Origin of the sequence: Pseudomonas moraviensis (genome assembly GCF_900105805.1) — a bacterium.
GTDB classification, from domain to species: Bacteria; Pseudomonadota; Gammaproteobacteria; order Pseudomonadales; family Pseudomonadaceae; genus Aquipseudomonas; species Aquipseudomonas moraviensis_A.
This window is the reverse complement of the sequence record NZ_LT629788.1, coordinates 5,059,985-5,521,357: the sequence shown is the minus strand read 5'-3', so window position 1 is coordinate 5,521,357 and position 461,373 is coordinate 5,059,985. Positions and strand designations below refer to the sequence as shown.

Annotated in this window: 382 protein-coding genes, 5 tRNA genes, 4 pseudogenes and 1 riboswitch (2 of these 392 only partly in view); of the genes and pseudogenes, 178 read left to right on the top strand and 213 right to left on the bottom strand. The window is 60.6% G+C overall.

The window, feature by feature from the left end; translation table 11 throughout:
- Positions 1 to 621, bottom strand: partial view of a YgiQ family radical SAM protein gene (locus BLU71_RS24695; protein ID WP_064363086.1) — the start only. The gene continues 1,683 nt to the left of window position 1, outside the view; the window shows 621 of its 2,304 coding nt (coding positions 1-621); it begins with the start codon at positions 619 to 621; its stop codon lies off the left edge, out of view.
- A 208-nt stretch (positions 622 to 829) separates the two neighbouring features.
- Between BLU71_RS24695 and BLU71_RS24690 the strand changes: the two genes are divergently transcribed.
- Entirely contained in the window at positions 830 to 3,442 is a 2,613-nt protein-coding gene (locus BLU71_RS24690) for a hypothetical protein (RefSeq protein WP_231982444.1), read from the top strand.
- 373 nt (positions 3,443 to 3,815) lie between these two features.
- Entirely contained in the window at positions 3,816 to 8,210 is a 4,395-nt protein-coding gene (locus tag BLU71_RS24685) for an NEL-type E3 ubiquitin ligase domain-containing protein (RefSeq protein ID WP_231982443.1), read from the top strand.
- A 42-nt stretch (positions 8,211 to 8,252) separates the two neighbouring features.
- Here the strand turns inward: BLU71_RS24685 and dnaB are convergent, their stop codons facing one another.
- From dnaB to rnr, 7 genes are all read right to left on the bottom strand, one after another.
- Positions 8,253 to 9,650 (bottom strand): replicative DNA helicase, encoded by a 1,398-nt coding sequence (gene dnaB, locus BLU71_RS24680; RefSeq protein ID WP_016771936.1) that lies wholly within the window; start codon positions 9,648 to 9,650, stop codon positions 8,253 to 8,255.
- 119 nt (positions 9,651 to 9,769) lie between these two features.
- The gene (gene rplI / locus BLU71_RS24675) at positions 9,770 to 10,216 is read right to left on the bottom strand and encodes a 50S ribosomal protein L9 (RefSeq protein ID WP_003221136.1); all 447 of its coding nucleotides are present in this window, start codon (positions 10,214 to 10,216) and stop codon (positions 9,770 to 9,772) included.
- An 18-nt stretch (positions 10,217 to 10,234) separates the two neighbouring features.
- Positions 10,235 to 11,128: a hypothetical protein gene (locus BLU71_RS24670; RefSeq protein WP_042608968.1), complete on the bottom strand. Its 894-nt coding sequence runs from the start codon at positions 11,126 to 11,128 to the stop codon at positions 10,235 to 10,237.
- Between the two features lie 36 nt (positions 11,129 to 11,164).
- The gene (rpsR, locus tag BLU71_RS24665; protein WP_002551829.1) at positions 11,165 to 11,395 is read right to left on the bottom strand and encodes a 30S ribosomal protein S18; all 231 of its coding nucleotides are present in this window, start codon (positions 11,393 to 11,395) and stop codon (positions 11,165 to 11,167) included.
- 29 nt (positions 11,396 to 11,424) lie between these two features.
- Positions 11,425 to 11,847, bottom strand: a complete 423-nt coding sequence (rpsF, locus tag BLU71_RS24660; protein ID WP_016771938.1) for a 30S ribosomal protein S6 — start codon at positions 11,845 to 11,847, stop codon at positions 11,425 to 11,427.
- A gap of 306 nt (positions 11,848 to 12,153) precedes the next feature.
- Positions 12,154 to 12,918, bottom strand: coding sequence for a 23S rRNA (guanosine(2251)-2'-O)-methyltransferase RlmB (rlmB, locus tag BLU71_RS24655; protein ID WP_024011372.1), 765 nt, complete (start codon positions 12,916 to 12,918; stop codon positions 12,154 to 12,156).
- A complete protein-coding gene (gene rnr, locus BLU71_RS24650; RefSeq protein WP_064363092.1) occupies positions 12,915 to 15,545 on the bottom strand; it encodes a ribonuclease R in 2,631 nt (876 codons plus the stop codon). The genes rlmB and rnr overlap by 4 nt, the downstream gene beginning before the upstream one ends.
- Positions 15,546 to 15,770: 225 nt before the next feature.
- On the opposite strand from rnr, the gene BLU71_RS24645 reads away from it, so the two are divergent.
- The 4 genes from BLU71_RS24645 to BLU71_RS24630 all read left to right on the top strand — a co-directional run bounded on the left by BLU71_RS24645 (position 15,771) and on the right by BLU71_RS24630 (position 18,884).
- Positions 15,771 to 15,857: transfer RNA gene (locus tag BLU71_RS24645), tRNA-Leu, on the top strand.
- A 179-nt stretch (positions 15,858 to 16,036) separates the two neighbouring features.
- Positions 16,037 to 16,123: transfer RNA gene (locus tag BLU71_RS24640), tRNA-Leu, on the top strand.
- A gap of 185 nt (positions 16,124 to 16,308) precedes the next feature.
- A complete protein-coding gene (locus tag BLU71_RS24635; protein WP_016771941.1) occupies positions 16,309 to 17,319 on the top strand; it encodes an extracellular solute-binding protein in 1,011 nt (336 codons plus the stop codon).
- Positions 17,319 to 18,884, top strand: a complete 1,566-nt coding sequence (locus BLU71_RS24630; RefSeq protein WP_083354084.1) for an ABC transporter permease — start codon at positions 17,319 to 17,321, stop codon at positions 18,882 to 18,884. The genes BLU71_RS24635 and BLU71_RS24630 overlap by 1 nt, the downstream gene beginning before the upstream one ends.
- Positions 18,885 to 18,975: 91 nt before the next feature.
- Here the strand turns inward: BLU71_RS24630 and BLU71_RS24625 are convergent, their stop codons facing one another.
- The 3 genes from BLU71_RS24625 to BLU71_RS24615 form a co-directional block, all read right to left on the bottom strand.
- Complete coding sequence (locus BLU71_RS24625) at positions 18,976 to 20,910, bottom strand: methyl-accepting chemotaxis protein (protein ID WP_083354083.1); 1,935 nt, start codon at positions 20,908 to 20,910, stop codon at positions 18,976 to 18,978.
- A 139-nt stretch (positions 20,911 to 21,049) separates the two neighbouring features.
- Positions 21,050 to 22,339 carry an adenylosuccinate synthase gene (locus tag BLU71_RS24620; RefSeq protein ID WP_042607807.1) on the bottom strand — a complete coding sequence of 430 codons (1,290 nt, stop codon included), beginning with the start codon at positions 22,337 to 22,339 and terminating at the stop codon, positions 21,050 to 21,052.
- A gap of 54 nt (positions 22,340 to 22,393) precedes the next feature.
- The gene (locus BLU71_RS24615; RefSeq protein ID WP_042607806.1) at positions 22,394 to 23,581 is read right to left on the bottom strand and encodes an ATP phosphoribosyltransferase regulatory subunit; all 1,188 of its coding nucleotides are present in this window, start codon (positions 23,579 to 23,581) and stop codon (positions 22,394 to 22,396) included.
- 49 nt (positions 23,582 to 23,630) lie between these two features.
- Between BLU71_RS24615 and BLU71_RS27390 the strand changes: the two genes are divergently transcribed.
- Positions 23,631 to 23,876, top strand: coding sequence for a hypothetical protein (locus BLU71_RS27390; protein ID WP_133247382.1), 246 nt, complete (start codon positions 23,631 to 23,633; stop codon positions 23,874 to 23,876).
- Between the two features lie 17 nt (positions 23,877 to 23,893).
- Here BLU71_RS27390 and hflC read toward each other — a convergent pair whose 3' ends face one another.
- From hflC to BLU71_RS24570, 9 genes are all read right to left on the bottom strand, one after another.
- A complete protein-coding gene (gene hflC, locus BLU71_RS24610; RefSeq protein WP_016771945.1) occupies positions 23,894 to 24,763 on the bottom strand; it encodes a protease modulator HflC in 870 nt (289 codons plus the stop codon).
- The gene (gene hflK, locus BLU71_RS24605; protein WP_024011368.1) at positions 24,763 to 25,929 is read right to left on the bottom strand and encodes an FtsH protease activity modulator HflK; all 1,167 of its coding nucleotides are present in this window, start codon (positions 25,927 to 25,929) and stop codon (positions 24,763 to 24,765) included. The genes hflC and hflK overlap by 1 nt, the downstream gene beginning before the upstream one ends.
- A 96-nt stretch (positions 25,930 to 26,025) precedes the next feature.
- Entirely contained in the window at positions 26,026 to 27,327 is a 1,302-nt protein-coding gene (gene hflX / locus BLU71_RS24600) for a ribosome rescue GTPase HflX (protein ID WP_042607805.1), read from the bottom strand.
- Positions 27,328 to 27,339: 12 nt separating this feature from the next.
- The gene (gene hfq / locus BLU71_RS24595; RefSeq protein WP_016771947.1) at positions 27,340 to 27,606 is read right to left on the bottom strand and encodes an RNA chaperone Hfq; all 267 of its coding nucleotides are present in this window, start codon (positions 27,604 to 27,606) and stop codon (positions 27,340 to 27,342) included.
- Positions 27,607 to 27,701: 95 nt separating this feature from the next.
- Positions 27,702 to 28,673: a tRNA (adenosine(37)-N6)-dimethylallyltransferase MiaA gene (miaA, locus tag BLU71_RS24590; protein WP_083354082.1), complete on the bottom strand. Its 972-nt coding sequence runs from the start codon at positions 28,671 to 28,673 to the stop codon at positions 27,702 to 27,704.
- Complete coding sequence (gene mutL, locus BLU71_RS24585; RefSeq protein ID WP_083354081.1) at positions 28,673 to 30,580, bottom strand: DNA mismatch repair endonuclease MutL; 1,908 nt, start codon at positions 30,578 to 30,580, stop codon at positions 28,673 to 28,675. Before mutL ends, miaA begins: the two co-directional genes overlap by 1 nt.
- Entirely contained in the window at positions 30,577 to 31,956 is a 1,380-nt protein-coding gene (locus BLU71_RS24580) for an N-acetylmuramoyl-L-alanine amidase (protein ID WP_376779067.1), read from the bottom strand. Before BLU71_RS24580 ends, mutL begins: the two co-directional genes overlap by 4 nt.
- Positions 31,957 to 32,007: 51 nt before the next feature.
- Positions 32,008 to 32,478 carry a tRNA (adenosine(37)-N6)-threonylcarbamoyltransferase complex ATPase subunit type 1 TsaE gene (gene tsaE, locus BLU71_RS24575; RefSeq protein WP_083354080.1) on the bottom strand — a complete coding sequence of 157 codons (471 nt, stop codon included), beginning with the start codon at positions 32,476 to 32,478 and terminating at the stop codon, positions 32,008 to 32,010.
- Positions 32,466 to 33,965, bottom strand: coding sequence for an NAD(P)H-hydrate dehydratase (locus BLU71_RS24570; protein ID WP_083354079.1), 1,500 nt, complete (start codon positions 33,963 to 33,965; stop codon positions 32,466 to 32,468). The genes tsaE and BLU71_RS24570 overlap by 13 nt, the downstream gene beginning before the upstream one ends.
- Positions 33,966 to 34,028: 63 nt before the next feature.
- On the opposite strand from BLU71_RS24570, the gene queG reads away from it, so the two are divergent.
- A complete protein-coding gene (queG, locus tag BLU71_RS24565) occupies positions 34,029 to 35,102 on the top strand; it encodes a tRNA epoxyqueuosine(34) reductase QueG (RefSeq protein WP_083354078.1) in 1,074 nt (357 codons plus the stop codon).
- Positions 35,103 to 35,127: 25 nt separating this feature from the next.
- Here queG and BLU71_RS24560 read toward each other — a convergent pair whose 3' ends face one another.
- The 5 genes from BLU71_RS24560 to BLU71_RS24540 all read right to left on the bottom strand — a co-directional run bounded on the left by BLU71_RS24560 (position 35,128) and on the right by BLU71_RS24540 (position 45,747).
- The gene (locus BLU71_RS24560) at positions 35,128 to 39,909 is read right to left on the bottom strand and encodes an RHS repeat domain-containing protein (protein WP_083354077.1); all 4,782 of its coding nucleotides are present in this window, start codon (positions 39,907 to 39,909) and stop codon (positions 35,128 to 35,130) included.
- Positions 39,910 to 39,992: 83 nt separating this feature from the next.
- Positions 39,993 to 40,979, bottom strand: coding sequence for a hypothetical protein (locus BLU71_RS24555; RefSeq protein ID WP_083354076.1), 987 nt, complete (start codon positions 40,977 to 40,979; stop codon positions 39,993 to 39,995).
- A 337-nt stretch (positions 40,980 to 41,316) separates the two neighbouring features.
- Entirely contained in the window at positions 41,317 to 43,746 is a 2,430-nt protein-coding gene (locus BLU71_RS24550; RefSeq protein ID WP_156889242.1) for a DUF6543 domain-containing protein, read from the bottom strand.
- A 184-nt stretch (positions 43,747 to 43,930) separates the two neighbouring features.
- Positions 43,931 to 44,962: a hypothetical protein gene (locus BLU71_RS24545; RefSeq protein ID WP_064363117.1), complete on the bottom strand. Its 1,032-nt coding sequence runs from the start codon at positions 44,960 to 44,962 to the stop codon at positions 43,931 to 43,933.
- A gap of 173 nt (positions 44,963 to 45,135) precedes the next feature.
- Positions 45,136 to 45,747 carry a trimeric intracellular cation channel family protein gene (locus BLU71_RS24540; protein WP_042607795.1) on the bottom strand — a complete coding sequence of 204 codons (612 nt, stop codon included), beginning with the start codon at positions 45,745 to 45,747 and terminating at the stop codon, positions 45,136 to 45,138.
- Between the two features lie 95 nt (positions 45,748 to 45,842).
- Here BLU71_RS24540 and BLU71_RS24535 point away from each other — a divergent pair, with 95 nt between their 5' ends.
- A complete protein-coding gene (locus BLU71_RS24535) occupies positions 45,843 to 46,316 on the top strand; it encodes a hypothetical protein (RefSeq protein ID WP_156889241.1) in 474 nt (157 codons plus the stop codon).
- Positions 46,317 to 46,428: 112 nt separating this feature from the next.
- Here the strand turns inward: BLU71_RS24535 and orn are convergent, their stop codons facing one another.
- On the bottom strand, positions 46,429 to 46,971 hold the full coding sequence (orn, locus tag BLU71_RS24530) for an oligoribonuclease (RefSeq protein WP_042607793.1): 543 nt from the start codon (positions 46,969 to 46,971) through the stop codon (positions 46,429 to 46,431).
- Between the two features lie 107 nt (positions 46,972 to 47,078).
- On the opposite strand from orn, the gene rsgA reads away from it, so the two are divergent.
- From rsgA to BLU71_RS24515, 3 genes are all read left to right on the top strand, one after another.
- On the top strand, positions 47,079 to 48,110 hold the full coding sequence (gene rsgA, locus BLU71_RS24525) for a small ribosomal subunit biogenesis GTPase RsgA (protein WP_083354073.1): 1,032 nt from the start codon (positions 47,079 to 47,081) through the stop codon (positions 48,108 to 48,110).
- Positions 48,111 to 48,423: 313 nt separating this feature from the next.
- Entirely contained in the window at positions 48,424 to 49,383 is a 960-nt protein-coding gene (locus BLU71_RS24520; RefSeq protein WP_083354072.1) for a caspase family protein, read from the top strand.
- Positions 49,383 to 49,868 carry a toll/interleukin-1 receptor domain-containing protein gene (locus tag BLU71_RS24515; protein WP_083354071.1) on the top strand — a complete coding sequence of 162 codons (486 nt, stop codon included), beginning with the start codon at positions 49,383 to 49,385 and terminating at the stop codon, positions 49,866 to 49,868. Before BLU71_RS24520 ends, BLU71_RS24515 begins: the two co-directional genes overlap by 1 nt.
- A gap of 260 nt (positions 49,869 to 50,128) precedes the next feature.
- Here BLU71_RS24515 and motB read toward each other — a convergent pair whose 3' ends face one another.
- Both motB and motA read right to left on the bottom strand, forming a co-directional pair.
- Complete coding sequence (gene motB / locus BLU71_RS24510) at positions 50,129 to 51,169, bottom strand: flagellar motor protein MotB (RefSeq protein ID WP_042607790.1); 1,041 nt, start codon at positions 51,167 to 51,169, stop codon at positions 50,129 to 50,131.
- Between the two features lie 3 nt (positions 51,170 to 51,172).
- Positions 51,173 to 52,024 carry a flagellar motor stator protein MotA gene (gene motA / locus BLU71_RS24505; RefSeq protein ID WP_024011357.1) on the bottom strand — a complete coding sequence of 284 codons (852 nt, stop codon included), beginning with the start codon at positions 52,022 to 52,024 and terminating at the stop codon, positions 51,173 to 51,175.
- Between the two features lie 166 nt (positions 52,025 to 52,190).
- Between motA and BLU71_RS24500 the strand changes: the two genes are divergently transcribed.
- From BLU71_RS24500 to BLU71_RS24485, 4 genes are all read left to right on the top strand, one after another.
- Entirely contained in the window at positions 52,191 to 53,729 is a 1,539-nt protein-coding gene (locus BLU71_RS24500; RefSeq protein WP_083354070.1) for an HDOD domain-containing protein, read from the top strand.
- 42 nt (positions 53,730 to 53,771) lie between these two features.
- Positions 53,772 to 54,605: a thiosulfate sulfurtransferase gene (gene rhdA / locus BLU71_RS24495; protein WP_083354069.1), complete on the top strand. Its 834-nt coding sequence runs from the start codon at positions 53,772 to 53,774 to the stop codon at positions 54,603 to 54,605.
- Positions 54,605 to 55,465: an archaetidylserine decarboxylase gene (gene asd, locus BLU71_RS24490; RefSeq protein WP_083354068.1), complete on the top strand. Its 861-nt coding sequence runs from the start codon at positions 54,605 to 54,607 to the stop codon at positions 55,463 to 55,465. Before rhdA ends, asd begins: the two co-directional genes overlap by 1 nt.
- Before the next feature lie 66 nt (positions 55,466 to 55,531).
- Positions 55,532 to 57,280, top strand: a complete 1,749-nt coding sequence (locus BLU71_RS24485; RefSeq protein ID WP_083354067.1) for a molecular chaperone — start codon at positions 55,532 to 55,534, stop codon at positions 57,278 to 57,280.
- 103 nt (positions 57,281 to 57,383) lie between these two features.
- Here BLU71_RS24485 and serB read toward each other — a convergent pair whose 3' ends face one another.
- Positions 57,384 to 58,598: a phosphoserine phosphatase SerB gene (gene serB / locus BLU71_RS24480; RefSeq protein WP_016771966.1), complete on the bottom strand. Its 1,215-nt coding sequence runs from the start codon at positions 58,596 to 58,598 to the stop codon at positions 57,384 to 57,386.
- A 134-nt stretch (positions 58,599 to 58,732) separates the two neighbouring features.
- Between serB and BLU71_RS24475 the strand changes: the two genes are divergently transcribed.
- A complete protein-coding gene (locus tag BLU71_RS24475; RefSeq protein WP_065615492.1) occupies positions 58,733 to 60,244 on the top strand; it encodes an AhpA/YtjB family protein in 1,512 nt (503 codons plus the stop codon).
- Between the two features lie 344 nt (positions 60,245 to 60,588).
- Here BLU71_RS24475 and BLU71_RS24470 read toward each other — a convergent pair whose 3' ends face one another.
- The 9 genes from BLU71_RS24470 to BLU71_RS24430 all read right to left on the bottom strand — a co-directional run bounded on the left by BLU71_RS24470 (position 60,589) and on the right by BLU71_RS24430 (position 70,088).
- Complete coding sequence (locus tag BLU71_RS24470; protein ID WP_039756820.1) at positions 60,589 to 61,299, bottom strand: PqiC family protein; 711 nt, start codon at positions 61,297 to 61,299, stop codon at positions 60,589 to 60,591.
- Between the two features lie 185 nt (positions 61,300 to 61,484).
- Positions 61,485 to 63,749 carry a DNA topoisomerase IV subunit A gene (gene parC / locus BLU71_RS24465; protein WP_024011349.1) on the bottom strand — a complete coding sequence of 755 codons (2,265 nt, stop codon included), beginning with the start codon at positions 63,747 to 63,749 and terminating at the stop codon, positions 61,485 to 61,487.
- A gap of 7 nt (positions 63,750 to 63,756) precedes the next feature.
- On the bottom strand, positions 63,757 to 64,281 hold the full coding sequence (locus BLU71_RS24460; RefSeq protein WP_083354066.1) for a retropepsin-like aspartic protease family protein: 525 nt from the start codon (positions 64,279 to 64,281) through the stop codon (positions 63,757 to 63,759).
- Positions 64,278 to 65,267 carry an esterase-like activity of phytase family protein gene (locus tag BLU71_RS24455; RefSeq protein ID WP_042607783.1) on the bottom strand — a complete coding sequence of 330 codons (990 nt, stop codon included), beginning with the start codon at positions 65,265 to 65,267 and terminating at the stop codon, positions 64,278 to 64,280. Before BLU71_RS24455 ends, BLU71_RS24460 begins: the two co-directional genes overlap by 4 nt.
- On the bottom strand, positions 65,267 to 67,174 hold the full coding sequence (gene parE / locus BLU71_RS24450; protein WP_024011346.1) for a DNA topoisomerase IV subunit B: 1,908 nt from the start codon (positions 67,172 to 67,174) through the stop codon (positions 65,267 to 65,269). Before parE ends, BLU71_RS24455 begins: the two co-directional genes overlap by 1 nt.
- Before the next feature lie 41 nt (positions 67,175 to 67,215).
- Positions 67,216 to 67,824, bottom strand: a complete 609-nt coding sequence (locus BLU71_RS24445) for a YqiA/YcfP family alpha/beta fold hydrolase (RefSeq protein ID WP_083354065.1) — start codon at positions 67,822 to 67,824, stop codon at positions 67,216 to 67,218.
- A 290-nt stretch (positions 67,825 to 68,114) separates the two neighbouring features.
- Positions 68,115 to 68,930, bottom strand: coding sequence for a 3',5'-cyclic-AMP phosphodiesterase (cpdA, locus tag BLU71_RS24440; RefSeq protein WP_083354064.1), 816 nt, complete (start codon positions 68,928 to 68,930; stop codon positions 68,115 to 68,117).
- Positions 68,931 to 69,027: 97 nt separating this feature from the next.
- Entirely contained in the window at positions 69,028 to 69,480 is a 453-nt protein-coding gene (locus tag BLU71_RS24435) for a DUF1249 domain-containing protein (RefSeq protein ID WP_016771972.1), read from the bottom strand.
- Positions 69,471 to 70,088: an NUDIX domain-containing protein gene (locus tag BLU71_RS24430; RefSeq protein WP_024011344.1), complete on the bottom strand. Its 618-nt coding sequence runs from the start codon at positions 70,086 to 70,088 to the stop codon at positions 69,471 to 69,473. The genes BLU71_RS24435 and BLU71_RS24430 overlap by 10 nt, the downstream gene beginning before the upstream one ends.
- Positions 70,089 to 70,315: 227 nt before the next feature.
- Between BLU71_RS24430 and BLU71_RS24425 the strand changes: the two genes are divergently transcribed.
- Positions 70,316 to 71,062, top strand: coding sequence for an RsiV family protein (locus BLU71_RS24425; protein ID WP_016771974.1), 747 nt, complete (start codon positions 70,316 to 70,318; stop codon positions 71,060 to 71,062).
- Here BLU71_RS24425 and cytX read toward each other — a convergent pair.
- Both cytX and thiC read right to left on the bottom strand, forming a co-directional pair.
- Positions 71,031 to 72,323, bottom strand: coding sequence for a putative hydroxymethylpyrimidine transporter CytX (gene cytX, locus BLU71_RS24420; RefSeq protein ID WP_083354063.1), 1,293 nt, complete (start codon positions 72,321 to 72,323; stop codon positions 71,031 to 71,033). The two genes, BLU71_RS24425 and cytX, sit on opposite strands and share 32 nt — an antisense overlap.
- A 195-nt stretch (positions 72,324 to 72,518) precedes the next feature.
- Positions 72,519 to 74,408 carry a phosphomethylpyrimidine synthase ThiC gene (gene thiC, locus BLU71_RS24415; RefSeq protein ID WP_083354062.1) on the bottom strand — a complete coding sequence of 630 codons (1,890 nt, stop codon included), beginning with the start codon at positions 74,406 to 74,408 and terminating at the stop codon, positions 72,519 to 72,521.
- A gap of 145 nt (positions 74,409 to 74,553) precedes the next feature.
- Positions 74,554 to 74,659: riboswitch (TPP riboswitch) on the bottom strand.
- A 206-nt stretch (positions 74,660 to 74,865) separates the two neighbouring features.
- Here thiC and BLU71_RS24410 point away from each other — a divergent pair.
- Entirely contained in the window at positions 74,866 to 76,299 is a 1,434-nt protein-coding gene (locus BLU71_RS24410) for a TolC family outer membrane protein (protein WP_042607778.1), read from the top strand.
- A gap of 91 nt (positions 76,300 to 76,390) precedes the next feature.
- Here the strand turns inward: BLU71_RS24410 and waaA are convergent, their stop codons facing one another.
- The gene (waaA, locus tag BLU71_RS24405) at positions 76,391 to 77,665 is read right to left on the bottom strand and encodes a lipid IV(A) 3-deoxy-D-manno-octulosonic acid transferase (protein WP_083354061.1); all 1,275 of its coding nucleotides are present in this window, start codon (positions 77,663 to 77,665) and stop codon (positions 76,391 to 76,393) included.
- 11 nt (positions 77,666 to 77,676) lie between these two features.
- A complete protein-coding gene (locus BLU71_RS24400) occupies positions 77,677 to 78,573 on the bottom strand; it encodes a LysR family transcriptional regulator (protein WP_042607776.1) in 897 nt (298 codons plus the stop codon).
- 108 nt (positions 78,574 to 78,681) lie between these two features.
- On the opposite strand from BLU71_RS24400, the gene BLU71_RS24395 reads away from it, so the two are divergent.
- The 4 genes from BLU71_RS24395 to BLU71_RS24380 all read left to right on the top strand — a co-directional run bounded on the left by BLU71_RS24395 (position 78,682) and on the right by BLU71_RS24380 (position 82,195).
- A complete protein-coding gene (locus BLU71_RS24395; protein WP_042607775.1) occupies positions 78,682 to 79,014 on the top strand; it encodes a DMT family transporter in 333 nt (110 codons plus the stop codon).
- 199 nt (positions 79,015 to 79,213) lie between these two features.
- The gene (locus BLU71_RS24390) at positions 79,214 to 80,389 is read left to right on the top strand and encodes an NAD(P)/FAD-dependent oxidoreductase (RefSeq protein ID WP_083354060.1); all 1,176 of its coding nucleotides are present in this window, start codon (positions 79,214 to 79,216) and stop codon (positions 80,387 to 80,389) included.
- Positions 80,386 to 81,198 (top strand): aldo/keto reductase, encoded by an 813-nt coding sequence (locus tag BLU71_RS24385; RefSeq protein ID WP_083354059.1) that lies wholly within the window; start codon positions 80,386 to 80,388, stop codon positions 81,196 to 81,198. The genes BLU71_RS24390 and BLU71_RS24385 overlap by 4 nt, the downstream gene beginning before the upstream one ends.
- Positions 81,199 to 81,229: 31 nt before the next feature.
- Complete coding sequence (locus BLU71_RS24380; RefSeq protein WP_042607772.1) at positions 81,230 to 82,195, top strand: hypothetical protein; 966 nt, start codon at positions 81,230 to 81,232, stop codon at positions 82,193 to 82,195.
- On the opposite strand, the gene BLU71_RS24375 is transcribed toward BLU71_RS24380, so the two are convergent.
- From BLU71_RS24375 to msbA, 7 genes are all read right to left on the bottom strand, one after another.
- Positions 82,192 to 82,992, bottom strand: coding sequence for a hypothetical protein (locus BLU71_RS24375; RefSeq protein ID WP_042607771.1), 801 nt, complete (start codon positions 82,990 to 82,992; stop codon positions 82,192 to 82,194). The two genes, BLU71_RS24380 and BLU71_RS24375, sit on opposite strands and share 4 nt — an antisense overlap.
- 57 nt (positions 82,993 to 83,049) lie before the next feature.
- Positions 83,050 to 83,736: a hypothetical protein gene (locus tag BLU71_RS24370; RefSeq protein WP_083354058.1), complete on the bottom strand. Its 687-nt coding sequence runs from the start codon at positions 83,734 to 83,736 to the stop codon at positions 83,050 to 83,052.
- Positions 83,737 to 84,711, bottom strand: coding sequence for a glycosyltransferase (locus BLU71_RS24365; RefSeq protein WP_064363163.1), 975 nt, complete (start codon positions 84,709 to 84,711; stop codon positions 83,737 to 83,739). It lies immediately after the preceding gene.
- 130 nt (positions 84,712 to 84,841) lie between these two features.
- Entirely contained in the window at positions 84,842 to 86,263 is a 1,422-nt protein-coding gene (hldE, locus tag BLU71_RS24360) for a bifunctional D-glycero-beta-D-manno-heptose-7-phosphate kinase/D-glycero-beta-D-manno-heptose 1-phosphate adenylyltransferase HldE (protein ID WP_042607768.1), read from the bottom strand.
- A 64-nt stretch (positions 86,264 to 86,327) separates the two neighbouring features.
- Positions 86,328 to 87,728, bottom strand: coding sequence for a PIG-L deacetylase family protein (locus tag BLU71_RS24355; protein ID WP_083354057.1), 1,401 nt, complete (start codon positions 87,726 to 87,728; stop codon positions 86,328 to 86,330).
- Positions 87,729 to 87,732: 4 nt separating this feature from the next.
- Positions 87,733 to 88,629 carry a GNAT family N-acetyltransferase gene (locus BLU71_RS24350; protein WP_083354056.1) on the bottom strand — a complete coding sequence of 299 codons (897 nt, stop codon included), beginning with the start codon at positions 88,627 to 88,629 and terminating at the stop codon, positions 87,733 to 87,735.
- The gene (msbA, locus tag BLU71_RS24345; protein ID WP_064363171.1) at positions 88,623 to 90,449 is read right to left on the bottom strand and encodes a lipid A export permease/ATP-binding protein MsbA; all 1,827 of its coding nucleotides are present in this window, start codon (positions 90,447 to 90,449) and stop codon (positions 88,623 to 88,625) included. Before msbA ends, BLU71_RS24350 begins: the two co-directional genes overlap by 7 nt.
- Before the next feature lie 125 nt (positions 90,450 to 90,574).
- Here msbA and BLU71_RS24340 point away from each other — a divergent pair, with 125 nt between their 5' ends.
- Positions 90,575 to 91,228, top strand: a complete 654-nt coding sequence (locus BLU71_RS24340; protein WP_064363173.1) for a lipopolysaccharide kinase InaA family protein — start codon at positions 90,575 to 90,577, stop codon at positions 91,226 to 91,228.
- A gap of 3 nt (positions 91,229 to 91,231) precedes the next feature.
- On the opposite strand, the gene BLU71_RS24335 is transcribed toward BLU71_RS24340, so the two are convergent.
- The 11 genes from BLU71_RS24335 to glnE all read right to left on the bottom strand — a co-directional run bounded on the left by BLU71_RS24335 (position 91,232) and on the right by glnE (position 105,810).
- Positions 91,232 to 92,668, bottom strand: a complete 1,437-nt coding sequence (locus tag BLU71_RS24335) for a hypothetical protein (protein ID WP_231982442.1) — start codon at positions 92,666 to 92,668, stop codon at positions 91,232 to 91,234.
- Between the two features lie 76 nt (positions 92,669 to 92,744).
- Complete coding sequence (locus tag BLU71_RS24330) at positions 92,745 to 93,653, bottom strand: glycosyltransferase family 2 protein (RefSeq protein ID WP_064363177.1); 909 nt, start codon at positions 93,651 to 93,653, stop codon at positions 92,745 to 92,747.
- On the bottom strand, positions 93,646 to 95,400 hold the full coding sequence (locus BLU71_RS24325; protein WP_042607761.1) for a carbamoyltransferase: 1,755 nt from the start codon (positions 95,398 to 95,400) through the stop codon (positions 93,646 to 93,648). The genes BLU71_RS24330 and BLU71_RS24325 overlap by 8 nt, the downstream gene beginning before the upstream one ends.
- A 336-nt stretch (positions 95,401 to 95,736) precedes the next feature.
- Positions 95,737 to 97,188 carry a lipopolysaccharide kinase InaA family protein gene (locus BLU71_RS24320; RefSeq protein ID WP_042607760.1) on the bottom strand — a complete coding sequence of 484 codons (1,452 nt, stop codon included), beginning with the start codon at positions 97,186 to 97,188 and terminating at the stop codon, positions 95,737 to 95,739.
- Positions 97,188 to 97,940, bottom strand: a complete 753-nt coding sequence (locus BLU71_RS24315) for a lipopolysaccharide kinase InaA family protein (RefSeq protein WP_083354055.1) — start codon at positions 97,938 to 97,940, stop codon at positions 97,188 to 97,190. The genes BLU71_RS24320 and BLU71_RS24315 overlap by 1 nt, the downstream gene beginning before the upstream one ends.
- Positions 97,937 to 98,671 carry a lipopolysaccharide kinase InaA family protein gene (locus BLU71_RS24310; protein ID WP_042607758.1) on the bottom strand — a complete coding sequence of 245 codons (735 nt, stop codon included), beginning with the start codon at positions 98,669 to 98,671 and terminating at the stop codon, positions 97,937 to 97,939. Before BLU71_RS24310 ends, BLU71_RS24315 begins: the two co-directional genes overlap by 4 nt.
- Positions 98,671 to 99,477 (bottom strand): lipopolysaccharide core heptose(I) kinase RfaP, encoded by an 807-nt coding sequence (gene rfaP, locus BLU71_RS24305; RefSeq protein WP_064363185.1) that lies wholly within the window; start codon positions 99,475 to 99,477, stop codon positions 98,671 to 98,673. The genes BLU71_RS24310 and rfaP overlap by 1 nt, the downstream gene beginning before the upstream one ends.
- Positions 99,477 to 100,598, bottom strand: a complete 1,122-nt coding sequence (locus BLU71_RS24300) for a glycosyltransferase family 4 protein (protein WP_042607756.1) — start codon at positions 100,596 to 100,598, stop codon at positions 99,477 to 99,479. Before BLU71_RS24300 ends, rfaP begins: the two co-directional genes overlap by 1 nt.
- Positions 100,598 to 101,659 carry a lipopolysaccharide heptosyltransferase I gene (gene waaC, locus BLU71_RS24295; RefSeq protein ID WP_042607755.1) on the bottom strand — a complete coding sequence of 354 codons (1,062 nt, stop codon included), beginning with the start codon at positions 101,657 to 101,659 and terminating at the stop codon, positions 100,598 to 100,600. Before waaC ends, BLU71_RS24300 begins: the two co-directional genes overlap by 1 nt.
- 1 nt (position 101,660) lies before the next feature.
- On the bottom strand, positions 101,661 to 102,695 hold the full coding sequence (waaF, locus tag BLU71_RS24290; protein WP_042607754.1) for a lipopolysaccharide heptosyltransferase II: 1,035 nt from the start codon (positions 102,693 to 102,695) through the stop codon (positions 101,661 to 101,663).
- A 175-nt stretch (positions 102,696 to 102,870) separates the two neighbouring features.
- Entirely contained in the window at positions 102,871 to 105,810 is a 2,940-nt protein-coding gene (gene glnE / locus BLU71_RS24285; protein WP_083354054.1) for a bifunctional [glutamate--ammonia ligase]-adenylyl-L-tyrosine phosphorylase/[glutamate--ammonia-ligase] adenylyltransferase, read from the bottom strand.
- A gap of 384 nt (positions 105,811 to 106,194) precedes the next feature.
- Here glnE and aceE point away from each other — a divergent pair, with 384 nt between their 5' ends.
- From aceE to msrA, 5 genes are all read left to right on the top strand, one after another.
- Complete coding sequence (gene aceE, locus BLU71_RS24280) at positions 106,195 to 108,840, top strand: pyruvate dehydrogenase (acetyl-transferring), homodimeric type (RefSeq protein ID WP_042607752.1); 2,646 nt, start codon at positions 106,195 to 106,197, stop codon at positions 108,838 to 108,840.
- Positions 108,841 to 108,851: 11 nt separating this feature from the next.
- On the top strand, positions 108,852 to 110,813 hold the full coding sequence (aceF, locus tag BLU71_RS24275) for a dihydrolipoyllysine-residue acetyltransferase (RefSeq protein WP_064363194.1): 1,962 nt from the start codon (positions 108,852 to 108,854) through the stop codon (positions 110,811 to 110,813).
- 277 nt (positions 110,814 to 111,090) lie between these two features.
- Positions 111,091 to 112,488 carry an alkaline phosphatase D family protein gene (locus BLU71_RS24270; protein ID WP_083354053.1) on the top strand — a complete coding sequence of 466 codons (1,398 nt, stop codon included), beginning with the start codon at positions 111,091 to 111,093 and terminating at the stop codon, positions 112,486 to 112,488.
- A gap of 243 nt (positions 112,489 to 112,731) precedes the next feature.
- Positions 112,732 to 115,428 (top strand): putative bifunctional diguanylate cyclase/phosphodiesterase, encoded by a 2,697-nt coding sequence (locus tag BLU71_RS24265; protein WP_042607750.1) that lies wholly within the window; start codon positions 112,732 to 112,734, stop codon positions 115,426 to 115,428.
- A gap of 202 nt (positions 115,429 to 115,630) precedes the next feature.
- Positions 115,631 to 116,296, top strand: coding sequence for a peptide-methionine (S)-S-oxide reductase MsrA (msrA, locus tag BLU71_RS24260; protein ID WP_083354052.1), 666 nt, complete (start codon positions 115,631 to 115,633; stop codon positions 116,294 to 116,296).
- Between the two features lie 102 nt (positions 116,297 to 116,398).
- Here msrA and BLU71_RS24255 read toward each other — a convergent pair whose 3' ends face one another.
- The 5 genes from BLU71_RS24255 to putP all read right to left on the bottom strand — a co-directional run bounded on the left by BLU71_RS24255 (position 116,399) and on the right by putP (position 122,600).
- The gene (locus BLU71_RS24255; RefSeq protein WP_016772007.1) at positions 116,399 to 117,238 is read right to left on the bottom strand and encodes a 23S rRNA (adenine(2030)-N(6))-methyltransferase RlmJ; all 840 of its coding nucleotides are present in this window, start codon (positions 117,236 to 117,238) and stop codon (positions 116,399 to 116,401) included.
- Between the two features lie 158 nt (positions 117,239 to 117,396).
- Positions 117,397 to 117,717, bottom strand: coding sequence for a hypothetical protein (locus BLU71_RS24250; protein ID WP_083354051.1), 321 nt, complete (start codon positions 117,715 to 117,717; stop codon positions 117,397 to 117,399).
- Between the two features lie 331 nt (positions 117,718 to 118,048).
- Positions 118,049 to 118,762: a DUF4123 domain-containing protein gene (locus BLU71_RS24245; protein ID WP_083354050.1), complete on the bottom strand. Its 714-nt coding sequence runs from the start codon at positions 118,760 to 118,762 to the stop codon at positions 118,049 to 118,051.
- The gene (gene tssI, locus BLU71_RS24240; RefSeq protein WP_083354049.1) at positions 118,752 to 120,764 is read right to left on the bottom strand and encodes a type VI secretion system tip protein TssI/VgrG; all 2,013 of its coding nucleotides are present in this window, start codon (positions 120,762 to 120,764) and stop codon (positions 118,752 to 118,754) included. Before tssI ends, BLU71_RS24245 begins: the two co-directional genes overlap by 11 nt.
- 351 nt (positions 120,765 to 121,115) lie before the next feature.
- Positions 121,116 to 122,600 carry a sodium/proline symporter PutP gene (putP, locus tag BLU71_RS24235; RefSeq protein WP_065615468.1) on the bottom strand — a complete coding sequence of 495 codons (1,485 nt, stop codon included), beginning with the start codon at positions 122,598 to 122,600 and terminating at the stop codon, positions 121,116 to 121,118.
- 458 nt (positions 122,601 to 123,058) lie between these two features.
- Between putP and putA the strand changes: the two genes are divergently transcribed.
- Complete coding sequence (gene putA, locus BLU71_RS24230; RefSeq protein WP_065615467.1) at positions 123,059 to 127,012, top strand: trifunctional transcriptional regulator/proline dehydrogenase/L-glutamate gamma-semialdehyde dehydrogenase; 3,954 nt, start codon at positions 123,059 to 123,061, stop codon at positions 127,010 to 127,012.
- Between the two features lie 311 nt (positions 127,013 to 127,323).
- Positions 127,324 to 129,126 (top strand): acyl-CoA dehydrogenase, encoded by a 1,803-nt coding sequence (locus tag BLU71_RS24225; RefSeq protein ID WP_064363213.1) that lies wholly within the window; start codon positions 127,324 to 127,326, stop codon positions 129,124 to 129,126.
- Between the two features lie 183 nt (positions 129,127 to 129,309).
- On the opposite strand, the gene BLU71_RS24220 is transcribed toward BLU71_RS24225, so the two are convergent.
- Together BLU71_RS24220 and BLU71_RS24215 are read right to left on the bottom strand one after the other, a co-directional pair.
- On the bottom strand, positions 129,310 to 129,612 hold the full coding sequence (locus BLU71_RS24220; protein ID WP_064363216.1) for a cell division protein ZapA: 303 nt from the start codon (positions 129,610 to 129,612) through the stop codon (positions 129,310 to 129,312).
- A complete protein-coding gene (locus BLU71_RS24215) occupies positions 129,609 to 129,839 on the bottom strand; it encodes a hypothetical protein (RefSeq protein WP_016772015.1) in 231 nt (76 codons plus the stop codon). Before BLU71_RS24215 ends, BLU71_RS24220 begins: the two co-directional genes overlap by 4 nt.
- 277 nt (positions 129,840 to 130,116) lie before the next feature.
- On the opposite strand from BLU71_RS24215, the pseudogene BLU71_RS28240 reads away from it, so the two are divergent.
- From BLU71_RS28240 to selO, 5 genes and pseudogenes are all read left to right on the top strand, one after another.
- Positions 130,117 to 130,839: pseudogene (locus tag BLU71_RS28240) on the top strand (MCP four helix bundle domain-containing protein); the annotation flags it as partial.
- A gap of 30 nt (positions 130,840 to 130,869) precedes the next feature.
- Positions 130,870 to 131,742, top strand: coding sequence for a methyl-accepting chemotaxis protein (locus BLU71_RS28235; RefSeq protein WP_371919857.1), 873 nt, complete (start codon positions 130,870 to 130,872; stop codon positions 131,740 to 131,742).
- Between the two features lie 322 nt (positions 131,743 to 132,064).
- On the top strand, positions 132,065 to 133,807 hold the full coding sequence (locus tag BLU71_RS24205; protein ID WP_042608725.1) for a potassium/proton antiporter: 1,743 nt from the start codon (positions 132,065 to 132,067) through the stop codon (positions 133,805 to 133,807).
- Between the two features lie 34 nt (positions 133,808 to 133,841).
- The gene (gene mscK, locus BLU71_RS24200; protein ID WP_083354048.1) at positions 133,842 to 137,195 is read left to right on the top strand and encodes a mechanosensitive channel MscK; all 3,354 of its coding nucleotides are present in this window, start codon (positions 133,842 to 133,844) and stop codon (positions 137,193 to 137,195) included.
- Between the two features lie 48 nt (positions 137,196 to 137,243).
- Complete coding sequence (selO, locus tag BLU71_RS24195) at positions 137,244 to 138,707, top strand: protein adenylyltransferase SelO (protein ID WP_083354047.1); 1,464 nt, start codon at positions 137,244 to 137,246, stop codon at positions 138,705 to 138,707.
- 6 nt (positions 138,708 to 138,713) lie between these two features.
- On the opposite strand, the gene BLU71_RS24190 is transcribed toward selO, so the two are convergent.
- Entirely contained in the window at positions 138,714 to 139,103 is a 390-nt protein-coding gene (locus tag BLU71_RS24190) for a helix-turn-helix domain-containing protein (RefSeq protein ID WP_042608722.1), read from the bottom strand.
- Between the two features lie 200 nt (positions 139,104 to 139,303).
- Between BLU71_RS24190 and trxC the strand changes: the two genes are divergently transcribed.
- On the top strand, positions 139,304 to 139,738 hold the full coding sequence (trxC, locus tag BLU71_RS24185) for a thioredoxin TrxC (RefSeq protein WP_083354046.1): 435 nt from the start codon (positions 139,304 to 139,306) through the stop codon (positions 139,736 to 139,738).
- Between the two features lie 133 nt (positions 139,739 to 139,871).
- Here trxC and BLU71_RS24180 read toward each other — a convergent pair whose 3' ends face one another.
- A complete protein-coding gene (locus tag BLU71_RS24180) occupies positions 139,872 to 140,642 on the bottom strand; it encodes a ParA family protein (protein WP_056787407.1) in 771 nt (256 codons plus the stop codon).
- A 356-nt stretch (positions 140,643 to 140,998) separates the two neighbouring features.
- On the opposite strand from BLU71_RS24180, the gene BLU71_RS24175 reads away from it, so the two are divergent.
- The 21 genes from BLU71_RS24175 (at position 140,999) to BLU71_RS24075 (ending at position 159,588) form a co-directional block, all read left to right on the top strand.
- The gene (locus tag BLU71_RS24175) at positions 140,999 to 141,724 is read left to right on the top strand and encodes a beta-ketoacyl synthase chain length factor (protein ID WP_064363227.1); all 726 of its coding nucleotides are present in this window, start codon (positions 140,999 to 141,001) and stop codon (positions 141,722 to 141,724) included.
- Positions 141,700 to 142,512, top strand: a complete 813-nt coding sequence (locus BLU71_RS24170) for a lysophospholipid acyltransferase family protein (RefSeq protein WP_042608718.1) — start codon at positions 141,700 to 141,702, stop codon at positions 142,510 to 142,512. The genes BLU71_RS24175 and BLU71_RS24170 overlap by 25 nt, the downstream gene beginning before the upstream one ends.
- The gene (locus BLU71_RS24165) at positions 142,490 to 142,765 is read left to right on the top strand and encodes a phosphopantetheine-binding protein (protein ID WP_039756723.1); all 276 of its coding nucleotides are present in this window, start codon (positions 142,490 to 142,492) and stop codon (positions 142,763 to 142,765) included. Before BLU71_RS24170 ends, BLU71_RS24165 begins: the two co-directional genes overlap by 23 nt.
- A gap of 9 nt (positions 142,766 to 142,774) precedes the next feature.
- Positions 142,775 to 143,029, top strand: coding sequence for an acyl carrier protein (locus BLU71_RS24160; RefSeq protein WP_016772026.1), 255 nt, complete (start codon positions 142,775 to 142,777; stop codon positions 143,027 to 143,029).
- Positions 143,026 to 143,571 (top strand): membrane protein, encoded by a 546-nt coding sequence (locus BLU71_RS24155; protein ID WP_042608716.1) that lies wholly within the window; start codon positions 143,026 to 143,028, stop codon positions 143,569 to 143,571. The genes BLU71_RS24160 and BLU71_RS24155 overlap by 4 nt, the downstream gene beginning before the upstream one ends.
- Complete coding sequence (locus BLU71_RS24150; RefSeq protein WP_083354045.1) at positions 143,568 to 145,247, top strand: acyl-CoA synthetase family protein; 1,680 nt, start codon at positions 143,568 to 143,570, stop codon at positions 145,245 to 145,247. The genes BLU71_RS24155 and BLU71_RS24150 overlap by 4 nt, the downstream gene beginning before the upstream one ends.
- Before the next feature lie 23 nt (positions 145,248 to 145,270).
- Entirely contained in the window at positions 145,271 to 146,005 is a 735-nt protein-coding gene (locus tag BLU71_RS24145; RefSeq protein WP_083354367.1) for a glycosyltransferase family 2 protein, read from the top strand.
- Complete coding sequence (locus BLU71_RS24140) at positions 146,002 to 146,949, top strand: glycosyl transferase (RefSeq protein ID WP_083354044.1); 948 nt, start codon at positions 146,002 to 146,004, stop codon at positions 146,947 to 146,949. The genes BLU71_RS24145 and BLU71_RS24140 overlap by 4 nt, the downstream gene beginning before the upstream one ends.
- Positions 146,930 to 148,474, top strand: coding sequence for an HAL/PAL/TAL family ammonia-lyase (locus BLU71_RS24135; RefSeq protein WP_083354043.1), 1,545 nt, complete (start codon positions 146,930 to 146,932; stop codon positions 148,472 to 148,474). Before BLU71_RS24140 ends, BLU71_RS24135 begins: the two co-directional genes overlap by 20 nt.
- Positions 148,467 to 148,892, top strand: coding sequence for an acyl-CoA thioesterase (locus tag BLU71_RS24130; protein ID WP_083354042.1), 426 nt, complete (start codon positions 148,467 to 148,469; stop codon positions 148,890 to 148,892). The genes BLU71_RS24135 and BLU71_RS24130 overlap by 8 nt, the downstream gene beginning before the upstream one ends.
- On the top strand, positions 148,889 to 149,491 hold the full coding sequence (locus BLU71_RS24125) for an outer membrane lipoprotein carrier protein LolA (RefSeq protein WP_065615455.1): 603 nt from the start codon (positions 148,889 to 148,891) through the stop codon (positions 149,489 to 149,491). The genes BLU71_RS24130 and BLU71_RS24125 overlap by 4 nt, the downstream gene beginning before the upstream one ends.
- Positions 149,475 to 151,805 (top strand): MMPL family transporter, encoded by a 2,331-nt coding sequence (locus tag BLU71_RS24120; RefSeq protein ID WP_083354041.1) that lies wholly within the window; start codon positions 149,475 to 149,477, stop codon positions 151,803 to 151,805. The genes BLU71_RS24125 and BLU71_RS24120 overlap by 17 nt, the downstream gene beginning before the upstream one ends.
- Positions 151,802 to 152,965, top strand: coding sequence for a sodium:proton antiporter (locus BLU71_RS24115; protein ID WP_083354040.1), 1,164 nt, complete (start codon positions 151,802 to 151,804; stop codon positions 152,963 to 152,965). The genes BLU71_RS24120 and BLU71_RS24115 overlap by 4 nt, the downstream gene beginning before the upstream one ends.
- Entirely contained in the window at positions 152,952 to 154,199 is a 1,248-nt protein-coding gene (locus tag BLU71_RS24110) for an NAD(P)/FAD-dependent oxidoreductase (RefSeq protein WP_083354039.1), read from the top strand. The genes BLU71_RS24115 and BLU71_RS24110 overlap by 14 nt, the downstream gene beginning before the upstream one ends.
- Positions 154,196 to 154,921, top strand: a complete 726-nt coding sequence (locus tag BLU71_RS24105) for a class I SAM-dependent methyltransferase (protein ID WP_064363246.1) — start codon at positions 154,196 to 154,198, stop codon at positions 154,919 to 154,921. Before BLU71_RS24110 ends, BLU71_RS24105 begins: the two co-directional genes overlap by 4 nt.
- A 122-nt stretch (positions 154,922 to 155,043) precedes the next feature.
- Positions 155,044 to 155,514, top strand: a complete 471-nt coding sequence (locus BLU71_RS24100) for a hypothetical protein (RefSeq protein ID WP_419198343.1) — start codon at positions 155,044 to 155,046, stop codon at positions 155,512 to 155,514.
- On the top strand, positions 155,511 to 156,707 hold the full coding sequence (locus BLU71_RS24095; protein ID WP_083354037.1) for a beta-ketoacyl-[acyl-carrier-protein] synthase family protein: 1,197 nt from the start codon (positions 155,511 to 155,513) through the stop codon (positions 156,705 to 156,707). The genes BLU71_RS24100 and BLU71_RS24095 overlap by 4 nt, the downstream gene beginning before the upstream one ends.
- Entirely contained in the window at positions 156,704 to 157,168 is a 465-nt protein-coding gene (locus BLU71_RS24090; RefSeq protein WP_065615448.1) for a hotdog family protein, read from the top strand. Before BLU71_RS24095 ends, BLU71_RS24090 begins: the two co-directional genes overlap by 4 nt.
- Positions 157,161 to 157,889, top strand: coding sequence for a 3-oxoacyl-ACP reductase FabG (fabG, locus tag BLU71_RS24085; RefSeq protein WP_042608704.1), 729 nt, complete (start codon positions 157,161 to 157,163; stop codon positions 157,887 to 157,889). Before BLU71_RS24090 ends, fabG begins: the two co-directional genes overlap by 8 nt.
- Positions 157,889 to 159,115: a beta-ketoacyl-ACP synthase gene (locus BLU71_RS24080; protein ID WP_083354036.1), complete on the top strand. Its 1,227-nt coding sequence runs from the start codon at positions 157,889 to 157,891 to the stop codon at positions 159,113 to 159,115. The genes fabG and BLU71_RS24080 overlap by 1 nt, the downstream gene beginning before the upstream one ends.
- A 29-nt stretch (positions 159,116 to 159,144) precedes the next feature.
- Positions 159,145 to 159,588: a hypothetical protein gene (locus BLU71_RS24075; protein ID WP_064363258.1), complete on the top strand. Its 444-nt coding sequence runs from the start codon at positions 159,145 to 159,147 to the stop codon at positions 159,586 to 159,588.
- Between the two features lie 262 nt (positions 159,589 to 159,850).
- On the opposite strand, the gene BLU71_RS24070 is transcribed toward BLU71_RS24075, so the two are convergent.
- A complete protein-coding gene (locus tag BLU71_RS24070; protein ID WP_042608701.1) occupies positions 159,851 to 160,753 on the bottom strand; it encodes a LysR family transcriptional regulator in 903 nt (300 codons plus the stop codon).
- A 118-nt stretch (positions 160,754 to 160,871) separates the two neighbouring features.
- Here BLU71_RS24070 and BLU71_RS24065 point away from each other — a divergent pair, with 118 nt between their 5' ends.
- Positions 160,872 to 162,146, top strand: a complete 1,275-nt coding sequence (locus tag BLU71_RS24065; protein ID WP_083354035.1) for an MFS transporter — start codon at positions 160,872 to 160,874, stop codon at positions 162,144 to 162,146.
- A 178-nt stretch (positions 162,147 to 162,324) separates the two neighbouring features.
- Here BLU71_RS24065 and hemE read toward each other — a convergent pair whose 3' ends face one another.
- The 11 genes from hemE to BLU71_RS24005 form a co-directional block, all read right to left on the bottom strand.
- The gene (gene hemE / locus BLU71_RS24060; protein ID WP_025110257.1) at positions 162,325 to 163,392 is read right to left on the bottom strand and encodes a uroporphyrinogen decarboxylase; all 1,068 of its coding nucleotides are present in this window, start codon (positions 163,390 to 163,392) and stop codon (positions 162,325 to 162,327) included.
- A gap of 240 nt (positions 163,393 to 163,632) precedes the next feature.
- On the bottom strand, positions 163,633 to 165,051 hold the full coding sequence (locus BLU71_RS24055; protein ID WP_007909438.1) for an FAD-dependent oxidoreductase: 1,419 nt from the start codon (positions 165,049 to 165,051) through the stop codon (positions 163,633 to 163,635).
- Positions 165,052 to 165,084: 33 nt separating this feature from the next.
- Complete coding sequence (gene gltB, locus BLU71_RS24050) at positions 165,085 to 169,530, bottom strand: glutamate synthase large subunit (RefSeq protein ID WP_083354034.1); 4,446 nt, start codon at positions 169,528 to 169,530, stop codon at positions 165,085 to 165,087.
- A gap of 351 nt (positions 169,531 to 169,881) precedes the next feature.
- Entirely contained in the window at positions 169,882 to 171,468 is a 1,587-nt protein-coding gene (locus tag BLU71_RS24040; RefSeq protein ID WP_039756683.1) for an AAA family ATPase, read from the bottom strand.
- Positions 171,469 to 171,478: 10 nt separating this feature from the next.
- Positions 171,479 to 172,579 (bottom strand): 3-dehydroquinate synthase, encoded by a 1,101-nt coding sequence (gene aroB / locus BLU71_RS24035; RefSeq protein ID WP_083354033.1) that lies wholly within the window; start codon positions 172,577 to 172,579, stop codon positions 171,479 to 171,481.
- A 152-nt stretch (positions 172,580 to 172,731) separates the two neighbouring features.
- Positions 172,732 to 173,250, bottom strand: coding sequence for a shikimate kinase AroK (aroK, locus tag BLU71_RS24030; RefSeq protein ID WP_024011270.1), 519 nt, complete (start codon positions 173,248 to 173,250; stop codon positions 172,732 to 172,734).
- Positions 173,251 to 173,254: 4 nt separating this feature from the next.
- Positions 173,255 to 175,333: a type IV pilus secretin PilQ gene (pilQ, locus tag BLU71_RS24025; RefSeq protein ID WP_083354032.1), complete on the bottom strand. Its 2,079-nt coding sequence runs from the start codon at positions 175,331 to 175,333 to the stop codon at positions 173,255 to 173,257.
- A 13-nt stretch (positions 175,334 to 175,346) separates the two neighbouring features.
- Positions 175,347 to 175,871 (bottom strand): pilus assembly protein PilP, encoded by a 525-nt coding sequence (locus tag BLU71_RS24020; protein ID WP_039756678.1) that lies wholly within the window; start codon positions 175,869 to 175,871, stop codon positions 175,347 to 175,349.
- Positions 175,868 to 176,491, bottom strand: coding sequence for a type 4a pilus biogenesis protein PilO (pilO, locus tag BLU71_RS24015; protein WP_083354031.1), 624 nt, complete (start codon positions 176,489 to 176,491; stop codon positions 175,868 to 175,870). The genes BLU71_RS24020 and pilO overlap by 4 nt, the downstream gene beginning before the upstream one ends.
- Positions 176,488 to 177,054, bottom strand: a complete 567-nt coding sequence (locus BLU71_RS24010) for a PilN domain-containing protein (RefSeq protein ID WP_042608694.1) — start codon at positions 177,052 to 177,054, stop codon at positions 176,488 to 176,490. Before BLU71_RS24010 ends, pilO begins: the two co-directional genes overlap by 4 nt.
- Complete coding sequence (locus BLU71_RS24005) at positions 177,054 to 178,118, bottom strand: pilus assembly protein PilM (RefSeq protein ID WP_042608693.1); 1,065 nt, start codon at positions 178,116 to 178,118, stop codon at positions 177,054 to 177,056. The genes BLU71_RS24010 and BLU71_RS24005 overlap by 1 nt, the downstream gene beginning before the upstream one ends.
- 219 nt (positions 178,119 to 178,337) lie before the next feature.
- Between BLU71_RS24005 and BLU71_RS24000 the strand changes: the two genes are divergently transcribed.
- Positions 178,338 to 180,782: a penicillin-binding protein 1A gene (locus BLU71_RS24000; protein WP_411269060.1), complete on the top strand. Its 2,445-nt coding sequence runs from the start codon at positions 178,338 to 178,340 to the stop codon at positions 180,780 to 180,782.
- A gap of 357 nt (positions 180,783 to 181,139) precedes the next feature.
- Here the strand turns inward: BLU71_RS24000 and BLU71_RS23995 are convergent, their stop codons facing one another.
- From BLU71_RS23995 to rpmE, 3 genes are all read right to left on the bottom strand, one after another.
- Positions 181,140 to 182,408, bottom strand: coding sequence for a malic enzyme-like NAD(P)-binding protein (locus tag BLU71_RS23995; RefSeq protein ID WP_042608691.1), 1,269 nt, complete (start codon positions 182,406 to 182,408; stop codon positions 181,140 to 181,142).
- A 185-nt stretch (positions 182,409 to 182,593) separates the two neighbouring features.
- A complete protein-coding gene (locus tag BLU71_RS23990) occupies positions 182,594 to 183,376 on the bottom strand; it encodes a thermonuclease family protein (RefSeq protein WP_083354030.1) in 783 nt (260 codons plus the stop codon).
- A 41-nt stretch (positions 183,377 to 183,417) separates the two neighbouring features.
- A complete protein-coding gene (gene rpmE / locus BLU71_RS23985) occupies positions 183,418 to 183,639 on the bottom strand; it encodes a 50S ribosomal protein L31 (protein ID WP_041477565.1) in 222 nt (73 codons plus the stop codon).
- A 285-nt stretch (positions 183,640 to 183,924) separates the two neighbouring features.
- Between rpmE and BLU71_RS23980 the strand changes: the two genes are divergently transcribed.
- Positions 183,925 to 186,144, top strand: coding sequence for a primosomal protein N' (locus BLU71_RS23980; protein ID WP_083354029.1), 2,220 nt, complete (start codon positions 183,925 to 183,927; stop codon positions 186,142 to 186,144).
- A gap of 102 nt (positions 186,145 to 186,246) precedes the next feature.
- On the opposite strand, the gene BLU71_RS27950 is transcribed toward BLU71_RS23980, so the two are convergent.
- Positions 186,247 to 186,369 carry a hypothetical protein gene (locus BLU71_RS27950; RefSeq protein WP_016772057.1) on the bottom strand — a complete coding sequence of 41 codons (123 nt, stop codon included), beginning with the start codon at positions 186,367 to 186,369 and terminating at the stop codon, positions 186,247 to 186,249.
- Between BLU71_RS27950 and argS the strand changes: the two genes are divergently transcribed.
- The 9 genes from argS to BLU71_RS23935 all read left to right on the top strand — a co-directional run bounded on the left by argS (position 186,368) and on the right by BLU71_RS23935 (position 196,947).
- The gene (argS, locus tag BLU71_RS23975; RefSeq protein ID WP_064363279.1) at positions 186,368 to 188,104 is read left to right on the top strand and encodes an arginine--tRNA ligase; all 1,737 of its coding nucleotides are present in this window, start codon (positions 186,368 to 186,370) and stop codon (positions 188,102 to 188,104) included. The two genes, BLU71_RS27950 and argS, sit on opposite strands and share 2 nt — an antisense overlap.
- Position 188,105: 1 nt before the next feature.
- Complete coding sequence (locus BLU71_RS23970; protein WP_016772059.1) at positions 188,106 to 188,816, top strand: SPOR domain-containing protein; 711 nt, start codon at positions 188,106 to 188,108, stop codon at positions 188,814 to 188,816.
- A gap of 289 nt (positions 188,817 to 189,105) precedes the next feature.
- The gene (gene hslV, locus BLU71_RS23965) at positions 189,106 to 189,636 is read left to right on the top strand and encodes an ATP-dependent protease subunit HslV (RefSeq protein ID WP_007968352.1); all 531 of its coding nucleotides are present in this window, start codon (positions 189,106 to 189,108) and stop codon (positions 189,634 to 189,636) included.
- A gap of 55 nt (positions 189,637 to 189,691) precedes the next feature.
- Positions 189,692 to 191,029 carry an ATP-dependent protease ATPase subunit HslU gene (gene hslU, locus BLU71_RS23960; RefSeq protein ID WP_016772060.1) on the top strand — a complete coding sequence of 446 codons (1,338 nt, stop codon included), beginning with the start codon at positions 189,692 to 189,694 and terminating at the stop codon, positions 191,027 to 191,029.
- 124 nt (positions 191,030 to 191,153) lie between these two features.
- Entirely contained in the window at positions 191,154 to 191,531 is a 378-nt protein-coding gene (locus tag BLU71_RS23955; protein ID WP_042608687.1) for a gamma-butyrobetaine hydroxylase-like domain-containing protein, read from the top strand.
- Positions 191,532 to 191,788: 257 nt separating this feature from the next.
- Entirely contained in the window at positions 191,789 to 193,468 is a 1,680-nt protein-coding gene (phaC, locus tag BLU71_RS23950; RefSeq protein ID WP_065615438.1) for a class II poly(R)-hydroxyalkanoic acid synthase, read from the top strand.
- 150 nt (positions 193,469 to 193,618) lie between these two features.
- Positions 193,619 to 194,473 (top strand): poly(3-hydroxyalkanoate) depolymerase, encoded by an 855-nt coding sequence (gene phaZ / locus BLU71_RS23945; RefSeq protein WP_016772063.1) that lies wholly within the window; start codon positions 193,619 to 193,621, stop codon positions 194,471 to 194,473.
- A gap of 140 nt (positions 194,474 to 194,613) precedes the next feature.
- Complete coding sequence (gene phaC / locus BLU71_RS23940; RefSeq protein WP_042608684.1) at positions 194,614 to 196,296, top strand: class II poly(R)-hydroxyalkanoic acid synthase; 1,683 nt, start codon at positions 194,614 to 194,616, stop codon at positions 196,294 to 196,296.
- A 30-nt stretch (positions 196,297 to 196,326) separates the two neighbouring features.
- The gene (locus tag BLU71_RS23935) at positions 196,327 to 196,947 is read left to right on the top strand and encodes a TetR/AcrR family transcriptional regulator (RefSeq protein WP_083354028.1); all 621 of its coding nucleotides are present in this window, start codon (positions 196,327 to 196,329) and stop codon (positions 196,945 to 196,947) included.
- 254 nt (positions 196,948 to 197,201) lie between these two features.
- Here BLU71_RS23935 and BLU71_RS23930 read toward each other — a convergent pair whose 3' ends face one another.
- The 3 genes from BLU71_RS23930 to BLU71_RS23920 form a co-directional block, all read right to left on the bottom strand.
- A complete protein-coding gene (locus BLU71_RS23930; protein WP_083354027.1) occupies positions 197,202 to 198,119 on the bottom strand; it encodes a phasin family protein in 918 nt (305 codons plus the stop codon).
- Positions 198,120 to 198,129: 10 nt separating this feature from the next.
- Positions 198,130 to 198,552 carry a phasin family protein gene (locus BLU71_RS23925; protein ID WP_016772067.1) on the bottom strand — a complete coding sequence of 141 codons (423 nt, stop codon included), beginning with the start codon at positions 198,550 to 198,552 and terminating at the stop codon, positions 198,130 to 198,132.
- A gap of 218 nt (positions 198,553 to 198,770) precedes the next feature.
- Positions 198,771 to 199,046: a polyhydroxyalkanoic acid system family protein gene (locus tag BLU71_RS23920; RefSeq protein ID WP_083354026.1), complete on the bottom strand. Its 276-nt coding sequence runs from the start codon at positions 199,044 to 199,046 to the stop codon at positions 198,771 to 198,773.
- A 154-nt stretch (positions 199,047 to 199,200) separates the two neighbouring features.
- Here BLU71_RS23920 and ubiE point away from each other — a divergent pair, with 154 nt between their 5' ends.
- The 11 genes and pseudogenes from ubiE (at position 199,201) to BLU71_RS28225 (ending at position 207,475) form a co-directional block, all read left to right on the top strand.
- On the top strand, positions 199,201 to 199,971 hold the full coding sequence (gene ubiE, locus BLU71_RS23915) for a bifunctional demethylmenaquinone methyltransferase/2-methoxy-6-polyprenyl-1,4-benzoquinol methylase UbiE (protein WP_039756654.1): 771 nt from the start codon (positions 199,201 to 199,203) through the stop codon (positions 199,969 to 199,971).
- Positions 199,971 to 200,594, top strand: a complete 624-nt coding sequence (locus tag BLU71_RS23910) for a ubiquinone biosynthesis accessory factor UbiJ (protein WP_016772070.1) — start codon at positions 199,971 to 199,973, stop codon at positions 200,592 to 200,594. Before ubiE ends, BLU71_RS23910 begins: the two co-directional genes overlap by 1 nt.
- The gene (ubiB, locus tag BLU71_RS23905) at positions 200,591 to 202,195 is read left to right on the top strand and encodes a ubiquinone biosynthesis regulatory protein kinase UbiB (RefSeq protein ID WP_083354025.1); all 1,605 of its coding nucleotides are present in this window, start codon (positions 200,591 to 200,593) and stop codon (positions 202,193 to 202,195) included. The genes BLU71_RS23910 and ubiB overlap by 4 nt, the downstream gene beginning before the upstream one ends.
- Before the next feature lie 120 nt (positions 202,196 to 202,315).
- Positions 202,316 to 202,717, top strand: coding sequence for a phosphoribosyl-AMP cyclohydrolase (gene hisI / locus BLU71_RS23900; protein WP_007899278.1), 402 nt, complete (start codon positions 202,316 to 202,318; stop codon positions 202,715 to 202,717).
- A complete protein-coding gene (locus BLU71_RS23895) occupies positions 202,710 to 203,042 on the top strand; it encodes a phosphoribosyl-ATP diphosphatase (protein ID WP_007909355.1) in 333 nt (110 codons plus the stop codon). Before hisI ends, BLU71_RS23895 begins: the two co-directional genes overlap by 8 nt.
- 25 nt (positions 203,043 to 203,067) lie before the next feature.
- A complete protein-coding gene (locus tag BLU71_RS23890) occupies positions 203,068 to 203,349 on the top strand; it encodes a twin-arginine translocase TatA/TatE family subunit (protein WP_039756649.1) in 282 nt (93 codons plus the stop codon).
- Positions 203,350 to 203,359: 10 nt separating this feature from the next.
- Positions 203,360 to 203,830, top strand: a complete 471-nt coding sequence (tatB, locus tag BLU71_RS23885) for a Sec-independent protein translocase protein TatB (protein ID WP_083354024.1) — start codon at positions 203,360 to 203,362, stop codon at positions 203,828 to 203,830.
- Positions 203,827 to 204,618, top strand: a complete 792-nt coding sequence (gene tatC / locus BLU71_RS23880; RefSeq protein ID WP_016772075.1) for a twin-arginine translocase subunit TatC — start codon at positions 203,827 to 203,829, stop codon at positions 204,616 to 204,618. Before tatB ends, tatC begins: the two co-directional genes overlap by 4 nt.
- The gene (locus tag BLU71_RS23875) at positions 204,615 to 205,322 is read left to right on the top strand and encodes a 16S rRNA (uracil(1498)-N(3))-methyltransferase (protein WP_065615431.1); all 708 of its coding nucleotides are present in this window, start codon (positions 204,615 to 204,617) and stop codon (positions 205,320 to 205,322) included. The genes tatC and BLU71_RS23875 overlap by 4 nt, the downstream gene beginning before the upstream one ends.
- A gap of 236 nt (positions 205,323 to 205,558) precedes the next feature.
- Positions 205,559 to 206,620: pseudogene (locus BLU71_RS28230) on the top strand (methyl-accepting chemotaxis protein); the annotation flags it as partial.
- Positions 206,603 to 207,475 (top strand): methyl-accepting chemotaxis protein, encoded by an 873-nt coding sequence (locus tag BLU71_RS28225; protein ID WP_371915146.1) that lies wholly within the window; start codon positions 206,603 to 206,605, stop codon positions 207,473 to 207,475. The pseudogene BLU71_RS28230 and the gene BLU71_RS28225, both read left to right, overlap by 18 nt.
- Before the next feature lie 94 nt (positions 207,476 to 207,569).
- Here the strand turns inward: BLU71_RS28225 and BLU71_RS23865 are convergent, their stop codons facing one another.
- The 18 genes from BLU71_RS23865 to hutC form a co-directional block, all read right to left on the bottom strand.
- Positions 207,570 to 208,304: an amino acid ABC transporter ATP-binding protein gene (locus BLU71_RS23865; RefSeq protein WP_042608674.1), complete on the bottom strand. Its 735-nt coding sequence runs from the start codon at positions 208,302 to 208,304 to the stop codon at positions 207,570 to 207,572.
- The gene (locus BLU71_RS23860; RefSeq protein WP_083354022.1) at positions 208,297 to 209,256 is read right to left on the bottom strand and encodes an amino acid ABC transporter permease; all 960 of its coding nucleotides are present in this window, start codon (positions 209,254 to 209,256) and stop codon (positions 208,297 to 208,299) included. The genes BLU71_RS23865 and BLU71_RS23860 overlap by 8 nt, the downstream gene beginning before the upstream one ends.
- 183 nt (positions 209,257 to 209,439) lie before the next feature.
- A complete protein-coding gene (locus BLU71_RS23850) occupies positions 209,440 to 210,237 on the bottom strand; it encodes a transporter substrate-binding domain-containing protein (RefSeq protein WP_039756640.1) in 798 nt (265 codons plus the stop codon).
- A 374-nt stretch (positions 210,238 to 210,611) separates the two neighbouring features.
- Entirely contained in the window at positions 210,612 to 213,182 is a 2,571-nt protein-coding gene (gene mdoH, locus BLU71_RS23840) for a glucans biosynthesis glucosyltransferase MdoH (RefSeq protein ID WP_042608670.1), read from the bottom strand.
- Positions 213,175 to 214,956, bottom strand: coding sequence for a glucan biosynthesis protein G (locus tag BLU71_RS23835; protein WP_161806073.1), 1,782 nt, complete (start codon positions 214,954 to 214,956; stop codon positions 213,175 to 213,177). The genes mdoH and BLU71_RS23835 overlap by 8 nt, the downstream gene beginning before the upstream one ends.
- A gap of 350 nt (positions 214,957 to 215,306) precedes the next feature.
- Complete coding sequence (dtd, locus tag BLU71_RS23830; protein ID WP_083354019.1) at positions 215,307 to 215,744, bottom strand: D-aminoacyl-tRNA deacylase; 438 nt, start codon at positions 215,742 to 215,744, stop codon at positions 215,307 to 215,309.
- Complete coding sequence (pip, locus tag BLU71_RS23825; protein ID WP_041477549.1) at positions 215,741 to 216,712, bottom strand: prolyl aminopeptidase; 972 nt, start codon at positions 216,710 to 216,712, stop codon at positions 215,741 to 215,743. Before pip ends, dtd begins: the two co-directional genes overlap by 4 nt.
- A 241-nt stretch (positions 216,713 to 216,953) precedes the next feature.
- Positions 216,954 to 217,757, bottom strand: coding sequence for an N-formylglutamate deformylase (hutG, locus tag BLU71_RS23820; RefSeq protein WP_083354018.1), 804 nt, complete (start codon positions 217,755 to 217,757; stop codon positions 216,954 to 216,956).
- Positions 217,758 to 217,767: 10 nt separating this feature from the next.
- Positions 217,768 to 218,973, bottom strand: coding sequence for an imidazolonepropionase (gene hutI / locus BLU71_RS23815; RefSeq protein WP_083354017.1), 1,206 nt, complete (start codon positions 218,971 to 218,973; stop codon positions 217,768 to 217,770).
- 200 nt (positions 218,974 to 219,173) lie between these two features.
- Positions 219,174 to 220,706: a histidine ammonia-lyase gene (hutH, locus tag BLU71_RS23810; RefSeq protein WP_083354016.1), complete on the bottom strand. Its 1,533-nt coding sequence runs from the start codon at positions 220,704 to 220,706 to the stop codon at positions 219,174 to 219,176.
- A 116-nt stretch (positions 220,707 to 220,822) separates the two neighbouring features.
- The gene (gene hutH, locus BLU71_RS23805; RefSeq protein ID WP_083354015.1) at positions 220,823 to 222,346 is read right to left on the bottom strand and encodes a histidine ammonia-lyase; all 1,524 of its coding nucleotides are present in this window, start codon (positions 222,344 to 222,346) and stop codon (positions 220,823 to 220,825) included.
- 156 nt (positions 222,347 to 222,502) lie between these two features.
- Positions 222,503 to 223,333, bottom strand: coding sequence for a quaternary amine ABC transporter ATP-binding protein (locus BLU71_RS23800; protein WP_083354014.1), 831 nt, complete (start codon positions 223,331 to 223,333; stop codon positions 222,503 to 222,505).
- Positions 223,330 to 224,181, bottom strand: coding sequence for an ABC transporter permease (locus BLU71_RS23795; RefSeq protein WP_016772087.1), 852 nt, complete (start codon positions 224,179 to 224,181; stop codon positions 223,330 to 223,332). The genes BLU71_RS23800 and BLU71_RS23795 overlap by 4 nt, the downstream gene beginning before the upstream one ends.
- A 70-nt stretch (positions 224,182 to 224,251) precedes the next feature.
- Positions 224,252 to 225,220, bottom strand: coding sequence for an ABC transporter substrate-binding protein (locus BLU71_RS23790; RefSeq protein ID WP_064363319.1), 969 nt, complete (start codon positions 225,218 to 225,220; stop codon positions 224,252 to 224,254).
- 71 nt (positions 225,221 to 225,291) lie between these two features.
- Positions 225,292 to 226,764: a purine-cytosine permease family protein gene (locus BLU71_RS23785; protein ID WP_083354013.1), complete on the bottom strand. Its 1,473-nt coding sequence runs from the start codon at positions 226,762 to 226,764 to the stop codon at positions 225,292 to 225,294.
- A 146-nt stretch (positions 226,765 to 226,910) separates the two neighbouring features.
- Entirely contained in the window at positions 226,911 to 228,599 is a 1,689-nt protein-coding gene (hutU, locus tag BLU71_RS23780) for a urocanate hydratase (protein ID WP_042608662.1), read from the bottom strand.
- Between the two features lie 482 nt (positions 228,600 to 229,081).
- Complete coding sequence (locus BLU71_RS23775; protein WP_083354012.1) at positions 229,082 to 229,651, bottom strand: HutD family protein; 570 nt, start codon at positions 229,649 to 229,651, stop codon at positions 229,082 to 229,084.
- Complete coding sequence (gene hutC / locus BLU71_RS23770; protein WP_162803449.1) at positions 229,648 to 230,358, bottom strand: histidine utilization repressor; 711 nt, start codon at positions 230,356 to 230,358, stop codon at positions 229,648 to 229,650. The genes BLU71_RS23775 and hutC overlap by 4 nt, the downstream gene beginning before the upstream one ends.
- A 146-nt stretch (positions 230,359 to 230,504) precedes the next feature.
- Between hutC and BLU71_RS23765 the strand changes: the two genes are divergently transcribed.
- Entirely contained in the window at positions 230,505 to 231,869 is a 1,365-nt protein-coding gene (locus BLU71_RS23765; RefSeq protein ID WP_083354011.1) for a formimidoylglutamate deiminase, read from the top strand.
- Between the two features lie 120 nt (positions 231,870 to 231,989).
- On the opposite strand, the gene BLU71_RS23760 is transcribed toward BLU71_RS23765, so the two are convergent.
- Together BLU71_RS23760 and BLU71_RS23755 are read right to left on the bottom strand one after the other, a co-directional pair.
- Positions 231,990 to 232,559 carry a lipocalin family protein gene (locus BLU71_RS23760; protein ID WP_042608659.1) on the bottom strand — a complete coding sequence of 190 codons (570 nt, stop codon included), beginning with the start codon at positions 232,557 to 232,559 and terminating at the stop codon, positions 231,990 to 231,992.
- 29 nt (positions 232,560 to 232,588) lie between these two features.
- Positions 232,589 to 232,843, bottom strand: coding sequence for a lipoprotein (locus BLU71_RS23755; RefSeq protein ID WP_042608658.1), 255 nt, complete (start codon positions 232,841 to 232,843; stop codon positions 232,589 to 232,591).
- A 281-nt stretch (positions 232,844 to 233,124) separates the two neighbouring features.
- Here BLU71_RS23755 and BLU71_RS23750 point away from each other — a divergent pair, with 281 nt between their 5' ends.
- A complete protein-coding gene (locus BLU71_RS23750) occupies positions 233,125 to 235,017 on the top strand; it encodes a methyl-accepting chemotaxis protein (RefSeq protein WP_197680933.1) in 1,893 nt (630 codons plus the stop codon).
- 89 nt (positions 235,018 to 235,106) lie between these two features.
- Here BLU71_RS23750 and BLU71_RS23745 read toward each other — a convergent pair whose 3' ends face one another.
- From BLU71_RS23745 to BLU71_RS23725, 5 genes are all read right to left on the bottom strand, one after another.
- Complete coding sequence (locus BLU71_RS23745) at positions 235,107 to 235,709, bottom strand: DUF924 family protein (protein ID WP_083354009.1); 603 nt, start codon at positions 235,707 to 235,709, stop codon at positions 235,107 to 235,109.
- Between the two features lie 3 nt (positions 235,710 to 235,712).
- Positions 235,713 to 236,723, bottom strand: a complete 1,011-nt coding sequence (locus BLU71_RS23740; protein ID WP_039756611.1) for a class 1 fructose-bisphosphatase — start codon at positions 236,721 to 236,723, stop codon at positions 235,713 to 235,715.
- 313 nt (positions 236,724 to 237,036) lie between these two features.
- On the bottom strand, positions 237,037 to 238,401 hold the full coding sequence (locus BLU71_RS23735) for a DUF3999 domain-containing protein (RefSeq protein WP_083354008.1): 1,365 nt from the start codon (positions 238,399 to 238,401) through the stop codon (positions 237,037 to 237,039).
- Positions 238,398 to 241,979, bottom strand: a complete 3,582-nt coding sequence (locus tag BLU71_RS23730; RefSeq protein ID WP_083354007.1) for a DUF2339 domain-containing protein — start codon at positions 241,977 to 241,979, stop codon at positions 238,398 to 238,400. Before BLU71_RS23730 ends, BLU71_RS23735 begins: the two co-directional genes overlap by 4 nt.
- Before the next feature lie 251 nt (positions 241,980 to 242,230).
- Complete coding sequence (locus tag BLU71_RS23725; protein WP_042608653.1) at positions 242,231 to 244,681, bottom strand: glycogen/starch/alpha-glucan phosphorylase; 2,451 nt, start codon at positions 244,679 to 244,681, stop codon at positions 242,231 to 242,233.
- A 259-nt stretch (positions 244,682 to 244,940) separates the two neighbouring features.
- On the opposite strand from BLU71_RS23725, the gene BLU71_RS23720 reads away from it, so the two are divergent.
- Positions 244,941 to 245,378 carry a YkgJ family cysteine cluster protein gene (locus BLU71_RS23720; RefSeq protein ID WP_025110918.1) on the top strand — a complete coding sequence of 146 codons (438 nt, stop codon included), beginning with the start codon at positions 244,941 to 244,943 and terminating at the stop codon, positions 245,376 to 245,378.
- 284 nt (positions 245,379 to 245,662) lie between these two features.
- Here the strand turns inward: BLU71_RS23720 and typA are convergent, their stop codons facing one another.
- Both typA and thiI read right to left on the bottom strand, forming a co-directional pair.
- Positions 245,663 to 247,483 (bottom strand): translational GTPase TypA, encoded by a 1,821-nt coding sequence (gene typA / locus BLU71_RS23715; protein ID WP_016772102.1) that lies wholly within the window; start codon positions 247,481 to 247,483, stop codon positions 245,663 to 245,665.
- Positions 247,484 to 247,622: 139 nt separating this feature from the next.
- Positions 247,623 to 249,077, bottom strand: a complete 1,455-nt coding sequence (gene thiI / locus BLU71_RS23710; protein ID WP_083354006.1) for a tRNA uracil 4-sulfurtransferase ThiI — start codon at positions 249,075 to 249,077, stop codon at positions 247,623 to 247,625.
- A 327-nt stretch (positions 249,078 to 249,404) separates the two neighbouring features.
- Here thiI and glnA point away from each other — a divergent pair, with 327 nt between their 5' ends.
- From glnA to ntrC, 5 genes are all read left to right on the top strand, one after another.
- A complete protein-coding gene (gene glnA, locus BLU71_RS23700) occupies positions 249,405 to 250,811 on the top strand; it encodes a type I glutamate--ammonia ligase (protein ID WP_016772104.1) in 1,407 nt (468 codons plus the stop codon).
- A gap of 309 nt (positions 250,812 to 251,120) precedes the next feature.
- Positions 251,121 to 251,633 (top strand): DUF4124 domain-containing protein, encoded by a 513-nt coding sequence (locus tag BLU71_RS23695; protein ID WP_083354004.1) that lies wholly within the window; start codon positions 251,121 to 251,123, stop codon positions 251,631 to 251,633.
- Positions 251,630 to 252,253: a DUF4124 domain-containing protein gene (locus BLU71_RS23690; RefSeq protein ID WP_042608649.1), complete on the top strand. Its 624-nt coding sequence runs from the start codon at positions 251,630 to 251,632 to the stop codon at positions 252,251 to 252,253. The genes BLU71_RS23695 and BLU71_RS23690 overlap by 4 nt, the downstream gene beginning before the upstream one ends.
- A 230-nt stretch (positions 252,254 to 252,483) precedes the next feature.
- Positions 252,484 to 253,569: a nitrogen regulation protein NR(II) gene (glnL, locus tag BLU71_RS23685; RefSeq protein WP_039756599.1), complete on the top strand. Its 1,086-nt coding sequence runs from the start codon at positions 252,484 to 252,486 to the stop codon at positions 253,567 to 253,569.
- A complete protein-coding gene (gene ntrC, locus BLU71_RS23680) occupies positions 253,566 to 255,002 on the top strand; it encodes a nitrogen regulation protein NR(I) (RefSeq protein WP_016772108.1) in 1,437 nt (478 codons plus the stop codon). Before glnL ends, ntrC begins: the two co-directional genes overlap by 4 nt.
- Before the next feature lie 581 nt (positions 255,003 to 255,583).
- Here the strand turns inward: ntrC and BLU71_RS23675 are convergent.
- Together BLU71_RS23675 and BLU71_RS23670 are read right to left on the bottom strand one after the other, a co-directional pair.
- Positions 255,584 to 257,614, bottom strand: coding sequence for a leucine-rich repeat domain-containing protein (locus BLU71_RS23675; RefSeq protein ID WP_231982438.1), 2,031 nt, complete (start codon positions 257,612 to 257,614; stop codon positions 255,584 to 255,586).
- Positions 257,615 to 257,804: 190 nt separating this feature from the next.
- Entirely contained in the window at positions 257,805 to 258,245 is a 441-nt protein-coding gene (locus BLU71_RS23670; protein ID WP_083354003.1) for a hypothetical protein, read from the bottom strand.
- Here BLU71_RS23670 and trmL point away from each other — a divergent pair.
- The gene (trmL, locus tag BLU71_RS23665) at positions 258,244 to 258,699 is read left to right on the top strand and encodes a tRNA (uridine(34)/cytosine(34)/5-carboxymethylaminomethyluridine(34)-2'-O)-methyltransferase TrmL (RefSeq protein WP_065615411.1); all 456 of its coding nucleotides are present in this window, start codon (positions 258,244 to 258,246) and stop codon (positions 258,697 to 258,699) included. The two genes, BLU71_RS23670 and trmL, sit on opposite strands and share 2 nt — an antisense overlap.
- A 123-nt stretch (positions 258,700 to 258,822) precedes the next feature.
- On the opposite strand, the gene secB is transcribed toward trmL, so the two are convergent.
- Genes secB through BLU71_RS23650 form a run of 3 tightly spaced genes read right to left on the bottom strand, consistent with a single transcriptional unit; the run spans position 258,823 to position 260,035 of the window.
- Positions 258,823 to 259,308 (bottom strand): protein-export chaperone SecB, encoded by a 486-nt coding sequence (gene secB / locus BLU71_RS23660; RefSeq protein WP_016772114.1) that lies wholly within the window; start codon positions 259,306 to 259,308, stop codon positions 258,823 to 258,825.
- 57 nt (positions 259,309 to 259,365) lie between these two features.
- Entirely contained in the window at positions 259,366 to 259,620 is a 255-nt protein-coding gene (grxC, locus tag BLU71_RS23655; RefSeq protein WP_042608645.1) for a glutaredoxin 3, read from the bottom strand.
- 1 nt (position 259,621) lies between these two features.
- Entirely contained in the window at positions 259,622 to 260,035 is a 414-nt protein-coding gene (locus tag BLU71_RS23650; RefSeq protein ID WP_016772116.1) for a rhodanese-like domain-containing protein, read from the bottom strand.
- 153 nt (positions 260,036 to 260,188) lie between these two features.
- Here BLU71_RS23650 and gpmI point away from each other — a divergent pair, with 153 nt between their 5' ends.
- The 5 genes from gpmI to BLU71_RS23625 all read left to right on the top strand — a co-directional run bounded on the left by gpmI (position 260,189) and on the right by BLU71_RS23625 (position 266,857).
- Positions 260,189 to 261,718 (top strand): 2,3-bisphosphoglycerate-independent phosphoglycerate mutase, encoded by a 1,530-nt coding sequence (gene gpmI / locus BLU71_RS23645; RefSeq protein WP_083354002.1) that lies wholly within the window; start codon positions 260,189 to 260,191, stop codon positions 261,716 to 261,718.
- 230 nt (positions 261,719 to 261,948) lie between these two features.
- On the top strand, positions 261,949 to 263,235 hold the full coding sequence (locus BLU71_RS23640; protein ID WP_083354001.1) for a murein hydrolase activator EnvC family protein: 1,287 nt from the start codon (positions 261,949 to 261,951) through the stop codon (positions 263,233 to 263,235).
- Positions 263,236 to 263,266: 31 nt separating this feature from the next.
- Entirely contained in the window at positions 263,267 to 264,586 is a 1,320-nt protein-coding gene (locus BLU71_RS23635; protein ID WP_042608642.1) for a S41 family peptidase, read from the top strand.
- 2 nt (positions 264,587 to 264,588) lie between these two features.
- Positions 264,589 to 265,365, top strand: a complete 777-nt coding sequence (locus BLU71_RS23630; protein ID WP_042608641.1) for a divergent polysaccharide deacetylase family protein — start codon at positions 264,589 to 264,591, stop codon at positions 265,363 to 265,365.
- 118 nt (positions 265,366 to 265,483) lie between these two features.
- Positions 265,484 to 266,857: a Vps62-related protein gene (locus BLU71_RS23625; RefSeq protein WP_083354000.1), complete on the top strand. Its 1,374-nt coding sequence runs from the start codon at positions 265,484 to 265,486 to the stop codon at positions 266,855 to 266,857.
- On the opposite strand, the gene BLU71_RS23620 is transcribed toward BLU71_RS23625, so the two are convergent.
- From BLU71_RS23620 to BLU71_RS23590, 7 genes are all read right to left on the bottom strand, one after another.
- Positions 266,838 to 267,593, bottom strand: a complete 756-nt coding sequence (locus tag BLU71_RS23620) for a substrate-binding periplasmic protein (RefSeq protein WP_042608639.1) — start codon at positions 267,591 to 267,593, stop codon at positions 266,838 to 266,840. The two genes, BLU71_RS23625 and BLU71_RS23620, sit on opposite strands and share 20 nt — an antisense overlap.
- 73 nt (positions 267,594 to 267,666) lie before the next feature.
- Positions 267,667 to 268,437 carry an imidazole glycerol phosphate synthase subunit HisF gene (gene hisF, locus BLU71_RS23615; RefSeq protein WP_007897430.1) on the bottom strand — a complete coding sequence of 257 codons (771 nt, stop codon included), beginning with the start codon at positions 268,435 to 268,437 and terminating at the stop codon, positions 267,667 to 267,669.
- A gap of 9 nt (positions 268,438 to 268,446) precedes the next feature.
- On the bottom strand, positions 268,447 to 269,184 hold the full coding sequence (gene hisA, locus BLU71_RS23610; protein ID WP_083353999.1) for a 1-(5-phosphoribosyl)-5-[(5-phosphoribosylamino)methylideneamino]imidazole-4-carboxamide isomerase: 738 nt from the start codon (positions 269,182 to 269,184) through the stop codon (positions 268,447 to 268,449).
- 103 nt (positions 269,185 to 269,287) lie between these two features.
- The gene (locus BLU71_RS23605; protein WP_042608637.1) at positions 269,288 to 269,548 is read right to left on the bottom strand and encodes a DUF2164 domain-containing protein; all 261 of its coding nucleotides are present in this window, start codon (positions 269,546 to 269,548) and stop codon (positions 269,288 to 269,290) included.
- Positions 269,549 to 270,187 carry an imidazole glycerol phosphate synthase subunit HisH gene (gene hisH / locus BLU71_RS23600; RefSeq protein WP_042608636.1) on the bottom strand — a complete coding sequence of 213 codons (639 nt, stop codon included), beginning with the start codon at positions 270,185 to 270,187 and terminating at the stop codon, positions 269,549 to 269,551.
- The gene (hisB, locus tag BLU71_RS23595; protein ID WP_016772125.1) at positions 270,187 to 270,780 is read right to left on the bottom strand and encodes an imidazoleglycerol-phosphate dehydratase HisB; all 594 of its coding nucleotides are present in this window, start codon (positions 270,778 to 270,780) and stop codon (positions 270,187 to 270,189) included. The genes hisH and hisB overlap by 1 nt, the downstream gene beginning before the upstream one ends.
- Before the next feature lie 264 nt (positions 270,781 to 271,044).
- On the bottom strand, positions 271,045 to 272,709 hold the full coding sequence (locus BLU71_RS23590; protein WP_083353998.1) for an OFA family MFS transporter: 1,665 nt from the start codon (positions 272,707 to 272,709) through the stop codon (positions 271,045 to 271,047).
- Positions 272,710 to 272,937: 228 nt separating this feature from the next.
- On the opposite strand from BLU71_RS23590, the pseudogene BLU71_RS23585 reads away from it, so the two are divergent.
- The 17 genes and pseudogenes from BLU71_RS23585 to BLU71_RS23500 form a co-directional block, all read left to right on the top strand.
- Positions 272,938 to 273,156 (top strand): annotated as a pseudogene (locus BLU71_RS23585) (acetyl-CoA sensor PanZ family protein); the annotation flags it as partial.
- Between the two features lie 78 nt (positions 273,157 to 273,234).
- Positions 273,235 to 275,451 (top strand): AsmA family protein, encoded by a 2,217-nt coding sequence (locus BLU71_RS23580; protein ID WP_083353997.1) that lies wholly within the window; start codon positions 273,235 to 273,237, stop codon positions 275,449 to 275,451.
- A complete protein-coding gene (mutY, locus tag BLU71_RS23575) occupies positions 275,448 to 276,515 on the top strand; it encodes an A/G-specific adenine glycosylase (protein WP_042608633.1) in 1,068 nt (355 codons plus the stop codon). The genes BLU71_RS23580 and mutY overlap by 4 nt, the downstream gene beginning before the upstream one ends.
- Positions 276,512 to 276,784, top strand: a complete 273-nt coding sequence (locus tag BLU71_RS23570) for an oxidative damage protection protein (RefSeq protein ID WP_016772129.1) — start codon at positions 276,512 to 276,514, stop codon at positions 276,782 to 276,784. The genes mutY and BLU71_RS23570 overlap by 4 nt, the downstream gene beginning before the upstream one ends.
- Positions 276,785 to 276,875: 91 nt before the next feature.
- Positions 276,876 to 276,951: transfer RNA gene (locus tag BLU71_RS23565), tRNA-Phe, on the top strand.
- 316 nt (positions 276,952 to 277,267) lie between these two features.
- The gene (locus BLU71_RS23560) at positions 277,268 to 277,825 is read left to right on the top strand and encodes a Panacea domain-containing protein (protein WP_231982436.1); all 558 of its coding nucleotides are present in this window, start codon (positions 277,268 to 277,270) and stop codon (positions 277,823 to 277,825) included.
- Positions 277,826 to 278,646: 821 nt separating this feature from the next.
- Positions 278,647 to 279,621: a 2,3-diaminopropionate biosynthesis protein SbnA gene (gene sbnA, locus BLU71_RS28025; protein ID WP_083353996.1), complete on the top strand. Its 975-nt coding sequence runs from the start codon at positions 278,647 to 278,649 to the stop codon at positions 279,619 to 279,621.
- Between the two features lie 5 nt (positions 279,622 to 279,626).
- Positions 279,627 to 280,658, top strand: a complete 1,032-nt coding sequence (gene sbnB / locus BLU71_RS28020) for a 2,3-diaminopropionate biosynthesis protein SbnB (protein WP_083353995.1) — start codon at positions 279,627 to 279,629, stop codon at positions 280,656 to 280,658.
- Entirely contained in the window at positions 280,652 to 282,433 is a 1,782-nt protein-coding gene (locus BLU71_RS23540) for an FAD/NAD(P)-binding protein (protein WP_083353994.1), read from the top strand. Before sbnB ends, BLU71_RS23540 begins: the two co-directional genes overlap by 7 nt.
- Positions 282,430 to 283,044, top strand: a complete 615-nt coding sequence (locus tag BLU71_RS23535; RefSeq protein ID WP_042608630.1) for a glutathione S-transferase family protein — start codon at positions 282,430 to 282,432, stop codon at positions 283,042 to 283,044. Before BLU71_RS23540 ends, BLU71_RS23535 begins: the two co-directional genes overlap by 4 nt.
- Before the next feature lie 15 nt (positions 283,045 to 283,059).
- Complete coding sequence (locus BLU71_RS23530) at positions 283,060 to 284,484, top strand: L-lactate permease (RefSeq protein ID WP_083353993.1); 1,425 nt, start codon at positions 283,060 to 283,062, stop codon at positions 284,482 to 284,484.
- Positions 284,485 to 284,511: 27 nt separating this feature from the next.
- Positions 284,512 to 285,990, top strand: a complete 1,479-nt coding sequence (locus BLU71_RS23525; RefSeq protein ID WP_065615401.1) for a PLP-dependent aminotransferase family protein — start codon at positions 284,512 to 284,514, stop codon at positions 285,988 to 285,990.
- A 23-nt stretch (positions 285,991 to 286,013) separates the two neighbouring features.
- Positions 286,014 to 286,358 (top strand): hypothetical protein, encoded by a 345-nt coding sequence (locus BLU71_RS23520; RefSeq protein ID WP_065615400.1) that lies wholly within the window; start codon positions 286,014 to 286,016, stop codon positions 286,356 to 286,358.
- Between the two features lie 278 nt (positions 286,359 to 286,636).
- Positions 286,637 to 287,695 (top strand): PDDEXK nuclease domain-containing protein, encoded by a 1,059-nt coding sequence (locus tag BLU71_RS23515; RefSeq protein ID WP_065615399.1) that lies wholly within the window; start codon positions 286,637 to 286,639, stop codon positions 287,693 to 287,695.
- Positions 287,696 to 287,816: 121 nt separating this feature from the next.
- Positions 287,817 to 288,737 carry an alpha/beta fold hydrolase gene (locus BLU71_RS23510; RefSeq protein WP_227973465.1) on the top strand — a complete coding sequence of 307 codons (921 nt, stop codon included), beginning with the start codon at positions 287,817 to 287,819 and terminating at the stop codon, positions 288,735 to 288,737.
- A 29-nt stretch (positions 288,738 to 288,766) separates the two neighbouring features.
- Positions 288,767 to 289,180: a hypothetical protein gene (locus BLU71_RS23505; RefSeq protein WP_042608625.1), complete on the top strand. Its 414-nt coding sequence runs from the start codon at positions 288,767 to 288,769 to the stop codon at positions 289,178 to 289,180.
- 6 nt (positions 289,181 to 289,186) lie between these two features.
- Positions 289,187 to 289,639, top strand: a complete 453-nt coding sequence (locus BLU71_RS23500) for a hypothetical protein (RefSeq protein ID WP_065615398.1) — start codon at positions 289,187 to 289,189, stop codon at positions 289,637 to 289,639.
- Between the two features lie 71 nt (positions 289,640 to 289,710).
- Here BLU71_RS23500 and gabP read toward each other — a convergent pair whose 3' ends face one another.
- On the bottom strand, positions 289,711 to 291,102 hold the full coding sequence (gene gabP / locus BLU71_RS23495) for a GABA permease (RefSeq protein WP_065615397.1): 1,392 nt from the start codon (positions 291,100 to 291,102) through the stop codon (positions 289,711 to 289,713).
- Positions 291,103 to 291,645: 543 nt separating this feature from the next.
- Between gabP and BLU71_RS23490 the strand changes: the two genes are divergently transcribed.
- The 8 genes from BLU71_RS23490 (at position 291,646) to BLU71_RS23455 (ending at position 298,586) form a co-directional block, all read left to right on the top strand.
- Positions 291,646 to 292,419, top strand: a complete 774-nt coding sequence (locus tag BLU71_RS23490) for an ABC transporter ATP-binding protein (protein ID WP_064363370.1) — start codon at positions 291,646 to 291,648, stop codon at positions 292,417 to 292,419.
- A gap of 13 nt (positions 292,420 to 292,432) precedes the next feature.
- Complete coding sequence (locus BLU71_RS23485) at positions 292,433 to 293,185, top strand: ABC transporter substrate-binding protein (protein WP_042608621.1); 753 nt, start codon at positions 292,433 to 292,435, stop codon at positions 293,183 to 293,185.
- A 77-nt stretch (positions 293,186 to 293,262) separates the two neighbouring features.
- The gene (locus BLU71_RS23480) at positions 293,263 to 293,958 is read left to right on the top strand and encodes an ABC transporter permease (RefSeq protein ID WP_064363371.1); all 696 of its coding nucleotides are present in this window, start codon (positions 293,263 to 293,265) and stop codon (positions 293,956 to 293,958) included.
- The gene (locus tag BLU71_RS23475; RefSeq protein ID WP_064363372.1) at positions 293,955 to 294,644 is read left to right on the top strand and encodes an ABC transporter permease; all 690 of its coding nucleotides are present in this window, start codon (positions 293,955 to 293,957) and stop codon (positions 294,642 to 294,644) included. The genes BLU71_RS23480 and BLU71_RS23475 overlap by 4 nt, the downstream gene beginning before the upstream one ends.
- Positions 294,625 to 295,860, top strand: coding sequence for a methyltransferase (locus tag BLU71_RS23470; protein ID WP_083353991.1), 1,236 nt, complete (start codon positions 294,625 to 294,627; stop codon positions 295,858 to 295,860). The genes BLU71_RS23475 and BLU71_RS23470 overlap by 20 nt, the downstream gene beginning before the upstream one ends.
- Positions 295,861 to 296,206: 346 nt before the next feature.
- Positions 296,207 to 297,043 carry an FkbM family methyltransferase gene (locus BLU71_RS23465; protein WP_083353990.1) on the top strand — a complete coding sequence of 279 codons (837 nt, stop codon included), beginning with the start codon at positions 296,207 to 296,209 and terminating at the stop codon, positions 297,041 to 297,043.
- Positions 297,044 to 297,118: 75 nt separating this feature from the next.
- A tRNA-Thr gene (locus tag BLU71_RS23460) sits at positions 297,119 to 297,194 on the top strand.
- Positions 297,195 to 297,428: 234 nt separating this feature from the next.
- On the top strand, positions 297,429 to 298,586 hold the full coding sequence (locus tag BLU71_RS23455; protein ID WP_083353989.1) for an AAA family ATPase: 1,158 nt from the start codon (positions 297,429 to 297,431) through the stop codon (positions 298,584 to 298,586).
- Between the two features lie 46 nt (positions 298,587 to 298,632).
- Here the strand turns inward: BLU71_RS23455 and BLU71_RS23450 are convergent, their stop codons facing one another.
- The 3 genes from BLU71_RS23450 to BLU71_RS23440 all read right to left on the bottom strand — a co-directional run bounded on the left by BLU71_RS23450 (position 298,633) and on the right by BLU71_RS23440 (position 300,279).
- On the bottom strand, positions 298,633 to 299,313 hold the full coding sequence (locus BLU71_RS23450) for an RES family NAD+ phosphorylase (protein ID WP_065615380.1): 681 nt from the start codon (positions 299,311 to 299,313) through the stop codon (positions 298,633 to 298,635).
- Entirely contained in the window at positions 299,310 to 299,717 is a 408-nt protein-coding gene (locus tag BLU71_RS23445; protein ID WP_083353988.1) for an MbcA/ParS/Xre antitoxin family protein, read from the bottom strand. The genes BLU71_RS23450 and BLU71_RS23445 overlap by 4 nt, the downstream gene beginning before the upstream one ends.
- Positions 299,718 to 299,988: 271 nt before the next feature.
- Positions 299,989 to 300,279, bottom strand: a complete 291-nt coding sequence (locus BLU71_RS23440) for a type II toxin-antitoxin system RelB/DinJ family antitoxin (protein ID WP_065615378.1) — start codon at positions 300,277 to 300,279, stop codon at positions 299,989 to 299,991.
- A 469-nt stretch (positions 300,280 to 300,748) separates the two neighbouring features.
- On the opposite strand from BLU71_RS23440, the gene BLU71_RS23435 reads away from it, so the two are divergent.
- Positions 300,749 to 301,675, top strand: a complete 927-nt coding sequence (locus BLU71_RS23435; RefSeq protein ID WP_042608612.1) for a LysR family transcriptional regulator — start codon at positions 300,749 to 300,751, stop codon at positions 301,673 to 301,675.
- Here the strand turns inward: BLU71_RS23435 and BLU71_RS23430 are convergent.
- The 9 genes from BLU71_RS23430 to BLU71_RS23390 all read right to left on the bottom strand — a co-directional run bounded on the left by BLU71_RS23430 (position 301,592) and on the right by BLU71_RS23390 (position 311,445).
- On the bottom strand, positions 301,592 to 301,909 hold the full coding sequence (locus BLU71_RS23430) for an AzlD domain-containing protein (protein ID WP_042608611.1): 318 nt from the start codon (positions 301,907 to 301,909) through the stop codon (positions 301,592 to 301,594). The two genes, BLU71_RS23435 and BLU71_RS23430, sit on opposite strands and share 84 nt — an antisense overlap.
- Positions 301,888 to 302,604 (bottom strand): AzlC family ABC transporter permease, encoded by a 717-nt coding sequence (locus BLU71_RS23425; RefSeq protein WP_042608610.1) that lies wholly within the window; start codon positions 302,602 to 302,604, stop codon positions 301,888 to 301,890. The genes BLU71_RS23430 and BLU71_RS23425 overlap by 22 nt, the downstream gene beginning before the upstream one ends.
- On the bottom strand, positions 302,601 to 302,978 hold the full coding sequence (locus tag BLU71_RS23420; RefSeq protein WP_042608609.1) for a GNAT family N-acetyltransferase: 378 nt from the start codon (positions 302,976 to 302,978) through the stop codon (positions 302,601 to 302,603). Before BLU71_RS23420 ends, BLU71_RS23425 begins: the two co-directional genes overlap by 4 nt.
- 79 nt (positions 302,979 to 303,057) lie before the next feature.
- The gene (locus BLU71_RS23415) at positions 303,058 to 303,804 is read right to left on the bottom strand and encodes a 2OG-Fe dioxygenase family protein (RefSeq protein ID WP_064363380.1); all 747 of its coding nucleotides are present in this window, start codon (positions 303,802 to 303,804) and stop codon (positions 303,058 to 303,060) included.
- A 231-nt stretch (positions 303,805 to 304,035) separates the two neighbouring features.
- A complete protein-coding gene (locus BLU71_RS23410) occupies positions 304,036 to 305,322 on the bottom strand; it encodes an OprD family porin (protein WP_065615377.1) in 1,287 nt (428 codons plus the stop codon).
- Between the two features lie 457 nt (positions 305,323 to 305,779).
- Positions 305,780 to 305,998 (bottom strand): hypothetical protein, encoded by a 219-nt coding sequence (locus BLU71_RS23405; protein WP_064363382.1) that lies wholly within the window; start codon positions 305,996 to 305,998, stop codon positions 305,780 to 305,782.
- 244 nt (positions 305,999 to 306,242) lie between these two features.
- Positions 306,243 to 307,349, bottom strand: a complete 1,107-nt coding sequence (aguA, locus tag BLU71_RS23400) for an agmatine deiminase (RefSeq protein ID WP_083353987.1) — start codon at positions 307,347 to 307,349, stop codon at positions 306,243 to 306,245.
- Positions 307,349 to 308,227 (bottom strand): N-carbamoylputrescine amidase, encoded by an 879-nt coding sequence (gene aguB / locus BLU71_RS23395; RefSeq protein WP_083353986.1) that lies wholly within the window; start codon positions 308,225 to 308,227, stop codon positions 307,349 to 307,351. Before aguB ends, aguA begins: the two co-directional genes overlap by 1 nt.
- A 305-nt stretch (positions 308,228 to 308,532) precedes the next feature.
- Positions 308,533 to 311,445 carry an aminotransferase gene (locus tag BLU71_RS23390; protein ID WP_083353985.1) on the bottom strand — a complete coding sequence of 971 codons (2,913 nt, stop codon included), beginning with the start codon at positions 311,443 to 311,445 and terminating at the stop codon, positions 308,533 to 308,535.
- A 341-nt stretch (positions 311,446 to 311,786) separates the two neighbouring features.
- On the opposite strand from BLU71_RS23390, the pseudogene BLU71_RS23385 reads away from it, so the two are divergent.
- From BLU71_RS23385 to BLU71_RS23365, 5 genes and pseudogenes are all read left to right on the top strand, one after another.
- Positions 311,787 to 312,182 (top strand): annotated as a pseudogene (locus BLU71_RS23385) (DUF3916 domain-containing protein); the annotation flags it as partial.
- 83 nt (positions 312,183 to 312,265) lie between these two features.
- Entirely contained in the window at positions 312,266 to 312,811 is a 546-nt protein-coding gene (gene rfbC, locus BLU71_RS23380) for a dTDP-4-dehydrorhamnose 3,5-epimerase (RefSeq protein WP_083353983.1), read from the top strand.
- 184 nt (positions 312,812 to 312,995) lie between these two features.
- The gene (locus BLU71_RS23375; RefSeq protein ID WP_042608601.1) at positions 312,996 to 314,804 is read left to right on the top strand and encodes a sensor histidine kinase; all 1,809 of its coding nucleotides are present in this window, start codon (positions 312,996 to 312,998) and stop codon (positions 314,802 to 314,804) included.
- Entirely contained in the window at positions 314,801 to 316,183 is a 1,383-nt protein-coding gene (locus tag BLU71_RS23370; protein ID WP_042608600.1) for a sigma-54-dependent transcriptional regulator, read from the top strand. Before BLU71_RS23375 ends, BLU71_RS23370 begins: the two co-directional genes overlap by 4 nt.
- Positions 316,180 to 316,635: a YiiD C-terminal domain-containing protein gene (locus BLU71_RS23365; RefSeq protein WP_083353982.1), complete on the top strand. Its 456-nt coding sequence runs from the start codon at positions 316,180 to 316,182 to the stop codon at positions 316,633 to 316,635. The genes BLU71_RS23370 and BLU71_RS23365 overlap by 4 nt, the downstream gene beginning before the upstream one ends.
- 80 nt (positions 316,636 to 316,715) lie before the next feature.
- Here the strand turns inward: BLU71_RS23365 and cysQ are convergent, their stop codons facing one another.
- Both cysQ and nudE read right to left on the bottom strand, forming a co-directional pair.
- Entirely contained in the window at positions 316,716 to 317,543 is an 828-nt protein-coding gene (cysQ, locus tag BLU71_RS23360; RefSeq protein ID WP_083353981.1) for a 3'(2'),5'-bisphosphate nucleotidase CysQ, read from the bottom strand.
- Positions 317,544 to 317,550: 7 nt separating this feature from the next.
- A complete protein-coding gene (gene nudE, locus BLU71_RS23355; RefSeq protein ID WP_065615370.1) occupies positions 317,551 to 318,120 on the bottom strand; it encodes an ADP compounds hydrolase NudE in 570 nt (189 codons plus the stop codon).
- 88 nt (positions 318,121 to 318,208) lie between these two features.
- Here nudE and yrfG point away from each other — a divergent pair, with 88 nt between their 5' ends.
- Positions 318,209 to 318,871, top strand: a complete 663-nt coding sequence (gene yrfG / locus BLU71_RS23350; RefSeq protein WP_065615369.1) for a GMP/IMP nucleotidase — start codon at positions 318,209 to 318,211, stop codon at positions 318,869 to 318,871.
- 96 nt (positions 318,872 to 318,967) lie between these two features.
- On the opposite strand, the gene lysM is transcribed toward yrfG, so the two are convergent.
- Entirely contained in the window at positions 318,968 to 319,408 is a 441-nt protein-coding gene (gene lysM / locus BLU71_RS23345) for a peptidoglycan-binding protein LysM (protein ID WP_042608595.1), read from the bottom strand.
- 137 nt (positions 319,409 to 319,545) lie between these two features.
- Between lysM and BLU71_RS23340 the strand changes: the two genes are divergently transcribed.
- The 4 genes from BLU71_RS23340 (at position 319,546) to BLU71_RS23325 (ending at position 324,544) form a co-directional block, all read left to right on the top strand.
- Positions 319,546 to 320,433 carry a LysR family transcriptional regulator gene (locus BLU71_RS23340; protein WP_064363390.1) on the top strand — a complete coding sequence of 296 codons (888 nt, stop codon included), beginning with the start codon at positions 319,546 to 319,548 and terminating at the stop codon, positions 320,431 to 320,433.
- A gap of 92 nt (positions 320,434 to 320,525) precedes the next feature.
- The gene (gene fdhD, locus BLU71_RS23335; RefSeq protein ID WP_042608593.1) at positions 320,526 to 321,365 is read left to right on the top strand and encodes a formate dehydrogenase accessory sulfurtransferase FdhD; all 840 of its coding nucleotides are present in this window, start codon (positions 320,526 to 320,528) and stop codon (positions 321,363 to 321,365) included.
- Positions 321,362 to 323,710 (top strand): FdhF/YdeP family oxidoreductase, encoded by a 2,349-nt coding sequence (locus tag BLU71_RS23330; RefSeq protein ID WP_083353980.1) that lies wholly within the window; start codon positions 321,362 to 321,364, stop codon positions 323,708 to 323,710. Before fdhD ends, BLU71_RS23330 begins: the two co-directional genes overlap by 4 nt.
- A gap of 348 nt (positions 323,711 to 324,058) precedes the next feature.
- Positions 324,059 to 324,544 carry a glycine zipper domain-containing protein gene (locus BLU71_RS23325; protein WP_039756448.1) on the top strand — a complete coding sequence of 162 codons (486 nt, stop codon included), beginning with the start codon at positions 324,059 to 324,061 and terminating at the stop codon, positions 324,542 to 324,544.
- A gap of 55 nt (positions 324,545 to 324,599) precedes the next feature.
- Here BLU71_RS23325 and BLU71_RS23320 read toward each other — a convergent pair whose 3' ends face one another.
- From BLU71_RS23320 to BLU71_RS23310, 3 genes are all read right to left on the bottom strand, one after another.
- Positions 324,600 to 325,031 (bottom strand): acyl-CoA thioesterase, encoded by a 432-nt coding sequence (locus BLU71_RS23320; RefSeq protein WP_042608591.1) that lies wholly within the window; start codon positions 325,029 to 325,031, stop codon positions 324,600 to 324,602.
- Positions 325,032 to 325,176: 145 nt separating this feature from the next.
- Positions 325,177 to 326,403 carry a 3-hydroxyacyl-CoA dehydrogenase gene (locus BLU71_RS23315; protein WP_083353979.1) on the bottom strand — a complete coding sequence of 409 codons (1,227 nt, stop codon included), beginning with the start codon at positions 326,401 to 326,403 and terminating at the stop codon, positions 325,177 to 325,179.
- Positions 326,404 to 326,527: 124 nt separating this feature from the next.
- Entirely contained in the window at positions 326,528 to 328,462 is a 1,935-nt protein-coding gene (locus BLU71_RS23310; RefSeq protein ID WP_083353978.1) for a RecQ family ATP-dependent DNA helicase, read from the bottom strand.
- Between the two features lie 298 nt (positions 328,463 to 328,760).
- Between BLU71_RS23310 and BLU71_RS23305 the strand changes: the two genes are divergently transcribed.
- The 4 genes from BLU71_RS23305 (at position 328,761) to nadS (ending at position 331,258) form a co-directional block, all read left to right on the top strand.
- A complete protein-coding gene (locus BLU71_RS23305; protein WP_083353977.1) occupies positions 328,761 to 329,903 on the top strand; it encodes a hypothetical protein in 1,143 nt (380 codons plus the stop codon).
- A 345-nt stretch (positions 329,904 to 330,248) separates the two neighbouring features.
- Complete coding sequence (locus tag BLU71_RS23300) at positions 330,249 to 330,548, top strand: hypothetical protein (RefSeq protein ID WP_064363396.1); 300 nt, start codon at positions 330,249 to 330,251, stop codon at positions 330,546 to 330,548.
- Between the two features lie 105 nt (positions 330,549 to 330,653).
- Positions 330,654 to 330,968, top strand: a complete 315-nt coding sequence (locus BLU71_RS23295; protein WP_083353976.1) for a type II toxin-antitoxin system RelE/ParE family toxin — start codon at positions 330,654 to 330,656, stop codon at positions 330,966 to 330,968.
- Positions 330,969 to 330,970: 2 nt separating this feature from the next.
- Positions 330,971 to 331,258: a NadS family protein gene (nadS, locus tag BLU71_RS23290; protein ID WP_064363398.1), complete on the top strand. Its 288-nt coding sequence runs from the start codon at positions 330,971 to 330,973 to the stop codon at positions 331,256 to 331,258.
- Between the two features lie 125 nt (positions 331,259 to 331,383).
- Here the strand turns inward: nadS and BLU71_RS23285 are convergent, their stop codons facing one another.
- Together BLU71_RS23285 and hslO are read right to left on the bottom strand one after the other, a co-directional pair.
- Positions 331,384 to 332,925, bottom strand: coding sequence for a phosphoenolpyruvate carboxykinase (locus BLU71_RS23285; protein ID WP_016772179.1), 1,542 nt, complete (start codon positions 332,923 to 332,925; stop codon positions 331,384 to 331,386).
- A 181-nt stretch (positions 332,926 to 333,106) separates the two neighbouring features.
- Positions 333,107 to 334,009: an Hsp33 family molecular chaperone HslO gene (hslO, locus tag BLU71_RS23280; RefSeq protein WP_083353975.1), complete on the bottom strand. Its 903-nt coding sequence runs from the start codon at positions 334,007 to 334,009 to the stop codon at positions 333,107 to 333,109.
- Positions 334,010 to 334,115: 106 nt separating this feature from the next.
- Between hslO and BLU71_RS23275 the strand changes: the two genes are divergently transcribed.
- Positions 334,116 to 334,919 (top strand): phosphatase PAP2 family protein, encoded by an 804-nt coding sequence (locus BLU71_RS23275; RefSeq protein ID WP_064363400.1) that lies wholly within the window; start codon positions 334,116 to 334,118, stop codon positions 334,917 to 334,919.
- 158 nt (positions 334,920 to 335,077) lie between these two features.
- Here the strand turns inward: BLU71_RS23275 and BLU71_RS23270 are convergent, their stop codons facing one another.
- Positions 335,078 to 335,482: an RNA-binding S4 domain-containing protein gene (locus tag BLU71_RS23270; RefSeq protein ID WP_064363401.1), complete on the bottom strand. Its 405-nt coding sequence runs from the start codon at positions 335,480 to 335,482 to the stop codon at positions 335,078 to 335,080.
- Between the two features lie 116 nt (positions 335,483 to 335,598).
- On the opposite strand from BLU71_RS23270, the gene BLU71_RS23265 reads away from it, so the two are divergent.
- From BLU71_RS23265 to rimK, 3 genes are read left to right on the top strand one after another with little or no spacing between them, the layout of a single operon-like run.
- Positions 335,599 to 336,378 carry an EAL domain-containing protein gene (locus BLU71_RS23265; RefSeq protein ID WP_042608582.1) on the top strand — a complete coding sequence of 260 codons (780 nt, stop codon included), beginning with the start codon at positions 335,599 to 335,601 and terminating at the stop codon, positions 336,376 to 336,378.
- Between the two features lie 34 nt (positions 336,379 to 336,412).
- Positions 336,413 to 336,874 (top strand): ATP-dependent zinc protease, encoded by a 462-nt coding sequence (locus tag BLU71_RS23260; RefSeq protein ID WP_172667902.1) that lies wholly within the window; start codon positions 336,413 to 336,415, stop codon positions 336,872 to 336,874.
- Positions 336,871 to 337,776 (top strand): 30S ribosomal protein S6--L-glutamate ligase, encoded by a 906-nt coding sequence (rimK, locus tag BLU71_RS23255; RefSeq protein WP_024011184.1) that lies wholly within the window; start codon positions 336,871 to 336,873, stop codon positions 337,774 to 337,776. The genes BLU71_RS23260 and rimK overlap by 4 nt, the downstream gene beginning before the upstream one ends.
- A 202-nt stretch (positions 337,777 to 337,978) precedes the next feature.
- On the opposite strand, the gene BLU71_RS23250 is transcribed toward rimK, so the two are convergent.
- Complete coding sequence (locus BLU71_RS23250; protein WP_016770645.1) at positions 337,979 to 339,292, bottom strand: ATP-binding protein; 1,314 nt, start codon at positions 339,290 to 339,292, stop codon at positions 337,979 to 337,981.
- Positions 339,293 to 339,405: 113 nt separating this feature from the next.
- Positions 339,406 to 340,146 carry a two-component system response regulator OmpR gene (gene ompR, locus BLU71_RS23245; protein WP_042608581.1) on the bottom strand — a complete coding sequence of 247 codons (741 nt, stop codon included), beginning with the start codon at positions 340,144 to 340,146 and terminating at the stop codon, positions 339,406 to 339,408.
- A gap of 358 nt (positions 340,147 to 340,504) precedes the next feature.
- Here ompR and BLU71_RS23240 point away from each other — a divergent pair, with 358 nt between their 5' ends.
- The 7 genes from BLU71_RS23240 to tauD all read left to right on the top strand — a co-directional run bounded on the left by BLU71_RS23240 (position 340,505) and on the right by tauD (position 348,943).
- Positions 340,505 to 342,829, top strand: a complete 2,325-nt coding sequence (locus BLU71_RS23240) for a Tex family protein (protein ID WP_064363403.1) — start codon at positions 340,505 to 340,507, stop codon at positions 342,827 to 342,829.
- Positions 342,829 to 343,212 (top strand): PaaI family thioesterase, encoded by a 384-nt coding sequence (locus BLU71_RS23235; RefSeq protein WP_052512482.1) that lies wholly within the window; start codon positions 342,829 to 342,831, stop codon positions 343,210 to 343,212. Before BLU71_RS23240 ends, BLU71_RS23235 begins: the two co-directional genes overlap by 1 nt.
- A 270-nt stretch (positions 343,213 to 343,482) precedes the next feature.
- The gene (gshA, locus tag BLU71_RS23230; protein WP_065615362.1) at positions 343,483 to 345,066 is read left to right on the top strand and encodes a glutamate--cysteine ligase; all 1,584 of its coding nucleotides are present in this window, start codon (positions 343,483 to 343,485) and stop codon (positions 345,064 to 345,066) included.
- Positions 345,067 to 345,340: 274 nt separating this feature from the next.
- A complete protein-coding gene (gene tauA, locus BLU71_RS23225; RefSeq protein ID WP_064361594.1) occupies positions 345,341 to 346,318 on the top strand; it encodes a taurine ABC transporter substrate-binding protein in 978 nt (325 codons plus the stop codon).
- Positions 346,319 to 346,334: 16 nt separating this feature from the next.
- Positions 346,335 to 347,129, top strand: coding sequence for a taurine ABC transporter ATP-binding subunit (tauB, locus tag BLU71_RS23220; protein ID WP_083353974.1), 795 nt, complete (start codon positions 346,335 to 346,337; stop codon positions 347,127 to 347,129).
- A complete protein-coding gene (gene tauC / locus BLU71_RS23215; RefSeq protein ID WP_042608576.1) occupies positions 347,126 to 347,959 on the top strand; it encodes a taurine ABC transporter permease TauC in 834 nt (277 codons plus the stop codon). Before tauB ends, tauC begins: the two co-directional genes overlap by 4 nt.
- Positions 347,960 to 348,100: 141 nt before the next feature.
- Positions 348,101 to 348,943 (top strand): taurine dioxygenase, encoded by an 843-nt coding sequence (gene tauD, locus BLU71_RS23210; RefSeq protein ID WP_083353973.1) that lies wholly within the window; start codon positions 348,101 to 348,103, stop codon positions 348,941 to 348,943.
- A 198-nt stretch (positions 348,944 to 349,141) separates the two neighbouring features.
- Here the strand turns inward: tauD and mgrA are convergent, their stop codons facing one another.
- The 3 genes from mgrA to BLU71_RS23195 form a co-directional block, all read right to left on the bottom strand.
- A complete protein-coding gene (gene mgrA, locus BLU71_RS23205) occupies positions 349,142 to 350,179 on the bottom strand; it encodes an L-glyceraldehyde 3-phosphate reductase (protein ID WP_083353972.1) in 1,038 nt (345 codons plus the stop codon).
- Positions 350,180 to 350,251: 72 nt separating this feature from the next.
- A complete protein-coding gene (locus tag BLU71_RS23200) occupies positions 350,252 to 351,571 on the bottom strand; it encodes an LLM class flavin-dependent oxidoreductase (RefSeq protein WP_083353971.1) in 1,320 nt (439 codons plus the stop codon).
- 1 nt (position 351,572) lies between these two features.
- Positions 351,573 to 353,798 (bottom strand): TonB-dependent receptor, encoded by a 2,226-nt coding sequence (locus BLU71_RS23195; protein ID WP_083353970.1) that lies wholly within the window; start codon positions 353,796 to 353,798, stop codon positions 351,573 to 351,575.
- 201 nt (positions 353,799 to 353,999) lie between these two features.
- On the opposite strand from BLU71_RS23195, the gene BLU71_RS23190 reads away from it, so the two are divergent.
- Together BLU71_RS23190 and BLU71_RS23185 are read left to right on the top strand one after the other, a co-directional pair.
- The gene (locus BLU71_RS23190) at positions 354,000 to 355,037 is read left to right on the top strand and encodes a LacI family DNA-binding transcriptional regulator (RefSeq protein ID WP_064361599.1); all 1,038 of its coding nucleotides are present in this window, start codon (positions 354,000 to 354,002) and stop codon (positions 355,035 to 355,037) included.
- A gap of 189 nt (positions 355,038 to 355,226) precedes the next feature.
- Entirely contained in the window at positions 355,227 to 355,487 is a 261-nt protein-coding gene (locus BLU71_RS23185) for a hypothetical protein (protein ID WP_064361662.1), read from the top strand.
- Between the two features lie 24 nt (positions 355,488 to 355,511).
- On the opposite strand, the gene betT is transcribed toward BLU71_RS23185, so the two are convergent.
- The gene (betT, locus tag BLU71_RS23180; protein ID WP_160768576.1) at positions 355,512 to 357,473 is read right to left on the bottom strand and encodes a choline transporter BetT; all 1,962 of its coding nucleotides are present in this window, start codon (positions 357,471 to 357,473) and stop codon (positions 355,512 to 355,514) included.
- A 604-nt stretch (positions 357,474 to 358,077) separates the two neighbouring features.
- Positions 358,078 to 359,004: a serine O-acetyltransferase EpsC gene (gene epsC / locus BLU71_RS23175; RefSeq protein WP_065615356.1), complete on the bottom strand. Its 927-nt coding sequence runs from the start codon at positions 359,002 to 359,004 to the stop codon at positions 358,078 to 358,080.
- A gap of 191 nt (positions 359,005 to 359,195) precedes the next feature.
- On the opposite strand from epsC, the gene BLU71_RS23170 reads away from it, so the two are divergent.
- The 13 genes from BLU71_RS23170 (at position 359,196) to BLU71_RS23110 (ending at position 372,188) form a co-directional block, all read left to right on the top strand.
- Positions 359,196 to 360,188, top strand: a complete 993-nt coding sequence (locus BLU71_RS23170) for a D-cysteine desulfhydrase (protein ID WP_064361600.1) — start codon at positions 359,196 to 359,198, stop codon at positions 360,186 to 360,188.
- 283 nt (positions 360,189 to 360,471) lie between these two features.
- Entirely contained in the window at positions 360,472 to 361,272 is an 801-nt protein-coding gene (gene tcyJ / locus BLU71_RS23165; RefSeq protein WP_064361601.1) for a cystine ABC transporter substrate-binding protein, read from the top strand.
- Positions 361,272 to 361,937, top strand: coding sequence for a cystine ABC transporter permease (gene tcyL, locus BLU71_RS23160; protein ID WP_042608566.1), 666 nt, complete (start codon positions 361,272 to 361,274; stop codon positions 361,935 to 361,937). The genes tcyJ and tcyL overlap by 1 nt, the downstream gene beginning before the upstream one ends.
- A 4-nt stretch (positions 361,938 to 361,941) precedes the next feature.
- Positions 361,942 to 362,691 carry an L-cystine ABC transporter ATP-binding protein TcyN gene (gene tcyN / locus BLU71_RS23155; RefSeq protein ID WP_042608565.1) on the top strand — a complete coding sequence of 250 codons (750 nt, stop codon included), beginning with the start codon at positions 361,942 to 361,944 and terminating at the stop codon, positions 362,689 to 362,691.
- A 460-nt stretch (positions 362,692 to 363,151) separates the two neighbouring features.
- Positions 363,152 to 363,916, top strand: a complete 765-nt coding sequence (locus tag BLU71_RS23150) for a hypothetical protein (RefSeq protein ID WP_065615355.1) — start codon at positions 363,152 to 363,154, stop codon at positions 363,914 to 363,916.
- A 263-nt stretch (positions 363,917 to 364,179) separates the two neighbouring features.
- Positions 364,180 to 365,421, top strand: coding sequence for an SfnB family sulfur acquisition oxidoreductase (locus tag BLU71_RS23145; RefSeq protein WP_042608563.1), 1,242 nt, complete (start codon positions 364,180 to 364,182; stop codon positions 365,419 to 365,421).
- Between the two features lie 26 nt (positions 365,422 to 365,447).
- Positions 365,448 to 366,641, top strand: a complete 1,194-nt coding sequence (locus BLU71_RS23140) for an SfnB family sulfur acquisition oxidoreductase (protein WP_083353969.1) — start codon at positions 365,448 to 365,450, stop codon at positions 366,639 to 366,641.
- Complete coding sequence (locus BLU71_RS23135) at positions 366,641 to 367,999, top strand: LLM class flavin-dependent oxidoreductase (RefSeq protein WP_083353968.1); 1,359 nt, start codon at positions 366,641 to 366,643, stop codon at positions 367,997 to 367,999. Before BLU71_RS23140 ends, BLU71_RS23135 begins: the two co-directional genes overlap by 1 nt.
- Before the next feature lie 120 nt (positions 368,000 to 368,119).
- Positions 368,120 to 368,929, top strand: coding sequence for a MetQ/NlpA family ABC transporter substrate-binding protein (locus BLU71_RS23130; RefSeq protein ID WP_083353967.1), 810 nt, complete (start codon positions 368,120 to 368,122; stop codon positions 368,927 to 368,929).
- Positions 368,930 to 368,931: 2 nt separating this feature from the next.
- Positions 368,932 to 370,053 carry a methionine ABC transporter ATP-binding protein gene (locus BLU71_RS23125; protein ID WP_064361606.1) on the top strand — a complete coding sequence of 374 codons (1,122 nt, stop codon included), beginning with the start codon at positions 368,932 to 368,934 and terminating at the stop codon, positions 370,051 to 370,053.
- Complete coding sequence (locus BLU71_RS23120) at positions 370,043 to 370,687, top strand: methionine ABC transporter permease (protein WP_083353966.1); 645 nt, start codon at positions 370,043 to 370,045, stop codon at positions 370,685 to 370,687. Before BLU71_RS23125 ends, BLU71_RS23120 begins: the two co-directional genes overlap by 11 nt.
- A gap of 412 nt (positions 370,688 to 371,099) precedes the next feature.
- The gene (locus tag BLU71_RS23115) at positions 371,100 to 371,456 is read left to right on the top strand and encodes a DUF6124 family protein (RefSeq protein ID WP_042608557.1); all 357 of its coding nucleotides are present in this window, start codon (positions 371,100 to 371,102) and stop codon (positions 371,454 to 371,456) included.
- Between the two features lie 102 nt (positions 371,457 to 371,558).
- A complete protein-coding gene (locus tag BLU71_RS23110) occupies positions 371,559 to 372,188 on the top strand; it encodes a class I SAM-dependent methyltransferase (protein ID WP_173867422.1) in 630 nt (209 codons plus the stop codon).
- Between the two features lie 97 nt (positions 372,189 to 372,285).
- On the opposite strand, the gene BLU71_RS23105 is transcribed toward BLU71_RS23110, so the two are convergent.
- From BLU71_RS23105 to BLU71_RS23095, 3 genes are read right to left on the bottom strand one after another with little or no spacing between them, the layout of a single operon-like run.
- Positions 372,286 to 375,339: an efflux RND transporter permease subunit gene (locus BLU71_RS23105; RefSeq protein WP_042608555.1), complete on the bottom strand. Its 3,054-nt coding sequence runs from the start codon at positions 375,337 to 375,339 to the stop codon at positions 372,286 to 372,288.
- Positions 375,336 to 376,400 carry an efflux RND transporter periplasmic adaptor subunit gene (locus BLU71_RS23100; protein WP_064361609.1) on the bottom strand — a complete coding sequence of 355 codons (1,065 nt, stop codon included), beginning with the start codon at positions 376,398 to 376,400 and terminating at the stop codon, positions 375,336 to 375,338. Before BLU71_RS23100 ends, BLU71_RS23105 begins: the two co-directional genes overlap by 4 nt.
- Entirely contained in the window at positions 376,397 to 377,500 is a 1,104-nt protein-coding gene (locus tag BLU71_RS23095) for an efflux RND transporter periplasmic adaptor subunit (RefSeq protein ID WP_064361610.1), read from the bottom strand. Before BLU71_RS23095 ends, BLU71_RS23100 begins: the two co-directional genes overlap by 4 nt.
- A 194-nt stretch (positions 377,501 to 377,694) precedes the next feature.
- On the opposite strand from BLU71_RS23095, the gene BLU71_RS23090 reads away from it, so the two are divergent.
- A complete protein-coding gene (locus tag BLU71_RS23090; protein WP_083353965.1) occupies positions 377,695 to 378,855 on the top strand; it encodes an AAA family ATPase in 1,161 nt (386 codons plus the stop codon).
- 221 nt (positions 378,856 to 379,076) lie between these two features.
- Here the strand turns inward: BLU71_RS23090 and BLU71_RS23085 are convergent, their stop codons facing one another.
- From BLU71_RS23085 to BLU71_RS23040, 10 genes are all read right to left on the bottom strand, one after another.
- On the bottom strand, positions 379,077 to 379,949 hold the full coding sequence (locus tag BLU71_RS23085) for a transporter substrate-binding domain-containing protein (RefSeq protein ID WP_083353964.1): 873 nt from the start codon (positions 379,947 to 379,949) through the stop codon (positions 379,077 to 379,079).
- Positions 379,946 to 380,728 (bottom strand): amino acid ABC transporter ATP-binding protein, encoded by a 783-nt coding sequence (locus BLU71_RS23080; RefSeq protein ID WP_042608550.1) that lies wholly within the window; start codon positions 380,726 to 380,728, stop codon positions 379,946 to 379,948. Before BLU71_RS23080 ends, BLU71_RS23085 begins: the two co-directional genes overlap by 4 nt.
- Positions 380,725 to 381,384 carry an amino acid ABC transporter permease gene (locus BLU71_RS23075; protein ID WP_039756385.1) on the bottom strand — a complete coding sequence of 220 codons (660 nt, stop codon included), beginning with the start codon at positions 381,382 to 381,384 and terminating at the stop codon, positions 380,725 to 380,727. The genes BLU71_RS23080 and BLU71_RS23075 overlap by 4 nt, the downstream gene beginning before the upstream one ends.
- On the bottom strand, positions 381,365 to 382,030 hold the full coding sequence (locus tag BLU71_RS23070) for an amino acid ABC transporter permease (RefSeq protein WP_083353963.1): 666 nt from the start codon (positions 382,028 to 382,030) through the stop codon (positions 381,365 to 381,367). The genes BLU71_RS23075 and BLU71_RS23070 overlap by 20 nt, the downstream gene beginning before the upstream one ends.
- Before the next feature lie 641 nt (positions 382,031 to 382,671).
- Positions 382,672 to 383,469, bottom strand: a complete 798-nt coding sequence (locus tag BLU71_RS23065) for a MetQ/NlpA family ABC transporter substrate-binding protein (protein WP_016772222.1) — start codon at positions 383,467 to 383,469, stop codon at positions 382,672 to 382,674.
- Between the two features lie 254 nt (positions 383,470 to 383,723).
- Positions 383,724 to 384,644 carry a sigma 54-interacting transcriptional regulator gene (locus BLU71_RS23060; RefSeq protein WP_083353962.1) on the bottom strand — a complete coding sequence of 307 codons (921 nt, stop codon included), beginning with the start codon at positions 384,642 to 384,644 and terminating at the stop codon, positions 383,724 to 383,726.
- A gap of 51 nt (positions 384,645 to 384,695) precedes the next feature.
- Positions 384,696 to 385,277 carry an alpha/beta hydrolase gene (locus BLU71_RS23055; RefSeq protein ID WP_064361616.1) on the bottom strand — a complete coding sequence of 194 codons (582 nt, stop codon included), beginning with the start codon at positions 385,275 to 385,277 and terminating at the stop codon, positions 384,696 to 384,698.
- A gap of 286 nt (positions 385,278 to 385,563) precedes the next feature.
- The gene (locus BLU71_RS23050) at positions 385,564 to 385,965 is read right to left on the bottom strand and encodes an ExbD/TolR family protein (protein WP_007972930.1); all 402 of its coding nucleotides are present in this window, start codon (positions 385,963 to 385,965) and stop codon (positions 385,564 to 385,566) included.
- Position 385,966: 1 nt separating this feature from the next.
- Positions 385,967 to 386,692: a MotA/TolQ/ExbB proton channel family protein gene (locus BLU71_RS23045; protein ID WP_042608544.1), complete on the bottom strand. Its 726-nt coding sequence runs from the start codon at positions 386,690 to 386,692 to the stop codon at positions 385,967 to 385,969.
- 45 nt (positions 386,693 to 386,737) lie between these two features.
- Positions 386,738 to 387,547 (bottom strand): energy transducer TonB, encoded by an 810-nt coding sequence (locus BLU71_RS23040; protein WP_064361617.1) that lies wholly within the window; start codon positions 387,545 to 387,547, stop codon positions 386,738 to 386,740.
- Between the two features lie 382 nt (positions 387,548 to 387,929).
- Here BLU71_RS23040 and BLU71_RS27385 point away from each other — a divergent pair, with 382 nt between their 5' ends.
- Positions 387,930 to 388,496: a hypothetical protein gene (locus BLU71_RS27385; RefSeq protein ID WP_133247404.1), complete on the top strand. Its 567-nt coding sequence runs from the start codon at positions 387,930 to 387,932 to the stop codon at positions 388,494 to 388,496.
- A gap of 160 nt (positions 388,497 to 388,656) precedes the next feature.
- Here the strand turns inward: BLU71_RS27385 and BLU71_RS23030 are convergent, their stop codons facing one another.
- Positions 388,657 to 391,017 carry a TonB-dependent receptor gene (locus BLU71_RS23030; protein ID WP_083353961.1) on the bottom strand — a complete coding sequence of 787 codons (2,361 nt, stop codon included), beginning with the start codon at positions 391,015 to 391,017 and terminating at the stop codon, positions 388,657 to 388,659.
- 165 nt (positions 391,018 to 391,182) lie between these two features.
- Between BLU71_RS23030 and BLU71_RS23025 the strand changes: the two genes are divergently transcribed.
- Together BLU71_RS23025 and BLU71_RS23020 are read left to right on the top strand one after the other, a co-directional pair.
- Positions 391,183 to 392,127, top strand: coding sequence for a LysR family transcriptional regulator (locus BLU71_RS23025; protein WP_042608540.1), 945 nt, complete (start codon positions 391,183 to 391,185; stop codon positions 392,125 to 392,127).
- Between the two features lie 178 nt (positions 392,128 to 392,305).
- The gene (locus tag BLU71_RS23020) at positions 392,306 to 393,922 is read left to right on the top strand and encodes an alkaline phosphatase family protein (protein WP_083353960.1); all 1,617 of its coding nucleotides are present in this window, start codon (positions 392,306 to 392,308) and stop codon (positions 393,920 to 393,922) included.
- 211 nt (positions 393,923 to 394,133) lie between these two features.
- Here the strand turns inward: BLU71_RS23020 and BLU71_RS23015 are convergent, their stop codons facing one another.
- Positions 394,134 to 395,042 (bottom strand): TauD/TfdA dioxygenase family protein, encoded by a 909-nt coding sequence (locus BLU71_RS23015; protein WP_083353959.1) that lies wholly within the window; start codon positions 395,040 to 395,042, stop codon positions 394,134 to 394,136.
- Between the two features lie 182 nt (positions 395,043 to 395,224).
- On the opposite strand from BLU71_RS23015, the gene BLU71_RS23010 reads away from it, so the two are divergent.
- A complete protein-coding gene (locus BLU71_RS23010) occupies positions 395,225 to 396,145 on the top strand; it encodes a LysR family transcriptional regulator (protein ID WP_064361622.1) in 921 nt (306 codons plus the stop codon).
- Between the two features lie 100 nt (positions 396,146 to 396,245).
- On the opposite strand, the gene BLU71_RS23005 is transcribed toward BLU71_RS23010, so the two are convergent.
- Positions 396,246 to 397,259 carry an ABC transporter substrate-binding protein gene (locus BLU71_RS23005; protein ID WP_083353958.1) on the bottom strand — a complete coding sequence of 338 codons (1,014 nt, stop codon included), beginning with the start codon at positions 397,257 to 397,259 and terminating at the stop codon, positions 396,246 to 396,248.
- Between the two features lie 381 nt (positions 397,260 to 397,640).
- On the opposite strand from BLU71_RS23005, the gene BLU71_RS23000 reads away from it, so the two are divergent.
- Genes BLU71_RS23000 through BLU71_RS22990 form a run of 3 tightly spaced genes read left to right on the top strand, consistent with a single transcriptional unit; the run spans position 397,641 to position 401,676 of the window.
- Positions 397,641 to 399,239, top strand: coding sequence for an ABC transporter permease (locus BLU71_RS23000; protein WP_083353957.1), 1,599 nt, complete (start codon positions 397,641 to 397,643; stop codon positions 399,237 to 399,239).
- Positions 399,236 to 400,051 carry an ABC transporter ATP-binding protein gene (locus tag BLU71_RS22995; RefSeq protein ID WP_083353956.1) on the top strand — a complete coding sequence of 272 codons (816 nt, stop codon included), beginning with the start codon at positions 399,236 to 399,238 and terminating at the stop codon, positions 400,049 to 400,051. The genes BLU71_RS23000 and BLU71_RS22995 overlap by 4 nt, the downstream gene beginning before the upstream one ends.
- A gap of 14 nt (positions 400,052 to 400,065) precedes the next feature.
- Positions 400,066 to 401,676 carry an arylsulfatase gene (locus BLU71_RS22990; protein WP_083353955.1) on the top strand — a complete coding sequence of 537 codons (1,611 nt, stop codon included), beginning with the start codon at positions 400,066 to 400,068 and terminating at the stop codon, positions 401,674 to 401,676.
- A 177-nt stretch (positions 401,677 to 401,853) separates the two neighbouring features.
- Here BLU71_RS22990 and BLU71_RS22985 read toward each other — a convergent pair whose 3' ends face one another.
- Positions 401,854 to 402,924: a fatty acid desaturase gene (locus BLU71_RS22985; RefSeq protein ID WP_064361627.1), complete on the bottom strand. Its 1,071-nt coding sequence runs from the start codon at positions 402,922 to 402,924 to the stop codon at positions 401,854 to 401,856.
- Positions 402,925 to 403,024: 100 nt separating this feature from the next.
- Here BLU71_RS22985 and BLU71_RS22980 point away from each other — a divergent pair, with 100 nt between their 5' ends.
- Positions 403,025 to 404,029 carry an AraC family transcriptional regulator gene (locus tag BLU71_RS22980; RefSeq protein ID WP_042610181.1) on the top strand — a complete coding sequence of 335 codons (1,005 nt, stop codon included), beginning with the start codon at positions 403,025 to 403,027 and terminating at the stop codon, positions 404,027 to 404,029.
- 3 nt (positions 404,030 to 404,032) lie between these two features.
- Here the strand turns inward: BLU71_RS22980 and BLU71_RS22975 are convergent, their stop codons facing one another.
- From BLU71_RS22975 to BLU71_RS22960, 4 genes are all read right to left on the bottom strand, one after another.
- Entirely contained in the window at positions 404,033 to 405,256 is a 1,224-nt protein-coding gene (locus BLU71_RS22975; protein ID WP_083353954.1) for a type II toxin-antitoxin system HipA family toxin, read from the bottom strand.
- The gene (locus BLU71_RS22970) at positions 405,249 to 405,497 is read right to left on the bottom strand and encodes a helix-turn-helix domain-containing protein (RefSeq protein WP_064361629.1); all 249 of its coding nucleotides are present in this window, start codon (positions 405,495 to 405,497) and stop codon (positions 405,249 to 405,251) included. Before BLU71_RS22970 ends, BLU71_RS22975 begins: the two co-directional genes overlap by 8 nt.
- A gap of 111 nt (positions 405,498 to 405,608) precedes the next feature.
- On the bottom strand, positions 405,609 to 406,997 hold the full coding sequence (locus tag BLU71_RS22965) for a heavy metal sensor histidine kinase (RefSeq protein WP_083353953.1): 1,389 nt from the start codon (positions 406,995 to 406,997) through the stop codon (positions 405,609 to 405,611).
- Positions 406,987 to 407,667 (bottom strand): heavy metal response regulator transcription factor, encoded by a 681-nt coding sequence (locus BLU71_RS22960; RefSeq protein ID WP_083353952.1) that lies wholly within the window; start codon positions 407,665 to 407,667, stop codon positions 406,987 to 406,989. Before BLU71_RS22960 ends, BLU71_RS22965 begins: the two co-directional genes overlap by 11 nt.
- A gap of 136 nt (positions 407,668 to 407,803) precedes the next feature.
- Here BLU71_RS22960 and BLU71_RS22955 point away from each other — a divergent pair, with 136 nt between their 5' ends.
- On the top strand, positions 407,804 to 408,289 hold the full coding sequence (locus tag BLU71_RS22955; protein WP_083353951.1) for a GlcG/HbpS family heme-binding protein: 486 nt from the start codon (positions 407,804 to 407,806) through the stop codon (positions 408,287 to 408,289).
- Between the two features lie 11 nt (positions 408,290 to 408,300).
- Complete coding sequence (gene uraH / locus BLU71_RS22950) at positions 408,301 to 408,711, top strand: hydroxyisourate hydrolase (protein WP_042610175.1); 411 nt, start codon at positions 408,301 to 408,303, stop codon at positions 408,709 to 408,711.
- A gap of 124 nt (positions 408,712 to 408,835) precedes the next feature.
- Here the strand turns inward: uraH and BLU71_RS22945 are convergent, their stop codons facing one another.
- Complete coding sequence (locus BLU71_RS22945; RefSeq protein WP_083353950.1) at positions 408,836 to 409,513, bottom strand: Crp/Fnr family transcriptional regulator; 678 nt, start codon at positions 409,511 to 409,513, stop codon at positions 408,836 to 408,838.
- A gap of 84 nt (positions 409,514 to 409,597) precedes the next feature.
- Between BLU71_RS22945 and BLU71_RS22940 the strand changes: the two genes are divergently transcribed.
- Positions 409,598 to 410,122 carry a DUF962 domain-containing protein gene (locus BLU71_RS22940; RefSeq protein WP_064361635.1) on the top strand — a complete coding sequence of 175 codons (525 nt, stop codon included), beginning with the start codon at positions 409,598 to 409,600 and terminating at the stop codon, positions 410,120 to 410,122.
- A gap of 82 nt (positions 410,123 to 410,204) precedes the next feature.
- On the opposite strand, the gene BLU71_RS22935 is transcribed toward BLU71_RS22940, so the two are convergent.
- The 6 genes from BLU71_RS22935 to dibA all read right to left on the bottom strand — a co-directional run bounded on the left by BLU71_RS22935 (position 410,205) and on the right by dibA (position 416,553).
- Positions 410,205 to 411,194: a sulfate/molybdate ABC transporter ATP-binding protein gene (locus BLU71_RS22935; RefSeq protein WP_064361636.1), complete on the bottom strand. Its 990-nt coding sequence runs from the start codon at positions 411,192 to 411,194 to the stop codon at positions 410,205 to 410,207.
- A 3-nt stretch (positions 411,195 to 411,197) separates the two neighbouring features.
- Positions 411,198 to 412,070 carry a sulfate ABC transporter permease subunit CysW gene (gene cysW, locus BLU71_RS22930; protein WP_083353949.1) on the bottom strand — a complete coding sequence of 291 codons (873 nt, stop codon included), beginning with the start codon at positions 412,068 to 412,070 and terminating at the stop codon, positions 411,198 to 411,200.
- Between the two features lie 12 nt (positions 412,071 to 412,082).
- Complete coding sequence (gene cysT, locus BLU71_RS22925) at positions 412,083 to 412,901, bottom strand: sulfate ABC transporter permease subunit CysT (RefSeq protein ID WP_007952818.1); 819 nt, start codon at positions 412,899 to 412,901, stop codon at positions 412,083 to 412,085.
- A gap of 154 nt (positions 412,902 to 413,055) precedes the next feature.
- Positions 413,056 to 414,069 (bottom strand): sulfate ABC transporter substrate-binding protein, encoded by a 1,014-nt coding sequence (locus BLU71_RS22920; protein WP_064361638.1) that lies wholly within the window; start codon positions 414,067 to 414,069, stop codon positions 413,056 to 413,058.
- Between the two features lie 144 nt (positions 414,070 to 414,213).
- Positions 414,214 to 414,396 carry a sulfur starvation response protein OscA gene (gene oscA, locus BLU71_RS22915; protein WP_007917682.1) on the bottom strand — a complete coding sequence of 61 codons (183 nt, stop codon included), beginning with the start codon at positions 414,394 to 414,396 and terminating at the stop codon, positions 414,214 to 414,216.
- Between the two features lie 237 nt (positions 414,397 to 414,633).
- Positions 414,634 to 416,553 (bottom strand): phosphodiesterase DibA, encoded by a 1,920-nt coding sequence (gene dibA, locus BLU71_RS22910; protein WP_083353948.1) that lies wholly within the window; start codon positions 416,551 to 416,553, stop codon positions 414,634 to 414,636.
- A gap of 147 nt (positions 416,554 to 416,700) precedes the next feature.
- Here dibA and desA point away from each other — a divergent pair, with 147 nt between their 5' ends.
- Both desA and BLU71_RS22900 read left to right on the top strand, forming a co-directional pair.
- The gene (desA, locus tag BLU71_RS22905) at positions 416,701 to 417,885 is read left to right on the top strand and encodes a delta-9 fatty acid desaturase DesA (RefSeq protein WP_042610168.1); all 1,185 of its coding nucleotides are present in this window, start codon (positions 416,701 to 416,703) and stop codon (positions 417,883 to 417,885) included.
- Between the two features lie 210 nt (positions 417,886 to 418,095).
- Positions 418,096 to 419,085 (top strand): GGDEF domain-containing protein, encoded by a 990-nt coding sequence (locus BLU71_RS22900; RefSeq protein WP_083353947.1) that lies wholly within the window; start codon positions 418,096 to 418,098, stop codon positions 419,083 to 419,085.
- 133 nt (positions 419,086 to 419,218) lie between these two features.
- Here BLU71_RS22900 and BLU71_RS22895 read toward each other — a convergent pair whose 3' ends face one another.
- The 3 genes from BLU71_RS22895 to gabD form a co-directional block, all read right to left on the bottom strand.
- Positions 419,219 to 420,430: a response regulator gene (locus BLU71_RS22895; protein ID WP_042610166.1), complete on the bottom strand. Its 1,212-nt coding sequence runs from the start codon at positions 420,428 to 420,430 to the stop codon at positions 419,219 to 419,221.
- 134 nt (positions 420,431 to 420,564) lie between these two features.
- On the bottom strand, positions 420,565 to 421,842 hold the full coding sequence (gabT, locus tag BLU71_RS22890) for a 4-aminobutyrate--2-oxoglutarate transaminase (RefSeq protein WP_016772251.1): 1,278 nt from the start codon (positions 421,840 to 421,842) through the stop codon (positions 420,565 to 420,567).
- 184 nt (positions 421,843 to 422,026) lie between these two features.
- Positions 422,027 to 423,469: an NADP-dependent succinate-semialdehyde dehydrogenase gene (gene gabD / locus BLU71_RS22885; protein WP_024011131.1), complete on the bottom strand. Its 1,443-nt coding sequence runs from the start codon at positions 423,467 to 423,469 to the stop codon at positions 422,027 to 422,029.
- Positions 423,470 to 423,901: 432 nt separating this feature from the next.
- Between gabD and BLU71_RS22880 the strand changes: the two genes are divergently transcribed.
- Positions 423,902 to 423,978 (top strand) — tRNA-Arg (locus BLU71_RS22880).
- 77 nt (positions 423,979 to 424,055) lie between these two features.
- On the opposite strand, the gene BLU71_RS22875 is transcribed toward BLU71_RS22880, so the two are convergent.
- Complete coding sequence (locus tag BLU71_RS22875; protein ID WP_173867368.1) at positions 424,056 to 424,325, bottom strand: hypothetical protein; 270 nt, start codon at positions 424,323 to 424,325, stop codon at positions 424,056 to 424,058.
- 46 nt (positions 424,326 to 424,371) lie between these two features.
- On the bottom strand, positions 424,372 to 424,932 hold the full coding sequence (locus BLU71_RS22870; RefSeq protein WP_016772253.1) for a YbhB/YbcL family Raf kinase inhibitor-like protein: 561 nt from the start codon (positions 424,930 to 424,932) through the stop codon (positions 424,372 to 424,374).
- A gap of 139 nt (positions 424,933 to 425,071) precedes the next feature.
- On the opposite strand from BLU71_RS22870, the gene BLU71_RS22865 reads away from it, so the two are divergent.
- Positions 425,072 to 426,595, top strand: coding sequence for an FAD-dependent oxidoreductase (locus BLU71_RS22865; protein WP_083353946.1), 1,524 nt, complete (start codon positions 425,072 to 425,074; stop codon positions 426,593 to 426,595).
- 110 nt (positions 426,596 to 426,705) lie between these two features.
- On the opposite strand, the gene pgaD is transcribed toward BLU71_RS22865, so the two are convergent.
- From pgaD to BLU71_RS22745, 24 genes are all read right to left on the bottom strand, one after another.
- Positions 426,706 to 427,227, bottom strand: a complete 522-nt coding sequence (gene pgaD / locus BLU71_RS22860) for a poly-beta-1,6-N-acetyl-D-glucosamine biosynthesis protein PgaD (protein ID WP_083353945.1) — start codon at positions 427,225 to 427,227, stop codon at positions 426,706 to 426,708.
- Positions 427,224 to 428,579, bottom strand: coding sequence for a poly-beta-1,6-N-acetyl-D-glucosamine synthase (gene pgaC, locus BLU71_RS22855; RefSeq protein WP_042610160.1), 1,356 nt, complete (start codon positions 428,577 to 428,579; stop codon positions 427,224 to 427,226). Before pgaC ends, pgaD begins: the two co-directional genes overlap by 4 nt.
- Position 428,580: 1 nt before the next feature.
- The gene (pgaB, locus tag BLU71_RS22850; RefSeq protein WP_083353944.1) at positions 428,581 to 430,578 is read right to left on the bottom strand and encodes a poly-beta-1,6-N-acetyl-D-glucosamine N-deacetylase PgaB; all 1,998 of its coding nucleotides are present in this window, start codon (positions 430,576 to 430,578) and stop codon (positions 428,581 to 428,583) included.
- 12 nt (positions 430,579 to 430,590) lie between these two features.
- Complete coding sequence (pgaA, locus tag BLU71_RS22845) at positions 430,591 to 433,071, bottom strand: poly-beta-1,6 N-acetyl-D-glucosamine export porin PgaA (protein ID WP_083353943.1); 2,481 nt, start codon at positions 433,069 to 433,071, stop codon at positions 430,591 to 430,593.
- A gap of 235 nt (positions 433,072 to 433,306) precedes the next feature.
- Positions 433,307 to 434,812 (bottom strand): YdgA family protein, encoded by a 1,506-nt coding sequence (locus BLU71_RS22840; protein ID WP_083353942.1) that lies wholly within the window; start codon positions 434,810 to 434,812, stop codon positions 433,307 to 433,309.
- Between the two features lie 292 nt (positions 434,813 to 435,104).
- Positions 435,105 to 435,740, bottom strand: a complete 636-nt coding sequence (locus BLU71_RS22835) for a hypothetical protein (RefSeq protein ID WP_042610156.1) — start codon at positions 435,738 to 435,740, stop codon at positions 435,105 to 435,107.
- Between the two features lie 93 nt (positions 435,741 to 435,833).
- On the bottom strand, positions 435,834 to 437,276 hold the full coding sequence (locus tag BLU71_RS22830; protein ID WP_064361650.1) for an efflux transporter outer membrane subunit: 1,443 nt from the start codon (positions 437,274 to 437,276) through the stop codon (positions 435,834 to 435,836).
- Complete coding sequence (locus BLU71_RS22825) at positions 437,273 to 438,160, bottom strand: HlyD family secretion protein (protein ID WP_064361651.1); 888 nt, start codon at positions 438,158 to 438,160, stop codon at positions 437,273 to 437,275. The genes BLU71_RS22830 and BLU71_RS22825 overlap by 4 nt, the downstream gene beginning before the upstream one ends.
- Positions 438,157 to 438,366 carry a DUF1656 domain-containing protein gene (locus BLU71_RS22820; RefSeq protein WP_016772264.1) on the bottom strand — a complete coding sequence of 70 codons (210 nt, stop codon included), beginning with the start codon at positions 438,364 to 438,366 and terminating at the stop codon, positions 438,157 to 438,159. Before BLU71_RS22820 ends, BLU71_RS22825 begins: the two co-directional genes overlap by 4 nt.
- Entirely contained in the window at positions 438,363 to 440,426 is a 2,064-nt protein-coding gene (locus BLU71_RS22815; protein ID WP_083353941.1) for an FUSC family protein, read from the bottom strand. Before BLU71_RS22815 ends, BLU71_RS22820 begins: the two co-directional genes overlap by 4 nt.
- Entirely contained in the window at positions 440,423 to 440,851 is a 429-nt protein-coding gene (locus tag BLU71_RS22810; RefSeq protein ID WP_016772266.1) for a MarR family winged helix-turn-helix transcriptional regulator, read from the bottom strand. The genes BLU71_RS22815 and BLU71_RS22810 overlap by 4 nt, the downstream gene beginning before the upstream one ends.
- 363 nt (positions 440,852 to 441,214) lie before the next feature.
- Positions 441,215 to 441,496: a type II toxin-antitoxin system RelE family toxin gene (locus tag BLU71_RS22805; protein WP_042610152.1), complete on the bottom strand. Its 282-nt coding sequence runs from the start codon at positions 441,494 to 441,496 to the stop codon at positions 441,215 to 441,217.
- The gene (locus BLU71_RS22800; protein WP_041477418.1) at positions 441,486 to 441,731 is read right to left on the bottom strand and encodes a type II toxin-antitoxin system Phd/YefM family antitoxin; all 246 of its coding nucleotides are present in this window, start codon (positions 441,729 to 441,731) and stop codon (positions 441,486 to 441,488) included. The genes BLU71_RS22805 and BLU71_RS22800 overlap by 11 nt, the downstream gene beginning before the upstream one ends.
- Before the next feature lie 37 nt (positions 441,732 to 441,768).
- Complete coding sequence (locus BLU71_RS22795; protein ID WP_064361654.1) at positions 441,769 to 442,008, bottom strand: DUF2789 domain-containing protein; 240 nt, start codon at positions 442,006 to 442,008, stop codon at positions 441,769 to 441,771.
- A gap of 78 nt (positions 442,009 to 442,086) precedes the next feature.
- Positions 442,087 to 443,655: an efflux transporter outer membrane subunit gene (locus tag BLU71_RS22790; RefSeq protein ID WP_173867366.1), complete on the bottom strand. Its 1,569-nt coding sequence runs from the start codon at positions 443,653 to 443,655 to the stop codon at positions 442,087 to 442,089.
- Positions 443,652 to 444,719: an HlyD family secretion protein gene (locus BLU71_RS22785; RefSeq protein WP_083353940.1), complete on the bottom strand. Its 1,068-nt coding sequence runs from the start codon at positions 444,717 to 444,719 to the stop codon at positions 443,652 to 443,654. The genes BLU71_RS22790 and BLU71_RS22785 overlap by 4 nt, the downstream gene beginning before the upstream one ends.
- A gap of 28 nt (positions 444,720 to 444,747) precedes the next feature.
- The gene (locus tag BLU71_RS22780; RefSeq protein WP_042610149.1) at positions 444,748 to 446,286 is read right to left on the bottom strand and encodes an MFS transporter; all 1,539 of its coding nucleotides are present in this window, start codon (positions 446,284 to 446,286) and stop codon (positions 444,748 to 444,750) included.
- A gap of 222 nt (positions 446,287 to 446,508) precedes the next feature.
- On the bottom strand, positions 446,509 to 447,426 hold the full coding sequence (locus BLU71_RS22775) for a LysR family transcriptional regulator (protein WP_016772273.1): 918 nt from the start codon (positions 447,424 to 447,426) through the stop codon (positions 446,509 to 446,511).
- A 171-nt stretch (positions 447,427 to 447,597) separates the two neighbouring features.
- The gene (locus BLU71_RS22770) at positions 447,598 to 448,464 is read right to left on the bottom strand and encodes an ABC transporter permease (RefSeq protein ID WP_065615317.1); all 867 of its coding nucleotides are present in this window, start codon (positions 448,462 to 448,464) and stop codon (positions 447,598 to 447,600) included.
- Positions 448,465 to 448,484: 20 nt separating this feature from the next.
- Complete coding sequence (locus tag BLU71_RS22765; RefSeq protein ID WP_042610147.1) at positions 448,485 to 449,345, bottom strand: ABC transporter ATP-binding protein; 861 nt, start codon at positions 449,343 to 449,345, stop codon at positions 448,485 to 448,487.
- A gap of 17 nt (positions 449,346 to 449,362) precedes the next feature.
- On the bottom strand, positions 449,363 to 450,259 hold the full coding sequence (locus tag BLU71_RS22760; RefSeq protein WP_083353939.1) for a TauD/TfdA dioxygenase family protein: 897 nt from the start codon (positions 450,257 to 450,259) through the stop codon (positions 449,363 to 449,365).
- Positions 450,260 to 450,610: 351 nt separating this feature from the next.
- Positions 450,611 to 451,978 carry an HlyD family type I secretion periplasmic adaptor subunit gene (locus BLU71_RS22755; RefSeq protein ID WP_042610145.1) on the bottom strand — a complete coding sequence of 456 codons (1,368 nt, stop codon included), beginning with the start codon at positions 451,976 to 451,978 and terminating at the stop codon, positions 450,611 to 450,613.
- Complete coding sequence (locus BLU71_RS22750) at positions 451,968 to 454,124, bottom strand: type I secretion system permease/ATPase (protein WP_042610144.1); 2,157 nt, start codon at positions 454,122 to 454,124, stop codon at positions 451,968 to 451,970. Before BLU71_RS22750 ends, BLU71_RS22755 begins: the two co-directional genes overlap by 11 nt.
- Positions 454,125 to 454,157: 33 nt before the next feature.
- A complete protein-coding gene (locus tag BLU71_RS22745; protein ID WP_039756280.1) occupies positions 454,158 to 455,510 on the bottom strand; it encodes a TolC family outer membrane protein in 1,353 nt (450 codons plus the stop codon).
- Between the two features lie 360 nt (positions 455,511 to 455,870).
- Between BLU71_RS22745 and BLU71_RS22740 the strand changes: the two genes are divergently transcribed.
- On the top strand, positions 455,871 to 461,373 hold the beginning of the coding sequence (locus tag BLU71_RS22740; RefSeq protein ID WP_083353938.1) for a LapA family giant adhesin. Its footprint extends 10,136 nt past the window's final position; the window shows 5,503 of its 15,639 coding nt (coding positions 1-5,503); its start codon is at positions 455,871 to 455,873; its stop codon lies off the right edge, out of view.

Here is a 461,373-nt window from a genome sequence, read left to right as displayed (position 1 = left end):
CTTGTGACCCCACGACAGACGCTGGGCGACTTCAACGATGGCCCGCTCGGCATTGCCGTACAGCAGAATGTCGGCGCTGGCGTCGATCAGGATCGAGTTGCGCACGCGATCCTGCCAATAGTCGTAGTGGGCGATGCGGCGCAGCGAGGCTTCGATGCCGCCGAGCACGATCGGTACATGCTTGTAGGCTTCCTTGCAGCGCTGGCTATAGACCAGGCTCGCGCGATCCGGACGCTTGCCGGCCATGCCGCCGGGCGTGTAGGCGTCATCGGAACGGATTTTCTTGTCCGCGGTGTAGCGGTTGATCATCGAGTCCATATTGCCCGCCGCGACGCCGAAGAACAGATTCGGCTCGCCGAGCTTCATGAAGTCGTCTTTGGACTGCCAGTTCGGCTGCGCAATGATCCCGACGCGAAAGCCTTGCGACTCCAGCAGCCGGCCGATGATTGCCATGCCGAACGACGGGTGATCGACGTAGGCATCTCCGGTAACAATGATGATGTCGCACGAATCCCAGCCAAGCTGATCCATCTCCTCCCTGCTCATCGGCAGGAATGGCGCTGGCCCGAAACATTCGGCCCAATATTTTGGATAGTCAAATAACGGCTTGGCTGCTTGCATGTCGACGACCGGTGTTGAAGTGAAAAATCGCGGGCGCGGAATATAGCACAAAAATTAACCAATTCCGACGGCAATGGTCGGTTTCTCTTACAACCACGTCGAGCCTGCCTGACAGCCCGTCACAGTGAAAAAAATCAGCGTTCCAATACAACATCCATTAGTCGAGCATCTGTGCCGACTGATGTGACAACCCTTCAAGGATGAAGCAATGTCACCCAAACAGCCCGCCAAGGGCAGCATCAAAGTCAATCTTCCGACCAGCCCGGATTCGCCGCAGCCAGGCCATAGCGGGCGAGCACCACGGACGCAGCCTGAACCGTCCCTGTCCACCCCTCCTCCGGTGCGGCCGCTCGGCACTCACGGCACAGCCGGCCCTGAGCTGACAAGACAATCTCCAGTCGTCATAGCGCATGCGACTACGGCCTCGGTAGAAAGGGGCGCCACAGGGCCACAATCGCTGGAGCGCTATCGAATCCCGGCTCCTGAACGCTTGTCCCTCGCCAATACCGAGGGTTTGAGGACGTACAAAGGACGCGAATACGTCGATGTCGCGGATGGCGGCATCGTGTTGGTCGGAGTCGATCCGCAGACCGGCCTCTACCGTGCCCAACTCGCCGCCGAGCGGGTTGCCTCGGGTCCGCTCATGCTGCGTGACACTGGCAGCGGACTGTGGCATTCGCTCAACGACGGTGACGCCGTTACGTTGGCCGACACTCACCTGCAGACGTTTCACACGCCTGTGCATATCACCGACGCCAAGGTCGACAGCGACGGGTTGGTGCGCCATGAGGGTCGGCTATACCTGACCCTGCACAATCACGTTTATCGGGTCATGCACGATGTGAGCGCCTCCACTGCGACACAAAAAGCCTGGCGTATCGTCAACCAGAAAGACCCCGTGGCAGCCGACAGCGCAAACATCTACCGGGTCAGCCGCAGCGGCGAGACGCGGCCGGTCAGGCGCGATGACGGCAGTCGCTGGGTCTATCACCTGCCAGACCTGAAAAAAGTCATTCAGGACGCAGAGATTGCGCGCTTGAGTAAAGATACGCTGATGCAGATGTATGAGCCTTTTCACAAGGCCCACACCGATTTGACCAACTCGTCGGCACGTCATAACACCCTCTGGGAAGAAACCCGGAAACTGCCAGAGGGCAGCGCAGAGCGAAACGCAAAATTGCTGAGCCTTGAAGTGCACCTGCTCAAGCATGTGCAAAAGCAGGCGGATTTCGTGGAATCGCTGGTACTCAACAGGAAATGGCTGGTCCTTGCCAAAGCCGGCGGGTTGTTCAAGGAGGAACTGCACACCTTTCGCATAGAACGCGGCGAATTCCTCAACCGCCTCATGGCGGTCATGGACCTGAGGGTCAAGCCTACGATTTCCAGGCTGGATGCCGACAGTTGCAAAAAGATCATTCCTCACCTGAACAAGAAACTGAGGTTTATCGAAGAACGTGAAGTGGTGTTGGCAGAAATCAGAAAAGCCGCGCCTGGAGCGGAGCCGATACTCGAAGAAATCAGGCAGCAAGTACCGTCGGCCGAGCGCATCAACTTCAACAAGCTGACCCTTTACGTACACCTTTATGCGGGCACGCCAGACCATTCGCCCAACACCACCATGCCATCGCTTTCCTGTGTCGACCTGGTCACCGGAGACCTGAAAAACATTCCGCAACACGAGCACCCGATGGCGCTGCTCTTGAGCCTTGACCAGATCAGGGCGGACAGGTCCCGATTTGCAATGCAACTGGTCGCCAACGCTGACACCGATGCTGTGAAGGCCGGCTATCTCAGGGAAATCCTCAATCTGATTGATCCACTCGAGACGCGGATCGAAAACAGGCTCAGCGGCATTCTGGAATCGATCGGCCGCGATCGGGAACTGCCCGACATCGACCACGACATCGATTTCGATTTCCTGCCAGCGCAGCCCGACCCTTCCGAAAGTCCCCGCCCCCTGACACCGAGGAAAGTATTCCGGGTCCGCCAACACGGCACCTACCGGGTTCTGGTCGGCGAAACGGAAACCGCTCAGGACGGCAATGTCATCGTCAGGGTTCCAGACCCGTTGCGCCCGGGCTCTCCCTCCGCCCGCTATGAGAAACGACAGGGTGAATGGTTGCCAGTGCGACCGCCTATCGCCAGCACCCCAAGACCCCAGCTGGTCGCCGAGGCGAAACGGTTACTGACCGATGTCGAACAACATGTTGCCAAGGCCAGGGTGGATGAAACGAGAAAAGCCAATCCGAGCGAGATTGTCGAAGACCTGAGCAAAGAAACCGAGCGTATGAACGAGCAGGCGAGACGCCTGGAAGGCCATGAGGACGCGCCCGGTGACCGCGAAATCCTCGACCTGGCTGCGCGTTTGCGAACCGCTGCCAGGTTACTGGAAGCGCATGGCCGAAGCGTTCTTGTGCGCATGTACAAGAACAGCGACGTGCTCGACATCATGCGTTTGAATTATCTGATGGATGCCGACGAAGTCAGCGTGAGCAAAACCGTTGATCGCAAGCAGTTGGGCAAAGGCAAGAGCAAGTCATTTCTCGACGTTTATTCGATCACTGATCGCGCCAATGACGCACCGCTGTGGGAGGCACATTTCCACTATGACCAGCCCGACGCCCCGCCCCTGAGTTTCACCACACGGGGCGGCCACCTTAAAACCCTAGAACAGAGCCGACGCGGCATCGACGCTCAGCGCCGTGACGAACAGGCCGGCTTGCCGCACGTGGCGATCTGGCGCCAGACCTTCGATGGCAAGACCGCGAGCAAAATATTTGCACTGGCCAACCCGGCTGCTGTGCCCGCCAGGGCTGAGTGAAGGACTCGGGACAACACGATCCATCAGGCAATGACGCCGACCCTGCCATCAGTTCCCGTTCAGTCGGGCTGATGCGCAAACCCTGCAAGGATAGAAAGACATGCCCGTTAAATCGCCTCCCAGAGGAAACAGTTCCGGCAACCCCCCGGTTCGGCAAAACGCTGTGCCAGACGTGGACACCCCGCGTCTCGACTTGCCACTGCGCACAGCTTCAGAGATCTCGATACCCGGTGGGCAGTCATCACGACCGGGCCGCTTGCCAACGCCAGCCGATATCGACGCGATCGAGCCGGCACCAGGCGTCACGGTTCATCAGCCCGGGTCGCCCATTGATAATGCGCATGGGGCAAGTCAGTCCCTGGAGCACTACTGGGTGCCCGCGGCCAGCGGCTTGTCGGATCGCAATGCTGACGGTTTGAGAACGCACAAGGGCCGTCAGTACGTCGACGTGCCCGGTGGCATCGTACTGGTCGGCAAGGATCCGGAAACGGGACTGTACAGAGCCAGACGGCCCAGCGAGTCCAGCCCCTCGGGCCCGGTGCTGCTGCGCGACTCCAGTTCAGGTGTCTGGCATGAGCTGGAACAATTCGAACCGATCGGTATCGCGTTGTCGGCCACCCGCCTGGAGGCATTCCGTACACCGCTGGACTTCAGCGGCTTGCAAAGCGGCAACGATGGTCTGCACCGGTTCAACGGCAAACTGTATGCGGTGATCGATAACCACAGCTATCAAGTGCTGCACGACGTTGATGCGTCAACCCCGTCGACGACGGTGATGCGTATCGTCCGTGCGCAGGATCCGGTTGCCCGCGACAGCGCCAATACGTATATCGCCACGCGTCCGGGGCGGTCGGAACCGATTATTTTCGATGCCCGCGAAGGCTGGCTGGGAACCGAGGTCGGCGGTGCCGGCGGCATGTTCCGTAGCGAGTCGGGCGCCCCCGCACACCCAGGCCTGTTGCAACGGCTTGCCACGGCGGTCAATCGTTTGCGTACCCCTGAGTCACGTGCACGAAAGCTCTTTCCGGCACTCGACAGCGAGGGAATCACTCGACTTCTGCGCTCGAAGGGGGAAAACGTCAGCAGCTTTCTGAGCCAGCGCGAGAATGAATACACGTTGCTCAAGGCAGAACTCGCTGCCTGGATCAAGAAGACTTCCCCAGAGTCCGCCACCGACCCTGCGCACCCCGCGGTGGAGCATGCGGTCGAGGAAATCAAACGCTGCTGGAAGCGCCAGACCGGGGAGACGCTGAAACTTGACCTGGGGGATGCAATCCTCGCCCCACTGACTGCCGATTTCAGCCATGTACGCACGCTGGAGTTGAAAGCGCTTGCCTGGACTGACAGCGCCGACACCTTCCTCGGCAGTTTTCCCAACCTCGAAAAACTCTCGGTCACCCACTCCTCACTGGATAAGCTGCCCGCCGGCATTGCGAAGATGTCCGGTCTCAAAACCCTGGAGCTGAACTCCAATCACATCGAGCTGAGTGAGCAAACGGCGATAGAACTCGGCGCGCTCCACCAGCTAGAACAACTGGATCTGTCGGGTAACCCGCTCGGAAAAACGCCGGACTTCAGCGGCATGTCGCAACTGCGGTCATTGAACCTGAGCAACGCCGGACTGCAGAGCTGGCCCAGCGGTCTGCGCGAGCAGGGGGCACTGCAGGTGGTCGACCTGCGCAACAACCAACTGCGCGAAATTCCGCAGGCGATCCTCAATCCGCCCAGCGATCAATTCTTGGCCAGCGCCCGTATCAACTCGGTCACCCTGATTGAAGGCAACCCCTTCCCTGCCGGCTATTGGCGATCCCTCGAAGTGTACTGGCGGCGTGTGGCGAACGATTTTCCATCGATGCGCACTGACTCTCGAGCAGATGCGTTCAGACTGGATGGGGAAATTCCTGAATTAGCGATGGTACGACGCATGTACCCGGACAAGGATGTGCAAGCCGCCAGGGAGTATCTGATCGGCCTAGGTGATGACGCCGAGACTCGGATAGCCCAACGGATCGCCGGTTTCGAACTGCTGGAAACGCAACTGCAAGCTTATATAGCCGACAGTCAACCCGGCCCGGCCAGCGTCATGGGGCCGGACAGGATCAACGCAACGCGCCTGGCAAGAATCATCAGAGGCTGCTGGCTGGGCGACTCGGATGGCGTGCTGAAACTGCCACCGATGTACGGCCCGCTGCCATTGCTGACCGTGGACTTCAGTCACGTCAGAACCCTCGAACTCGACTCGGTGATCTGGTCGGACACGGCCACTACTCTCCTGTCCAACTGCCCCAATCTGCAAAGCCTGACCATTGTCCACTCAGGCCTTGAAAAATTACCCGCCAGGATTGCCGAGCTGGACAAACTCAGCCATCTGAACCTGAGTTCAAACCGGATAAAGCTGGATGAGCAAAGCGCTTCGGCAGTGAGTGCATTGCATCAGTTGAAACACATCGATCTGTCCAACAACCAACTGCGTACAGTGCCCGACTTCAGCGCCATGTCCGGCTTGCAGGTCTTGAATCTGAAAAACACCGGCCTCAATCAGTGGCCGGTCGGGCTGCTGGATAAAACCGGCTTGACCAGCCTGGACCTGCGCGACAATCGCTTGAGCGAGGTTCCCCAGGCAAACCTCAACCCGACACCCGAGACGCTGTCCGTTGTCGCGCGAATCAACAATGTCACGCGGCTTGAAGGCAACGACTTTCCGGCTGCGTACTGGCGAAAATTCGACAGCTACTGGAAGCGCCTCAAAGAATCTCACCCCGAACTGATGGAGCCCGCCCACCCCGCCGTGTTCGATAGCGAAAACTCGAGGGCGCAACGCTATCGAACTCTGTATCCGGCCAAAACCATTAAAGAGTGCAGAGAATTCATCTGGAATCATGACCGAGGCACCGTTGCCCCGCGCTTGCTCGCGCTGGAACAAGAGTTCGAACAGCTGAAAGGCCAGCTCGACGATTGGGTGTTTTCCGGCGCTGGCAACAGGCAGCATTACGTGCGTGCCAATGAACTGCAAGTCAACGCCATGACCCGCAATGACCGCACCACCGCGCGTGATCGAATCATCAGTTGCTGGCGGCGTGAAACGGCGCAGGTGCACGCTTTTGATGGCTCGCCAATTGGCCTGGAACTTGACTTGAGCGGCCTGACCTTGCCGACGCTGCCGGATCTGAGCATGGACTTCAGTCACGTTGGCTCACTGCGGTTGAGCGGAATGAGCCTGACGGCGTCTCCGGAAGGTTTCCTCACCCGCTTTCGTCATGTGCGCTGGCTCGACATGTCGAGCAACGGGCTGGGGGACTTACCGCCGGCCGTGGGCGAAATGCATGGGATGACGCGGCTGTTCTTGCAGAACAACCAACTTGAACTCAACGCGGAAACGGCGCAAATACTGGCCGAACGCACTACCCTCAGAGCACTCTGGATAGACAATAATCCGCATCTTGGCGTGCTACCGGACTTCAGCCAGATCCCCGATATGCGTGAAGCCAGTCTGGCGAACACCGGAATCTCACAGTGGCCGACCGGCCTGTTCGATCAACCCCGGCTGACCAGAATCGATCTGAGCGACAATCAGATCACCACGATTCCTGAGTTTGTCACCCCAGTGGCCGTCGAGCGCCTGGCGCATTCGGTTCAGGTCAACAGTGGCACGCTGGTGAGCAATAACCCGTTGTCTGACGCCAGCCGCCTGCAGTTGCAAGCCTACGGCGAGCGACTGAGGCTGGCGAGAACGCCACTGAACCGAAGATCCAACCTGATCTCGACGTCTGTCACCGTTACCCGGCGCCCCATTGCAAGAAACAACATGGAACCGGACCCGCAATGGACCGCGGGATTAACCGTCGATGAAGTCTCCCGCAGAACAGCGCAATGGCGCACATTGCGCGAACATGAAGGCTCGGACGGCTTCTTCAACATCCTGGCAAGCCGCGTTCACCACGCCGATTTCCGGCGCCAGGCCTGGGACGTGATCGATGTCATCACCCAAGACAATCCGCAGTCGCGAACCTTGCGCAGGGAGCTGTTCGCTCGCGCATGCGAAGCCGGTTGCACTGACCTCGCCGCAGCGACGTTCACCGACCTGCAGGTGCTGGCCATGACGCACAAGGCTCGCGTGCAGGCCAGACAGGACCTGCAGGGCGGGCCATTGGTGGAATTGTCCAAAGGATTGTTTCGTTTGAAGCACGTTGACGAGATTGCGGCAGCAGAGATCGCGTCGAGCAAGGCAATCATCGACAATCCGGCAACATCCCCGGAGCTGCGAAACAGCCACAGCCTGCGCATCCGCGATCCCCATGAAATGACCATGGCTTATCGCTTTGGCCTCAAGGATCGGCTGCAATTACCGTTTCAACCGCAATCCCTCACTTTTATCGGCATGGCCGGGGTGACTCCGGCCATGCTGGAGGTGGCTTATAAAAAGGTCATTGCGCTGGACGGTTCGCCCGAAGAATTTCAGGCGCTGGTATCGATGGATTTCTGGCAGGACTTCATCGTTCACAAATACCAGGCGCAATTCGATGCGAGCCGCCAGCCGTTTCAGGATCGGCAAGAGATGCTGGACAGCCAGTCAGCGCAACGCCTGCTGACCGACGCTCAATACAAATCAAAAACCGATGATGTGACGGCGCAGCTGGCGATTGTCGAAGCGACTTTGATTCAAACGCTGACGCGCAAGGAACTGCAGCCCCGAGCGACCGTCGAGGCACCTGCTGTAGACGGCACGCCTGCGGACGAAAGTCCGGGACCAAGCGGCGCGACTGGGTAAGCGGTGCAGCGTGACAGCGGGCCGGTCGATTTCGTCCTGCTGTCACTCGTCGTCGTCGAAGTTGTAGCTGCCAGGCGCAAGGTTTTCAAAACGCGTGTACTTGCCGATGAACGCCAGCCGAATGAACCCGATCGGACCGTTACGCTGCTTGCCGATGATGATTTCGGCGATGCCCTTGTGCTCGGTTTCCGGGTGATACACCTCGTCACGGTAAACGAACATGATCACGTCGGCGTCCTGCTCGATCGCTCCGGATTCCCGCAAGTCGGAGTTCACCGGGCGCTTGTTGGGACGTTGTTCAAGGGAACGGTTGAGCTGCGACAGGGCGACTACCGGGCAGTTGAATTCCTTGGCCAGCGCTTTCAGCGATCGCGAAATCTCGGAGATCTCGTTGGTTCGGTTGTCACCGCTGGACCCGGGGATCTGCATCAGTTGCAGGTAGTCGATCATGATCAGACCGACGTCGCCATGCTCACGCACCAGGCGCCGGGTTCGCGCGCGCATTTCCGAAGGACTGATACCCGCGGTGTCATCGATGAACAGTTTGCGATCGTTGAGCAGGTTGACCGCCGAAGTCAGGCGCGGCCAGTCATCGTCTTCGAGCTGACCGGAACGCACCTTGGTCTGGTCGATCCGGCCGAGCGACGACAGCATACGCATGATCAGCGATTCGCCTGGCATCTCGAGGGAGTAGACCAGCACCGCTTTCTCGCTGCGCAACACGGCGTTTTCCACCAGGTTCATTGCGAAGGTGGTCTTACCCATCGACGGACGGCCGGCGACGATGATCAGGTCGGACGGCTGCAAGCCGCTGGTTTTCTCGTCGAGATCCGTGTAGCCGGTGGACAGGCCGGTGATCGCGTCTGCAGTGTTGAACAGGGTATCGATGCGGTCGATGGCCTTGGTCAGCAGCTCGTTGACGCCGACCGGGCCGCCGGTCTTCGGCCGCGCTTCGGCGATCTGGAAGATCTGCCGTTCGGCTTCGTCGAGGATTTCTTCGGCAGTACGGCCTTCCGGGTTGAAGGCGCTGTCGGCGATCTCGGTGCTGATCCCGATCAGTTGGCGCAACGTCGCACGCTGGCGGACGATCTGCGCATAGGCCTTGATGTTGGCGACGGACGGCGTGTTTTTCGCCAGTTCGCCAAGATAGCCGAGGCCGCCGACTTGCGACGTCTGACCTTCCTTGTCCAATTGCTCGGCAAGGGTCACGACGTCGATCGGCGAGTTCTGATCGGCCAGTTTGGCGATGGCACGGAAGATCAGGCGGTGGTCATGTCGATAGAAATCGCCGTCGGAGACTTGATCGAGCACGCGTTCCCAGGCGTTGTTGTCCAGCATCAGACCACCGAGTACGGCCTGTTCGGCCTCGATGGAATGCGGCGGCACCTTCAGGGCAGCGGTTTGCAGATCGTATTGCTCGGGAGCGGAGATATCGTTCATGGCCACTTGAGTATTAGTGAAAAGCGGGGAATTCAGAAAGACAAAGGGCACGACCTGTAAACAGGATCGTGCCCGATGTTAACCGTCTGACGGACAAGCCGCCAGCCGATCGATGTTGCTTAAGCTGCTACCACGACAACGCGTACGGTGGCTTCAACTTCGGCGTGCAGGTGCACGGCCACGTCGAATTCACCCACGTTGCGGATGGTGCCGTTCGGCAGACGAACTTCGCTCTTCTGCACTTCAACGCCGGAAGCGGTCAGTGCGTCAGCGATGTCATGAGTACCGATCGAACCGAACAGCTTGCCTTCGTCGCCAGCGGTGGCAGTGATGGTCACTTCCAGCTCGGCCAGTTGGGCAGCACGGCTTTCAGCCGATGCCTTACGGTCTGCGGCAGCTTTTTCCAGCTCGGCGCGACGCTCTTCGAACGCAGCCAGGTTGGCAGCGGTCGCAGCGGTAGCCTTGCCGAAAGGCAGCAGGTAGTTACGGCCGTAACCGGCCTTAACGTTTACTTTGTCGCCCAGGTTGCCCAGGTTGGCGATTTTTTCCAGAAGGATCAGTTGCATGTGAAAATCCTCTAACTTTTAACCTTCACCGTTCGCGCTGTCGGTGTCTTTCGACACGTGACGACCGCGAAAATCAATCAGGCTGTCGACAATGGCCAGAACCACGAGCAACGGATAGATCAGCTGCATGAACAACAGCAGCGTGACGTACAACCCCACCAGCCAGAAACCGGCCAGTCGCTTCTGCCCGACCAGCCCATGAATCAGGGCCAGCCCGGCGAACACCAGCGGTACACTGCACAACGGCGTCAACATGGCCATCTGTGCACCGAGATTCGGGCCCAGAAGCATCAACGCCAGCAGTAACATCGCCGGCCCCAGCGGGATGCGGATGGCGCGAAACTCGCGACCGAAACCACCCGGGTTGTACAACAACGCCTGCCAATGCCGCCCGACAATCAGGCTCAGCACGCTGACGATCTGCAACAAGGCCGCAATCAGTCCGGTCAGGACCGGTGCAATCAGGGACGCGAAACGCGCTTGCTCATCGACCGACAATTGCTTGTAGGTCTCACCGAGAAGCGCCGGCATGACCTTTATAAGGGCCTGTGCGAGCATCTCGATCTGGGCCGCAAACGCGACCCCGAGCACCACTGAAAACACCACTCCGATCACTACGCTGACCAGCAGCGTACGGACCCAGGATTCGCTTGCGCGCAAAACCAACGCAAGCACCGCAGACCCCAGCAGCACCAGAAGTGCCCGTGGGTCGTCGGCATACAGCCACCAGATCAAGGCTGGCAGCAGTCCCAGGGACAGAACGCCAAGGGCGTCCGCCAATCCGCGCCGCAGCAGCACAAGGCTCCCGGCGGCAGCACCCAACCAATACAACAACGGCAATGTTGCACATCCGGCCACCACGAGAGTGGCCTGCATTCGGCCTCGCATGATGAACTCAGCTAAGGCGCGCATGCATTCAATCCTTTGCTACTTGTCGACTGCCCGGTCTCAGCGGCCGTGGCTGTCGGTGTAGGCCAGCAGGGCCAGGAAGCGGGCGCGCTTGATAGCGGTGGCCAGCTGACGCTGATAACGAGCTTTGGTACCGGTGATGCGGCTTGGAACGATTTTGCCGGTCTCGGATACGTAGGCTTTCAGAGTGTTGAGATCTTTGTAATCGATCTCTTTCACGTCTTCAGCGGTGAAGCGGCAGAATTTACGACGACGGAAGAAACGTGCCATTTGATAGGCTCCTTAATAAGGTCCGTGGATTACTCGTCAGCGTTATCGCTGTTGTCGCTGTCATCACTGTCGGTGCCTTCGGCGCCTTCGTGCTCAGGACGGTCGCGACGCTCACGGCGCTCACTGCGGTTTTCTTCAGCCTTGAGCATCTCGGACTGGCCGGTAACGGCTTCGTCGCGACGGATGACCAGGTTACGGATCACTGCATCGTTGTAGCGGAAGTTGTCTTCCAGCTCGGCCAGGGCCTTGCCAGTGCACTCAACGTTCAGCATCACGTAGTGAGCCTTGTGAACATTGTTGATTGCGTAGGCCAGTTGACGACGGCCCCAGTCTTCCAGACGGTGGATTTTGCCGCCGTCTTCTTCGATCAGCTTGGTGTAACGCTCAACCATGCCGCCGACTTGCTCGCTCTGATCCGGGTGGACCAGAAAGATGATTTCGTAATGACGCATGAATGCTCCTTACGGGTTGTAGCCTGCCGCTCAAAAACGGTCAGACAAGGAGTGAATGACACTTATGGACTTGCTGGCGCGGGGCACATGCGTGCCTGCCGTCACAGCAAGGGGCGCAATTGTAGAGAAGGGACAGAAGAGGTGCAAGGCAATTGGTGATTATTTGAACAACCACCGATCTTCGCCTTGGCGCAAAGCAATGTAGGAGTGAGCCTGCTCGCGATGAGGGTGCAACATTCAACTTATGTGCTGAATGTAACTCCGCTATCGCGAGCAGGCTCACTCCTACAATTGATTGCGTGAAGCTTATTTTTTCGCGGCAGCCTTGGCCTTCGCCCCGCGCTGGCGCTGGGCCTCGAACAGGCACACGCCGGTGGCGACCGAGACGTTGAGGCTGCTGACGCTGCCGGCCATCGGCAGGTTTACCAGATAGTCGCAATGTTCACGGGTCAGGCGACGCATGCCTTTGCCTTCGGCGCCCATGATCAGGATGGTCGGGCCGGTCAGGTCCTGGTCATAAATGCTGACCTCGGCTTCACCGGCCGTGCCGACTACCCAGAGGCCGCGCTGCTGAAGCTTTTCCAGCGTGCGTGCCAGGTTGGTCACGGCCACCAGTGGAATCACTTCCGCTGCGCCGCAGGCGACTTTACGCACAACCGGGGTCAGCGTGGCCGACTTGTCTTTCGGCACGATCACCGCCAGCGCCCCGGCCGCATCGGCCGAACGCAGGCAGGCGCCGAGGTTGTGTGGATCGGTCACGCCGTCGAGTACCAGCAACAGCGGCGCGCCTTCAGTACGATCGAGCAACTCGTCGAGCATCGCCTCGCCCCAGACCTGGCTCGGACTGACTTCCGCGACCACACCCTGATGCACGCCCTCAACCCAGGCGTCCATTTCGCGACGCTCGGCCTGGCCGACCTGCACACGGTTTTCGTTGGCCAGTTCGACCAGCGTCTGCACGCGCGGATCGTTGCGGCTTTCCGCCAGCCAGATCTGCTTGACGCGTTTGGGGTGGTGACGCAGCAACGCTTCTACCGCGTGAACGCCGTAGATTTTTTCCAACTGACTCATGACTTCGCCTTCGGTTTACGCGCCCCGCCGCTTTTGGCTGGAGCGGAACCCGCTTTTGGCGGGCCCTTACGGTGTTTGCTCGGCTTGGCTGGCTTGCCGTCGGTCGCCCTGTCAGGCGCCGACCGCCCGGTCTTTCCCCCGGACGCCGCTTTACCACCGTTTTTCGCATCGGCCAACAAGGCCTTCTTCAATTCACGGCTTTTGCGCAGCTCGGCGTTTTTCGCCACGGCATCGCTCGGGCGATAGGCTTCGGCAACCTTTTCCTTGGCCGGACGACGGCTGGCGGTTTTCGCTGGAGCCTTTTCTTCCGAAGCCTTGGCAGCAGGCGCAGCGGTTTCGGTGCCACGTTTCTTGCGACCGATCGGCGCGCTGATGGTTTTTTCCGCCATCTCGAAGTCGATCTTGCGTTCGTCGAGATCAACGCGCATGACCCGCACTTCAACGGTGTCGCCAAGACGGAAACTGCGACCGGTACGCTCGCCCGCCAAGCGGTGATGCACTGGATCGAAGTGGTAGTAATCGCCCGGCAGCGCAGTGACGTGCACCAGGCCTTCGACGTAAATGTCGGTCAATTCGACGAACAGGCCAAAACCGGTCACAGCGGTGATCACGCCCGGGAACGACTCGCCGACGCGATCCTTCATGAACTCGCACTTGAGCCAGTTCACCACGTCGCGGGTCGCTTCGTCGGCGCGGCGTTCGCTCATCGAGCACTGCTCGCCGAGTTGCTCCAGCGCCGCTTCGTCGTACGGATAGATGCGCGCCTTGGGAATGGTCATCGCACCGGCACGACGAACGTGCGGGGTGTCCTGTTTGGAGTGGATCACGCTGCGGATCGCGCGGTGCGTGAGCAGGTCCGGGTAACGACGGATCGGCGAGGTGAAGTGGGTATAGGCTTCGTAATTCAGGCCGAAGTGACCGTCATTTTCAGCGCTGTACACCGCCTGGCTCAAGGAACGCAGCATCACGGTCTGGATCAAATGGAAATCCGGACGATCCTTGATGCTCGCCAGCAGGGCCTGGTAATCCTTCGGCGACGGACCGTCCTTGCCCTTGTGCAGGGACAGGCCGAGCTCACCCAGGAAAGCGCGCAGCTTTTCCAGACGCTCTGGCGGCGGGCCGGCGTGAACGCGATACAACGCAGGAATTTCGTGCTTCTTGAGGAATTCGGCGGTGGCGACGTTGGCCGCCAGCATGCATTCCTCGATCAGCTTGTGCGCATCGTTGCGCACGGTCGGACGGATTTCGGCAATCTTGCGCTCGGAACCGAAGATGATCCGGGTTTCCTGGGTTTCGAAATCAATCGCGCCCCGCACATGACGGGCCGCCAGCAATACTTTGTACAACGCGTAGAGCTGCTTGAGGTGCGGCACGACATCGGTGTATTCGCCACGCAATTTGCGCGCTTCGGTAGCTTTCGGCGTTTCCAGCATCGCGCTGACCTTGTTGTAGGTCAGACGGGCGTGGGAATGGATCACTGCCTCATAAAAGCAGTAGTCGGTCATTTCGCCGGACTTGGAGATGGTCATCTCGCAGACCATGGCCAGACGATCGACCTGCGGGTTCAGCGAGCACAGGCCGTTGGACAGCTGTTCCGGCAGCATCGGGATCACGCGCTCGGGGAAATACACCGAGTTGCCGCGAACCTGAGCCTCGTTATCCAGCGCCGAGCCGATCTTCACATAACTGGAAACGTCGGCAATCGCCACGTACAACTTCCAGCCACCGGAGAACAGACGCAGCTTGCCCGGTTTGGCTTCGCAGTAGACCGCGTCGTCGAAGTCGCGGGCATCTTCGCCGTCAATGGTGACGAACGGCAGATGGCGCAGGTCGATGCGCTTCTCTTTGTCCTTCTCTTCGACTTCCGGCTTGAGCTTGCCGGCTTCCTTCAGAACGGCTTCAGGCCAGACGTGCGGAATGTCGTAAGTGCGCAGGGCAACATCGATTTCCATGCCCGGCGCCATGTAGTTGCCGACCACTTCGACCACATCGCCCTGAGGCTGGAAGCGCGGCGTTGGCCAGTGGGTGATCTTCACCTCGACGAACTGACCGATCTGCGCGTTGGCATTGCGGCCCGGGGTGACGAGCACTTCCTGCTGGATCTTCGGATTGTCGGCAACGACGAAACCGATGCCGCCTTCTTCGAAGTAGCGGCCGACGATCGTTTCATGAGCGCGGGATACCACTTCGACGATCACGCCTTCGCGGCGACCACGCCGGTCGAGCCCGGAAACCCGCGCCAGTGCACGGTCACCGTCGAACACCAGGCGCATTTGCGCCGGGCTCATGAACAGGTCGTCGCTGCCGTCGTCCGGCACGAGGAAGCCGAAGCCGTCACGGTGACCGCTGATGCGGCCGAGGATCAGGTCGAGCTTGTCCACCGGCGCGTAAGTGCCGCGGCGGGTGTAGATCAATTGAGCGTCGCGCTCCATAGCGCGCAAGCGGCGGCGCAGGGCCTCGATCTGGTCTTCTGTGGTCAGACCAAACTCTTCGACCAGTTGCTCGCGGGCAGCAGGCGAACCCCGATCGGCGAGGTGCGCCAGGATCAGTTCGCGGCTGGGAATAGGGTTTTCGTATTTTTCCGCTTCACGAGCGGCCTCGGGATCGAGGGACTGCCAATCGGCCATTAGAGAGTTTTCACCTTGTCTATATGCGGGTTAGTTTGGCATAGGCGCCGGGAAACGGGAAATTTCCGACTCTATAAGGCCTTACAAGGCCCTGTATCGACGCGCAGATACGCTTTTGAACGCCGCTGGTAAAAAAATTCAGTTTTTTCTGCAGCAGGGGTTTACAGTTAAAAAGACGCTCCGTATAGTGCGCGCCATCGACGACGCACAAGCGCTTTCGATGATGCCCAGGTGGTGAAATTGGTAGACACGCCAGCTTCAGGTGCTGGTGACCTTACGGTCGTGGAAGTTCGAGTCTTCTCCTGGGCACCAATTTCGAGTTTGAGACTAGATCAGTTTCAAGACTCACACAAAACCCGCGAAAGCGGGTTTTTTGCATTTGCGGGAAAGCTTTTGTTCACTCTGATTTATTAAAACCAAATCAGGGGTTTACAGATCAAAAAGGCCTCCGTATAGTGCGCCACATCAACAGCGGCAACGCTTGCGATATTGCCCAGATGGTGAAATTGGTAGACACGCCAGCTTCAGGTGCTGGTGACCTTACGGTCGTGGAAGTTCGAGTCTTCTTCTGGGCACCAATTCAAATCCAGGGTTCAGGCCTTGGATTTCCCAAAAACCCGCGAAAGCGGGTTTTTGCGTTTCTGGCTCCCTGAATTTCCGCAGGTCTACCCGATCCCCTTGTCCCGCACAAGCCGCACTTGAGAAACAATATCGTTTATCATTGTTGCAAGTTTTTGCAATGCGACAGTGAGGAACCCTGCGAATGACGTTTCGAAATACCCTGCGCCGAGGCTTGACCTTCACCCTCCTCGGCCTGGCGCTCGCCACTCCCCTCACCCAGGCTGCCGATGCGGTTTCCCTGACCCTCTACAACGGCCAGCACAAGGAAGTCGGCGATGCGATTGCCAAGGCTTTCGAGGCCAAGACTGGCATTCACGTCAACGTGCGCAAAGGCAGCAGCAATCAGCTCGCCAGCCAGATCATCGAAGAAGGCGATCGCTCCCCCGCCGACGTAATCTACACCGAAGAGTCGCCGCCGCTGAACAACCTCGGCGAACAGGGCCTGCTGGCCAAGGCCGATGACGCCACACTGGCGGTTCTGCCGGAAAAATATGTCGCCGCCAATGGCACCTGGATCGGTGTCACCGCCCGGGTGCGCGTGGTAGCGTTCAACCCGAAACTGATCGATGAAAAAGACCTGCCGAAATCGGTCATGGAGTTCTCCGAGCCACAATGGCAGGGCAAAGTCGGTTTCGTTCCGACCAGCGGCGCCTTCCAGGAGCAGGCCGTTGCGATCATCAAACTGCACGGTCGCGACGCTGCCGAAGAATGGCTGACCGGTCTGCGCGCGTTCGGCAAGACCTACAGCAACAACATGGTCGCGCTCAAAGCCGTGGAGAACGGCGAAGTCGCCACGGTGCTGGTGAACAATTATTACTGGTTCGCCCTGCAGCGCGAGAAAGGCAAGCTCGACTCCAAACTGCATTATTTCACCGGCGGCGACGCTGGCGGCTTGATCACCGTGTCCAGCGCTGCCGTGCTCAAATCCAGCAAACATCCAAAAGAAGCCCAGCAATTCCTCGCGTTCATGGCCAGCGAAGAAGGCCAGCGCGTGATCACCCAAACCACCGCCGAATACCCGCTGCACAAAGGCATGGAATCGGATCGCGGCCTCAAGCCATTCAGCGAACTGGAAGCGCCGAACGTCACTCCGGCGGATCTGGGCAATGCTGAAGAAGCCCTGGAGCTGGAACGCGAAGTTGGCCTGAACTGATGGCAGCATCGTTATCGGCCCCCGCCACGCGCGGGGGTTATGTGCCAAGACGCAAACGGCCGTCGATCTGGCTGGTGCTGCCGGTTCTGCTACTGGTGGTATTGAGCCTGTTGCCCCTGGCCTACGTCGGAGTGAAAGCCTGGCAGGCCGGCTGGGCCGAGGCGTTGCACTTGTTGTGGCGCCCGTATGTGTTTGGCCTGTTGCGCAATACTTTGGCACTGATGATCGGCGTGACGATCACCTGCGGCGTGATCGGCCTGTCGCTGGCATGGCTGCTGGAACGCAGCAATCTGCCAGGTCGACGCCTGTGGGGCGTGATCCTGTGCCTGCCGTTTGCAGTGCCGGCATTCGTCAGCAGCTTCACCTGGGTGTCGCTGAGTGCGCAGTTCGAAGGCCTCGGCGGCGCGATTCTGGTGATGAGCCTGTCGAAGTACCCGCTGATCTTTCTGCCAGTCGCGGCGACCCTGCGCAATCTCGATCCCTCTCTCGAAGAGTCCGCTCGCACGCTGGGGCAGAATCGCTGGGGCGTGTTTTTCCGCGTCACCCTGCCGCTGCTGTGGCCATCGCTGCTGGCCGGCTCGTTGCTGATCGCCCTGCACATGCTGGTGGAGTTCGGCGCGCTGTCGATCATCGGCCTGCAGACGTTTACCACGGCGATCTACCAGCAATTCGAACTGGAATTCAGCAACGCCAATGCCGCGATGCTTTCTGCGGTGTTGCTGGCGCTGTGTCTGCTCTTGTTGTGGCTGGAGTTGCGCGTGCGCGGCAAGGGCCGGCATGTGCGCACCGGCCAGGGCGCAGCCCGACAGGCCGAACAAGTAAAGCTTGGGCCGTGGGCTGCGCTCGGTCAGTTGTATTGCCTGTTGCTGGCGATCATCGGCAGCGGCATTCCGTTGGGAATGTTGGCGTACTGGCTGGCGGTCGGTTCGTCAGCAGCGTTCCCGGTAGCAGCGATCAGCGAGGCGTTATTGTCGTCGCTGGCATTGTCACTGGGCGGCGCGGCGTTGTGCCTGCTGCTGGCGGTTCCGGTCGGACTGCTGGTGGTGCGCTATAAAGGCCAATTGGCAATCTGGGCCGAACGCTTGCCTTATCTGCTGCACGCGCTGCCGGGACTGGTGATTGCGTTGACGCTGGTGTATTTCGCCCTGCATTACGTGCCGGCGCTGTATCAGACGTCGGGCTTGTTGCTGATCGCCTATGCGCTGCTGTTCCTGCCACTGGCGCAAGCGCCGATCCGTACCGCGCTGAACAAGGCTGCACCGCAGCTGGAAGAAGCAGCGCGTACGCTGGGCGCGTCGTCGTTCACGGCGTTTTGCCGGGTGACCCTGCCGATCATTTTCCCGGCACTGGGCGCGGCGTTTGCGCTGGTGTTTCTCGATGCGATGAAGGAATTGACGGCGACGTTGCTGCTCAGTCCGACTGGACTGAATACGCTGGCGACAGAGGTCTGGGCGCACACGGCGAATGTCGAGTTTGCGGCAGCGGCGCCGTATGCGGCGTTGTTGATTCTGGTCTCCGGACTGCCGGTATATCTGCTGACGACGCGGATGTATTTGAGCCGCTGAAACAGCTATCGCGAGCAGGCTCACTCCTATAGGGGAACGTATTCCAAATGTAGGAGTGAGCCTGCTCGCGATACGGCCAGCACAGCCAACATCAAGCGCGGAACTGCCCCAGACTGGCTTTCAGCTGCGCCGCCAGACCATCCAGCACCTTGCCACTGGCCGTGGTTTCCACCACTGCCTGCGCCGCTTTTTCGGCCTGTGCATGGATCGTCTCGACACGCCCCCGCACTGCCTGCGCGCCCTGCGCCTGATGCGCTGCCGCTTGCGTCGCCAGACCGATCGCCGCATGCACCTGCTCAACCGAAGCCTGCACCGACTGCTGCAACCGCGCACTGTCGCGCAATACCAGCAAACCTTCGCTGGCCTGCCGTCCGGCCTGGCCAATCGCTTCGACCGCTTCACGCGCGCCCTGCTGCAGAGCGACGATGTGCGCCTGAATATCGCCGGTGGAGCTTTGCGTCTTGCTCGCCAGGGCACGCACTTCATCCGCCACCACGGCAAACCCACGCCCGGTTTCACCGGCCCGCGCCGCCTCGATCGCAGCGTTCAATGCCAGTAGGTTGGTCTGTTCGGCGATGCCGTGAATCACCGTCAGCACCACCTCAATCTGCTCGCTCTGCTGCGCCAGCCGCTCGATGACTTTCGCTCCGGTATCGACCTGCCCTGCCAATGCCTCAATCAGGCTGCCGACTTTGGCGGAAGTACGAGTGTTCTCATCAGTGGCCTGGCGAATGTCGACAACCTGCTTTAACGCCGCCTGCATCGCCTGACTTTCCGACTGCGCCTCGTCGGCCATTTGCGACAGAGCGCGCAGGCTTTCTGCGACCTCATCGCGCTGCATCCCGGCAGCCGCATCGGCGCCGGCATTGCGCAAGGTCATCGCACCGATTTCCACGCCGGTGCGCTGAGCGACGTCGCCCGCCTCGCGCACGATCGGCTGCAACTTGTCGACGAAGCGATTGACCGCCGATGCCATGTCGCCAATCTCATCCTTGCTGTTGATCTGCACACGCTTGGTGAGATCGCCCTCGCCTGCCGCCAGATCATCCATCGCCGCGTTGAGCATTTTCAGGCGATTGACCACCCGATGACCCAGCACCACCGCCAGCAACAGCAGCACGCCGCAACCGACCAGCGCCAGGCCGAGGCCGATACGCCAGCGTAATGTCGCAGCCGCCTCTTGAACGGTCTGTGCGGTGTTGGCTTTCATTTCGCCAGCGGTGGCCTGTGCCGATTGCAGGCGTGCCTGCATAGCCTTGGCGCTGTCCGCGGCAGCGCCTTTGAGGCTGTCGCCGACCAGTTGATCGCTGCTGGCAATCAGCGCAAGGAAACGCTTGTCGAGCTCGGCCAGATCGGTTTCCACCGACGCCGTGGAAACACCCATCAGCACCTTGCCGATTTCCACGCCGTTGGGATTGATCGAGGCTTCGAGGTAGTAGACCGAGGGGTCGTTCTTCGCCGCATCCAGCACTTTGTCCAGCGCACGCTCGCCCTGGCCTTTTTCCAGCAAGGCCTTGTTGATCGGGTTTTCGCGATTGAGATAACGAGTCAGATGTTGGCCGGTGGCGTCGTCGTACACCACGAACAGCACGTTGGGGTTGCGCTGGGCACGGCGGGCGAACTCCGACAGCGTCGGTACGTCGCTGTCCCACATGGCACGCGGCGCTACGGATGCAAGCAACTGCGCCATGTCGTTGGCCGAATCCTTGAGATCCTTTTCGAGGGTCGCCCGTAGTTGCGCCTGCTCTTCTTTGAGGCGGGCAGACAAACCGGCGGTCAGGCGCTGACGAGTGCTGGCCGATAACGCATCAAGACTCGAGGTCACTTCACGCCCGGCCTGCTCCAGTTCACCGGAGAGCTTTTGACTGTCGGCACCCAGGCGCACGGCCAGATCGGCTTCCAGCGCCGTGACCGTGCTCCGCGTCAGGGCGACTGCGACCAGCACCTGCACCAAAAGGGCGATACCAAGGGTAACGAACACCGGCCGCAGCAAACGGCTTTGTAACAGTGAGAGAACGGCTGACACTTTAAATCCCTCTACTTCTGACGCCATTAATTTGATGGCACTCTTGTAGACAGATTCACAGCAAAGGTCATGCCGTCCAACAGGCATAAACGACAAAGGCCCCGATTAAGGGGCCTTTGTTTTTCGCATCAACGACTTATCAGGCAAACGGATGACGCAGGACGATGGTTTCGTTGCGGTCCGGACCCGTCGAAATAATGTCGATCGGCGCGCCGATCAACTCTTCAACGCGTTTGATGTAAGCGCGAGCATTGGCCGGCAGCTCTTCCAGGGTCTTGGCACCCACGGTCGATTCGCTCCAGCCCGGCACTTCTTCGTACACAGGCTGCAGGCCTACGTAGCTGTCCGCATCGGTCGGGGCAACGGCATTGCCTTCGGCATCCTTGTAGCCGACGCAGATGTTGATGGTTTCCAGACCGTCGAGCACATCCAGCTTGGTCAGGCAGATACCCGAGATGCTGTTCACATCGATAGCGCGACGCAGGATGACGGCGTCGAACCAGCCGCAACGACGGGCGCGGCCAGTGGTGGCGCCGAACTCGTGGCCTTGCTTGGCCAGGTGCGCGCCGACGTCATCGAACAGCTCGGTCGGGAACGGGCCGGAGCCGACGCGGGTGGTGTAAGCCTTGGTGATGCCCAGTATGTAGTCGAGGAACATCGGACCAACGCCCGAACCGGTCGCTACGCCACCAGCGGTGGTGTTGGAACTGGTCACGTACGGGTAGGTGCCGTGGTCGATGTCGAGCAACGAACCTTGCGCGCCTTCGAACATGATGTCCTTGCCGGCACGACGCAGGTCGTGCAGCTCGGCGGTCACGTCGAGCATCAGCGGCTTGAGCAGCTCAGCGTATTCCTTGCACTCGGCCAGGGTCTTTTCGAACTCGATGGCTGGCTCTTTGTAGTAACCGACCAGCATGAAGTTGTGGTAGTCCACCAGTTCACGCAGCTTGTCTTCGAAACGTGGCATGTTCAGCAGGTCGCCGACACGCAGGCCACGACGGGCAACTTTATCTTCGTAAGCCGGGCCGATGCCGCGACCGGTGGTACCGATCTTCAGCTCGCCACGGGCCTTTTCACGGGCCTGGTCCAGCGCGACGTGGAAGGACAGGATCAGCGGGCAGGACGGGCTGATACGCAGGCGCTCGCGCACCGGTACGCCTTTCTCTTCCAGCTTGGTGATCTCGCGCAGCAGGGCGTCAGGTGCAACCACCACGCCGTTGCCGATCAGGCATTGCACGCCTTCGCGCAGCACGCCCGACGGAATCAGGTGCAAAACGGTTTTCTCGCCGTCGATCACCAGCGTGTGACCCGCGTTGTGGCCACCCTGGTAGCGCACTACGGCGGCAGCATGTTCGGTCAGCAGATCAACGATCTTGCCTTTGCCCTCATCACCCCACTGGGTGCCCAGGACTACGACATTCTTACCCATAACACTTGTCCTCATTCGCGCAAACTTGGTGCCGGCGATGGCCGGCAGGAAAACTCAAGAAGCCAGTGGCGATACTTGCCAAAGCCCGTTCTGCTGAATCAATTGCCGGTCGCAGTCCGCATCACGGGCGGCGGCCAAAGGTTGTCCAGGCAACGCCTGAACGACACGCTGACCCTCACTGCGCAACTGGCAAACCTGCTGCCAGAGTGCCGCATCCGTACTGTCAGGCATCCAGATACCGCCAGACGGTAGCTCGATCTCAGCACGCCCCAGGGTCACCAGGGTTTTCAAATCGGTAGAGAAGCCAGTCGCCGGACGCGCGCGACCGAAGTCGGCGCCGATGTCATCGTAACGACCGCCCTGAGCGATGGACTGACCAACGCCCGGCACGAACACCGCGAACACCACACCGGTGTGGTAGTGATAGCCGCGCAATTCGCCGAGGTCGAAATACAACGGCAACTGCGGGAAGCGCACGGAAAGCCGCTCGGCGATCGCCAGCAGATCTTCCAGCGCCGCCAGAACCGGCGCCGGCGCATTGGCCAGACGCTCGCGCGCAGCATTCAACACTTCACGGCCGCCACACAGATCAACCAAGGCGCGCAGCATGCCCGACAGATCGGCCGGCAGACCTTCGGTCAGGGTAATCACTTCATCAATGGCCTTGCGCTGCAGGGCATCGAACAACTGCTGCTCGACTTCACCGGATAGACCGGCGGCGCGCGCCAGACCACGGTAGATGCCGACATGCCCGAGGTCCATGTGCACATCCGGCACATCGGCCAGTTGCAGCATGGCCAGCATCAGGCTGATGACTTCGACGTCGCTGCTCGGGCTGGCATCGCCGTACAACTCGGCGCCCAGCTGGATCGGGCTGCGCGAGGACGACAATGCACGGGGCTGGGCGTGCAGGACGCTGCCGGCGTAGCACAGACGGCTCGGACCCTCGCGACGCAGGGTGTGCGCATCGATACGCGCGACCTGTGGCGTGATGTCGGCGCGGAAACCCATCTGCCGGCCCGATTGCGGGTCGATGACCTTGAAGGTACGCAGATCCAGGTCCTGGCCCGCGCCGGTCAGCAGGGATTCCAGGTACTCGATATGGGGAGTCACGACAAACTCGTAACCCCAGCTCTGGAACAGATCCAACACCTGACGACGCGCGACTTCAATGCGCGCCGCCTCCGGTGGCAGTACTTCTTCGATGCCATCTGGCAGCAGCCAGCGGTCTACCGTTGCCATTACGCCATTCCCCTTTGATCCGGGCGGCCAGCACGAGGGCGAGCCTTGAGTGAAGCAGAAAATGACCGGGGCGTTCAAAACGCACGCGCATGAACGACGCAGCGAAAGGCCTGTTACCGGCTTCGCCCATCACTTTCCTCGAAAAACGCTCGGGCCGTTCAACCCGACGCCTGCAACAAAAACAGCAATCAAACATGCAGACGCAAAAAAGCCGGGAATTTCCCGGCTGCCGCATCATACACACGTTTTCCGAAAGGATCACCCCGCCCGAGGTTTTAGCCGCCGGGCGGAATGATTCAGGTCAACGTCGTGTCAAGGCTTGGCTTTTTCCAGGTAACGGAAGAAGTCGCTGCTTGGGTCGAGGACCAGGACGTCGGATTTGTTCGCGAAGCTTTCACGGTAGGCACGCAGGCTGCGGTAGAAACCGTAGAACTCCTGATCCTGACCGTAGGCCTTGGAGTAGATCGCTGCAGCCTGGGCATCACCGTCACCGCGAACCTCTTCGGATTCACGATAGGCTTCGGCCAGCAACACGCGGCGTTGACGATCGGCGTCGGCACGGATGCCTTCGGCCAGCTCGTTACCCTTGGCGCGGTGCTCGCGAGCTTCACGCTCACGCTCGGTGCTCATGCGCTCGAACACGCTGCGGTTCACTTCTTTCGGCAGATCGATGGCCTTGACCCGCACATCGACCACTTCGATACCCAGCTCTTTTTCCGCCATCTTGTTCAGCGATGCAGTGATGTCAGCCATCAGCGCATCACGCTCACCCGACACCACTTCGTGCAGGGTGCGCTTGCCGAACTGGTCACGCAGACCGGATTCCAGACGACGGGACAGACGCTCGTCGGCGATCTGCTTCAGACCCGAAGTCGCGGTGTAGAAGCGCTCGGCATCTTTCACCCGCCACTTGGCGTAGGCATCGACCATCACGGCTTTCTTTTCCAGGGTCAGGAAGCGTTGCGTCGGTGCATCCAGCGTCAGCAGGCGCGCGTCGAATTTGCGCACCTGGTTGACGTAAGGCACCTTCACATGCAGACCCGGCTGGACATCGGCCTGAACCACACGACCGAATTGCAGCAGCACCGCGCGCTCGGTCTGAGCGACGATGTAGAAGCAATTCCAGCCCACCAGTACCACGACAACGCCAACGATCAGGGCGATCAGCGATTTATTGCTCATCAGCGGGTCTCCCTTGTACGCGTCTGCGGCACGTCAGTGACATGCGGCGTGACGTCCGTGTTGTTGCTGGCGGCCGAACCGGTCACCGGTGCATTACCCGAACTGTTCTGGATCATCTTGTCCAACGGCAGGTAGAGCAGATTGCTCTGGCCGTTCTTGTTGCCGGTCACGAGGACCTTGCTGGTATTGCTGAAGACTTCCTGCATGGTGTCCAGGTACAGACGCTCGCGGGTGACTTCAGGAGCCTTGCGATACTCGGCGACCAGCTTGGTGAAGCGATCGGCCTCACCCTTGGCGCGCGAGATGGTCTCGTCGCGGTAACCGTTGGCATCCTCGATGATGCGCTGGGCCTGACCACGGGCTTCCGGCACCACGCCGTTGGCGTAGGTTTCGGCCTGGTTACGCGAGCGCTGCTCGTCTTCACGGGCGCGGATCACGTCATCGAAGGCTTCCTGCACTTCACGCGGTGCCGCTGCGCTCTGTACGTTGACCTGGGTGACAGTGATACCGGTGCGATAGGTATCGAGGAAACGTTGCAGACGCTCCTTGATTTCGCTCGCCATCAATTCACGGCCTTCGGTCAGCACCTGGTCCATGGCGGTGGAACCGACCACGTGACGCAGTGCACTTTCGGTCGCGTGCTGCAGGCTGATTTCCGGCTGATCGACGTTCAGCACGAAGTCCTGCAGGTTGCTGATCTTGTACTGCACGGTCAGTGGCACTTCGACGATGTTCTCGTCTTCGGTCAGCATCTGGCCCTGCTTGGTGTACGCACGCTCACGCGTCACGTTCTCCATGTACTTCTTGTCGATCGGCGGGAAGTAGATGTTCAGGCCCGGGCCGACAGTCTCGTAGTACTTGCCGAAGCGCAGCACCACGGCCTGCTCCTGCTCGTCCACCACGTAAACCGCGCTGTACAGCCAGACGGCCGCCAGCACGACCAGGCCGATGCCGAGCAGACCGCCGAAGCCGCCACTGCTCCTGCCGGAACCGCCGCCGTCATCACCGCGTTTCTTACCACCACCGAACAACCCGTTCAGGCTTTCCTGCAGCTTTCGGAAGGCCTCGTCGAGATCCGGTGGTCCCTTGCGGTCGCCGTTATTGCGGCGCTTGCCACCCCAGGGATCCTGATTATTCGAGTTGCCACCCGGCTCATTCCAAGCCATAGCGCTCTCCATCTGATAAAGCAAAGACGCACCCACGGCGCGCCGACCAATGCTACAGAATGCCTGCCGTCGCGGCACAACCGCTTTTTCAGGCTTTTATTGCAAAGTGTGTTGCTCGATGAATTCCATCGGCTGCAATCCTTCGCGGCTTACCAATCGATTCAGCTCGATCCGGGGCAAACGAACGGCCAGCAGGCTGACACCTTCTTCATCGTATTCTTCTTTCTGCACCGCTCCGAGTTCGAAGAACTGCGCACGCAGTCGAGCGAATCGTTGCGGCAGGCGCAAGGTCCCCACGAACAGGTCACTGCCGAGCAACTCGGCGATCGCTTGTTCGAGCAACTCCAGACCACTGCCATCACGCGCCGACAGCCAGACCCGTTGCGGCTTGCCATCGGCATCGCGCTGGATCTGCGGCTCGACGCCTTCAAGCAAATCGAGTTTGTTATAGACCTCCAGGATCGGCAAGTCCTGAGCGCCAATCTCGCCCAGCACCACCATCACCTGCTCGATCTGCAACATGCGATCCGGTTCGGCCGCATCGATCACGTGCAACAACAGGTCGGAATTGCTCGACTCTTCGAGCGTAGACCGAAATGCCTCGACCAGCTTGTGCGGCAGGTGACGAATGAAGCCCACGGTGTCGGCCAGGACAATCGGACCGAGGTCGTCAAGTTCCAGGCGGCGCAGGGTCGGGTCAAGTGTGGCGAACAGTTGATCGGCCGCGTACACGTCGGATTTCGTCACGTTGTTGAAGAGTGTCGATTTGCCGGCGTTGGTGTAGCCCACCAGCGACACGGTAGGAATGTCCGCACGGGATCGGCCACGGCGCGACTGCTCGCGCTGACTGCGCACCTTCTCCAGCCGCCCCTTGATCTGGCGCAGACGGACCCGCAACAGACGGCGGTCGGTTTCCAGCTGGGTTTCACCGGGGCCGCGCATACCGATGCCGCCACCCTGACGTTCAAGGTGAGTCCAGCCGCGAACCAGTCGCGTGCTCATGTGGTCAAGCTGGGCCAGTTCGACCTGCAGCTTGCCCTCATGGGTACGTGCGCGTTGAGCGAAAATATCGAGAATCAGCCCGGTGCGGTCGATCACGCGACACTCGAAAACACGTTCGAGGTTGCGTTCCTGACTGGGCGTGAGGATGTGATTGAAAATCACCAGATCGGCTTCTTCAGCCTTGACCAGGTCGCGCAGTTCCTCGACCTTGCCGCTGCCGATCAGATATTTGGCGGTTGGCCGATGACGCGGCACGTTAAAAAACGCAACGGTCTCGGCGCCAGCCGAATTTGCCAACTCCTGAAACTCCTGCGGATCTTCGCGCGCCTCAGGGTCCTGTCCATCCAAGTGAACGAGGATGACTCGCTCACCACCACCGTGGCGCTCAAAGAACAAAGGAGACTCCTATCAGGCGTTACCCGGCGCTGCATCGGCATCGCCCTGTTCGTTTTCGGTTGCGCTAGGCAGACGAATTGGACGAACCGGCACGACGGTCGAGATAGCGTGTTTGTAGACCATCTGGCTGACGGTGTTTTTCAGCAGGATCACGAACTGGTCGAACGACTCGATCGTTCCTTGCAGCTTGATACCGTTGACCAGGTAGATGGAAACCCCGACTTTCTCTTTACGTAAAGTGTTCAGGTAAGGGTCTTGTAGCGAATGCCCTTTTGACATGTGCCGCACTCCTTTAAGGATTCAATAATAAAAACAGGTAAATTCAGATGGCTTCGGCCGTCACACCCCCAAGGATAGACGGCAATTGCAAGGACTCAGCTCAATATGGAGATGGTCCCGAGGTATTTCAAGGCGCGTGGCAGATTGTCGCAATCAAGACTGTCCAGCCAGTGTAAATCGTCCCAGCTGCGCAGCCAGGTAAACTGGCGCTTGGCCAATTGGCGCGTGGCGATGATGCCGCGCTCCTGCATCTGGGCCAATGTCAGCTTGCCGTCCAGATAATCCCAGACTTGGCGGTAGCCTACCGCACGTATAGACGGCAACCCGGCATGCAGGTCACTTCTTTTACGCAGGGCTACGACCTCGTCGATGAATCCCTGTTCCAACATATTTGTGAATCTTTGTTCAATTCGCTGGTGCAGAACCTGACGATTCGCCGGAGCAATGGCCAGGTTCGCGACAGTATAGGGCAATTGTTGGCGTCCCGAAGCGGCTGCTTCAGTACTTTGCGCAGATTGTTGCTCACGCAGGGTGGTCATGCTCTGCCCGCTGACTCGATAGACTTCAAGCGCCCGACTCAAGCGCTGCGGATCATTTGGATGAATCCGCGCCGCCGACACCGGATCGATTTGCGCCAACTGATCGTGCAGCGCTTGCCAGCCCAGACGTGCAGCTTCTTCCTCGATCTGCGCGCGCACCTCGGGATCGGCCGCCGGCATGTCGGCCAGACCTTCGACCAGAGCCTTGTAATAGAGCATGGTACCGCCGACCAGTAGCGGGATCTTTCCCCGCGCGGTGATCTCTGCCATGGCTTGCAGGGCGTCGCGGCGGAAATCGGCAGCGGAATACGCCTCAGCGGGGTCGAGGATATCGATCAGCCGGTGCGGGTATTGGGCCAGCAGCTCTTTCGAAGGCTTGGCGGTGCCGATGTCCATGCCGCGGTAGACCAGCGCCGAATCGACGCTGATCAATACGCACGGCAGCACCTTGGTCAGCTCGATGGCCAGATCGGTCTTGCCCGCAGCGGTCGGGCCCATCAGAAATATCGCTGGAGGGAGCTGGCTCATCAACGACCGCGCAGGAACAGTTTGTCCAGATCGTCCAGGCCCAGTTGGGTCCAGGTCGGTCGGCCATGGTTGCATTGGCCACTGCGCTCGGTGTTTTCCATGTCGCGCAGCAGGCCGTTCATTTCCGGCAGGGCCAGACGCCGGTTGGCGCGGATCGCGCCGTGGCAGGCCATGGTGCCGAGCAGTTCGTTGAGGTGCGCCTGAATGCGGTCGCTGGTGCCATATTCCATCAGGTCCGACAGAACATCGCCGACCAGCCGATTGGCTTCCGCCTGTTTGAGCAACGCAGGAATCTGCCGGATCGCCAGGGTTTCCGGGCCAAGCCGCTGCAACTCAAAACCAAGTCGCTGAAACCACGCCGCATGTTCTTCAGCGCAATCGGCCTCGCGCTGACTGACCGCCAGCGACTCCGGCACCAGCAACGGCTGACCACTCAGGCCTTCGCTGGCCATGGCGATTTTCAAGCGTTCGTACATGATCCGCTCGTGGGCGGCATGCATGTCCACCAGCACCAGGCCATGGGCGTTCTCAGACAGGATATAGATGCCCTTGAGCTGCGCCAGTGCATAGCCGAGCGGCGGAATATCTTCCTGACCAGCCGGAAGCGCGTTGGCATTGGCTTCTGGCAGCGGCGCGAAAAACTCTTTGTAAGCGGCTTGCGCCTCGGCGGCAGGCACTGTCGATTGCGGCCGCGGCGTGTATTGGTACTGATAGGCACCGCCAGCGCTGGCACAGGATGACGTGTTGAACGCCGGTTGCGCCTGCGGCTGCTCGAGCAGCGCATTGGCGGCCAGACGCATCTCGCCTTGCGGGCCGAATTCACCCGCCTCGATTCCGCTGGGTCGAACGATCGCCGTGGTGACCGAACCGGCCAGTTGATCTTCCGGTCGCACGTCGCCCAGCGCACGGTGCAGCGTGCCGTACAGGAAGTCATGAACCATGCGCCCGTCACGGAAGCGTACTTCGTGCTTGGTCGGGTGGACGTTGACGTCTACTGCTGCCGGATCGACCTCGAAAAACAACGCGAAGGTCGGATGCCGACCGTTGAACAGCACGTCGCGATAAGCCTGGCGCACCGCATGGGCCACCAGTTTGTCGCGCACCGCCCGACCGTTGACGAAGAAATACTGCAAGTCCGCCTGACTGCGGTTGAAAGTCGGCAAACCGACCCAGCCCCACAGGTGCAGACCATTGCGCTCGATCTCGATCGGCAGCGCCTGTTCGAGGAAACCGGAACCGCAGATCGCCGCCACGCGCCGCGCACGGGCCGCATCGTCATGGGCCTCGTGCAGGCTGAGGATGGTCTTGCCGTTGTGGCGCAGATGAAATGCCACGTCGAAACGCGCCAGCGCCAGACGCTTGATCACCTCCTGCAGGTGATCGAATTCGGTTTTTTCGGTCTTGAGGAATTTGCGCCGGGCCGGGGTGTTGAAAAACAGGTCGCGAACTTCCACTGAGGTGCCGACCGGGTGCGCCGCCGGCTGCACGCGCGGTGCCATGTCGCGGCCTTCGGTCTCGACCTGCCAGGCCTGATCGGCATCGCGGGTGCGCGAGGTCAGGGTCAAACGCGCCACAGAGCTGATCGACGCCAACGCCTCGCCACGAAACCCCAGGCTCATCACCTGTTCAAGGTCTTCGAGGTTGCGGATCTTGCTGGTGGCGTGACGGGCCAGAGCCAGCGGCAGGTCATCGGCAGAAATGCCGCTGCCGTCATCGCGCACCCGCAGCAACTTGACGCCGCCCTGCTCGACATCGACGTCGATACGCCTGGCGCCGGAGTCGAGGCTGTTTTCCAGCAGCTCCTTGATAACAGAGGCCGGACGTTCAACCACTTCACCGGCGGCGATCTGGTTCGCCAGCCGCGGGCTGAGCAGCTCGATGCGCGCAGTGTTCAATACCTGGTTCATTCTTTGGACGCCAGTTCGGTGCCGGGAATGGTCAGGTGCTGACCGACTTTCAGCTCATCACTTTTCAGGTTGTTGGCGGCGCGCAGAGTGGCCGGGGAGACTTGATAGCGCACGCCGATCATCGCCAGGGTTTCCCCAGGGCCGACGCGGTGGTCGCGCGGGCCCTGGGCAATCTTGCCGGAATCACGCAGCCAGGCGATGTAGGTGCCCGGTGGCGGATTTTGCTGGAAGAACTGGCGCACGCCGCTGCTGATCGACCGGGCCAGCGCCTGCTGGTGGCTGGATGCAGACAGTTTGTTCGCTTCGTTGGCGTTGGAGATAAAGCCGGTTTCGACCAGGATCGACGGGATATCCGGCGACTTCAACACCATGAAGCCGGCCTGTTCCACGCGCTGTTTGTGCAGCGGCGTGACCCGACCGATGTTGGTCAGAACCTTCTGGCCGACATTGAGACTGGAGGTCAGCGACGCAGTCATCGACAGGTCGAGCAGGACGCCGGCGAGCATGCGGTCCTTGTCGTCGAGGCTGACGTTGCCGGCGCCGCCGATCAGGTCGGATCGGTTTTCACTGTCGGCCAGCCAGCGAGCGGTCTCGGAGGTAGCACCACGATCGGACAGGGCGAACACCGACGCACCGAAAGCGGCTGCGGACGGCGCGGCGTCGGCGTGGATCGAGACGAACAGGTCGGCGCCCTTCTTGCGGGCGATCTCGGTACGCCCGCGCAATGGAATGAAGTAATCGCCAGTCCGGGTCAGTTCGGCGCGGAAGCCTTTCATGCCGTTGACCTGACGCTGCAGTTCGCGAGCGATCTGCAGCACCACGTCTTTCTCACGCTGGCCGCGCGAACCGGACGCCCCCGGGTCTTCGCCACCGTGGCCGGCGTCGATCACGACAATGATGTCGCGCTTGCCGGCGGGGGCTGGCGGCAGCTTGATCGCCGGCTCAGTCGGGGTCACCGGCACTGCCGGCAAGGTCGCCACCGATGGCGTTGGAGCTGGCGGCGGCGCGGCATCGGCCGGGTTGTCGAACAGATCGACCACCAGACGGTTGCCGTACTGCGCGTTCGGCGCCAGCGAGAAACTTTTCGGGGTGACGGCTTTTTTCAGGTCGATGACCACCCGCAGGTCGGTCGGCGTACGCTGGGCCGAGCGCATCGCGGTGATCGGCGTGTTCGCGGTCTGCACGTTCAACGGTGCGCCCAACGTGGCGCCATTGATGTCGATCACCAGCCGGTCCGGCGCGGTCAGGGTAAAGACGCTGTGCTGCACCGGGCCACTCAGGTCGAAGACCAGTCGCGTGTTGTCCGGCGCCCGCCACAGGCGCACGCTGTTGACCTTTGAATCGGCCACAGCGTTGACGGTTACTGCCATCAACATCAGTCCAGCGGCAGCCACCAACGCGCGAAAGCGCATACCAAACCCCATCATTTAATTGGATTCCAATGCCAAAGCGGCACACCAAGCCTCGCCACGCGAGCCCTCGGCTAAAATTTTCAGCGAACGCCCGCTGTCTTGCGGGCCAATGGTAATGGTCAGGTCAGGCTTTGGCAAAAAGCCTGCACCTTTATCGGGCCATTCGATCAGGCACATCGCGTCGTCTTCGAAGTAGTCGCGGATGCCGAGAAACTCCAGCTCCTCCGGATCGACCAAGCGATACAGGTCGAAGTGGAAGGCGCGGATGTCACCGATCTCGTAGGGTTCAACCAAAGTGAAGGTCGGACTTTTTACCGCGCCGGCATGACCCAGCCCGCGAATGATGCCTCGCGACAGGGTGGTTTTGCCCATGCCCAGGTTGCCTTCGAGAAAAATCAGGCCATGGCCCTGGGTCACGCGGGCGATCCGTGCGCCAAAGTCGCTCATGGCCTGTTCATCGGCCAGGTACAGGGTTACTTCAGACACGGTGCATGCTCCTCCAACAACTGACGAATGGCTGGAATCAGATCACTGGCCGCCAGCCCACGGCCGAATTTGCCTTGTTGCAGGCCGGCATTGGCGTGCAGCCAGACGGCCAGGCTTGCAGCGTCGAACGCGTCCATGCCTTGCGCCAGCAATGCGCCGGTCAGACCGGCCAGCACATCACCGAGCCCGCCCGTGGCCATTGCAGGATGGCCTTGATGACACAGGGCCAGACGCCCATCGGGATGCGCGATCAAACTACCGGCGCCTTTCAGAACCACTACCGCTGAATACCTTTTGCTCAACGCCAATGCAGCGGCCGGACGATCGGCCTGTACTTCGCCAGTACTGATGCCGAGCAGGCGCGCCGCCTCGCCCGGATGCGGGGTGATCACGCAATCCCTGGGCAACTGGACAAAACCGCCGGCCAACAGGTTCAACGCGTCGGCGTCCCAAACCTGCGGTACCGACGCATTGGCGGCTGCCGACAACAAGGCGCGACCCCAGCTTGCCTGCCCAAGGCCCGGTCCGACGACCAATACCGAAACCTTTTCCAGCAGGCCCATCAGTTGATTGGCAGACGAGGTGCCGAGGGCCATGGCTTCCGGCACGCGAGTGAGCGCTGCCGGCACATGCTCGGGACGGGTCGCCAGCGACACCATGCCCGCGCCGCTGCGCAACGCCGTTTCAGTGCTGAGCAGAATCGCCCCGCCGAAACCATGATCGCCGCCGATCAACAGCACATGGCCAAAGCGGCCCTTGTGCGAAGTCGGCGCGCGCGGCGCAAGTGCCAGAAGATTAGCGGCGCTGAGGCGTCGAGCGCAGACAGGAATGTCACTGAAAATGTCATCGGTGGCTTGCAGATCGTTGAAGACCAGTTCACCGATATGATCCGCTGCATCGCCGGTCAACAGCCCGACCTTCATGCCGATGAATGTCACCGTCAGATCGGCACGCACCGCGACGCCCAGTTCCCGACCGGTGTCGGCGCACAGCCCGGAGGGAATATCGACGGCCACCACCGGTAAACCGCTGGCATTGATGGCGGCGATGGCAGCGGCATACGGCTCACGCACTTGGCCAGTGAGACCCGTGCCGAGCAGGGCATCGAGGACGACACCGCGCAGCTCGTTCTCTGCCTGCCAGCTCTGCACCGCAACGCCAGCAGTTATGGATTCGGCACGGGCCAGTGCGGCATCACCCTGCAAACGCTGCGGATCGCCGACCGCCAGTACGCGCACGGTCCAACCTGCCCGCAGCGCCAGTGCGGCCACCAGATAACCGTCACCGGCATTGTTGCCGTGCCCGGCGAGCACCGTCAGTTCATTCACTGCCGGCCATTTGCGCAGCAGTGCGCGCCAGGTGGCGCGGGCGGCGCGCTGCATCAATTCGAAGCCCGGCGTCCCGGCGGCAATCAGCCGTGCGTCGAGTTCGCGCACCTGCGCGGCGCGGTACAGCGCGTCGGGTAAATCATCTTTCGTCTGCGGCATGCGTCTTCGGGCTCCGATGTCTGGCAGAATTATACGCACCTCAGCTCCGGTTTCTCTCGCCTCATGTCCGCCATCACCACAGACCTGCCCGCCCTCGCCCAATCGATCAAGGATTGGGGCCGCGAGCTGGGCTTTCAGCAAGTCGGCATCAGCGGTCTGGATCTGGCCGAGCATGAGCAGCACCTCGCGCACTGGCTCGAGGCCGGCTACCACGGCGAAATGGACTACATGGGCGCCCACGGCAGCAAACGCTCGCACCCCGAAGAGCTGGTACCGGGCACGCTGCGCGTGGTCTCGCTGCGCATGGACTACCTGCCCGGCGATACCGAAATGGCCAAACGCCTGGCTGAACCGGAAAAAGCCTACGTGTCGCGTTATGCCTTGGGCCGCGATTACCACAAATTGATCCGTAAACGTGTGCAGCAATTGGCCGACAGGATTCAGGCGCAGATCGGCCCGTTCGGTTTTCGCGCCTTTGTCGACAGCGCGCCGGTGCTGGAAAAAGCCATCGCCGAGCAAGCCGGGCTGGGCTGGATCGGCAAAAACACCCTTGTACTGAATCGCAAGGCAGGCAGTTATTTCTTCCTCAGCGAGCTGTTTGTCGACCTGCCGTTGCCGGTGGATGAACCGCATAGCAGCGAACATTGCGGCCGTTGCACTGCGTGTCTGGACATCTGCCCGACCAACGCCTTCGTCGGCCCGTACGTGCTGGATGCGCGGCGCTGCATTTCCTACCTGACTATCGAACTGAAAACCGCCATCCCTGCAGACCTGCGTCCGTTGATCGGCAATCGCGTATTTGGCTGTGATGACTGTCAGATCGTCTGCCCATGGAACCGCTTCGCCAAGCCCTCCGGGGAAGGCGATTTCAAGCCAAGGCACAACCTTGACAACGCCGAGCTGGCCGAGCTGTTTTTATGGGATGAAGAGACGTTCCTGAGCAGTACCGAAGGCTCGCCGTTGCGGCGGGCGGGGTATGAGCGCTGGTTGAGGAATCTGGCGGTAGGACTGGGCAATGCGCCTTCAACGATTCCGGTGCTGGAAGCGTTGAAGGCGCGACGGGATCATCCGTCAGAGTTGGTCAGGGAACATGTGGAGTGGGCACTGGAACGGCACTCCAGACCTTCAAACCTATAAATGGCAAACAAAGTACTCAGGTTGCTCACGTCCGAGCTGTATCCATATTTCCCGCCGCTCTTATTCTTGCGGAAGTTTGCCCGGGAGACCAATGGCCGCCCGACTGAAGGACTTTGCAAACTCTCGTTGCACTATCCTCCAGAAGATAAATACGATGCCCGCCTCCAGTGATCTTCGTCATATAAACATGCGTTAACTTTCTGGTTTGGCTGTATTTGGCTAGTTCCGAGTACGCAAGACCCGCCTCCCCAGCTGCTTGGCGGGCAGACTTATTGCTTTCAATGAGTTTATAGAAATCGTCTGCCTTCTTCCGATAATTATCGTAGACGGGGGCGCTGAACACGTCATCCGTCCCGGTGGCCCTGACCAATTGCCAAGGTTCATCCGCCACAGGCTCCACAGGAGCATTGACTTTTTTGGCCGCAGCCTTGGCGCCTTTCCCGGTCCTCTTTAAATATTTCCCCGCTTTTCCTGCGCCCCTGCCACTAAGCCCTTGGCTAAACGCTGAAGCCATCTTCCTGCCAGCATTCACCGCCGCTTTTGCACCCGCCGCCAAACCTGCACCGAGCGAAGCCAGCCCGAGACCGAAACTGATCCAGCCCAGTATCTCGCCTGCTTGAGAATCCGGTGCCAGCTCATTGACCACTTCACTGGCAATACCCGCCAGGCCTGAAGTCACGGCCAGCCCCAGCGCCGCCACTGCCCATGGCGTCGCGGCGCCCATCGTCAACACGCTGGCAACGATCCCGAGAATACTGAGGCCGATGCCCAATATCGATTGCCAGGAGATATGCCCGGTAGGGTCGACACGATTTACAGGGTCGCCCAGGCAATAACTGTAGGCATTCAATCCGCCCGCGCCGAACGGACTCATGCTGTCGGGGGCGAGGAATCGCATCAATGTCGGACTATAGGCCCTGTAACCGTTACCCAGCAGATACAGCCCGGTCACCGGATCCAGCTGCTCGCCGTTGAACCCCGCCAGGCTGAACAAACCACCCTCGGCAGGACGATGGCCGTAAGGGCTGTAGGCGCAATCGGTGAGCTGTTCCTTGCCCAGCGTTGCCAGCACGCTTTGCTGCTGATCGGTCCGAAATAGCTGCGCGCCAGCGTGCAAACCAAATTGCTGTTGGCCCACCAGCGCGCCACCGTGACGCACAACACTGGATGAATTTTCACCACTCACCTCATTGGCGACCCGGCCTGCGTGGTAGTAACGCTGCACCGTTGTCTTTTCGGGTTGCGACAGTTCAACCAGATCGTCGAAACCGTCGTAATGGTAGCCACGAATGACTGATCCCCCTGCGCCGGACAATTGCTCAAGACGTCCGAAGGCGTCATAGGCCAGAGTCCGCGCCTGGTCGTCCTTGATCATCCTGCCGTTGGCGTCGTATTCCAGCGTCACTGCCGGTGGATAGTCGACATGGGAATGTTTGACTGCGCTGAGCTGGGCAGGATCGGGATTGTCATAACTGAACGTGGTCAGATTCACGCCCAGCGGGAACTTCGTCTGCACGGTGAGGATGTTATCCAGCGCATCGAAGGTGAACGTTTGCTGGACAATTTCCTTGCCATACGGATCGCGGGGCTTTTGGGTGCCGGCACAGTCGTACTGGATCAGACGCCCGCGCACATCGTAGGTGAATTGCTCGTCACGCAATAGTTGCGTGCCGCGCCTGGAGACTTTCTGCGCCAGTTTGCCAGCCAGCGTGTAAGTCGATTCCAGGGTCTGGTCGGGCTGGCCCTGAATCTCGAATGTACGGCGGGTTTCGCGACCGACATCGTCATAGGCAAACCGGGTGATCATCTGACGCTTGATCGAGGTTTCTTCGGTTTTAGTCCAGTCCAGCATCCCCGTCTGTATGTTGTAGTGGAACTCGGTTTTCAGCGTGCCCTGCGAGGTGGATAGCAGGCGACCATGCTGATCGTATTCGGATGTGCTTTCGGCTCCGAGTACATCGACATGGGTGATCGGCCGCCCCTGCAGGGACCAGGTACGGGATGTTGCTTTCGTGACGGCACCAAGGGTCGTCGTTTCGGTTTTCACGCGCCCGGAAGGGTAATAGGTGAAACGGCGTTCCCTGCCGTTTTCGGTACAGGTCAAGGGATTGCCGCTGACGGGGTCATAAGTCATGGTCGTGACCAGCCCCCCCGCCTTGCGCTCAGTCAGCAAACCGCCCAGATCGCGCAAGTAAGTGAATTCGGTTTTCTGGCCGTCAGCACTCTTGAACCACTGTGGCTGAGTGAAGCCCGCTTCATAGCCAGCCTCGGACTTTCGTCCGCCCACGGTACTTTGTATCAAACGACCCAGACCATCGTAGGCCTGCTGCCCCAACGCTTTGTCACCGACCTTGATGCCGATCGGCAGCCCTTCATCGCTATGTCCGGCGTAGTCGGTTACTACCTCACTGGCGTCAGGCAGGACGGTGCGAATTATCCGGTCAAAAACGTCGTATTCATATCGAGTAGTATTGCCGACGGGATCTGTCTCGCTGGTTGTGCGCCCGAATCCGTCATAGGTGTAAACGGTCTTGCCGAGACTCTTGTTCTTCAGATTGAAGCTCTCGACACTGAGCGGTTTACCGAAGTCGCTAATGACGGTGAGTGTCCTGCCCATCCCCTGGAGCCGGTCGGTTTGCTGGCGAAGGACCGGATCCATCTCGCTGTGTTCGATACGCCCATCGGCATGCAGCGTCTTGCAGACCTGCCCCCAGGAATCGAATTCGTAGCGAGTGCTGACCGGATACGGCTTGCCATCACGCCAATCCGTCAGCGTCGCTTTCACCCTGTGACCGACCGAATCATGCAGGGCAGAATAAAGCGTGCGCGTCTGGATGAGACCGTCCTTGTCGGGATGGTCGCAGTCCTTTTCCTGAACGGTGACTACCCGCTCCAGGCCGTCATAGGTCACTCTTTGCTCGCCGCCAACGGGATCGGTGGTCACCACGGTAGCCGGCTGCTGTTTGCTGGCAGCCAGATAGGCCCACCGGGTCGAAGCAGCATAGGGGGTGCCGGAAGCAACCGTTTTGCACACTGCGCGGCCGATCGCATCGTATTCATGCTCGATGCGCTCGCCCTCGACAGCGATTTCAGAGACCTGTAATCCGGTCAGCGTCGACAGCACTTTCTCACTGGTCTGTAGCGCGCCGTCAAATCCGCGTGTGCTGGACTTGACCCGCAACCTGTCACCCTCAAGCTCATAGGAAAATTGGGTAGAGGTTTTTTTATCATTCAGAATGATGCTTTGCTCTTTCGTGGCCCCGTGCTTGAGCGGGTCCTTGGGCGCGTCCAGGTAACTGCGTTCGGTTTTCGAACGCAAGACCTCAACACCTTCCACAACTTCGTAAAAACGCTCCGTGATCGGTAATACGGATGGCAGTTCCGCACCTGCCAACGCCGGGTGCAGGGCATAGTCGTAGTACGTGACCGTCGCAGCACCGCCCGACGCGGCAGCGGTGACCGTCCTCTTCCTTGGAAATCTGGAAAACCCCAGCGGATCCTGCGGGCAATTGTCGCCTCCGCTTGCCGGATGAAACTCCGTCGAAGTCGTCACCCCGTTCGGCTCGACGTGCCTGATCAGGTTGCCTTCGCCATCGAACTCGGTGACGGTCGTTTCCTCGCGCTTCTGCTGAGTGCGCCGATCGAGGTAAGTCACCGTCTGAACCTTGGGCAGGCGGAATTGCGCCAACTGCTCATTGAAAGGTTTGGCGACAGAACCGTGATACTCCGTGGCGGTGGCGATCTGGGCGTCGCCGCAGGTTGTAACCTCAGCCACCAACAGATGGAACTTGTTGTAGGTGCGTTTAATGCGGGTATGGACTTTGCCGCTCACCAGCAACTGCTCGTCCGAGGTGTAGACATAGTGACCGGGCGCCAGATAGAGCGGATCCAGATCATTGTCCGTGGCCGGGAGAAGGCCTTGTCCGAGAAAATTATGGTCGGAGTATGTGTATGCCCTGCAAAGCCGGGGCTGGCCACGTCCTGGATAAGCATCGTGAGCTATGACAAACGGGAGTGTCTTTTCCCCGTCATTGACGAAATGGTGACCCTGGCGCTTGTAGCGAATGATTTCTACGCCACGCAACGGGTTGACGACGCGCCACAAGTAGCTGGCCCCATCGATGATTTCATATTCCAGCTCCCAGCCGTTACCGACCGGAAGCTCGATGGCCGTTACCCGACTGTTTTTCAAGAGCAACTTGTAGGTTGAACTGGACGAAATGTCAGGATGCCGGGTCAATTTCACTTGACCTTCAGTGCGGGTAATTTTCAGCAGGCATCGTTTGGCATCACGGATTTCCGCCAGTCTGGGAAACTGATTGAATAATTCGTGCTTGAGCGAAATGCTCACACCGTTCGCCGCGATTATTTTTTCCGCTACGGCGACCTGAGTGCCAGCCAGGACCTTGAGCAGTTCACGCCGACCATCCTTGTATCGAACTTCATAGCGCCCTGCTCCGGTCACCAATACCTTCGCCGTTTGCAGCTTCATTTCCCTGAACTTCAGACCGGTGGATGTTTCCACAGCCTTGTAGCGCTCACCGTTGGACAGCGTCATGACTTTGCTGAGCATGTCGTAATTGGTCATCGTCAAAGACCAGCCGATGCCGAAACCGGAGTCCGCCTGGTTGAGCGGATTGAAGCTCAGGGAAAGTGCAAATTCCGGACCGTTCAGATCCGACGAGTGCAACTTTCCCAAGGAAAAGGAGCTTGTGTACATGCCGGTGCGCGGGTCAACGCCTCCTGATACAAACTCACCAAAGTTGAAAGCGTTTGAATGAACAGCGGAAGATAAATTACTTGCCATTGAAAAACGTCCCTTTATTTCAAGATTGTGCTACTGGCAGTTCAAAACCGGCCAGCGAGAACCCGCTGACCATGCAGATGAAATCAGGCAAATTGTTTTGTTGAACGCTTCGATTCACCCAGAATGAAAGTTCGCTGCTCTATATCACCTTTGATACCAAGCCAGTGCTCCGTACCGAACTCATCAATAACGGCAACTTCGAAGGTTTCGCCGGTTGCCGGCTTCTCCTCTGTCTGCAGAGTCGTGCGCTGCACAAGAGTCAACACGCCCTGCACATCGTTAATCGGAAAGGTAATGTAACCGAGAGGAGTATTGACCGAGGCCGATCGTCCGTATATCGGCGCCAGATAACCATAGAAAGTTCTGCCGCCGCCACTGTAGTGGTTTATCGTGCCTGACGAGTACACCATCACTGCATCTTCAGCATCATACGGGTTAAGCTCTATATCGTTGCTATACCAGTCGAGCAGCTGAATCTGACGACCGTCAGCGTGAAGTCCGAGATGAAAATACTGAATGCGTTCCTCGTAGACTCTTTCGCTGAACGTGCCGTACTTGTGAAGAGAAAAACTATTCTGGTTATATTTTTTCGGCGGGATCGCCTCAAGCGTGACACTGCTGTCAAAACCAATTCCGTTACTTCGCAATACCACGTTATCCATAACGATTTCAGCGGCTACTTCCATGACACCAGGCCGGGTGGCCGAAACCCAATACTGAAAAATCTGCACCGGATCAGAGTCGTCGCTTATCCGGTTATGCGTGGCACGTGGGATTTCGGTGATCCGCGGTGCCCCACCTGACATTTCGTGGGCATAACGGTTTTCCTGCAACGAAACGCTCCAGGCCCCTTCCAGCGGCCGAGCACCGTTATAGTCAATAAGTCGCAGGGACTGTAAGGCGGGGTGCCCATGCAGTGATGCACCATCGCCGTTGTTATCGATCCCGTGCAGAAGCACCAACACGCGCACCTGCATACGTCCATTGGCATACAGCACTTTATGCTGGCCCGACCTTGTGGCGTCGAGTTTTACCTCGATACGAGAAATACCAATATGATCATTAAACATTTAACAATACCTGGCTGACTGAAGATTTCGCCCTTTAAGGACTCAGCAAAGTATTGAGGCTAGATTTAAATAATAACAGCTGCGACATTAGACAAATTATGAGGAAGTAATATTTCAACATCACCTCCAACAACTCACATAAATACTAATATCTTGAAGAATCGTGAGTTTTATACAACCGCCTGCAACAACTCCCCTGCCATCCTTTGGTTCTGGCACTCAATGATTGCTCCCCTCCCGACCTGACCGTCACAGAATCAGAAGCGGAGCCATCGAGTAGTCTATTTCTTGTCTGGCTATGTCAGAAAAACAAAGGAGTCGTTACTTTAACCAATATTCAGTCACTCTCTGAACCTGTCGAAAAACCGCTCTCCGAGGACTCACTATCGGAGTCGGACTGTAAAACTACCTCCTCCGTATGGATTTCCACCTTTCGATCCATACTGGAATTTTCAAGATACTGACCAATCCGCTGCCTTGACGCGGCACTCAGCGGATTATTCAATAAACCGATGAACAGATCCTGGGTATCCGGAATCTCTAACAGTTCATATCCCACGTCTGAAATATTATTATCATGCAAGGCCACGACACCCAGTTTCGTGAGCCGATCTATGCCTGAAGGAACGCTGGTAAGATTTGCGTTGCTCAGCATCAATCCGGTCAAGCCAGCCATGTAGCCTACATGCGGAGTAACTGTCAGAGGATTGTTTGCCAAATTCAAGCGGGTAAGCGTTTCAATTCTGGACAATCCTTCAACTGTGGCCTCGGACAGTGTCAGCGAGCACCCGTCCAGCGCAAGATCGCTTAACTGGCGCATTAGAAATATTCCTGACGGGAATTCCTCTGTTTTTATGCCAAACACTCCCAAATGTTGAAGATTTGGAAAACTGTCAAGAAATGCACCTATCCGTGCTATCGGTTCATTTGCGGTCAATATCAACTCTGTTACATATTCAAACCGGCTGGACAACCTTGGTAATTCACCCGAAAAATCAACGTAGTGAGAAAAATGATCGTCTCCCTCGTCCCACTTCGAAACCGACTTGCGTTGCCAGATAGCTTGCAACTTTGTGCTGAATTGCTCGCGAGCCTGGCGCTGTCCGGCGGGTGTCGGCGCGCCTTCTGGTTGCGCTGTCGGTGTATGGGGTAATGTCCCTTCGGCCGTCCATACCGCCAATTCCTCACGCAACGTCGCAAGCTCTGTTTCCAGGCGAAACAAAACGTCTGATGAATCACTCTTCAAGCGCTCAGTGATAAATGCCGTCACCTCCTCATCTGGAAGATGCGGATATAGATTACGTACGCGCTCTACAACGGACTTTGGCGATAGCGGGTTGTCGTCACCTCCCCCTCGCAGGTGCCCCGTTTGCCCATATCGCGCGATGGCTGGATCGGCGGTAACCGGAAGCGTCGGCAGCCCCAGCAATTCGTTCACGGCATGGTGCGACGGCAACGGCAGTGCACGGATCAGCTGCTGCAGCGCCGCACCCCCGCCTTCTGTCACACCCAGCAAACGGCGATGCCCGGGCAACAACACAAGCCAGATGGCTGAATACAGATCCTTCGAGCCCTCAGGTATTTGGGCGTCGCTGCTTTGGATGACATAGCCATCATCCTCACGAATCAGTATGTGACGAAACGGCGACCGGGCGTCGCCGCTAGTGCTGAGCACAGGCCCGTCCCCAGCCCCCTGGCGAATCTCGAAAGCAATCTGCCGCGGCCAGTTCGCGAGATTTCCGAGCATATGCAGCACTAGCCGATCACTGTCCAGATTGGATACCGCCTCCAGATAAATACCTTCCCTGGCCCTCGCCAGGCGAATATCCCGAAGCGCCACCAGTGCCTCTTTCGCCACTCGCTGTGGCATGCCAGGCTGGTTGTGCATATGTAAACGCTCGGCGGCGCTCATGTTGCGCCATATCGCCAGTGCAGCCGTTTTCGGTAGATTTGGAAATACCCGGCGCATCCGTAAAGTATGTTCATCGCAATTGGCTTCAAAGGCGTCTTCCAGTTCCTTGAACCTCGTAAACCGCTCAGGTGCGGCCCCGCGTCCCTGCGCCTGAATCTTCTGATCAAGTTCGAAGCGCCTGATGGTGTCCTCCAGTAAAAACGGCGCAGGACGATCATTAATGAGCACATCGCGCAGGACGACTTCATCGACGCCACTCACTGCCAGCAGGCGTGCAACCGTGGCGTCGGAAAACTGCGCCACAGAACGACCCATCCGGCGGAAAAGTTGTGCGGTTTGTACTGATATTGAATCGGTGACGGTGGCGAAATCGCTGTCAAGCGGGCCCCAGAACCGGCCCTCGCTGTCGAGTTTCATCAGCGGGCCGGAAGGGTCGAGTTCACTGGCCAGCGTGGCACGAAACAGGCCACTCTCGACATCCAGCACCACTTGCACCATATGGTCATCGTCTACGGCAACATACTGACGCTGCTTCACGATCCGCATGCCTTGCGCATCGAACTCGCCGAGTTTTTTGGGTGTGGGTATCCAGTAATCTGCCAGTGAAGACTTCGCGACGTGCATCGTGAGTTCATTGATCACGGAAGAGCTCGGGTTCACGCTCACCCAGATCTCTGGCGTCAATGCGGCCGGGGCAGGCGCCAGAGAAGGATGCGCGGGCTCCAGGCGGCGCGGGATGGGCAGAGCCGGCGTTGATGAAGAAACGGAGGATGACCAGTGAGCATCCTCTACGCTGAAATCGGGGGTTTTGGTTGGGGCGGGTACAGGTTTGACTCTGGGCGGTTTGCCAGTCATGACTACTCATCCTTGATATATGGGTGTGTTGGCCCTCGCATAGCTGGAAGGCCAACGCTAGATATAAATAACAGCACGTTCGGTGCGATTACCTGATAACTGAACACCGCAGCTTATCGGTAGTCGTCATGCCAAAAAGCATATATATATCTATTCCATCCACCGACATTGCATCAGTGGAGACTCAACCTCGCTCCAGGTATAAATTACGCTCGTAGAAGTTCACGCGAATCGCCAGCCTATGCTCCGTGCCGTGTTCATCAATGGCCAGAAAATAAAGTTTATTTCCGTATTTGAATGCTTTTCCGATTTTCGAGTATTCCGACAGCGCTTGTACGACGGTAAACTCGCCGTCGCTCTGAACCCTGACAGTATAATTCTCGTCCTCCCAGGTATGGGCGTCGGGGAAAAAAGCGAATACAAAAGGATCACCTTTAACCGGCAAGGACACTGTCACCTCACGGGTTTCAGGGCTGGCAAGAATGACCTTCATATAATTGGTTTTGCTTTCATTAAGCCTGTTACCCCCCGCAAAATCATGATCAGCCCCTTTCTCTATACCGTCTACAACCCAATCGACCAGCTTGATCTGCTGCCCCCGCGGATACAGTCCCAGACGATAGCTCCAGATCCGATTACCCGGCAATTCGTCGCCGCGCCGGGTTTGATACCAACGAAATTCTTCCATGGAGTACGCCGAAGGGGGTTGTGCTTCGATGGTTACACTGCTGTCCTGGACACTGGAAAGTGTGGTTCCGTTGCTGAGAATCCTCTCACCGTTCAGAGACAGACGCGCGCCAATCCGGGTGGTCCCGGCGCTGGACGTGGATACCCAGAACGTGCGTACCTGCGGATGGGCACTATCATTTTCCAGATCATCGTCGTGAACCTCTGAGGCAGTGAGTGAAGGCCTTGCCTCAAGGGTAAAGCGACCTTGCACAGTGCTCGCGGCCCAGCCGTCGCGCAACGTATTGCCGGTGCTGTAATGAATGAGCTCGATACTGTCCATTACATCAGCCGGTACGTGCATGGTATTGCCGTCGGCGTCTACCCCGGTAACCAGAACTTGAACCTTGACCTGCATCCGGCCATTACCGAACAGTGTTTTGCTGCGAGTACTGTCATTGGCGTCGAACTTGACGCTTAAACGGGCGAGGCCTGTAAGTACTGGCGCAATGGTTTGCTGACCGTGTGTAGCGTCCATGCTTTCACTCATGATGCATTTCCTTGAAAAGTTGTATTTGAATATTGACATCGAAAAGGTGCCAACAAAAAAACTACAGACCCTTCAAATAAACAGCAAAGCGAAAAATGTAAGAAACATACACTTGCAAGTCCATGACGATTTACCGGACTTTATTCGACAGGCCAATAATCCCTGCAAAGTTATTAATGCTCGTCGTTATAAACGAATTTTGGCATTTCCCAATGGAAACGGATGGCAAGCAGACGTAACAAAAACCCGCCGAATAGTGTGATCAAAATGGCTTGTTCGCTCGGCACATTCAAATAAAGACACAGCATGTAGCACCACGCGGCAGCGAAGGAGACACTCGCATACAGTTCGCGCCGAAAAATCAGCGGAATGTCGTTGCAGAAAATATCCCGCAGGATGCCGCCGAATACCCCGGTGATCACGCCGCTGACCGAAGCCACCAGCATGCCATGGCCCATTTCCAGAGCGGTCATGCAGCCGATCAGCGTAAACGCCACCAGACCGACAGCGTCGAGCACCAGGAACAGCGAGCGCAGATGGCGCATCCAGCGCGCGGTGAATACGGTGAACATTGCCGCAACCGAGGTCAGCACCAGGTATTCCGGGTGCTTGACCCAGGTCAGCGGATAATGCCCAAGCAACACATCACGCACTGAGCCACCGCCCAACGCCGTGATGCAGGCAATCAGCACCACACCGAACCAGTCCATGCCGCGACGACCGGCAGACAGCGCGCCAGTCATGGCTTCAGCGGTGATGGCAATCAGATAGAGCATCAGCAACATGGGGGCAATCCTGGCAGTGAGGCGCGCAGTTTAGCCACTAGGCGCCGGCACCGACAGAGATGACGCCAAGCTCGCTCCGATTCAAAGCCGCCGTCATGGGTGACGGCACGGAATGCCGGCGGTGGGATTTCAGAAAAGATGAAGTATCAGCCTCGTTCCAGCCTGAAGCTTCGCTCTTTAAAGTCAGTGCGGATAGCCAACTTATGCTCAGTGCCGAATTGATCCAGAGCGGTGAAGCGAAAAACGTCCCTGTCCGGGCGAAGCAGAATTCCTGCCTGAAACACTGCATTCCATGCTTCGACTTTATTACCGAAAGCAAATACCACATTCTTTACCGGACCTTCAGCAATCCAGTCCACCAACTTGACTTGCTGCGAATGGGGATACAGGCCGAGATAGTATTTGTAAATACGTTGATTCCTGAATCCGCCGTCGTACCAGACATCTTCCCAACGGAATTGCTAAATCGCGTAGGTGACCGGCAGGATGGCTTCAATGCTGATACTGCTGTCATGCCTGCTCGACAGCGTTGTCCCATTACTGCGGATGACGGTGTCAGCAAACTTTAATGGAAGCACCGATCTGAATGGTTTCAACATTTTCGCTGCAAACCCAGAACGTGCGTACCCGGCGCTGGTCCGAGGCACAGGAGCCACCTGTGGCAGCTCCTGCACAACACCATCAGAACTTGATGAAATGCTTACGGTAATGCTGCAACTCGGCGATGGATTCGCGAATGTCGTCCAGCGCCAGGTGCGTGCTGCCCTTCTTGAAGCTGTCACGCACGTCCGGCGCCCAGCGCGCGGCCAGTTCCTTGAGTGTGGAAACGTCGAGGTTGCGATAGTGGAAGTAGCTTTCCAGCGCCTTCATGTGGGTGTAAAGGAAACGACGGTCCTGGCAGATGCTGTTTCCGCAGATCGGCGACTTGCCCTTCGGCACCCATTGTTCCAGGAAGGCGATGGTTTCGGCTTCGGCCTCGGCCATGCTGATGCGGCTCTCGCGCACACGCTGGGTCAGGCCGGAGTTGCCGTGAGTGCGGGTGTTCCACTCATCCATGCGCGCAAGGACTTCGTCGCTGTGATGGATGGCGATTACCGGACCTTCAGCCAATGTGTTCAGCTCACTGTCGGTGACGATGGTAGCCATTTCGATGATCACGTCGTTGTCCGGGTCCAGACCGGTCATCTCCAGGTCGATCCAGATCAGGTTCTGCGGGTTTTGCATATTCGGGCTCCTAGGCAATGCTGCGCAGTTTAGCCTAGGCCGGTGGCCGGGCGTGCTAAACTCGCGGCCGTTTTACCTAATCGCTGCATTCTTCAGACGGAACACCCATGGCCAAACGCCAACTCAATCGTCGTCAAAACTGGCGCATCGAAAAGATTCAGGGCGAGCGCGCCGCACGCGCCGCCAAACGCGAGTCCTCGGTGGTCGAAGCCCTCGAGGGCGGTGACCTCGGCCCTGAGCAACACGGCCTGGTGATCGCTCACTTCGGTGTACAGGTCGAAGTCGAGGCCGTTGACGGCGAACTCGCCGGTCAAGTGTTCCGCTGTCACTTGCGCGCCAACCTGCCGGCGCTGGTGACTGGCGACAAAGTCGTCTGGCGCGCCGGTAACCAAGGCATCGGTGTGATCGTCGCGCAACTACCGCGCAGCACTGAACTGTGCCGCCCGGACAGCCGTGGTCAGCTCAAGCCGGTTGCCGCCAACGTCGACATGATCGTCATCGTTTTCGCGCCGCTGCCCGAGCCCCACGCCAACCTGATCGACCGCTATCTGGTTGCCGCCGAACATGCCGGCATCCGCCCGCTTCTGCTGCTGAACAAATTCGATCTGATCGACGAGCAGAACGCCCCGGCGCTCAACGCGTTGCTGGCGGTGTATCGCACGCTGGGTTACCCGGTGCTGGAAGTTTCGGCGCACCACGGCGACGGCATGGAACAGCTGCAAAAGCAGCTCGACGGGCGCATCAGCGTATTCGTCGGCCAGTCCGGCGTCGGCAAGTCGTCGCTGGTCAACAGCCTGCTGCCGGAAGTCGAAACCCGTGTCGGGCCGTTGTCCGAGCTGTCCGGACAGGGCACGCACACCACCACCACCGCGCGTCTGTTCCACTTCCCCGGCGGCGGCGAACTGATCGACTCCCCGGGCATCCGCGAATTCGGTCTCGGCCACGTCAGCCGCGCCGATGTCGAAGCCGGTTTCATCGAGTTCGACGACCTGCTCGGCACCTGCCGCTTCCGCGACTGCAAGCACGACCGCGAACCGGGTTGCGCGCTGCTCAAGGCGCTCGAAGACGGCCGCATCCAGCAGCAGCGCATGAACAGCTACCGCTCGATCATCGCCAGCCTGCCTGAAAACGGCTATTAAACAGCCGCGCCGGCAGCCCTGCGCCATGGGCCGCCGGCTGTCGGATCGCATCTGACACAATCACGCCCTTTTTAAACATCAGCCCTGTCTGTAGGCTTTTGCGCGCCTGCCTGCAGGACCTTTCTGTTTTGCCGCGCGGACCTTGTAGGTCTTTACCAGCGGTCTACATTCGTTTCCTCCTTCGCTTACTGCGATCCAAGAGGAATCCAATGCAAAGCTGTCATTCATTCATCAGCCAATCGTCTCGCATCGCCCACGTGTGCAATCCCCACAGAATCGTCAGCGCGAACAGCCTGCACACGGTGCTGTAACCATGCGCAAGGCACTGTTTATCGGCATCAATGACTATGCGCATATTTGCGGGTTGAGCGGCTGTTGCAACGACGCCATGGCCATGGCGTCGGTACTCAAAACCAACGCCAATGGCGACCCCAATTTCAAGAATGTCGTGTTGACGTCCGCTGAGGATTATCTGAGCCGGGAGAAAATCGAGGACCAGATCCGCGAGTTGTTTTCCGGCGACAGCAACGTCGCTCTGCTGTACTTCGCCGGCCATGGTGATTTCGACGCCGACAGCGATGAAGGCATGCTGATCCCCCAGGATTACCGTACCCCCAAGGACGGCATCCGCATCAGCGACATTCTCAACTGGGCGGACAAAGCCACGCGGATCAAAAACAAAGTGATCATCCTCGACTGCTGCCAGAGCGGCTCGGCCGGCGAAGTGCGCGCCTTGCGCAGCGAGAGCAGCATGGTCGGCGAAGGCATGAGCATTCTCACCGCTTGCAAAAAAACCGAGCCGGCCATGGAGGGCGCGCAGCATGGTGTATTCACCGGCCTGCTCCTGCAAGCGCTGCATGGCGGCGCGGCGAACATCCTCGGCAAGATCACCCCCGGCAGCCTGTATTCCTTCGTGGACAACGCCCTCGGCGCCTGGGAACAGCGTCCGGTGTTCAAGACCAATGTGTCGCAGTTCATTTCCCTGCGCGAAGTCTCGCCGCTGATCCCCAAGGACATCCTGCGCAAATTGCCGGACTGGTTCGCCGAGGCCGAATCGGTGTTCCCGCTCGATCCCAGCTATGAGCCGACTGAAAAGGCGTTCCTGCCCGAGCATGGCGAGGTCTTCGCCCGGTTGCAGAAGTGCAACCGCCACAGCCTGATCGAACCGGTCGACGCCGAGCACATGTATTACGCCGCGATTCACTCGACCGGCTGCCGCCTGACGGCACTCGGCGCTTATTACCGCGAACTCGCCCTCAAAGGACACTTCTGATGCCCGTCTTTATCAGCTACCGCCATATGGATCGCGCTCATGCGATTGCCATCAACACCCGCCTGACTCAGGCGAAGATCAGGACTTACCTGGACGTGCTCGATCCGGAATCGCAGACCACCGACGACATCACCGAGGTCATCACCCGCAACATCACCGAATGCACGCATTTGCTGGCGGTGGTGTCGGAGAGGACAGCGCTGTCGTGGTGGGTGCCGTTTGAGATTGGCGAGGCCACGATCAGCAACCGGCGGATCTGTACGTTCAAGACCGGGCCGGCGGAGCTGCCGATCTATCTGGACAAGTGGCCGAAGCTGAGCACGGCCAGCGATCTGGATTTCTTTATCGAGGCGTATCGGGATGAGGTGTCGAACCAGCGCTCGATGACGCTGGACTCGATCAGCGAGTCGGTGAAAGGGGCCTACAAGCGCGATGCAGAGATGTTTCATGAACAGTTGAAGAATCGGATTCGTCGTGGGTTCTAGAACGCCGTCACGTCTGAAAAGCCCCTCACCCTAACCCTCTCCCGGAGGGAGAGGGGACTGACCGAGGTGAATGTTCCAAGTACGCCGACCTGAAATACTGAGTCGAACTCGCATTCGAAAAGCACACAAATCGGCTCCCTTTCCCCCTCGCCCGTTTGGGGGAGAGGGCTGGGGTGAGGGGGTTGCTCTTGGCAACGCACCAAATACAAAGCCGAAAATCAGCCCAAAAAAACCGACATCACTGTCGGTTTCTTTTTCAATCATTGCTTCGGCGCTGGCGCAGCCCCACCCGGCTCAGCCGGCTTCGGCGCGGCGTCATCGAACAGATTCAAGCGTTCGCGCAACTCGTGAGCCGGCACTGGCTGCTTGTCCGCCGGCAATGCGTTCGGATCAACCGGGGCTGCCGGAGCAGCACCGTTCTGCCCCTGATCCGCCGGTTTCGCCGCCTCAGGACCCTGCGCACCTTCAATCGCCGCCTGGGCTTTTTTGGTCAGCACGACAATGTCGATCCGGCGGTTCACCGGGTTGAACGGGTTTTCCCGGTCGAACAATGCCGACGAGGCATAACCCACCACACGCGCCACTTGCGCATCCGGATAGCTGCCGGCGACCAAGGCACGACGAGCCGCGTTGGCACGGTTGGCCGAGAGTTCCCAGTTGCCGTAATCGCCAGTGCCGATGTATGGCTTGGCGTCGGTGTGGCCACTGATGCTGATCTTGTTCGGCACCGCTTTGATGGTGTCGGCCATGGCCAGCAGGATGTCTTCGAAGTACGGTTTCAGGCGCGCGGAACCGGAGTCGAACATCGGCCGGTTCTCAGCGTCCATGATCTGGATGCGCAAGCCGTTCGGCGTGATTTCGAAGAGGATCTGATCCTTGAATTTCTGCAGTTGCGGGTTCTCGTCGACCTTGTTCTGCAGTTCTTGCAGCAGCAGCTCGAGACGCTCCTTCTCGACCTGTTCGGCCATGCCTTCCACCTGTTCGGTGTCGACCGTGACCTTGTCAGGCTGCGGCTGCGACTTCACTTCCGGGTTGAGGGTATTTTCCGGCGCCAGGGTCGGCGTGCCACCGAGATCGATGATGTACGGCGTGCCGCTTTCGGAGAAGCCGACCGGGTCCTTGAAATAACCGGCGATGGCGATCTTCTGTTCCGGCGTGGCGGTGGACAGCAGCCACAGCACCAGAAAGAATGCCATCATCGCCGTGGCAAAGTCGGCAAAGGCGATTTTCCACGCCCCGCCGTGGTGCCCGGCGGCAATGCGCTTGACGCGCTTGACGATGATCGGCTGATTATTTTCCATAACTTAACGACCGCGAACCGCTTGTTCCAGCTCGGCAAAGCTTGGACGGTGCGCCGGGTACAGAACCTTGCGGCCGAACTCGACCGCCAGCGACGGCGGCATGCCGGATGCCGAAGCCACCAGCGAGGCCTTGATGGCTTCGTAGACGTTCAGCTCTTCCTTGGCATCGTGGGCCAGGGAATGCGCCAGCGGGCCGAAGAAACCGTACGCCGCGAGAATACCGAAGAAGGTACCGACCAGTGCCGCACCCACGTGCAGACCGATCGACGCCTGGTCGCCCTCGCCCAGCGAGGCCATGGTCACCACAATACCGAGTACCGCCGCGACGATACCGAAACCGGGCATGCCGTCGGCGATGCCGTTGACCGCGTGCGATGGGTGTTCGAGGTCTTCCTTGAGGCTGTACAGCTCCATGTCGAACAGGCCTTCCAGTTCATGCGGGGCCATGTTGCCGGAGGACATGATGCGCAGGTAATCGCAGACGAACGCGGTCATGCGTTCATCCTTGAGCACGGCAGGGTACTTGGCGAAGATCGGGCTCGCGGCGGCATCTTCGATGTCGCCCTCGATAGCCATCATGCCTTCGCGGCGGCTCTTGTTGAGGATCTCGTAGATCAGCCCGAGCACTTCCAGGTAGAAGGTGTGGGTGAAGCGCGAACCGAACATGCTCAGGGATTTCTTGAGCACGTGCATCGTCATGTAACCGGGGTTGGCCTGGAGGAAAGCGCCGAGGGCCGCACCGCCGATGATCATCACCTCGAAGGGCTGGATCAGGGCGGCAATCTTGCCGTGGGAGAGCACGTATCCGCCGAGCACGCTCGCGAATACGACGATGATGCCGATAATTTTAGCCATAGGTAGAAGGTACTTGTTTAAGTCGGGTTCAAGGTCATATTCGGAAGTTAAAAAATCTCTTCTTCTACTTATCGGCAAAACTGCGCCAGACTATAGCCAGTTCAGGCGAAAAGCCAATTTAGCCCATGCCGGGCGCGTCTACAGTCAGTGAAGATCTCGTCCAGACATGGCTAATGAAACGAACATTCCATCGGTAAAACCGACTACCCTCCAGGCGTGGGTCAAGCTGCTCGACAGCGTCCGCCTGCCCGTGCCGCAAGAGGCTCACGACAAAGTCTGCCGGGCAATCCGCGACAACCGCAGCTCGCTGCGCGATATCGCCGACCTGATGCAGGACAGCCCGGCGCTGGCCTTGAGCATCATCCGTGAGGCGAATCGTCACACCCACGGCACGATGGCTGCGCCGGCGGAAAATCTTGAGGTGGCAATCAATCGCCTGGGCCTGGCCCGTACCGAAGAACTGCTCGCGCGCCTGCCCGCCGAAGCGCACATGCAGATCCCCAAGGCCCTGCGCCAGTTGCAGTTGATCAGCCAGCATGCGACGCAACAGGCCAACGGTTTTTTCGCCAGTCGCCTGGCACGGCTGTGGCAGGACATTCATTGGGGCAGCCTGTTGTTCCTCTCGCCGCTGTGGCCGTTGGCGCTGACCTATCCCCAGTTGCTCGAAGAGTGGGAATTGCGGGTGATCCACAAGGGCGAATCGGCACGTGTGGTTGAAAAACAGTTGTTCGGCGTGCGCCTGTTGAAAATTGCCGAGGCACTGGTGCATGCCTGGCACCTGCCGATCTGGGTCGAGCAAGGCTACAAATTGCTGCTCAGCGAACAACGCGAACTGGTCAAAGTGCTGCGCATCGCCCGTGACAGCGAACACCCGCTGCGCCAGCAGAACCGCCTCGACGATGACCCGACGCTACGGCGCTGGCTCAACCAACCGGCGAATACCGTGCTGCTGGCCAACGGCCTGGCGCTGTCGGCGCAACAGGCCTGGGACAGTCCGCACAGCAAACGCTGGCAGTACCTGACCAGCCTGTACCTGCAAATCTCGATGGACGAAGTGCAGCAGCAGTTGCACCAGCAAGCGGCGAACAGCGCACGCCAGCATGCAATGCCCGATCTGTGGCACCCGGCAGTTTCGCTGATCTGGCCGTGGGGCAGCCGTCGCTTGCCTGCCGGCATGCTCCCGGCAGCAGCACCCAATTCGGAAGATCTGGGCCAATGGCGTCGGCAATGCGCCGAGCTGCTCGCCGAGCCCAGCCGCTTCACCAACGCGATGAGCCTGACCGTCGCTGCCCGCGAGGCACTGGTGGCCAGCGGCATGCGCCGGGTGATGATTCTGATGGCTGACCGCACCCACTCGACCCTTCGCGTGCAGCAAACCGCTGGCCTGCCGAAGGACGCGGCAGCGCTGAGTTTTGCCGTCAGCCAAAGCAAAGTCCTGCAGCGTCTGCTCGCCCAGCAGGCACAGGTGCGAATCACTCCGGAGAACAACGCTCAGTTCTCCGCCTTGTTACCCCCGGGGCTGCGCACGCTGTTTCGCGGCGAGCATCTGTTCCTGCGTTCATTGGTCAACAACGGCCGGGTGATCATGATCGTCGTCGCCGATCAGGGCGGCGGCCCGTTTGCCGACATCACCGTGCAAGCCTTCGGCAAAACCGCGCAGTGCATAGAAAAAGCCCTGCAAAGCTTTAGCAGCCGTGGCCAATGAGCCTGCGCTACAATCCTCCCCTTTGTGCTCTGGAGACCTCACATGTCTGACTTCTCTGGCTTGCCGCTCGTCATCGAGCCGAGCGACCTGCTGCCGCGCCTGGAGTCCCCGGAACTGATTCTGGTGGACCTGACCAGCCCTGCCCGGTATGCCGAAGGTCACTTGCCCGGCGCACGTTTTGTCGACCCGAAGCGCACTCAGCTCGGCCAGCCACCAGCGCCCGGGCTGATGCCGGCAAAAGCCGATCTGCAAGCGTTGTTCGGTGAGCTTGGCCATCGCAAAGACGCGGTCTACGTGGTGTATGACGATGAAGGCGGCGGTTGGGCCGGGCGCTTCATCTGGTTGCTCGACGTCATTGGCCACGACAAGTACCACTATATAGACGGTGGCCTGCCGGCCTGGCTGGCGGCCGGCATGCCGATGTCGATCCAGGTGCCCTCGGCCGTCGGCGGCCCGGTCTCGCTGACCCTGCACGACGAACCGACCGCCACCCGCGAATACCTGCAAAGCCGTCTCGGCGCCGCCGATCTGGCGATCTGGGATGCGCGCGGGCCGCTGGAATATTCCGGCGAGAAAGTCCTCGCCGCCAAGGGCGGCCACATCCCCGGCGCGGTCAATTTCGAATGGACTGCCGGCATGGATCAGGCACGCCAGCTGCGCATTCGCACCGACATGCCGCAGATCCTCGAAAACCTCGGGATCACCAAGGACAAGGAAATCATTACCCACTGCCAGACCCATCACCGGTCGGGCTTCACTTATCTGGTGGCCAAATCCCTCGGTTATCCGCGGGTCAAGGGCTACGCCGGTTCCTGGGGCGAATGGGGCAACCACCCCGACACGCCTGTCGAGATTCAAGCTTCCAAGGACAACTAATGAAAGAGCGTCTGTTTATCCTCAGCCAATACCTGCTGCCGCATCACCTGCTGTCGCGCCTGGCCGGTTGCATCGCCGAATGCCGCGTGCGCTGGTTCAAGAATGCCTTCACCCAGTGGTTTGCCAAGCGTTATCAAGTGGACATGTCGCAAGCGCTGGTCGAAGACCTGACCGCTTACGAGCACTTCAACGCGTTCTTCACCCGCGCCTTGAAAGACGGCGCGCGTCCCTTGGACGAAACCCCGGGCGCGATCCTCAGCCCGGCCGACGGCGCGGTCAGCCAGCTCGGCCCGATCGAGCACGGTCGCGTGTTCCAGGCCAAGGGCCACAGTTTCAGCGTGCTCGAATTGCTCGGCGGTGATGCGGCCAACGCCGCGCCATTCATGGGCGGTGACTTCGCCACCATTTACCTGTCGCCGAAGGACTACCACCGCGTGCACATGCCGCTGGCCGGCACCCTGCGCGAAATGGTCTACATCCCGGGCCGGATCTTCTCGGTGAATCAGACCACCGCCGAGAACGTTCCCGAGCTGTTCGCCCGCAACGAGCGCGTGGCATGCATCTTCGACACCGAACGCGGACCGATGGCGGTGGTGCTGGTCGGCGCGATGATTGTCGCTTCGATCGAAACCGTGTGGGCCGGTCTGGTCACGCCACCGAAGCGCGAGCTGAAAACCTTCCGCTACGACGAAGCCGCGCGCGCACCGATTCACTTGGAGAAAGGCGCTGAACTGGGGCGCTTCAAGCTGGGTTCGACGGCGATCGTGCTGTTTGGCCCGGATCAGGTGAAGTGGGCCGAAGAGCTGGTGGCCGGCTCGCCAGTGCAGATGGGCCAGGGCCTGGGACTGCCAAAAGCGTGATCCTGTTCGCGGAAGCAGCCGAGGCTGCTTCCGCAAACCGCGGCAATTGCTGCTATGGTTTTGCTCATGAGCCAAAACCTCTTCCCTCCCAAGTTACGCGCTCCGACTCCTACGCAAACGCGCCTGTCGTTCTGCGACGCCAGCCCGCGCGACCTCAAGCGCTGGATCGCTGGCCTGCCCAAAGCCAACATCGGCGAAACCGCGCGCCTGCTCTATCAGGGCCTGGGCGAACTCAACCTGCTGCTCACCCCCAGCGATAATCGCCTGCAACTGCTGGAGTTGCTGCGGCCCGAGGTGTATTTCGTCTGCCAGCATCTGGAACGGCATTTTTTGCATCAGGCGATCATGCTCGACGAGCGCTCGCGCAAGGTCAGCAACCTTTGCCAGGCGCTGCAGGGTCAGTTAGCCATCGGCTATAAACAGATCGTCCTGCGCATCCTGCCGAAATACAGCAAGGACCGCGCGACGCTGGTCAGCAGCGCAATGCAACGCGCCGCGCATGCGCTGAAGGCGCAACTGGTGCGCGCCACGCAGCTGTACAGCTCACCGCCGGAACACGTGTGGTTCGAACTCCATCAGCTGTATCGCAGCGCTGCGCAATTACAGCTGCACCAACGGCGGCTGCGCGATGATCTGGCGTTTTTGACCAGCGAACTGAGCGTCGAGCAGACCTACATCGCCGCACTGCTATTGGGCAGTGCCCGTTGCAATCAATTGCGCCAGAGCCAGATTGCCAGACTGGCGGAGGTGATCGAGCCATGGAGCGCCCTGCTCAAGCTGCATCCCGGCAGCGCAGACGACGGTTTGTTTGCGGTCAGCCCGGAACTGGATGTTGGCCCACGCTACCGCAAGATGTTTCGCAGCGAACAACAGAGCGGACTGCTGGGCTTCGATCCACAACCGCTGGTCAAGCAGCTCGAAACGCATTTACGGCAGCAGCCGACCTCGACACCCTTACCCGTCTCCGCCGGCCTCATCATCGATACCCTGCAACATCTGCACGCCACCTGGGGCCAGGCTGCCGAACGCAGCTTCCAGCGCAGCGCCGGGCAAGGCACATTGACCGTGTGCGTCGGCATGAGCGCCCTGCACTTCTACCTCGGCGGCGAGCGCACCTTCAGCGAATTGCTCAAACACCCCGGTGCCCGCGCGGCAAATTTCAGCAGCGTGGTGGCCAACGGCGAAAAGGACAGCTGGAGTCAGGCGTTCGACGCCGCACCGCAAAGTAACGATGAGCTGTTGCCGTACGAAGAAATCCAGTACGACCAATTAGCCGAGGATGAAGGCCCCGGCAACGCGCCGAACTATCCGACCTACGCCTTGCCCGTGATCAACCACAGCCCCGGCGGCTATTGCCTGGCCTGGCCGAGCGAGGTGCCCGCCGAATTGCAGGCCGGGGAAATGCTCGGCATTCAGGACAGCGAAAGCAGAGGCTGGAGCATTGCGGTGATTCGCTGGATCCGCCAGGTACGCGGCAGCGGCACGCAGATGGGCATCGAACTGGTCGCGCCACACGCCCAGCCGTGCGGCCTGCAACTGGTGCGTTCAAAGGACGATCACGGCCATTATTTGCGCGCATTGCTGCTGCCGGAGATCAGCGCGATCGACTTGCCGGCCACCGTACTGGCGCCGCGCCTGCCGTTTCAGGAAGGCAACAAAGTGCTGATCAACACTCAAGGCGAGGAACACCGCGCCGGGCTGGATCGGCGGGTGGCGAGTACCCACAGTTTCAACCAGTTCGCCTATCGCTCGCTGGATCCTGCGCAGAATGGCGGGGGTGAAGAGGATTTCGATTCGTTGTGGAATTCGCTCTAGACCGAGGCGCGGCCTTCGCGAGCAGGCTCGCTCCCACACTGGAATGAGGTTCCCTGTGGGAGCGAGCCTGCTCGCGAAGGGGCTGGTTCAGGCGCTCAAGAACTCAAAGCTGCCCGTCGCGATCGCGGAAGCCCAACAGATACAACACACCATCGAGACCCAGCGTTGAAATCGCCTGCTTCGCCGACTGCTTGACCAGCGGCTTGGCGCGGAACGCCACACCCAAACCGGCAATTGCCAGCATCGGCAGGTCGTTGGCGCCGTCGCCGACGGCAATGGTCTGCTCCAGACGCAGACCTTCCTTGTGCGCCAGTTCCTTGAGCAAGTCAGCCTTGCGCTGCGCATCGACAATCGGCTCGATCGCCACGCCGGTGCACTTGCCGTCGACCACTTCCAGCTCGTTGGCAAACACGTAATCGATGCCAAGCTTGGCTTGCAACTGCTTGGCGAAATAAGTGAAGCCGCCGGACAGAATCGCGGTTTTGTAGCCTAGGCGCTTGAGTTCGGCGAACAGGGTTTCAGCGCCTTCGGTCAGGCGCAGCGAGGCGCCGATCGAGTCGAGCACGCTGACGTCGAGGCCCTTGAGCAGCGCCAGACGCTCCTTGAAGCTGGCGCGGAAATCCAGTTCACCGGCCATGGCGCGCTCGGTGATTTCCGAAACCCGGTCACCCACGCCGGCCGCCTTGGCCAGCTCATCGATGACTTCCGCTTCGATCAGCGTCGAGTCCATGTCGAACACGGCCAGACGTCGGTTGCGACGAAACAGCGAGTCTTCCTGAAAGGCGATATCGACGTTCAGTTCCTGGGCAACGCTGAGGAATTCGGCACGCAGGGCCTGCGGATCGGCAGCTTCGCCGCGCACGGAAAACTCGATGCAGCCCTTGCCCTTGTCGGCCGGTGTGTCCAGCGGCATGCGCCCCGACAGACGGTCGATATGGTCGATGTTCAGGCCATATTTGGCGGTGATCGCGCTGACCGCCTGCAACTGTCCGGCGGTGACCTTGCGCGTCAGCAGGGTAACGATGTGGCGCTTCTTGCCCTGATTGCCCACCCACTGCTGGTAATCCTCTTCGGATACCGGGGTGAAGCGCACTTGCTGATCCAGTTCGTAGCCTTTGAACAGGATGTCCTTGAGCACCGACTTGCCCTGCTCGGAATCGGGAATTTCAACCAGGATGCCGAACGACAGGGTGTCGTGGATCACCGCCTGACCGATGTCGAGAATGTTCACACCACCTTGTGCCAGAACACCGGTGATGGCCGCCGTCAGACCCGGACGGTCGACTCCCGTGATGTTAATCAGGACGATTTCGCGCAACGCGCACCCCCGCAACTGGAAAAAAACCGCATTCTACCCACTTTCAGTGACCATCGGGCACCGCGAGCGCTTTGCCGGTCTGGGGCCTGTCGCTATACTGCGCGTCAACTTCACGGACAAAGAGCCGAGCTCAAGTGAACCGGCCCACGCCAGTCAAAACCGATAACTTCTTCCTGCTGATCTTCCGTGCACTGCGCCACCGCCGTGTACCGATTGCATTGCGCATTGCCAGCCACAACGTGATCCTGGTCGCTCTGGCCCTGGTGATCTATGCCGGGGTGATGGGGCTGCAATTCAAGCAGGCCATGCACGAGCAGGCCGATGCGCTGGGCGAAAGCCTGACCACGCAGACCGCCACCTCCGCCACCGAGCTGCTGGTGTCCAATGACATCCTCAGCCTCAACGTGCTGCTCAACAACCTGACCAAGAACAAACTGGTGGCCCATGCGGCGATCTACAGTGTGGATAACCGTATCCTCGCCGAGTCCGGTCAGCGGCCCAAGCACAGCCTGTTGGGCGAAGCCGAGGGCATGTACGAGAGCAAGATCACTTTTCAGGACGTGACCGCCGGGCAACTGCGCATCAGCCTGGACATGGATCAGTTCCAGCAGCCGATGACCATCAGCCTGCAGAGCATGGGCATTTTGAGCGCGATTCTGCTGGCACTGTCGCTGGCCCTGAGCCTGCGCATGGGTCGTTATCTGTCGACGCCGCTGTTGCAATTGCGCGTGTGGCTGCGCCGGATCGACGCGCACACCCCGGGCATCGATCGTCAGGATGAAATCGGCGATCTGGCGCGCCAGCTGCACGCCAGCTACGCCCCGGAACCCGAGCCTGAGCCTGAACCCGAGCCGGAATTCGCCGAGGATGAAGACGAGCCGGAATTCGAGGTGCGTAACCTGCGTGATCCGAGCTTCGACGAAAGCCGCCCGCTGGCCGCGAAAAAACCGGCGCCGCGTCACTTGGTCAGCACCGTCGAAGACGATGATGACGATGATGCCTTCGCCGACCTGCGCGACGAATCGATCACCGGCGCCGCACAACCGCTGACGCGCAAACCGACCCCTGACGTGCCACAGCACACTGCGGTACTGGCCGTGCAACTGGGTTCGCAGGAACAACTGCGCCGCTTGCCTCGCGCACGTCTGGAAGAATTGCAGGAACGCTATCGCGACTGCCTTGAGCAGGCGGCTTCGCTGTATCAGGGCGAAATCGAAACCCTCAACGATGGCAGCACGCTCCTGCTGTTCCACACCGAAGATTGCGGCGACGACTACCTGACCAATGCCATCTGCTGCGGCGAACTGCTGCGGGCGCTGGGTCATCAGTTGCAGATCGAGGTCGCGGACAGCGGCATTACTCTGCAACTGCAGCTTGGCCTGACCTTGGGCGATGAGTTGTTCGGTCTGAGCCAGATTGATCTGCTGCTGACCGATTCGGCCCAGGATGCACTGGCCTTGTCGCAGCACAGCCGCAACCTGCTGCTGGTCGAGCGCAAGATCAGCGATGACGCGCTGATCCGCCAACGTGCGCGGATCCGGCCGATCGCCAGTCCTGAAGGCGCTTGCTGTGTCGAGCGGTTGATGGAGCCTTATCCGTCGATGCTCGAGCGGCAACTGGCGCGGATGCATGAGCGCCGGGCGTAAGGCTTGGGCCTGATACGCAAAAGCCCGCAGACGAGTGATTGTCTGCGGGCTTTTTTGTGTGCGGCGTTATTGGAATGGTGTGTATCCCTGAAAAGCCCCTCACCCTAGCCCTCTCCCGGAGGGAGAGGGGACTGATTGGGGGAGATTCCAGAATTACACCGACTTGAACGCCCTGCCTTGAATCCATAATCGCCAAGATCTTTCAGGTCGATGTAAGACGCCAGACACCTCGGTCGGTCCCCTCTCCCTCCGGAAGAGGGCTAGGGTGAGGGGCTTTTGATCTTCCCACCTCCAGACACAACAAAGCCCGCACAAGGCGGGCTCTGTCCTGACTCGTTCCAGCCTCAGAAGCGAAACACTTCCATATCGGTACGAATCGGCGAGGCCATCGGAATCTTCGGTTGCTTCTCGGCATCCGCCGCCGGCGCTGCGGGTTTCGGCGCGGCTTTACGCGGGGCCTCGGCCACTGGCGGCTGGTTGGCGAGTGGCTTGAGCGCTACCGACAGTTGCTCGGCCAGACGCTGCAACAGGATCCCCTGCGCCTGCACCTGCGAAGCGGTGCTGCCAGCGTGCAATTCCTGCAGATGAATGATGCGGTTATCGCGCACCTTGCCGCGACGATCGATCAAACGCCATTGCGCATCGAGAATCGCCGGTTGTTTCGCACCCGAGTCCAGACGGGTGATGGTCAGCAGCACCTGCACATCCGGGGTGAATCCGGCGGTAGCAGGCGCCAGGACCACACGCTGGCTGTCCAGGTGACCGGCGACCTGACGCATCAGCAACTGATCGATATCCGACGAAAGGCTGCCAGCCCAACGACCGTCGGTCGCCGCTTGCAGGCTGCCGTCCGGTTGACGTTGCAGCAGGGTTTCGCGCTGAAGGTAATCGGCCACAACCACTGGCCCCAGCAAAACCGCCATGCCCGCGCTTTGCGCAGGCTGAACCGGACTTCCGCTGTCCAGTTGATACAGCGACACCGGCTGGTGAACGCTGCAACCCGCCAGGCCAAGAACGCCGGCGAGCAACAAAATAAGGGGGCGTAGAGCAGTCATCATCCCGTCCAGGTGGCCGCCACAAGGCTGACCACAGTGAAAATACTCAATAAATATGAAGAACGCTCGACCACGCCGGCGCTTGAAAGGCCATATCATCCGTGAATATGCGTTCCGACTCCAGCGCCAAAGCGTCGATCTACGCGTTTAATCGCAGATCGAACGCTCTAGGAAGGCGTTCCAGCCTAATTGAGGTTTTCGACGAGCAGCGCATCCACCCGCTGGAAGCCACGCGGAAGTTTGTTTCCGCGACGTCCACGCTCACCTTTGTAGTGCTCGAGGTCGTCGGCCTTCAGCGACAGGGTCCGTTTGCCAGCCTGCAACACCAGGGTGGCGCCTTCCGGCAGGACGGCGATGTCAGTGACATATTCTTCGCGGCTGGCCACGCGCTCACCGGAAATACCGATGATCTTGTTGCCTTTGCCCTTACCCAATTGTGGCAGATCGCTGATCTTGAAGATCAGCAGGCGACCTTCGGTCGTGACCGAGGCCAGCCAGTTCTGCTCACGATCGGCGACCGGGCGCGGTGCGATGACCTTGGCGTTGTTTGGCAGACTCAAAAGGGCCTTGCCAGCCTTGTTCTTGGCTTGCAGGTCTTCGCCTTTGACCACGAAACCGTAACCGGCATCGGACGCGATCACGTACAGCGCATCGTCTTCGGGCATCAGCACGCATTCAAACGACGCGCCCGGTGGCGGCGTCAGGCGGCCGGTCAACGGCTCGCCCTGGCCACGGGCCGACGGCAAGGTGTGAGCGGCGACCGAATAGCTGCGGCCGGTGGAGTCGATGAACACGGCAAACTGGTTGGAGCGCCCCGCCGCCGAGGTCTTGAAGCCGTCGCCCGCCTTGTAGGACAGACCGGTGGCGTCGATGTCATGGCCCTTGGCCGAACGTACCCAGCCTTTTTCCGACAACACGACGGTGACTTTCTCGTTCGGCAGCAGATCGTGTTCGCTCAGCGCCTTGGCTTCGGCGCGCTCGACGATCGGCGAGCGGCGGTCGTCGCCATAGGTTTCGGCGTCTTTGAGCAGCTCGGTGCGCACCAGTTTCTTCAGCTTGGCTTCGCTGCCCAGCAGGGCTTGCAGCTTGGCTTGTTCCTTGAGCAGCTCGTCCTGCTCGTCGCGCAGCTTCATCTCTTCCAGTCGCGCCAACTGACGCAGACGGGTGTCGAGGATGTAGTCGGCCTGAATTTCGCTGAGGGCGAAACGCTCGATCAGTTTGGCTTTCGGGTGCTCCTCGGTACGGATGATGTGGATCACTTCATCCAGATTGAGGTAGGCGATCAGCAAACCGTCCAACAGGTGCAGGCGACGCTCGACCTTGTCGAGGCGGAATTGCAGACGGCGACGCACGGTCAGCACGCGGAATTCCAGCCATTCGACCAGCAAGGCGCGGAGGTTTTTCAGCTGCGGCTTGCCGTCCAGACCGATGATGTTGACGTTGACCCGGTAGGTCGACTCCAGCTCGGTGCTGGCGAACAGATGCTGCATCAGCGCTTCGTGATCGACGCGGCTGTTGACCGGGATAATCACGATGCGGCACGGGTTTTCGTGGTCGGATTCGTCGCGCAGATCGGCAATCTGCGGCGCTTTCGACGGTTTGGCCTGCATCAGCGCGGCGATCTGCTCCAGCACCTTGGCCCCGGAGACCTGATGCGGCAGCGCGGTGACGATGATGTCGCCGTCCTCGACGTGGTACACGGCGCGCATGCGCACCGAGCCCTTGCCGGTTTCGTACATTTTCAGCAGGTCGGCGCGCGGCGTGATGATTTCCGCTTCGGTCGGATAATCCGGACCCTGAATGTGTTCGCAAAGCTGTTCGACCGTGGCTTTCGGCTCATCCAGCAAGCGCACGCAGGCGGTGGCGACTTCGCGCAGGTTGTGCGGCGGCACATCGGTGGCCATGCCTACGGCGATACCGGTGGTGCCGTTGAGCAGAATGTTCGGCAGGCGTGCCGGCAACACCAGCGGTTCCTGCAGGGTGCCGTCGAAGTTCGGGCCCCAGTCAGCGGTGCCCTGACCCAGTTCGCTGAGCAGCACCTCGGAATAGCGCGACAGCCGCGCTTCGGTGTAACGCATGGCGGCGAAGGACTTCGGATCGTCCGGCGCACCCCAGTTGCCCTGGCCGTCGACCAGCGTGTAGCGATAGCTGAACGGCTGCGCCATCAGCACCATCGCTTCGTAGCACGCCGAATCGCCGTGGGGGTGGAACTTGCCGAGCACGTCACCGACGGTACGCGCCGATTTCTTGTGCTTGGAATCGGCATCCAGCCCCAGCTCGCTCATGGCGTAGACGATACGCCGCTGTACCGGTTTCAGGCCGTCGCCGATATGCGGCAAGGCACGGTCCATGATCACGTACATGGAGTAGTTGAGGTAGGCATTTTCGGTGAAGTCAGCCAGCGAGCGGCGTTCTACACCGTCCAGGCTGAGATCAAGGGAGTCGCTCATGCGGGCCTCATTGGTTCGTTGTCTGGCGCAGCAGCATGGTGCCACCGCGCTGGGTAAATTCAAGTTTGTTCAGGGCGCTCATGCCGAGCAGCACCTGATCGCCATGCAGCCCCGGCGCCACCAGTGCGCGGACATCCCGCAGCACAATGTCGCCCAATTGCAGGCGGGCAATCTTCGTTCGATAACCCTGGCTCAGGCCATTGGCCGTGCTCAGGGTCACGCCGAAACCTTCTTGCAGTTTCAAACGCTTGGCCAGATCCGCGGGAATCGCGACATCGGTAGCGCCGGTGTCGAGCATGAACTCGACCGGCTCGCCGTTGATCTGGCCGCTGGCGACAAAATGCCCTTGGGCATTGCTCGCCAGTTTCACCTCGATAAAGCCTTCGCCCTGCTCCGACGTGACCACGATGTTCGGATTCTGCTGGCGCTGTTCCCACTGCCCGAAAAATTTCGTCGCGAGAAACAGCGCCGCGCACCAGGCGAGAACCATCAACACCCGACCGGCACGCTTGCCCGGCGGTTGCCGGCTCATGGCCTGGCGCTCCAGCCACCGTCCGGTGCGGCGAAGCGCCAGACCACCGGGCGGGCCTCGCCGTCGGCACGCGGGCCGAAATTATTATCGACGCCGATCCACGCGCCCTCGGCGTCAACGATCAGCGCTTCTTCCAGCCCGTAGTTCTGCGAGTAGCGACGTTTTTCCTGCAACAGTTCATCGGCATACGACCAGCATTTCTCGACCTTGGCCGTCTGTGCATCGCGACGACAGATCTCATAAGCGTTGCGTTCAAGAGTAAACAGCTTGCCGTTGAACAATGAAATGTCGGAAAAGTCGCGATGAACCGCTTTCGCCTTGGGAAACTGTGGCGGCTGCATCTCCTTGCCGCCCTCACTGAGCAGCACGCAGCGACCGTCGCAATCCCACACCGTCTGCTGGCGCTTGATCAGCAGCAGGCCGCGCTTTTGCCGTTCGGCGGCCAGCCACATCTGATCACCGGCCGGGTTGATCGCCAAGCCCTCGAAGATCGAATTGAACTTCAGCAGCAGGCCGCTCGCCCGCGCCTCGCGAACCAGCAGCGGCGAGATCTTCAGCCAGTTTGCCGGGCCGCTGACCGGCACCTGCAATACCGCTGCGTGAGCCTCACTGACGATGTAGCGATTGCCAGCGCTGTCGCAACTGATGCCTTCGAAATCCAGATCGCCACCGCGAATGAACGACGCCGCCCAGGTACGCGAGCTCAAGCCCCAAGGCAAGCCGCTTTCGGGCACCGGCGGCACGTCGATGTGCACGGTTTGCGCTTGCCAGACCGGATCGCGGGTATCGAGCCGGTAGATCTGCTCGTCATCGCGATCGGATACCGTCCACAGTTCATTCCCGCACATGGCCAGACCCGACAGGTTGCCGCCGCGCATGCCCTCGACCGGGTGCTCGGAGAGCACGCGCAGTTCCTGCAACGGCTCGGCCGACACGCTCAGCGCACTCAGCAGCAACGCACCCGCCAAGGCCCAGCCAAACTGCATCAGGCCAGCACCTCGGCGAGGTTGCCTTTGGATTCCAGCCAGGATTTGCGGTCACCGGCGCGCTTCTTCGCCAGCAGCATGTCCATCATTTCCGAGGTTTCGGCGAAGTCTTCGCCCAGCGTCAACTGCACCAGACGCCGAGTATTCGGGTCCATGGTGGTTTCACGCAGTTGCGGCGGGTTCATTTCACCCAGACCCTTGAATCGGGTGACCTGCGGCTTGCCGCGCTTCTTCTCGGCCACCAGGCGATCGAGAATACCGTCGCGCTCGGCTTCGTCGAGGGCGTAGTAGATCTCTTTGCCGAGGTCGATGCGGTACAGCGGCGGCATCGCCACATAGACGTGACCGGCATCCACCAACGGGCGGAAGTGCTGGACGAACAGAGCGCAAAGCAGCGTGGCGATGTGCAGACCGTCCGAGTCGGCGTCAGCGAGGATGCAGATCTTGCCGTAGCGCAGCTGGCTCATGTCCGCCGCGCCCGGATCGACGCCGATGGCCACGGCGATGTTGTGCACTTCCTGGCTGGCGAGTACTTCGCTGCCGTCGACTTCCCAAGTGTTGAGGATCTTGCCGCGCAACGGCAGGATCGCCTGGAATTCCTTGTCCCGCGCCTGCTTGGCCGAACCGCCGGCGGAATCACCCTCGACCAGAAACAGCTCGGAACGCATCGGGTCCTGCCCGGCGCAGTCAGCCAGTTTGCCGGGCAGCGCCGGGCCTTGAGTGACGCGTTTGCGCTCGACCTTCTTGCTCGCCTTGAGGCGACGGCCAGCATTGTTAATCGCCAGTTCGGCCAGGGCCAGACCGGTTTCCGGGTTGGCGTTGAGCCACAGGCTGAACGCATCCTTGACCACACCGGAGACGAACGCCGCCGCTTCCCGGGATGACAGACGTTCTTTGGTCTGGCCGGAGAATTGCGGTTCCTGCATTTTCATCGACAGGACGAACGCGATGCGTTCCCAGACGTCTTCCGGCGCCAGTTTCACGCCGCGCGGCAGCAGGCTGCGGAATTCGCAGAACTCGCGCATCGCATCGAGCAGGCCCTGACGCAAACCATTGACGTGGGTACCGCCCTGCGCGGTCGGGATCAGGTTGACGTAGCTTTCCTGCACCGCGTCGCCGCCTTCCGGCAGCCACAGCAGCGCCCAGTCGACCGCTTCTTTATTACCGGCGAAGGCGCCGCAGAACGGCTCGTTCGGCAGGCGCTCGAATTCGCTGACCGCATCCACCAGGTAGGAGCGCAGGCCGTCTTCGTAATGCCACTCGACTTTCTCGCCGGTACCCTTGTCTTCGAAGCTGACCAGCAGCCCAGGGCACAGCACAGCCTTGGCCTTGAGCACGTGCTTGAGGCGGCTGATGGAAAATTTCGGCGAATCAAAGTATTTCGGGTCCGGCGCGAAGTACACGCTGGTGCCGGTATTGCGCTTGCCAACGGTGCCGACGATTTCCAGCTCGGAGGCCTTGAAGCCGTCCTTGAAGGTCATCTGGTATTCGTTGCCGTCACGTTTGACCCGCACGCGCACTTCGGTGGACAGCGCGTTGACCACGGAAATACCCACGCCGTGCAGACCGCCGGAGAACTGGTAGTTCTTGTTGGAAAACTTGCCGCCCGCGTGCAGTTTGGTGAGGATCAGTTCAACGCCGGACACACCCTCTTCCGGGTGAATGTCGACGGGCATGCCACGGCCGTCGTCGCTGACTTCCAGCGAATGGTCGGCGTGCAGGATGACCTGCACCGATTTGGCGTGGCCGGCCAGGGCCTCGTCGACGCTGTTGTCGATGACTTCCTGGGCGAGGTGATTCGGCCGACTGGTGTCGGTGTACATGCCGGGGCGTTTGCGCACCGGGTCGAGGCCCGAGAGGACTTCGATGGCGTCGGCGTTATAAGAACTAGCGCTGGGAGTGGCCATAAGGTCTCGTCGTCAGTCATTCATGAAAGAGGGGCAAGACTTCACAGCGTGGTGAAATCGATTGCCTGATACATATCGGCAGCCATGCCGGCAAAACTCAGCAACGCCGGCAATTGCCCGGCAAAGCCCTGGAAACTGTGGTCGCCGCCAGCCTGGATGCGCAAGGCACAGGCGCGGTAATACTGTTGGGCGAGGCGATAATCCAGCGTTTCGTCGCCGGTTTGCAACCAGACCTGATAACGCTGCGGATCCTGCGGCGCCGGCACTTCCAGTTCGGCCAGCGCCGAGACGTGGTCGTGGGTCAGTTCCCAGGTTTCATCGGTATAGAGGTTTTTCTGCGTGCCCAGATAACCATCGAACATCCGGTGCGGGCTGACCGCCGGATTGACCAGCAAGGCTTTCAGGCCATGGCGCTCGGCCAGGTGAGTCGCATAGTAGCCGCCGAGCGAACTTCCCACCAGCAACGGCCGGCCCAGCTCGGCGATTGCCTGCTCGAGCTGACCGATGGCTTCGCGCGGATGGTGATGCAGCGCCGGCACGCGCAATTGCCCGCTCAATCCCAGCCGCTCCATGACCGCGACCAGCTGACAGGCCTTCTTCGAGGCCGGCGCGCTGTTGAAACCGTGGATATAGAGGATCGAACCGGACATTTGAGCTCCCTGGCTGTCGGTTTGGGTTTGCGGAGTTTACAGGGAGAGAAGATGGGATTGGGGGTGGTTTCGAGAAATTGGTCATTCAGCGGGAGCGGCCCTCACCCTAGCCCTCTCCCAAAGGGAGAGGGGACTGATTGGGGGATATTAAAGAGATACACCGACTTGAAAGTGATTTGGCGAATCCATAATCGCCACCGCCGTTGCAGGTCGGCGGATCGCGAAAGACACCTCGGTCGGCCCCCTCTCCCTCCGGGAGAGGGCTGGGGTGAGGGGCTCTTGATCGAAAATCAGTAACCTTCGGAACCGTAATCAACGGTAAAAGCAAAACCGGTAACGCGCTCAACCCCGGTTTCCAACCGCCCATCCGGCAACAACCGCAACCACCGATACCCCGGCGCCTGCTCGCCGACCTTGAAATCCGCACTCCCCGGCTCGAACTGGATGCACGTCGAAGGCGAGGCCATCAAGCGCACGCCATTGCGGTCACGATCAATTTCCTGATGCACATGCCCCCACAACACCGCGCGAGCCTGAGGAAAGCGATCCAGCACTTCAAAGAACGCTTCCGGGTTGCGCAGGCCGATCGGCTCCATCCACGCGCAGCCGATCGACACCGGATGATGATGCAAGCACACCAGATGATGGCGCTCCGGCGCTTCGCTCAGCGAGCGCGCCAGCAACTGCAATTGATCGTCCTGCAGATAGCCCGGTACCGAGCCCGGCACGGCTGAGTCGAGCATCGTCACCCGCCAATTGCCGATATCGACCACCGGCTCCAGCAACGTGCTCTGCACCGCTGCCTCGGCCATGACCATCGGCTCGTCGTGATTGCCGGGAATCCAGCGCGCTGGCGCATCGATCTGCGCGCTCAGTTGGCGAAAGGCCTGATACGACTCCAGCGTGCCGTCCTGGGAAATATCTCCGGTGGCCAGCACCAGGTCGATCCGCGGCTGTTGCCCCAACGCCAGGTCGATGACCCTTTGCAGGCTTTCGCGGGTCTTCATGCCCAGCAGCTTGCCGTCCGCTTCGGCGAACAAGTGGCTGTCGGACAACTGCACGAGCAGTGCCGGGTCGGCGCTGGTCAATGTCGATACGCTGGACAAAGCGTTCTCCCGGGCTAAGGCACGCAATGAATGGGTGCGGCAATTATGCTGGGGGATGACACAAAGGGGAAACCGCCGAAGCGGACGCAGTTCACAACTAGCGAACGACTTCGTACTCGTGCCCCAACGCCAGGCAATGACTCAGCCATTCGCCCAGGAACACATTGAGCTGGGCCTTCTCATCAGGCTGGTGCATGGCGGCGTTCGGGTAAGGATAGATGCCGCGAAAGCGTCGTGCATGTTCGGCGCTGACCACTTCGGCCATGCGCGCGTCGTGATAGACCTGTACCTCCAGTTGCGGCACCGGCAACCACGGCAGACTGTGCTCCTGGCGCACCTGCAAGGTCGTGGTGTACGGGCAGGTCTGCAGCACTTCGAGGGCGAGCACGCCGAGCATCTGCTCGCCCTGGGTTACGGCGATACGCCGCGCCTCGGGTTCGTTGCGCATGTCCGGCAGCAGTCGCATCAGGCGCGCGTAGTTGGCCTCGCAGGCGGCTTGCAGCCCCACGAGGTCAACCCGATAACGATCGCGCAGCTTGTTTACGACCATAGCCCCCTCACTTCGGCGCGGTTCAGCGCCAGCCACTGCAAGGCGATGATGCTCGCCGCGTTGGCAATACGTCCGTCACGAACGGCCTGCAAGGCATCTTCGAATGCCCAGACCGTAACGCGAATGTCTTCGGCCTCTTCTTCCAGCCCGTGCAGACCGCCGACGCCGTCGGTGCTGCAACGCCCCAGATACAAATGCACGAACTCGTTGCTGCCACCCGGCGACGGGAAATACTTGGTCATCGGCCACAACGCCTTGATGTCCAGCCCAGCTTCCTCCTGCGCCTCGCGGTGAGCAACTTCTTCCGGTTGCTCATCCTTGTCGATCAGACCGGCGACCAGTTCGACCAGCCACGGGTTGTCGGCCTTGCCCATGGCGCCGACGCGAAACTGCTCGATCAGCACCACCTCATCGCGCTGCGGATCGTAAGGCAACACGCACACGGCATCGTGGCGCACGAAGATTTCACGGTTGATCTCGCGGCTCATGCCACCGGCGAACAATTCATGGCGCAGGTGCACACGGTCGAGCTTGTAGAAGCCCTCGTAGCATTTTTCGCGCCGCACAATATCGACGGCGGTCGGAATGGCGTTGGCAAAGTCAGTCATAATCATCCTCTTTACTGCACATCCATTACGAGGTTTCCGAGTACAACCGGCAACCTCGACTTCGCGCCATCCTAACGCGCCCGCACCGTTTGATGCAGCCCCTTTACCGTCAGCGGGATGGACGGTGACGGTGAAACCCACTCTAATTAGCTTAGTGGCGAACTGACTGCCTCGTTGAGAGTCGAAGCGGTAACTTTTCGCCTTCCCCTGCTTTCGAAAGGACGCCCATGTCGCTTTTCAAAATCGCCTCTGTGGCCGCTATTGCCCTGACTCTGGGCGCGTGTGCCAGCCTGTTCCAGCCCAACTACCGCACGCCGCTGGAAACCACCCGCGACGCCTCGGAACAACTCAAACCCGGCTGTTCCAACCCCGATTGCCCGTTGGTGAACATCGACACCCTGCGCTTCCCGGATGAGCCGGCACTGGACGGCATCATCGAAAAGCGTCTGCTGCAAATGACCCGCACCGAGAAGAACGCACCCGTAGCGCCAACCCTGGCCGCCTACCGCGAGCAGTTCCTGGCCAGCGCCGGCCCGCGCAACAGCAGCTACCTGCAAGCAAAAGTACGCGAGCAGCATGACGGACTGGTGATCATCGAGCTGTCGAGCTACCTCGACACCGGCGGCGCCCATGGCACTCCGGGTCGCGGTTTCATCAACTATTCGCGCCAGCAGCACAAGGTGCTGAACCTGTCGGACATGTTGCTGCCGGGTCAGGAAGAGGCGTTCTGGAAAGCCGCACAAGTGGCGCACAACAGCTGGCTGATCAGCACCAAACTCGATCAGGAGGCTGAATTCGTCGCGAACTGGCCGTTCGTCAAAACCCCGCACGTGGCGCTGACCTACGGCGGCGTGATCCTCAAGTACGACGTGACCACCATTGCACCTTACGCGCTGGGCCACGTCGAACTGAAGATTCCTTATCCGCGCCTGAACGGCATTCTCAAGCCTGAGCTGTTTCCCGGCCGTAACTGAAAGCCCGGCCCAGGATGAGTTGCAGCAGCCCTGCCAGCACCAGCGCCGGCAGGGTGGCGCCGACCTCCGGGTACAGATTCGCCAGCAAGTGGTAAGTGCTGACCCCACCCAGCCACGCCAGCAACGCCGGCCAGCGCAATGCGGCTGAGGCGACCTGCGCGCTGCGCTTGCGCAGGATGAAGTGATCGACCAGCACCACGCCGAACAGCGGCGCGAACACCGAGCCGATCAGCAGCAGGAAATTCTGGTACTGCGCCAATGGCGCCAGCAGGGCAATCAGCGTGCAGATCACGCCGATGGCCAGGGCCAGATGCTCGACTTTCAGACGCCAAAGAATCCCGCTGGAAACCGCCGCCGAATGAATATCGGCGAAAGCGTTTTCCGACTCATCCAACAGAATCAGCAGCAGCGGAATGCCCAGACCGGCGCCCGCCAGAGCCAACAGCAACGCGTTGACTTCCCCACTCGGGGCAAACGCCAGGGTATAAGCGACGCCAAGGCTCATCAGCCAGAAATTGCCGATGAAGAAACCCACCGCCGTGCCACCAAACACGTTCTTCGCGCGCTTGCCGAAACGCGAGTAATCGGCAATCAGCGGCAGCCACGACAGCGGCATGGCGATGGCAATGTCGAAGCCCACGGCGAATGGCATCGAACCGTCACCGGCACGCGCCCACAGTGCCGGGAGGTCGGCTTTGGCGAACAGGTTCCAGGTCAGCCACAGGCACGCCGCGAGCAGCAGCCAGATGCCCCACTTGCGCAGAATCTGCCGCACGAACGTCAACGGCCCGCTCACGGCGAGCAAGGTCGCCAGCGCCCCGAAAAACAGCGTCCACAGCATCGGATTGGCCCACAGCGAGCCTTCGCTGAACGCTCGGGTGCCGAGCAGGCTGGCGGCATCGCGCATGACGATGATTTCGAACGAGCCCCAGCCGATCAGTTGCAGCAGATTGAGCAACGCCGGCAGGCTCGCGCCTTTGCGGCCGAGGCTGAGCTTCAGCGCCGCCATCGACGACAGGCCGGTGTCGCTGCCGATCACGCCGACCGCAGCCAGCAGCAGTACGCCCACCAGCGTGCCAAGGAAAATCGCCAGCAACGAGCCGGACAGACCCAGGCCCGGCGCGAGCAATGCGCCGGTCTGCAAAACCATCAGGCCGATGCCGAGGGAGAACCACAGGGAAAACAGGTCGCGACCACCGAAGACACGCTTTGCAGCGGGGACGGCGAGATCGGGGGAATAGGTGCCGGGTTGAATGTTCACAGGAATATCTCAGGGAGCTTATTGTTTTGGGTCGCTGATCACCCTTGTGGCGAGGGAGCTTGCTCCCGCTCGGCTGCGAAGCAGCCGCCCATCCGGTCACCACAATTCTGACTGCCAGAACGCGGTGACTGATTTTGGGCCTGCTTCGCAGGCCAGCGGGAGCAAGCTCCCTCGCCACAGGTGAGCGCCGCTCGGTCAGACTTTCTTGTACAGCTGACTGCCTTCCTTCTTGAACCGCTCGGCCTGCTCCGCGAGGCCTTTGGCGACGTCCACGTCGACCGCATCGATGCGCTGGTTGGCCGCGTATTCGCGGACTTCCTGGGTGATCTTCATCGAGCAGAATTTCGGCCCGCACATCGAGCAGAAATGCGCGACCTTGGCCGAGTCCTTCGGCAGGGTCTCGTCGTGATAGGAACGCGCGGTATCCGGATCCAGGCCGAGGTTGAACTGGTCCTCCCAACGGAATTCGAAACGCGCCTTGCTCAGCGCATTGTCGCGAATCTGCGCGCCGGGATGCCCCTTGGCCAAGTCCGCTGCGTGCGCGGCGATCTTGTAAGTGATGATCCCGGTTTTCACGTCATCCTTGTTCGGCAGGCCCAGGTGCTCCTTCGGCGTCACGTAGCAAAGCATCGCGCAACCGAACCAGCCGATCATTGCCGCACCGATGCCGGACGTGATGTGGTCGTAACCCGGGGCGATGTCGGTCGTCAGCGGGCCTAGGGTGTAGAACGGCGCCTCGTCGCAGCATTCGAGCTGCTTGTCCATGTTCTCTTTGATCAACTGCATCGGCACATGGCCCGGGCCTTCGATCATGGTTTGCACATCGTGCTTCCAGGCGATCTTGGTCAGCTCGCCGAGGGTTTCCAGTTCACCGAATTGCGCGGCGTCGTTGGCGTCGGCAATCGAGCCCGGACGCAGGCCGTCGCCGAGCGAGAAGCTGACGTCGTAGGCCTTCATGATTTCGCAGATTTCTTCGAAATGGGTGTAGGCGAAGTTTTCCTTGTGATGCGCCAGGCACCACTTGGCCATGATCGAACCGCCACGGGAGACGATGCCGGTCACGCGTTTGGCGGTCAATGGCACGTAACGCAGCAGCACGCCGGCATGGATGGTGAAGTAGTCGACGCCCTGTTCGGCCTGTTCGATCAGCGTGTCGCGGAACAACTCCCAGGTCAGGTCTTCGGCAACGCCGCCGACTTTTTCCAGTGCCTGATAAATCGGTACGGTGCCGATCGGCACGGGCGAGTTGCGGATGATCCACTCGCGGGTTTCGTGAATGTGCTTGCCGGTGGACAAGTCCATGATGTTGTCCGCGCCCCAGCGAATGCCCCAGGTCAGTTTCGCCACTTCTTCTTCGATCGAAGAACCCAGGGCGCTGTTGCCAATGTTGCCGTTGATCTTCACCAGGAAGTTACGCCCGATGATCATCGGTTCCAGTTCAGTGTGGTTGATGTTGGCCGGGATGATTGCGCGGCCACGGGCGATCTCGTCACGGACGAATTCGGGGGTGATGATTTTCGGCACGCTGGCGCCGAAGCTGTGGCCGGGGTGTTGCTGATCGAGCAGGCCGGCGGCGCGAGCCACTTCCAGCTTCATGTTTTCGCGGATGGCCACGAACTCCATCTCGGGCGTGATGATGCCCTGCCGTGCGTAATGCATCTGCGTGACGTTGTGCCCGGCCTTGGCGCGGCGCGGGTTGTTGACATGGGCGAAGCGCAGTTTGGTCAGTTCCGGATCGGCCAGGCGTTCGCGGCCGAAGTTGGAGCTCAGACCGGCGAGGCGCTCGGTGTCGCCGCGATCATCGATCCACGCCGAACGCACATCGGCCAGACCTTTGCGCACATCGATGATGACATTCGGATCGGTGTACGGGCCGGAGGTGTCGTAGACGGTGACCGGCGCGTTGATCTCGCCGCCGAAGTCGGTCGGGGTTACATCGAGGCTGATTTCGCGCATCGGCACGCGGATGTCGGGGCGCGAGCCCTGAACGTAGATTTTTTGCGAACGGGTGAACGGCTTGACCGATTGCTCGTCGACCTTGGCCGAGTCACTCAGATTGATCGCGTTATTTTCTTTTGTTGTCATCACGGGCTCTCCAGACAGCATCCAGCAGTGGATTGTCGGAGCAGAACCTGAAAGGCACGGACGCACCAGGACCGGTGCTGTGCATTCGCCATGAGCGTTCGATTGTCGAACAATATCCCGGACGAAGCACAAGAGGACTCGCCGGGTGACGAGAAATCTTGTTCCCTACGCAGGCGCTAACCTGATCAGGTTCAACGGGATCCGAAATTATTCGATCTCAGCCTCATAGCAAGGCACCCCGACAAGAACCCGGCCAGTCTAGACACAACCGCCGGGGAACGCCAACACCGCAGCGAACGCCTTGATGAATGGCGTAAATACACAGGCTTGCCCGATTGTTGCCGGAGCAATGCGCAACTACACTCGCTTGGCCCGGCTCAGCCTTGACGCTGCGCGGGCTGCGCCTTACCTTTGGCGCCCGGATTACTTCCATAATATTCATGCTAGGGATCGCCTCATGCTGCGCAAACTTTCACTGGCTGTTGCCGTGTCCTGTGCGTCCAACACAATGGCCTGGGCAGCGGAAGCACCCTTGTCGACCAAAACCGATCTGGTCAGCGTCTATCAGGAAGCGGTCGACAATAACGCCGATCTGGCGGCGGCCCGCGCCCAGTACGGTGCGCAGAAAGAAGTAGTGCCCCAGGCCCGCGCCGGTCTGCTGCCGAACCTGTCCGGTGGCGCCGAAGTCGCCGACGTGCGCACCTCGATCGACCAGCCCTCGGCCATCGCCAACCGCAGCGCGCATTCCTATCAGGCGACGCTGGCGCAGCCGCTGTTCCGCGCCGATCGCTGGTTCCAGTATCAAGCGGCCAAAGACGTCAACGAGCAGGCCGCACTGCAACTTTCGGCCACCGAGCAGAACCTGATCCTGCAATCGGCCGAAAGCTACTTCAACGTACTGCGCAGCCAGGACAATCTGGCCTCGACCAAGGCTGAAGAAGCGGCGTTCAAACGTCAGCTCGACCAGTCCAACGAGCGCTTCGATGTCGGCCTCTCGGACAAGACCGATGTGCTGCAATCGCAAGCCAGTTACGACACCGCACGGGCCAACCGCATCGTCGCCCAGCGTCAGGTCGATGACGCCTTCGAGGCGTTGATCACCCTGACCAACCGTCAGTACAACTCGATTCAGGGCATCGTTCATACGCTGCCGATCCTGCCGCCGGCGCCCAACGATGCGAAATCCTGGGTCGACACGGCGGCGCGGCAGAACCTTAATCTGCTCGCCAGCAACTACGCGGTCAGCTCCGCCGAGCAGACGCTCAAGCAGCGCAAGGCCGGCCACTTGCCGACCCTCGACGCGGTGGCGAGATACGAGAAAGGCGACAACGACGCACTGGGTTTCGGCAACCCGAATTCCTTCGGCGTCCCCTACGGCGGCAACGTCGAGCAGAGCACCCTGGGCCTGCAACTGAACATCCCGATCTACAGCGGCGGGCTGACCAGTTCGCAAGTGCGTCAGTCCTATGCGCAACTCGATCAGAGCGAACAGCAGCGCGAATCGCTGCGCCGGCAGGTGGTGGAAAACACCCGTAATCTGCACCGCGCGGTGAACACCGATGTCGAGCAGGTGCAGGCGCGCCGCCAGTCGATCATCTCCAACCAGAGCGCCGTGGAAGCCACGGAAATCGGTTATCAGGTCGGCACGCGCAACATCGTCGACGTCCTTGATGCGCAGCGCCAGCTCTACACCTCGGTGCGCAACTACAACAACACCCGCTACGACTACATCCTCGACAACCTGCGCCTGAAGCAAGCGGCGGGAACGTTGAATCCGGGTGACCTGGAAGATCTGCGGCGCTATCTGAAAGCCGACTACAACCCGGACAAGGACTTCCTGCCGCCGGATCTGGCCAAGGCTGCTGAAGCACAGCTCAAAGCCCGGCCTTAAGCGTTAAAAACAAAAGATCGCAGCCTTCGGCAGCACCTACAGTTGGAATGCATTTCCCTGTAGGAGCTGCCGAAGGCGGCGATCTTTTTGCTTACTTGATCAATCTGCCCAAGCTGTCCAGCAGGCGCTGCAACGCGCCCTGATTGCGGCGCATCACCGCCAGCCCGGCCTCAGCCATGCGCTGCGCATCGCGGGGCAATTCGAACAAGCGCTGCACTTCAATCGCCAAGCCTTCGGCGTCATCGACTTCGACCAACGCCCCGGCTTCGCGCATCTGCGCGGCGATATCGAGGAAGTTGAACAGGTGCGGGCCGCTGAGCACCGGTTTTGCCAGCGCGGCAGGTTCGAGCAGGTTGTGCCCGCCGTTCGGGACCAGACTGCCGCCGACGAAGGCGCTGTCGGCCAAGGCATAGAGAAACAGCAACTCGCCCATGGTGTCGCCGAGCAACACGCTCGTCTGCGCATCGACATTGGCCCCGGTCGAACGACGCACCGTGGCGAAGCCTTCGCGCTGGCACAGTTCGAACACCGAGTTGAAGCGCTCCGGATGGCGTGGCACCAGAATCAACAATGCATCGGGATGACTGCTCAGCAAGCGACGATGGGCATCAAGCAGCACCTCGTCTTCGCCTTCGTGGGTGCTGGCGGCGATCCACACCGGGCGGTCCTGTGCCTGCCACTGGCTGCGCAACTCGGCTGCGCGTTGCAGCAGTTGCGGGTCGATGGTCAGGTCGAACTTGATCGAGCCGGTGACTTCGACTGTTTGCGGACGCGCGCCGAGATCACGGAAGCGCTGGGCCTCGGCTTCGGTCTGTATGGCGAACAAACTCATTTCCGCCAGCATCGGCGCCGTGAGTTTGCTGAAGCGGCCATAACCACGCGCCGAACGCTCGGACAAGCGTCCGTTAGCGAGCGCCACCGGTATCCCGCGCTTCGCGCACTGATGAATGTGATTGGGCCACAGCTCGGTTTCCATGATCACTGCAAGCTTGGGCTGCACCCGATCAAGAAATCTTGCCGCTGCGCACGGCAAGTCATACGGCAGATAGCAGTGCTGGATGCGCGGCTCATTGGCGAACAGCGCCTGAATCCGCTCCGAGCCGGTCGGGGTCATGCAGGTCACGGTGATCGGCAGCGCCGGATGGCGTTCCAGCAGCGCGCGGATCATCGGCGCGGCGGCAATGCTTTCGCCCACCGACACCGCGTGCACCCAGATGCCACCGGGCTGCAGCGTCGGCATGCCAAGCGTGAAGCGCTCGCCAATGCGTTTGGCATACGCCGGCGCCTTGCGCGCGCGCAGCCACAGCCGAATCGCCACCAATGGCAGCCCCAGGTAAAACAGCACGGTGTAGAGAGTTCTATTCATGGCGGCGGAGTTTATCGGCTTTTGTCACCGATCGCCCGCAAGTGCACGGCAAAACGTTCCGCCAGCCAACGCGCGGCCGGGCCGAGCGGTTCGTCGCGGCGCCAGACCAGCTCCACCACCAGCGCCGGCGGCGTCCATTCGCTGTCGAGTTCAATCATCTGGCCTTGATACGCCGAATACTGCACAACGTGGCGCGGCAGCCAGGCCCAGCCGAGATCGCGAACCAGCCATTCGGACATCACGTAGAAGCTGTCGGCGCGCCACACCTGTGGGCTGGCCGGCTCGTTGCCGGGATAGACGCTGGTCTGCGTCGACATCAGCAGTTGTCGGTGCTGCGCCAGTTGCTGACAGGTCACGTAAGACTGCTGAGCCAGCGGGTGATTGATGCCGCACACCGTGACCATCTCGACACGACCCAGCACGCGGCGCTCAAGGGCTTCGGGGATTTCATCGTGATAGAACAGCAGGCCGAGATCGGCGCGACGCTCGACCAGTTTGCGCGCAACTTCGCCTTGGGCGGCGCTGGTCAACTGCACTTCCAGGCTGGGAAACTGCTCGGCCAGCTCGCCGAAACTTTCTACCAGCGCCTGATACGGCATCGCCTCGTCCTGGGCCACACGCAGCTGCGCCTCCTGGCCGCGCAGCATGGCCATGGCGCGGCCATTGAGGCGCTCGCACTGGCGCAACACTTCCCGCGCTTCTTCCAGCAACGCCTCGCCGGCCTCGGTGAGAATCGGCTGGCGGCCACTGCTGCGCTCGAACAGGCTCACGCCTAAATCCTCTTCGAGCATCGCAACGGCGCTGCTGATTGCTGATTGCGCCTTGCGCTGCCGCCGCGCCACGGCGGAAAACGAACGCTGCTCGGCGACGTCGACAAATACCCGCAACTGCTCGAGATTCCATTGCATGCCTGTTTCAACCCATCTTCAGAACAGATAGGTAATGACTTTACCCCATCTGGGCAATCCCTAGAATATCGCCTCAGCAAGCAACGATTTATCTGAGGGATTGAAATCATGAACGCCTACGTCTATCTGGCCATCGCCATCTGCGCCGAAGTGATCGCCACCGTTTCGATGAAAGCGGTCAAAGGCTTCAGCACGCCACTGCCGCTGATTCTGATCATCGTCGGCTACGGGATCGCATTCTGGATGCTGACGCTGGTGGTGCGCACCGTACCGGTGGGCGTTGCCTACGCCGTCTGGGCGGGAATGGGCATCGTCATGGTCAGCGTCGCGGCGCTGTTCATCTACGGGCAGAAGCTCGACGTACCGGCGATGCTGGGGATGGCGCTGATTGTGCTCGGCGTCGTCGTGATCCAGCTGTTTTCCAAGACCGCCGGGCATTAACGACAAACACATCTCCCCTGTAGGAGTGAGCCTGCTCGCGATAGCGGTCTGTCATTCAACATTCATGTCGTCTGCTACACCGCCATCGCGAGCAGGCTCACTCCTACAGGTTTCGCGCTCAGCCAGTTGATCATCGACAAATCCGTCCTTTTCCCGAGTCTGTATACTGCGCCCTCGTCTTGAACACTGAGGTCGCTGCATGCCATCCGTTATTTCCACCGACGTTCTGATTGTCGGCGCTGGCGTCGCCGGCCTCTGGCTGAATGCGCGCCTGCGCCGCCAGGGTTTTTCGACCGTGCTGGTGGAAAGCGCCAGCCTCGGTGGCGGGCAGAGCGTGAAGTCCCAGGGCATCATCCACGGCGGTGCCAAGTACGCGCTGCACGGTGCACTGACCGGCGCCTCGGAAGCGATCGCCGACATGCCGCGCCGCTGGCGTGAAGCGCTGGCCGGGACTGGCGAGCTGGATCTGTCCGGAGTGCGCCTGCTGTCCGAAGCGCATTACCTGTGGTCGCCAGGCACCCTCGCCGGCAACCTCACCAGTTTCTTCGCCAGCAAAGCCGTGCGTGGCCGGGTCGATCAGGTCAAGGGCGACGACCTGCCGCCGGCCCTGCAAGACAAGCGTTTCAAGGGCAAGGTCTACCGTCTCGCCGAATTGGTGGTCGATGTACCGAGCCTGATCCAGCGCCTGGCTGATCTCGCCGGTGACGGTCTGCTCGCCGGTCAGGTCATCGAGCCGCTGCTGGAGGCGGGCGTACTGGTCGGCCTGAAAGTCGATGGCCGCGAAATCCGCGCCCAGCGCATTGTCCTCAGCGCTGGCGCCGGCACCGCCCAATTGCTTGAAGCCCTGGGCCTGAGCCGGCCGGCCATGCAACGCCGGCCGCTGCACATGATCCTCGCCAAGGGCCCTGGCCTGAAACCGCTGTACGCCCACTGCCTGGGCGGCGGCAGCAAACCGCGCATCACCGTGACCACGCACCCGGCGGCTGACGGCCAATGGGTCTGGTACATGGGCGGCGATATCGCCGAAAGCGAAGGCGTGGCCCGCGAGCCGGCCGAGCAGATCGCCACCGCGCAAAAGGAAATCGCCCAATTGCTGCCGTGGATCGACCTCAGCACCACGCGGTGGGCGACCCTGCGGGTTGACCGTGCCGAGCCGCTGCAGACCGGTCTGACCCGCCCGGACAACGCGTTCCTCGCCGAGGAAGGTCGTCTGCTCGTCGGTTGGCCGACCAAACTGGCACTGGCGCCGGACTTCGCCGACCGGGTCATCGCTTTGCTGCAACACGACGGCATCCAGCCGCAAGCGACCGAGCCGTTGCCGCCGTTGCCGAAACCGCCGCTCGGCGTGCCCGCCTGGGAGCAACTGCTGCCATGACCATCGCCACTCTGCACCAACTCCATCGCCCGCTGGGCAGCACCGGCCTGACGGTTTCGCCGCTGGGCCTGGGCACGGTCAAACTCGGCCGCGACCAAGGGGTGAAATACCCCAACGGTTTCCAGATTCCCGGCGACGACGAGGCGCGCATGCTGCTGCGCCAGGCGCGCGACCTGGGCATCAACCTGATCGACACTGCGCCGGCCTATGGTCGCAGCGAAGAACGCCTCGGCCCGCTGCTGCGTGGTCAGCGTCAGAACTGGGTGATCGTCAGCAAGGTCGGCGAAGAGTTTGCCGATGGCATGTCACGCCATGACTTCAGCGCTGCGCACACGCGGATGTCGGTCGAGCGCAGCCTGCAACGTCTGGAAACGGATTTTATCGATCTGATTCTGGTGCACTCCGATGGCAACGACATGGCCATCCTCGAGCACGAAGAGGTATACGCCACCCTCGCGGCGCTGAAGGCCGAGGGCAAGATTCGCGGCTTCGGTTTTTCCGGAAAAACCGTCGAAGGCGGCTTGAAGGCGCTGGAGCAAGGCGACTGCGCGATGGTCACCTACAATCTGAACGAACAAAACGAAAAGGCGGTCATTGACTATGCTGCTGCCCACGGCAAAGCCATTCTGGTCAAAAAAGCCCTGGCCAGCGGTCATGTCTGTCTGAGTCCGGGAGTCGATCCGGTGCGCGCCAGCTTCGAGTTGCTGTTCGCTCAGCCGGGCGTCGCCAGTGCTATTGTCGGCACGATCAATCCGCTGCACCTCGCCCACAACGCCGCGACCGTTGCCCAGGTCCTGCGTGGTCACTGACGCCGCCCCGCGGCCTTAAGCAGGAGCCGATATGCCGCGCACGCTCATCCGCAAGAACCCGAGCAACTTCAAGACGCTGCCGCTGTTCGTCGAAGCCACGCCCGAGGGCCTGAGCTATCAGAGCGTCGGCATGCCGCTGAATTTCGCCCAGACCCTGCAACGGCGCAAACCGGTCAGCGTTGCCGACAGCGAGCGCTTTGCCCTGGAGCTGGCCAATCTCGGCGTATCCGTGCGCCTGACCCTGCATTGGCAGAACCGCGATTACTGGGTGCTAGTGCGCCAACGTCGGCAGGATCGCGGTGACGTGGTGCTGAAGCTGATTTCCGGCTACGTGCCGGCCCACGAATTGAACATCCCGCTGCACACGGCGATTCAGGAAATTGCCGAAGAATGCCTGCTGGAAACCCCGGAAGGCTGGCTCGGCGGGCGTTTCAACGACACCTGGCTGCCAGCGCCCTACTCCGCTGCGCTGCATTATCGCGAGGCATTGCCGTTTCGCCTGACGCCGCTGTCCGGTTCGGCGCGTCCGGTGCGCTGCGCCAACCTGCAATTGCTGGAGCGACCACGGGCCTACGTGCATCTACCGACGGCGTCGCTGCAATTGATCTACGACTTGCGCCTGGAAGTGCCCAAGGAAGCCAAGTCGCTGAGTCTGTTTCATGTCGATGAACGCCTCGAGGGCGATCAATTGGTCGCGCGGCTCGACCGCAAGCGGCCAGACCTGTATCTGATGCCCCTCAAGGACGGCGCGCCAACTGCGGAGCTGTTCACCCTCAAACGCGACAAGCTGATACCGGCCAGCACCCGCGGCATTCATCTGGCCGAGAGCTTCGCGACGCAACAGGGCTGGGTCGTGCACGACGAACGCATTCGCTGGAAGGACTGGCTTGTGCAACAGGGCCTGCAACCGGCCAAGGCACCCCGCACCGGCCTTAAGCAATTGAGCATCAAGGCGCTGCGCTTGGTCGGGCTGGGCAGGAAACGCGCAAGCCGCTAGCGGCGGCGATCCCACCAGGTGCGCAACGTCGCGAAGAAGTGAAAGTAACGGTTTTCGCGCTTGCCCATGCCACGCTTGGGTGAGAACGACTCTTCGGCAAATGCCCCGGTGATGCGCACCCGGGAGGCCTGAATCGGCAGTGTGCAGACCTTGGCGCCCGCCTCCAGTAGCGCGTATTTGAGCAAGCGCTCGGAGTGCAGCTTGCGGCCGGTCGCCTTGCAGAAATCGAAGATGCGTTCGATGCGCTTGCCGTAGGCGACATAGGTATCGCGCCCGCATACGGCGAAACGGTCATTCAGACCGCCCCACCATTGCCAGTCGGGGATATAGACGTTGTGCCGCCGCGCCTCGACGTGGTTGAACACGTAGCCTGGCAGCGCGGTGTGGAAGAAATTGTCCGGCCGCACGAACACGACAAAGTCCGGATCGAAGGACTCGATCTCGGTGGTGACGGTGTGCAACGAGTTGAGCTGATAAATCAGGTTGCGCAGCGATGCATAGTCATCGGCCCAGGTATCGCCCAGTGCCTTGACCTGCTCGAAATTCCAACGCTCCAGCACACCGTCGGTCGAGGTAAGCGCGCCGCGCATGGACTCGAAGGGCCGATAGTTGTCGGCCGCCAGCTCGCCCTTCTCGCCGGAGCGCGAATTCTGCACTTCATCGATTTTATACAAGTGATAAAAGCACTGGACGTCGCTGCCCGCAGGCAACTGTGCCAATACGTTCTGTTCGATGGAGGGGAAGCAAATCTGGGAATTCCTCGGAATCCCGAAAAATGCCACGGCAATTTTCAACACTCGATTGCACCTTTGAAGAAATAGTTCGGCCCGGCAGGCACGTGACGGCGGCGCCGCTTATTTGCGCTTGAACAGCTTCTGCCACCAGCGCCGGGGTTGCAGCGGCACGACAATCACATCGGACTTCTGCAACCAGTCCCGCTCGTAGTCCCAGGCATGGCCGCCCCACAGCTTCCCCGCCTCGTTGGAAAAGCCCAGGGTCATCAACTGATAGGTGTAACCGACATGCCCGCGCAGCCAGTCGAACAGCACCAGCGTGTTGAAGCCCGTGGACGGCCCGACGTAGCGTTTACCCCCCGGGCGGTCGATCGGGTAATTCCACAGCGGTAGCAACGGGATGCGATCCCAATACATCGCCACGCGCGGCAGTGGACACATCGGCGCCGCGCACCCCACCAGCATGGTGAAGCAACGCTGAGCCGCGCGGTCGAACAGTCGCTGTACGTCCGCATTGCCGGGCAAGCCGAAGAAATAGGCATCGGGCGCGTTGTAGCCGTGCACGAAGAGATTGACGCTCTGCTCGTTGAGCAGCGACGCCTTGATGCAGTGGTTGAAACTGACGACGATATCATCGGCGCCGATGTTCAGCGCCTCGAAGTCGGCTGCGGTGATGGCGGGATTATTGGCGATCAGTACCACTCGGGCGGCGCGACTCAGGCATTCACGCAGTGCATCGGGCAAGGCCTGCAAAACCGACTGGTCGCCACCGGGCAGCGCATCCAGCGCCATGTATTCGTCCGTCATTCAGGCTGGCACCTTCATGCCGTAGCGCAGTTTGACCCAGAACCGGGTGAACGCCGACGGCGGCTGCCATGGGCGCATCTCACGCTGGATGGCTTCGGCGAGTGCCTGGCCGACCCGCGCAAACGAATAGCGACTTTCGGCGAACGCCTGGCCGTTGCTGGCAATGCGTTGTGCCAGTTCGGGGTCGTCCTGCAGCATTTTGATTTTTGCTACCGCCTCGTCTTCGCTGCGGTAGAACACCGTGTTGTGCATGTCTTCGAAACCGAGCAAGCGGTCTTCTTCGCCCTGACTCCAGGCCAGCAGCACACAGCCGCACGCCATGGCCTCGAAGTTCTTGATCATGAATTCGTTCATGCCGATATCGGCGCTGACGAAGATCTTGATGCGATTGAGCGTTTCGAGGTATTCGGCGCCTGATTGGGTGCGGGTCACGAGCATGCCGGTGCGCCGCGAGAGGGATTCAAGCATGGCCTTGCGCTCGGCGTACTCGGTGCTTTTCAGGCTGCCGAGGAAGCCGATCGGGATATCTCGTTCGACCCCGGTGTTGTGCAGCATCTGCTCGTCGTAGCCCTTGGAGACGAACAGCGTATCGATGCCTTCGGCGAGCATCTTGCGCGCGACAACAGCGCCGGACACCAAGGCCCGGCAGCTTGGCAAGCGGCTGTACAAACGCGAGTAGACGCCACGGTACTTACTGGCGGGCATGTAGTTCTGATAGGCGTCGTGTTCAAGAAAGACCAGCCCGGGAATGCACTTGAGCACCCGCAGTTGCGGAGCCAGTCGCTTGACCCGGGAGAAAATCACCACGCGGTCAAAGGTCTGGTAGTCGACTGAAGCCAGAAACGCACCCAGGTTCATCTGCTGCTGTTTGCTCAGACGATAGATGAAACATTCATCACAGTTCTGCTGCACGATGTCGTAGAGCCGGTCGAGAATGACCCGCTGTTCGTCCATCACCAGGAGCATGACTTTCATAAATTAATCGACCACGTAATGTAGGCAGGCAAGCGCAGCGGATTCAAACCTGCCAACATCAACGGAAACGGTGAGATCCCCAAGGCAAAATCCGTTCACACGCAGTACACAACGGTAAAGATTCATCTGATCAGCGACTGCGGATTTTTTCGACAATCGCCGTCGTCGAACTGTTTTCCACCAGTCCCAACACTTTCACGGTGCCACCATACGCGGTGACGATATCCGCGCCGACCACCTGGTCGATGCCGTAATCGCCACCCTTGACCAGCACATCGGGTCTGACCTCGCGCAGCAGATTTTCCGGGGTGCCTTCGGGGAAGCTGATGACCCAGTCGACCGCCCCAAGGCCCGCCAGAACGGCCATGCGTCGGTCGACGCTGTTGATCGGGCGGCCCGGCCCTTTCAGGCGACTGACTGAAGCATCATCGTTGACCGCAACGATCAGACGGTCGCCCTGGGCCCGTGCCTGTTCCAGATAGGTCACATGCCCGGCGTGGAGAATGTCGAAGCAGCCATTGGTGAAAACGATTCTTTCGTTATGGGCACGGGCGTCGGCGACGGCCAGCACCAATTGCTCAAGACCGAGCACACCGCGTTCCGAACCCTCTTCACGCTGAATGGCGCGGCGCAGTTCCGGGGCGCTGATGGCGGCCGTACCGAGCTTGCCGACCACGATACCCGCCGCCAGGTTGGCCAGCGCCACGGCATGGGGCAGATCTTCGCCGGCAGCGATCGCGGCGGCGAGGGTCGAGATGACCGTGTCGCCCGCACCGGTCACGTCGAACACTTCCCGCGCACGTGCCGGCAAGTGCAATGCCGCCTGGTCCGGGCGCAACAAGGTCATGCCATGCTCGCCACGGGTGACCAGCAGCGCACCGAGTTCAAGCTCGTGCATCAGCGTCGCGCCCTTGCTGACGAGCTCGTGCTCGTCGACACAACCGCCAACGATGGCTTCGAATTCGCTGAGGTTCGGCGTGATCAGGCTCGCGCCACGATAGATGGAAAAGTCCTTGCCCTTCGGATCGGCCAGCACCGGAATGTTTTTCGCCCGCGCGGCCTGGATCAGCGCCTGATGGTTTTTCAGCGCGCCTTTGCCGTAGTCGGAGAGGACCAGCACCTTGATGCCTTCAAGCAGGTCATCGACCTGCGAACCGAGGGCCAGGGCGTCGGTGGCGAAGGGCTCTTCGAAGTCGATACGCAGCAATTGCTGGTGCCGGCTCATGACCCGCAGCTTGACGATGGTCGGCTGGTGCGCGATGCGCTGGAACAGGGCGCGGACGCCGGCGCCCTTGAGACTGTTGCTCAGGCTGTCGGCGGCCTCGTCATCGCCGGTCACACCGACCAGCGACGCCGGTGCACCCAGCGCGGCAATGTTCAAGGCAACGTTCGCGGCACCGCCCGGACGGTCTTCGATCTGCTCGACCTTGACCACCGGCACCGGCGCCTCAGGGGAAATCCGTGAGGTTCCGCCATGCCAGTAACGGTCGAGCATGACATCGCCGACTACCAAGACAGGGGCTTGATCGAAACGCGGCATGGACAACTTCATGGAGCAACCCACATACAAAATGAACAGGGGCGCGATATTACCACAGGGTAAAGCGCCGTCCGCCTCAATCTGAAAGGTCACGCACCCAGAACAGTTCGTGACGCCGCACGGCCTTGCGGAAAAACTCGTTACTGCCTGTGACCGGCCAGCGGCGTCCGGCAAGCATCTGTTGAATGACGCGACGCAATTGCCGCTTGAATCCGAGCGCGCCCTGCAGGTCATGCTCCATGGCCAGCGCCATGGCCTTGTCCAGTTGCATATCCGCCGACAGCACCGGGCTCCACAAGCGATCAGCCGGCAACGGCTCGATCGCCGGCGGCAGGGCGATACCGCCACCGGCCGGGCCCATTGGCCAACGATCATTGTCATGCAGATGGTTGGCGTACATCAGCAGGGTCGACGGCTTCCACGCACTGGTTGCGATGGCTTCCAGCAGGGCACGGGTGGAGGCGACGTGATCACTGTGCGGGTCCAGTTCGGGATGCGGAGTGACGACGACCTCGGGGCGAAAGTGCTCCAGCAATAGCTGTATATCGCCGACCAGATTGTTCCAGGTCGGCGCACCATCGACATCGCCCGGCAGTGTGAGCGGATTGTGCTGGCGGACAGTGCGCACATCGTTTTCGCCGGATTCGCGCGAGCCGAATGAAGTGTCCGGCTCTTCGGCCATGGCTGGCAATTGCAGGCAGTAATAGCCCAGCTGTACGCATCGACTGGCCGGCACCCCGCCCCACATCGGAATGCTCAGGCTGTCCCAACTGCGTAGCCTGCCCTTCAGCCGAGCTGCCTGAGCCTTGTCCAGACCCAGGCGCTGGAAGTCTTCGGCCTCGATTTCGCCCTGGGTCAGCGTGACGATGCTTGCTTCTTCGCAGCGACTGTAGAGGCCGAACGCAGCCAGTTCGGCATCATCGGCGTGAGGCGCGATGACCATGACCCGTTGCTGCGCGTAATCGGGATTGCTCATGACCCATAACGTACCGGCAGCGCTCAGGGTGCAATGGCGGCCGCGCAACGTCAGGGTATTTTCACCCAGCGCTACGCCCTGCCCGGACAGATTGAGAAAGCGCCGGCCGTTGACGCCCCGCTCGAAGTCCTGGCGATCGTCGCCCAGCTCGACATAAGGATCCAGCCAGCGCCCGAGCCAGGTCGCCTTGACCTCGAGTTCAAGCACCAGCGTTTCTCCCGGCGCCAGCGACTCGCTCAGACGCAGGACACCGGCATCCAGCTTCACGGCCTGCTGCGCAGCATCCTTGGGAAAGTGATATTGATAGTCGTCAGCGGCGCGATAGAACAGATGGTCGGCAAACCACGCCTCATGCGCCACCCAGGCCAACACCAGCAATAACGGCACCAGCCACCAGCCCAGCAGGAAGCCGGCCGCCAACAGCACGATCAAGAACGCAATCAGGAACAGGCGCTTGCTGCGGCGATGGGCCTTGAGGAGCTGTTGCTTGCGAGCAGTCATGGATTCAGACCTTGTAGACGGGCACCGTGTGACACCAGCGATCCTTGTATTCACGGTCGGCACGGCCGAATGAATAGCGCAGCGTCTTGCCCAGTGCCTGAGCATCCGCCCAGGCCTGCTGGGTGTTGACGAAACTCAATACGCTGCCGGGGCTGAACTCGCGACTTTGCGGATCGACGCCGCCATTGACGTACTCCAGCGACACCCACTGCGGCGCTTCGACCCGGTAGAGAATCTGGATCGCCACCGGTGCCGATTCAAGCATCACCACTGACCCGGTCATGAACTCGCGCAGCAGGGTGAACACTTCGACCAGCCCGGCCTTGCCGGGCACTTCAAAGCCCCAGCGACGTTGAAACAGATCGCCATAGGCGGCCGCCTGCTCCTGTGGCGTCAAGTCGGACATCGGCACCAGCGACCCGCCTGCCTCTTCCAGCAGGCGCTGCTCGCGTCGCTGGTTGTAGCGAAACTTCTTCGAGTAATCCTCGGGCAACCGCGCCAGTGCCAGCCCTTCCGGTTGCGCGCGCAGGGTGCTGATCTGCTCGGCGTTGAGTTGCGAAACATACGCCATGCGCTGGCGCACCGGGACGACGACGTCTGCGGCAATCGGCAGAATCAGTTCGGCATTGCCCATGTCGAGCAGCCCGCGCTTGCCCTCGCGCTTGAGGACTTCCTTGGACAGCGCGGCGTGCCGGCCCCAGCAAGCAACAGCCGCGACGACGTCACCATCGACGATCCAGCCGAGGTAGTGCAGCTTGATGCCGACAAACGTCGACAGCCGCTCCACCACCTCGGGATGAGTCGCAAAACTGCCGCCGAAGCGCTGCCAGGCTTGGGTGTAAGCGGCCTGATCGATCTCGCTCCAGCCGCGCTCACGCCAGGCGCGAAACGCCTTCAGCATAGGTCGGTCACATGGGTCGGTTGCAGCTCGTCGCCTTCTTCGAATTCCTTGGCGTGCAAGCGGGCGTAATAACCATTCTGTGCCAGGAGCTGGGTATGAGTGCCGCGCTCGACGATCTTGCCTTCGTCCATGACCAGAATCAGATCGGCCTTCTCGATGGTGCTCAAGCGGTGAGCGATCACCAGCGTCGTGCGGTTCTGCACCACATGATCCAGCGCCGCCTGGATATGCCGTTCGGACTCGGTATCGAGGGCCGACGTGGCCTCATCGAGAATCAGCAGCGGCGCATCCTTGAGCAATGCCCGTGCAATGGCGATGCGCTGACGCTGGCCGCCGGACAGCAGCACGCCATTCTCGCCGACCAGCGTCTCGTAGCCCTGCGGCATCTTGATGATGAACTCATCGGCGTAGGCTTCAGTGGCCGCGCGCTTGACCTCGTCGAACGGTGCTCCCGCCAGATCGCCGTAAGCGATGTTATTGGTCACCGTGTCGTTGAATAGCGTGACCTGCTGGGTCACGAGGGCAATCTGCCGACGCAGGCTGCGCAGGGTCAGGTCCTGCACCTGCACGTCATCCAGCAGAATCTGCCCGTGCTCTTTCTCGTGCTGGTAGAAGCGTGGAATCAGGCCGGCCAGGGTGGACTTGCCGCTGCCGGAGCGACCGACCAGCGCCACCATTTGCCCGGGCTCGACGACGAAACTGATGTCATCGAGGACTTTTTTCTCGCTGTTCGGATAACTGAAGCTGAGGTTGCGCACTTCGAGGCGACCTTGCAGACGGTCGCGCTCGACCGTGCCGTGATCGACTTCCGCCGGTTCGTCCAGCTGTTCGAAAATACTCTCGGCGCCAGCCACGCCCTTCTGGATCGTCGAGCTGACTTCGGAGAGCTGGCGAATCGGTTTCGGCAGCAGGCCGGCCATGGTGATGTAGGCCACCAGATCACCAGGCGACGCATCACCCCGGAGGTACAGCACCAGAAACATCACCACGGCCATGGCGCTGTACGTCACCAATTGCAGCATCGGCGTATACACCGCGCCGGTCTTGGTCATTGTCAGTTGTTTATCGGTATTGCTCTGGCTGGCGTCGCGAAAGCGGGTCTTCTCATAGGTTTCGCCGCCAAAACTGCGGACCACGCGGTACCCGTGAATGGTCTCGGACGCCACGTGCGTGACATTGCCCATCGACACCTGAATCTTCTTGCTCTGCTTGCGGAATTTCTTGCTGGTGCTGTTCACCATCAGGCCGATGACCGGCAGGATCGCGACCATGACCAAGGTGAGTTTCCAGTTCATCCACAACAGGGTGCAGAACAGGAAGATCACCGTCATGCCTTCGCGGATCACCACCTTGATCGCATCCGTGGCGGCGCCGGTGACCATGGTCACGTTGAACGTGATGCGGGAAATCAGATGACCGGAATTGTTCTTGTCGAAATAGCTGTTGGGCAGATCCAGCAGCTTGTTGAACAGCACAACCCGCAGGTCATGCACCAGGCCCAGGGAGACCCGCGCCAGAAAGTAGTTGCCCAGATACGAACCGACGCCTTGCCACACGGCAATCAGCACGATCAACAACGGCACGCTTTCGAGCAGCTGCAACTTGCCGAGATAGGGGTTGCCCGGGAACAGACTGGCCTCTGGATTGGCCAGGCCATCGACGAAATACTTGAGGATGTAGGCAAGCATCGGTTGGGTCGAGGCGAAGATCAGGAAGCCGACGATACTCAGGATGAACAGGCCGGCGTAGGGACGCACGTAAGCCAAAAGGCGGAAATAGATCGCCAGCGTTGACTGGGCTTTCGGTTCAGGACTGCTCATGGGAATCCGCGTAAATCAGTGAGGCGGCGATGATATCACAGGCCCTTTTGCGCCGATAAACATCACCGGGCGCCAGCCTTTGGCCAAGTCGGTTAAGATAGCCGGCTCACGATGGGGAGTCTGGCATGCAATCGATTGATCACAGCACTTACGAGGCACTGCGCAAAGGTGCTCAGGTACTCGAAGCCGACGGTTCCGGCGACAAGGTGCTCAGGTTGGCCGACGGTCGCATGCTCAAACTTTTTCGCCGCAAGCGCTTGCTGAGTTCGGCGCTGTTCTTTCCCTATGCCCAACGCTTTGCCAACAACACCAGAGCGTTGCAGCAGCGCGGCATCCTCTGCCCGGATGTGATCGCCGTTTACCGTATTCCGAGCATTCAACGCGACGGCGTCTATTACGCGCCGCTGGCGGGCGAGACCGTGCGGCAATTGCAGGGCACTCCCGAAGAAACCGACACGTTGCGCGCCCGACTCGGGGCGTTCATTGCGCAACTGCATGAGAGAGGCGTGTACTTTCGATCCTTGCACTTCGGCAACGTGGTGCAGACACCGGACAATCATCTCGGGCTGATCGACATTGCCGACCTGCGTTGCCAGCGACGCGCCCTGAGCGATAGCAAGCGACTGCGCAACTTCGCTCATCTGCTGCGCTACAAGCAAGACCGGCAATGGCTGCTCGGCCAGGACGCCGGCAAAACTTTCCTCGAAGGCTACCGCCAGGCGTTGCCAGGCAATAGTCAGGATGCGCTGATCGAGCGCTTGCGCCTGCTGCTGAGCTGACCTTTAACGGCCGATCACCAGAATTGTCGCGCCCTTGCGATTGGCGAAGCGCTCGATGATGCGCATTTTGTGCGCCATCAGCCACTCGCCAAGCCACGGCTCATCACCTTTTCCTTCAATGAGGAAATAGCGGTACTGACCGGCATGCTCCGGCGACATCGCCTGCTCGCGGGTCAGCGTCGGCAGAACATAACCCCGTCCCGCGTAGTAGCTGATGCGACCGTCTTCGAACCAGGCTGCAGCGTCAGGCTCGACATGCTCGGACAACCAGCGTCCCGCCGCCACGTAATGGGTTTTGCCGGCGCCGGTGGAGATCACGTTTGACAGCATCACCAGCAGCGCTACGACCACCAGCGCCTTGGTCCAGCGTGGAAACTGCCGGGCAAACGCTGCCAATGCCATAGCCAGCGCAGGTACAAATAACAGGTTCAGGAAGCTCAGGTAACGCGTGTTCATGAACTGCAGCTTGATGAAAAACAGAATCAGCACCACCAGATACAACAGCGCAACCCAGGCGAACAGGCGATAGTCGCGCCAGTAATCGCTCAGCACCGACCAGTTGCGGCGCAGTACGAAAGGCGCAGCGAAAGGTCCCGTCAGTTTGACGAAACTGATCGCCATTGCGGCCAGCATGCCAAAAAACACAATGCGCCCAGCTTCGTCCTGCGAATACTTGGTGATCAACGAATTGGCAAATTGTTCTGAAAGTGTCTGAAACGAGGCGTACACGCCTTGCGGCGCAATCATGTCCAGATAGAGCACGAAGCGCGCAGACATCAACACGCCCGAGGCCGCGGCGACCGCAAGCCCCAACACAGGCAGTAACCCCAGCTGCAACAATCGTATGCGCTGGCCGGAGCGCCACAAACCCGGCAACTGCCACAGCGCCAGCGCCGGCAATAACAGCAGAGCTTCCAGTCGAAACAAGGCTGCGGCCACGATCGCCAGATGAATCAGCCCGGCTCTGAGCCAGCCGCCCAGGGCTTGCCAGCGCAACGCCTGCCACAATGTCAGGGTGCAGAAAAACCAGAAGCCGCATTCGCGGATGATGTCATTTCGAAACGCATTGACTGCCGGCATCGCCAGCACGACCAGGCATGCCCAGCCGGCGATCTCGGGAGAGCGGCGGCGCACGCAATCCACCATCAGGGCACTGGTGCCGGCGAAAAACAGGCCGCACCACAGATAGGCACTCAATTCCAGGGGCAGATGCGTGACGCGATGGGTCAGCGCCAGAAGGAAGGAAAACCAGGGCCAGTCGAAATGCTGCCAGGCGGCATCAGTGCCATGCAAGACCACCTGCTGCGCGATATCGATGTACAAGGCGGCATCGCGCCCGACCGTGGCAGTACCTGACACGGCGACCAGCGAGAGCAGAATGCTTGCCCAGAACGCCACGCTGACCGGTCGTTCACTGATTACCTGAGCGGCCTTGGCCACCCATTTCCTATCCGTACCTTTCACCCAGCCCCCTCAACATCACGCGCCACAGGTACGCAGAAATCAATAATCCGGTTTATCGAAACAGCAGGCGCAGCGCTTTGCGCAAGTACGACCAACGCCCCAGGATGTGCCAGTCGGCCCGTAGCGCTTGCATATAGAAGGTCTTCGCCAGCGCGTACTCACGATGCGAGTAGCAATCCCGGAACAATGACAGGCAACGCTGCGCCAGATAGGCCTGACGCAAATCATGAAACTCTTGGGGCATTCGCCGACTGGAAAAGACCTCGCTGACAACCTGTTCGGTACCCGCCGCAAGACTCTGGTGCAGGTCATGACGCATGCTGTCTGCGTGCTTGTAAATGAGCGCCAGTGGTTGCTGCAGGACGCTGCAAGGGAACCGCGCCAACACCTGCGCGAAGACCGGCAAGTCCTCGACGTTGCGCAACTGTTCCGGATAGTTGCCCGGTGCGAACACCTCGCGATGCATCGCACAGGCGCCGTTGGAGATCGACACGGTTTTATCCAGCAGATAGCCCTTGACCCGCTGTCGCACCGTGGCAGGCAATGGCTTTACAGGCTGCAGGCTGCGTTTGCCCCCGGAGAAAACCGACCAGTGCGCGCCGATGATCATTCTGGTCTCGGGGTTGCTCGCGATATGTCGCGCAAGAGCGGCCAGCGCCCCCGCCGCCATTTCGTCATCAGCGTCGAGAAACACGAGAAAACGCCCGCTGGTTTCCTCGATCCCGCGGTTGCGCACGCAGGAAAGTCCGCCATTGCTTTGTCGTATTGCCCGAAATCGTCCGGCATGCTCGACCAGCAGTCTGTCCAACACTTCAGGCGTCGTGTCTGTAGACCCATCATCGATGACCAGCAGATCCGCTGCGGCCTCGTGCAACTGCGCCAATACCGACTCCACTGCCCGTGGCAGCGATCTGGCGTAGTTGTACGCGGGGATCACGACGCTGATCAGTGTTTCAGTCAAGACCGTTTCCTTGCACGCCTTCTTTGACGACAAGAATATCTTCCATGATCAGATATTGCAGGTCAGAGCCGAAAAACATGTTCAGGGCGTCAGTCGGCGAGCAGATCATCGGTTCGCCCCGACGGTTGAGCGACGTGTTCAGCGATACGCCGTTACCGGTCAGGTCTTCCAGCGCCTTCATCATGTCGTAGTAGCGCGGGTTGTACTCACGCTTGAGCACCTGAGCGCGTGAAGTACCGTCTTCGTGAACGACTTCCGGGACGCGCGTCTTCCACTCCTCGGCCACTTCGAACGTGAAGGTCATGAACGGCGCGGGGTGATCGATCTTGATCATCTGTGGCGCGACGGTGTCGAGCATCGACGGGCAGAAAGGCCTCCAGCGCTCACGGAACTTGATCTGGTGGTTGATGCGGTCAGCCACACCGGGAATGCTCGGGCAACCGATGATCGAACGACCGCCAAGTGCACGCGGGCCGAATTCCATGCGGCCCTGGAACCAGGCCACCGGATTGCCCTCGACCATGATCTTGGCAATCTCTTGCGGCATGTTGTCGAGTTTGCGCCAGGTCGGCTTGTTCTCATGACGGGCGCAGGCGGCAATCACATCTTCGTTGCTGTAAGACGGGCCAAGGTAGACGTGCTCCATCTTCTCCACCGGTACGCCACGAGCATGGGACACGTAAGCGGCGGCGCCTACGGCCGTACCAGCGTCACCGGATGCCGGCTGGACGAACAGCTCTTTGATGTCGTCGCGGGCAATGATTTTCTGGTTCAGTTTGACGTTCAACGCACAGCCGCCGGCGAAGGCCAGCTTGCCGGTTTCCTTGAGCACATCGCCCAGGTAGTGGTCGATCATCTGCAGCGCCAGCTTCTCGAACAGCGCTTGCATGCTGGCGGCGTAGTGAATGTAAGGCTCGTCGGCGATGTCGCCTTCTCGCTTCGGCCCCAGCCACTCGATCAGCTTCGGAGAAAAGTAGAAGCCTTTGCCCTTCTCTTTATAGCGGCGCAGGCCGATGACGTTGGCGTAGTCGGTGTTGATCACCAGCTCGCCATTCTCGAACGAGGCCAGACGCGAGAAATCATATTTGCTGGCATCGCCGTACGGCGCCATGCCCATGACCTTGAATTCGCCATCGAGCATCTCGAAGCCGAGAAATTCGGTGATCGCACCGTACAGACCACCGAGGGAGTCCGGATCGAAGAATTCCTTGATCTTGTGGATCTTGCCGTTTTCGCCGTAGCCGAAGAAGGTCGTGGCGTATTCGCCCTTGCCGTCGATGCCGAGGATCGCGGTTTTCTCTTTGAAACCCGAGCAGTGGTAGGCGCTGGAGGCGTGAGCCAAGTGATGCTCGACCGGCTCGATCTTGATTTTCTTCGGATCGAAGCCCAGTTGCTCCAGGCACCAGACGATCTTGTTGCGATAGCGCTTGTAGCGACGGTTGCCCATCAGGATCGCATCGAGCGCGCGATCCGGTGCGTACCAGTAGCGCTTGGCGTAGTGCCAGCGGGCTTTGCCGAACAGGCTGATCGGGGCGAAGGGAATCGCCACTACGTCAACGTCGGAAGGTTTGATGCCAGCTTGCTCGAGGCAGAACTTTGCCGATTCGTAGGGCATGCGGTTCTTTGCATGTTTATCGCGTACGAAGCGCTCTTCTTCTGCCGCCGCGACCAGCTTGCCGTCGATGTACAAGGCTGCGGAAGGATCATGGCTAAGGGCGCCGGACAGGCCAAGAATCGTCAATGCCACAGGGGTCTAGCCTCTTTAGTCTGCATGCAGGCGCGATGCGCCTTGAAAATTGATGTGTCCTCGCACAGGGCGAGTGACAGCTAAAGGGCGGGATTATAGCGTAAACGTCACTGAAATTACCCTGTACGAATTGACTCGTGGCGATCGGAGGAAAGAAACCGGGCGCGAGTATTCAAGTACAGCCCGCCCCCGAGCAACCATCCGGTGAAATTAACATCGGAGCCCAGCAGAGCACAGTTGATGGCTTCCACAGAAGTTGTAGGACAAATCGCGGTTTTCTGTCCGCCAACGCAAACGGGCATCTTTCAACGCATTCGCGCCCTTTCGCCAAAGCCTTCAACCAGCGCCGGGGGCTGCCTTCGGCAACCGCTGATCAATCGCCTTGTACAATGCACTGCTTTCAGGCCAGTTGCGCATGAATCGCGCGCGATCACGGGCATAGGCCGGTGCAAAACTGCCGTCGGATCCATGCTGACACATCGAATCCAGATCGATCAGCGCCCAGCGATCCTGCTGCCAGAACAGATTGTGCCCCTTGAAATCGCCATGACTGATGCGCTCGGCGATCAACCGGGCAAACAGTTGATCCAGCGCCTGCAACTCGGCTTCCGGTGCCTGGCCACTCTCCACGTAGGGCGCGAAGCGCTCGATGATGTCCGGCCCAGGCAGATACTCGGTGACCAGATAGGCACTGCGACGCAGCCACAAAAAGCGCTTCTCCAGTACCGCCAGCGGTTTCGGCGTGGCGATGCCAAGAAAGGCCAGACGATTGCCTTCGCGCCACGAGTGCCAGGCCCGGCTCGGGCGCCAGAAGCGTTTGAGCCAATGGGCAAAACCCTTGATGTTGTAGCGCTTGATCACCAGCGTGCGGCCGTCCGCCTCGACTCGGCCGACGCTGGCCGCGCCGCCGGTCTTGTACAGATGCCCCCGATCAAGCAAGGCGTCTGCCTGATCGAGCACTGGCAACATGGCAGCCTCTTCTTCGCGGCGAATCGCGCGCAAAGCGAATGCGCCGCGGTGAACCGAAAACAAGGTGCAATCGCGGCCGACCTTGATCAGATAATCCCTGAGTCGCCAGCTACGAACCTTGTCGATCTGCTTCTGCAATGCCTCCAGTGGCAAGGCATGTTCGCTGTTGCTCAACAGGTAATACACCAGCAATTCTTCAGTGAACGGTTCGAGTGACTTGGGCAACTGGGCGAAAAATACCCCGAGGTTTTCCAGCACCTTTTGCCGCGACAACGGCTGCCCCGGCGTTTCGGCACGCACGCCAGCACCATCGATCAGATACAGCTGAGCGCCGTGGCGCAGCAGATTGTCCAGGTGCAGATCTTCCTGCCAGAGTCCTTTGCCGTGTAGCCGGCCGATCGCATCCAGCGCTTCGGCCAACACCGCCGTTTGCTCATCAGCCAGGACGGGCAGCGACTCGACTTTCGCCCAGGCATCGCCGAGGCTTTCAGCCTCCTCAAGAAAGTCGAACAGCAGCCAGCCGCCCTCGCCGTCTTTCAGGCCATCAGCCAACAGCAGCGGCGTGGTCATGCTCTGGGCGGCCAGCAACCGCACGCCTTCGAGCTCACGCTGGAAATGCCGGGCGGCTTTGCTGCCCACCAGCAATTTCGCCAGTACCGGCCGGCCACGCCAGACCCCGGCACCGACATAGCGCTGCCCAGGCAACACCCGCAGCAGACTCAGCAATTGCAGATCCGCCGCACCGGCCGCATCCGCCAACGTCACAGTCAGCGGTAAAGAAGGTGTGCGCCCGGCCAGGGCCAGCTCGGACAAGCGCATCAGCGGGCCTCCTTGTGGCTGCGCCGCGCCGTCAGCCGCACCAGCCAACGGTCGAGCAGTGAACTGTCATCCGGCTGATCCAGATAAGCCGCGAGCAATTGCCGCAAGTCTGCCTCGCTCCACTGCGGCGCGCGGCGTTGCAACGGTTCCAGATCCTTGACCCGATCGCGCATGCCGAACAGCAGCGGCCGGGTTTTCTCCAGATCGATCAGCTGCGCCTCATAGCCGTCGCCGGTGGCACGGAGAAAAATATGCTTGGGATAAAAACAGCCATGCACCTGCCGCACGCCGTGCAGACGCCGCGCCAGCAATCCGCAAGCCTTGAGGATGGCCGAATGTTGCGCGGCGCTGAGTTGGGCCCAGCGTTCGAGCAACGAATCCAGATCGCTCCAGCCATCCAGTGCGCGGGTGAGCAAAATGGCGCGCACTTCTCCGTCGATCTTGCGCTCACCGAAAAACGCCGCCTGCAGCGCCGGAATGCCGAGCTTGCGATAGCGGCTGATATTGCGGAATTCGCGGGCGAAACTCGGCTCGCCAAAGGGCGCATGCAAGGTACGCGTCAGATAGTTGCTCTGACGCTTGAGGTAGTAACCCTGGCCTTCCAGATCCAGGCGAAACACGCTGCTCCAGCCGCCACCGGCAGTGTTGGGCTCATCCACAGCCTCAAGCTGTTTGGCCCACAGCGCATCGAAAGTGCCGAGACCGTGACGCTCCAGCAGCGCACGGTCTTGTTCGGCGAGAAAATCAGTCATTCCCGTCCCTCAAAAAATCTCACCACGTGCCGAATCCGTTTCTTGTCGGCGACATCGAGCCGATCGCACTGGCGGTATTGCTTATAGAAGCGCAGGCGCTGGGTATTGGACAGGTGATATTTGGCCAGCTTGTCGAGACAGGCCAGGTCCTTGGTGATTCGGTACTTGAGCCAGAAGCCGCGCCAGAATTCGCCATTGGGGCAGTCGATCAGAAAAATCCGCGCCTGATCATCGATCAACAGGTTGCGCCATTTCAAGTCGTTATGGGTAAAGCGGTGATCATGCATTGTCCGGGTATAGCCGGCCAGTTGACGACTGACGCCGTCGACCCAGGCGCGATCTTCAAGCTTGGGATCCTTGCGCTCGGCCAGTGCCGAGAGGTCTTCGGTGTTGGGCAACTCACGGGTGATCATCGCGCCACGATCGTAGGCCGCGCCCCGCCGCTCCAGCCCCCAGGCCACCACCTCGGCGGTGGGAATGCCCCACTTGGCGAAGCGCTTGAGGTTCTGCCACTCCATCTTCACCCGCGGCTTGCCGAGGTAGCGGCGCAGGCCCTTACCGGCGCCGACGTAGCGCTTGACGTAGTAATTGACACCGTCGCGCTGCACGCGGATCACCTCCGACAGCGGATCGCGGGTCAGGCGTTCACCCTGCAACGCAAACACAGCTTCGAGGCTGCCGAAATCTTCGGCAAGCTCGCTGTACTGCGGCTCAAGCGTCCAGCCCGCCATCAGAGCGCGTCCCCGTAACGCTGCTTACGCTCGTAGAGCTTGTCGGCCTTGCCTTGCAGCCAGTTCAGCAGCGGCGCTTCCTGCGCCAGAATCTGCCGCAGCGGCTGCTGGAAATAGCCCTTGAGGAAACGCAGTTTGTCGCGGCGGGTCAGGCCGATATCCAGCGCCGAAAAGTACAGCGCCGCCAGGTCCTTGTTGCGCCAGCGTTGAGTGATCTTCGCGCGGGTCTGGGCACGGTGCAGGTCGATCACCGAGAGCTTGAAATCTTCCGGCGTGACCGGCTTGTCGGTGTGCAGCAGGAAGTGGCAGATGTAGCAGTCACGGTGGTTGACCCCGGCGCGGTGCATCATGCCGGTCATCCGCGCGACTTCGGCAATCAGCGCGCGCTTGAGCTTCGGCTCCGGCGGCTGTTTGACCCAGTCGATGCTGTAATCTTCGAGACTGATGGTCGGCGCCAGTTCTTCGGTGACGATAAACGAATGCTGATCCGCCGGATTGCTGCCCTTCTCGCCATAAGCGACGGCGGTCATGGTCGGCACGCCGACCTCCTGCAACCGCTGAATGGCTTTCCACTCTTGCCCGGCGCCAAGCACCGGCAGTTTGGCGGTCAGCAGATTCTTGAAGATTTCACCCCAGCCGATGCCACGGTGGATCTTGACGAAAAAGCCATGGCCGTCGACTTCCGTGCGCAATGTCCGGCGCGCTTCCAGCTCGCGGTATACCTCGCCCTGCAAGCCTTCGACTGCGGCGAACGGGTCGCGTCCGGCCCAAAGGCTTTTGAACGGTTCAGCCAGCATCAACTTCATTAAGCGTGCTCCGCCAGAATCACATCGGCCGCGTGCTGCGGCATGCTGTAGAGGTCGGCCGTCTCGGCGAAGGCCAGACCGTTACGGCTCCAGGCCGCACGTGCAGCGTCGTTGCTCAACATCTCGGTCAGGTACTGCGTCAGTTGCGCCTGCTCGAACGGCTCGTCCAGCACTCGCCCGGCATCAGCCTCGGCAATGTAATGGGCGTAACCGCAGACCGCGCTGACCAGCACCGGCAACCCCGCCACCAGCGCCTCAAGCAGCACGGTGCCGGTGTTTTCGTTGTAGGCCGGGTGAATCAACAGATCGGCGCCAAGCAGAAAACGCGGGATATCGCTGCGCCCTTTGAGAAAGGTCACATTGTCGCCCAGGCCCAGCGTCGCACTCTGCATCTGGAACAATTTGGGGTCATCCTGGCCGATTACAAACAGCCGCGTGCGTTTGCGCAATTCGCCAGGCAATCCGGCCAGCGCTTTCAGGCTGCGATCGACACCTTTGGTCTTGAAGCCGGAGCCGATCTGCACCAGCAGCAGTTCGTCGTCCTTGAGATTGAATTCGGCGCGGAACCCGGCGCGGATTTCATCAGCATTCGCTGGACGCCGACGATCCTGGGCGATGCCCGGCGGCAGCAGGTGGAAGCGTTCGAGCGGGGTGTCGTAATACTTGATGAACAGTGGCTGCTGCACTTCGGAAATCATCAGTACTTCGGTCTTCGCGTCTTTGGCAAACACCGCGCGCTCGTACTCGGCGAAGTGGCGATAGCGGCCCCAGCGGCGGTACAGCGAGTTACGCAGGTTCTGCGCCTTGTCTTCGAAGCAGCCGTCGGCGGCGTAGTAGACGTCGAGGCCCGGCATCTTGTTGAAGCCGATCAAACGATCGACCGGGCGCCTGGCCAGATCCGCTGCCATCCACGCGCTGAGTTTTTCGTTGCGGCGGTGATTGAAGAACGCCTTGACCGGCGCCACCAGCACTTCAAAGCCCGGCGGTACGTCGCCTTCCCAGATCAGCGTGTAGACGCGAATCTGATGACCACGCTTCTGGCATTCGAGGGCGATGCGCATGAAATCGCGCTGCAAGCCACCGAACGGGAAATATTTGTACAGGACGAATGCCAATTGCATCAGCGCAGCTCCTCAGCCATCAACAACGTGCTCAGTCGACTGGCGACACGCTCGGGATTTACACGCGTGAAGCACAAGGGCTGCTCGCGTTTCAGGTCAAACTGACGGGCATCCTGCTCGGTCGGTTGATAAGTACATTTCTTCTGCAGGCAAGGCGCGCACGGGAAGTCGCTGGCCAGATGAATCTGCAATTTGCCGTAAGCGCCGGTCAGGCCCGGGTTGGTCGGGCCGAACAACGAAATGGTCGGCACGTCCAGCGCAGCGGCCAGATGGCCGAGTCCGGTGTCCACCGCCACGCAAGCCTGCGCGCCGGCGAGGACTTTGCCGACGCCGGCCAGATTCAGCTTCGGCAGCACTTCGGCGTGCTTGAAACCGGCAGCGATGCGCTCGGCGCGGGCCTTTTCCTGCGGGTTGCCCCACGGCAGTCTGACGCCGACGCCAAGATAGCCAACGCGCTCGGTCAGCTCGCGCCAGTAGAGTTCCGGCCAGTGCTTGGTGTCCCAGGTGGTGCCGTGCAGGAACACCACGTAGGCATTCCTGCGTGGCAACTCGACCAGTCGTTCGACGTTGAGGCCGTAATCGCCAAGGCCTTTGGGCAAGTCGTACCCGAGGGCAATGGCGAACAACTGCCGCACGCGCTCGACGGCGTGCTGACCACGGGCCACCGCCAGTTTGCGGTCATAAAAACGCGAAGCCATCGGCTCACGGGCCGAACCTTTATCGAGACCGGCCACCGGCGCTTTGACGTAGCGGGTCAGCCAGGCGCTTTTCAGCAGGCCTTGGGCATCGATCACCAGATCGTATTTGTTCGCGCGCACGCTTTGCTTGAAGCGTTTCCACTCACCGCTGGTAATGGTCTTCCAGATATTTTTGCGCCAGCGGCGGATCGCCACCGGAATCACTTTGCCAACGGCCGGGTGCCAGGTCGGGATCTCGGCGAAGCCTTCTTCCACCACCCAGTCGAATTTGATTCCGGGAATGGCCCGGGCGGCGTCAGTCAGCGCCGGCAACGCATGAATCACGTCGCCCAGCGATGAAGTCTTGATCAGCAATACCCGCAAGTTAATGAACCTCGACCACGGAGCCCTGCAGTTTCTGCAAGGCATCATTGACCGCATCCGGCATCAGCTGGCGCAGGCAATTGTAATGGCCGAAACGGCAGGTGCGATCAAAGCAAGGGCTGCATTCGATGCCCAGGCGCACGATCTCGACCTGCTCGGCCAATGGCGGGGTGAAGCCCGGCGAGGTCGAGCCGTAGACCGCGACCAGCGGACGATTCAATGCCGCAGCGACGTGCATCAGACCGGAGTCGTTGGACACCACCGAATCGGCGCAGGACAGCAGATCGATGGCCTCGGCCAGCGAGGTACCGCCGCTGAGATTGACCGACTCTTCGCGCAAACCCGGGATCAGCCGGGCGCGAATGTCTTCGCCCACTGCATGATCGTTTTTCGAGCCGAACAGCCATACCTGCCAGCCTTCGCGGATGCGCGCTTCGGCGACCTTGGCATAGTGCTCGGACGGCCAGCGCTTGGATTCGCCGAACTCGGCGCCGGGGCACAGGGCCAGGACCGGGCGATCGAGGGTCAGACCGAATTTGGCCAGGGCCGCTTCGCGGGTGACCGGGTCGATTTGCAGACTCGGCCGCGGGTACGGCTTCGGCAACTCGGCGTTCGGCTCGTAGGCCAAAGCCATGAACCGCTCGATCATCAGCGGATAGCGTTGTTTGTCGAGGGTGCGCACGTCGTTGAGCAGGCCATAGCGGAATTCGCCGCGCCAGCCGGTGCGCTTCGGGATGCCGGCAAAAAACGGCACCAGCGCCGACTTCAGCGAATTGGGCAGCAGGATCGCCTGATCGTACTGGCCGCGCAGGGATTTGCCGATACGCCGGCGCGTCGCCAGTTCCAGCGCACCGTGGCCGAGCGGGAAGCTCAAGGCCTTGCGCACTTCGGGCATGCGCTCAAGGATCGGCCGGCTCCATTCGGGCGCCAGCACGTCGATTGCGCATTGCGGGTGGCGCTGTTTGAGGCACTGAAACAGTGTCTGCGCCATCACCATGTCACCGACCCAACTGGGCCCAACGATCAGAATATTCATGTGGTTTCCAAAAACGAACCGGGGAGGCATTTACGCCTCCCCGCCTCGATAATCATTGTGGAAGCGGCGCTGCTGGCGATGGGTCACTTGCTTCAACATGACTGTCGACTGTCATTCCGCTATCGCGAGCAGGCTCACTCCTACAGGGTTTTGCATCCGGCCATACATTTGTGGCTCAGCTTAGCCCCAACTCTTTCCAAATCCGCAAAACCTGCCGGCGTTCGTCGGCAAACTGGTCGCCCGGTATCACCCCGGCGTCTTTCTGCAAGGCCTGCCGATGGGCGGCGGAGCGGTAGGCCTTGTAGGCCTCGCGCAACAGGCTGGCATCTTCGGCGGGCATCAGCCCTTCGTGTTCCAGCTCTTCCAGAATGCGGATGTTATCGGTCCAGCGCAGCAGCGGCGGATGGCTCTGCGACCACGCCAGGGCCGCGTATTGCACCATAAATTCAATATCGACGATACCACCGGCGTCCTGCTTGAGGTCGAACGGCACGCCTGCATCGAAAGCATTCGCCGCAGTACCGGCCGCGGTAATCCGGGTGCCGAGGTTGTCGCGCATCTTCGCGCGCATCTCGCTGACTTCCTGTTGCAGCCTGGCCAGATCTCGCGGTTTGCCCAATACCTGTGCGCGGACCTTCTCGAAAGCCTGGCCGACATCCTGACTGCCGACCAGCACCCGCGCGCGCACCAAAGCCTGATGCTCCCACGTCCAGGCTTCGTTTTCCTGATAGCGGGCAAACGCGCCGAGGGAACTCACCAATAGTCCGGAAGCACCGGACGGACGCAGGCGCATGTCCACTTCATACAGCTGGCCGGAGTTGGTCTGCGCCGTGAGCAAGTGAATGATCCGCTGCCCCAGGCGCGTGAAGAACTGCGCGCCATCGATGGATTTCGGCCCATCGGTTTCCGCCTGCGGATCGCCGTCGTGGATGAACACCAGATCCAGATCCGAACCATGCCCTAATTCAATGCCGCCGACTTTGCCATAACCGACAATGATGAAGCCGGGATCGCACAAGGTGCCATCGGTGCGCAGCGGCGTGCCGTACTTGGCCACGGTCTGGCGCCAGGCGAGGGCCAGCACTTGTTCGAGAATCGCCTCGGCCAGCCACGTCAGGTAATCGCTGACTTTCATCAACGGCAGACTGCCGGCGATTTCCGAGGCAGCCACGCGCAAGCGATGCGCCAGTTTGAAATGGCGCAGGGCTTCCATTTGTTGTTCGAGGTCGTCCTCGGGAATCCGCGTCAGGCGCTCGCGCAACTCGGCCGCCAGTTCCGGCGCCAGCGGCGGTTTGAACAGCCGGCCCTCGTTGAGCAATTCGTCGAGCAGCAGCGGGAAGCGAGTGATCTGCTCGGCAATCCACGGGCTCGCCGCACACAGGGTCAGCAAACGCCGCAGCGCACCGGGGTTTTCCGTGAGCAACACCAGATACGCCGAACGCCGAGCCACCGCTTCCACCAGTGGCAGCACGCGCTCAAGTACCAAGTCGGGATTGTCGTGCTCTACCGCTTGCGCGAGCAGTCGCGGAATAAAGGCATCGAGACGCTCGCGCCCCAGTCGCTGCATCGCGCGCAATTGCGGACTGCCGCGCAAACCGGCCAGCGCCTTCAGCGCTTTGCCGGCATCGACAAAACCGCCCTCCTGCAACTGTCGGCACGCGGCCTCTTCGTCTTGTTCTTCTTCCCACAATGGCAGCCATTCACCACCGACCACCACTTCGCTTTCGCTACCCTCTTCCTCGTCGGGATCGGCAATCACCTGGGCGAAATGCCAGGCCACGCGGCCGCGCCAGAACATCAATTGTTCATGGAAGGCCGACCAATCGGCGAAACCCAGCATGAAGGCGATACGCGCCTGATCCTGCGCATTGTCCGGCAGCATTTGCGTCTGCCGATCGGCAATCGCTTGAATCGCGTGTTCGGTGTAACGCAGAAACTCGTAACCTTCGCGCAACTCACTGACCACCGCCGGCGGCAGATAGCCCTGCCCCTCCAGCGTGCTCAGCACCTTTAATAGAGGACGCTGTTGCAGGCTCAGGTCGCGGCCACCGTGGATCAACTGGAAGGCCTGAGCAATGAACTCGACTTCACGAATGCCGCCGGAGCCGAGTTTGATGTTGTCGGCCATGCCCTTGCGCCGCACTTCCTGCTGGATCAACTGCTTCATGGTGCGCAGCGCTTCGATCGCCGAGAAGTCCAGATAGCGCCGATAGACGAATGGCCGAAGCATGTCGAGCAACTGCGCACCGGCGACCTGATCGCCAGCCACCACCCGCGCCTTGATCATCGCGTAGCGTTCCCAGTCGCGGCCCTGATCCTGGTAATACTGCTCCAGCGCATTGAAGCTCAGCACCAACGCACCGGACGATCCGTATGGGCGCAGACGCATGTCAACGCGGAAAACGAAGCCGTCGACCGTCATCGGATCGAGGGCCTTGATCAGACGCTGACCGAGACGAATGAAAAATTCCTGATTATCCAGCGAGCGCTTTACGCCCACCGTTTCGCCGCCTTCGGGGTAGGCGAAGATCAGGTCGATGTCCGAGGACAGATTCAGCTCGACCGCGCCGAGTTTGCCCATGCCGAGGATGACCATCTGCTGCGGCAGCCCGCTGCGCCGGCCGGTCGGTGTGCCGAATTGCTCGCAATGGCGGCTGTACAGCCACTGATAAGCCTGATCGATGGTGGCGTCGGCCATGTCCGAGAGGTCGCGGCAGGTCTGCACCAGATCGGCCTGGCGGGTCAGGTCGCGCCAGATGATCCGCACCTGATGGCGCGCGCGCTGGCGGCGCAGGGCACGGCCGAGCTCATCCTCGCCCTGCGCGCTGTTCGCGGCGGCAGCGATCTGCGCGCGCAACTCGCCGGGCGCAAAGGGTCGGTCGAGTTCGCCGGACGCCACCAGCGACAGCAACATCAAAGGGTCACGAACGCTCTGTTCAATGACAAACTCGCTGGCGGCGGTGACGCGGGCAAATTGCGCCCAGCGCTCCGGCGACCAGTTCGACAGGCCGTGATCGTCTTCAAGGGCGGCGACGGACGTACGGAACGACTGCTCGGATCGGCTGACCAACGGCAGGAGAATGGCGGGCAGTTCGGCAAGCGCGGGCAGGGTCATGGTCTATCCTTGATCGGCGTATAAGGGGCCGCTTGTAGTGAATGATGAAAACCCGCTACGTGAAGGACTGTCGAACAAAAGTTAGAAATAGCTGAAATTTCTGCTTCTTTGGCATCCAGCATCAAACTTTCACCTTATTCGGATGGAAATCGACCCGCCTTAACGATTATTCTCACAACGCAGTCGGAGGCCACAAGCCTTTCATCTGTAGTTTTACTACTCGTCTATACATTCGAAAGGCTGAAATGCCGGAAGATTTGTAGTAAAACTACACGCCGCCGGAACAACCTGTCGGCAATCCAAGAATTTTAAATCGTCTGCCCACAAGGCCAGTCGCAAACTCAGGCAACCGATTCTGGAAGCCTTTCCGCCCTGGAGCAAGCCATGCAAGACCTCGATCCCGTCGAAACCCAGGAATGGCTGGACGCCCTGGAATCGGTTCTCGACAAAGAAGGCGAAGACCGTGCTCACTATCTGATGACCCGTATGGGCGAACTCGCGACCCGCAGCGGCTCGCAGCTCCCTTACGCGATCACCACGCCTTACCGCAACACGATCCCCGTTACCCACGAAGCACGCATGCCTGGCGACCTGTTCATGGAACGCCGCATTCGCTCGCTGGTACGCTGGAACGCGATGGCCATGGTAATGCGCACGAACCTGAAAGATTCGGACCTGGGTGGTCACATCTCCAGCTTCGCTTCCAGCGCGACCCTGTATGACATCGGCTTCAACTATTTCTTCCAGGCCCCGACCGACGAACACGGCGGCGACCTGATCTACTTCCAGGGCCACACCTCGCCAGGCGTTTACGCCCGTGCATTCATGGAAGGCCGCATCACCGAAGACCAGATGAACAACTTCCGCCAGGAAGTCGACGGTCAGGGCCTGTCGTCCTACCCGCACCCTTGGCTGATGCCTGACTTCTGGCAGTTCCCGACCGTATCGATGGGTCTGGGCCCGATCCAGGCGATCTACCAGGCGCGCTTCATGAAGTACCTGGAACACCGCGGTTTCATCCAGCCGGGCAAACAGAAAGTCTGGTGCTTCCTGGGCGATGGCGAGTGCGACGAGCCGGAATCCCTGGGCGCGATCTCCCTGGCCGGCCGCGAGAAGCTGGACAACCTGATCTTCGTCATCAACTGCAACCTGCAGCGCCTCGACGGCCCGGTTCGCGGCAACGGCAAGATCATCCAGGAACTCGAAGGCGTGTTCCGCGGTGCACAGTGGAACGTGACCAAAGTCATCTGGGGCCGTTTCTGGGACCCACTGCTGGCCAAGGACGTCGACGGCATCCTGCAACGTCGCATGGACGAAGTCATCGACGGCGAGTACCAGAACTACAAAGCCAAAGACGGCGCGTTCGTTCGCGAGCACTTCTTCAACACGCCTGAACTCAAGGCAATGGTTGCCGATCTGTCCGACGACGAGATCTGGAAACTCAACCGTGGCGGCCACGACCCGTACAAGGTCTACGCGGCGTACCACGAAGCGGTCAACCACAAGGAACAACCCACCGTCATCCTGGCCAAGACCATCAAGGGTTATGGCACCGGTGCCGGCGAAGCGAAGAACACTGCGCACAACACCAAGAAGGTCGACGTCGAGAGTCTGAAGCTGTTCCGCGACCGCTTCGACATTCCGGTCAAGGACGAAGAACTGGAGCACCTGCCGTTCTTCAAGCCAGAGCCGAACAGCGCCGAAGGCCGCTACCTGGCCGAGCGTCGTGCCGCACTGGGCGGTTTCGTGCCACAGCGCCGCGCGCAGAGCTTCAGCGTACCGACTCCGGATCTGGATACCCTCAAAGCCATCCTCGATGGCTCCGGCGACCGTGAAATTTCCACCACCATGGCCTTCGTGCGGATCCTCGCGCAACTGGTCAAGGACAAGGAAATCGGCCCGCGCATCGTCCCGATCATCCCGGACGAAGCCCGTACCTTCGGTATGGAAGGCATGTTCCGTCAGTTGGGCATCTACTCGTCCGTCGGCCAGCTCTACGAGCCAGTCGATAAAGACCAAGTGATGTTCTACAAGGAAGACCAGAAAGGTCAGATCCTTGAAGAAGGCATCAACGAAGCAGGCGCCATGAGTTCGTTCATCGCTGCCGGTACTTCGTACTCCAGCCATAACCAGCCGATGCTGCCGTTCTACATCTTCTACTCGATGTTCGGCTTCCAGCGTATCGGCGACCTGGCCTGGGCCGCTGGCGACAGCCGTACCCGTGGCTTCCTGATCGGCGGCACCGCCGGCCGCACCACCCTGAACGGTGAAGGTCTGCAGCACGAAGACGGTCACAGCCACCTGCTGGCCGCGACCATCCCGAACTGCCGCACCTACGATCCGACCTACGGCTACGAGCTGGCGGTGATCATTCAGGACGGCATGAAGAAGATGACCGAAGAGCAACAGGACATCTTCTACTACATCACCGTGATGAACGAGTCGTACCAGCAGCCAGCCATGCCGGCCGGTGCCGAAGAAGGCATCAAGAAAGGCATGTACCTGCTCGAGGAAGACACTCGCGATGCGGCGCACCACGTTCAGCTGATGGGTTCCGGCACCATCCTGCGCGAAGTGCGTGAAGCGGCGAAGATCCTGCGTGAAGAGTTCAACATCGGCGCTGACGTGTGGAGCGTTACCAGCTTCAACGAACTGCGTCGCGACGGCTTGGCCGTAGAACGCAGCAACCGTCTCAAACCTGGCCAGAAGCCGAAGCTGAGCTACGTCGAAGAGTGCCTGAGCGGTCGCAAGGGTCCGGTCATCGCCTCTACCGACTACATGAAGCTGTTCGCCGAGCAGATTCGTCAGTGGGTACCGTCCAAGGAATTCAAAGTCCTGGGCACCGACGGTTTCGGCCGCAGCGACAGCCGCAAGAAACTGCGTCATTTCTTCGAAGTCGACCGTCATTTCGTGGTGTTGGCAGCCCTGGAAGCACTGGCTGACCGTGGTGATATCGAACCTAAAGTCGTGGCAGAAGCCATCGTCAAGTTCGGCATCGACCCGGAAAAACGCAACCCACTGGACTGCTGAGGAGACATTTTGTGAGCGAACTCATTCGCGTACCTGACATCGGCAGCGGTGAAGGTGAAGTAATTGAACTGTTTGTGAAGGTCGGCGACCGCATCGAAGCCGACCAGAGCATCCTGACCCTGGAATCGGACAAGGCCAGCATGGAAGTGCCGGCCCCGAAAGCCGGCGTCATCAAGAGCCTGAAAGTGAAGCTGGGCGACCGCCTGAAAGAAGGCGACGAACTGCTCGAGCTGGAAGTCGAGGGCGCCGCAGAAGCGGCCCCTGCACCTGCCGCCGCTCCTGCGAAAGCCGAAGAGAAACCGGCCGCAGCCCCTGCTGCTGCCGCGCCTGCCGCTGCCCCTGCTGCCGCTTCGGTACAGCAAGTGCACGTGCCGGACATCGGTTCTTCGGGCAAGGCGCAGATCATCGAAATCCAGGTCAAGGTCGGCGACAGCGTCGAAGCTGATCAATCGCTGATCACCCTGGAATCCGACAAGGCCAGCATGGAAATCCCGTCGCCGGCCGCTGGCGTGGTCAAGGCCATCAGCGTCAAGCTCAACGACGAAGTCGGCACCGGCGACCTGATTCTGGATCTGGAAGTGGCAGGTGCTGCGGCCCCTGCTGCTGCCGCCCCGGCTCAGGCTGCTGCGCCTGCTGCCGCCGCTGCGCCAGCCCCGGCTGCTGCTCCGGCAGCAGCGGCCGCTGACAGTGTTCAGGACATCCACGTCCCGGACATCGGTTCGGCCGGCAAGGCAAAGATCATCGAAGTGCTGGTCAAGGCCGGCGACAGCGTCGAAGCCGACCAGTCGCTGATCACCCTGGAATCCGACAAGGCCAGCATGGAAATTCCATCGCCAGCGGCTGGCGTGGTCGAAAGCGTTTCGATCAAGCTGGATGACGAAGTCGGTACCGGCGACCTGATTCTCAAGCTTAAAGTCAAAGGCGCAGCACCTGCTGCTGCACCGGCTCCGGCTGCTGCACCGAGTGCTCCGGCACCTGCCGCTGCTGCTCCGGCCGCCGCTGCACCTGCTGCACCTGCTGCCGCTCCAGCCGCTGCGCCGGCCAAGCCTGGCGCGAAAGTTCACGCCGGCCCTGCCGTGCGTCAACTGGCCCGCGAGTTTGGCGTCGAGCTGAGCGCTGTTGGCGCCAGCGGTCCGCACGGTCGCATCCTCAAGGAAGACGTGCAGGTTTACGTCAAGGCGATGATGCAGAAGGCCAAGGAAGCACCGGCCGCTGCTGGCGGCGCTACTGGTGGTGCGGGCATCCCGCCGATCCCGGTGGTCGATTTCAGCCGTTTCGGCGAAATCGAAGAAGTGCCGATGACCCGCCTGATGCAGGTCGGTGCCGCCAACCTGCACCGCAGCTGGCTGAACGTGCCGCACGTGACGCAATTCGACTCGGCGGACATCACCGAGCTGGAAGCCTTCCGTGTTGCGCAGAAAGCCGTGGCCGAGAAGGCTGGCGTCAAGCTGACCATCCTGCCGCTGCTGCTCAAGACCTGCGCGCACCTGCTCAAGGAGCTGCCGGACTTCAACAGTTCGCTGGCACCAAGTGGCAAGGCGATCATCCGCAAGAAGTACGTGAACATCGGCTTCGCCGTCGACACTCCGGACGGCCTGCTCGTGCCGGTGATCAAGAACGTCGACCAGAAGAGCCTGCTGCAACTCGCTGCCGAAGCAGCTTCGCTGGCTGAAAAGGCCCGCACCAAGAAGCTGTCCTCGGACGAGATGCAAGGCGCCTGCTTCACCATTTCCAGCCTCGGCCACATTGGCGGCACCGGCTTCACGCCGATCGTCAACGCGCCGGAAGTGGCGATCCTCGGTGTTTCCAAGGCAACCATCCAGCCAGTCTGGGACGGCAAAGCCTTCCAGCCGAAGCTGATGCTGCCACTGTCGCTGTCCTACGATCACCGTGTGATCAACGGCGCAGCCGCCGCACGCTTCACCCAGCGTCTGGGCAGCCTGTTGGGCGACATCCGCACCATCCTGCTGTAACCCGAACGGCCCTCCGGCAACGGAGGGCCGCTTGCTGCACCCTTTCGAGCGCCACACGCTCGTACCTCAACCCCGCCACTCTGGCGGGGCTTTTTTTGCCCGAAATAAACCGGCCCCCACCCCTTTCCTACAACCTGCGCTGACATCGGCCACAGGCCTGGTCCACTTCACGCCAATATTTTCCGTCGCCGGCCAACTAACCTCTGCTCAGGAAAGTTGCATCAACGCGCTCCGCTTATTTAATTCTTATCACTACAGCTTTCGAACGGAATCGATTATGTTCAAACCGACTATCGGCCCCATCGTGGGTCATGCCACAACTAATGAAGTTCGCATTTTCATGCGCGGCGAACAACAGGACAAGAAACGCGTATTTGCCGGAGTCCGCGCTCGCAAAGCGGGCGCGGAAAAATGGTCAAACAGTGTATTTGCACTTTTGAATCCAGCCAATGACATGTCGGGAGTACTGGTACTGCAGGATCTCGAAGCCGATTGCGAATATGAATACCAGGCCGGCTGGTTGAGTCCGATGAACCCGGTACACACGATCGACACGGTAGTGGAGTTCCCACTGCAATGGCCGCGACAGCTTTACTGCTTTCGCACCCGCACCCCGCAATCCAGCCAGCCACGAGCTTTTGTGGTCGGGTCGTGCCGCTATCTGCGGATCACCGCCGGCATCGCGACGTTACCGCAACTGGGCGACCGCATTTTCGGCTCGATCAATCAGCTCATTGAAAGCAGCCGGCCTCCCGTCAGTGCGGTGATCATGACCGGGGATCAAGTGTATGTAGACGATTTGAATATCATTGCACCGGATCGCGAAGCCAAAGACATCCTGAAGAAATATCGGACCGCATTTTCGCAACCCAATATTCAACGACTGATGGCCAATACATCGACTTACATGATGCTCGACGATCATGAAATTGAGGATAACTGGCCCGCCAATGCGAAAGCAGCGGACAAGGACTTATATCGCAATGCCATGGCCGCTTATGAACTATATCAAGCCAGCCACAGCCCGGTTTATGCATGTAACGGCAAGGGTCAGATAGACCGGGACAGCTTGAAACATTACTGGTACCAGTTCGGCGACAGCGATATTGCCTGGTTCGTCACTGACAGTCGCACCCGGCGCAACTTGTCGAAGGATGACCGACGCATTCTCGATACTGAGCAGGAAGAGGCGCTGCTTGACTGGCTGATCCACAACACGGCACGGGTGAAGTTTGTTGTGACCAGCGTGATGTTCTATCCCGACCGCAAGTTGAACGGTGACGATGCCTGGAAAGCATTCCCCGAACAGCGTCTGCGCTTGCTGGAAACCATTCGCACCCATCGGCTCAAGAACGTGGTGTTTGTCTCAGGCGATGTCCATGGCTCGCTGACCAGTCGCCTGACTCACAGCGAAGACGCCGATTTCGAAGTCCACACCATCGTGTCCTCGCCGCTTCACAACAGCAAACTGTTGCCCTATGCCAAGGCGTCGACGTTCATCCTCGATCAACCGCTGGTGCGCACGGCGGCCGGCGACTACCGGCACGACCTGACCAGTACAGTGGTGAGCCAGGACAACTTTGCGCATGTGGTCGTCGAGGCTGATCGGATCCTGGTCAAGTATCACGATCGTGACGGCAAACTACTGCAATCGATCAGTATGAAATTGCGTTGAACCCGCGAAAGATCGCAGCCTTCGGCAGTTCCTGCATGGACCTGCACTCCCGGTGAGGTTGCGATCTTTTGCTCATTTCAGTTGTGCACTGGAGAAATGTTAACTGCAGCCGACATATTCTTATAGCACTTGGCCTTCATCTCTCTTGTCAGTCGGTGCCGCAATGATGCAACCTTGCCGCAGCCAACAGACAAGAGGGCGAGAGCCCGGCGCATTCAGCATATTTCCAAGCGAGTTTCCTTCATGAAGAGCCAACCCGATGCCGCCAGCCGTAAGGCGGCCGAGGTAGTGACGCAGTTGCCTGTGCCCTCGCGGCTCGGCATGCTGCGTTTCGAGCGCCTGAATGAAGCGAGTTGGGCGATGCTGTTTCTCGATCCCAACTGCGAACGCCAATTCGGCCAGCCGGCCGTCGAGCTTTGCGCACTGGTCGGTTCGCCCTACGCCAGTCTGATGGAGCCGGAAGCGCGCTATCAGCTGCACGATGCGATCCAGCAACAGTTGAGCAATAACCCGCATTACGCCGTGCGCTACACCCTGCACACCGTCGCCGGTGCGTTGAACATCCTTGAGTTGGGCGAAGCCTATAAACAGCACAACCGGCACTTGCTGCGCGGCTATCTGCTGGCCGTCGACGACGTGTTCGACGAAACCCAGGCACTGCCTTCGGTCGATCTGGAAACCCAGAACTCGCGCCTGCAGATCGCGCTGGAGCTTAACCAGCGCGCCCAGCAGGAACAACTGCAGCATCTGGAACGCGTGCGTGCCCAGCAGGATCTGATTCTGCTGCTCGCGCGCCAGCGTTACAGCACGCACAACTCACTGCAGGAAGCCGCCGAGCTGATCACCCGCTGCGCCTGCGACATCTACGAGATCGACTGCGCCAGCCTGTGGAACCTCGAAGGCCAGCGGTTGCTGCCGATTTCCGCCTACCATCGTGCGACCCAGGAATATCTCCTGCCGGAGCCCATCGATATCAGCGGCTTCCCCAACTACATGGAAGCGCTGCACAGCAGCCGCGCCATCGATGCGCACAATGCGATGCATGACCCGCGTACCCGCGAAATGGCCGAGGCCATGCGTCCGCGTGACGTCAATGCGATGCTCGACGCCAGCATTCGCGTCGACGGCCAGGTGGTCGGCGTGTTGTGCCTGGAACAGACCGGCGCCACCCGCGCCTGGCAGTCCGACGAAATCGCCTTTGCCGGCGAGCTGGCCGACCAGTTCGCGCAAGTGATCAACAACCACAACCGCCGCACCGCCACCAGCGCCCTGCACCTGTTCCAGCGCGCGGTCGAGCAAAGTGCCAACGCCTTTTTGCTGGTCAACTGCGACGGCGTGGTCGAGTACGTCAACCCGAGCTTCACGGCGATCACCCAGTACACCACCGATGAAGTCCACGGCCAGCGCCTGTCGGAGTTGCCGGCACTGGAAAACCTCAGCGAGCTGCTGTTCGACGCGCCCTCGGCGCTGGCCCAGAGCAATAGCTGGCAGGGCGAATTCAAAAGCCGGCGCAAGAACCTCGAACCGTACTGGGGCCAGTTGTCGATTTCCAAGGTGTATGGCGACAACCGGGAGCTGACGCATTACATCGGCATCTACGAGGACATCACCCAGACCAAACTGGCGCAGCAGCGTATCGAGCGCCTGGCGTATACCGACAACCTGACCAACCTGGGCAACCGTCCGGCATTCATCCGCAATCTTGACGAGCGTTTCGCCCGCGACAGCGATGCGCCGATCAGCCTGTTGCTGGTCGACATCGACAACTTCAAGCGGATCAACGACAGCCTCGGTCACCAGACCGGCGACAAACTGTTGATCAGCCTTGCCCGGCGCCTGCGCAACAGCCTCAGCCCGAGTGGCAGCCTCGCGCGTTTTGCCAGTAACGAATTCGCCGTATTGCTCGACGACACCGACCTTGAAGCCGGGCAGCAGATTGCCAGTCAGTTGCTGATGACGCTCGACAAGCCGATGTTCGTCGACAATCAGTTGATCAGCGTCACCGGCTCCGTCGGCCTCGCCTGCGCGCCGCTGCACGGGCGCGATCCGCAGACCCTGATGCGCAACGCCGGTCTGGCGCTGCACAAGGCCAAGGCCAACGGTAAACACCAGTTGCAGGTATTCACTGAAGCGCTGAACGCCGAAGCCAGTTACAAACTGTTCGTCGAGAACAACCTGCGCCGCGCCCTGACCCAGAACGAGCTGGACGTGTTCTACCAGCCGAAACTGTGCCTGCGCAGCGGTCGCCTGCTGGGCATGGAAGCACTGCTGCGCTGGAACCACCCGGAGCGCGGCATGATCCGTCCGGACCAGTTCATCAGCGTCGCCGAAGAGACCGGCCTGATCATTCCGATTGGCAAATGGATCGCCCGTCAGGCCTGTCGCATGAGCAAATCCCTGACCGCCGCCGGCCTGGGCAATCTGCAAGTGGCAATCAACCTGTCGCCGAAACAATTCTCCGATCCGGATCTGGTCGCCTCGATCGCCAACATCCTCAAGGAGGAAGCGCTGCCGGCCAATCTGCTCGAGCTGGAGCTGACCGAAGGCCTGCTGCTGGAAGCCACCGAAGACACGCATCTGCAACTCGACCAGCTCAAGCGTCTGGGCCTGACCCTGGCGATGGACGATTTCGGCACCGGGTATTCATCGCTGAGTTATCTGAAGAAATTCCCGATTGACATCATCAAGATCGATCGCAGCTTCATCCATGAAATACCTGACAACCAGGACGACATGGAAATCACCTCCGCGGTGATTGCCATGGCCCATAACCTGAAACTCAAGGTGGTCGCCGAAGGCATCGAAACCGCCGAGCAACTGGCGTTCCTGCGCCGGCATCGTTGCGACGTCGGTCAGGGTTATCTGTTCGACCGACCGATTCCCGGTGACGAGTTGATCAAAGCCCTCAAGCGCTACCCGCGTGGGCCGCTGTGCCTCTAACCCCGCTACCCCATTCTCGCCATAACATGCCGTCCCCTGTAGGAGCTGCCGAAGGCTGCGATCTTTTGATCTGGTTTTTAGAAAGCAAAATCAAAAGATCGCAGCCTTCGGCAGCTCCTACATTGGGTAGTGATTAACTCGGCATCATTCGGCACACTGGCGGTCTGACCTTTTACCTCCAACCTGACTGAGAGGAACGATCATGGTTCTGCGCTCGGAAATTCTGGTGAACAAAAACGTGCTTCCAACCAAAGAACAAGCCCTGCCCGGCCGCGAAACCCCGATGACCCTGCCGGAAAAACATTTCGTTTTCGAAGAAACTCCGCTGCTCGGTCCATTCTTTCAGGACGTCGACTTCGCGATTTTCGGTCTCGGTTGCTTCTGGGGCGCGGAACGACGCTTCTGGCAGCGCGAAGGCGTGGTCAGCACCGTGGTCGGTTACGCCGGTGGCTTCACGCCGAACCCGACTTATGAAGAAGTCTGCTCCGGCCTGACCGGCCATGCCGAAGTGGTTCTGGTGGTGTATGACAAGGCCAAGGTCAGCTATGAAGAGCTGCTGGCAATGTTCTGGGAGCTGCACAACCCGACCCAGGGCATGCGCCAGGGCAACGACATCGGCACCCAGTACCGCTCGGTGATCTACGCCACCACCCCGGAGCAACTGGATGCTGCGTTGAAAAGCAAAGCCGTGTATCAGGCTGAACTGGCGAAGGCCGGTCTGGGTGTAATCAGCACCGAGATCGACCAGGCACCGACCGTGTACTTTGCCGAGGCCTATCACCAGCAGTATCTGGCGAAGAATCCGGAAGGTTACTGCGGCATTGGCGGCACCGGCGTGTGCATGCCTGCGAGCCTGGCAGCCAACTAACCCCTGAAAGCAAAAGATCGCAGCCTTCGGCAGCTCCTACAGGGAAACGCATTTCAACTGTAGGAGCTGCCGAAGGCTGCGATCTTTTGATCTTGCTGTTGATCAGCTCTCGGCAATCAGCCAATCCATCTGCCAGCCGCCCTGGGTCTGCCCCAGCTTCTTCGACAGCCACGGCAGCAACTCACGCAACTCTTCCTCCAGCCCCCACGGCGGATTGGCGATCGCCAGCCCGGAACCGTTCAGGCTGTTCGGCGTATCCAGCGGATGCACGAGCAACTCCACACGCAGCAGCTTCGGCGCACCCGTGCCGGCCAGATCCTGATAAAAACGCCGCAGTGCACGCTGATCCTTCACCGGATACCAGATCGCTGCTACGGTCTGGCGCATACGGCCGATGGCTTCTTTCATTGATGCCGCACAGCGCTGCATCTCGTCGAGCTGCTCGAAAGGCGGATCGATCAGCATCACCGCGCGCTTCTCCTGCACCGGCAACATCGCCCGCGCCACGTGCCAGCCCTCGCCCAGATGCACTTTCACCCGACGATCACCGGCCATGTTGTCCTTGAGCAACACACCGTCTTCGGGGTGTTTCTCGTTGAGCATCACCCGATCCTGCGGCCGGGTCAGACGCCGCGCCAGCTCGGGAGAACCCGGGTAGTAGCGCAACTGGCCATCCGGGTTCATCTCGTGCAGCACCTTCATGTAGTCGGCGGTCAGCGCCGGCAGGTCCGGCTGATCCCACAACCGCGCGATGCCTTCCAGGTACTCGCCGGTGCGATTGGCCTGATCGCCCTGCAAGTCATACAGACCAATGCCGGCGTGCGTGTCGAGATAGGCAAACGGCTGCTCCTTGCGCGACATCAGGGCGATGAGGCGGGTCAAGGTCAGGTGTTTGAACACATCGGCGTGATTGCCGGCATGGAAGGCGTGACGATAATTCATGGCTGCTCCTGCGAGGGCCGCAAAGTTTACCTTTTACCGGGCGGCAAGTCAGGGGTTCGCAGCCGAGCGGGCCTCAACATCAAAAGATCGCAGCCTTCGGCAGTTCCTAAATGGGATAGGCGCTCACTCTGCAGAAAGCTGCGATCTTTTGATCTTTTTCAGGCGGGTAAGCTGCGCAGGCGCTTGCCGATGACGTCCAGCACATCACAGCCATCGCGCAATGGGATGGCGCACAGCAGGGCGAAGTCGCTGAGGATCACGGAGTCGCATTCGATCGAGCCGCGCATGCACATGTTTTCCAGGACCTGGACCACAGCGCGGATGCGGTAGTTGGCAGCGTCCATAAGGATATCGAGAGGCACGTGAGTGTCGATGAACAGGCTGGGCATGTCGCTGCAATTGCCGGTGAGGGCCATGAAGCGGTTATCGGGGTGAGGGGTGATTTTTTCGTAAGGAGGATCAGTATGCATATTGGCCATTTTTGTCGTTCCATGATTGATTAACGTGAGCCGCCATCACACCTTCCTACGGGTTAGGGTGGCAGCTGTGCGCAGGAGTAGGAACCGAGCAATCATGGACCTCGGCCACGCCGAAGCGTGCCCCACGCACAGCCGCCGCGAACGATCTTACGGACTTGAACCAAGTGCCGCAAAAAGCCAACGAACTGTAACGTCATGAATGCGGGGATCCTTCGCCCTGTCACCACTCTTGCAGTGACAACGAAAAGACTATCCCTGCAACCCACCGCGCACCAGTTCATGAAAACCGCCGCAATTCGAAGGAAACGTCCGAAGCGTTTGCCCCGAAATTTCACTCCGCCTCTGCCAGCAAAAACTCCAGAAGCGCAGATCGTGACGAATCTTCCGACATCGATGATTTGAAAAACTGCCCGACCTTGCAGCGCAGCACCGCTTCGGGAAACCCCTCGAACACGGCCGGTTGCTCCTCGCCGAGCCATTGCAGAGCGTTCGCGACGCGTACGCTCTCATCAGTCTGTGCCAACACCGATTGAGGCACCTTCCACCACGGAAAGACTCGCCCCGAAACCAGCGCCCGGCCGCCGATTTCAACGGCTTTGCCATTGATCAAGCCTCGCGAAATCACCGGCAGCAACTGCGCCGGATTGACCTCATCGACCTGCAATAGAGGCAGCAGATACCGCCCATCCCAGAAGCGAAAAAACACTGGTTTACCGTCCGGCATCAGCACTTGAGTCAAGCTGCGGAAATGCTCGACCAGCGCTTCCAGATCCGCCGAAGACACCGCCAGCCACCCCCAGTCCCGCGAGTCGGTTTGTGCCACCCAACGTAAAAACTCACTGTCCGCTGCGACAATTCCCACGTAAGGCATCACCGCGTCCCACTCGGCATAAATCGTCTCGGCCCAGATCGGATCAGCCGTGCCCTGCCAGGCCGCAAAAACATCGGCATCACTGGCGCGGCTGAAAATTGCGAACAGTTGCTCCGACGCGTGCAGCGGCTGACGCGCCAGCCACTGTTCGGGCGTCAATTCTTCAGACTGCACAAACACCGTCCTTACAACGTTCACACTCTTCGCAGAACGGCGCATCGCCCTTGAAACTCATGATTTGTGCGGCGGTGAGGATGGCTGCCGGTGCGGCGAGTTTTTCCACCAGCCCCAGCGCCACTGGCGCAGCACTGGTCGCCAGCATCGGCGCGCCGCCCACGACAATCGGTACGCTGCTGAAAATCCCGCCGGGGCCGATATTGATCCACTGCCCGCCCGCCTGAATCGTAGCGCTCGCGCCGCCATCGATGACCACTTGCTGGCCCGCGCTGATATGGATCTGCGCAGAAGCGCTGGTCGCCTGGCTGTTAACCCGAACCTGCTGGTCGCCGAGTACGGACAAATGGTCATCCTGCCTGACCTCGGTCTGCCGCTGACCATGGGTGATGCGTTGCTCGTCGGCCTTGAGTTCATGGCGGGCAGTGCCGGCGACGACCACACTGCGCTGATTATCGACCTGCAGTTGCTGGTCGTTGAGTACGTGCTGGGTCCAGTTGCGCTGGGCACGCAGGTAGATTTCCTCGGCGCCCTTCTTGTCCTCGATGCGCAGTTCGTTATACCCGCCACCGCCGGGGCTGCTCTGGCTGCGGAAAATGCTGCGGGTCTTGTCCGCCGGCAGGTCCAGCGGCACCGGAGTCGCCGCATTTGGCAGGCAACCCATGACCAGCGGCTTGTCGGCATCGCCATCGATGAAGCCGACCAGCACTTCCATTCCGACTCGCGGAATCAACACGCTGCCGTAGTGATCGTGGGCCCAACCGGCCGCGACACGTAGCCAGCAACTGGAGTGCTCGTTCAGCTCGCCATCGCGATCCCAGGCCAGCTGGACTTTGACCCGCCCGTATTCATCGCAATGGATTTCCAGGTCTTTCGGGCCAGTGACAACGGCGGGTTGGTACCCGGACATACGCGGTTTTTCCGGCCCGAGCGCCGGACGATAGAACACGTCCCACGGTGTGGCCACGAAGGTATTGCGGTAACCCTGGAACGATTCGCCATCGCTGGTCACCGATTCCTCGAGCACCTGTGGCTGGCGGCCCCGGTGTTCAACGGCAGTGAGCAACCACAGATCATTCCAGTCGCTGCGCGGATGTTCGGTGAGCTGCAGGAAATGTCCGCAAACCAATGCGGATTCGTCGCTGCGGCCTTCGGCCTGACGGTAGTCAGCGACGTGCCGTTCCAGCGCTCGCCGCGCCAGGTGCTTGCCGGTTTCGCGATCATTGAATTGCCCGGGGAAGTGGTAGTCCTCCAGCACCGGACGTTGTTCGCCATCGCTGCGGCCTTGCAGAGACAGGCGTGGTCTTTCGAAATTGTAGTCACGCCGGGTGACGACACTGGTGCGGGTTTCCACGCGCACGTTGAAACGTTGAATCGCCGGCGCGCCAGCCGACATGCCGCTGCCCGGCAGATACAGCGTCGGCTCGGGCAGTTTCGGGAACACGGTCTGGTCGTCGCCGAAGACCAGCAAATGGCCTTCGGGGCTGTGTTGGAAGTGGTAATGAATGCCGACCTCGGCACATAGACGCTGGATAAAGGCCAGATCGCTTTCAGCGTATTGCACGCAGTATTCGCGCTCCGGGTATTCGCTGCCGAGGCGAAATTCAAAGGCATCGCGCAGGATCGAATGGTCCTTGAGAATCCGAGTGACGATTTGCGGCACGCTCTGGTGCTGGAAAATCCGTTGGTTGATGCGATGCCCAAGATACGTCAGACGCGGGACGAGGCTGAGGTGATAGCGTGTCAGACGCTTCGCGGAATCGCCCTGCCCGACCTGATAAATCTGACCATGAATGCCGGAACCCTGAGCATCGAAACTCAGAAACGCCTGACCATGCAGCAGGCTTTCCAGCTCCAGGTCCGGCCGCTCGCTGACCAGTTCCAGCTCGAAGCGAAAAGGCTGACTGATGGCCTCCCTGCCGGTGAATTCAAGGACCTTGAGGTCATGCTGGGTGCCTTCGAGGGTCAACGTGAAACGCGGTTGATTGGCAGGGGCGAACATCCGATGTCTCTCTGCAGAATGAAGGGCGGGCGATTCTGCATGAGGGGCAAGGGGGGATGAGCAGGTGACGGGAAATTCAGAATTGCCCTACGTGGTTTGCTGAAAGCCCTTCGGAACGTCACGCCTTTAACTACAGACATATCCCTTAAACTCACCCTCGTCCCACTGTAGGAGTGAGCCTGCTCGCGATAGCGGTGTCTCTGCGACATCGATGGTGAATGTCAGACCGCTATCGCGAGCAGGCTCACTCCTACAGAAGATCGCAGTGAACCGGAGAAATCACAGGCACAAAAAAACGGCCCGCCTCCTGTAGGAAACGGGCCGTTTTCGTGTGAGCCGGAGCTCAGCGCATTACTTGTTCAGGTGGAAATCCTTCTCCGCCGCTTCGAAGCGCTGCACCATTCCGGCTGTCGGCGCGCCGAGCTTGCTGACGATGTAGATGGCCAGGCTGGCGAAGATGAAGCCAGGGATGATTTCGTACAAACCCATCACTTCCCAGTGTTTCCAGGCTACAACGGTGATCGCGCCGACCAGGATACCGGCCAGTGCGCCGTCTCGGGTCATGCCTTTCCAGACCACCGAGATCAGCACAACAGGGCCGAACGCAGCGCCAAAACCAGCCCAGGCGTAGGACACCAGGCCCAATACGCGGTTATCCGGGTCAGCGGCCAGTGCGATAGCGATAAGTGCTACCAGCAGCACCATGGCGCGACCGACCCAGACCAGCTCGACCTGGGACGCGGTTTTACGCAGGAAGGTCTTGTAGAAGTCTTCGGTCAGGGCGCTTGAGCACACCAGCAACTGGCAGCTCAGGGTGCTCATCACAGCGGCGAGAATCGCCGACAGCAACACACCGGCGACCCATGGGTTAAAGAGGATTTTCGCCAGTTCGATGAACACACGCTCGTGGTTCTCGGTCACCGGGCCAGCCACCTCCGGGTGCGCCGAGAAGTAGGCGATACCGAAAAAGCCCACGGCCACGGTGCCGCCCAGGCACAGGATCATCCAGGTCATGGAGATGCGACGGGCATTGGCGATCGATTTCACCGAATCCGCCGCCATGAAACGCGCGAGGATGTGCGGCTGACCGAAGTAACCCAGGCCCCAGCCCAACAGCGAAATCACACCGATGAAGGTGGTGCCCTTGAGCATGTCGAAGTTGCTTGGATCGTTGGCTTCGATGGCCAGGAACGTGGTGTCGACGCCGCCGGTCGCCAGCAGCACGATGATCGGCGTGAGGATCAGTGCGAAGATCATCAGCGTGGCTTGTACCGTGTCAGTCCAGCTGACTGCGAGGAAACCGCCGACGAAGGTGTAGGCAATCGTCGCCGCCGCACCGGCCCACAGCGCTGTCTCGTAGGACATGCCGAAGGTGCTTTCGAACAGACGCGCACCGGCGACGATGCCGGAAGCGCAGTAGATGGTGAAGAACACCAGGATCACCACCGCCGAGATAATCCGCAGCAGGCCGCTTTTATCTTCGAAACGGCTGGAGAAGTAGTCCGGCAGAGTCAGGGCATCGCCGTTGTGCTCGGTCTGCACTCGCAGACGGCCGGCGACGAACAGCCAGTTCAGATAAGCACCGACGATCAGGCCGATGGCAATCCAGCTTTCGGACAGACCGGACATGTAGATGGCGCCCGGCAGGCCCATCAGCAACCAGCCGCTCATGTCGGAGGCACCGGCGGACAGTGCAGTTACCACGCTACCGAGGCTGCGACCGCCGAGAATATAGTCGGAAAGGTTGTTGGTGGAGCGATAGGCCATGAAGCCGATCAGCACCATTGCTGCGATGTAGATCACGAATGTGATCAAGGTTGGATTGCTAACGCTCATTAAGTTACGCCCTGGCTTTGTTTTTATGTAGCGGCGGTGGTGAACCGCTCGCAAACGACGACGTTTGGCAGACGATCCGGGATCCCGCGCATTTAAGACTGATGTTTCCCCAGGAAAGCCATCAGCCGGTACACCGGGTTATTCCCGGTTGCACCTTGGCGGCGAATGCTATGCAACAAAGCAAATAAGGTGCAACCAGTTTCGCCAGAATCAGTTGCACCTAGTCGGAATATTCGAAGACCAGCGTGTTTTTGCTCCCTTTTGTGGCAGTCGGCGCTCTTTGCTAGAAGCAAAAGCACCAAGCAGGAGCGGCACTTTCGTACCAGAAATTATTTCCTGACGAGCTGCGAATTATTCCGACAAAAAAAGGGTTGCACCCGGTTGCACCTCATTCGGCGCACGGCTAATCTTGCGGCCAGCTGATGCCACGCAACTGTGGCAACCATGAGGATAAAAATATGGCTACCACCACCCTTGGGGTCAAACTTGATGACCCGACCCGCGAGCGCCTCAAGGCTGCCGCAACCTCGATTGATCGCACGCCGCACTGGCTGATCAAACAGGCAATTTTCAATTACCTGGAAAAGCTCGAGGGTGGTGCAACCCTGACCGAGTTGAACGGTTTGACCGCCAAAGATGCCGATGACGCAGGCGAAGTGCAGACCGATCACGCTCACCAATGTTTCCTCGAATTCGCCGAAAGCATCTTGCCGCAATCGGTTCTGCGTGCCTCGATCACCGCGGCCTACCGCCGTCCTGAGCCAGAAGTGGTGCCGATGCTGATCGAGCAGGCGCGCCTGCCGGCTCCAATGGCCGAAGCCACCAATAAACTCGCCGCGACCATCGCGGAAAAACTGCGTAACCAGAAGAGTGCCGGCGGTCGTGCCGGTATTGTTCAGGGCCTGCTGCAGGAATTTTCCCTGTCGTCCCAGGAAGGCGTGGCGCTGATGTGTCTTGCCGAAGCGCTGCTGCGTATCCCCGACAAGGGCACTCGCGATGCGCTGATCCGCGACAAGATCAGCACCGGCAACTGGCATCCGCACCTGGGCAACAGCCCTTCGCTGTTCGTCAACGCGGCGACCTGGGGCCTGCTGCTGACCGGCAAACTGGTTTCCACCCACAATGAAGCCGGCCTGACTTCTTCGCTGAGCCGCATCATTGGCAAGAGCGGCGAGCCGATGATCCGCAAGGGCGTCGACATGGCCATGCGCCTGATGGGCGAGCAGTTCGTCACCGGCGAAACCATCGCCGAAGCACTGGCCAATGCGAGCAAGTTCGAAGCCAAGGGCTTCCGTTATTCCTACGACATGCTCGGTGAAGCGGCACTCACCGAAGTCGACGCGCAAAAATACCTGGCGTCGTACGAACAGGCGATCCACTCGATCGGCAAAGCGTCCCACGGTCGTGGGATTTATGAAGGTCCGGGCATTTCCATCAAGCTCTCGGCGCTGCACCCGCGCTACAGCCGTGCGCAATACGAGCGCGTCATGGACGAGCTGTACCCGCGTCTGCTGTCGCTGACCCTGCTGGCCAAGCAATACGACATCGGCCTGAACATCGACGCCGAAGAAGCCGACCGCCTCGAGCTGTCGCTGGATCTGCTCGAGCGTCTGTGCTTCGAGCCGCAACTGACTGGCTGGAACGGCATCGGTTTCGTTATCCAGGCTTATCAGAAGCGTTGCCCGTACGTGATCGACTACGTGATCGATCTGGCCCGTCGCAGCCGTCATCGCCTGATGATCCGTCTGGTAAAAGGCGCGTACTGGGACAGCGAAATCAAGCGCGCCCAGGTCGAAGGCCTGGAAGGCTATCCGGTCTATACCCGCAAGGTGTACACCGACGTTTCCTACATCGCTTGCGCACGCAAACTGCTGTCGGTGCCGGAAGTCATTTATCCGCAGTTCGCCACGCACAACGCCCACACCTTGTCGGCGATCTATCACATTGCCGGTCAGAATTATTACCCGGGCCAGTACGAATTCCAGTGCCTGCACGGCATGGGCGAACCGCTCTACGAACAGGTTGTAGGCAAAGTATCCGAGGGCAAGCTGAACCGTCCGTGCCGCGTGTACGCTCCGGTCGGCACCCACGAAACCCTGCTGGCGTACCTCGTGCGTCGTCTGCTGGAAAACGGCGCCAACACCTCGTTCGTCAACCGCATCGCCGACCAGTCGATTTCGATTCAGGAACTGGTGGCCGATCCGGTGGCGCAGATCGAGCAGATGGCGACCGTGGAAGGTGGTTTCGGTCTGCCGCACCCACGCATTCCGCTGCCGCGTGACCTGTACGGTGCCGAGCGTGCCAACTCCAGCGGCATCGACATGGCCAACGAACATCGTCTGGCTTCGCTGTCCTGCGCTCTGCTCGCCACCGCGCATAACGACTGGAAAGCCGCGCCGATGCTCGGTTGCGCGTCCAGCAACGAAACGCCGGTTGCCGTGCTGAATCCGGCCGATCACCGCGATGTGGTTGGTCACGTGCAGGAAGCCACCGTCGAAGACGTCGACAACGCCATTCAGTGCGCGCTGAACGCCGCGCCGATCTGGCAGGCCACGCCGCCGGCCGAACGTGCAGCGATTCTGGAACGTGCCGCGGACTTGATGGAAGGTGAAATCCAGCCGCTGATGGGCCTGCTGGCTCGCGAAGCCGGCAAGACCTTCGCCAACGCCATCGCCGAAGTCCGCGAAGCCGTCGACTTCCTGCGCTATTACGCAGTGCAGGCGCGCAACGATTTCAGCAACGACGCCCACCGCCCACTGGGTCCGGTGGTGTGCATCAGCCCGTGGAACTTCCCGCTGGCGATCTTCAGCGGCCAGGTCGCTGCGGCATTGGCTGCCGGCAACCCGGTACTGGCCAAACCTGCGGAGCAAACCCCGCTGGTCGCCGCGCAAGCCGTGCGCTTGCTGCTCGAAGCCGGGATTCCGGAAGGCGTGCTGCAACTGCTGCCGGGGCGTGGTGAAACGGTCGGCGCTGGTCTGGTAGGTGATGAGCGCGTCAAAGGCGTGATGTTCACCGGCTCGACCGAAGTCGCGCGCCTGCTGCAACGCAACATCGCTGGGCGCCTAGACAGCCAGGGCCGGCCGATTCCACTGATCGCCGAAACCGGTGGCCAGAATGCGATGATCGTCGACTCCTCGGCACTCACCGAACAAGTCGTGATCGACGTGGTGTCGTCGGCTTTCGACAGTGCCGGCCAGCGTTGCTCGGCCCTGCGGGTACTGTGCTTGCAGGAAGACTCCGCCGATCGCGTCATCGAAATGCTCAAGGGTGCCATGGCTGAAAGCCGCCTCGGTAACCCGGAGCGCCTGTCCGTGGACATCGGCCCGGTGATCGACGCCGAAGCCAAGGCTGGCATCGACAAGCACATCCAGGGCATGCGCGATAAGGGCCGCAATGTTTACCAGGTAGCGATTGCCGACAGCGAAGAGGTCAAGCGCGGCACCTTCGTCATGCCGACCCTGATCGAGCTGGAAAGCTTCGACGAACTGCAACGCGAAATCTTCGGCCCGGTACTGCACGTGGTGCGCTACAAGCGCAAAGAGCTGGATCAACTGATCGGTCAGATCAACGCCTCCGGTTACGGCCTGACGCTGGGCGTGCACACGCGCATCGACGAAACCATCGCCAAGGTGATCGACAACGTCAACGCCGGTAACGTCTACGTCAACCGCAACATCGTCGGTGCCGTGGTCGGCGTGCAGCCATTCGGCGGCGAAGGCCTGTCGGGTACTGGCCCGAAAGCCGGCGGTCCGCTGTATCTGTACCGTTTGCTGTCGACGCGTCCTAGCGACGCAATCGAGCAATCCTTCGCTCGCGGTGACGCCATCGTTGCCCCGGACGTGCGCTTGCGCGATGCCATGAGCCAATCGTTGAACGCTCTGAAAGCCTGGGCCGACAACAACAAGTTCGCCGACCTGAGCACCCTGTGCGTGCAATACGCAGCGCAATCGCAGAGCGGCATCACCCGCGTGCTGGCCGGTCCGACCGGCGAGAAAAACAGCTACGCGATCCTGCCGCGCGAGCACGTACTGTGCCTCGCGGAGGTTGAAGGTGATCTGTTGACGCAACTGGCCGCGGTGCTGGCGGTGGGCGGTTCGGCGGTATGGCCGGAATCCGAGCAGACCAAGGCCTTGTTCGCCCGTCTGCCGAAGGAAGTCCAGGCGCGGATCAAGCGCGTTGCCGACTGGAACAAGGACGAGGTGGTGTTCGATGCCGTGCTGCATCACGGCCATTCCGACCAGTTGCGCGGCGTCTGCCAGCAGATCGCCCAGCGCGGCGGCGCGATCGTTGGGGTTCAGGGTCTGTCCCAGGGCGAGACCAACATTGCCCTGGAGCGTCTGGTGATCGAGCGGGCATTGAGCGTCAACACCGCTGCGGCGGGGGGTAATGCCAGTTTGATGACCATCGGTTAAACCGCTGTAAACCCAGGCGACCGCAATGGTCGCCTGGTACGCAATACCCTGTGGGAGCGAGCCTGCTCGCGAAGACGGCGTTTCAGTCGACATCGATGTTGCCTGAGCCACCGCTTTCGCGAGCAGGCTCGCTCCCACAGAAGATCAAAAGATCGCAGCCTTCGGCAGCTCCTACATGGAACCGCATTCCAAATGTAGGAGCTGCCGAAGGCTGCGATCTTTTGCTTCTGCATCACGCTCATCAATCATCCTGTTCAGCCTTCATCAGCACACCTAGACTCGGCCCAACCCCAATCTCAAGGTAAGCCGCCATGTCCGAGACGCTGCTCAGTTCCCGCAATCTGGCTTTCGAGCTGTACGAAGTCCTTGATGCCGAGGGCCTGACTCGACGTGAGCGCTTTGCCGAGCACAATCGCGAGACTTTCGACGCCGCCATCGGCACCGCGCGCAGCATCGCCGAAAAGTATTTCGCCCCGCACAACCGCAAGGGCGACGAAAACGAGCCGCGCTATGAAGATGGCCAGGCCATTCTGATCCCCGAAGTGAAACCGGCGGTGGATGCCTTCCTCGAGGCGGGATTTCTCAACGCCGCACGCAGTTTCGAAGCCGGCGGCATGCAACTGCCCACCCTGCTGTCGCAAGCCTGCTTCGCGCACTTCCAGTCGGCAAACGCCGCATCGACTTCGTACCCGTTCCTGACCATGGGCGCAGCGAACCTGATCGAAAGCTTCGGCAGCGAAGAGCAGAAGCAGCGCTTCCTGCAACCCATGATCGACGGCCGCTTCTTCGGCACCATGGCCCTGACCGAGCCCCATGCCGGTTCGTCACTGTCGGATATTCGTACCCGCGCCGAGCCCGCATCCGACGGCACCTATCGTCTCAAGGGCAACAAGATCTTCATTTCCGGCGGTGATCATCCGCTCTCGGAAAACATCGTGCACATGGTCTTGGCCAAACTGCCCGACGCGCCGCCGGGAGTGAAAGGTATTTCGCTGTTCATCGTGCCGAAGTTTCTGGTCAACGACGACGGCAGCCTCGGCCAGCGCAACGACGTGCTGCTCGCCGGGCTGTTCCACAAGATGGGCTGGCGTGGCACCACATCTACCGCGCTGAATTTCGGTGATAACGGTGAGTGCGTCGGCTATCTGGTAGGCAAGCCGCACCACGGCTTGAGCTATATGTTCCAGATGATGAACGAAGCGCGGATCGGCGTCGGCATGGGCGCGGTCATGCTCGGTTATGCCGGTTACCTGTATTCACTGGAGTACGCACGCGAGCGGCCGCAGGGTCGGGTGCCGGACAGCAAGGATCCGACCACGGCGCCGGTGGCGATCATTCAGCACGCGGATGTCAGACGCATGCTGCTGACGCAGAAATCCTACGTCGAAGGTGCCTTCGATCTTGGCCTGTATGCCGCGCGGCTGTTCGATGACACCACGACGCTGGAGACCGAAGCCGAACGCAAGCAGGCGCATGAACTGTTGGACCTGCTGACGCCGATCGTCAAATCCTGGCCCTCGGAGTTCTGCCTGAAGGCCAACGAACTGGCGATCCAGATTCTTGGCGGTCACGGCTACACCCGTGAATACCCGGTGGAGCAGTACTACCGCGACAACCGCCTGAACCCGATCCACGAAGGTACCCACGGTATCCAGTCGCTGGATTTGCTCGGACGCAAGCTGGCGCAGAACGGTGGCGCCGGGTTGAAGCAATTGATTCGCCTGATCGCCAACACCGCGCAACGCGCGACCGCGTACGACTCGCTGAGCGCACTGCGCGAACCGCTGGAAAAACTCGTTGCCCGCCTGCAAACCGTGACCATCGGCCTGCTCACCGATCTGGCCCAGGGCAAGGTCAACAGCAGCCTGGCGAACTCGGCGCTGTACCTGAAAGTGTTCGGCCACGCGGTGATCGGCTGGCGCTGGCTGGAACAGGCAATTCGCGCTGAGGAAGGCCTGGCAAAAGGGTGTGCGGCGAATGTCGACTTCTATAAGGGCAAGTTGCAGGCGGCGCGGTACTTCCTGACGTGGGAAGTGCCGGGCTGCCAGCATGAGCTGGACTTGCTGGAGGCGCGGGATGATACGTGCCTGACGATGCGCGAGGAGTGGTTCTGATCCGAAAGCTGTTCAGTGCTTCAAACCCTTCGCGAGCAGGCTTGCTCCCACAGGGTTCGGTGGTGTTCACACACCCAGTGAATCACCACGATAACTGTGAGAGCGGGCTTGCCCGCGAAAGGGCCGGGGCTGACGACACATCAGCCCAGCGTGAATCCACTCATCTGCACGCCAGCAACCCGATCAACCCTGATTGATCGTCTTGGCAATGGTCTCGACCGTGGCGCTGACTTGCTCTTGATAACGGTCGAGTTCTTCTTTGTGTTGCTTCTTCATTTCAATCTGCTGCGAGCACAGATTCATCGCGGCCAGCACCAGCAAACGGTCGCCGATCAGCGTCGGGTATTTGCGCTTGGTGTCTTCCAGCGCGGCCTTGAGCATCATCGCCGCATCCAGCAGGGTCTGTTCTTCCCCGGCCGGTGCCTTGATCGAATAGTCCTCGCCAAGAATGGAGATGACTTTTACCCCTGCTGTGCCGTGGTTCATGCGCTGACGGGACCTGCGTTGACGCGATCGACCAGTGCCTGGATGCGCGCGGCGGTGGCGCCGTGTTTTTCTTCCTGCTCCATCAGGTTCAGTTGCAGGTTTTCGTTTTCATCCTTGGCCTGGGCCAGTTCCGTGGACAGGGTCTGGTTGGTCTGCAGCAAGGTCTGGTTCTGTTGCACCAGGTCGCTGACGAGCTGTTCCAATTGGCTGAGGGATGCTTCCAACATTTTGATCTTCCAAGCGTTTTTCAAAGGGCGCGTACGATAAAGAAAAGTCACCACGGATGCCAGGGTTAAACCGGCGCAAGGCCTTGATTTGCCTGGGTGGCGAAGCTTCTCGCGAGTTTAAAAGACTGTGATTGGTCGATCTGGTTCCTGCACTTCGTCGCTCAGGCGGGTCTGCGACAAATACGCACACCACCTCAAGACTTTAGTCGTATGACCGATAAGTCACCCATACAGCAGTCTCAGCCCGCATGGATGCGGCCCTTTTCGGTATCCGCCCATGTCCCTCCGCAATATGAATATCGCCCCACGGGCGTTCACCGGCTTCGCCCTGATTGGCGGCCTGATGTTGATTCTCGGCGTGTTTGCCCTGAACCAGATGAGCAAGATCCGCGCGGCCGGCGAAGACATCGCCACCGCCAGCGTGCCATCGATCAAGGCCCTCGACGAATTCACCCAGCTGACCCTGCGCCTTCGCGTGCTGTCCTACCGCTTGCTGATCAACCGCGAACCCGATGTGCAGCAGAAAACCATCGAACTGTTCGACCTGCGTAACCGCCAGATCAGCGATGCGCAGCGTGCATACGAGCCGCTGATCGAAGGTCCGCAGGAACGCGCGGCGTACGATCAGTACGTGCAGTTGCTGGCGCAGTACCGTCAGCTTGAAGAGCGCATGAAAACTCTGTCGCGCAACAATCAGGTCGACGAGTTGCGGCAGATGCTCAACAGCGATTTGCTGAGCAATTCGGAAGCGGTGAATACCGCGCTGGCGCGTTTGCTGGAAATCAACACCCAGCAGATCGCCGAAACCGATCAGGGCGCCAAGGATCAGTACTCGATGTCGTTCGATCTGGTCGTCACTCTGCTGGTGATCGCCAGCGGCTTGACCTTGCTGTTCGCCTGGCTGCTGACCGTGAGCATTACCAAACCGATTTCCAAGGCACTCGAAGCGGCGGAAACCATCGCCGAAGGCAACCTGACCCAGCCGATCCATGTCGATGGCGAAGATGAAGCCGGGCGCCTGCTGGCGGCGATGGCCAAGATGCAATCGAAGCTGCGCGACACCTTGCAGCGGATTTCCGGGTCGGCCACGCAGCTGGCCTCCGCCGCTGAAGAATTGAACAGCGTCACCGACGAAAGTGCTCGCGGCCTGACCCAGCAGAACAACGAAATCGAGCAGGCGGCCACTGCCGTCAACGAGATGACCAGTGCCGTCGAAGAAGTCGCGCGCAACGCGGTCAGCACTTCGGAAGCCTCGAAAAACGCCACCACTTCGGCGGGCGACGGTCGTGATCTGGTGCAGGAAACCGTCAGCGCCATCGAACGCATGAGCGCCGATGTGCAGAGCACGGCTTCGCTGATCGGCGACCTGGCCAATGAATCCCGCGACATCGGCAAGGTGCTCGACGTGATTCGTGGCCTGGCCGACCAGACCAACCTGCTGGCATTGAACGCAGCGATCGAAGCGGCGCGTGCCGGTGAGGCCGGTCGTGGTTTCGCCGTTGTGGCGGACGAAGTGCGCGCGCTGGCCCATCGCACCCAGCAGTCGACCAGCGAAATCGAACGCATGATCGGCAGCATCCAGAGCGGCACCGAACACGCCGTGGATTCGATGCGCAACAGCACCGAGCGCGCCGAATCGACGCTAAACATCGCCCGTGGCGCAGGGATGTCCCTGGACACGATCAACAGCGCCATTGTCGAAATCAACGAGCGCAACCTGGTCATCGCCAGCGCCGCCGAAGAGCAGGCGCAGGTGGCGCGGGAAGTCGACCGCAATCTGGTCAACATCCGTGATCTGTCGGTGCAATCAGCGACCGGCGCGAGTCAGACCAGTGCGGCGAGCAACGAGCTGTCGCGGTTGGCGCTGGATCTGAACAACATGGTTGGGCGGTTCAGCCTGTAAATTTTGAGATCAAGGTCAAAAGCCCCTCACCCCAGCCCTCTCCCAGAGGGAGAGGGGGAAAGGGAGCAGATCTCTGAGCTGTTCAAACCTGAGTTCGACTCAGGAACTTCAGGTCGATGTATCTCGCATGATCAACGCGGTCGGTCCCCTCTCCCTCTGGGAGAGGGCTAGGGTGAGGGCCGCAATCGTCCGCCTGCCGCAAATCCTGATGTCACCCTGAAAAGCTTTTTGACAGCATCACATTTCAACAGGTTAGAATCGCTGGCACGCAGACTGCATGGTCAGTTTGTGCCCCCGTCTTTACGCTTCTGGAGTACTGCCTTTGAATGCGACGACCATCAACAGCCTGTTCTTGATCGGCGCGTTGCTGGTAGGCGCAAGCATTCTTGTCAGCTCGCTTTCTTCACGTCTCGGCATTCCGATTCTGGTCATCATCCTCGCGGTCGGCATGAGTGCCGGGGTCGATGGTGGCGGGATCATTTTCGATAACTACCCGACGGCCTATCTGGTCGGCAACCTCGCTCTGGCGGTGATCCTGCTCGACGGCGGTTTGCGCACGCGGGTGTCGAGTTTCCGCGTGGCGTTATGGCCGGCGCTGTCGCTGGCCACGGTCGGTGTATTGATCACCACCGGGCTGACCGGCATGGCCGCGGCGTGGCTGTTCGACCTCAATCTGATTCAGGGCCTGCTGATCGGCGCCATCGTCGGTTCGACCGACGCCGCTGCGGTGTTCTCGTTGCTCGGCGGTAAAGGGCTGAACGAGCGGGTCACCGCCAGTCTGGAAATCGAATCCGGCAGCAACGACCCGATGGCGGTGTTTCTCACCGTTACCCTCATCGACATGCTCGCCAGCGGCCAGACCGGCCTGCACTGGAGCCTGCTGACCCACCTGATCCGCGAATTCGGCATTGGTGGCGTGATCGGTCTGGGCGGCGGCTGGGTAATGTTGCAACTGGTCAACCGCATCAACCTCGCGGCCGGCCTGTACCCGATTCTGATCATCGCCGGCGGCCTGGTGGTGTTCGCGCTGACCAACGCCCTGCATGGCAGCGGCTTTCTCGCCGTGTACCTGTGCGGTCTGGTGATCGGCAACCGCCCGGTGCGCAGCCGCCACGGCATTCTGCACATGCTCGACGGCATGGCCTGGCTGGCACAGATCGGCATGTTCCTGGTGCTGGGCCTGCTGGTCACGCCCCATGATCTGCTGCCGATCGCCCTGCCCGCCCTCGGTCTGGCGCTGTGGATGATCCTGTTCGCGCGGCCGCTGTCGGTGATGGTCGGTCTGCTGCCGTTCAAGGCCTTCCACGGTCGCGAAAAAGCCTTTATTTCCTGGGTCGGTCTGCGCGGCGCGGTGCCGATCATTCTCGCGGTATTCCCGTTGATGGCCGGGCTGCCGCAAGCGCAGCTCTACTTCAATCTCGCGTTCTTCATCGTGCTGGTGTCGCTGCTGGTGCAGGGCACGAGCCTGCCTTGGGTGGCCAAGCTGCTCAAAGTGACGGTACCGCCAGAACCCGCGCCGATCTCCCGGGCGGCGCTGGAAGTGCACGTGACCAGCGAGTGGGAACTGTTCGTTTACAAGCTCGGCGCCGAGAAATGGTGCATCGGTTCGCCCCTGCGTGAACTGAAAATGCCCGAAGGCACACGCATCGCGGCACTGTTTCGTGGCCAGCAACTGCTCCATCCGTCGGGTAGTACGGTGCTGGAAGTCGATGATTTGCTGTGTGTTATTGGCCATGAACACAACTTGTCGGCCCTCGGCAAACTGTTCAGCCAGGCGCCGCAACGCGGTCTCGATCTGCGTTTCTTCGGCGACTTCGTGCTCGAAGGAGACGCCCAGCTTAAAGCGGTTGCAGCGCTGTATGGCTTGCCGGCCGAAGGCATCGATCCGGACATGACGCTGGGGGCATTCATCGCCCAGAAAGTCGGGGGCGCCCCCATCGTCGGTGACCAGGTGGAGTGGAACAATACCCACTGGACGGTCGCGGTCATGGACGGGAACAAGATCGGCAAAGTGGGCGTCAGATTCCCCGAAGGAAGTCGCCCGGGCCCCGGACTCTTCCTCTAAACTGCCTCCACTCTCACTTGCTTGACCGGTCTCTATGCCTACCCTGCGCTCCTTTTTCGCCGCGGCCCTGCTGGGCCTCAGTCTTGTCGTCGGCCCGCTGCATGCTGCCGAACCACCGTCCAGCGACGCCGTGCAGGCCAGCCTCGACAAACTGGCCGACAGCAAACTGCCGGACGCCGACAAGAAGACTTTGCAGACCGTCCTGCAGAACACCCTCAATCAGCTCAATAACGAGCGTGATTACGAGCAGAAGCTGATCGATCTCAAGCGTCAGCTGGCCAATGCGCCGAAGCTGACGATTGAAAACACCCGCGAACTGAGCCGCCTCAAGGCTACCGCGCCGGTGCCGGTAGCCCAGCGTTTTCCGAAGGAGTCGATCCAGCAACTGGAGCAGATCCTCACCGATCGCTCGACCCAGCAAAGCGATCTGCAAAAAGCCCTGGCCGAAGCCAACAGCCTGATCATCACCGCGCAGACTCGTCCCGAACGTGCTCAGGCAGAGATTTCCGCCAGCCAGACGCGCATCCAGCAGATCAACACCATCCTCAAATCCGGCAAGGACACCGGCAAAACGGTCACCGCCGAACAGCGCGACCAGTTGAATGCCGAACTGGCCGCACTCAATGCGTTGATTCCGCTGCGCCGTCAGGAACTGGCCGGCAACACTCAATTGCAGGATCTGGGCAACGCCCAGCATGACTTGCTCTCGGAGAAATCCGATCGCCTCGACCGCGAAATCCAGGAACTGCAGACCCTGATCAACCAGAAGCGTCTGGCGCAGTCGCAGGAAACCGTCACCCAGCAATCGATCGAAGCGCAGAAGGCCGGGGGCAGCAGCCTGCTGGCGAGCGAGAGTGCAACCAACCTCAAGCTTTCCGACTATTTGCTCAAGAGCACCGACCGTCTCAACGAAGTCACGCAGCAGAACCTGCAGACCAAACAGCAACTCGACACCCTGACCCAGAGCGATTCAGCGCTGGACGAGCAGATCAACGTGTTGAAGGGCAGCCTGCTCCTGTCCAAGATTCTCTACAAACAAAAACAGGCACTTCCCCATTTGAAGGTCGACCGCGACCTTGCCGACCAGATTGCCGATATTCGCCTCTATCAATTCGACGTCAGCCAGCAACGCGAACTGCTCAGCAACCCGGCGACCTATGTCGACAATCTGCTGGCCACGCAGCCGCCGGAGCAGGTCACTCCGCAGTTGCGCAAGAGCCTGCTCGATCTGGCCAACACTCGCGCCGATCTGCTCGAGCGGCTGAACCGCGAATTGAGCGCGATGCTCAATGAGTCGATCACCCTGCAGCTCAATCAGAAACAATTGCTCAGCACTGCGCAGAGCCTGCGCGCGACCCTCGACGAACAGATGTTCTGGATCCCCAGCAACAAGCCACTGGACGTGGAATGGATGCGCGGTGTGCCGGAGCGTCTGGAGCGGCAGGTCAATACCCTGCCCTGGGCGTCGAGCCTGAGCGAACTGACCGACGGCCTGACCCAGCGCCCCTTGTTGTTCCTGCCGCTGGCGTTGCTGATCGGCGCCCTGTTGTGGCGACGCAAGGCGCTGTACGGAAGACTCAACAAGGTTCACCAGGACATCGGCCACTTCAAGCGCGACAGCCAATGGCACACGCCGCAGGCAATCCTGATCAATATTTTGCTGGCGATGCCGGTGGCGCTGGGTTTGGCGCTGTGCGGTCTGGCCTTGCAGATCGACGCGCGCGGGCAGAACGCCAATATGGGCGCAGCGCTGTTGCAGATGGGTCAGGCCTGGCTGGTGTTCTACACCGCTTACCGGATCCTTGCGCCGGGCGGCGTGGCGGAATTGCACTTCCGCTGGGAGAAACCGCAGGTCGAGTTCCTTCAGGGCTGGGTACGTCGACTCGGCTTGGTAGTGATGGCGTTGGTCGCGGTGGTGGCGGTTGCCGAGTTGCAACCGGCGGCGCTGGCCGATGACGTGCTTGGCATGCCGGTGGTGCTGACCTGCTACGCCTTGATGGCGTGGCTGCTCAGTCGCCTGCTGATCAGCAGCCCGACGCACCAGAATGCTTCGCTGTTCCGCAAAGCCGTCGGGGTGATGTTCACTCTGCTGCCGATCGCCCTGTTTGTTGCGGTGTGCTTCGGCTACTACTACACCGCGCTGAAACTCAGCGACCGCTTGATCAATACCTTGTACCTGCTGATGTTCTGGCTGGTCATCGAAGCCACCTTCGTGCGTGGTCTGAGCGTTGCCGCGCGGCGTCTGGCCTATCAGCGCGCGCTGGCGAAACGGCAGGCGGCGAAAGAGGCCGGCGACGGGGAAGCGGTGATCGAAGAGCCGACGCTGGACATCGAGAAGGTCAACGAACAGTCCCTGCGCCTGATTCGTCTGGCCCTGCTCGGCGGTTTCATCGCGGCGCTGTACTGGGTCTGGTCGGACCTGATTTCGGTGTTCTCGTATCTGGACAACATCACCCTCTACGAATACACCAGCGGCACCGGCGCCAACATGAGCATGGTGCCGATCAGCATCGGCGACATGCTCGGCGCGCTGATCATCATCGGCATTACCTTCGCCCTCGCGCGCAACCTGCCCGGCCTGCTCGAAGTGTTCGTCCTGTCCAAACTCAACCTGGCCCAGGGCAGCGCTTATGCGACAACGACGCTGCTGTCCTACGTGATTGCCGGCGTTGGTTTTGTCACCACCCTGTCGACCCTCGGCGTCAGTTGGGACAAGTTGCAATGGCTGGTGGCAGCGCTGTCGGTGGGTCTGGGTTTCGGTATGCAGGAGATCTTCGCCAACTTCATTTCCGGCATCATGATCCTCTTCGAACGCCCGGTGCGGATCGGTGACACCATCACCATCGGCAACCTGTCGGGCACGGTGAGCAAGATCCGCATCCGCGCCACGACCATCACCGACTTCGACCGCAAGGACATCATTGTCCCGAACAAAACGTTCATTACCGGGCAATTGATCAACTGGTCGCTGACCGACACCATCACCCGCGTCACGCTGAAGCTCGGCGTCGACTACGGCTCGGATCTGGATCTGGTCAAGGAGTTGCTGCTCAAAGCGGCCCGGGAGAATCCGCGCGTGCTGAAGGAACCGGAGCCGCACGTGTACTTCCTCAACTTCGGCGAAAGCACCCTCGACCACGAACTGCGCATGCATGTGCGCGATCTCGGTGACCGTAACCCGGTGCTCGACGAGGTCAACCGCTTCATCAACCGCGAGTTCAAGAAGCAGCACATCAACATCTCGTTCCGGCAGATGGAGGTTTACCTGAAGAATCTGCACGGCCAGGAATACAAGATGGTGCCGGTGGAACCGGAGAACAAAACCATCGTGCCGGTCGTCGACGGGCAGAAACCGTTGTCGGAACCCCCGCCGGGCAAACTCGACTAACCGTCATGATCCCAGCAGAATGCTCGGACATTCTGCTGGAGCCGGCCCGTGAAAGCCCTCGACGAACTGACTTTCGACAACCGCTTCGCCCGTCTCGGCGACGCGTTCTCTGCGCACGTACTGCCGGAGCCGATCGACAACCCGCGTCTGGTGGTCGCCAGCCCGGCCGCCCTGGCTCTGCTGGATCTCGATGCGGCCAGCGCCGAAACCGAAGAATTCGCGCAACTGTTCGGCGGCCACAAACTCTGGGCCGACGCCGAACCCCGAGCGATGGTGTATTCCGGGCATCAATTCGGCGGCTATACCCCGCAATTGGGTGACGGCCGCGGTTTGCTGCTGGGCGAGGTCTACAACAACGCCGGCGAGCATTGGGACTTGCACCTCAAGGGCGCCGGACAAACACCGTTTTCGCGCATGGGCGATGGCCGCGCGGTGCTGCGTTCCTCGATTCGCGAATTTCTCGCTTCCGAAGCGCTGTACGCGTTGAACATTCCGTCTTCCCGGGCCGCCTGCGTGATCGGCTCCGACACGCCCGTCTGGCGTGAAAAGCAGGAACGCGCGGCGATGGTGCTGCGCCTGGCGCCGAGCCATATCCGCTTCGGCCACTTCGAATATTTCTACTACACCAAACGCCCCGAGCAGCAGAAACAGCTCGCTGAGCATGTGCTGGCGATGCACTTCCCCGAATGCCTTGAGCAACCGGAACCGTATCTGGCGATGTTCCGCGAGATCGTCGAGCGCAACGCCGAACTGATCGCCAAGTGGCAGGCTTATGGCTTCTGCCACGGCGTGATGAACACCGACAACATGTCGATCCTCGGCATCACCTTCGACTTCGGCCCGTTCGCTTTCCTCGATGACTTCGACGCGCATTTCATCTGCAACCACTCCGATGATCAGGGCCGCTACTCGTTCAGCAATCAGGTGCCGGTCGGCCAGTGGAACCTCAGCGCCCTCGCCCAGGCACTGACGCCGTTCATCAGCGTCGAGGCCCTGCGTGAAACCCTCGGCCTGTACCTGCCGCTGTTCCAGGCGCACTACCTCGACCTGATGCGCCGCCGCTTCGGCTTCACCACCGCCGAGGACGATGACCAGCAACTGCTGGAAAACCTGCTGCAACTGATGCAGAACAGCGGCGTCGACTACACACTGTTCTTCCGCCGCCTCGGTGAAGATTCAGCCGAACCGGCCATTGCCCGCCTGCGCGATGAATTCGTCGATATCAAGGGTTTCGATGCCTGGGGCGAACGCTACGTCGCCCGGGTGGCCCGCGAAGGCGATGCCGATCAGGCACAACGCCGCGCGCGGATGCACGCGGTCAATCCGCTGTACATCCTGCGCAATTACCTGGCGCAAAAAGCCATTGATGCTGCCGAGCAAGGCGACTACACCGAAGTACGCCGCCTGCATGCGGTGTTGAGCAAGCCGTTCGAGGAACAGCCGGGAATGGAAGGTTACGCCGAGCGGCCGCCGGAGTGGGGCAAGCATTTGGAGATCAGTTGTTCGTCGTGAGCAAGGTCAGGTGAACACGTCGATAGGCACATTGAAACGTTCGGCCAACCAGCGAATCTGGCGCAAGTTGAGCTTGCGCTTACCGCTCAAAATCTCCGAGACAACCGATTGAGTACCAACACCCGGTAAATCGCTCTGGGTCAGGCCGTGCTCGCGCATCATGTAACCGAGAACCTCTTCGCCACTTGCCTTAGCCATGGGGTGATGGGTGCGATCCCATTCCTCGATCCAGTCACCGATGATGTCCACCAAGCTCATCAACGGGTGCGACTCATCATCGCCGGTAATTTCCAGCAGTTCGTCAATTGCCGATACCAGAGCGTCGTAGTCGTCTTCGTCTTCCGGTCTACGCAAAAGCTCGGAGAGGGAAAAGCGTTTCACAGTCTTGGTGGTCATTGCACGGAAGTCCAAGAGATATATCGTTGAGGGCTGCACAAGATTACCGACTCGATAAATTCCAGATAGTCAGCCTCCCCACCGATATGCGTAGGCGTTTTCCTCAAATAAAGAAGGTCGTGACCTACAGAACAATTACTTGATAATCGCGACTTCGACTCCAGATCAGTCTTCAAAGACTTCCTGCCCGAGAGCCCATTATGTCCACCCCACTTCTCATCCCCTGCCCCACCTGCAACGGCCTCAACCGCATCCCCGCCGAGCGCCTGGCTGACCAGCCCAAATGCGGACGCTGCAAATCTGCGGTGCTGTTGAGCAAACCCTTCGAGCTCAAACAAGGCGATTACGCCAGTCAGATCAAGGGTGATCTGCCGTTGCTGGTAGATGTCTGGGCGGACTGGTGCGGGCCGTGCAAGTCGTTTGCGCCGGTGTTTGAACAGGCCGCGGCGCAGTTGGCGGGCAAGTGTCGACTGGCCAAGCTCGACAGCGAGGCGAACCAGCAGTTGTCGGCACAGTTGGGAATTCGCTCGATTCCGAGTCTGATTCTGTTTAAAAAAGGCAGGGAAGTGGCGCGCCAGAGTGGCGCGTTTCCGTTGCCGCAGTTGATGGCGTGGTTGCGTAGCCAAGGGATCTGACACAACCAGATCACCCTGTGGGAGCGAGCCTGCTCGCGAAGGCGGCCGATCATTCAGCGCTAATATTGAATGTGCCGGCCTATCCGCGAGCAGGCTCGCTCCCACATTAGGAATTTGCGTGTCATTCGGGGAATCAGTGGCCTTCCAGCAGATTGTGCAGTTCAACAAACTGCTGGGTCAGTTTGTGCCGTGGATCGAGGTGGATCAGCGGCATGCTGGCCTGGTGCGACTCGCGCATGCGCACCGAACTGCTCAGATACACCGGCAGCACCGGCAAGCCCTCAGCGATCAGCTCATCGAGCATCTGCTGTGGCAGGCTCGCCCGCGCCTGGAACTGATTGACCACAATGCCTTCGACTTCCAGGCCTTCGTTGTGGTCGTCCTTCAATTCCTCGATTTCGGCGATCAGCCCGTACAGCGCCTGACGGGAGAAACTGTCGCAGTCGAAAGGAATCAACACCCGATCCGCCGCAATCAGCGCCGATACCGCATAGAAATTCAAGGCTGGCGGGGTATCCAGATAAATGCGGTCGTAGTCTTCGGACAACTCGTCCAACAACTTGCGCAGCTTGTTGATCTTGTGTTTCGCCTCGAGCTTGGGCTGCAGATCGGCCAGCTCGGCAGTGGCGGTAATGATGTGCAGGTTGTCAAACGGCGTTTCATAGATGTCCGCCTGATTCTTTTTCGAGAACGGCCCGGAGGACAGCGTCTGTTTGAAGAAATCGGCGATGCCCATGGGGATGTCGTCGCCAGTGAGCCCGGTCAGATACTGAGTGGAATTGGCCTGGGCATCGAGGTCGACCAACAACGTGCGATAACCCTCGCTGGCGCTGACCGCCGCCAAGTTGCAGGCGATGCTGGATTTGCCTACGCCACCTTTCTGATTGAACACCACGCGCCGCATGACCAAACCTCCGTGTATCAAAGAATGACCGAGTGTAGTTGCCGGTGACCGCGCTTCGCTACCTTCACGGACATGGACTACGCCGTCAGGTGTAAATATCGACGCTCAGCCATGGAAAAAACCGCCAGCCATCGCAGAGACTCCTGACAGACAGGCCGCGGGGAATATGGATAATGGCCAAGTGATAGCCACCTGACGAACCGCTCGGTACATTTTGTTGGGCAAAATGTAACCAACATTTGCTACACACCCGTCGCACCGGGATAATGCGCGCCACCCGGCGCCCTGCGCCAAGCCAAGCCTGCTGCGGCGCTGGCGACTCAACGCGTCAACGAAAGCCCGCAGGGGCGGGATGAATGTCCGTGATCAACTTCAACATCGCCCAATGGCGCGCGTGGGCCCCGGGGCTCGACAGCGTGGACGCCTGGCAGGCCTGGAGCCGACAACCGGTCGTGCTCCAGAGCAGTGATGCCGCGCCCGATGTGTCGTTTCTGCCGGCCATGCAGCGCCGCCGCCTCAGCCGTCTGGCGCGGATGGCCTTCAGCGTTGGCTGGCCGCTGGCCGACGGAAGGAGCAATCTGCCGCTGGTGTTCGTCTCGCGGCACGGTGAAACCCCTCGCACGTTTGAAATCCTCCGCGATCTGGCCACCGAACAGCCTCTGTCGCCGACCCAGTTCAGCCTTTCGGTGCATAACGCGATCATCGGTTTGTGGTCGATCATGCGCGGCGAAACCAGCGAAATGACCGCCCTCGCTGCCGCTGGCGACGGTCTGGAACACGGCATGCTCGAAGCGGCGGCACTGCTTGCTGAAGGCGCCACGGCGGTGCTGTTGGTGATCACCGAAGAGCAGCCACCCGAGGCGTACTCACAGTGGGTCGATGATGTGCCGTTCCCTTACGCGCTCGGTTTGTTGCTGACGCCGGGTACCGACTGGCGGCTGACCCTGAACAGCAGCAGCGAAACCCGGTCAAAGGCGCACTGGCCGCACGCGCTCAACCTGCTGCGAACCCTGCTCGGCCAGCAACCTGATTGCCAACATGCGTGGAAAAATCGTGTATGGACCTGGCATCGCAACCCGTGACCGCCAAACACCGCGACGCCTATTACTGGCGCCTGCTGGCCACTGCTGCGAGCTTCGCCTTGTTCGGGCTCGGCGGGCTGTGCCTGCGCCTGCTGGTATTTCCGCTGCTCGGTTGCCTGCCCGGTGACGCACTTGAACATCGCCTGCGCGCCCGGCGTACGGTCAGCCGACTGTTCTGGTTTTTCGTGCGGTTCATGGCGCGCACCGGCGTGCTCACCTACGACATCGAGGGCGCCGAACGACTTGGCCGGCCGGGGCAGATGATCATTGCCAACCACCCGTCGCTGATCGATGTGGTGTTTCTCATCGGTCTGGTGCGCCACGCCAATTGCGTGGTGAAGAAGACCCTCTGGGAAAACCCGTTCACCCGTGGCCCGCTGCGCCGCACCGAGTACATCAGCAATGACGGCAGCATGGATATGCTCGATGCCGCTGCGCAATCGTTGCAGGACGGCCAGACCCTGATCATATTCCCCGAAGGCACGCGCACCCGGCCCGGGCAGGCGCCGGCCTTTCATCGGGGGGCGGCGGCGATTGCCTTGCGCGGTGCGAAAATCGTTACCCCAGTGATCATCAAGGTCAGCCCGACCACCCTGACCAAAGCCGAGCCGTGGTATCGCATCCCCCATCGCCGCGTGCACTTCAGTTTTCGCGTGGGGGCCGATATAGACCCACAGACCTTCGCCGCGCAAGGCCCCGCACCGCAGGCCTCGCGCAAGCTCAACGATTATTTGCATGACTATTTCATTAAGGAGCTCGCCGCAGATGAGCGAACTGAACACCGCTAGCCTGGTGCGTGACATCAAACTGCTGATCATCGACGCCCTCGGCCTCGAAGACATCAGCCCCGAGGACATCGGCGACGAGCAGACATTGTTCGGCGAAGGCCTCGGCCTGGATTCCGTGGACGCACTGGAACTGGGCCTGGCGATCCAGAAAAAATACGGCATCAAGATTGACGCCGATGCCAAAGACACCCGCAACCATTTCACCAACGTGGCCAGCCTTGCGGCATTCGTCACGGCAAAACAGGCAGCTTGAGACCGGACCATGCAAACTCGTGACGATATTTTCAACACCCTGCGCGATGCCCTGGTCGAGCTGTTCGAACTGGATCCGGCCCGTGTAAGCATGGACGCCAATCTGTATCAGGATCTGGAAATCGACAGCATCGACGCCGTCGACCTGATCGATCACATCAAACGCCAGACCGGCAAGAAGATCGCCGCCGAAGAATTCAAATCAGTGCGCACCGTCGGTGACGTGGTCGAGGCGGTGTTCCGTCTGGTTCAACCGGCCGCATGAGCCGACTGATCGGCCTGGGCCTGCTGCTGGCCGGTCTGCTGTACCCCTTCGCGGTGTATTTCGGCATGGAGCATTTCGCCCCGTGGCAATTTGCACTGCTGCTGGGCAGCCTGTGGCTGGCGCGCGCCCTGACCGGCGAACGCAAGCCCGGCAGCCTGTGGATGGCCTGCGTAGCGATCGCGTTCTGCCTGTTGCTGGCGGTATTCGACAGCCCGCAATTGCTGCGCTGGTACCCGGTGCTGATCAGCGCGTTCATGCTGGTGCTGTTCGGCGTGAGCCTGAAATACGGCCCGCCGATGGTCGAGCGCCTGGCGCGCTTGCGCGAGCCGGAGCTGCCGGAGGTTGCCGTTCGCTACACACGCAAGGTCACGCTGGCCTGGAGCGTGTTTTTCTTCTGCAACGGTTTGTGCGCCGCCCTCCTCACCCTGTGGGCGCCGCTGGATTGGTGGATGTTGTACACCGGCCTGATCTCCTATGGATTGATCGGCCTGATGTTTGCCATTGAATGGCTGATACGACAACGGGTAAGAGGCCGTACATGAATTGGATAAAACTTGAGCAGCTGTTGCTCAAGGCACTGCCGGCACGGGCAATCTGCCAGGCGCCGGCTCTCGATCACGCGCAGTTGCACGCGCAGGCCCTGAGCGTTGCCGCTGGCCTGCAAGGCCAAGGCGTGAAACACCTGGCCGTGCATCTGGAAGATGCCGCCGACCTCGCCATCGCCCTGCTTGGTGCGTGGCGCGCCGGCGTCAGCGTGTTGCTGCCGGCAGACCTGCAAGCACAGACGCGCCAACGCTGGTCCCCTGAAGTCGATCTGTGGCTGACCGATCAGCCGGGCGACGCGCAGCTCGATGACTTCACTCAACCGGGTTTGCCCGGCGCCGAACTGGATCTCGATCAATGCCGACTGAGCCTGTGCACCTCCGGCTCCAGCGGCGAGCCCAAGCGCATCGACAAGACCCTGCGTCAATTGGCCAATGAAGTCGAGGCGCTGGAGCAGCTGTGGGGCGCAGACCTCGGTGAGGCTTGCATCATCGGCAGTGTCGCCACGCAACACATCTACGGTCTGCTGTTTCGCGTGTTGTGGCCGGTGTGCGCCGGACGTCCATTCGTGCGCCGGCAACTGGCGTTTTCCGAAGACTTGCAGCGCGCCAGCCGCGAGCACCCGACCTTTGCCTGGGTCGCCAGCCCGGCGCTGCTCAAGCGCATGGGCGACAACCTCGACTGGCCGGCCTTGAGGGCCGTGCGCCGGGTATTTTCTTCCGGTGGCGCGTTGCCGCTGGAGGCCGCGCAAAGTCTGCAACAGCGCTTGCAGCAATGGCCGACGGAAATCCTCGGCAGTTCGGAAACCGGCGGCATCGCCTGGCGCCAGGGCGAGTCGTTGTGGCAGCCGTTCGCCGGCGTCGAACTGAGCCAGGACAGCGACGGCGCCCTGCTGATCGCCTCGCCTTATCTGCCTGCCGGCCACATCGAACACAGCGCCGACGCCGCGCGCATTGCCGCTGACGGTCGCTTCGAACTGCTGGGGCGGCTCGACCGCATCGTCAAACTGGAAGAAAAACGTATCTCACTGCCGATGCTCGAACAGGCTCTGATCGATCACGACTGGGTCGCGGAAGCGCGCCTCGGTGTCGTGCAGGAAAACCGCGCCTCGCTCGGTGCGCTGCTGGTACTCAGCGAATCTGGCCTGTTCGGCCTGCGCGAGCACGGCCGCCGTGGCCTGACCGAAATACTGCGCAAACATCTGAGCCAGCATTGCGAAGCCCTTGCCCTGCCCCGACGCTGGCGCCTGCTGCGGCAAATGCCATTCAACAGCCAGGGCAAACTGGCGCAAGCCGACGTCGAAGCGTTGCTTTTGGCCGCACGACCAAAAGCGCCCGAAGTGCTGGAACAAAGCGAAACCGAAGGTGAGTGGAGCCTGCAACTCAGCGTGCCGCCGGACCTGGCCTACTTCAGCGGGCACTTCCCCAAGGCGCCGGTTTTGCCTGGTGTGGTGCAGGTGGAATGGGCATTGAACCTGGGTCGCCAATTGCTCAACCTGACCGGCCCGTTTGCCGGCATGGAAGTGCTGAAGTTCCAGCAACTGGTGCGCCCCGGCGATGAAATCCAGTTACACCTGCGTTTCGATCCGGAGCGCAGCAAACTGTATTTCGCTTATCGCAATGACACGGCGACCTGTTCCAGCGGCCGAATCCTGCTAGGAGTTGGCAATGCATAACCTGTGGCGAGGGGATGTATTCCATGCATAACCCTTGCGCCGTGATCCCGGTCTACAACCACGAAACCGCGATCGGCACCGTGGTCGATGCTCTGCTCGCGCAAGGTCTGCCATGCATTCTGGTGGACGACGCCAGCGAGCCCTCCTGCGCAACAGTCCTCGACGCTCTGGCCGAACGCGACAACGTGCACCTGGTGCGCCTGACCGCCAACCAGGGCAAGGGCGGCGCGGTGATGACCGGTCTGCGCGAAGCCTCGCGACTGGGCTACAGCCATGCCTTGCAGGTCGATGCCGACGGCCAGCACGATTTGCACGATGTCGCGCGCTTCGTCGCCGAATCCCGCGCTCATCCGGAGGCGATGATCTGCGGCTATCCGCTGTTTGACGAGAGCGTGCCGAAAGGACGTTTGTACGCGCGCTATCTGACCCACGTGATGGTGTGGATCAACAGCCTGTCGTTGCAGATTCGCGATTCGATGTGCGGCTTCCGCGTTTACCCGCTGACGCCGACCCTGGCAGTGATCGACTCGGCCAAGGTGGGCAAACGCATGGATTTCGATTCGGACATTCTCGTGCGCCTGGCCTGGCGCAATCAGCCGATGCGCTGGCTGCAGACCAGCGTGCATTACCCGCTGGACGGCGTGTCGCACTTTCGCCTGTTCCACGACAACGCGCTGATCTCCAGCATGCACACGCGGCTGTTCTTCGGCATGTTGCTGCGTTGGCCGCTGATCCTCTGGCGGCGGTGGAAACCATGAGCGAAGAAGTCGACAACAAGCACTGGGCCGACCGCGAAGAACGCGGCAGTTTCCTGCTGATGAAGTTCACCGCATTCGCCGCCAAAGTGCTTGGCCGGCGCCTGCTGAGTCCGTTGCTGTACGCCATCGTGCTGTATTTTTTCCTCTTCGGCCGCATCGCCCGGCGCAGTGCCTGGCAGTACCAGCAGCGTCTGGCCGAGTGGAGTCAGCGTGACGACCTGCGCCCGAGCCACTGGCGGGTATTCGGCCAGTTCATGACATTCGCCGATTCGCTGCTCGACAAGCTCGATGTGTGGAACGGCAAACTGAGCATCGAACAGATCGAAATCATCGACCCGGCGCTGCTGCGCAAGCAGTTGCGCGGCAGTCGCGGACAACTGCTGGTCGGCGCGCATCTGGGCAATCTCGAAGTGTGCCGGGCGTTGGCGGAGATCGGCGAAAAGGTCACCATGAACGTGCTGGTGCACACCAAGCACGCCGAGCAGTTCAACCGCCTGCTTGGTGAGGCCGGGGCGACCAACCTGCGCCTGATCCAGGTCAGCGAACTCGACCCGGTGATCATGCTGCAACTGCACGAACGGCTGGAGCGCGGCGAGTGGCTGGCGATCGCCGGTGACCGCGTGCCGCTGCACGGCGGGCGCAGTGTCACTGTAGACTTTCTCGGCCATCCGGCGCCGTTCCCGCAAGGCCCGTGGTTGCTGGCCGGTCTGCTCAAGTGCCCGGTCAATCTGCTGATGTGCCTCAAGCAACCTGACGGCCACTATCGCCTGACTCTCGAACCGTTCGCCGACGCGGTGGTGTGGACACGCCGCGAGCGCGAGCAGGTCATTCATCAGTGGGCCACCCGCTACGCGCAGCGCCTAAGTCACTATTGCCTCGAAGCCCCACAGCAATGGTTCAACTTTTACCCTTTCTGGAAGACCGATGACGACGCCAACCCATGAGCCGGTAACCTTCGGCGAACGCCCCCTGCGCATCGAAGACGTGCTGGCCCTGGCCAACCGTCAGGCGCCCGTGCAGTTGCAGGCTGACGCCGACTATCGCGAGCGCATCGCCAAGGGCGCGCGTTTTCTCGATTCGCTGCTGGACAAGGAAGGGGTGATCTACGGCGTCACCACCGGTTACGGCGATTCCTGCGTGGTCGCGGTGCCGCTGCATCACGTCGAGGCGCTGCCGCGTCATCTCTATACTTTTCACGGTTGCGGCCTCGGCAAGCTGCTCGACGCGCAAGCCACCCGCGCGGTGCTGGCAGCGCGTTTGCAGTCGTTGTGTCACGGCGTCTCCGGGGTGCGCGTGGAGCTGCTGGAGCGTCTGCATGCATTTCTCGAATACGACATCCTGCCGCTGATTCCCGAGGAAGGCTCGGTCGGCGCGAGCGGCGATCTGACCCCGCTGTCCTACGTCGCCGCGACCCTGTCCGGCGAGCGCGAAGTGATGTTCCGCGGCGAGCGTCGTCAGGCTGCCGATGTGCATCGCGAACTCGACTGGACGCCATTGGTACTGCGCCCGAAAGAAGCGCTGGCGCTGATGAACGGCACGGCGGTGATGACTGGCCTCGCCTGCCTCGCCTTCGCCCGCGCCGATTATCTGCTGCAACTGGCCACACGCATCACCGCACTCAACGTCGTCGCGCTGCAGGGCAATCCGGAGCACTTCGACGAGCGCCTGTTCGCCGCCAAGCCGCATCCGGGGCAGATGCAGGTGGCCGCATGGCTGCGCAAGGATCTGGCGATCGACGCGCCAACCGCGCCGCTGCATCGTCTGCAGGATCGTTACTCGCTGCGTTGCGCGCCGCATGTGCTCGGCGTGCTGGCGGACAGCCTGAACTGGCTGCGCGGTTTCATCGAAACCGAACTGAACAGTGCCAACGACAACCCGATTATCGATGCCGAAGCCGAGCGCGTTCTGCATGGCGGGCACTTCTACGGCGGGCACATCGCCTTCGCCATGGACAGTTTGAAAAACCTTGTGGCCAACGTCGCCGATCTGCTCGATCGGCAACTGGCGCTGCTGGTCGACGAACGCTACAACCACGGCTTGCCGAGCAACCTGTCCGGCGCACCCGCCGATCGGGCGATGATCAATCACGGCTTCAAGGCGGTGCAGATCGGCACCAGTGCCTGGACCGCCGAAGCGCTGAAGAACACCATGCCGGCCAGCGTGTTCTCGCGCTCCACCGAGTGCCACAACCAGGACAAGGTGAGCATGGGCACCATCGCCGCCCGTGATGCGATTCGCGTGCTGGAGCTGACCGAGCAGGTTGCCGCCGCCACGCTGCTCGCCGCCAATCAGGGCGTGTGGCTGCGCGCTCAAGCCTTCGACGCGCGTCCGCTGCCGCCGGCGCTGGCGGCGATGCACGCAGAACTGGGCAAAGACTTCCCGCCGGTCATCGAAGACCGCGCGCTGGAAGGCGAATTGCGCCTGTGCCTGCAACGCATCGCCGCGCAACACTGGAGGCTGCATGCGTAGTGCCGGAGTGCTTCACGCCGATACCGAGATTATGGTGCCGTTCTTCGACGTCGACACCATGCACGTGGTCTGGCACGGCCATTACGTCAAATACCTGGAAGTGGCGCGCTGCGCGCTGCTGGACAAGATCGGCCACAACTACACGCAGATGGTCGAGTCTGGTTACGCCTGGCCGATCATCGACCTGCAGCTGCGCTACGTGCGCAGCGCGGTGTTCGGTCAACGGCTGAATGTGCGCGCCAGTCTGGTCGAGTGGGAAAACCGCCTGAAGATCAATTACCTGATCACCGACCTGCAGACCGGCGAGCGCCTGACCCGCGCCAGCTCGGTGCAGGTCGCCGTCGAAGTCAGCAGCCGCGAGATGCAGCTGGCTTCACCGAAAGTCTTCACCGATGCCGTGGAAAGGATGCTGCGATGAATATGTTTTTCAAAAGCCTTGGTGCGTTGACGCTGCTGGCCGTGTCGTCATGGGCCCATGCCTTCGACCTGCAACAGCTCAGTGAACAACTGGCGAAACCGGACGTTATCCACGGCCAGTTCATTCAGGAAAAACACCTGCGCGCCCTGCCGCAGCCGCTGATCAGCAAGGGCAGCTTCGTCCTCGCGAAAAAGCATGGCTTGCTGTGGCTATTGAAAACCCCGCTGCAACAGGACTACCGCATCACCGCCAAAGGCATCGCCCGCCGCGACAACAACGGCTGGCAACTGCTGCCGAACAAGAGCGCCGGTGCCGAGCAGAACCGGCTGTTCCTCGCCGTGCTGCAAGGTGACAGCAGCGGTTTGCAACGGGATTTCGAGCTGGCCCTGAGCGGCACGGCGCAACAATGGAAGCTGACCCTGACCCCGCGTTCGATGCTGCTCAAGCAGGTGTTCCAGCAAATCAATATCGACGGCGGTGCTCTGGTGCAAACCATCGAACTGCTGGAAACCCAGGGCGACAGCACCCTGCTGCGCATGCAGGACAGCACCGCCGAGCAACCCTTGAGCGAAGCGGAGCAACATGACTTTGCCGAGTGAACGCAGGCTGCCCTGGCTGTTTCTGAGCCTGCTGCTGGCCGTCGTCGCGCTGGCCGCGTGGCAGTGGCGCGACGGTGCGCCGTTGTCGGCCAATCTCATGGAGCTGGTGCCCGGGACCAATCCCGACGCGCTGGAATTGCGCGCCGAGCAGCGTATGCAAGAGCCGCTCAACCGCGAAATGCTGGTACTGGTCGGCCACGCCGATCGCCAGCAAGCACTGACCATGGCCCGGCAATTGGGCGAGCAATGGCAGGCCAGCGGTCTGTTCGAAACCGTGCAGTGGAATCTGCAAGCCGACTTGCCAGCGCTACGCACGCAATTGCTGCAAGGGCGCCTGGCGATGCTCTCGGCGGATGATCGGCAGCTGCTCAGCGAACACCCCGACGTGTTCATCCAGCAGCGGGTGCAGGCGCTGTTCGATCCGTTCAACGGCTTTACCCTGGTGCCGAGTCAGGACGATTGGCTGGGCCTGACCGGGCGCATCCAGAACAGCCAGCCGAAACACGGCGCGGTGCAACTGGACATCGGCAGCGGCGCACTGATCGCCGAAGCCGACGGCAAGAGCTGGGTGATGCTGCGAGCGCGCACCACCGGCAACGCCTTCGACATGAACCTGCCGCTGCAAGTCGCGGATCTGCTCCAGCACAGCCGTGAACAGGCAGCGAAAAGCGACGTGCAGTTGCTTGCCGCCAGTGGCCTGCTCTATGCGGCTAACGGCCAACAACAGGCCACCCGCGAAATGACCTGGGTCGGCGGCGGCGCGACGGTCGGCATTCTGCTGTTGCTGCTGTTGGCGTTTCGTCGCTGGCGCGTGCTGCTGGCCTTCGTTCCCGTGCTGGTGGGCATGCTGTTCGGCGCGGTGGCCTGCGTGGCGCTGTTCGGCCACATGCATGTGATGACGCTGGTGCTCGGTTCGAGCCTGATCGGCGTCGCCGTGGATTACCCGCTGCACTATCTGTCCAAGAGCTGGAGCCTCAAGCCCTGGCGCAGCTGGCCGGCCCTGCGCCTGACTTTGCCGGGGCTGACCCTGAGCCTGATCACCAGCGTCATCGGCTATCTGGCGCTGGCGTGGACCCCGTTCCCGGCATTGACGCAGATCGCCGTTTTCTCCGCCGCCGGTTTGCTCGGCGCCTATCTGTCGGCGGTCTGTCTGCTGCCGGCACTGCTGAAAAATGTCGAACTGCGCCCGGCGCAATGGCCGCTGCGCCTGGCCGAACGCTTGATTCATCTGCGCGAAGCGCTGCTCGGTTGCATTCGCACGCCCGTGCTGCTGGCCCTGCTGATCGCCTTCTGCGTCGGCGGTCTGATGCAGTTGCAAAGCAAGAACGACATCCGCCAATGGGTCGGGGCGCCGCAGCATCTGACCGACGAAGCGCAGACCATCGCGCGCATCACCGGTTTCCAACCGACCAGCCAGTTCTTCCTCATCCGCGCCGCCAATCAGGAGCAGTTGCTTGAGCGCCAGGCGGCGCTGAGCGAGCGTCTGCAGCAGTTGGTCAACCTCGACAAGCTGCAGGGCTTTCTCGCCCTCGATCAACTGGTCAGCGCGCCGAGCCAGCAACAGCAAGTGCGCGAATCACTGAGCAAGCTGCCATCGTTCTGGCAACCGCTGCTCGACCTCGGCGTGCCGGCGGCGGCTTTGCAAAACGAATTGCAGCAGTTGCAGACCCTGCCCGCCGAAGACATCGACGCCGCGCTGGCCGGCCCGCTCGGTGAGCCGTATCGCACGCTATGGCTTGGCCCGACTGAAGACGGTGTTGCGGCAATGACCAGCCTGCAGGGCTTGAACAATCCGTCGTTGCTGCGCGTGCAGGCGCTGGACTTGCCAGGAGTGGTGCTGGTCGATCGCCTCGGTGATCTGAACAAAGTGTTCGCCGCCACGCAGATCAGCGCCGCCGAACTGAAACTGGCCTCCTGCGTGTTGATCGTGCTGGTGCTGATTCTGCCGTTCGGCCTCACCGGCGCGCTGCGTATCGTTGCCCTGCCGCTGCTGGCGGCGCTGTGCAGTCTGGCCAGCCTCGGCTGGCTCGGTCAGCCGCTGACTCTGTTCAGCCTGTTCGGCCTGCTGCTGGTGACGGCGATCAGCGTCGATTACGCGATCCTCATGCGTGAACAGGTGGGCGGCGCGGCGGTGAGCCTGCTCGGCACCCTGCTCGCGGCGCTAACGACATGGCTGTCGTTCGGCCTGCTGGCAGTGTCCAGCACGCCGGCGGTGAGCAATTTCGGCCTGTCGGTAAGCCTCGGTCTGGCGTTCAGCTTCATGCTCGCGCCGTGGGCCGGGCGCCATGAAACGGTTTCGGAGACAGCAGCATGATGGTTGCCGGCTTCTGGTTGCTGGCCCTGGCGTTGTTTGCGCTGGCGACCCGGGTCGGCCGCCATTTCGGCCTGATTCCGATCGTCAGTCAGTTGCTACTGGCGAGCTTCGGTTTGCCGCTGCTGATGTACTTCTGGATCGAACCGGGCTGGCAGCTCAGCGGTGCACAACTGATCGCGCCGGACTGGCTGAAAAACCTCTACAGCTTGAGTTTCGCCTTGCTGCTCGGGCACATTCTCAGCGATGTGATCGACCTGAAACTAGATCGTCAGAGCGTGAAAATTGCCCTGCCGAGTTTCATCGTGCCATTCACCTGCGGTCTGGCAGCCGCGCACTGGCTGTTGCCCGCGCAGCCATGGCTCAACTCACTGGCGATCGGGCTGGTGTTCGCGATCACCGCGATCCCGGTGCTGTATCTCTACCTGCGCCATATCGATTATCCGCCCGCCGCCACTCGTCGACTGGTGCAGACCGCAATCCTCATCGACCTGACCTGCTGGACGCTGTTCGGCCTCGCCCAGGGCAGCCTGCACTTGAGCAGCTTGTTGCTGCCCGTGGCCATGGCCGGGGTGCCGCTGTTCTTGTATTTGCTGCGGGTGCGCCGACCGCTGACCTACAGCCTCGGATTCTTCGCGCTGCTGGTCATGGCTGAGCATTACAAACTCAACGCACTGATTTTCGGCATCGGCTATCTGCTGTGCATGGCGGTGCTGAAAGTGCCGCTGGTGCTGCCATTGCCGGCGCGCTGGATGAGCCGCTTGCAGGTGTGGATCGCGATCCCGCTGATCCTCACGTTCGGCATCGTCCAGATCGACGTGCACAGCGCTCTTGCCAGTCTCGACGGCGGACAATGGGCGGCGCTGCTGCTGTTGCCGATTGCCAGTAAACTGCTCGGCAACTGGCTCGGCCTCGGCTGGGCAGGCGCGTCGTTCGCGGGCGCCAGTCGCTGGCGCGAAAGCGTGCTGCTGAACATTCGCGGCCTGAGCGAAATCGTCTTTCTCAACCTGCTGTTGCAACAACAGCTCATCACCCCGGCGCTGTATTTCGCGCTGATGCTGATGGGCCTGATCGCCACGCTGCTGCCGGCCCTGATCGGCCTGCATCGCGCACCCCTGAATCTGAACAGTCCTTTGCCCCGGAGCTCACGTGCCAATCGTTGAAATGGAATCCCGTCAGGTCGTGATCATCGGTGCCGGCCCGTCCGGCGCTATCGCCGCGGCCCTGCTCAAACGCAAGGGCCACGATGTGCTGGTGCTCGAGCGTCAGCACTTCCCGCGCTTCTCCATCGGCGAAAGCCTGCTCAGCCATTGCCTGGATTTCGTCGAAGAAGCCGGCATGCTCGACGCCGTCAACGCCGCTGGTTTCCAGCGCAAGACCGGCGCAGCGTTTGCCTGGGGCGAGCGCTACAGCGCCTTCGATTTTGGCGATACCTTCACCGCCGGCAAGCCGACCACGTTCCAGGTGCAGCGCGCAGATTTCGACAAGTTGCTGGCCGATCAAGCGGCGCTGCAAGGCGCGGAGATCCGCTATGGCGATGCGATTGTCAGCGTCGACTTCGAGCGAGCGAAACCACAACTCGATGTGCGTCGCGAAGACGGCAGCGAGTACCGCGTAGAAGCCGAATTCGTGCTGGACGCCAGCGGTTACGGCCGCGTGCTGTCGCGTCTGCTGGACCTCGAAGCGCCGTCGAATTTCCCGGTGCGTCAGGCCGTGTTCACCCATGTTGAAGATCACATCGACAGCCCGGCGTTCGACCGGGAAAAAATCCTCGTCACCACTCACCCGCAGCACCGCGACGTGTGGTTCTGGACCATCCCGTTCAGCAACGGTCGCTGCTCCGTGGGCGTGGTCGCGGCCGAGGAACATTTCCAGGACCGCGACAGCGACCTCGATGCCTGCCTGCGCAGTTTCATCGCCGAAACACCAAGCCTCGCCAGGGTTCTCAACAACGCGGTCTGGGACACCCCGGCGCGTACCCTCGGCGGTTACGCGGCCAACGTGAAAACCCTGCACGGCCCGGGCTTCGCCCTGCTGGGCAATGCCGCGGAATTCCTCGATCCGGTGTTCTCCTCCGGCGTGACCATTGCCATGCGCTCGGCAAGCATGGCTGCCGGCGTGCTAAACCGTCAGTTGCAGGGTGAAACGGTCGACTGGCAACGGGAATTTGCCGAGCCGTTGAAACGCGGCGTCGACACCTTTCGCTGCTACGTCGAAGGCTGGTACGCCGGTACCTTTCAGGACGTGATTTTCTACGAGGACAGCCAGGCGGACATTCGCCGGATGATCTGCTCGATTCTCGCCGGCTACGCCTGGGACGAGCGCAACCCGTTCGTCAGTGAAGCGCGGCGCCGGCTGAAGATGATTTCCGAACTCTGCGCGCAGGACGCCTCATGAATTACCTGAGCGACAGTTACGTCGAGGAAACCCGCTTCGGCTTCTGGTTCCTGCGCAGCCACACCTGGCAGCACCATGTGCTGCGCGTGGCGATCAATGATCTGCGTGAGTTGTTCTGTGAGCCGCTGCCGGAACAGCCGGTGCTGCTGGACGCCGGTTGCGGGCAAGGCAAGTCGTTCGCTCACTTGCGCCAGACCTTTGCCCCGCAGCGCCTGATCGGCGTCGACGCCGACCCGCACAGCCTGCACCTGAGCGGCGAAGAGGCTGCGCGCCTGGGCATGCCGGTCGAGTTGATCGGCAGCGATTGCGCCACGCTCCAGGTCGCCGATGCCAGCGTCGATCTGCTGTTCTGTCACCAGACCTTCCATCATCTGGTCGAGCAGGAAAAAGCCCTGGCCGAGTTCTATCGCGTGCTGAAACCGGGCGGCTATCTGCTGTTCGCCGAGTCCACCGAGGCTTATATCGATACCTGGGTCATCCGCTGGCTGTTCCGTCATCCGATGCACGTACAAAAGAGCGCCGCCGGGTATCTGCAGATGATTCGCGAGCAGGGTTTCGAGTTTGCCGAGCGCAATGTTTCCTACCCGTACCTGTGGTGGAGCCGGTCGAAGGACTTTGGCTTGCTGGAGCGGTTAGGGTTGCGTAAGCCCAAGCCGTTTGGCGAACGCGAAGAGACGCTGGTGAATGTCGTAGCGCGCAAGCCGCTTGCGGGTGCTATCTGATGCAACGCATAACCTGTAGGAGTGAGCCTGCTCGCGATAGCGGTAGGTCAGCCAATGACTATTTTGAATGCATGACCGCTATCGCGAGCAGGCTCACTCCTACAAGGATTGTGGCATGGCTGATGATGGTGTTCTGTGCCCTGTTGTTGAGCGCCTGTGCCAGCCAGGCACCGCTGCCAGCAGCCAATCCGACGCTGCCCCTGCCGCTGCAACTGCACATCGAACGCGAGCAGGCCGGGCAGCGTCAGGACTGGCTGCTGGTGATCCAGCGCGAAGGCGCCGGCACGCGCTGGTCGATGATGGATCCGCTGGGCATCCCCCAGGCTCGTCAGCGACTGATCGACGGGCATTGGCAGGCCGACGGTCTGCTGCCGCCCAACCCCGAGGCGCGGGAGTTGTTCGCCGCGCTGCTGTTCGCCCTGACCCCGTCCGCCGAACTGCTGCGCAACTATCCCGACGCCCGGCAACAACCCGATCAGCGTTCACTGCCGGCGCGCTGGCACGTCCGTTATTCACAACCGTTGAGCTTCGAAATGGGCCTGCCCCAAGGCCCGCACTATCGCGTTTCCCAGTTAGGTGAATCGACGCCATGACCGCTTACCTGAATGCCCTCGGCGTAATCTGCGCCCTGGGCCGCGACAAGTCTGAAGTCGCGCGCAATCTGTTCGCCGGCGACTGTTCGGGGATGCGCCGCGAGGCCGGCCGGGTTGTCGAGCGTGAGCTGCCAGTGGCCGCCGTGCACGGTGAATTGGCCGCGATTCCAGCCGAAATGATCGAGCACAGCAGTCGCAACAACCAACTGCTGCTGGAAGCCGCGCTGCAGATTCGTGACGACATCGATCGCGCGATCCAGACCTATGGCCGTGAACGCATCGGCGTCGTGCTCGGCACCAGCACGTCAGGCATCGACGAGGCGAGCCGGGGTCTGGCGCATTACATCCGCGAGCAACAGTTTCCTCGCGAGTACGACTATCGCCAGCAGGAACTTGGCGCTCCGGCGAATTTTCTCGCCGAGTGGCTGCAACTGAGCGGTCCGGCCTACGTGATTTCCACCGCCTGCACTTCCAGTGCCCGCGCGTTGATGAGTGCTCAGCGTCTGCTCGATCTGGGCCTGTGCGATGCGGTGCTGTGCGGCGGCGTCGACAGTCTGTGCAAGCTCACCCTGAACGGTTTTTCTTCGCTGGAAGCCGTTTCAGATGAACGCTGCAATCCTTTTTCGGCCAACCGCAACGGCATCAATATCGGCGAAGCAGCGGTGCTGTTCGTGATGAGCAAACAGCGCGGCGAAGGTCCGGGGATTGCCCTGCTCGGCGCAGGCGCCAGCTCGGATGCGCACCATATTTCCGCGCCAGAGCCGAGCGGTCGCGGCGCCCTGCAAGCGATGCAAAAAGCCCTGGGCCGCGCCGATCTGCAAGCCGCGCAAATCAACTACCTGAACCTGCACGGCACCGCCACTCAACACAACGACGCCATGGAAAGTCTGGCGGTCGCGGCGCTGTTTCCCAACGGCGTCGCCTGCTCGTCGACCAAGCCGCTGACCGGCCACACCCTCGGCGCGGCTGGTGCACTGGAAGCGGCGTTCTGCTGGCTGAGCCTGAGCGCCGACAACCCCGACCAAGCGTTGCCGCCGCACATCTGGGACGGCCAGGCCGATCCCGCGCTGCCGCCCCTGCAGTGGGTGACTGCGAGCGAGCGCCTGACGTCCATTGCACCGCGCTACCTGATGAGCAACTCGTTTGCCTTCGGCGGCAACAACGTCAGCCTGATAATCGGAGACGCCCCATGAGCCACTGGCCGCTCGCCGAACTGCTGCCGCACGCCGGCGACATGATTCTGATCGACGCCATCGAGCGCTTCGATGACGAGCAGATCTTCACCCGCCTGACGGTCAAGCCCGACGGCCTGTTCAACCTGCCCGACGGTAGCCTGCCGGCGTGGGTCGGCGTCGAGCTGATGGCGCAGAGCGTCGCCGCTTTCGCCGGTTGCCACGCGCGGCAAAAAGGCAATCCGGTGGAGCTGGGCTTTCTCCTCGGCACGCGCAAGTTCGAGTGCAACGTCGAAGCCTTTGCGCCGGGCAGCGAATTGACCATCCACGGCATTCGCTCACTTGAAGACGACAACGGCATGGGCGTGTTCGAATGCCATATCCATGGCGACGGCATTCATGCCAGCGCACGGCTGAACGTGTTCCGTCCGCCCGAAGCCAACCAATACCTGCAACAGACAAAGGAGTCGCACGATGACTGAATCCGTACTGGTCACCGGCTCCAGCCGTGGCATCGGCCGCGCCATTGCCTTGCGTCTGGCGCAAGCCGGGCATGACATCGTCCTGCATTGCCGCAACGGCATGACCGAAGCCCAAGCGGTGCAGGCCGAAATCGAAGCACTGGGTCGCCGTGCGCGCATTCTGCAATTCGATGTTGCCGACCGTGACACCTGCAGAAGCATTCTCGAAGCCGATGTCGACAACCACGGTGCCTATTACGGGGTAGTGCTCAACGCCGGGCTGACCCGCGACGGCGCGTTTCCGGCGCTGAGCGATGACGATTGGGACGTGGTCCTGCGCACCAATCTCGACGGCTTCTACAACGTTTTGCACCCGGTGATGATGCCGATGATCCGTCGCCGCGCCGCCGGGCGCATCGTCTGCATCACGTCGGTGTCGGGTCTGATCGGCAACCGTGGCCAGGTCAACTACAGCGCTTCGAAGGCCGGGGTGATCGGCGCGGCAAAGGCGTTGGCGATCGAGCTGGGCAAGCGCAAAATCACCGTTAACTGCGTCGCCCCGGGCCTGATCGACACGGCCATGCTCGACGAAAACGTACCGGTGGAAGAGCTGATGAAAATGATCCCCGCGCAGCGCATGGGCACCCCTGAAGAAGTGGCGGCTGCGGTGAATTTCCTGATGTCGGCGGAAGCCTCGTACATCACCCGCCAGGTCCTGGCCGTCAACGGAGGCCTGTGCTGATGAAGCGCGTCGTCGTCACCGGCATGGCCGGCATCACCTCGCTGGGCAGCGACTGGCAGACCATTGCCGGCAACTTCGCGGCCAACCGCAGCGGCATTCGCCGCATGGACGAGTGGGATCGCTTCACTGAACTCAACACGCGTCTGGCCGGCCCCATCGATGACTTTGTCGTGCCATCGCACTGGACCCGCAAACAATTGCGCAGCATGGGCCGGGTTTCCCGCCTGGCGGTCGCGGCGGCGGAAAAAGCCCTGGCCGACGCAGGCCTGCTCGGCGACGAATCGATCAAGGACGGGCGCATGGGCGTTGCCTGCGGCTCGTCCACCGGCAGCACTGACGAGATCAAGGCTTTCGGCAACATGCTGCTCAACTCGGTGGCCGAGGGGCTCAACGCCAACTCCTATGTGCGGATGATGCCGCACACCACCGCGGCCAATATCAGCATCTTCTTCGGCCTCACCGGACGCCTGATTCCGACCTCCAGCGCCTGCACCAGCGGCAGCCAGGGCATCGGTTACGCCTACGAGGCGATCAAGTTCGGCCGCTTGCCACTGATGCTCGCTGGCGGCGCCGAAGAGCTGTGCCCGACCGAAGCCATGGTCTTCGACGCGCTCTACGCCACCAGTCTGAAAAACGATGCACCACAGACCAGCCCACGCCCGTATGACAAGGGCCGTGACGGTCTGGTGATCGGTGAGGGTGGCGGCATGCTGGTGCTTGAGGAGCTTGAACACGCCCTCGCCCGTGGCGCGCATATCCACGCGGAAATTGTCGGTTTCGGCAGCAACGCCGATGGCCAGCACACTACCCGCCCGGAACAGGTCACGATGCGCCGCGCCATGGAACTGGCCCTGGAAGATGCCGGCCTCAGCCCGGATGCCATCGGTTATGTGAACGGCCACGGCACCGCGACCGAGCAGGGCGACATCGCCGAAACACTGGCCACCAGCAGCCTGTTCGGTGAGCACATGCCGATCAGCTCGCAGAAGAGTTTTCTCGGCCACACCCTCGGTGCCTGCGGTGCGCTGGAATCGTGGTTCAGCATCGAGATGCTCAACCGCGACCAGTACGTGCACACCTTCAACCTCGACGAGGTCGATCCGCACTGCGGCAAGCTCGATTACCTGCGCGGCGAATTCCGCCAGATGCATCACGACTACGTGATGAACAACAATTTCGCTTTCGGCGGCGTCAACACTTCGTTGATCTTCCGCCGCTGGGCATAACCGAATCAATCCAGGTCAAGGAGACCTTCATGCACTTCCACAAACTCGCCGCCGTCACTCTGTTGCTCTGCGCCTTGCCAGCGGTCAGCCAGGCCCGCGACACAGCGGTCTACCTGCCATTCGACAAAGCCGTCGCCGAGGCCACCCGCTCGGGCAAGATCGATGGCAGCGTGAAATTCTATCTGGCCGGCAACACCCCGGCCGGCAAAGTCACCGTCGTCAGCCCCGACGCCGTGACCAACAAGAAAACCAACGCCTTCAACAAATCTGACGAAGTCGCCTGCGAGTGGGTCGCCCAATCGGCAATCATCAGCCTGCATCAGGCCGCAAAAAATGCCGGCGCCAACGCCGTGACCAACATCGTCAGCTTCTACAAACGCAACGAGCGCAAGGACGCGCAAACCTACGAGTGCCACGCCGGCGCGATCATGGCGGGCGTTGCGTTGAAGGGTGATCTGGCGAAGGTTCAGTAAGCGCCAGAAATGACAAAGGGCGCCGTTTGGCGCCCTTTCACAGACAGGTCGGCTTGTCATCGCCGATTACCTGCCTGGCTCTGCGATGGCTGGTTACCCAGGATCCTCAGAGTCTCACAAGCCCCTTTCGGGAGCGCAGGCCGCTTCCGGCCTCTTCGCGAGCAGGCTCGCTCCCACAGGGAATAGGGCGTCATACGCAACTTCGGTTTTGACCCGAGATCAACTGTGGGAGCGAGCCTGCTCGCGAAAGCGCCAGCCGCCTTCACACCGTCAGTGGCTCAACCTTGTACGTAAGCAGTTCGACAAACGCCTTGGCCATCGGCGATTTCTGGTCCTTGCGCTGCACCAGCCATACCGCTGAAATTGCCTCGGGATCGAGCAGCGGGCGGTAGACCACGCCGTCGATGCGCATCCGCTGATAGGACGCCGGCAACACCGAAACTCCGAGCCCCGCCGCAACCAGACCGATGATGGTCATCGCCTCCCCCGCCTCTTGGGCAAAGTGCGGACTGAATCCGGCATCGCGGGCCAGACTGAGCAGTTGTGCATAGAGCCCGCTGCCATAGCTGCGCGGAAAGAACACGAAGGGCTCCAGCGCCAGCGCCGAGAGAAACAGGCCTTCGTCGCTTCCTTGGGCCAGTGGATGCTTGGAACTGAGCACCGCTACCAACGGCTCACGCATCAACTCAACCACACTCAATGAATCCGGCAAGCCCAGCGGACGCATGATGCCCACCTCGATCGATTGATCGACCAATGCATCGGCGACCATGGTGCTGCTCATCTCGCGCAGGTTCAGATGCACCGCCGGAAAGCGCTGACGGAAGGAAAAGATCGCCTGCGGAATGGTCGAGTTGAACGGCGCCGAAGAGGTGAAGCCAATCTTCAGCTCGCCAAGTTCGCCAAGCTGCGCGCGGCGAGCGACGTCCGCCGCCTTGTCGACCTGCGCCAGCACCAGCCGCGCCTCTTGCAGAAACAACCTGCCCGCCTCGCTCAACTCGACCCGACGATTGGTGCGCTCGAACAATCGCGCGCCGAGCTGTTGCTCCAGCGCCTGAATCTGCTGGCTCAGCGGTGGCTGGGAAATGCCCAGCACCTGCGCGGCGCGGCCGAAATGCAGCTCTTCGGCGACGGCAATGAAGTAACGCAGATGACGCAGTTCCATGGGGGCTCCAATAGGTCGTCAAAGCTATCAAACAGGTCGAACAATATATTGGATAGAAACATTAGCCAGCTATATGATTTTTTCATTGCCTGCCTGGCCGTGCCCTCCGAGGTCTGAAGTGAAAACTGCTGTCGCGCCCCTTGCCCACGAAGTCCCGCCCTCTGCCGGCGACGATACCCTCGCCGAGCTGCAGGAGATCTACATCGAAAAAGGCACGCCGGCGTTCATGCGCACGGTGCTGGCGCTGTTCTGTGGCGGCTTTGCGACGTTCGCCCTGCTCTATTGCGTGCAACCGATGATGCCGCTGCTTTCGCACGAATACGGAATTAATGCAGCGCAGAGCAGCCTGATCCTCTCGATGGCAACCGGCATGCTGGCCTTCGGCTTGCTGATCACCGGGCCGATTTCCGACCGCATCGGCCGTAAACCGGTGATGGTCGCGGCGCTGTTCGCTGCCGCGTTGTGCACCATCGCCAGTTCGATGATGCCGAGCTGGCACGGCGTGCTGATCATGCGCGCGTTGATCGGTCTGTCGTTGAGCGGTCTCGCCGCAGTGGCGATGACTTATCTGAGCGAGGAAATTCATCCACAGCACATCGGCCTGGCGATGGGTTTGTACATCGGCGGCAACGCGATCGGCGGGATGAGCGGGCGCTTGATCACTGGAGTTCTCATCGACTTCGTCAGTTGGCACACAGCGATGCTGGTGATAGGCGGCCTGGCGCTGATCGCGGCGGCGGTGTTCTGGAAGATCCTCCCGGAGTCGCGCAACTTCCGCGCCCGCTCGTTGCACCCGCGCAGCCTGCTCGATGGCTTCACCATGCACTTTCGCGACGCCGGGCTGCCGCTGCTGTTTCTTGAGGCGTTTGTGCTGATGGGCGCGTTCGTCACATTGTTCAACTATATCGGCTATCGCTTGCTGGCCGCGCCGTACAACCTGGATCAGGTATTTGTCGGTTTGCTCTCGGTGGTCTATCTGTCTGGGATCTACAGCTCAGCGAAGATCGGTTCGCTCGCGGACAAGCTGGGACGGCGCAAAGTGTTGTGGGCGACCATTGCGCTGATGTTTGCAGGGCTGGTGCTGACGATGTTCACGCCTCTGTTGCTGGTGATCATCGGCATGTTGGTGTTCACCTTCGGCTTCTTCGCCGCGCACTCGGTGGCGAGCAGCTGGATCGGCCGGCGCGCATTGACGGCCAAGGGACAGGCCTCGTCGCTGTATCTGTTCAGTTATTACGCCGGTTCGAGTATTGCCGGGACGGCGGGCGGGGTGTTCTGGCATCTGGGCGGGTGGAACGGGATCGGCTTGTTTATCGGTGCGTTGTTGCTGATCGCACTGCTGGTGGCACTGAAGCTGGCGAAGCTGCCGCCGTTGCAGGGTGTCAAAGCCTGACATAAAACCCCTGTAGGAGTGAGCCTGCTCGCGATAGCGGTGAGTCAGTCGCTGAATGTACTGGCTGACCCACCGCTATCGCGAGCAGGCTCACTCCTACAATTGATCTGTGTCCGACATTGAGTCGCGCAAACAAAAACGCCCGGCATTTAGCCGGGCGTTTTTTATTGTGGGCTGATCACTCGTGATACTGCGCCGACAATTCATGCACCGCACGCAGGAACGCACCCGCATGCTCTGGATCAACTTCCGGGGTGATGCCATGGCCAAGGTTGAACACGTGGCCGCTGCCCTTGCCGTAGCTGGCCAGGATGCGTCCGACTTCAGTGCGGATCGCTTCCGGTTTGGCGTAGAGCACGGTCGGGTCCATGTTGCCTTGCAGCGCGACCTTGTCGCCGACACGGGCGCGGGCGTTGCCGATGTCGCAGGTCCAGTCCAGGCCGAGGGCGTCAGCGCCGGCGTCGGCGATGCTTTCCAGCCACAGGCCGCCGTTCTTGGTGAAGAGGATCACCGGCACTTTGCGGCCGTCGTGCTCGCGGATCAGGCCGCTGACGATTTTCTTCATGTAGGCCAGCGAGAATTCCTGATACGCCGCTGCCGACAGGTTGCCGCCCCAGGTATCGAAGATCTGTACCGCTTGCGCGCCGGCCATGATCTGGCCGTTGAGGTACGAGGTCACCGACTGCGCCAGTTTGTCCAGCAGCAGGTGCATGGCCTGCGGGTTGTCGTAGAGCATCGCTTTGGTCTTGCGGAAGTCTTTCGACGAGCCGCCTTCGACCATGTAGGTCGCGAGAGTCCAAGGGCTGCCCGAGAAGCCGATCAGCGGTACCCGACCGTTGAGCTCACGGCGGATGGTGCTGACCGCGTCCATGACGTAGCCGAGATCTTTGTGCGGATCGGGGATTGGCAGGGCTTCGATGTCAGCGAGGGTGCTGACGACTTTCTTGAAGCGCGGGCCTTCACCCGTCTCGAAGTACAGGCCCTGGCCCATGGCATCTGGGATGGTGAGGATGTCGGAAAACAGGATCGCCGCGTCCAGTTGCGGGTAGCGGTCGAGCGGTTGCAGCGTGACTTCGCAGGCGAATTCCGGATTCATGCACAGGCTCATGAAGTCGCCGGCGTGAGCGCGGCTGGCGCGGTACTCCGGCAGGTAGCGACCGGCCTGGCGCATCATCCACACAGGGGTGACGTCAACGGGTTGCTTGAGCAGGGCGCGGAGGAAACGGTCGTTCTTCAGGGCAGTCATGTCGGCATCCGGAAAAAAAGTGCGGGCATTTTCTCAGAGCGCGAGGCAAAAGGCACGGATGTGGGTCAGCCTTTTGTCTATCGGGTCAATTTATTGCGTTGGAATGCTGATTTTTTGCAGCAACACAAAACAACTGTAGGAGTGAGCCTGCTCGCGATAGCGGAGTATCAGTCAATGCATCAGGTGACTGATCTACCGCCATCGCGAGCAGGCTCACTCCTACAAGGGATTGCGTTGTTTTTAGACACCCAGGTAATCGAGGATCCCTTCAGCGGCATTGCGCCCTTCGAAGATCGCCGTCACCACCAGGTCGGAGCCGCGCACCATGTCGCCACCGGCGAAGATTTTCGGGTTGCTGGTCTGGTGCTTGTACTGACCTTGCTCGGGCGCAACAACGCGGCCCTGGCTGTCGGTCTGGATTTCGAACTGTTCGAACCACGGTGCCGGGCTCGGGCGGAAGCCGAAAGCGATGACCACGGCGTCGGCCGGGATGATCTCTTCGGAACCCGGGATCGGCTCGGGGCTGCGACGGCCACGGGCGTCCGGCTCGCCGAGACGGGTCTCGACCACTTTCACGCCTTCAACCTTATCCTCACCGACGATAGCGATCGGCTGGCGGTTGTAGAGGAACTTCACGCCTTCTTCCTTGGCGTTCTTCACCTCTTTGCGCGAGCCGGGCATGTTCGCTTCGTCACGACGATAGGCACAGGTCACCGACTTGGCGCCCTGACGGATCGAGGTGCGGTTGCAGTCCATCGCCGTGTCGCCGCCGCCGAGCACTACAACCTTCTTGCCTTTCATGTCGACGAAATCTTCCGGCGACTTTTCAAAGCCCAGGTTGCGGTTGACGTTGGCGATGAGGAAATCCAGCGCGTCATAAACGCCCGGCAGATCCTCCCCGGCAAAACCGCCCTTCATGTAGGTGTAGGTGCCCATGCCCATGAACACCGCATCGTACTCAGCGAGCAGTTGTTCCATGGTCACGTCTTTGCCGACTTCGGTATTCAGACGGAACTCGATGCCCATGCCGGTGAAGACTTCGCGACGATTGCTCAGCACGGTCTTTTCCAGCTTGAACTCGGGAATGCCGAAGGTCAGCAAGCCGCCGATTTCCGGGTTCTTGTCGAACACCACCGGGGTCACACCGCCACGCACCAGCACGTCGGCACAACCCAGGCCCGCCGGGCCCGCACCGATGATCGCGACGCGCTTGCCGGTCGGCTTGACCTTGGACATGTCCGGGCGCCAGCCCATGGCGAACGCGGTGTCGGTGATGTACTTCTCGACCGAACCGATGGTCACCGCGCCGAAACCGTCGTTGAGGGTGCAGGCACCCTCGCACAGACGATCCTGCGGACACACCCGGCCGCAGACTTCCGGCAGGGTGTTGGTCTGGTGCGACAGCTCGGCGGCCTGGAGGATGTTGCCCTCGGCCACCAGTTTCAGCCAGTTGGGAATGAAGTTGTGCACCGGGCACTTCCATTCGCAATACGGGTTGCCGCAACCCAGGCAGCGGTGAGCCTGATCGGCCGACTGCTGGGGTTTGAACGGTTCGTAGATTTCGACGAACTCTTTCTTGCGTTGACGCAACAGTTTCTTCTTCGGATCCTTGCGCCCGACATCGATGAACTGGAAGTCGTTATTCAGACGTTCAGCCATTGTTAAAACCTCATCAAACTCTTCAGGCGCATATCACTGCGGGTTGGCACGAGTGCTGGAAAGCAGGGTTTTCAAGCTGGCAGCCTTGGGCTTGACCAACCAGAAACGCCGCAAGTAATCGTCGAGGTTCTCGGCGAGTTCACGACCCCACTCGCTGTCGGTCTCGGCGACGTACTCGTTCAGCACGTTCTGCAGGTGGCTGCGATAGGCTTCCATCGCCTCGCCGCTGATCCGCTGGATCTCCACCAGTTCGTGGTTGACCCGGTCAACGAAGGTGTTGTCCTGATCGAGCACGTAGGCGAAACCACCGGTCATGCCAGAGCCGAAGTTGTAACCGGTCTTGCCCAGCACGCAGACGAAACCACCGGTCATGTACTCGCAGCAGTGATCGCCAGTGCCTTCCACAACCGTGTGGGCACCGGAGTTACGCACGGCGAAACGCTCGCCTGCGGTGCCGGCGGCGAACAGCTTGCCGCCCGTGGCGCCGTACAGGCAGGTGTTGCCGATAATGGCGCTGTCCTGAGTCTTGTAGACGCTGCCCTTCGGCGGCACGATGACCAGCTTGCCGCCGGTCATGCCTTTGCCGACGTAGTCGTTGGCGTCGCCTTCCAGGTACATGTTCAGACCGCCGGCGTTCCACACACCGAAGCTCTGCCCGGCCGTGCCTTTGAAACGGAAGGTGATCGGCGCCTTGGCCATGCCCTGGTTGCCGTGCTTGCGCGCGATTTCGCCGGAGATCCGTGCACCGATCGAGCGGTCGCAGTTGCAGATATCCAGCTCGAACTCGGCACCGCTCATATCGCTGATCGCCGACGAGGCCAGCTCGACCATCTTCTCCGCCAGCAGGCCTTTGTCGAACGGCGGGTTGCGCTCAACGCCGCAGAACTGCGGTTTGTCCGCCGGGATGTGATCGCTGCCCAACAGCGGCGTCAGGTCCAGGTGATGTTGCTTGGCGGTCTGGCCTTCGAGGATTTCCAGCAGATCGGTGCGACCGATCAGCTCTTCGAGGGAGCGCACGCCAAGCTTGGCCAGCCACTCACGGGTTTCTTCGGCGACGTAGGTGAAGAAATTCACCACCATGTCGACGGTGCCGATGTAGTGATCCTTGCGCAGCTTTTCGTTCTGAGTGGCAACGCCGGTGGCGCAGTTGTTCAGGTGGCAGATGCGCAGGTATTTGCAGCCCAGCGCGATCATCGGCGCGGTGCCGAAGCCGAAGCTTTCGGCGCCGAGGATCGCGGCTTTGATCACGTCGAGGCCGGTTTTCAGACCGCCGTCGGTCTGCACCCGGACCTTGCCGCGCAGGTCGTTGCCGCGCAGGGTCTGGTGGGTTTCAGCCAGGCCCAGTTCCCACGGTGCTCCGGCGTACTTGATCGAGGTCAGCGGCGAAGCACCGGTACCGCCGTCGTAGCCGGAGATGGTGATCAAGTCCGCGTAGGCCTTGGCCACACCGGCGGCGATGGTGCCGACGCCCGCTTCAGCCACCAGCTTCACCGAAACCAGTGCCTGCGGGTTGACCTGCTTGAGGTCAAAGATCAGCTGCGACAAGTCTTCGATCGAATAGATGTCGTGGTGCGGCGGTGGGGAAATCAGGGTTACGCCCGGCACTGCATAACGCAGCTTGGCGATCAGCCCGTTCACTTTGCCGCCCGGCAGTTGCCCGCCCTCGCCCGGCTTGGCGCCCTGAGCAACCTTGATCTGCAGCACTTCGGCGTTGACCAGGTATTCCGGGGTTACGCCGAAACGGCCAGTGGCGACCTGCTTGATTTTCGAGCTCTTGATGGTGCCGTAACGCGCCGGGTCTTCACCACCTTCGCCGGAGTTGGAACGCGCGCCGAGGCGGTTCATGGCTTCGGCCAGGGCTTCGTGAGCTTCCGGCGACAGTGCGCCCAGCGAGATACCGGCGGAGTCGAAGCGCTTGAGCACCGATTCCAGCGGCTCGACTTCACTGATGTCCAGCGGCGTATCGCGGGTCTTGACCTTGAACAGGTCACGAATCATCGACACCGGACGGTTGTCCACCAGCGAGGTGTATTCCTTGAACTTGGCGTAGTCGCCCTGCTGCACGGCTGCTTGCAGGGTGTTGACCACGTCCGGGTTGTACGCGTGATATTCGCCACCGTGGACGAACTTCAGCAGACCGCCCTGCTGGATCGGCTTGCGCGGGCTCCAGGCTTCGACGGCGAGGGCTTTCTGCTCGGCTTCGATGTCGACGAAACGCGCGCCCTTGATGCGGCTCGGCACGCCACGGAAGCTCAGCTCGCAGACTTCTTCGGACAGGCCAATAGCCTCGAACAGCTGCGCACCACGGTACGAAGCGATGGTCGAAATACCCATCTTCGACAGGATCTTCAGCAGGCCTTTGGTGATGCCCTTGCGGTAGTTCTTGAACACCTCGTAGAGGTCGCCCAGTACTTCACCGGTACGGATCAGGTCACCCAGCACTTCGTAGGCCAGGAACGGATAGACAGCCGAGGCACCGAAACCGATCAGCACGGCGAAGTGATGCGGGTCACGGGCGGTGGCGGTTTCCACGAGGATGTTGGAATCGCAACGCAAGCCTTTTTCGGTCAGACGGTGGTGCACTGCACCGGTCGCCAGCGAGGCGTGGATCGGCAGTTTGCCCGGAGCGATATGGCGGTCACTCAGGACGATCTGGGTACGCCCGGCGCGCACGGCCTCTTCAGCCTGATCGGCAACGTTGCGGATCGCCGCTTCGAGGCCAACGCTTTCGTCGTAGTTGAGGTCGATGATCGCCCGTTCGAAACCCGGACGGTCGAGGTTCATCAGCGAGCGCCACTTGGCCGGAGAGATCACTGGCGAGCTGAGGATCACGCGCGAGGCGTGTTCCGGCGACTCCTGGAAAATGTTGCGCTCGGCGCCGAGGCAGATTTCCAGCGACATCACGATCGCTTCGCGCAGCGGGTCGATCGGCGGGTTGGTCACCTGCGCGAACTGCTGACGGAAATAGTCGTACGGCGTGCGCACACGCTGGGACAGCACGGCCATCGGCGTGTCGTCGCCCATCGAGCCCACGGCTTCGTAACCTTGCTCGCCGAGCGGACGCAGCACCTGATCACGCTCTTCGAACGTGACCTGATACATCTTCATGTATTGCTTGAGCTGATCGACGTCGTAGAAAGCCGAACCGTGGTCGTTGTCTTCCATGGTCGCCTGAATGCGCAGGGCATTCTTGCGCAACCATTGCTTGTACGGATGACGGGATTTCAGACGGTTGTCGATCGCATCGGTGTCGAGGATCTGCCCGGTTTCGGTGTCCACGGCGAAGATCTGACCCGGCCCGACGCGGCCCTTGGCGAGCACGTCTTCAGGCTGGTAGTTCCACACGCCGATTTCCGACGCCAATGTGATGAAACCGTTCTTGGTGGTGACCCAGCGCGCCGGACGCAGACCGTTACGGTCGAGCAGGCACACCGCGTAGCGACCATCGGTCATGACCACGCCGGCCGGGCCGTCCCACGGCTCCATGTGCATCGAGTTGTACTCGTAGAACGCACGCAGATCCGGGTCCATGGTTTCGACGTTCTGCCACGCTGGCGGAATGATCATCCGCACGCCACGGAACAGGTCGATGCCACCGGTGACCATCAGTTCGAGCATGTTGTCCATGCTCGACGAGTCGGAACCGACACGGTTGACCAGCGGGCCGAGCTCTTCCAGATCCATCAGATCATTGGTGAACTTGGTCCGACGGGCCTGCGCCCAATTACGGTTACCGGTGATGGTGTTGATTTCGCCGTTGTGGGCGAGGAAGCGGAACGGCTGCGCCAGCGGCCATTTCGGCAGGGTGTTGGTGGAGAAGCGCTGGTGGAACACGCAGATCGCGGTTTGCAGGCGCTCGTCACTCAGGTCCGGATAGAACGCCGCCAGGTCGGCCGGCATCATCAGGCCTTTATAGATGATGGTCTTGTGCGAAAAGCTGCAGATGTAGTGGTCGGTGTCAGCGGCGTTGGCCACCGACGAACGGCGACGGGCGCTGAACAGCTTCACGGCCATGTCCTGATCGCTCAGGCCTTCGCCGCCAATGTAGACCTGCTCGATCTGCGGCAGGCGCTCAAGGGCCAGGCGGCCAAGGACGCTGGTGTCGATCGGCACTTTGCGCCAGCCGATCAGTTGCAGGCCTTCTGCGAGGATCTCGCGGTTCATGTTCTCGCGAGCAGCTTCGGCCTTGGCCGGATCCTGATTGAAGAACACCATGCCCACTGCATATTGCTTGGGCATTTCGACGCCGAAGCTCTCCTGGGCAATGGCTCGCAGGAAGGCGTCGGGTTTCTGAATCAGCAGACCGCAACCGTCACCGGTCTTGCCGTCGGCATTAATCCCACCGCGGTGGGTCATGCAGGTCAGGGCCTCGATGGCCGTTTGCAAAAGGGTGTGACTGGGCTCGCCCTGCATATGAGCTATCAGGCCGAAACCGCAGTTATCCTTGAATTCATCTGGTTGGTACAGACCTGCTTTCATAGACACTTTCTCACCAGGCTGCCTCTATTCGAGGCAAATTTCTTTTCAATTCAACCACTTGCGTTCCGCGCCGAACGTACGCCGGCTTAGCGGGGGCAAAAGGGTGGTCATTGTACACAGCGACACAGAGGCTCACAAATTTGACGACGAACTGTCGCAAATTCATGTCGCATTTGTGAAAGGTTTAAAGCGATATGCTGTGCTAGTCAAAACTTTTTTAAATTCTGACCGCAACGACTCAAAAACTACTGTGACGCAGACACCACAAGGCACGCGACCTTTTCAGGAAGCGCGCACTCGTGGAGATTTTGAGGTGCCGGGAGAGGCGGCCTGGGTAAGGCCGCCGAATCTTCAGCGAGTTGTTGCCAGTTCCTGTTGGACGCTGGCGACAGTGCGAGGCCAAGGTTTACCAGCCTGAACCTTCGCTGGCAAGGCCTTGATGGCAGAAACGGCCGCATCACGATTGGCAAAGTTGCCGTAGGTGATCACGTAAAGCGGCTTGCCATTGAGGACTTTCTTGAAATAACGGTACTCGCCGCCCTGCTCCTTGACGAAGTTCTGCGCGGCGGTTTCCGAGCTGGTGCCGAGGATCTGCACCACGTAATTGCTGGTCGGCTGACCGGCGTACCAGCTGCCGCCGGCGGCCTTGGCCACGGTGACCGGCTTGTCGGCAGGCTTGGCCGGAGCCGGGGCCGGTTTCGCAGCTGGCGCTGGAGTGGCCGGAGCAGGCTTGGCCGTGGCGATCTGCGTCGGTGCCGGGGTTGGTGCCGGTTTGGCGGCAGGGGTCGGAACCGGTGTCGGCGCAGGACCGGCCGGAACGCCCGCAGGCGGTGCAGAGGTGGTCACGGTCGGCGGGGTATCGCTGGAGCCTTCCAGTGGCACGCCGTCATCGCCTTCGGTGATGCCACCGGCGGCTTCAGCGAGCGGGCCACGCATGACCGGCTGCGAGTTGCCGACCAGCGGCAGCGGCATCGGCTGGGTGTTGCCAGCGAACTCGACGGACGGGTTGGCGCCATTCGCGGCGCCCTGACCCAATGGCAGTTGCGCCTGTTCATTGGCCGGAGCACCGGTGGTCGGTGCCTTGCTGCGACCCGGCATCAGCCAGGCGGCGGCAACCGCGACCACAACGACGGCGGAAATCGCCAATACGTGTTTCTTCGGCATGTTGAACCCCATACTTGGACGCTTGACCGCAGAGCGGCTGGCAATCATGACTTCGATCAGTGCATCGCGAGCGACCTGGTTGATGTTGCCCGGCCAGCCCTCGGAGCTTTCGTGAATATCAGAGATCTGATCTGCGGTGAAAAGTTCGACACCCCGGCCCGCGCCTTCCAGCCGCTGGTCGAGATATTCGCGAGTCTCTTCTTCGGTGTACGGCTGCAATTCGATGACGTGGAAACGCTCTTCTTCGAGCTGCAAAGCTTCGAGCTGAGCGATCAGCGACGACTCGCCAAACAGGAATACATGCGGGCGACCTTCCGGTGTGCCGGCACCCAGCGCCATCAACGCTTCCAGCGCCGACTCGTCGAGCTGCTCAGCGTCGTCCACCAGCAGATAGACTTCCTGTCCGGTCAGACCCAGTTGCACCACCTGCTCGAGAATCGCGCCGACCTCGGCCTGGGCGACATCCAGCGCCTGCGCCACCTGGCGCAGCACGCCGGCCGCGTCGCCGGCGCCACGGGCGGAAACCACCACGCTTTGCACCGATTGTTTGTTGGTGCTGGCCACCAGCGCCTGCCGCAACAGGGTCTTGCCGCTGCCCTGCGGCCCGGTGACCACCAGCAGCAACTGGCTGTAACGCGCCAGGTGATGCAGTTGACCCAGCACCGGTTTGCGCTGGGCCGGAAAGAATTTGAAGCCCGGCACCCGTGGCGCGAACGGGTCGTGACTTAACTGGAAATGGCCGAGAAACGCCTCGTCGGCATGCAAACTAGTCATCGGAATCGTTTTAACCTTTAAGCTGAGCCAGGGCGCGGTAATCCGCTCCCAGCGTGGCCTGTAGAACCTCTTTCGGATAATCGTCGGTCACTACCGCTTCGCCCATCCGGCGCAGCAGCACCAGGCGCAGACGACCGTCGATCACTTTTTTATCAATTGCCATGTGTTGGAGAAAATCGGCTTCGGTCATTTCTGTCGGTGGAATGACCGGCAGACCTGCGCGCTGGAACAGACGAATGCCGCGGTCACGCTCCTGCTCGCTGATCCAGCCCAGGCGCGCGGACATTTCCAGCGCCATCACGGTACCTGCCGCCACCGCCTCGCCATGCAGCCAGACACCATAGCCCATGTGGGTTTCGATGGCGTGGCCGAAGGTGTGGCCGAGATTGAGGGTGGCGCGTACGCCGGTTTCCTTTTCATCGGCGCCGACCACCGCAGCCTTGGCCGCGCAGGAGCGCTCGATCGCATAGGTCAGCGCGGTCTGATCGAGCGCGCGCAGGGCGTCGACGTTGTCTTCCAGCCAAGTCAGGAATGGTTCGTCGCAGATCAGGCCGTACTTGATGACTTCCGCCAGCCCCGCCGACAGCTCGCGCTGCGGCAGGGTTTTCAGCGATGCGGTATCGATCAGCACCACGTTCGGCTGGTAGAACGCGCCGACCATGTTCTTGCCCAGCGGATGGTTGATGCCGGTCTTGCCGCCAACCGACGAATCGACCTGCGACAACAGTGTGGTAGGAATCTGGATGAAATCGACACCGCGCTGATAACAGGCGGCAGCGAAACCGGCCATGTCGCCGATCACCCCGCCGCCCAAGGCGATCACGGTGGTGCGGCGATCATGACGGGCGCTCAGCAGGCCATCGAAAATCAGTTGCAGGGTTTCCCAGTTCTTGAAGGCTTCGCCGTCGGGCAACACCACCGAGATTACCGAGAACTGCGACAGGCTGCGGCTCAGACGTTCGAGATAGAGCGGCGCGACGGTTTCGTTGGAGATGATTGCCACCTGCCGCCCGTGAATATGCGGCGCCAGCAGTTCCGGCTGATCCAACAGACCTTCGCCAATATGAATCGGGTAGCTGCGCTCGCCTAGATCGACCTTGAGTGTCTGCATGTGTCCCCACAGTGAAGATGGAAGCAGGCATCCTGCCCTGAAATTATTGGTGTTCTGCGGCCTGTAGCGATATGACGCCGCTCGCCCGGCATCCGCCACACCCTCGGCGGGCGCTGACAGGACGCCGAGGATAGCGCATTTCGGGCAACGCTTTAACGGGGTGGCAGCTGCGCGAGGCGGTCAAGAATGTCGAGCACCACCATGCGCGGTGGCCGCTCGTCGGTTTCCACCACCAGATCGGCGATTTCCCGATAAAGCGGGTCACGGATCTCGAGCAGGTCACGCAGGGTTTTCGCCGGATCAGCGGTGCGCAGCAGCGGCCGATTGCGATCGCGGGAGGTGCGGCCGACCTGCTGCTCGACGGAGGCGTGCAGATACACCACGCGCCCGCCTTCATGCAGGGCCTTGCGATTGGCATCACGCATCACCGCGCCGCCGCCGGTCGCCAGCACCACGCCATCGAACGCGCAGAGCTCGGCGATCATCGCCTGCTCGCGGTCACGAAAGCCAGGCTCGCCTTCCTTGTCGAAGATCCATGGGATATTGGCACCCGTGCGCAGCTCAATTTCCTTGTCGGAATCCTTGAACGGCAGGCGCAGCTCTTTGGCCAGTAATCGGCCGATGGTGCTTTTGCCAGCACCCATCGGTCCTACAAGTATCAAATTTCGCACAGAATCAACGACTCACAGCAATCGCCTGGTTATTCATGATACGCGGAGTGAGAAATACCAGCAGCTCGGATTTTTTCTCCGAAACCACATCACGCCGGAAAAGGCGGCCAAGATACGGCACATCGCCAAGAAATGGCACCTTATCTACAACCTTGCTCTGAGTATTTGAAAAAACACCGCCGATTACGATGGTCTCGCCGTCATTCACCAGCACTTTGGCGTTGACCTCGTTTTTCTTGATCGGCGGTACATCCTGCACTTTGTTCAGGTAGTCGGGCTCATCCTTGGTGACCTTGACCTCCATGATGATGCGGTTGTCAGGCGTGATCTGCGGAGTGACTTCCAGCGACAGCGAAGCCTCCTTGAACGACACCGAGGTCGCGCCACTGGAGCTGGCCTCCTGATACGGTATCTCGGTGCCTTTGAGGATCTTCGCGGTTTCCTTGTCCGAGGTGACCACCTTCGGCTGCGAGACGATCTCGCCGTTGCCGGTCTTTTCCATCGCCGTTAGTTCCAGGTCCAGCAACACGTTGTCGGTGATGAACGCGATACCGATCCCGGAGGTATTGTTGACCGTGCCCATGTCGACGAAGGGCGAGTTGGTGCTGGTGCTGCCCGGCGTACCGATGGTGCTCGATGAGCCGTTGACCCCGGAGGCGTTCCAGTTGCCCTTGTTCTGCACCGAGCCGCCCCAGCGTACGCCGAGGCTCTTGTCGTAATCGACGTTGGCCTCGACGATGCGCGCCTCGATCATCACCTGACGTACCGGAATATCCAGCTGCGCGACGATCCGCCGTAATTCGTCGAGGCGATCCTGGGTCTGGTAGGCAATGATGTTGTTGGTCCGCTCATCGACAGTGATCGAACCGCGCTCGTCGACCTTGGCCTCGGCACTGGTCACCGACTGGAACAGTTTGGCAATGTCCGCAGCCTTGGCGTAATTGACTTGCAGCAGCTCGCGACGCAATGGCGCCAGCTCGGCGATCTGCTTCTGCGACTCCAGTTCCTGGCGCTCGCGGGCGGCAATTTCATCGGCCGGCGCCACCAGTAGCACGTTGCCGATCTTGCGTTTATCCAGACCTTTGGTTTTCAACACCAGATCCAGTGCCTGATCCCACGGCACGTTCTGCAGGCGCAACGTGATGCCGCCCTGCACCGTGTCGCTTGCCACGAGGTTGAGGTTGGTGAAGTCCGCGATCAGTTGCAGCACCGAGCGTACGTCGATGTCCTGAAAATTCAGCGACAGCTTGTCGCCGACATAGGCCTGACGGTCGGCGTTGCGCTTTTGCAGATCGTCGACACTCATCGGGCGAACGCTCACCGTGAGCTTGTTATCAGTCTGGAAGGTCGAATAGTCGAAGGTGCCGCTGGGCTCGACACTGATCACGGTGCGATCGCCGGTGAGCGCTGCGTTGACGAACTGCACCGGTGTGGCGAAGTCTTTGACGTCGAGGCGCACGCGCAGTTTTTCCGGCAATTGCGTGCGAGCGAAGCTGAGGATGATCTTGCCGTCGTGCTCCTGGATATCCGGGGCGATGGTCGGGTCAGAGAGGTCGATGACCACGTTGCCCTCGCCTTCGGTGCCGCGCTGGAAATCAACGCCGCGAATCGACCGGCTGCGCGGCGCCGCGGATCTGGCGGGCGCCGAAGTCGCCGTCGCGGCACGTGGTGCAACGGCGGCCGGGCGCGGCGCGGTCGCGGAGGCGCCCTGACCAACCACCACGAACAGATTATTGCCTTCGACCCGCGTGCTGTATGGCGCCAATTGCGTCAGGCTGACAATCAGCCGCGTGCGATCCTTGGCTTCGGCCACCGTGGCCGTGCGCGCATTGCCGCTGCCCAGATCAAGATTTCTGTTGGCCAACTGGCTGGCCACCCCCGGCAGATCCAGTGCAATACGCGCGGGCGACTCGGTCGTGTAGCCCTTGGGCTGGGGTGGCGGGCCGTCGAACGACAGCTTCAGTTCGACGCGGTCACCCGGCAGCGCGGCAACATCCAGCGCTTTCAGGTTGGCCGCCATTACCATCGGTGACACCAGCGCTATCCATAGCGAAAAACCGAGGGTGGAGAAAATCCTGTTCATTGTTCGACTTCCACTATGAGTGCTCTTTCAAAGGAATGGTGCGCGGCCGCTCCAGCCAGGCGCCGGCGCCGTCGGGCACGATCTCGACGACATCGACCTGAGTGGCGCTGATGGCGACGATGCGGCCATCGTTGCGGCCCAGATAGTCGCCGACCTTCAGGCGATGCACCCCGCCCGCGCCGCGCAGCAGCGCAAACGATCCGGAGGCGTTGGCGATCGTGCCGACCATTTCGAACTGCTCGATATTGAACCCTTCAAGGTATTGCTTGACCCGGTTGGGGTCGGGTTTGACGTTGCGCGAGCCGTGCTTCTGCCCCGCCAGATCAACCCGTGCCTGCCGCGAAAACGGGCTGCGCAGATTGGCGGCGCTGTAAGTGAATGTGGGGTAAGACCGGAATGTCGGCGTTGGTTCAATCTTGCCCGCCGGGCGCAGGCGGACTTCGTTGAGGTAAGCGTCGAGGTCGCTGAAGTCATCGCCGCCACCGCAGCCGCCCAACGCCAGCGCCATGAGCAGAACGAGATAACGAATCGGGGTCATTTTTCCAGCCCCTTGTCGTTGTAGCGATACGTCTTGGCGAGGATGCTCATGCGCAGCTTCGGCCCGCCTTCGGGGTTGGCCGGCGCCAGTTCAAAATCGTGCAGGGTAACGATGCGTGGCAGTCCGGCGACGCCGCTGACGAACGTTGCCAGGTCGTGATAGGCGCCGGTCACGGTGATCTGGATCGGCAGCTCGATATAGAACGGCTGGGTCACTTCCGGCAGCAGTTTGATCTCTTCGAATTCCAGACCGCTGCTCAGACCGGTGCGAGTGATGTCTTCAAGCAAGCCCGGCACTTCGGTGTCGCTGGGCAGTTGCCGCAGCAGCACGCCGAAGGTGTTTTCCATTTCCTTCATCTGCTGGGTGTACAGCTCAAGATTTGCCGATAGCCGCGCCTTGCTGGCGAATTGCTCCTTGAGCGTGACTTCCTCCTCGCGCTTGAGGTCGAGCTGATTTTCCATATCGCTGATGAAAAAGTAATAGCCGAGCGCGAGGATCAACGCCATCACCAACGCACCGCACAAGGTTTTCACCGCCGGCGGCCAGGAACCCATGTTGCTGGTGTCGAGGTCGTTGAAATCGATGTTGCGCAGGCTTTCCAGCCATTCGGAGGCTTTCATTGCTCGTCCTCCAGAACCTTGGGCTGGGTCTGTCGAACGGTCAGCTGGAAGACGTTGGCCTGCTCGACCTGATCGGCACTGGTCGCCTTGACCTCATTCAGGCTCGGCGCGTCGAACCAGTCGGACGCGTCGAGATTGCGCATGAGCTCGGAAACCCGGTTGTTCGACTCCGCCGCGCCACTGATGGACAGGGTCTTGCCGGCCATTTTCACATCGGTGAAATACACACCGTCCGGCAACGTACGCGCCAGTTGATCGAATACCCGCCCACTGATCTGCCGGTTGCCCTGCAGGTCCTGGATGATGCGCATGCGCTCGACCAGTTGCTGGCGGCGCGCCTTGAGTTCGCTGATCTGCTTGATGCGTTCGTCGACCACGGCAATCTGTTTGCCGATGTAATCGTTGCGCGCCATCTGCCGCTCGATGGCCGCGCTGATGATCTGATCGGCAATCAGCACCGCACCGATCGAGCCGGCCAGCACGCCGATCAACACCAGCAGGAAGCGTTTGCGCCGTTCTTCGCGACGCTCCTCGCGCCAGGGGAGAAGATTGATCCGCGCCATCAGTCGAAACTCCTGAGCGCGAGCCCGCAGGCGATCATCAATGCGGGCGCATCACTGGCCAGCGCACCGGCGTTGACCTTGCTGCCCAGGGCCATGTCGGCAAACGGGTTGGCAACCTGGGTCGGCGTGTTCAAGCGCTGTTCGATCAGGCGATCCAGCCCGGGCACAGAGGCCGTGCCGCCGGCCAGCAGGATATGGTCGACGGCGTTGTACTGGCCAGAGGCGAAGAAGAACTGCAGCGAACGCGAAACCTGCTGCACCAGTGCCTCGCGAAATGGCTGCAGGACTTCGGTCACGTAATCGTCAGGCAGGCCGCCCTGCTTTTTCGCCAGGCCCGCCTGCTCGACAGTGAGGCCATAGCGGCGCTGGATCTCTTCGGTGAGCTGGCGCCCGCCAAAGAGTTGCTCGCGGGTATAGATGATCTTGCCGTTATGCAGGACGCTGAGGGTGGTCATCGTCGCGCCGATGTCGACCACCGCCACGGTCAGGCGCTCCTGGGAAGCAGCCAGATGCGTCGCCAGCAGCCCGAACGAGCGCTCCAGCGCGTAGGCCTCGACATCCACCACCCGTGCAGTCAGGCCGGCGAGCGCCAGCGCCGCCTCGCGCACCTCGACGTTTTCCTTGCGACAGGCGGCGAGCAGCACGTTGACCCGTTCCGGGTTGCGCGGCGAGACGCCCTGGACTTCGAAGTCGATGGCGACCTCGTCCAGCGGATAGGGAATGTATTGATCGGCCTCGATCTTGAGCTGGTTTTCCAGTTCATCGTCGGAGAGCCCGGCGTCCATTTCGATGACCTTGGTGATCACCGCCGAACCGGCCACCGCCACCGCCACGCTCTTGCACCCGGTGCGTGCCTTGACCAGCAACCGGCTGAGCGCCTGGCCGACACCCTCCAGTTCGGCGATGTTCTTTTCGACCACGGCGTTGGCCGGCAACGGCTCTACCGCGTAGGCCTCGACCCGGTAGCGCTCGCCCTGACGACTCAGTTCCAGCAGCTTCACCGACGTGGAGCTGATGTCGATCCCCAGTAACGCATTGGTCTTTTTATTGAAGAGTCCCAGCACTACCAATTCCCTATGACTTTCCGTGAGTTACGGACTCTGTAATACGCATTGCGTTCCTTCACCCCCGTCTTGACAGAAGCGCCAATGACGCCCCCGACGGAAAAGTGCTTATAATGCCCAGCGATTTTTTCCGCTTTTTACTGCCCGCGCGGATGGCTTTGTGTGTAACCGCAGCCCCGTGCCAAATTCATTCTTTGCCCTGGATGTCCAAAAGCCTTGATTCGTCTGCTGAAATTTTTCGGTTGGTCCATCGTCGCCGTTTTCTGCGGACTGCTCTTAGGTCTCAGCGGCGCCTTTCTTTACCTTAGTCCGGGTTTGCCGTCTGTGGAGGCGCTGAGAAGCATTCAGTTGCAGATTCCTCTGCGGGTCTACAGCAGCGACAACAAGTTGATCGCAGAATTTGGCGAAATGCGCCGCACACCGATCCGTTTCGCCGACATTCCGCCCAATTTCATTAATGCGTTACTAAGTGCTGAAGACGATAATTTTGCCAACCACTACGGTGTCGACCCGAGCAGCCTGATGCGCGCGGCGACCCAATTGGTCAAAAGCGGACACATTCAGTCCGGCGGCAGCACCATCACCATGCAGGTGGCGAAGAACTTCTTCCTCACCAGCGAACGCAGCTTCTCGCGTAAAACCACAGAAATTCTCCTGGCGCTGCAGATCGAGCGGCAGTTGACCAAGGACGAGATCCTTGAGCTGTACGTCAACAAGATCTACCTGGGCAACCGCGCCTACGGCATCGAAGCCGCGGCGCAGGTCTATTACGGCAAATCGATCCGTGACGTCAGCCTGGCGCAGATGGCGATGATCGCCGGCCTGCCGAAGGCACCGTCGCGCTTCAACCCGCTCGCCAACCCGGCGCGCAGTAAAGAACGCCGCGACTGGATCCTCGGGCGCATGTACAAGCTGGGCAAGATCAGCGAGGCCGACTACACCGCGGCGATCAACGAGCCGCTGAACGCCAGCTACCACGTTCCGACCCCGGAAGTGAACGCACCGTACATTGCTGAAATGGCCCGTGCCGAAATGGTCGGCCGTTATGGCAGCGACGCTTACACCGAAGGTTTCCGCGTCACCACCACGGTGCCGAGCAACCTGCAGGAAATGGCTAATACTGCGCTGCACGAAGGCCTGATGACCTACGACCAGCGCCACGGCTACCGTGGCCCCGAGTCGCGCTTGCCGGGCAAGACCCGCGAAGCCTGGGCCAGCGAACTGACCAAACAGCGCACCATCAGCAGCCTCGAACCGGCCATCGTCACTCAGGTCGACAAGAACGGCCTGCAGGTCCTGACCCGCACCGGTGAAGAGCACGTTGCCTGGGACACGATGAAATGGGCGCGGCCGTTCCTCAATACCAATAGCATGGGTGCCAACCCGCGTCAGCCGGCGGATGTCGCCCAGGTCGGTGATCTGATCCGCGTGCAGCGGCAGACAGACAACTCGCTGAAATTCAGTCAGATACCGCAGGCCCAGGGCGCGTTGGTGTCGCTGGATCCGCAGAACGGTGCGATCCGTTCGCTGGTGGGCGGATTTGCCTTCGAGCAGAGCAACTACAACCGTGCCCTGCAGGCCAAGCGTCAGCCGGGTTCGAGCTTCAAGCCGTTCGTTTACAGCGCCGCGCTGGATAACGGCTACACCGCAGCGAGCCTGGTCAACGATGCGCCGATCGTGTTCGTCGACGAATACCTGGACAAGGTCTGGCGCCCGAAGAACGATACCAACACCTTCCTCGGCCCGATCCGCCTGCGTGAAGCGCTGTACAAGTCGCGCAACCTGGTGTCGATCCGCTTGCTGCAGGCCATGGGCGTGGGCAAGACCATCGACTACATCACCCGCTTCGGCTTCAACAAGCAGGACCTGCCGCCGAACCTGTCGCTGGCACTCGGCACCGCGACGCTGACGCCGATGGAAATCGCCACTGGCTGGAGCACCTTTGCCAACGGCGGCTACAAGATCACCCCGTACATCATCGACAAGATCGAAAGCCGTAACGGTGACACGTTGTTCGTCGCCAACCCGCCGACCGTGCCACAGGGCGGTTCGGCGACCGATGGCATCGCCGCGCCAGCCACCGAATCGTTCACGGTCAATGCCGCACCGGTTGCCGGTGAAGCCCCGGGCAACCCGGCGGTGCCGCAAGCGCCAGCCGTGGCCGAGCGGATTGTCGATGGGCGTACCACTTACATCCTCAACAGCATGCTTCAGGATGTGATCAAACTCGGTACCGGCCGTCGCGCACTGGCCATGGGCCGCAGCGACATCGCCGGCAAGACCGGCACCACCAACGAATCGAAAGATGCCTGGTTCTCCGGCTACAACGCCGATTACGTGACCACGGTGTGGACTGGCTTCGACCAGCCGGAAAGCCTCGGCCGCCGCGAGTTTGGCGGTACTGTGGCGCTGCCGATCTGGATGAATTACATGTCCGCCGCGCTGAAAGACAAGCCGCCGCATGTCCAGCCTGAGCCGGAAGGCCTGCTCAGCCTGCGGGTGGATCCGGTCAGTGGCCGCGCCGCGACGCCGAGCACGCCGGGGGCCTACTTCGAACTGTTCAAGGCTGAAGACACGCCGCCGTCGGTGAACGAGCTGGGCAACGGCACCGTGCCGGGCAGCCCGCTGCCGGCGGACGAGCAGGCGCCGATCGATCTGTTCTGATCCAGCACCATTGAAAAGCCCCGCCTTTGTGAGAAGAGCGGGGCTTTTTATTGACTGATGTTTGGAGTTCGCGGCGTTACGAACATCCAGCCCCTCACCCCAGCCCTCTCCCGGAGGTAGAGGGAGCCGACCGAGGTGTCTGGCTTCATGCATCGACCTGCGCAACCGAGTCGATTATGGATTCAAAGCAAGACTTTCACGTCGGCGTCATTCATCAATATCCCCCATTCGGTCCCCTCTCCCTTTGGGAGAGGGCTAGGGTGAGGGCTGCTCCAGATATGGAATACAAAGCCCTTAGCCACAAAAAAGCCCCGACTCATAACGAGCCGGGGCTTTTGTTTGAAGCGCTACAACGACTTAGCCGTTGAACACGTCATCCACGCTTTTCAGCGGGTAGTTCTTCGGATACGGCAGGGTAGCAACGCCAGTCTCGATCGCGGCCTTGGCCACGGCGTCGGAGATCAGGGTGATCAGGCGCTTGTCCATTGGTTTCGGAATGATGTACTCACGGCCGAATTCCAGTTTGATGCCGCCGTAGGCGTCGCAGACTTCCTGCGGTACTGGCAGTTTGGCCAGTTCGCGCAGGGCATTGGCCGCGGCAACTTTCATTTCTTCGTTGATGCGCTTGGCGCGAACGTCCAGGGCACCACGGAAGATGAACGGGAAGCCCAGTACGTTGTTGACCTGGTTCGGGTAGTCCGAACGGCCGGTGGCCATGATTACGTCGCTACGGGTAGCGTGCGCCAGTTCCGGGGAGATTTCCGGATCCGGGTTCGAGCAGGCGAACACGATCGGGTTGGCCGCCATCGACAGCAAGCCTTCAGCGCTCAGCAGGTTCGGGCCGGACAGACCGACGAACACGTCAGCGCCTGCCAGTGCGTCAGCCAGGGTGCGTTTCTCGGTGGCGTGGGCGAACACGGCTTTGTACTGGTTCAGGTCATCACGGCCGGAGTGGATCACGCCGGTACGGTCAACCATGAAGATGTTTTCGATGCGAGCGCCCATGCTCACCAGCAGTTTCATGCAGGAGATGGCGGCAGCGCCGGCGCCGAGGCAGACGATCTTCGCGTCCTGCAGGGTTTTGCCAGCGATTTCCAGGGCGTTGATCATGCCGGCAGCGGTCACGATCGCGGTGCCGTGCTGGTCATCGTGGAACACCGGAATATCGCACTGCTCGATCAGAGCACGTTCGATCTCAAAGCACTCAGGCGCCTTGATGTCTTCCAGGTTGATGCCACCGAAGGTAATCGAGATACGCTTGACGGTGTCGATGAAGGCTTGCGGGCTTTCCGAGTCGACTTCGATGTCGAACACGTCGATGCCGGCGAAGCGCTTGAACAGCACGCCTTTACCTTCCATTACAGGCTTGGAAGCCAATGGGCCGAGGTTGCCCAGGCCGAGAATCGCGGTGCCATCGGAAATGACTGCCACCAGGTTGCCCTTGCCGGTGTATTTGTAGGCCAGTTCAGGATCGCGAGCGATCTCGCGCACTGGTTCGGCTACGCCGGGGCTGTAGGCCAGCGACAGGTCGCGGGCGGTAGCAGTGGCCTTGGTGAGCTCGACACTCAGCTTCCCCGGACGAGGATGGGCGTGATATTCGAGAGCGGCAGTTTTCAGATCAGACATTTTGGCATTCCGCTTTTTTACTGTTGGACAGACTGGTCAGCGAGGATACGCGCCTCGCAAAGTCCCCACAAGACTGGGCAGTCACTGCTGTCAAGCGCCCTGCCCTACGACTTTGGGCCAAGAGCCACGGCGCACAAGGGCTGGACTGTTCACAATCAACACGGAAAATGTCTACAATTTTTTCTTCAGCGCGGCACGTGCAGCATCGAAGGATCGGTCAGTGGCAACAACCAGCGTGGCTGACCTTTTTGCGATCCACCGCGCCGGGATCGGTCTATCACCCACCCGCGCGCCTCGATTTGCTTACCCTTCAGCGCCTGCAAGCGGGCACTGTCTAAGTGGCCCACCAGATTGGGTGCAACCCGCAATACAAGCGCGTCCTGCAACTCGATCCAGATTCCGCCGCGATTGCGCTGCACCTTGCTCACCCGACCGCTGACTATGGCGAAACCGGATCGCTGAATCTGTGGCGCTTTGAGCACCGGCGATTGCCGCCAGACGCCAAGTCCGGCTTGTCGTGCGCTGCGTTCGGCGGCCTGCTGGCAGGCGAGCAGATCGACGTTGGGCGCCACGGCAACCTGAAAGCCCAAGCCATCGGCAAGCATTTGCGCTTCGAGATTGGCACCGCTGACGCTGTAGACATGCGCAAGCGTACGCCCGTAATGGTCTTTGGCCTGCTTGCCGGGCCGCAGACCCACACGGCCGCCGCTGTCATCGACCAGCGCTTGCAGGCGTTTGCGCGCCGCCACGGCGAAGGGTTCGTCGCTGCGGCCCTGCTTGCCCAGTTCCGGCGTATTGAGGCCGATCATGCGCACGCTGCGGCCGTCGCTCAGGCGCAGGGTGTCGCCATCGACCACCCAATGCACGCTGACGCTGGTCAGCCCCGCGGGGGTCGGACAAAAGGCCTGGGCGGCGGACAGCCAAATCGCAGACACAAAAAAGGCGCCCGCAAGGGACGCCTTTTTCATCAGTCTGGAGAAGTCGGGACGACCTTCCAAAATGATCAGCCTCAGGCTTTTTTGCCGACGCCGAAAGTAGCGAAACGGTCTGCGAACTTCTGCACACGGCCGCCGGTGTCCAGAGTCTTCTGCTTACCGGTGTAGAACGGGTGGCATTCGTTGCAAACGTCGATCGCCAGGGCTTTGCCGTAGGTCGAACGAGTTTCGAACTTGTTACCGCAGCTGCAGGTAACAGCAATTTCCGGGTAGTTCGGATGGATATCGGCTTTCATGGTGTCTTCCTCAGGCTAGCGTGCCGCCACCCAACACTATTGTTGAATACCGCACGTAATTAGGCCGCGGATTCTACCAGACCTTTTCAAACACGCAAGCTGTCACCGAGACCGACCGTCTGCTAGGCTCCCGGCCCAATATGCGATTCCCTTGTAGGAGTGAGCCTGCTCGCGATAGCGGTGTATCAGACGACTCAATGTTGAATGAAAGACCTATCGCGAGCAGGCTCACTCCTACAAGGTTATGTGCCAAGTCCTACCGCCTGCTGATCGAGATCCCCCCGCGTGCCCGACGCCATTCTGCGCCTTGCCCTGCCTTCGCCCCTGCGCCGCCTGTTCGATTACCGGGCGCCGGCCGGGGTGCGGCGCGAGCAATTGCAGCCGGGCATGCGCCTGCGGGTACCGTTCGGTCGGCGCGAGATGATCGGGATTCTGGTCGAAGTCACCGACACCAGCGAGGTGCCGGCAGAAAAACTCAAACCGGCACTGGCCCTCCTCGACTCGACATCGCCGCTGCCGCCAGCACTGTTCAAGCTGTGCCTGTGGACAGCGCAGTATTACCAGCACAGCCTTGGCGACACCTTGAACTGGGCCTTGCCAGTGCTGCTGCGTCAGGGCGAGCTGGCCGAGGCCCGGCAGGAACGCTTCTGGTCGGTGGCCCCCGGCGCCAGCGTCGATGACCCACGGGTCGCCCGTGCGCCACGCCAGCGCGAGGCGCTGACCACGCTGGCCCAGCATCCCCACGGCGTGGCTCATCAGTTGCTGAGCAAACTGATGCTGAGCAAGGACAGCCTCGACCTGCTGCTGGCCAAGGGTCTGGTGCAAGTCGAGATCCGCCGCCACGCCCCCGGCGCGCGCCACGAGCACTGGCTGGCGCAACCGGAGCTGCCGCTCAACAGCGAACAACGCGCGGCGTACGAAGCGATTCGCGCCGGCTTCGACAGCTACCACGCCTTTCTCCTGGCCGGGGTTACCGGCAGCGGCAAGACCGAAGTCTATCTGCAACTGATCCGCGAAACCCTCGAAGCCGGCAAACAGGCCTTGGTGCTGATCCCGGAGATCAACCTCGGCCCGCAGACCCTGGCGCGCTTCGAACAGCGCTTCAACGCGTGCATCGCCCTGTTGCACTCGGCGGTGAATGACCGCGAACGTCTCGACGCGTGGCTCGCCGCCCGCGATGGCGAGGCCGACATTATTATCGGCACCCGCTCGGCGCTGTTCACGCCGATGAAAAATCCCGGGCTGATCATCATCGATGAAGAGCATGACGGCTCGTATAAACAGCAGGAAGGTCTGCGCTACCACGCCCGCGACCTGGCGCTGGTACGCGCACGGCAGGAAAACATCCCGATCGTGCTCGGTTCCGCCACGCCGTCGCTGGAGAGCCTGCACAACGCCTACACCGGTCGCTATGGTCTGTTACGTCTGAACGAACGCGCCGGCGGCGCCAAGCAACCGCGCTTCCTGCGTCTGGACGTGAAAAGCCGTCCGCTCGACAGTGGTATTTCCGGGCCGATGCAACAAGCCATCGGCCAGACCCTTGCCAACGGCCAGCAGGTGCTGGTGTTCCTCAACCGGCGCGGATTCGCGCCGACGTTGCTCTGTCACGATTGCGGGTGGATGTCGGAGTGCTCGCGCTGCGATGCGCGCATGACCGTCCATCAGCGTTATGGCGAATTGCGGTGCCACCATTGCGGCAACGTCGAGCGCACGCCGCGCCAGTGTCCAAAGTGCAGCAAGGTCGATCTGCGTCCGGTCGGCGCTGGCACCGAACGTGCCGAAGAGCGTCTGGCGATTCTGTTCCCTGATTACCCGGTTTTGCGCGTCGATCGCGACAGCACCTCGCGCAAGGACGCGATGAATCAGCTGTTCGCGACGATCCAGAAAGGCCAGCCGTGCATTCTGGTCGGCACGCAGATGTTGGCCAAAGGGCACCATTTCCCCCGGGTGACGCTGGTGTCGATTCTGGATGCCGACGGCGGCCTGTTCTCCGGCGACTTCCGCGCCAGCGAGCGCATGGCGCAACTGATCGTCCAGGTTGCAGGGCGTGCCGGGCGGGCTGAGGAACCGGGCAGGGTGATCATCCAGACGCACCTCGCCGACCATCCTTTATTGGTGCAACTGACCGAGCAGGGTTATTTCGCCTTCGCCGAGCAGGCCTTGAGCGAACGCCGCGCCGCCGGGTTGCCGCCCTTTGCCCATCTGGCTTTGTTGCGCGCCGAGGCGCACAAGCCGGGGCAGGCGGAAGGCTTTCTCGATGAAGCGTGCAGCGAGGCCGAGCGCTTGCTGGCCGAATTGAATCTGAGCGGCATCGAACTGCTCGGGCCGGTGCCGGCGCCGATGGAGCGCCGGGCCGGGCGTTATCGCGCGCAGCTGTTGTTGCAGGCGACCGCGCGGGCGCCACTGCACCGATTGCTGGCCAGCTGGATGCTGGTGCTGGAGCAGATGCCGAGCGGGCGGGCGGTGCGCTGGTCGCTGGATGTTGATCCGGTGGATCTGTATTGAAGAACCGAAAGAGCAAAAGATCGCAGCCTTCGGCAGCTCCTACAGATAAATGCCGATTCCACTGTAGGAGCCGCCGAAGGCTGCGATCTTTTGACTTTGATGTCACCACATATCCACATCCTGCCTGCTAAGGTTGGCAAGCCCGTCTTCGCAACGGATAATGCCCAGTTTTTCCACCCGCGCATCGATGCGCCCGCCGCGCTTGCGGTCGAAAGAGAAGACCATGAAAGACACCATTCGCCAGCTGATCCAGCAAGCCCTCACCCAACTCGTCAACGAAGGTGTGTTGCCTGAAGGCCTGACGCCGGCGATCCAGGTGGAGAACGCCCGCGACAAGACCCACGGCGACTTCGCCAGCAACATCGCCATGATGCTGGCCAAGCCAGCCGGCATGAAGCCGCGCGATCTGGCGGAGAAAATCATCGCCGCACTGCCCGCCGACGAGAACGTCACCAAGGCCGAAATCGCCGGCCCGGGCTTCATCAATTTTTTCCAGAACACCCAGGCCCTGGCCGCGCGCCTCGACGCCGCGCTGGCCGATGCCCATGTCGGCGTGCGCAAGGCCGGCCCGGCGCAGCGCACCGTGGTCGATCTGTCGGCACCGAACCTGGCCAAAGAGATGCACGTCGGCCATTTGCGCTCGACCATCATCGGTGACGGCGTGGCCCGCGTGCTGGAATTCCTCGGTGACGAAGTGATCCGCCAGAACCACGTCGGCGACTGGGGCACCCAGTTCGGCATGCTGATGGCGTACCTGCAGGAAAACCCGATCACCAGCGACGAGCTGTCGGACCTGGAAAACTTCTACCGCGCCGCCAAGCAGCGTTTCGACGAGTCCGAAGAGTTCGCCGACCGCGCCCGAGGCCTGGTGGTCAAGCTGCAGGCCGGCGATGCCGAATGCCTGGCACTGTGGACCAGGTTCAAGGACATCTCGCTGTCGCACTGCCAGAAGATCTACGAACTGCTCAACGTCAAACTGACCATGGCCGACGTGATGGGCGAAAGCGCCTACAACGACGACCTGATCAATGTGGTCAACGACCTCAAGGCTGCCGGCATGCTGGTCGAGAGCAACGGCGCCCAGTGCGTGTTCCTCGACGAGTTCAAGAACGCCGATGGCGACCCGCTGCCGGTGATCATCGTCAAGGCCGACGGCGGTTACCTGTACGCCACCACTGACCTGGCGGCCGTGCGCTACCGCAGCGGCAAGCTCAAGGCTGATCGCGCTTTGTATTTCGTCGATCAGCGTCAGGCGCTGCATTTCCAGCAAGTCTTCGCCGTGGCGCGCAAGGCCGGTTTCGTCACCCATCCGATGGAAATGGAGCACATGGGTTTCGGCACCATGAACGGCGCCGATGGCCGTCCGTTCAAGACCCGTGACGGCGGCACCGTGAAGCTGATCGACCTGCTGACCGAAGCCCAGGAACGCGCTTACAACCTGGTGAAAGAGAAGAACCCGACCCTGGCCGAAAACGAGTTGCGCAACATCGCCAAGGTGGTCGGCATCGGCGCGGTGAAATACGCCGACCTGTCCAAGCATCGCACCAGCGACTACAGCTTCAACTTCGACCTCATGCTGAATTTCGAAGGCAACACCGCGCCGTACCTGCTTTACGCGTACACCCGCGTGGCCGGCGTGTTCCGCAAACTGGGCAAGGACTTCAGCGAAGTGGATGGCCAGATCGTTCTCGAGGCGGAACACGAACTTGAGCTGGCCGCGAAACTGGCGCAATTCGGCGAAGTGCTGAACAACGTCGCTGAGAAAGGCACACCGCACATTCTCTGCACCTACCTGTACGACGTCGCCGGCCTGTTCTCCAGCTTCTACGAGAACTGCCCGATCCTCGCCGCCGACACCCCGGCGCAGATGCAGAGCCGTCTGCGTCTTGCCGCACTGACCGGTCGCACCCTCAAGCAAGGCCTGGAGCTGTTGGGTCTGGAAACTCTGGAGCGTATGTAAGTTGGCCGCCAAGAAAAAACCTGCACCCAAACGCGGCGCCAGCCGCTATCAGGCTCCGGCAAAACAACCGATTCCGGGCTGGCTGTGGATGGCCATCGGCCTGACCGTCGGCGCCTTCATCGTATTCCTGATGAAACTGGAACCGGGCAAGGGCAGCGACACGGTCAAGCGCGAGAAAGTCGAACAGCAGCAGAAAGCGTCGAAGATCGCCGAGGCCAACAAGACCCCGCCGAGCCCGACGCAACCGGTGAAGCCGAAGTACGACTTCTACACCTTGCTGCCGGAATCGGAAGTGATCGTGCCGCCGGACGCGGTGCCGGAGAAAACCCTGCCGACGCCGCAAGTGCCGGCGATCCCGACCACGCCGGTGACCCCGGCCGAGGCGGCGAAGATCGACACGGCGCGCGCGCAGGCAGCTCTGGCGGGTATTACTCCGCCGCCTGCGCCGCCAGTGAGCAAGGCCGCGCCGGTCACCAAGTTCTTCCTCCAGGCCGGCTCGTTCCGCAAAGAGACCGATGCCGATAAGGTGCGCGCGCAGATCATTCTGCTCGGCCAGGCCGTGGCGGTGGAGTCCGGCACGGTCAAGGATGAAACCTGGTATCGCGTGTTGGTCGGCCCGTTCAGCAACCGCGAGCAACTGACCACGGCCCAGAAACAACTGGCCGGCGCCGGCTTCAGCAACCTGTTGTTACAACAACGCCAGAGCCGCTGATCCCACGCCGGGCGTACAGGGTCCGGCTCACTTTGTGGCGAGGGAGCTTGCTCCCGCTGGGGTGCGAAGCGCCCCCAAGCCCTGCAAATGCGGTGCATCAGACAGACCGCATCCGCTGGGTTTGCGACTGCTGCGCAGCCGAGCGGGAGCAAGCTCCCTCGCCACAGAGTCTGGCACCCTCGCGCGACACCGCTCGTCCCCTCTCCCGCCCTGCGGTTGAAATCCCCTCCAGCACCCCCATATGAATGGGCATAAGGCATTTTCGCCCCGCTGCGTGGAGACTCTTCCCTTGACCACCATCGTTTCAGTCCGCCGCCACGGCAAAGTCGTCATGGGCGGCGACGGCCAGGTTTCTCTCGGCAACACCGTGATGAAAGGCAACGCCAAAAAGGTACGTCGCCTGTACCATGGCCAGGTCATCGCCGGTTTTGCCGGTGCCACCGCTGACGCCTTCACCCTGTTCGAACGTTTCGAAGGCCAGCTCGAGAAACATCAGGGGCACCTGATCCGCGCCGCCGTCGAACTCGCCAAAGAGTGGCGCACCGACCGCTCCCTGAGCCGCCTCGAAGCGATGCTCGCGGTCGCCAACAAGGACGCCTCGCTGATCATCACCGGCAACGGTGACGTGGTCGAACCGGAAGATGGCCTGATCGCCATGGGTTCCGGCGGCGCCTACGCGCAGGCCGCAGCCAGCGCTCTGCTGAAAAAGACCGATCTGTCGGCGCGCGAGATCGTCGAAACCGCCCTTGGCATCGCCGGCGACATCTGCGTATTCACCAACCACACCCAGACCATTGAGGAGCAGGATCTCGCTGAATAAGCCTATTGCGGCCCGTGTGCCACGGCTTGTTTCTGCTTGAGGACCGTCAATTATTATGTCCATGACTCCCCGCGAAATCGTCCACGAACTCAACCGCCATATCATCGGCCAGGACGATGCCAAGCGCGCCGTCGCGATTGCCCTGCGCAACCGCTGGCGCCGCATGCAGCTGCCTGAAGAGCTGCGCGTTGAGGTGACCCCGAAGAACATCCTGATGATCGGCCCGACTGGTGTCGGTAAAACCGAGATCGCCCGTCGCCTGGCGAAATTGGCCAATGCGCCGTTCATCAAGGTCGAAGCGACCAAATTCACCGAAGTCGGTTATGTCGGCCGTGACGTCGAGTCGATCATCCGTGATCTGGCTGACGCTGCGATCAAGATGCTCCGCGAGCAGGAAATGACCCGAGTGCGCCACCGCGCTGAAGACGCTGCCGAGGACCGCATCCTCGACGCGTTGCTGCCGCCGGCACGCATGGGCTTCAGCAACGAAGAAGCGCCGAGCTCTGATTCCAACACGCGTCAGCTGTTCCGCAAGCGCCTGCGCGAAGGCCAGCTGGACGACAAGGAAATCGAGATCGAAGTGGCCGAAGTTTCCGGCATCGAAATCGCCACGCCGCCGGGCATGGAAGAGATGACCAACCAGCTGCAATCGCTGTTTGCCAACATGGGCAAGGGCAAGAAGAAGTCGCGCAAGCTCAAGGTCAAGGAAGCGCTGAAACTGGTGCGCGATGAAGAAGCCGGGCGTCTGGTCAACGAAGAAGAGCTGAAGGCCAAGGCGCTGGAAGCGGTCGAGCAGCACGGCATCGTGTTCATCGACGAAATCGACAAGGTCGCCAAGCGCGGCAATGTCGGCGGCGCCGATGTCTCCCGCGAAGGCGTACAGCGCGACCTGCTGCCGCTGATCGAAGGCTGCACCGTCAACACCAAACTGGGTATGGTCAAGACCGACCACATCCTGTTCATCGCTTCCGGCGCGTTCCACCTGAGCAAGCCGAGCGATCTGGTGCCGGAGCTGCAAGGCCGTCTGCCGATTCGCGTCGAACTCAAGGCGCTGAGCCCGGAAGATTTCGAGCGCATCCTCAGCGAACCGCATGCCTCTCTCACCGAACAATACTGCGCGTTGCTGAAAACCGAAGGCCTGAACATCCAGTTCCAGCCCGAGGGCATCAAGCGTCTGGCGGAGATCGCCTGGCAGGTCAACGAGAAGACCGAGAACATCGGTGCCCGTCGCCTGCACACGCTGCTTGAGCGCCTGCTTGAAGAGGTGTCGTTCAGCGCCGGCGACCTGGCCAGCGCCCACGATGACAAGGCGATCCTGATCGACGCCGACTACGTCAACAGCCACCTCGGCGAATTGGCGCAGAACGAAGATCTGTCCCGTTATATCCTGTAGGTCACTTCTCCCTGTAGGAGCTGCCGAAGGCTGCGATCTTTTGATCTTGATCCTGAAAAGCAAAATCAAAAGATCGCAGCCTTCGGCAGCTCCTACAGGGCTCATCACAGTCGGATGACCTGCAATGACTAATATTCCTACCGACATCAAACTGCACAAAGCCTCGAAAACCCTGACGCTCACTTATGCGTCCGGCGAGGAATTCACCCTGCCCGCCGAGTTTCTGCGTGTGCACTCCCCCTCCGCCGAGGTCCAGGGCCACGGCAAACCGATCCTGCAATTCGGCAAGCTCAATGTTGGTTTGAGCAAGCTGGAGCCGGCCGGCAACTATGCACTGAAACTGACCTTCGACGACGGTCACGACAGTGGCCTGTTCACCTGGGAATACCTCTACGAACTCGGCAAACGCCAGACCGAACTCTGGGACGATTATCTCGCCGAGTTGCGCGCTGCCGGAAAATCCCGCGATCCGAACGAGTCGTTCGTCAAGCTGATGCTCTAGCCCGTGGCTCTTGCTCTTTAGAGGGCATTTTCTAACTTCATCTGTTTGAATGCTCCGCTCACGCAGCCCAGGATGGGCCGCTTGCGAAAAAAATTAAACTCGGGTAACCAATGGAGCTGGCAAGTTCCCTGCAGTGCTCTACGACTGTAAAGCAGCCATGCAGAATCAACGGTCACCCGAGCAGTAGTACCCGGCATTGGCTGTGGAAGCGACAGCGCAAGACCGGGTACTCGTCTCAGGACAAAGGAGCGTCGTAGATGAGTGACAAGAATAACGATGACCTGAAGTACCAAGCCTCGGAAAACACCCTGGGGCTTAACCCCGTCGTCGGGCTGCGCGGAAAGGATCTGCTGGCCTCTGCTCGAATGGTGCTGAAACAGGCCATCAGACAACCGATTCACAGCGTCAGGCACGTGACCCATTTCGGCCTCGAGCTGAAGAACGTGCTGCTGGGCAAATCCGCCCTGCAACCGGCCGGCGACGACCGCCGTTTTGCCGACCCGGCGTGGAGCCAGAACCCACTGTACAAACGCTATCTGCAAACCTACCTGGCCTGGCGCAAGGAACTGCATGCCTGGATCGACGACAGCAGCCTGTCACCCAAAGACATCGCTCGCGGGCACTTCGTCATCAACCTGATGACCGAAGCCATGGCCCCGACCAATACGGCGGCCAACCCGGCAGCGGTCAAACGCTTCTTCGAAACCGGCGGCAAGAGCCTGCTCGATGGCCTCTCGCATCTGGCCAAGGATCTGGTGCACAACGGTGGCATGCCGAGCCAGGTCAACATGGGTGCGTTCGAGGTCGGCAAGAGCCTCGGCGTCACCGAAGGCGCCGTGGTGTTTCGCAACGACGTGCTGGAGCTGATCCAGTACCGGCCGATCACCGAGCAGATCCACGAGCGTCCGTTGCTGGTGGTGCCGCCGCAGATCAACAAGTTCTATGTTTTCGATTTGAGCCCGGACAAGAGCCTGGCGCGTTTCTGCCTGCGCAACAACGTGCCGACCTTCATCATCAGTTGGCGCAATCCGACCAAGGCCCAGCGTGAATGGGGACTGTCGACCTACATCGAAGCGCTGAAGGAAGCCGTTGACGTGGTCGCCGCAATCACCGGCAGCAAAGATGTCAACATGCTCGGCGCCTGCTCCGGCGGCATCACCTGCACCGCCCTGCTCGGCCACTACGCCGCGCTCGGCCAGAACAAGGTCAACGCCCTCACCCTGCTGGTCAGCGTGCTCGACACCACCCTGGACAGCGACGTCGCCCTGTTCGTCGATGAGCAGACCCTGGAGACCGCCAAGCGCCACTCCTACCAGGCCGGTGTGCTCGAAGGCAAAGACATGGCCAAGGTCTTCGCCTGGATGCGTCCCAACGACCTGATCTGGAATTACTGGGTCAACAATTACCTGCTCGGCAATGAGCCGCCAGTGTTCGACATCCTGTTCTGGAACAACGACACCACGCGCTTGCCCGCCGCATTCCACGGCGACCTGATCGAGATGTTCAAAAACAATCCACTGATCCGCCCCAATGCACTGGAAGTGTGCGGCACGCCGATCGACCTCAAGCAGGTGACCGCCGACATTTTCTCGCTGGCCGGGACCAACGACCACATCACCCCGTGGAAGTCCTGCTACAAGTCGGCGCAGCTGTTCGGCGGAAAAGTTGAATTCGTGCTGTCGAGCAGCGGCCATATCCAGAGCATCCTCAACCCGCCGGGCAATCCGAAGTCGCGCTATATGACCGGCGAAGAAATGGCCGCGACTGCCGATGACTGGCAGGAAAACTCGACCAAGCACACCGATTCCTGGTGGCTGTACTGGCAGGCATGGCTGGCCGAGCGCTCAGGCAACCTGAAAAAGGCCCCGACGAAACTGGGCAACAAGGCGTATCCGGCGGGCGAGGCTTCGCCGGGCACTTATGTTCACGAACGGTAACTGACACCCCCCGGACGCTGTAGGAGCTGTCGAGTGAAACAAGGCTGCGATCTCTTGATGTCGTCGTCAAAGATCAAAAGATCGCAGCCTCGTTTCACTCGTCAGCTCCTACTGGATACGGGTGGACTTGAAATCTACAGGGCCTCACGCATGCCGCAACCGTTCATATTCCGCACCGTCGATCTGGATGGCCAGACCCTCCGCACGGCGGTGCGTCCCGGCAAGCCTCATTTGACGCCTCTGCTGATTTTCAACGGCATCGGCGCCAACCTGGAGCTGGTGTTTCCGTTTGTCGCGGCGCTGGACCCGGATCTGGAAGTGATTGCCTTCGACGTGCCCGGGGTCGGCGGCTCTTCGACGCCGAACCGGCCATATCGCTTTCCCGGTCTGGCGAAACTGACGGCGCGGATGCTCGATTATCTCGACTACGGTCAGGTCAATGTGATCGGCGTGTCGTGGGGCGGCGCCCTGGCGCAGCAGTTTGCCTACGACTACCCCGAGCGCTGCAAGAAACTGGTGCTGGCGGCCACCGCTGCCGGTGCGGTGATGGTGCCGGGCAAACCGAAAGTGCTGTGGATGATGGCCAGCCCGCGCCGCTACATTCAGCCGTCCCATGTGATTCGCATCGCGCCGATGATCTACGGCGGCTCGTTCCGCCGCGACCCGACGCTGGCTGCCAGCCATGCGGCAAAAGTGCGCTCGGCGGGCAAGCTCGGTTACTACTGGCAACTGTTCGCCGGCCTTGGCTGGACCAGCATTCACTGGCTGCACAAGATCCATCAGCCGACGCTGGTGCTGGCCGGCGATGACGATCCGCTGATCCCGCTGATCAACATGCGCATGCTTGCCTGGCGCATTCCCAACGCGCAGTTGCACATCATCGATGACGGCCATCTGTTCCTGATCACCCGCGCCGAAGCAGTGGCGCCGATCATCATGAAGTTTCTCGAGGAGGAGCGTCTGCGCGCGGTCATGCACCCGCATCCGACACCGCTGGGCGGCTGACGGCGGCGGCAGGCTTTATGCAACGCTTTTGAAATCAAGCGCGCGGCAGGACGCCGCGCAGGCAGCAACCGGCAACAGCGTCTATGGTGTTCTGGTTCGGTGAGTGTGTTTTTGCCCTGAAGACGAAGGAGTGTTGAGTCATGCGCGAAAAACCAGCGACGGGCGTGGTGCCCAGCCCCGCCGTGTTTATCAACGCCCAAAGCGCGATCGCCGGCCTGCGTGGCAGGGATCTGCTGTCGACACTGCGCAGCGTCGCCGCCCACGGCTTGCGCAATCCGTTGCACAGCGCCAGGCACGCGTTGACATTGGGCGGACAACTGGGCCGCGTTCTGCTCGGCGAAACCCTGCATCCGACCAATCCGCAAGACAGCCGCTTCGCCGATCCGGCGTGGAGCCTCAACCCGTTCTATCGGCGCAGCCTGCAGGCGTATCTGGCCTGGCAGAAACAGGTCAAGAGCTGGATCGACGAAGGCGACATGAGTCCCGAAGATCGTGCCCGTGCGCACTTCGCTTTCACCCTGCTTAATGACGCCGTGGCGCCCTCCAACACTCTGCTCAACCCGCTGGCGGTCAAGGAGTTGTTCAATTCCGGCGGGCAGAGTCTGGTGCGTGGCCTGAGCCATCTGTTCGATGATCTGTTGCACAACGACGGCCTGCCACGGCAAGTGACCAGGCAGGCGTTCGAGGTCGGCAAAACCGTAGCGACCACCACCGGGTCGGTGGTATTCCGCAACGAAATGTTCGAGTTGATCCAGTACAAATCGATGAGCGAAAAGCAGTACGCCAAGCCGTTGCTGGTGGTGCCGCCGCAAATCAACAAGTACTACATTTTCGATCTGAGCCCGCAGAACAGCTTCGTCCAGTATGCCCTGAAAAACAGCCTGCAGACTTTCATGATCAGCTGGCGCAACCCCGATGTGCGCCATCGCGAGTGGGGCCTTTCGAGTTATGTCGAAGCGGTCGAAGAAGCGATGAACATCTGCCGGGCGATTACCGGCGCGCGCGAAGTGAACCTGATGGGTGCCTGCGCCGGCGGCCTGACCATCGCCGCCCTGCAAGGCCATCTGCAGGCCAAACGGCAACTGCGTCGGGTCGCCAGCGCGACGTATCTGGTCAGCCTGCTCGACAGCCAGATCGACACCCCGGCCACGCTGTTCGCCGATGAACAAACACTGGAAGCAGCCAAGCGTCGCTCCTATCAGAGGGGCGTGCTCGACGGTCGCGACATGGCCAGGGTCTTCGCCTGGATGCGCCCCAACGATTTGATCTGGAGCTACTTCGTCAACAACTACCTGCTGGGCAAAGAGCCGCCAGCCTTCGACATCCTCTACTGGAACAACGACAACACGCGCCTGCCCGCGGCATTGCACGGTGATCTGCTGGACTTCTTCAAGCACAACCCGCTGACCCACGCTGGCGGTCTCGAGGTGTGCGGCACGCCGATCGATCTGCAGAAGGTCAACGTCGACAGCTTCAGCGTCGCCGGCATGAACGACCACATCACGCCATGGGACGCGGTGTACCGCTCGACCCTGCTGCTCGGTGGCGAGCGGCGCTTCGTGCTGTCCAACAGCGGCCACGTGCAAAGCATCCTCAACCCGCCGAGCAATCCGAAAGCTGCCTACGTCGAAAACGCCAGACTGAGCAGCGACCCGCGCGCCTGGTACTACGACGCCAGACATGTCGAGGGCAGTTGGTGGCCGCAGTGGCTGGAGTGGGTCGCGCAGCGCTCCGGCGCGCTGCACGAGACCCGTACCACCCTCGGCAGCCCGAATTATCCACCGATGGAAGCGGCACCCGGCACCTACGTGCATGTGCGTTGACGCTCAACCGAATTTTTCTAAGAAGACTGGATGAAAACCCGCGACCGGATTCTCGAATGTGCGCTGCAACTGTTCAACGAAAAGGGCGAGCCGAACGTGTCCACCATGGAAGTGGCCAACGAAATGGGGATCAGCCCCGGCAACCTCTACTACCACTTCCACGGCAAGGAACCACTGATTCTCGGTCTGTTCGAGCGCTTCCAGCATGAACTCGCGCCACTGCTCGACCCACCGCCGGACGTGGAGCTGGCACCGGAGGATTACTGGCTGTTTCTGCATTTGATCGTCGAGCGACTGGCGCAATACCGGTTCCTGTTCCAGGACCTGTCGAACCTCGCCGGACGCCTGCCGAAACTGGCCAAGGGCATTCGCAACCTGCTTAACGCGTTGAAGAGGACGCTGGCGTCGCTGCTGGCGCGGTTGAAGGCTGCCGGGCAACTGGTCAGCGATACCCAGGCGCTGGGGCAACTGGTGGAGCAGGTGACCATGACGTTGCTGTTCTCACTGGATTACCAGCGGATCCTCGATCGTGAGGGTGAGGTTCGGTTGGTGGTTTATCAGATCATGATGCTGGTGGCGCCGCATCTGCTGCCGCCGGTGAAGGTGGCGACAGAGCGGATGGCGCTGCAATACCTTGAGGATCACGACTGACCTGAAAAGCCCCTCACCCTATCCCTCTCCCAGAGGGAGAGGGGACTGATTGGGGGATGTTCGAGAGCTACGCCGACCTGAGCGAGCTTTTTCGAATCCATAATCGACTCGATTTTTTCAGGTCGATGTATGACGCAGGACACCTCGGTCGGCTCCCTCTCCTTGGGGAGAGGGCTGGGGTGAGGGGCCGCTTGGAATGCACAAACAAAAACGCCCGACCTTGACAGGCCGGGCGTTTTTGATTTGCCCTGAAATCAGGACTGACTGGATGGCGTCGACGGAGTCGATGCTGCAGTCGGGGTAGCTGCTGCCGTGGGTGCCGCGGCGGAATTTGCCGCGTTGGCCGGAGCTGTTGGAGCCGTCGATGGCGCGGCGGCCGGTTTCGGTGCAGCGGCTTTCGGCGCGGCCGGTTTTTTCACTGCAGGCTTTTTCGCCGCAGCCGGTTTGGCCGCAGGCTTCGCAGCAGGTTTGGCGGCAGCGGTCTTCGCTGCTGGCTTGGCCGCTGGTTTCGCTGCAGTTTTAGCCGCAGGTTTTGCTGCTGCTTTGGTTGCCGGTTTGGCAGCGGCTTTGGCGGCAACCGGTTTGGTGGCCGCTTTGGTCGCAGGCTTGGCGGCTGCCGTTTTCGCGGCCGGCTTGGCCGCAGCTTTCGCAGCAGGTTTTGCCGCCGCTTTGGTCAGTGGCTTGGCTGCGGTTTTCGTTGCAGGTTTGGCCGCCGCAGTTTTGCTAGCCGGTTTCGCCGCCGCGGTTTTCGCCGCTACGGGCTGAGCCTTCAGACCGGTGAGTTTCTCGATCTGCCTGGTCAGCGTATCGACCTTGGCGTTGAGCGCCTTGACCTCATTGCGGCTCGGCACACCCAGGCGCGAAATCGCGCTGTTCAGGCGCTTGTCGAACGCGCCTTCCAGCTCGTCCCATTTGCCCAGTGCGCGGTCTTTCACGCCGCTGATGCGCGACTTCGCCGAGGAGGTCGAGTCCTCGACTTTCTTGCCGACTGCTGTCTTGGTGAGCTTCTCGGCTTTCTCGCCGTCTTTGACCAATGCATCGAAGAGTTTGCTGCCGTCAGTGTCGATCTTCGAGTACACGCCTAAACCAGCCAGCCAGATCTTGCGGGAGTAGGACTCGACCTTCCCGACCCACGAGCTGCTTTCTTTATCGGTGTTCTTTTTGCCAGCCATCCCGTTCTCCTTAAGATTTTCGCGCGACGCGTTCGAGCAATGCCGTCAGCTCATCGAGCTTAGCAGAGAGTGCCTCAACGTCATGTTTAGACGGAATGCCGATCCGATTCAAGGCGCTGGCCACACGGTTGTCGAAGGCCTTCTCGACCTTGTCCAGCTGAACTTCAACACGACCCTTGAACGAGCTGACCTGAGTGGCCGCATCATCGATCTCGGCGTTGGCCGCGAGGAGTTTTTCGCTCACGGCTTTTTTGCCTTTCTTTTCAACAGTTTGACCAGCGGCGACGAGTTCCTGGAAGTACTCGCTGCCCTCCTGGCCGACCTTGGTATAGGCGCCCAGGCCTGCCAGCCAGATCTTGCGGGCATAGGATTTGACGTCGCTCAGAGTGGAAGTCGGAGCGTCGATTTTTTTCTTCAAAATGACTTTGGCCATGGTGCACCTCACGCGCAGAAGGTTTGAGGAACTGCCGGACGAGTGTCGGGCTCAGGCACAAAGTAGGCAGAAAAATTAGAAAGGGCACCCTAACCAGCGGGAGCAACTCTAAACAAATGTGGGAGCGAGCCTGCTCGCGAAAGCGGTTTGTCAGTCACTGATAATTTGACTGACAGACCGCTATCGCGAGCAGGCTCACTCCTACAGGGGATCGTGTTTCAGGCCAAGGCTTTGTCGAGGGCTCTTTCGATCTCGGCTTTGATCATGCCGCTCATGGCCGACATCATCAGGCCCAGCTCGACGTCGACCCTGATCGAATCGTCCGCCACATGCACTGCGCCTTTCACGCCCGAGCGCTTGAGGTTCAGGGTGTCGCCTGACCACTGCGGCTCCAGGCCGTATTGTTCATTGAGCTTCCTGGCCAGTTTGTCGGCCTTCTCGCGGGCGGCTTCCTTGCCCAGGGTGTGGGCGCGCTCAACACTGATTTTGGCCATGGAATGACTCCTGATGATTGAATGGCTGACGTGGAATCTTGACCGCATCTGCGGCAAATCGTCCCGAAGGTTGCCCATCTTACCTTTAGCCATTCCAAGACAAAGCATGGCTTGGGGATTAGAATGTCGCGCATTCTCTTTTGGTGACAGCGATATGACTGATCAGCGCAAAGGCAGCGATGCCGAACCCACCACTCACTTCGGCTTCAAAAACGTTCCGGAAAGCCAGAAAGCGGAAAAAGTCGCTGAGGTTTTCCATTCCGTAGCCGCGAAATACGACCTGATGAACGACCTTCTGTCGGGCGGCATGCACCGCCTGTGGAAGCGTTTCGCGATCGAGCTTTCCGGCGTGCGCAGCGGCAACCGCGTGCTCGACATCGCCGGCGGCACCGGCGACCTGACCCGCAAGTTCTCGCACCTCGTTGGCCCGACTGGCCAAGTGGTGCTGGCCGACATCAACGAATCGATGCTCAAGGTCGGCCGTGATCGCCTGCTCGATCTCGGCGTTGCCGGCAATGTCGAATTCGTCCAGGCCGACGCAGAAAAGCTGCCGTTCCCGGACAACCATTTCGACTGCGTAACCATCGCCTTCGGCCTGCGCAACGTGACGCACAAAGAGGACGCGCTGCGTTCGATGCTGCGCGTGCTCAAGCCCGGCGGACGCCTGCTGGTGCTGGAATTCTCCAAGCCGACCAATGCGCTGATGTCCAAAGCCTACGACGCCTACTCGTTCGCCTTCATGCCGCTGATGGGCAAGCTGATCACCAACGATTCGGAAAGCTACCGCTACCTGGCCGAATCGATCCGCATGCACCCGAATCAGGAAACCCTGAAGTCGATGATGGTCGAAGCCGGTTTCGACCGCGTGACCTATCACAACATGACCGCAGGTATCGTCGCCCTGCACCGCGGCATCAAACCCTGATGTTGCTGACCGGGCTGCTCGCCAGCGTCGAACTCGGCCTCAACCGGGTGCTGCGTCTCGACAGCACGGCGCTGCCGCGCCTGGCGCATCTGACCGGCAAGGTGATTGCTGTCGATTGCCGCAGCCCGGCCCTGCAACTGTTCATTCTGCCCAGCGACGAAGGCCTGATGCTGGCTTCACAGTGGGCGGCGGACGTCGATTGCACATTGCGCGCACCGGCCTCGAGCCTGGTGAAACTGGCCCTGAGCAAAGACAAGACCGCCGTGCTGCACGCTCCGGAAGTCGAGCTCGATGGCGACAGCGGCGTGTTGCTGGAGCTGGCCGGTGTGCTGCAAGACCTCGAGCTGGACTGGGAGTACGAACTCTCGCGCTGGCTCGGTCCGGTCGCCACGCAGTTGCTCGGTGGTCATCTGCGCAGCCGCGCGCGCTGGTATCAACAAGGATTTGCCAGCCTCAACCAGAATCTTGCCGAATACCTCGCCGAAGAATCACGCACCCTTGTCGGGCAGCGCGAAGCCGAAGCGCGGTTCAGCGAACTGGACCGGATCAAACTTGATCTGGAACGACTCGAGGCGCGTTTCGAGCGCCTTTCCCGATCCCTCGACCCAAGCGATAACGCATGAAGCTGCTTGCCGTCCGCCGTCTGTTGCGCATCCAGCGCGTCGTGATCCGCTACCGCCTCGATGACCTGCTGTTCGATCTGCCGCTGCCGTGGTTTCTCCTGGCCGTGCGCTTTCTGCTGCCGTGGCGCTGGCTGCCGCGCAAGCCGCTGGAGCTCAACCGTGGCGCGCGCTTGCGCCTGGCGTTGCAGGATCTGGGGCCGATCTTCATCAAGTTCGGGCAGATCCTTTCGACCCGTCGCGACCTGTTGCCGGAAGACATCGCCGATGAGCTGATGCTCCTGCAGGACCGCGTGCCGCCGTTCGATTCGCAGGTGTCGATCAAGCTGATCGAAGAACAGCTGGGCAAGAAAATCAGCGAAGTGTTCAGCCGTTTCGACGTTGAACCGCTGGCCTCGGCCTCGGTGGCGCAGGTGCATGCGGCGCAGCTCAAAAGCGGCGAAGAAGTGGTGGTCAAGGTCATTCGCCCTGGCCTGAAACCGGTGATTGCCCAAGATCTGGCGTGGCTGTTCATCCTCGCCCGTGCTGCCGAGAAATTCTCCGCTGACGCGCGCCTGCTGCACCCGGTCGATGTGGTGCAGGATTACGAAAAAACCATTTACGACGAACTCGACCTGTTGCGCGAAGCGGCCAACGCCAGCCAGTTGCGCCGCAACTTCGAAGGCTCGCAGCTGCTGTACGTGCCGCAAGTCTACTGGGACTGGTGCCGGCCGAAAGTGCTGGTGATGGAGCGCATCTACGGGATTCAGGTCACTGACCTGGCGACCCTCGCCGACCAGCGCACCGACATGAAAATGCTTGCCGAGCGCGGTGTGGAGATCTTCTTCACGCAGGTGTTCCGCGACAGTTTCTTCCACGCCGACATGCACCCGGGCAACATTTTCGTCAGCACCGTCAACCCGTGGAGCCCGCAGTACATTGCGATCGACTGCGGCATCGTCGGCAGCCTGACCCCGGAAGACCAGGATTATCTGGCGCGCAATCTGTTCGCCTTCTTCAAGCGTGACTACCGCCGTGTCGCGCAGTTGCACATCGACTCGGGCTGGGTGCCGGCGGAAACCAAACTCAATGAATTCGAAGCGGCGATCCGTACCGTCTGCGAACCGATCTTCGAAAAACCGTTAAAAGATATTTCATTTGGCCAGGTGCTGATGCGCCTGTTCCAGACCGCGCGCCGCTTCAACATGGAAGTGCAGCCCCAACTGGTGCTGTTGCAGAAGACTCTGCTGAACATCGAAGGCCTCGGTCGCCAGCTGTATCCGGATCTGGATCTGTGGAACACCGCGCAGCCGTTTCTCGAGCGCTGGATGCGCGAGCGCGTCAGCCCGAAAGCCTTGCTGGGCAACGTGCACAGCCAGCTGGAGCAGATTCCGCACCTGTCGAACATGGCCCGCGACCTGCTCGAGCGCATGTCGCAACCCCATGCCAAAGACCCGCCGCCGCCGTGGCACAAACGAAAGGACGACTGGTTCCTGCGCCTGCTCGGCTGCGCGCATCTGGCCGGCGGCGCGACCCTCGCCGCTGGTGGCCCGCTGACCGATTGGGCGCACTGGCCCGCCGGGATCATGGTGGCGGTCGGCTTGTATCTGGTCGTTCGCCGATAGCACGAATCGGCTGCAAGTTATAAGCTGCGAGCTGCAAGCTTGACGACACAGGTACACCGCGACCTGCTTTTACTTGCAGCTTGAAGCTTGAAACTCGAAGCTGCTTTTCAGGAACTGAAGATGAAAAACTGGCTGGACGAGATCAAGTGGGACGCTGACGGCCTGGTGCCGGCGATCGCTCAGGATCACAAGACCGGGCGCGTATTGATGATGGCCTGGATGAACCGCGAAGCGCTGGAACTGACCGCAGCGGAGAATCGTGCAATCTACTGGTCACGTTCCCGTGGCAAGCTGTGGCGCAAGGGCGAAGAGTCCGGCCATGTGCAGACTCTGCATGAAATGCGTCTGGACTGTGACGCCGACGTGATCATCCTGATGGTTGAACAGATCGGCGACATCGCCTGCCACACCGGCCGTCAAAGCTGCTTTTACCGAGTCTTCGAAAACGGCGACTGGAAAACGGTCGACCCGGTTCTGAAAGACCCGCATGCCATCTACTCCGCAGGACACACACATGAGTGACACCCTGACCCGTCTGGCTGAAGTGCTCGAAGAGCGCAAAGGTGCAGCCGCCGACAGTTCGTATGTCGCCAGCCTGTATCACAAGGGGCTGAACAAGATTCTGGAGAAAGTCGGCGAAGAGTCGGTCGAAACCATTATTGCCGCCAAGGATGCCGCGATCAGCGGCGACTGCAGTGATGTGATCTACGAGACCGCCGACCTGTGGTTCCACAGCATGGTCATGCTCGCCCAACTGGGGCAGCATCCGCAGGCCGTGCTGGATGAACTGGACCGTCGCTTCGGCCTGTCCGGACACGTCGAGAAAGCCTCGCGTCCGTCCGCCTGAACAATTTTTAGAGAGGAATCGCCACATGGGCATTTTTGACTGGAAACACTGGGTCGTCATTCTGATTGTCGTGGTGCTGGTGTTCGGTACCAAGAAACTGAAAAACCTCGGTACTGACGTTGGTGAATCAATCAAGGGCTTCCGCAAAGCCATGAATGACGACGAAAAACCGACCGAGCCGAACGTGACCCCGCCGGCGCAGCCAGTGCCACCGGTGCAGCCGCAAACCACCGCTCAGGCCAACCCGCCGCACACCATCGACGTGCAGGCGCAAAAAGTCGAAGAGCCGATCCGCAAAGACGTGTGAGCACTGACTAATGTTTGGTATCAGCTTCTCTGAACTGCTGCTCGTCGGCCTCGTCGCCCTGCTGGTGCTCGGCCCCGAGCGTCTGCCGGGCGCTGCGCGCACCGCCGGTCTGTGGGTCGGCCGCCTGAAGCGCAGCTTCAACGCGATCAAACAGGAAGTTGAACGTGAAATCGGTGCCGACGAGATCCGTCGGCAACTGCACAACGAACATATTCTGTCGCTGGAGCAAGAGGCGCGGAAGATTTTCAATCCGAGCCAACAGGAGCCGACGCCGGTCGAGCCTGTGGGGGAGCAGACAATTCACAACGCTTCCGCTCCGACTGCACCTGCACCTGCACCTGCACCTGCACCTGCACCGGTTGTAACACCGCCAGTACCGGCGCCGGTTGCCGCGGACACATCGGTTGAACACGTAGCTCCCACCGCCGCGCCGACTACACCTGCGCCTCACGACACCACTTTGCCGCCGCGAGCCCCATGAGCGATCTTCCGGAAAACGACCAGCACATGCCGCTGGTTTCGCACCTCACCGAGTTGCGCACCCGCCTGCTGCGTTGCGTGGCGGCGATCTTCATTATCTTTGCCGGGCTGTTCGCCTTTACCCAGCAGATCTACACCTTCGTCTCGACGCCGCTGCGCCAGTACCTGCCGGTCGGCGCGACGATGATCGCCACCGACGTGTCGTCGCCATTCCTGACGCCGCTGAAGCTGACGATGATGGTTTCGCTGTTTCTTGCGATTCCGGTGATCCTGCACCAGATCTGGGGCTTTATTGCGCCAGGCCTGTACAAGCATGAAAAACGCGTTGCGGTACCGCTGCTGATCTCCAGCATCCTGCTGTTCTACATCGGCATGGCGTTCGCCTATTACTTCGTCTTTCCGCTGATCTTCAAGTTCTTCGCCGCCGCCACCCCGGCCGGCGTGGAAATGATGACCGACATCGCCAGCTACCTCGATTTCGTCATGACGCTGTTCTTCGCCTTCGGCGTGGCGTTCGAGATTCCGGTGGCCGTGGTGCTGCTGGTGTGGATCGGCGTGGTCGACGTCAAATACCTGAAGAAGATCCGTCCGTACGTGATCATCGGCTGCTTCGTGGTCGGGATGATCCTGACGCCGCCGGACATCTTCTCGCAGACCCTGCTGGCCGTGCCGATGTGGATGCTGTTCGAGATCGGCATCCTCTTCGGCGCGCTGGTCAGCAAGCGCGAACGCCCGGACGAAACCCCGGCCGACGATCACAACGATCAGCCGCCAGCGACCCAGGCATGAACCTGCTGCTGCTCGAAGAGGCCGATTTCATCGCGGCAGACCGCGTGGTCCTGCGCGATCGCCGCCTGACCCACATGCAGGAAGTCCATCGCTCGGAAGTGGGCGACAGCCTGCGTGTCGGGCGCATCAACGGGCTGATGGGTTCGGCCGAGTTGCTGCGCCTGGAGGCGGGCGAAGCGGAACTGCGTGTCAGCCTCGATCAGCCACCGCCGGCCAAACTGCCGCTGACCCTGGTACTGGCCCTGCCCCGGCCGAAAATGCTTCGCCGGGTGTTCCAGACCGTTGCGACCATGGGCGTGGCCAAGGTGATTCTGGTCAACAGTTACCGCGTGGAGAAAAGCTTCTGGCAGACACCGTTTCTGGAGCCGGAAGCGATTCGTGAGCAATTGATTCTTGGCCTCGAACAGGCCCGCGATACGGCGTTGCCCGAGATCGTCATCGAGAAGCGCTTCAAGCCTTTCGTTGAAGATCGACTGCCGGCAATCACCGACGGCACCCTCGGTCTGGTCGGCCATCCCGGCAACTACCCGCCCTGCCCCCGCGCCCTCAGCGAACCGGTGACATTGGCCATCGGCCCCGAGGGTGGCTGGATTCCCTACGAAATCGATCTGCTGGCCAAGTCCGGCCTGCAACCGGTGCAACTGGGCGAGCGCATCCTGCGCGTCGAAACCGCCGTCACCGCACTGCTCGCGCGCCTGTTCTGAGCCAAGCAACTTTTGTGGCGAGGGAGCTTGCTCCCGCTTGGGCGCGAAGCGGCCATCGCTCTTTCTCTCACGAGCAACGCACTTGCCGGTGTTACGACGGCTGCGCCGTCGAGCGGGAGCAAGCTCCCTCGCCACAGAATCGCGACAACCACGGACAAGTGGCGTTACAGATTGCCATCAGCCAGCCGATACAGCCCCTATAAGTCCAATTTTAGTGGTCCGAAGGGAGTGGTCGCATGTACCGTTGGTTAGCCGAGAGTCTTGGAAACGTCAGCGTCAAACGCAAGCTGGGCATCGGTTTCGGCCTGGTGCTGTTACTGACGCTGTTGATCACTTTCACCGGCTGGACCGGCATGAGCGGCATCATCAGCCGCGGCGACAAGCTCGGCTTCATCTCGAGCCTCAATGAGCTGACCAAAGACCTGCGCCTGGCGCGCATGGACTACGACATGCGCCGTGGCGAACAGGGCCCGGGCGCGGTCAACGAATTCCTCAACAAACTCGAAAGCGGTCTGCAATCGGCACGCGGCATGATCGAGCAGCCGTCCGATGTGGCGATGGTCGACCAGCAATTGGCTGCGGTTGCCGAATACAAGCGCGCCTTCGGCGAAATGACCCAGGCCACCGTGCAGCGTGAAGATGCGCGCAGCAAGCTGGGCGCCAACGCCGACAATGCTGTGGCCAGGGTTGGCGAAGTCGAAAGTGCACTGCTGCAGGGCGACAGCGTCGCGCAGTACAACGCGGTGATCGAGCTGAGCAAATTGCTCCAGCAAGCGCGCTATCAAGTGCGCGGCTACACCTACAGCGGCAAGGCCGACGCCGAGCAACCGGCGCTGACCGCCATCGACAACGCCCTGAAAAACCTCGAAAGCCTACCGACCCGCGTGCCGGAGCAGCACATCGCCAACCTGCAGCAAGCCACCGACTCGCTCAAGGCTTATCGTGCAGCCGTGGCTCAGTTCCGTGACTCGCAGGTGAAAAACACTGCCGCACTGGCGAACATGGCGGCTCAGGGCGACATCCTCATGGCGCTCAGCAAGAAACTCACCGAATCGCAAACCGTGGTGCGCGACACTGACGCTGCCCACGCCAAGAACATGCTGCTGATCGCCACCGTGCTGGCGCTGGTGTTCGGTCTGCTGGCAGCGTGGATCATCACTCGGCAAATCATCATTCCGCTGACCCAGACCCTGAAAGTGGCCGAACGCGTGGCGGCCGGCGACCTGACTCACAATCTGGTCTCCCTGCGTCGCGACGAACTCGGCCAGTTGCAACGCTCGATGCAAAGCATGACCCAGGGCCTGCGCGAATTGATCGGTGGCATCAGCGACGGCGTAACGCAGATCGCCAGCGCCGCCGAAGAACTCTCGGCCGTGACCGAGCAGACCAGCGCCGGCGTCAACAATCAGAAGGTCGAGACCGATCAGGTCGCCACCGCCATGAACGAAATGGCCGCCACCGTGCAGGAAGTCGCGCGCAACGCTGAAGAAGCTTCGGAAGCTGCTGTCGCCGCCGACCAACAGGCCCGTGAGGGCGACAAGGTGGTCGGCGAAGCCATCGCGCAGATCGAGCGCCTGGCGGTCGAGGTCGGTCATTCCACCGAAGCCATGGGCGAGCTCAAGCGCGAAAGCGACAAGATCGGCAGCGTGCTCGACGTGATCAAGTCGGTGGCCCAGCAAACCAACCTGCTGGCGCTCAACGCCGCCATCGAGGCCGCCCGCGCCGGTGAAGCGGGTCGTGGTTTCGCGGTGGTTGCCGACGAAGTGCGCAGCCTTGCCCAGCGCACGCAGAAGTCCACGGAAGAGATCGAAGAGCTGATCGTCGGCCTGCAAAACGGCACTCAGCAAGTGGCGACGATCATGGACAACAGCCGCAGCCTCACCGACAGCAGCGTCGAACTGACCCGGCGTGCCGGTGGCTCACTGGAAAGCATCACCCGCACCGTCTCGGCGATTCAGGCGATGAACCAGCAGATCGCCGCAGCCGCCGAGCAGCAGAGCGCCGTGGCCGAAGAGATCAACCGCAGTGTGCTGAACGTGCGCGATGTGTCGGATCAGACCTCGGCGGCGAGTGAAGAGACCGCGGCCTCCAGCGTTGAGCTGGCGCGGCTGGGCACGCATCTGCAGATGCTGGTGGGCCGCTTCAAGGTTTAACAGCCCAAAAACAAAAGATCGCAGCCTTCGGCAGCTCCTACAGGTGCACACAAAACCCTGTAGGAGCTGCCGAAGGCTGCGATCTTTTTTGCCGTTAAAGAACCTGTCTTAGAAAGGCCTGAGCCCGCGGATCCTTCGGTGCATCGAAGAACTCCGCCGGCGCTGCATCTTCGAGCAATTTGCCGTGATCGAAGAACAGCACCCGATCCGCCACTTCCCGGGCGAAGCCCATCTCATGGGTGACGCAGACCATGGTCATGCCCTCTACCGCCAGGTTTTTCATCACGTCGAGCACTTCGCCGACCATTTCCGGGTCGAGGGCCGAGGTCGGCTCGTCGAACAGCATGACTTTCGGCTCCATCGCCAGCGCCCGGGCAATCGCCACCCGTTGCTGCTGACCGCCGGACAGGCGCGACGGAAACTCGTGGGCCTTCTGCGCAATGCCGACCTTTTCCAGCAACGCCATGGCCTTGGCTTCGCGTTCTTTCTTGCCGCGCTTGCGCACGACTTTCTGCGCCAGACAGAGGTTTTCCAGCACGGTCATGTGCGGGAACAGATTGAAATGCTGGAAGACCATGCCGACTTCGCGGCGGTAAGCATTGACGTCGGTTTTCGCGTCGGCCAGTTGCAGGCCGTCGATGCTCACCGAGCCGGAATCGAACTCTTCCAGACCATTGAGGCAACGCAGGAAGGTCGACTTGCCGGAACCGGACGGGCCGATCACCACCAGCACTTCGCCCTTGGCCACCGTGGTGCTGACGTTGTCCACCGCGCGCACCACTTGCCCACGGGTGTCGAAGACTTTTACCAGATCGCGGACTTCAATCACTTTGCGCGAGCCTCCGCTCAAGCCGACTGGCGATTTTCGACAGCGGCAGGTTGATCAACAGGTACAGACCGGCGACGCAGAACAGGATTTCGAACGGCGAAAATGAGGTGGTGATGACTTCCCGACCGCTTTTCAGCAGCTCGGTGATGGCGATCACCGAGACCAGCGACGTGTCCTTGACCAGACTGATGAACTGCCCGGCCAGCGGCGGCAGCACCCGCTTGAACGCCTGCGGCAGGACCACGTGGCGCATCGACTGGCCGGCGCTCAGACCGAGCGAGCGCGCCGCCTCGTTCTGACCACGGGCAATCGATTGCACGCCGGAACGGATGATCTCCGCCACGTAAGCGCCGGTGAACAGCGACAACGCAGCGATCCCGGCGAACTCGCGGGACAGGTTCATCACCGTGCCGATGAAGAAGTAGAAAATGAAAATCTGCACCAACAGCGGCGTGCCGCGTACCAGCTCGACGTAGATGGTCGACAGATCGCGCAGGGTGGGGTTGCTCGACAGCCGGCACAGGCCAGTGACCAGACCGATCAGCAAGCCGAGCACGCCGGATACCAGCGAGAGCCACAACGTCGTCCACAGGCCCCACAACAGCGGCCCTGCCGCCCAGTGCCGGGTAACGCCGACGACATCGCCTTCGGCAACATCGTCGCCCTGAGCGAATTGCAGGCTGTTCTCGTCGACTGTCAGCTTCTGCTCGTCACCGGCGTCGTTGCGCAGGGTGACCTCGGCACTGCCGCCCTTGCGCACCAAGTCGGTGACGGTGGAAATATCCGCGGCGCGCTGGGTTTCTTCAGCTTGATAAGCGAAGTACTGCGGCACGCGATTCCAGCGCCATTCGTAGGACATCAGCGACGTCGCGTAATACAACGCGCCCGCCAGGCCGACCAGCACCAGCACGGTGAGGACGTGCCAGGGCCATTGGGCTTTTTTCTGTTTCATCAAAAGCTAAATCCATAACGATCAGGGTGCCCGCTGCCTCTGTGGCGAGGGAGCTTGCTCCCGCTGGGTTGCGAAGCGGCCCTGAAATCAGCCACCGCGCAACGTCGGGCAAAACCAGTCAACGGGTTTACGACTGCTTCGCAGCCGAGCGGGAGCAAGCTCCCTCGCCACAGGTGACCGGGCTTATTCCATGTCCTTGAGCCACTCGGTGCTCTTGAACCACTTGTCATGGATGCGATCGTAGGTGCCGTCTTCGTGGATCTGGTGCAGGAAGTTGTTGATGAAGTTGAGGCTGTCGAAGTCGCCCTTCTTCAGACCGAAGGCCAGCGGCTCGTAGGTGAACGGCTTGTCGAGGAACACCAGCTTGCCGGCCCCCACTTTGTTCAGGGCAACGACGTTGTACGGCGCGTCGTAGATGAAGGCGTCAGCCTTGCCATTGACAACGTCGAGCACAGCCTCCTGCTCGTTGTCGTAGCCGTGGTACTTGGCTTTGGAGATCAGCTTCCTGGCGACCATTTCGCCAGTCGTGCCGAGCTTGGAGGTGATGCGGTAGTCGGCGGTGTTCAGGTCCTTGTAGGACTTGATGGTGCCTTCCAGCTCCTTGCGGATCAGCAGGGTCTGGCCGACGACGATGAACGGATCGCTGAAGTTCAGGCGCAGATTGCGCTCCTGGGTCAGGGTCATGCCGCTGCCGATCATGTCGAACTTGTCGGTCATCAGCGCCGGGATGATGCCGTCGTAACCGGTCGAGACCAGCTCGAGCTTGACGCCCATGGCCTTGGTCATGGCTTTGAGGATATCGACTTCGAAACCGATGATTTCGCCGCGTTTGTTGGTCATCTCGAACGGCATGTAGGTCGGGTCCATGCCGACTTTCAGCGAGCCGCGCTTGACCGCGTCATCGATAGCGCCGGCCTGCGCCGCATTGACTGCAACCAGTGCCGTGACGCCGACCAGCAGCATCGACAGATACTTCTTCATCTTCAAGTCCCCAAAACCATTGCGTGTGCGGCGCGAAAACCAACAGTCACAGGCAAAAAAGCCCGGGTGCGCCAATTCGGGGACGGATGCTAACGCACTCGTTTTTTTGCACAAGGTTTAATGGACGATTTGTTTAACAATCAACAGCTACCCCCTCACCCCAACCCTCCCGAAACGTCGGACCGCCCCCAAGGGGGCGAGGGGGAAAGGGAGCCGATCTTCATGCTGTTCAAATCCGAGGTCGACTCGATATCTCAGGTCGGCGTATCTCGAATATCCAACCCGGTCAGTCCCCTCTCCCTCCGGGAGAGGGCTAGGGTGAGGGGCTTTTCAGCAGGCCAAAAAAAACCCCGCAACATCGCGGGGTTCCTTTATCAAGCCGGCTGAGCCTGCAGGCTCACCGGTCGCAGCGGCAGCAACGGCGCATGCGGATCGGCTTTCACCGAGGCGCGCCAAGCGTCCAGCCACTCGGCGAGACCCTCGGCCCAGACCTGCTCATGCAGGCGTGCCAGTGCAACAGGGTCGCTGAGCAGTTGCAGGCGATCATGGTTGCTCAGCCCGGACGGGCCGACCTTGATCGCGTGACGCACCCGTTCCTGACGCAGCCACTCGATCGGCTCGGCCTGGCCGTGACGCGAGGTCGCCAGCGAGCACGCCAGGGCGTTCTGCTGCGGGTCGACCACGGCGCGGACGAAGCCGTCGTTGAGGGCGTGATAACGGTTTTCGTGGGTGTACTGATCAGTTGCCAGCAGCGCCTGCGGCGGATTGTATTCCTCAGGGATGAGGAACAGGCTCTCGTCACGGGATTTCAGGCCCAGACCGACGCGGCTGGAGATCACCGACACCGGGATCGACAGCATCAGCGAACCGACGATCGGCACCAGCCACCAGAGGAAGCTCGGGTTCAGCCAGATCACCAGCAGTGCCCAGCAGAAGCCCAGCAAGGTCTGCGGGCCGTGGCGCTTGACCGCTTCGCTCCACGGGGTCGAGTCGTCGTCACGCTGCGGCGAGTTCCAGGTCGCGGCCCAGCCGAGGAAAGCGGCAAGGACGAAACGCGTGTGGAAAATCATCCGCACCGGCGCCAGCAGCATGGAGAACAGCATCTCCAGCAGCATCGACAGGGTCACCTTGAACTTGCCGCCGAACTCTTTCGCGCCTTTGGCCCAGATCAGGATGATGCTCAACAGTTTCGGCAGGAACAGCAGCACGATGGTCGTCGAGAACAGCGCAATCGCCTTGTCCGGGTGCCATTGTGGCCACAGTGGATAGAGCTGACGCGGTTCGAGGAAGTACTGCGGCTCCATCAGCGTGTTCACCGCCAGCAGCGCGGTCGACAGCACCAGGAAGAAGAACCACAACGGCGCCGACAGGTAGGACATCACGCCAGTGAGGAACACCGCGCGGTGTACCGGGTGCATGCCTTTTACCAGGAACAGGCGGAAGTTCATCAGGTTGCCGTGGCACCAGCGACGGTCACGCTTGAGTTCGTCGAGCAGGTTCGGCGGCAACTCTTCGTAACTGCCCGGCAGGTCGTAGGCAATCCACACGCCCCAACCGGCACGGCGCATCAGCGCGGCTTCAACGAAGTCGTGGGACAGGATCGCACCGGAGAACGCACCTTTACCCGGCAACGGCGCCAAAGCGCAGTGGTCGATGAACGGCTTCATGCGGATGATCGCGTTGTGACCCCAGTAGTGGGATTCACCCAACTGCCAGAAGTGCAGGCCGGCAGTGAACAGTGGACCGTACACGCGGGTCGCAAACTGCTGCATGCGCGCATACAGGGTGTCCATGCCCGACGCACGCGGCGCGGTCTGGATGATCCCGGCGTCCGGCGTGGCTTCCATCAGGCGCACCAGACTGGTCAGGCATTCGCCGCTCATCACCGAGTCGGCGTCGAGCACGACCATGTACTTGTAGTCACCGCCCCAACGACGGCAGAAGTCGTCGAGGTTGCCGCTCTTGCGCTTCACACGGCGGCGGCGGCGGCGATAGAAGATCTTGCCGAAGCCCTTGGCTTCGCGGCAGACGTCCAGCCAGGCCTGCTGCTCGGCAACGCAGATATCGGTGTCGTTACTGTCGCTGAGAACGAAGAAGTCGAAACGATCCAGGTCACCAGTGGCGGCGACCGATTCGAACGTTGCACGCAGACCGGCGAATACACGCGGCACGTCTTCGTTGCAGATCGGCATCACCAGCGCAGTACGCGCATCTTTCGGGATCGGCTCGTTACCGGCGCTTTTCCCGGAGATACGGTATTTATCATGACCGGTGAGCAGCTCAAGGAAGCCCATCAGCGCGGTCCAGAAACCGGCGGACACCCAGCAGAACAGAATCCCGAACAGAATCAGGATGCTGGTTTGCAGCGCATACGGCAGCACTTGCGTGGCGGTTTGCAGCAGCGGTTGATGCAGCACTTCATCGAGATCGACGAACGACCAGCCCTGATACGGCATGATGCCTTTCATGTACCAGCCGGCAACGATGGTCTGGCCGAGCATCAGCAGCAACAGGATGTAGCGACGGATCGAACCGACAGTGCGCCAGCGCGCGGCCGGCAGGACATTGGCGTCCTTCGGCGGCTGCGGCGGGTTGGTGCGCCCGGTCAGACGACGCCAGCCACGCACCAGAATATTGGTGCGCCATGGCTCCGGCACAACCTTGGTACGGCGGATCGGCGGGGTCGCCTTGAGGCTGACCCGGCCGCTGGCGTCCAGCACCAGCATTTCCGCTTCGGCCAGTTCTTCGGCGGTGCTCAGGGTCAGGCGCTTGCCCACCGAGGCCTGGGCGGCTTCGGCAGGGGCGTCGAATGTCGAGGACGACAGGCGTTCATGCAGCTCGCTGAACGACTGGCAACCCGCGAGTTCCGCGCGTTGCTCGTCGGTCATCGGCAGATGCGCCAGATACTCGGACAGAGTCTCTGGCTGTACTTGTGAGTTACTCATCGGCAGGCAACTGATAGCTCCAGGTCTCGGTCAGGACTTCTTCAGTCGGCGCCGATTCCGGTGTGGCTGGGGCCGCGTCGGCAGCGACTGGCTGCTTGGCGTCTTTGTTGGCCTTGTCCTTGGCATCGGCTGCAGGCTTGGCTTCAGCCTGTTTGGCTTCGGCGGCCTTGGCTTCCTTGTCGAGCTTCTCCTGCTGCTTGGCGGCAACCTTGTCAGCCTTGGCGACCGACGAATTGGAGGCCGGTACCGATTTGGCCAGATCCGCGGTAACCACTGGCTGAACCAGTGCAGCGCGCATCTCGGTCGCCTTGCTGGCGTCCTTGATCTTCATCCGCAGGGTCAAGCGCCAGCCCTTGGTTTCAGGGTTGTAGCGCACACTGTTCTCGACCAGTTCGGCGTTGTCGCCGACGCTGACCTGACTGCGCACGTCGGCGTCCGGCGTCAGGGCCGCCAGAGACGGGCCTTCGAAGTCGACCAGATAGGCAACGCTGCCATCCGGCTGACGGATCAGGTTCGATTGCTTGACGTCACCGGTCGAACGCAGGGTCTGCGCCACCCAGGCGCTGTCCGGCGCGTGGATCGCTGCTTCGTCCATGGTCCAGTGCATGCGGTAGGCGAAGTCCAGCGGCTGGCCTGGCTCCGGCATTTTTTCCGGGCTCCAGAACGCAACGATGTTGTCGTTGGTTTCGTCGGCGGTCGGAATCTCTACCAGATCAACGGTGCCTTTGCCCCACTCGCCCTTCGGCTCGATCCAGGCGCTTGGGCGCTTGTCATAGCGATCGTCGAGGTCTTCGTAGTGGCTGAAGTCGCGGCCACGCTGCAGCAGACCGAAACCACGCGGGTTCTCGACGCTGAAGTTGCTCACGGCCAGATGTTTCGGGTTGTTCAGCGGACGCCAGATCCACTCGCCGTTGCCGGCATGGATCGACAGACCGCTGGAGTCGTGCAGTTCACGACGGTAGTTGAGGACTTTCGACGGCTGGTTGGCACCGAACAGGAACATGCTGGTCAGCGGCGCGATGCCCAGTTTGCCGACCTTGTCACGCAGGAACATCTGCGCCTTGACGTCGACGATGGTGTCGCTGCCCGGACGCAGGATCAGACGATAGGCACCGGTGGCACGCGGCGAATCGAGCAGGGCGAAGATCACCAGGTGCTTGTCGCCGGGCTTGGGCTGCTGGATCCAGAACTCGCGGAAACGCGGGAATTCCTCACCGGACGGCAGCGCGGTATCGATCGCCAGACCACGGGCCGACAGACCATAGGTGTGGCCCTTGCCGACGACGCGGAAGTAGCTCGCGCCGAGCATGGTCATGATCTCGTCTTGCTTGTCGGCCTTGTTGATCGGGTACAGCACACGGAAACCGGCATAGCCCAGTTGTTCGGTGGCTTTCGGATCGAATTTCAGGTCGCCGAAATCGAAGCGGCTCGGATCGTATTTGATTTCCGAGACGGTGTTCGCGGTGATTTCATTGATTTTCACCGGCGTATCGAAGTGCATACCCTGGTGATAGAAGGAGAGTTTGAACGGCGTCTTCTGATCGGCCCACTCAGCCTTTTCGGTGAGGAAGCGGATCTTCTGGTAGTCCGCGAACTTCATTTCGCGGAATTCGTTCGGCAGGTTGCTGCGCGGGGCTTCGAACTTCTGCCCGGCCAGCTCTTTGGCCTTGGCCGATACGTCGTCAAGATTGAACGCCCAAAGCTGACCGGCGCTGAGCAGGCACAGGAGCGCCGAACCCGCTACCAGAGCACTTCGCATGCGTTTGGCAGACATTTTTGCTGCATTACAGGGACTAACAATCACGAGCAACCCTCGCCGAAAACAGATCAATAAACCAACGGCCAGATGAAGTGCCTTTAGGGTTTTCGGCAGTGAAAAACCGACCTTTCAGGGCACCCTTGCCAAGTTGGCGAGCATTGTTCCGACTCCGCCGGGGCAAAATGATTCCCCAATCGGATCCAGACAAGTCTCTACCTAAGTCAAAACGGATCAACGAATGTCGATCCCCGCAGCGCGCGATTATCTAGTAGCCCGGATGACAACGCATCAGGGGTAACAAAGTATTTATCGCGAAAACAGCCTAAAAACAGTCGAAATTTCCGAAAAAGGCGTTTCAGGCACTGTCAGGTCTGTAACAAAAAGGTAACCGGGCCATCGTTGACCAGGTGCACCTGCATATCGGCGCCGAATCTACCTGATGCCACAGTGCCATGCACCTGTTTCGCCTGGCTCAATAAATAGTCGAACAATTCCTCCGCCAGCGCCGGCGGTGCGGCCGTGGAAAAGCTCGGACGCAGGCCGCTTTTGGTGTCGGCGGCAAGGGTGAACTGCGAGACCAGCAGCAACCCGCCATCCACATCCGTCAGGGACAGATTCATCTTGCCCTCGGCATCACTGAATACCCGATAGTTAAGCAGCTTATGCAGAAGTTTGTCGGCGTTGGTACGCGTGTCGTCGGGTTCTACCGCCACCAGCACGAGCAGACCCTGATCGACCGCGCCGACCACCTCGCCAGCGACCTCGACCCGCGCACCGCGTACGCGCTGCAACAGCGCCTTCATGCTTCTTCGAGTGGCAGGTCGAGCAGGCGCTGGGCCATTTTGCTCGCAGCGCGCACCAGCGCATCGGTGATCCCCGGCTCGGACGCGGCGTGGCCGGCATCGCGGATCACCTGCAATTCGCTGTTCGGCCAGGCCTGGTGCAATTCCCAGGCGTTGTCGAGCGGGCAGATCACGTCGTAGCGACCGTGAATGATCACGCCGGGGAGATGGGCGATCTTGCCCATGTCGCGGATCAGCTGGTTGGGCTCAAGGAAGGCATTGTTGGTGAAGTAGTGGCATTCGATCCGCGCGATCGACAGTGCGCGCTGCGGCTCGGAGAAACGATCGACGACTAGCGGGTTCGGCCGCAGGGTCGCGGTGCGCCCTTCCCAGGTCGACCACGCCTTGGCCGCATGCATCTGGGCGATCTGGTCGTTGCCGATCAGGCGTTTATGGAAAGCGGTGAGCAGGTCGTCGCGCTCGTCCAGCGGGATCGGTGCGATGTAGTCCTGCCAGTAATCGGGGAACAGACGGCTGGCGCCGGCCTGGTAGAACCATTCGATTTCCTGCGGACGGCAGAGAAAGATCCCGCGCAGGATCAGACCGTGTACTCGCTCCGGGTGGGTTTGTGCGTAGGCCAGCGCCAGGGTCGAGCCCCAGGAGCCGCCGAACAGCACCCATTTTTCAATGCCCAGGTGTTTGCGGATGCGCTCGAGATCCTCGACCAGATCCCAGGTGGTGTTGTTTTCCAGGCTGGCATGCGGGGTGGAGCGACCGCAGCCGCGCTGGTCGAAGGTGACGATGCGATACAGATTCGGATCGAAATAGCGCCGGCTCTGTGCGTCGCAGCCGGCGCCGGGGCCACCGTGGATGAATACCACCGGCAAACCCTCCGGCGAGCCACTCTCATCGACGTACAGCGTATGGGTGTCATCGACAGCCAGATCGTGCCGGGCGTGGGGTTTGATCTGCGGAAACAAAGTCTGCATTGCGCGCTCCGTAAGGGGTCGAGGTCATCCCTGGGGGGACTCGTATTATTCTGCCGTTGGGCATCATAAACCCGATTTGCGTCAATGAGCATGCCTGTGCGCTGTCACCGTTTGTCAGCCATCACCTTCACGGTCTGAACGCGATCCTGTGGGAGCGAGCCTGCTCGCGAACGCGGTGTGTCATTCAACCTGGATTTTGGCTGAAAGGCCGCTTTCGCGAGCAGGCTCGCTCCCACAGGGGTTATGCGCTGTAGTGAGATTTTGCCCAGGCCAGATAGCCTTGCAGCAATTCCCGGAGCACCACCCGCGTCGGTTCCGCCAGGTCGGCGCGGTAGCGGAACGGTTCGAACTCTTCCATGTAGGTGGACTGACACAATTCCAGCTGCACCGCGTGAATGTTCTGCGCCGGGGCGCCGTACTGGCGGGTGATGTGCCCGCCCTTGAAGCGACCGTTAAGCACATGAGTGAACTGCTCGTGCCGTGCGCAGATCGCTTCCAGCTCAGCAGCCAGTTGCGGATCACAACTGGCGCCATTGAACGTGCCGAGGTTGAAGTCCGGCAGTTTGCCGTCGAACAGATGCGGGATGATCGAACGGATCGAGTGCGCATCGAACAGCAGCGCGTAGCCAAATTCTGCCTTCAGCCGCGCCAGCTCTTCCTGCAAGGTGCGATGGTATGGCGTCCAGATCTGCTGCAAATAACTCGCGCGTTCTTGCTGCGAAGGCTCCCGACCCTCCTGAAACAACGCAATGCCGTCGAACAATGTCGCCGGATACAACCCCGTGGTCGCCCCGGCGTACAAAGGCTTGTCGTCGGACGGCCGGTTGAGGTCGATGACGAAGCGCGAATACTCAGCGGCCAGGGTGCTGGCGCCCAGCTCCTCGGCGAAATCGTAGAGTTGCGGGATATGCCAGTCGGTGTCCGGCAAACTCTTCGCGGCGGGGATCAACCCGGCTTCGACCGCCGGGGTCAGACGCACACCCGCGTGGGGCATGCTGATCAGCAACGGCACGCGGCCTTGTTTGAATTTCAGAACCTTGTCCACAACCGCCCTCCTAGAAATTCGATTCAACGCCGTAACGCACGACGCGCTTGTCCAGATCGCCCCCGAGCCAATAAGCCAGATCCGCCGGACGTTCGATGTCCCACGCGACAAAGTCGGCGACCTTGCCGACCTCCAGCGAGCCGTGGGTGTCAGCCATGCCCAATGCCTGCGCGGCATGAAGGGTCGCCCCGGCAAGAGCTTCTTCCGGAGTCATGCGGAAACAGGTGCAGGCCATGTTCAGCATCAGGCGCAACGACAGCGCCGGCGAGGTGCCGGGGTTGAGGTCGCTGGCGATCGCGATCTTCACCTTGTGCTTGCGCAGCGCTTCCATCGGCGGCAACCGGGTTTCGCGCAGGAAGTAGAAGGCGCCGGGCAACAGCACGGCGACGGTGCCGGCAGCGGCCATGGCGATGGCGTCGTCCTCGTCCATGAATTCAAGGTGATCGGCGGACAAGGCTTTATAGCGCGCGGCAAGGCTCGAGCCGTGCAGCGAGGACAATTGTTCGGCGTGCAGTTTTACCGGCAGACCGAGCTGCTGCGCCGCGACGAACACCCGTTCGACCTGCTCCGGCGAGAACGCCAGGTATTCGCAGAACGCATCCACGGCATCCACCAGACCTTCGGCGGCGAGGGCCGGGAGCATCTCGCTGCAGACCAGATCGATGTAGTCGTCGGCGCGATCCTTGTACTCCGGCGGCAAGGCGTGCGCCGCCAGGCAAGTGCTGCGTACGCTGATCGGCAGTTCTTCGGCCAGGCGCCGGATGACTCGCAGAAGCTTGCGCTCGTTGGCCAGATCGAGGCCGTAGCCGGATTTCATTTCCACCGTGGTCACGCCATCGCGCATCAGGCTTTTCAGGCGTTTGGCGGCGCTGGCGAACAGCTCGTCTTCAGTGGCTTCGCGCGTGGCGCGCACGGTGCTGGCGATACCACCGCCCTGCGCGGCGATCTCGGCGTAGCTGACGCCTTGCAGACGCTGCTCGAACTCGCCGCTGCGGTTGCCGCCGAACACGGTGTGGGTGTGGCAGTCGATCAGCCCGGGCGTGACCCACGCGCCTTGCAGGTCATTGACCGCCGGGTATTCGCCGGGCGGCAGTTGAGTGCGCGGGCCGATCCACTCGATCAGCGTGCCGGTGGTCACGATCGCGGCATCCTCGATGATCGAATAGACGCCGTTGGCCATGGTTGCGACGTGGCAGTGTTGCCAGAGGGTTTTCACTGTTGGCCTCCGTTTGGGTTGGTATGGTGAGCAGCCTCAAAAGCCCCTCACCCTAGCCCTCTCCCGGAGGGAGAGGGGACTGACTGGGTTGTTCTGTCGAGCTACATCGACCAGAGAGTCTTGAGCCGAACTCAGGTCTTGAAGCTCGCAGAGATCGGCTCCCTCTCCCTCCGGGAGAGGGCTGGGGTGAGGGCTGGTTTTTACAGGCTCGGCAAAAGCTTCACCGAAACCAGCTCGGTCAAACACCGCGAAGCCAGCAATTCAGTCGCCGCATTGATATCCGGCGCAAAAAACCGGTCCTTCTCATAAAACGGCACTTCCCTGCGCAGGATCGCCCGCGCCTGTTCCAGCTTCGGCGAGGTCTTCAGGCCGTTGCGCAGATCCAGGCCCTGGACCGCCGCCAGCCACTCCACGGCGAGAATCCCGCGGGTGTTCTCGGCCATTTCCCACAGGCGTTTGCCGGCAGCCGGGGCCATCGACACATGGTCTTCCTGGTTGGCCGAGGTTGGCAGGCTGTCCACCGAATGCGGATGGGCCAGCGCCTTGTTCTCGCTGGCCAGTGCCGCTGCGGTCACCTGGGCAATCATGAAACCGGAGTTCACCCCGCCGTTGGCGACGAGGAACGGCGGCAGTTGCGACATGTGCTTGTCCATCATCAGCGAGATGCGCCGTTCGCTCAGCGAGCCGATTTCGGCGATCGCCAGAGCCAGATTGTCAGCGGCCATGGCCACCGGTTCGGCGTGGAAGTTGCCGCCGGAAATCACATCGCCTTCAGCGGCGAATACCAGCGGATTATCCGACACCGCGTTGGCTTCCACCGCTAGCACTTCAGCGGCCTGCCGGAACTGCGTCAGGCAGGCGCCCATGACTTGTGGCTGGCAGCGCAGCGAATACGGGTCCTGGACCTTGTCGCAGTTCTGGTGCGAGGCGGAGACTTCGCTGCGCTCACCGAGCAGGTCACGATAAGCAGCGGCGGCATCGATCTGACCTTTCTGCCCACGTGCGGCGTGAATGCGCGCGTCGAACGGTGAGCGCGAACCGAGCACAGCTTCAACGGTGAGACTGCCGAGCGCCAATGCACCGGCAAACAGATCTTCGCCTTCGAACAAACCGCGCAGCGCAAACGCGGTGGAAACCTGAGTACCGTTGAGCAGCGCCAGACCTTCTTTCGCCGCCAGGGTCAGCGGTGTCAGGCCGGCGACTTTCAGCGCTTCGGTCGCCTCCAGCCATTCGCCCTTGTAGCGCGCCTTGCCCTCGCCGAGCAGCACCAGCGACATGTGCGCCAACGGCGCCAGATCCCCCGACGCGCCGACCGAACCTTTCAGCGGAATGTGCGGATAGACCTCGGCATTGATCAGCGCAATCAGCGCATCGATCACCTGCCGACGGATACCGGAGAAACCGCGGCTGAGGCTGTTGACCTTGAGCACCATGATCAGTCGCACAAGGTCGTCGCTGATCGGCTGGCCGACGCCGGCAGCATGCGAGAGCACCAGCGAACGCTGCAGGTTCTCCAGGTCTTCGCTGGCGATGCGCGTCGAGGCCAGCAGGCCGAAACCGGTGTTGATGCCATAGGCGGTGCGGTTCTCGGCGAGGATCTGCTCGACGCAGGCGACGCTGGCCTCGATCTGCGCGCTGGCGCGGTTGTCGAGGGTCAAGGTGACCGGATTCTGGTAGACGTCACGCAGTTGGGCCAGGCTCAGTTGGCCGGGGATCAGGTTCAGCGCAGTCATTAAAATGCTCCTGTTAGGCATTGTTATTAACTACCAGTCGCTCCGGAGCATTCCGTTATCCGTCGTTTCTCGTCTTGTGAACGATCCACGCCTTGGCACGCTGGTATGGGCAGTTGTCAGTGCAAATTCGGTAAAACGTTGTGCGGCAGATTCGGGACTTTCAAGACGCTCGCAGCGGCAGCAATATCCGGCGCCAGCCAGCGATCCTGATCGTAGGCAGGGACGGTTTCGCGCAGCAGGCGCCAGGCGACATCGGTGCCAGCCCCAAAGCGCTGTTCCTTGAGGAACTCAAACGCCTGCGCCGCCAGCAGATATTCAATCGCAAGGATCTGCGTGCAGTTTTCCAGGGCGCGGTGCAGCTTCAGCGCGGCGTTGGTGCCCATGCTCAGGTGGTCTTCCTGCAGGCCCGAGGTGATGTAGTTGTCGAGTACCGCCGGTTGCGCCAACTGGCGGTTTTCCGCACACAGCGAAGCGGCGACGTATTGCACGATCATCATCCCCGAGTTGACCCCGGGGTTGGCCACCAGAAACGCTGGCAGACCGCTGACGTGCGGGTTGACCAGACGGTCGAGACGACGCTCGGCAATCGAGCCGATCTCGGCCATGGCAATCGCCAGCAGATCGGCGGCCATCGCCACCGACTGGCCGTGCGGGTTGGCCTGCGACATCACCCGAAAATCGTCCGGGGTGCCGAGCAGCAGCGGATTGTCGGTGCAGCCGTTGAGCTCGGCTTCAACCTGTTTGATTGCGTGCTCCAGTTGATCACGCGCGGCGCCGTGCACCTGCGGGATCGAGCGGATGCTCAGCGCGTCCTGAGTGCGAATGCCTTTGCTCGCGGCGATCACTTCGCTGCCATCGAGCAAGGCGCGCAGGTTGTTGCCGACCTGCTGCATGCCCGGATGCGGCTTGAGCGCGATGATCTCGGCATCGAAGGCATCGATCTGGCCGCGCTGGGCTTCGAAGCTCATCGCACCGATGACATCGGCCCATTGCAACAGGCGCGTGGCATCGGCAATCGCCAGACAGCTGAGGCCGGTCATGCACGGCGTGCCGTTGACCAGACACAAACCGTCCTTCGCGCCCAATTGCACAGGTTTCAAGCCTTCTTCGGCCAGTGCCTGCTGCGCCGGCATGATCTGACCGCGATAGCTGACATGACCAACGCCGAGCAGCGCGATACCGACGTGCGCCATGTGCGTGAGGTACCCCACCGAACCCTGCGCCGGCACTTGCGGGGTGATGCCGCGATTGAGCAGCGCCAGCAGACCTTCGACCACGCGCCGATGCAGGCCGGATTTACCGTGGCTGTAGTTGTGGATCGCGGCGCAGATGATTGCGCGGGTCTGCTCATCACTGAGGACCGGGCCGACCCCGCAAGCGTGGCTGAGCAAGGTGTTGCGCGAGAGCTGGCTGAGCTGTTCGTCCTGCAACGAAACGTTGGACAGGCCGCCCAGACCGGTATTGACGCCATAGGCGCGCTCGCCGCTGGCGACGATACGCTGGACGATCGCCTGAGCGTTGTCGATGCGCGCCCAAGTGTCGCTGGACAGTTCCAGCAGCGCACCGTGACGGGCGACCGCGACCACGTCCTGCCAACGCAGATGAGCACCGGTGATGACGATTTTTTCAGCCTGGGACATCTGAAGCCTCATACAAATTCTGTTGCTGCATGAATTCCTGTGGCGAGGGAGCTTGCTCCCGCTGGACTGCGAAGCAGGCCCGAAATTCTGCGACCGCTGCGCGCTCGAGCGCGAGCAAGCTCCCTCGCCACAAAAGCTGTCTCACCGCGAATATTTCTAAACCACCGCCGCCCGCCGCTGCACAAACCGGTCGACATACTCATCCGCCGGCGAATGCAGGATTTCCCGTGGCGTGCCGACCTGAATCAGGCGGCCATCCTTGAGAATCGCGATGCGATTGCCGATGCGCACGGCCTCGTCGAGGTCGTGGGTGATGAAGACGATGGTCTTGTGCAGGGTCTTTTGCAGTTCCAGCAACTGGTCCTGCATCTCCGCGCGGATCAGCGGATCCAGCGCGCTGAAGGCTTCGTCCATCAGAATGATGTCGGTGTCCGCCGCCAACGCCCGGGCGAGGCCGACGCGCTGACGCATGCCGCCGGAGAGCTGGTGCGGGTATTTGTTTTCGTAGCCTTTGAGGCCCACGGTGTTGATCCAGTGCAGCGCGCGTTCGGCGCAGACCTGCTTGCTTTCGCCACGCACTTTCAGGCCATAGGCGACGTTGTCGAGCACGCTCTTGTGCGGCAGCAGGCCGAAGCTCTGGAACACCATGCTGATCTTGTGCCGACGAAATTCGCGCAGGGCGTCCATGTCGTACTGCAGGATGTCCTCACCATCCACCAGAATCGCGCCGCTGGTGGGGTCGATCAGCCGATTGAAGTGGCGCACCAGGGTGGATTTGCCGGAGCCGGACAGGCCCATGATCACGAAGATTTCGCCGGTGCCGATGCTCAGCGACAAGTCGTTCACGCCGACCACGCAACCGGTTTCGTTGAGCACCTGATCCTTGCTCTTGCCCTGGCCGACCATGGCCAGCGCATCCTTGGCGCGGTTGCCGAAAATCTTGAAGACGTTGCGCACTTCGATCTTGCTCACGCTTGCGTTGCTCATTTGCTCACCTCGTGGCGTGGCCGACCGTACGCTTGAGTGATGCGGTCGATGACCACAGCGAGAATCACGATCGCCAGCCCGGCTTCGAGGCCACGACCGACGTTGAGTGTCTGAATGCCCACCAGCACGTCTTCACCGAGGCCACGGGCGCCGATCATCGAAGCGATGACCACCATCGACAGGGCCATCATCGTGGTCTGGTTGATCCCGGCCATGATGCTCGGCAACGCCAGCGGCAATTGCACGCCGAACAGTTGCTGCCAACGGTTGGCGCCGAAGGCATTGATCGCCTCCATGACTTCGCCGTCGACCTGGCGAATGCCCAGGTCAGTCAGGCGAATCAGCGGTGGCGCGGCGTAGATCACCGTGGCAAAAATCGCCGGTACCTTGCCCAGCCCGAACAGCATCAGCACCGGGATCAGGTACACGAAACTCGGCATGGTCTGCATGATGTCGAGCAACGGCATCAGTACCGAACGCAGGCGATTGCTGCGCGCCGAGAGGATCCCCAGCGGGATGCCGATCAGCACCGAAATGATCGTCGCGACCATCATCAGCGCCAGGGTCTGCATGAGTTTGTCCCAGAGGCCGACCGCGCCCACCAGAAACAGCAGACCGACAATCACCGCGGTGGTGACGACTTTGCGCGTGGCGTGCCAGGCGATGACGCCGACGATCGCCAGCATCAGCCACCACGGCGCCGCACGCAGCAGACCTTCGAGACTGACGATGGCCCACAACAGCGTGTCGGAGATGTGGCGGAAGACGTCGCCGTAGTTGGTGACCAGCGAATCGACCCAACCGTTGACCCAGTCGGCGATGGAAAAAGTAAAGCTTTCGGGAAACATAAGGGACTCTCAATCAAGGGGTTGCGATCAAGCGTCCGGCTGCCGTGGCTGGCAGCCGGGTAAACCTGACCTACAAGGCCGCGTCGATTTTCCTGGCTGCGTCGTCGCTCACCCATGCGTGCCAGACTTCAGGATGTTCCTTGAGGAAGATTTTCGCCAGTTTTGCCGACTCGATGCGTTCCTTGGCCATGCGCCCGAGGTTCTGGTTGAGCAGGTCGATCGGCAGGTTGACCTTCTCCAGCACGGCGACCAGTTCCGGGGCTTCGTCGTGGAAGGTTTTCGACAGGCCGACCTTGATGGTCACGGTCTTGTCGACGCCCGGTTTCTCTTCGAGTTTGACCGCGTCGATCTGGCCCATCAGCGGGGTCGGCGACCAGTAGTAGAAGAGAATCGGCTCGCCACGCTTGTAGCTCGACAGCACCGCTGCATCCAGCGCAGGTCCTGTGCCCGGACGGAAGTTGGTGTAGCTGTTTTCCAAGCCGTAGCTCTTGAGCATCTCGCTGTTGTCGAGCTCGCAGGTCCAGCCGGCCGGGCAGTTGTAGAAGCGGCCCTTGGACGGCTCTTCGGCATCCTTGAACACGGCGGAATATTTGCCCAGATCAGCGATGTTTTTCAGGTCCGGGGCTTTCGCCTCGAGCTTGCGCTTGGCGTCGCCTTCGATCACGTAACGCGGCACGTACCAGCCTTCGACAGCGCCCACTACCGGCGCGCCGACACCGACGACCTTGCCGGCCTTCTCGGCCTTGTTCCAGACCTCGCTGCGGCCGACCCACTCTTCGGCGAACACTTGAATATCGTTGCTGCTCAGGGCGTTTTCCATGGTGATGGAATTGCCCGGCAGGCTGTCGGTCTTGCAGCCGTAACCTTTCTCCAGCACCACTTGCAGCACGTCGGTCAGGAGCATGCCGCTTTCCCAGTTCAGCCCGGCGAATTTCACCGGTTTGCCCGATTCGCACCAGCCGGCGGCTTGCGTCGCACCGGCACTGGCCAACAGGCCCATGGACAGCAATGTGGTCAGCAGGGTCTTGTTCGATTTCATTGTCGTGACGCTCCTAATCATGAATGGGCTTACGGCAGTTCAAGAGGCATCCAGCCTGGTCCACGTCCAGATCAGGCCTGCGCCGCAGCGCGACCGGTCCCGCTGGTTTTTGCTTGTACGACGCTGTTCTGCTCGACCGGCAGAATCAACTGATCGGGCACTGCGCTGTGCCATTTTTTCGCGCAGAAGTAATAGACGGCGGCCGGCAGCACCAGGCCGATGATCCAGGAAATATCGACATCACCAAGAGCTGCTACCAGCGGGCCGGTGTAGAACTTGGTCGAGATGAATGGCAACTGCACCAGCACGCCGAACACATAAACGCTGATACCGAGCAGGTTCCAGCGGCCGTAGCGACCGTTCGGATCGGCCAGCGCCGGCACGTCGTAGCGCTCGCGGGTGATGCAGTAGTAGTCGACCAGATTGATCGCGCTCCACGGGGTGAAGAAGGCCAGCAGAAACAGGATGAACGACTTGAACGCACCGAGGAACGAGTGCTGCCCGAGCAGGGCGATCAGCGTCGCCGCGCCGACGATGAACAGCACGAACACCAGCCGCTGCATACGGGTAACCGTCAGGTGTCCTTTGAAGCCACTGATGATGGTCGCAATGCACATGAAGCTGCCGTAGGAGTTCAGCGTCGAAATGGTCACCTTGCCGAACGCGATGCTGAAATACAGCAGCGCGGCGGTGGCGCCGGTACCGCCGAGCCCGACGATGTAGGCGACCTCATGGCCTGCGAATTGACCGTTGGCCGAAGCCGCAGCAAACACGCCGAGGATCATCGCCACTTGCGCGCCGATCACCGAGCCTGCGCCAGCGGCGAAAAAGGTTTTCACCGCCGAAGTGGCGCTCGGCAAGTAGCGAGAATAGTCCGCCACATAAGGACCGAACGCGATCTGCCAGGAAGCTGCCAGCGACACCGCCAACAGGAAACTGCTCCAGCTGAAATGGCGAATCTGCAGGAGTGCACCGACGTCGGTCTGGCTCATCAGCCGCCAGAACAGGAACACGAAAGCGATCACGCCAATGACACTGGCGACGCGGCCGATCCAGTGAATCACCCGATAGCCGAGCACCGTGACCAGCACGATGACACTGGCGAAAATCAGGATGCCAACGCTATCGCTGACACCAAACAACTGACCCAGCGCCTGCCCGGACAGCACCGTCCCGGTGGCGGTGAAGCCGAGGTACATCAGGCACACCAGCACGATCGGAATCGCCGCGCCATAAACGCCGAACTGCACGCGGCTGGAGATCATTTGCGGCAAGCCCAGTTTCGGCCCTTGCGCGGCATGCAGCGCCATCACGCCACCGCCGAGCAACTGACCGATCAACAAACCGATCAACGACCAGAACACATCACCGCCGAGCACCACGGCCAAGGCCCCGGTGACGATCGCGGTGATCTGCAGGTTGGCGCCCATCCACAGGGTGAACTGACTGAACAGACGACCGTGTCTTTCCGCTTCCGGGATGTAGTCGATCGAACGCCTTTCGATCAACGGAGTACTGCCTGCACGTTCGTTGTTAACCGCCATGATTCAACCTCTGTGGATTGTTCTGGATATCGATTGTTTCGCTTTTGTAGGAGTGAGCCTGCTCGCGATAAGGCCAGCACATTCAGCAAATGTGCTGGCTGACACACCGCTATCGCGAGCAGGCTCACTCCTACAGGGGGAAAGCATTATTTGCCGGTGATCATCGGCAGATTCAGCCCCTGCTCTTTCGCGCAGTCGATCGCAATCTGGTAGCCGGCGTCGGCGTGGCGCATGACGCCGGTGGCCGGGTCGTTGTGCAGCACGCGGGCGATGCGCTCGGCGGCCTCATCGGTACCGTCGCAGACAATCACCATCCCCGAATGCTGCGAGAAGCCCATGCCGACACCGCCGCCATGGTGCAGGGATACCCAGGTCGCGCCGCTCGCAGTGTTCAGCAGCGCGTTGAGCAGTGGCCAGTCGGACACGGCGTCGGAACCGTCCTGCATCGATTCGGTTTCGCGGTTGGGACTGGCGACCGAGCCGGAATCGAGGTGGTCGCGACCGATCACCACCGGTGCCGACAGCTCACCGCTACGCACCATTTCGTTGAAGGCCAGACCGAGCCTGGCGCGCTGGCCCAGACCGACCCAGCAGATACGTGCCGGCAGACCCTGGAAGCTGATGCGCTCGCGGGCCATGTCCAGCCAGTTGTGCAAGTGTGCGTCGTCCGGGATCAACTCTTTGACCTTGGCGTCGGTTTTGTAGATGTCCTGCGGATCACCCGACAGCGCCGCCCAACGGAACGGGCCGATGCCACGGCAGAACAGCGGACGGATGTACGCCGGCACGAAGCCCGGGAAATCGAAAGCATTTTCGACGCCCTCTTCCTGCGCCATCTGACGGATGTTGTTGCCGTAGTCGAAGGTCGGAATGCCTTGCTTCTGGAATTCCAGCATGGCTTTGACGTGCACGGCCATCGACTGCTTGGCGGCTTTGATCACAGCGGCCGGTTCGGTCTTGGCGCGGGCGCGGTATTCGTCCCAGCTCCAGCCGGCCGGCAAGTAACCGTTGAGCGGGTCGTGGGCGCTGGTCTGGTCGGTGACCATGTCCGGGCGCACGCCGCGCTTGACCAGTTCCGGGAGAATTTCGGCAGCATTGCCGAGCAGAGCGATGGAGATCGCTTTGCCTTCCTTGGTGTATTTGTCGATGCGTGCCAAGGCGTCGTCGAGGTCTTTGGCTTGCTCGTCGACGTAACGGCTTTTCAGGCGGAAATCGATGCTGACCTGCTGGCATTCGATGTTCAGCGAGCAGGCGCCGGCCAGGGTGGCGGCCAGCGGTTGTGCGCCGCCCATGCCACCGAGGCCTGCAGTTAGCACCCAGCGCCCCTTGAGGTCAGCGTTGTAATGCTGGCGACCGGCTTCGACGAAGGTTTCGTAGGTGCCCTGAACGATGCCCTGGCTGCCGATGTAGATCCAGCTGCCGGCGGTCATCTGGCCGTACATGGCCAGGCCTTTGGCGTCGAGTTCGTTGAAGTGTTCCCAGCTCGCCCAGTGCGGCACGAGGTTGGAGTTGGCGATCAGCACGCGCGGCGCGTTGCTATGAGTCTTGAACACGCCGACCGGTTTGCCCGATTGCACCAGCAGGGTTTCGTCGTCGTTCAGGTGAGTCAGGCTCTCGACGATCTTGTCGTAGCACTCCCAGTTCCGCGCAGCGCGGCCGATGCCACCGTAGACCACCAGCTCTTTCGGGTTCTCGGCGACTTCCGGGTCGAGGTTGTTCATCAACATGCGCAGCGGCGCTTCGGTCAGCCAGCTCTTGGCGGTCAGTGTGTTACCGCGGGCGGCGCGAATCTGCACGTCACGAAACTTGTTGCTGTTCTGGGTATTGTCAGTCACGAAAAAGACTCCTCAGCGATCAATTCAAACCAACCCTGGCAGTGGGCAGCAGCCTGCGCGCTTTTCTGCGCGACAAGCGAATCAGTGGACGCTGCGGAGAGTCTCGGACGACTCATACGCATACGTCTTTACTTGTACATACAAGCATATGCAATCAAGCGGCCAACTTGTTGGAGAGGTGTTCAAGAAAAAATACGGACAGGGCTGGAGAGCGCCTGAATCAAGGGGTCACGCGTGGATGAAATATTTCGAGGGTATTAATGGAAGGGGTTGGGGAGTGTTTCGAAAGCGAGGTTTTGCGCCACGCTGGGGCGTTCGGTAACAAGTTGGTGCGAGGATGGAAACAGGAAGTGTGAATGCAACTGTGGCGAGGGAGCTTGCTCACGCTGGGCTGCGAAGCAGCCCCAAATCGGTGTTTACCGGAATTGGGAGTCCTTCGGCCTCCAGCGGGACCAAGTTCCTTCGCCACAGGGGGATTGTGTTCAGTTTTGGAGGAGTTCGATGACGCAGCAAGCGGCATTGGTGGCGACTTCAACCAGTCCGGCGTTACCGTCCAGTTGCAGACAATCATGGCGACCGAGTTGCGATGCGGTTTCACCGACTTGCACTTGCAGCAACTCACTGACACTGAACACCAGCAACGTCGATGCCGAGCTGAAAAACCGCTGCTCACCGTCCAGCCACTGCAACCGCGCGCTGTAACGTTGCGGCGCGTAGATCAGATTGAAGTCGCGAATCGCACCGCCGAGCAACGTGCAGGACACCTGACTTTCGCCGCTGAAAGCATACGGGTCGAGGGGTAACAGTGGGCGGGTATCGTCACCGTCGACGCACAGGGTCATGCCGTCCCCCTGCAACACGGTGATGACTCGCTGGTAACCGGCGAACGTCGAGAACCCGCCCGACTCAGTGATGTCGGCAATCGACAGGCGCCAGCCGAAACCGTCCAGGCCAGCACCTGCATCGCGAGTGATTTCTTCGGTGCTGCCGCCGCCGTTTTTCCACGGCATGCGCGGGTAGCCTTCGGCGCGTAGGACCTTGAGTGCATTCATTTATGGAACCGCCCTTCGAGACGATGACGGGAACCCGGATGGATCAAGCGCGCCGCCGTCACTGGCTGACGCCCCGACCAGGTACGCCGACGGATCAGCAAGCACGGCTCGCCCTTTTCGATCTGCAGCAACTTGCATTCGGACGGCTCGGCGAGTATCGCTTCGACCACGTGCTCGCCTTCGGTCAGCGGCGCGACCTGGTTGAGGTAGGCATAAGGTGTCTGCAGGGTGAAGTCCTGCTTGAGGTACTCCGGGGCGACCAGGGCGTTGACGAACCGGTCTTCGATTTGCACCGGAATGTCGTTTTCGTAATGCACGATCAGCGAGTGGAAGACCTTCTGCCCTTCGCGCATATCCAGTGCCAGCGCACGCTCGGAGCCGGCGGCCTCTTCCTCGAGGGTGATGACCTGGCAGGTGTGGCGATGACCGCGCGAGGCGATTTCGTCGGCGATGTTGTGCACTTCGAACAGCGCGGACTGGCTCTTCGGTTCGGCGACAAAGGTGCCGACGCCTTGCATGCGCACCAGCAGGCCATCGGCGGTCATCTCACGCAAGGCGCGGTTGATGGTCATGCGGCTGAAGCCGAGCTGGCTGACCAGTTCGCTTTCGGACGGCACGCGGTAGTGCGGCGGCCAGTTACCGCTGTCGATCTGCTGGGTGATCATCTGTTTGACGCGGGCGTACAAGGGCGCCGGACTGTCGCCCATGTTCGCGGCCAACGGAGAGACTGGAGGCGGAGTCGGCACGGTTGATCCCTGTTCATTGGATGAAAGTGACTAGCTTGCCGGAGTTTACCGGGCAGGCAAACGTCTGTATATGTATATACAAATAACACACGATGGGGTGCCGAACGATGTCCGCCTTCTTTGCCGAACGCGCACTGCTGCCTAACGGATGGGCCAACAATGTACGTCTCGAGGTCAGCGTCGATGGCCTGCTGACCCGAATCCAGGCCGATTCCACCGCAGACGGCGCCGAGCGGCTGAACGGGCCGCTGCTGCCGGGGATGCCCAATCTGCACTCCCACGCCTTCCAGCGCGCCATGGCTGGACTGGCCGAAGTGGCCGGTAACCCCAACGACAGTTTCTGGACCTGGCGCGATCTGATGTATCGCCTCGTCGGAAAGATCAGCCCGGATCAGCTCGGCATCATCGCCCGTCAGCTGTACATCGAAATGCTCAAGGCCGGGTACACCTCGGTCGCTGAATTCCACTACGTGCACCACGACAGCAGCGGCCAGCCGTATGCCGATCCGGCCGAACTGGCCTTGCGCATCAGCCAGGCAGCCAGTGAAAGCGGTATCGGTCTGACCCTGCTGCCGGTGCTTTACAGCCATTCCGGTTTCGGTGGGCAGACGCCGAATGACGGCCAGCGCCGGTTTATCAACAGCACCGAAAACTACTTGAATCTGCACGCACGGTTGCAGCCATTACTGGCACAGCAAAAGGCGCAATCGCTGGGCCTGTGTTTCCACTCGCTACGCGCGGTGACGCCGCAGCAGATCAGCGAAGTGCTCGCTGCCAGTGACAAGCAGATCCCGGTGCACATCCACATCGCCGAACAGCAGAAAGAAGTCGACGACTGCCTGAGCTGGAGCGGTCGGCGGCCGCTGCAATGGCTGTACGAAAATACCGACGTCGATCAGCGCTGGTGCCTGGTCCACGCGACCCACGCCAACCCGGAAGAAGTCTCGCTGATGGCCAACAGTCGCGCGATCGCCGGGCTTTGCCTGACCACTGAAGCGAATCTGGGTGATGGAATTTTCCCGGCAGTGGATTTTCTCGCCCAGGGCGGGCGCATGGGCATTGGCTCCGACAGCCATGTTTCGCTGAGCGTGGTGGAAGAATTACGCTGGCTGGAATACGGCCAGCGCCTGCGTGATCAGCGGCGCAATCGCTTGTATGGCGCGCAGCAGCCGATGGTCGGCCGCACGCTGTATGACGCGGCGCTGGACGGCGGCGCGCAGGCGCTGGGTCAGCCGATCGGCGCGTTGGAAGTGGGCAAGCGCGCGGACTGGATCGTGCTCGATGGCAACGATCCGTATCTGGCGACAGCGTCGGGGGACGGGATTCTGAATCGCTGGCTGTTCGCCGGCGGCGATCGGCAGGTGCGCGATGTGCTGGTGAATGGTCAGTGGGTGGTACGCGATGGACGGCATCCCGGCGAAGAGCAAAGCGCCCGAGCCTTTACCCAGGTCCTGCGCGATCTCTTGGGCTGACGCAAAACAAACTGTGGGAGCGAGCCTGCTCGCGAAAGCGGTGCATCAGTCAATATTCATGTCGACTGACACACCCTCTTCGCGAGCAGGCTCGCTCCCACATTTGATATGTATCGAGACTTAATTAGAGGTCTTGGCCATCTGCCGATCCGACGCGCGCCAGATCAGTCGCGTAGTGTCGTAACCCTGCTGCCGCGCCTTGCTCAGCAGCTCTTCGCGCACGACACCGTTGACGGTCGGCGTGCGTGACAGCAGCCACAGGTACTTGCGACTCGGATCGCCGACGATGGCGGTCTTGTAATCGTCGCTGACGTACAACACCCAGTACTCGCCCTTCGCCACACCTGGCACCAGGCGCGAGAACCAGTTATCGAATTCGACCCAGAGCTTGTCGGTCTTGCCCGGCACCTGGGGATAAGCCGTGCCCTTGGCTTCTTCCCATTGCCAGTCCGGGGTCAGGCAGCGGTTGAGCACGCCGACGTTACCGTCCGGCTTGAGGCTGTAGTGGGCTTCGGATTGGGCGCAGTGGCGCTGGAAGTACATCGGCAAGCGTGCCAGTTCATACCAGGTGCCCTGATAACGCTTGAGGTTGACGCTGTTGACAGTTCTCGGCGCCAACGGGTCGACGCCGGAAGTGGCGCAGCCAGCCAGTACCAGGCCAGCAAAAAGGATCAGCAATAACCGCTTCATTTTTTTCTCCGTGGGCGCGAAGCCCCGGTTTACTTCAGGCCTTGGCCGGAAAACATCAGCACTTTGTCACCGGCGTATTGCACGCTGATAAAGCTGTTCTTGTCGCCCCAGGTGCAGCTGGACATACCGAGCGCGCCCGAGCAATCGGTGGGCTTGCCGAGAAGGGTTTCCACGTCGGACTTGGCCATGCCGGCCGAGAGCTTCGAGTAGTTTTCCTGATTGACCTTGCTGCATGCGGCCAACAGCACGCAAAACGACAGCAGGGCGATAGATCGCAGCGACATGGTGAAACTCCTGGAACGAGGGGGGATGGCATGGTGCCAACCAGAAGCTTAGAAGAGAAAAGTGTCATCTGGTTCCGTGGCCGAACGCCTATTTATCAGCCCGCCCGTCCGGCTTTTGTCGGTAAATCAAAAACTTTGTGCAGCTGTCGAGCATTTCGTCGACTTTCCCCGCAAGCGCCTAATCTTTGGCGCGCCGCGGTCGAAATAAGAGCAGCGCAACGCTGCCGAATATGGCAAATTGCCGCCCTTTCCTGACCAGCCCCTTCGCGGTAGTTCATTCGATGACCAGAAACATGAAATTCAGCCACAAGATCCTGCTGGCTGCCGCCCTCGTAGTGGCCGTTGCGTTCGCCTGTTTCATCTTGTTCAACGACTATCGCCAGCGTCAGGCCTTGAGCAGCAGCACCGAAGCCACCATGCAGGAATTGGGAAGCCTGACCACCAGCAACATCCAGACCTGGCTGGAAAGCCGCATCCAGTTGCTGCAATCGTTATCGCAGCAGGTCGCGGTCGACGGTAACGCACCCGCCAGCCTCAAGCGCATCATCGACCTGCCCGCCTACACCGGCAATTTCCAGCTCAGCTATTTCGGTGGCGCTGACGGCGTGATGTTTTCCGTGCCCGCCGGCAACCGCGCGCCGGATTACGATCCACGTGCGCGTGGCTGGTACAAAGCGGCGAACAGCGCGCAACAGACTATCGTCACCGAACCGTACATCGCCGCTTCGTCGGGCAAACTGGTCATCACAGTAGCGACGCCGGTGCAGCGCCAGGGCCAGATGCTCGGCGTCGCCGGTGCGGACATCGACCTGACCAGTGTCAGCGCAATCATCAACTCGCTGAACTTCGGCGGCCACGGGCACGCGTTCATCGTCAGCGCCGAAGGCAAGATCCTGATTCACCCGGACAGCAAACTGGTGCTCAAAACCCTCGCCGAGGCCTACCCGAGCGGTGCGCCTCAAGTCAGTCCGGGCCTGAAAGAAGTCGAGTTTGATGGCAAGACCCAGTTGATTTCCTTCACTCGCGTCAACGGCGTGCCGTCGGCCGACTGGTACGTGGCGCTGGTGCTCGACAAAGACACCGCGTTCTCTATGCTCAGCGAATTCCGCACCTCGGCGCTGATCGCCATGGTGATCGCCGTGCTGATCATCATCGGCCTGCTCGGCATGCTCATTCGCGTGCTGATGCAGCCGCTGCTGACCATGGGCCGTGCGATGCATGACATCGCTGAAGGCGAAGGCGACCTGACCAAACGTCTGGTGATCCACGGCAACGATGAATTCGGCGCACTGGGCACTTCGTTCAACCGCTTCGTCGAGCGCATTCACACCTCGATCCGCGAAGTGTCCTCGGCCACCGGCCAGGTCAACGAAGTCGCCCTGCGCGTGGTCGCCGCCTCGAACTCCTCGATGTACAACTCCGACCAGCAGGCCAACCGTACCAACAGCGTCGCCGCCGCGATCAATCAGCTCGGCGCTGCCGCCCAGGAAATCGCGCAGAACGCCGCCCTCGCCTCGCAGCATTCCAGCGATGCGCGCAGCCTTGCGGTCGACGGCCAGCAGGTTGTGGATAAAACCATTCAAGCCATGCAGCAACTGTCGGCGAAGATCAGCGATTCCTGTGGCAACATCGAAACGCTGAATAGCAACACGGTGAACATCGGCCAGATTCTCGAAGTGATCACCAGCATTTCCCAGCAGACCAATCTGCTCGCACTCAACGCCGCCATCGAAGCTGCGCGTGCCGGTGAGGCTGGGCGCGGTTTCGCCGTGGTGGCCGACGAGGTGCGCAATCTCGCGCATCGCACCCAGGACTCGGCGCAGCAAGTGCAGAAGATGATCGAAGAGCTGCAAGTCGGCGCACGCCAGGCGGTGACCATCATGACCGAGAGCCAGCGCGAGAGTGAAAGCAGCGTCGGCATCGCCAACCAGGCCGGCGAGCGTCTGGGCAGCGTGACCCAGCGCATCGGCGAAATCGATGGCATGAACCAGTCGGTGGCCACTGCGACCGAGGAACAAACGGCCGTGGTCGAGTCGATCAACGTTGATATCAACGAGATCAACACACTGAATCAGGAAGGCGTGGAGAACTTGCAGGCGACGTTGCGGGCGTGCTCGGATCTGGAGCAGCAGGCGGCACGTCTCAAGCAACTGGTTGGTAGCTTCCGTATATAAAGATCAAAAGATCGCAGCCTTCGGCAGCTCCTACAGAATGAATGCTTTACTCATGTAGGAGCTGCCGAAGGCTGCGATCTTTTCTGCGGTCAGAACCGCGACCCGGGTTTGGAAAGAAATACCAACTCTTCATCCGTAGACTCCCGCCCCAACACCGCATTGCGATGCGGAAACCTTCCAAACTGCGCAATCACCTTCCGATGCCGCTCGGCATAGTCCAGGTTATCGGCAAACACTACGCGCTCCGCCTCCGGCTGTTCAGCCAGCAGCGCCATGAAGCGCGATACGGCTTCGTTCTGCGCCGCGAGGTTTTCGCAGTGTTCGAACACCAGATAAATGAACACGCGCTGAATCGCCTTCAATTGCCGATCAAAATCCGCCGCAACGCCTTGCGCGACAAGTTTCTGTGCAAGCAGATCACCGGAAAATGCTTTGGGGGTGTCGCGATAGATCATGCGCGGCAGTTGATCGAGCAACAGCACAACCGCCAGCCAACCTTCGGGACATTGCGTCCACTCGGTCAATTCACCGGCCAGGGCCTGATCGACAAAGACCCCGAAACGCGTCTGCGCTTCGAGGTCCTGGCTTTTCCGCTTACCGAACCACAACTTGCCCTTTTCGGCCGCTACTGCGTTGGCTGATTCGGCGTGTCCGAACCACCAGTCGAGCAACGGCTGCCAGGGCGCGTGCATGGTTTATTCCTTGTGGTAGGCCGTGGCGCGGGCGACTTCTTCTTTCGAACCAAGGAACACTGCGACGCGCTGGTGCAGGCCTTCCGGCTGGATGTCGAGAATGCGCTGATGACCATCGGTGGACGCGCCGCCGGCTTGCTCAACGAGGAACGACATCGGGTTGGCTTCGTACATCAGGCGCAGCTTGCCCGGCTTGGACGGCTCGCGGCTGTCGCGCGGGTACATGAACAGACCGCCACGGGTCAGGATGCGATGCACGTCGGCGACCATCGCCGCGACCCAGCGCATGTTGTAGTTCTTCTTCAACGGCCCTTCTTCACCGGCCAGCAGCTCGCCGACATAGCGCTGCACCGGGGCTTCCCAGTGACGCTGGTTGGACATGTTGATGGCGAATTCCTGAGTGGTTTCAGGAATGGTGATGTCTTCGTGAGTGAGGACGAAGCTGCCCATTTCACGATCCAGGGTGAAGCCTTTGACGCCGTCGCCCAAGGTCAGCACCAGCATGGTCTGCGGGCCGTAGATCGCGTAGCCGGCGGCCACTTGCTGGGTGCCTGGCTGCAGGAAAGCTTTTTCGTTCAGCGGTTCGTTCTGGCTGAGGTATTCGTTCGGGCAACGCAATACCGAGAAGATCGTGCCGACCGGGGCATTGATGTCGATGTTCGACGAGCCGTCCAGTGGGTCGAATACCAGCAGATAGGCGCCCTTCGGATATTTGCCCGGGATCTGGTAGGCATTGTCCATTTCTTCGGACGCCATGCCGGCCAGGTGACCGCCCCATTCGTTGGCTTCAAGGAGGATTTCGTTCGACAGCACGTCGAGCTTCTTCTGCACTTCGCCTTGTACGTTCTCGGTGCCCATGCTGCCCAGAACACCACCCAGGGCGCCTTTGGACACGGCGTGGCTGATCTCCTTGCAGGCACGCGCCACCACTTCGATCAAAAAGCGCAGATCGGCAGGAGTGTTGTTGCTGCGGGTCTGCTCAATCAAATAGCGACTCAAGGTAACGCGGGACATGGACGGCTCCGGTGGAATGGGGGGCGGAAAACCCGCGCAGTTTACAGGGAGTCTGAAAACCTAGCGAGCAAAGACGCCGGCTAACGTGCGCCTGGGTTTATTTGCCTGTATGAGACGTGATTGTCGGTGGAGAGTTCAGGTGTCGGATTGAGCGTAGTTGGAAATGGGCCGGGTGGGGGTTAGGCGAAGCGACGGTTTCAGGATTTTTGTCGGCAGGCAGACCGCTATCGCGAGCAGGCTCACTCCTACAGGGGAAATGCGGTCCATTGTAGGAGTGAGCCTGCTCGCGATCGGATGCGCAGCATCCGCCTTGTCAGGTGCTGGTCGGGGATTTGCGCAACAGGCTGAACGCCATCGCCCCGAGAAACACCACGCTGAGCAGCAACACCGCCCACAAGCCGATCTTCTTCCAGTTGGTCCCGGCCACCGCAGCCGTCGTCGCCGTCGAGGTCTGCGTAACCAGCGCCTCGTCTTGCACCGTGGCCTTGCCCAGCGCGGCCAGCATCTGCGGTTTGAAATCCGGAATAAGCGTTGCCAGCGGCAGGTTCGCCGCTCTCACATTGGAGTTGCCCAGCGCCAGGCTGTACGGCCCTTCGCCCCGGGCGAGGAAAATCACCTGCGTGGCGCGCACCGCATATTTCAGGTCCGGCGCCTGCTCACCCAGACCGCCGCCGCGCTCATCCACGATCAGCTTGAGTTGCTGCACGGTCTGCCCGGAAAGCGCGATTTCGTTCTGCACCACGTCCTGATTGTTCTGGGTCAGGCGATACAGCAAGCCACTGCTGATTGTCTGCCAGGGCAAGTTGCTTTCGCGCCGGCCAGCCAACGTGACCGGCGCCAGGCTGTTCGGCTGTTTCAGCTCCACCTGCACCCGCTCCACATTCAGCCCCATCGGCAGCTGCCAGCTGTATTCCCCTGATTTGGCGCTGCTGCCGGCCACGTTTGGCGACCAGACCAAGGGCAGCGGCAGGTTGCGCGGGTCGCTGCTTTTCAGTTGCGCCGAGGTGAGGATCGGTGCCGAGCCCGGCGACTCCCACAGCAGGCGCACATAGCGCGCAGTCTGTCGCGGAAGGGTCACTTCGTGCTGTTCGATGCGCTCATCGGAAAAGGTCAGGCGTGCCACCTGGCCCTCGCCCCATGACTGCCAGTGCTGCAGATCGTCGCTGGCCTCGATGCTGAAACGCTGGAAACCGTCGCGTTCGCTGGTCCAGTCGAGGATGAGTTGCTGCAACGGCGCCTTGATCGCGCTGGCATCGAGCAACCAGCCGCGCAGCACTTCTTCGCCCGCTTCCAGTTGCGAGGACGGCTGCACTTCCACCAGCGTGCCGTTGGTGGTCGACTGCACGCGCACATTCGGCGCACGCTCGCTGGCGTCGGCGGCGTTGTACAGCGGGAACCACTTGACCTCGTGCAACTTGCCGTCGTCGCGGGTCTGCGCAGACTCGCGAGCCAAAGCGTAAGCCTGCGCTTCGCCGGCAGCGTTGAATACGCGCAGGTCGCTGAGATCGGTCTGGCGCGCCTGCAATTGCGCGCTCAGCGGCAGGTCGAGGCGATACCACGGGCCGTTGCCACTCACCGACAATGGCACCTGCGAGGCGAAGTCCGCCGGTTTTTCCTGAGCGCCGGCCACCATCACCACGCCCAGCGCCAGCCACCCCAGATTCAGCATGCGACTCAAGATGCAACTCCTTCGGTTTCCGGCGCGGGTTTGTCCGCCGCCGGTTCAGCCTCGACGCGTTTGGGCGGCAGCGGCGCAAAGTAGCCGACCACCAGCAGCAACACGCCAACACCGATAAACGAGACGATCCGGGCGAGGCCGCCACGGTTGCTCAGTTCGACAAAAACCAGTTTGGCCACCACCAGCGCAGTCAGGGCCGCGCCGATCAGCCACACTTCGCGGCGATGGCGCAGATGGCCGCCGATCATCAGCCCCAGCGCCATCAACGTCCAGACGATCGACAGACCGGCCTGCACCAGCATCGAAGCGAGCAGTTGATCAAGCTCGAACGGAATGCCGGCCCAGTGATGCGCAGCGCGAGTGACCAGCGCGGTACAGAAAGCGAACAGCGAAACCCCGGCGATCAGTTGCGTGGCGTGGTCGGCGTAATCCTGGCGGACCGACAACTGCGTAACGGCGCTGCGCGACCAGACATAAACACCGAACAACGCAAACAGCAGACCCAACTCCAATGGGTTGAGCAGCGGCACGTAGGGCAACGGTTCGGGATTGCCATCGCTGACGCCATTGGCCAGCCAGAACCACGCCAGCATCAGCACCGCCAACGGTACCGCCGCATACAAGCGGTACTCGCGGGTGAACGCGGCGACCGGCCACGGCCAGTCGCGCGGTGCCGCCATCAGCAACAGATAAACGCTCGGCAGAATCGCCCAGCCCAGCCAGCGCCAGGCGTTGTATTGCTCGGACATCAGCAGCAGGCCGTAACGCAACTCCAGCGCCAGCACGCCGATCAGCAGCCAGCAACCCAGCACATGGGCCGCGCTCAACGCACGCGCCGGCAACATCGACGCCAGGCGGCGCAGGCTGAAGAAATGCACCGCGAACAGCAGCGGCCACGCCAGCCAGCCGAAGTCGGCGGCCGGGTGATAACGCGCATGCCACGCACCGAGCAAGACCAGCGCCGCCGCCGGAATCAGCAAGGTGCAGAGCAACCCCAGCGCCGGCCATCTCAGACGCAACGACAACAGCGTCCACAGCGCCACACTGATCGCCGCCACCAACAGCAACAACGTGCCCTGCAGATTCGGCGAAGCAAACCGCAGCACTTCGCTGATCCACGCCAGCGCCCACCACGCGGCGCCCCAGACCAGCAGCACTTGCGACAAGCGCTGCAAACTCAACGCATCGAAAGCACTGGCAGGGTTGCCCAGTTGCAGGCGCCACGCGCCGATCAGCGCCGCCAGCCCGAGCACCAGCGGCGTCCAGAAGCCACCATGGCCCAGAGGCCGCAGTCCTTCGCTGGACAATGGCCCGAGCAATTCCGGGCCGGCGAGCAAAAACGCGGCGCCGCCGATCACCTGCAACAGCAACCCGAAGACGAAACTCAGACGCTGTTGCAGGTACAGGCTCAGCCAGATGATCAGCAAGCCGCTGGCCGCCCACACCGCACTCGCGGTCTGCCACGGCAAGACAAAGAGCACCGCCAGATTGATCAGCACCAGCCCGGCCAGCAGCACCACCGACAAGCCATGCAGCAGGCGCACATCGGCGCGCACCATTTCATCCCGCGCGGCCAGGAGCATGCCGGCGATCAACGCCAGACCGATCAAGGACGCACTGAGCAAACCACTCCAGCCCGCGCTCAATACCGCCGCCGAATCTTCACCGGCGCCTTGCAGCCGCAACAGGAACAACGCGCCGCCCAGCAACTGCACGGCGACCGCGGTAAACAGGAACGTGCGCGATTGAATCCGCAGCCCGACAAATAATGTCGCCAACCCGGCCAAGGCCCAACTGATCGCCGTGCCCTGGATGAACAGGAACAACGGTGCCAGCAGATAAAGGAACGTCAGGCCCAGACAAGCCAGCAGCGCAAGACCTTGGCGCTCCCACGGCGAACTTTGCTCCGGCGTGGCTTTGCGCAATTGATGGAAGCTGAACAGCAACGCAATCCCGAGCATCAGCGCGCCCAGCGGTGCGCCGTCGAGCAGACTGCTCTCGCCGAGCTGCAATTGACCGAGAAACGCCAACGCCGAACCCAGTTGCAGCAACAGCGCAAAAACCCGGGCGAACGGTCGATGCTGACGCAACCCTAGCCAGAAAATCCCCGCGCCTTCGACGGCCCACGCCGCTGACGTCCAGCGTGCATCGAGCCCCAGCGGAATCGCCAGGCTGGCAAAAATCACCCCCAGGGCCAGGCAGGTTTCACCGAGCAGCATCGCCCGCCCGCCCATCAGCACTCTGGCCAGCGCCATATAGATCATGCCTAGCGCCAACGCGCTGAAAGCCGCGGCAAATTCGAGGTGCTGGACCAGCGCGAACTGCAAACCAAAGCCAATGATCGGCGGGCCGAACAGCATCGTTCCGTCGACGTAATCGCCCTTGCGTGCCGACCACTGCAGCAACGCCTCACGGTCAGTATCCGCCGGGGCATCCGCCATCTCGCGCAATTTGCGCCGGGTGAACAGCAGGCCAATGGCGAGGTACATGAGGAAAAACAAAATCAGGAACGGCTCGGTGCTCCATAGCAGTTCCGGGGTGTATGAACGCAGGCCCCAGGCGAAACCGATGCCGAAGGTGCCGACGAAGCCGATCAGGTTGAGCAGGCGCCAGGCCTTGAACCAGGCGATGGCGAGAATGCCGGCATTGAGCAAGGCGAAATAGCTGAACAGCGCGACGTGATTGCCTTCGCCGGTAGACGTCAGAATCGGCGCGGCGAAACCGCCGAGTGCCGCCGCTGCCGCCAGCCCCAGCGCATCCTGAGTGATCGCCAGAATCGCCGAGAACACCGTGACGGCCACCAGCAGGCCGAGTGCGGCGGAGGGATCGAGCAACGGATGCAGACGCATCGCCGCAAACACCGTCAGGTACAACACCGCGATCCCGGTGCCTTGCAGCATCAACGCATAGTGGCTGTTGCGCCGGCGCAGCCACCAGCCCAGCGCCAGCAGGGCCAATGCTGCTGCCGCGACCCCGGCGTAACGCAACTCGATCGGTACCACCATGCCTTCGGTGGCGTAACGCAGCAAAAACGCCAGACCGAAAAACAGCAGCACCACGCCGACGCGCAGCACGGTATTGCCGCCGAACAGCCAGTTGCGCGCCGCGCTGATGCCGCGTTCGATCAGGTTAGGGCCACGGGGTTCGGCTGGTTGTTGCGGAGAGGCAACAGGCGCCGGCTCGGCGCGCCAGACATCGGCCGGTAGCGGCTGACTGGTTTCGCGGGCGGCGGCTGGGATCGGTTCGAGCTCGGGAGGCAGCTCCCAGATCAGCTCAGGGGTCGGGGCGGCCTGCTCAGCCACGTCGACGGGTTCGGCGACCGGCTCGACTTCAGGTGGCGGGGTTGGCGCATGCGAGGGCGAGCCCTCCAGCACAAACAGCCGCTGAGCCACGCCCTGCAAGGCTTCGCGCACCTGTTCGAGTTGGCGCTGCTGCTCCGCCGCCTGCGCGCCAAGGCGTGCAATGCGTAGCGTCTGGCCGATGACCAGTCCCAGCAGCGCCCCCAACAGCGCGCCACTGAATGACTCGTCAAACAGTCCACCGAGCACCAGCCCGATCAACATGAACATCCATTGCATGGTCGATATCCCTAAGCAGCCCCGAGGCGAGGCGAGTCCGGCGATGGCTTCAGTCTAGGCACAAACCGTGTGGGAGCGAGCCTGCTCGCGAAGGCGGATTGTCAGCCAACATTTCTGTTTAAGTCGACGATCGCTTCGCGAGCAGGCTCGCTCCCACAGGGTACGGCGGTGATTGATGCCTTGTAACCGGCGCTCAGTATATCGATCCGGCCCAACAAACGTCGGGCCTTGCGCAGATTTGTCGGGGAAAGTTACTCCAAAGCTTTCCAGATATCCGTGGCGTACTCGCGAATCGTCCGGTCCGAGGAGAACCAGCCCATCCGCGAGGTGTTGAGCACCGCCGAGCGCCACCAGTTCTGCGAGTCATGCCAGTGCGCATCGACGCGCTTCTGCGCTTCCCAGTAGGAGTCGAAGTCGGCGCAGACCAGGAAGCGGTCATAGTCGATCAACGAGTCGATCAGGCCGGTGTAACGCGAGGTGTCATCCGGCGAGAACACACCGCTGCGAATCGCTTGCAGCACATCGTTCAACCGATGCGAGGCGGCGATATCGGGCACGGCGCTGAACTCGTGGTTCTGCTTGCGCGCTTCAACCTGTTGCGCGCTGAGGCCGAAGATGAACATGTGCTCGGCTCCGATGCGCTCGCACATTTCCACGTTGGCACCGTCGAGGGTGCCGATGGTCAGCGCGCCGTTGAGGCCGAACTTCATGTTACTGGTGCCCGACGCCTCGAAACCGGCGGTGGAAATCTGCTCGGACAAGTCCGCCGCCGGGATGATGCTTTCGGCCAGGCTGACGTTGTAGTTGGGCAGGAACACCACTTTCAGCAGCCCGCGCACGGTCGGGTCGTTGTTCACCACCCGAGCGATGTCGTTGGTCAGTTTGATGATCAGTTTGGCCTGGTGATAACTCGCCGCCGCTTTACCGGCGAAGATCTTCACCCGTGGCACCCAGTCGACTTCCGGCTCGGCACGAATCGCCTGGTACAGCGCCACGGTGTGCAGCAGGTTGAGCAACTGGCGTTTGTATTCGTGGATACGTTTGACCTGCACGTCGAACATCGCCGCCGGGTTGACTGCGATCCCCAGGCGCTCGTGAATCAGATAGGCCAGCGCCTTCTTGCTGTGCAAGCGCTGCTCGGCGAAGGCTTTGCGGAACGCGGTTTTCTCGGCGAACGGTTCGAGGTCGAGCAGGCGCTCCTCGGGATGGTCGAGCACGTCCGGGCCGAGGGCATCGACCAGCATCGAGGTCAGTTCCGGGTTGGCCTGATACAGCCAGCGGCGGAAGGTAATGCCGTTGGTTTTGTTGTTGATCCGTTCCGGATAGAGCTTGTGCAGTTCGGCGAACACGGTTTTGCGCATCAGCTGCGTATGCAGACCGGACACGCCGTTGACGCTGTGCGAACCGAGGAACGCGAGGTTGCCCATGCGCACCCGCCGGCCGTTGTCTTCTTCGATCAGCGACACGGCGCGCAATACATCGAAGTCGTGAATGCCCTTGGCCCGCAGCGAGTCGATGTGCTGGGCGTTGATCAGATAGATGATCTGCATGTGCCGCGGCAGCATGCGCTCCATCAGGCCGACCGGCCAGGTTTCCAGCGCTTCCGGCAGTAGCGTGTGGTTGGTGTACGACAGAGTATCGACGGTGACTTGCCACGCCGCGTCCCATGCGACGTCGTAGACATCGACCAGTTGGCGCATCAGTTCGGCCACCGCGATCGACGGGTGAGTGTCGTTGAGCTGGATCGCCGCGTGATCACCGAGGGTCAGCACCGAGCTGTGCATGTTGCGGTGACGGCGCAGCAGATCCTGCAGCGAAGCGGCAACGAAGAAATATTCCTGGCGCAGACGCAGCTCTTGGCCGGCTTCGGTGCTGTCTGCCGGGTAGAGGACACGGGAGATACTTTCGGCGCGGGCCACTTCAGCCACGGCGCCCAAGTGGTCACCGGCGTTGAAGCGTTCCAGGTGCAGATCTTCCATGGCGCGGGCACGCCACAGACGCAGGGTGTTGACGCTTGCCCCGCGCCAGCCGACCACTGGTGTGTCGTAGGCAATCGCACGCACGGTTTCCGCCGGCGACCAGACCTGACGGGTTTTGCCGTTGGCGTCGGTGACGGTTTCGACGCTGCCGCCGAAACCGATCGGGTACACCACTTCCGGCCGTTCGAACTCCCATGGGTTGCCGAAATCCAGCCAGTGTTCGGTCTGTTCCTGTTGCCAGCCATCGACAATCGCCTGCCGGAACAAGCCGTGCTCATAACGAATGCCATAGCCATGGCCGGCGATGCCGAGGGTCGACATGCTTTCCATGAAGCACGCCGCCAGACGACCGAGGCCGCCGTTACCAAGCGCCGCGTCGGGCTCCAGCAGACGGATGCGCTCCAGGTCGACGCCCAGTTCGGTCAGCGCTTCACGGGCGACGTCGAGCAGGCCGAGGTTGCTCAGACTGTCGTAGAGCAGGCGGCCGATCAGGAATTCCAGCGAGAGGTAATAAACGCGCTTCTGGCCTTTGCGGTAGATCTGCCGGGTGTGGTCCATCCAGTGTTCGACCATGTGATCACGCGCCGCCAGAGCGATGGCTTCGAACCAGTCATGGTCGAAGGCGTGATCGGGGTCTTTGCCCACGGCATAGGTGAGTTTGGTCAGGACGGCGTCGCGGAATGCGGCCACCTCTGCTTCGCGAACTAGTGGTTCTTGAGTCATCAACAGGACCTCGAGCGAGCGGGAAATTTCTGAGCCTAGACGGTCTGACCGGCGGTTACGGCTCTGGTTCGGCAGTATTTGCCCGGACTGTGCGCCGGTGCGACATAACCTTGGCGGATGAGCCAATGAATGCAGGGGCCGTGCCGCCCTGGCGGGCAAAATGCGATCGCGGTGAAAATATCCGGCGAAAGGTTGTTCAAAATTCCACCGCTCCCGGTATGATCGCGCGCCCTGATGCACACACCCCTGGTAACTCCCGATGATGAAGCCCAACCTGATCGCCGCCGCCGAGATTGATCGTCTCGATACGTGGGCCAAATACTCTGCGCCGATGTGTGGCTCGTGCATGTCCAGCTGCTGCACGCTGCCGGTCGAGGTCAAGATCAAGGATCTGGTGCGCATCGGCGTGGTCGACGAGTTCGAACTGGGCGATCCGCCGAAGAACATCGCCAAGCGTCTGCAAAAGGAAGGTCTGGTCGAGCGCTTCAATCAGAAGTCGGGGATCTTCACCCTGCAGCGCATGAGCAACAACGACTGCTATTACCTCGATCGTAAAAGCCGCCTGTGCACCATTTATGACAAGCGCCCGGACACCTGCCGCAACCACCCGAAAATCGGCCCGCGGCCGGGGTATTGCGCTTACAAGCCGAAGGAAGTCGAGCGAGTGCAGAATTTCCGAGCGATTGAGAAGTTTTAACAGCAAACCCTCACCCCAGCCCTCTCCCAGAGGGAGAGGGAGCCGACCGAGGTGTCTGGCGCCATACACCGACCTGAAAAAACCAGTCGATTATGGATTCGGTGAAGCCCGCCAAATCGATTCTGGATTCGGCAGAATTCGCTCAGGTCGATGCATCTCCTGAGCATCCCCCAATCAGTCCCCTCTCCCTCTGGGAGAGGGTTAGGCTGAGGGGCTTTTGATCCCGGACAAACAAAAACGCCCCCGGTCTCGCGACCGGGGGCGTTTTCTATTCCAGGGCTGAATTACGCCTTGGCTTTCTTGGCAGCGCGGGTACGCTCGCTTTCGTCGAGGATCTTCTTGCGAAGACGGATCGACTTAGGCGTGACTTCGCACAGCTCGTCTTCCTGGATGTATTCCAGAGCCTGTTCCAGAGTGAAGCGAACAGGTGGGACCAGAGCGATGGTTTCGTCTTTACCCGAAGCACGCATGTTGTCGAGCTTCTTGCCTTTGGTTGGGTTGACACCCAGGTCGTTGTCGCGGCTGTTCTGACCAACGATCTGACCGTTGTAGATCTCCTGGCCGTGTTCTACGAACAGCTTGCCACGAGCCTGCAGGGTTTCCAGCGAGTAGGTCAGAGCCTTGCCGGTTTCAACCGAAACCAGAACGCCGTTCTGACGGCCGGACATGTGGCCCGACTTCACTGGAGCGTAACGGTCGAAGATCGAGGTCAGGATGCCAGCACCGTTGGTCAGGGTCAGGAACTGGTTACGGAAACCGATCAGACCGCGAGCAGGGATGTTGTATTCCAGACGAACACGGCCCTTGCCATCCGGCACCATGTTGCTCAGGTCGCCCTTACGCAGACCCATCTCTTCCATGACCTTGCCCTGCGATTCTTCAGGGATGTCGATGGTGACGTTTTCGAACGGTTCCTGCTTCACGCCGTCTACTTCACGGATGATCACTTCAGGGCGGCCCAGGGCCAGCTCGAAGCCTTCGCGACGCATGGTTTCGATCAGTACCGAGAGGTGCAGCTCACCACGGCCGGAAACCTTGAACTTGTCAGCCGAGTCGCCTTCTTCAACGCGCAGTGCAACGTTGTACAGCAGCTCTTTGTCCAGACGATCCTTGATGTTACGGGAGGTCACGAACTTGCCTTCTTTACCGCAGAATGGCGAGTCGTTGACCTGGAAGGTCATGGAAACGGTTGGCTCGTCAACGGTCAGCGGCTTCATCGCCTCGACGGTGTTGATATCGCACAGAGTGTCGGAGATGAACAGCTCGTCGAAGCCGCTGATGCAGACGATGTCGCCGGCTGCTGCTTCGTCAACGTCAATGCGGTGCAGACCGTGGTGACCCATCAGCTTCAGGATACGACCGTTGCGGCGCTTGCCGTCGGCGCTGATAGCGACAACCGGAGTGTTCGGCTTGACGCGACCGCGAGCGATACGGCCAACACCGATAACACCCAGGAAGCTGTTGTAGTCCAGAGCGGAGATCTGCATCTGGAACGGACCGTCACGGTCAACGGCCGGAGGCGGAACGTGGTCGACTACTGCCTGGTACAGCGGAGTCATGTCTTCCGCCATGGCGGTGTGGTCCAGACCGGCAATACCGTTCAGGGCCGAAGCGTAAACAACCTGGAAGTCCAGTTGTTCTTCGGTCGCACCGAGGTTGTCAAACAGGTCGAAGATCTGGTCCAGAACCCAGTCCGGACGCGCGCCTGGACGGTCAACCTTGTTGATCACCACGATTGGACGCAGGCCGGCTTCGAAAGCCTTCTTGGTCACGAAGCGGGTTTGCGGCATAGGGCCGTCTTGAGCGTCAACCAGCAGCAGAACGGAGTCGACCATCGACATTACGCGTTCAACTTCGCCGCCGAAGTCGGCGTGGCCCGGGGTGTCCACGATGTTGATGTGGTAGCCGTTCCAGTTGATGGCGGTGTTCTTCGCCAGAATGGTAATACCGCGCTCTTTTTCCTGGTCGTTGGAGTCCATCACGCGCTCGTCGTTGAGCTCGTTGCGCTCCAGAGTGCCGGATTGACGCAGCAGTTTGTCTACCAGGGTGGTTTTACCGTGGTCAACGTGGGCAATGATGGCGATGTTGCGTAGATTTTCGATCACTTGTGTATCTCGATCAGAGGATTCGGTTTGCTGACAAGTCATGGCAGCGATTAGCAGTAGTGTCCGGCATGGCCGTTACAGCTTGACGGCGGTGTCGGGGGGCCGGTGACGCAGGCCACAGGCAAACAGCCCCGGGCACTTAGCTCGGTCGATAAACGCGCACATTGGCATGCCCCTCACTGAGCAAATGGTGGGCATGCAGGCGACTCATCACGCCTTTGTCGCAATACAGCAGGTACTGGCGAGTAGGGTCCAGTTCCTTGAAACGTGCGTTCACTGCATAGAACGGCATCGTCTGTACCTCTATGCCGGCGAGTTCCAGCGGGTCATCCTCGGCGGCATCCGGGTGACGGATGTCGATCACGATCTGACCGGCCAGCGCTTCGCTGACTTCTTCAATCTGCAAATCCTGGCCCAATTCGTCGATCACCCGATCAATCGGCACCAGTTTGGCGTTGGCGAGCGCACGCTCGAGCACCGCCATGTCGAATTCTTTCTCTTCGTGCTCAACCCGGCCACGCTTGGCGGCGGTCTTCGGGTTGACCGAAATCACGCCGCAGTATTCCGGCATGTGCCGGGCGAAATCGGCGGTGCCGATCTCGTTGGCGGTATCGATGATGTCCTGCTTGTGCGCGACGATCAGCGGCCGCAGCACCAGCTTTTCAGTCACGCAGTCGATCACCGACAGGTTCGGCAGCGTCTGGCTCGACACCTGGGAGATCGCTTCACCGGTCACCAGCGCATCGATGTGCAGGCGTTCGGCGATCTCGGACGAGGCGCGCAACATCATACGCTTCAAAACCACGCCCATATGACTGTTATCGACTTTGCCGAGAATTTCGCCCAACACTTCCTCGAACGGCACACTGACAAATAGCACGCGTTGCGAGCTGCCGTACTTCTTCCAGATGAAGTGCGCGACTTCCATCACGCCCAATTCGTGGGCACGTCCGCCGAGATTGAAGAAGCAGAAATGCGCCATCAGGCCGCGGCGCATGATCTGGTAAGCCGCCACTGTCGAATCGAAGCCGCCGGACATCAACACCAGCGTCTGCTCCAGCGCACCGAGCGGGTAACCGCCGATGCCGTTGTGCTGGCTGTGAATCACGAACAACCGTTTGTCGCGAACTTCGATACGAACTTCGATTTCCGGCGCTTTCAGGTCGATTCCGGCTGCACCGCACTCACGACGCAGCTTGCTGCCGACGTATTTTTCGACGTCCATCGAGCTGAACGCATGCTTGCCCGCGCGCTTGCAGCGCACCGAGAAAATCTTCCCGGCCAGCGCATCGCCGTAGTGCTGTTTGCACTTTTCGGTGATGTCGTCGAAGTCGCCCAGCGGGTACTCGTCGATCTGCAGAAAGTGCGCGATGCCCGGCATGCAGGTCAGGCGCTCGCCCATCTCTTTCAAGGCTTTGGGGTCGGTGACGCGGGTTTCCAGCTCGAGATTGTCCCACACGCCGTTCACCACCACGGCCGGGTCCAGGTCACGGAGCACGGTGCGGATGTTCTTGGCCAACTGGCGGATGAATTTCGTCCGGACAGGTCGGCTTTTGATGGTGATCTCGGGGAAGACTTTTACGATAAGTTTCATGAAAACAGCGCGCGAACGGCCAGCCGAAAAAGGGGGGCGCGGATTATAGCGGAAATTGCTCAAGGTTTAACCAGTTAATGTGCAGAAGGTTTTGCGCGCACCAAAACAGGTCATTTCTGAATTCAAACGCAACATTACGGGGCGAGATTTGTCGATTCAGTAGCTCGCGCACCTTAATAAGCGTGAATTTGGGGCAAAAAACCCATGCTGGGGCACTGGCATGCAATTTGCTCCCTTGTGAGGCAGGTTGCCTTGGCAGAGTATTCGCGCCGGCATCACCATTATTAAGGGCATCCACTACCCGCCCTAATTCACCCGGAGGACACTATGTCGAAGTCGGTTCAACTCATCAAAGATCATGACGTCAAGTGGATTGATCTGCGCTTCACGGACACCAAAGGCACTCAGCACCACGTGACCATGCCGGCTCGCGATGCGCTGGATGACGACTTCTTCGAAGTCGGCAAGATGTTCGACGGTTCCTCCATCTCCGGCTGGAAAGGCATCGAAGCCTCCGACATGATCCTGATGCCGGTCGACGAAACGGCCGTACTCGATCCGTTCACCGAAGACCCAACCCTGATTCTGGTGTGCGACATCATCGAGCCTTCGAGCATGCAAGGCTACGACCGCGACCCACGTGCGATCGCCAAGCGCGCCGAAGAGCACCTGAAAGCCACCGGTATCGGTGACACAGTATTCGCCGGTCCAGAGCCAGAATTCTTCATCTTCGACTCGGTGAAATTCAAGTCGGACATCTCCGGCTCGATGTTCAAGATCTACTCCGAGCAAGGCTCGTGGATGTCCGACCAGGACATCGAAGGCGGCAACAAGGGTCACCGTCCAGGCGTGAAAGGCGGCTACTTCCCGGTTCCACCGTTCGACCACGACCACGAAATCCGTACCGCCATGTGCAACGCACTGGAAGAAATGGGTCAGTCGGTTGAAGTTCACCACCACGAAGTGGCAACTGCCGGCCAGAACGAAATCGGCGTCAAGTTCAACACCCTGGTGAAGAAAGCCGACGAAGTTCAAACCCTGAAATACGTTGTGCACAACGTGGCCGACGCTTACGGCCGCACCGCGACCTTCATGCCGAAGCCACTGTACGGCGACAACGGTTCGGGCATGCACGTACACATGTCGATCTGGAAAGACGGCAAGAACACCTTCGCAGGCGAAGGCTATGCCGGCCTGTCCGACACCGCTCTGTACTTCATCGGCGGGATCATCAAGCACGGTAAGGCCCTGAACGGCTTCACCAACCCGGCGACCAACTCCTACAAGCGTCTGGTACCAGGCTTCGAAGCTCCGGTAATGCTGGCCTACTCGGCGCGCAACCGTTCCGCGTCGATCCGCATTCCTTACGTGTCGAGCCCGAAAGCCCGCCGTATCGAAGCGCGCTTCCCGGATCCGGCCGCCAACCCGTACCTGGCTTTCGCAGCCCTGCTGATGGCCGGTCTGGACGGTATCCAGAACAAGATCCACCCAGGCGATGCCGCCGACAAGAACCTGTACGACCTGCCGCCTGAAGAGGCGAAAGAGATTCCACAGGTTTGCGGCAGCCTGAAAGAAGCCCTGGAAGAGCTGGACAAGGGCCGCGCGTTCCTGACCAAGGGCGGCGTGTTCTCCGACGACTTCATCGACGCCTACATCGCGCTGAAATCGGAAGAAGAAATCAAGGTTCGCACCTTCGTACACCCACTGGAATATGAGCTGTACTACAGCTGCTGATCCGGTAGCGCTGCGCAAAGCGGCGTGACAAAAGAGGCCTCCTTCGGGAGGCCTTTTTTCATTGCAGATCAAAAGCCCCCTCACCCTAACCCCCTCCCAGAGGGAGAAGGAACTGATCTTCATGCTCTTCAAAACCTGAGTTCACAGGGGAATTTCAGGTTGCTGTAACTCATGCAAACAACAAGGTCGGTTCCCTCTCCCTCTGGGAGAGGGTTAGGGTGAGGGCACTTTGGGAACTTGCACCGGGCTGGGCCAACCGCCTCACCTGTCCTATGCTGCTACCCACAGTTTCCAACCCCGGTCGATTTCATGGGTCGCACGTTTCTCTACATTCTGCTGCTGATCGCCCTGCCCGCCGCTGCGCAGATCTACAAGTACACCGACGCCAACGGCAACACCGCATACAGCAACCAGCCGCCGGACGGCGTGCAGGCGCAACCGGTCGACTTGCCGCCCCTCAATCGGGTCGAACCGCAAGCACCGACCGCTCCGCAAGCACCCAGTCCCGATGAGCGCCAGCCTCCGCGCAACGCCTACGAAATACTCGAGCTCGCCGGCCTGCCCACTGACGAGGCCCTGCGCGCCAACAATGGCACCTTCACGGTCAACGTATTGATCAAACCGCGCCTGCAACCGCCGCATCAACTGAGACTGGTGCTGGACGATCAACCCTATGGCCAGCCGAGCAACGTGCCGGTTCTGCAACTGGTCAACATCGATCGCGGCGAACATCGCCTGGCCGTGCAAGTGATCGACGGCCAAAGCGTCGTTCAACAGAGCCCGCCAGCCGTCTTCACCGTGCAACGCGTGCACACGCCATGATCCGCGCAGGACTGATACTCATCCTGGCGCTGATGGCGCTGCCCGCCTCGGCCGAGGTCTTTACCTATGTCGACGCACAGGGCAACCGCGTCTACACCGACCAGCCCCGGGCGAATGCCAAGCGTGTACCCATCGCAACCAGCAATCGCATGGCCGTCCCTGCCAGCACCGCCGCGCCGATCACCACGGCGAAAAAATCCGCCGAACCACCGCCCTTTCATTACGACATGCTGCGCATTCTGATTCCGGAGCCCGACGCTACTCTGCGCAGCAGCGCCGGCGAGCTGATCGTCAGCGTCACCAGCGAGCCCGGCCTGCAAAGCGGCCATCGTTATCGCCTGCTGCTCGATGGCAAGGCCACGGGCGAGCCCGGCGTCAGTCCGGTATTTGCCCTGAGTAATATCGATCGCGGCAGCCACAGCCTTTCAATCGAGATTCTCGACGCCGCCGGGCGTACCGTGGAGCGCACCGCCAATCAGCCGTTTCACATGCTGCGCATTTCCCTGGCGCAGAAACGCCAGATCAAACCCTGCGTGGCCGACGACTACGGCGCCCGCCCGGAATGCCCGCTCAAGGACAAACCTGAAGAACCAAAAAATCCGTTTTTGCGCTTCTTTTAACGCCCATCCGCAATGCGCACTCTATTGGTGCACTAAACTGCATCCTGCCCACCACTCAACCCATTTTGGTTCGAAACTTCCCGTTTGAGCTGGCTTCGTGCCATACAAACGCGCGTCAAACGCCTGTTTCAGGGCTTAAACGCTTCTTTTCGGAGCCTTGGTTTGGTTTTTGCATTTTCCTGTTATCAGCGCTTTGTTCTCGCGCACGCCTTGCTCCAAAAGGGGTCCAGATGACCATAAGCGACGCTATCCACCGTTTGCTGCTCGACAACCTGACCACGGCGACCATCCTGCTCGACGCAGAACTGCGCCTGGAGTACATGAACCCGGCGGCGGAGATGCTGCTGGCCGTCAGCGGTCAACGCAGTCACGGCCAGTTCATCAGCGAGCTGTTCACCGAATCCCCTGAGGCGCTCAACTCCCTGCGCCAAGCGGTCGAGCAAGCGCACCCGTTCACCAAGCGTGAAGCGATGCTCACCGCCCTCACCGGCCAGACTTTGACCGTGGATTACGCGGTGACGCCGATCCTCAGCAACGGCGCGACTCTGCTTTTGCTTGAAGTGCACCCGCGTGATCGCCTGTTGCGCATCACCAAGGAAGAGGCGCAGCTGTCCAAGCAGGAAACCAGCAAGATGCTGGTGCGCGGCCTCGCCCACGAGATCAAGAATCCCCTCGGCGGCATCCGCGGTGCCGCGCAGTTGCTGGCCCGCGAGCTGCCGGAAGAAAGCCTGCGCGACTACACCAACGTGATCATTGAAGAGGCCGACCGCCTGCGCAATCTGGTCGACCGCATGCTCGGCTCGAACAAACTGCCCTCGCTGGCGATGTGCAACGTTCATGAAGTCCTCGAACGCGTCTGCCAATTGGTCGAAGCCGAGAGCCAGGGCTGCATCACTCTGGTGCGCGACTACGATCCGAGCATTCCCGACGTGTTGATCGACCGCGAACAAATGATCCAGGCGGTATTGAACATCGTGCGCAACGCGATGCAGGCGATCAGCAGCCAGAACGAACTGCGCCTTGGCCGCATCAGCCTGCGCACCCGCGCCATGCGCCAGTTCACCATCGGCCATATCCGCCATCGTCTGGTGACCAAGATCGAGATAATCGACAACGGTCCGGGCATCCCGGCGGAACTGCAGGAAACCATTTTCTTTCCGATGGTCAGCGGTCGCCCGGACGGTACCGGGCTAGGCCTGGCCATTACCCAGAACATCATCAGTCAGCACCAGGGCCTGATCGAGTGTGAGAGCCATCCAGGCCACACCACGTTCTCGATCTTCCTGCCACTGGAACAAGGAGCCACATCGACATGAGCCGTAGTGAAACCGTGTGGATCGTCGATGACGACCGTTCTATCCGTTGGGTTCTGGAAAAGGCCTTGCAGCAGGAAGGCATGACCACCCAGAGCTTCGACAGCGCCGATGGCGTGATGAGTCGTCTGGCCCGGCAGCAGCCGGACGTGATCATTTCCGATATCCGCATGCCGGGTGCCAGTGGCCTGGATCTGCTGGCGCGGATTCGCGAACAGCACCCACGGCTGCCGGTCATCATCATGACCGCTCATTCCGATCTGGACAGCGCTGTCGCCTCCTATCAGGGCGGCGCTTTCGAGTACTTGCCCAAGCCGTTCGACGTCGATGAAGCGGTGTCGCTGGTCAAGCGTGCCAATCAACATGCGCAGGAGCAGCAAGGCCTGGAAGTTGTGCCGGCGCTGACCCGCACTCCGGAAATCATCGGCGAAGCGCCGGCGATGCAAGAAGTGTTTCGCGCCATCGGTCGCTTGAGCCACTCCAACATCACCGTGCTGATCAACGGCGAATCCGGTACCGGTAAAGAACTGGTTGCCCACGCCCTGCACCGCCACAGCCCGCGTGCGGCTTCTCCGTTCATCGCGTTGAACATGGCGGCGATTCCCAAGGATCTGATGGAATCGGAGCTGTTCGGTCACGAGAAAGGCGCATTCACCGGCGCCGCAAACCTGCGGCGCGGTCGCTTCGAGCAGGCCGACGGCGGCACGCTGTTCCTTGATGAAATCGGCGACATGCCGGCGGATACCCAGACCCGCCTGTTGCGTGTCCTGGCCGATGGCGAGTTCTATCGCGTTGGCGGGCATGTGCCGGTCAAAGTCGATGTACGCATCATCGCCGCCACCCACCAGAATCTGGAAACCCTGGTTCACGCCGGCAAATTCCGTGAGGACTTGTTCCACCGCCTCAACGTGATCCGTATCCACATCCCGCGCCTGTCGGATCGTCGTGAAGACATCCCGACGCTGGCCCGGCACTTCCTCAGCCGTGCCGCGCAGGAATTGGCAGTCGAGCCGAAGCTGCTGAAAAGCGAGACCGAGGAATACCTGAAGAACCTGCCGTGGCCGGGCAACGTGCGTCAACTGGAGAACACCTGCCGCTGGATTACCGTCATGGCCTCCGGCCGTGAAGTGCACATCAGCGACTTGCCGCCAGAGCTGCTCAACCTGCCGCAGGACTCGGCGCCCGTGACTAACTGGGAACAGGCCCTGCGCCAGTGGGCCGATCAGGCCTTGGCCCGTGGCCAGTCGAGCCTGCTCGACAGCGCGGTGCCGGCGTTTGAGCGGATCATGATCGAGACGGCGCTCAAGCACACCGCCGGGCGCCGGCGTGATGCGGCGGTTTTGCTGGGCTGGGGACGTAATACCTTGACGCGCAAGATCAAGGAACTGGGGATGAAGGTTGATGGTGGGGATGATGATGAGGGCGAGGAAGGGTAATCGGCCTTCGGTAGAACAGTTTATTTGTGGTCATCCGTAATCAAGTGTGGGAGCGAGCTTGCTCGCGAAAGCGTCAGGTCATTGAGCGGCTCAGTGACTGAACCGACGCCATCGCGAGCAAGCTCGCTCCCACATTGGCTTCTCCGTGCACCGCATCAATGCACGACGACCTGCGATCGCGCACAGCGGCATTGTCACCGCGACAGCTGAAAGCGCTGGAAAATCCGATCTTTGAATAACTGAAAGCCCCGAATTCCGGGGCTTTCGCATCTCGCAGGCGCTTTTTGTTTCAGCAAATGAAAACCTGGCACGCCCCCTGCAATACCTCTGACAGGTGATTCGTTTCACCACCCGTTTCGGGGACCTTGGTACAGGCAGGCCGGGGATTCCCCTCTTTACACCGGGCTCACGGCACAAAGCGGCGAGCCCACCCTTTTGGGATCCTTGGTACAGGCAGGCCGGGGGTTCCCTCTTTACACCGGACCGCCGCCAACAGCGAAGTCCATCCTTTTGGGAACCCTGATACAGGCAGGTCAGGGATTCCCGCTTTTACACCGCCAGCCGAGGTGTTCAGCCCGGCGCTAATCAAGCTTCGGACGTTTGGGCAAATGATGCAGAGGCGGATTTTGCCGCCCCGAGTCATATTCCCGGATCTCGGCTTCCAGCCTGTCCAGCATTTTTCCTGGGCTGGTTTCATGGAGCAAAATGTCGTCGAGCCGTGCCTGCTCGCCAGCGCCGCGCCCGCGGTAGATTTTCAGGAACCACCAGACGCGCCGTTGCGTTAGCGGATGCTCGACATGAAATTCGGGTGTACGACTCAATCTCCGGATCGCGTCCAGCAGGCCGGGCCGAGAACCGAAGGTGTCCCAGAGCTCCAATTTTTCAGTTAATTCTTTCCCCGGCGGGACATTGCGCAGCCACAGATTTGCCGAGCGATCATTACTTTCAACTCCCAGCCAGATATCGGTGCCTGTTTTGATACGTGCATGTATCAGCCGGCGGAGCGAAGCCGGATCCGTTATTGGATTGCCGATGAGATTGAAGCCGGCTCTGAGTTCAACGGATTCAGGAATCGACGTAATGCGGTTGTTCGCCAGGTTCAACACTTTCGCGGGAATCTCGCTGGTGATGCCCTCCGGGAAACTGTCTAACCTTGCATTGGAAAGATCCAGCTCCTGCAGTGCAGCCATTGCTTTGAGTGAAGGTGCGACCGAAAGCGCATTGTCACCAAGTCTCAATACTTCCAGTCTTGACCGCGCGTTATCTGCACCAAGCCCGCCAGGGAGACGGTTTATTCCGGTTCCTGTCAGATCCAGCACACGCAATTCGGTCATCCGGGTAATGTCAGGCGCCACCAGCAAAGAATTATTCTTATGCAGGTCAAGCACCTGTAAGCGCGAAGGACTGGGCAACCCGGCCACCACGCCAGCAAGATCTGCCATGCCATATGTGTTCCCAAGCCTCAACACTTGCAATTGCGTCATGCCGCTCACCGAAAACCGTGCGGGAAAGTTGCAATCCTGCAGGCTCAGCACTCGTAAACGGGACAGGCCGTTCAATAGCGTCGCAAAGCGCGAATTTATCTCGAGTCGTGATTGAAGTATCTGAAACTGATAACGCCCAGCAGCGTTGTTCCAGGCATGTAGCCCGGTGGCAAACTGCGCGCTTGTTACCGTCAGGCTTTCAATGTTGGGAAACTGCGCAAAAAACACCTCAGGATTCAGCCGCGCATTTCCTCTTAAAGAAAGCTCGACGACTGCTTTGAATTTCAATGAATGCAGCCTCTCGACTGGCCATAGCATGAGATTCATATCCAGCTTGTACCCCGACAGCTGCCCATCACGATAGACCCGCAGATCAGGCTGACCTTGCCACTTGTACAACTGGCGTAACGTGCTCCACATGTCAATCGCCGCCTGTTTTTCACTCCCCCAGGCCTCGCGAGACTGAAAGTGCGGGAACCAGACGTTTTCGCTGCCCAATTGCCCAAGCCCAAGCTGAATCCGCTTGAGCTCAAGATCCGCTACGTCCTTGTCATCGAACCGGGCGATAAACTCATCCGCGTGTTGATCGCTCATGTCCGGAAGATAACTTCGGACCTGCGCTCGGGTGGCTGGCTCAACGACCGTACGCGGGTACCAAAAACCGCTAGCGGCATCACGCAGCATTACCGGGCCTGGAAGCAGATCGCTTGGCCGCCGGGCTCGATGCAGTCCCGTCTCCGGATCCACGGCGACAAGCACAAATTCGCCATCGGCCACTTCAGCGTAGGTGCGCTTCTTGAATACCGTTAAACCTTCACTGTTGACTTCTGGAAGAATTGCCCGGGCATTGATTACGTAATCGTCCAGCGCCGGTCCAGGCGCAAGCAAACGCGTTTCAACAGGGGCCGCGTGAATAATGACCGCCGGGGTCGTGCCAGCGGCATCTGCGTCAACAGCGCTGGACGAACCCGGGCGCGGCCGCAGGTCATCGAGGGAGAGTCCTGAACCAAAATCTCTACGGCCCGATGGGCCGGGGAGCGGTGTGCCCACCTCGGCCGGTCGGGTCGGGCTGGTCGATGCATCCACTTTCACGGGGGTGCTGCCACCGGTAGGTGGTTTTACTGGCATGTTGTTCATCCTTGAAAAGGTCACCCCTGGCAGTCGAGCAAGGGGCGAAGGCTTTCGGCATCCTGCCGGTTTGAAGAGGATCGCACGATAGCGTGTGCAAGCATTTCAAGGAGAGTGGAAAACCAGACAGGCGCAGTGGGAAACGACGTCAGGAAGCGTAGGGGTCTCGAGGAGGACGGCAGGATCTCAATCAGTTCGTTTGCAAACGAATCTCCAGCCGCCAGCGGTCATCGGCCTCACTGCCGAGCCAATTGCCCTGCAGCGGCCGCGCTGCCAGTACCGTCAACAATAACCCACCGTCACTTTTACGAACGCGCCAGCTGACGTCCTTGCCATTGAGCTTGAGCTGGCCTTTCTGCGCCGGACCTTCGGCCTGAAACAACAACGCCACCGTGCCATCGATGATCTCACCGTGCAGCTTCGGCTCGTTGTTGAACCAAACCACCAAACCGCTATCGGTCACTTCTACCTGCTGCAACACGCTCGGATCCGGCGTCGTCAGGCGGCCGATCATCAACCCGATCATCAACCCGACAATCGCCAGCGAACCGATGACTCGCGGGAATAGTTTCGAACGGTTGTCCACAGGCGGCGTAGAATGCCGCTCATCTTTACCTTCGGAGCCGTGCATGTTTCACGTCATCCTTTTTCAACCAGAAATTCCGCCGAATACCGGCAACGTTATCAGGCTGTGCGCCAACAGCGGCTGCCACCTGCATTTGATCGAACCGCTGGGCTTCGAGATGGACGACAAGCGCTTGCGCCGCGCCGGTCTCGACTACCACGAATATGCCACGCTGCAACGTCATGCAGACCTGGCCAGTTGCCTGGAAAGCCTGGGCAACCCGCGATTGTTCGCGTTTACCACCAAGGGTTCGCGGCCTTTCCATGATGCCGCATTCGTGCCCGGCGATGCGTTTCTGTTCGGCCCGGAAAGTCGTGGGCTGCCGGCGGATGTGCTCGACGCCCTGCCTGCCGACCAGCGCCTGCGCCTGCCGATGCGCGAAGGCTGCCGCAGCCTGAACCTGTCCAACACCGTGGCGGTCGCCGTGTACGAAGCGTGGCGCCAGAACGATTTCAAGTAACGCCATAAAACAAATGTGGGAGCGAGCCTGCTCGCGATTACGGCGTGTCAGGCAACATTGATGTGTCTGACAGACCGCTTTCGCGAGCAGGCTCGCTCCCACATGGGGTGTCGCTGAACCGTCTTACTGAACGGTCGGCGTCTCGCCGCTTTCCTGCATGCGCTGCAGCTCTTGCGCGTACAGAGCATCGAAGTTGACCGGGGCCAGCATCAGCGCCGGGAACGAACCACGGGTGACCAGGCTGTCCAGGGTTTCGCGGGCGTACGGGAACAGGATGTTCGGGCAGAACGCACCGAGGGTGTGGCTCATCGAAGCCGCGTCGAGGTTCTTGATCAGGAAAATACCGGCCTGCTGCACTTCAGCAATGAACGCTACTTCTTCACCGTTCTTCACGGTCACCGACAGGGTCAGCACCACTTCGTAGAAGTCGCCTTCCAGTGCTTTCTGACGCGTGTTGAGGTCCAGACCGACCGCCGGATCCCACTGCTGGCGAAAGATTGCCGGGCTTTTCGGGGCTTCGAAGGACAGGTCGCGTACGTAGATGCGCTGCAAGGAGAATTGCGGTGCGGTTTCTTCTTCGCTGGCTGCAGTGTTCTGTTGGTCAGTCATCTCAGATCCTTATCGATCTTGGGTCTTTTAGGGAGTGCTGTACGTGGGTGCAGCCGTTCAGGCCTTGAGCAGCGCGTCGAGTTTGCCGGCGCGCTCCAAAGCATACAAATCATCACAACCGCCGATGTGCTTTGCGCCGATCCAGATCTGCGGCACGGACGTGCGCCCGGCTTTCTGGGTCATTTCGGCACGCAGCTGCGGCTTGCCATCGACCTTGATCTCTTCGAAGGCCACACCTTTGCTGGCGAGCAGATGCTTGGCGCGCGAGCAGTAAGGGCAGTAGTCGCTGGAGTAGACGATGACTTTGTTCATGTCATTTCACCAGCGGCAGGTTGTCGCCCTTCCAGCTGGAAATCCCGCCGGACAGTTTGGCGGCAGTGAAGCCGGATTTCATCAGCTCGCGGGCGTGGGTGCCGGCGGTCTGACCGAGGGCATCGACCAGAATGATGGTCTTGGCCTTGTGCTTTTCCAGCTCGCCGACGCGGGCCGCCAGTTTGTCTTGAGGGATGTTCACCGCGCCAACGATGTGGCCAGCGGCATAATCCTTGGCCGGACGGATGTCCACCACCACGCCTGCATCTTTATTGACCAGTGCGGTCAGCTCGCCGGTGCTCAGGCTTTTACCGCCGCCCTGCATCGTGTGTGCCAGCAACAGAGCCAGCAGTACGACGAAGATACCGACAAGAATGTAGTGGTTAGTGGCAAATTCAATCAGGTGAGCAACCATCGAAGGAGGTTCCAGGGCGTTAAAATGTCGGCCAGTATACACAGCCACTATGGTCGGCCAAACCCCGTCCGGCGGTGACGCGGTCGGAACTTCGCTTTAAACTCCAACTCCGTTTTCCATCGCCCTCTTCTTTATCAGCCACGAGTGGATTCCATGACGACTACGCCCAAACCTTTGGTCCTGATGATTCTCGACGGCTTCGGTCACAGCGACAGCCCCGAATCCAATGCCGTGTTCGCGGCGAAGAAACCTGTGCTGGATCGTCTGTGGGCTACGGTGCCGAACGGCTTGATCTCGGGCAGCGGCATGGACGTCGGTCTGCCGGACGGGCAGATGGGCAACTCCGAAGTCGGCCACATGAACCTCGGCGCCGGGCGCGTGGTGTATCAGGACTTCACCCGTGTGACCAAAGCGATCCGCGACGGCGAGTTCTTCGAGAACCCGACTATCTGCGCCGCTGTGGATAAAGCCGTGGCCGCCGGTAAAGCCGTGCACTTCATGGGCCTGCTGTCCGATGGCGGCGTGCACAGCCACCAGGACCATCTGATCGCCATGGCCGAACTGGCCTTCAAGCGCGGCGCGGAAAAAATCTACCTGCACGCCTTCCTTGATGGTCGTGACACACCGCCAAAAAGCGCTGCTTCGTCGATCGAACTGCTCGACGCGACTTTCCAGGCACTCGGCAAGGGCCGTATCGCCAGCATCATCGGCCGCTACTTCGCCATGGACCGTGACAACCGTTGGGACCGTGTCGCTCAGGCCTACAACCTGATCGTCGACGGCAACGGCGAATTCAACGCCGCCACCGCTCAGGAAGGCCTCGAAGCCGCCTATGCCCGTGGCGAAAGCGACGAATTCGTCAAAGCCACTTCCATCGGCGAGCCGGTGAAGGTCGAAGACGGCGATGCCGTGGTGTTCATGAACTTCCGTGCCGACCGCGCCCGCGAGCTGACCCGGGTGTTCGTCGAAGACGATTTCAAGGAATTCGAGCGCGCCCGTCAGCCGAAGCTGGCCGGTTTCGTCATGCTGACCCAGTACGCTGCCAGCATTCCGGCACCATCGGCCTTCGCCGCCGGCAGCCTGGAAAACGTTCTCGGCGATTACCTGGCGAAAAACGGCAAGACCCAACTGCGCATCGCCGAAACCGAGAAATACGCCCACGTGACCTTCTTCTTCTCCGGCGGTCGCGAAGAACCGTTCCCGGGCGAAGAGCGCATCCTGATCCCGTCGCCGAAAGTCGCTACTTACGATTTGCAGCCGGAAATGAGCGCGCCTGAAGTCACCGACCGCATCGTCGACGCTATCGAAAATCAGCGTTACGACGTGATTATCGTCAACTACGCCAACGGCGACATGGTCGGCCACAGCGGTGTGTTCGACGCCGCGGTGAAAGCGGTCGAGTGCCTGGACACCTGCGTCGGTCGCATCGTTGAAGCGCTGGAAAAAGTCGGCGGCGAAGCCTTGATCACTGCCGACCACGGCAACGTCGAAAAAATGGCCGATGAAGAAACCCACCAAGCGCACACCGCGCATACCACCGAGCCGGTGCCGTTCATTTATGTCGGCAAACGCAACCTGAAGGTGCGCGAAGGCGGCGTGCTGGCGGACGTGGCACCGACCATGCTGATGCTGCTGGGTCTGGAAAAACCGGCGGAGATGACCGGGACTTCGATCCTGGTCTGACCGGAATCCAGAAAACACCGCAAAACCCTGTAGGAGTGAGCCTGCTCGCGATAGCCATCTGACAGTCAACTCCTCTATTGAATGTGAGTACGTCATCGCGAGCAGGCTCACTCCTACACAGGTTTGCGGTGTTTTTCTGTCCAGTTATCACACAGCCCCAATTGGGCGTTTTTTTTGCAGCCTCGGGCGGGCATACTAGGCCGTCCCTTACCCTGGTGCCGCCCGCCCCTATGCTTCGCGTCCTGATCGCCCTTGCTCTGACCTGTCTGCTCCAGCCGGCCTTCGCCGACGAGCGCGCGCAAACCCAACAGCAGTTGGACGCCACGCGTCAGGATATTGCCGAGTTGAAGAAGCTCCTGGGCAAGCTGCAGGAAGAAAAGTCCGGCGTGCAGAAGGAGCTCAAGGGCACTGAGACCGAGATGGGCAAGCTGCAGAAACAGGTCGACGCGCTGCAGAAAGAACTGCAGAAAAGCGAATCCGAGCTGCAGCGGCTCGATGCAGAGAAAAAAAAACTCCAGAGCGCGCGCACTGAACAGCAGCGACTGATCGCCATTCAGGCCCGAGCGGCCTATCAGAACGGTCGCCAGGAATACCTCAAGCTGCTGCTCAACCAGCAAAATCCCGAGAAATTCGCCCGCACCCTCACCTATTACGACTACCTGAGCCAGGCACGCCTGGAGCAGTTGAAGAACTTCAACGAAACCCTGCGCCAACTGGCCAATGTCGAAAAAGACATCGGTCTGCAGCAGGCTCAGTTGCTGGTACAGAAAAGCGACCTCGACACCCAGCGCGAAGCGCTCGAGAAAGTCCGCAAGGAGCGTCAGCAGGTTCTCGCCAGACTCAATGACGACGTCAAGGCCCGCGACCAGAAACTGGCCGCCCGCGAGCAGGATCAGGCAGACCTGTCTAAAGTCCTTAAAACCATTGAAGAAACCCTGGCCCGTCAGGCTCGTGAGGCAGAAGAAGCGCGGCAGAAAGCGCTGATCGCCCAGCAGGAAGCGGAAAAAAAGCGTTTGCGTGAGGCGCAGGCTGAAAACAGCGACGCCCCACGAAAACCCGTCAGATCAAGCCCCGGCGCGCTGGTATCGAGCAGCGGCGAAACGTTTGGCGGGCCTTTTGGCGCAACCCGGGGAAAACTTCCGTGGCCGGTTGATGGTCGATTACTCGCACGCTTCGGTGAAAGCCGCGGCGACGATGCCCGCACCAAGTGGGATGGCGTGATGATCAGCGCCTCCGCCGGCAGCCAGGTGCATGCCGTACATGGTGGGCGCGTGGTGTTTGCCGACTGGCTGCGCGGCGCCGGGTTGCTGGTGATCCTCGATCACGGCAACGGTTTTCTGAGTCTTTACGGTCACAACCAGACGCTGCTCAAGTCGGCGGGTGATGTGGTCAAGGCTGGCGAGTCGATTTCCACTGTCGGTAACAGTGGCGGTCAGGACACGCCAGCGCTGTATTTCGCAATTCGTCAGCAGGGTCACCCGAGTGATCCGGCGCAATGGTGTCGTGCGCAAGGATAAGCACGTTACCTAATTCAGGAGTTCGTTCGACATGCTGCATTTGTCCCGCCTTACCTCGCTGGCCCTGACGATCGCCCTGGTGATCGGCGCGCCTCTGGCGTTCGCCGCGCAACCGGCCCCGACCGTCGCTCCGGCAGGCACTGCCGCGACCGCCAAGGCGCCGTTGCCGCTGGAAGAGTTGCGCACCTTCGCCGAGGTCATGGACCGGATCAAAGCCGCGTACGTCGAACCTGTGGACGACAAGACCCTGTTGGAAAACGCGATCAAGGGCATGCTCAGCAACCTCGATCCGCACTCAGCCTACCTTGGCCCGGAAGACTTCACCGAACTGCAGGAAAGCACCAGCGGTGAGTTCGGCGGCCTGGGCATCGAAGTCGGTGCTGAAGACGGCTTCATCAAGGTCGTCTCGCCAATCGATGACACCCCGGCATCCAAGGCCGGCATTCAGGCCGGTGACTTCATCGTCAAGATCAACGGCCAGCCAACCCGCGGCCAGACCATGACCGAAGCCGTCGACAAGATGCGCGGCAAGATCGGCCAGAAGATCACCCTGACTCTGGTTCGCGACGGCGGCACGCCATTCGACGTGACCCTGGCGCGTGCGGTGATTCAGGTGAAGAGCGTCAAGGCGCAGCTGCTGGAATCGGGCTACGGCTACATCCGCATTACCCAGTTCCAGGTCAAGACCGGCGAAGAAGTCTCCAAGGCGCTGGCCAAGCTGCGCAAGGACAACGGCAAGAAGCTCAACGGCATCATTCTCGACCTGCGCAACAACCCGGGCGGCGTGCTGCAATCGGCGGTTGAAGTGGTCGACCATTTCATCACCAAGGGCCTGATCGTCTACACCAAGGGGCGCATCGCCAATTCCGAGCTGCGCTTCTCCGCCACCGGCAAGGATGAAAGCGAAGCGGTACCGATGGTGGTGCTGATCAACGGTGGCAGCGCCTCGGCTTCGGAAATCGTCGCCGGCGCCCTGCAGGACCAGAAACGCGCCGTGGTCATGGGCACCACCAGCTTCGGCAAGGGCTCGGTGCAAACCGTTCTGCCGCTGAACAATGATCGCGCGCTGAAGATCACCACCGCGCTGTACTTCACGCCCAATGGCCGCTCAATTCAGGCCCAGGGCATCGTCCCGGACATTGAAGTGCGCCGCGCGAAGATCACCAACGAAGCCGACAGCGAGTACTTCAAGGAAGCGGACCTGCAAGGTCACCTGGGCAACGGCAACGGCGGCGCCGACAAGCCGAGTGGTTCGGCTGGCAAGGCCAAAGCGATGCCGCAGGATGACGATTACCAGTTGGCCCAGGCCCTGAGCCTGCTCAAAGGCCTGAGCATCACCTCCGGCCGTTGAGGATGTTGCTGCGTTCACTCTGCATTCTGTTGTGCTGTCTGGCGGGTTTTGCGCAAGCAGAGCCCGCCAGCTCCTCGCCGCACAAAGCCTACCTGACGCTGATCATCGACGACCTGGGGCAGAACCTGCCTCGGGATCGTCGCGTGCTCGCCCTGCCCGGTCCGGTCACAGCGGCGATCATGCCCGATACCCCGCACGCCACCGAGTTTGCGCGCGAAGCCCATCGCGCCGGGAAGATCGTCATTCTGCACATGCCGATGGACCCGGCCACCGGCCCCTACGCCTGGCACCCCGAACTGCCCATCGAAGAACTGCAGAAACGTCTGAATGCCGCGTTCGAAAAAGTCCCGTTCACCGCCGGCATCAATAACCACATGGGCAGCCGCATGACCGCGCAACCGGTGGCGATGGCGTGGTTGATGGGTGAGTTGCAGCGTCGTCACAAATTCTTCGTTGACAGCCGCACCAGCGCTCAAACGGTCGCTGCGCAGCAGGCGCAGAAGATCGATCTGGCCAGCGTTTCCCGAGATGTGTTTCTCGATGACGAGCGCACTGAAGCGGCAATTGCCACCCAGCTACAGACCGCGATCGCCTTGGCGCACAAACAGGGTTCGGCGGTGATGATCGGCCATCCGTACCCGCAGACCCTGGCGGTACTCGAGCGCGAGTTGCCCAAGCTCAAAGCGCAGGGCATCGACTGGATCGATATCCGGCAGATGATTAGCGTACGCAGCAACCGCGCCATGGCCGGCCATGGCAAGGACGGCGTCTACCGGTAAAACCCTGTGACGCTGGCACATACATAGTTACCACCCGATAACCGTCCCCGTCTCCGATAGTGCGACCTGCAACAGGTCGCGACGCCCTTGCGTCGCCTTACAACTATCAGGAATTGCAATGCCTACTCATGAGACTGCCGCTTTGCCAACCGCGCAAATGCAACCCATCCGAAACGACAACTTGCTGATCAGCTTCACGACGGAGTTTCTGCGCATCTGGGACACCGTTGGCTCCCGAGTGAAACCGGCGGCCTTCTGGCGGCCCACGCCACCAGCCGATGTGCTGCCGGGTTATTTCCCGTTGGGCGACGTGGCGATTGATGACCATGACAACATTAATGACAGACATGCGGTGGCCGTGGTTTGCGAAGCGGCGACACCCAGTGCAGACCCCGCAAAAGGCAGCGCGTTGCGCCGGCCTGACGACTACGAACTGATCTGGCAAGACACAGGTTCAGGTTCGAAAAAGGACGGGGCGATCTGGCGACCCATTCCTCCGCAAGGGTACGTAGCGCTCGGTTCGGTTTGCTCCGACGGTCACGGAAAGCCTTCCTTGAATGCTGTCCGTTGCGTCCGTGCCGACCTCTTGATTGCTTCTGGCCTCAACGTACCGGTGTGGACAGACAAGGGCAGTGGGGCCCGACAAAGCATCAGCACATGGAGTGCCATTCCGCCTTCGGCGCCTGCGGATGAAATCCATCTGGCGCCAGGCACCTTCGTCGGCGTCAACGGTTATTCCAAACCCGCCAATTTCAACCTTTATTCCCTGCGTATCCCGATTGTGATTGACGTCAATGCGCGCCCCGCCGCGCCAGTCCTTGTCGATGTAACACCAGCCACCCTGCAGGCGCCCGAGCAACCTGCTTACAGCGCTCGACTGCCATGGTTCATCGTAAAAGACCCACAGCTCACCCGACGCCAACAGTTCAATCAGTCACCTGAGTATCTGCTTCAGCGCACGGATCACTATCAGCTCGTTGGCCATTGCCACAACACGGAAAACAACAACAAGACTGTGCGCTGGGTCGCACCCCGCCTGCAGCAAAACAACCGACTGCGCCTGTTCAGCAATGCCACTTTGATCGAGTTCGGCGCACAGTGGCAAAGCAACCTGTCGCAACCCTTTCTGTTTTCGGCGCGGTTGAACAATGACTTTACCCACTGTGAAACACACTCGAACGAATGGCTCAACCCGGCACCCATCGATGTCGCGGCTATCGTCGCCGGCAACAGCTCGATGGCGGTGTATCTGACTCAAAGTGACTATAAGCTGCTTCGCGCGGACGGCACACAGATCGGCAGCGTCGTCAGCTACACCGATGGCAGGAACCTGCACTTCAGCGTGTACACACCACCGCAACCGAACGCGACAGACCTGCCTGCTGAGGCCACGCACATGCAAAGCGCGACAGTCGATCACGAAGCGGATAACGAAGTCGCAGCGTTGCCGGCAAGCACAGAGTTGCCAGTGGTTACAGATAGCGTCCCATGATCTCGTCGACAACCCCGTCCTTGCGCATCTGATCAAGCGCAGCCTGCAACCTGGCAACGACTGTATCCGGCACATCCTTGTTTAGCGCCAGGTACAACTCGGCGCTGTTGAAGCGCAGCACAGTCTTCAGGCCAGTCACGCCATCCTGCCGGGCCAGATAACGGCCGGCAGGATCACCGGTGGCCCACAGATCGATCTGGCCGTTGAGCAGTTTCTTCGCATTGTCCTGATCGCGCAGCACCACCACCGGCTTGAGGCCTTGCTTGGTCAGCGTCTCGGCAATCGCGTCGCCCTTGTAGGCACCGATCTTGTATTTGCGTGCATCGTTGAGGGTTTCAAGGGTGATCTTGCTGTCAGCCTTGGCCAGCAGGATCCAGTCATCGGGACCGATCGGTCCGACCCATTTGAACAGTCTTTCGCGATCGGGCAGGCGCGCCATGACGAAGGCCCCATAACCGGGATTTTCCAGCGCGAGTTTGTAGACACGCTCCCAAGGGAAACGCAGGGTCAGACTGTATGTGAGGCCCGCGCGCTGGAACATCTCGCGGACGATGTCGGTGGCAATGCCGTTGATGTTTTCGCCTTGAGCGAAATTCTTGCCGTTCTTCGCCATGTTGTACGGCGGGAAGTTTTCGGTGAGCAGCACCAGATCGGTGTCGGGACTGTTTTGCGCCCGGGCATTGCTGATGAACAACAATGAGGCGCTGGCGAGAACAACAAGCAGGCGTTTGATCATGTCGGGCTACCGGAATCCATGGCGTGCCCAAGAGTGCCTTGGGCGCGCCATGCTGTCCACTGGCCTGTACGCTTTAGCGCATGACGATGCCGCGATGCGCCATGTAGGCCTTGGCTTCCTGCACGGTGTATTCGCCGAAGTGGAAAATACTCGCTGCCAGCACCGCGCTGGCGTGCCCTTCGAGGATGCCATCGGCCAGATGCTGCAGGTTGCCGACACCGCCGGAAGCGATCACCGGAATGCCCAGCGCATCGCTGATGGCGCGGGTAACGCCGAGATCGAAGCCGTTTTTCATGCCGTCCTGATCCATGCTGGTCAGGAGGATTTCGCCGGCACCGAGGCCTTCCATTTTCTTCGCCCACTCGACTGCATCGAGGCCGGTCGGCTTGCGCCCGCCGTGGGTGAAGATCTCCCAGCGCGGGGTTTCGCCCGGGCCGGAGACTTTCTTGGCGTCGATGGCGACGACGATGCACTGCGAGCCGAAATGCTGCGCGGCTTCACCGACGAATTCCGGGTTGAACACGGCAGCGGTATTGATCGACACCTTGTCCGCGCCGGCATTGAGCAGGTTGCGGATGTCCTGCACGGTGCGCACGCCACCGCCGACGGTCAGCGGAATGAACACCTGGCTGGCCATGCGCTCGACGGTATGCAGCGTGGTGTCGCGGCCATCGACGCTGGCGGTGATGTCGAGAAAGGTAATTTCGTCGGCACCCTGCTCGTCGTAGCGACGGGCGATTTCCACCGGGTCACCGGCGTCACGGATGTTCTCGAACTTCACACCTTTGACGACCCGGCCGTTGTCCACGTCCAGGCAAGGGATGATGCGTTTGGCCAGCGCCATGGTCAGTCCTCAGCCTTGGTACGAATCGCAGAAAGCTTGCGCTTCGGCGACGTCGAGTGTGCCTTCGTAGATCGCCCGGCCTGTGATCGCGCCGATGATGCCCGGCGCCTTGGCGTCAAGCAGCGACTTGATGTCACCCAGATTGTGGATGCCGCCGGAAGCGATCACCGGAATCTTCGTCGCAGCGGCCAGAGCAGCGGTGAACGGTACGTTGCAGCCCTGCATCATGCCGTCTTTGGCGATGTCGGTATAAACAATCGACGACACGCCGTCGGCTTCGAACTGCCTGGCCAGATCGATCACCTGTACGGTGCTGATTTCAGCCCAGCCATCGGTGGCGACGAAACCGTCTTTGGCATCCAGACCGACGATGATCTTGCCCGGGAAGGCACGGCAGGCTTCAGCGACGAACGCAGGATCCTTTACGGCTTTGGTGCCGATGATCACGTAGCTCACGCCGGCCTTGACGTAATGCTCAATGGTTTTCAGCGAGCGGATGCCGCCACCGATCTGGATCGGCAGGGTCGGGTAGCGCTTGGCGATCGCGGTGACCACTTCGCCGTTGACCGGCTGACCTTCGAACGCGCCGTTGAGGTCGACCAGATGCAGACGGCGGCAACCGCCCTCCACCCACTTGGCAGCCATGCTCACCGGGTCATCGGAGAACACCGTGGAATCTTCCATGCGGCCCTGGCGCAGACGTACGCAGGCACCGTCTTTGAGATCGATAGCGGGGATAATCAGCATGCTTTTTCCTTCGTCAAAAGAGCGGCAAGCTGCAAGCCATAAGCTGCAAGCGCGCACGCGCGTCTATCTCTTGCAGCTCGCAGCTTGACGCTTGCCGCTGCTCTTAATTTTTTTCGAGCGCCCACAGGTCGCTTTCGATGCTTTCAAACCGCTCCTTGAGGTGGGTCTGCACATCGAAAATCGCCCTGTTGTAATAGTGCGGAGCAATTTCGCGGGTAAACAGCTCAAGAATTTCCGCCGCTTCGAACGAACCCAGGTCGAGTTCGAAACGGTCTTCCATGAACCGCTGAATCTTGCGATTGGCCTCGCTCTCCTGCTCGGGAGTGAGGGTCAGGATCGGCGGTTTGGACTTCTTGCCAGCCATTTACCAGCGACCGTCCCATGCGGCGAAGTTCTGCAGCAATTGCAGGCCGTGGGTATGGCTCTTCTCCGGGTGGAACTGCACGGCGAAGCGCGAGCCATCGGCCAGCGCTGCGGCGAAATCGACACCGTAATGACCGCTGCCCACCACCTGCCGCCCATTGGCGGCGGCGATGTAGTAGCTGTGCACGAAGTAGAAACGCGCCAGATCCGGGATGTCGTGCCACAGCGGGTGACTGATGTTCTGCTTCACCTCATTCCAGCCCATGTGCGGGACCTTCAGGTGCTCGCCGTCTTCGTGCAGGTCCTTGCCGAAGAACTTCACCGCGCCCGGGAACAGGCCGATGCAGTCAACGCCATCATTCTCTTCGCTGCTGTCGAGCAAGGCTTGCATGCCGACGCAGATGCCGAGGAATGGCCGATCCTGGCTGACCTCACGGACCAGCGAATCGAAGCCGAGCCGACGGATCTCCGCCATGCAATCGCGAATCGCGCCAACGCCGGGGAATACCACGCGGTCGGCTTCACGAATCACGTTCGCATCGCTGGTGATCAGCACCTTGCCAGCGCCGACGTGCTCAAGCGCTTTGGCCACTGAGTGCAGGTTGCCCATGCCGTAGTCGATAACTGCAACCGTCTGCATTACAGCACGCCTTTGGTCGATGGCATTTGCCCGGCCATGCGTTCGTCCAGCTCGACGGCCATGCGCAGGGCGCGGCCGAATGCCTTGAACACGGTTTCGATCTGGTGGTGAGTGTTGGTGCCGCGCAGGTTGTCGATGTGCACACTGACCAGCGCGTGGTTGACGAAGCCCTGGAAGAATTCCTGGAACAGGTCAACGTCGAAGCCACCGACGGTGGCGCGGGTGTACGGCACGTGCATCTGCAGGCCCGGGCGACCGGAGAAATCGATCACCACGCGCGACAGCGCTTCATCGAGCGGCACGTAGGCATGGCCGTAGCGACGGATGCCTTTCTTGTCGCCGATGGCTTTGGCGAAGGCCTGGCCGAGGGTGATACCGACGTCTTCCACCGTATGGTGGTCGTCGATATGCAGATCGCCCTTGCATTCGATATCCAGATCGATCAACCCGTGACGGGCGATCTGATCCAGCATGTGCTCAAGAAAAGGAACGCCGATATCGAATCGGGCCTTTCCGGTGCCATCAAGGTTGATCGAGGCTTTGATCTGGGTTTCCAGAGTGTCGCGCTCGACAGACGCCTTACGTTCGGCCATCACCAGCTCCGCAAAATCATTGGGCGAAAAAGGCAGCCATTATAGGCACGCGAGGCGCAAACAGAAACACGAGAGGAGAGATGCCTGACGGATAGAACGCCCGGCTGTCGCGGGTAGACATGTCCATACAAGCCATTACAGGCACGCCAAAAACAACTGTAGGAGTGAGCCGGCTCGCGATGAGGACCTGGCAATCAACATTTCTGTGACTGTCAGACCGCTATCGCGAGCAGGCTCACTCCTACAGGGGTACTGCCTTTTTACTTAGTGAAACAATACCGCCGTTTTCTGCAGGGTCACCCACACACCCCACGCCAACGGAATACCCACCACCAGCCAGGCAGCGATTGCCAGAGGCTTGGTGCCCGGCGCCGCTTTCCACTCCAGAACGGTGCTGGCATCAGCACCCTTGTCGTGGCCCAGCGCCTGTTCGGCGGCCAGTTCAGCGTCGGTCATGAAGTACTTGTCAGCGACTGGGCGCACCATCAGGTTGCACAGGAAGCCCAGCACCAGCAGGCCGGCGAGGATGTACAGAGTGATGTCGTAGGCAGCTGCGCGTTCCACGCCGATGCTCAACTGATATTCACGCAGGTAGTTCACCAGCACCGGACCGAGCACACCGGCAGCAGCCCAGGCAGTCAGCAGACGACCGTGGATTGCACCGACCATCTGCGTACCGAACAGGTCGGCCAGATAGGCCGGCACCGTGGCAAAACCACCGCCGTACATCGACAGGATGATGCAGAACGCCGCCACGAACAGCGCAACGTTGCCCAAGTGACCCAGGTTCGGAATCAGTGCGTACAGGGCAAAACCCAAGGCGAAGAACACGAAATAGGTGTTTTTGCGGCCCAGGTAATCCGAGAAAGAGGCCCAGAAGAAGCGGCCACCGATGTTGAACAGGCTCAGCAGACCGGTGAAGCCCGCCGCGATCGCCGCGATCGAAGCCAGTTGGCCGGCGTCGAGTTGACCGAACGGCACGTCAACGCCCAGCAACTTGCCGCCAAACACTTCCTGCAACAGTGGCGAAGCCATGCCGAGGATGCCGATACCCGCCGACACGTTCAGGCACAGCACCAGCCAGACCAGACGGAATTGTGGAGTTTTCCACGCTACGTTCACGTGAACGTGACGGTTGGTGATCATCGCGTTCGAAGCTTTCTTTGCCGGAGCGGTCCAGCCTTCAGGCTTCCAGCCGGTTGGCGGCACGCGGTAGGACAATGCGCCACCGATCATGAACACGAAGTAGATGGCCGCCATGGCCACGAAGCTTTGCCATACGCCCACGCCTTCTGGCGAAGCGAAGTGGCTCATCAGCGCAGTCGCCAACGGCGCACCGACCATCGCGCCGCCACCGAAGCCCATGATTGCCATGCCGGTCGCCATGCCGCGCTTGTCCGGGAACCACTTGATCAGGGTCGATACCGGCGAGATATAGCCCAGGCCCAGACCGATGCCGCCGATCACGCCCGAGCCGATCCACATCAGCCAGATCTGGTGGGTATAGATACCCAGCGCGGAAATCAGCAGACCGCCACACCAGCACAGCGCCGACACCACGCCCGCTTTACGAGGACCGGCGTGTTCCAGCCAGCCACCCCAGATCGCTGCCGAGCAGCCGAGGAAGATGAAGAACAGCGTGTAGATCCAGCCGAGCATGGAGATCGGCCAGTCGCAGTTCGACGAAAATACCTGTGCGATGAAGCTCATGTCCGGTGCGCAAGCCACCGGCGCGGTAACGCCCAGTGCCTTGGACAGCGGCAACCAGAACACCGAGAAGCCGTAGGCCATGCCGATGCACAGGTGAATGGCCAAAGCGGCCGGTGGAACCAGCCAGCGGTTGAAACCGGGCTTGGCGATGATGCGTTCCTTGGACAGGAACGCAGGCTGGTCGGCTCTGAGGCCGTCCGCCGTGATGCTCGTGCTCATTGTGTATCCCCCAATTGTTAGTATGGTTCGCCAGCCACTGCTCACCCTCGGCCTTATGCACGCAGGCATGACCGTTTTTTTAGGTGAAGCTCCTTGATGGCGCGACGTTAAGTCGCAGACGGGCGGACGAACTGGCGAAGGTTACCATTCTCAGGTGACAGAAAAACCAAACTGATATCACCTTTTTTCAAGTCATCTGTTCTCGTACGACTCGGGAAGCCGCCAACCCCGCGTCTGCAAAGGCACCACGCCGTTTGCTACTTGTCCCATTTATGCGTGCGAAAAGTTACCCGTCGCCATGGCGGGGCTGAACGACTGGTGAACCAAGCGCAAAAAATGGCGTCGCAAGCCGGGGCCGGATTGCGCCCTCTGGCGCCCGCCGGGCATCCTCAAGCGCAGGCACCGGTAGCGAAGTTGCAGGTGCCACCGCCGACCCTCGGCAGATGACGCCACACCGAACCGGGTGCTTGCAGCGCTATACTCCCCGGCCAAATGACGAATTCGACTAACTACAAGGACTCGCCCATGAAAGCGTTCGGCAAAATCCTGGGTCTGGTACTTCTCGGGCTGTTGCTGATCATTGTGGCGGCAGGTTTTGCCCTGACCCACCTCTTCGATCCCAACGACTACAAAGACGAGATCCGCCAGATAGCCCGCGACAAGGCCCACATCGAGCTGACGCTCAATGGCGATATCGGCTGGAGCCTGTTCCCGTGGCTCGGCCTGGAACTGCACGAAGCCAGCGTCGCCACCCTGGCCAAACCCGCCGAACCGTTTGCCGATTTGCAGATGCTCGGTCTGTCCGTCCGCGTCCTGCCGTTGTTGCGCCGTGAAGTGCAGATGAGCGATGTGCGCGTCGAAGGCCTCAACCTGCGCCTGAACCGTGACAAGAACGGCCACGGCAACTGGGAAGATATCGGCAAGGTGCCTGTAGCGCCCGGCTCGACGCCACCCGCCACACCGGGCACGACTGCCAGCGAGCCGACCGTCGCCGTGGAAAAACCGGCGCAGCCGATCCGCCTCGACATCGACAGCCTGACCGTCAACAACGCCCGCGTTGAATACACCGATGAGCTGACCGGCAAGCAGTTCAGCGCCGAAAGCATTCAGCTGAGCACCGGCCCGGTGCACGACTCGACCAACATCCCGGTGAAGGCCACCGCGTTCCTCGGCACCAATCAACCGGTGTTGCGCGTGCGCACCGAGCTCAACGGCGAATTGCGCTTCGAGCGCGCGCTGCAACGCTACAAATTCGAAGACCTGAAGCTGACCGGCGAACTCGCTGGCGATCCGTTGCAAGGCAAGACCATGACTTTCTCCGCCCAGGGCCAGTTGTTGCTGGACAAGGCAGCGAACGTCGCCGAATGGACCGGCATCAAGATTTCCGCCAACCAGTTGCGTGCCTTGGGTGAGCTGAAAGCCAACGACCTCGACAAGACGCCGCAGATCAGCGGGGGCATTTCCATCGCCCAGTTCGATCTGGCGAAATTCGTCGACAGCATCGGCCAGACACTGCCGGCGATGGGCGAAGGCAGCCTGAGCAAAGTCGAACTGGTCAGCCGCGTCGCCGCCACGCCGACCAGTCTGTCGTTCGACAACATCAACCTGAAACTCGATGACAGCAGCTTCAGCGGCCGCATCGCCATCGAGGATTTCGCCAAACAGTCGCTGCGCGCCATTCTTAAGGCCGACACATTCAACGTCGACCGCTACCTGCCCCCGAAATCGGCCCAGGCCAACAGCGCCACGCAAACGCGTCAGGCCGAAGTCGCCAGCACCGAGGCCGGCGCGGTGGCAGGCACCACGCCGCTGCCGGACAAACCGAGCAAAACCGCCTGGAGCACCGAGCGCCTGCTGCCGGTGGAACGCCTGGCGAAACTGGACGTAGATGCCGACCTGACTTTCGGCCAGCTGACTCTCGACAAACTGCCGATCCAGAACGCCGCGCTCAAAGCCACCGGCCAGGGCGGCTTGCTGACGCTGACTAACCTGAGTGGTGATCTGTACAACGGCGGCTTCGTCGCCAACGGCACCCTCGACGTGCGCCCAAGCGCGCCGGTGCTGAACCTGCAGACCCGCCTCAATCGCGTGCCGGCGGAAAAAATCATCGAAAGCCAGGGCAAGAATCCCCCGGTCAAAGGCCTGGTAACGCTGACCAGCAGCCTCACCGGCAGCGGCAATAGCCAACAGGCGCTGATCGATACGCTCAACGGCAACGCCAGCTTCGTCATCAACAACGGCGTGCTGCTCAACGCCAATCTTGAACAGCAATTGTGCAAAGGCATCGCCACCCTCAATCGCAAGACCCTCAGTGGCGAGCCGCGCGGCAAGGACACACCGTTCGAAGAGCTCAAGGGCAACCTGACCGTGCGCAACGGCGTCGCCAGCAACCCGGACCTGAAAGTGCGCATCCCCGGCATGACCGTCAACGGTGACGGCGATATCGACCTGCGCGTTTTGGGCATGGATTACCGCGTCGGCATCATCGTCGAGGGCGACACCAGCGCCATGCCCGACCCGGCCTGTCAGGTCGGCGAGAAGTTCGTCGGCATCGAGTGGCCGCTGCGCTGCCGTGGCCCGCTGGAACTGGGCGCCAAGGCCTGCCGCGTCGACAATGACCGTCTCGGTCAGGTCGCCAGCAAAATGGCCGGCAACAAACTGAGCGAGAAGATCGACGAGAAACTGGGGGACAAAGTCAGCCCGGAACTGAAAAACGCATTGAAGGGGCTGTTCAAGCGATGACAGCGGAGCAGTTTTCCACGGCGGTGCTGGAGTGGTTCGACCGCCATGGCCGCCACGATTTGCCGTGGCAGCAGGACATCAACCCGTACCGGGTGTGGGTGTCCGAGATCATGTTGCAGCAGACCCAGGTCAGCACCGTGCTCAATTACTTCGAGCGTTTCATGGCAGCGCTGCCGACGGTCGAAGCGCTGGCTGAAGCGCCGGAAGACGAGGTGCTGCACCTGTGGACCGGGCTGGGTTACTACACTCGCGCACGCAATCTGCAGAAGACCGCGAAGATCGTCGTCAGCCAGTACGGTGGCGAATTCCCGCGTGACGTGGAAAAACTCACCGAGCTACCGGGGATCGGTCTGTCCACCGCCGGCGCGATCGCCAGCATCAGCATGGGCCTGCGCGCGCCGATCCTCGACGGCAACGTCAAACGCGTGCTGGCGCGCTTCACGGCGCAAGAGGGCTACCCCGGCGAACCGAAGGTCGCCAGACAGCTGTGGGCCAACGCCGAGCGGTTCACCCCGCACGACCGGGTCAACGCCTACACCCAGGCGATGATGGATCTCGGCGCTACACTCTGCACGCGCAGCAAGCCGAGTTGCCTGCTGTGTCCGCTCAAGCGCGGCTGTGAAGCGCACATGCTTGGCCTGGAAACCCGCTACCCGATTCCCAAGCCGCGCAAGGCCATTCCGCAGAAACGCACGCTGATGCCGATGCTGGCCAATGGCGAAGGCGCAATTCTGCTTTACCGCCGCCCGTCTACGGGCCTGTGGGGCGGTCTGTGGAGCCTGCCGGAACTGGATGATCTGGAAGACCTGCAGCATCTGGCCGATCAGCACTCGCTGACCATGGGTCAGCAGCAAGCGCTGCCGAGCCTGGTTCACACGTTCAGCCATTTCCAGTTATCCATCGAACCGTGGCTGGTTCAGGTGCAGGAAGCCAGCCATCACGTGGCCGAGGCCGACTGGCTCTGGTATAACCTCGCCACCCCGCCGCGCCTGGGCCTTGCTGCCCCGGTCAAGACCTTGCTCGAACGCGCGGCCGCCGTCTTGAATGCAGGAGAGTCGCCATGACCCGCACCGTAATGTGCCGCAAGTACAAAGAAGAACTGCCCGCGCTGGAACGCGCCCCTTTCCCGGGGGCCAAGGGCCAGGATATTTTCGACCACGTCTCCGCCAAGGCCTGGGCCGACTGGCAGAAACACCAGACCCTGCTGATCAACGAAAAGCGTCTGAACATGATGAACGCCGAAGATCGCAAATACCTGCAGGGCGAAATGGACAAGTACTTCTCCGGCGAGGAATACGCCAAGGCCGAAGGCTATGTGCCGCCAGCCGAATAACCTGCATATTTCGTAAGCGACGGAATTAATTTAAGAAATTTTCAAAAAGTCGTTGACGTAAATTCGAAAAACCCTTTTAATGCGCCCCGTTGCCCAGATAGCTCAGTCGGTAGAGCAGGGGATTGAAAATCCCCGTGTCGGCGGTTCGATTCCGTCTCTGGGCACCAAATACCGAAAACCCTGAATCGCAAGATTCAGGGTTTTTTTATGCCTGCGATTTCCTGACGGTGAAAAATTGCTGACATCTTGCCTGTCTCTGGATGCCTGACATTCGCTAGCGAGACAGCGGCATGTTAAAGATGGCAGGCAAGCCGTAGGTTGCCACTAGAACTGTATGGATGTACAGTTTCAGCAACCAAGCGCAGATTGAGACCTGCCATTCGGACGAACCGGATGATACTGTGCTTGACTAACCTATTACCGAGCCGATAATTCGGCACCATTTTCAGCATGTCCCTATGGATTGGGGAAAGGGGTTTAATTGTGATCTTCAGCGAACAAAAAGTAGCCCAGATGGCGGCTTACTTTTTGCAAAGACGCGGCGGACGCATGGCCTACATAAAACTCATGAAGCTGCTGTACCTAGCGGATCGTGAGTCGATGGATCGCTATAGCGCCCCCATTTCGCACGATTCGCATGTCTCAATGGCGCAGGGACCTGTCCTCTCTGCAACGCTTAATCTCATCACTGGACAAATTCAGTCGCCTATCTGGCGAAGCTGGATAACCTCCGAAGCGCAATTCGAAGTCTCTCTCAGCCGCGGCCCCACTGACATTGAGGAACTGGACGAGTTGTCCGATGCAGACATTGAGATCTTGGATCATGTCTGGGATCAGTTTGGGCGAATGAAGCGCTGGGAGCTTGTGGATTACACTCATGACCACCTGCCGGAATGGATCGACCCAGGGCGTTCCTCTACTCCCATCAATCCTCGAGCAGTGTTCAGGGCGCTAGGCAAGGACGAGAATCAGGCAGAAGCGCTGGCTCGAGAATTGTTTGAGCGTAAAAGTCTAGGAAGGGCGGTTTCTGAGTTGATCTGATGCCAGGGAATATTTTAAGGAAAGGAACTCTACTGATACTCAGCGGCCCGGCCAACCATCTCCATATCGTGATGAATGACCCTGTTTATTCACATGAACATGGGTACGAAGGTGTTTTGGCTGTAAACATTTCCTCAATCAAGGCGGGGATTTACCATGATCCTTCATGCATTTTGACTACGGAATGTCATCCTTATGTACGTTGGGATAGCTGGGTGGTGTACAAAGAAGCTGCTGTCTTTGACGCATCTCGGCTTGATATGAAAGTGGACGCCGGGGAAATCGTAGCTCATCACCCTGTGAGTGATGGCTTGTATGAACGAATTCGAGCTGGTTTCGATGTCTCCAGACATCTTCCAAGGAAGATCGGCAGATTTATCCGTCAGAATAATTTCTAAAAAATACGAGCTCGGAGCCTAATCCGAAACCCCTGAATCGCAAGATTCAGGGGTTTTTATGCCTGCGATTTGATCCCCCTCCTCTCTTGGCCCTTCGATACACCCGGATTCCAGCTGTACTGGAAAAAACCGGAAATCTGTATCTCTCCGCGCAGATGGCGTTTCGCCAATACTTCAAGCAAGCCTTGGCGAGCCAATGACTGGCTCTACTTTGCGCCCCGCAACACTCTGGACTCCTGTAGCCCTCAGAGCGCAAAAACCTGATTTTTTGAATCGATCGGCGTCGCCCGCAAGGTCACTTCCTGTCCAGCAAAAAAATCTGAAATCCAACCCACAGGCGAACTGCAGTTACTGCTTTTCAAACATTCCAGGATGAATGCTGGCGCCCCCGTGCGCCCGGCAAAAGAGCGAAACGGACGACGTATGATCAAGCAACTCATCAATGAAGACAGTTATGTGCAGATCGGCGATCTTTGCAGCGCAACGATCCAGCTGAAAATCGAAGGACTGAATCCCGCCGGCTCTATCAAGCTGAAGACCGCGCACGCGCTGATCGCTGATCTTGAAGTCCGCGGACTGATCAACCACAAGACCCGCCTTATCGAATCCTCATCGGGGAATCTGGGCGTTGCGCTGGCCATGGTCTGCGCCGCCAAGGGTTACAAGTTCGTTTGCGTAATCGACCCGAATATTTCCGCGCCGAACCGCAAGCTGATTCACGCCCTGGGCGCGCAAATGCTCATGGTCGATCAGCGTGACGAGAATGGCGGTTACCTGAATTCGCGGATTCGCCTGATCGAACAACTGGTCGCTGACAATGCCGACTACATCTGGCTCAACCAGTACAAGAATCCGACCAACCCTCTCGTCCACTATCAAGCGACTGCCAAGTCCATCGCGCACAAGTTTCCCCAAGTGGATTACCTGTTCGTCGGCGCGGGTACCACCGGCACGCTGATGGGCTGCAAGAACTACTTCGCCGAACATCATCCGCAGACCAAAGTCATTGCCGTCGATACCGTTGGCTCGGTGACGTTCGGCCTGCCGGGCGGCACGCGCCATATTCCGGGGCTCGGCACCAGCCGCCTGCCGGAGATATTCGAGTCGTCGGGCATTCATGACTTCCTGTCGATTCCCGAGGAACAGACGATCAAAGTCTGCCGTTGGCTGGCGCAACGCTACGGCCTGCTCTTCGGCGGCTCCACCGGCACTGTGCTCGCCGGCATCCGCCAGTGGGCGGCGCATATCCGGCCCGACGATATCGTGGTGGCGATCTCCCCCGACATGGGCGAGCGCTATCTCGAAACCATCTATTGCGACGACTGGGTCACCCAGCGGATCGGCGCAACCGCACTGCAGCCCCTTTTTCCTGAAATCGCTCTGGCACTCTCGGCGTAATCCTCATGACCACACAGAATCTGATCCAACCGTTCCACGTCATCCCCGGCGCTGTCGTCAAAGACATCCTCAACGGGCTGCGGCATGCAACCATCGACATGGTGGCGCAGACCTACCTGACCCACGAGCGTGGCGAAACCGTTAACCCCGACAGTTACTTTTTGCGTTTCCCTGCGCAACCGGCGAACCGGATCATTGCGCTGCCGGCGGCCATCGTCGACAGCGAGGGCGATCAATCCGTCTCCGGGATCAAGTGGATTGCCAGTTATCCCGACAACATCAAGTCAGGCATTCCCCGCGCATCTGCCGTGCTGATTCTCAACGACCCGCAGACCGGTTACCCCTATGCCTTGCTCGAAGGTGCACTGATCAGCGCCGTGCGCACGGCGGCGTCGGCGGTATTGGGTGCCTGGTGGCTGAATGGCCAGAACCGGCACGCGGCGACACTTTCGATCATTGGTGGCGGGGTAATCTCAAGGAATATCGTCGAGACTTTCGTCGCCGACGACTGGTCCTTCGACAGTGTGGGCATTCACGATCTCAACGCCGAGTCGGCGCAAGCCCTCGCGGAATTTGGCGAACAAATGGGCCTGCCGGACGTACGCCTGCTGTCGCTCGAAGAAGCACTGACTGCCGACATCGTGGTGTTCGCCACCAGCGCGGGCGAGCCGTACGTAAAAGGCCACGGCACGTTCCGCCCGGGGCAGATTGTTCTGAACATCTCGCTGCGGGATATCGGCGCCGAAATCATCGAGGAAAGTTACAACTACTTCGACGACATCACCCATTGCCTGAAGGCCAATACTTCACCGCATCTGGCCGAGCAGCAATACGGCCATCGCGACTTTGTCACTGGCACAGTGGCGCAGCTGATTCGCGGCGACCTGCATGTCGCCCAAGACAAACCGCTGATCTATTCGCCATTCGGCATGGGCATTCTCGATCTCGCGATTGGCCGGATGATCCACGACATTGCGGTCGCGGCCGGTACGGCAATTGTCATCCCGTCATTTTTTGGCGAGGAGCGCGGATGGTGAAGGCGCCTGTGCACATCGGTCTGGTCGGCTGCGGTTCGCGCGGATTGTCGATATTCGAGCGCCTGTTGAGCCGCGCTGAGGAACGCCCGCAACAACCGGTGGTCATCGACATCTTCGAGCCCAACGTGCTCGGCAGCGGCGCGCACTGGCCCGATCAACCGGACTACCTGTTGCTCAACACCGTCGCCGGTCAGCTCGGGGTATTTCCCGACGCAGCAGCGTTCGGTGATCTGACTGACGCCCGGGAACGGCCAGGGCCGGACTTTCTCGCGTGGTGCCGAGCGCAGCACGTCAAGGTTGACCCCGACAGTGGCCTGCTCGCCGCCGACGGTCGCGACGTCGAGCCGGAGGATTTTCTGCCACGGCACCTGCTCGGCGCTTATCTGGCCGACGCCTTCACGCGGATCCTCGCGACAGCACCCGGCTGGGTCACGGTCAATCTGCATCGGCATCAGGTCACAGCGGTCGAGCGCAACGAGAATCAGCAATACATTCTGCTAACCGCCCAAGGCACTGCGGTGACGGTGGATCGTCTGGTGCTGACCGTCGGCCACACCGGGCGCCTGCGCGTGGCGGGGCAGAACCGGGTCGATAACATCTATCCGCTGCCCGGCAGCCTCACCACCGTCGAGCCCGGCGAAACGGTATTGATCGAAGGGTTGGGCCTGGGCGCCATGGACACCCTGGCGGCGCTGACTGCTGGCAGAGGCGGGATCTACAAACCCATGGCCAATGGCAGTCACACTTACCAGCCTTCGGGTCAGGAGCCGGTGATCTGCATTCAGTCGCGGGACGGGCTGCCTTTTCGTACTCGCCCCAACGGCTTGATTGGCTGCCTGCGCCACACCGCTGTGCTGCTGACGAGCGAGCGTATCGAATCGTTGCGGGTCAACGCCCACAACCGCCGGCTGGATTTCGAACGGGATATTCTGCCGCTGATGCTGCTGGAGATGCGTGCCGCTGCGGTCGCCGTCCTGCATAAACCCTCAGCGCCACAACAACTGCTTGAGCAGCTCAGAACCGTCAGCGTTGCCGGCCCCGCGGGTGTGGCCGCTTGTGAAGCCTTGCTGCGCGAGTTCGAAGCGATTGCCGGCGCAATCAGTCCGCTGGAGCTGATCAGCCACAAACTCCCCGACAGCGTCACGCCTTACAACTATCACGCATGGATTTACGACACCCTCGAAGCCGACTTGCTGGAAGCGCGTCTGGGACGCGGCGCGTCGCCGATCAAAGCCGCTATCGAAGTCTGGCGCGACTTGCGTGACCGGCTGCGTGAGGCGGTCGATTTCGACGGGCTCACCGAAGATTCGCATCGGCAGTTCTATGGCCGCTGGCACAAGGCGATCAATCGTCTGGTCGCCGGCCCGCAGAAGGAGCGCCACGCCGATCTGCTCGCGCTGTGTGATGCCGGCCTGCTGACCTTCCTCAAGCCCGGCTCACGCCCCGCGATCGAACACTTCAAGCGAGTCGCCGGTTACGTCCAGAGCAGCGGCGTCACCCACAGCGACTGCGCACCGGTGCGCGACCTCGCGCGCCTGGGCCTTGTGCGGCCGCGCACCGATGTGCCGGGCATCGACGGCATCGATGTCGACGCGGCGTCCAACCCCAAGTCGAACAGCGGCGAAGCGGTGCGTGACATCTGGGTGCTGGGCCCGCTCGCTGAAGGCTCCTGTTATTACAACCACTACGTCACCTCGGCGGGCGCACCTTCGCGGCTGTTCATGGACGCCCATCGAGTCGCCACCGCAATCCTTGAGACAGGAACCCGCGCATGAAACTTTACTATCAGACGCATTCGCCGTACGCCCGCAAGGTACTGGTGCTGGCTCACGAACTTGGCATCGCATCGAGCCTTGAGGTGATACATCACGAGACCAGCCCGACTTCACCCAACGCGACCATTTACCAAGCCAACCCCTTGGGTAAAGTGCCGGTGCTGATGCTGCCCGACGACACCGCACTGTTCGATTCCATCGTGATTTGCGAATACCTCGATGACCTGAGCGACGGCCGCAAATTCATCCCGGCAAGCGGCCCCGAGCGCTACAAGGCGTTGCGCCTGCAGGCATTGGCGCAGGGCATGTGCGACGTCGGCATCAAGCTGCGCTGGGAAGTCGAGCGCCGCCCCGAGGCTTTGCGCTACCCGGCGTACGCGGACGGCCAGGCATACAAACTCAAGGAGGCTTACCGCTTCATCGAAGAACACGTCGACCTCAATGGCCCGATCACCGTCGGCCACATCGCCTTGGCGACGGCGCTGGACTGGATCGCTTTCCGTCAACTCTCGGATTTCTCGGCGCAAGGACGCCTGAGCGAGTGGTATCAGACGTTCTGCCAGCGCGCTTCCATGCGGGCGACCGAGTACAGCGGACAGACGCACGATTAAGCCAAGGAAACCGCTATGAGCTCTCTCTTGCTGCAAATGTCACCGATCGCGCTGGTGATCGCGCTGATTCTGATCGTCCGGCGTCCGCCGGTACAGGCGGCGCTGGCCGGTGTGGTGCTGGTGCTGGTGCTGTGGGCACTGGGCGCTGCCGGACCGGTGTCGGCGGCGATCTCCTCGGCGATTTTTCAAGACACCACGATCCTGTTTCTCAGCACGGCGTGTGTAATCGTCCCGGGGCTGGCCTTCGTCATTCTGGTCGAGCGCGGCGGCGCGCCACAGGCCATCGGCGCGTGGGTCAAGGAACTCGGCTGGACACCCCCGGCGCAGGTGATTTTCATCGTGCTGGGGCTGGCACCGCTGCTGGAAGCGATGACCGGCTTCGGCGTTTCGCTGATCGCCACGGTGCCGCTGCTGATGGGGCTTTTCACTCGCCAATCGGGGATGAAAATCGCTCTCGCCGGAATGGTGATCATGCCGTGGGGCACGCTGGGTCTGGCGACGGTGATCGGTGCCTTGCTGGCGCATTTGCCGGCGCAATCCCTCGGTAGCCATTCGGCGCTGATCAGCGCGCCGGTGTTCCTCTGCCTGGCGTCGCTGGCCTTGTGGCAGGCCGGCATCCGCAGGATCACACCGTGGCTGGGGCTGCTTGTCGTGACTGCCCTGTTCGTTGCCGTGCTGTATTGCGTCAACCTGTGGGTCGGCCCGGAAGTTTCCGGCGTGCTGGCCGGGCTGGCCGTGGCTTGCGTCGGCCTCGGCATCTCCTGGGCGCAACGGAAAAAACTGGTGCGCTGGCCGCATGCGGCATGGCCTTATCTGGCCTTGCTGGGAGTGATTGTGGCGTCGCGCGGACTGTTCGTGCTGTCGGGCTGGGATGGCCTGTGGGTCGTCAGGGGCGAACACGTTTCATGGAAGCCGCTGGCGTCTCCAGGGCTGGCGCTGCTGATCGTGACCGTGCTGATGGCGTTCAGGCAAACCGCGGGTGCCGGCTTCCCGTGGCAAGCGCTGTTCAACCGGGCGAAGTTTCCGGTCACGACAATCTTCCTGTTCCTGCTGCTCTCCCAAGTGATGGTCAACGCCGGATTTCTCGCCGAGGCGCAAAGCGCGTTGCAATCCATGTCGGGTATTTCGCTGGCGCCGACGATCGCTCTGCTGGCGGGGATTGCCGGTTATGTCACCGGCTCCAACGTCGGCGGCAACACGCTGGTGATGCCGTCCATTGCCGCGCTGAGCAGCGAACACGGGCCGTGGCTGGCGGCAATGGTCAACAGCGCCGCCGGCCATGGCGCACTTGGCTCGCTGTCGATCCTGTCGTTGATCACCGGACTTGCCGGTGCCAACCGCCAGGAAGAAAACAGCCTGATCCGCTTCGCCTTCGGTCTGGTGGCGCTGAACATCGTCATAGTTGCTGCAACGGGGATCGTTTTGCTCTACTTTCTGTGAATTGTTTCGAAACATCACAGAGAACTTATGGACAGGTTTGATTTGCCGGACAAGCGCTGGCGGATAGTCAAGGACTGGATTATTCGCCAGATAGACAGCGGTGACCTGGCGGCCGAAGCGAAACTGCCGTCGATCCGCGTTCTGGCGCGGATGTTCGAGACCAGCATCACCACGGTGCAACGGGCGCTGGCCGATCTCGAGGCCGACGCCTACGTCTCGACGGTGCCGCGCGTCGGCTACTTCGTCTCGGCATCAGGGCGGGCAAAACCGTCCGGCGCTTTCGACTTTTCCAGTGTCACCGTCAACGTCAATCATGCGGTGGTCGCGATGCTCTCCGAAGCGGCCTCGCGCACCACCGCATCGCTGAATTCGGCGGTTCTGCACAGCGATCTCACGCCCAACGTGCTGCTCAACAAATGCCTCTCGGTGCTGGCTGCCAAGACTGACAACGCGCTGAGCGGCCTGGTCGCGCCACCCGGCCTTCCCGCCCTGCGAAGGCGTATTGCCGGCCTGATGCTGACTCGCGGTGTTGTCTGCGGGCCGGACGACATTCTGGTGACATCGGGCGACACCATCGCTCTCGAACTGGCCCTCGAAGCCGTCGCGTCGAAAGGCGCTACAGTCGCCATCGAAACCCCGACCTATTACGGCATCCTGCAGACCATCGAACGCCTGGGCATGCGCGCCCTGCCGATCCGCACCGACGGCCGTACGGGCCTGGATGTCGATCATCTGGAAGAAGCACTGAAACAGAAAAAAGTCGCGGTGATTTTTCTCAACCCGACGTTGCAGAATCCGCGTGGCTTCATCATGCCCGACGAAGCGCGCGCGCGCCTTTCAAGGATCGCCCGGGAAGCGGATGTGCCGATCATCGAAGACGACATCTTCTTCGACCTGGTGCCCGAGGCTGATCGGCCGCGCGCCATCAAGAGCTACGACACCAGCGGCCAGACGATCTACTGTTCGTCGTTTTCCAAAACCATTGCGCCGGGTTATCGCGTCGGCTGGTGTCTGGCCGGAAAATACCGCAATGCCATCCTCGCGCAGATGTTTTCGCGCAACCTGGCCGTGTCCAGCCTTGCGCAAAATGTCCTCAATGAATTCATCGGCCGCGGCTACATGGACGAACACTGCGCCAGATTGAGATCGCAACTGTCCTCGCTGGCGAGTTTTGTCGATGCGCTGGTGCGCACGGATTTCCCGGCCGGGACCCTCTATGTGCCACCTCGCGGCGGCTTCATTCACTGGATCGAAATGCCTGCGAACACCGACATGCGGGCATTGCAACAACTGGCCACGGAGCGCGGTTGCCACGTGGCTGGCAGCGGCATCTTTTTCGCCGACGGCCAGGCTTCCACAGGCGTGCGCATCTGCCTTGGCACCACCCTGACCCCGGCGGTGATCGGTATTCTCAAGGTGATTGCCGAATGCGCCCACCTTGCCGCATGCCCAACCAGCCTGCAGCCGATGCCGACTGAACAACTTCAAGAGCCGGCAGTTTCCTGACCGGCTTGCGCGAGCCCCGCTTCATGAATCAGAAAAGAACCCGTATTCGCTTGCCGCATCCCCTGCCGTACAGGCCGAGCCGCTGGACATTCTGGCTGACGGTGCTCGCTGGCGTGCTGATCGCCTTTGCCGTGTGTCTTTCGATCTACATGCTCATCGAAAGCTGGATCAGCGGTTCCATTACCACCAGCAATCGCGGGCCGCGCAGCACCTACACCTTGGCACTGCAACCTCGGCGATATTGGTTCGAGTTCGTGTGGCAGAGCTTCTGGACCTCGTTCATGTTGGCCATCGGCGTGTTCGGGCTGTGGGTTTATCGCAAAGGGCGGATGCGTGAGCAGAGGCCTAAGGGCAAGCGCTCGCGATGATGCAACTGAGGTGCTTTTTTAAGCAGCCTTTTACCTGCCTTTTCCCCTCCTTCAAGCGCAACACCAGATCGCTCACCGAAGCGTTGCCAAATCTGCGGCGATCGACCGGGCAAAAGTACGAAATGGACTACGGACATTTACTCTGTTACGCGCCTTCCGGTGGCAATATCCTGCGACGCCAATCCGGCTTTCCTTCCAAACTCGCAGGTTCGCCCGACATACCTGCGTCGACATCACCGGCATGCTTGCGTCTCTGTTTCCAGAACGCGGAAAACCCGATGACCCAGCTAAAACCCGCTGAAACCCAAGACCCGAAAATCCATTCACTGCTGGGCGAACTGGGCGAGCTGATTCGCCAGGCGCGGCAAAAAGTGCTACGCGCGGTCGATACGATCCAAGTGCAGACCTGTTGGCAAATCGGCCGGCATATCGTCGATTTCGAACAGAAAGGCGCTCAGCGTGCGGGTTATGGCCAGCAGTTGCTCGCGCTGCTGGCGAAGGATCTCACGGGGCAATTCGGGAAGGGATTTGATGAGCGCAATCTGCGATATATGCGTAGCTTTTATCAGTCTTTTCCAATTTGGAACGCAGTGCGTTCCGAATTGAGCTGGACCCACTACCGCCGCCTGCTACGCGTCGAGAACGAGAAAGCGCGCCTGTGGTACATGAACGAATGCGCCGACCTCAACTGGTCAAGCCGCGCCCTTGATCGTCAGATCCTGACGCTCTACTACGAGCGCCTGCTGATGAGTCAGGACAAAGCCGAGGTGGTCGAGGAAGCCACGACCAACATCGACGCGATAAAATGCAATCCGCGGGAATTCATTCGCGATCCGGTCATGCTCGAATTCCTCGGCCTGCCCTCGGCAGGCAAAGTCAGGGAAAGCGGACTCGAACAAGCACTCATCGACCACTTGCAGAGCTTTCTGCTTGAACTTGGCAAAGGCTTTTCCTTTGTCGCCCGCCAACAACGCATCAGCACTGACGGCGTCGACCTCTATATCGATCTGGTGTTCTACAACTTCCTGCTCAAGTGCTTCGTGATCATCGACCTGAAACGCGGCAAGCTCAGCGCCCGCGATGTCGGGCAGATGGACATGTATGTGCGCATGTACGACGAGCTCAAGCGCAGCGAAGGTGACAAGCCAACCGTCGGTATCATTCTCAGCGCGGAAAGCAATGACTCGGTGGCGCGCTATTCCATGCTCAAAGGCAATGAGCAACTGTTCGCCAGCAGCTACAAGACGATACTGCCGAGCGAAGAAGAGTTACGTGCTGAACTCAACCGCGAACAGGCGTTGATCGAAGAACGCATGCTCATTCAATCCAGTGAATGAACCGGCCGGATTGTTCTTGATCAGCGCGGCGACTAAGGTTGGCACCTAACCGCCGAGGTCAAGCACCATGCGCTGTCAGCAGACATCCGATGTGGGCGACCCAGAATTGAGCCAAGCAGCTTTGACTGTAACTAAAGCTACGCCCTTCAAGGAAACCGCAGCCGACGGCTACGCACTCGGGGGCTTCACCTGGCGCCACAGTTCGCCCGATCCTCAGCGCCCGGTGGTCATCATCAACCCTGCCACCTCCGTGCGCTGTCGGCACTATTCACGATTCGCGGCCTATCTGTTCAGCCACGGCTTCGACGTGATGACCTACGACTATCGGGGCATCGGCGAATCGCGCGGCGAGTCGATCAAAGGGCTGCGTACCTCGTGGACCGATTGGGGTGCGCTGGATTTCCAAGCGATGCTCAACCGCGCGCATCGGGAGTTTCCCGGTCAGCCAATCGATGTGGTCGGGCACAGTTTCGGTGGTTGCGCGGCCGGTCTGGCCGCATCGGGCACGGTCATCCGACGGCTGGTTACCGTCGGGGCGCAGTTCGCTTACTGGCGCGATTACGCCCCTGAACAGCGCTGGCGGATGTTCGGCAAGTGGCATGTGCTCATGCCTTTGATGGCGCTGCTCTGCGGCTATTTTCCAGGCAAGCGGCTCGGCTGGCTGGAGGACACGCCCACCGGCGTAGTCCGCGACTGGAGCACGCCTACCGCACGTTACGAGCAACGCCCAAGCGGTCGCGCGCTGATGAAAAAGTCGGGCGCCCTGCCCTTCGCCAATGTCCGCGCGCAGACCCTGGCCATCAGCCTCGGCGACGATCCTTACGGCACGATCCCGGCGATCGAACGCCTGCTCGCCTACTTCAGCAACGCGACAAAAACTCACCTGCGCATCGAGCCGCAGGACATCGGCGAACAACAAGTCGGACATTTCGGCTTTTTTCGTAGCGCATACCAAGCCACACTATGGCCCATCGCTCTGACCTGGCTGCAGACCGGCGCACTGGCCCTCGACACACCCGGACGGCCAGTCCCGCGCAGTTAAGCCCTTTTCCACGCACGACGGAACACACCATGGCCTCCGCCAACAAGCAGCAAAAACGCGCCGCCCGGGCCAAGACCAAGGCCAAGCAGAACCGCACCAAACGCGCCGAAGCGCCGGTCGAGCTGGACCCGAACGACGACCGCATCGATTTCGAATCGGTGGATCTGACCGAACTGTTCAAGAAAATGATCGACGCCGAAAAGATCAGCCAACAGGCCATGTGCACGGCGTTCCTTGAAGACCCACTGCTGGAACTGGTCTATGAGCAGGAAGGTGAAGAAGGCGCGATGGATTTCATCCTCGCCGCGCTGATCGAGTATCGCCAGTGGTCGCAGGAAACCGACGAGGCTGGCGCGCTGGCGTGGATCGAATCCCCGGCCTTCCAGGCTGACTATGTAGCGGCATCCGACGCGATCGCCGCACAAACCCAACAGAAGAACTGAGCTCCCATGGCATCCCTGAACAAGCAACAGAAACGCGCCAAACGCGCCAAGGCCAAAGCCAAGCAGATCCGTATGGTCGGGCGCAAACCGCTGGATCAGGATGAAGACCTCGGCCACCTCGCCGAGCCGATCCCGGAATACACCCTGGCGATGTTCAGCAAAATGCGCGACGCCGAAGCCGTCAGCCGCAACGAAATGCTGTTGACCCTGCTGCGCGAGCTGGCCTTCATCATCGTCGATCATCCTGAACTGCTCGATCTGGAAAACGCCGACAACGAAGGCATGGCCGCTACTCACCTGGCCGCCGACATGCTCATCGACTACCGCATGTGGGCCGACGGAATGACCATCGAACAAGCCCAGGCCTGGCTGAGCGAGCCGCAGTTCATTACGGATTTCGGGGTGGCGCTGGATGCTTATGGGAAGTCGGTAGAGACCCAGGAAGACAAGAGCGAATAAGCCCTTCTCAGAAACAAAAAACGGCCGCTAGTCATCCCTGACAGCGGCCGTTTTGCATTACACGTTACGACTCAGTTCAACACCACCGCACCACGCTTCTCCAGCTTGCGACGGCGTGATACCAGCAGACCGGCAGCCACCACCATCACGCTCAGCAGGCCGGTGGCGAGGATTTCCACGCGGTGGGCTTCCTGGAACAGCATGATGGTCAGCGCGGCGACGATGAAGATGATCACCGCCCAGGTCAGCCCCGGGAACAGCCACATGCTGAATTCGATTTTCTCGCCACGCGCCACGCTTTGTTTACGCATGCGCAATTGCGAGAAGGCAATGACCAGATAGACCAACAGCGCGATGGCGCCGGAGCTGGCCAGGAGGAATTCGAACACCGCGGCCGGAGCCACATAGTTGGCGAAGGTGCAGAGGAAGGCTGCGCCGGTCGACAACATCACCGCCCAGTAAGGCGTGCCGCTTTTGTTGGTGCGGGTCGACATGGCCGGGGCATCGCCGCGTTTGCCGAGGGAGAACAGCATGCGCGACGAAGTGTACAGCGCCGAGTTCAGGCAACTGGTCACCGCGACCAGCACGACAATATCGACGATCATCTTGGCATTGGGAATGCCCATGCGCTCCAGCACGGTCTGGTAGGAACCGAGGTTGGCCAGGGTAGGATCGTTCCACGGCACCAGCGCCACGACGATGAAGATCGACACCAGGTAGAACAGGCCGATCCGCCAGATCACCGAGTTGGTGGCCTTGGAGATCTGCTTGCCCGGGTCTTTCGATTCCGCCGCCGCGATGGTGACGATTTCGGTACCCATGAACGAAAACATGGTAGTCAGGATTGCGCCCAGCACGGCGCCCATGCCGTTGGGCAGGAAGCCGCCGCTGTCGAACAAGTGCGAGACACCACTGACCTGACTGGTCGGCAGGAAGCCGAAAATCGCCGCAAGGCCCAGGCCGATGAAGCCGATGATCGCCAGCACCTTGATCAGGGCGAACCAGAACTCGAACTCGCCGTAGTTCTTCACGCTGAACAGGTTGGTCACCGTCAGCAGCATGGTGATGACCAGCGCGAAGGCCCAGATATCCACACCGGGGAACCAGGCATGCAGGATGGTCGCGGCGGCGTTGGCTTCCAGCGGAATCACCAGCACCCAGAACCACCAGTACAACCAGCCGATGGTGAAACCGGCCCAGTGACCGATCGCGCGATCGGCATACGTCGAAAACGAGCCGGTGTCCGGCGAAGCCACGGCCATCTCGCCGAGCATGCGCATCACCAGCACCACCAGGGTGCCGGCAGCGGCGTAGGCCAGCAGCACGGCCGGGCCGGCGGCAGCAATGGCGTGGCCGGAGCCGACAAACAGACCGGCACCGATCACACCGGCGATCGACAACATGGTCACATGACGCGGTTTGAGCCCCTGTTCGAGGCCAGTGGAGCTTGGGGTACTGCTCATAGAGACTACCTTTGCAAGGAAAGCGAGTGCATCCGGCACGTCTGAAAATTCTTTCTCGTAAAAAGAATCCAACGACCTGTTCCTTATTCTGCACGCAATATTTGCGCCAAAATGTTTCAAGTCCTTGAAGGCCGCGGGCTCTGGCATCCGATGCAAGTCATTGAGTTTACTGGCTATTCGCCAGAACGTTACCCTGCGACTCACTTTGAAGACGAATCCGCGCACCAGAAACACACAGAAAAAGTGTGCGACGCACAGAAAAAGGGCGAATAAGGAACGTTCGGCCGGATAGCGCTTCCAACACCCCGCCAAAGCTGGCAACATCGCGCCTTTTTTTACGCGACACCTACGGGTCTGCATGATCAAACACCCGTTCGGTTGTTGATGGGGCGACAGTCTGCTGCGCCGATGCGACAACCCGCCACAGGCCACCCGATTACCGCTCGTAGCGCTGTTGGCTGCCATTGAAACGCTATGCTAGCTTGGCCGCCTCGCCTGGAAGGCCCGCCAACAGCAGGAGCGCAACATATATGAGGAACGCACATGGCTGAGGCCACGCCCGCGCTGGAAATCCGCAACTTGCACAAACGCTACGGACAGCTTGAGGTGCTCAAAGGCATCTCGCTGACCGCCCGCGACGGCGACGTGATCTCGATCCTCGGCTCTTCCGGTTCCGGCAAGTCCACGTTCCTGCGTTGCATCAACCTGTTGGAAAACCCGCATCAGGGCCAGATCCTGGTGGCCGGTGAAGAACTCAAGCTCAAAGCCGCCAAGAATGGCGAACTGGTTGCCGCCGACGGCAAGCAGATCAATCGCCTGCGCTCGGAGATCGGTTTTGTATTTCAAAACTTTAATCTGTGGCCGCACATGAGCGTGCTCGACAACATCATCGAAGCCCCGCGCCGGGTGCTCGGCCAGAGCAAGGCCGAGGCCATCGAAGTCGCCGAAGCCCTGCTGGCCAAGGTCGGTATCGCCGACAAGCGCCACGCCTACCCGGCGCAACTGTCCGGCGGCCAGCAACAACGCGCAGCGATCGCCCGCACACTGGCGATGCAGCCGAAAGTCATTCTGTTCGACGAGCCCACCTCCGCCCTTGACCCGGAAATGGTTCAGGAAGTACTTAGTGTCATCCGCGCATTGGCCGAAGAAGGCCGCACCATGCTGCTCGTGACCCACGAAATGGGCTTCGCCCGTCAGGTCTCCAGCGAAGTGGTGTTCCTTCATCAGGGCCTTATAGAAGAGCAAGGATCGCCACAGCAGGTGTTCGACAACCCGCTTTCGGCGCGCTGCAAACAATTCATGTCCAGCAACCGCTAACGGAGCAACATGCATGCAGAATTTCAAGAAGGTCTTCCTGGCCGCCGCAGTCACCCTCGCGTTCAGCGCCGGTGCCATGGCTGAAACCCTGAAAATGGGCATCGAAGCGGCCTACCCGCCGTTCAACAACAAAGATGCCAGCGGACAGGTTGTCGGCTTCGACAAGGAAATCGGCGACGCCCTGTGCGCAAAGATGAAAGCCGAATGCTCCGTCGTCACCTCTGACTGGGACGGCATCATTCCGGCCCTGAACGCGAAGAAGTTCGACTTCCTGATCTCCTCGCTGTCGATCACCGAAGAGCGCAAAGCCGCGGTGGATTTCACTGACCCGTACTACTCGAACAAACTGCAGTTCATCGCGCCGAAAAATGTCGATTTCAAAACCGACAAGGACTCGCTCAAGGGCAAGACCATCGGCACCCAGCGCGCAACGCTGGCCGGCACCTGGCTCGAAGACACCTACGGTGATGACATCAAGGTCAGCCTCTACGATACCCAGGAAAACGCCTACCTCGACCTTACCTCCGGTCGTGTCGATGCGATCCTCGCCGACAAATACGCCAACTACGATTGGCTGAAAACCGACGCTGGCAAGAACTATGAGTTCAAGGGCGACCCGGTGGTGGAAAGCGACAAGATCGGCATCGCCGTGCGCAAGGGTGACAACGAACTGCGCAACAAGCTGAACGCTGCACTGAAGGAAATCGTCGCTGACGGTACCTACAAGAAAATCAACGACAAGTACTTCCCGTTCAGCATCTATTGATCTGACCTGTGGGACTGGCGCCGTGAACAAGCGGCGCCGGCTCCCGACTTTGCCTGCCGCAATTTGAACAGAAACCCATGATTATCGACCTCTACGGATTCGGCCCGGCGCTCGCCGCTGGCGCGCTGATGACCGTCCAACTGGCGCTCACCGCCCTGTGCCTGGGCCTGGTGCTCGGCCTGCTCGGCGCTCTGGCCAAGACTTCCCCGTACAAGCCGCTGCAATGGCTTGGCGGCAGCTATTCGACGCTGGTGCGCGGCGTCCCGGAATTGCTCTGGGTGCTGTTGATCTACTTCGGTACGGTCAACCTGATGCGCACCCTCGGTGAGTACTTCGGCAACCCCGATTTGCAACTCAACGCTTTCGCCGCCGGTGTGATCGCACTGGGCCTGTGCTTCGGCGCCTACGCCACGGAAGTGTTCCGTGGCGCCCTGCTTGCCATTCCCAAGGGTCACCGTGAGGCCGGCCAGGCCCTGGGCCTGTCGAAGTGGCGGATCTTCACCCGGTTGATCATGCCGCAGATGTGGCGCATCGCCCTGCCCGGCCTGGGCAATCTGTTCATGATCCTGATGAAAGACACCGCGCTGGTATCGGTCATCGGTCTGGAAGAAATCATGCGTCACGCGCAGATCGGCGTGACCGTGTCGAAACAGCCATTCACCTTCTATATGGTCGCGGCGGTCATGTACCTCGCCCTGACGGTACTGGCGATGACCGGCATGCATTTCCTGGAAAAACGCGCCGCCCGCGGCTTTGCGAGGAGCGCGCAATGAATTGGGAAGTCATCATCAAGTGGCTGCCGAAACTGGCGCAGGGCGCGACCCTGACCCTCGAACTGGTTGCCATCGCAGTGATTGCCGGCCTGCTGCTGGCGATTCCGCTGGGCATCGCCCGATCTTCGAAGCTGTGGTACGTGCGCTCGCTGCCTTACGCCTACATCTTCTTTTTCCGGGGCACGCCGTTGCTGGTGCAGCTGTTCCTGGTCTATTACGGCCTGGCGCAGTTCGACGCCGTGCGTGAAAGCTCGCTGTGGCCGTACCTGCGCGATCCATTCTGGTGTGCCACGGTGACCATGACCTTGCACACAGCGGCGTACATCGCCGAGATTCTGCGCGGTGCGATTCAGGCGATTCCACCGGGCGAGATCGAAGCGGCGCGAGCGTTGGGCATGTCCAGGCCGAAAGCGATGTTCTACATCATCCTCCCGCGTGCAGCGCGGATCGGTCTGCCGGCGTACAGCAACGAAGTGATTCTGATGCTCAAGGCCAGCGCCCTGGCCAGCACCGTGACCCTGCTGGAATTGACCGGCATGGCCCGCACGATCATCGCCCGCACCTATTTGCCAGTGGAGATTTTCTTCGCCGCCGGCGTGTTCTATCTGGTCATGGCTTACGTGCTGGTACGCGGCTTCAAGCTGCTGGAGCGCTGGCTGCGCGTCGATGCCTGCCAGGGCCGCTGAAACTTCCTGCGTGCTGACGGGCGATGACTTGCTCGCCCGCTTCATCGCGCTGGATGCTTTTCTGATTGAGCATCAGGCGCTGTGGAAACCTCGACCGTTTACGCATCTTTCCCTTGCGTGGGAAACCAGTCACCCGGAATTGTCTTCCTGGCTTCGCGGGCGATCGCTGGAAGATGCAGAACGCGCGCATAACCATCTTGCTGATCTGACCGATGCGCCCGAGCCATTTGCCTCACTGGCGAAATTGTCGGCCCAACTGAGTGCAGTCGGCGAATTGCCAAGGCACGCGCTTGAGGTTGCCGGGCATCGCTTGAATGTCGATGTGCCGGGGCGCAAGTGGCAGCAGATCGAGGCGTTTGCCAGTTGTCTGTCTTTCGCCTCGCAGCCGACGCATTGGCTGGACTGGTGTTCCGGCAAAGGGCATCTGGGTCGACGATTGTTGAATGAAGGGCAGCAACTGACTTGTGTCGAATATGATCCTTTGTTGGTTGCGAGCGGTCAGGCGCTGAGTCAGCGTCATGACTTGCATGCGCTGCATGTGGAGCAGGACGTACTCGCGGCGGACGCCGCTGCCGTGGTGAGCGCCAGTCACACACCCATCGCCCTGCACGCCTGCGGCGATCTGCACGTACGCCTCATGCGATTGGCGAGTGCCGCCGGATGTCAGCAGATGGCGATCGCGCCATGTTGCTACAACCGGATCAATCGCAGCGAGTATCAGCCACTGTCTTCTGAGGGTTTGCGATCAGCCCTACGGCTATCACTCGAAGATCTGGCTCTGCCGATGAGCGAAACCGTCACCGCCGGTGCGAGGGTCAAACGCCAGCGCGATACCTCGATGGCCCGACGCTTGGCTTTCGATTGTCTGCAACGGCAGTTGCGCGGTACTGACGAGTATTTGCCAACCCCATCTCTGCCGAGCGCCTGGCTGGATAAACCCTTCCCTGACTACTGCCGCGATCTGGCCGCGCTGAAAGAGTTATCCACAGTCGGACCGACGGATTGGGAAAAACTGGAAGCTACCGGTTGGCAGCGACTGGCCGAAGTACGCAACCTGGAATTGCTCCGCGGGTTGTTCCGACGGCCACTGGAGCTTTGGTTGAATCTGGATCGGGCGCTGTTCCTCGTCGAACAGGGCTACGCCGTACGCCTTGGCACTTTTTGCTCAGCCCCCCTTACGCCGCGGAATTTGCTGATGTTGGCCGAACGCAGATAAAACGCGACCACCCTGTGGATAACTCTGTTGATGAATCCATAGTGGATCCAATATTTACGCCTGTTTCAAGCCATTAACAGCGCTGTTCATTTATTGTTCACATTAATAAAAAACCGTTAAAACAGGAATTTGCGAACAAAATGAGAACGCTTCCAGAAAATCCCGCCTGACCCGATTCCATGCCAGCCGAATGTGCATAAGCCGCCAATCAAAACGACATAACCGCCTGATTGCACCCGCTCGCAGCGAATAATTGCGGCATCTCGCCCGCCTTGCTATACAAGGCCACAACGTGCCACCCGCACGCGTCCCAACAAGAACAAAACAAACCCGACAGGATGCGACCGTGACGTTTATTTCTTATGCGCAGAATTTTGAAGACGTCCGCTTGTGGCGTGCCCTCAAGCAAGTCGAAGACGGCTTCTATATCGATGTAGGAGCCAATGACCCGAACCACGATTCGGTCACCAAAGCCTTCTATGACCACGGCTGGAACGGCGTGAACGTCGAACCGATACAGAACTACTACGACGCCCTCTGTCAGCAACGTCCGCACGACACTACTGTGCAATGCATCGCCAGCGATCGGCCCGGCGAAATGACTTTCTACGCTATCCCCGATACCGGCCTGTCCACGGCCGACCCGGCGATCGCCAAACAGCACAAAGATCAAGGCATGGAGGTGCGCAGCCTCACAGTAGACTCGCGCACACTGACGTCGATCTGCGAACAATATGCCGCTGATCGACCGATCCATTTCCTGAAAATCGACGTCGAAGGCCACGAAGAAAGCGTCCTGCGCGGCATGGACTTCACTCGCTTCCGTCCCTGGATCATCGTCATCGAGACCCCCTGGGAGCGCGACCACACGTGGGAACCGCTGGTCACCGACGCCGGTTATCAGGCCATCCTGTTCGACGGTCTCAACACCTGGTTCCTCGCCGACGAACACCTGAACCTCAAACCTGCTTTCGATATCCCACCGTGCAATCTCGACAACTTCCAGTTGTGCAAAGGCCACGCCTTCGCTCACCCGCTCAGCCCCAGCGAACTCGACACCGCCCAACAACTGGCCAACGCCCTGCAACGCGCGGAGCAGGCCGAAGCGCGACTATCGGTCCTGCAGAACAGCCGCACCGTGAAGGCCGTGCAAACCCTGCGCAATGTGCTGCGCAGGGCTTGATTAGAACGGATGCAAAAATAGTCTGAATTCAGGGGTTTACAGGATCTTCCCAATCGCTATAATCGTCGCCCACACGCCGGTATAGCTCAGTTGGTAGAGCAACTGACTTGTAATCAGTAGGTCCCGGGTTCGACTCCTGGTGCCGGCACCAAACAAAACGAAGCCCCTGCAGAAATGCAGGGGCTTTGTTGTTTCTGCTTTGTTTATATCCCTGGCACTTTCCCCCGGTGAAAGTAGCTTCTCCCTCGCACTTCGCGCGATTGGCCACACTTCCTCTTACACACTTCGAAAGCGCGGACTTTGAACCGACGGTCCTCGTTTCCATCTTTATGCTAAATTATGAAATAGCAATAATTATGGTGTGCACATAAAAAGGTGTAATCGCATGAGCAGCATTTTTCAGCGACCAGAACTGGCTGAGTCAATGGCTAACCAGCTTCTTAACCCAGGTGTGCTCGACGAAGGTTTGCGCTCAGGCTTGTTTCTATCTGGTCTGCGCCGCACAGGCAAAACGACGTTTCTGAGGAATGATCTCATCCCGGCCCTGGAAGAAGCAGGCGCTTTGGTCATCTACGTCGATTTATGGAGCGACACTCTGGCTAACCCGGCAACGCTCGTGCACAACGCCATCCGGAAAACCCTGAAAGATCTGCAAACACCTGGCTCCTCTGCCTTGGAAACCTTCAAGCGAGTCAGCAATGTTGAAATCGGCGCCGCTGGATTCAAGTTCGGCTTTAAACTCGACAGCATTGGTAACGTCGACGGCCCAACACTGGCGCAAGCACTCACCGAAGTCGTAGATCAAGCCAAGACTGATCTGGTGTTGATCATTGACGAGGTGCAGCATGCCATTTCCTCAGACGACGGTAATCAGCTGCTCCTGGCACTCAAAGCCGCCCGCGATGCAATCAACCCTCGTCCGAAAACGCCGGGATACTTTCTATTTATCGGCACAGGTTCGCACAGAGCGCAAGTCAGCGAACTGACCGCCAAACGCAACCACGCCTTTTCCGGAGCCACGTCAGCAGCCTATCCCTTGCTGAAAGGCGATTACGTTGAATTCCTGCTAAACCGACTCGCAATGACCGTGAAGCAGGACAAATTACCGTCCCTCGAAGCTGCAATCGAAGCGTTTGACACTTTGGGCAATCGGCCTGAAGAAATGCTGAAGGCCCTACGCCAACTCTTACAGCAAGAGGGCGAGCCAGATGTTTTTCTGCCAGTAATCGCCAGTACACTACGTTCGGCGGCGGCAAGCATCGAGCTGGAAAAAGTCGAGCAACTGGGTAGCTTGGCTCAAGCCGTTTTCAACAAGATCGCATCTACAGAAGGCGATGCTCGCGGAATTTTTTCCACAGACGCAGCGGCTGAATATTCAAAGTCCGTCGGGCGAGAGGTGCGGGTCGAAGAGATTCAGCCGGTAGTGATTGCGCTGGTTGCCGAGAACATCATCATGCGACGCGGGCATGGCATTTATGCGATCACCGATCAGTTCGTGCAAGAGATCTGGCTGGAGGAGCGGGCTTTGATCGAGGGAAGTTAGGCTCAAGCAGTATTGGGGACAGACCCCTTCGAGGGCTTTTTGCGTTTCAGACCTGACTGATCTCGAACACAAACGAAATCTTCTGCTGACCCGCACTCCACACATAGCGCAAATGCTTGCCCTGCTTCGGAATCGAAACCGCCGGGGGCCGAAACGCCGCAACGCATTCATGCCCCGCCAATCGCACGCTGTTATAGAGCAAGCCCCAAGATTCAGCATCGCGCAATTGCCGCGCAAATACCTGCGACGGCCCGTAGGCGTCCGGATCAGGCTGATGCAAATGATCAAAGCCATGACGAACGTCATGCAGCGGTTTGATCACCTGATTGACGTAAGTGCGCATGGTCAATTCGAGGTCGGCTTCCTGGGTTGCGGCGAGGAAGCGTTCCTGGTGGAAACAGGTTTCGGCGATGGCTGCGGCCTGGCTGCTGGCAGCGTAATAGACGCCGAAGGTGCCGTCGCTGAAACGGCTGCGTTTGCCGACATGGGTAAACGCGGCCATTACTGGACTGGAACCGGGGCCGGACAGGCGATCTTCCGGGCGCACGCGAGCGAGCACGCCGGCCTGCTCGATCAGACGATCATTGGTTAGCGCTTCGATGGCGTAGGCGACTTCGAGGTCTTCTGGATCGAGCACATCTTCGAACAGCGCAATCGGCGGGAAGCTGCTGTTGACGATGCGATACGCGCGCGGCCATGGCACCTCGACCAGCGTCGGCGTTTTCAACCGCGCACTCCATCGAGGTAGCGGCGCACATCGGCGATGTCGACCACCCTGCCCGCCAGCATGTAATCCAGTGCGGTTTTGCCGTTGAACGGTGCCGCGGTGTTCGGGCTGCTGACCCAAGCGTAAGCGCGCTCGCGGCTGTTGCTGAAGATGATGCTCAACGCCTTGTGAATGCCCATCAGGTAGGAGATCCGCTCAAGGGTGTCGTTAGGCAGACGTATGTTCGGCAAATGTTTGTATTTATAAAACGTGGTGTTGCCGACGCCGCCCAGCAATGTGCGTTGCTGCTCTGCGCTGCAGCCCCAACGCTCCATAAGGTTGAAGAAGAACTTCAGCGCGACGCGACCGGCTTCGGGGGCGTCGAGTTGTTCGCGTGGGATGAGGGCTGGAGATGAGGTAGGCATAGACGCCTCCTGATTTTGTCTTAGCTCAAGACTAGTACAAAACTGTAATTTTTTAGAGTTTTGATACACAAACGAACAATCGCAACAAACAGCCGCACAGAAGCCGGAGTTAAGCCGGCTTATGTATCCAGATATTCTGCGGGTAATTGCTGCCCCAAGAACAAACATCGCCATCACATTCCGGACGTCGTTCATGTCTCGCCTTCCGGCACGGTTATAACGATCCCAAGAATTCTTGAATTCAGAAGTCTGTGCACACTGTTTAGGCCGATCAGCGCGTTTTTGCGTTTTCTCCGGTTTCGCCATCAACAGTCCTCAGCATGTCGTCTATGGAGTCGAAACGCTGACGGATTTCTCGTGCTTCCATCATTGCGCGCGCCGTTTTCTCTGATGGAACTCGCACCTCGAAGGGAAGCCCCTGAGTGGCAACAACCTGTCGCAGAAAAAGTCGCATGGCGTCGCTGATGCTCAGCCCGCAAGCGTTTAAGACTTCAGTGGCACGCGTTTTCAAATCCTCATCAATGCGGCAACGCACATCGGTAGTTTTCAGTAGTGCAGCCATTACGATTACCTCGTTGTGATTTTGTAGCTACATCAGCGCTACCTCTACGTTGTGGTCGGAGGGATCTTCGTCGGTCAACGCGAAGTTGATAGGTGGTTGTTAACCGCCATGGATCGAATGCCAGGCATCCATTTCAACTCCTTTGACAGGTAAGCGCTATCAGCTAAATCGCTACTCTGCCTGAGATCGTTCTGCGCGTGACGCTGGCAAAAACCTCGGAGGATGTAAGCCGTTTCTCATCGGAAAAACCGCCCCCACGCACCAAAACCCAGCACTTTTTATGACCTCCATCACCCCCACGCCACCAAAAACCCCGATCCTCTGTCAGCCTCCAGCCATCGGCGGGGGAATCAATTCGCTACTAAATCCGCGACAACTATGCTCAGGTGCAGGAATATAGCCGGCATATGGCGCCGGTTCGGTCGTTTCGTAAACAACAATACCCAGCCCACTTCAGAGGGCATTACCCATGGATAGCAGAACCTTACGCAACCTCATGCGCATCGTGCAGACCGGCTCGTTGTCGGCTGCAGCCGAGCATTCGTGCCTGACTGTGCAGGCGTTGGCCGCGCAGTTGAACAAGGTCGAAGAGCAGTTCGGTTTCCGCTTGTTTCGCCGTTCAAACAAGGGGCTGACGCTGACGCCGCAAGGCACGGAGCTGACGCCCTACATCGACAAAGTGTTGATCGCCACGCGGCAGATGGAGGAAAAGGTCGAGGCCCTGAAGGTGCCGGGGCAGCGGACGTTGAAGGTGGCGTTGAACAACACGCTGTCGCCTGACTTCAACCGGCGCATGATCGGACGGTTGATCGAGGTATTTCCCGATTATCAGATGGAATTCAGCTACGCCGAGTCGATGGAAAATCTCAGCAAGCTCAAGAACGAAGATTTCGACCTCGCCGTGCTGATCGGTCCGCAGCGTCCCGGCTTGCCGAGCATCGTGCTGCCGGATGTGCAGGTGCAGGTGGTTGGTGCGCATTGCGGTCAGGAAAACGATCCTTTGACCTTGCTGGGCAACAAGTTCCAGGTGCGTCCTGCAGAAGACTGTCCGTATTCCCACAGCTTTTTGCGTTTTCTCGACGCCGGCCTGGGTAATCACGAGAACGGTCAGCGCATGGTCTATTCATGCAGCGAGACCTTGACGCTGTCGCTCATCACACAGATGGATGCGGTCGGTATGGTCTCGCGTGAAGCGGCGCAGAAGAACGGCCTGACGATCTTCCCCGGTTTCGAGGATTTTCTCGAAGTGCGCCTGGCGGTGAACAATCCGGAGTTGTCGCACCAGGCGTTGAACGATGTCGTCGATATGCCGCTACATGAACGAGCCGAGCGCAATGTACGCAGCCGTCCCCACCGCCACACTGAGAAAGAGGTTTTTGCTGAAATACGCACATAGCAACGTCGGAATCGCGGCATAGAATTCCGGGCGATCGAGCTGTATCTGCCGGTCCTTGATCAACAGGGGCGTGAGGCTGATCGCAGCGACGATCGCCACCGGCAAATATTCCAGCGCCCGCGCCACGAACGGCGGCCAGTGTTCGGTGTTGATCTGCAGCGGCAAGGCACGTGGCAGAAAGGTCACGGCCATCATCAATGCCACCACCAGAATCAGGAACGTTTGGTCAGGCATACACCCACTCCGCAGCCCACAAACGTGGCGATAAATACGTTGAAGGGCGAACTGCCGATCAGGCTCAGTGCCCCCATGCAGACCACGGCGGCAGCGGCGGCGATCAGTTTTTTGCGCGTGTTGCACAGCGAGACCAGCACGTAGAGCATCATCGCCGTGAGCGCGTAATCGAGCTGATATTTGATCAAGTGCGCCGCGTACTGCGCGCAGACTGCACCGAGCAAACCGCCGAGCACCCACGAGGTGTGGCAGAACAGGTTGAAACCGATCAGATAACGCACGTTGACCGGGGCGCCTGTGCCGAGCTTGACGCTGTGGAAGGCGAAGGATTCGTCGGTCAGGCCACCGGCGTAAGCCCAACGTTCCATGCGGCTCAAGCCAAGGGCGCGCAGGGCCTTGGCCATGTACACCGACATCAGCATGTGCCGCGCATTGATCAGGAACGTGGTCAGTACGATGGTGGTCAGCGATGCGCCGCTGGAGATCAGCGCCAGCGCGGCGAATTGCGATGCGCCGGCATACACGAACAAGCACATCGCCACCGGCAGCCACATCGGCAAACCAGCGTTGACCGCCATCAGCCCGAAGACAAACGACACGGTGAAATACCCGGCGACTACCGGGCTGGCTTCGGCAAACGTGCGCGACGGTTGATGAGTCGCCATCAACGGTGCGCTGCCGGACCTTTCATTCATAGATCCCTCTCAAATGTCCGTTCGCCGTGAGGTTCGCAAAAACCCTGGGCGGTCCAGAATCGCTTGCCCGCGAGGTTAGCATCGTCGACGAACAGAAACATCCGCAGAACCCCGACCCGCTTCATGTCGGATGACGCGGCTTCGACCAGGCGCTGACCCACGCCCTGGCTGCGGTAGCGCGGGCTGACGGCCAGATGATTGATCGTGCCGCGGCTGCCGAGCATGCCGCCCAGCACCGCGCCGACGATCTCGCCGTCGACATCGAACGCCAGGTACGCCGTGGTGGTTTTCTGGATCAACACGCCGCGCAGGCATTTGGCGTCCTGCCATTCGCAGAACGACACTTCGTCGAACTGGCGGAAGAAGCGTTCCATGCGTTGCGCATCCTTGGCCGTAGCCCGGCGCAGGACCACTGGCGTCGAGCATTCGACGCCGTCGATTGGGGTGATCTGATTAGCGAACAATGTCGAAAGCGGTCCCGGGCCGCGAGAAGGAAATTGCCAGAATCTGCCGGTATGCCATGGCATGCGTGTGAGTGTTGCGCGCCGGGGTCACGTAGTGACGCATGTCGCGATCGAGGAAGTAGGTGGTGTCGAGAATTTCCTCGTAGGTGGTCGCCGCCAATTGATGCTTGTGGATGTCGTACAGACGACTCTCCGCACCCTCGACGTTATTGCGTCCCCAGAAGTGCACGCCGCTGAACGGATAGCCATCGCAGTGAATGCCTTCGGGAGTGATTTCCAGCTGTTTGCCGGGTTTGATCTCGATGCGAATCTGATGGATCTGGCATTGCCAGATTTCATCGTGCAACTCTTCCGGCAGAACGCTCTTGTACACTTCGAAATCGGTGTCGATCAGGCTGCGCATCACCGGTGAAGAGATCACTTCTTCGGAAAAGTCCTGAAAATGCCGTACCACGCCACCGACGTAAGCGTTGTTCGCTTTCGATTGCACATAGGCGCGATGCTCGAGTTGTTTGAGTTCGCGGGTTTTCGGGTTGTATTCAAAGTCGCTGTAACGACGGTAGCGCATGCCGGCTTCGGCCTGACCGTAATAGCTGTCAGGCTCCATGTTTTCCCAACTCTTGGTCAGTCTGACGAAGTCGGCAAAATGACCGTAGAGATTGAAGTCACCACCCTGGACGTTGACAAATTTGTCGCGCCGTAGCGATTCGCCCACTTCTCTGTTCAAAACGATCATTACCAGATTCTCCGCTGCGTTGAACGCCCTAATCTATTAGGTGGAGAATTTGCGTCCATGAGAAAGAATTTCAGGCATTTGAAGTGTTGTTTGAAACGAAACCTGCAGCGCATCGAAAACAACTTTTACATGACAAAAACTCTGGTTATTTCCGGTTTCGACTGAAAAACCGTCGAAAAAAAACCCCGAACGAATCGGGGTTTTCTCATTTTTCTTACAGCATTTCGATCATCAGAAGATATTGATCGGATAGTCCACGAATACTCGCACTTCGTTACCGCTGACGTTGTACTCGCTGGATTTCTGCGAGACACGCAGAATCGAGCTGCGCAGTTTCACGCTCAGGTCTTTGGCCGGACCACTTTGCACGACGTACTTGAACTGGTTGAAGATCTCGCGCTCGGTGCCGCCTTCGCTGGTGGAGGTGGTGATGTTGTCGCCACGCACGTAAGCGAAGTTGTAGCTCAGACCCGGAACGCCGAATACACCGAAGTCCAGGCCGTAGCCCAGCTGCCAGCTGCGTTCATCTTCGGCGTTGAAGTCCGACCAGTAGGAGTTGGCCAGGTAGATGGTATTGCCACCGTCACCGACACGCCCCTGATCTTTCTGATAACCGCCGTAGGCGTAACCCAGGTTGCTGTCGCCGGTGGAACGCTGGTGCGCCACGGTGAACGAATGCGGGCCGGTGGCGAAGGTCGCCGCCAGGCTCCAGATCTTGTTGTCGTCGCCGGTTACACCGTTTTCGCGGACATAGGAGTTGTCCAGTTTGGTGCGATAGCCGTTGAAGTCCAGGGTCAGCGACTGGTCCTTGTTGAACGGAATCACGTAGTTGGCGTTCACGTACTGTTTCTTCAAGACGTCTTCAACGTCCGACGCATAGAGCGCGCCTTTGAAGCGTTCGGTGAACTGATAGCTGCCGCCCAATACATTGATCGACTTCAGACCGCCGCTGTCACGGCCTTCATCGCTCTTGCGCGATTCAGCGGTAAAACGACCGGCATTCAACTCCAGACCTTTGATCTCACGGGAAGTGATCAAAGTACCGGTGTAGCTTTCCGGCAACAGACGCACGTTGTCGTAACTCAGCACCGGCAGGGCCGGCATCTGGTCGCCGTAGGTCAGCACGGTGTTGGAGAAGCGGAATTTGACCGCTGCGCCGCCCTTGGCGATGTCGTGGTTGGCGCGACCGTCATTTTCCTGCTTGAAGAAGTCGATGCCTTGGGCGCCGGTGCGTCCCTTGCCACCGTCCAGACGCAGTGCGTACAGACCAAAGGCGTCAACACCGACACCCACGGTGCCTTGGGTGAAGCCGGACGAGAACGTCCCGATCGCCGCCTGGCCCCACTCGGCTTTGTCCGGGCGACCGTCTTTGTAATCACGATTGATGTAGGCGTTGCGCAGCAGCACTTTGAGGCTGCTGTCTTCAACGAAACCCTTGGATTCGGCCTGGTCGTTAGCCATGGCCTGTGTAGCACTCAACATCCCCAGTGCGATCAGACTGATTCGCTTGTTCAACATTTTGTTTTCCTTATTACGGGTTGAAACGCGCTGTGTCGAACGGCTGAAACGGCGCTTTTGCACTCTTGTATTCACCCCGAAACAAAAAGACCCGCCGACGGATACGTCATGGCGGGCCTGCTCCTTATTTTGAGTCATGGCGGTTAGCCACAGGCGTTGGGCGGAATCGTAGCCGCGCCCTTAACAGTGTGTCAATTTCAAGAATCGTCTTTAAATAGGCGAAAAACGTCTAAGAAACGTAAATTCTTAGCTGGGCGATTGCAGGAAAACCAGATTAAGCAGGGAGTTTTGATTTGTGGGAGCGAGCCTGCTCGCGAAAAGCGATGAATCAGTCAACGAGTCATTGGCAGGGCGGACGCCTTCGCGAGCAGGCTCGCTCCCACCTTTGAATACCTGTAGATAAAATTCAGGCAAAAAAAAGCGCCGCCAATCCCGGCAGCGCTTTGATCAATCCCTGTTACTCCTGTCCTTCCATCACATCCCACAACGCTTCCAGTTCGGCCTCGCTGAACAGCCCAGCGGGGTAGCGCTCGATCATCATCCGGCGCGGATCAGGTTCTCTGATCTGACGCGTTCCATTGGACTTCAACCAGTGCGCGACAAGCTGGAGCGATTCGCCATTGACGGCCATGGGATGCACAGTCCGCTCGCTGACTACGTTCACTTCGGCGTTCATTTCAGCGCTCTCCCCCGTTCATGAGCGGCTAAGTTATCCAAGGTTTGTGACAGAACTGTTGAAGTTCCCCGCCCTCCCTAGTGCAACAGAAGCAATACAAGAGCTATGCCAAAGCGCGCCGAACAGCGACCGGCGGATACAAACAAGCCCGCGGTCCTGACGGGCTGCGGGCTTGCTTTCATGCGTAGCGAGCTAATCATTGCCAGGCTGATTTGTTAACCAACTCAAGCTGTTACGACTCAACTCACTCTTTGTGCGGCGCCGGCTGTTGCTGGGTAAGGCAGTGAATATTGCCGCCACCCAGTAACAGTTCGCGGCCCGGCACCATCACCACTTCGTGCTGCGGGAACAGCTTCTGCAGGATTTCCTTGGCTGGCGCGTCCATCGGGTCATCGAAGCTCGGCGCGATGATGCCGCCGTTGACGATCAGGAAATTCACGTAGGAACCGGCCAGGCGCACGGACGGATTACGCTCCTGCGAGCCGTCCACCGGATCGACCCCGGCGCACTCTTCCTCGGTCGCATACAACGGCCCCGGAATCGGCATTTTGTGCACCGTGAACGGGCGGCCCTTGGCGTCGGTGCTGTCTTGCAGCACGCGCATTGCGGCCTGGCAGCGTGGATAGTTCGGATCCTGCGGATCGTCGGTCCACGCCAGCAATACTTCACCCGGGCGCACGTAGCAGCAGAAGTTATCCACGTGGCCGTCGGTTTCGTCGTTGAACAGACCATCCGGCAGCCAGATGATCTTGTCCACGGACAGGTTGTCACTGAGCACCGCTTCGATTTCTTCGCGGCTCAGGTGCGGGTTGCGATTGCGGTTGAGCAGGCATTCTTCGGTGGTGATCAAAGTGCCTTCGCCGTCGACATGAATCGAACCGCCTTCGAGCACGAAACCTTCAGTGCGGTAGCGCGGGCTGCGCTCGATCTCGAGGATTTTGCCGCCGACCTGCGAGTCACGATTCCACGGCGCATACAGACCGCCATCGAAACCACCCCAGGCGTTGAAATCCCAGTTCACACCGCGCACTTCGCCACGATTGTTGATGACGAAGGTCGGGCCGCTGTCGCGAACCCAGGCGTCGTCGCTGGACATTTCCACCACGCGGATATTCGGCACATCGAGGCGCGCGCGGGCGTTTTCGTATTGGCCGGCGGAGACGGCAACGGTCACCGGCTCGAAGCGGGCGATGGCTTTGGCCACTGTGGCGTGCGCGGCCTGCGCCGGTTTGCCACCCAGACGCCAGTTGTCCGGGCGCTCGGGCCAGATCATCCAGGTTTGGGTTTGTGGCGCCCACTCGGCGGGCATGTAGAAGCCGTCGGCGCGTGGGGTACTTTTCAATGTGGTCATCAGGACTCCAGGGAACCGTCGAGGGTTTTCAACGCGCCGTACAGATTCGGCCGGCGGTCGCGGAATGAACCCCACGCGCTGCGAATATGCTCCAGCTCGTCGAGGTTGAACGTGTGCACAAGAATACCTTCTTCGGTTTTATTCAGCTCCTGCACTTTTTCACCGAACTGGTTGGCGATGAACGAAGAGCCATAGAAGGTGATGTCATAACCGTCCTGTTCTTCGTTGCCGATGCGGTTGCTGGCGATCAGCGGCATCAGGTTGGCGCCGGCATGGCCCTGCTGCACACGTTGCCAGTGATCGCGCGAAGAAATGCTGTTGTCGTGTGGCTCGCTGCCGATCGCGGTTGGATAAAAGAGAATTTCCGCGCCTTGCAAGGCCATGCTGCGCGCCGCTTCCGGAAACCACTGATCCCAGCAGATGCCTACGCCGATTTTCGCGTAACGGGTGTTCCACACTTTGAAACCGGTGTCGCCCGGGTTGAAGTAATACTTCTCGTGATAGCCCGGGCCGTCCGGGATGTGGCTTTTACGATAAATCCCGAGGTTGCTGCCATCAGCGTCGATGATCGCGATGCTGTTGAAGCGCGCCCGCCCGGCCAGCTCGTAGAAGCTGATCGGCAACACCACTTGAAGTTCTTGGGCGATTTTCTGGAAATGCCTGATGGCGACGTTTTCTTCAACGGTCGTTGCCAGTTGCAGGTAATCCGGATTCGGCTTCTGGCAAAAGTACGGTGCCTCGAACAGCTCTTGAATCAGGATGATCTGCGCACCTTTGGCGGCGGCTTCACGCACCAGCCTTTCAGCAGTTTCGAGGTTGGCTTCAAGATCCCACGAACAGGCCATCTGCGTGGCGGCGACGGTAACGATACGGCTCATGAATCATCTCCGGGCTAGTGCTTTGACGGTCGACGAATTCGACCGAAAAGAAACGCGCGCACCGGACAAGAGATCGCCAAGGCCGGGGCAATGGCGACTTTATAACCGATAAATATCGGCTTTAAAACCTATAAATCAGAAAATACGCTATTTAAACGCTTAGTAAATCGATACAAATCGAACTTTAGACCGAATACAAATGTGGGAGCGAGCCTGCTCGCGAATGCGGTGTGTCTGTCACCGCATCTGGCGACTGATACACAGCTTTCGCGAGCAGGCTCGCTCCCACATGGGATGTGCCTTGCTTACAAGCCTTCGGTAAGCACCCGATCCAGCATATCGACAAAGAAATCCACGCTCTGGCGCGACGTCACCATCGGTGGTTTGATCTTGAGGATGTTCAAGTCATCGCCGGTCGGCTGCATGAAAATCCCCAGCTCACGCAGGCGATCACACAGCAACGCAGTCTCTGCAGTCGCCGGCTCCAGCGTCTGCCGATTGCGGATCAGCTCGAGTCCCAGATAGAACCCTGAGCCGTGTACCGCGCCAACCAGCGGATGTTTATCGATCAACGCTTCCAGTCGCGCCTTGAAGTGGCCGCCGACGACTTGGGCGTTTTCCCAGAGCTTTTCTTCTTCCATAACGTCCAGCACTGCCATGCCGATCTGACAACTGACCGGACTGCCGCCCGCCGAGGAGAAGAAGTAGCCCTCGGCCTCCAGCGCCTCGGCTATCTCTCGACGAGTGATCACCGCGCCAAGAGGCTGACCATTGCCCATGCCTTTGGCCATGGTGATGATGTCCGGCACCACGCCCTGATCTTCGAAGCCCCAAAAGAATTTGCCCATGCGCCCATAACCGACCTGCACCTCGTCAGCGATGCACACCCCGCCCTGTGCACGCACCAGCGCATAGACCTTTTGCAGATAACCCGCCGGCAACGAAATACCGCCGGCATTGCCGTACACCGGCTCGCAAATGAAACCGGCCAGTTGCCGCTTCTGCTCGGCAAGTTTTCGCAGATGATGTTCGACGCTGCGCACGTATTCAGGCGCCGATTCGGGGCCACGGAATTCGCCGCGATAGGTGTTCGGCGCCGTCACTGGGTGCACCCAGTCCGGGCGGCTTTCCAGAGCTTTCGGGTTGTCGGCAATCGACGTTGAAACCGCATCGGCGCCGACCGTCCAGCCGTGATAGGCCTCGAGGACACTGATCATGTCGCGCCCGCCGCTGTAGGCCCAGGCCAGGCGAATCGCCAGGTCATTGGCCTCGCTGCCGCTGTTGACCAGGAACACCCGGTCCATGCCCTTCGGGGCGAGCTTGAGCAAGCGTTCGGAAAACTCGGCGACTGCCGCATAGTTGAACCGCGAGTTGGTATTGAGCAACGACCATTGCCGCGCCGCGACCGCCGCCATGCGCGGGTGGCCGTGGCCCAGGACTGCAACGTTGTTGAGCATGTCCAGATACGATCGGCCGTGCATGTCGATCAGATGATTGCGCCAGCCGCGCTCGATGCGTGGCGGGTCGACGTAATAGTGTTTTTGCGTACGGGCGAAACTGGCATCGCGACGCGCGAGCAGGGTTTGCGCGTCCAGCTCTGGCTCGGCGTCGCAGGCGAGGCCAAGCAACGTCGCCGGTGACGGGCACAACGCCTGCCAGGCCAGTGCCCGGGACGGCGTGCAGAACAGCGGCGCGTCGAGCTCTGCTGCTCGGCACAATTGCACGAGCAAAGGCCCGCTGACTTTACCGATTCGTTGGCCTTGGTCCAGCGCTGCGCCAGGGTCAGGGAATGGCGTCACGCCCCATAGCCGAACACTGAACTGCGGCCCGTCAAGCCGCAGCGCACCGTCCGCCGTTTGACTCAGAACTCCCGCGAACGGTGCTTGCACGTCGGTTCCAGACGGCACATGCAATTCGACATGCAGCGGGAACGTATCCGGTTCGGTCGCGCTGTCCGGCCGCGTGCGTGACAAGCGGTACTGGCCATAACGCGTGGCCGCCAGCCCGTGCACCGTTGCGGCCTCTGTCAGCAAACGCTGATCAATGCCCTGCTGCTCCCAATTGCCGGCCTCGAAGTGCGGGCTCAGCACACCCAAGTCGATCAGGGCAAATTCGCGCCCGACCAGGCCGGGCAGCAGTGGCGCAAATTGAATGTTTTCGACACCGGGCAGGGACTGGCCCACGGCCGTCAGAATCGCCGCCTCCATCAGCGCCAGTGGCACCGAGGTCGCGACGCGGAAGATCTCCCACTCATGACTGAGGTTGTCGCGGCTGTAGGTATTGCCCGGATCGACGCTCACCTGCTGCTCGCCACTGAGCACCAGCACCGCCGCTCGCGCGACGATCAACGGCCACAGCGCTTGCAGCTCTTCGTAGTGCAACGGATTGACCGCGTGATACGCCTTGACCGCCGGCAGGATGACAAACGGATCGCCATCGGCGTGATGCAGCAAAGCCGCACAGGTCACCGAGAGATCGGTGATACGCCACGTACGCACCAGATCACCGAAATCGATCACCCCTTGCAACTGCCAATGGCGCTGAACATCGCGCTGCCAGACGACATTGTCATCGGTGATATCCATGTGAATCGCCTGCACCGGCAACTTGTCCAGCAGCGGCCGCAAATGGCGCTCGGCCCGCTCGGCGGCAGCGCCTATCGCCGCGCGCTGCTGCTCGTCGCTGATCACCGGCAACAGGTGATTGATCAACGCGTTGGCATGGCGCGCGTCCCACTGCAAGGTGCGCTCGAGGCCGGGGTGATCGAAGCCTGCCAGCGCCAGATCCATCTCTCCACAGAGTCGGCCAAAACCGGCGACCACGTCCTGACGAAGATGATCGAAATCGGTCAACGGCTGCCCGTCGATGTACTCCAGCAACCGCACATGTACCGCTTCGCCATTGGCGTGCAGCGACAACAGGTCTTCGCCGTTATTGGCAGCGATCACGCGCGGTACCTTGATCGCCGAGTGCTCGGCCAGATACTTGAGCCCGGCGTGCTGGGCCTGCAGTTCCGAAAGCGCGTAGTCACCCCGACAGACTTTCAACACGAAGCGCCCGCGCGCACTGTCGACGCGATAATTCAGATCCTGCTGGCTGCCCAGCGCCTGCAAGGTGCCGCCAAGCCCGTAATATTCGGCCAGCCATTGCAGCGCCTGCGCTTCTGAAACCTGCGGACCGGGCAAACTGGCGCGATGAATCAACGTGGCGAGCGGCATGAAACGACCCCTGACATTTTATTAGGCGCTTATATCGCCATTGCTCCCGGCGATACGCAACCCTTTATAACGAAGACCGACCAGAAGAAGGCCGCCCCGCCGTCGCGAAAGCCGTCCAGTCAAATTTTCCTACATGACTTTCAGATTGTGTTTCCGTGCAGCTCTGTGCAACCTGCGCCCTGAATTTCACAGCACGGATGCAAGACCAAGTCATGTCCCATCGTCGCCTCGCCCTTTCGAATAAAAAAGTCCGCAACATTCCGCGCCGCTTACGAGCTCTGGCGGCCTGGGCCGCTGATTTCGAGGGATAGTTTCCAGCGGATCTCACGCTCGAGGACAAGTACTGGAACTGGAAAATTCCAATCCACATGTCGATGGTCGAAGGAAAACAGGCGACACCCGACCTGAAAAGGCAATGCGCCCAGCACCTGATCGACGCGGCGCAGCATCTACGCCTGGCCCGACCGGAGCATGCGCTTGACTGCAGGGTGGTCGCAGCCATTTGTGTTCCCGGTATGTTTTCCAGCGAAATCTGTATCTATGCGGATCTGGAATATCACCGCGGTCATATACCTGCCTCCGACAGCGAATATGTGGAAACCGGCAGAAGCCTGTCTCTGGAATGGGGGCTGGTTTTGCCACAGGGCATGGGAGAGCGAGGCTTGCGCTACGAGGTTGAGGGCTGGGATGGCCAGTATTACCACGAGGAACGCTGGTATTTTGGCGAGGTGGATTGACACCTCCACGCAGTCGGCACTCGCGCCTCGCAGCGCTTTGCGCAAGAATGTCGCCCGTTCGCCTTGAATCTATGGAAATACTCATGAATGTAATCACCACCGACCTGCCCGGTGTTCTGATCATCGAACCGAAGGTGTTTGGTGACGAGCGCGGTTTTTTCTACGAGAGTTTCAACGCCAAGGCGTTTCTGGAAGCAACCGGCCTCGATGTTCAATTTTTGCAGGACAACCATTCGCGGTCACAAAAAGGCGTACTGCGTGGCCTGCATTACCAACTGCAGCAAACCCAGGGCAAACTGGTTCGGGTGACCGCCGGTGAAGTGCTCGATGTTGCCGTGGACATCCGCCGCAGCTCGCCCGATTTCGGCAAATGGGTGGCCGTGCGTCTGTCTGCCGACAACCACCGGCAGATGTGGATACCGGAGGGTTTTGCCCATGGCTTTGTGGTGCTGAGCGATTACGCCGAATTTCTTTACAAGACCACTGATTACTACTCACCCTCAGCCGAACGCGCGATCCGCTGGGATGACCCGGACCTGGGCATCGACTGGCAACTGGACGCAGCGCCGAAACTGTCGACCAAGGATCAGGCGGCCGCACTTTTCAAGGACGCTGACGTCTTCGCCTGAGGCCAGGTCTGCACGAAAACTCGCCAAGCGGTGATCAGGCAAGGCAAAAACAGGCGAGGAGCGGAGTCCAGGCCCCCTAAATGAGCATTCCAAGCCTGTTTTTAACGCAGCATGATCGACGCGCAGGCAGTTTTCGTACAGAGCAGAGGCATAATGCGCCTGTCCCTACAGGCGTATCCGGCTCATGAAACCAACACTCCCCCGCAGACCCCGCTGGCGCAGCCTCGCGCTGTTGGCCCTGTGCCTGGCGCCGCTGCTGTGGCCGCTGGAACACCTTGCCGAACGCTATTACCGCAGCGAACTCGCCGGGCAGAATCGCCAGACCCTCGACCTTTACGTCGCCAACCTGCTCGGCACCCTGCATCGCTATGAAGTGCTGCCGCAGATTCTCGGCGACCTGCCGGCCCTGCGCGCGGTACTCGGTGCGCCGGACGACGGCGTGACCCAAGGCAACGCCAATCGTTTGCTGAAAAACATCGCCGCGCAGACCGGCGCCGAAGTCATGTACCTGATGGACACGTCCGGCCAGACACTGGCGGCGTCGAACTGGGACAAACGTGACAGCTTCGTCGGCCGCAACTTCGCCTTCCGCCCGTATTTCAGCGAAGCCATGGCCGGACGCCTCGGACGCTTCTTCGGCCTCGGCACCACCTCGGCCAAACGCGGTTATTTCTTCGCCGCTGCCGTGCGCAACGGCGAGAAAATCATCGGCGTGCTGGTGATCAAGGTCGACCTCGACCACACCGAAAGCCTGTGGGGCAAAACCCCTGAGCAATTGCTGGTGACCGACCACAACGGCGTGGTCATCCTTACCTCGCGTCCGGAGTGGCGTTTCCGATCAACCCGGGAACTGAGCGATTCCGAGCGCGCCGCGATCACCGCGATCCAGCCCTACCCGACCCGCGAACCCAGACCGCTGAACCTCAGCCCTGACGCGTGGCTGACGCAGACCCACGACATTGCCGAAACCGGCTGGAGCGTGAGCATTCTCGCTCCGCGCACATTGATCGATCGCCCGGTGCGCACCGTAGTCGCGATCGGCGGCGCCACGCTGTTGGTGGTCATGCTGCTGGTGGGTTTGATGATGCAGCGGCGTCGGCATTATCTGGAGCGCATCGCTTTCGAAGCCAAGGCCCGCCGCGAGCTGGAAGGCCGGGTCGCCGAACGGACCAGCGATCTGGAAGGCCTCAACCGACGCCTGAAGCAGGAAGTGCTCGAGCGTGAGCACGCGCAGCAGGAGCTGGTGCGCGCCCAGGACGATCTGGTTCAGGCCGGCAAGCTTTCGGCGCTGGGCACCATGTCGGCGAGCATCAGCCACGAACTCAATCAGCCACTGGCGGCGATTCGCAGTTATGCAGAGAACGCCGAGGTGCTGCTCGACCATCAACGCACCGACGACGCGCGCGGCAACCTCAAACTGATCAGCGAACTGACCGGGCGTATGGCCTCGATCATCGCCCACCTGCGCGCCTTCGCCCGCCGCGATCGCCACGCACCGGAAAGTGTCGCGCTGCAACCGGCGCTGGACGATGCGCTGGCATTGCTGGCCAAACGTCGGCGCAGTATGGAAGTCGAGCTGATCCGCGACCTGCCTGCCGCCACGCTGTGGGTCGAGGCCGGCGAAACCCGATTGCGCCAAGTGCTCGGCAATCTGCTGGCCAACGCGCTTGATGCTCTGACCGAAAAAGGCCCGCCGCGCAAATTGTGGCTGAGCGCCGAAGCCACCGCCGAAGGCGTCAATCTGTACATTCGCGACAACGGCCCCGGGTTCTGCATGGAAGCCCTTGGCCGCGCCAGCGAACCCTTCTACACCACCAAGACCCGCACGCAAGGCCTGGGTCTGGGGCTGGCCATTTGCGAAACGCTGATGCGCGCCTTCGGTGGTGAGCTGTCGTTCGCCAACCACAAGCAAGGCGGCGCCCTGATCACCCTGCGCCTGCGCGCCGGTGCGCCCGGAGTCAGCCTGCAACCGTCCGAGGATCGAAGTGCATGACCATCGACAATCGCATCCAGGTAGTGTTGATCGACGACGATCCGCACCTGCGCCAGGCCCTCGGCCAGACCCTGGACCTGGCCGGTCTGAAAATCCTGCCACTGTCCGAAGCCAAAGGCCTGGCCGCACAGCTTGAGCGTGACTGGCCGGGTGTGGTGGTCAGCGACATTCGCATGCCGGGTATGGACGGCCTCGAACTGCTCAATGAATTGCATGCACAGGATCCCGAGTTGCCGGTGCTGCTGATCACCGGCCATGGCGACGTACCGCTGGCGGTGCAGGCGATGCGCGCCGGCGCTTACGACTTTCTGGAAAAACCCTTTGCCAGCGATGCCCTGCTCGACAGCGTGCGTCGTGCGCTGTCCTTGCGCCGCTTGGTGCTGGACAACCGCAGCCTGCGTCTGGCCTTGAGCGACCGCAACGAACTGAGCGCGCGACTGGTTGGCCACTCGACCCCGATGCTGCGCCTGCGCGAGCAGATCGGCGCGCTGGCCGCGACCAAGGCCGACGTGCTGATCCTCGGCGAAACCGGCGCCGGCAAAGAGGTCGTTGCCCGTGCGCTGCATGACTTGTCGAGCCGGCGCAACGGTCCGTTCGTGGCGATCAACGCCGGCGCACTCGCCGAATCGGTGGTGGAAAGCGAGTTGTTCGGCCACGAGCCCGGCGCCTTCACCGGCGCGCAGAAGCGCCGCATCGGCAAATTCGAATTCGCCAACGGCGGCACGCTGTTCCTCGACGAAATCGAGAGCATGAGCATGGACGTGCAAGTGAAATTGCTGCGCATGCTGCAAGAGCGGGTCGTCGAACGCCTGGGCGGCAATCAGTTGATCCCGCTGGACATCCGGGTGATCGCCGCGACCAAGGAAGACCTGCGCCAGGCGGCGGACCAGGGCCGCTTCCGCGCCGACTTGTATTACCGCCTCAACGTCGCACCACTGCGTATCCCGCCCCTGCGCGAACGCGGTGAAGACGCATTGGTGCTGTTCCAGCATTACGCCGACGAAGCCAGCGCTCGCCACGGTTTGCCGCCCCACGAACTGCAACCGGCGCAACGCGCATTGCTGCTGCGCCACACCTGGCCGGGCAACGTACGCGAATTGCAAAATGCCGCCGAGCGTTTTGCGCTGGGCCTGGAGCTGGCATTGGATAGCAGCGCTGACGGCAGCGGCGCCGCGCCTGTGGAAGTGGTCAACGGCGGCCTCAGCGAGCAAGTGGAAAACTTCGAGAAGTCGTTGATCGCCGCCGAACTGGCGCGCTCGCACAGTTCGGTACGCAGCCTCGCCGAAGCCTTGGGTATTCCGCGCAAGACTCTGCACGACAAGTTGCGCAAACATGGCCTGAATTTCGGCGACAGCAGCCACGGGGAAGAGAGCGAATGAGCAGCGCAAGCGAATACCTGGAAACGGTGCTGCATCACGACATTCCGCTGACCGTCGAGATGGGACTCAAGGTGCTTGAGTGGCGAGAGCAGCAATTGAGCCTGCACCTGCCCCTCGCGCCCAACGTCAATCACAAGAGCACCCTGTTTGGCGGCAGCCTCTACTGCGGCGCGGTGCTGGCCGGTTGGGGCTGGTTGCATTTACGTCTGAAAGAAGAAGGGATTACCGACGGACACATCGTCATCCAGGAAGGGCAGATCAGTTATCCGCTGCCCGTGACCGGGGACGCCGTGGCCATATGTCCGCCGCCGGATGCAGCGGTGTGGAAGCGGTTTTTGGCGATGTATCGGCGTTATGGGCGGGCGCGGTTGACGCTGGATACGCGAATCCTGAATGCGGGAAGTCAGGCCGAGGCGGTGAGATTTACCGGGCAGTACGTGTTGCACAGCTGAAGATCAAAAGCCCCCTCACCCTCACCCCAGCCCTCTCCTGGGGGAGAGGGCTGGGGTGAGGGGGAGTTCCGGATCAGCAGTTAACCTCGAGCCAACTCCAACAATCTCTCGCGCCACGCAGCCTTCGCCGGCAGCGCCAGAAAGAACTCGTTCAACAGCGACTCCCGCGCTGGATAAGTAAACGCCTCTCCGTTCAGATCCAGCACCTCGCCACCCGCCCCTTCCAGCACGCCCTGAGCTGCCGCCGTGTCCCACTGCGAAGTGGGCGCCAGGCGTGGATAGCAATCGGCCGCACCTTCGGCCAACAGGCAAAATTTCAACGAACTGCCGATACTGGTCAGTTGCAGCTCACCGAGACTCGCGCTCAACCCGGCCAGCAGACGCTCTTGCTCAGGACTTGAATGACGGCGGCTGGCGACCACAATAAACGCCTCGCCCGGGGCTGGCACGTCGCGCACCTGAATCGGCACCGGCGTTGCGCCCTTGTCGCCACGCCAGGCACCCAGTTCGGCGCCGCCGACGTAAAAACGACCGTTGGTCGGCATCGTCACCACGCCAAACACCACCCGGCCGTTTTCGATCAGTGCGATGTTGACGGTGAACTCCTCGCTGCCGCTGATGAACTCCTTGGTTCCGTCCAGCGGATCCACCAGCCACCAGCGCTGCCAGCCGGCGCGCACGTTCTGCGGGATATCGGCGTCCTCTTCGGACAGCACTGGAATGCTCGGATCAAGCGCCGTCAGCCCGGCAACGATCAGGTGGTGTGCTGCCATGTCAGCAGCCGTCACCGGCGAATCATCGGACTTGGCCGTGACTTCAACACCGGCACGCCAGAACGGCAGAATCGCCTCGCCGGCCTGTAACGCCAGCTCGACCACCGGTGCCATCAACGGATGGGGAAAATTCATCAACGTCTCACTCATGGCTGAACACCCCGCGCTGGGTCAGCAGGTCACGGGTCAAATACAGCGCCGCCAACGCGCGGCCTTCGGTAAATTGCGGATTGAGCGCCAGCGCCGACAGTTCGCGCAGATTGACCTTATCGACGCGCATCGGCTCAGGCTCATCGCCTTCCAGCCGTTCCTCGTAAAGATCAGTGGCGAGGACGACTTGAATCTTTTGACTCATGTAACCGGGCGACAGCGACAGCTCGGTCAGATGTTCCAGTTGGCGCGCGCCATAACCGGCCTCTTCCTTGAGCTCCCGCTCGGCCGCCGCCAGCACATCTTCGCCCGGTTCGATCAGGCCTTTGGGCAGAGACAGTTCGTACTCCTCGGTCCCGCCGCAATACTCTTCGATCAGCACCGCATGCTCGGCGTCGAGCATCGCGACGATCATTACCGCGCCATACCCCGCGCCTTTGCCGACCAGACGCTCGTAGGTGCGCTCCACGCCATTGGAAAATCGCAGCTTGAGTTCTTCGACGCGAAACAGGCGACTGGTGGCGACGATCTCGCGGGCAAGTACGGTGGGTTTCTGGCGCATGCAAAGCTCCTTGGCGTGAACGCGCTACTATAACGCGGCTTTCCCGATTGTTTGCGTCGGATATCCTTTCACCGTTCGAGACGTTGCCATGCCCTCTTTACCGTGGTCCGACATCGATACCGTTCTGCTCGACATGGACGGCACGCTGCTGGATCTGCACTTCGACAACCATTTCTGGCTCGAGCACCTGCCCCAGCGCTACGCCGAACTGCACGGCATCAGCCGGGCGATGGCAGAGCTGGAATTGCAGCCGTTGTTCGAACGCCACGCCGGCCAGTTGCAGTGGTACTGCCTGGATTTCTGGAGCGCGGAGCTGAAACTGTCGGTGCGGGAACTGAAACAGGAAACCGCGCACTTGATTGCCCTGCGCGCGGATGCCGACACCTTTCTCGCCGCGATCAAGCGTGCCGGCAAACGGGTGATCATGATCACCAATGCGCACCGCGATTCGCTGTCGTTGAAACTGGAACGGATCGAACTGGCGCCCTACTTCGAGCGGCTGATCAGCTCGCATGACTATGGTTTTCCCAAAGAGAACCCACAGTTCTGGGACGCCTTGCAGGCGGACATCGGTTTTGATCCGGCGCGCAGCCTGTTTATCGACGACACCTTGCCGATCCTGCGCAGTGCACGGGATTTTGGTGTGGCGCATTTGCTCGCAGTGAAAGAACCGGACAGCCGCAAGGGGCCGAAGGACACGGCGGAGTTCGCTGCAGCCGGGGATTATCGCGACCTGATTACCGGACTCTGATCCCTGTAGGAGCTGCCGAAGGCTGCGATCTTTTGATCCTGGTTTTAAAATCAAAGTCAAAAGATCGCAGCCTTCGGCAGCTCCTACATGACTGCGTTATTTTGGAATGCGCAGTTTTTGTCCCGGATAGATCTTGTTCACATCCTTGAGCATCGGTTTGTTGGCATCGAAGATTTTCTGGTACTGGTTGGCATTGCCATAGACGCGCAGTGAGATCGCACTAAGCGTGTCACCTGCCTTGACCTCGACAAGCTCGGCGGCCGCCACAACCGGGCCGGTCACGGTGATCTGATCATCGACGCTGCCTACGCCCGCAATGTTGCCTAGCGCAAGCAGAACCTTTTCCTTTTCTTCCTGGCTCGCCACTTCACCGGTCACCGTCACCTTGTCGCCATCCACGGTCGCCTGCACGTTGGGATTGCCCAACCCGACCTTGCTGATATGTTCCTTCAACTGCTCACTCGCATTGGCATTGCCTGGGGTCAACAGATCAATCAGCTTCTCACCGGCCTCTTTCACAAAGCTCAACAGACTCATAGCGCACACTCCTTGATTTGGGTTCCAGTCGTCCAAGCCTAGACCACCCTAGCCAAACCCGGTTCCAGTCCGACCAATGACGCTGCCGCGCCGCAGGCGGTAGAATCGCCACACCCCGCCAACCGCCCGGAGCGAAGATGGACATCAAGCAGCTGAAATTCCTCATCGCCCTCGACGAAACCCGCCATTTCGGTCAGGCCGCCGCGCGCTGCCACATCACCCAGCCGACCCTGTCGATGCGTTTGCGCAGCCTTGAAGAAGAACTTGATCTGCCACTGGTCAACCGCGGCCAGCGCTTCGAAGGCTTCACCGCGCCGGGCGAGCGTGTGCTGGCCTGGGCGCGCACGGTACTGGCGGCCTACGACGGCTTGCAGGCGGAAGCGGCGGCCTGTCGCGGCAATCTGATCGGTACGCTGCGCCTGGGTGTGGTGCCGCTGTCGAGTTTCGATCCATTACCGTTGATGCAGCGTCTGCACGCAGCGCACCCGGAACTGCGCTTCGAGCTGTCCTCGCTAAGCTCCGAGCAGGTGCTCGAACACTTGGCGAACAACCGCATCGACATCGGCGTTTCCTATCTGGAGCGTCTGGACAGTGAGCGCTTCGATTCGCTGGCCTTCAACGAGACCCGCATGGGCCTGCTCTACGACGAGCGCTCGTTCAGCTTCGGCGAAGCGCCCCTGAGCTGGGAATCGCTGATCGAGCTGCCGCTGTGCATGCTCACCAGCGGCATGCATTTTCGCCAGTCCATCGACCACAACTTCCACAGTCGGGGCCTGACGCCGCAGCCGCTGCTGCAAACCGACGCCGTGCATCAATTGCTGCAAGCGGTACACGGCGGCTTTTGCTGCGCGATCATGCCGCTCGACGGCGGCGCGGAAACCCTCGCCGATCATCTGCGTCTGCAACCCATCGAGAATGCCCACACCCTCGCTCCGCTGGGCCTGATCATGCGCCGTGGTGCGCCGCGCTCAGCGCTGGCTGAGGCGTGTTTCGCGCTGTATCAAAAATCGCCAAAAGACGCTTGATCGACGGCATCTATCGGTAGATCGGTAATAGCGATTAGACGCGACAACTTGCCGCGCCTAGTCTTGACCTAGATCAAACCGTCGGTGATGCCATGAACGCCAAGCGTCCTGCCTGCGCGGCGCCAGCAATCGAAACGCCCGCGCCTGCCGCCAGCCAGACCTACAGCTACAGCGATTTATCCTTCGAGGCATCGGCCAGCACCGCGCTGGCCGAGGAAGTTGCGTTGGCGATCGCCTACAACGGCATCAGTCAGGCAGTGATGCTGGTCACCCCGACTGACCTTGAAGATTTCATCGTCGGTTTCAGTCTTGGCAGCGGCATCATCGAAGACGCCAGCGATATCTATGATCTGCAACTAACGGGTGCAGGCTCGGCGCAATACGCGCAGGTGACCATCGCCAACCGGGCGTTCTGGAATCTCAAGCAGCAGCGTCGGCAGTTGGCCGGCACCAGCGGTTGCGGACTCTGCGGCGTCGAAGCGGTGGAACAGGCGTTGCCCGATCTTAAAGTGTTGCCGGGCGCAGCGTTGCCACCGATCGAGTGGCTAGATGGCCTGCGCCAGCGCATCGGCGCGTTCCAGCCGCTGGGCCAGCACTGCGGCGCGGTGCATGCGGCGGTGTTCATGAATGCCAGCGGTGAATTGCTGCTCGGCCGCGAAGACATCGGCCGGCACAACGCGCTGGACAAGCTGATCGGCGGTTTGATTCGCCAGAAAATTTCCACCGAGGGTGGGCTGGCGATTGTCACCAGCCGTTGCAGCCTCGAACTGATCCAGAAAGTCCTGCGTGCCGGCATCCAGACCCTGGTCAGCCTGTCGGCACCCACCGGCCTGGCCGTGCAATGGGCCCGGCGCCACAACCTCAATCTCATCCACCTGCCGCAGAAAAGTGCGCCGCGGGTGTACAGCCCCGCGATGGAGAATCAAGCGTGAGCCAACATCATCAAGCCGACCAGAAACCTGTTCCGCGCTACAAGCCTTACAAAGGCGCCGCCGGCGGCTGGGGCGCCCTGATCAGTGTGGCCCAGGCGTGGTTGACCAGCGACAACGCCTTGAAAAACCTGCGCATGATGCTCAAGACCAACCAGAACGGCGGCTTTGACTGCCCGGGTTGTGCCTGGGGTGATTCGCCGGAAAGCGGCATGGTCAAGTTCTGCGAGAACGGCGCCAAAGCGGTGAACTGGGAAGCGACCAAGCGTCGCGTCGATGCGAAATTCTTCGCCAAGCACAGCGTCACGTCGCTGCTGGAGCAGAGCGACTACTGGCTGGAATATCAGGGCCGTCTGACCGAGCCGATGGTTTACGACGCCGAGTCCGATCGCTACAAGCCGATCAATTGGGAAGATGCCTTCGCCCTGATCGGCAAGCACCTGCGCAATCTGCCGAGCCCGGATCAGGCCGAGTTCTACACCTCGGGGCGTGCCAGCAACGAAGCGGCGTATCTGTATCAGTTGTTCGTACGGGCTTACGGCACCAACAATTTCCCTGACTGCTCGAACATGTGCCACGAGGCCAGCGGCGTGGCGCTGGCGCAGAGCGTCGGTGTCGGCAAAGGCACGGTGACCTTCGATGACTTCGAACACGCCGACGCGATTTTCGTCTGGGGCCAGAACCCCGGCACCAACCATCCGCGCATGCTCGAACCGTTGCGTGAAGCGGTGAAACGCGGCGCCCAGGTGGTGTGCATCAACCCGCTGAAGGAGCGGGGCCTGGAGCGTTTCCAGCATCCACAGCACCCGATCGAAATGCTCACCAACGGCGACAAGCCGACCAACACCGCCTACTTCCGCCCGGCACTCGGCGGCGACATGGCCGTGCTACGGGGCATGGCCAAGTTCCTTCTGCAATGGGAGCGCGATGCGCAGAAGGCTGGCGAGCCGGCGGTGTTCGACCATGATTTCCTCAATGCCCACAGCGCCAACGTGCTGGAGTATCTCGCCACTGTCGACGACACCTCGTGGGAGCAGATCGTCGAGCAGTCCGGCCTGACGCTGGTCGAGATCGAGCAAGCCGCGCGCATGTACGCCAAAGGCAAGAACGTGATCATGTGCTGGGCCATGGGCATCACCCAGCACCGCCATTCGGTGCCGACCATTCAGGAGATCGCCAACCTGATGTTGTTGCGCGGCAACATCGGCAAGCCGGGCGCCGGTCTGTGCCCGGTACGCGGTCACAGCAACGTGCAGGGCGACCGCACCATGGGCATCAACGAGCGTCCGCCGGTGGGGTTCCTCGATTCGCTGGAACGTCGCTTCCAGTTCAAGGTGCCGCGTCATAACGGCCACAACGTGGTCGAGGCGATTCATGCGATGGCCGAAGGTCGCGCCAAGGTGTTCATTGGGTTGGGCGGCAACTTTGCCCAGGCCACCCCGGACAGCTCGCGTACCTTTGAAGCACTGCGCAACTGCGACCTGACCGTGCAGATCAGCACCAAACTCAACCGCAGCCACCTCGCTCACGGCAAGGATGCGCTGATCCTGCCGTGCCTGGGCCGTACCGATATCGACATCCAGACCGAAGGCGCGCAAGCAGTGACCGTGGAGGACTCGTTCAGCATGGTCCACGCTTCCAACGGCCAATTGCAGCCGCTGTCGAACCAGATGCGCTCGGAGCCGTCGATCATCGCCGGCATCGCCGCCGCCACTCTGGGCAGCCAACCGGTCGACTGGAACTGGCTGGTGGCCGATTACGGGCGCATTCGCGAACTGATCGCCGACACCATCCCGAACTTCAAAGACTTCAACGAGAAGATCAAAAACCCGGGCGGCTTCTATCTGGGCAACTCCGCTGGTGCACGCAAGTGGAACACGCCGTCAGGCCGGGCCAACTTCCGCGCCAACCAGTTGCCGAAAGATCTGGTCCACGAGCGCACCCGTGCCACCGGCCAGGTGCCGGATCTGATCCTGCAATCGATGCGTTCTCACGATCAGTACAACACGACGATTTATGGACTTGATGACCGTTATCGCGGCGTGAAGGGCCAACGTGACGTGCTGTTCGCCAACGAGGCCGACATCATTCGTCTGGGCTTCCGTCCGGGGCAGAAGGCTGACATCGTGTCGATCTGGGACGACGGGCGCGAGCGCCGGGTGAAAGGGTTTACATTGTTGGCGTTCGACATCCCTGCCGGGCAGGCGGCGGCGTACTATCCGGAAGTCAATCCGCTGGTGCCGCTTGAAAGCACTGGCGATGGCAGCCATACGCCGACCTCGAAGTTCATTGCGATCCGGCTGGAAGCGGCGAGTGAGACTGGGTTGATCATGGCCAAGTCTGCTTGATGCGGTGACTGGACGATGCTATCGCGAGCAGGCTCACTCCTACAATTGACCGTGTCCTGTCTGTAGAAACGCGGTCACTGTAGGAGTGAGCCTGCTCGCGATGGCGGTAGCCGATTCACCGAATGTCTCGGCACTCAACATTTTTCGACCGCCCACAAAAAAGGCCGTTTTTGTATAAAAACGGCCTGTCCGAAGTAGCTAAAGACCGGCGAAAATCGGTTAAGTTCCGGTGAAAAAACAGTAACTTGCAATATTGTATACATGTCGTGTTATTCGTCGGATTTTGATTGTCACGCCCAATGCAGAGCCTCAGGATCGGCGCCGTCATCCCTTTGAGGCTCATCCTCTATGAAGTTCTCCTCGATTCTCTTGTTGTCCCTTGGCCTGGTCAGTGGCTTCGCTTCTGCCGGAGGCACCACCGAAGCAGGTGTGGGCGGCGCATTGGGCGGGGTTCTTGGCTCGGTCGTCGGTCAATCGTTAGGCGGCAATACAGGTTCCACCATCGGCGCAGCCCTGGGCGGCGCGGGTGGTAGTGCGGTCGGCGCAGACAAGCGCAGCCGTGGCGAAGCGGCCATCGGCGGTGCACTGGGTGCAGCCGGCGGTAACGTGGTTGGCCGCAGTCTTGGCGGCACCACCGGCAGCCTGATCGGCTCCGCAGCAGGTGGCGGCGCGGGCGGCGCGCTGGGTAACTACATGGGCAACAAGAGCGACGACGATGATCGTCGTTACGACCGTCGCCATGATGACCGTCGCTACTACCGCGACCGTGGTCACCCGGGTCGCGGCCACGCTTACGGCCACCGCAAGCATCACAAGTACTATCGCCACCATTGAGGCGAAGGCTTGAACGAAAATCGCAGCCCCTTGGGCTGCGATTTTTTTTGCGCGATCAGATGACCAACCGTTCCAGCGCCCCGCGCAAACTCGCAGGAATCGGCACTGGCTGATTGCTCGCCCGATCGACAAACACATGCACAAACCGCCCCGCCGCACACGCCTCGCTTTCGCCGACCTTGAACACCGCCAGCTCGTACTGCACCGAACTGTTGCCCAGCTTGCCGACCCGCAGTCCGATCTCGATCAGATCGGGGAAAGCGATCGAGGCAAAGTAATCGCACGCCGAACTGACCACCAATCCCACTACTTCGCCGTCATGAATATCCAGGCCGCCGACCTGAATCAGATAAGTGTTCACCGCCGTGTCGAAGAAGCTGTAGTAGGTGACATTGTTGACGTGACCGTAGGCATCGTTGTCGTGCCAGCGTGTGGTGATGGGCTGGAAATGAGGGTAGTCGGAGCGTTGTGGTGTCGGGCTGGACATTGACCAAGGATTCCTTCGGATTTTTCGGCGAGTCTAATTCAAACCGTGGCAGCACCTTCGCGAGCAGGCTCGCTCCCACATTGAACGGCGCGAACCTGTGGGAGCGAGCTTACTCGCGAAGGCGATGTTTCAATCGTCGCATTGTTCAGCGATCAGCAAACCCCCTCCCCTGCGCCGCCAGCTCGCCAATCAGCCGCGCCGGCTTCCACTGATCGCCCTGGCGCGTCTCCAGCGCCAGCAGGCGCTGATGGATATCCGCCAGCCCCTGATGATCCGCCCAGGCCATCGGCCCACCCTTATCCGCTGGAAAACCATAGCCGTTCAAGTACACCAGATCGATGTCATGGGCCGAGCCGGCAATGCCCTCCTGGAGGATCTTCGCGCCTTCATTGACCAGCGCCAGCAAACAGCGCTCAAGGATTTCTTCAGGACCGATGTCGCGACGCTGGAAACCCAATTCCTCACTGACCCGCAGCACCAGTGCATCGACCTCGGGATCATGCTCGGCCTGCCTACTGCCCGGCTCGTAGTGGTAATAACCATTGCCGGACTTCTGCCCGAACCGGCCCATTTCGCACAGGCGGTTATCGATCTGGACCTCCGGCGCATCCTGGCCCTTGCCAGCGAGCTCCCGAGCACGCCACTCCAGATCGATACCGACCACGTCGTACATGCGAAACGGCCCCATGGCGAAGCCGAAACCTTGCAGCGCGGAGTCCACCTGCTGTGGATAAGCGCCTTCGAGAAGCATCTTGCGCGCTTCGAGTACATACGGATGCAGCATGCGATTGCCGATAAAACCGTGGCAGTTGCCCGACACCACGCTGACCTTGCCCATGCGCTTGCCGAGTGCCAAGGCGGCGTCGAGTGCCGCTGGCGACGTTTGCGCGCCGCGTACGATTTCCAGCAGTTTCATGATGTGCGCCGGGCTGAAGAAGTGCAGGCCCAGCACCTGTCCCGGGCGCCGGGTCGCAGCGGCAATGGCGTCGATATCCAGCGCCGAGGTGTTGCTCGCCAGCAGAGCTTCAGGCTTGAGCAGGCCATCCAGCTCACGAAAGATCTTCTGCTTGAGCTCGAGGTTTTCGTACACCGCTTCGATCACCAGGTCGACATTGCGGATCGTCGCGTAATCCGCCGCCGCAGAGACGCGAGCGATACGGGTATCCACTTCGGCCTGATCGATGCGGCCCTGACGCACGTTGTGTGCATAAGTTTCGGCGACCGCCATCAGCGCCTGCTCGAGCATCTGTGGATTGTTATCCACCCACTGCACGCTCACGCCGGCATTGGCCAGGCACATGACAATGCCACGGCCCATGGTGCCTGCGCCGATCACCGCAGCCTGCTGGATTTCGAAGGATGTCTGGCTCATGTTGTTCTCTTGTGAGTGGCCCGAAGACAGATTCCAACCTTAGTCAGGCCACGACGCTTTTTGAAGTCTATTAGCGTGATGATCGACATTCAGCGGATGGATGCAGCGCCCACAGATCCTCTGCCTAATCGAGCAAGTGATTGTCTGCCCATTCCCGGACTTCAGCGTAGGGATACTCCTCCAGCGCTGCGAATCCTGGAATCGCGCGCGCCTTGAGCCTGGTGAACAAAGGCACGCTGATACCGCAGAGGAATCGCGTCAGGCGTTCGGCCGACGGAATGCGCCCAGTGTGCTGCTCATGCCTGTGGATAAATTCATCACACAATTCTGCGAAGTTTTTATCCACAAGCGGCGGCAACGCTGGCGGCTCGGGCAACCGGGCGACATGGCCGTGACACACCGAACAATGGCCACAACGCTCGGGGGCATTGTGATCACCGAAATATTCGGCCAGGCGATAACCCAGGCAGCGTTCGGTGGCGAACACCTCGAGCATGGCGTGAATCCGCGCCACCTCAGTCTGTTCGTGGCGGGTGAAATACTCGTGCAGCTCAGCGCTCAGGGCATCGCTGGCAAAATCACTGTGCAGCAGGCTGTAAACCTCGGTCATCTGCTTGCTCTCAAGCTCGACCCAGCCTCTTTCCTGGAAGTAATCCAGCGCTGTCACCACGCGATTGCGCTCCGCGGAATACTGCGAGTACATCGCCTCGAAATCTACCGTGGCCCAAGTGCGTGCTCGCGCGGACGTTCTGATGATCGCCGCAACGAAATCCCTGCGCTCGCCTTCAAAACGCTCGAGCAGTGCCTCCGGCTCGAGCAAATATTTGAAGCGATACTCGGCGTAATAGGCGTAACGCGGAGCGATCAGACCGCGCAGTTCCAGCTGCACCAGCAGCGTCTTCAATGGCAACGAGCGAATATTGCTCTGATCCGCCAATGGCCCGAGCAGAAACTCCCACTGCCCCTCAGGCACCGAAGCTTTCAGTTCATCGAGTACATAACGAATGCCATCGCGCTCGGGTGTGTCGCCGTAAACGAAGTTCTCCAGCACATTGAGGCTGTCGCGATTGGCCAGCACCAGGCAGTCAGAGGGCTGACCGTCACGGCCGGCACGACCGATTTCCTGGCTGTAGTTTTCGATGGATTTGGGCAGATCGAAATGCACGACGTTGCGAATGTCGCTCTTGTCGATGCCCATGCCGAAGGCAATGGTGGCGACGATGCAATTGGACTGCCCGGCCATGAAGCGGCGTTGAATGTCCTCACGCTGATCGTGGGGCAAACCTGCGTGGTAAGCCTCGGCCTGGATACCGTTGCGCTCGAGATGCTCGGCAATGTGCTCGGCGGTCTTCTGCAACGTGACGTAGACAATGCTCGGTTGCCCGGGGCGCTCGGCCATCCATTCCACCAGCCGCCGGCGCTTGTCGTGGCCGCGCACAGGTTCAACGAGCAGGTTGAGGTTGGGTCGGTAAAAACCAGTGGTCACCACATCTGCCGGGGCAATGGCGAACTTGGTCTGCATGTCGGCGATGACTTTCGGTGTGGCCGTAGCGGTAAGCAGCAGGGCCTGGGGGATGTTGAACTGGCGCTGGTAGTCCGGCAGTTTCAGGTAGTCGGGACGAAAGTTGTGACCCCACTCGGAAATGCAGTGTGCTTCATCGACCACCAGCAACGAGATCGGCACCTGTTGCAGAAAATTGCGGAAGCGCTCGTTTTTCAGGCGCTCGACGGAAATCATCAGAATTTTCAGCTCGCCCGAACGCGCACGGGCCATGACGTCGTTGGCATCCTCGCGGCTCTGCGCCGAATCGATACTGCCTGCCGAGATGCCGTGGCGCTTGAGAAACGCCAGTTGATCCTGCATCAACGCCAGCAGCGGCGAGACCACCAAGGTCAGATGCGGTAGCAGCAGGGCCGGCAGTTGGTAGCAAAGCGATTTGCCGGAGCCCGTGGGAAAGATCGCCGCCGCCGAGCGCCCCGCCAGCACCGCGCTGATGGCGGCCTCCTGACCGGGTCGAAACTGTGGATAACCAAAAACCTGTTCCAGGGTGTTGTGCATTCGCTGTCACTCCTTTGACTGCTGCCATGCCCAAAGCCTAGCGGGCGATCGCAGCGAGTCGAGAAAAGGTTGGGGGCAAATCGATACGGAATGATACAGGGTATCAAGCGTACACGAGGGATCGTCAGGTAGATAAAGTATCCGGACAACTAACGATTCCGCTCAATAAAACTTTCATTACAGAAAAAACAAAAAACAGATTTATTCAAATCTACAAGAATCGAAACAACCAGGCACTTTATCAAGCGAACCCACTCAAACTAATTTACTTGCTCTTAAAACAAACGAGAGCAACAACATGACAACGTTAACCATTTTTTTCTGCGGTACCGGTTCCAACAAGTTTGATGACAAACATAAAAGCTTCTGGGATGGCGAAATCGTTTCTACGCTTGCTGCACACCACGGCGGACGCGAATTTGCCGATTGGATCGTCGTCGACGGCCCTGGCAGCGGCAATCTGCAAGCCGATGACCTGTTCACCAAGACCTCCGAATACGGCCTGTCCGGAACCCTGTTCGGTAAAGGCTGGGACGAAAACGTGCAACACGCCATAAATGTCATCAAAGGCAAATGCGCCTGGCAGCGTAAACAACTTACCGAGGCAGAATATAACCGTCTGAAAGCCGCAGGCATTCCTATTGAAGATGTGAAAGTGGAAGGCTCCTGGTTGTGGCGCCAATACAACTATGGCGAGCGGAGTATCACGCAGCAGAAATTACAGGAACAGATCATCAAGACTTTCCGCAAGGACAGCATCATTCCCACCCGAGTCAATATGGTCGGCTGGAGCCGTGGGGGGATCAGTTGCCACATGTTGGCCAATGCCATGTTCAAGGACGCTGCCCTCAAACATATTCCGGTGAATATATTTGCGATTGATCCAGTTCCGGGTATCGGCAACTTTCAGGAAAACCGGGTGAAACTTCAGTCCAACGTCAAGGAATACATCGCTTTCTATGCCCGCGACGAGCGCTCGAAAGGCTTCAGTTGCGTGATTCCACAAACAGCCACGGGTACCAGGACCTCGATCTACCCAATGGCCGGTCGCCACACCACCCTCGCTGGCAACGCTACAGCCCTTGGGGGCGACCCCACCAGCGGCAGCGACCTCAACGCCCTGATCGAGCCCGGCCGCATCGTTCGCCATTTCGCCGAAACCTGCCTCAAACGCTGGGGCGTCCCACTGAGCAAGACCCTCAACCTGAGCAATGCCGACCTGCTCCGATTCACCGGCGCCATCGTCAGCGACGAAGCTCGCTACAAGAAGATGCACAGCCAGTCCTACACCTATTTCACCGAGCTGGACAAAGGCGAGCGCTATGTCTCGCTGGGCAGCAAAGGCGTGCCGTTCTCGGCAGTCAAAGGCACGATCTACCGGCCGGCAACCGGACTGACCACGAGCCTGCTGGATATTTCCGGTTACCAGCATCTGCGTTGAAAAACGTTGAAGAATCGATAGCCACGTCCGGCAAAGAGTTCGTCCCGTTCCTACTTCACGTGATGCCTTGTCGGCTATCGCGAGCTGGTGGTGCGAACCTATAGTCGTGGGCGTCGCTGTGTGTTCAGCGACTCGGGCTTGGTCACCCGATTGGTTCGTGTATACGCATGCACTGTATGCTGCGGGCACTCATTTGCCTGCAGTTTATGGTGACTGTGTTTGGGACACCCTCGGGTGTGCCGGGTATGTGCACGATCCTCACCGGTTGACCAACCCGAACACAGTCGCCTCCTGTCGCTTGGTCACGATGTGGCGGCTTCATTTGCAGCATCCGAGGGTCGAAAAATGAAAGCACGCAGTCAATACACCACCGATCGCTACCGCCCACTCGAATCAAACCTCACCGACAGCAAACCGCTGATCATCGACACACAAGCCAACCCGCAGGACATCCTCGAGTGCGCCGTCCAGCGCCTGCGCGCCTCAAGCGACCTTCTGCAAACCCTGTACTGCCTGAGCTTCAAACAAGCCGACGTCGAAGACATCCCCCACATCACCCACGCCCTGTACCTGCTGACCCAGGACGGCTGCGACCTGCTGCAAGTCGCACAGACACAAATGCTCAACTGGAAAGCGCCGGCCTAAGCCGAGCAGCCCTATCACCGCCGATCTCTGTCGGCGATCAAGCACCAATCATCCTCATCAACACTTCAGCATTGCCTGAAAGTAAGTCACTGGCGTACATTGACCATGATTTTTATTGAGACTTCAGTCTTTACCCGCCGAGTAAGAGAGTTACTGGACGACGATGCCTACGCCACCTTTCAAAAGCAGCTGGTCGCAGACCCGTCCATTGGCGATGTAATCGAAGGGACCGGGGGGGTGCGTAAAGCACGAGTCGCCTCCAAAGGCCACGGTAAACGAGGAGGAGCACGGGTCATCTACTACCACTTCGTTTCAGCATCACAGATCGCGTTGTTGATGATTTACTCAAAAAATGAGCAGCAGGATCTTACTCATGACGAACGGAAAGCACTGAAGGCCATGATTGGAAACTGGAGGTAACCATGAGCAAATTTTTTGATGAGCTGATGGAAAGCGTGCAGGAAATGGATGAGATTCTTCGGGGTGAAAAAAAACCTTCCCGCGAATTTCATGTGGATGCATTACAGGTTAAACAGATTCGCAAAGCGACGGGAATGACGCAGGCAAAGTTCGCAGCCTTGATTGATGTCCAGCTCGGGACGTTACGCAATTGGGAGCAAGGTCGTCGTCAGCCGACTGGCCCGGCTAAAGCATTGCTCAAGGCCATTCATAACGATCCTGTCCATGTGCTCAGTGCACTTGCTGATTGACAGGTTCTGAAGAAGTAGCCAAGCCAAAGCCAAAGTCCAGTTTTTGAGGCCAACCAGGCTGCATTTTAAATCGAAAATAAAAAACCGCCCCAAAGGGCGGTTTTTTATTCACTGCAAACCACTACTTACAACTTCGGCCCAGCAGCCTTGATCGCGTCGCTCACTTCGAACTTCTTGAAGTTCTCGATGAACAGACCGGCCAGTGCTTTCGCTGCCTCGTCGTACGCAGCCTTGTCAGCCCAGGTGTTGCGTGGGTTGAGCAGGTTGGTGTCGACGCCCGGAACGGCCAGTGGCACGTCGAGGTTGATGGTGTCGAGGTGCTCGGTGGCTGCACCGATCAGAGCGCCGCTCTGGATAGCGGCGATCACTGCGCGGGTGGTCGGGATGTTGAAGCGTTGGCCGACGCCGTAGCCACCGCCGGTCCAGCCGGTGTTGACCAGGTAGACCTTGGAGCCGAAGCCGCGGATGCGCTTGATCAGCAGCTCGGCGTATTCACCAGCCGGACGCGGGAAGAACGGTGCGCCGAAGCAGGTCGAGAAGGTCGACTTGATGCCGCTGCCCGAACCCATTTCAGTCGAGCCCACCAGTGCGGTGTAGCCGGACAGGAAGTGGTAGGCCGCTTGTTCTTCGTTGAGGATCGACACTGGCGGCAGTACGCCGGTCAGGTCGCAGGTCAGGAAGATCACCGCGTTTGGCTCGCCACCCAGGTTCTTCTCGGAACGCTTGGCAACGTGCTCCAGCGGATACGCCGCTCGGCTGTTCTGGGTCAGGCTGACATCGGCGTAGTCGGCGTGCTTGGCATCGTCGATGACGACGTTTTCCAGCACCGCGCCGTGCTTGATGGCTTTCCAGATGACCGGCTCGTTCTTCTCGGAGAGGTCGATGCACTTGGCATAGCAACCGCCTTCGATGTTGAACACCACGCCTTCGCCCCACCCGTGTTCGTCGTCACCGATCAGGTAACGGCTTTCGTCGGCCGACAGGGTGGTTTTACCAGTGCCCGACAGACCGAAGAACAGGGTCACGTCGCCGTCTTCGCCGATGTTGGCAGCGCAGTGCATTGGCAGCACGTCAGCGGCCGGCAGCAGGAAGTTCTGCACCGAGAACATGGCTTTCTTCATCTCACCGGCGTAACGCATGCCGGCGATCAGCACTTTTTTCTGCGCGAAGTTGATGATCACGCAGCCGTCGGAGTTGGTGCCGTCACGCTCAGGCACGCACTCGAAGTTGGCGACGTTGAGCACTTGCCATTCTTCGCGGCCAGCCGGGTTGTACTGGGCCGGGTTGATGAACAGGCAACGACCGAACAGGTTCTGCCAGGCAGTCTGCGTGGTCATTTTCACGGCCAGGTAGTGATCCTCCGCCGCGCCTACATGCACGTGGGAAACGAAGTGCTCTTGCGCATTGTTGAAGGCCTCGACGCGAGCCCACAGGGCATCGAACTTGTCGGCCGGGAACTTGCGGTTGATCGGGCCCCAGGCGATAGCGGCCTGGGTGGAAGGCTCTTCAACGATGAAACGGTCGACTGGCGAACGGCCGGTGCGGTGACCGGTGCGAACAACCAGAGCGCCGGTATCGGCAAGCTCGCCTTCACCGCGATTCAGGGCTTCTTTTACCAGATCATCAACACTCAGATCGGTGTACACGGCGTTATTGGCTTGCGTCATGAGGTTCCCCGTCGGCCATTGGCCGAGTGTGCTCCAAACGTTTTGTAGTAGAAAGTCGTGCACTACTACCGCGAAAAAAGTGGGCCGGATTATGCCAGAAAAGCCCAAAAAGAGTAGGGTCCTCCCGTCGTAACGGCGATATTCCGTCATTACGCAGTGAATTTACCTGCGCTGAACCGTTTTAGTGACGGGTATCTGACGGCGTATCGACGCCCGCGCCAGCGAACAATTGAGCGATATCGGCCGCGTCGAACAGGTACTGCTGATTGCAGAACTGGCAATCGATCTCGACTTTGCCGCCCTGCTCGGCTGCCAGCGCCAGCGCATCTTCCAGCCCAAGACTGACCAGCGCATTGCCAGAGCGTTCCCGCGAGCAGCTGCAACTGAAGCGCAGATGCTGCACATCGAACAGGCGCACCTGCTCTTCGTGGTACAGGCGATGGAGCACGGTTTCGTTGTCCAGGCTGAGCAGCTCATCGGCGCTCAAAGTGCTGGCCAGTGCGGTGAGGTGCTGCCAGCTGGCGGCCCGTTCTTCTTCGTCTTTCAAGCGATCGGCGGGCAATTGCTGCAGCAGCAGGCCACGGGCACGACGACCGTCGGCGAACAGCTTGAAGCGCGTGCCGACTTGCTGCGACATGACGAAATAATTGGTGAAGCAATCGGAGAGGGTTTCGCCGTCGAGATCGACAATGCCCTGGTAGCGCTGGCCCACAGTCGGATCGACAGTCAGGGCGAGAACGCCGTTCGGCATCAGGTCGCTGAGGGTGGCGTCCGCCGCGATCTGCGCGGCGTCATAGCGCGCCAGGCCACGGATTTCGCGCTCGCTGGAGCACTCGATCATCAGCAGCGGAATCGGCCCTTCCGAACGCGCCTGCAAGATCAGCAAGCCATCGAACTTCAGCGTGCCGACCAGCAACGACGCGGCCGCCATCAGTTCGCCGAGCAACTGCGCGACTGGCTCCGGGTACGGGTGCTTGGCGAGGACTTCGGCGTAGCTGCGCTCCAGCGCTACCAGTTCGCCGCGAGTGTCGCTGTCATCGAAGATGAAGCGTTGAGTGAAATCGGTATCCGCTAGGTCGGTCATAGGTCTGGGTATCTGAATGTGATGACAAAATGGTTACAAAACGTGAAAATTTGCGCTTGCTGGCACTTTTTTTGGTGCCGGCGCTTTTCGCCATGGGAGGCATTTTATGAACAATCCGGGTTTGTTCCAATCAAGGTGGAACCTCGGCCGGCTGGTTCTGTGTAACGTAGTGCCGTTGGCGCTACTGGCTTTCTGGTTATGGCCTACCGGTCAGATGCTGTGTGTGATTTTCGACGAGTGGCTGTTCCGCTCGCTGAATGCACCGCTGGCCAGCAACCCGATATGGCTCCACATCTGGGCAATTGCAAGTCTGCGTCCGTTCGACATTGTCGTTGGCCTGATTCTGCTGACGCTGCTGATCAAGGGCGACTGGGTCTTCAGGGCAATCGACGTGCGCCGCGCATTCTTCGGTTTTTTCTCGATCCTGCTGTTGATGGTGGTGATTCGCGCGCTGTTTTCCAAATTCGCCGATCACATGGGCTGGCAGCACAGCAGCCCGTCGATGGTGATCGAGGGCGCCGTGCACATCAGCGATTACTTTCCGCATCTGGAAAAAACCTGGGAGCTGAAGGATCGTTCGGGCCAGAGTTTCCCGGGTGATCATGCCTCGGTGCTGTTGATCTGGGCGTTGTTCATGGGCGTGTTCAGCCGCACCGTCGGCCAGTTTTTCACGATCTGGGGTCTGGCAGTGCTGTTCATGTTGCCGCGCCTGGTGGCTGGCGCGCACTGGGGCCAGGACGATTACATCGGTGGCGTGCTGCTGGCGGTCTGGGCGTTGGGCTGGGGTTACTACACGCCCTTTGCCTGGCACGCGTCGAACTTCTGGTTGAAGCTGACCGCACCGGTTTTCGCACTGCTGGGCATGTTGCCGCTAGTGTCGCGGATGAGTGTGGTGTCTGCCGCACGCTGATGAACCTGTGGCGAGGGAGCTTGCTCCCGCTCGGTTGCGCAACAGTCGCCATACCGGTCGGTGCATTTGTCGCTTGAGGCGCACTGCTCGACGGTACAGGGCGTCCTTCGGCCGCCAGCGGGAGCAAGCTCCCTCGCCACAATAGTGTTCAACTCACGTCATTCGTTGCTGCTACCGCGAAACTTGAACAGATCGCGCCGCTGCTTCTTGCTCGGCTTGCCATCGGTGCTCACGCCCAACGACCCTGCCCTGCGCATTGCCGCAGCCGCTTCACGCTTGGCGATACTCGCCTCGGTCTCGGCGTACAAGGTCTGCGCCTCGGGTGCGCCCCGACGCACGATCGACAAGGCCTCGACCCTCACGGTGCGCACTTCGAAGCCGGTGCGAATTTCGAACTCATCGCCTATGCGTGGTTCCTTGCCCGGTTTGCAGCGTTCGCCACGACAGTGCACCTTGCCACTTTCAATGGCCGCTTTGGCCAGGGCACGGGTTTTATAGAAGCGTGCCGCCCATAGCCATTTATCGAGGCGGACCTTGTCGTCCTCCTCCTGTTTCTGCGCCATATGAATTCCTCGTTCAGCCAGTAGTCGGAACTGTACTACCGTTTCTGTCGGGCGCAAGAACTCGGCCCACCAGATAGACTGTGATCTTCGCCGCATGACCGGCCTGGAGTGACCGAGTGACAAAATTCCCGACTTCATTGACCTCGCCCAAGGGCGGTTGCCAGGGCTGTCAGCAAAGCGAGCCGCTGGACTTCGATTTTGCCTTCGCCTTCCAGCCGATCGTCGACCTGCGCGATCAGTCCGTGTTTGCCCACGAAGCACTGGTGCGAGGCATCGCAGGAGAAGGCGCACTGTCCGTGTTAAATCAGGTTACAGAAGACAATCGCTACCGTTTCGACCAGCTCTGCCGGACCCGCGCCATCGAAGGTGCGGCCAGTCTTAATATGCAGACACACTTGTCGATCAACTTTTTGCCCAACGCCGTCTACCGTCCAGAGCTGTGCATTCGCAGCACGCTGGAGGCCGCACGAAAACACAACTTTCCGATCGACCGGCTGATTTTCGAAACCCTGGAAATCGAGCACGTAGATAATTATCGCCATTTGACCAATATTCTGCGTGAATACCGCGAATTCGGCTTCAAGACCGCCATCGACGATTTCGGTGCCGGCTATTCGGGGCTCAATCTGCTGGCTGATTTCCAACCGGACCTGATCAAACTCGACATGGCGCTGATCCGCGATGTCGATCAAGACCGTGTCCGTCAGGTGATCGTGCGGGGGATTGTCACAATGTGTGCGGAGTTGAACGTTACAGTCATCGCCGAGGGCATCGAGAGCGTCGGGGAACGGGATTTCCTCGCGGACTGTGGAATATTTCTGATGCAGGGCTACTGGTTCGCCAAACCTGCGTTCAAAGCGTTGCCCCGGGTGCCAGACGAGGCCTGGAAGCGTTAACTCTTGGTTTTTTTCTTTGAAGACATTTGATCATTTGACCGTTGTCGGTCTGCGCGAGTGGGTGGCGCTCCCGGGCCTGGGAGTCGCCGGCCTGCGCGCGAAAATCGACACCGGCGCCAGCACTTCCAGCCTGCACGCCACCGATATCGAACCGTTCGAGCGCGACGGCGAGAAATGGGTGCGCTTCACCGCGCACCTGGGCACGGTGGTGCAATTGCGTCACCGGCGCTGCGAAGCCCCGCTGGTCACGCGCAAAACCATCAAAAGCTCCAATGGCCATGCGCAGGTGCGCTACGTGATAAGCACCACGCTGGCCCTGGGTGATCGGGTCTGGCCGGTGGAATTCACCCTGGCCTGCCGCAAGTCCATGCGCTATCGCCTGTTGCTCGGCTCCAAAGCCCTGATCGATGGCCAGTTGGTGGTCAATCCGGGCATCAAATATGTACAAGACAAGCCGGTGTTCCCGGTATCTACCTCTTCCACAGGTGTTGCATGAAGATCGCTGTGCTGTCGCGTAATCCGCGTCTGTATTCCACCCGCCGTCTGGTCGAAGCCGGAATCGAGCGCGGGCATGAAATGGTGGTGATCGACACCTTGCGCGCCTACATGAACATTGCCAGCCACAAGCCGCAGATCCACTACCGCGGCAAACCGCTGGAAGGTTTTGATGCGGTGATCCCGCGGATCGGCGCGTCGGTGACGTTCTACGGCTGCGCGGTGTTGCGTCAGTTCGAAATGATGGGCGTGTTCCCGCTCAACGAGTCGGTGGCCATTGCTCGCTCCCGGGATAAATTGCGTTCGTTGCAGCTGCTGTCGCGGCGCGGAATCGGTTTGCCGGTCACCGGTTTTGCCCACTCGCCAGACGATATTCCCGACCTGATCGCCATGGTCAACGGCGCACCGCTGGTGATCAAGGTGCTCGAAGGCACTCAGGGCATCGGCGTGGTGCTGTGCGAAACCGCAACAGCGGCAGAGTCGGTGATCGAAGCGTTCATGGGCCTGAAGCAGAACATCATGGTCCAGGAATACATCAAGGAAGCCGGCGGCGCGGATATCCGCTGCTTCGTGGTCGGCGACAAGGTGATCGCGGCGATGAAGCGCCAGGCCAAACCGGGGGAGTTCCGTTCCAATCTGCATCGCGGCGGCAGCGCCAGCCTGATCAAGATCACCCCGGAAGAACGCATGACCGCGTTACGCGCCGCCAAGGTGATGGGTCTGGCGGTGGCGGGCGTGGATATCCTGCGTTCCAATCACGGGCCGCTGGTGATGGAAGTGAATTCGTCGCCGGGACTGGAAGGGATCGAGACTACCACCGGCAAGAACGTGGCCGGGATCATCATCGAACACCTGGAAAAGAATGGCGGGCCGAATATGACCCGGACCAAGGGCAAGGGCTAAAGCGAAGAGCAAGAGCCCCTCACCCTAACCCTCTCCCATAGGGAGAGGGGACCGATTGGGGGATATCGGAGAACTACGCCGACTTGAACGAGCAACACTGAATCCATACTCGACCGAATTTTGCAGGTCGATGCATGACGTCAGACACTTCGGTCGGCCCCCTCTCCCTCTGGGAGAGGGCTGGGGGTGAGGGGCTTTTGATCTACACAGCATCCCGGGGCAACATCAATCCCAGCGGCAATCTCACCCGCGCCTCAAGCCCACCTCCGGACCGGTTGCGCAATTCGACATTGCCGCCATGCATCGCCGCAATCCTTTTCACGATCGCCAGTCCCAGCCCGGTACCTTTGCCACCGCGAGCCCGATCGCCTCGGGTAAACGGGTTGAAGATCGCCTCAAGTTCCGACGGATCGATCCCCGCACCACGGTCCATTACGCTCAGCACCACATACGGCGCGCTGGTATCTCCCGACACATAAGCCGCGACCTCAACACCCGTACCGGCATGGTTCAAGGCGTTGCCGATCAGGTTGTTGAGCAGGCGTTTCATCGATACTCGACGTAGCGGAAATGGCTGGATCGGTTCCAGGCGCAAACGCACTTTTTCTTCGTTCTGGTTATAGGGCGCGGCGACTTCGCGCACCAGATCGCTGAGGTCGACTTCTTCCACCGATTCGTCGCGACCGTCGCGAATGAACGCGAGGAACTGGTCGAGAATCGCGTCCATGTCCTCGATGTCGCGGACCATGTCGTCGGTGAGGTCGGTGTGGTCGCCCATCAATTCCAGCGACAGGCGCAAGCGTGTCAGCGGCGTGCGCAAGTCATGGGAAACCCCCGCCAGCATCAGCTCACGTTCGCGCCCGGCCTGTTCGACGTCTTCGGCCATCTGGTTGAACGCGCGGTAGACCTCGGTCATTTCGCTGGGCGTATCGCTGATCGGCAGGCGTACGCTGCGGCCCTGGCCAAGTTGCCGCGCGGCATAGACGAGTCGCTTCAACGGCTGGTTGAGCTGGCTGACGAAAATCCATGCCGATGCAGTGGACAAGAGGCCGATGGCAAGGAACCAGCCGAGCACGTTCCAGATTTTCTGACCGCGCAGCGGATGTGGATACAACGGTACTTTCAGCCAGCCATCGCCCAGGCTCGGCGCGCGAACCCACAACGCCGGCGGCGAATGCATGCGCAAACGCACTTCGGTGTCGGCACCCAGTTCCGCCTGCATCTGCCGCTGATAGATTTCACTGTACGGCCAGTGCTGTTCGCCTTCCGGCACACCGGCACCGACCACACGAATCAGGGTCGCGGCATCGGCAATTTTTGCGCGGTTTTCTTCATCGGCGGCCCAATAGGCGCGCAGCGTCAGAGCGACACCGTGACTGTATTGGCGATCCACCAGCACGTCCTCGTTCATCAACAGATAAACCAGGGTCAGCGCCTTGGAAAACAGCACGACGATAAGCACCAGCCAAAGGGTGCGAGAGAAAAAGCTTTGGGGGAACCAGACGGGGGTTTTCATCTTTAACCGCTACACACTTGCAGGAGCGAGCAATGCTCGCATATTGCGGATTGCGAGTCTGTGGCAATGGCCGTGCGACCAATACCGGCAGACCCGCTCCTACAAATCACCGATCACTTGGTGGCGGTGCCATCCGGTACGAACACGTAGCCCACGCCCCAGACGGTCTGGATATAGCGCGGTTTCGACGCATCGGGTTCGATCATCCGGCGCAGACGCGAGATCTGCACGTCGATGGAACGCTCCAGTGCATCCCATTCCCGGCCACGGGCGAGGTTCATCAGTTTGTCGCGGGTCAGCGGCTGACGCGCGTTCATCACCAGCGCCTTGAGCACAGCGAACTCACCGGTGGTGAGCATGTGCACTTCATCGCCCCGCTTGAGTTCGCGGGTGGCCAGCGACAACACGTAATCACCGAAGGTGACGTTTTCGTCTTCACTGCCCGGCGCGCCCGGTACCGGTGCGGCCTGACGGCGCAATACGGCTTTGACCCGCGCCATCAGCTCGTCCGGGTTGAACGGCTTGGCCAGGTAATCGTCGGCGCCCAGTTCGAGGCCCTTGATACGGCTCAGCTCATCGCCCTTGGCGGTGAGCATGATGATCGGAATCTGGTTGTTCGCGCCACGCAGGCGGCGGCACGCGGTCAGGCCGTCTTCGCCCGGCAGCATCAGGTCGAGGACGACCAGATTGAACACTTCACGCGCCAGCAGACGATCCATCTGCTCGGTGTTCGGAACGGTACGGGCACGGTAGCCCTTGCTGACGAAGAAACGCTCCAGCAGGCTGCTCAGCCCCGGATCGTCATCAACGATAAGAATTTTTTCGCCTTCAGCCGTTTGTGCAGTGCTGCTCATTGGATGCTCCTTTTAGCTCGGCGCGCATTATGGCGTAGCTGCCGTTATACGCACCGTGTGCATTGTTAGCAGATTTTTCCTTCACTGCCAGAAAACCGGGGTTTATGCCTACAGCCTGCAACGCCCCCGAATGACAGAACGCTGGTTATAATGCGCGGCGTTTTGCGCCAGGCAACGTCTGAATCGTTACCGTAAGTGGCCGGTATTTTTTCCGGCCCTGTGCAGCAACTGTTCGATTTCACGGGTCAATGGACAGCCTCTTGATCCAGGCAGCGGCCATTTTCCAGCCGCTCAATCAGCCTCCAGGCCTTTATCAGCGTGCCTGTGAGCCTGCTTTCACACTATGTCAGGTGGTTTTATGGACAGCATCAACAGCCGCATCGCCGAGGAACTCGGCGTACGCCCACAACAGGTCGAAGCGGCCGTCGCGCTACTCGATGAAGGTTCTACCGTTCCCTTCATCGCCCGTTACCGAAAAGAAGTGACCGGCAGCCTCGATGACACCCAGTTGCGTCATCTGGAAGAGCGCCTGCGCTACCTGCGAGAACTCGACGAACGGCGCATCAGCATCCTCGCCAGCATCGAAGAGCAAGGCAAACTCACCCCGGCCCTTGAGCGTGACATCAAGCTCGCCGACACCAAGACGCGCCTCGAAGACCTGTACCTGCCGTACAAGCAGAAGCGCCGCACCAAAGGCCAGATCGCCCTCGAAGCCGGCCTCGGCGAACTGGCCGACGGTCTGTTCAACGACCCGAACCTGGCGCCGGAAACCGAAGCCGCGCGCTTCGTCGACGCCGAAAAAGGCGTGGCCGACGTCAAGGCTGCGCTGGAAGGCGCCAAGTACATCCTCATGGAGCGTTTCGCCGAAGACGCCGCCCTGCTGGAAAAACTGCGTAATTTCCTCAAGCAGGAAGCGATCCTCAGTGCCCGCGTCATCGCTGGCAAGGAAGAGGAAGGCGCCAAGTTCCGTGATTACTTCGAACACGACGAGCCGCTGAAAAGCATGCCGTCGCACCGCGCCCTGGCGATTTTCCGCGGTCGCAACGAAGGCATTCTCAGCTCCGCGCTGAAGGTCGGCGATGAGCTGCCCGGCACCATGCACCCGTGCGAAGGCATGATCGCCCAGCAGTTCGGCATTCAGAACCAGAACCGCCCGGCGGACAAATGGCTGAGCGAAGTGGTGCGCTGGACCTGGAAGGTCAAACTGTACACCCACCTGGAAACCGACCTGCTCGGTGAGTTGCGCGACGGCGCCGAAACCGAAGCGATCAACGTTTTCGCGCACAACCTGCACGACCTGCTGCTGGCCGCTCCGGCCGGCCCGCGCGCCACCCTGGGCCTCGACCCGGGTCTGCGCACCGGCTGCAAGGTTGCCGTAGTCGACTCCACCGGCAAGCTGCTCGATCACGCCACGGTTTACCCACACGTGCCCCACAACAAATGGGATCAGACCATCGCCATTCTTGCCGCTCTGTGCGCCAAGCACTCGGTGGACCTGATCGCCATCGGCAACGGCACCGCCAGCCGTGAGACCGACAAGCTGGCGATCGAGCTGATCAAAAAATATCCAGCGATGAAGATGACCAAGGTCATGGTGTCCGAAGCCGGCGCCTCGGTGTACTCCGCATCAGAACTGGCGGCCAAGGAATTCCCGGACCTCGACGTGTCGATCCGTGGTGCCGTGTCGATCGCCCGTCGTCTGCAGGATCCGCTCGCCGAGCTGGTGAAAATCGACCCGAAATCCATCGGTGTCGGCCAGTACCAGCACGATGTCTCGCAGCTGAAACTGGCGCGCGGTCTTGACGCGGTGGTCGAGGACTGCGTGAACGCCGTGGGCGTGGATGTGAACACCGCCTCCGTGGCACTGCTGGCGCGGATCTCCGGCCTCAATGCAACGCTGGCGCAGAACATCGTTGCTCACCGTGACGAACACGGCGCATTCAAGACCCGTGCGGCGCTGAAGAAAGTGGCGCGACTGGGCGAAAAAACCTTCGAACAGGCCGCCGGTTTCTTGCGCGTGATGAACGGCGATAACCCGCTGGACTCCTCGGCGGTGCACCCGGAAGCCTATCCGCTGGTGCAGCGCATTGCTGCTGAAACCGACCGCGACATCCGCTCGCTGATCGGCGATGCCGCGTTCCTCAAGCGTCTGGACCCGAAGAAATTCACCGACGAAACCTTCGGTCTGCCGACCGTTACCGACATCCTGCAAGAACTGGAAAAACCCGGTCGCGATCCGCGGCCGGAGTTCAAGACCGCCGAGTTCCAGGAAGGCGTAGAAGACCTCAAGGACCTGCAACTGGGGATGATCCTCGAAGGCGTGGTAACCAACGTTACCGCGTTCGGTGCATTCGTCGACATCGGCGTGCATCAGGACGGTCTGGTGCACATCTCGGCGCTGTCGGAGAAGTTCATCAAGGACCCACGCGAAGCGGTCAAGGCCGGTGACGTGGTGAAAGTGAAAGTCATGGAAGTCGATATCCCGCGCAAACGCGTCGGCCTGTCGATGCGCATGAGCGACACCCCGGGCGAAAAAATCGACGGCGCCCGTGGCTCGCGTCCGGGCTCGGCACCGCGCCAGTCCTCCGGCAACGCGCCGCGCAAGGAAACCGCGACCGCCGCGCCGGTGAACAACGCGATGGCCTCGCTGTTCGCCAACGCCAAGCAGTTGAAGAAACGCTGATGGAAATGCCGGCCGGGCTCGTCGAGAGCGCGTTTTTCAAGCTGTTGGGCTGCCGCCTGCACAGCCTCGAAACCGGGGTCGCACAAGTCGCCCTGGCGCTTGAGCCCGAGCTGCGCAATCGCGGCGGCAAGCTGCACGGCGGCGCCCTGTTCAGTCTGGTCGACATTGCCATGGGCCTGGCTTGTTCCAGCAGCCATGGCTTTGATCAGCAGAGCGCAACCATCGAGTGCAAGATCAACTACATCCGCGCCGTTTCCGACGGCGAGGTGCTGTGCACGGCCCGGGTGATCCACCCGGGCCGGCGCACGCTGGTGGTAGAAGCCGAGGTGATGCAAGGCGACAAGCTGGTCGCAAAAGCGCAAGGCACCTTCGCTGTCCTGTAGATGTTGCTCATCATTTTGAGTTAATTTCGGCGCAACGAATCCTGTGGGAGCGAGCCTGCTCGCGAAGACGGTGTGTCAGTCGACGGTGATATTGACTGCAAAACCCTCTTCGCGAGCAGGCTCGCTCCCACAGGGATTGTGCAGTTCTTGACTGACCGGCAAATGGCCTGCCGCTACAAAACCAGGCGATCACGCCAGTTTCAACTTCACCCTTGTAGACCGTCCTGCCCACCCCCATATTGGGGCGACTGACGCGTGAAGGAATCCAAATTGAGCGAACTTCTCAACCGCCGCCTGGCTCTGCTCGGCGAGCGCGCCAACCTCTCTCTGCTCAAGCAGTGCCTGCACGGTATCGAACGTGAATGCCTGCGTGTGACCAGTGAAGGTCGCCTGGCGCAAACGCCGCACCCCGAAGCCCTGGGTTCCGCGCTGACCAACGAACAGATCACCACCGACTACTCCGAGTCGCTGCTGGAATTCATCACGCCTGCCCTGCCGGATCCTGCCGACACGCTGGCGAGCCTGGACAAGATTCACCGCTTTGCCTACAGCAAGCTCGGCAACGAGTACCTGTGGAGTCCATCGATGCCGTGCCCGTTGCCGGCCGAGGAAGACATCCCGATCGCCTATTACGGCACCTCCAACATCGGTCAGCTCAAGTACGTCTATCGCAAGGGCCTGGCCCTGCGCTACGGCAAGACCATGCAGTGCATCGCCGGGATTCACTACAACTTTTCCCTGCCGGAACAGCTCTGGCCATTGCTGCGCGAGGCCGAAGGCTTCGTCGGCACTGATCGCGATTTCCAGTCGGTGTCCTATATCGCCCTGATCCGCAACTTCCGCCGCTACAGCTGGCTGCTGATGTACCTGTTCGGTGCCTCGCCGGCACTGGATGCCGGTTTCCTGCGCGGGCGTTCGCATCAACTCGAACAGCTTGATCCGGACACGCTGTATCTGCCGTACGCGACCAGCCTGCGCATGAGCGATCTCGGTTATCAGAGCAACGCCCAGGCCGGCCTGACGCCCTGCTACAACGATCTGGCCAGTTACACCGACAGCCTGCGCGAAGCGGTGGCCACGCCTTACGCGCCGTACGTTGAAGTCGGCACGCACAAGGATGGCGAGTGGGTGCAGCTCAACACCAACATCCTGCAGATCGAAAACGAGTACTACTCCAACATTCGCCCGAAACGCGTGACCTACACCGGCGAACGGCCGATCCAGGCGCTGATGGCGCGCGGCATTCAATACGTCGAAGTGCGCTGCCTGGACATCAACCCGTTCCTGCCGATGGGCATCGACCTCACCGAATCACGCTTCATCGACGCCTTCCTGCTGTACTGCGCGCTGAACGACAGCCCGCTGCTGACCAACACTTCGTGTGGCAACGCCACCTCGAACTTCCTCAGCGTGGTCAAGGAAGGCCGCCGTCCGGGCCTGCAATTGCAACGTGACGGTCAGCCGGTCGAGATGAAGCAATGGGCGGCCGAGCTGCTCGAGCAGATTGCTCCACTGGCGGCGATGCTCGATCAGAGCGTCGGCGGCGATGCCCACAGCAAGGCGCTGGATGCCCAACTGGCCAAGGTCAACGATCCGTCCCTGACGCCATCGGCGCAGGTGCTGGCCGCCATGGCCGAGCACAAGGAAAGCTTCGCGCAGTTCTCCCTGCGCCAGAGCCAGGTCCATGCCGAGTTCTTCCGTCGCGAACCGCTGGCGGCTGACGAGCAAGCGAAGTTTGAAGAACTGGCCCGGGCGTCGCTGGCGCAGCAGACCGAGCTTGAGCAGAACGAAGTCGGCGATTTCGATGTGTTTGTCGGCGCGTATCAGGCGAGCATCCTCGCCATCAGTAACTGATCAAATTTCTCTGTGGCGAGGGAGCTTGCTCCCGCTCGGCTGCGCAGCAGTCGCAAATTATCCAACGCGGCGCATCAGCTGAAATGCGTTAACGGATTTGGGAGTCCTTCGGCCTCCAGCGGGAGCAAGCTCCCTCGCCACAAGTGCCAACCGCCCGCTGTGCTTAGATTTTTCCGCTCATAAGCTCATTCGAAAAAGTTATTTATTTCTAGATTCTTAGATCATTTAGTCTCCGTTCACGCCGACATTCGGTCGCCTGATCTGGAGCTCCCAATTGAAACTGAATTTCCCGCTTCGCCTGCTCGCCGTGGCCTCTCTGGCTGCTGCAAGCTTCCTGGCCCAGGCGGCCGATCTCACCGTTGCCTACCAGACCACCGTCGACCCGGCGAAAGTCGCTCAGGCCGACGGTGCCTACGAGAAAGCCACAAAGGCCGACATCAGCTGGCGCAAGTTCGATAACGGCGCCGACATCATCGCCGCCATCGCGTCCGGGGATGTGCAGATCGGCTACCTCGGTTCGAGCCCGTTGACCGCCGCGATCACCCGCAAAGTGCCGGTGGAAACCTTCCTGATTGCCACGCAGATCGGCGCCGCTGAAGCGCTGGTCGCGCGCGACGGCTCCGGCATCAAAACGCCGCAGGATCTGATCGGCAAGAAAATCGCCGTGCCGTTCGTGTCCACCGGGCATTACAGCCTGCTCGCCGCGCTCAAGCACTGGAACATCGATCCGTCGAAAGTCACCGTGCTCAACCTCGCGCCGCCGGCGATTATCGCCGCGTGGAAACGCGGCGACATCGACGCCACTTACGTTTGGGATCCGGCACTGGGCGTGGCCAAGGAAAACGGCAAAGTGCTGATCACCTCCGGCGAGCTGGCCAAGTTCGGCGCGCCGACATTCGATGCGTGGATCGTGCGCAAGGACTTCGCCGAGAAGCATCCGGACATCGTCACCGCGTTTGCCAAGGTCACCCTCGACGCCTACGCCGACTACCGCAAGGATCCGAAAGCGTGGCTGGCGAATCAGTCCAACGTCGACAAATTGGTGAAACTGTCCGGCGCCAAGGCCAGCGACATTCCGTTGCTGCTGCAGGGCAACGTCTACCCGCTGGCGGCGGATCAGGTCAGTGACCTCGGCGCGCCGACCACCAAAGCCATCACCGACACCGCCGCGTTCCTCAAGGAGCAGGGCAAGGTCGAAGCCGTGCTGCCGGATTACGCGCCGTACGTCAGCGCCAAATACATCACCAACTGAACCGGAGATCACAGCGATGGCCTTGCTACAGCTGGAGCGCATCAGCGCACAGTACCCGGGCAGCCCGGAGCCGGTGCTGGCGGATATTTCTCTGACCCTGGGGCCGCAGCAATTGCTGGTCGCCCTTGGCCCGTCCGGCAGTGGCAAGACTTCACTGTTGAACCTGATTGCCGGTTTCGTCGAACCAAGTGCCGGGCGCATCACCCTTGACGGCGTGCCGGTCAAAGGCCCGAGCGCCGAGCGCGGCGTGGTGTTCCAGGACGACGCCTTGCTGCCCTGGCAGGACGTGCTCGCCAACGTTGCCTTCGGCCTCGAACTGGCCGGTGTCGGCAGGGACAAACGCGAGCAGCGCGCTCGGGAAATGCTCGCACTGGTCGATCTCGCCGGTTTCGAAGACCGGCGCATCTGGCAATTGTCCGGGGGCCAGAAACAACGCGTCGGCCTCGCCCGCGCCCTCGCCGCCGACCCGCGCGTGCTGCTGATGGACGAACCCTTCGGCGCGCTTGATGCATTTACTCGCGAGCAAATGCAGGAGCTGTTGCTGCAAGTCTGGCAGCGCACTGCCAAACCGGTTTTCCTGATTACCCACGACATTGAAGAAGCGGTGTTCCTCGCCACAGACCTGATTCTGCTGGCACCGAATCCAGGGCAGATCGTTGAGCGTCTGCAGCTGGATTTCGGTCAGCGTTACGCCGCTGGCGAGTCGGCCCGCGCGATCAAATCCGATCCGCGATTTATCGAAACCCGCGAACACGTGTTGAGCAAAGTCTTCTCGCAACGCAACGCCGTACCCCGGCAGGAGCGCGCATGAGCAGTTACGACGTTTCCGCTGCGGCGGTGAAAACCCCTTCGGTGAGCATCCCGGTACGCCGTAGCCTCAGCACGCGCTGGATCAGCCTGCTGACCCTGTTCGGCCTGTTGGCGATCTGGTGGGCGGTGACTGCTACCGGCCTGATCGAACCGCTGTTCCTGCCGCCACCTTCTGCCGTGTTGCAAAAGGGCTGGCTGCTGGCGACTTCCGGATACATGGATTCGACGTTGTGGCAGCACTTGGGCGCCAGCCTGAGCCGCATTGGTCTGGGCCTGGGTTTTGCCATCCTGACCGCCGTGCCGGTGGGCATTGCCATCGGCGCCAACCGCATCGCCCGTGGCGTGCTCGACCCGCTGATCGAGTTCTATCGCCCTATCCCGCCGCTGGCCTATCTGCCGCTGATCGTGATCTGGTGCGGCATCGGCGAGTTGTCGAAAGTGCTGCTGATCTACCTGGCGATTTTCGCGCCGATTGCCATTGCCACAGCGACCGGTGTGCGCACGGTCGACCCGGCAAAACTGCGCGCGGCGCAGTCGTTGGGCGCGACGCGCGCGCAGCTGATTCGCCATGTGATTCTGCCCAGCGCCTTGCCGGACATTCTCACTGGCGTGCGCATTGGTCTGGGGGTTGGCTGGTCGACCCTGGTCGCCGCTGAGCTGATCGCGGCCACCAGTGGCCTGGGTTTCATGGTGCAATCGGCCGCGCAATTTCTGGTCACCGATGTGGTGGTGCTGGGGATTCTGGTCATCGCCCTGATCGCCTTCGCCATGGAGATGGGCCTGCGCGCCTTGCAGCGCAAACTGGTGCCGTGGCACGGCCAGGCGCACTGACAATTTTCAAATCAATCCCCTGTGTAGGAGCTGCCGAAGGCTGCGATCTTTTGATCTCGTTTTTAAAAAGATCAAGATCAAAAGATCGCAGCCTTCGGCAGCTCCTACATAGGGTGATGACCGCAATTGAAGAGAAAGACCATGAGCAGCCTGAACATCACCCCATTAAGCTCGTCCCTCGGCGCGCAGATCAGCGGCGTCGACATCAGCCAGCCGCTGAGCCTGGAACACCGCGACGCCATCGAACAGGCGTTGCTCAAATATCAGGTGCTGTTCTTCCGTAACCAGCCGATCGAGCCGGCGCAGCAGGCACGTTTCGCGCATTATTTCGGCGACCTGCACATTCATCCGATCTACCCGAACGTGCCGGAGCAACCGGAAGTACTGATCCTCGATACCGCCGTCACCGACGTGCGCGACAACGCGATCTGGCACACCGACGTAACCTTCCTGCCGACGCCGGCAATGGGCGCCGTGCTCAGTGCCAAGTTGCTGCCGGAGTTTGGTGGCGATACCTTGTGGGCGAGCGGTATCGCCGCGTATGAAGCGTTGTCGGCACCGATGAAAACCCTGCTCGAAGGGCTGACGGCGACCCATGATTTCACCCGCTCGTTTCCACTGGAGCGCTACGGCAATACCCCGGAAGCGCTGGCGCAGTGGGAAGAGGCCCGGCGCAAGAATCCACCGCTGTCGCACCCGGTGATTCGCACGCACCCGGTGAGCGGACGGCGCTCGCTGTTCGTCAGTGAAGGGTTTACCTCGAAGATCAACGAACTCTCGGAAACCGAGAGCGAGGCGATCCTGAAGTTTCTGTTTGCCCATGCCACCCGGCCGGAATTCACCATTCGCTGGCGCTGGCAGAAAGACGACATCGCCTTCTGGGACAACCGCGTGACCCAGCATTACGCAGTAGACGACTACCGCCCGGCGCGACGGGTGATGCAGCGGGCGACGGTGTTGGGGGATGTGCCGTTTTTTCGCTGAGCCCTGAACAGCAAAAGCCCCTCACCCTAACCCTCTCCCGGAGGGAGAGGGGACTGATTGGGGGATGCTTTAGAGGTACGCCGACCTGATATTGCTTTGCTGAATCCATAATCGACTCGGTATTTCAGGTCGATGTATGGCGCAAGACAACTCGGTCGGCTCCCTCTCCCTCCGGGAGAGGGCTGGGGTGAGGGTCGCTTATTCTGCCGTCGAAGGCTTCTCCCAAAGATTGATCCCGCCCTCTTGGGCAAACCGGTCAATCTCCGCCAGCTCTTCAGCACTAAAACTCAAATTCTTCAACGCCCCAACGTTCTCGATAATCTGCTCCGGCCGGCTCGCACCAATCAGCGCAGAAGTCACCCGTGGGTCGCGCAGCGTCCACGCCAGCGCCAGTTGCGCCAGGCTCTGGCCGCGACGCTGGGCGATCTCGTTCAATGCGCGCACATGGGCGATGTTGGCCTCGGACAAATGCGACGCCTGCAACGAACCGCCGCCCGGACGATTGACCCGTGCATCGGCCGGCACGCCGTTGAGGTATTTGTCGGTGAGCAAGCCCTGCGCCAGCGGCGTGAAGGCGATGACGCCCGTGCCGAGCTCATCGGTGGTATCGAGCAGATCCTTTTCCACCCAGCGATTGAGCAGGTTGTACGCCGGTTGATGAATCAGCAGCGGCACTTTCCACTCTTTCAGCAACGCGGCCATCTCGCGGGTTTTCACTCCCGAATAGGACGAGATACCGATGTACAGCGCCTTGCCCTGCTGTACAGCCGTGGCGAGGGCGCTGGCGGTCTCTTCCAGCGGGGTATCCGGGTCGAAGCGGTGCGAGTAGAAGATATCCACATAGTCCAGACCGAGGCGTTGCAGACTCTGGTCGAGGCTGGCCAGCACGTATTTGCGCGAGCCACCGCCCTGGCCGTAAGGGCCGGGCCACATGTCCCAGCCGGCCTTGCTGGAGATGATCAGTTCGTCACGGTAATGCTTGAAGTCTTCGCGCAGCAGGCGCCCGAAATTGATCTCGGCGCTGCCGTACGGCGGGCCGTAGTTGTTGGCCAGATCGAAATGGTTGATGCCCAGATCGAACGCCGTGCGCAGCAAGGCGCGCTGGGTGTCGATCGGTGTGCTGTCGCCAAAGTTGTGCCACAGGCCCAGTGACAGTGCCGGCAGCACCAGACCGCTGCGGCCGACGCGGCGGTAGGGGATGGAGTCGTAGCGGTTTTCGGCAGCGGTGTAGGTCATCGAATCCTCTCTTGTCTGTCTTGAAATGGGTGTCGATTGCTCGTGTGGGAGCGAGCCTGCTCGCGAAGGCTGTTACGCAAATCTATTGCCGGGTCGAGTCAGGCCCAGATTCTGCCGCAACGTGCGGCCTTCATATTCAGTTCTGAACAAGCCACGCCTTTGCAGTTCCGGCACCACGCCTTTGGCGAAATCTTCGAGCCCGCCCGGCAGGTGCGGTACCAGCACGTTGAAGCCGTCCGCCGCGCCTTGCTCGAACCACTCCTGCAGGCGATCGGCAATCTGTGCCGGCGTACCGACCAGGCTGTAATGCCCGCGCCCGCCGGCGATCCTGCGACCGAGTCCGGCAAGGGTCAGGTTCTCCCGACCCGCCAGTTCGGTCAGCAGTTTCTGTCGACTCTGCTGACCGCTGTCAGTCAGCGGCAACTCTGGCAATGGCCCGTCCAGCGGGTACTTCGATAAATCGAAGTTGCCCAGCATACGCCCAAGCAGCGCAACGCCCACCTCGGGTTCGACCAATTGCTGAAACGTTTCACATTTCTCCTGCGCTTCAGCCTCACTGGCACCGACCACCACAAAAACGCCAGGCATGATTTTCAGCGAATCGGCACTGCGTCCGAACCTGGGCAAGCGTCCCTTGATATCGGCGTAAAACGCCTGAGCGGCGGCCAGCGAAGTCTGTGCGGTGAACACCACTTCAGCGGTTTGCGCGGCCAGCTCACGCCCGGCATCGGAAGATCCGGCCTGGACAATTACCGGCTGCCCCTGTGGCGAGCGCGCGACATTCAGCGGGCCTTTGACCCGGAAATGCTCACCCACATGATCGAGCACATGCAGCTTCTGCGGGTCGTAATAGGCGCCGCTGGCCTTGTCGCGGTGGAAGGCATCGTCCTCCCAACTGTCCCAGAGCCCGGTAACCACTTGATGAAATTCGCGGGCGCGGCTGTAGCGTTCGGCATGGCCGATGTGTGCGTCGCGGCCGAAATTCAGCGCCTCGGCGGCGTTGTCCGAAGTCACCAGATTCCATCCGGCACGTCCGCCCGACAAATGATCGAGCGAGGCGAACTTGCGCGCCACGTGGTACGGCTCGTTGTAACTGGTGGTGGCCGTGGCGATCAGGCCGATGTGCTCGGTCACCGCGCTCAGTGCCGAGAGCAACGTCAGCGGCTCGAAGTGATCGGAGCGCGCCATGCGGCTGGCGATGTCCTGGGTCGGTGCGGCGACGCTGTCGGCGACAAACAGCGCATCGAACTTCGCCGCTTCGGCGGTTTGCGCCAGACGTTTGTAATGGGCGAAATCAAGCCCCGCATCCGCCGGCACATCCGGGTGCCGCCACGCTGCCACGTGGTGCCCGGTGGCCATGAGAAACGCACCGAGTTTCATCTGTCGGCTCATCTCAGAAATCCTTGCGCAGTTGCACGCCAAAGTAGCGTTCGTCATCGCGCGGCACGGCGCGATAGATGTAGCTGCCGCCACTGGCCAGCAACGGCGAATAGGACTTGTCAGCGAGGTTCTTGCCGAGCAGGGCGACGCGCCAGCCATTGCTGTAATCGGCCAGGGCGAGACTGGCGTTCCACAGCCCATAGGCGCCCTGTTTGGTATCGGGGTTCTGGCTGATGTCGTACTGCACTTCGCTCTGCCAGCTGTAATCGGTGCCCAATTCAATATCGAGGCCATTGTCCAGGGGGATTGTGTAGTCGGCGCGCACGTAGCTTTTCCAGTCCGGGCTGAACGGCAGTGGTTTGCCGTTGACGTTGCACGACGCCGCCGCGCCGGCCGGGCAAGCGAATTCGTCGATGCGTGCGCGGGTGTAGGCCAGGGCGCCGGAGAACTTCAGTTGCTGGCTGGCTTGCAGGGCGTAATCGAGTTCGACGCCTTCGCTGGTGACGCTGCCGGCGTTGATCAGACGCGTCACCACCTGCCCGGCGACGGTGTCGAAAAAGTTCGCCTGATAGTTGTCGTACTCGCTGTGGAAGATCGCCAGGTTGGTGGTCAGGCGATTGTTCCAGGAGGTGGCTTTGATCCCCGCCTCCCAAGTGTTTGAAGTCTCCGGTTTCAGTGCTTCGGTATCGCGCGGTTGCATGTTGAAGAACACGTTGTAGGCCGGGCCTTTGTAACCGCGCGAATAGGTCAGGTAAGTGGTGACGGTATCGCTCAGGTCGTACTGCAAGCCGAGGCGACCGGACCAGCCGTCTTCGTCCACCGAGCCTGAACTGCTCGTCGCGGGTTGAATGCCGCTGACCGTGGTGGCCGAGGTTGAAACGCGTCGGTGATCGTATTCGAGATCATCGTGGGTATAGCGCAGGCCGGCGATGCCACGAAAGTCCGAAGTGAAGTTCAGCGTGCTCTCGCCAAACACCGCGTAGCTGTCGCTGGTGGTGCTGTAATCGGCGACGCCACGGTCGGTGCGAGTGGGGGTGGTCAGGGTGCGCCGGTAGGTCTCGTCGTCCTTGCCGTGCAGGTAGAACAGGCCGCCGACGTACTCGAAAAACTCGCCTTTCGGTGAGGCCAGACGCAACTCTTGCGAGTATTGGTCGAAGGCCAGATCGCCCTTGTCTGCGGTGCCGGGAAACGCGGCGGTGACGGTGCCGAGGCGATCGCCATCCTGATACTGGGTGTTGTCCCAGCCACGCCACGCCGTGATCGACGTCAGCGTGTAATCACCCAGTTGCCAGTCGAGCTGGCCGGACAGGCCTTTGTTGATGTCTTCGATGTGAGAGCGGGTATCGGTGTTGATATCGCGGTTGTGGCTGGTGGCATTCACCGGGCTCAGCGCGTTGGCGAAGGCCGGCGTCAGCGCTTGACTGACAACACCATTGGGCGCGTCGTCGTGGGACTGCATGTAGTCAGCGATCAGGGTGAAAGTGACGTCGTCGTTCGGGGTGAATTCGAGTTTGCCGCGCACGCCGCGATGGTTGTAGCCGTTCACTTCATGGCCGTTGTGCTGATTGTCGACGTTGCCGTCGTATGTGCCGAACAAGGTGCTGATCGAGCCCTTCAGCGTATCCGGAATGAGGCTGCCGCCGAGGCCGAAACGGGTGCGGCTTTCGTTGCCGCTGTAGTACGACTGATCGATGTAGCCGTGGGTCTCGGCGGTCGGTGCTTTGCTGGTGATGTTGAGTACACCGGCCGAGGCATTCTTGCCGAACAGCGTGCCTTGCGGGCCGCGCAGCACCTCCACGCGCTCAAGATCGAGCAGATCCAGCGTGGCCTGACCGGGCCGCGCATACACCACGCCATCGATCACCGTCGCCACGGTCGGCTCGACCCCGGGCGAGGTGGAAATGGTGCCGACGCCGCGCACGAATAACGAGGTGTCCTTGTTCGAGGCGCCGGTGCGGAAGTTCAACGAAGGCACTTGCTGAACGATGCTCGCCACGCCGTTGCGGTTGTCGCGTTCGAGCTGTTCACCGTCGAGCACCGAAACTGCCACCGGTACTTTCTGCAGCGACTCTTCCCGGCGAGTCGCGGTCACCGTGACGGATTTCAGCGTCGGTTCCTGATCGCTGCTGTCAGCGGCAAACGCGGTGGGCAGCGGCAGCGCCGCCAGCCCGGTGAAAATCCAGCCCGCCGCGCGAATCGACTGCGTCAGTGTGTGTGTTGCCCCAGGAAAATTGCGCATAGGTATCCGCTCGAAAATGGCCCTGAACCACTGCCGTTCTGCGACGACAGCGCCTGAATCTGTCTTGGGCATTCGCTCGAGCGAGTAGCAGACAACGCGCTTTGTTAGCGCTAACATCGCCAGTATTGGCACCTCGGCATAGAGCGTCCAATACTGAAAAATTACTTTTATATGCGATTTGGTTTTTAGAAGGATCGAGCCTTGAGCGACGAGAAAACGCGCAAACGCCGAGGCGCCGGCCGAGTCACGCTGAATGCCGTGGCGCGTGCGGCCGGGGTGTCGGCGATTACCGTCTCGCGGTATTTCAATCAGCCCGAACAGGTTTCGCCTGAGCGTCGCGAGCGCATTGCGGCAGTGGTCGCCGAGTTGGGCTATGTGCCGAATCTGGTGGCGGGTGGCTTGGCCTCGGCGCGCGGGAAAATTGTCGGCATGGTCATTCCGAACATCTCCGGGCCGATCTTTGCCAACACGATCCAAGGCTTCAGCGACACCCTCAGTCGACACGGTTATCAGCTGTTGCTGGCTTCGAGCTATTTCGATATCGAGCAGGAAGAAAATGCCGTGCGCGCATTTCTCGGCTGGTCGCCGGCAGCGCTGGTGCTGACCAGCCACTTCCACAGCGCAGGCACCGAGAAGATGCTCGCCGAGGCGGATATCCCGGTCATCGAAACCTGGGATTACCAGCCGGAACGCGGGCCGATGCAGATTGGCTTTTCGCATTTCGAAGTGGGCGTGACGGCGGCAAGGCATCTGCTGGAAAAAGGCTACCAACGCATCGCCTTCGTGCAAAACAGCGCGCCGGGGGACTTCAGTGCCTTGGAGCGCCGCGATGGTTATGCCGCCACTCTGCGAGGCGCAGGGAGGGAGCCATGGTTCTTCGCCCCGGACGCCGACCGCGCACCGTTCGACGCCGGCAAGCAAGCGATGGAAGCCTTGATGAACGCCTCACCACGCCCCGACGCGATCATCTTCGCCAACGACAACCTCGCCGCCGGCGGCCTGCTCGCCGGGCAACGCGCCGGTTTGAAAATTCCCGAAGACTGCGCCGTTCTCGGCTTCGGTGATTACCCGTTCGCCGAGATGCTGTTGCCCAGCCTGAGCACGATCAAACCACCGGCACTGGAGATCGGTGTACTCGCCGCGACACGCGTGCTGGAAAGCCTTGGCGTGTTGCCGAGCGACGAAGTGCAGCGGCTGAATCTGCTGGAGTGCCAAGTGATCGAGCGCGAAAGCATCTGATGAATATGGCGGGGGCTGGATTGGCTATGCTCTAGAGGAGAACCTGGTGGCCCTATCGCGAGCAGGCTCACTCCTACAGGGAATGGGGTTGGCCACAGGATTTGTGGGCAGCCGCGACCCACTGTAGGAGTGAGCCTGCTCGCGAAGGCGGCCGATCAGGCAACACCCATCCACCAGGCCAAACCTGCCATGCACACCGCTATCATCATCTTCTTCGGCCTGGTCCTGCTCGCGCTGATGCTTTACATCGGCGAGCACATCGGCTTCAGCCGCCACACGCTGGCCTACGCTTTCGCAGCGCTGTGGCTGGCGTTGACGCTGATCAACGGGGCGGTCGGCGTGGTGCATGCGGGGCAGCCGTTGGGGACGGAGATTGCGATTGGCAGTGCGGTGTTCGGCGTGCCGGTGGCGGCGATGGTGTTGTTCATGGTGCTGAGCGCCGAGGCGTGAAACGTCCCGGCGCTCAGTGGCCATTCAACGCACCAGGTGGAGGAACTGCATGTGCCGTTCGTATTGGTCGAGGATGTCGTTGATGATCTGCTCTTTGGTGTAGCCGACCAGATCGTAGTCCTGACTGCCCTCACTCAAGTGCACTTCGGCGCGGTAGTAGCGGCGATTGTTGAGTTGCTTGGAGCCCATGCCGCCACGCGCGAACGATGGCGTGAAGTAGCCGCGCATCTGCACCTGATAGATGAACGGATGCTGTTCGCCATGGCCGATCTCCAGGCTGACGTTGTCATGCGCCGGATCCGGCTGAGTGACTACGTGCAGACCTTTTTCGACAAACACGGCGGTCACTTCCTCGATCGCCGGACGTACCGTGCTTTCCATGAAGCGATACACCTCGTCGCGGGACGGGAAGTGCACGGCCTGACTCAGGCGCTGTCGCCAGCCGCCGGTGCCGCGCCGCGAACCGGAGACCGGCGCCAGCGAATGCAGCTGCGCGATCTGCTTCTGCGATTCCAGATAGAACGCCTTGTGCAGACCCCACATCATCAGCAGCAGGATCAGCGAGAACGGCAACGAAGTCAGCACCACCGCTGACTTCAGCGCATCGATGCTGCCGGAGAACAGCAGCGCACTGGTGATCAGCGCGGTCATCGCGCCCCAGAACACCCGCAGCCATTTCGGCCCGTCTTCATCCGGGTTGCCGCCCTTGGCCGACAGCGTCGAGAGCACCACGGTGCCGGAGTCCGCCGAGGTGACGAAGAACACAAAGCTGATGAACACCGTCACGGCGATAACGGTTTTGCTCCACGGGTAGGTTTCCAGCAGCAGGTAAATGCTCATCGACGGATTGTCGATGGCCGACATGCCGAGCGCACTCATGCCGTGATTGAGCACTTGGTCCAAGGCGCTGTTGCCGAAGATCGACATCCACGCCAGGGTGAAACCGAGCGGGATCAGCAGCACGCCGAAAACGAATTCGCGGATGGTGCGGCCACGAGAAATCCGCGCAATGAACAGGCCCACGAACGGCGACCATGCGATCCACCAGGCCCAGTAGAAAACGGTCCAGCCACCCAGCCAGTCGCTCGGTTTGTCGTAGGCGTAGAGGTCGAAACTTTTCATCGGCAAGGCGCCGAGGTAGTCGCCGACGTTCTGGATCAGCGTGTTGAGCAGGTGCTGAGTCGGCCCGGCAAACAATACGAACAGCAGCAGTCCGCAGGCCAGCAGCATGTTGATATCCGACATCACCCGCACGCCTTTGTCGACGCCAGAGACCGCAACGATGATCGCTGCGCCCATCATCAGCGTGATCAGGCCTACCTGAATCCACTGGGTGTGGGCGATGCCGAACAAGTAGTCCAGACCGGAATTCAGATGCAGCACGCCGAAGCCCATGTCGGCACCCAGACCGAACACCGTGGCGATGATGCCGAAGCCGTCCACTGCATAGCCGATCGGGCCGTTGATGCGCTTGCCGATCAGCGGGTACAGCGCCGAACGCAGGGCGAGCGGCAGGTTGTGGCGATAAGCGAAATACGCCAGCGCCATGCCGACAAAAGCGAACACGCCCCAGCCATGCAGGCCCCAGTGCAGGAACAGAATCTGCATCGCCTGGCGCGCCGCATCGGCGGTACCGGCCTCGCCCTGCGGCGGCTGGAGCATGTGCGTCAGTGGTTCGGAGACGCAGAAGAAGAACAGGGTGATGCTGATCCCGGCGGCGAACAGCATGCCGGCCCACGACAGATAACTGAATTCGGGCTCGTCGTGGTCGGCACCGAGTTTTATCTTGCCGTAGCCGGATAAGGCGGTGACCACCACGAAGACCAGATACAGAGTCATCGCGAGCATGTAGTACCAGCCGACCGTGTTGGCCGCCCAGTTTTGCGCTTCCAGTAACCAGGCGCCGGCCTGTTCAGGTATGGCGATGACGACAAGGCCAAACAGCAGAATCACCGTCGCGGCGAAGTAGAACACCGGCGGATTCATGCGCACCAGACCGCTGGCGGGGGTAGACGATGCACTCATGAAACGTGCACCTCGATGGGTTGAAACGTGGCTGAAATGATCGGACTCAGCAAAGGCAAGCCTCCTGTTGTGAGCGGGCAGCGAACCACCGGTTTAACTTGAATGAACGTTCAAGTTAAACATGAATGGGGTGGTAAGGACTAATCGCCGGGCTGGGCGGTAGGTTTCCTACAGCGCCCGAGGAGGTGTATGACGCGGGTTTTGTGAGATTCGTTCACTGCGCCAAGCAAGAATCAAAAGCCCCTCACCCTAACCCTCTCCCAGAGGGAGAGGGGGCTGATTGGGGGATGTTCAGAATGTGCGCCAACCTGAGGAAACCGTGCCGAATCCATAATCGACCCGGTATTTCAGGTCGATGTATGACGCAAGACTACCTCGGTCACCCCCTCTCCCTCAGGGAGAGGGGACTGATTGGGAGATGTTCAGAATGTGCGCCAACCTGAGGAAACCGTGCCGAATCCATAATCGACCCGGTATTTCAGGTCGATGTATGACGCATAACACCTCGGTCGGCCCCCTCTCCCTCCGGGAGAGGGCTGGGGTTAGGGGAAAAGGATTCCACGGCCTACTTCTGCGTCCCGTCATCATGCTGCAGATTCGCCTGGGTCAGATTCGCCCCCGCCGGTACGCTGCGTGTCAGCCACACGTTGCCGCCGATGGTCGATCCCTTGCCGATAGTGATTCGCCCGAGAATCGTCGCCCCGGCGTAAATCACCACATCGTCTTCCACGATCGGGTGGCGCGGATGGCCCTTCTGCAACTGGCCGTCCTCATCCGCGGGGAAGCGCTTGGCACCCAGGGTCACCGCCTGATAAATGCGCACTCGCTCGCCGATGATCGCGGTTTCGCCAATCACCACACCGGTGCCGTGATCAATGAAGAAACTGCGACCGATCTGCGCGCCCGGGTGAATGTCGATGCCCGTCGCCGAGTGGGCAATTTCCGCGCTGATCCGCGCCAGCAGCGGCAGCCCGGCACGATACAGGTGGTGCGCCAGACGATGGTGAATCACCGCGAGAATGCCCGGATAGCACAGCAGCACTTCATCAACGCTGCGTGCCGCCGGATCGCCGTGGTACGCCGCCAGCACGTCGGTGTCGAGCAGCGCGCGCAGACCCGGCAAGGCCAAGGCAAAATCCTGCACGATCCGAATGGCCCGGGCCTCGACTTCACTGTCGTCCTGCGCGCTGTGGCGAGCGACGTAACGCAACTCCAGGCGTGTCTGCGCCAGCAAGGCATTCAGTGCTACATCAAGGGTGTGCCCGACGTAGAAATCTTCACTTTCCTCACGCAGGTCCACCGGACCCAGACGCATCGGAAACAACGCGCCGCACAGCGCCTCGAGGATTTCCGCCATCGCCGCCCGCGACGGCAACTCGCGCCCACCCTGCTCTCCGGATGCCCGGCCGTTCTGGGCACGCCACTGATCCCGCGCGCTGCGCAGCTGGCTGACGATGGTCTGCAATTGCCAATGGCTGGAACGCTCGCTCACGGTGAAGTCTCCTCACGGGGCGGCCGGACTGTCTGGCCGCGTCAACGGCGCCTACTTTACGGCATGCCTTTGCCGACGAATTAAGAACCGATAGTGCTGGCTTAAGTCCTTTTGGCTATAAGCGATTCACGGTTGCCCGGGCAAAAGCGCGTGCCTATAGTCCATTCATTCTTCTGCGCCAGTACGGACCCATGATCAAACCACAGCTGCAACGCTTTCCCCGTCTTGAACTGCTGAGCCATCCCACACCCTTGGAAAAACTCGAACGCCTGTCGAGCTGGCTTGGCCGCGAGGTGTACATCAAGCGTGATGACCTGACGCCGCTGGCGATGGGCGGCAACAAACTGCGCAAACTTGAATACCTCGGCGCCGATGCGCTGGCACAGGGCGCCGACACGCTGATTACCGCAGGCGCGCTGCAATCGAACCACGTGCGCCAGACCGCTGCACTGGCGGCGAAACTCGGCCTGGGCTGCGTGGCGCTGCTGGAGAACCCGCTGGGCACTGACGACAGCAATTACACCGGCAACGGCAATCGTCTGCTGCTGGATCTGTTCGACACCAGGGTCGAACTGGTCGACAACCTCGACAATGCTGACGAACAACTGGCCGCCCTCGCCGCGCGCCTGCGCAGCAACGGCAAGAAGCCGTATCTGGTACCGATTGGCGGGTCCAATGCGCTCGGTGCCCTGGGTTACGTGCGTGCCGGACTGGAACTGGCTGAGCAGATCAGGGACAGCGGCATCGAATTCGCCGCAGTGGTACTGGCCTCCGGCAGTGCCGGAACTCACAGTGGTCTCGGACTGGCGCTGAGTGAGGCGCTGCCGCAATTGCCAGTGATTGGTGTGACGGTTTCGCGCAGTGAAGAAGATCAGCGGCCGAAGGTCCAGGGTCTGGCTGAACGCACCGCTGAGCTGCTGGGCATCGAGTTGCCGACCAGCTTCAAGGTCGAGCTGTGGGACGAGTATTTCGGCCCGCGTTACGGCGAACCCAATGCCGGGACTTTGGCGGCGGTGAAACTGTTGGCCGCTCAGGAGGGTCTGTTGCTTGACCCCGTGTACACCGGCAAGGCCATGGCCGGCCTGTTAGACGGGATCGGCCGGCAGCGCTTCGATGACGGCCCGATCATCTTCCTGCACACCGGTGGCGCGCCGGCGTTGTTTGCCTACAAGGATTTTCTGTAAGAGCAGATCAAAAGATCGCAGCCTGCGGCAGCTCCTGCATGGGATCACCCGCAGGAGCTGCCGCAGGCTGCGATCGATTAAAAAGGCATAGATATTCCTTAAATGAATAACAGTTTCCATATTAAGTATTTTCAAGTCTAAAACAGACATCTTATAGTCTCGCCGCAGGCGAATTTCGGGCGAGACGCTTAAGCTGCTTTAAGGCAGGATAGCGCTGTCGTCCAAATCACCCATTTGCCTACATTCCTTAAGCGTCTTCCATAAGAAAACACAGGGGCTTGTCATGAATTTTTCCGCACTACGTCGCACTCTGCTGGTCGGTTCGCTGGGTCTGGCGCTGGGCGCCGGCCTGATCGGTCAGGCAGTGGCCGGTGAGCAGTTGCAACAGATCAAGGACAAAGGCGTTCTCAGCGTCGGCCTGGAAGGTACTTATCCGCCGTTCAGCTTCGTCGACGAGAACGGCAAGCTGTCCGGTTTCGAAGTCGAGCTCTCCGAAGCGCTGGCGCAAAAACTCGGCGTCAAGGCCAAGATCCAGCCGACCAAATGGGACGGCATCCTCGCTGCACTGGAATCCAAGCGTCTGGATCTGGTAGTCAATCAGGTAACCATCTCGGACGAGCGCAAGAAAAAGTATGACTTCTCCGAACCCTACACTGTCTCCGGCATTCAGGCCCTCGTGCTGAAAAGCAAAGAGTCGGCGCTGAATATCAAGACCGCCGCTGACCTGTCCGGCAAGAAAGTCGGTGTCGGCCTAGGCACCAACTACGAGCAGTGGGTTCGCGCCAACGTGCCGGGTGCTGACGTGCGCACCTACGACGATGATCCGACCAAGTTCGCCGACCTCAACAACGGTCGTACCGATGCCATCCTGATCGACCGTCTGGCTGCACTCGAATACGCCAAGAAAGCCCCGAAAACCGTGGCTGCCGGTGAGGCCTTCTCCCGTCAGGAATCCGGTATCGCCCTGCGCAAAGGCGAGCCTGAACTGCTGGCTGCGGTGAACAAGGCGCTGGACGAACTGCGTGCCGACGGCACCCTTGAGAAACTGTCGAAGAAATACTTCAACGCAGACGTCACTAAATAATGGAAGAGGCTTTCCAACTCGCGCTGGATTCCGCGCCCTTCCTGTTGAAGGGCGCGTACTACACGGTAGTTCTCAGCCTCGGCGGGATGTTCTTCGGTCTGCTGCTGGGCTTCGGCCTGGCACTGATGCGCCTGTCGCGCTTCAAATCGGTCAGTTGGCTGGCCCGCATCTACGTGTCGTTCTTCCGCGGCACGCCGTTGCTGGTGCAATTGTTCGTGATCTATTACGGCCTGCCGCAACTGGGCATGGAGCTTGATCCGCTGCCGGCGGCACTGATCGGCTTCTCGCTGAACATGGCCGCCTACGCCTGTGAAATCCTGCGTGCCGCGATCGGTTCGATCGAACGCGGTCAGTGGGAAGCTGCTGCGAGTATCGGCATGACCCGCGCGCAGACCTTGCGGCGGGCCATCCTGCCGCAAGCGATGCGCACGGCATTGCCGCCGCTGGGCAACAGCTTCATTTCGCTGGTCAAGGACACGGCACTGGCCGCCACCATCCAGGTGCCGGAACTGTTCCGTCAGGCGCAGCTGATTACCGCCCGGACCTTCGAAGTCTTCACCATGTATCTTGCCGCTGCGCTGATCTACTGGATTCTGGCCACAGTGCTTTCGCACTTCCAGAACAAGTTGGAAGAGCGGGTCAATCGGCATGACCAGGAGTCCTGACCCGATGATTGTCGTGGAAAAACTGACCAAGCAATTCAAGGGTCAGGTCGTGCTCAACGGCATCGACCTTGAGGTAAAGGAAGGCGAAGTCGTCGCGATCATCGGCCCCAGCGGCTCGGGGAAAACGACGTTCCTGCGCTGCCTGAATTTCCTCGAAGAACCCACCAGCGGCCGGATCAAGGTCGGCGATATCGAAATCGATACCGGCCGCCCGTTGAACCAGCAACAGAGTCTGGTGCGTAACCTGCGCCAGCACGTCGGTTTCGTGTTCCAGAACTTCAACCTGTTCCCCCATCGCACTGCCTTGGAAAACGTCATCGAAGGCCCGATCGTGGTCAAGAAGATGCCGCGCGACCAGGCCGTTGCGCTGGGCAAGAAGCTGCTGACCAAGGTTGGGCTCGCCGGCAAAGAGGATGCTTATCCGCGTCGTCTCTCCGGTGGCCAACAGCAGCGCGTGGCGATCGCCCGGGCGCTGGCAATGGAGCCGGAAGTCATCCTCTTCGACGAACCGACCTCAGCGCTCGATCCGGAACTGGTTGGCGAGGTGCTGGCAACCATTCGAGGACTTGCGGAAGAAAATCGCACCATGGTGATTGTCACCCATGAAATGGGATTCGCCCGTGACGTGGCCAATCGTGTGGTGTTTTTCGACAAGGGCGTAATTGTCGAGCAAGGTGAAGCGAAAGCACTGTTTGCCAACCCGAAAGAAGAACGCACCCAACAGTTTCTCAGCAAGTTTCTGAATCACGCCTGAGAACTTTCTCTGCAATAGCTCTTAACTTCCACGGATGGAAGTTAGCTTTTCTCTCCCGCACTTGTACCTTTCAGATATTTATTAACAGCGCACGCAAGATACATTGCGCAATGCATGCATTCATCCTTGAGTCATCGCATCCCTATACGTTTGCTCGAGCATAAACCCGCACAAAACGCAGCAGAATCGGCGTTTTTCTGTAGCTGCTTTCGCCACTCCGCCGAGGTACAGTGCCTCAATGGCGTAGGAGATTTCTGATTAACTTGTAATTCACGGATTAACTAACCCCGTCTATTGACACCCCTCTCCGCAGACTTTTATCTAGTCGGCAACCGGCGCCACTTAGTTCAAAAAAACCAAATCAATACTGAGCAAAATACTTGTCACTTTATTGCCAGTTGATTCGCGCCATTTGTTTCCAGAAACGGATTTCGCTGCAAGACTTCAAGGAGAGAAACCGATGACCCGCACTTCGCACACCCCCGAACTTGCAGCGCCAACGCTGGCATGCGCACAGACAACCGGCGTCAACCTGGCGACAGCCGCTCACCTGCTGGTCAATGTGCCGCCCTACCCTGGCATGGACGATGGCGACCTGATCGAGCTGTTCTGGAACAAGTGTTATGTCGCTTCCAAAGTCCTCAGCGCGGCCGATGTCGGCGCGCCCGTCAGCCTGCGGGTGCCGGAGAGTTTTATCGGCAACGGTACCGCCCGCATTCACTACCGCGTAATGCAGGTCGGCCAAGGCCCCGCCCTGTCCTCAGCGACCCGGGTGCAGGTCAAACTTGATTGCCCCGGTGGCCAGCCCACTGGGCAGTGCGACGACGAAAATCAGCAGCTGGCACCGGTGATCATCCCGGAAGCGATTCGCCGTCAGGGCGTAAACCCCAACCAGATCAAACGCGGCGTGCCGCTGACCATCGAACCCTATCTGAACATGGCTGAAGACGACGCCATCACCCTGCGCTGGGGCGATGTGCGCATGGATCTGACGCCGGTCACGGCGGCCGACGTCGGGCTGCCGATTCAGGTGTGGGTGCCACCGGCAGTCATCGTCGAAGCGGGCGAAGATCTGCGACTGGACGTGACCTATTGCATCCTCGACCGGGTCGGTAACAACTCGCGCTGGGCGCCGCCGCGCACATTGAAAATCGGCTGCGTGAATCCGTATGTGAAAGTCCCGTTGAACCCCGAATTCAAGGCCGCCGAATCGCGCACCAAGTGAGCCCTGGTCAGGATGGGAGGTAAGTTACCTCTCACCTGAAAATCGGCAACCCACGCTGACATCCCCCCTTCTATGCATATTCCTAAAAGTTAGTTTATTTAATTTTTATACGCGCTTAGGGTATATGAACCGGACCACCGGACATTCTTTCAATCGTCGCACTTCGCGGCGTTTTTCATGAGATGTGAGGTAGGTATGGTCCGGAACACAATCACCCCAGTGCAGATCGCCAGGGCATTGCGTGCAGCCAGGGAGCGGCACTGATGTCCAGTCTTGCAGATGCAAACGTGCAGTCCGATCTGGACATCGCCCCGCTGTTGTTGCCCGCGCAAGTACTGCGCAACGACGCTCAAGCGATCAAGGCCGCCCATGACCTGGCGCAGGTTGCCCGCGTGCAGGCGGCCAAACGCGACCGCCAGCGCAAGCTGCCGTGGTCGGAAATCGAACAGTTCACCCGCAGCGGTCTGGGCAGCATTGCCATTCCCCGTGAATACGGCGGCCCTCAGGTTTCCTTCGTCACGCTGGCCGAAGTATTCGCGATCATTTCCGCCGCCGACCCGGCGCTCGGGCAGATTCCGCAGAACCAGTTCGGCATCATCAATCTGGTCCTCGGCAGCGCCACCGAAGCGCAGAAAAAGCAGCTGTTCCAGAGTGTTCTGGAAGGCTGGCGCATCGGTAACGCCGGCCCGGAACGCGGCACAAAAAATACTCTGGAACTGAAAGCGCGCATCACCGCCGATGGCGATGACTACGTGATCAACGGCCAGAAGTTCTACTCCACCGGTGCCCTGTTTGCGCACTGGGTCGCGGTGAAAGCGCTCAACGATGACGGCAAGCAAGTGCTGGCTTTCGTCCGTCGCGGCACACCGGGTTTGCGCATCGTTGATGACTGGTCGGGCTTCGGCCAGCGCACCACCGCCAGCGGCACGATTTTGCTGAACAACGTGCGCGTCGAGTCGAGCCTGGTCATCGACAACTGGAAGATCAATGAGAAGCCGAACACCCAAGGCGCAGTGTCGCAGCTGATTCAAGCGGCGATCGATGCCGGCATCGCCCGTGGCGCCATCGACGACGCCATCGAGTTCGTTAAAACCCGCGCACGGCCATGGATCGACGCCAAGGTCGAGCGCGCCAGCGATGACCTCTATGTGATCGCCGATATCGGCAAACTGAAAATCGAACTGCACGCCGCCGAAGCACTGCTGCGCAAGGCCGGCAAAGTACTCGATCAGGTTCACGCCGCACCGCTGACTGCCGAATCGGCCGCACGCGCGTCTATCGCCGTGGCCGAAGCGAAAGTGCTGACCACCGAAGTATCGCTGCTGGCCAGCGAAAAGCTGTTCGAACTGGCGGGCAGTCGCGCGACCCTCGCCGAATTCAATCTCGACCGCCACTGGCGCAACGCACGCGTGCACACCCTGCACGACCCGGTGCGCTGGAAATATCACGCGGTCGGCGCTTATCGCCTCAACGGCACCTTGCCGGCTCGCCATTCCTGGATCTGAGACGACCAGACATCTGGAGGAAAAACATGACGCTTTCCCATCACGTCGCGGTCATCACCAGCGATGAGCAAGCCCTGATCGTCGCCAGCGACCTGGCCGAAGACTTCAAGCGCGACAGTGCCCTGCGCGACCGCGAACGCCGCCTGCCATTGGCGGAGCTCGAAGTGTTTTCCCGCTCCGGTTTGTGGGGCATCAGCGTGCCGAAAGAATATGGCGGCGCTGGCGTATCCAACGTCACCCTGGCCACAGTCATCGCGCTGATCGCCCAGGCCGACGGCTCGCTGGGACAGATTCCGCAGAACCATTTCTACGCGCTGGAAGTGCTGCGCGTGAACGGCAGCGACGAACAGAAACAGCGCCTGTACGCCGAGGTACTCGCCGGGCAACGCTTCGGCAATGCCTTGGCAGAACTGGGCACCAAAACCGCTCACGACCGCGTCACGCGCCTCACCCGCGACGGCGAGGGTTATCGCATCAACGGTCGCAAGTTCTACTCGACCGGGGCGATTTACGCGCAGCGCATCCCGACGTCGGTAGTTGATGAAAACGGTGTGCAGCAACTGGCCTTCGTCCCGCGTGAGAGCAAAGGCCTGACGGTGATCGACGACTGGAGCGGCTTCGGCCAGCGCACCACCGGCAGCGGCTCGGTGGTGTTCGAAGATGTGTATGTGGCGGCTGAAGACGTGCTGCCGTTCCAGAGCGCTTTCGAGCGCCCGACCACCGTCGGCCCGCTGGCGCAGATTCTTCACGCCGCCATCGACACTGGCATTGCCCGCGCCGCTTACGAAGATGCGTTGCACTTCGTGCGCAGCAAGACCCGTCCGTGGATCGATTCCGGCAACGACAAAGCCACCGAAGATCCGCTGACGCTGAAGAGCTTCGGCCACTTGAGCATTCGTCTGCACGCCACCGAAGCCTTGCTCGAACGCGCCGGCGAACTCCTTGATGCCGCGCAAGCTGAAACCAATGCTGACACTGTCGCTGCCGCATCGATCGCGGTGGCTGAAGCACGCGCAATCAGCACGGAAATTTCCCTCGCCGCTGGCAGTACGCTGTTCGAACTCGCCGGCAGTCAGGCGACGCTGAGTGAGCACGGCCTCGACCGGCACTGGCGCAACGCTCGCGTGCACACCCTGCATGACCCAGTGCGCTGGAAATATCACGCGGTGGGCAATTACTACCTCAACGATGAAAAGCCGCCGCTGCGGGGGACCATCTGATGGCCGCCGCGAAAAAGAAGATCCTGCTCAATGCGTTCAACATGAACTGCATCGGCCATATCAATCATGGCCTGTGGACGCATCCGCGCGACACCTCGACCCGCTACAACACCATCGAATACTGGACCGAACTGGCGCAGCTGTTGGAGCGCGGATTATTCGATGGCTTGTTCATCGCTGACATCGTCGGCGTCTACGACGTCTACCAGAACTCGGTGGACGTGACGCTGAAAGAGTCGATCCAGTTGCCGGTCAACGATCCGCTGCTACTGGTTTCGGCGATGGCCGCTGTCACCAAAAACCTCGGCTTCGGCCTGACCGCCAATCTCACTTACGAACCGCCGTATCTGTTCGCTCGACGCATGTCCACGCTCGATCATCTGAGTCGCGGCCGGGTCGGCTGGAACATCGTCACCGGTTACCTGGACAGCGCTGCCAAAGCCATGGGTCTGCGCGAACAGGTCGAACACGACCGTCGCTATGACCAGGCCGAAGAATATCTGCAGGTGTTGTACAAACTCTGGGAAGGCAGCTGGGAAAACGGCGCGGTGCTCAATGACCGGGAGCAGCGCATCTACGCCAACCCGCAAAAAGTGCACAAGGTCGAGCACAGGGGCGAGTTCTATCAGGTCGAGGGCTATCACCTCTGCGAACCTTCACCGCAGCGCTCGCCGGTGCTATTCCAGGCTGGCAGCTCTGATCGCGGATTGCTCTTCGCCGGGCGGCACGCCGAGTGCGTGTTCATCAGCGGTCAGAACAAACCGTCGACCAAGGTGCAGGTCGATAAAGTCCGCGCCAGCGCGGTCGAGGCCGGGCGCAATCCGCAAGACATCAAGGTGTTCATGGGCCTCAACGTCATTGTCGGTGCCACTGAAGAGGCGGCTTGGGCCAAGCATGCCGAGTACTTGAGTTACGCCAGTGCCGAGGCCGGCGTGGCGCACTTTTCCGCGTCCACCGGCATCGACTTTGCCCAATACGAAATCGACGAACCGATCCAGTACGTGAAGAGCAACGCGATTCAGTCGGCGACGAAAAATCTGCAGAACAACGACTGGACCCGACGCAAATTGCTCGAGCAACACGCCCTCGGAGGCCGCTACATCACCGTGGTCGGTTCGCCCGCGCAAGTGGCGGATGCGCTGGAATCGTGGATCGCCGAAACCGGGCTGGACGGTTTCAACCTGACCCGCATCGTCACCCCGGAAAGCTATGTCGATTTCATCGAACTGGTGATTCCCGAGTTGCAGCGGCGCGGCTCGTACAAGACCGCCTATGACGACGGCACCTTGCGCGAGAAGTTGTTTCACGGGGAGGCGCAGTTGCCTGAGCAACACACCGGTTCCGCGTTTCGCCGCTAAAAGCATCGCGAGCAGGCTCACTCCTACAGGGGAACGCATTCCAAATGTAGGAGTGAGCCTGCTCGCGATGAGGCCATAACAGACACCACACATCTTATGCACTGACTGGAAAAAACCACCATGACCAAAAAAATCCTGACCCACCCAGTCAAAGCACTGGCCCTGGCCTTCGGCCTGTTCAGCTCGGCGGTATTCGCTGCCGATGCGCCGCTGAAAGTCGGCACCACCGCCGCGTTTGCCATTCCGCTGGAAGCCGCCGTCGAAGAGGCCTCCAGGCAAGGCCTGAAAGTCGAGCTGGTGGAATTCACCGACTGGATCGCGCCCAACGTCAGCCTCGCCGCTGGTGATATCGACGTGAATTACTTCCAGCACATCCCGTTCCTGGAAAACGCCAAAGCCGCGTCCGGTTTCGATCTGGTGCCGTTCGCACCGGGGATCATCAACAACGTCGGCCTGTATTCGAAGAAATACAAAAGCTTCGATGAGCTGCCCGAAGGCGCCAGCGTCGCCATCGCCAACGATCCGATCAACAGCGGTCGCGGTCTGCAATTGCTCGCCAAGGCCGGGTTGATCACCTTGAAACCGGGCGTCGGCTACAAGGCCACCGAGGACGACATCGTCGCCAACCCGAAGAAGATCAAGATCCTTCAGGTCGAAGCCGTGCAACTGGTGCGCGCGTATGACGACGCCGATCTGGTCCAGGGTTACCCGGCCTATATCCGACTGGCGAAGACCTTCGATGCCGGCTCGGCGCTGCTGTTCGACGGTCTCGATCACAAGGAATACGTGATCCAGTTCGTCATCCAGCCGAAGAGCAAAACCGACCCGCGCCTGATCAAGTTCGTCGACATCTATCAGCATTCGCCAGCCGTTCGCGCGGCCCTGGATAAAGCCCACGGCAAGCTCTATCAGGCCGGTTGGGAAAGCTGAACATGACTGCCGCGATCCAACGGCGACTGGAGCTTCCAGAGCCTCACAATGCTGAACAAACCGAGCTGCACCCCGAGTTGAATCGCGCCCACGTACGCTTTATCGGCCTGGGCAAAACCTACAACGGCCGGCAAGGCCCGGTCGCGGCTTTGCAGGGCATCGACCTGGCAATCCAGCGCGGGGAAGTGTTCGGCATCATCGGCCGCAGCGGCGCCGGCAAGTCGTCGTTGATCCGTACGATCAATCGTCTCGAGCAACCGACATCGGGCCGCGTGCTGATCGATCAGGTGGATATCGGCGAGTTCGATGAAGACCGCCTCGTCGCCCTGCGCCGACGCATCGGCATGATCTTCCAGCACTTCAATCTGATGTCGGCCAAGACCGTATGGCAGAACGTCGAGTTGCCGCTGAAAGTGGCCGGTGTGCCGAAAGCGCAACGCGAGAACAAGGTCCGCGAACTGCTCGAACTGGTCGGCCTGCAAGGCAAGCACAAGGCATACCCGGCGCAGCTTTCCGGCGGGCAGAAACAGCGCGTCGGCATCGCCCGCGCGCTGGTACATGACCCGGACATTCTGCTCTGCGATGAAGCGACGTCGGCCCTCGACCCGGAAACCACGCAGTCGATCCTCGGCCTGTTGCGCCAGATCAATAAACGCCTGGGCCTGACCATTGTGCTGATCACTCACGAGATGGCGGTGATCCGCGAGATTTGCGACCGCGTCGTCGTGCTCGAGCATGGCCATGTGGTCGAGCAAGGGCCGGTGTGGCAAGTGTTCGGCAATCCGCAACACGCAGTCAGCCAGACCCTGCTGGCGCCGCTGCAGCACGCTCTGCCGGAAGAATTGCAAAGCCGTTTGCAGGCGCAATCCACGGCTTCTGATGCGGCGGTGGTGTTGCGTTTGCAGTTCACCGGCAGTGCGGCAGACGAGCCGGATCTGGCCGCGTTATTCGCTGCATTGGGTGGCCGGGTGAAGCTGCTTCAGGGCGGTGTCGAACGGATCCAGGGTCATGCGCTGGGGCAGCTGTTGCTGGCCGTCAGCGGCTCGACTTTCAGCGCCGAACAATTGCGTGAACGCGCCGGACACTGGGCGCAACGGGTGGAGGTATTGGGTTATGTGGTTTGATCGCTTGCTGCAGGGTTTTATCGACACCTTTTTGATGGTCGGCGTGTCGTCGCTGATCGCGCTGCTGGCGGGCATTCCCATGGCGGTGATTCTGGTCACCAGCGACAAGGGCGGGATCTATCAAGCGCCGCTGCTTAACCGCGCCTTGGGCGCCTTCGTCAATCTGTTCCGCTCGATTCCATTCCTGATTCTGATGGTCGCCCTGATTCCATTCACCCGCCTGATCGTCGGCACCACATACGGTGTGTGGGCCGCTGTGGTTCCGCTGACAATCGCGGCAACGCCGTTCTTTGCGCGGATCGCCGAAGTGAGTCTGCGCGAGGTCGATCATGGCCTGATCGAAGCGGCACAGGCGATGGGCTGCCGACGCTGGCACATCGTCTGGCATGTACTGTTGCCCGAGGCGCTGCCCGGAATTGTCGGAGGGTTCACCATCACCCTGGTGACAATGATCAACTCCTCGGCGATGGCCGGTGCAATCGGTGCGGGCGGGTTGGGGGATATCGCTTACCGCTACGGCTATCAGCGCTTCGACAGTCAGATCATGTTGACGGTGATTGTCTTGCTGGTGGCGTTGGTGGCGGTGATTCAATTGGGTGGAGACAGGCTGGCGCGAGGTCTGAATAAGCGCTAAGGTCGATAGCGGCAGGTGGCCATCAACCGAGCCGATGTGATCGCACTATTTTGGGCAACGCCTGTAGTTAAAATCAGAAGCTTCCTACATGATTTTTATCGTTTCGCCAGCCCGAACCACGCGGGTTTGCAGGACGCTTCCTAGAATGATTTGCCCGCTTGTACCCGAAATATCCCGTAGCTAATCTCCGGTCGTCACTGTTTTGCGGTGACCGGATTCAGTTGTCCGGATTCGCTGGGCGTGCAGTCAGGCCTGACCTCGGCAGAGGCTTTAACTGTCCGATGTTGGCTGTGCGCAAGGCACTTTCGGGTGCGCCGATAACCGGCGGCCGGCGACTGATCCGCGTGCAGCCGCCGCCCTGCTCGTTTAGTCGCGAAATGGTTGGCTCCCACTTGTAGTCAGGAGTTTACCCATGGAAAAAAATCTTGCCGATCCGCCACTCAGCCTTACCTCAAGCAAGCGGTTCACCGAGGATTTGCTCAAGGATCGCTCCGCACTGTGCCGCGCCGTCGACTCGCATCTGGCTGGCACACAGGTCACGTTGGCGGGACAGAAACGTGTCTACAGCATCAGCGAGGATGTGACGCTGGAGGATGCGCAGTTGTATGTCGCCGATCTGCTGCGCTGCGCTTCGGTGACCGTGCATCAATGCGGTGATCAGCTCGGGGGCGCGGATCGCGCCATGGTGTTCTCGGTCTGGCATCTGCTGGAAATGGCCAAAGCGATGATGGACCGTTCGATCGATTGTCTGGGAGCGAAGCAACTCTGAAGCCTGGCACCCATCGCCGCCCGCACTGAAGCCAGCGCAGGCGGCGTTTTTTTGCCGGCAAAACAGCTTATAGTCCGCCCTCACATTGCCAATACAGCATCGATCATGAAAACGCCCAGCGACCTCGAACAGATCACCGCCACTACTCTTGGTCACTACAACTCGGTAGCCGAGGATTTCCGTGAGGGCACTCGCGACCACGATGTCAGCCAGAATATCGAAGCGCTGTTGCGCCACATTCAGGCGGAGCCGCCGTTGACGATTCTGGATTTCGGCTGCGGTCCGGGACGGGATTTGCAGACGTTCACGCGCATGGGCCACCACGCGATCGGCCTCGATGGCTCGCAGGAATTCGCGCGCATGGCCCGCGAGGACAGCGGTTGCGAAGTCTGGCAGCAGGACTTTCTGCAACTTGACCTGCCCGCCGCACGCTTCGACGGCATTTTCGCCAATGCCGTGCTGTTTCATGTGCCGTTGCAGGTGTTGCCGCAGGTGCTGCGGCAATTGCACGACACCCTGAAACCGGGCGGTGTGTTGTTCAGCTCCAATCCGCGTGGCGACAACCGGGAGGGCTGGAACGGGCCGCGCTACGGCTCGTACCACGATCTCGAGGCCTGGCGCGGTTTGTTGACGGCGGCGGGGTTTGTCGAGCTTGAGCATTACTACCGGCCCGCCGGTTTGCCGCGCGAACAGCAGCCTTGGCTGGCGAGCGTGTGGCATAAATCTTCATAAACCGTTCTGACGCCTTCGCGAGCAGGCTCACTCCTACAGGGGACGCATTTCAACTGTAGGAGTGAGCCTGCTCGCGATGAGTGCGCAGCACTCGCTTTTAAGCCGCGTCCTTCTGCGGTTCACGAATCTTGTACCAGGCCACATACAGCGCCGGCAGGAACAGCAGCGTCAGCAACGTCGCCACGACGATGCCGCCAATCATCGCGTAGGCCATCGGCCCCCAGAACACTTCCCGCGCAATCGGGATCATGCCCATGCTCGCCGCTGCGGCGGTCAGCAGGATGGGGCGGCGTCGGTGTTCGGTGGCTTCGACCACCGCGTCCCACGGCGCGTAGCCCTTTTGCTCGAACTCATCGATCTGGGTCACCAGGATCACCGAGTTGCGGATGATGATGCCGATCAGCGCAAGAATCCCGAGGATCGCCACAAAGCCCATCGGCGTACCGGTCGGCACCAGCGCCAGCACTACGCCGATCAGCCCCAGCGGGGCGACACTGGCGACCAGGAACATCTTCTGCACGCTGTGCAACTGGATCATCAGGAACGTCGCCATCAGAAACAGCATCAGCGGCAGCACCTTGGCAATCGGCCCCTGGGCCTTGCCGCTTTCCTCGACCGTACCGCCGGTGGCGACCTTGTAGCCGACCGGCAATTTCGACGCAAAAGCGTCGATCGACGGCTTGAGCAATTTCACCAGATCGGTCGGCTGAATCTCGTCGCGCACCGAGGCCTTGATGGTAATGGTCGGCAAGCGATCACGACGCCACACCAGCGGCTGCTCCAGTTCATAGCGCACGGTGGCGAACGCCAGCAGCGGAATCGAGGTGCCGCTCGGCGTGACGATCTGCAGGTTCTGCAGGGTTTCCGGGGTACCGCGCTCGGAGTCCACCGCGCGACCGACCACGTTGATCAGATAGATGTCGTCATCGACCTGGGTCAACGGCGAGCCGCTGACGATGCTGTTCATCAGGTTGGCGACGTCTTCGGACGACAGCCCGAGTTGCCGCGCCTTGTCCTGGGCGATGTCGATGCGCAGGACTTTGCCCGGTTCGTTCCAGTCGTAAATGATCTCGCCGATGTGCGGGTTCTTGTCCAGTTCGGTGGCCAGATCGATGGCGTGTTTGCGCACCTGATCGACGTCCTTGCCGCTGACCCGGTACTGAATCGGACGCCCCACTGGAGGCCCCATCTCCAGGGCCTGCACGTAGCTGCCGATGCCGACGAAGTCTTTGTGCAGGCGCTCGCGCAAGCGCTGGCTGAGGGCCTCGCGGGCCTCGAAATCCTTGCTGACGATCACCAGTTGCGCGTAGTACGGATTCTGCAATTGCTGATCGAGGGGCAGGTAGAAACGGATCGCGCCCTGACCGATGTAAGTGCTCCAGCGCACGATGTCCGGATCGCCCTTGAGCGTTGCTTCGAGCTTGTCCACCGCTTTGCGGGTTTCATCGATCGAGGCGTTTTGCGGCAGGTTCAGGTCGACGAGAATTTCCGGGCGGTCGGATGCCGGGAAAAACTGGTTCTGTACGAAGCGCATGCAGAACACTGCCAGCACGAACAACAGCACGGTGACACCGATCGCCCACCAGCGATTGCGCATGGCCCACAACAGACCGCCGTTGAACGCCCGGCCGACGCGACCCGGCTCGGCATCATGGGCCTTCACCTTGTCGCTGAGGATGTGCACGCCAATCACCGGCGCGAAGAACACCGCCACCACCCACGAGACGATCATCGCTACCGCGATCACCGCGAACAGCGTGAACGTGTACTCACCGGCAGAGCTGGCGTTGAGGCCGATGGGCACGAAACCGGCGACGGTCACCAGCGTACCGGTGAGCATCGGGAACGCCGTCGAGGTGTAGGCGAAGGTCGCCGCCTGCTCCTTGCTCTCGCCCATTTCCAGACGCGTGACCATCATTTCCACGGTGATCATCGCGTCGTCCACCAGCAGGCCAAGGGCAATGATCAGCGCGCCGAGGGAAATCCGCTGCATGGTGATGCCGCTGTATTCCATGAATACAAAGACCATCGCCAGCACCAGCGGAATCGAGCACGCCACCACCAGGCCGGCGCGCACGCCGAGGCTGATGAAGCTCACCACCAGCACGATGATGACCGCTTCGAACAGGGCGCTGGTGAAACCGCCAACGGCCTCTTCCACCACCACCGCCTGATCGGAAACCGTGTGCACGCCAACGCCGACCGGCAGATCAGCGGTGAGCTGGTCGATGCGCTCGTGCAGCGCTTTACCGAACTCCTGAACGTTGCCGCCCTTCTGCATGGCAATCGCCAGGCCGATCGCCGGTTTGCCGTCGAAGCGGAATTCCGGCGTCGCCGGGTCGACGTAGCCACGGCTGATCTCGGCGATGTCGGCCAGACGATAGAAGCGATCATTGAGCTTGAGATTGACCTCGGCGAGGTCTTTTTCCGAAGCGAACTGGCCCGAGGTGCGTACGGAAATCCGCTCTGGCCCCGCCTCGATCACCCCGGCCGGGGTCACGGCGTTCTGCGATTGCAGGCTCTGCACCACCTGGCGCTGGTCGATACCCAGCGCTGCGAGTTTGCGCGTGGAGAAATTCAGGTAAATCGTTTCGTCCTGCTGGCCGACCATTTCGATCTTGCCCAGCCCGGGCACGTTGCGGATTTCGGCGCGCGCCTGTTCCACATAATCGCGCAACTGGCGCATGGTCAGGCCGTCGGCGGTGAAGGCGTAGACCGAGCCGTACACGTCACCGAATTCATCATTGAATCCCGGGCCCTGAATGCCTTGGGGGAACTGGCCGCGAATGTCGTCGATCTTCTTGCGCACCTGGTACCAGATTTCCGGGATGTCCTTGGCACTGGTGGTGTCACGCAGGTACACGTACACCGTCGATTCGCCGGGGCGGGTGTAGCTTTTCACGTAGTCGAGGGAATCGAGTTCCTCAAGTTTTTTCTCGATGCGGTCGGTGACCTGCTTGAGGGTTTCTTCCTGGGTCGCGCCCGGCCATTTGGTCTGGATCACCATGGTCTTGATGGTGAATGACGGGTCTTCTTCGCGCCCCAGATTGAAGTACGAGAACACCCCCATCAGCAGCCCGACGAACATCAGGTACCACACGAAAGACTGGTGCTTGAGGGCCCATTCGGAGAGGTTGAAAGAGCCTTTCATTGACTGTCCTCGTCAAGTTTTACCGATTGTCCGGGTTTGAGACTGTTGACGCCGGCGCTGACCACGCGCTCGCCGTTTTGCACACCGCCGGCCAGCACCACGCTGTTGTCACCACGGCTGACCACGCTGACCTCACGCGGGTTGACGGTTTTGTTTTGCGTGTCGATCACCCAGATCCGGGTTTTGCCATCGACTTCCTGCAACGCAGTCAGCGGCAGTTCGATCCGCGGCTTGATCGCCGAGCTGAGGGTCACGCTAATCGCGGTGCCGAGGCGGAAACCGTCCGGCGTATCCGACAACGTCAGACGGGCGCGACGGGTGCGCGTAGCGCTTTGTGCCTGGGGCTCGATCTCGCGGATGATCGCCGTGGTGTTGATGCTCGGGTCCAGTTGCGCGGCCACCGAGAACACCACGTCGCTGGGCAACTGATCGACCAGCGTATCGGGCAGGTCGATCACCGCTTCCTTGATGTCCGGTTGCGCCAGCGTCACCACTTGTTGCCCGGCGGTCACCACCTGCCCGGCCTCGGCGTTCCACGCGGTGACCACGGCTTTGTGATCGGAGCGCAGCTCGGTGTAGCTCAGTTGATCCTTGCTCTGGCTGACCGCCGCGCGCGCCTGATCGAGCGAGGCCTGGGTGGTTTTCAGGTCGGTGTTGGCGACGTCCAGTTGCGCCTGCGCACCGACGCCGCGATCGAACAGCGCTTGCTGACGACGTGCGTTGGCCTGAGCGTTGATCAGTTGCGCCTGGATTCTCGCCAGATCGCCTTGGGCCGAACGCAACTGATTCTGCTGGTCGGACGGGTCGAGGGTGGCGAGCAAAGTGCCCTTCTGCACCTCGGCGCCGACATCGACGTTACGCCGGGCGATCCGGCCGCCGACGCGGAAACCGGTGTTGCTCTCGTAGCGCGCCTGAATGCTGCCGGCAAAGCGCCCGAGGCTTTCTTCGTTCAGCGCTTTGACCGTGACCGACAGCACCGGGCGTACCGGTTCCGGTGGTTTTTCCTTTTCCGAGCAGGCGCCCAGCAGCAGCGCCATGCACAACAGGCCGAGACGCTTCATGGCTGCGCTCCCGGTTGCAGATCCTTGTAGGTGTTTTCGGCAATCTCGACTTTCATGCCGGGGTGCAGCAACTGGCCGCCGGCGACGATGACTTTCTCGCCGCCCTTGAGGCCTTCGCTGATGATCACTTTGCCGGTCAGGTAACGACCGACGGTGACCGTATGCAACTGCGCTTCGCCCTTGTCATCGACCAGCCATACCGCCGGGTCGCTGATGTTTTTCGTCAGCGCCGACCAGGGCAGTTCCACCGCCGATTTGCCGGTGCCTTTGGCGGTGGCGCTCACCACCGAACCGAGCTGCATGCCCGGCGGCAGTTTGTCGAGGCTGACCTTGACCTGCACGGTGCCTGACTGCGCCGATACCGAGGGGGTGATTTCGCGCACGGTGCCGGTGGTTTTGATTTCGGGGTTGTCGAGCAGGCTGACCACGATCGAACGATCGGACGGCCGCTCGGCCAGCAGCGATTCGTAGACATTGAACACTGCGTCGCGGTCGCCGTCGCGGGCAAGGCTGAAAATCGGTGCGGTGGCCTGTACCACTTGGCCGACTTCAGCCTGGCGCTCGGTGATCACGCCCGGTGCATCGGCGATCAGCGAGGTATAGCTGAGCTGGTCCCTGGCGTTGGCCAATTGCGCCTGCGCCGCGCTCAATGCGCTCTGGCTGCTGCGCAGCGCCGCTTGCGCCGAATCGTATTCGCTCTGACTGGTGTAGCCCTTGGGCAGGAGTTTTTGCTGACGGACGAAGGCCGCCGCGGCTTGCTTGACGCGGGCCTGTTCGGCGACGACTTGGGCCTGAGCGGAATCGACGTTGGTCTGCAGATCTTTCGGATCGAGCTTGGCCAGTACCTGTTTGGCCGTGACCCGGTCGCCGACATCGACCATGCGCTGAATGATCTTGCCGCCGACGCGGAACGACAGCTGCGTCTGCACCCGCGCCTGCACATCACCGGTGAGGGTCACCGCTGCGGCGTAGTTGGCCGGTTCGACCGCTTGCACAAAGACCCGTGGCAGGTATTCCTGAGCAGGTTTCTTGTCGCCGCAAGCGGTGAGCAAAGTGAACAGACTCAGCATGACCGCTGTTTTCATTCCGGGACTTGCCATGCAGACTCCTTCCTGTGTACGAACGTGCAAGTGACGATACGACTGTGAGCTTAGAACAGGGTTCAACGTTCGCCTGAGCGATCACAACATTTCCGTGCAGGAGCTGCCGCAGGCTGCGATCTTTGCTTTTTCAAGATCAAAAGATCGCAGCCTGCGGCAGCTCCTACAAGGGCCGCCCGAAGAGAAGGAATTCCATGCTCAATACCCTGGCCGTGGCCAATTACCGCTCGATCAACAAACTGGTGATTCCGCTCGGGCGCCTGAACCTCATTACGGGACCCAATGGCAGCGGCAAGTCCAACCTCTATCGCGCCCTGCGCCTGCTGGCGGAAACCGCGCAGGGCGGCGTGGTCAATGCGCTGGCGCGTGAGGGCGGGCTGGAATCGACGTTCTGGGCCGGGCCGGAAACCATCAGCCGGCGCATGCGCAACGGTGAGGTGGCGATCGAGGCGACGGTGCGCCAGGGCGTGAAACGGTTGCGCCTGGGATTTGCCGGCGAGGATTTCAGTTACGCCATTGGCCTGGGCCTGCCGGAGCCGAGCCGTTCGTGTTTTTCGCTCGATCCGGAAATCAAACGTGAATGCATCTGGGCCGGCCCGGTGTTTCGCCCGGCGAGCCTGCTGGTCGACCGCAACGGCCCGATGATTCGCGCCCGCGAAGGTCGTACCTGGGATGTGCTGGCGCAACACACGCCGAACTTCGACAGCCTGTTCGATCAGGTCGGCAATCTGCGCAGCTCGCCGGAAGTATTCCAGATGCGCGAGTTCATCCGCCGCTGGCGCTTCTATGATCACTTTCGCAGCGATGCCGACGCGCCGGTGCGTCAGCCGCAATTGGGCACGCGCACGCCAGTGTTGCACCACGACGGTCGCGATCTGGCGGCAGCCTTGCAGACGATTATCGAAATCGGCGACCCGCAGGCGTTAAGCGCGGCGATCAGCGATGCGTTTCCCGGCGCGCGACTGAACATCGCGCCGTTGGCCGGTGGCCGTTTCGCCATCGAGTTTTATCAGGAAGGCTTGCTGCGGCCATTGTCAGCGGCAGAGCTGTCGGACGGGACCTTGCGCTATCTGCTGTTGGTCGCAGCCCTACTGACTCCGCGACCGCCATCGCTGATGGTGCTCAACGAACCGGAAACCAGCCTGCATCCGGACCTGCTGCCGGCGCTGGCGCGACTGATCATCTGCGCTTCAGAGCAATGCCAGGTGTGGGTGGTGTCCCACGCGCGGCGACTGATCTCGGCATTGCAGGAAGATCCGCAGTGCAATTGCATCGTGCTGGAGAAGACGCTGGGGCAGACCGGAATTGTCGGGCAGCGGATGCTGGACGAGCCAGCGTGGCACTGGCCGGATTGAGCAGTGCCAGCGAAAAGCCCCTCACCCTGACCCTCTCCCAGAGGGAGAGGGGACTGATCGAGTTGTTTGCGAGAATTGCGTCGACCTGAAATTGCTTCTGTGAATTCATAATCGACTCGGTTTGTCAGGTCGATTCTGATGCAAGACAACTCGGTCGGCTCCCTCTCCCTCGGGAGAGGGCTGGGGTGAGGGGCAAGCCTCACCGCCGATCCAACAGGCAATCACCCCTGCCACTTGCCCCCTTCAACAATCACACTCTCAGGCCGGGTGTCATCGCTCAGCTCTTTACGCACATATTGGTCATAGAGCTTGAGCAGGTATTTCTCCTCGCCCAGTTTGGCCAGCTCGCTGTTGACCCAGTCACGTAACTCCAGATTGCCCTTCTTCACGGCCGGCGCAATCGGCGCCTCCGCGCCCAGTTTTTCCTCGAGCACGCGATAGCCGGGATTCTGTTTGGCCCAGCTGAACAGCACCAGATTGTCCTGCGCATAGGCATCGCCGCGGCCATTGGCCAAGGCTTGCAGCGACTCGGAGTTCTTCTCGAACTTGAGCAGTTTCCAGTCCGGGTGGTTCTTGGTCAGCCAGATATCAGCGGTGGTGCCGGTGGTTACAATCGTGGTGCGCGTTGCCAGATCATCGAGTTTCTTCACCGAACTGCCCTGCGGCACCAGCGCCTGCACGGCCACCTTGAGGTTCGGGTTGGTGAATTCCACCGCTTCCTTGCGCTCCGGGGTGACGGTCATGTTGGCGAGGATCAGGTCGACCTTGTCGCTTTGCAGAAACGGAATGCGGCTGGCCGGCTCGACGGCAACAAACTCGACCTTGTTTTCATCGCCGAGCAGATCCTTGGCGAAGCGCCGGCCGATGTCGGTGTCGAAACCGACGTAGCGCCCGGCCTCATCGACGAAGCCGAACGGTGGTTTGTCGGTAAATACACCGACGATCAATTTTTCGCGGGCCTTGATCTTGTCCAGATAACCGGCAGGCGCGGCGCTTTCGGTGGCGAGCTTCGGCTTTGGCGGCTCTTCGGTTTTGCCGCAACCGGCAAGCAAGGCGAGGCTGAGCAGAGGCATTAACAGAGCGGCAGTTTTCATAGCGGTTCCAGTTCCTTTGTCGGATTCGTTTCTGGCAGTGTTGCAACGAAGGAGAACTTCTCCAGAAACTGCTGCGCGCGTGCGGTTTGCGGGTTCGTAAAGAAAATCTCGGGTGGGGACTGTTCAAGGATGCGCCCGGCATCCATGAACACGATGCGGTCGGCCACCGCGCGGGCGAAGGCCATTTCGTGGGTGACGATCAACAGGGTCATGCCTTCGCGGGCCAGGCCCTGAATGACCTGCAGCACTTCCTTGACCATTTCCGGGTCGAGGGCGGCGGTGACTTCGTCGAAGAGCATGACCCGTGGGTTCATGCACAGCGACCGGACGATGGCGATGCGTTGCTGCTGGCCGCCGGAGAGCTGGCGCGGGAAAGCATCGCGCTTGTCCAGCAGACCGACGCGCTCAAGCAAGGCTTCGGCCTGCTGTTGCGCTTCGCGGCGCTGGCGCTTCTGCACCTTGAGCGGGCCGAGCAGCAGATTGTCGAGCACGTTCATGTGCGGGAACAGGTGATAACTCTGAAACACCATGCCGATCTGCTGACGGATTTCGCGCCAGTCAGTGGCTTTGTCCAGCAGCTCCCGGCCGACGAATTTCAGGCTGCCGCTGTGCGCCTCTTCCAGACCATTGAGGCAACGCAGCAAGGTGCTTTTGCCGCAACCGCTGGGGCCAAGAATGACGATCACTTCGCCGCTCTGCACTTGCAGGTCGATGCCGTTGAGCACCTGCTGCTCGCCATAGAATTTGTTGAAGCCGTGAAACTCGATCAGTGCGCTCATGCTTGCGTCCAGCGCCGTTCCAGCACGCGTGAGGCGGCCGAGAGCGGGTAGCAGATGAAAAAGAAAAACAGGAACAGCGCGCCGTAGATCAGTACCGATTCGTAAGTGCGCTCGATGATCTGTTGGCCGACCTTGATCACATCGACGACGCCAATGAGCACCGCCAGCGAACTGGTCTTGATGATCCGCGTGTAGACGTTGATGGTCGGCGGCGTCATGCGCTTGAGTGCTTGCGGCAGCAGTACGTAGCCATACAGTTGCGCAGCATTCAGACCGATCGACAGCCCCGCTTCGCGCTGCCCGCGCGGTAACGAATGCAGCGCACCGCGCGCCACTTCGCCGACCTCGCTGGCGCCCCACAGCGACAGCACCAGCACCGCGCACCAGAAGCTCGGCAGGCTCAGGCCGAAGAAAATCGGCAAACCGAAGAACAGCAGATACAACCAGACCAGCACCGGGATCGCCCGGAACAACTCCAGATAGATGCGCAAAATCGCGTTCAGCCACGTTACGTTCAACGTGCGCAGCACACCGTAGAGCACGCCGCCGACCGTACTGATGGCGATGCTCAGAAACGAGATCGACAGGGTTTGCCCGGCGCCCTTGGCCAGTTGTGGCAACGACACCCAGAGCAGTTCAAGACCCGAACTGGCCATGCTGGAGCCTCCTTTCCAGGCGGCTGAGCAACAGCGACAGCGGCAGGAACAGCAGCACGCAGATCAGCGTCAGCACGGCGAGCATTTCGTAGGTTTTGTAGTAGAGCGCGATGTAGCTCTTGGTGGTGTAGAGGATTTCCGGCACCGCCACCGCCGAGACCACGGTGGTTTCCTTGAGCAGGAAAATGAAATTGGCGAACAGCGACGGCAAACTGAGAATCCCCGCCTGCGGCAGGATCACGTAACGCAGCAATTGCCCATGCGACAGGCCAATCGAACGCCCGGATTCCAGTTGCGCCTGGGGCACCGCATCGACGCCGGCGCGCAGCACTTCGGTGAGGTAGGCACCGCCAAGGAAAGTCATGGTGATGATTGCCGCAGTGAACCCGGAAACCTGGATTCCCACTGCCGGCAAAGCGAAGTAGACGAAGAACAGCTGAATCAGCAGCGGCGTGTTGCGCGCCAGCTCTACATAGAGGCCGACCAGTTTTCCCAGGTAAGGCGTGCGGAACACCAGAATCGTCGCGTTGAGCAGCGCCACCAGCAGCGAAGTGCCGATCGCGATCAATCCGACCTGCAGCGTCACACCCACGGCCTTGAGAAAGGCCGGCAGGGTGCTGAGGATAAAGGCGTAGTCGAAAGTCATGAAGCGTCCTGACGCCGCTCGGTAAGCGGCGGTGATGCAATCCATGGACGGCGGGTGGCTGTCCGGCAGGCACTGACTTTATAGGTATAAAAACAAGAATTTAAATACCGTTAAAGCATATTGATATCACTCAAAAAACTATCTTGTGGGTTTGCCGGGAAAGAATAAGAAGGCTATTTTTCTTTGCGCTGTAGGACGGATCTTTTTTTCACGAAAGACCTCCAAGGACGAACAGCTTTTGGCCAGACTCTCCGGCCCATTCACCACAAGGAAGAACAACATGGACGTAAAAGTGCCGCAGCGGCTGGATCCGCAGGACATTGTGAAATTGCTCAGGGCGTTGCGCCGGGCGTTGAAGACCACAGCGTAAATCAAAAGCCCCTCACCCCAGCCCTCTCCCCGAGGGAGAGGGGGCCGACCGCAGTGTCTTTCGTCGTACATCGACCTGAAGGACCGAGTCGATTATGGATTCAGCGACGCGCGATCAGGTCGGCGGACCTCAACAGCATCCCCCATTCAGTCCCCTCTCCCTCCGAGAGAGGGTTAGGGTGAGGGGCTTTTTAACGCACACACAAAAACGCCGATGCCCATCACTGGCCATCGGCGTTTTTTAAATCTGAAGCAGATTCACTCAAGTCAAATCAGAACGCCGGCAACACCGCGCCGCTGTACTTCTTCTCGATGAACGCTTTGACTTCCGGGCTGGTCAGGGCCTTGGCCAGTTTCTGGATCGCGTCGCTGTTCTTGTTGTCCTCACGGGCCACCAGGAAGTTCACGTACGGCGAGTCAGCGCCTTCGATCACCAGAGCATCTTTCTGCGGGTTCAGCTTGGCTTCCAGGGCGTAGTTGGTGTTGATCATGTCCAGATCAACTTCTTTCAGTACGCGCGGCAGCAGGGCCGATTCCAGTTCCTTGAACTTGAAGTTGTGCGGGTTCTTGGCGATGTCTTTTGGCGTTGCCAAAGCGTTTTTCGGGTCTTTCAGTTCAATCAGACCCGCCTTCTGCAGCAGGATCAGGGCACGGCCGCTGTTGCTGCCTTCGTTCGGGATGGCGATGGTGGCGCCGTCCGGCAGTTCAGCCAGGGTCTTGTACTTGCTCGAGTAGCCACCGAACGGTTCAACGTGCACACCCTGCACGGTCACCAGGTACTTGGATTTGTCGTCCTTGTATTTGCCCTGGTTGAAGCTGTTCAGGTACGGCAGGGTCTGGAAGTAGTTGGCGTCCAGACGCTTCTCGCCAACCTGTACGTTCGGTTGCACGTAGTCGGTGAAAACCTTGATTTCCAGATCGACGCCTTCTTTGGCCAGGGTCGGCTTGATCAGCTCGAGGATTTCAGCGTGTGGCACTGGCGTTGCGGCAACCACCAGTTTCTCGCCGGCGTTGGCGAAAGAAGCCGTGAGCGCAGCCGCCAATGCGGTAAACAACAGAACCTTTTTCATGCAGTGTCCTTATCGAAAATCACGGTCGTCATCGACGACGGCATTAATACGTGTGCCAGTGAAGTGATATCGCTGGCGTGAGGCGGACAATACCCGGATTTTTTATTCCCGGACAATAACGTTTATTCAGCTTCATATTCCATTTTGTTCATACAGCTCTACCTCAACTGTAGGAGCTGCCGAAGGCTGCGATCTTTTGATTTTCAAGGCTTTGAAACAGCTGAAGATCAAAAGATCGCAGCGTGCCGCAGCTCCTACAGGAGTTTGGCGTTCGCCAGAAGTTGCTTCAGCGCGGCTTGGTCAGCGGTGGAGCCGGTGGTCAGGATCTGTTTGATCTGGCTTTCGATCTGCGTCAGCACCGGCGGCAGGTTCAGATGCTCCGGCAGAATCTCGTCACCTGTGCTGACCAGCAGGGCGAAGTGAATGACGTTTTCCAGCTCGCGGGTGTTGCCCGGCCAGCTGTGTTGTTCGAGCACGTGCTGCGCCGCCTCGCTGATCAGCGGCACGGGCAGGTCGAGACGCTGGCTGTAGATGCCGAGGAAATACTCGGCGAGCGAGAGGATGTCGCCGGTGCGCGCGCGCAACGCCGGCAGCTCCAGATGACCCTCGCTGAGGTAGTGATAGAGCCGCTCGTGGAATTTTCCGGCGTCCACGGCCTGGGCCAGATCAATACTGGTCGCGGCGACCAGGCGCACATCCACCGGGCTCGGCTGATGTGCACCGACGCGGGTGACTTCGTGGTTTTCCAGGGCCGCGAGCAACTTGATCTGGATCGGCAGTGGCAGGTCGCCGATCTCATCCAGGTACAAGGTGCCGCCATTGGCCGAACCGAACCAGCCGGCGCGGCTGCTGGCTGCGCCGCTGTAGCTGCCGGCGGCGTAGCCGAACAGTTCGGCATCGGCGTAGGTCGGGCTGATCGCGCCGCAATTCACCGAAACGAACAGACCGCTGCGGTCGCTGGCGCGATGGATGTGCCGGGCCAGCAGCTCTTTACCGGTGCCGGTCTCGCCGCGGATCAACACCGAGATCGAACGTGGTGCCAGTTGTTCGAGTTCTTCACGCAATTGCCGCGAGCGCGGATCGACAAACACCAGCGCTTTGGCGCGAATGCTCAGGGGGCTTTTTTCCGCATCGGGAAAGGTCAGCAAGGGCTGACCGAAGGTTTCGAAACTCATGGCAGGCTCCCGCCCAAAACCGCCAGCCGACGGGGGCGTTGAAAAATAAGGTCAGGCGCGACGGCGGGCGTGGTGTTCAAGGCGGTTTTGCAGGCGATAGAGATAGGCAAAACCCTGCTCCCAACGCTGATGCCCGGACTTGACGTTGATGTGCCCGGCTCCGGCGAGAATCCCCGCCTCCGCACCCCAATTGCGCGCCAGCTCCAAAGCGCGCGGCGCACTGACGGCGGCGTCGTTGTCGGAGCTGACGACCTGGCTGGGGAACGGCAACAGATCCGTCGGGATCGGCGCGAAGTTGCGCAGTGCCGGCGCGCAGGCAGGACGCTCGACATCGGCCGGCGCGACCAGCAACGCCCCGCGCACCTGACGCAGGTATTGCAACGGCGCCGTCGCTGCCCAGTGGGCGACCGTGATGCAGCCGAGGCTGTGAGCAATCAAAATCACCGGCGTGCTGTCGGCGGCAACCGCTTCGGCCAGCGCGGCGACCCAGTCCTCACGGCGCGGTGTCAGCCAATCGGCCTGTTCGACCCGCGCACTGTTCGGCAGGCTGTTCTGCCAATGGCTTTGCCAATGATCTTCTGGCGATCCTTGCCAGCCCGGCACAATCAGGTAACGGATTGATTCGTTGCGCATGGGGAGCTCTCCTGCGTCGTGTCTGTTCTGGGTCGAGTATAGGGAGAGGAGTTATATTCGTTAAGGAATAAGAAGCTATTTATTAAGACCCATAATGCATATGGCGCATTAAGTCTGTGGGAGCGAGCCTGCTCGCGAATACGGTGCATCAGTCGACGAAGATGTTGTGGCGAATGGCGCCTTCGCGAGCAGGCTCGCTCCCACATTGGAGGGTGTCGTGGGCAAAAAATGCATAAAAAAAGGGCCGCACCCTGCCAAGGAAACGGCCCCGGAAAAACAACATCTGTCACCGCGCAGTGATCACCGACAATTTGGTAATCCCTGCCCGTTCGATCGAAGCCATGGCTCGCGCCACTTCGCCGTAGTTCACCCCGTCGTCGGCCTGCAATTGCACGCGCACTTCCGGGTCCTTGGCTTTGGCCGACTTGAGATTGAATTCGAGCAAGTCAGGCTGGATCTCGTCCTTGTTGATGAACAGTTTGCCGGCGCCGTCGATGCTCACCACCAGCGGATCCTTCTGCTCGACCGGCGCCACCGCTTCGGTCTTCGGCAGGTTGATCGGTATCGCGTTGGTCAGCAGTGGCGCGGTGACGATGAAGACCACCAGCAGCACCAGCATCACGTCCACCAGTGGCGTCACGTTGATTTCGCTGAGCACCTCGTCCGTGTCTTGCGTAGAGAAGGCCATGTCAGGACGCCTCCTTCACTTTTGCCGCGTTGCCCGGCGTCGCCACCTTGTGCGCGGTCGGGTGGATCAGTACGCGGAATGCACTCTTCTGCGCCAGGCTGTAGAAGTCGTGGGCGAAGTCATCCAGATCCGCCGCGGTCAATTTCAGACGCCGCAGAAAGTAGTTGTAAACCAGCACCGCCGGCACCGCGACGGCGATCCCCACACCGGTCGCGACCAGTGCCGCGCCAATCGGGCCTGCCACCGTTTCCAGGCTCGCCGAACCGGCAGCGCTGATGCCTTTCAAGGCCTCCATGATTCCCCACACCGTGCCGAACAGACCAATGAACGGCGAGGTGCTGCCAATACTTGCGACCACCGCCAGACCGGTTTCCAGCGAGCGCCGTTCACGCACGATCTGCTGGCGCAGGGCGCGCTCGAGGCGATCCTGATGGTTGATCGCCTGGCTCAGATCATTCGCCTGCGGCGCCTCGCCCACCTGGATTGCCGCGTAACCGGCCTGCGCCACCCGTGCTGCGGCACCGGGCTGGGTTTCGCTCAACTCGGCGGCGGCATCCAGACTCGACGCCGCCCAGAAACGTTTATGAAAGCGCCGATCCTGCGCCTTCAGACGGCCGAACTGCACAGCCTTGAGCAGCGCCAGGCCCCAAGTGGCGACGGAAAAAACCACCAGCAGCCAGATCACCGCGCTTTCGATGGATTCCAGTGGAGATGCCAGTAACGTCATGATGTGTTCCCTCGTGTAAACATTTCGCGCGAATTTGGTTTCGGTTTAATGAATCTTGAAATCGATGGGCACGCTGACCCAGCCGTCCTGAGCAACATCACCCTGCTTGGCCGGAACGAAACTCCAGCGCTTTACAGCGTTGAGCGCTGCGTCGTCGAGCTGCTGCCGGCCACTGCTTTTGGCAATCTGGATCTCGCCCGGCTTGCCGCTGGCCAACACATGCACCCGTAACAGCACCGTGCCTTCCCAACCGCGACGCTGGGCCAGCGACGGATATTCCGGTGCCGGATTTTTGAGATACGCAGCGTTGGCTGACGCCGGGGTAACAGGCGCAGGTGCCGGTGGCGCAGGAGGCGCTGGCGCGGCGACCGGGGCTGCCGGTTTCGCTGGTGCTGGCGCCTGCTCTACCGGCTTGGGCGCAGGTTTGGGCGGAGGTTTCACCACCGGTTTGGGTTTGGGAATCGGCTTGGGCGGCGGCGGTTTGACCGCTAATTCGTCTTCCACTGGCGGCGGCGGTTCGACCACTGGCGCCGGTGGCGGCGGCACCACAACCGGCGGCGCTGGCGGAGCCGGACGCGAAAACTCGATGGTCATCGGCGGAATTTCCGGCGGTACCACCGGGAGCACTGGCGTCGGTTTCTGGCTGACCCAATAAATCACCACGCCGTGCACGACCAACGCGAGCACACCGAGCAGAAGGGTTTCGCGCCGGCTCAAAATACCCTTGGGTGCACGCTGTAAACGCAACTGCCCCAACGGCACACGGTGCGGCCGGCCAAGATCGACCAGTTCGCCGCTCGGCGTTTGCCGCCACAGCAATTCCCCTGCGCTGGCGGCGGTCTGGACATTGCCCATTGTTCAACTCCCTGCGGTCTTTTGCGTTCGGCTGTTGATCCGCCGGTTAAATCTCTACGGCGATCAATGAGCTAATAATTAAGCCAAGTGCTTATCTCGGAAAGTAATTTTTAACGCCATGGATATGCCCAAAAAGAATATTAAATTCGCAGCATGCTCGCTAACCCTCGATTTACGCAGGCTGTAGCTGCCCGCTATAACGCAACATGCGTTTTAGGCATTCAAAATATTCGCTAAGGGCATCAATAACCAAGATCGGCGAAAACGCGCTTTTTTATTACGAAGGAATCTTGTAGATCTTAAAATCCTGTAATTTCTGACAGTAGCGAGCTCCTTGGCTTTGTTATCAAATCAAAGCGGCCATAAATCTACGGAGATCGTCATGAAAACTGGAATTTTGTGTATTGCGCTTGCCGCCTTATTACCGCTTACAGTTCAGGCAGAAGAAAGGAATAAAACGCCGTATCTAAGCACTGAGTTCAAAAACGGCTTCAGGTCGGGAACAGTTTATGCTCGAGTGTACGGACAGCCTGAGACGTCGATAGCCCCAGGAGAGAGCTATAGTGTTAACGCACTTCCAACAGCGGGAGGTTTATTCAACCCTCCCCAGAACCCGCCTTCACCGGGATATGTGTCAGTCTCAATGAAAACCGAGCCTGAAAAGCTCTACGTCGTTTTTTCAGACTCCGCCCCCTCCGCCACTGAGAAAACCGGTAAAAGGGAAAACAAAGTTACCTCGACTCCCGATTTTGAAGTCACTAATGATGGTGGTTCGCCGATTGTCGTTCAGAAGACCACGTCAGGGGTCTGGACAGAGATCCCGTCAGGCCAGAGAGAGATTTTCAGCAACATGGACAGTTCCGGTTTTTTCCTAAAAGGAATCATGCCTGTTATTCAGATCGAACAGCAGAAATGCGCAGTTCAATACTGTTTGCGCGTTCTGAAATAGCCCTTTATTTAGCCACAGGAATTGGTGGTCATAACTATTGTCATGCCGTTAAAGCCACTTGAACGAGGGGTATCGGTGAGGTTGTGGGTTGAAGCTGGATAAAACTTCATAGGTTCACATCTGATGACAAAACTGGATAGCTTGTCATCAGATGCGTTCGTCAGAAGTCGTAACGACCGGTAACGCCGAGGGTTCGCGGCGTGCCAAGCAAGCCTTCATAGCCGCCGTTGCCGCCCGTCCACAGGGTCGTGTAGTAGGTTTTGTCGAAGGCGTTTTTCAGCCACAGCGAAACATCCCACTGGCCCTGATTGAAATCGCCGCGCAGGCCGGTGGAGAGGTTGACCACCGCGTAACTGGGGATCTGCCCGTAATCGGAATCCTCGACCGTGCCCACCGCTTTGGAGCGGAACGCGTAGCTGCCGGTGACGTAAGGTTCGAAGCCGTTAGCCAGATTCCATTTGTATTCGCCGTTGGCGTTGCCGATCCATTTCGACGCGCCGACCACTTGATGGCCGCTGAGGTCGCAGGAGGCCGGTGCACCCGGGGCCTGGCTGACTTCCGGCGGGCAAGGCGCATCTTTGTAGGAGAGGTAGCTGACGTCGTTGTACGAGCCGTTGAAATTCAGCGTCAGGCCACGTAGCGGCACCACGGTGCTTTCGAACTCGATGCCGCGCGAGCGTACCGAGCCGGCGTTGGTCAGGTATTGCACGCGGTTGGCGGCGTCATAGGCGTTGGTCTGGTAGGCGTTGACCTGGGTCCAGAACACGTTGGCGTTGAGTTGCAGGCGGTGATCCCACAGCGTGCTTTTGAAACCGAGTTCGGCGTTGTTCGCGCGCTCGGTGCCGATCAATAGCGAGTCGGCGCCAGCGGTCGGCGCAGAGCCGACCGCGAGGTTGACCCCGCCGGATTTTTCGCCGTGGGACAGCGTGGCGTAACCGAGCACGTCATCGGTGATGCGATAGCTCAGGTTGAGCAGTCCGGACGGGCTGGAGCTGTACTGATTCAAGTCTCCGGAATCGTAGGCGCCGGCACGCCCGCGGCGCGCATTGGCTGCCGCGCCCGCCACGGCCACACCGCCGAGCGGCGCGTTGCGGCTGACCGAGGCGTTTTTCTCTTCGTAGGTGCCACGCACCCCGGCGGTGAAATCCAGGCGTTCGCTCAGGTGCCAGGTGCCCTGTGCAAACAGGGCGAAACTGTCGGTCTTGATATGCCCCTTGCCGACGCTGGTGACATTGGCCAGGGCGCCGGCCGGGGTGCCGTTCCAGATGTCGGCCTGCGGGCCGTAATAGGCGAAGGATTTGTTGTCCAGATCCGAGCCGAAATAGTAGGCGCCGACCACGTAATCGAAGAACTCGCCCTTGGGCGAGGCCAGGCGAAATTCCTGCGAGTACTGTTTGTCTTCCACCGACACGCCGGCGTTGTAACTGGCCGGCACGTTGAGGCCGTCGTCATTGCGCGGGGTGAAATTCCAGAAGCGGTACGAGCTGACCGACGTCAGGGTGAAGTCGCTCGGCAACGTCCAGTTGGCTTCCACCGAGGTGCCGCCCTGATGCACGGTGACGTGTTGGTCGTTGTCGAGATTGACCTTGCGGTGCCGACCGTTGACCAGCGTCGCCCCGGCCGCGCTGGCCCGCGATTCATACAGGTTGACGCCGTTGATGGTCGGCCCGGTGTTGTACAGCACGCGGGTGCCGGCGCTGGAATCTTCTTCGTTGTAATCGCCGATCCAGCGCAGATTGAAATCTTCATTGGGCTTGAACAACAGCTGGGCGCGAAAGCCTTCGCGCGAGCCGCCGTTAAGGTCGTGGCCGTCGTATTCGTTCTTGATGTCGCCGTCACTGCGCGTGCGGTAAGCAGAAAAGCGCCCGGCCAACTGATCATTGAGCGGCCCGGAAATGGTGCCCTTGGTCTGGAAATAACCGTCCTCGCCGACCGAGGTTTCGATGCTGCGCTCAGGCGTGAATGACGGCGCGCGGGTGCTGATGTTGATGACCCCGGCGGTGGTGTTCTTGCCGAACAGCGTGCCCTGCGGCCCACGTAGAACTTCGAGCTGCTCGATGTCCATCAGATCGAACACCGCCATCCCCGGACGGCCCAGATAGACGTTGTCGATGTACAGACCAACGCTGCCTTCCAGGCCATCACTGGCCGGGTTGTTGCCCAGACCGCGGATCGACACGCTGGACTGGCGCGCATGCATGTAGGCGACGTTGACGCTGGGCACCAGTTGCTGCAAATCCTGAATACGGTAGACCCGCTGCGTCTCCAGATTCTGCCCGCTGACCACACTCATCGGCGTTGGCACATCTTGCGAGCTTTCTTCGCGGCGGCGGGTGGTGACGGTCACCGTTTCCAGCTGCGAACCGCTGGCCGCCGCTTTGCCTGCCGGGACCGGCGCCGGGGCTTCCGATTCGGCGGCATAACCGTGAGTCCAACTGGCGCTGCCGGCCAGCAACAGCGCCAAAGGCAGGCGTTTGAGCCGTCGTGGTGATGGGGGTGACGCGAGGTTCAACGGACTCATGGCGCGGCTCCTGGTCAAAAAACACACAGACATCTTCAGCGCTGCATATTCTTTTCAGTTATTTATTTATGGATTTACAAATATTTACTGCATAAGAGATTGCCTTTATAAGGAGTCGACCTAATGCATATCCAATGCATTTCCCGGATATTTTTTATGTGAAAAATGCATATCGACTTGCGCCAACTTCGTCACTTCATTGCCCTCGCTGAACAACGCAGCTTCGTCGCTGGCGCGCAGGCAGTGAACCTGTCGCAGTCGGCATTCAGCCGCAGCATTCAGGCGCTGGAGCACAGCGTCGGCTGCCAGTTGGTCGACCGTGGGCGCAAGGAATTGCCGCCGACCAAACAAGGCCAGGTCCTGCTCGAACATGCGCGGCGGCTGGTCAGCGGTGCGCAGCAGATGGCCAACGAGATCAGCCAGTTCAACGGCCTCGAAGCAGGAGAATTGCGCTTTGGTTGCGGGCCGGCGCCGGCGGCCGGATTGATCCCGCGCGCGATTGGCGCCTTCATCGGTCGCTACCCGAAAGCACGGGTGCAGTTTCAGGTCGATGACTGGCAAAGCCTGAGCAAACGCCTGCTCAGCGAAGAGTTCGAATTCTTCGTCGCCGACACCCGGCAGTTCGAGGCGGATCCGGATTACCAGACCCACCGCTTGCGCGCGCGCAAATGGCATTTCTGCTGCCGCGCCGGGCATCCATTGACGGCGTTTGAACGCATCACCGCCGAGCAGTTGCTGAGTTATCCACTGGCGGTGAGCATCCGCCCGCCGAACCTGCGCAAGGTCATCGTCGACCTCAGCGGTCGCCCGGATTTCACCCCGAATGTGGAGTGCGAAAACGGCTCGAGTCTTTTGAGCGTGGTGCTGCGATCGGAGGCGATCGGGATTGTCGGGGCGTACTCCGATGCGCTGCATCTGGCCAAGGGTGAGCTGGTCTGTCTGAAGATCGAAGGTCTCGCCGATGATCTGGAGGAGCTGTATACCCGCTATGGGATTGTCAGCCGCGCCGGGTATCGGTTGTCACCGTTGGCCGAAGCGATGATCGAGCAGATCAAGGCGATTGATGCGGTGGATGATGAGGTGTGTTCGCTGGAGAATTTTGCTGTCTGAGCTGCCCCTTCGCGAGCAGGCTCGCTCCCACAGGAATTACGCATTTCAAATGTGCGAGCGAGCCTGCTCGCGAAGAGGCTGATGCAATCCCTGCATAAACCCCATTCCCCAAATGCACTTGCCGAACACCCCCACCGACGGCGAAAACCCTCACCTGTCCCACTGACCGGTGAACTCCATGCCCACCCCGCCCAACCCCGTGCGCAACGTGCTGTACATCATGTGCGATCAACTGCGCCGCGATTACCTGTCCTGCTACGGCCACCCGCATCTGCACACGCCGAACATCGATCGTCTCGCTGCCGAAGGCGTGCGTTTCAGCCGTGCCTACACCCAGGGCACGATCTGCGGCCCGTCGCGGATGTCGGCCTATACCGGGCGTTATGTCAGCAGCCATCAAGTGGCCTGGAACGCCGTGCCCTTGCCGCTGGATGAACTGACGATCGGCGATTACCTGCGACCCCACGGCATTCGCACCGCGCTGGTCGGCAAGACCCACGCCACGGCCAATGTCGACGCCTTGCAGCGCCTGGCGATCAACCCGCAAAGCGCGCAAGCCGAGTTGCTCAATGAGGTCGGCTTCGAACCGTACCTGCGCCACGACGGCATCTACCCCGACGATCCTTTATTCGACGACAAGCGCGAATCCGCGCCCTACACCCACTATCTGCGCGAACACGGCTTCGACGGCCGCAATCCCTGGCACGACTGGGCGAACGCCGCCGAAGGCGAGAACGGTGAAATCCTCAGTGGCTGGAAAATGCGTCATGCGAATTTGCCAGCACGAATTCCCGAGCAACACTCCGAGACTGTCTACACTACCAATCGCGCCATCGACTTCATCGCTGAGCAAGGCGAGAAATCCTGGTGTTTACACCTCTCGTACATCAAACCCCACTGGCCATACATCGTACCGGCGCCATACCACGCCTTGTACAGTACGAAATCGATTCTCGAACCGGTCCGCGCATCGCCCTCTGCAGCCAGCAAACACCCCGTATATGCTGCCTTTCGTCAACATGAGGAAAGCCTCAACTTTTCCCGCGATTCAGTACGATTGAATGTAATCCCCACCTACATGGGCTTGATCAAGCAGGTGGACGATCAGTTGGGGCGGCTGTTCGATTTTCTGCAGAGCAACGGGCGCTGGGATGACACGTTGATCGTGTTCACCAGCGATCACGGCGACTTCCTTGGCGATCATTGGCTGGGCGAGAAGGAGTTTCTGCTCGAGCAGGCGGTGGGCGTGCCACTGATCGTGCGTGACCCTCGGCCGACGGCGGATGTCACCCGTGGCACTGTCGATGATCGCTTGGCGGAAACCATCGATGCGTTGCCGACATTTCTTCAAGCGCTGGGATTACCGGGCGCGGAACATCGGCTCGAAGGGCGTTCACTGATCCCGCTGCTGCACGGAGAAAATCCCGATTGGCGCCGCTATGCGATCAGCGAGTACGACTACGCCTTTCAGGCACCGGCGCGGGAACGACTGGACCAACCGATCGACCATTGCCGCATGACCATGGTGCGCAGCGAGCGCTGGAAATACCTGGCGTACGACGGCTTTCGAGCGCAGCTGTTTGATCTGTTGAATGACCCGCAGGAACTGCGTGACCTGGGGGATGACCCTGCGTACGCGGCGGTGCGCGAGGAGCATGCGGGGTATCTGTTTGAGTGGGTGCGCGGCCTGAAGCGGCGTACGACCATCAGCCATCAGGAGATCGACTTGCGCGGGCAGCGGTTTCGTTATGGAGAGCCGGAAAGCGAGAAGGTGGTTCAGATTGGGGTTTGGTAGCATCAAGAGCCCCTCACCCTAACCCTCTCCCAAAGGGAGAGGGGACTGATTGGGGGATATTCAGAAGCTGCATCGACATGAAAGTCATGTACCGAACCAATGATCGGCTCGGTCTTTCAGGTCGACGTACAACGCAAGACAACTCGGTCGGCTCCCTCTCCCTCCGGGAGAGGGCTGGGCGGGCGGCGTTCCGATGAGGGGCTTTTGAACTTCAGTCACGCCCTTTGATGGTCTGGCTGCGCTGCCCATTCACCCCCACCGGCACCTCGCCCTTGAGCGTCACACGGCGCACCACGCGATCCTGGGTGCCGTAATCATCAATCGCGTAATGCTGCGTCGAGCGGTTGTCCCAGATCGCCACATCACCGGCCTGCCAGCGCCAGCGCACGGTGTTTTCCTGGCGGATCACATGGCTTTGCAACAAGCCGAACAGGTGCGCCGAATCTGCCTGCGAATAGCCTTTGATGCGTTTGACGAAATGCCCCAGCAGCAGGCTCTTTTCGCCGCTGATCGGATGCACTCGCACCACCGGATGCTCGGTCTCGTAAACGGTCGAGGTGAAGACTTTGCGATAGCGCTCCAGTTTTTCCGCAGAGACGTCCGGCTTCGCCCCGGCATAGTCGTACTCATTGCTGTGCACGGCGGTGAGCTTGTCGGCCAGTTCACGCAGCTCGATCGGCAAGCCGCTGTATGCCGTTGCGGTGTTGGCCCACAGCGTATCGCCGCCGTATGCCGGGGCGACCACCGAGCGCAGGATCGAGGCTTTCGGGTAGGCGTCGACGAACGTCACGTCGGTGTGCCAGGAATTGGCGCGCTGACCTTCGGCGCCGTCCAGCTCAAGCAGATATCGAGTGCCCTCGCGTACCGGCACGGTGGGGTGCGCTACCGGTTCGCCGAGCAGATGAGCAAAGGCTTCCTGACGCTGATCGTCGAGCTGAGTCTGTTCGCGGAAAAACAGCACTTTGTAGTCAACCAGCGCCTGCTGGATTGCTTCGACGGTGGCGGCATCCAGCTCCCCGGACAGGTGCACGCCGCGGATTTCCGCACCGATACGCCCGGCTACGGGGTGAATTTCCAACGCGTGAGAAACGGGTTTTACGGCGAGTGCGGCATTGCTCATGGGACGACCCTCATCGACGGTTTGCGATTTTTCCGGCAGCGAAACAACGCTCTATCTATATTCCATTTACATCTAATAGATATTCACATGCTTCGTTGACGGAATAAGAGCTTGCATTTAAAACCTCAAGCAACCCTCGTCGCAAATGCCTTCGAGCTATTTTTAGGATGCCGGAAAAGCATATGGATCTTCGCCAGTTGCGCTACTTCATCGCCCTCAACGAACACCGCAGTTTTGTCCGCGCGGCAGACGCCATGGGCATCACTCAACCGGCGTTCAGCCGCAGCATTCAGGGGCTGGAGCAAGAGTTCGGCTGCGTGCTGGTGGATCGCGGCAACAAGGATCTGCGTCCGACCCCGGAGGGCCAGGTAGTGCTGCAACACGCCCTGAGCCTGGTGCAGGGGGCGGCATTGCTCAGCGCTGAAGTGACGCAGATGACCAAGCTCGACGCCGGCGAAGTGCACTTCGGCTGCGGCCCGGCGCCGGCGGTTAAACTGGTGCCGGACGCGGTGGCGCAATTCATCAATGCGCACCCGAAAGTGCGCACCTGTTTTCAGGTGGATAACTGGGAAAAGCTCAGCCGTGCGCTGAGCCGCGAAGAGATCGAATTCTTCATCGCCGACATTCGCCATTTCGAGTCCGATCCGAATTTCCAGACCCAACCGCTGACACCCAAGCGCGGCGTATTTTTCTGCCGCCCGGGACATCCGTTGCTGGCCAAGGAAAGCCTGTCGACCAACGACATGTTCGACTACCCGCTGGCCGCCACGCTGATTCCACCGGGCATTCGCAAGCTGCTGGCGAACCTCAGTGGACGCATCGATTTCTCGCCGACCATCGAGACCGAACATTTCCCGGCGCTGGTGAAAGTGGTGCTGCAATCCAATGCAATCGGTGTCGGCACGGAGGAGGCGTTTGTCGAAGATGTCGCCAAGGGGGCGCTGGTACTGCTGCATTGGCGCAACCTGCCGCAGAACCTCGAAAGCATGAACGCCCGTTGCGGCATCGTCAGCCGTACCGGGTTCCGGTTGTCGCCGGCGGCCAGGGCGATGATCGAGACGCTGGTGGCGGTGGATCGGCAGGATGTCAGCGTCGCTGTCTGAAACCCTTCGCGAGCAGGCTCGCTCCCACACTGGAACTGTGCACATATCCAAATGTGGGAGCGAGCCTGCTCGCGAAGAGTTCAGCGAAGACGCTGGAGATCTAAAGCTTGGCGGCTGAGAGCTCAGGCGCCACCCAATCACTGACCTTGAACGGCTTGCGGATCAGCCTCTGCTGCGCCGCCAGGTCGACCTTGTCCTGCAGGCCACTGAGAAACACCGGATCCAGGGTCGATGGGAAAATTTCGCTCAGATTCTGATCTTTCAGATCCTGAGTAAGGATCACCGGCGGATAACTTGCCAGCCCCGATACCAGTTGCACATAGGCGTCCTTGTTCCTGTCCTGAGTCAGCCACTCGACCGCCTGCTGCTGCGCCTTGAGCAGTTTCGCGATGACTTCAGGATGTGCGTCGACAAACTTGCCGTTGCCGAGCAGGACCGCCTGAACGCTGCCAGCGCCGCCAAGGTCCTTGGTGTTCAGCGGCAATTCCGCCAGGCCTTTGGCTTGCAAGGCACTCAGGGCGGAGCTGCCCCACGATGCATCGATCTGCCTGGCCGCGAGTGCCGAGACCGCGGCGTTGAAATCCAGATTGATGACCTTCACGTCCTTCTCGCTCAGCCCCTGACTGGCCAGCGCCGCATCGAACGACAGCTGCGTCGCCGTACCGCGGAAGATCGCCACGCGCTTGCCCTTGAGATCCTGCAGGGTCTTGATCCCCGAGCCGGGCACCACGCCGAGGTATTGCTTGACCCCACGCGCCGTGGCGCTGAGCAGGCGCGTGTCCAGACCATTGGACTTGCCGATGATCGCGGCGAGATCGCCGAGATAGGCCAGATCGACCTGACCGTTGGCAAACGCCTCATTGATCACCGGCCCGGCGCCCTTGAAGAAACTCCACTGAATCTTGATGCCCTGCTCGGCGAAAGCCTTTTCGAAGATCTGTTGATCGCGCAGCACATCGACTACGCCGCCACCGCTGTGCTGCGTACCGGCACTGAGATCGGGCACGGCGATGCGGATTTCCCTGAGCTCCTCGGCCTGGGCGCTGAGCGTGAGAAAGCCTGCAAGCGCCGGGGCGGCCAACAGACTGATGAGACGTTTGAACGGAAGGTTCATGGATGCGGCTCCTTGATCGCTGAGGAACCGAAAGTAGGCTGAATGCGCACCTTCACTTAAATACTATAAATGCACATTTTTATATCTATATGAGCTAAGCGAGAGCGAATGCGGCTTGCAGCGCGATATGCATGAACAGCATCGAAAATATTCTTCGAATGCATTGGATGCGTACGGGCTGTAAGCCTTAAATGGCTTCGCTTATCTCCAAATTGATATTTTTCTCGTTGGCTTATAACTATTTTAGTGTGGCTAATACCGCTAAAGATCGCAGCCTTCGGCAGCTCCTACAGGGGAATGCGATCCATGCAGGAGCTGCCGAAGGCTGCGATCTTCTGGTCTTGACCCGATCTTGATGCAACCCGACAACGGAGGTCACCCATGGCCCGTCAATCCCTGCTCAGCCTGCCGCTGGCCGCGCCGCCACTGAAAAGCCGCCGCTCCTGGCCCAGTCTGCATCAACGTCTGTTGCCATGGCTCCTGCCTGTCAGCCTGTTCGTCCTGTGGTGGATGGCCGCGCGCAACCAGTGGATGAGCGAGCAGATCCTGCCGGCACCATCGCTGGTGTGGAGCAGTGCCGTGGAACTGGCGCAAGGCGAGTTGTGGAGCCATTTGTGGATCAGCCTGCAACGGTTGTTCTGGGGCTTGCTGGCAGGCGTTTCGGCCGGTGCGGTGCTCGGCGCCGCACTGGGTTTCAGCCGACGTCTGGAGCGACTGATCTTCCCGACTTTCGCCGGACTTGCACAGGTGCCGACGCTGGCATGGATTCCGCTGTTCATGGTGTTTTTCGGCATCGGCGAAGTGCTGAAACTGGTGGTGCTGATCAAAGCCATCGTCGTGCCGGTTACCCTGCACACGCTGGTCGGCGTGCGTGATGCGCAACCGAAACTGCGCGAAGCCGCCGCCGTGTTGCGCTTGCCGCCACTTCTGCTGATTCGGCGTCTGGTACTCCCAGCGGCGTTGCCGGCGTTCATGGCCGGCGTGCGCCTGGCACTCGCCGCCGGCTGGACCTCGTTGCTGGCCGTCGAGCTGCTGGCCTCCAGTGAAGGCATCGGCTATCTGATGGTCTGGGCGCGGCAGCTGTTCATGCTCGACATCGTGTTCGTGTGCATCGTGATCATCGGTCTGATCGGCGTGGCCATGGATCGCGGCATCGGTCTGCTCGACCGCAAACTGGTGCACTGGCCACACCCGGCCACCGCACACATCACTCGCGGCCCACGCTATCAAGGCTGGCAACGCCTGCAACCGTGGCTGCTGCCGCTGGGGTTGCTGGCGCTGTGGCAACTGGCCAATGATCAACAGTGGGTCGACGCGAGCATTCTGGTCAGCCCTGCGGCTGTGCTGAGCACGGCATGCGACGGATTGCTCGACGGCACGCTGGTCAACGGCATGGCGCTGAGCCTGAGCCGCACCCTCGGCGGCTTGCTGATCGGTGGCGGACTCGGTTTCGCCCTGGGCTTGCTGCTCGGCCTGTCGCGTCTCAGTGAACGCCTGCTCGGCCCGACATTCGCCGCACTGCGGCAGATCGCGATTTTCGCCTGGGTGCCACTGCTCACTGCATGGTTCGGCCTCGGCGAACTGGCCAAGTGGGTGTTCGTCGCCCTCGCCGCGTTTTTCCCGCTGTTCATCGCCACCCAGCGCAGCGTCGCCAACCTGTCGCCGCAACTCAACGAAGCCGCGCAAGTGCTGCGCCTGAACCTCGGCCAGCGGCTGCGCCGACTGGTGCTGCCAGGCGCTGCGCCGGGGATTTTCGCCGGGCTGCGACTGAGCCTGATCTACGCCTGGCTCGGCACCATCGGCGCCGAATATTTCATGCCGTCCAATGGCGGCATCGGCAGCCAGATGATCGGCGCGCAACAGCTGCTGCGCATGGACCTGATCATGGCCGGCATGCTGCTGGTCGGCCTTACTGGCGCCCTGCTCAACCTGATCGGCCAACGCCTGGAAATTCGCGCGACCCGCTGGAGACACGCATGAACGCACCGATTGTCAGCTTCAACCATGTAGGCAAATCCTTCGCCGTCAACGGTTTCGAACTGGAGGCGATCCGTGAATTCAACCTGGACATCGCCGAGGGCGAATTTGTCGCCATTGTCGGTTCCAGCGGATGTGGCAAATCCACCCTGCTGCGTTTGCTGGTCGGCCTCGACACCGAGTTTCGCGGCCAGATCAGCGTCGACGGCAAAGCCGTCAGCGGCATCGGCGGCGAGCGCGGCATCGTCTTTCAGGAACATCGCCTGTTCCCATGGCTGACGGTCGCCGACAACATCGGCCTGGGCCTGGTCAACGAACCGCTGAGCGGGGCGCAGAAACAACAGCGCATCAAGGATTTCATCGAGCTGGTCGGCCTCAGCGATTTCACCGAGGCCTATCCGCATCAGCTTTCTGGCGGCATGGCGCAGCGCGTGGCGATTGCCCGCGGCCTCGTCGCCAGCCCACGCATCCTGCTGCTCGACGAACCTTTCGGTGCCCTCGATGCGCTGACCCGTCAGCAAATGCAGGACGAGCTGTTGGCGATCCGCGAACGGGCAAGGATCACCACGATTCTGGTGACCCACGATGTCGAGGAAGCAATCTTTCTCGCCGACCGCGTGGTGGTGATGGAGCCGCGTCCGGGGCGGATCAAGCAAGTGGTCGACATCGCCTTGCCGCACCCGCGCCAGCGCAGCGGTTACGAATTCCATCAGTTGCGCGAAGAACTGCTGCACGAATTGACCAGTGATGACCACTACCAACCGAGCGCACCGGTGCAGATCCGCGATCTGCCGCTGACGTTCATTGCCTGCTGAACAGGAGTTTCGCGATGCCGCAACGTCCCAACTTTCTGGTGATTCTGGCCGACGATCTGGGCTTTTCCGATATCGGTGCGTTCGGCGGCGAAATCGCTACGCCGAACCTCGATGCACTGGCCGACAACGGCCTGCGCCTGACTGATTTTCACACTGCGCCGACCTGCTCGCCGACTCGTTCGATGCTGCTGACCGGCACCGATCATCACATCGCCGGCATCGGCACCATGGCCGAAGCGCTGACTCCGGAACTGATCGGCAAACCCGGCTACGAGGGCTACCTCAATGACCGCGTCGTCGCCTTGCCCGAGCTGCTGCGCGAGGCCGGGTATCAGACCTTGATGAGCGGCAAATGGCATCTGGGTCTGAAGGCCGAACTGGCGCCCCATGCGCGCGGCTTCGAGCGATCATTTTCGCTGTTGCCGGGCGCCGCCAACCACTATGGGTTCGAGCCGACCTACGATGAGCAAACGCCCGGGCTGCTGAAATCCACCCCGGCGCTGTACATCGAAGACGATCAGTTTCTGGACGAGTTGCCGAATGATTTCTATTCCTCCGACGCCTTCGGCGACAAGTTGCTGCAGTACCTCAAGGAACGCGATCAGACCCGGCCGTTCTTCGCCTATCTGCCGTTCTCCGCACCGCACTGGCCGCTGCAGGCGCCCGCCGAGATCGTCGCGAAATACCGTGGCCGCTATGATGCCGGCCCGGAAGTGCTGCGCCTCGAACGCCTGGAAAAACTCAAGGCGCTGGGCCTGATCGAGGCTGACGTCGAGCCGCATCCGCTGATTCAACTCAGCGCACAGTGGGACGCCTTGAGCGACGAGCAAAAGCAGATTTCCGCACGTGCCATGGAGGTCTACGCGGCGATGGTCGAGCGCATGGACTGGAACATCGGCCGTGTGGTCGATTATTTGCGCCAGCAGGGCCAACTCGATAACACCTTCATCCTGTTCATGTCCGATAACGGTGCAGAAGGCGCGCTGCTGGAAGCGTTCCCCAAGTTCGGTCCGGAGTTGATGACCTACCTGAACCAGCATTACGACAACAGCCTCGACAACATCGGCCGGGCCAATTCCTACGTTTGGTACGGGCCGAACTGGGCACAGGTGGCGACCGCGCCGTCGCGGTTGTTCAAAGCGTTTACCACCGAGGGCGGGATCCGCGTGCCGGCGCTGCTGCACTATCCGCAACTGCCGCTCAAAGGGCAGATCAGCCATGGTTTCGGCACGGTGATGGACATCACCCCGACCATCCTCGATCTGGCTGGCGTGCGGCATCCGGGCAAACAGTGGAAAGGCAAAGCCGTGGCGCCACTGCGCGGTAAATCGTGGCTGGGCTTTTTGTCCGGCGAGACCACGCAGGTGCATGACGAACACACCGTGACGGGTTGGGAATTGTTCGGACGCCGGGCAATTCGCCAAGGGTCGTGGAAAGCGGTGTGGATCCCCGGGCCGGTGGGGCCGGCGACCTGGCAGCTCTATGATCTGGCGAGCGATCCGGGGGAGATTCATGACCTGGCATTGAGTCAGCCGCAGAAACTCACTGACCTGATCGGGCATTGGCAGCGGTATGTCGAGGAGACCGGGGTGATCCTCAGTGCTTCGCCGTTTCAGCCGGATTGAAGCAAGATCAAGAGCCCCTCACCCCAGCCCTCTCCCAGAGGGAGAGGGGGAAAGGGAGCAGATCTTCATGCTTTTCAAACCCGAGTTCGGCACGGAATTTCAGGTCGATGTATCAAGCCTAAACACCTCGATCAGTCCCCTCTCCCCCCGGGAGAGGGCTAGGGTGAGGGGCATCTGTCAGGCCTCCACCACTTCCCCGGACACCACCTCTTCGTCCCTGCGCACAAACCGGTTCGCCCGGCCAAACGTGCCGAAATCATTGAAACGCACGCCCATCTCGCGCATTACCTTATGCGCCACCGGCACCGTCATCTGGCGAATGTAAAACGGCTCCTTCACCACGAAATGATGAATCCCGTGACTGCTGCCGAAATTGAAGCAAAACGCCTGCAACGGCCACAGCCACCACGGGTTCAGCACCTGACATTGCTGCAGCACATTGCCCGGTTCGACGTCGCCGTAGTAATGCATGTTCGAGCTGATGAAATGCAGGCAAAAAGTGCGCAGCACGTTCGGGCCGATGATCACCACGGCGGCGATATCGATCACCTGCATTACCGAAAGCGTGGTGGCCGACCATTCGATTGGCGAGCCCAGCCAATAGGCGATGCCGTTGGCCGCATGAAAGCCGAGAAACACATACCACGCGCCCCAGTGCAGCAGCGCCAGCGGTGCGTAGACCTTCAGCACGCGTTTGCCGATGCTCAGCTTGTGCGCCCAGGTTTTGGCCCGTAGCAGGCGGATGAACGCCGACATGAGGTTGTCGCCCACCATCAACAGGCGCGCAAAACCCCACGGCTCGCCGTTGGTGATCGCACGCTCTTCCATGTCGGCTTCGGTGCCGGACACCTTGTGATGGTTGAGGTGCAGATGACGGCGGATCCACGGGTTGATCGTGCTCGGCCGCGCCAGCCAGACCAGGCCCATCATCAGATTGTGCGGCACGCGCTGCTTGCGGAAATACATGCTGTGGATCAGGTCGTGCTCAAGCTCATGGGTCAACGAGGCGAAAAACCCGTTGAGCAGCAGGCACACCCACCAGGCCATATGGCCGGTGATGTACAGCGCCGCTGATCCAATCATCCCGGCCAGCGCGAACGCCAGAATCCCCACGCCCAGAGCATCCTGATGCTGGAGAATCGGGTAGCGCTCACGCAACTCCACACCTTTGGCCAGCACCACCTGGCGAATACGCGCCGAGCGCTGCGCCGCATTCAGTCGTTCAGGGCTTGCAGAAGTACCGTCCATGCTTCCATCCTCCGGTCTAAGATGTGTGCATCGTGCCTCGCCGGGGCTTGAACCGCGCTAGCCAAGAACGCCAACCTGTTGACCGGACGCGCCAATCAGCATGAAGGAACCAACCTCCCTCGCCAGCTGGACCCGTGCCCTGCGCAAGCAACTCGACGCGCTGGGTCTGGACAGCCTCGCCCTGTGCCAGCAGGCCGGGCTCGACCCGACGCTGATGGACGACCCTAACGCGCGTTATCCGCTGTCCGGCACCACGCGTTTGTGGGCACTCGCGGTTGAGGCCAGCGGCGATCCGGCGCTGGGCTTGCGCGTGTCGCGCTTCGTCAGCCCGACCACGTTCCACGCGCTCGGTTATGCACTGGTGGCCAGCGGCAGTTTGCGCGAGGTGTTCGAGCGCATCGTGCGTTATCACCCGGTGGTCAGCGATGCGCTGGAGCTGGAACTGAGCCGCCGCGAAGACCGCTATCAATTCCGCCTGAAAATCCCCTCAGGCAACCCGGCTCCGGCCTTCGAAGCCATCGACGCCTTCGCGGCGATCTACGTGCGCACCTGCCGCAATCGTCTCGGCCGTGACTATGCACCGCTGGCGGTGTATTTGCGCCGCCCGGAACCGCACGACGCCCAGCAATGGCACAAAGTCCTCCGCGCGCCAGTGTATTTTTCCGCCGCCGAAGACCGCCTGGAGTTCGCCCTCAGCGACTTCGACAGCCACCTCGATGACGCCAACCCGGAACTGGCCGAACACAACGAAGCCGTACTCAAACGCACCCTCGCCCAGCTCAAACCGCTGACCTGGGAACGCAAAGTGCGCGATGCCATTGAAGAACAATTGCCCGAAGGCGAACCGAGCGCCGAACGCATCGCCCAGGCCTTGCACCTGAGCCTGCGCAGCCTGCAACGGCATCTTGCCGACGAAGGCTGTCGCTTCGACACCCTGCTCAACGAAAGCCGTGAAAACCTCGCGCTGTTGCACCTGCGCGATCCACAGTGTTCGTTGAGTGAAGTCAGCTATCTGCTGGGCTTCGCCGACACCAGCAGCTTCAGCCGCGCGTTCAAGCGCTGGACGGGGATGACGCCGGGGCAGTTTCGGGATCAGTTGCGCTGAGTTTTAACTGTTGCGCAGGCTGCGCGCCAGACCGGCCGACCATTGTTCGATCATTGCAGCGCCCACCTCTGCGAAGGCAGGATGATTTGCGCTGTACTCCGCCATTTCGCCCAGCGCTTGCTGTACACCCTGCGCGACCATTTGCAGTAACTGGTTGCAACGCGCTTCACTTAGATTGCAGGCCGTACGACCAAACCTGGTAAGCATTTTATGCTTGGGCCACGCCTTCGAACCGCCCAACAGCAGTGCCATACTATCGCTCTTGATGTACACCGACGTGGTGATGATGTCGTACGCCGGAGCCAGCCTGACCAATGCGCGCTCGCCACAATCCTCATAGAGCACACCAAAGTTTTTCAGGTGGGCATCGCCGTTTTTCAATGCCGCCGATAAAGCGACAATCTTGAAGAAAGCTTCCAGTGCGTGCTTGAGTAATGAGGGCGAAACAAACGCCTTGATCTGCCGTGCGACTCCTTCGTAAGAGCCATCGTATTTGGCCTTCGACGGCCAGCCGTTGAGCGCGCAAAAGTCTTCGAAACCGAGGTATCCGGTGTCGCTCAAGTCAAAACGCTCGAGGACGAGAAATTTGCCATGCTCGCTGAGTTCGAAATGCGGCACGTCGAGGCCACAAAGTTGCGCAGCGCGCAGGCAGAAATATTCGTTGGTTGCCAGCTCGGGATACTCTTCGGCACGGAAGGCTTTGACCAGATGAGTCGAGCCTCGGTGCGTCAGTCGGTCTATTGCAGCGGCACTGTCACGCACCAATACTTTGGGCTGCACGCCTGAAACCCCGGAATACTGCCCGTAAGTCTGCAAAAGATCCTCGAACAAACCTTGCGCACCGTCATGAACCAACAACTCAGCGAGCGAGGTTTCAGGTGGACGATCAGTTGTCGATGCGCTCGCGATCGAAAGACGCCCGAGTTGATGCGGGCCGACGATACTTAGTAAAGCGAAGTCATCGAAGCCGCGCACGGCTTTGCTGAAACGCCGGACCAACTCATCGCGCAACGCACCTTCAGGAAGATTCATCTCGAATATCGGATGAATGCCGCGTTCACAACCATAACTTTCCAGGCGTGTCGGCATGGTCAGCGAAACGGCATTTTCATCAATCGCATCGTCCCGATAGCTGAACACGCTGTCGACATCTGCGTCCCCGCGCCCCAATCTTCCAACCTCATGGCCGCCGACGCAGACCTGCAAGCGGTCCAATGCCTCAGCCATGGAAGTTCACCTTGCGCAGCGTGTCGAGTGTCGGCCGTCGAGAGGCGCGGGGGATTGCGGCCAATTCGTAGCCGAATCCGTTAAGAATCGCTTCGACTTTACGCAGACCGATTTCCGAGATTGTGTTGTTTTCAATCCCCGAGATTGTTGCGCGGCTCATGCCGTATTGCTGCGCCAAAGCTTGCTGGGACAGCTTTTCAGCCTTACGCAAGCTTCTGATCAACTCGCCAATTTTTTCCATCACCGCCCCAAATGCATTGTTTACAATGCAAATCCACCAAAAAAATTTAATTGCATCATCAACAATGCAATTAAATGAGCTTAGCGTAGATCGTCAGCCATCGCTTACGTCTTAACACCGCTCCTCAAACCCCAACTCAAACACCGTCCCCGCCACATCACTACTCACCCGCACCTGCCCGCCATGCAACTGCATGATCGACTGCACTATCGCCAGCCCCAACCCGCCCGAATCGCCCGGTTCGGCTCGCGAAGGGTCGACGCGATAAAAGCGATCGAACAGTTTGCCCAGATGCTCAGGCGGGATGATCGGGCCGTGGTTGTGTACTTGCAGCCAGCACATACCCGGTTCATCGCGGCGGCGAAGGCTGATCAGGGTGCCGGGGTCCGCGTGACGCACGGCGTTGGCCAACAGGTTGCCGAGGGCGCGTTGCAGCAGTTGCTGGTCGGCGGGCAATTCGCCGTGCATGCGGTTTTGCAGTTGGAGGTCGCGGTCATCGGCCAGGGCTTCGAAGTAATCGCAGAGCTCGTCGCCGACGCTGCGCAAGTCCAGTGTTTGCAGGTTGAGCGCGCGTTCGGCCTGTTCGGCGCGGGCGAGAAACATCAGGTTCTCGGCCATGCGCTTGAGCCGTTCGAACTCTTCCATGTTCGAGGCCAGCACGTCCTGATATTCCGCCGTGCTGCGCGGATGGTTCAGGGCCTGGCCGTTGCTGGCCAGCAAGGTGTGCAACGGCGTGCGGATTTCGTGGGCGAGGTCGGCAGAGAACTGCGACAGACGCTGCACACTGTCGTCCAGCCGCGCCAGCATGGCGTTGAGCGCGTGCACCGGCTCGCGCAATTCGGTCGGCGTGCCCTCGGTCGGCAGGCGTCGATCGAGGCTGCGCAGATCGATGTTGCGCACCGCTTCGCTCAACTGATGCAACGGTTGCAGCCCCCGACGCAGCAACAACAGGCCCAGCGCAAAGGCGAGCAATGCGCCGAGGCCGACAGCCAGATACAGGCGCAGGCGATAACTGCCGAGCATCTGCTCGCGCTCGCTGAGCACCTTGCCGGCGATCACCGTCAGGGTTTCACCGTTGGGGCCTTGGGCCTGGCCGGACAGCAAGGCCAATTCGGCGCCGTCGCTGGCCTGCCAGGTGAGTACGTCGCGGCGTTGCGGCAGTTGTTCTCGCGCTAATGCATTGAGCGCTGGCAATTCGCGCTGACGCGGGTTGATCGCGATCACGCTGGAGCCGTCGGCGCGGCGCACCAGCAGCAGGCTGTCGAGATTGCCGAGCATGTTCTGGTACAGCCGCGGCCGTGCCTGCAAAGCGTCAAGACTGTCGCTGTCAGCGAGCAAGGCGCGCACTTGTTCCAGGCGTCCAAGCAAGGCCATGTCGTCACGGAAAGCCAATTCGGAGGCCAGCGAGCGGTAGAGAAAAAGGCCGATTGCGCTGAGTACCAGCGCGCAGACCACGGCGAAGGCCAGCGCCAGACGCCAGGCGATCGATCTACTCCACATCGTCCGGCGCTTCCAGCTGATAACCGACGCCGCGCACGGTGTGGATAAGTTTCGGCATGTACGGGTCGTCGACCTTGGCGCGCAAGCGTCGGACTGCGACTTCGACCATGTTGGTGTCGCTGTCGAAATTCAGGTTCCACACCTGCGAAGCGATCAGCGTGCGCGACAGCACTTCGCCCTGGCGGCTGGCGAGCAACTGCAGCAAGGCAAACTCTTTGTTGGTCAGAGCAATGCGTTGGCCGCCGCGACTGACCCGGCGGCGCAACACGTCGATCTCCAGATCAGCGATGTTGTACGACTTGGCTTCGCGCATCGGCCCGCGTCGCAGCAGCGTGCGCACCCGCGCGAGCAATTCGGCGAAGGCGAAGGGTTTGAGCAGGTAATCATCGGCACCCAGCTCCAGCCCACGGACGCGGTCTTCGATGGCGTCCTTGGCGGTGAGAAACAGCACCGGTGTGGCGCCGCGCTGGCGGATCAGTTGCAGCAATTGCCAGCCGTTGAGACCGGGCAGCATCACGTCGAGGATGATCAGGTCATATGCCTGCTGCTCGATAAAATAGCGGCCGTCGAGACCATTGAGCGCCACATCTACGGCAAAACCCGACTCGCCCAGGCCCTTGGCGAGGAAATTGGCGGTTTTGGCTTCATCTTCTACGACCAGCAAACGCATGGCACACCTCGATTGTTCAGGCACACAGGCTAGGCGTGTTCGGCGTCGTTGCCCATTACAAACTTGTAATCCGCCTGACGGGGTTCTGACGAAGTGCGCCGGTTAAGGTGCAGACATCCCCATTCGGAGCCTGCCCATGACCGTCAAATACCTTGTCGCCAGCCTGTTCCTCGGCCTCAGCGGCGCCGCGAGCGCCACACCGGAACTGCCGCGCCACGCCGACCTCGATCTGAAAACCGCACGCTGGCTGGCCGACAAGGCGATGAGCAGCTGCACCGGCACGGTGTCGGTGCTCGACCGTGGCGGCAACCTGTTGGTGACGCTGCGTGGTGACGGCGTCGGCCCGCATAACACCGCCGCCAGTCAGCGCAAGGCCTACACCGCGCTGTCGACCAAGACCCCGACGCGGCTGTTCGCCGAGCGCGCCCGCAGCAACCCGGAAACCGCCAACCTCAACACCCTCGACGAATTGCTCTTGCTCGGCGGCGGCATTCCGCTGTTCGCCGGCAGCGAACTGGTCGGCGCCATGGGCGTGGCCGGTTCCGGCGGCGGTGAGCAAGACGAAAACTGCGCCCTCGCCGCCGCCGACAAAGCCGGCCTGACCATCACCCGTTCCCACTAAGGAGATCCACCATGACCACCCTGCGCATGACCCTCGCCGCCCTCGGCCTGAGCGCTGTTTCCAGCCTGGCGCTGGCCGCCGGCAACCCGCTGAGCGTGCACGTGCTCAACCTGGAAAACGGCCTGCCATCACCGGGCATCAACGTCACCCTGGAAAAACACGTCGGCGAAAACTGGCAGCCACTGGCCCAAGGCACCACCAACGAGCAAGGGCGGATCGCCGAACTGTTCCCGGCCAAACAGCCATTCGAGGCCGGTGAATACCGCGTGGTGTTCAAGACCGGCGAGTACTACCAGAAGATCAAGCACGAGACGTTCTTCCCGGAAATTCCGGTGATCTTCCAGGTCAAGCAGACCGATCAGCACTACCACATCCCGCTGCTGCTGAGCCCGTACGGTTTCTCGACCTATCGCGGTTCGTAATCCAAGCGTAGATCCCCTGTAGGAGTGAGCCTGCTCGCGATAGCAATCTGTCAGTTGATTCATGTGTGACTGACATACCGCTATCGCGAGCAGGCTCACTCCTACAATGGTTCGGTGTGAAATCTCAAATCGTGGCCAAGACACGCAATCGCGCGCTATCGAGGATTTCGATCTCGCCGTAAGCCAGACCAATAATCCCCTGCCCCTGCAAGTCCTTGAGGATCTGATTGGTAGTCTGCCGCGACAGCGACAGCATCGCTGCCAACTGCTCCTGCGGCAGTTGCAGCGTCCGGCGTGGTGCGTCGAGTTCGCCGTAGCCTTCGGCGATCATCAACAAGCGATGAGCCAAGCGCGCCGGGGCCGGCAGCAGGCTCAGTTGTTCAAGATTGATGAAGGCCAGGCGCAATTTGTGGCTCATCAGCAGCGCCAGATGCCGCCAATACTGCGGCTGGTCGTCGAGCAGTTTGAGCAGCGCCGCCTGCGGAATATTCAGCAAGGTGCATGCCCCGACGGCATAGGCATCATGGGTGCGTGGCTGACCGTCAAACAGGCAGATTTCGCCGAACCAGTGCGGCGCCTCCACCAGACTCAACAACGCCTCCTTGCCCTGCTCGCTGACTGCGCCGATGCGCACCGCGCCATCGAGCACCGCGTACAGACCGCACGGCGCATCGCCGCGCTGGAACAGCCGCTGCCCCGCGATCAGCCGCCGCTCTCGGGCCAACGCCAGCAGACTATCCTGAAAGGACAGCGGCAGATGACTGAACCACTGGCCGTTGAGCAACCGTGCACGAATTTGCATAACCACTCCTGGAGTGTCGCCTGCCCGACAGAGCGAGCGCCGATCCCGAGGGATGATGCATTCAACCCCACTGGAGGAACAACAATGAAAAGCCTCGTCGACCACCTCAGTCAATACGCCGCCTACCACCGCGACCCGCGCAACATCGTCAGCCACTTTATCGGCATACCGCTGATCGTGGTGGCGGTCGCGGTTCTGCTGTCTCGCCCGGAGTGGTCGCTGGGCGGGTTGTGGGTATCTCCCGCCGTTGTCGTGGCGCTGGCGTCGGCGTGGTTCTACCTGCGTCTGGAGTTGCAGCTCGGCGTGTTGATGACGCTGCTGATGGGCCTGTCGGTGTGGGTCGGACATGCACTGGCGCAGCAAAGCACCCTGGTCTGGCTGAGCAGCGGCCTGGCGATGTTCGTGATCGGCTGGGCGATCCAGTTTGTCGGGCATCACTATGAAGGGCGCAAACCGGCGTTTGTCGATGACATCAGCGGGCTGATTGTCGGGCCATTGTTTGTCGTCGCGGAACTGGCGTTTTTGCTCGGGCTGCGGCAGGAATTGAAACAAGAGATCGAGTTGCGGGCGGGGGTGGTGCGGGTCAATCCGAATCGTGCGGCTGTTTAGACCGCTTTCGCGAGCAGGCTCGCTCCCACAGAAAAACGCATTCCAATTGTGGGAGCGAGCCTGCTCGCGAAGCTTTACGCTTTTAGAGGTTAGCGACTTTCTGCCAGACCTTCGGTTTGAAGAACAACGTTTCACCCTTGGCCAGGCCGATCAGGCTGTCGTGGTCTTTCACCACCTCGGCTTCGATCAGATCAGTCTGCCCTTCGACCTTCAGCGTCACCCGCGTCGTCGCACCCAGTGGGCGGATATCGCGCACTTCAGCGGCATGGTGATCTTCCAGCTCATGCCTGGACAACGACACTTCATGCGGGCGGAACAGCACATGGTTGTCGTCGCTCAGCAGCAAGCGGTTCGAGTCGCCAAGGAAGTGATAGACGAAATCACTGGCCGGGTTTTCGTAGACGTCGCCCGGTGAGCCGATCTGCTCGATCACGCCCTTGTTCATCACCACGATACGGTCGGCGACTTCCATTGCTTCTTCCTGGTCGTGGGTCACGAACACCGAAGTCAGGTTGATGTCTTCGTGCAGCCGCGCCAGCCAGCGCCGCAGTTCCTTGCGCACCTTGGCGTCGAGGGCGCCGAACGGTTCATCGAGGAGCAATACTTTCGGCTCGACCGCCAGGGCACGGGCCAGGGCGATACGCTGACGCTGACCACCGGACAATTGCTCAGGATAACGATCCGACAGCCAGTCCAGTTGCACCATGTTCAGCAGTTCGTGGACCTTGGCCGCGATCTGGCTTTCGCTCGGGCGTTGGTTCTTCGGTTTCATGCGCAGGCCGAACGCGACGTTGTCGAACACCGTCATGTGGCGGAACAACGCGTAATGCTGGAACACGAAACCGACGTTGCGATCCCGCACATCGTGGCCGGAAACGTCTTCGCCGTGAAAGACGATATTGCCCTGATCCGGGGTTTCCAGACCGGCAATAATGCGCAGCAAGGTGGTTTTGCCGCAGCCCGAAGGGCCCAGCAACGCGACCAGCTCACCGCTCTGGATATCGAGGCTGATGTTGTCCAGCGCTTTGAACGCATTGAAATTCTTGCTGACGTTACGCACTTCGATCGACATGAATTAGTCCTCCGCGGCGCTGGCGCGCAGGCGGTTGATACGGTTTTCGCTCCACTGCTTGAGCAGCAGGATGAAGAGCGCGAGGATCAGCAACAGGCTCGCCACGGCGAACGCGGCCACGTGGTTGTATTCGTTGTAGAGGATCTCGACGTGCAGCGGCAAGGTGTTGGTCACCCCGCGAATGTGCCCGGAAACCACCGACACCGCACCGAACTCACCCATGGCTCGCGCAGTACACAGCACCACGCCATAAATCAGACCCCACTTGATGTTGGGTACGGTGACGTGCCAGAACATCTGCCAGCCATTGGCACCGAGCAGGCGCGCGGCCTCCTCTTCCTGGGTGCCTTGCTCCTGCATCAGCGGGATCAGTTCACGAGCCACGAACGGCACGGTGACGAAAATCGTCGCCAGGACAATGCCCGGCAAGGCGAAGACGATCTGGATGTCGTGATCCTGCAGCCACGGCCCGAACAGGCCCTGCGCACCGAACATCAGCACGTAGACCAGACCGGCGATCACCGGCGACACCGAGAACGGCAGGTCGATCAGCGTGACCAGCATGCTCTTGCCACGGAACGAGTATTTGCTCACGCACCACGCCGCACTGACGCCGAACACCAGGTTCAGCGGCACCGAGATCAGCACGGCGATCACCGTCAGTTTCAGCGCCGACAGCGCGTCCGGTTCAAAAATCGCGGTGAAGAACGCGCCAAGGCCATTCTTCAAACCCTGCGATACAACGATGAACAGCGGCAGCAGCAGAAACAGGAAAAAGATCAGCCAGCCAAGACCGATCAGGATTCTGCGCGAGGTCGCACTGCCACGCCGCGCAGCGTTGGCCGAGGACGCGGCCGCAATAGACGATTGGGACATGTTCGCGCCTCCTTATGGGGTTTCGATGCGCCGCTGCAGCAAGTTGATCAGCAGCAACAGGACGAAGGAAACCACCAGCATCAGCACGCCGATGGAGGTGGCGCCGGTGTAATCGTACTGGTCGAGTTTGACCATGATCAGCAGCGGCAGGATTTCGGTTTTCATCGGCATGTTGCCGGCGATGAAAATCACCGAACCGTACTCGCCGACACCACGGGCGAACGCCAGGGCGAAACCGGTCAGCCAGGCCGGCAGCAGCGCCGGCAGCAGAATGTGACGGAACACCTGCAACGGCTTGGCACCGAGGCAGGCGGCCGCTTCTTCGACTTCACGGGGAATATCGGCCAGCACCGGCTGCACCGTGCGCACCACGAACGGCAGGGTCACGAAAGTCAGGGCAAGGGTGATGCCCAGCGGCGTGTAGGCGATCTTGAAGCCGAGGTCAGCGGCGAACTGCCCGACCAGACCGGTCGGCGTGTACAGCGCCGTCAGCGCGATGCCGGCCACAGCGGTGGGCAGGGCGAACGGCAGATCGATCATCGCGTCGATCACCTTGCGCCCGGGGAAGGTGTAGCGCACCAGCACCCAGGCCAGCAACGTACCGATGATGCCGTTGATGATCGCCGCACACAGCGCGGTACCGAAGCTCAGCTTCAACGCCGCCAGCACACGCGGTGCGGAAATGATCGTCCAGAACTGATCCCAGGTCAGCTGGGCGGCATGGACGAACATCGCCGCCAGCGGGATAAGCACAATCAGGCTGAGGTACACCAAGGTGTAACCCAGCGTCAGCCCGAAGCCGGGTATGACGGGGGAGATACGACGCGACATAAAAGTCCCTGGTTGAAAACGCATCAATGTGGGAGCGAGCCGGCTCGCGAAGAGGGAGTATCAGTCAACATCCCTGTCGCTGATAGACCGCCTTCGCGAGCAGGCTCGCTCCCACATGGTTTGTGCCTGAACTTCAGGCTCGTTTCGAGTGAGATTACTGCGCCTGATAAATCTGGTCGAACACGCCACCGTCGTTGAAGAATTTCGGCTGCGCGGATTTCCAGCCGCCGAAGTCCTTGTCGATGGTCACCAGCTCCAGTTTCGGGAACTGCTGGGCATATTTGGCCGCTACGTCCTTGTCACGTGGACGATAGAAGTTTTTCGCGGCGATTTCCTGGCCGGCCGGGCTGTACAGGTGCTTGAGATAGGCTTCGGCGATCTGCGCGTTGCCCTTCTTCTCGGCATTCTTGTCGACCACGGCCACTGGCGGTTCGGCGAGGATCGACAGCGAAGGTACGACGATGTCGAACTTGTCGGCGCCGCCGTCCTCTTTCAGCGCCAGGAACGCTTCGTTTTCCCAGGCCAGCAACACGTCGCCCTGACCGTTGTTGACGAAGGTGATAGTCGAACCACGGGCGCCGGTGTCGAGGATCGGCACGTGCTTGAACAGGGTTTGTACGTATTCCTTGGCCTTGGCTTCATCCCCGCCGTTGGCTTTCAGGCCATAGGCCCACGCCGCGAGGAAGTTCCAGCGTGCACCGCCCGAGGTTTTCGGGTTCGGCGTGATCACCGAGACGTCATTCTTGACCAGATCGCCCCAGTCCTTGATGCCTTTCGGGTTGCCCTTGCGCACCAGGAACACGATGGTCGAGGTGTACGGCGTGCTCGCTTCCGGCAAACGCTTCTGCCAGTCGGCCGGCAGAGTCTTGCCGAGCTTGGCGATTTCATCGATGTCGCCGGCCAGGGCCAGGGTCACCACGTCAGCACGCAGACCGTCGATCACCGCACGACCCTGCTTGCCCGAACCACCATGGGATTGCTGGATTTTCACCGTGTCGCCGGCATGATCCTTCTGCCAGAACTTGATGAATTCGGCGTTGTATTCCTGATACAGCTCGCGCGTCGGGTCATACGACACGTTGAGCAGTTCGTAATCCTTGGCAACGGCGGAACCGGCAAACACGGCACTGGCCAGCGCGGCCAAAGCGTAACGGCGAATCGACGACATGGTGAAAGCTCCTGGAATTCTTGGTGGTGGCTTTTTCTTATGTGTTGCTGGAATCGGGTCCCGTGAAAGATCGCCGCCTTCGCCAGCTCCTGCACACAGCCCCCTGTAGGAGCTGCAGAAGGCTGCGATCTTTTGATCTCAAGCTCAGCCCGGTTGTTTACCGGGTTGCTGCAAACGGAATTTCTCTTTGCGTTCGATCTGTACGACTTGCGCGTTGTGCACAGTGATCTCCACCGCGCCGAACCGCAGATCGCGCAAGGCGCTCTGGATTTCACGCAAGATGGTGCTTTCGTCCTGACCGTCAACGCTGCGAAGGGATGCGCTCATGGTGCTGCTCCTTTGAAGGGATTTTGCCTGGCAGTGGGCGGCACTGCGTTCGGCGTGAGAGCAATATAAGAGAGGCACGGATATTCTTAAAAAGACTATTTAAGAATGTTTATATAACCAGAAATGTTTGTCTGCCCGCACAAGGGGTTGCAGCCTGTAAAAGCAAAAGATCACAGCCTGCATCAGCTCCTGCACCGATCCCCGTAGGAGCTGCCGAAGGCTGCGATCTTTTGATCTTTAACTAATCAGTGGAGCACGCTCCCAATCAATTTCCGCCGCAGAAATTGGTCGCCCAAACCAATACCCCTGCCCCAGATCACACGCCTGCTCAAGCAAAAACGCCGCCTGCTCAACCTCCTCGATCCCCTCGGCATGCACCTGCATTCCCATGCTCCGCGCCAGCGCGATGATCACCCGGACAATTGCCACGTCATCCTCGTCCCAGGGCAACCCGGCAACGAAACCCTGATCGATCTTGAGTTTCTGCACCGGCAGGCGCTTGAGCCGCAGCAGCGAGGAATAGCCGGTGCCGAAATCATCAATGGCCAGGCGCACACCCAGTTCACGCAACCGATGCATTTGCTCCAGCGCCACTTCTGGATCGTCCATTACCGCGCTTTCGGTGACTTCCAGTTCCAGATGGGCCGGATCCAGCCCGGTGTCGTGCAGCACCTGCGCCACCTGCTGGTAAAGCTCACGCCGGGCAAACAGCCGCGACGAGACATTCACCGCGACGAACGACAGCACCACGCCGCTTTGCTGCCATTGGCACATCTGTCGACAAGCCTGCTGCATCACCCAGGCATCGATGTCGGCGATCAGACCGGTGCGCTCGGCAATCGGAATGAATTCTGCCGGCGACACCAGGCCGCGCTGCGGATGCTGCCAGCGCACCAGTGCCTCGACGCCGATCAGACGGCTGCTTTGCAGGTCGTGCACCGGCTGGTAATAGACACACAATTCCTGCTGCTCCAATGCGCGGCGCAGTTCGAAGGCGATTTCGACCCGTTGCTGGGCGTGCGCGGTCAGTTCTTCGGTGTACAGCGCGTAGCCGTTGCGCCCGCTGCTTTTGGCTTTGAACAGCGCGCTGTCGGCGTTGCGCAGCAACTGCTCGGCGCTCAAGGCATCGCTGGGAAACAGGCTGATGCCGATGCTGGCGTTTATAAACAGTTGATTGCCGTCAATCAGCATCGGCTCCTTCAACGCGTCCAGAATCCGTTGTGCCAATGCCGCCGCCTGCGCGGGCTGTGGACAACTTTCCGCGAGCACGGCGAATTCATCACCGCCCAGCCGTGCCAGGGTGATGCCGGGGCCGGACAGCTCCTGCAAACGCGTCGCCACCATTTTGAGCAACCGATCACCGACGTTATGCCCGAGGCTGTCATTGATCATCTTGAAATGGTCCAGATCGAGCAGCAGCAGCGCGCAGCCACGCTTGTGCGTCTGCGCCGACGCCAGCGCCTGCTCGGCGCGATCGCTGAACAGCAGGCGATTGGGCAGATCGGTCAACGGATCGTGATGCGCCAGGTGTTTGAGCTCGGACTCGGAATCCTTGATCGCACTGATGTCGGAGAACACCGCCACATAATGGCTGAGCCGGCCGAAATCATCGTGAATCACCCGGATCGTCTGCCACTGTGGATAAATCTCGCCGCTCTTGCGCCGGTTCCAGATCTCGCCGCTCCATTCACCTTCAGCCTCGAGTGTGGCGAACATCGCCTGATAGAACCCCGGCGGATGGTGGCCGGACTTGAACAGACTGGGCTGCTGGCCGATCACCTCGTCGCGCCGATAACCGGTGATCTCGATGAAAGCGCGGTTGACGTGGACGATCGAGCCTCGATGGTCGGTGACCAGTACACCTTCGCGGGTGCAGTCGAACACGGCGGCCGCCTGACGCAGGCGCTCGCGGTCGGTATGCCGCTGACGCAAGCGCGCGCCGATGCCGAGAAACCGACAAAGACGCGCCCGCGCGAGAAAAATCACCCCGGAGCTGACCGCTGCCAGCAGATAACCGTTGATCAGTTGCCAATGCGCCCGCTCACCGGAGTCATCGAAGAATTTGCTTAATAAATGATCAGAAACCTGCAGCCACACGGCGGCCAGTACCAGGTAGAGCAGCGCTGCACGCAAGGCATCGCGGTAAGTCGCAGACATTCGGTCGTCCATGTCCCTACAAAAAGGTTGGAATTATAGGTCAAGAAACATTCAGCGACTTCTTATCTGAAAGGGCGACTGGTTTTATCTGCGTGCTTAGTGATAATGCAACGGCTGTTTTTATCTTTATCGAGGGCCCTATAGCCTATGTGGTACGAAGGTTTTCTTGGCTTGTCGGCCTGGTCACTGGTCGCGGTCACCCTGCTGATGACCCATGTGACGATTGTTGCCGTCACGGTCTATCTGCACCGTTACTCGGCCCATCGCTCGCTCGAGCTGAATGCGGGTCTGAAGCACTTTTTCCGTTTCTGGCTGTGGCTGACCACGGCGCAGAACACCCGCGAGTGGACCGCCATCCACCGCAAACACCACGCCAAATGCGAAACCGAAGATGACCCGCACAGCCCGGTGATCAAGGGCCTGTCCACAGTGCTGCGCACCGGTGCCGAGCTGTACCGCAGCGAAGCACAGAACCCGGAGACCCTGCGCATCTACGGGAAGAACTGCCCGGAAGACTGGATCGAACGCAACCTGTACAGCCGCTATCCATTACTGGGCGTGGCGATCATGGGCGTGATCGACCTGCTGCTGTTCGGCACCATCGGCATCACCATCTGGGCAATCCAGATGATGTGGATTCCGGTGTGGGCCGCAGGTGTCATCAACGGCCTGGGCCACGCCGTCGGCTATCGCAATTTCGAATGCCGTGATGCGGCGACCAATCTGGTGCCCTGGGGCATCCTGATCGGCGGTGAAGAACTGCACAACAACCATCACACCTATCCCAACTCGGCCAAGCTGTCGGTGAAGAAATGGGAATTCGACCTCGGCTGGGCGTGGATCAAGGTCTTCTGCTTCTTGCGTCTGGCCAAGGTGCAGCGGGTCGCACCCATCGCCCACCGCGTTGAAGGCAAGGGCAGCCTCGACATGGACACTGCCATGGCGATCCTCAACAACCGCTTCCAGATCATGGCTCAGTACCGCAAATTGGTGATTGGTCCGCTGGTCAAGCAGGAGCTGGCCAAGGTCGATCACTCGGTGCGCCACCAGTTCCACCGGGCCAAACGCCTGCTGTCGCGTGAAACCAGCCTGCTGGAAGACCGTCATCACCTGCGCATCCAGACCATGCTGGAACACAGCCAGGCGCTGAAAGTCATTTACGAAAAACGCCTGGCCCTGCAGCAGATCTGGGTCAAAACCAGTTCCAATGGCCACGACATGCTCGCTGCCATCAAGGAATGGATTCACGAGGCCGAGGCCAGTGGCATCCAGTCGTTGCGTGATTTTGCCGATCAGCTGAAAACCTACTCGCTGCGTCCTGCGGCGGTTTGATCCGACACTGGCTGCGATCTTCTGATTCTTAGGATCAAGAGATCGCAGCCTCGTTGCACTCGTCAGCTCCTACAGCTCGCCGCCTGGCGGGACTCGGTAATGGCCGGGAACTTCGCCGAAAATCCTCTATCTCAAAGACACTTCGCCATCCCGGCGGGTTGTACTGTGGCCGTTGTCGACATTGCGGCGCGCCCTTTGAGATCTGTGCCGATGGTCAACAACAACCAGAAAGACACATCCTTCACCCAATGGCCCGAGGCCGCGCAAACGTTGATGGCGCTGATGCACGCGAAAGGCGAAGTCGCGCGCCTGAGCGAACGCGAACAGTTGATCAGTTCGCTGCTGGTCAGCGTCAACGCCGTGCTCTGGGCTTTCAACTGGGAAACACGTCAGGTGCTGTATGTCAGCCCGGCGTACGAACGGATTTTCGGCCGCTCCGCAGCACTGTTGCTGGCTGACTACAACCAGTGGCGTGACAGCATTTATCCCGATGATCTCGAGTACGCCGAACAGAGCCTCGCCGAAGTCCTGCACCGAGGTGCGGTGGAGGATCGCGAGTACCGCATCATCGCCGCCGACGGCCAGGTGCGCTGGATCAGCGACAAATGCTTCATCAATCGGCAGGACGAGCCCGGTCAACCGGTGATCATCGTCGGCATCGCTGAAGACATCACTGACAAGAAAAACATGGAAACCGAGCTGCAACGCTTGGCCACCACCGATGTGCTGACGCAGAGCAGCAACCGCCGCCACTTCTTCGAATGTGCCCACCGCGAGTTCGCCGAGGCCCGGCGCCACGGCACACCGCTGGCCTTCCTGCTGCTGGACATCGATGACTTCAAAGTGATCAACGACAGCTACGGCCATCCCGAAGGCGACAACGTGCTGCAACGGATCGCCGAGTGCGGGCGTGGATCATTGCGTCGTGGCGACCTGTTCGGGCGGATTGGCGGTGAGGAGTTCGCTGCGGTGTTCCCCGGCTGTGCGCCGGAGATAGCCGTGCAAGTGGCGGAGCGACTGCAGCAGGAAATCCAGCGGCTGCGCTTCAACCACGACGGTCAGCCGTTCAGCATCACCGTGAGCCAGGGCCTGACCAATCTCACCGACGAAGACAAGAGCCTCGACAACCTGTTCGCCCGCGCGGATGCCGCGATGTACGAGGCGAAGCGGCAGGGCAAGAACCGGATTATTGCGGCCTGACCCGGTCTCATATTCAACACATCCCCTTGTAGGAGTGAGCCTGCTCGCGATAGCGGAGTGTCAGACGAAACTTTAATAACTGACACTCCGCTATGGGGAGCAGGCTCACTCCTACAGGGTTTATGTAAGCCGGTTATTTGCGCATCCGCATCAACTCCGGCAAGCCGATCTTCAGCAACCGCGCCGTCCTGCTCTTCGCCAGTTCCTCGACGCCTTCATGCTCGGTCAGCCGCGCCATCTGCGCCGCCATGTTCATCACCAGCGCCTCGCGACTGTAAACGCCACCACCGAGCTGGTAGACCGAAGCAATCAACTCGCGCAACTCCAGCGGCAGCCGCCAGCGAGTTCTCAATGCCGAGCCGTAAGAAGCGGCAAACTTCGCCAACGCTTCACCGACCTCTTCCAGCTCGTCCAGCTCGCCGCCGGCCTGTTGCCATTCCTGCAAGCAGCGCAGCAGCGCCAGATCGCCGAGTCGATGCAGCATGCCCGCGCAATAGCAGCGTTCCTGATCCAGATCGAGCAAGCGCGCCAGCGTGCGGGCATATTCCGCCGTATGCAGTGACAGCCCCCAGTAGCGCTCGGCGTAATCTGCCAGGCATGCATTGCTGAGCCGGGCGCTGCGTTTGAGCGCCAGCCCGAGTATCAGGTTCATGCTTTGCCCGGTGCCGAGTCGATGCAGCGCCTGCGCCAGGGTCTGCACTGGCGCGCCATGGTGCTGCGCAGCACTGTTGGCGGCCGCGATCAGCACCGCGGTGATCTGGGGATCGGTGCGAACCTCTTCCTCCAGCAGTTTCAGGTCCAGCCCTTCGGGATTGAGGCTTCGCTTGACCGCCACTTGCACGTCGGTCATCAGCGGCGCGCCATCGGCCTGCTCGCGACGCCGTTCCAGAAACACTGACAGGGTCATGCCCGGCGCCAGTGCCGGCACTTCGCAGACCACGGCTTCGCCGGCGTTAAGCAGCAAACCCTGCAAGCGCTCGGTCAGGCCGTCCATGTTCAACGGTTTGGTCAGGTACGCGGTCGGCGCCAGCGGAATCGCTTCGCGCACGCTGGCGCTGTCGTTGCGGCTGCTCATCAGAATGAACGGCAGTGGCGGATTGCGTTTGCGCTGACGAACGCTGCGCAGCACATGCAGTCCATCGATTCCGGGCAGCTCCCAATCGACGATGGCCAGGTCATACGGCACCTCGCCAAGCAACGACAGCGCTTGCTGGCCGTCGGCGCACAGATCCAGGCGCGCATCGCAGCGCACGTTGAGCAGTACTTGTTTAAGCAGGTCGCGAGACCAGGGATCGGCCTCGGCAATCAACACCCGGGGTACGGCGGGTAAATCAACGGCAGTCATGCGCGCTCTCCTTGCAATGCCTGAACCTTAGCCAATGCCGGACATTCGTTACAGCGCAAACGCGGCCGATGTGTTTCAACGGGCGTAAAAAAACCCGCCGAAGCGGGTTTTTGTCGAGCAGGTCACACCATCGATCAGAGTTCGGAGAAGCACTCTTCGATGATCGCCAGACCCTTGTCCAGTTGCTCGTCCGGCGAGGTCAGCGGGACCAGCACGCGCAGCACGTTACCGTAAGTGCCGCAGGACAGCAGGATCAGGCCCTTGTCACGCGCCTTGGCGACAACTGCCGCTACAGCGGTCGGGTTTGGCTTGTGGCTGTCGCCGTTTTCGAACAGCTCGACCGCGATCATCGCGCCCAGCGCGCGCACTTCACCGATCACCGGGTACTTGGCCTGAATGGCCTTCAGGCCGGTGACCAGACGCTCGCCGACAGCCTTGCAGCGGTCCAGCAGTTGCTCTTCTTCGAACACTTCCATCACGGCAAGCGCAGCGGCGCAAGCGATCGGGCTACCAGCGTAGGTGCCGCCCAGGCCACCCGGGGCGATGGCGTCCATGTACTCGGCCTTGCCGCACACGCCGGCCAGCGGGAAACCGCCAGCGATGGACTTGGCGAAGGTGGTCAGGTCGGCGGCAACGCCCATCTGTTCCATGGCGAAGAAAGTGCCGGTACGGCCAGCGCCGGTCTGCACTTCGTCAGCGATCAGCAGAATGCCGTGCTGGTCGCACAGCGCGCGCAGACGCTTCATGAACTCTTTCGGCGCGACGTAGAAACCACCCTCACCCTGAACAGGTTCGATGATGATCGCGGCGATGTCTTTCGGCTCGGCGTCGTTCTTGAAGATGCGTTCGATGGAGGCGATCGAGTCGTCGATGCTCACACCGTGTAGTTCGTTCGGGTACAGCGCGCGGAAGATGCCGCCTGGCATCAGGCCCATGCCGGCCGAGTACGGCACGACTTTACCGGTCAGGCCCAGGGTCATCATGGTGCGACCGTGGTAAGCGCCGGTGAACGCGATCACGCCAGCGCGGCCGGTGGCGGCACGGGCGATCTTCACGGCGTTTTCCACCGCTTCGGAACCGGTGGTCACCAGCAGGGTTTTCTTGGCGAAATCGCCCGGCACCTTGGCGTTGATTTTTTCGCACAGCTCAACGTACGGCTCGTAGGCCAGCACCTGGAAGCAAGTGTGGGTCAGCTTGTTCAGCTGTTCGGTTACGGCAGCGATGATTTTCGGGTGCACGTGGCCGGTGTTCAGTACAGCAATGCCGCCAGCGAAGTCGATGAACTCACGACCTTCAACGTCGGTCACCGTTGCGTTCTTTGCCGACTCGGCGAAGATCGGGTGAATCTGGCCAACACCACGAGGTACGGCATTGGTGCGGCGGGCCATCAGTTCAGCGTTAGTCTTGCTCATTACAGTCCTCATTCGCCGCTCATCGGGCGGCGTGGTTCAAGGATGAAGCGGGAGGAATCGGCGGTGGCAGCATGCGATGATCGACTGCCACGGCGTTCCCGGCCGCAGAGAAAATTCCGTTTTGAAACGACGCAAAGGACAGCGCTCTCGTGCCCTTTGCGTTTGCAGCGATCCCATTCCCGGCTTAGATGCCCAGGCAGAGGTATTTGATTTCCAGGTAATCTTCGATGCCGTACTTGGAACCTTCACGGCCCAGGCCCGAGGCCTTGATGCCGCCGAACGGCGCGACTTCGTTGGAGATCAGCCCGGTGTTGACGCCGACCATGCCGTATTCCAGCGCTTCGGCGACACGGAACACACGGCCGAGGTCGCGTGCGTAGAAATAAGAGGCGAGACCGAATTCGGTGTCGTTGGACATGGCGATCACTTCCGCTTCGTCTTTGAAGCGGAACAGCGGCGCCAGCGGACCGAAGGTTTCTTCCTTGGCCACGGCCGCGTTTTTCGGCACGTTGGTGAGGATGGTCGGCTCGAAGAAGTTGCCTTCCATCGCCTTGCCGCCGGCCAGTACGGTCGCGCCTTTGCTCACGGCGTCAGCGATGTGTTCCTGAACCTTGGCCACGGCTTTTTCGTCGATCAGCGGGCCGGTGGTGGTGCCGTCTTCCAGACCGTTGCCGATTTTCAGTTTGGCCACAGCCACTTTCAGCTTCTCGGCGAACGCATCGTAGACCGCGTCCTGAATGTACAGACGGTTGGCGCAGACGCAGGTCTGGCCGTTGTTGCGGTATTTGGAAATGATCGCGCCTTCGACGGCCTTATCCAGATCCGCATCGTCGAACACGATGAACGGCGCGTTGCCGCCCAGTTCCAGCGAGACTTTCTTGATGTCCTTGGCGCATTCGGCCATCAACTGGCGACCGATTTCGGTCGAGCCGGTGAAGGACAGTTTGCGCACGATCGGGTTGCTGGTCAGCTCGCTGCCGATGTCGCCGGCGCTGCCGGAGACCACGCTGAACACGCCCGCCGGAATGCCCGCGCGCTGGGCCAGTTCGGCCAGGGCGAACGCGGAGAAAGGGGTTTGCGAAGCAGGCTTGAGCACCATGGTGCAACCGGCGGCCAGCGCCGGGCCGGCCTTGCGAGTGATCATCGCCGCCGGGAAGTTCCACGGGGTGATCGCGGCAGTGACGCCAATCGGTTGCTTGATCACGATCAGGCGCTTGTCCGGCTGGTGGCCCGGAATCACGTCGCCGTAGATGCGCTTGGCTTCCTCGGCGAACCACTCGATGAACGAAGCGGCGTAAACGATTTCGCCCTTGGCTTCGGCCAGCGGCTTGCCCTGCTCGAGGGTCATCAGGCGCGCGAGATCGTCCTGGTTCTCGATCATCAGCTCGAACCAGCGACGCAGCTTGCCGGCACGCTCCTTGGCAGTCAGCGCACGCCAGGCCGGCAGCGCCTTGTCGGCGGCCTCGATGGCACGGCGGGTTTCTGCGGCGCCCATCTTCGGCACGGTGCCGAGGATCTCGCCGGTGGCCGGGTTGTTGACCTTGATCGTCTGACCGTTGTCCGCATCGACCCAAGCGCCATCGATGAAGGCTTGCTGGCGGAACAACTGGGTGTCTTTAAGCTGCATGTCGGCTTTCCTTAACAGCACCGCGGCCTGCGCGGAGCAAATTATGATTGTAGAAAGGCGCCTCGCAAGGCTGCCGTCAGGGAAATCAGTGAGCGGATTGTGGCGCATCGACAGTGCACGACCGGGCGCACCTGCGCTGCAACATCCCGTCAACGAGCGTTTGAAATCTCAAACGGATCGTAGGTTCAAAGGGGGTAAAGGACAATAGGTCGTTCGAAAAAAAGAACAAAAATGCCGCTTTTCAGATCAACGCACCGAAATCCGTGCTGCAGGAAAAACCTTAGATCAACCCCGGCAAAGCGCCAAGCGAGGGTTTTGCAGGACGTTACCGCTTTAAGGAATACCGCGATTTTGTGCCGACACGCACTCTGACAAAACCCGCCAAACCCGGCATGGACGCCCCGAGCCGACCTAGGTATGATGTCGCCCGCTGCACCAGTAGCTCAGCTGGATAGAGTACTGCCCTCCGAAGGCAGGGGTCGTGGGTTCGAATCCCGCCTGGTGCACCATGAATCAAACGAGAAAGCCCCGGACTGTGATGGTCCGGGGCTTTTTTGTGGGCGATGACAAGATCGCTGGAACGCCGTCACTCCGTCGTCCAGTCAAACTCGTCATATTCATCGTCGTCATCTCCCTCCTCCTCCACCTCTTCAAACACCTCGTCTTCATCAACGAGGTCTTCCTCCGGCTGATTCAGCAGAAATTCCTTACGTGTCTCGGTTACTGCACGCCGCATTTGTTCGCCCTTCTCCGGGCAGTTGAGTAGCTGGGCGATGCGGTCGATTTTTGCTGCCACGTTGTCCTCCAGCGCATTGGCAATGGCTCGATAGTGCGCGTTTTCGCGGGGCAATGCCAAATGGCTGGGGAATCAGGGCAGTCAGCCGCCCGTAAGCGGCCGAACCTCAGCGGTGATAACGCCGCACCGCGCTGCTGTTGCGCAGCACATGGCCTTTGATTTTTTCCATCAACTCGGCGCGGGTCAGGCCGGCCGGCAAAGCGTCCGGGGCGAGGTCGAGCGCGTAGATCTGAATGATGTAGTGGTGCGCGCTGTCGCCCACTGGCGGGCATGGGCCCATGTAATGGGTGTTGCCTTTGCTGTTGGTGCCGCCGACGCCTTCGAGCGCGGATTTAGCGCCGACGCCGGCCGCGATCTGGTGGGTGGTGGGTTTGATCCCATAGTGAATCCAGTGATCGACGCCCAGGCCCTTCTGGCCGTCCGGGTCATGCATGACGATGGCGTAGCTCTGGGTTCCGGCCGGGCCGGCGTTCCAGCTCAGCGCTGGCGACTGGTTCTTACCACCGCAGCCAGGCGCGTCGCTGGCGGCGGCCGAGGTGAACAAGCGGTTATCCGACACGCCCGGGATGCTCAGGGTGAAACGCTCCTGGGCCTGCGCCGGGAACTGCACGCAAAGGGTCACGGCGATGGCCGCCAGCCATGGGTTGAGAGAGGTCAATCGGGTCATTCCGGGAGCACCTTGTGCAGTGAGGCCGTCGTCGGCCCGCAAACTATAGCTGTACCGTTCGTGCCTTGGCAGTAGCAAATGGCTGAACCTCCCGCGGCGGCCTCAACTCACAAGAGAAATGCCTGCGAGGAAGCTGAAGATGTCCCTGCACCGAGTCGCCCGTTTCGCCGATGTCCCGCAAGACCGTGGCCTGCAAGTCGAAATCGGCGACTGCAAGATCGTCCTGCTGCGTGCCAACGGAGAGTTGCGAGCGTTTCAGGGCCTGTGTCCACACGCCGGTGCGCCACTGGCCGAGGGTGCGTTGTGTCACGGCAGGTTGATCTGCCCTTGGCACAAAGCCGCGTACCGCGCCGAGGACGGAGGCCTGTGCGAGCCGCCGTCGCTGGACAGTCTCAAGCGCTTTCCGCTGGAGTTGCGCGGCGAGGAGATCTGGGTCGATGACCAGCCCCTGCCCGATCCGCACACCCCGCCGGCCGACGATCCAAGAACGTTCGTGGTGGTCGGCGCCGGCGCCGCAGGCACTGCATGCGCGGCGGCGTTGCGGGAGAAGGGTTTTGGCGGGCGCATCGTTATGGTCGACGGCGAACCGGATGCCGGCTACGACCGCACGGTGTTGAGCAAATTTGTTCTGGCCGGGGAGATGTCGCCGAAAGAGGTCCCGCCCCTGCGCGATGAAGCCTTCTATCAAGCACAACGCATCGAACGCGTACAAAGCGAAGTCAGCGCACTCGACGCTCCAGGTAAAACCCTTCATTTAAGCAATGGCGGAATCCTGCGCTACGACGCCGCGGTACTCGCGACGGGTGGCGCACCCAACCCGCTGAAACTGCCCGGCGCTGAGCTGGCCAACGTCTTCGTCCTGCGTTCGAAAGCCCAGGCTGAACAGATCATCAACGCCGCTCAACCGGGCCAGCGCGCGGTGATCATCGGCGACAGTTTCATCGCCCTAGAATGCGCGTCAGCATTGCGCGAGTACGGCCTCGACGTTACCGTGCTGGCGCGTCATGCGATCCCTTTCGCCAAGCAATTCGGCGAAGCGGTGGGCAAGGCGATTCGCGCGTTGCACGAAGAGCACGGGGTGAAGTTCATCAGCGAGCACGAGGCTACCGAGATCTTTGGCGAAGAGAAGGTCGAGGGCGTGTTGCTCGACAACGGCTTGCGCCTGGCGGCGGATTTGATCCTCGCTGGCGTCGGCGTCCACCCGGCTACCGAGGCCTTCGGCTCACTGTCCAAGGAAGATGATCAGTCTTTGCGCGTCGATGACGGCATGCGTGTCGGCGATGGTTTATGGGCCATCGGCGATATCGCCACGTTTCCGCTGAGCGGCCAGCCAACCCGAATCGAGCACTGGCGTTTGGCCCAGCAACACGCGCGCATTGCCGCCGCCAACATGCTCGGTGGCGAGGAGCATTATCTGGATGTGCCGTTCTTCTGGACGTACCACTTCGGCAAGAACTACGACTATCTTGGTCACGCTGCAGAATGGGACGAGGTCGAGTTCAACGGCGAGCCGGAAAAGCCGCCGTTCATTGGCCTGTTCGCGAAAAACGGCATAGTCGTCGCGGCGGTGGCGTGTGACAAGCAACGCGCGATGGCGCTGCTGGCCGAACGAATGAAACAACCTTTGCGGATGAAGGAGGCGTGGACGCTGATCCAGGCCTGACACCGGTCCTGTAGGAGCTGACGAGTGCAACGAGGCTGCGATCTCTTGATCTTGTTTTTACATAAGCAAAATCAAAAGATCGCAGCCTTCGGCAGCTCCTACAGTGGAGGTCACGTCAGGCGGTTCACCGGCTCGCGATTGTCATCTTCATCGGCATGCAGAAAGATCACCCGCTGTTGCCCCAGCGGCGCGGGCAATGCCTGCTGCTGCACCGGCCAGAAATGCGTTTCCACGTGGCTGATATCGCCGTCCTGATCGTTGTGGATGGTCATCACGCCAGGCGTGCGCAATTTCTGGAAACGCTCATCGCAGAGCTTGAAGCTTTTGCTCAGACCTTCATCACCAATCACCGGCGAGGGCAACCGGCGCTGAGCGAAGCTGCGGCTCTTGCGTTGCTGATAACGTGCCCAACCAATCAGGATCACTGCGTTGACCACCGCCACCCACAGATAAACCTGCAAGGTGCCCAAGGCATCGAACGCCGAGTGCTCGATGCGCGGGCCGCCGGTGGTTTCGATCAATGGCCATAGGCCGCGCACCAACAGGTACAGCAGGCCGACCCAGGCCATCACGGTAAGGATGACGTCGATCACCACCAGAAAGGGCCGTTGGCGAGTGCGGATAATTTTCATTTGATGACTTCCTCCTGCTCGTCGCCCAGCGGTCGGATGCCCCGATCAGGACTGACCCAGCGCGCGCGTTTCTTGTGTTGGCTGAACAACACTTTGGGGAAACTGACCAAGGTGGTCAGCAGACTGACGAGCCAGAACACCAGCGGGTACCAGACCACCCAGAACATGGTCTTGCCCAGACCCGGCTCATAGCGCCGATCGATGACGATGCTGACCGCGAACTGCACCAGACAGACCACCGCCAGCAACAGACCGGTGAAGGCCGGTGGCATCAAGTGATCCACAGCGATTGCATCCGGCATGACCATGAATTTGCCCATGCCCCAGAAAATCACCGACAACAGGAAGGTGAACGCCCAACCGGTGGACAGGCAGTATTCGAACAGCAGCGGCCACAGGTAACGATGGCGATACTGCCAGATGCCGCGAATGTTCTTGAACAACACTTCGGCGCCGCCCTGAGCCCAGCGCAGACGCTGCTTCCAGAGGCCGCCGAGGGTCTCCGGCATGAGGATCCAGCACAGCGCGCGCGGTTCGTAGAAGATGCTCCAGTGATCGAGCTGCAGCTTCCAGCTGATGTCGATGTCTTCGGTGATCATGTCCGGGCTCCAGTAGCCGACCCGGTTCAGCGCGGTACGGCGGAACGCGACGATCACCCCGGAGACGGTGAAGATGCGCCCGAACACCCGTTGCGTGCGTTTGATCAGACCGATGATCGAGGAGAACTCGCCGACCTGCACCCGCCCGATCAACGTCGACCGTGTGCGGATGCGCGGGTTGCCAGTCACGGCGCCGAGACGTGCGTTATCCAGCATCGGCGCGACCAGATAGGCCGCGGTATTGGGCGCCAGCAAGGCGTCGCCATCGATGCACACCAGATACTCGCTGCGCGCAGCAATCGCGCCCATGCGCAGGGCCACAGCCTTGCCCTGGTTTTCCGCCAGATGCAGGACCCGCAAACGAGGATCTTCCTTGGCCAGTGCGTCGAGAACTTCAGCCGTGTTGTCCTTGGAGCCGTCGTTGATCGCGATGACTTCGATGTTCGGGTAATGCTGCGCCAGTGCCGCGTGAATGGTGTCGGCAGCGTTGTCGCCTTCGTTGTAGCAAGGAATCAGGATCGAGATCAGCGGCTCGCCTTCCAGTGGCGGCGGCAGCGTGTCGTCCTGCCATGGCCAGTGGCGCTCCCAGTGCAACCAGAAATACAGGCCGCCGGCGATCCACAACCCGGACATGAACAGCGGGTAGAAGAACACGAACGACATCAGGAACTGGCCGGTCACCAGGAAAATCAGCCCCAGCGGAACGCCAAGAACGATCGCCAGAACAAGCAGGGCTAACAGTCTATCCAGCATGTTATGGATTCCATTTGTTGGAGAGTGCAGGCCTTACGGTTTTCAGGTCCGGCAGGTTGTCGAGGAAGTTGTCCGGGTAGTAACCGAAACTGGTCGCGCCCTGGCGCTTGAGCCGGCCCATCCAGTCCGCCAGTTGCGCGGCATCGATGTCGGCCTGATCCTTCTGGTTCCAGTCACGCGCCTGCAATTCGAACACCGTGCGATTGAGCGCACCGGGACGTTTTTTAACCGTGGCCACCAGGGTTTCCAGCCACGGCCCGGACTCGGCCCGGGTCTGTTTTTCCATCAAAGGCATGGCCATCGGCGCCGTCCAGTCGTAGGTGGCGAGGAAATCGTCGAGATTCTGTGCGAACCACGCTTCGCTCTCGGGATTGAGCATCGGCTCGGCAAAGATGTTGCGCGCGGTCAGCACCTGCGGGCCGCGAATGGCGCGGACCCTGGCGGTCAGTTCGTTGGTGAAGTCGATCAGGTAGCGGCTCTTGAAGCGGGTCCAGCGTTGCATCGCCGCCGGGTCGTCGCGCAGCGCGGCAATCGAGCCGGGCAACCCATGTGCAGCGTAGGCCTTCAAGGCATCCGGGCTGGCATCTTCGAAGTCCGACAGCACTGCGTCGTCATGGTAGAGGACGCCATCGATCGAGGTCAGACTCGCCAGGTCCTCGTAGATTTCACCGATGACTTTCCGCACTTCGGGATTGAACGGTGACAGGCGTTTGTACTGCTTTGGATCGACCGACGTGATGGCGGTCTTCGGGTCCCAGCGGGTCACCCGCGGCAGCTTCGAATCGAGCTCGAAACTCAGCACCGGCATCCATGCATAGACCTTTACATGAGCGCGGGTGCGCAGTTGCCAGGCGACGCGGTCGAACAGGTCGGCGCGCACCGGCAGGTGGCGGTTGGGGAAGTACAGCGAGTGCACCAGACCATCGCCCTTTGGATCGGCAAAAGCTTGCAGAAACACCGTGGTGGGGCCCAGGTCAGAAATGCGCTGCACCAGTTTGCCGAGGTTGATGTCCTGTTGCGCCGGATCCGGGTCGTAGACGTTATCCAGATCGACATGCACCACGCGCATCGCCAACTCTTGCTGTACCGCGACGATGCTGTTGGCAAAATGCTCGCCGTCAGGGTCGGAGGTAACGAGGAAGCGTGGCCCGCTCATCAGGTTGTCGAGGGTGTCGAGGCCGTCGTCCAGGGTCAGGGCCATTTCATAGCCCTCCTCGCCAACCACGCTCAGCGACGTGCCGTCAGCAGCGCCGTACGGCCAGACCCAGACCCGCGGTTTGTAACCGGTAACCCGGCGGATCTTCTCGGAAATATTCTTCACGTCGGCACGAATGCGTGCCTGGAAATCGGCTTCGGACTCGTAGCGCTTGGTCACGGGGTCATAGCGCCGGGTCGCAGCGGCCGGCTGCAAGTTGCCCTGCGGGTTGGCGAGGATGCCTTTGTGGCTGGCGTCGGTATGGGCGGCGATCTCTACCAGCCCCGACCTGGAAATTTCGCGGACCTGCTCCCAGGTCAGAAAGTCCGAACGCTTGCGCGGCGTGCCGGCAAAGTCCACCGGCTGATTCAGCGGTGTGTCGATCCAGGTGCCGACCGGCGCCAGCAAAGCGTGCCAGTTGTAGGCGCGCAACACCGGCAAGACGCGGGTATAGAAGCTGGCATAACCGTCGTCGAAGCTGAGCAGCACCGCTTTCGCCGGCAGCTGCGGGCCACCCTTGCGTGCGGCCATGATCTGGTCGACGGTTACCGGTTTGTAGCCGTTTTCACGCAGCCAGGCGAGTTGCTCGATCATGCGTTCGGTGCGCACTGCCACCACGGCCTGATCGGGATCACGGTCTTCAACGTCGTGATAGGCGATGCCGAGCACATGGTTTTTTGGCCACGGTTGTTCACTGGCCGCGACCGGGCGCTCGGAGGGCGGCGCGAAGGCCGGGGCCTGCTGGGCGCAGGCGCTGATCAGCAGCGCTCCCAGCAAAAGGATGAAACGCGAGATAAAAGGCATCTTCAAACTCTTCTAGAAGCGGAAAGTGAGGTCGACGAGCAGACGCAGATCAGTTTCCCGATCACCGTCGTAAGGCCGGTTGATCACACTGAACATGCCGCCCACATCGAACACGTCGTTCCAGGCGTACCGTTGGCCGTAACCGAGCAACGCCATGCCGCCGGTGCCGTGGTCGCGCTGGCTGTAGGTGCCGGCGCCGGCCTGGAATTGCTGGCTCCAGGAAGTTTCGTAACGGTGGTAGAGGACGTGGTTGACGTTGACCAGCGGCATCACGCTGAAGTCCGACTTGGGGTTGAAGTACGGCACGTCATCGGATTTCGAGTTGTGGCTGGTGCCGACTTCCAGACCAGCATCGACCTGGATGTTCGGCGCGCTGTAGATACCTTCACGTCCGGTCACCAACGCTTCGACGCGGTTGTTGCCATCGCTGAAGTGCGACGGGCTGACCGAGACGCGCCACTCGCGGCTTTCGTTGGCGCGCCAGCGCAGGAATGCGCTGCCGCCATTGGCCTTGATGTCGCTGTTGAGTGCGCGCAGCGGTGTTTCCGCCGAGAGGTATTCGAGGCTGCCGCCGTACTGCCAGTGATCGTTGATGTCGCGGGCGATCGCCAGGCGTGCGCCTTGTTTGTCACCGAAGCCGTAATCGTGATTCGACACTTCGGCTTCGAGGGTCATGTCACGGGTACGCCGTTCCAGGCCGACCCGTTGGAAGCGATGGTGGCCAGTCCCTTCGGCGAAATCACCGGTGGCATAACCGGCGCCGGCGAACACGCGCCAGTCTTCGTTGATCGGCGGGCTGTACAACGTGCTCTGGATGCCGAAATCACGGCTGCCGCTGACCGCACCGGCATCGCCACTGCCGCCACCATTGGCCTTGCCGCCGTAGGCTTCGACGCGCAGTTCGGCCATGTCATGCACTTCGCGCTCGCGGGCCAGTCGCTGCACCTGGCGGTTGTCCGGATAACGCGCGACCACGTCATCGACCAGCGCATCGTTCTGCCGCCACTCCTGCAACTCCATCGCGGTGCGTGCCTGAGCGACCTCCAGGCCCGCGTCGCGCGGTGCCGCGCTCTCGGCTTCCTTGAGCTGGCTTTCCGCGCGGCGCGGCATCTGGCGGGCGAGGTAGAGATCGGCCTGGGCCAGACGCAAGCCGAGATTGCCTGGCGCTTGCTCGATGAGAGTCTGCAAACGCTCTTCGCCGTGGGGCAGGTCGGAACTGTAAGTGCCGGCCTGCGCCGCGAGTTGCTGGGCGTCCATCCACTCATCGTTGGGATTGCCGATCGGCAGACCCTTGAGTTCGACGCGCGGACGCTGGGCTTTCGCCGCGTCTTCGGCGACCTTGCGCGCCTCGTCGGCGCGATCGCTTTCCAGCAGCGAGTAGTACAGCGCAGTGGTGTCTTCGAGACGATCACCGACATCGGCGTCAGGCGCTGAAAGCACCTGGCGATACAGATCGGTGGCGATCTCCGGCTCACGCTGATCGAGATAAGACGCCGCCACCCAACGCAGGGCGTAGGTCGGAATCTGCACGCCCTCGGCCTGCAGCTTTTGATATTCGCTGATGACGTCGGCGGTGCGCGCCCGGGCCTTGAGCGCCCCCATGCGGTCGATGCGCCAGCGCGTCACGTCGTCATGGGCAGTGGCGTCAGGCGTCCAGGTCGCGAGCAGTTTGTCGTAATCGGCCAGCGCGCGGTCAGCGATGACGTAGCGTTCCTGTTCGCTGCGGGTGGCGAGTTCGGCGAGGCGCACACGTTCGGCGGCGAGATCGCCTTCGAGACGGCGCAAGGTCACCGGATCAATCAGACCGGGGCGCTGACTGGCCAGGCGCAGCGCCGGTTCAGGCAGACGGGCCTTTTGCAGCGCGACCACGTACTCGCGGGCGACTTCCGGTTTGTTGCCGGCGCGGATAAACGCCTGATCGTATTCAAAGAGAGCGTCGTACTGCTTGCCGGCGCGGCCGAGGGCATAGCCCAAGGCCAGGCGGCGTGACGGATCCTCGGGTTTGGCGGCGACCAGCGCCTGGGCACGGGTGACGGCCTGATCGGGCTTGCCGGAATCGGCCTGGGTCAGCGCCAGACCCAATTGCAGGTCGGCGTTGTCCGGCTCCAGCGCCAGCGCCTGGTTATAGACCTGGGCGGCCTGGTCCCAGCGCTTGAGGTTGCGATAGGCACGCGCAGCGGCGGTCAGCGCCTGAACCGGCAGGACGCGGTCGCGGCCCTGGGTTTCATAGACCTTGACCACTTCGGCATCGAGCCCGGCCCAACTGGCGATTTGCAGGTGATCACTGATCTGGCCGTCGCTGGCCTGGCCCGGCGGCACCTGACGCAACACCGTCAACGCGGGCGTGTAGTGCCCGGCGCGAGCATCGCGGACCATTTCATCATAGGGTGTGTCGGCCAACGCCAGCAGCGGCCAGAGCAACTGGCTGCAGAGGGCGAATCGGAACAAAGGGCGCAAACCACGATGTACTACAGGACCATCAATACGCGGCATTCGTCAGCATCCTTACATGGCCAGCCGGGTCGCAATGCCCTCCTTGCCCATTCGTAACGGTGGCCGAGAAGACAGCCTTCGGCCAAGCTTGGTGAGGCAGTCTGCACGCAAGCGAGAGCGAATTTTCACATCGCAATAATTGTTCAGAATCGGCTCTTCTGTACAAAACTCGTACAGCAAAACGCCCGGCGCCTGTTCACACAGGGGCCGGGCGTCCGGGTGGCGCGCGGTGGATTTATTGCACTTGGGTGACGCCGGCGAACTTGCTCATCAGGAAGCCGATGAACTGTTCGACGGTCATTTTCTGGCCGTTGAATTCGACCTGATTGGCCGCGTAATGCAGCTTTGTCACCACGTTGGTGCCGTCGACGACGGCCAATTGCGAGCCGACCGCCATGCCGGCGAACATGTCCGCCGCTTCCCTGGACTGATCGACGATGGCTTTGGCGTCAGTCTGGCCATCGAGTTGCGCCTGCACGCTGAGCAGATCGACCAGCATCGGCTTGGACACTTGAATGTTCAGGTCGAGCAGCGCAATCAGCTGCTTGCCCAGTTGATCCGGTGGCAGGTCCATCGATTGCGGTTTGGTCAGGTCGATCACCAGATTGGCGCGGCTTTCACCGTTGGCGGTGTTGAACGAAAGGTTCTCCAGCGCCAGTTGCGGGCCGGCGGCCAGCAGCTTCTGCAGGTCGGCTTTGACCTGGGCGTTTTCCGCTTCGGTCAGGTTCAGCTCCGGTGCCGGCAGGCCCTGTGCGGCGGCTTCGGCGGCGGCTTTTTCGTACGGCTGCAATTTGGTCTGGTAGATCTGCATCAGCGACATGGTCGAAGGAATGTCGAGGTTCTTCAGGCTCATGGCCATGGCTGCCGAACCGACTTTCTTGTCGTTGAGCGTCACTTCGCCGATTTTGTAATCGGCACGGCCCGAGGCGTTGCTGCCGCTTTCTTCGGTGCGGTTCTTCATTTCGAAGTTCTTCACCCCCAGCACCATCGGTTTGGCGCCGAAGGTGGTTTTGCTGCTGGTCACTTCCAGGGTGTTTTCCCCGGTGTAGTAACCGTAGCTGCTCTTGGCGAGGTTGCTGGCCAGGGTCAGGCCGTTGAGCTCGATCTGCACCGGCGCCTGGTCTTCAGACACGGTGACCAGTTTCAGATTGTCCATGTAGCCGTCGGCCTTGACCTTCTGCGCCTGGGCGCTGGCGGCGATGTCCATACTCAGACCGGAAAACTTCAGGCTCGACTGCTCATCCAGGGCGGTTTCGAACGGCACCAGGTTGAGGGTGCTGGTGGTCGATTCGTCGTAGCCGATGTTGGTCACGCCCTTGAGCGGCGCGGCGCCGTTGGTGGCGGCGAACCATTTTTCTGTGGACGGGCTTTTTTCCAGTTCATAGTTGCTGGTGGCCATGACCGGCAGCCACTTCAGCGAAACCAGACGGGAGAACGGCAACGGGCCGTGTTCGATATGGTCGACGAACAGCAGCTCGACCGGCGCATCACCGAACATCTCGCCTTCGCCCTTGAGGCGATAGTGCGCGGTGCTGGTGAAGGTGTGGCGTTCCAGCGACACCAGCTCCAGCGACGCCGTGCCGTTGGAGCCGGCCATGGCGGTCTGCAGCTCCTTGTTGGCGTTGGTCACGGCGTTGTTCAGTACGCCTTCGATCTTGGTCCCGGTGTACCAGGCCCCGCCTGCGCTGATCGCGCCGATGGCAACAACGATTCCGAGGAGCACGCCTGCTGATTTATTCATGAATGACCTGATCGATTTCCGTGGCTGTGAATGAAGTCGTCTTCCTTGAACCCGGGATCGGGTCGCGGCTCGACTGTGCGCAATAAGCGGTGGAGATTAGCACCGGGCGCGGGGGACGGCCCACTGTTTAGAGGTTAAAGAGTGTCTGTGGGGGGAATGGACCGCTGACAGGGTTGAAGAGTTTCAGTGTCTGGAAGGACGCTATCGCGAGCAGGCTCACTCCTACAGGGGGAACGCATTCCAAATGTAGGAGTGAGCCTGCTCGCGATAGCGCCGGAGGATTCACAACAAATCAGGAATATTGGACTTCAATTTCATCCAGCTGATGATCGAAGCTCTTCAGCCGCGCGGTCCAGGTGTACACCAGCACTTCGAAGTCTCGATCGATCACCGCCCCGCCTGGCGCCTCCATCCGTACATCGCAGAAATCCAGCTGATAGCGTTCGCGGGCCATGGCCGTGGCGACATCTGACAGCTCGCGAGCATTGTTCAGCCAGTGCCAGCCTTCATCGGCGATCTGCTTGTCGAGTTCCAGGCATTGCTTCTTCAGAGCTTCGAGGCTTTTTTCCAGCGGCGTGCCGGTGAGTTCGCCCATGACTTCGGCGAAGGTTCGCCCGGGCTGCCAGTAACTGCCCCAGAAGTAGCGGTCGAACACGGTTTCGACCCGGCGCAGGGCGACTTTGGTGTCCCAGATCAGCACGAGCATCTTGCCGCGCTCGAGCTGACGCTTCTTGACCCGCTGCAGCTGAATCGAGGTCCAGGCGACGACGACGATCGCCATCACCGCGATCAGCGCAACGGCGCTGTCGAGAAAAACCATTGCCGTGTCAATCTGGTGGGCCAGCATGATCCCGTAGAAATATGTGGCCGAGAGCAGCACCAGTGCGACCAGAGCGCACCAGAAGCCGAGAGCGTAAGGGTTTTTCATTATTGGTTTCCCCTGGGCCAGCACGAGCAATGTGCATTGCAGGAGCGCTTGGCATGGGGCGCCCCTCCAACACATCAAAGCATAGCAACGGCCTCAGGGTTTGCTGGCGCCCGAGGTGTTCGTTCGTCCGCTTTCCCAGCCACCGCCCAGGGCGAGGAACAAATCGATCTGGCTCATCGCGACCTGGGTGTTCGCGGCGGCCAGTTGCGCGGTGACATCGGTGTAGGTGCGGGTCGCTTGCAGGTCGGCGAGGAACGACTCGCGGCCGGCCTGGAAGAAGCGGTGCGTCTGCTCGGCGGCGAGCTTCGCCGACTGCTCGGCTTCGGCCAGTGCATCGCGGCGCTGCAACAACGCGCTGTACTGGGCCAGACCGGTCTGGGTCTCGCGGATGGCGTTGAGCACCACACCGTCGAAATGCGCCAGCGCGCCCTGAGTGTTGGCCTCGGCCTCACGAATGCGCGCACGGGCGCCGTTGGTCGGCACCTTCCAGCTCAGCGACGGGCCGAAACCCCAGCGGTTGGTCGAAGGGTCACCCAGATCGTCGATGAGACCGACGGTGCCAATGGTCGCGCCGATGCTGATGTCCGGGTACAGCTCACCGGTGGCGATACCGATGCCCGCCGTTGCCGCCGCGAGACGGCGTTCAGCCTGACGAATATCCGGTCGACGCTTGAGCAGCGCAGCACCGTCCCCCACCGGCAGTCGTTGAGCGATCTTCGGCAACTCGGCGCAACTGGCCGTGCCCGCCGGCAATTGCTCGACCGGTTTGGCCAGCAGCATCGACAAACGGAACAGCCCGGCCTGACGCGCCGCTTCATAACGCGGCAAATCGGCGCGCAGGGATTTGAATTGGGTTTGCGAGCGGGTGACCTGGGTTTCGTCGCCACGCCCGGCGTCACGCAGACGCTGGATCAGTGAAGTGCTCTGCGATTGCAGATCGAGAGAATGCTCGGCGATTTCCCGCTCTTCATTGGCGGCGCAGACCTGGGTGTAAGCGCGAACCACGTCCGCCACCAGCGTGATGCGAGCGGTATCGGCAGCGGCCTGGGTCGCATCGGCATTGGCTTTGGCCGCTTCGATGCCGCGCTGCAGGGTGCCCCACAAGTCGAACTGATACGAAGCGCTGATGCCGATGTCGCCGACGTTATCCACCGGCACTTTCTCCGGCAGCAGGAACGCCTGACCGGATTCCTGCAGACGCTGGGCGCCCATTTTCACGCCGCCACTCCAACCGCCAGCGGCCTCGGCCTCATCCACCTGAGCGCGCGCCCGCGACAGGTTCGCCGCCGCTACACGCAGGTCGGTGTTGGACGCCATGGCCTGCTGCACCAGTTGATCGAGGCGCGGGTCTTTATACAGTCGCCACCAGTCGGCCGGCACCGGCGCCGAAACCACCGGTTTGCCAGCGATTGCCAGCTCGCCCTGAATATCCTTGCGCTGCGCTGCCGCGTCGGCAGGCACCTGATAATCCGGGCCGACCATCTGGCAGGCCGAGAGCATCACACCCAACCCGGCGATCAACCAGGCCTTGCTCATGGCTGCGGCTCCCGGGGTTGATCGTCGATGATCGACACAGTGGCGGTACGCCCGGCAATCATGCGGAAGTCGGCCGGCACATCATCGAAGGCGATGCGCACCGGAATCCGCTGCGCCAGGCGCACCCAACTGAACGCCGGGTTGACGTTCGGCAGCAGGTTGCTGCCACTGGTGCGATCACGGTCTTCGATGCCGGCGACGATGCTTTCGACATGCCCGCGCAACCGTGCGCGGTCGCCGATCACGCGGATATCCACCGACTGCCCGACGTGAATGCCGTCGAGTTTGGTTTCTTCAAAATAGCCGTCGATGTGGAAGGAATTGCTGTCGACCACCGACAATACCGGGCGCCCGGCGGTGACGAACTCCTGCGGACGCGGCGCGCGGTCGTTGACGTAACCGTCGACCGGGCTGCGGATCACCGAGCGATCGAGGTTGAGCTGCGCACTGTCGACCGCCACCAACGCTTCGGCCAGCGCCGATTGCGCACGGGCCACCCGCGACTGGCTCTCTTCCAGTTGCTCGGCCGGCACCAGGTTGCCGAGGCCACGGTTACGCTTGGCTTCACGCTGCGCCTGGGCGAGGGTTTCCTGGCGATCAGCGACGGCGGCCTTGGCCTGGCGCAGGGCCAGTTTGAAGCGGTCCTGATCGATACTGAACAGCACCTGGCCACGCTTGATCAACTGGTTGTCCTTCACTTCGACTTGCTGGATCAACCCGGACACGTCCGGGGCGATCTGGATGATGTCGGCACGAATGTGGCCGTCGCGGGTCCACGGCGCGAACATGTAATACATCACCATGCGCCAGACGAGGACAACGGCAAAAGTCACGATCAGCAGGGTCAGGACCACGCGACCTATAGTCAGAAACGGTTTTTTCATGTCATCAGGTATCGACTGAGTGAGTCCACGCCGTACAGCAGCACGGCGTAGAGCGCCACGTTGAACAATGCCCGGTGCCAGACCAGACGGTAAAAGTGCAGGCGCTGCAGCACGCCATGCACCAACAGAAACAACACATAGGTAATGCCCATCAGCACCAGCAGGGTCGGCAGGAAAATGCCGCTGATATCCAGATCACCAATCATAGGGGCGCTCCATCGGGCAGCGGTTCTTCGGGCTCGGCGCTGGAGACGAATTCGACGCCGGGCAGCAAGGCCAGACGCAAACCACTCAAGGCGTGCAACAGGTGCAGACGGGTTTCATCGTCGCCCTCACCGTTCAGCGCACGGCGGGTGCGATCAAGGGTCATCAGCAGACCGCTCGGCGCCGGCAGGCGTTCGTCGGCTTTGAGGCAGGCGCGGAAATACTCGCCGACCTCACTCACCACCTGTCGCAACAGGGCATTTGGCACGCCAGTGACGCGCGGGGTGTATGCAAGCAAATCGAGCATATTCAGACCGACGCGCACTTCGCGCATGGCAATGCCGGTGTCCTGGCCGGTCAGGGCCAGACGCGGCAGGTGCTGCATCAGCCGATCAAGCAACTGCACGCCCAGTTGCCGATGCTCGGCGAGGCTGGCCGGTTCGGTCATGCTGACGATGTCTTTCCAACTGAATCGAGTCAGGCGCTTGGCCGCCAGCTCGGCACCGAACGGCCGCGCCACCAGCGTCCAGATAAAAGCGAACAACAGCCCCAGTGGCCCGGCGAGGTTGGAGTTGGCGAAGGCAAAAAAGTCCGCGTCGTAGGCACCCTGAATGCTGATGAACGACGAGGTATTGACCAGCGTCAGCAGCATGCCGAGGTAGAAACGCGGCTGCACTGTCAGGGTGCCGATGCAAATGAACGGCACGGCAAACGCCAGCACCAGCATGGGGAAATCATGCAGGTTGGGCAGAATCAGAAACAGGTAAAGACTGGCGAACAGCACCGACATCCCGGTCCAGAAAAAGAATCGGTAAATCTGCGGGGCCGGGTCGTCCATCGAGGCGAAGAAGCTGCACGCCACCGCCGCCAGAATCACCGCACTGCCGCCATCCGGCCAGCCGAGCAGAATCCACAACACCGAAGCGACGATGATCGCCAGAATGGTCGAGGCCACCGAGTACAGCATCAGCCCGCGATCGATGAACGGCGTCAACCGGCCGAGGCGCCAGTGCCGGTACACGGCGCGCCAGCTGTCCTGGCGCTCGCACAGGATCGCATCCTGCAGGCTGCGGCAGTCCTGCCACAGATCGATGAATTCACCGAGGCGGTAGATCGCATTGGAGAACAGCAACTGTTTGCGCTCCTCCAGCGCTTCGGCACTCGGTTGCAACCCGTCGAGCTGATCGCGCAGTGCTTGCCAGCGCGCGAGATCGGCATCCGCATGGCTCAGCCATTCACGGGTGGCTGCGAGCAACGGCTGGAATTTTTCCACCAGCTCAGGGGTGCGCCGTTCCAAGGCGTATAGCGAATCCTCAAGCGCATCGATCACCGGCAGCAGGTGAATCATCCGTCCGCGCAGCTCCTTGGTGTTGCGCACGGTCTGTGGCCGCGCGCCTTCGTGGGGCAACTGGCCGATCATCAATTCAAGGCTGTTGAAATTGGCGACCATGGCCATGCGCAGCGCGGTGACTTCTTCCGGCTGCACATCGCGACTGAGAAACTTCAGGCTGTAGCTCGTCGCATCGGCGAACCACTTGCTTACCGCATCGTTGAACACCGGCGCCAGCCGGCGCGGCCAGAACATCGCACCGACCACCGCAGCAACGGCGATGCCAAGGAAAATCTCTTCGGTACGCGCCTCGGCCACATCCCACACCGCCAGCGGATTATCCACCACCGGCAGGGCAATCAACGGCAAGGTGTAGCCGGCCAGCATCAGTGCGTAGCTGTTGGCCGTGCGCAAATGCAGGGACATGAACAGCAGAATGCCGGTCCACAAGGCAATGACCACCACCAGCACGTAGGGGCTTTGCACGAACATCGGCACGAACAGCACTGCCGCCGCCGCACCGAGAAAAGTACCCGCTGCCCGGTATAGAGCCTTGGAACTGGTCGGGCCGAGAAACGGGCTGGAGACGATGTACACCGTGGCCATCGCCCAATACGGACGCGGCATTTGCATGAGCAAGGCGATGTACAGCGCAATCATCGACGCGGCAAAAGTACGTACCCCGTAAAACCAGTCACGGGCCGGCGGCATGCCAGTGAAAAAACCGTTCAAGAATTGACCACCACAGGCGAACTCGCCGCCTCAAAAGCCCTGAGTACCCGAAGCGTAGCTTCCAGATCGCTGCGCTCGATGCCTTCCAGCACTTCGTGGCGCAAGCGCACCAGCTCGGCCTCCACCGCCTGCACCAGCTCGCGACCGGTGTCGGTCAGGCTCAGGCACTTGGCGCGACGATCCTGGGCATCCTCAGTGCGGCAGACGTAACCGGCATGGCACAGCTGATCGAGCAAGCGCACCAGCGACGGACTCTCCATCCCCGCCGCTTGGGCGACTTGCACCTGGCGCACGCCCTCGCCCAAACGCCCGATCATCAACAAGGGCACGGCGCAGGCTTCGGAAATTCCGTAATTGACCAGCGTGGTCTGGCAGATCTTCCGCCAATGCCGGGCGGCCACCACCATGGCGCTGCTGATGTTCATCTGGAGACTGTCGAGGGAATCGGACACGGGATAACGGACACTGTTAGTTTGCTAACTATCAATATCGCATTGGTGGGGAATTTCAGTCAAGTTTTGAAACAAATCTCTCCACGCTTGGCCGAGGCGTCCACAAGTTGGATTCGCAATTTTTCGTAGAAAAAATCTAATGCGAGTGACAGAACGAAATTTTTTTTACAGTAAGGAGGTTTTTTTTACATCTGAGCCTTTTCGCGCAATTTTTTTTACATGCTGCGCCTCATGCCAGACGATACATCAAACTGATCCCACACTTTGATGGCCCAGCCCGGTCACTCAAGAATCTCATCGACAAACATCGGCCACTTGAATAAAGCGGGGGCTCGTTCAACGGTTCTTGGCAGCATCGTAAACGCTGCTGCGTTCGCGCTTGCCAACCGCTAGCACGGAAACCACGACTCGTTCGTCGATGACTTGGTAAACCAATCGATATCCCGAGGCTTTGAGTTTGATTTTGTAGCAGTCGGGCATGCTGTGGAGGGCGTCAGCCGGGATTCTGGGAAGCTTCAGCCTCTCACCCAGCTTCTTTTTGAACTGCTCCCGCAACGTATGACCCAGCTTGTTCCACTCTTTGTGCGCAGACGGCAGAAACTCAAGCTTATAAGTCATCCAGGCTTACCGAAATGGGCGTTTCGTGAAGGCGCGAACGAACGATGTCAGCCAGCTCAAGATCATCAAGCCGCTCCATCATCGCTTCGTAAACTTCGGCCGGCACCATATAACCCATGACGCGATTGTGGTTGAGGACAGCGACGGCCCCCCCATGTGCACCGTTCAACACGGCAGTAGGATTTTTCTTTAGTTCAGAGACACTGACAGCCATATCGGCAAGAACACTTTGCATAATAAGGACCTCAAATTAGGACGTGATTTTGGTCTATTTATGCTTTCTTCCGCAATATCAAATTCAACTGATCCACCACCTCCGCCCAATCCGCATCATCCAGAATCTCCTCGCGCAGAAACTGCGCCTGACTTTCCGTCCAGAAAAACGCGTCGGCCAGATGCAAATCCGGCTTGAGCGGGGAATGGCTGGCGATGAACTGATCGATGCTGATCGCGTCGTGAGGGAGGCCGAGTTGTTTGAACAGGGCCGGTAGGCTGTGCTGCGGATTTTCCATGATGCAACTCCTCTGGAACTCAGGTCCGGTGTCACGCCGTTTGCTGCAGTGGAGTTGATCATAGCTGTCGCTGTGGGTTCACGGCCTGGCGACGTCCGGCGAGCCTGCGGCCAGCTGCGCTGCCGGATAGACCGACTGCCATCCGCCGCCCAGCGCCTTGTACAAGCCGACCATTGCCAGGGAAACGCCGGTTGAGCTTTCCACCCATTGTTCCTGCGTGGCGAGCAAGGCGCTCTGCACGGTGAGGACGTTGACGAAATCGACCACACCCTCGACGTACTGCTGCTGCGCGGTGCGCAGGGCGATCTGGTTCTGGCGCACGGCTTCGGCGAGGCTATCGCGACGGCGCTGGCTGGCGTTGTACGCGGTCAGTTGATCGTCAATTTCATGCCAGGCGCGCAGAACGGTCTGCTGGTAGGCGATGGCCGCTTCCTGTTGTTGGGCTTCGCGCAGCTGCAGCATGCCGCGCAAACGTCCGCCGTCGAACAGCGGCAAGCTGAATTGCGGGCCGATACCAAAGGCGCGCGAGCCCCATGAACCGAAATCGCTGAGTTGCAGGGCCTGCGATCCGAGGTTGCCGGACAGGGTGATGCGGGGATAGAAATCGCCCTGGGCCACGCCGATGTTGGCGGTGGCGGCGTGCAGACGCGCTTCGGCCTGGCGGATATCCGGGCGGCGTTCGGCCAATTCAGACGGCAGGCCGATGGCGACTTGCAGAGGCGACTGCGGCACTGCCGCGTCTGTGGATAACGTTTGAGCGAGGGCTTGCGGCGGTTCGCCCATCAACAGACTGATCGCGTTGATCAGTTGCGCCTGACGCTGCTCGAGCGCTGGCAGTCGTGCTTCGATGGCGGCGACTTGCGCGGCGGCCTCGGCGACGTCGAGATCGGTCGCCACGCCATCGGCCAAACGCAGCTGCGAAAGTTTCAGGCTGTGCCGGGCGACGTCGAGGTTCTGCTCGGTGACGGCACGGGTGTTCTGCACCCCGCGCAGCTGAATGTAGTTTTGCGCGGTGTCGGCCAGTACGGTCAGCAGCACACCGCGACGATCGTTTTCCGCCACTTCGAGGTTGGCATCCGCGGCCTCGGTTTCACGACGTACGCGGCCCCAGAAATCCAGCTCCCATGAAGCCGAGAAACCGGCGTCCCACAGGTTGAAGGCCGAATCACCGTTATTCCCCGATGGATCGTTCAGACCCTTGCCGCTGTTGCGTTTGCGTGCGTAGCTGCCGGTGGCGGCGCTGTTCGGATAACGCTCGGCGGTGATCACCTGGCGCGCGGCGCGACTTTGTTGCAGGCGGCTGCTGGCCAGTTTGAGGTCGAGGTTGCTGTTGAGCGCGCGCTGAGTGAGCGCGGAGAGCTGCGGGTCCTGGAAGGTTTCCCACCAGCGTTCGTTCAGCGGTTCGTTGACGGCCTGGCTTGGGGCGGACTGGGCGGGTTTGGCCCAGTCGGCGGGTTGAGTGGCTGCGGGTTTCTGGAAGTCCGGGCCGACGGTACAAGCGCCGAGGCTGACTGCAAGCAAGGTACTCAGGGTGAGTTGCTGCCACTGGCGTTTTCGCGAGGAGGCTCGCTCCCACAGGGGGAACGCATTACAAAATGTGGGAGCGAGCCTGCTCGCGAAGGCGACAGCCGATTCAACACCGATCATCGCTGCGTCACCTCACGCTTGGATACTTTTGAGCTGGCGGTATCAATACTCGCCTCGACCGACATCCCCACCCGCAAGCGCTCGGCCAATGGCTGGCCCGGCTCCAGCATGATCTTCACCGGAATCCGCTGCACCACTTTGGTGAAATTGCCCGTCGCGTTATCCGGTTTCACCGCCGCAAAAGTCACGCCCGTTGCCGGCGCGATGCTCTCAACGCGACCGCTCAGCGCTTCGCCGCCCAGGCTGTCGACCCGTACCTGCACATCCTGCCCCGGCTGCACGTCGGTCAATTGGGTTTCCTGAAAATTGGCAACCACATACGCCTGCTGCAACGGCACCACCGCCAGCAGTTTGCTGCCCGGCGTGACGTAGGCGCCGACACGCACTGCACGTTCGCCGATCATGCCGTCCTGCGGCGCGGTGATGCGCGTGTACGACAGGTTGAAACTGGCGATTTCCAGCGCCGCCTGCGCGTGTTTCAGAGTGCCTTCGGCAGCGTTGCGCTGGGCAGTGAGGATTTCGACCTGCTTGCGTTCGGCCGCCAGCTTCGCCGTCGCGGTGTCCAGGCGCGCCGAAGCCTGATCGATGCGCGTGCGTGCCTGTTGCGCGTTCTGCACGGTGCCGGCGCCGACCCCGGCGAGGTGGTTGTAGCGGTTCAGTTCCTGCTGCGCGAAAGCCATTTGCGCTTTGGCCGAGACCACTGCAGCCTGTGCCTGAGCAATCAGCGAAGCCTGCCGCTCCAGAGTCGCGTTGGCGTTCTGCAACTGCGCCCGCGCGACCAGGGTTTGCGCATCCGCCGCTTCCGCTGCGGCGCGCAAATCGCGGTCATCGATCAACGCCAGCAACTGCCCGGCCTTGACCTGTTGGTTGTCTTCAACCAGCACCTGTTTGATGAAGCCGGCCACGCGCGGCACCACCAGCGTGTAGTCGGCGGAGACGAACGCGTCGTTGGTGGTTTGCTCGGTGCGGTTTCCGAACAGTCCTGGCATCGCCAGGTACACCAGCACGCCCACCGCCAATGCGGCAGCCACGGCTACCGCGAGTTTTTGCTTGGATTGAGTCATAAAAAAACCTTCAGTTTCAGTGCAGCGATCAGGTCGGCGCGCGCGGTGGATAAATCCGCGTCGGCAGCCAGAAAATCAGCAGGATCAACGCCACGGCGACTCCAGCCATGCACACGTAGAGGTCGGACGAAGTCAGCACCACCGCCTGCTCGTGCAGGCGGTGAGCGAGGCCCGGATCGCTGTGATCGGCCAGCGGCGAATTGCCGAGGCTGTCGACCAACATGGTCGAATGGAAATGCAGGCGCGAGGTGGTCAGCGCTTCGATTACGCCGGTAGCAACCACTGCCGCCAGCCCCTTGACGGTGTTGAACCACGCTGACGCGAAAGGCCCTTCCATCGGCGAGATACTGCCGGTCGACAACATCAGCAGCGGCAACACCGCCATCGGCTGGCCGAAAATCTGCAGCCATTGCAGGACGTAGAAATCGTCGCGGATCCACTGCGACGTCAGGTGCGAACCGCCCAGGCAGGACAGCGCGAGCATGCCAAGACCAATGCCAAGCACCCAACGGCAGTCGACCCAGCGTAAATTGCACAGCGCCGCCACCAGCGGCAGCGCGATCAACTGCGGCAACGCGGCGATGAGCATGATCGGCGCGGTTTGCGCCGGACGATAACCCTGCACCTGCGCCAGATAACTCGACGGAATCAGCACCACCGCCAACAGCACGATCAGCACGCCGGCGAGGGTGATCAACGCGAACATCAGGTTGCGGATGCCGAGCATCTGCAGCTTGAAAAACGGAATCGGCTGCGACCATTCATTGATCAGAAAAGCCACCAGCAGCAGCGAACCGGCACCGAGCAAGGCGCAGATCAAACTTGATTCGAACCAGTCCAGCCGATTGCCCTGCAACAGGCCGATGACCAACATGCAGATCGCCGGAAAGCCCAGCAGCAAGCCTTTCCAGTTGAATGACTTGAGCCGCTCCAGCCGCAGCGGATCCTGCGGCAAGCCGTAGGCCACGGCAGCCATGGCGATCAGGCACGGCACGATGATCTGCCAGAAGGTCCATTGCCAGCCGACGTGTTCGGTCCACAGGCCGGCCAGCGGCGTGCCGAGCCCCGGACCGAACGTCGCGGTCAAGGCGTAGCCGGCCAGCCCGTAGAGTTTGATGTTGGCGGGGAGAAAGCGCAGCGCGACGGTCATCAGCATCGGCGGCAGCGCGCCGCCGGCCAGGCCCTGAAGGATGCGCATCAACAACAGACTTTCGTAATTCGGGGCGAACGGGCACAGCACGCCAAGCAGGGTAAACAGGCCGATGGCGCAGAGGGTGAAACGGCGCAGCGAGAAGGTCACCGAGCACCACGGCGCAAAGGCCATGGCCGCGACCGACGTGGCGGTGTAACTGGCGACCAGCCAGGTGCCTTCGTCGTAACCGATGTGCAGCGCGCCGCGAATATCGGCGAGTGCGACTTTGGTGACCATCTCGTTGAGGCCCGAGACCAGCACGGCCAACAGCACGCCGACCAGACCAATGATGATCCGCGCCCCGAACACCGGTGGCGCAGCCGCCGTCGCCGGGCTGGCCGCGGCAAGGGGCGCCGTGACCGTCAGGGATGTCATGAATGAAAACTCCGCGGGTGAAATACCGGAGCATTTTAGTGGGGCTTGATGCTGACGAAAATTGACTTATTGGCAGGTTATAAGTGCATCAGACACAACGATTATCCCCTGTAGGAGTGAGCCTGCTCGCGATGGCGGCGCACCAGTCGCCATGTTTGGAGACTGACACAACGCTATCGCGAGCAGGCTCACTCCTACAGGGGATTTGTGCGCAATTCGAGATTATGGCTGTGCGGCCAGCCACGTTTCATCGCAGCAGGTCTTGAGGGTTTCGCGCAGCCAGCGGTGGGCCGGGTCCTTGTCGAAGCGCGGGTGCCAGGCCTGGGTCAGCATCAGCATCGGCAGCGGAATCGGCAGGTCGAACGAGCGCAGTTTCAGCCCCAGCCGCCGTACGCTGAGCAGGGCCTCTTTGGGCACCGGCAGGATCAGGTCGGAGTCAGGCAAGGCAAACATCGCCGCATGAAAACTCGGCGCGATGACCGCCACCCGGCGCTCCAGCCCCAGCGCGTTCAGCGCCGTATCAATCGGGCCGCGAGCAATGCCCCGGCGCGACATGCTGATGTGGGAAAACCCGGCGTAGCGTTCGGCAGTGATTTCGCCATCGAGCAACGGATGGTTCTCGCGCACCAGGCCGACGAAATGGGTGGAGAACAGGTTCTGCACTTTCACTTCCGGCGTGAGCGGACGGGTATTGCTGACGCTCAGATCGATGCGCCCTTCGCGCAGCGCCTCATCGTCGCCGTCACCTTCCGGGACGAAGCGCAATTCGCAATGCGGGGCGAGCTGGTCGAGGGTGTCGAACAGCTTGCCGCCGTAGACGCCGACGAAGAAATCATTGGCACGGATGCTGAAACGCCGGCGCAAGGTGCCCAGCTCGACGCTGTCGGCGGAGCGGAACAGCAGCGCCGCCTGCTCGACCACGTCGCGTACCTGTTCGCGCAGCTCAAGAGCTTTGGGTGTCGGCACCAGACCGCGCCCGGCGCGGACCAGAATCGGATCGCCGATGGCTTCGCGAATCCGCGTCAGCGTGCGGCTCATGGCCGCCGGGCTGAGGTTCATCCGCCGCGCCGCGCCGACCACACTGCCCTCGTCGAGCAAGGCATCGAGGGCGACCAGAAGGTTCATGTCCGGGAGTTGCATGCTGAGCACTCTTGGCTGATCTGGATTGATCTGTGCGCAATGCTAGCAAACATACTCAAGAGTGGCGGAGCCTTTGAAAAAGCTATCGCGAGCAGGCTCACTCCTACAGGGGCACGCATTTCAAATGTAGGAGTGAGCCTGCTCGCGATTGGGCCAGCCGGCATACCATTGTTAACGTTGCATACCCCAACGCTTGACGGTCACACGCTCGAGGGTATCGAACACCAGGTTTTCCACCAGCAAGCCAATCAGGATCACCACCGCCAATCCGGCAAACACCTTGTCGGTGTACAGCTCATTGCGATTCTGAAAGATGTACCAGCCCAGCCCGCCCTTGCCACTGGTCGCGCCAAACACCAGTTCGGCGGCAATCAACGTGCGCCAGGCGAACGCCCAGCCAATTTTCAGACCCGCGAGAATCGACGGCAGCGCCGCCGGGATCAGGATGAACAAGACCAGGCGCAAGCCCTTCAAACCATAATTGCGCCCGGCCATGCGCAGCGTCTCGGAGACGCCGAGAAATCCGGCATAAGTGTTCAGCGCCAACGCCCACAACACCGAATGCACCAGCACGAAGATCAGGCTGTTCTGCCCCAACCCGAACCACAACAACGCCAGCGGCAGCAGGGCAATCGCCGGCAACGGGTTGAACATCGAGGTCATCGTACTGAGCAGATCACGCCCCAACTGGGTCGAGACCGCCAATGTCGTCAGGGCGAACGCGAGAACGATGCCGATCAGGTAGCCCTTGATCAGCACCACCAAAGATATCCACACCTTGGCCAGCAGCTCGCCACTGAGCACACCGTCAAACAAGGCCTGTGCGGTTTGCAGAAAGCTCGGCAGCATCAGGTCGTTGTTCTGAATCCGCGCGACCACTTCCCAGATAATCGCCAGCACGATCAGGATCAGGCTTTTGCGCAGCCAGCCCTGTTGCCACAGGCGCGTGCCGAGCGGCAATTCGCGCTCGACCGGCACTGCGGTCAGCGGCTCGAGCACGGTTTCGAATTCTTCACGCACGGATGATGAATGGCTCATCGGGTAGTCCTCCTGGCCGCTCAATAGGCGATGCGAATGTCGTTGAAGTCATGCTCACGTTCGGTCTCCGGCGCCTGGCCTTCATCGAACAGCAGACGATGAATGCGCCGCGCCGATTCCTGAAACGCCACGCCACCGAGGCTGTGCAGATCGTATTGATGGCTGTGCACTTCGGCGCGCACCCGCCCCGGATGCGGCGACAGCAACAGGATGCGATTGCCCACCACCAACGCCTCTTCGATCGAGTGGGTGACGAACAACAGGGTGAAGCGCACCTCTTCCCAGAGCAGCAGCAATTCCTCCTGCATCTTGCGGCGGGTCAGCGCATCGAGTGCAGCGAAGGGTTCATCCATCAAAAGGATTTTCGGCTGCATGGCCAACGCCCGGGCGATCGCCACCCGCGCTTTCATGCCGCCGGACAAGGTGTGCGGATAGGCGTCGGCGAACGCCGCCAGGCCGACCTTTTCCAGATAGTGCAGCGCGCGTTCTTCCGCGTCCTTCTTGTTCAAGGTGCGCGAGGCCAGCAACGGGAACATCACGTTCTGCTTCACGGTTTTCCACGGCGGCAACTGGTCGAATTCCTGAAACACCACAATGCGATCCGGCCCCGGTGCATCGACGCGCTGACCTTGCAGGCGGATCTCGCCTTCGCAGGGCTGGATGAACCCGGCGACCGCTTTGAGCAGGGTGGATTTGCCACAGCCGGACGGGCCGAGCAGGACGAAACGATCCGCCGGATCGACGGCGAAACTGACCTGGTGAGTGGCGCGCACCACGCGTTGCGGCGTGCGGTATTCGAGGCTGACGTGATCGACGGCCAACAACGCTTCGCTGTGGGCGATCGGGTTGCTGGCCGCGTGGCCTGGCAAAGGGGCGTTCATGGTCGATCTCCGGCAAATCAGAAAGGCGCGTCGCCCTGAATGGTCGTGCGATACAGCTTGCGGCGCAGATGCGCAGGACAGCCGGCGGCGAGGTGGATCAGCGAACGGTTGTCCCAGAACACCAGATCGTGGGGTTCCCACTGATGGCGGTAGATGTTTTGCGGCAGCACGCTGTGGGCGAAGAGTTCGGCAAGCAGCTGGCGACTTTCGTCTTCCGGGAGGCCGACGATGCGCGTGGTGAAGCCTTCGCTGACGAACAGGGCCTTGCGACCGTTTTCCGGGTGGGTGCGCACTACCGGGTGCACTACTTCTGCGACCTGGGCCAGTTGTTCCGGGGTCAGGGTCGGGCGCCAGTTGCCTTCGAATTTGGTTTCGCTGTAGCGCGCGGTGTAGGAATGCGCGGCGGAACGCCCTTCGACCGCGTTGCGCAACGCAGCGGGCAGGTTGTCCCAGGCTTTGTGCATGTCGGCAAACAGCGTGTCGCCGCCCTCGGAGGGCAGCTCTTGGGCGTGCAGCATCGAGCCGAGACTTGGCAGCTCTTTATAGGAAAGATCGGAATGCCAGAACTTGCCGGCGTCACCGAGACCGATGTTCTGGCCGTTCTCGATGATGTTGGAAACGATGAGAATTTCCGGGTGATTGGCCAGCAGGAACTGCTTGAGCACATGGATCTGCAACACGCCGAAGCGACGGCTGAAATCGATTTGCTGTTGCGGGGTGATCTGCTGATCGCGAAAGACCACGACGTGGTGATCCAGGTGCGCGCGGTGAATGCGCGCGAAGTCCTGATCATTGACCGGTCGGCTGAGGTCGAGGCCAACGATCTCGGCGCCGACGGCACCGCTGAATGGACGAATTTCGAAAACTTGTGGCGCGGCAGTTGCGGCGCTTTCGGTGGCAGTAGCGGCGGACATCAATCATCTCCCACGCACGGCGCGCTCACGGACGCGCACGTCGATCAGACACTCACGCTGGATTGCGTGTCGGTTCAGGTCGTGCGGCGCGGCGATTGGTCGGCAGGTACGCAGGTGGGTGACTTTATAGCTATAAGAATTTGAAATTAAATACCGTTAATGAATAACGATATGACGAAGGGTAAGGGCGTGGAGTGACGATTTTTGTCACTTCCCGACAGAGATGCGGCGCTTGGGCTAGCGCTATCGCGAGCAGGCTCACTCCTACAGGGATCGCATTCCATCTGAAGAAATGCAATCAACTGTAGGAGTGAGCCTGCTCGCGATGAGGCCAGCAAGGCCACCGAAGATCTAGCGCTCGTGCAACGCTTCAGCCCGCGCCCGAATGATCGGCTTCAGCAAATAGCTCAACACCGATTTCTTGCCCGTGATGATATCCACCGAAGCAACCATCCCCGGAATGATCAACAGCGGTTTGTCGTCCGTGCCCAGATGACTGCGCTCGGTGCGCACCTTGATCACGTAATAGGTGGTTTTCTTGTCTTCGTCGGTGATGGTGTCGGCGCCAATCTGCTCGAGTTGTGCCTTCAGCCCGCCGTAAATGGTGTAGTCATAGGCGGTGAATTTGACGATCGCTTCCTGCCCCGGATGCAGGAACGCGATGTCCTGCGGACGGATCTTGGCTTCGACCAGCAGGGTGTCATCCAGCGGCACGATTTCGACCATGTCGCTGCCCGGCTGGATCACGCCGCCGATGGTGTTGACCAGCAACTTGTTGACGATACCGCGCACCGGCGAGGTGACCAGCGTACGGCTGACGCGGTCCTCCAGCGCCTTGCCGGTGGCCTGGGCCTTGTTCAGATCGGTGCGCGCTTCGTTGAGCTGGGTCAGCGCTTCGCTGCGGAATTTGCCGCGGGTTTCGTCGATCTTGCGCTGCACTTCTTTGATCGCCGATTCCGCGCGCGGGATGGCCAGCGTGGTCGCGTCGAGCTGGCCACGGGTCTCCACTTCGGCACGCTTGAGGCGCAGCACTTCTACCGGCGAGACCGCGCCCTGCGCCACCAGCGGCTCGGACATATTGATTTCCTGACGCTGCAAGCCGAGCTGCTGACGGTACTGCGCTTGCTTGGAGCTGAACTCCCGCAGCTCCTGCTGACGCTGGATCAGCTGCTCCTGCAGGCCGCCGATTTCATCGTGCAGTTGCTGACGCCGGCTGATGTACAGCGACTCTTCGCTTTTCGCCTGGCCCGGCACCGCTTTGAGCACGTCTTCGGGGAAATTCAGCGGACGATCATCGACTTCCGCGCTCAGACGCTCGACCCGCAGCAGCATCGACAGGCGATCGGCCTCGGTTTCGCCGACGTTAGAGGCAAACCGCGTGTCGTCGAGACGAATCAGCGGCGCGCCGGCCTCGACAATCTGGCCTTCCTTGACGAACAGCTCGGAGACGATTCCCCCCTCCAGGTTCTGGATTTTCTGGATTTTCGACGAGGGAATTGCCTTGCCGTCGCCCTTGGTCACTTCGTCGATCACCGCGAAGTTGGCCCAGAGCATCAGGAATACAAAGAAACCGATAATCGCCCAGATGGTCAGGCGCACGACGCGCGGGGCGTCTTCGATCAGCGCTTTGTTGACCTCGGGCAGCGGCTGGCCCTGCAGCGAGGCAGAGCCCTTGAAGTAGCGACGGATCGACTCCTTGACACCGGACTTAAGCAACACTGATCTGCCCCTTCTTCAACGCTTCCATCACGGCGGCTTTCGGGCCGTCGGCGAGAATCTGTCCGCGATCGATCACCAGCAGGCGATCGACCAGCGACAACAGCGATGCCCGGTGCGTGACCAGCACCACGGTCTTGTTTTCGACCACCGCCGCGAGGCGTTGCTTGAGGCGTTCTTCGCCGGTGTTGTCCATCGCACTGGTCGGCTCATCCATGAGCAGAATCGGCGGATTGAGCAACAGCGCACGGGCCAGGGCGACGTTCTGCCGCTGGCCGCCAGAGAGGTTCTGTCCGCGTTCGCCGACTTGCAGCTCATAGCCCTGCGGGTGCAGACGAGCGAATTCGTGGACGCCGGCCAGTTCGGCCGCCTGCAGGACAAGCTCGTCTTCGACGTAACGCGCGCCGGACACCAGATTGTCGCGCAGGGTGCCGGACAGCAGTTGAATGTCCTGTGGCACGTAACCGATGTTGTAGCGCAGTTCGCTGACGTCGATCTGGCGGATGTCCACCCCGTCAACCAGCAACGCACCGTCGTCCGGTTGGTACAGACCGACCAGCAATTTGGCCAGCGAGCTTTTGCCCGAGCCGCTGCGGCCGATGATGCCGATCTTCTCGCCGGGACGGATCACCAGGTTGATGTTCTTCAGCGCCGGGTTCTGTTGATCCGGGTAGGTGAAGCTGAGCTGACGGCATTCGATCGCACCCTGCAGAACCTTGCGGCTCAGCGGGCGCTCTTCGAAATTGCGCTCCTGCGGCAGCTCCATCATCTGGTCGACGGAGGTCATGGTCACCCGCGCCTGCTGATAGCGCGTGAGCAGACCGGACAGCGACGCCAGTGGGCTCAGCGCGCGGCCACTGAGCATATAGCAGGCAATCAGCCCGCCCATGCTCAGGTTACCGGCGATGATCTGGTACACGCCGAATACGATCATGATCACCCCGGCCAGTTGCTGGATCAGCAAGGTGATGTTCATCGCCAGACCGGAGAGCATTTTCACTCGCAGCTCGAGACGACTGAGGGTGCCGATGGTCTGCTCCCACTGATACTGGCGCTCGCTTTCGGCGTTGTTGACCTTGACCGCGTCCAGACCCGCGAGTGTCTCGATCAGGCTCGACTGACGCTCGGCGCCCAGCGCCATGGTGCGCTCCATGGTCGCGATCAGCGGCTTCTGCAAGGCGTAGCCGATCAGCAGCGCAATCGGGAATGCCAGCACCGGAATCCATACCAGATGCCCGCCGAGAATGGCGATGACGATGAAAATCAGGATGGTGAACGGCAGATCGATCAGGCTGGTCAGGGTCAGCGAGGCGAGGAAGTCGCGCAGGCTCTGAAATTCATGAATGTTCTGCGCAAAGCTGCCGACCCGCGCCGGGCGGTATTTCATCGCCATGCCGACGATGCGCTCGAACAGCGTGGCGGAGATGATCAGGTCGGTTTTCTTCCCGGCCAGATCCAGGCACAGACTGCGCAGGCTCTTGAGGATCAGATCGAAGATGTAAGCGCCGGTGATGCCCAGCGCCAGCACCCACAGGGTCGCTTCGGCCTGGTTCGGCACCACGCGGTCGTAGACGTTCATCACGAACAGCGGCGCGGCCATGGCGATGATGTTGATCAGGAAACTCGCGGCGATCGCATCGGCGTAGAGCCAGCGCGAACGCTTGAGGGTATCGCGAAACCACGAGCGTGCCCGCGGGATCAGCGTGCCGTGGTTGACGTCGAATTTGTGCTGCGGCTGGGCGAAGAACACTTTGCCGGTGTAATCGTCGGTCAGCAGTTCGCGGCTGACCACCGATTCGCCGCCATCGCTTTCGCTGAGCAGCACCCGCGCATCGTTTTCGCCCTGCCAGCCGAGCAGGACGGCACTGCGGCCATCCTTGAGCAGCAACAGCGCGGGCATGGCGATCGCCGGAATCTCTTCGAGCTTGCGCTGCAGCACCCGCCCCTGCAGGCCGGCGCGAGCCGCTGCGCGGGGCAGCAACTCGACACTCAAACGTTGTTTGGGCAGCGGCAGGCCGGTGGTCAGCATCGCTGCGCTGGCAGGCTTCTGGTGCAGCATGCACAGGGCGAGCAGACCATCCAGCAACGGATCGTCATGCAACGCGCGTGGATCATGGCTGAGTTGAACTCGACTGACTTCTGATTCCACGCTCGACACTCTTTAGCAGTTGAAAGGGATAACTCAGTTCATCCCAGGCAGCTGGACCTTGGGCTTCACGTCGTTCTGCACAACGGATGCCAACGGCGCGACCACTCCCTGGCTTTTGAGCAATTGGCCCATGGTCGCCTTGATTCGGTACTGAGTAAATAACTGAATGTTCTTGATTTCTGCCAGACGCCGCGAGGCGGTGAACAACTCGTTTTCGCTGTCGAGCAAGTCCAGCAGGGTGCGCTCGCCGAGGCTGAATTGACGCTGGTAGGCGGTACGCACCGAAGTGCTGTGGTCGACGTACTGCTGGGCAATCGGCACCTGGGCGTTGGCGTTGTTCAGCGCATTCCAGGCCAGGCCAAGCTCTTCGTTCAACTGGCGCAGGGCGTTGTTGCGGATGTCCAGCGCCTGGTTGGCCAGGTACGACTTGGATTCCAGATCAGCTTTGTTGCTGCCGCCGGAATACAGGTTGAAGCGCATGCGCAGCATGGCCTGCCATTCGTTGTTGTGGCCGTTCTGGCCGTCGAGATCGTTATCCGCGGTGCGCCCCAGTTCGGCGTCGAAGCGCGGGTAGAAGGTCGATTTCGCGGTGGCGAACTGCTTTTCGGCAGCGGCGATGTCCGACTCGGCGGAGCGCAGGATCGGGCTGTTTTCCAGCATCTGCGCGCGGGCTTCGTTGAGGTTGGCCGGCATCATCGCCATGAACGGCGCCGGCCGCTCGAGCTGGTCTGGCATCTGGCCGACGGCGCTGAGGAAGTTGGTTTCCGCATCGGCCAGGTTGGTCTGTTCGGTGATCAGGTTGTTGCGGGCCTGGGCCATGCGTGCTTCGGCCTGATCGAGGTCGGCACCGCTGCCGACGCCGCGCTGGGTGCGCAACTGGATCTGGTCGTAGATGCGCTGGTGGCTCTTGAGGTTTTCCTCGGCCAGACGGACGAATTCACGGCGGGTCAACACGTCCAGATACACCTGGGCGACGGTCAGCGCGGTGCGCTCGGAAGTGCCGAGCAGGGAGTAAGCACGGGAGCTGACGTTGGCTTGTTGACGCGCGACTTCGTTGGACGTCGCAAAACCGTCAAAAACCATTTGCGAGAGACGTAAACTTGACTCGCTGCGGTTCAAAGTCTCCCAATGATTGCCGCCACCGTTCGCTCGGGTCGTCACGCTGTCAGTACCTTCACGGCCATAACCGCCCAGCAGATCGACCTTGGGCAGGTATCCTCCTTTCGCCGCCTTTAATTGATAATCCGCCGCCAATCGACTGTTGACCCCCGCCTGAATCTCCGGATGGACATCCAGCGCCTGTTGCATGGCTTCTGGTAAGGATTGTGCTTGTACAAAGGAGGCGGCGAGAGCGAAGGGAGCAGCAAGGAGCAAAAGCGAACGCATGGTTGGAATTTTCCCGGAACTTCTTGTCTTGAATCACAGCAAAAACGTGGCGCTGCGTCGGATGAAGGCAACCCGAATGACCGTATGTCGGAAAGTTCAAAAGAGGAACTGGATGACACGCTGAAGGACAGGTCGCCGCGGAAATATCAATGTGACATTAGTGGGGCGATTGTTTAGGATGGCTCCCAGAAGGTCAATAGTTTGGCATAAAGTTAATCGCGATAATTTATAGCCAGATTATTGACGGAAATACAGCGTCAATAAGTTATCCATTTATAGAAAGTACGTCCAGACTGAAGTGGCGCCGACGCCCGTCAGGTCCATGGAAGTCAACTGAATGTGACACCCGGAGAGTCTTCAATGAGCAGTGTTGTTGCCGTCGTCAAAAGCATTGTCGGTCAGGTTTTCGTGGTGTCCCCAGAGGGCGTGCGTCGCGTACTCGTTGAAGGCGATCGCCTGTATGTCGGCGATCAGATCGATACCGGTCTGTCCGGCGCAGTGTCGCTGGAACTAACCGATGGCCGCACGCTCGATCTGGGCCGCGACACCCAGTGGAGCGCCAGCGCGCCTGACTCCAGCACTGACCTGGCCGAAGCCACCGCGCAGGCGGCACCTTCTGTTGAAGAACTGCAGCAAGCCATCGCCGCCGGTGTCGACCCGACCACTGCGCTTGAATCCACCGCGGCCGGCCCGACCGCCGCGGGCACCGGTGGTGCTGCCGGTGGCGGCCACAGCTTCGTCATGCTCGACGCCACTGCTGGCCGCGTCGATCCGACCATTGGCTTCCCAACGGCGGGCATCAACGCTGCCGGGCAAGTCGCGCAGGACATCACGGGCGGCCTGACCACCGACACCACCACCAATGCGCTGCGCGATTCGACCCTGAGCCTCAGCGCCACGCCGACCATCACCGAAGCCGGCGGCGTGCTGGTGTACACCGCGACCCTGACCCAGGCACCGCTGACCGACCTGACCATCACCTTGTCCAATGGTGCGGTGATCGTCATTCCGGCCGGCGCCACCACCGGCACTGTCAACGTGCCGATGGCACCGAACGACACGGTCTATAACGACCCGACCCAGATCGACGTGACCGTCACCGGCACCAGCGGCGGCAACGGCATCACCGTAACCCCGCCGACCATCCCGGCGACCACGCAAGTCACCGACACCGTCGACACCACCACCGTGACCTTGACGGCCGGCTCTAACGTCACCGAAGGCGGGCAGATCACTTACACCGCGACATTGACCAACCCGGCGCAGACGCCGGTTACCGTCACCCTGTCGAACGGTTCGACTATCACCATCGGCGCTGGCCAGACTACCGGCACCGTCAACGTGCCGACCCCGCCTAACGACGTCTATAACAACGGCAGTACCGTTACGACGACGATCACCGGGGCTACCGGTGGCAACTTCGAAAACCTGGTGCCGAACCCGACGCCAGCCGTGACCACGATCACCGACTCGGTAGACAACACCGGCCTGACCCTGACCGCGACCAACAACATCGTTGAAGGCGGCCAGATCACTTACACCGCGACCCTGACCAATCCGGCGCAGACGCCGGTAACCGTCACTCTGTCCAACGGTTCGACCATCACCATTGCGGCAGGCGAAACCGTCGGCACCGTCAACGTGCCGACTGCGGCCAATGACGTCTATAACAACGGCAGCACTGTCAGCACCACGATCACCAGTGCAACCGGTGGCAATTTCGAAAATCTGGTGCCGAACCCGACGCCAGCAGTCACTACGATTACCGACTCAGTCGACAACACCGGCCTGACCCTGACCGCGACCAACAACATCGTTGAAGGCGGCCAGATCACTTACACCGCGACCCTGACCAATCCGGCGCAGACGCCGGTAACCGTCACTCTGTCGAACGGTTCGACCATCACCATTGCGGCAGGCGAGACTGTCGGCACCGTCAACGTGCCGACTGCGGCCAATGACGTCTACAACAATGGCAGCACTGTCAGCACCACCATCACCGGGGCTACCGGCGGCAACTTCGAAAACCTGGTGCCGAACCCGACGCCAGCCGTGACCACGATCACCGACTCGGTCGACAACACCGGCCTGACTCTGACCGCGACCAACAACATCGTTGAAGGCGGCCAGATCACTTACACCGCGACATTGACCAACCCGGCTCAAACGCCGGTAACCGTCACTCTGTCCAACGGTTCGACTATTACCATTGCGGCAGGCGAGACTGTCGGCACCGTCAACGTGCCGACTGCGGCCAATGACGTCTACAACAATGGCAGCACTGTCAGCACTACGATTACTGGCGCTACCGGCGGCAACTTCGAAAACCTGGTGCCGAACCCGACGCCAGCCGTGACCACGATCACCGATTCGGTCGACAACACCGGCCTGACCCTGACCGCGACCAACAACATCGTTGAAGGCGGCCAGATCACTTACACCGCGACCCTGACCAACCCGGCGCAAACCCCGGTAACCGTCACTCTGTCGAACGGCTCGACCATCACCATTGCAGCAGGCGAGACTGTCGGCACCGTCAACGTTCCGACAGCGGCCAATGACGTCTACAACAATGGCAGCACTGTCAGCACCACGATCACCAGTGCAACCGGTGGCAACTTCGAAAATCTGGTGCCGAACCCGACGCCAACCGTCACTACGATCACCGATTCGGTCGACAACACCGGCCTGACCCTGACCGCGACCAACAACATCGTCGAAGGCGGCCAGATCACTTACACCGCGACCCTGACCAACCCGGCGCAAACCCCGGTGACCGTCACTCTGTCGAACGGCTCGACCATCACCATTGCAGCAGGCGAGACTGTCGGCACCGTCAACGTGCCGACAGCGGCCAATGACGTCTACAACAATGGCAGCACTGTCAGCACCACGATCACCAGTGCAACCGGTGGCAACTTCGAAAATCTGGTGCCGAACCCGACGCCAGCCGTCACTACGATCACCGATTCGGTCGACAACACCGGCCTGACCCTGACCGCGACCAACAACATCGTCGAAGGCGGCCAGATCACTTACACGGCGACCCTGACCAACCCGGCGCAAACCCCGGTAACCGTCACCCTGTCGAACGGTTCGACCATCACCATTGCGGCCGGCGAAACCGTCGGCACCGTCAACGTGCCGACTGCGGCCAATGACGTCTACAACAATGGCAGCACTGTCAGCACCACCATCACCGGGGCTACCGGTGGCAATTTCGAAAATCTGGTGCCGAACCCGACGCCAGCAGTCACTACGATTACCGACTCAGTCGACAACACCGGCCTGACCCTGACCGCGACCAACAACATCGTTGAAGGCGGCCAGATCACTTACACCGCGACCCTGACCAATCCGGCGCAGACGCCGGTAACCGTCACTCTGTCGAACGGTTCGACCATCACCATTGCGGCAGGCGAGACTGTCGGCACCGTCAACGTGCCGACAGCGGCCAATGACGTCTACACCAATGGCAGCACTGTCAGCACCACGATCACTGGTGCAACCGGTGGCAACTTTGAGAATCTGGTGCCAAGCACCACGCCAGCCGTCACTACGATCACCGATTCGGTCGACAACACCGGCCTGACCCTGACCGCGACCAACAACATCGTTGAAGGCGGCCAGATCACTTACACCGCGACCCTGACCAACCCGGCGCAAACCCCGGTTACCGTCACCCTGTCGAACGGCTCGACCATCACCATTGCGGCTGGCGAGACTGTCGGCACCGTCAACGTGCCGACTGCGGCCAATGACGTCTACAACAATGGCAGCACTGTCAGCACTACGATCACTGGTGCAACCGGTGGCAACTTCGAGAATCTGGTGCCAAGCAATACGCCAGCGGTCACCACCATCACCGACTCGGTCGATGACACTGGCCTGAGCCTCAGCGCCACCGGCACTGTGGCCGAAGGTGGGCAGATCACCTACACCGCCACGCTGACGAATCCGGCTGGCACTCCGGTAACCGTGACCCTGAGCAACGGCTCGGTGATCACCATCGATGCCGGCAAAACCACCGGCACCGTCACCGTTCCAGCGCCTGCCGATGACGTCTACAAAGACGCCGGCCAGGTCGAAGTCAGCATCAAGGACGCCACCGGCGGCAACTTCGAGAATCTGGTGCCGAACACCACCCCGGCGGTGACCGAAATCACCGACACCGTCGATACCTCGACGGTGAAACTGACCGCTGACACCTCGGTTGCCGAAGGCGGAACCGTCACTTACACCGCCAGCGTCGGCGCGCCCGTCACCGGCTCGCCTGTCGTCGTGACGTTGGCGAACGGCCAGAACATCACCATCGCCGTCGGCCAGACCACTGGTTCCATCACCTACACTGCACCGAACGATGCCTTGACCGGCAACGCTCCGCTGACCAACTCGATCACTGGCGTCACCGGCGGTAACTTCGAAAATCTGGTTGCAGATAACACCCCAGTCTCGACCACCGTTACGGATGTTGCCGATACCACCAACCTGTCGCTGAGTGCGACAAACTCGGTGGCCGAGGGTGGCCAGATCACTTACACCGCGACCTTGACCAATGCTGCTGGCTCGCCAGTGACCGTGACCTTGTCCAACGGTGCCGTGATCACTATCAAGCCTGGCGAAACCAGCGGCACTGCGACCGTTCCTGCACCGTCCGATGACGTCTACAAAGACGCCGGTTCCGTCCAGGCGACGATCACCAGCGCCACTGGTGGCAATTTCGAGAACCTGGTGCCAAGCACTGCTCCAGCCGTGACGACAGTCACCGACACCATCGACACTTCGACCGTCAAACTGACGGCTGATACTTCGGTGGCCGAAGGCGGAATCGTCACTTACACCGCGACCGTCGGCGCGCCAGTCACTGGCTCGCCTGTCGTCGTGACTCTGGCCAACGGTCAGAACATCACCATCGCTGTCGGCCAGACCACCGGCAGCGTTACCGCCCCCGTATCGAATGACGTCCAGATCGGTCACGCACCGCTGACCAACTCGATCACTAATGTCAGCGGTGGTAACTACGAAAATCTGGTGGCCGACAAGACCCCGGTCAGCACCACCGTGACGGACACCGTCGACACCACCAGCGTCGCGCTGACTGCCACCGGTAACGTCAACGAAGGCGGGCAGATCACCTACACCGCAACCTTGAGCAACCCTGCCGGCACGCCTGTGACCGTGAATCTGAGCAACGGCTCGGTCATCACCATTGAAGCGGGCAAGACCACCGGCACCGTGACCGTTCCGGCACCTGCCGATGACGTCTACAAAGACGCCGGTAAAGTCGAAGTGACCATCAAGGACGCCACCGGTGGCAATTTCGAAAACCTGGTGCCGAATCCGACGCCAGCGGTGACCAACGTTGCCGACACCGTCAACACCACGCACCTGACCCTCAGTGCCGAGAGCTATGTGCTCGAAGGCGCTTCGATCACTTACACCGCAACGCTGACCAACGCCGCGCAGACCCCGGTCACCGTCAACCTGAGCAATGGCCAGACCATCACCATTGAAGCAGGCAAGACCAGCGGTTCGGTGACGATTGCCGCACCGAGCGATGACGTCTACAAGGACGTCAGCAAGCTCACCGTGACCATGACCGATGCCAGCGGCGGCAACTTCGAAAAGCTCGACGTCAGCAAGACTCCGGTCAGCACCACAGTCAACGATACCGTCGACACAACCGCGCTGACTCTGACTGCCAGCGATACCGTCAGCGAAGGCGGCCAGATCACCTATACCGCGACCCTGAGCAACCCGGCCGGCACCGCCATGACCGTGACCCTGGCCAACGGCGCAGTGATCAATATCGCAGCCGGCGCCACCAGCGGTTCGGTGAATTTCCCGGCACCCGCCAACACCC

Coding starts and splice junctions, on each gene's coding strand:
- BLU71_RS23755 (WP_042608658.1), bottom strand. CDS start 232,843: ATGTCGCTGCGATCTATCGCCCTGCTGTCGTTTTGCGTGCTGTTGGCC.
- fdhD (WP_042608593.1), top strand. CDS start 320,526: ATGAACGCCAAGCGTCCTGCCTGCGCGGCGCCAGCAATCGAAACGCCC.
- BLU71_RS24365 (WP_064363163.1), bottom strand. CDS start 84,711: ATGAAAGTCATGCTCCTGGTGATGGACGAACAGCGGGTCATTCTCGAC.
- BLU71_RS23850 (WP_039756640.1), bottom strand. CDS start 210,237: ATGAAGAAGTATCTGTCGATGCTGCTGGTCGGCGTCACGGCACTGGTT.
- BLU71_RS22830 (WP_064361650.1), bottom strand. CDS start 437,276: ATGAGCAAGGCCTGGTTGATCGCCGGGTTGGGTGTGATGCTCTCGGCC.
- BLU71_RS23150 (WP_065615355.1), top strand. CDS start 363,152: ATGACCCGCACTTCGCACACCCCCGAACTTGCAGCGCCAACGCTGGCA.
- BLU71_RS23320 (WP_042608591.1), bottom strand. CDS start 325,031: ATGTCCAGCCCGACACCACAACGCTCCGACTACCCTCATTTCCAGCCC.
- thiI (WP_083354006.1), bottom strand. CDS start 249,077: ATGAAACTTATCGTAAAAGTCTTCCCCGAGATCACCATCAAAAGCCGA.
- asd (WP_083354068.1), top strand. CDS start 54,605: ATGAAAGAGCGTCTGTTTATCCTCAGCCAATACCTGCTGCCGCATCAC.
- BLU71_RS23020 (WP_083353960.1), top strand. CDS start 392,306: ATGCCCACCCCGCCCAACCCCGTGCGCAACGTGCTGTACATCATGTGC.
- BLU71_RS24620 (WP_042607807.1), bottom strand. CDS start 22,339: ATGGGTAAGAATGTCGTAGTCCTGGGCACCCAGTGGGGTGATGAGGGC.
- BLU71_RS24075 (WP_064363258.1), top strand. CDS start 159,145: ATGCACTTCCACAAACTCGCCGCCGTCACTCTGTTGCTCTGCGCCTTG.
- BLU71_RS24180 (WP_056787407.1), bottom strand. CDS start 140,642: ATGCGGCGCGTGGTGTTCAATCAGAAAGGTGGCGTAGGCAAATCCAGC.
- BLU71_RS22790 (WP_173867366.1), bottom strand. CDS start 443,655: ATGATCGGTGTTGAATCGGCTGTCGCCTTCGCGAGCAGGCTCGCTCCC.
- mutY (WP_042608633.1), top strand. CDS start 275,448: ATGACAGCGGAGCAGTTTTCCACGGCGGTGCTGGAGTGGTTCGACCGC.
- BLU71_RS22820 (WP_016772264.1), bottom strand. CDS start 438,366: ATGATTGGTGATCTGGATATCAGCGGCATTTTCCTGCCGACCCTGCTG.
- BLU71_RS23540 (WP_083353994.1), top strand. CDS start 280,652: ATGGTGAAGGCGCCTGTGCACATCGGTCTGGTCGGCTGCGGTTCGCGC.
- BLU71_RS23590 (WP_083353998.1), bottom strand. CDS start 272,709: ATGAGCACGAGCATCACGGCGGACGGCCTCAGAGCCGACCAGCCTGCG.
- BLU71_RS23125 (WP_064361606.1), top strand. CDS start 368,932: ATGACTGCCGCGATCCAACGGCGACTGGAGCTTCCAGAGCCTCACAAT.
- BLU71_RS23800 (WP_083354014.1), bottom strand. CDS start 223,333: ATGAGCAACGCAAGCGTGAGCAAGATCGAAGTGCGCAACGTCTTCAAG.
- BLU71_RS23060 (WP_083353962.1), bottom strand. CDS start 384,644: ATGAGTTTCGAAACCTTCGGTCAGCCCTTGCTGACCTTTCCCGATGCG.
- BLU71_RS23480 (WP_064363371.1), top strand. CDS start 293,263: ATGATTATCGACCTCTACGGATTCGGCCCGGCGCTCGCCGCTGGCGCG.
- BLU71_RS22980 (WP_042610181.1), top strand. CDS start 403,025: ATGAAGGAACCAACCTCCCTCGCCAGCTGGACCCGTGCCCTGCGCAAG.
- BLU71_RS24300 (WP_042607756.1), bottom strand. CDS start 100,598: ATGCAATTGGCATTCGTCCTGTACAAATATTTCCCGTTCGGTGGCTTG.
- BLU71_RS23365 (WP_083353982.1), top strand. CDS start 316,180: ATGAGCAGCGCAAGCGAATACCTGGAAACGGTGCTGCATCACGACATT.
- BLU71_RS23005 (WP_083353958.1), bottom strand. CDS start 397,259: ATGAACCTTCCGTTCAAACGTCTCATCAGTCTGTTGGCCGCCCCGGCG.
- pgaA (WP_083353943.1), bottom strand. CDS start 433,071: ATGCCGCGTATTGATGGTCCTGTAGTACATCGTGGTTTGCGCCCTTTG.
- ubiE (WP_039756654.1), top strand. CDS start 199,201: ATGACTGATCAGCGCAAAGGCAGCGATGCCGAACCCACCACTCACTTC.
- BLU71_RS24175 (WP_064363227.1), top strand. CDS start 140,999: ATGTCCGTGATCAACTTCAACATCGCCCAATGGCGCGCGTGGGCCCCG.
- BLU71_RS24165 (WP_039756723.1), top strand. CDS start 142,490: ATGAGCGAACTGAACACCGCTAGCCTGGTGCGTGACATCAAACTGCTG.
- dibA (WP_083353948.1), bottom strand. CDS start 416,553: ATGTCTGCGACTTACCGCGATGCCTTGCGTGCAGCGCTGCTCTACCTG.
- secB (WP_016772114.1), bottom strand. CDS start 259,308: ATGACTGACCAACAGAACACTGCAGCCAGCGAAGAAGAAACCGCACCG.
- gltB (WP_083354034.1), bottom strand. CDS start 169,530: ATGAAAGCAGGTCTGTACCAACCAGATGAATTCAAGGATAACTGCGGT.
- BLU71_RS24580 (WP_376779067.1), bottom strand. CDS start 31,956: ATGTTGATGGCAGTAACCGTCAACGCTGTGGCCGATTCAAAGGTCAAC.
- BLU71_RS23525 (WP_065615401.1), top strand. CDS start 284,512: ATGGACAGGTTTGATTTGCCGGACAAGCGCTGGCGGATAGTCAAGGAC.
- BLU71_RS23295 (WP_083353976.1), top strand. CDS start 330,654: ATGATTTTTATTGAGACTTCAGTCTTTACCCGCCGAGTAAGAGAGTTA.
- waaF (WP_042607754.1), bottom strand. CDS start 102,695: ATGAATATTCTGATCGTTGGGCCCAGTTGGGTCGGTGACATGGTGATG.
- BLU71_RS23470 (WP_083353991.1), top strand. CDS start 294,625: ATGCCTGCCAGGGCCGCTGAAACTTCCTGCGTGCTGACGGGCGATGAC.
- BLU71_RS23250 (WP_016770645.1), bottom strand. CDS start 339,292: ATGAAAACCCCCGTCTGGTTCCCCCAAAGCTTTTTCTCTCGCACCCTT.
- cysT (WP_007952818.1), bottom strand. CDS start 412,901: ATGTCGCGTCGTATCTCCCCCGTCATACCCGGCTTCGGGCTGACGCTG.
- BLU71_RS23030 (WP_083353961.1), bottom strand. CDS start 391,017: ATGAGTCCGTTGAACCTCGCGTCACCCCCATCACCACGACGGCTCAAA.
- BLU71_RS23725 (WP_042608653.1), bottom strand. CDS start 244,681: ATGACTCAAGAACCACTAGTTCGCGAAGCAGAGGTGGCCGCATTCCGC.
- BLU71_RS23630 (WP_042608641.1), top strand. CDS start 264,589: ATGTTGCTGCGTTCACTCTGCATTCTGTTGTGCTGTCTGGCGGGTTTT.
- BLU71_RS23720 (WP_025110918.1), top strand. CDS start 244,941: ATGATGAAGCCCAACCTGATCGCCGCCGCCGAGATTGATCGTCTCGAT.
- BLU71_RS24400 (WP_042607776.1), bottom strand. CDS start 78,573: ATGCAATGGAATCTCGAGCAGTTGCGGGTATTTGTCGACGTCGCCGAG.
- BLU71_RS24145 (WP_083354367.1), top strand. CDS start 145,271: ATGCATAACCCTTGCGCCGTGATCCCGGTCTACAACCACGAAACCGCG.
- BLU71_RS23955 (WP_042608687.1), top strand. CDS start 191,154: ATGACTAATATTCCTACCGACATCAAACTGCACAAAGCCTCGAAAACC.
- rnr (WP_064363092.1), bottom strand. CDS start 15,545: ATGGCCGATTGGCAGTCCCTCGATCCCGAGGCCGCTCGTGAAGCGGAA.
- BLU71_RS24255 (WP_016772007.1), bottom strand. CDS start 117,238: ATGAATTATCGTCACGCCTTCCATGCCGGCAATCACGCCGATGTGTTC.
- BLU71_RS23010 (WP_064361622.1), top strand. CDS start 395,225: ATGGATCTTCGCCAGTTGCGCTACTTCATCGCCCTCAACGAACACCGC.
- BLU71_RS24520 (WP_083354072.1), top strand. CDS start 48,424: ATGCGCAAGGCACTGTTTATCGGCATCAATGACTATGCGCATATTTGC.
- BLU71_RS24355 (WP_083354057.1), bottom strand. CDS start 87,728: ATGACTGCTCGCAAGCAACAGCTCCTCAAGGCCCATCGCCGCAGCAAG.
- nudE (WP_065615370.1), bottom strand. CDS start 318,120: ATGCGCCAGAAACCCACCGTACTTGCCCGCGAGATCGTCGCCACCAGT.
- BLU71_RS23625 (WP_083354000.1), top strand. CDS start 265,484: ATGCCTACTCATGAGACTGCCGCTTTGCCAACCGCGCAAATGCAACCC.
- BLU71_RS23100 (WP_064361609.1), bottom strand. CDS start 376,400: ATGAAGCGTCTCGGCCTGTTGTGCATGGCGCTGCTGCTGGGCGCCTGC.
- BLU71_RS23875 (WP_065615431.1), top strand. CDS start 204,615: ATGAACCTGCTGCTGCTCGAAGAGGCCGATTTCATCGCGGCAGACCGC.
- BLU71_RS23650 (WP_016772116.1), bottom strand. CDS start 260,035: ATGGTTGCTCACCTGATTGAATTTGCCACTAACCACTACATTCTTGTC.
- BLU71_RS23185 (WP_064361662.1), top strand. CDS start 355,227: ATGCACACCGCTATCATCATCTTCTTCGGCCTGGTCCTGCTCGCGCTG.
- gabP (WP_065615397.1), bottom strand. CDS start 291,102: ATGAGCAGTACCCCAAGCTCCACTGGCCTCGAACAGGGGCTCAAACCG.
- BLU71_RS23000 (WP_083353957.1), top strand. CDS start 397,641: ATGGCCCGTCAATCCCTGCTCAGCCTGCCGCTGGCCGCGCCGCCACTG.
- grxC (WP_042608645.1), bottom strand. CDS start 259,620: ATGAACAAAGTCATCGTCTACTCCAGCGACTACTGCCCTTACTGCTCG.
- motB (WP_042607790.1), bottom strand. CDS start 51,169: ATGGAAAATAATCAGCCGATCATCGTCAAGCGCGTCAAGCGCATTGCC.
- BLU71_RS23135 (WP_083353968.1), top strand. CDS start 366,641: ATGGCCGCCGCGAAAAAGAAGATCCTGCTCAATGCGTTCAACATGAAC.
- trxC (WP_083354046.1), top strand. CDS start 139,304: ATGTCCACCCCACTTCTCATCCCCTGCCCCACCTGCAACGGCCTCAAC.
- BLU71_RS22900 (WP_083353947.1), top strand. CDS start 418,096: ATGGTCAACAACAACCAGAAAGACACATCCTTCACCCAATGGCCCGAG.
- BLU71_RS23930 (WP_083354027.1), bottom strand. CDS start 198,119: ATGGCTGGCAAAAAGAACACCGATAAAGAAAGCAGCTCGTGGGTCGGG.
- BLU71_RS23070 (WP_083353963.1), bottom strand. CDS start 382,030: ATGACTTTCGACTACGCCTTTATCCTCAGCACCCTGCCGGCCTTTCTC.
- BLU71_RS23920 (WP_083354026.1), bottom strand. CDS start 199,046: ATGGCCAAAATCAGTGTTGAGCGCGCCCACACCCTGGGCAAGGAAGCC.
- BLU71_RS23640 (WP_083354001.1), top strand. CDS start 261,949: ATGCTTCGCGTCCTGATCGCCCTTGCTCTGACCTGTCTGCTCCAGCCG.
- BLU71_RS23085 (WP_083353964.1), bottom strand. CDS start 379,949: ATGAAAACTGCCGCTCTGTTAATGCCTCTGCTCAGCCTCGCCTTGCTT.
- BLU71_RS24615 (WP_042607806.1), bottom strand. CDS start 23,581: ATGGCAACGGTAGACCGCTGGCTGCTGCCAGATGGCATCGAAGAAGTA.
- BLU71_RS24550 (WP_156889242.1), bottom strand. CDS start 43,746: ATGACTGGCAAACCGCCCAGAGTCAAACCTGTACCCGCCCCAACCAAA.
- BLU71_RS23890 (WP_039756649.1), top strand. CDS start 203,068: ATGGGCATTTTTGACTGGAAACACTGGGTCGTCATTCTGATTGTCGTG.
- betT (WP_160768576.1), bottom strand. CDS start 357,473: ATGAATCCGCCGGTGTTCTACTTCGCCGCGACGGTGATTCTGCTGTTT.
- BLU71_RS22990 (WP_083353955.1), top strand. CDS start 400,066: ATGCCGCAACGTCCCAACTTTCTGGTGATTCTGGCCGACGATCTGGGC.
- BLU71_RS23695 (WP_083354004.1), top strand. CDS start 251,121: ATGGGTCGCACGTTTCTCTACATTCTGCTGCTGATCGCCCTGCCCGCC.
- waaA (WP_083354061.1), bottom strand. CDS start 77,665: ATGAATAGAACTCTCTACACCGTGCTGTTTTACCTGGGGCTGCCATTG.
- rpsF (WP_016771938.1), bottom strand. CDS start 11,847: ATGCGTCATTACGAAATCATCTTTCTGGTCCACCCGGATCAGAGCGAG.
- argS (WP_064363279.1), top strand. CDS start 186,368: ATGAAAGACACCATTCGCCAGCTGATCCAGCAAGCCCTCACCCAACTC.
- BLU71_RS24410 (WP_042607778.1), top strand. CDS start 74,866: ATGCTGCGCAAACTTTCACTGGCTGTTGCCGTGTCCTGTGCGTCCAAC.
- BLU71_RS23530 (WP_083353993.1), top strand. CDS start 283,060: ATGAGCTCTCTCTTGCTGCAAATGTCACCGATCGCGCTGGTGATCGCG.
- BLU71_RS24130 (WP_083354042.1), top strand. CDS start 148,467: ATGCGTAGTGCCGGAGTGCTTCACGCCGATACCGAGATTATGGTGCCG.
- BLU71_RS23405 (WP_064363382.1), bottom strand. CDS start 305,998: ATGAACGCCGAAGTGAACGTAGTCAGCGAGCGGACTGTGCATCCCATG.
- BLU71_RS24310 (WP_042607758.1), bottom strand. CDS start 98,671: ATGGCGGGCTGGACGCTTGAGCCGCAGTACAGCGAGCTTGCCGAAGAT.
- parC (WP_024011349.1), bottom strand. CDS start 63,749: ATGAGCGACTCCCTTGATCTCAGCCTGGACGGTGTAGAACGCCGCTCG.
- BLU71_RS24225 (WP_064363213.1), top strand. CDS start 127,324: ATGTCCGAGACGCTGCTCAGTTCCCGCAATCTGGCTTTCGAGCTGTAC.
- BLU71_RS24070 (WP_042608701.1), bottom strand. CDS start 160,753: ATGGAACTGCGTCATCTGCGTTACTTCATTGCCGTCGCCGAAGAGCTG.
- BLU71_RS22770 (WP_065615317.1), bottom strand. CDS start 448,464: ATGAGCCATTCATCATCCGTGCGTGAAGAATTCGAAACCGTGCTCGAG.
- BLU71_RS24395 (WP_042607775.1), top strand. CDS start 78,682: ATGAACGCCTACGTCTATCTGGCCATCGCCATCTGCGCCGAAGTGATC.
- BLU71_RS24350 (WP_083354056.1), bottom strand. CDS start 88,629: ATGCTGAAGGCGTTTCGCGCCTGGCGTGAGCGCGGCTGGAGCGAGATC.
- BLU71_RS23145 (WP_042608563.1), top strand. CDS start 364,180: ATGTCCAGTCTTGCAGATGCAAACGTGCAGTCCGATCTGGACATCGCC.
- BLU71_RS23485 (WP_042608621.1), top strand. CDS start 292,433: ATGCAGAATTTCAAGAAGGTCTTCCTGGCCGCCGCAGTCACCCTCGCG.
- cysW (WP_083353949.1), bottom strand. CDS start 412,070: ATGTCCCAATCGTCTATTGCGGCCGCGTCCTCGGCCAACGCTGCGCGG.
- BLU71_RS24215 (WP_016772015.1), bottom strand. CDS start 129,839: ATGTTGGAAGCATCCCTCAGCCAATTGGAACAGCTCGTCAGCGACCTG.
- gpmI (WP_083354002.1), top strand. CDS start 260,189: ATGACGACTACGCCCAAACCTTTGGTCCTGATGATTCTCGACGGCTTC.
- rhdA (WP_083354069.1), top strand. CDS start 53,772: ATGTCTGACTTCTCTGGCTTGCCGCTCGTCATCGAGCCGAGCGACCTG.
- dnaB (WP_016771936.1), bottom strand. CDS start 9,650: ATGAACGATATCTCCGCTCCCGAGCAATACGATCTGCAAACCGCTGCC.
- mdoH (WP_042608670.1), bottom strand. CDS start 213,182: ATGAGTAACTCACAAGTACAGCCAGAGACTCTGTCCGAGTATCTGGCG.
- BLU71_RS23730 (WP_083354007.1), bottom strand. CDS start 241,979: ATGCAATGGATGTTCATGTTGATCGGGCTGGTGCTCGGTGGACTGTTT.
- BLU71_RS24150 (WP_083354045.1), top strand. CDS start 143,568: ATGAATTGGATAAAACTTGAGCAGCTGTTGCTCAAGGCACTGCCGGCA.
- BLU71_RS22945 (WP_083353950.1), bottom strand. CDS start 409,513: ATGCAAATTCGTGCACGGTTGCTCAACGGCCAGTGGTTCAGTCATCTG.
- pip (WP_041477549.1), bottom strand. CDS start 216,712: ATGCAGACTTTGTTTCCGCAGATCAAACCCCACGCCCGGCACGATCTG.
- BLU71_RS23935 (WP_083354028.1), top strand. CDS start 196,327: ATGAAAACCCGCGACCGGATTCTCGAATGTGCGCTGCAACTGTTCAAC.
- trmL (WP_065615411.1), top strand. CDS start 258,244: ATGTTTCACGTCATCCTTTTTCAACCAGAAATTCCGCCGAATACCGGC.
- BLU71_RS24270 (WP_083354053.1), top strand. CDS start 111,091: ATGTTCAAACCGACTATCGGCCCCATCGTGGGTCATGCCACAACTAAT.
- BLU71_RS23925 (WP_016772067.1), bottom strand. CDS start 198,552: ATGGCCAAAGTCATTTTGAAGAAAAAAATCGACGCTCCGACTTCCACT.
- BLU71_RS22765 (WP_042610147.1), bottom strand. CDS start 449,345: ATGAACGCCCCTTTGCCAGGCCACGCGGCCAGCAACCCGATCGCCCAC.
- BLU71_RS24455 (WP_042607783.1), bottom strand. CDS start 65,267: ATGCAGTTTGGCTGGGCCTTGGCGGGTGCGTTGCTGCTGAGTGCGCTG.
- BLU71_RS22975 (WP_083353954.1), bottom strand. CDS start 405,256: ATGGCTGAGGCATTGGACCGCTTGCAGGTCTGCGTCGGCGGCCATGAG.
- BLU71_RS24095 (WP_083354037.1), top strand. CDS start 155,511: ATGACCGCTTACCTGAATGCCCTCGGCGTAATCTGCGCCCTGGGCCGC.
- BLU71_RS24500 (WP_083354070.1), top strand. CDS start 52,191: ATGGCTAATGAAACGAACATTCCATCGGTAAAACCGACTACCCTCCAG.
- tauC (WP_042608576.1), top strand. CDS start 347,126: ATGAGCAGTTACGACGTTTCCGCTGCGGCGGTGAAAACCCCTTCGGTG.
- BLU71_RS24340 (WP_064363173.1), top strand. CDS start 90,575: ATGCAATCGATTGATCACAGCACTTACGAGGCACTGCGCAAAGGTGCT.
- BLU71_RS23285 (WP_016772179.1), bottom strand. CDS start 332,925: ATGACGCAAGCCAATAACGCCGTGTACACCGATCTGAGTGTTGATGAT.
- ompR (WP_042608581.1), bottom strand. CDS start 340,146: ATGAGCAGCACTGCACAAACGGCTGAAGGCGAAAAAATTCTTATCGTT.
- BLU71_RS24105 (WP_064363246.1), top strand. CDS start 154,196: ATGAATTACCTGAGCGACAGTTACGTCGAGGAAACCCGCTTCGGCTTC.
- BLU71_RS24385 (WP_083354059.1), top strand. CDS start 80,386: ATGACCATCGCCACTCTGCACCAACTCCATCGCCCGCTGGGCAGCACC.
- BLU71_RS24100 (WP_419198343.1), top strand. CDS start 155,044: ATGATGGTGTTCTGTGCCCTGTTGTTGAGCGCCTGTGCCAGCCAGGCA.
- BLU71_RS24670 (WP_042608968.1), bottom strand. CDS start 11,128: ATGCGCGCCTTAGCTGAGTTCATCATGCGAGGCCGAATGCAGGCCACT.
- BLU71_RS22835 (WP_042610156.1), bottom strand. CDS start 435,740: ATGAAAAACCCTTACGCTCTCGGCTTCTGGTGCGCTCTGGTCGCACTG.
- gabD (WP_024011131.1), bottom strand. CDS start 423,469: ATGCAGCTTAAAGACACCCAGTTGTTCCGCCAGCAAGCCTTCATCGAT.
- BLU71_RS24020 (WP_039756678.1), bottom strand. CDS start 175,871: ATGACCCCGATTCGTTATCTCGTTCTGCTCATGGCGCTGGCGTTGGGC.
- BLU71_RS22865 (WP_083353946.1), top strand. CDS start 425,072: ATGTCCCTGCACCGAGTCGCCCGTTTCGCCGATGTCCCGCAAGACCGT.
- BLU71_RS23860 (WP_083354022.1), bottom strand. CDS start 209,256: ATGAAACAGAAAAAAGCCCAATGGCCCTGGCACGTCCTCACCGTGCTG.
- glnL (WP_039756599.1), top strand. CDS start 252,484: ATGACCATAAGCGACGCTATCCACCGTTTGCTGCTCGACAACCTGACC.
- BLU71_RS23430 (WP_042608611.1), bottom strand. CDS start 301,909: ATGCCTGACCAAACGTTCCTGATTCTGGTGGTGGCATTGATGATGGCC.
- BLU71_RS23080 (WP_042608550.1), bottom strand. CDS start 380,728: ATGAGCGCACTGATCGAGTTTCACGGCTTCAACAAATTCTATGGCGAG.
- BLU71_RS23115 (WP_042608557.1), top strand. CDS start 371,100: ATGGAAAAAAATCTTGCCGATCCGCCACTCAGCCTTACCTCAAGCAAG.
- tssI (WP_083354049.1), bottom strand. CDS start 120,764: ATGTTCGCCCCTGCCAATCAACCGCGTTTCACGTTGACCCTCGAAGGC.
- hutC (WP_162803449.1), bottom strand. CDS start 230,358: ATGGGCGACAGTCCGGCGCCCTTGTACGCCCGCGTCAAACAGATGATC.
- BLU71_RS22825 (WP_064361651.1), bottom strand. CDS start 438,160: ATGAAAAAACCGTTTCTGACTATAGGTCGCGTGGTCCTGACCCTGCTG.
- BLU71_RS23535 (WP_042608630.1), top strand. CDS start 282,430: ATGAAACTTTACTATCAGACGCATTCGCCGTACGCCCGCAAGGTACTG.
- BLU71_RS23620 (WP_042608639.1), bottom strand. CDS start 267,593: ATGATCAAACGCCTGCTTGTTGTTCTCGCCAGCGCCTCATTGTTGTTC.
- msbA (WP_064363171.1), bottom strand. CDS start 90,449: ATGAGCAGTCCTGAACCGAAAGCCCAGTCAACGCTGGCGATCTATTTC.
- hisI (WP_007899278.1), top strand. CDS start 202,316: ATGAAAAACTGGCTGGACGAGATCAAGTGGGACGCTGACGGCCTGGTG.
- BLU71_RS24120 (WP_083354041.1), top strand. CDS start 149,475: ATGACTTTGCCGAGTGAACGCAGGCTGCCCTGGCTGTTTCTGAGCCTG.
- BLU71_RS24430 (WP_024011344.1), bottom strand. CDS start 70,088: ATGACTGACTTTGCCAACGCCATTCCGACCGCCGTCGATATTGTGCGG.
- motA (WP_024011357.1), bottom strand. CDS start 52,024: ATGGCTAAAATTATCGGCATCATCGTCGTATTCGCGAGCGTGCTCGGC.
- pgaB (WP_083353944.1), bottom strand. CDS start 430,578: ATGCCTTTTATCTCGCGTTTCATCCTTTTGCTGGGAGCGCTGCTGATC.
- BLU71_RS23490 (WP_064363370.1), top strand. CDS start 291,646: ATGGCTGAGGCCACGCCCGCGCTGGAAATCCGCAACTTGCACAAACGC.
- gabT (WP_016772251.1), bottom strand. CDS start 421,842: ATGAGCAAGACTAACGCTGAACTGATGGCCCGCCGCACCAATGCCGTA.
- BLU71_RS23040 (WP_064361617.1), bottom strand. CDS start 387,547: ATGGGCAATGTCCAGACCGCCGCCAGCGCAGGGGAATTGCTGTGGCGG.
- BLU71_RS24220 (WP_064363216.1), bottom strand. CDS start 129,612: ATGAACCACGGCACAGCAGGGGTAAAAGTCATCTCCATTCTTGGCGAG.
- BLU71_RS24380 (WP_042607772.1), top strand. CDS start 81,230: ATGCCGCGCACGCTCATCCGCAAGAACCCGAGCAACTTCAAGACGCTG.
- BLU71_RS23305 (WP_083353977.1), top strand. CDS start 328,761: ATGACAACGTTAACCATTTTTTTCTGCGGTACCGGTTCCAACAAGTTT.
- rplI (WP_003221136.1), bottom strand. CDS start 10,216: ATGCAACTGATCCTTCTGGAAAAAATCGCCAACCTGGGCAACCTGGGC.
- BLU71_RS22795 (WP_064361654.1), bottom strand. CDS start 442,008: ATGGAAAATCCGCAGCACAGCCTACCGGCCCTGTTCAAACAACTCGGC.
- hflC (WP_016771945.1), bottom strand. CDS start 24,763: ATGAGCAATAAATCGCTGATCGCCCTGATCGTTGGCGTTGTCGTGGTA.
- aguB (WP_083353986.1), bottom strand. CDS start 308,227: ATGAGCCGTATCGTTACCGTCGCCGCCACGCAGATGGCCTGTTCGTGG.
- BLU71_RS24435 (WP_016771972.1), bottom strand. CDS start 69,480: ATGGTCGTAAACAAGCTGCGCGATCGTTATCGGGTTGACCTCGTGGGG.
- BLU71_RS23895 (WP_007909355.1), top strand. CDS start 202,710: ATGAGTGACACCCTGACCCGTCTGGCTGAAGTGCTCGAAGAGCGCAAA.
- BLU71_RS22940 (WP_064361635.1), top strand. CDS start 409,598: ATGAAAAGCCTCGTCGACCACCTCAGTCAATACGCCGCCTACCACCGC.
- rpsR (WP_002551829.1), bottom strand. CDS start 11,395: ATGGCACGTTTCTTCCGTCGTCGTAAATTCTGCCGCTTCACCGCTGAA.
- BLU71_RS23745 (WP_083354009.1), bottom strand. CDS start 235,709: ATGCACGCGCCCTGGCAGCCGTTGCTCGACTGGTGGTTCGGACACGCC.
- BLU71_RS23455 (WP_083353989.1), top strand. CDS start 297,429: ATGAGCAGCATTTTTCAGCGACCAGAACTGGCTGAGTCAATGGCTAAC.
- BLU71_RS27385 (WP_133247404.1), top strand. CDS start 387,930: ATGAAAACTGGAATTTTGTGTATTGCGCTTGCCGCCTTATTACCGCTT.
- BLU71_RS23200 (WP_083353971.1), bottom strand. CDS start 351,571: ATGAGCCGACAGATGAAACTCGGTGCGTTTCTCATGGCCACCGGGCAC.
- hfq (WP_016771947.1), bottom strand. CDS start 27,606: ATGTCAAAAGGGCATTCGCTACAAGACCCTTACCTGAACACTTTACGT.
- BLU71_RS23420 (WP_042608609.1), bottom strand. CDS start 302,978: ATGGAACGCTTCTTCCGCCAGTTCGACGAAGTGTCGTTCTGCGAATGG.
- hslU (WP_016772060.1), top strand. CDS start 189,692: ATGTCCATGACTCCCCGCGAAATCGTCCACGAACTCAACCGCCATATC.
- mscK (WP_083354048.1), top strand. CDS start 133,842: ATGCCTACCCTGCGCTCCTTTTTCGCCGCGGCCCTGCTGGGCCTCAGT.
- BLU71_RS23910 (WP_016772070.1), top strand. CDS start 199,971: ATGTTGCTGACCGGGCTGCTCGCCAGCGTCGAACTCGGCCTCAACCGG.
- BLU71_RS23570 (WP_016772129.1), top strand. CDS start 276,512: ATGACCCGCACCGTAATGTGCCGCAAGTACAAAGAAGAACTGCCCGCG.
- cysQ (WP_083353981.1), bottom strand. CDS start 317,543: ATGAATTTTCCCCATCCGTTGATGGCACCGGTGGTCGAGCTGGCGTTA.
- putP (WP_065615468.1), bottom strand. CDS start 122,600: ATGAGCGTTAGCAATCCAACCTTGATCACATTCGTGATCTACATCGCA.
- tatC (WP_016772075.1), top strand. CDS start 203,827: ATGAGCGATCTTCCGGAAAACGACCAGCACATGCCGCTGGTTTCGCAC.
- ntrC (WP_016772108.1), top strand. CDS start 253,566: ATGAGCCGTAGTGAAACCGTGTGGATCGTCGATGACGACCGTTCTATC.
- BLU71_RS23095 (WP_064361610.1), bottom strand. CDS start 377,500: ATGGCAAGTCCCGGAATGAAAACAGCGGTCATGCTGAGTCTGTTCACT.
- phaZ (WP_016772063.1), top strand. CDS start 193,619: ATGCCGCAACCGTTCATATTCCGCACCGTCGATCTGGATGGCCAGACC.
- BLU71_RS23120 (WP_083353966.1), top strand. CDS start 370,043: ATGTGGTTTGATCGCTTGCTGCAGGGTTTTATCGACACCTTTTTGATG.
- BLU71_RS27950 (WP_016772057.1), bottom strand. CDS start 186,369: ATGGTCTTCTCTTTCGACCGCAAGCGCGGCGGGCGCATCGATGCGCGG.
- sbnB (WP_083353995.1), top strand. CDS start 279,627: ATGACCACACAGAATCTGATCCAACCGTTCCACGTCATCCCCGGCGCT.
- BLU71_RS24370 (WP_083354058.1), bottom strand. CDS start 83,736: ATGACGGACGAATACATGGCGCTGGATGCGCTGCCCGGTGGCGACCAG.
- BLU71_RS22870 (WP_016772253.1), bottom strand. CDS start 424,932: ATGACCCGATTGACCTCTCTCAACCCATGGCTGGCGGCCATCGCCGTG.
- BLU71_RS22805 (WP_042610152.1), bottom strand. CDS start 441,496: ATGACTTATAAGCTTGAGTTTCTGCCGTCTGCGCACAAAGAGTGGAAC.
- rlmB (WP_024011372.1), bottom strand. CDS start 12,918: ATGAGTCAGTTGGAAAAAATCTACGGCGTTCACGCGGTAGAAGCGTTG.
- hisF (WP_007897430.1), bottom strand. CDS start 268,437: ATGGCGCTGGCCAAACGCATCATCCCTTGCCTGGACGTGGACAACGGC.
- miaA (WP_083354082.1), bottom strand. CDS start 28,673: ATGAGCCAGCTCCCTCCAGCGATATTTCTGATGGGCCCGACCGCTGCG.
- BLU71_RS24315 (WP_083354055.1), bottom strand. CDS start 97,940: ATGACTGATTTTCTCGCCGAACAAGACCGTGCGCTGCTGGAGCGTCAC.
- BLU71_RS24545 (WP_064363117.1), bottom strand. CDS start 44,962: ATGAGTGAAAGCATGGACGCTACACACGGTCAGCAAACCATTGCGCCA.
- BLU71_RS23690 (WP_042608649.1), top strand. CDS start 251,630: ATGATCCGCGCAGGACTGATACTCATCCTGGCGCTGATGGCGCTGCCC.
- BLU71_RS23990 (WP_083354030.1), bottom strand. CDS start 183,376: ATGAAAAAGGCGTCCCTTGCGGGCGCCTTTTTTGTGTCTGCGATTTGG.
- BLU71_RS23375 (WP_042608601.1), top strand. CDS start 312,996: ATGAAACCAACACTCCCCCGCAGACCCCGCTGGCGCAGCCTCGCGCTG.
- BLU71_RS22760 (WP_083353939.1), bottom strand. CDS start 450,259: ATGTCCGCCGCTACTGCCACCGAAAGCGCCGCAACTGCCGCGCCACAA.
- BLU71_RS23425 (WP_042608610.1), bottom strand. CDS start 302,604: ATGAATGAAAGGTCCGGCAGCGCACCGTTGATGGCGACTCATCAACCG.
- BLU71_RS23075 (WP_039756385.1), bottom strand. CDS start 381,384: ATGGCCAGTTCGGGTCTTGAACTGCTCTGGGTGTCGTTGCCACAACTG.
- tauB (WP_083353974.1), top strand. CDS start 346,335: ATGGCCTTGCTACAGCTGGAGCGCATCAGCGCACAGTACCCGGGCAGC.
- BLU71_RS23515 (WP_065615399.1), top strand. CDS start 286,637: ATGACCCAGCTAAAACCCGCTGAAACCCAAGACCCGAAAATCCATTCA.
- BLU71_RS24055 (WP_007909438.1), bottom strand. CDS start 165,051: ATGGCTGAACGTCTGAATAACGACTTCCAGTTCATCGATGTCGGGCGC.
- BLU71_RS23105 (WP_042608555.1), bottom strand. CDS start 375,339: ATGAAAGGCTCTTTCAACCTCTCCGAATGGGCCCTCAAGCACCAGTCT.
- BLU71_RS22785 (WP_083353940.1), bottom strand. CDS start 444,719: ATGACTCAATCCAAGCAAAAACTCGCGGTAGCCGTGGCTGCCGCATTG.
- BLU71_RS22955 (WP_083353951.1), top strand. CDS start 407,804: ATGACCGTCAAATACCTTGTCGCCAGCCTGTTCCTCGGCCTCAGCGGC.
- BLU71_RS22995 (WP_083353956.1), top strand. CDS start 399,236: ATGAACGCACCGATTGTCAGCTTCAACCATGTAGGCAAATCCTTCGCC.
- BLU71_RS23520 (WP_065615400.1), top strand. CDS start 286,014: ATGAATCAGAAAAGAACCCGTATTCGCTTGCCGCATCCCCTGCCGTAC.
- fabG (WP_042608704.1), top strand. CDS start 157,161: ATGACTGAATCCGTACTGGTCACCGGCTCCAGCCGTGGCATCGGCCGC.
- BLU71_RS23370 (WP_042608600.1), top strand. CDS start 314,801: ATGACCATCGACAATCGCATCCAGGTAGTGTTGATCGACGACGATCCG.
- aroB (WP_083354033.1), bottom strand. CDS start 172,579: ATGCAGACACTCAAGGTCGATCTAGGCGAGCGCAGCTACCCGATTCAT.
- BLU71_RS23270 (WP_064363401.1), bottom strand. CDS start 335,482: ATGGCGCAGAAACAGGAGGAGGACGACAAGGTCCGCCTCGATAAATGG.
- BLU71_RS28225 (WP_371915146.1), top strand. CDS start 206,603: ATGCAAAGCATGACCCAGGGCCTGCGCGAATTGATCGGTGGCATCAGC.
- BLU71_RS22800 (WP_041477418.1), bottom strand. CDS start 441,731: ATGCAAAGTGTTCTTGCCGATATGGCTGTCAGTGTCTCTGAACTAAAG.
- hisA (WP_083353999.1), bottom strand. CDS start 269,184: ATGCTGATTATCCCCGCTATCGATCTCAAAGACGGTGCCTGCGTACGT.
- uraH (WP_042610175.1), top strand. CDS start 408,301: ATGACCACCCTGCGCATGACCCTCGCCGCCCTCGGCCTGAGCGCTGTT.
- hutH (WP_083354016.1), bottom strand. CDS start 220,706: ATGACTGCGCTGAACCTGATCCCCGGCCAACTGAGCCTGGCCCAACTG.
- phaC (WP_065615438.1), top strand. CDS start 191,789: ATGAGTGACAAGAATAACGATGACCTGAAGTACCAAGCCTCGGAAAAC.
- yrfG (WP_065615369.1), top strand. CDS start 318,209: ATGCCCTCTTTACCGTGGTCCGACATCGATACCGTTCTGCTCGACATG.
- BLU71_RS24555 (WP_083354076.1), bottom strand. CDS start 40,979: ATGTTTAATGATCATATTGGTATTTCTCGTATCGAGGTAAAACTCGAC.
- pilQ (WP_083354032.1), bottom strand. CDS start 175,333: ATGAACAGGATTTTCTCCACCCTCGGTTTTTCGCTATGGATAGCGCTG.
- BLU71_RS24515 (WP_083354071.1), top strand. CDS start 49,383: ATGCCCGTCTTTATCAGCTACCGCCATATGGATCGCGCTCATGCGATT.
- rfbC (WP_083353983.1), top strand. CDS start 312,266: ATGAATGTAATCACCACCGACCTGCCCGGTGTTCTGATCATCGAACCG.
- BLU71_RS23995 (WP_042608691.1), bottom strand. CDS start 182,408: ATGTCTGATCTGAAAACTGCCGCTCTCGAATATCACGCCCATCCTCGT.
- BLU71_RS23310 (WP_083353978.1), bottom strand. CDS start 328,462: ATGCACAACACCCTGGAACAGGTTTTTGGTTATCCACAGTTTCGACCC.
- BLU71_RS24560 (WP_083354077.1), bottom strand. CDS start 39,909: ATGGCAAGTAATTTATCTTCCGCTGTTCATTCAAACGCTTTCAACTTT.
- BLU71_RS24125 (WP_065615455.1), top strand. CDS start 148,889: ATGAATATGTTTTTCAAAAGCCTTGGTGCGTTGACGCTGCTGGCCGTG.
- rsgA (WP_083354073.1), top strand. CDS start 47,079: ATGGCCAAACGCCAACTCAATCGTCGTCAAAACTGGCGCATCGAAAAG.
- BLU71_RS24425 (WP_016771974.1), top strand. CDS start 70,316: ATGTCGCTTTTCAAAATCGCCTCTGTGGCCGCTATTGCCCTGACTCTG.
- BLU71_RS23740 (WP_039756611.1), bottom strand. CDS start 236,723: ATGTCCCGCGTTACCTTGAGTCGCTATTTGATTGAGCAGACCCGCAGC.
- putA (WP_065615467.1), top strand. CDS start 123,059: ATGGCTACCACCACCCTTGGGGTCAAACTTGATGACCCGACCCGCGAG.
- BLU71_RS23240 (WP_064363403.1), top strand. CDS start 340,505: ATGGACAGCATCAACAGCCGCATCGCCGAGGAACTCGGCGTACGCCCA.
- hldE (WP_042607768.1), bottom strand. CDS start 86,263: ATGAAGTTGTCCATGCCGCGTTTCGATCAAGCCCCTGTCTTGGTAGTC.
- BLU71_RS23435 (WP_042608612.1), top strand. CDS start 300,749: ATGGATAGCAGAACCTTACGCAACCTCATGCGCATCGTGCAGACCGGC.
- aguA (WP_083353987.1), bottom strand. CDS start 307,349: ATGACCACATTGAAAAGTACCCCACGCGCCGACGGCTTCTACATGCCC.
- BLU71_RS23050 (WP_007972930.1), bottom strand. CDS start 385,965: ATGGCCTTCTCTACGCAAGACACGGACGAGGTGCTCAGCGAAATCAAC.
- hisB (WP_016772125.1), bottom strand. CDS start 270,780: ATGGCCGAACGTAAGGCGTCTGTCGAGCGCGACACTCTGGAAACCCAG.
- BLU71_RS23635 (WP_042608642.1), top strand. CDS start 263,267: ATGCTGCATTTGTCCCGCCTTACCTCGCTGGCCCTGACGATCGCCCTG.
- aceE (WP_042607752.1), top strand. CDS start 106,195: ATGCAAGACCTCGATCCCGTCGAAACCCAGGAATGGCTGGACGCCCTG.
- rfaP (WP_064363185.1), bottom strand. CDS start 99,477: ATGAAGTTGATGCTGGCTGAACCGTTCAAAAGCCTTTGGGCCGGACGC.
- hslO (WP_083353975.1), bottom strand. CDS start 334,009: ATGACCGACCTAGCGGATACCGATTTCACTCAACGCTTCATCTTCGAT.
- pgaD (WP_083353945.1), bottom strand. CDS start 427,227: ATGAAAATTATCCGCACTCGCCAACGGCCCTTTCTGGTGGTGATCGAC.
- BLU71_RS24010 (WP_042608694.1), bottom strand. CDS start 177,054: ATGGCGCGGATCAATCTTCTCCCCTGGCGCGAGGAGCGTCGCGAAGAA.
- BLU71_RS22965 (WP_083353953.1), bottom strand. CDS start 406,997: ATGTGGAGTAGATCGATCGCCTGGCGTCTGGCGCTGGCCTTCGCCGTG.
- hisH (WP_042608636.1), bottom strand. CDS start 270,187: ATGCAGACGGTTGCAGTTATCGACTACGGCATGGGCAACCTGCACTCA.
- BLU71_RS23025 (WP_042608540.1), top strand. CDS start 391,183: ATGCATATCGACTTGCGCCAACTTCGTCACTTCATTGCCCTCGCTGAA.
- BLU71_RS22775 (WP_016772273.1), bottom strand. CDS start 447,426: ATGCAACTCCCGGACATGAACCTTCTGGTCGCCCTCGATGCCTTGCTC.
- BLU71_RS23500 (WP_065615398.1), top strand. CDS start 289,187: ATGGCATCCCTGAACAAGCAACAGAAACGCGCCAAACGCGCCAAGGCC.
- tcyL (WP_042608566.1), top strand. CDS start 361,272: ATGGAAGAGGCTTTCCAACTCGCGCTGGATTCCGCGCCCTTCCTGTTG.
- BLU71_RS23790 (WP_064363319.1), bottom strand. CDS start 225,220: ATGAAATCGAACAAGACCCTGCTGACCACATTGCTGTCCATGGGCCTG.
- BLU71_RS23325 (WP_039756448.1), top strand. CDS start 324,059: ATGAAGTTCTCCTCGATTCTCTTGTTGTCCCTTGGCCTGGTCAGTGGC.
- BLU71_RS24140 (WP_083354044.1), top strand. CDS start 146,002: ATGAGCGAAGAAGTCGACAACAAGCACTGGGCCGACCGCGAAGAACGC.
- BLU71_RS24040 (WP_039756683.1), bottom strand. CDS start 171,468: ATGACTAGTTTGCATGCCGACGAGGCGTTTCTCGGCCATTTCCAGTTA.
- BLU71_RS23055 (WP_064361616.1), bottom strand. CDS start 385,277: ATGCGCAACGAATCAATCCGTTACCTGATTGTGCCGGGCTGGCAAGGA.
- BLU71_RS23675 (WP_231982438.1), bottom strand. CDS start 257,614: ATGCCAGTAAAACCACCTACCGGTGGCAGCACCCCCGTGAAAGTGGAT.
- BLU71_RS24630 (WP_083354084.1), top strand. CDS start 17,319: ATGGCAGCATCGTTATCGGCCCCCGCCACGCGCGGGGGTTATGTGCCA.
- nadS (WP_064363398.1), top strand. CDS start 330,971: ATGAGCAAATTTTTTGATGAGCTGATGGAAAGCGTGCAGGAAATGGAT.
- tcyJ (WP_064361601.1), top strand. CDS start 360,472: ATGAATTTTTCCGCACTACGTCGCACTCTGCTGGTCGGTTCGCTGGGT.
- BLU71_RS24535 (WP_156889241.1), top strand. CDS start 45,843: ATGGGTGACGGCACGGAATGCCGGCGGTGGGATTTCAGAAAAGATGAA.
- pgaC (WP_042610160.1), bottom strand. CDS start 428,579: ATGCTGGATAGACTGTTAGCCCTGCTTGTTCTGGCGATCGTTCTTGGC.
- orn (WP_042607793.1), bottom strand. CDS start 46,971: ATGCAAAACCCGCAGAACCTGATCTGGATCGACCTGGAGATGACCGGT.
- BLU71_RS23765 (WP_083354011.1), top strand. CDS start 230,505: ATGTCCGCCTTCTTTGCCGAACGCGCACTGCTGCCTAACGGATGGGCC.
- tcyN (WP_042608565.1), top strand. CDS start 361,942: ATGATTGTCGTGGAAAAACTGACCAAGCAATTCAAGGGTCAGGTCGTG.
- BLU71_RS23390 (WP_083353985.1), bottom strand. CDS start 311,445: ATGCCGCTCGCCACGTTGATTCATCGCGCCAGTTTGCCCGGTCCGCAG.
- BLU71_RS22810 (WP_016772266.1), bottom strand. CDS start 440,851: ATGAACATCAGCAGCGCCATGGTGGTGGCCGCCCGGCATTGGCGGAAG.
- rpmE (WP_041477565.1), bottom strand. CDS start 183,639: ATGAAAGCCGATATCCATCCGAACTACCCGGAAATTGCTGTTACCTGC.
- BLU71_RS24170 (WP_042608718.1), top strand. CDS start 141,700: ATGGACCTGGCATCGCAACCCGTGACCGCCAAACACCGCGACGCCTAT.
- BLU71_RS22745 (WP_039756280.1), bottom strand. CDS start 455,510: ATGCGTTCGCTTTTGCTCCTTGCTGCTCCCTTCGCTCTCGCCGCCTCC.
- desA (WP_042610168.1), top strand. CDS start 416,701: ATGTGGTACGAAGGTTTTCTTGGCTTGTCGGCCTGGTCACTGGTCGCG.
- tauD (WP_083353973.1), top strand. CDS start 348,101: ATGAGCAGCCTGAACATCACCCCATTAAGCTCGTCCCTCGGCGCGCAG.
- BLU71_RS23440 (WP_065615378.1), bottom strand. CDS start 300,279: ATGGCTGCACTACTGAAAACTACCGATGTGCGTTGCCGCATTGATGAG.
- oscA (WP_007917682.1), bottom strand. CDS start 414,396: ATGAGCGCATCCCTTCGCAGCGTTGACGGTCAGGACGAAAGCACCATC.
- BLU71_RS23580 (WP_083353997.1), top strand. CDS start 273,235: ATGAAAGCGTTCGGCAAAATCCTGGGTCTGGTACTTCTCGGGCTGTTG.
- sbnA (WP_083353996.1), top strand. CDS start 278,647: ATGATCAAGCAACTCATCAATGAAGACAGTTATGTGCAGATCGGCGAT.
- BLU71_RS23795 (WP_016772087.1), bottom strand. CDS start 224,181: ATGTTTCCCGAAAGCTTTACTTTTTCCATCGCCGACTGGGTCAACGGT.
- BLU71_RS22970 (WP_064361629.1), bottom strand. CDS start 405,497: ATGGAAAAAATTGGCGAGTTGATCAGAAGCTTGCGTAAGGCTGAAAAG.
- BLU71_RS23785 (WP_083354013.1), bottom strand. CDS start 226,764: ATGGCGGTTAACAACGAACGTGCAGGCAGTACTCCGTTGATCGAAAGG.
- BLU71_RS23300 (WP_064363396.1), top strand. CDS start 330,249: ATGAAAGCACGCAGTCAATACACCACCGATCGCTACCGCCCACTCGAA.
- BLU71_RS23505 (WP_042608625.1), top strand. CDS start 288,767: ATGGCCTCCGCCAACAAGCAGCAAAAACGCGCCGCCCGGGCCAAGACC.
- BLU71_RS23130 (WP_083353967.1), top strand. CDS start 368,120: ATGACCAAAAAAATCCTGACCCACCCAGTCAAAGCACTGGCCCTGGCC.
- BLU71_RS23275 (WP_064363400.1), top strand. CDS start 334,116: ATGAACAATCCGGGTTTGTTCCAATCAAGGTGGAACCTCGGCCGGCTG.
- parE (WP_024011346.1), bottom strand. CDS start 67,174: ATGGCCACTCCCAGCGCTAGTTCTTATAACGCCGACGCCATCGAAGTC.
- BLU71_RS23340 (WP_064363390.1), top strand. CDS start 319,546: ATGGACATCAAGCAGCTGAAATTCCTCATCGCCCTCGACGAAACCCGC.
- BLU71_RS23170 (WP_064361600.1), top strand. CDS start 359,196: ATGATCAAACCACAGCTGCAACGCTTTCCCCGTCTTGAACTGCTGAGC.
- BLU71_RS23445 (WP_083353988.1), bottom strand. CDS start 299,717: ATGCCTACCTCATCTCCAGCCCTCATCCCACGCGAACAACTCGACGCC.
- BLU71_RS23775 (WP_083354012.1), bottom strand. CDS start 229,651: ATGAATGCACTCAAGGTCCTACGCGCCGAAGGCTACCCGCGCATGCCG.
- BLU71_RS23045 (WP_042608544.1), bottom strand. CDS start 386,692: ATGACGTTACTGGCATCTCCACTGGAATCCATCGAAAGCGCGGTGATC.
- BLU71_RS22985 (WP_064361627.1), bottom strand. CDS start 402,924: ATGGACGGTACTTCTGCAAGCCCTGAACGACTGAATGCGGCGCAGCGC.
- BLU71_RS23605 (WP_042608637.1), bottom strand. CDS start 269,548: ATGGCTGGCAAGAAGTCCAAACCGCCGATCCTGACCCTCACTCCCGAG.
- BLU71_RS24115 (WP_083354040.1), top strand. CDS start 151,802: ATGATGGTTGCCGGCTTCTGGTTGCTGGCCCTGGCGTTGTTTGCGCTG.
- queG (WP_083354078.1), top strand. CDS start 34,029: ATGTCCGCCATCACCACAGACCTGCCCGCCCTCGCCCAATCGATCAAG.
- BLU71_RS23315 (WP_083353979.1), bottom strand. CDS start 326,403: ATGAGCCAGACATCCTTCGAAATCCAGCAGGCTGCGGTGATCGGCGCA.
- mgrA (WP_083353972.1), bottom strand. CDS start 350,179: ATGACCTACACCGCTGCCGAAAACCGCTACGACTCCATCCCCTACCGC.
- BLU71_RS24155 (WP_042608716.1), top strand. CDS start 143,026: ATGAGCCGACTGATCGGCCTGGGCCTGCTGCTGGCCGGTCTGCTGTAC.
- BLU71_RS22920 (WP_064361638.1), bottom strand. CDS start 414,069: ATGTCGTCGATTCGCCGTTACGCTTTGGCCGCGCTGGCCAGTGCCGTG.
- BLU71_RS23415 (WP_064363380.1), bottom strand. CDS start 303,804: ATGATCGTTTTGAACAGAGAAGTGGGCGAATCGCTACGGCGCGACAAA.
- BLU71_RS23140 (WP_083353969.1), top strand. CDS start 365,448: ATGACGCTTTCCCATCACGTCGCGGTCATCACCAGCGATGAGCAAGCC.
- BLU71_RS22935 (WP_064361636.1), bottom strand. CDS start 411,194: ATGTCGATCGAAGTGCGTAACGTCAGCAAGAATTTCAATGCGTTCAAA.
- BLU71_RS24540 (WP_042607795.1), bottom strand. CDS start 45,747: ATGTTGCTGATGCTCTATCTGATTGCCATCACCGCTGAAGCCATGACT.
- BLU71_RS22895 (WP_042610166.1), bottom strand. CDS start 420,430: ATGACTGCCGTTGATTTACCCGCCGTACCCCGGGTGTTGATTGCCGAG.
- BLU71_RS24390 (WP_083354060.1), top strand. CDS start 79,214: ATGCCATCCGTTATTTCCACCGACGTTCTGATTGTCGGCGCTGGCGTC.
- BLU71_RS24320 (WP_042607760.1), bottom strand. CDS start 97,188: ATGCGCTTGTCCGAGCTGGCCCTGGCCGGGCGCACACCTTCTTTACCG.
- BLU71_RS23750 (WP_197680933.1), top strand. CDS start 233,125: ATGACCAGAAACATGAAATTCAGCCACAAGATCCTGCTGGCTGCCGCC.
- pilO (WP_083354031.1), bottom strand. CDS start 176,491: ATGAAAGCCTCCGAATGGCTGGAAAGCCTGCGCAACATCGATTTCAAC.
- hutH (WP_083354015.1), bottom strand. CDS start 222,346: ATGTCCCAGGCTGAAAAAATCGTCATCACCGGTGCTCATCTGCGTTGG.
- BLU71_RS23235 (WP_052512482.1), top strand. CDS start 342,829: ATGGAAATGCCGGCCGGGCTCGTCGAGAGCGCGTTTTTCAAGCTGTTG.
- BLU71_RS23760 (WP_042608659.1), bottom strand. CDS start 232,559: ATGAAGCGGTTATTGCTGATCCTTTTTGCTGGCCTGGTACTGGCTGGC.
- BLU71_RS24460 (WP_083354066.1), bottom strand. CDS start 64,281: ATGAGCCGGCAACCGCCGGGCAAGCGTGCCGGTCGGGTGTTGATGGTT.
- BLU71_RS24690 (WP_231982444.1), top strand. CDS start 830: ATGTCACCCAAACAGCCCGCCAAGGGCAGCATCAAAGTCAATCTTCCG.
- tatB (WP_083354024.1), top strand. CDS start 203,360: ATGTTTGGTATCAGCTTCTCTGAACTGCTGCTCGTCGGCCTCGTCGCC.
- BLU71_RS24160 (WP_016772026.1), top strand. CDS start 142,775: ATGCAAACTCGTGACGATATTTTCAACACCCTGCGCGATGCCCTGGTC.
- glnE (WP_083354054.1), bottom strand. CDS start 105,810: ATGACCCTGCCCGCGCTTGCCGAACTGCCCGCCATTCTCCTGCCGTTG.
- BLU71_RS24135 (WP_083354043.1), top strand. CDS start 146,930: ATGACGACGCCAACCCATGAGCCGGTAACCTTCGGCGAACGCCCCCTG.
- BLU71_RS24080 (WP_083354036.1), top strand. CDS start 157,889: ATGAAGCGCGTCGTCGTCACCGGCATGGCCGGCATCACCTCGCTGGGC.
- lysM (WP_042608595.1), bottom strand. CDS start 319,408: ATGAGTCTGTTGAGCTTTGTGAAAGAGGCCGGTGAGAAGCTGATTGAT.
- BLU71_RS24570 (WP_083354079.1), bottom strand. CDS start 33,965: ATGCCGCAGACGAAAGATGATTTACCCGACGCGCTGTACCGCGCCGCG.
- BLU71_RS22780 (WP_042610149.1), bottom strand. CDS start 446,286: ATGACATCCCTGACGGTCACGGCGCCCCTTGCCGCGGCCAGCCCGGCG.
- BLU71_RS23195 (WP_083353970.1), bottom strand. CDS start 353,798: ATGCGCAATTTTCCTGGGGCAACACACACACTGACGCAGTCGATTCGC.
- BLU71_RS23090 (WP_083353965.1), top strand. CDS start 377,695: ATGCTCAATACCCTGGCCGTGGCCAATTACCGCTCGATCAACAAACTG.
- hflK (WP_024011368.1), bottom strand. CDS start 25,929: ATGGCTTGGAATGAGCCGGGTGGCAACTCGAATAATCAGGATCCCTGG.
- BLU71_RS24190 (WP_042608722.1), bottom strand. CDS start 139,103: ATGACCACCAAGACTGTGAAACGCTTTTCCCTCTCCGAGCTTTTGCGT.
- mutL (WP_083354081.1), bottom strand. CDS start 30,580: ATGAACCAGGTATTGAACACTGCGCGCATCGAGCTGCTCAGCCCGCGG.
- rimK (WP_024011184.1), top strand. CDS start 336,871: ATGAAGATCGCTGTGCTGTCGCGTAATCCGCGTCTGTATTCCACCCGC.
- BLU71_RS24445 (WP_083354065.1), bottom strand. CDS start 67,824: ATGTCCGGTTCGATCCTCTATATCCACGGTTTCAACAGCGCGCCGGCC.
- BLU71_RS24090 (WP_065615448.1), top strand. CDS start 156,704: ATGAGCCACTGGCCGCTCGCCGAACTGCTGCCGCACGCCGGCGACATG.
- msrA (WP_083354052.1), top strand. CDS start 115,631: ATGGTTCTGCGCTCGGAAATTCTGGTGAACAAAAACGTGCTTCCAACC.
- BLU71_RS28235 (WP_371919857.1), top strand. CDS start 130,870: ATGGCCAAGATGCAATCGAAGCTGCGCGACACCTTGCAGCGGATTTCC.
- BLU71_RS24485 (WP_083354067.1), top strand. CDS start 55,532: ATGAGCCAAAACCTCTTCCCTCCCAAGTTACGCGCTCCGACTCCTACG.
- BLU71_RS24265 (WP_042607750.1), top strand. CDS start 112,732: ATGAAGAGCCAACCCGATGCCGCCAGCCGTAAGGCGGCCGAGGTAGTG.
- hemE (WP_025110257.1), bottom strand. CDS start 163,392: ATGACTGCCCTGAAGAACGACCGTTTCCTCCGCGCCCTGCTCAAGCAA.
- BLU71_RS23475 (WP_064363372.1), top strand. CDS start 293,955: ATGAATTGGGAAGTCATCATCAAGTGGCTGCCGAAACTGGCGCAGGGC.
- BLU71_RS23410 (WP_065615377.1), bottom strand. CDS start 305,322: ATGTTGAACAAGCGAATCAGTCTGATCGCACTGGGGATGTTGAGTGCT.
- BLU71_RS23015 (WP_083353959.1), bottom strand. CDS start 395,042: ATGAGCAATGCCGCACTCGCCGTAAAACCCGTTTCTCACGCGTTGGAA.
- BLU71_RS24635 (WP_016771941.1), top strand. CDS start 16,309: ATGACGTTTCGAAATACCCTGCGCCGAGGCTTGACCTTCACCCTCCTC.
- BLU71_RS24470 (WP_039756820.1), bottom strand. CDS start 61,299: ATGACTGCTCTACGCCCCCTTATTTTGTTGCTCGCCGGCGTTCTTGGC.
- BLU71_RS23065 (WP_016772222.1), bottom strand. CDS start 383,469: ATGAAAAAGGTTCTGTTGTTTACCGCATTGGCGGCTGCGCTCACGGCT.
- BLU71_RS23835 (WP_161806073.1), bottom strand. CDS start 214,956: ATGTCTGCCAAACGCATGCGAAGTGCTCTGGTAGCGGGTTCGGCGCTC.
- BLU71_RS22960 (WP_083353952.1), bottom strand. CDS start 407,667: ATGCGTTTGCTGGTCGTAGAAGATGAAGCCAAAACCGCCAATTTCCTC.
- BLU71_RS23670 (WP_083354003.1), bottom strand. CDS start 258,245: ATGCACGGCTCCGAAGGTAAAGATGAGCGGCATTCTACGCCGCCTGTG.
- ubiB (WP_083354025.1), top strand. CDS start 200,591: ATGAAGCTGCTTGCCGTCCGCCGTCTGTTGCGCATCCAGCGCGTCGTG.
- thiC (WP_083354062.1), bottom strand. CDS start 74,408: ATGACAACAAAAGAAAATAACGCGATCAATCTGAGTGACTCGGCCAAG.
- glnA (WP_016772104.1), top strand. CDS start 249,405: ATGTCGAAGTCGGTTCAACTCATCAAAGATCATGACGTCAAGTGGATT.
- phaC (WP_042608684.1), top strand. CDS start 194,614: ATGCGCGAAAAACCAGCGACGGGCGTGGTGCCCAGCCCCGCCGTGTTT.
- dtd (WP_083354019.1), bottom strand. CDS start 215,744: ATGAAGGCGCTGTTGCAGCGCGTACGCGGTGCGCGGGTCGAGGTCGCT.
- BLU71_RS22840 (WP_083353942.1), bottom strand. CDS start 434,812: ATGAATAAATCAGCAGGCGTGCTCCTCGGAATCGTTGTTGCCATCGGC.
- BLU71_RS24250 (WP_083354051.1), bottom strand. CDS start 117,717: ATGGCCAATATGCATACTGATCCTCCTTACGAAAAAATCACCCCTCAC.